The 461,373-nt window shown below is 54.5% G+C and carries 450 protein-coding genes, 9 tRNA genes and 2 other RNA genes (2 of these 461 only partly in view); 248 read left to right on the top strand and 213 right to left on the bottom strand.

Annotated elements, in window-relative coordinates; translation table 11 throughout:
* The 12 genes from tssF to H650_RS10255 form a co-directional block, all read left to right on the top strand.
* Positions 1–1,698 carry the 3' portion of a type VI secretion system baseplate subunit TssF gene (gene tssF, locus H650_RS10300; protein ID WP_020455202.1) on the top strand. The gene continues 72 nt to the left of window position 1, outside the view, so 1,698 of the gene's 1,770 nt are visible here — the last part of the coding sequence; its start codon lies off the left edge, out of view; the stop codon is at positions 1,696–1,698.
* Positions 1,662–2,741, top strand: coding sequence for a type VI secretion system baseplate subunit TssG (gene tssG / locus H650_RS10295; RefSeq protein WP_020455201.1), 1,080 nt, complete (start codon positions 1,662–1,664; stop codon positions 2,739–2,741). Before tssF ends, tssG begins: the two co-directional genes overlap by 37 nt.
* Before the next feature lie 32 nt (positions 2,742–2,773).
* Entirely contained in the window at positions 2,774–3,298 is a 525-nt protein-coding gene (tssJ, locus tag H650_RS10290) for a type VI secretion system lipoprotein TssJ (RefSeq protein ID WP_020455200.1), read from the top strand.
* Between the two features lie 5 nt (positions 3,299–3,303).
* Positions 3,304–5,640, top strand: a complete 2,337-nt coding sequence (locus H650_RS10285) for a type VI secretion system Vgr family protein (RefSeq protein WP_020455199.1) — start codon at positions 3,304–3,306, stop codon at positions 5,638–5,640.
* Positions 5,641–5,642: 2 nt separating this feature from the next.
* The gene (locus tag H650_RS10280) at positions 5,643–6,470 is read left to right on the top strand and encodes a DUF4123 domain-containing protein (RefSeq protein ID WP_020455198.1); all 828 of its coding nucleotides are present in this window, start codon (positions 5,643–5,645) and stop codon (positions 6,468–6,470) included.
* Positions 6,471–6,531: 61 nt separating this feature from the next.
* Positions 6,532–7,053 (top strand): DUF3304 domain-containing protein, encoded by a 522-nt coding sequence (locus H650_RS10275; protein ID WP_020455197.1) that lies wholly within the window; start codon positions 6,532–6,534, stop codon positions 7,051–7,053.
* Positions 7,053–7,211 carry a hypothetical protein gene (locus H650_RS25725; protein WP_020455196.1) on the top strand — a complete coding sequence of 53 codons (159 nt, stop codon included), beginning with the start codon at positions 7,053–7,055 and terminating at the stop codon, positions 7,209–7,211. Before H650_RS10275 ends, H650_RS25725 begins: the two co-directional genes overlap by 1 nt.
* 87 nt (positions 7,212–7,298) lie before the next feature.
* Positions 7,299–7,820, top strand: a complete 522-nt coding sequence (locus H650_RS10270) for a DUF3304 domain-containing protein (protein ID WP_020455195.1) — start codon at positions 7,299–7,301, stop codon at positions 7,818–7,820.
* Positions 7,820–9,697, top strand: a complete 1,878-nt coding sequence (locus tag H650_RS10265; protein WP_020455194.1) for a T6SS phospholipase effector Tle1-like catalytic domain-containing protein — start codon at positions 7,820–7,822, stop codon at positions 9,695–9,697. The genes H650_RS10270 and H650_RS10265 overlap by 1 nt, the downstream gene beginning before the upstream one ends.
* A 287-nt stretch (positions 9,698–9,984) precedes the next feature.
* On the top strand, positions 9,985–10,263 hold the full coding sequence (locus tag H650_RS25720; RefSeq protein WP_189660104.1) for a hypothetical protein: 279 nt from the start codon (positions 9,985–9,987) through the stop codon (positions 10,261–10,263).
* Between the two features lie 90 nt (positions 10,264–10,353).
* A complete protein-coding gene (gene tssE, locus H650_RS10260) occupies positions 10,354–10,803 on the top strand; it encodes a type VI secretion system baseplate subunit TssE (RefSeq protein ID WP_020455193.1) in 450 nt (149 codons plus the stop codon).
* Between the two features lie 376 nt (positions 10,804–11,179).
* Complete coding sequence (locus H650_RS10255) at positions 11,180–12,619, top strand: VasL domain-containing protein (protein ID WP_020455192.1); 1,440 nt, start codon at positions 11,180–11,182, stop codon at positions 12,617–12,619.
* A 696-nt stretch (positions 12,620–13,315) separates the two neighbouring features.
* On the opposite strand, the gene H650_RS10250 is transcribed toward H650_RS10255, so the two are convergent.
* Both H650_RS10250 and H650_RS10245 read right to left on the bottom strand, forming a co-directional pair.
* Positions 13,316–13,391: transfer RNA gene (locus H650_RS10250), tRNA-Phe, on the bottom strand.
* Between the two features lie 105 nt (positions 13,392–13,496).
* On the bottom strand, positions 13,497–14,213 hold the full coding sequence (locus H650_RS10245) for a DUF554 domain-containing protein (protein WP_020455190.1): 717 nt from the start codon (positions 14,211–14,213) through the stop codon (positions 13,497–13,499).
* A 399-nt stretch (positions 14,214–14,612) separates the two neighbouring features.
* Between H650_RS10245 and H650_RS10240 the strand changes: the two genes are divergently transcribed.
* Positions 14,613–16,748, top strand: a complete 2,136-nt coding sequence (locus H650_RS10240) for an ornithine decarboxylase (RefSeq protein ID WP_020455189.1) — start codon at positions 14,613–14,615, stop codon at positions 16,746–16,748.
* A 35-nt stretch (positions 16,749–16,783) separates the two neighbouring features.
* Here the strand turns inward: H650_RS10240 and H650_RS10235 are convergent, their stop codons facing one another.
* Together H650_RS10235 and H650_RS10230 are read right to left on the bottom strand one after the other, a co-directional pair.
* Positions 16,784–17,476 (bottom strand): response regulator, encoded by a 693-nt coding sequence (locus tag H650_RS10235; RefSeq protein ID WP_020455188.1) that lies wholly within the window; start codon positions 17,474–17,476, stop codon positions 16,784–16,786.
* Positions 17,466–19,103, bottom strand: a complete 1,638-nt coding sequence (locus H650_RS10230) for an ATP-binding protein (RefSeq protein WP_020455187.1) — start codon at positions 19,101–19,103, stop codon at positions 17,466–17,468. The genes H650_RS10235 and H650_RS10230 overlap by 11 nt, the downstream gene beginning before the upstream one ends.
* Before the next feature lie 335 nt (positions 19,104–19,438).
* Here H650_RS10230 and H650_RS10225 point away from each other — a divergent pair, with 335 nt between their 5' ends.
* The 8 genes from H650_RS10225 to citG are packed head-to-tail and all read left to right on the top strand — an operon-like array spanning position 19,439 to position 26,785.
* Positions 19,439–20,803 carry a 2-hydroxycarboxylate transporter family protein gene (locus H650_RS10225; protein ID WP_020455186.1) on the top strand — a complete coding sequence of 455 codons (1,365 nt, stop codon included), beginning with the start codon at positions 19,439–19,441 and terminating at the stop codon, positions 20,801–20,803.
* 21 nt (positions 20,804–20,824) lie between these two features.
* On the top strand, positions 20,825–21,688 hold the full coding sequence (locus H650_RS10220) for a fumarylacetoacetate hydrolase family protein (protein WP_020455185.1): 864 nt from the start codon (positions 20,825–20,827) through the stop codon (positions 21,686–21,688).
* 16 nt (positions 21,689–21,704) lie between these two features.
* Positions 21,705–22,724, top strand: a complete 1,020-nt coding sequence (gene citC, locus H650_RS10215; RefSeq protein WP_020455184.1) for a [citrate (pro-3S)-lyase] ligase — start codon at positions 21,705–21,707, stop codon at positions 22,722–22,724.
* A gap of 17 nt (positions 22,725–22,741) precedes the next feature.
* The gene (citD, locus tag H650_RS10210) at positions 22,742–23,035 is read left to right on the top strand and encodes a citrate lyase acyl carrier protein (protein WP_020455183.1); all 294 of its coding nucleotides are present in this window, start codon (positions 22,742–22,744) and stop codon (positions 23,033–23,035) included.
* Positions 23,032–23,907 (top strand): citrate (pro-3S)-lyase subunit beta, encoded by an 876-nt coding sequence (gene citE / locus H650_RS10205; protein WP_020455182.1) that lies wholly within the window; start codon positions 23,032–23,034, stop codon positions 23,905–23,907. The genes citD and citE overlap by 4 nt, the downstream gene beginning before the upstream one ends.
* A gap of 10 nt (positions 23,908–23,917) precedes the next feature.
* Positions 23,918–25,444, top strand: a complete 1,527-nt coding sequence (citF, locus tag H650_RS10200; protein WP_020455181.1) for a citrate lyase subunit alpha — start codon at positions 23,918–23,920, stop codon at positions 25,442–25,444.
* A complete protein-coding gene (citX, locus tag H650_RS10195; protein ID WP_020455180.1) occupies positions 25,441–25,980 on the top strand; it encodes a citrate lyase holo-[acyl-carrier protein] synthase in 540 nt (179 codons plus the stop codon). The genes citF and citX overlap by 4 nt, the downstream gene beginning before the upstream one ends.
* Complete coding sequence (citG, locus tag H650_RS10190) at positions 25,958–26,785, top strand: triphosphoribosyl-dephospho-CoA synthase CitG (RefSeq protein WP_020455179.1); 828 nt, start codon at positions 25,958–25,960, stop codon at positions 26,783–26,785. The genes citX and citG overlap by 23 nt, the downstream gene beginning before the upstream one ends.
* Positions 26,786–27,026: 241 nt before the next feature.
* Here the strand turns inward: citG and H650_RS10185 are convergent, their stop codons facing one another.
* The 4 genes from H650_RS10185 to mutY form a co-directional block, all read right to left on the bottom strand.
* Positions 27,027–28,280 (bottom strand): nucleoside permease, encoded by a 1,254-nt coding sequence (locus tag H650_RS10185; protein WP_020455178.1) that lies wholly within the window; start codon positions 28,278–28,280, stop codon positions 27,027–27,029.
* A 238-nt stretch (positions 28,281–28,518) separates the two neighbouring features.
* Positions 28,519–29,601, bottom strand: a complete 1,083-nt coding sequence (mltC, locus tag H650_RS10180) for a membrane-bound lytic murein transglycosylase MltC (protein ID WP_020455177.1) — start codon at positions 29,599–29,601, stop codon at positions 28,519–28,521.
* A gap of 108 nt (positions 29,602–29,709) precedes the next feature.
* The gene (locus H650_RS10175) at positions 29,710–29,985 is read right to left on the bottom strand and encodes an oxidative damage protection protein (RefSeq protein WP_020455176.1); all 276 of its coding nucleotides are present in this window, start codon (positions 29,983–29,985) and stop codon (positions 29,710–29,712) included.
* A gap of 25 nt (positions 29,986–30,010) precedes the next feature.
* Positions 30,011–31,060 (bottom strand): A/G-specific adenine glycosylase, encoded by a 1,050-nt coding sequence (mutY, locus tag H650_RS10170; protein WP_020455175.1) that lies wholly within the window; start codon positions 31,058–31,060, stop codon positions 30,011–30,013.
* 142 nt (positions 31,061–31,202) lie between these two features.
* Between mutY and trmB the strand changes: the two genes are divergently transcribed.
* Genes trmB through H650_RS10155 form a run of 3 tightly spaced genes read left to right on the top strand, consistent with a single transcriptional unit; the run spans position 31,203 to position 33,023 of the window.
* Positions 31,203–31,922, top strand: coding sequence for a tRNA (guanosine(46)-N7)-methyltransferase TrmB (gene trmB / locus H650_RS10165; protein WP_020455174.1), 720 nt, complete (start codon positions 31,203–31,205; stop codon positions 31,920–31,922).
* A complete protein-coding gene (locus tag H650_RS10160; RefSeq protein WP_020455173.1) occupies positions 31,922–32,248 on the top strand; it encodes a YggL family protein in 327 nt (108 codons plus the stop codon). The genes trmB and H650_RS10160 overlap by 1 nt, the downstream gene beginning before the upstream one ends.
* Positions 32,249–32,303: 55 nt before the next feature.
* A complete protein-coding gene (locus H650_RS10155) occupies positions 32,304–33,023 on the top strand; it encodes a YggN family protein (RefSeq protein ID WP_020455172.1) in 720 nt (239 codons plus the stop codon).
* Between the two features lie 188 nt (positions 33,024–33,211).
* Here H650_RS10155 and hemW read toward each other — a convergent pair whose 3' ends face one another.
* Genes hemW through H650_RS10130 form a run of 5 tightly spaced genes read right to left on the bottom strand, consistent with a single transcriptional unit; the run spans position 33,212 to position 36,519 of the window.
* Complete coding sequence (gene hemW / locus H650_RS10150) at positions 33,212–34,348, bottom strand: radical SAM family heme chaperone HemW (protein WP_020455171.1); 1,137 nt, start codon at positions 34,346–34,348, stop codon at positions 33,212–33,214.
* Positions 34,341–34,934: an XTP/dITP diphosphatase gene (locus H650_RS10145; RefSeq protein WP_020455170.1), complete on the bottom strand. Its 594-nt coding sequence runs from the start codon at positions 34,932–34,934 to the stop codon at positions 34,341–34,343. The genes hemW and H650_RS10145 overlap by 8 nt, the downstream gene beginning before the upstream one ends.
* Positions 34,935–34,942: 8 nt before the next feature.
* Entirely contained in the window at positions 34,943–35,233 is a 291-nt protein-coding gene (gene yggU / locus H650_RS10140) for a DUF167 family protein YggU (RefSeq protein WP_020455169.1), read from the bottom strand.
* Positions 35,230–35,796, bottom strand: coding sequence for a YggT family protein (locus H650_RS10135; protein ID WP_017457574.1), 567 nt, complete (start codon positions 35,794–35,796; stop codon positions 35,230–35,232). The genes yggU and H650_RS10135 overlap by 4 nt, the downstream gene beginning before the upstream one ends.
* 18 nt (positions 35,797–35,814) lie before the next feature.
* On the bottom strand, positions 35,815–36,519 hold the full coding sequence (locus tag H650_RS10130) for a YggS family pyridoxal phosphate-dependent enzyme (protein WP_020455168.1): 705 nt from the start codon (positions 36,517–36,519) through the stop codon (positions 35,815–35,817).
* 17 nt (positions 36,520–36,536) lie between these two features.
* On the opposite strand from H650_RS10130, the gene H650_RS10125 reads away from it, so the two are divergent.
* Complete coding sequence (locus H650_RS10125) at positions 36,537–37,517, top strand: type IV pilus twitching motility protein PilT (RefSeq protein ID WP_020455167.1); 981 nt, start codon at positions 36,537–36,539, stop codon at positions 37,515–37,517.
* Here H650_RS10125 and H650_RS10120 read toward each other — a convergent pair.
* Positions 37,514–39,772, bottom strand: a complete 2,259-nt coding sequence (locus H650_RS10120) for an FAD-dependent oxidoreductase (RefSeq protein WP_020455166.1) — start codon at positions 39,770–39,772, stop codon at positions 37,514–37,516. The two genes, H650_RS10125 and H650_RS10120, sit on opposite strands and share 4 nt — an antisense overlap.
* Before the next feature lie 66 nt (positions 39,773–39,838).
* Between H650_RS10120 and H650_RS10115 the strand changes: the two genes are divergently transcribed.
* Positions 39,839–40,531: an IclR family transcriptional regulator domain-containing protein gene (locus H650_RS10115; protein ID WP_044489482.1), complete on the top strand. Its 693-nt coding sequence runs from the start codon at positions 39,839–39,841 to the stop codon at positions 40,529–40,531.
* 153 nt (positions 40,532–40,684) lie between these two features.
* On the opposite strand, the gene ruvX is transcribed toward H650_RS10115, so the two are convergent.
* The 8 genes from ruvX to metK all read right to left on the bottom strand — a co-directional run bounded on the left by ruvX (position 40,685) and on the right by metK (position 47,884).
* Entirely contained in the window at positions 40,685–41,101 is a 417-nt protein-coding gene (gene ruvX, locus H650_RS10110) for a Holliday junction resolvase RuvX (RefSeq protein ID WP_017457579.1), read from the bottom strand.
* The gene (locus H650_RS10105) at positions 41,101–41,664 is read right to left on the bottom strand and encodes a YqgE/AlgH family protein (RefSeq protein WP_017457580.1); all 564 of its coding nucleotides are present in this window, start codon (positions 41,662–41,664) and stop codon (positions 41,101–41,103) included. The genes ruvX and H650_RS10105 overlap by 1 nt, the downstream gene beginning before the upstream one ends.
* A 120-nt stretch (positions 41,665–41,784) precedes the next feature.
* Entirely contained in the window at positions 41,785–42,732 is a 948-nt protein-coding gene (gshB, locus tag H650_RS10100) for a glutathione synthase (RefSeq protein ID WP_020455164.1), read from the bottom strand.
* 13 nt (positions 42,733–42,745) lie between these two features.
* The gene (rsmE, locus tag H650_RS10095) at positions 42,746–43,477 is read right to left on the bottom strand and encodes a 16S rRNA (uracil(1498)-N(3))-methyltransferase (RefSeq protein WP_020455163.1); all 732 of its coding nucleotides are present in this window, start codon (positions 43,475–43,477) and stop codon (positions 42,746–42,748) included.
* Between the two features lie 81 nt (positions 43,478–43,558).
* The gene (gene endA, locus H650_RS10090) at positions 43,559–44,257 is read right to left on the bottom strand and encodes a deoxyribonuclease I (protein ID WP_020455162.1); all 699 of its coding nucleotides are present in this window, start codon (positions 44,255–44,257) and stop codon (positions 43,559–43,561) included.
* Between the two features lie 87 nt (positions 44,258–44,344).
* A complete protein-coding gene (locus H650_RS10085) occupies positions 44,345–44,851 on the bottom strand; it encodes a SprT family zinc-dependent metalloprotease (RefSeq protein WP_017457584.1) in 507 nt (168 codons plus the stop codon).
* An 81-nt stretch (positions 44,852–44,932) separates the two neighbouring features.
* Entirely contained in the window at positions 44,933–46,327 is a 1,395-nt protein-coding gene (locus tag H650_RS10080; protein WP_020455160.1) for a sugar porter family MFS transporter, read from the bottom strand.
* Between the two features lie 402 nt (positions 46,328–46,729).
* On the bottom strand, positions 46,730–47,884 hold the full coding sequence (gene metK, locus H650_RS10075) for a methionine adenosyltransferase (RefSeq protein ID WP_020455159.1): 1,155 nt from the start codon (positions 47,882–47,884) through the stop codon (positions 46,730–46,732).
* Between the two features lie 438 nt (positions 47,885–48,322).
* Here metK and yqgG point away from each other — a divergent pair, with 438 nt between their 5' ends.
* From yqgG to speA, 3 genes are all read left to right on the top strand, one after another.
* Positions 48,323–48,466, top strand: a complete 144-nt coding sequence (gene yqgG / locus H650_RS26220; RefSeq protein WP_419177757.1) for a small protein YqgG — start codon at positions 48,323–48,325, stop codon at positions 48,464–48,466.
* Positions 48,467–48,559: 93 nt separating this feature from the next.
* Positions 48,560–48,742 carry an acid stress response protein YqgB gene (yqgB, locus tag H650_RS26215; protein WP_141402812.1) on the top strand — a complete coding sequence of 61 codons (183 nt, stop codon included), beginning with the start codon at positions 48,560–48,562 and terminating at the stop codon, positions 48,740–48,742.
* An 8-nt stretch (positions 48,743–48,750) separates the two neighbouring features.
* The gene (speA, locus tag H650_RS10070) at positions 48,751–50,727 is read left to right on the top strand and encodes a biosynthetic arginine decarboxylase (RefSeq protein WP_071925225.1); all 1,977 of its coding nucleotides are present in this window, start codon (positions 48,751–48,753) and stop codon (positions 50,725–50,727) included.
* Between the two features lie 285 nt (positions 50,728–51,012).
* On the opposite strand, the gene loiP is transcribed toward speA, so the two are convergent.
* The gene (gene loiP, locus H650_RS10065) at positions 51,013–51,771 is read right to left on the bottom strand and encodes a metalloprotease LoiP (RefSeq protein ID WP_017457589.1); all 759 of its coding nucleotides are present in this window, start codon (positions 51,769–51,771) and stop codon (positions 51,013–51,015) included.
* Between the two features lie 279 nt (positions 51,772–52,050).
* On the opposite strand from loiP, the gene tkt reads away from it, so the two are divergent.
* The 8 genes from tkt (at position 52,051) to H650_RS10025 (ending at position 61,644) form a co-directional block, all read left to right on the top strand.
* On the top strand, positions 52,051–54,042 hold the full coding sequence (gene tkt / locus H650_RS10060) for a transketolase (RefSeq protein ID WP_020455157.1): 1,992 nt from the start codon (positions 52,051–52,053) through the stop codon (positions 54,040–54,042).
* A gap of 311 nt (positions 54,043–54,353) precedes the next feature.
* Entirely contained in the window at positions 54,354–55,103 is a 750-nt protein-coding gene (locus tag H650_RS10055; RefSeq protein WP_020455156.1) for a phage antirepressor KilAC domain-containing protein, read from the top strand.
* Positions 55,104–55,456: 353 nt separating this feature from the next.
* The gene (gene epd, locus H650_RS10050) at positions 55,457–56,476 is read left to right on the top strand and encodes an erythrose-4-phosphate dehydrogenase (protein WP_020455155.1); all 1,020 of its coding nucleotides are present in this window, start codon (positions 55,457–55,459) and stop codon (positions 56,474–56,476) included.
* Positions 56,477–56,524: 48 nt separating this feature from the next.
* On the top strand, positions 56,525–57,688 hold the full coding sequence (gene pgk / locus H650_RS10045; protein WP_017457593.1) for a phosphoglycerate kinase: 1,164 nt from the start codon (positions 56,525–56,527) through the stop codon (positions 57,686–57,688).
* Positions 57,689–57,903: 215 nt separating this feature from the next.
* On the top strand, positions 57,904–58,983 hold the full coding sequence (gene fbaA, locus H650_RS10040) for a class II fructose-bisphosphate aldolase (protein WP_020455154.1): 1,080 nt from the start codon (positions 57,904–57,906) through the stop codon (positions 58,981–58,983).
* Positions 58,984–59,170: 187 nt separating this feature from the next.
* A complete protein-coding gene (mscS, locus tag H650_RS10035; protein ID WP_020455153.1) occupies positions 59,171–60,031 on the top strand; it encodes a small-conductance mechanosensitive channel MscS in 861 nt (286 codons plus the stop codon).
* A 138-nt stretch (positions 60,032–60,169) separates the two neighbouring features.
* Positions 60,170–60,805: an arginine exporter ArgO gene (argO, locus tag H650_RS10030; protein ID WP_044489481.1), complete on the top strand. Its 636-nt coding sequence runs from the start codon at positions 60,170–60,172 to the stop codon at positions 60,803–60,805.
* A 95-nt stretch (positions 60,806–60,900) separates the two neighbouring features.
* On the top strand, positions 60,901–61,644 hold the full coding sequence (locus H650_RS10025) for an oxidative stress defense protein (RefSeq protein WP_020455151.1): 744 nt from the start codon (positions 60,901–60,903) through the stop codon (positions 61,642–61,644).
* A gap of 39 nt (positions 61,645–61,683) precedes the next feature.
* Here the strand turns inward: H650_RS10025 and argP are convergent, their stop codons facing one another.
* Positions 61,684–62,577: a DNA-binding transcriptional regulator ArgP gene (gene argP / locus H650_RS10020; protein WP_017457598.1), complete on the bottom strand. Its 894-nt coding sequence runs from the start codon at positions 62,575–62,577 to the stop codon at positions 61,684–61,686.
* Between the two features lie 164 nt (positions 62,578–62,741).
* Here argP and rpiA point away from each other — a divergent pair, with 164 nt between their 5' ends.
* Together rpiA and serA are read left to right on the top strand one after the other, a co-directional pair.
* A complete protein-coding gene (gene rpiA / locus H650_RS10015) occupies positions 62,742–63,401 on the top strand; it encodes a ribose-5-phosphate isomerase RpiA (protein ID WP_020455150.1) in 660 nt (219 codons plus the stop codon).
* Positions 63,402–63,669: 268 nt separating this feature from the next.
* A complete protein-coding gene (gene serA / locus H650_RS10005; RefSeq protein ID WP_017457601.1) occupies positions 63,670–64,902 on the top strand; it encodes a phosphoglycerate dehydrogenase in 1,233 nt (410 codons plus the stop codon).
* 36 nt (positions 64,903–64,938) lie between these two features.
* On the opposite strand, the gene H650_RS10000 is transcribed toward serA, so the two are convergent.
* From H650_RS10000 to zapA, 3 genes are all read right to left on the bottom strand, one after another.
* Complete coding sequence (locus H650_RS10000) at positions 64,939–65,535, bottom strand: 5-formyltetrahydrofolate cyclo-ligase (protein ID WP_020455148.1); 597 nt, start codon at positions 65,533–65,535, stop codon at positions 64,939–64,941.
* 20 nt (positions 65,536–65,555) lie between these two features.
* Positions 65,556–65,739: non-coding RNA, 6S RNA (gene ssrS, locus H650_RS24505), on the bottom strand.
* Between the two features lie 43 nt (positions 65,740–65,782).
* Positions 65,783–66,112, bottom strand: coding sequence for a cell division protein ZapA (gene zapA, locus H650_RS09995; RefSeq protein WP_017457603.1), 330 nt, complete (start codon positions 66,110–66,112; stop codon positions 65,783–65,785).
* A 227-nt stretch (positions 66,113–66,339) separates the two neighbouring features.
* Between zapA and H650_RS09990 the strand changes: the two genes are divergently transcribed.
* The 8 genes from H650_RS09990 (at position 66,340) to H650_RS09955 (ending at position 76,436) form a co-directional block, all read left to right on the top strand.
* A complete protein-coding gene (locus tag H650_RS09990; protein WP_086873856.1) occupies positions 66,340–66,918 on the top strand; it encodes a YecA/YgfB family protein in 579 nt (192 codons plus the stop codon).
* A 24-nt stretch (positions 66,919–66,942) separates the two neighbouring features.
* The gene (gene pepP / locus H650_RS09985; RefSeq protein WP_020455146.1) at positions 66,943–68,256 is read left to right on the top strand and encodes a Xaa-Pro aminopeptidase; all 1,314 of its coding nucleotides are present in this window, start codon (positions 66,943–66,945) and stop codon (positions 68,254–68,256) included.
* Entirely contained in the window at positions 68,253–69,431 is a 1,179-nt protein-coding gene (gene ubiH, locus H650_RS09980; protein ID WP_020455145.1) for a 2-octaprenyl-6-methoxyphenyl hydroxylase, read from the top strand. The genes pepP and ubiH overlap by 4 nt, the downstream gene beginning before the upstream one ends.
* Positions 69,432–69,449: 18 nt before the next feature.
* Positions 69,450–70,652 (top strand): FAD-dependent 2-octaprenylphenol hydroxylase, encoded by a 1,203-nt coding sequence (gene ubiI, locus H650_RS09975; RefSeq protein ID WP_020455144.1) that lies wholly within the window; start codon positions 69,450–69,452, stop codon positions 70,650–70,652.
* A gap of 423 nt (positions 70,653–71,075) precedes the next feature.
* On the top strand, positions 71,076–72,170 hold the full coding sequence (gene gcvT / locus H650_RS09970) for a glycine cleavage system aminomethyltransferase GcvT (protein WP_020455143.1): 1,095 nt from the start codon (positions 71,076–71,078) through the stop codon (positions 72,168–72,170).
* 23 nt (positions 72,171–72,193) lie between these two features.
* Positions 72,194–72,583 (top strand): glycine cleavage system protein GcvH, encoded by a 390-nt coding sequence (gene gcvH / locus H650_RS09965; protein ID WP_020455142.1) that lies wholly within the window; start codon positions 72,194–72,196, stop codon positions 72,581–72,583.
* A gap of 173 nt (positions 72,584–72,756) precedes the next feature.
* Positions 72,757–75,630: an aminomethyl-transferring glycine dehydrogenase gene (gene gcvP / locus H650_RS09960; RefSeq protein ID WP_020455141.1), complete on the top strand. Its 2,874-nt coding sequence runs from the start codon at positions 72,757–72,759 to the stop codon at positions 75,628–75,630.
* Between the two features lie 62 nt (positions 75,631–75,692).
* Entirely contained in the window at positions 75,693–76,436 is a 744-nt protein-coding gene (locus H650_RS09955) for an SDR family oxidoreductase (protein WP_020455140.1), read from the top strand.
* A gap of 36 nt (positions 76,437–76,472) precedes the next feature.
* Here the strand turns inward: H650_RS09955 and H650_RS09950 are convergent, their stop codons facing one another.
* Together H650_RS09950 and H650_RS09945 are read right to left on the bottom strand one after the other, a co-directional pair.
* Positions 76,473–77,906, bottom strand: a complete 1,434-nt coding sequence (locus tag H650_RS09950) for a 6-phospho-beta-glucosidase (protein ID WP_020455139.1) — start codon at positions 77,904–77,906, stop codon at positions 76,473–76,475.
* A 116-nt stretch (positions 77,907–78,022) separates the two neighbouring features.
* On the bottom strand, positions 78,023–78,751 hold the full coding sequence (locus H650_RS09945) for a MurR/RpiR family transcriptional regulator (protein ID WP_044489733.1): 729 nt from the start codon (positions 78,749–78,751) through the stop codon (positions 78,023–78,025).
* 238 nt (positions 78,752–78,989) lie between these two features.
* Here H650_RS09945 and trhA point away from each other — a divergent pair, with 238 nt between their 5' ends.
* Entirely contained in the window at positions 78,990–79,649 is a 660-nt protein-coding gene (trhA, locus tag H650_RS09940; protein WP_020455137.1) for a PAQR family membrane homeostasis protein TrhA, read from the top strand.
* Positions 79,650–79,711: 62 nt separating this feature from the next.
* Here the strand turns inward: trhA and ygfZ are convergent, their stop codons facing one another.
* On the bottom strand, positions 79,712–80,695 hold the full coding sequence (gene ygfZ, locus H650_RS09935) for a tRNA-modifying protein YgfZ (protein WP_020455136.1): 984 nt from the start codon (positions 80,693–80,695) through the stop codon (positions 79,712–79,714).
* A 246-nt stretch (positions 80,696–80,941) separates the two neighbouring features.
* Between ygfZ and sdhE the strand changes: the two genes are divergently transcribed.
* Both sdhE and H650_RS09925 read left to right on the top strand, forming a co-directional pair.
* Positions 80,942–81,208, top strand: a complete 267-nt coding sequence (sdhE, locus tag H650_RS09930; RefSeq protein WP_020455135.1) for an FAD assembly factor SdhE — start codon at positions 80,942–80,944, stop codon at positions 81,206–81,208.
* A complete protein-coding gene (locus H650_RS09925) occupies positions 81,189–81,605 on the top strand; it encodes a protein YgfX (protein WP_020455134.1) in 417 nt (138 codons plus the stop codon). Before sdhE ends, H650_RS09925 begins: the two co-directional genes overlap by 20 nt.
* 13 nt (positions 81,606–81,618) lie before the next feature.
* Here H650_RS09925 and fldB read toward each other — a convergent pair whose 3' ends face one another.
* Positions 81,619–82,140, bottom strand: coding sequence for a flavodoxin FldB (gene fldB, locus H650_RS09920; RefSeq protein WP_020455133.1), 522 nt, complete (start codon positions 82,138–82,140; stop codon positions 81,619–81,621).
* 99 nt (positions 82,141–82,239) lie between these two features.
* On the opposite strand from fldB, the gene xerD reads away from it, so the two are divergent.
* From xerD to lysS, 5 genes are all read left to right on the top strand, one after another.
* Positions 82,240–83,136 (top strand): site-specific tyrosine recombinase XerD, encoded by an 897-nt coding sequence (gene xerD / locus H650_RS09915; RefSeq protein ID WP_020455132.1) that lies wholly within the window; start codon positions 82,240–82,242, stop codon positions 83,134–83,136.
* 24 nt (positions 83,137–83,160) lie between these two features.
* Positions 83,161–83,871 carry a bifunctional protein-disulfide isomerase/oxidoreductase DsbC gene (gene dsbC, locus H650_RS09910; RefSeq protein ID WP_020455131.1) on the top strand — a complete coding sequence of 237 codons (711 nt, stop codon included), beginning with the start codon at positions 83,161–83,163 and terminating at the stop codon, positions 83,869–83,871.
* Between the two features lie 5 nt (positions 83,872–83,876).
* Positions 83,877–85,610, top strand: a complete 1,734-nt coding sequence (gene recJ / locus H650_RS09905; RefSeq protein ID WP_020455130.1) for a single-stranded-DNA-specific exonuclease RecJ — start codon at positions 83,877–83,879, stop codon at positions 85,608–85,610.
* 91 nt (positions 85,611–85,701) lie between these two features.
* Positions 85,702–86,800, top strand: a protein-coding gene (gene prfB, locus H650_RS09900) for a peptide chain release factor 2 (RefSeq protein WP_097406127.1) whose coding sequence is annotated in 2 segments (ribosomal slippage) — positions 85,702–85,776 and positions 85,778–86,800 — 1,098 coding nt in all. Because the reading frame shifts where the segments join, the coding sequence is not laid out codon by codon here.
* A 9-nt stretch (positions 86,801–86,809) separates the two neighbouring features.
* The gene (gene lysS, locus H650_RS09895; RefSeq protein WP_020455128.1) at positions 86,810–88,327 is read left to right on the top strand and encodes a lysine--tRNA ligase; all 1,518 of its coding nucleotides are present in this window, start codon (positions 86,810–86,812) and stop codon (positions 88,325–88,327) included.
* A gap of 48 nt (positions 88,328–88,375) precedes the next feature.
* On the opposite strand, the gene idi is transcribed toward lysS, so the two are convergent.
* From idi to H650_RS09875, 4 genes are all read right to left on the bottom strand, one after another.
* Positions 88,376–88,927, bottom strand: coding sequence for an isopentenyl-diphosphate Delta-isomerase (idi, locus tag H650_RS09890; RefSeq protein WP_020455127.1), 552 nt, complete (start codon positions 88,925–88,927; stop codon positions 88,376–88,378).
* A 116-nt stretch (positions 88,928–89,043) separates the two neighbouring features.
* Positions 89,044–89,760 carry a DUF554 domain-containing protein gene (locus tag H650_RS09885; RefSeq protein WP_020455126.1) on the bottom strand — a complete coding sequence of 239 codons (717 nt, stop codon included), beginning with the start codon at positions 89,758–89,760 and terminating at the stop codon, positions 89,044–89,046.
* Positions 89,761–89,775: 15 nt separating this feature from the next.
* The gene (locus tag H650_RS09880; protein ID WP_020455125.1) at positions 89,776–90,363 is read right to left on the bottom strand and encodes a UbiX family flavin prenyltransferase; all 588 of its coding nucleotides are present in this window, start codon (positions 90,361–90,363) and stop codon (positions 89,776–89,778) included.
* Positions 90,364–90,373: 10 nt separating this feature from the next.
* The gene (locus H650_RS09875; RefSeq protein WP_020455124.1) at positions 90,374–91,867 is read right to left on the bottom strand and encodes a UbiD family decarboxylase; all 1,494 of its coding nucleotides are present in this window, start codon (positions 91,865–91,867) and stop codon (positions 90,374–90,376) included.
* A gap of 218 nt (positions 91,868–92,085) precedes the next feature.
* On the opposite strand from H650_RS09875, the gene H650_RS09870 reads away from it, so the two are divergent.
* Both H650_RS09870 and actS read left to right on the top strand, forming a co-directional pair.
* Positions 92,086–92,985, top strand: coding sequence for a LysR family transcriptional regulator (locus H650_RS09870; protein ID WP_020455123.1), 900 nt, complete (start codon positions 92,086–92,088; stop codon positions 92,983–92,985).
* Between the two features lie 65 nt (positions 92,986–93,050).
* Entirely contained in the window at positions 93,051–93,785 is a 735-nt protein-coding gene (gene actS, locus H650_RS09865; RefSeq protein WP_020455122.1) for an amidase activator ActS, read from the top strand.
* 55 nt (positions 93,786–93,840) lie between these two features.
* On the opposite strand, the gene H650_RS09860 is transcribed toward actS, so the two are convergent.
* Positions 93,841–94,257 carry a hypothetical protein gene (locus H650_RS09860; protein ID WP_020455121.1) on the bottom strand — a complete coding sequence of 139 codons (417 nt, stop codon included), beginning with the start codon at positions 94,255–94,257 and terminating at the stop codon, positions 93,841–93,843.
* A 203-nt stretch (positions 94,258–94,460) separates the two neighbouring features.
* On the opposite strand from H650_RS09860, the gene H650_RS09855 reads away from it, so the two are divergent.
* Positions 94,461–94,534 (top strand) — tRNA-Gly (locus H650_RS09855).
* A gap of 704 nt (positions 94,535–95,238) precedes the next feature.
* Here H650_RS09855 and H650_RS25715 read toward each other — a convergent pair.
* The 3 genes from H650_RS25715 to H650_RS09835 all read right to left on the bottom strand — a co-directional run bounded on the left by H650_RS25715 (position 95,239) and on the right by H650_RS09835 (position 97,127).
* Entirely contained in the window at positions 95,239–95,586 is a 348-nt protein-coding gene (locus H650_RS25715) for a hypothetical protein (protein WP_189660103.1), read from the bottom strand.
* A gap of 121 nt (positions 95,587–95,707) precedes the next feature.
* Positions 95,708–95,980: a hypothetical protein gene (locus H650_RS09840; RefSeq protein WP_020455118.1), complete on the bottom strand. Its 273-nt coding sequence runs from the start codon at positions 95,978–95,980 to the stop codon at positions 95,708–95,710.
* Entirely contained in the window at positions 95,964–97,127 is a 1,164-nt protein-coding gene (locus tag H650_RS09835) for a PAAR domain-containing protein (RefSeq protein ID WP_020455117.1), read from the bottom strand. The genes H650_RS09840 and H650_RS09835 overlap by 17 nt, the downstream gene beginning before the upstream one ends.
* Positions 97,128–97,531: 404 nt before the next feature.
* On the opposite strand from H650_RS09835, the gene H650_RS09830 reads away from it, so the two are divergent.
* The 6 genes from H650_RS09830 to H650_RS09805 all read left to right on the top strand — a co-directional run bounded on the left by H650_RS09830 (position 97,532) and on the right by H650_RS09805 (position 102,685).
* Positions 97,532–98,323 carry a GumC domain-containing protein gene (locus H650_RS09830; RefSeq protein ID WP_020455116.1) on the top strand — a complete coding sequence of 264 codons (792 nt, stop codon included), beginning with the start codon at positions 97,532–97,534 and terminating at the stop codon, positions 98,321–98,323.
* Positions 98,324–98,431: 108 nt separating this feature from the next.
* On the top strand, positions 98,432–99,649 hold the full coding sequence (gene fliB, locus H650_RS09825) for a flagellin lysine-N-methylase (protein ID WP_020455115.1): 1,218 nt from the start codon (positions 98,432–98,434) through the stop codon (positions 99,647–99,649).
* 210 nt (positions 99,650–99,859) lie between these two features.
* Positions 99,860–100,354: a P-loop nucleotide/nucleoside kinase family protein gene (locus H650_RS09820; protein WP_020455114.1), complete on the top strand. Its 495-nt coding sequence runs from the start codon at positions 99,860–99,862 to the stop codon at positions 100,352–100,354.
* Positions 100,355–100,430: 76 nt separating this feature from the next.
* The gene (gene yjdI, locus H650_RS09815; RefSeq protein ID WP_017457634.1) at positions 100,431–100,661 is read left to right on the top strand and encodes a 4Fe-4S mono-cluster protein YjdI; all 231 of its coding nucleotides are present in this window, start codon (positions 100,431–100,433) and stop codon (positions 100,659–100,661) included.
* Between the two features lie 11 nt (positions 100,662–100,672).
* Complete coding sequence (locus tag H650_RS09810; protein ID WP_020455113.1) at positions 100,673–100,945, top strand: GNAT family N-acetyltransferase; 273 nt, start codon at positions 100,673–100,675, stop codon at positions 100,943–100,945.
* 279 nt (positions 100,946–101,224) lie between these two features.
* Positions 101,225–102,685 carry a methyl-accepting chemotaxis protein gene (locus tag H650_RS09805; protein WP_020455112.1) on the top strand — a complete coding sequence of 487 codons (1,461 nt, stop codon included), beginning with the start codon at positions 101,225–101,227 and terminating at the stop codon, positions 102,683–102,685.
* Between the two features lie 192 nt (positions 102,686–102,877).
* Here H650_RS09805 and H650_RS09800 read toward each other — a convergent pair whose 3' ends face one another.
* The 3 genes from H650_RS09800 to uxuA form a co-directional block, all read right to left on the bottom strand.
* Complete coding sequence (locus tag H650_RS09800) at positions 102,878–104,083, bottom strand: MFS transporter (RefSeq protein WP_044489479.1); 1,206 nt, start codon at positions 104,081–104,083, stop codon at positions 102,878–102,880.
* A gap of 186 nt (positions 104,084–104,269) precedes the next feature.
* Entirely contained in the window at positions 104,270–105,604 is a 1,335-nt protein-coding gene (locus H650_RS09795; protein ID WP_020455110.1) for a gluconate:H+ symporter, read from the bottom strand.
* Between the two features lie 66 nt (positions 105,605–105,670).
* On the bottom strand, positions 105,671–106,738 hold the full coding sequence (gene uxuA / locus H650_RS09790; protein WP_044489729.1) for a mannonate dehydratase: 1,068 nt from the start codon (positions 106,736–106,738) through the stop codon (positions 105,671–105,673).
* A 383-nt stretch (positions 106,739–107,121) separates the two neighbouring features.
* Between uxuA and cspE the strand changes: the two genes are divergently transcribed.
* Both cspE and ymcF read left to right on the top strand, forming a co-directional pair.
* Entirely contained in the window at positions 107,122–107,334 is a 213-nt protein-coding gene (gene cspE, locus H650_RS09785; RefSeq protein WP_017457639.1) for a transcription antiterminator/RNA stability regulator CspE, read from the top strand.
* A 9-nt stretch (positions 107,335–107,343) separates the two neighbouring features.
* The gene (gene ymcF / locus H650_RS25930; RefSeq protein ID WP_071925288.1) at positions 107,344–107,532 is read left to right on the top strand and encodes a cold shock small protein YmcF; all 189 of its coding nucleotides are present in this window, start codon (positions 107,344–107,346) and stop codon (positions 107,530–107,532) included.
* A gap of 89 nt (positions 107,533–107,621) precedes the next feature.
* Here the strand turns inward: ymcF and H650_RS09780 are convergent, their stop codons facing one another.
* Positions 107,622–108,401 carry a helix-turn-helix transcriptional regulator gene (locus H650_RS09780; protein WP_020455106.1) on the bottom strand — a complete coding sequence of 260 codons (780 nt, stop codon included), beginning with the start codon at positions 108,399–108,401 and terminating at the stop codon, positions 107,622–107,624.
* Between the two features lie 60 nt (positions 108,402–108,461).
* On the opposite strand from H650_RS09780, the gene H650_RS09775 reads away from it, so the two are divergent.
* Positions 108,462–109,271: a class I SAM-dependent methyltransferase gene (locus H650_RS09775; protein WP_110093677.1), complete on the top strand. Its 810-nt coding sequence runs from the start codon at positions 108,462–108,464 to the stop codon at positions 109,269–109,271.
* A 40-nt stretch (positions 109,272–109,311) separates the two neighbouring features.
* On the opposite strand, the gene H650_RS09770 is transcribed toward H650_RS09775, so the two are convergent.
* The gene (locus tag H650_RS09770; RefSeq protein ID WP_020455104.1) at positions 109,312–110,193 is read right to left on the bottom strand and encodes an alpha/beta fold hydrolase; all 882 of its coding nucleotides are present in this window, start codon (positions 110,191–110,193) and stop codon (positions 109,312–109,314) included.
* A gap of 139 nt (positions 110,194–110,332) precedes the next feature.
* On the opposite strand from H650_RS09770, the gene H650_RS09765 reads away from it, so the two are divergent.
* Entirely contained in the window at positions 110,333–110,908 is a 576-nt protein-coding gene (locus H650_RS09765) for a CGNR zinc finger domain-containing protein (protein WP_020455103.1), read from the top strand.
* A gap of 346 nt (positions 110,909–111,254) precedes the next feature.
* On the opposite strand, the gene H650_RS09760 is transcribed toward H650_RS09765, so the two are convergent.
* Complete coding sequence (locus H650_RS09760) at positions 111,255–112,322, bottom strand: SDR family oxidoreductase (protein ID WP_020455102.1); 1,068 nt, start codon at positions 112,320–112,322, stop codon at positions 111,255–111,257.
* A gap of 103 nt (positions 112,323–112,425) precedes the next feature.
* Between H650_RS09760 and H650_RS09755 the strand changes: the two genes are divergently transcribed.
* Both H650_RS09755 and H650_RS09750 read left to right on the top strand, forming a co-directional pair.
* Entirely contained in the window at positions 112,426–113,358 is a 933-nt protein-coding gene (locus H650_RS09755; protein WP_020455101.1) for a LysR family transcriptional regulator, read from the top strand.
* 64 nt (positions 113,359–113,422) lie between these two features.
* Positions 113,423–114,544, top strand: coding sequence for a ribosomal protein uL16 3-hydroxylase (locus H650_RS09750; protein WP_020455100.1), 1,122 nt, complete (start codon positions 113,423–113,425; stop codon positions 114,542–114,544).
* Positions 114,545–114,600: 56 nt separating this feature from the next.
* Here the strand turns inward: H650_RS09750 and H650_RS09745 are convergent, their stop codons facing one another.
* The 3 genes from H650_RS09745 to H650_RS09735 all read right to left on the bottom strand — a co-directional run bounded on the left by H650_RS09745 (position 114,601) and on the right by H650_RS09735 (position 116,015).
* Positions 114,601–114,912 (bottom strand): CcdB family protein, encoded by a 312-nt coding sequence (locus H650_RS09745; RefSeq protein WP_020455099.1) that lies wholly within the window; start codon positions 114,910–114,912, stop codon positions 114,601–114,603.
* A 3-nt stretch (positions 114,913–114,915) separates the two neighbouring features.
* Complete coding sequence (locus H650_RS09740; RefSeq protein WP_020455098.1) at positions 114,916–115,161, bottom strand: type II toxin-antitoxin system CcdA family antitoxin; 246 nt, start codon at positions 115,159–115,161, stop codon at positions 114,916–114,918.
* A gap of 137 nt (positions 115,162–115,298) precedes the next feature.
* Positions 115,299–116,015 carry a nitroreductase family protein gene (locus H650_RS09735; protein WP_020455097.1) on the bottom strand — a complete coding sequence of 239 codons (717 nt, stop codon included), beginning with the start codon at positions 116,013–116,015 and terminating at the stop codon, positions 115,299–115,301.
* A 483-nt stretch (positions 116,016–116,498) separates the two neighbouring features.
* Between H650_RS09735 and H650_RS09725 the strand changes: the two genes are divergently transcribed.
* Positions 116,499–116,930: a hypothetical protein gene (locus H650_RS09725; protein WP_020455095.1), complete on the top strand. Its 432-nt coding sequence runs from the start codon at positions 116,499–116,501 to the stop codon at positions 116,928–116,930.
* Positions 116,931–116,932: 2 nt separating this feature from the next.
* Here H650_RS09725 and oxyR read toward each other — a convergent pair whose 3' ends face one another.
* The 9 genes from oxyR to H650_RS09680 form a co-directional block, all read right to left on the bottom strand.
* Positions 116,933–117,847 carry a DNA-binding transcriptional regulator OxyR gene (gene oxyR, locus H650_RS09720; protein WP_020455094.1) on the bottom strand — a complete coding sequence of 305 codons (915 nt, stop codon included), beginning with the start codon at positions 117,845–117,847 and terminating at the stop codon, positions 116,933–116,935.
* A 210-nt stretch (positions 117,848–118,057) separates the two neighbouring features.
* A complete protein-coding gene (locus H650_RS09715) occupies positions 118,058–119,068 on the bottom strand; it encodes a family 8 glycosyl hydrolase (protein ID WP_020455093.1) in 1,011 nt (336 codons plus the stop codon).
* Between the two features lie 43 nt (positions 119,069–119,111).
* Positions 119,112–120,041 carry a UTP--glucose-1-phosphate uridylyltransferase GalU gene (galU, locus tag H650_RS09710; protein ID WP_020455092.1) on the bottom strand — a complete coding sequence of 310 codons (930 nt, stop codon included), beginning with the start codon at positions 120,039–120,041 and terminating at the stop codon, positions 119,112–119,114.
* A gap of 34 nt (positions 120,042–120,075) precedes the next feature.
* Positions 120,076–121,035, bottom strand: coding sequence for a sensor domain-containing diguanylate cyclase (locus H650_RS09705; RefSeq protein ID WP_020455091.1), 960 nt, complete (start codon positions 121,033–121,035; stop codon positions 120,076–120,078).
* Between the two features lie 46 nt (positions 121,036–121,081).
* Positions 121,082–121,543, bottom strand: a complete 462-nt coding sequence (gene bcsD, locus H650_RS09700; RefSeq protein WP_044489478.1) for a cellulose biosynthesis protein BcsD — start codon at positions 121,541–121,543, stop codon at positions 121,082–121,084.
* 12 nt (positions 121,544–121,555) lie between these two features.
* Complete coding sequence (locus tag H650_RS09695; RefSeq protein WP_020455089.1) at positions 121,556–125,257, bottom strand: cellulose biosynthesis protein BcsC; 3,702 nt, start codon at positions 125,255–125,257, stop codon at positions 121,556–121,558.
* Entirely contained in the window at positions 125,254–127,572 is a 2,319-nt protein-coding gene (locus H650_RS09690; RefSeq protein ID WP_020455088.1) for a cellulose biosynthesis cyclic di-GMP-binding regulatory protein BcsB, read from the bottom strand. Before H650_RS09690 ends, H650_RS09695 begins: the two co-directional genes overlap by 4 nt.
* A complete protein-coding gene (gene bcsA / locus H650_RS09685) occupies positions 127,562–129,679 on the bottom strand; it encodes a UDP-forming cellulose synthase catalytic subunit (RefSeq protein ID WP_110093676.1) in 2,118 nt (705 codons plus the stop codon). The genes H650_RS09690 and bcsA overlap by 11 nt, the downstream gene beginning before the upstream one ends.
* A 190-nt stretch (positions 129,680–129,869) precedes the next feature.
* The gene (locus tag H650_RS09680) at positions 129,870–130,262 is read right to left on the bottom strand and encodes a hypothetical protein (RefSeq protein ID WP_020455086.1); all 393 of its coding nucleotides are present in this window, start codon (positions 130,260–130,262) and stop codon (positions 129,870–129,872) included.
* 568 nt (positions 130,263–130,830) lie between these two features.
* On the opposite strand from H650_RS09680, the gene H650_RS09675 reads away from it, so the two are divergent.
* Together H650_RS09675 and H650_RS09670 are read left to right on the top strand one after the other, a co-directional pair.
* Positions 130,831–132,474 carry a sensor domain-containing protein gene (locus H650_RS09675; protein ID WP_020455085.1) on the top strand — a complete coding sequence of 548 codons (1,644 nt, stop codon included), beginning with the start codon at positions 130,831–130,833 and terminating at the stop codon, positions 132,472–132,474.
* 879 nt (positions 132,475–133,353) lie between these two features.
* A complete protein-coding gene (locus H650_RS09670) occupies positions 133,354–134,682 on the top strand; it encodes a sensor domain-containing diguanylate cyclase (protein WP_020455083.1) in 1,329 nt (442 codons plus the stop codon).
* A 20-nt stretch (positions 134,683–134,702) separates the two neighbouring features.
* Here H650_RS09670 and H650_RS09665 read toward each other — a convergent pair whose 3' ends face one another.
* The gene (locus H650_RS09665) at positions 134,703–135,845 is read right to left on the bottom strand and encodes a trans-sulfuration enzyme family protein (RefSeq protein ID WP_020455082.1); all 1,143 of its coding nucleotides are present in this window, start codon (positions 135,843–135,845) and stop codon (positions 134,703–134,705) included.
* Positions 135,846–135,855: 10 nt separating this feature from the next.
* Positions 135,856–137,226, bottom strand: a complete 1,371-nt coding sequence (locus H650_RS09660; protein ID WP_044489477.1) for a pyridoxal-phosphate dependent enzyme — start codon at positions 137,224–137,226, stop codon at positions 135,856–135,858.
* A gap of 395 nt (positions 137,227–137,621) precedes the next feature.
* Between H650_RS09660 and H650_RS09655 the strand changes: the two genes are divergently transcribed.
* The 5 genes from H650_RS09655 to H650_RS09635 all read left to right on the top strand — a co-directional run bounded on the left by H650_RS09655 (position 137,622) and on the right by H650_RS09635 (position 142,631).
* Positions 137,622–138,644 (top strand): methionine ABC transporter ATP-binding protein, encoded by a 1,023-nt coding sequence (locus H650_RS09655; protein ID WP_020455080.1) that lies wholly within the window; start codon positions 137,622–137,624, stop codon positions 138,642–138,644.
* Complete coding sequence (locus H650_RS09650; protein WP_020455079.1) at positions 138,637–139,305, top strand: methionine ABC transporter permease; 669 nt, start codon at positions 138,637–138,639, stop codon at positions 139,303–139,305. The genes H650_RS09655 and H650_RS09650 overlap by 8 nt, the downstream gene beginning before the upstream one ends.
* Positions 139,306–139,323: 18 nt before the next feature.
* Positions 139,324–140,136 (top strand): MetQ/NlpA family ABC transporter substrate-binding protein, encoded by an 813-nt coding sequence (locus tag H650_RS09645; RefSeq protein ID WP_025263848.1) that lies wholly within the window; start codon positions 139,324–139,326, stop codon positions 140,134–140,136.
* 157 nt (positions 140,137–140,293) lie between these two features.
* Positions 140,294–141,475, top strand: coding sequence for an acetyl-CoA C-acetyltransferase (locus H650_RS09640; RefSeq protein ID WP_020455078.1), 1,182 nt, complete (start codon positions 140,294–140,296; stop codon positions 141,473–141,475).
* A 475-nt stretch (positions 141,476–141,950) separates the two neighbouring features.
* Positions 141,951–142,631 carry an oligogalacturonate-specific porin KdgM family protein gene (locus H650_RS09635; protein WP_020455077.1) on the top strand — a complete coding sequence of 227 codons (681 nt, stop codon included), beginning with the start codon at positions 141,951–141,953 and terminating at the stop codon, positions 142,629–142,631.
* 333 nt (positions 142,632–142,964) lie between these two features.
* Here H650_RS09635 and H650_RS09630 read toward each other — a convergent pair whose 3' ends face one another.
* Positions 142,965–144,140, bottom strand: coding sequence for an oligogalacturonate lyase family protein (locus H650_RS09630; protein ID WP_020455076.1), 1,176 nt, complete (start codon positions 144,138–144,140; stop codon positions 142,965–142,967).
* 499 nt (positions 144,141–144,639) lie between these two features.
* On the opposite strand from H650_RS09630, the gene kduI reads away from it, so the two are divergent.
* From kduI to araE, 3 genes are all read left to right on the top strand, one after another.
* On the top strand, positions 144,640–145,476 hold the full coding sequence (gene kduI / locus H650_RS09625; protein ID WP_044489724.1) for a 5-dehydro-4-deoxy-D-glucuronate isomerase: 837 nt from the start codon (positions 144,640–144,642) through the stop codon (positions 145,474–145,476).
* Between the two features lie 60 nt (positions 145,477–145,536).
* Complete coding sequence (gene kduD / locus H650_RS09620) at positions 145,537–146,298, top strand: 2-dehydro-3-deoxy-D-gluconate 5-dehydrogenase KduD (RefSeq protein WP_017457661.1); 762 nt, start codon at positions 145,537–145,539, stop codon at positions 146,296–146,298.
* A gap of 317 nt (positions 146,299–146,615) precedes the next feature.
* Positions 146,616–148,034 carry an arabinose-proton symporter AraE gene (araE, locus tag H650_RS09615; RefSeq protein ID WP_020455074.1) on the top strand — a complete coding sequence of 473 codons (1,419 nt, stop codon included), beginning with the start codon at positions 146,616–146,618 and terminating at the stop codon, positions 148,032–148,034.
* Positions 148,035–148,067: 33 nt separating this feature from the next.
* On the opposite strand, the gene H650_RS09610 is transcribed toward araE, so the two are convergent.
* The 6 genes from H650_RS09610 to H650_RS09585 form a co-directional block, all read right to left on the bottom strand.
* Complete coding sequence (locus H650_RS09610; protein ID WP_020455073.1) at positions 148,068–149,198, bottom strand: oligogalacturonate lyase family protein; 1,131 nt, start codon at positions 149,196–149,198, stop codon at positions 148,068–148,070.
* 66 nt (positions 149,199–149,264) lie between these two features.
* Positions 149,265–150,554: an ABC transporter substrate-binding protein gene (locus tag H650_RS09605; protein ID WP_020455072.1), complete on the bottom strand. Its 1,290-nt coding sequence runs from the start codon at positions 150,552–150,554 to the stop codon at positions 149,265–149,267.
* 140 nt (positions 150,555–150,694) lie between these two features.
* Complete coding sequence (locus H650_RS09600; RefSeq protein WP_020455071.1) at positions 150,695–151,822, bottom strand: ABC transporter ATP-binding protein; 1,128 nt, start codon at positions 151,820–151,822, stop codon at positions 150,695–150,697.
* A gap of 12 nt (positions 151,823–151,834) precedes the next feature.
* Positions 151,835–152,737, bottom strand: coding sequence for a carbohydrate ABC transporter permease (locus H650_RS09595; RefSeq protein WP_017457666.1), 903 nt, complete (start codon positions 152,735–152,737; stop codon positions 151,835–151,837).
* Positions 152,730–153,620, bottom strand: coding sequence for a carbohydrate ABC transporter permease (locus tag H650_RS09590; RefSeq protein WP_025263850.1), 891 nt, complete (start codon positions 153,618–153,620; stop codon positions 152,730–152,732). Before H650_RS09590 ends, H650_RS09595 begins: the two co-directional genes overlap by 8 nt.
* Positions 153,621–154,126: 506 nt before the next feature.
* Entirely contained in the window at positions 154,127–154,453 is a 327-nt protein-coding gene (locus H650_RS09585; protein WP_020455070.1) for a cupin domain-containing protein, read from the bottom strand.
* Positions 154,454–154,622: 169 nt separating this feature from the next.
* Here H650_RS09585 and H650_RS09580 point away from each other — a divergent pair, with 169 nt between their 5' ends.
* Positions 154,623–155,315 carry an aspartate/glutamate racemase gene (locus tag H650_RS09580; protein ID WP_020455069.1) on the top strand — a complete coding sequence of 231 codons (693 nt, stop codon included), beginning with the start codon at positions 154,623–154,625 and terminating at the stop codon, positions 155,313–155,315.
* Here H650_RS09580 and H650_RS09575 read toward each other — a convergent pair.
* Positions 155,312–156,238, bottom strand: coding sequence for a LysR family transcriptional regulator (locus tag H650_RS09575; RefSeq protein ID WP_044489723.1), 927 nt, complete (start codon positions 156,236–156,238; stop codon positions 155,312–155,314). The two genes, H650_RS09580 and H650_RS09575, sit on opposite strands and share 4 nt — an antisense overlap.
* Before the next feature lie 123 nt (positions 156,239–156,361).
* Here H650_RS09575 and lysA point away from each other — a divergent pair, with 123 nt between their 5' ends.
* Complete coding sequence (gene lysA / locus H650_RS09570; RefSeq protein WP_020455067.1) at positions 156,362–157,624, top strand: diaminopimelate decarboxylase; 1,263 nt, start codon at positions 156,362–156,364, stop codon at positions 157,622–157,624.
* Here lysA and H650_RS09565 read toward each other — a convergent pair.
* On the bottom strand, positions 157,621–158,625 hold the full coding sequence (locus tag H650_RS09565) for a LacI family DNA-binding transcriptional regulator (RefSeq protein WP_174240592.1): 1,005 nt from the start codon (positions 158,623–158,625) through the stop codon (positions 157,621–157,623). The two genes, lysA and H650_RS09565, sit on opposite strands and share 4 nt — an antisense overlap.
* A 284-nt stretch (positions 158,626–158,909) precedes the next feature.
* Between H650_RS09565 and H650_RS09560 the strand changes: the two genes are divergently transcribed.
* From H650_RS09560 to H650_RS09540, 5 genes are read left to right on the top strand one after another with little or no spacing between them, the layout of a single operon-like run.
* Positions 158,910–160,238 (top strand): PTS sugar transporter subunit IIC, encoded by a 1,329-nt coding sequence (locus H650_RS09560; RefSeq protein ID WP_017457673.1) that lies wholly within the window; start codon positions 158,910–158,912, stop codon positions 160,236–160,238.
* Between the two features lie 7 nt (positions 160,239–160,245).
* Positions 160,246–161,673, top strand: coding sequence for a glycoside hydrolase family 1 protein (locus tag H650_RS09555; RefSeq protein WP_020455065.1), 1,428 nt, complete (start codon positions 160,246–160,248; stop codon positions 161,671–161,673).
* 9 nt (positions 161,674–161,682) lie between these two features.
* Positions 161,683–162,000 (top strand): PTS sugar transporter subunit IIB, encoded by a 318-nt coding sequence (locus tag H650_RS09550; RefSeq protein WP_020455064.1) that lies wholly within the window; start codon positions 161,683–161,685, stop codon positions 161,998–162,000.
* A 56-nt stretch (positions 162,001–162,056) separates the two neighbouring features.
* Positions 162,057–162,830, top strand: a complete 774-nt coding sequence (locus H650_RS09545; RefSeq protein WP_020455063.1) for a GntR family transcriptional regulator — start codon at positions 162,057–162,059, stop codon at positions 162,828–162,830.
* Entirely contained in the window at positions 162,827–163,291 is a 465-nt protein-coding gene (locus H650_RS09540) for a GNAT family N-acetyltransferase (RefSeq protein WP_020455062.1), read from the top strand. The genes H650_RS09545 and H650_RS09540 overlap by 4 nt, the downstream gene beginning before the upstream one ends.
* On the opposite strand, the gene galR is transcribed toward H650_RS09540, so the two are convergent.
* Entirely contained in the window at positions 163,264–164,268 is a 1,005-nt protein-coding gene (gene galR, locus H650_RS09535; protein ID WP_020455061.1) for an HTH-type transcriptional regulator GalR, read from the bottom strand. The genes H650_RS09540 and galR overlap by 28 nt on opposite strands.
* 604 nt (positions 164,269–164,872) lie before the next feature.
* On the opposite strand from galR, the gene aas reads away from it, so the two are divergent.
* Both aas and lplT read left to right on the top strand, forming a co-directional pair.
* Positions 164,873–167,032 carry a bifunctional acyl-ACP--phospholipid O-acyltransferase/long-chain-fatty-acid--ACP ligase gene (aas, locus tag H650_RS09530; RefSeq protein ID WP_044489722.1) on the top strand — a complete coding sequence of 720 codons (2,160 nt, stop codon included), beginning with the start codon at positions 164,873–164,875 and terminating at the stop codon, positions 167,030–167,032.
* On the top strand, positions 167,025–168,218 hold the full coding sequence (gene lplT / locus H650_RS09525; protein WP_020455059.1) for a lysophospholipid transporter LplT: 1,194 nt from the start codon (positions 167,025–167,027) through the stop codon (positions 168,216–168,218). The genes aas and lplT overlap by 8 nt, the downstream gene beginning before the upstream one ends.
* 3 nt (positions 168,219–168,221) lie before the next feature.
* On the opposite strand, the gene H650_RS09520 is transcribed toward lplT, so the two are convergent.
* The 4 genes from H650_RS09520 to mutH all read right to left on the bottom strand — a co-directional run bounded on the left by H650_RS09520 (position 168,222) and on the right by mutH (position 171,231).
* A complete protein-coding gene (locus H650_RS09520; protein WP_020455058.1) occupies positions 168,222–169,262 on the bottom strand; it encodes an NADP(H)-dependent aldo-keto reductase in 1,041 nt (346 codons plus the stop codon).
* Between the two features lie 129 nt (positions 169,263–169,391).
* Positions 169,392–169,610: a lipoprotein YgdR gene (ygdR, locus tag H650_RS09515; protein ID WP_007370351.1), complete on the bottom strand. Its 219-nt coding sequence runs from the start codon at positions 169,608–169,610 to the stop codon at positions 169,392–169,394.
* A gap of 146 nt (positions 169,611–169,756) precedes the next feature.
* Positions 169,757–170,470: a TerC family protein gene (locus H650_RS09510; protein ID WP_020455057.1), complete on the bottom strand. Its 714-nt coding sequence runs from the start codon at positions 170,468–170,470 to the stop codon at positions 169,757–169,759.
* 65 nt (positions 170,471–170,535) lie between these two features.
* On the bottom strand, positions 170,536–171,231 hold the full coding sequence (gene mutH, locus H650_RS09505) for a DNA mismatch repair endonuclease MutH (protein WP_020455056.1): 696 nt from the start codon (positions 171,229–171,231) through the stop codon (positions 170,536–170,538).
* A 681-nt stretch (positions 171,232–171,912) separates the two neighbouring features.
* Between mutH and rppH the strand changes: the two genes are divergently transcribed.
* The 12 genes from rppH (at position 171,913) to recD (ending at position 190,248) form a co-directional block, all read left to right on the top strand.
* A complete protein-coding gene (gene rppH / locus H650_RS09500; protein ID WP_017457684.1) occupies positions 171,913–172,443 on the top strand; it encodes an RNA pyrophosphohydrolase in 531 nt (176 codons plus the stop codon).
* A gap of 12 nt (positions 172,444–172,455) precedes the next feature.
* The gene (gene ptsP / locus H650_RS09495) at positions 172,456–174,702 is read left to right on the top strand and encodes a phosphoenolpyruvate--protein phosphotransferase (RefSeq protein ID WP_020455054.1); all 2,247 of its coding nucleotides are present in this window, start codon (positions 172,456–172,458) and stop codon (positions 174,700–174,702) included.
* Positions 174,703–174,857: 155 nt separating this feature from the next.
* Positions 174,858–175,733 (top strand): prolipoprotein diacylglyceryl transferase, encoded by an 876-nt coding sequence (lgt, locus tag H650_RS09490; protein ID WP_020455053.1) that lies wholly within the window; start codon positions 174,858–174,860, stop codon positions 175,731–175,733.
* Positions 175,734–175,739: 6 nt separating this feature from the next.
* The gene (gene thyA / locus H650_RS09485; protein ID WP_020455052.1) at positions 175,740–176,534 is read left to right on the top strand and encodes a thymidylate synthase; all 795 of its coding nucleotides are present in this window, start codon (positions 175,740–175,742) and stop codon (positions 176,532–176,534) included.
* Positions 176,535–176,718: 184 nt separating this feature from the next.
* A complete protein-coding gene (locus H650_RS09480) occupies positions 176,719–177,180 on the top strand; it encodes a prepilin peptidase-dependent protein (protein ID WP_020455051.1) in 462 nt (153 codons plus the stop codon).
* A complete protein-coding gene (locus tag H650_RS09475) occupies positions 177,174–177,737 on the top strand; it encodes a prepilin peptidase-dependent protein (protein WP_020455050.1) in 564 nt (187 codons plus the stop codon). Before H650_RS09480 ends, H650_RS09475 begins: the two co-directional genes overlap by 7 nt.
* The gene (locus H650_RS09470; protein WP_044489476.1) at positions 177,734–178,141 is read left to right on the top strand and encodes a DUF2509 family protein; all 408 of its coding nucleotides are present in this window, start codon (positions 177,734–177,736) and stop codon (positions 178,139–178,141) included. Before H650_RS09475 ends, H650_RS09470 begins: the two co-directional genes overlap by 4 nt.
* Positions 178,126–178,449 carry a prepilin-type N-terminal cleavage/methylation domain-containing protein gene (locus H650_RS09465; RefSeq protein ID WP_020455048.1) on the top strand — a complete coding sequence of 108 codons (324 nt, stop codon included), beginning with the start codon at positions 178,126–178,128 and terminating at the stop codon, positions 178,447–178,449. Before H650_RS09470 ends, H650_RS09465 begins: the two co-directional genes overlap by 16 nt.
* Positions 178,450–178,461: 12 nt before the next feature.
* A complete protein-coding gene (gene recC, locus H650_RS09460) occupies positions 178,462–181,833 on the top strand; it encodes an exodeoxyribonuclease V subunit gamma (RefSeq protein WP_020455047.1) in 3,372 nt (1,123 codons plus the stop codon).
* A 153-nt stretch (positions 181,834–181,986) separates the two neighbouring features.
* Positions 181,987–184,887, top strand: a complete 2,901-nt coding sequence (gene ptrA, locus H650_RS09455; protein ID WP_020455046.1) for a pitrilysin — start codon at positions 181,987–181,989, stop codon at positions 184,885–184,887.
* On the top strand, positions 184,868–188,416 hold the full coding sequence (recB, locus tag H650_RS09450; protein WP_020455045.1) for an exodeoxyribonuclease V subunit beta: 3,549 nt from the start codon (positions 184,868–184,870) through the stop codon (positions 188,414–188,416). Before ptrA ends, recB begins: the two co-directional genes overlap by 20 nt.
* Complete coding sequence (gene recD / locus H650_RS09445) at positions 188,413–190,248, top strand: exodeoxyribonuclease V subunit alpha (protein ID WP_020455044.1); 1,836 nt, start codon at positions 188,413–188,415, stop codon at positions 190,246–190,248. Before recB ends, recD begins: the two co-directional genes overlap by 4 nt.
* 30 nt (positions 190,249–190,278) lie before the next feature.
* Here recD and argA read toward each other — a convergent pair whose 3' ends face one another.
* Positions 190,279–191,610 carry an amino-acid N-acetyltransferase gene (gene argA / locus H650_RS09440; protein WP_020455043.1) on the bottom strand — a complete coding sequence of 444 codons (1,332 nt, stop codon included), beginning with the start codon at positions 191,608–191,610 and terminating at the stop codon, positions 190,279–190,281.
* Positions 191,611–191,836: 226 nt separating this feature from the next.
* On the opposite strand from argA, the gene amiC reads away from it, so the two are divergent.
* Complete coding sequence (amiC, locus tag H650_RS09435; RefSeq protein WP_017457697.1) at positions 191,837–193,090, top strand: N-acetylmuramoyl-L-alanine amidase AmiC; 1,254 nt, start codon at positions 191,837–191,839, stop codon at positions 193,088–193,090.
* Positions 193,091–193,167: 77 nt separating this feature from the next.
* Here the strand turns inward: amiC and H650_RS09430 are convergent.
* Together H650_RS09430 and H650_RS09425 are read right to left on the bottom strand one after the other, a co-directional pair.
* Positions 193,168–193,244 (bottom strand) — tRNA-Met (locus H650_RS09430).
* Positions 193,245–193,295: 51 nt separating this feature from the next.
* Positions 193,296–193,372, bottom strand: a tRNA-Met gene (locus H650_RS09425).
* Positions 193,373–193,578: 206 nt separating this feature from the next.
* Here H650_RS09425 and mltA point away from each other — a divergent pair.
* Positions 193,579–194,685 carry a murein transglycosylase A gene (mltA, locus tag H650_RS09420; RefSeq protein ID WP_020455041.1) on the top strand — a complete coding sequence of 369 codons (1,107 nt, stop codon included), beginning with the start codon at positions 193,579–193,581 and terminating at the stop codon, positions 194,683–194,685.
* Positions 194,686–194,752: 67 nt separating this feature from the next.
* A complete protein-coding gene (gene tcdA / locus H650_RS09415) occupies positions 194,753–195,565 on the top strand; it encodes a tRNA cyclic N6-threonylcarbamoyladenosine(37) synthase TcdA (protein ID WP_020455040.1) in 813 nt (270 codons plus the stop codon).
* Here the strand turns inward: tcdA and csdE are convergent.
* Together csdE and csdA are read right to left on the bottom strand one after the other, a co-directional pair.
* Positions 195,550–195,999 carry a cysteine desulfurase sulfur acceptor subunit CsdE gene (gene csdE / locus H650_RS09410; protein ID WP_020455039.1) on the bottom strand — a complete coding sequence of 150 codons (450 nt, stop codon included), beginning with the start codon at positions 195,997–195,999 and terminating at the stop codon, positions 195,550–195,552. The genes tcdA and csdE overlap by 16 nt on opposite strands.
* The gene (gene csdA, locus H650_RS09405; RefSeq protein ID WP_020455038.1) at positions 195,996–197,204 is read right to left on the bottom strand and encodes a cysteine desulfurase CsdA; all 1,209 of its coding nucleotides are present in this window, start codon (positions 197,202–197,204) and stop codon (positions 195,996–195,998) included. The genes csdE and csdA overlap by 4 nt, the downstream gene beginning before the upstream one ends.
* Before the next feature lie 192 nt (positions 197,205–197,396).
* Between csdA and H650_RS09400 the strand changes: the two genes are divergently transcribed.
* The 4 genes from H650_RS09400 (at position 197,397) to rlmM (ending at position 200,419) form a co-directional block, all read left to right on the top strand.
* Positions 197,397–197,624 (top strand): YgdI/YgdR family lipoprotein, encoded by a 228-nt coding sequence (locus H650_RS09400; protein WP_020455037.1) that lies wholly within the window; start codon positions 197,397–197,399, stop codon positions 197,622–197,624.
* Between the two features lie 351 nt (positions 197,625–197,975).
* A complete protein-coding gene (gene gcvA, locus H650_RS09395; RefSeq protein ID WP_017457703.1) occupies positions 197,976–198,890 on the top strand; it encodes a glycine cleavage system transcriptional regulator GcvA in 915 nt (304 codons plus the stop codon).
* A 40-nt stretch (positions 198,891–198,930) separates the two neighbouring features.
* Positions 198,931–199,326: a DUF423 domain-containing protein gene (locus H650_RS09390; RefSeq protein ID WP_020455036.1), complete on the top strand. Its 396-nt coding sequence runs from the start codon at positions 198,931–198,933 to the stop codon at positions 199,324–199,326.
* Positions 199,319–200,419, top strand: coding sequence for a 23S rRNA (cytidine(2498)-2'-O)-methyltransferase RlmM (gene rlmM, locus H650_RS09385; RefSeq protein ID WP_020455035.1), 1,101 nt, complete (start codon positions 199,319–199,321; stop codon positions 200,417–200,419). Before H650_RS09390 ends, rlmM begins: the two co-directional genes overlap by 8 nt.
* A 114-nt stretch (positions 200,420–200,533) precedes the next feature.
* Here rlmM and H650_RS09380 read toward each other — a convergent pair whose 3' ends face one another.
* Positions 200,534–201,568 carry an aminopeptidase gene (locus H650_RS09380; RefSeq protein ID WP_044489721.1) on the bottom strand — a complete coding sequence of 345 codons (1,035 nt, stop codon included), beginning with the start codon at positions 201,566–201,568 and terminating at the stop codon, positions 200,534–200,536.
* Positions 201,569–201,804: 236 nt separating this feature from the next.
* Between H650_RS09380 and cysG the strand changes: the two genes are divergently transcribed.
* The 13 genes from cysG to rpoS all read left to right on the top strand — a co-directional run bounded on the left by cysG (position 201,805) and on the right by rpoS (position 213,095).
* Positions 201,805–203,220, top strand: coding sequence for a siroheme synthase CysG (gene cysG, locus H650_RS09375; RefSeq protein WP_044489475.1), 1,416 nt, complete (start codon positions 201,805–201,807; stop codon positions 203,218–203,220).
* Positions 203,221–203,229: 9 nt separating this feature from the next.
* Positions 203,230–204,138, top strand: a complete 909-nt coding sequence (gene cysD, locus H650_RS09370) for a sulfate adenylyltransferase subunit CysD (RefSeq protein WP_017457708.1) — start codon at positions 203,230–203,232, stop codon at positions 204,136–204,138.
* A 9-nt stretch (positions 204,139–204,147) separates the two neighbouring features.
* Positions 204,148–205,575 (top strand): sulfate adenylyltransferase subunit CysN, encoded by a 1,428-nt coding sequence (gene cysN / locus H650_RS09365; RefSeq protein ID WP_020455032.1) that lies wholly within the window; start codon positions 204,148–204,150, stop codon positions 205,573–205,575.
* Positions 205,575–206,180, top strand: coding sequence for an adenylyl-sulfate kinase (gene cysC / locus H650_RS09360; protein WP_020455031.1), 606 nt, complete (start codon positions 205,575–205,577; stop codon positions 206,178–206,180). The genes cysN and cysC overlap by 1 nt, the downstream gene beginning before the upstream one ends.
* 110 nt (positions 206,181–206,290) lie before the next feature.
* On the top strand, positions 206,291–206,620 hold the full coding sequence (locus H650_RS09355; RefSeq protein ID WP_020455030.1) for a DUF3561 family protein: 330 nt from the start codon (positions 206,291–206,293) through the stop codon (positions 206,618–206,620).
* Positions 206,621–206,781: 161 nt separating this feature from the next.
* Entirely contained in the window at positions 206,782–207,120 is a 339-nt protein-coding gene (gene ftsB / locus H650_RS09350; protein ID WP_017457712.1) for a cell division protein FtsB, read from the top strand.
* Positions 207,121–207,139: 19 nt separating this feature from the next.
* Positions 207,140–207,850 carry a 2-C-methyl-D-erythritol 4-phosphate cytidylyltransferase gene (gene ispD / locus H650_RS09345; protein ID WP_020455029.1) on the top strand — a complete coding sequence of 237 codons (711 nt, stop codon included), beginning with the start codon at positions 207,140–207,142 and terminating at the stop codon, positions 207,848–207,850.
* On the top strand, positions 207,850–208,329 hold the full coding sequence (gene ispF / locus H650_RS09340; protein WP_017457714.1) for a 2-C-methyl-D-erythritol 2,4-cyclodiphosphate synthase: 480 nt from the start codon (positions 207,850–207,852) through the stop codon (positions 208,327–208,329). The genes ispD and ispF overlap by 1 nt, the downstream gene beginning before the upstream one ends.
* Positions 208,326–209,375 carry a tRNA pseudouridine(13) synthase TruD gene (truD, locus tag H650_RS09335; RefSeq protein WP_020455028.1) on the top strand — a complete coding sequence of 350 codons (1,050 nt, stop codon included), beginning with the start codon at positions 208,326–208,328 and terminating at the stop codon, positions 209,373–209,375. Before ispF ends, truD begins: the two co-directional genes overlap by 4 nt.
* Positions 209,356–210,117, top strand: a complete 762-nt coding sequence (gene surE, locus H650_RS09330; protein WP_044489474.1) for a 5'/3'-nucleotidase SurE — start codon at positions 209,356–209,358, stop codon at positions 210,115–210,117. The genes truD and surE overlap by 20 nt, the downstream gene beginning before the upstream one ends.
* Positions 210,111–210,737 (top strand): protein-L-isoaspartate(D-aspartate) O-methyltransferase, encoded by a 627-nt coding sequence (locus H650_RS09325; protein WP_020455026.1) that lies wholly within the window; start codon positions 210,111–210,113, stop codon positions 210,735–210,737. The genes surE and H650_RS09325 overlap by 7 nt, the downstream gene beginning before the upstream one ends.
* A 166-nt stretch (positions 210,738–210,903) precedes the next feature.
* The gene (gene nlpD / locus H650_RS09320) at positions 210,904–211,977 is read left to right on the top strand and encodes a murein hydrolase activator NlpD (protein ID WP_233500430.1); all 1,074 of its coding nucleotides are present in this window, start codon (positions 210,904–210,906) and stop codon (positions 211,975–211,977) included.
* 125 nt (positions 211,978–212,102) lie between these two features.
* Positions 212,103–213,095: an RNA polymerase sigma factor RpoS gene (rpoS, locus tag H650_RS09315; RefSeq protein WP_002442472.1), complete on the top strand. Its 993-nt coding sequence runs from the start codon at positions 212,103–212,105 to the stop codon at positions 213,093–213,095.
* A gap of 68 nt (positions 213,096–213,163) precedes the next feature.
* Here the strand turns inward: rpoS and H650_RS09310 are convergent, their stop codons facing one another.
* A complete protein-coding gene (locus tag H650_RS09310) occupies positions 213,164–213,529 on the bottom strand; it encodes a hypothetical protein (RefSeq protein WP_020455024.1) in 366 nt (121 codons plus the stop codon).
* Positions 213,526–214,734 carry an MFS transporter gene (locus H650_RS09305; RefSeq protein ID WP_020455023.1) on the bottom strand — a complete coding sequence of 403 codons (1,209 nt, stop codon included), beginning with the start codon at positions 214,732–214,734 and terminating at the stop codon, positions 213,526–213,528. The genes H650_RS09310 and H650_RS09305 overlap by 4 nt, the downstream gene beginning before the upstream one ends.
* Before the next feature lie 107 nt (positions 214,735–214,841).
* On the opposite strand from H650_RS09305, the gene H650_RS09300 reads away from it, so the two are divergent.
* Positions 214,842–215,729, top strand: a complete 888-nt coding sequence (locus tag H650_RS09300; protein WP_020455022.1) for a LysR family transcriptional regulator — start codon at positions 214,842–214,844, stop codon at positions 215,727–215,729.
* A gap of 293 nt (positions 215,730–216,022) precedes the next feature.
* Here H650_RS09300 and mutS read toward each other — a convergent pair whose 3' ends face one another.
* Positions 216,023–218,584, bottom strand: coding sequence for a DNA mismatch repair protein MutS (gene mutS / locus H650_RS09295; RefSeq protein ID WP_044489472.1), 2,562 nt, complete (start codon positions 218,582–218,584; stop codon positions 216,023–216,025).
* Positions 218,585–218,727: 143 nt separating this feature from the next.
* On the opposite strand from mutS, the gene H650_RS09290 reads away from it, so the two are divergent.
* The gene (locus H650_RS09290) at positions 218,728–218,883 is read left to right on the top strand and encodes an integrase (protein WP_071925222.1); all 156 of its coding nucleotides are present in this window, start codon (positions 218,728–218,730) and stop codon (positions 218,881–218,883) included.
* A 382-nt stretch (positions 218,884–219,265) separates the two neighbouring features.
* Here the strand turns inward: H650_RS09290 and H650_RS09285 are convergent, their stop codons facing one another.
* Positions 219,266–220,021: an SDR family NAD(P)-dependent oxidoreductase gene (locus H650_RS09285; RefSeq protein ID WP_020455018.1), complete on the bottom strand. Its 756-nt coding sequence runs from the start codon at positions 220,019–220,021 to the stop codon at positions 219,266–219,268.
* Between the two features lie 248 nt (positions 220,022–220,269).
* Here H650_RS09285 and H650_RS09280 point away from each other — a divergent pair, with 248 nt between their 5' ends.
* The gene (locus H650_RS09280) at positions 220,270–221,130 is read left to right on the top strand and encodes an AraC family transcriptional regulator (protein ID WP_020455017.1); all 861 of its coding nucleotides are present in this window, start codon (positions 220,270–220,272) and stop codon (positions 221,128–221,130) included.
* 220 nt (positions 221,131–221,350) lie between these two features.
* Here H650_RS09280 and H650_RS09275 read toward each other — a convergent pair whose 3' ends face one another.
* From H650_RS09275 to H650_RS09265, 3 genes are all read right to left on the bottom strand, one after another.
* A complete protein-coding gene (locus H650_RS09275) occupies positions 221,351–221,890 on the bottom strand; it encodes an ester cyclase (RefSeq protein WP_020455016.1) in 540 nt (179 codons plus the stop codon).
* A 75-nt stretch (positions 221,891–221,965) separates the two neighbouring features.
* Positions 221,966–222,685 carry an SDR family oxidoreductase gene (locus tag H650_RS09270; RefSeq protein WP_020455015.1) on the bottom strand — a complete coding sequence of 240 codons (720 nt, stop codon included), beginning with the start codon at positions 222,683–222,685 and terminating at the stop codon, positions 221,966–221,968.
* Positions 222,686–222,689: 4 nt separating this feature from the next.
* The gene (locus H650_RS09265; protein WP_044489719.1) at positions 222,690–223,799 is read right to left on the bottom strand and encodes an alkene reductase; all 1,110 of its coding nucleotides are present in this window, start codon (positions 223,797–223,799) and stop codon (positions 222,690–222,692) included.
* 100 nt (positions 223,800–223,899) lie between these two features.
* On the opposite strand from H650_RS09265, the gene H650_RS09260 reads away from it, so the two are divergent.
* A complete protein-coding gene (locus H650_RS09260) occupies positions 223,900–224,811 on the top strand; it encodes a LysR family transcriptional regulator (protein WP_020455013.1) in 912 nt (303 codons plus the stop codon).
* 257 nt (positions 224,812–225,068) lie between these two features.
* Here H650_RS09260 and H650_RS09255 read toward each other — a convergent pair whose 3' ends face one another.
* The gene (locus tag H650_RS09255; protein WP_020455012.1) at positions 225,069–225,608 is read right to left on the bottom strand and encodes a carboxymuconolactone decarboxylase family protein; all 540 of its coding nucleotides are present in this window, start codon (positions 225,606–225,608) and stop codon (positions 225,069–225,071) included.
* Positions 225,609–225,730: 122 nt separating this feature from the next.
* On the opposite strand from H650_RS09255, the gene H650_RS09250 reads away from it, so the two are divergent.
* Positions 225,731–226,663 (top strand): AraC family transcriptional regulator, encoded by a 933-nt coding sequence (locus tag H650_RS09250; RefSeq protein WP_020455011.1) that lies wholly within the window; start codon positions 225,731–225,733, stop codon positions 226,661–226,663.
* A gap of 77 nt (positions 226,664–226,740) precedes the next feature.
* Here H650_RS09250 and H650_RS09245 read toward each other — a convergent pair whose 3' ends face one another.
* The 5 genes from H650_RS09245 to H650_RS09225 all read right to left on the bottom strand — a co-directional run bounded on the left by H650_RS09245 (position 226,741) and on the right by H650_RS09225 (position 230,939).
* The gene (locus tag H650_RS09245) at positions 226,741–227,031 is read right to left on the bottom strand and encodes a putative quinol monooxygenase (RefSeq protein ID WP_020455010.1); all 291 of its coding nucleotides are present in this window, start codon (positions 227,029–227,031) and stop codon (positions 226,741–226,743) included.
* A gap of 115 nt (positions 227,032–227,146) precedes the next feature.
* The gene (locus H650_RS09240; protein WP_020455009.1) at positions 227,147–228,082 is read right to left on the bottom strand and encodes a GlxA family transcriptional regulator; all 936 of its coding nucleotides are present in this window, start codon (positions 228,080–228,082) and stop codon (positions 227,147–227,149) included.
* An 11-nt stretch (positions 228,083–228,093) separates the two neighbouring features.
* The gene (locus H650_RS09235) at positions 228,094–229,293 is read right to left on the bottom strand and encodes an MFS transporter (RefSeq protein ID WP_020455008.1); all 1,200 of its coding nucleotides are present in this window, start codon (positions 229,291–229,293) and stop codon (positions 228,094–228,096) included.
* Between the two features lie 39 nt (positions 229,294–229,332).
* Positions 229,333–230,094 (bottom strand): SDR family oxidoreductase, encoded by a 762-nt coding sequence (locus H650_RS09230; RefSeq protein WP_020455007.1) that lies wholly within the window; start codon positions 230,092–230,094, stop codon positions 229,333–229,335.
* 29 nt (positions 230,095–230,123) lie between these two features.
* Positions 230,124–230,939 carry an SDR family NAD(P)-dependent oxidoreductase gene (locus tag H650_RS09225; protein ID WP_020455006.1) on the bottom strand — a complete coding sequence of 272 codons (816 nt, stop codon included), beginning with the start codon at positions 230,937–230,939 and terminating at the stop codon, positions 230,124–230,126.
* Between the two features lie 215 nt (positions 230,940–231,154).
* Here H650_RS09225 and H650_RS09220 point away from each other — a divergent pair, with 215 nt between their 5' ends.
* Both H650_RS09220 and H650_RS09215 read left to right on the top strand, forming a co-directional pair.
* Positions 231,155–231,478, top strand: coding sequence for a hypothetical protein (locus H650_RS09220; protein WP_017459235.1), 324 nt, complete (start codon positions 231,155–231,157; stop codon positions 231,476–231,478).
* A gap of 523 nt (positions 231,479–232,001) precedes the next feature.
* The gene (locus H650_RS09215; protein WP_020455005.1) at positions 232,002–233,540 is read left to right on the top strand and encodes a carbohydrate porin; all 1,539 of its coding nucleotides are present in this window, start codon (positions 232,002–232,004) and stop codon (positions 233,538–233,540) included.
* Between the two features lie 42 nt (positions 233,541–233,582).
* Here H650_RS09215 and chbG read toward each other — a convergent pair whose 3' ends face one another.
* From chbG to H650_RS09180, 7 genes are all read right to left on the bottom strand, one after another.
* Positions 233,583–234,341, bottom strand: coding sequence for a chitin disaccharide deacetylase (gene chbG, locus H650_RS09210; RefSeq protein ID WP_020455004.1), 759 nt, complete (start codon positions 234,339–234,341; stop codon positions 233,583–233,585).
* A 12-nt stretch (positions 234,342–234,353) separates the two neighbouring features.
* Positions 234,354–235,709, bottom strand: coding sequence for a 6-phospho-beta-glucosidase (locus tag H650_RS09205; RefSeq protein WP_020455003.1), 1,356 nt, complete (start codon positions 235,707–235,709; stop codon positions 234,354–234,356).
* Positions 235,710–235,763: 54 nt separating this feature from the next.
* Positions 235,764–236,603 carry a transcriptional regulator ChbR gene (gene chbR, locus H650_RS09200; RefSeq protein WP_017459239.1) on the bottom strand — a complete coding sequence of 280 codons (840 nt, stop codon included), beginning with the start codon at positions 236,601–236,603 and terminating at the stop codon, positions 235,764–235,766.
* Between the two features lie 13 nt (positions 236,604–236,616).
* The gene (gene chbA / locus H650_RS09195; protein ID WP_020455002.1) at positions 236,617–236,964 is read right to left on the bottom strand and encodes a PTS N,N'-diacetylchitobiose transporter subunit IIA; all 348 of its coding nucleotides are present in this window, start codon (positions 236,962–236,964) and stop codon (positions 236,617–236,619) included.
* A gap of 47 nt (positions 236,965–237,011) precedes the next feature.
* Positions 237,012–238,370: a PTS N,N'-diacetylchitobiose transporter subunit IIC gene (gene chbC, locus H650_RS09190; RefSeq protein ID WP_020455001.1), complete on the bottom strand. Its 1,359-nt coding sequence runs from the start codon at positions 238,368–238,370 to the stop codon at positions 237,012–237,014.
* Between the two features lie 80 nt (positions 238,371–238,450).
* Entirely contained in the window at positions 238,451–238,786 is a 336-nt protein-coding gene (locus tag H650_RS09185; RefSeq protein ID WP_071925221.1) for a PTS sugar transporter subunit IIB, read from the bottom strand.
* A 314-nt stretch (positions 238,787–239,100) separates the two neighbouring features.
* A complete protein-coding gene (locus H650_RS09180; RefSeq protein WP_044489471.1) occupies positions 239,101–239,778 on the bottom strand; it encodes a type 1 glutamine amidotransferase domain-containing protein in 678 nt (225 codons plus the stop codon).
* A 377-nt stretch (positions 239,779–240,155) separates the two neighbouring features.
* On the opposite strand from H650_RS09180, the gene H650_RS09175 reads away from it, so the two are divergent.
* Positions 240,156–240,413: a YdgH/BhsA/McbA-like domain containing protein gene (locus H650_RS09175; protein ID WP_020454999.1), complete on the top strand. Its 258-nt coding sequence runs from the start codon at positions 240,156–240,158 to the stop codon at positions 240,411–240,413.
* A 95-nt stretch (positions 240,414–240,508) separates the two neighbouring features.
* Here H650_RS09175 and H650_RS09170 read toward each other — a convergent pair whose 3' ends face one another.
* The 3 genes from H650_RS09170 to H650_RS09160 form a co-directional block, all read right to left on the bottom strand.
* The gene (locus tag H650_RS09170) at positions 240,509–240,892 is read right to left on the bottom strand and encodes a DoxX family membrane protein (protein ID WP_020454998.1); all 384 of its coding nucleotides are present in this window, start codon (positions 240,890–240,892) and stop codon (positions 240,509–240,511) included.
* A 112-nt stretch (positions 240,893–241,004) separates the two neighbouring features.
* Positions 241,005–242,381: a heavy metal sensor histidine kinase gene (locus H650_RS09165; RefSeq protein ID WP_020454997.1), complete on the bottom strand. Its 1,377-nt coding sequence runs from the start codon at positions 242,379–242,381 to the stop codon at positions 241,005–241,007.
* Positions 242,374–243,081: a heavy metal response regulator transcription factor gene (locus tag H650_RS09160; protein WP_020454996.1), complete on the bottom strand. Its 708-nt coding sequence runs from the start codon at positions 243,079–243,081 to the stop codon at positions 242,374–242,376. The genes H650_RS09165 and H650_RS09160 overlap by 8 nt, the downstream gene beginning before the upstream one ends.
* Positions 243,082–243,247: 166 nt before the next feature.
* On the opposite strand from H650_RS09160, the gene H650_RS09155 reads away from it, so the two are divergent.
* The gene (locus H650_RS09155) at positions 243,248–243,835 is read left to right on the top strand and encodes a YceI family protein (RefSeq protein ID WP_020454995.1); all 588 of its coding nucleotides are present in this window, start codon (positions 243,248–243,250) and stop codon (positions 243,833–243,835) included.
* A 17-nt stretch (positions 243,836–243,852) separates the two neighbouring features.
* Here the strand turns inward: H650_RS09155 and H650_RS09150 are convergent, their stop codons facing one another.
* From H650_RS09150 to H650_RS09140, 3 genes are read right to left on the bottom strand one after another with little or no spacing between them, the layout of a single operon-like run.
* Positions 243,853–244,641, bottom strand: a complete 789-nt coding sequence (locus H650_RS09150; RefSeq protein ID WP_020454994.1) for an anti-sigma factor family protein — start codon at positions 244,639–244,641, stop codon at positions 243,853–243,855.
* Positions 244,638–245,195, bottom strand: a complete 558-nt coding sequence (locus H650_RS09145; protein ID WP_020454993.1) for a sigma-70 family RNA polymerase sigma factor — start codon at positions 245,193–245,195, stop codon at positions 244,638–244,640. Before H650_RS09145 ends, H650_RS09150 begins: the two co-directional genes overlap by 4 nt.
* Entirely contained in the window at positions 245,176–245,697 is a 522-nt protein-coding gene (locus tag H650_RS09140; protein ID WP_020454992.1) for a tetratricopeptide repeat protein, read from the bottom strand. Before H650_RS09140 ends, H650_RS09145 begins: the two co-directional genes overlap by 20 nt.
* 187 nt (positions 245,698–245,884) lie before the next feature.
* Here H650_RS09140 and H650_RS09135 point away from each other — a divergent pair, with 187 nt between their 5' ends.
* Positions 245,885–247,549 carry a phospholipase D-like domain-containing protein gene (locus H650_RS09135; protein WP_020454991.1) on the top strand — a complete coding sequence of 555 codons (1,665 nt, stop codon included), beginning with the start codon at positions 245,885–245,887 and terminating at the stop codon, positions 247,547–247,549.
* A 246-nt stretch (positions 247,550–247,795) separates the two neighbouring features.
* On the opposite strand, the gene H650_RS09130 is transcribed toward H650_RS09135, so the two are convergent.
* A complete protein-coding gene (locus tag H650_RS09130) occupies positions 247,796–248,392 on the bottom strand; it encodes an NAD(P)H-dependent oxidoreductase (protein ID WP_020454990.1) in 597 nt (198 codons plus the stop codon).
* Between the two features lie 112 nt (positions 248,393–248,504).
* Between H650_RS09130 and H650_RS09125 the strand changes: the two genes are divergently transcribed.
* The 10 genes from H650_RS09125 (at position 248,505) to H650_RS09080 (ending at position 263,808) form a co-directional block, all read left to right on the top strand.
* Positions 248,505–249,101, top strand: coding sequence for a TetR/AcrR family transcriptional regulator (locus H650_RS09125; RefSeq protein WP_020454989.1), 597 nt, complete (start codon positions 248,505–248,507; stop codon positions 249,099–249,101).
* 60 nt (positions 249,102–249,161) lie between these two features.
* The gene (locus H650_RS09120) at positions 249,162–250,418 is read left to right on the top strand and encodes a nitrate regulatory protein (protein WP_020454988.1); all 1,257 of its coding nucleotides are present in this window, start codon (positions 249,162–249,164) and stop codon (positions 250,416–250,418) included.
* Between the two features lie 273 nt (positions 250,419–250,691).
* The gene (locus H650_RS09115) at positions 250,692–251,951 is read left to right on the top strand and encodes a CmpA/NrtA family ABC transporter substrate-binding protein (protein WP_044489718.1); all 1,260 of its coding nucleotides are present in this window, start codon (positions 250,692–250,694) and stop codon (positions 251,949–251,951) included.
* A gap of 10 nt (positions 251,952–251,961) precedes the next feature.
* Positions 251,962–252,849: a nitrate ABC transporter permease gene (gene ntrB, locus H650_RS09110; RefSeq protein WP_020454986.1), complete on the top strand. Its 888-nt coding sequence runs from the start codon at positions 251,962–251,964 to the stop codon at positions 252,847–252,849.
* Between the two features lie 9 nt (positions 252,850–252,858).
* Positions 252,859–253,653, top strand: a complete 795-nt coding sequence (locus tag H650_RS09105) for an ABC transporter ATP-binding protein (RefSeq protein ID WP_020454985.1) — start codon at positions 252,859–252,861, stop codon at positions 253,651–253,653.
* 34 nt (positions 253,654–253,687) lie between these two features.
* Entirely contained in the window at positions 253,688–256,600 is a 2,913-nt protein-coding gene (gene nirB, locus H650_RS09100; protein ID WP_020454984.1) for a nitrite reductase large subunit NirB, read from the top strand.
* Positions 256,601–256,617: 17 nt separating this feature from the next.
* A complete protein-coding gene (locus H650_RS09095) occupies positions 256,618–260,361 on the top strand; it encodes a bifunctional nitrate reductase/sulfite reductase flavoprotein subunit alpha (RefSeq protein ID WP_020454983.1) in 3,744 nt (1,247 codons plus the stop codon).
* Positions 260,362–260,452: 91 nt separating this feature from the next.
* On the top strand, positions 260,453–261,193 hold the full coding sequence (locus H650_RS09090; RefSeq protein ID WP_020454982.1) for a response regulator: 741 nt from the start codon (positions 260,453–260,455) through the stop codon (positions 261,191–261,193).
* Complete coding sequence (locus H650_RS09085) at positions 261,190–262,491, top strand: ATP-binding protein (RefSeq protein WP_020454981.1); 1,302 nt, start codon at positions 261,190–261,192, stop codon at positions 262,489–262,491. The genes H650_RS09090 and H650_RS09085 overlap by 4 nt, the downstream gene beginning before the upstream one ends.
* A 129-nt stretch (positions 262,492–262,620) precedes the next feature.
* Complete coding sequence (locus tag H650_RS09080) at positions 262,621–263,808, top strand: cytochrome c biogenesis protein DipZ (protein ID WP_020454980.1); 1,188 nt, start codon at positions 262,621–262,623, stop codon at positions 263,806–263,808.
* 42 nt (positions 263,809–263,850) lie between these two features.
* Here H650_RS09080 and H650_RS09075 read toward each other — a convergent pair whose 3' ends face one another.
* The 4 genes from H650_RS09075 to H650_RS09060 form a co-directional block, all read right to left on the bottom strand.
* Positions 263,851–264,894: an alpha/beta fold hydrolase gene (locus H650_RS09075; protein ID WP_020454979.1), complete on the bottom strand. Its 1,044-nt coding sequence runs from the start codon at positions 264,892–264,894 to the stop codon at positions 263,851–263,853.
* A gap of 87 nt (positions 264,895–264,981) precedes the next feature.
* Complete coding sequence (locus H650_RS09070; RefSeq protein WP_020454978.1) at positions 264,982–265,503, bottom strand: surface-adhesin E family protein; 522 nt, start codon at positions 265,501–265,503, stop codon at positions 264,982–264,984.
* Positions 265,500–266,108, bottom strand: coding sequence for a hypothetical protein (locus H650_RS09065; RefSeq protein ID WP_020454977.1), 609 nt, complete (start codon positions 266,106–266,108; stop codon positions 265,500–265,502). Before H650_RS09065 ends, H650_RS09070 begins: the two co-directional genes overlap by 4 nt.
* Positions 266,109–266,138: 30 nt before the next feature.
* A complete protein-coding gene (locus H650_RS09060) occupies positions 266,139–266,639 on the bottom strand; it encodes a flagellar basal body L-ring protein FlgH (protein WP_238328388.1) in 501 nt (166 codons plus the stop codon).
* Positions 266,640–266,781: 142 nt separating this feature from the next.
* Between H650_RS09060 and H650_RS09055 the strand changes: the two genes are divergently transcribed.
* The gene (locus H650_RS09055) at positions 266,782–267,123 is read left to right on the top strand and encodes a nitrous oxide-stimulated promoter family protein (protein WP_044489469.1); all 342 of its coding nucleotides are present in this window, start codon (positions 266,782–266,784) and stop codon (positions 267,121–267,123) included.
* Between the two features lie 144 nt (positions 267,124–267,267).
* Here the strand turns inward: H650_RS09055 and flhA (H650_RS09050) are convergent, their stop codons facing one another.
* The 6 genes from flhA (H650_RS09050) to hypA are packed head-to-tail and all read right to left on the bottom strand — an operon-like array spanning position 267,268 to position 273,011.
* Positions 267,268–269,340, bottom strand: a complete 2,073-nt coding sequence (gene flhA / locus H650_RS09050; RefSeq protein ID WP_044489467.1) for a formate hydrogenlyase transcriptional activator FlhA — start codon at positions 269,338–269,340, stop codon at positions 267,268–267,270.
* A 56-nt stretch (positions 269,341–269,396) separates the two neighbouring features.
* The gene (hypE, locus tag H650_RS09045; RefSeq protein ID WP_020454973.1) at positions 269,397–270,407 is read right to left on the bottom strand and encodes a hydrogenase expression/formation protein HypE; all 1,011 of its coding nucleotides are present in this window, start codon (positions 270,405–270,407) and stop codon (positions 269,397–269,399) included.
* Complete coding sequence (hypD, locus tag H650_RS09040) at positions 270,404–271,525, bottom strand: hydrogenase formation protein HypD (protein WP_020454972.1); 1,122 nt, start codon at positions 271,523–271,525, stop codon at positions 270,404–270,406. The genes hypE and hypD overlap by 4 nt, the downstream gene beginning before the upstream one ends.
* On the bottom strand, positions 271,525–271,797 hold the full coding sequence (locus H650_RS09035) for a HypC/HybG/HupF family hydrogenase formation chaperone (protein WP_020454971.1): 273 nt from the start codon (positions 271,795–271,797) through the stop codon (positions 271,525–271,527). Before H650_RS09035 ends, hypD begins: the two co-directional genes overlap by 1 nt.
* Positions 271,788–272,660 (bottom strand): hydrogenase nickel incorporation protein HypB, encoded by an 873-nt coding sequence (gene hypB, locus H650_RS09030; RefSeq protein WP_020454970.1) that lies wholly within the window; start codon positions 272,658–272,660, stop codon positions 271,788–271,790. The genes H650_RS09035 and hypB overlap by 10 nt, the downstream gene beginning before the upstream one ends.
* Before the next feature lie 3 nt (positions 272,661–272,663).
* Positions 272,664–273,011, bottom strand: a complete 348-nt coding sequence (gene hypA, locus H650_RS09025) for a hydrogenase maturation nickel metallochaperone HypA (RefSeq protein WP_020454969.1) — start codon at positions 273,009–273,011, stop codon at positions 272,664–272,666.
* Positions 273,012–273,211: 200 nt separating this feature from the next.
* Here hypA and hycA point away from each other — a divergent pair, with 200 nt between their 5' ends.
* From hycA to hycI, 9 genes are all read left to right on the top strand, one after another.
* A complete protein-coding gene (hycA, locus tag H650_RS09020; protein WP_020454968.1) occupies positions 273,212–273,679 on the top strand; it encodes a formate hydrogenlyase regulator HycA in 468 nt (155 codons plus the stop codon).
* A 97-nt stretch (positions 273,680–273,776) separates the two neighbouring features.
* Complete coding sequence (locus tag H650_RS09015; RefSeq protein WP_044489716.1) at positions 273,777–274,385, top strand: 4Fe-4S dicluster domain-containing protein; 609 nt, start codon at positions 273,777–273,779, stop codon at positions 274,383–274,385.
* Complete coding sequence (hycC, locus tag H650_RS09010) at positions 274,382–276,196, top strand: formate hydrogenlyase subunit 3 (RefSeq protein ID WP_020454966.1); 1,815 nt, start codon at positions 274,382–274,384, stop codon at positions 276,194–276,196. The genes H650_RS09015 and hycC overlap by 4 nt, the downstream gene beginning before the upstream one ends.
* A 2-nt stretch (positions 276,197–276,198) precedes the next feature.
* Positions 276,199–277,125, top strand: coding sequence for a respiratory chain complex I subunit 1 family protein (locus H650_RS09005; RefSeq protein ID WP_020454965.1), 927 nt, complete (start codon positions 276,199–276,201; stop codon positions 277,123–277,125).
* A gap of 12 nt (positions 277,126–277,137) precedes the next feature.
* Complete coding sequence (gene hycE, locus H650_RS09000; RefSeq protein WP_020454964.1) at positions 277,138–278,850, top strand: formate hydrogenlyase subunit HycE; 1,713 nt, start codon at positions 277,138–277,140, stop codon at positions 278,848–278,850.
* Between the two features lie 16 nt (positions 278,851–278,866).
* A complete protein-coding gene (locus H650_RS08995) occupies positions 278,867–279,409 on the top strand; it encodes a formate hydrogenlyase complex iron-sulfur subunit (protein WP_020454963.1) in 543 nt (180 codons plus the stop codon).
* Positions 279,409–280,173: an NADH-quinone oxidoreductase subunit B family protein gene (locus H650_RS08990; protein ID WP_020454962.1), complete on the top strand. Its 765-nt coding sequence runs from the start codon at positions 279,409–279,411 to the stop codon at positions 280,171–280,173. The genes H650_RS08995 and H650_RS08990 overlap by 1 nt, the downstream gene beginning before the upstream one ends.
* Positions 280,173–280,583: a formate hydrogenlyase maturation HycH family protein gene (locus tag H650_RS08985; RefSeq protein WP_020454961.1), complete on the top strand. Its 411-nt coding sequence runs from the start codon at positions 280,173–280,175 to the stop codon at positions 280,581–280,583. The genes H650_RS08990 and H650_RS08985 overlap by 1 nt, the downstream gene beginning before the upstream one ends.
* Complete coding sequence (hycI, locus tag H650_RS08980) at positions 280,576–281,031, top strand: hydrogenase maturation peptidase HycI (protein ID WP_020454960.1); 456 nt, start codon at positions 280,576–280,578, stop codon at positions 281,029–281,031. Before H650_RS08985 ends, hycI begins: the two co-directional genes overlap by 8 nt.
* Before the next feature lie 36 nt (positions 281,032–281,067).
* Here the strand turns inward: hycI and H650_RS08975 are convergent, their stop codons facing one another.
* Together H650_RS08975 and H650_RS08970 are read right to left on the bottom strand one after the other, a co-directional pair.
* A complete protein-coding gene (locus H650_RS08975; RefSeq protein ID WP_020454959.1) occupies positions 281,068–282,024 on the bottom strand; it encodes a sensor domain-containing diguanylate cyclase in 957 nt (318 codons plus the stop codon).
* A 50-nt stretch (positions 282,025–282,074) separates the two neighbouring features.
* The gene (locus H650_RS08970) at positions 282,075–282,995 is read right to left on the bottom strand and encodes a LysR family transcriptional regulator (RefSeq protein WP_020454958.1); all 921 of its coding nucleotides are present in this window, start codon (positions 282,993–282,995) and stop codon (positions 282,075–282,077) included.
* Positions 282,996–283,092: 97 nt separating this feature from the next.
* On the opposite strand from H650_RS08970, the gene H650_RS08965 reads away from it, so the two are divergent.
* The gene (locus tag H650_RS08965; RefSeq protein ID WP_020454957.1) at positions 283,093–283,956 is read left to right on the top strand and encodes an aldo/keto reductase family oxidoreductase; all 864 of its coding nucleotides are present in this window, start codon (positions 283,093–283,095) and stop codon (positions 283,954–283,956) included.
* Between the two features lie 16 nt (positions 283,957–283,972).
* On the opposite strand, the gene H650_RS08960 is transcribed toward H650_RS08965, so the two are convergent.
* The gene (locus H650_RS08960; protein WP_020454956.1) at positions 283,973–284,977 is read right to left on the bottom strand and encodes a LacI family DNA-binding transcriptional regulator; all 1,005 of its coding nucleotides are present in this window, start codon (positions 284,975–284,977) and stop codon (positions 283,973–283,975) included.
* A gap of 39 nt (positions 284,978–285,016) precedes the next feature.
* Positions 285,017–286,876, bottom strand: coding sequence for a beta-glucoside-specific PTS transporter subunit IIABC (locus H650_RS08955; RefSeq protein ID WP_044489715.1), 1,860 nt, complete (start codon positions 286,874–286,876; stop codon positions 285,017–285,019).
* Between the two features lie 231 nt (positions 286,877–287,107).
* On the opposite strand from H650_RS08955, the gene H650_RS08950 reads away from it, so the two are divergent.
* The 5 genes from H650_RS08950 (at position 287,108) to H650_RS08930 (ending at position 289,276) form a co-directional block, all read left to right on the top strand.
* Positions 287,108–287,422, top strand: a complete 315-nt coding sequence (locus H650_RS08950; protein WP_020454954.1) for an antibiotic biosynthesis monooxygenase family protein — start codon at positions 287,108–287,110, stop codon at positions 287,420–287,422.
* Position 287,423: 1 nt separating this feature from the next.
* Positions 287,424–287,816: a hypothetical protein gene (locus H650_RS08945; RefSeq protein WP_020454953.1), complete on the top strand. Its 393-nt coding sequence runs from the start codon at positions 287,424–287,426 to the stop codon at positions 287,814–287,816.
* Positions 287,813–288,520, top strand: coding sequence for an ArsR/SmtB family transcription factor (locus H650_RS08940; RefSeq protein ID WP_020454952.1), 708 nt, complete (start codon positions 287,813–287,815; stop codon positions 288,518–288,520). The genes H650_RS08945 and H650_RS08940 overlap by 4 nt, the downstream gene beginning before the upstream one ends.
* 106 nt (positions 288,521–288,626) lie before the next feature.
* Positions 288,627–288,989, top strand: coding sequence for a type II toxin-antitoxin system RelE/ParE family toxin (locus H650_RS08935; protein ID WP_020454951.1), 363 nt, complete (start codon positions 288,627–288,629; stop codon positions 288,987–288,989).
* Positions 288,977–289,276: a helix-turn-helix domain-containing protein gene (locus tag H650_RS08930; RefSeq protein WP_020454950.1), complete on the top strand. Its 300-nt coding sequence runs from the start codon at positions 288,977–288,979 to the stop codon at positions 289,274–289,276. The genes H650_RS08935 and H650_RS08930 overlap by 13 nt, the downstream gene beginning before the upstream one ends.
* Before the next feature lie 127 nt (positions 289,277–289,403).
* On the opposite strand, the gene H650_RS25710 is transcribed toward H650_RS08930, so the two are convergent.
* On the bottom strand, positions 289,404–289,601 hold the full coding sequence (locus H650_RS25710) for a hypothetical protein (protein WP_189660102.1): 198 nt from the start codon (positions 289,599–289,601) through the stop codon (positions 289,404–289,406).
* 268 nt (positions 289,602–289,869) lie between these two features.
* On the opposite strand from H650_RS25710, the gene H650_RS08920 reads away from it, so the two are divergent.
* Both H650_RS08920 and H650_RS08915 read left to right on the top strand, forming a co-directional pair.
* Positions 289,870–290,637 (top strand): isocitrate lyase/PEP mutase family protein, encoded by a 768-nt coding sequence (locus tag H650_RS08920; protein ID WP_020454948.1) that lies wholly within the window; start codon positions 289,870–289,872, stop codon positions 290,635–290,637.
* Positions 290,621–291,673, top strand: coding sequence for a bifunctional transcriptional activator/DNA repair enzyme AdaA (locus H650_RS08915; protein WP_020454947.1), 1,053 nt, complete (start codon positions 290,621–290,623; stop codon positions 291,671–291,673). The genes H650_RS08920 and H650_RS08915 overlap by 17 nt, the downstream gene beginning before the upstream one ends.
* A 73-nt stretch (positions 291,674–291,746) precedes the next feature.
* On the opposite strand, the gene H650_RS08910 is transcribed toward H650_RS08915, so the two are convergent.
* The 4 genes from H650_RS08910 to ascF form a co-directional block, all read right to left on the bottom strand.
* Positions 291,747–293,573, bottom strand: a complete 1,827-nt coding sequence (locus H650_RS08910) for a glycoside hydrolase family 15 protein (RefSeq protein WP_020454946.1) — start codon at positions 293,571–293,573, stop codon at positions 291,747–291,749.
* A gap of 65 nt (positions 293,574–293,638) precedes the next feature.
* Entirely contained in the window at positions 293,639–294,532 is an 894-nt protein-coding gene (locus H650_RS08905) for an SDR family oxidoreductase (protein ID WP_020454945.1), read from the bottom strand.
* A gap of 167 nt (positions 294,533–294,699) precedes the next feature.
* On the bottom strand, positions 294,700–296,124 hold the full coding sequence (locus H650_RS08900) for a 6-phospho-beta-glucosidase (protein ID WP_020454944.1): 1,425 nt from the start codon (positions 296,122–296,124) through the stop codon (positions 294,700–294,702).
* Between the two features lie 21 nt (positions 296,125–296,145).
* On the bottom strand, positions 296,146–297,588 hold the full coding sequence (ascF, locus tag H650_RS08895; protein WP_020454943.1) for a PTS cellobiose/arbutin/salicin transporter subunit IIBC: 1,443 nt from the start codon (positions 297,586–297,588) through the stop codon (positions 296,146–296,148).
* Positions 297,589–297,853: 265 nt separating this feature from the next.
* On the opposite strand from ascF, the gene H650_RS08890 reads away from it, so the two are divergent.
* The 4 genes from H650_RS08890 (at position 297,854) to hypF (ending at position 303,978) form a co-directional block, all read left to right on the top strand.
* Positions 297,854–298,867, top strand: a complete 1,014-nt coding sequence (locus H650_RS08890) for a LacI family DNA-binding transcriptional regulator (RefSeq protein WP_020454942.1) — start codon at positions 297,854–297,856, stop codon at positions 298,865–298,867.
* Between the two features lie 136 nt (positions 298,868–299,003).
* On the top strand, positions 299,004–299,549 hold the full coding sequence (gene hydN, locus H650_RS25220) for an electron transport protein HydN (RefSeq protein WP_020454941.1): 546 nt from the start codon (positions 299,004–299,006) through the stop codon (positions 299,547–299,549).
* Positions 299,550–299,585: 36 nt separating this feature from the next.
* Positions 299,586–301,736, top strand: a complete 2,151-nt coding sequence (gene fdhF, locus H650_RS08880) for a formate dehydrogenase subunit alpha (RefSeq protein WP_020454940.1) — start codon at positions 299,586–299,588, stop codon at positions 301,734–301,736.
* Positions 301,720–303,978 (top strand): carbamoyltransferase HypF, encoded by a 2,259-nt coding sequence (gene hypF / locus H650_RS08875; protein ID WP_020454939.1) that lies wholly within the window; start codon positions 301,720–301,722, stop codon positions 303,976–303,978. Before fdhF ends, hypF begins: the two co-directional genes overlap by 17 nt.
* Here hypF and norW read toward each other — a convergent pair.
* A complete protein-coding gene (gene norW, locus H650_RS08870) occupies positions 303,959–305,092 on the bottom strand; it encodes an NADH:flavorubredoxin reductase NorW (protein WP_020454938.1) in 1,134 nt (377 codons plus the stop codon). The two genes, hypF and norW, sit on opposite strands and share 20 nt — an antisense overlap.
* Positions 305,089–306,540 (bottom strand): anaerobic nitric oxide reductase flavorubredoxin, encoded by a 1,452-nt coding sequence (gene norV / locus H650_RS08865; protein WP_020454937.1) that lies wholly within the window; start codon positions 306,538–306,540, stop codon positions 305,089–305,091. The genes norW and norV overlap by 4 nt, the downstream gene beginning before the upstream one ends.
* Before the next feature lie 182 nt (positions 306,541–306,722).
* Here norV and norR point away from each other — a divergent pair, with 182 nt between their 5' ends.
* Both norR and H650_RS25705 read left to right on the top strand, forming a co-directional pair.
* The gene (gene norR / locus H650_RS08860) at positions 306,723–308,237 is read left to right on the top strand and encodes a nitric oxide reductase transcriptional regulator NorR (RefSeq protein ID WP_020454936.1); all 1,515 of its coding nucleotides are present in this window, start codon (positions 306,723–306,725) and stop codon (positions 308,235–308,237) included.
* A 182-nt stretch (positions 308,238–308,419) separates the two neighbouring features.
* Complete coding sequence (locus H650_RS25705) at positions 308,420–308,569, top strand: hypothetical protein (protein ID WP_189660100.1); 150 nt, start codon at positions 308,420–308,422, stop codon at positions 308,567–308,569.
* Here H650_RS25705 and gutQ read toward each other — a convergent pair.
* From gutQ to srlA, 7 genes are all read right to left on the bottom strand, one after another.
* Positions 308,566–309,531: an arabinose-5-phosphate isomerase GutQ gene (gene gutQ, locus H650_RS08855; RefSeq protein ID WP_020454934.1), complete on the bottom strand. Its 966-nt coding sequence runs from the start codon at positions 309,529–309,531 to the stop codon at positions 308,566–308,568. The genes H650_RS25705 and gutQ overlap by 4 nt on opposite strands.
* Complete coding sequence (srlR, locus tag H650_RS08850) at positions 309,524–310,297, bottom strand: glucitol operon DNA-binding transcriptional repressor SrlR (protein WP_020454933.1); 774 nt, start codon at positions 310,295–310,297, stop codon at positions 309,524–309,526. Before srlR ends, gutQ begins: the two co-directional genes overlap by 8 nt.
* Positions 310,298–310,367: 70 nt before the next feature.
* The gene (gene gutM / locus H650_RS08845) at positions 310,368–310,724 is read right to left on the bottom strand and encodes a transcriptional regulator GutM (RefSeq protein ID WP_020454932.1); all 357 of its coding nucleotides are present in this window, start codon (positions 310,722–310,724) and stop codon (positions 310,368–310,370) included.
* Between the two features lie 46 nt (positions 310,725–310,770).
* Complete coding sequence (srlD, locus tag H650_RS08840; protein ID WP_017459304.1) at positions 310,771–311,550, bottom strand: sorbitol-6-phosphate dehydrogenase; 780 nt, start codon at positions 311,548–311,550, stop codon at positions 310,771–310,773.
* A gap of 17 nt (positions 311,551–311,567) precedes the next feature.
* Positions 311,568–311,930 (bottom strand): PTS glucitol/sorbitol transporter subunit IIA, encoded by a 363-nt coding sequence (srlB, locus tag H650_RS08835; protein WP_020454931.1) that lies wholly within the window; start codon positions 311,928–311,930, stop codon positions 311,568–311,570.
* A 10-nt stretch (positions 311,931–311,940) separates the two neighbouring features.
* Positions 311,941–312,906 carry a PTS glucitol/sorbitol transporter subunit IIB gene (gene srlE, locus H650_RS08830; protein WP_020454930.1) on the bottom strand — a complete coding sequence of 322 codons (966 nt, stop codon included), beginning with the start codon at positions 312,904–312,906 and terminating at the stop codon, positions 311,941–311,943.
* Positions 312,903–313,463 carry a PTS glucitol/sorbitol transporter subunit IIC gene (srlA, locus tag H650_RS08825; protein ID WP_020454929.1) on the bottom strand — a complete coding sequence of 187 codons (561 nt, stop codon included), beginning with the start codon at positions 313,461–313,463 and terminating at the stop codon, positions 312,903–312,905. The genes srlE and srlA overlap by 4 nt, the downstream gene beginning before the upstream one ends.
* Before the next feature lie 272 nt (positions 313,464–313,735).
* Here srlA and mltB point away from each other — a divergent pair, with 272 nt between their 5' ends.
* The 20 genes from mltB (at position 313,736) to H650_RS08725 (ending at position 330,411) form a co-directional block, all read left to right on the top strand.
* The gene (gene mltB, locus H650_RS08820) at positions 313,736–314,818 is read left to right on the top strand and encodes a lytic murein transglycosylase B (protein WP_020454928.1); all 1,083 of its coding nucleotides are present in this window, start codon (positions 313,736–313,738) and stop codon (positions 314,816–314,818) included.
* Positions 314,819–315,045: 227 nt separating this feature from the next.
* Positions 315,046–315,720: a metal ABC transporter ATP-binding protein gene (locus H650_RS08815; RefSeq protein WP_020454927.1), complete on the top strand. Its 675-nt coding sequence runs from the start codon at positions 315,046–315,048 to the stop codon at positions 315,718–315,720.
* Positions 315,717–316,580 carry a metal ABC transporter permease gene (locus H650_RS08810; RefSeq protein ID WP_020454926.1) on the top strand — a complete coding sequence of 288 codons (864 nt, stop codon included), beginning with the start codon at positions 315,717–315,719 and terminating at the stop codon, positions 316,578–316,580. The genes H650_RS08815 and H650_RS08810 overlap by 4 nt, the downstream gene beginning before the upstream one ends.
* 12 nt (positions 316,581–316,592) lie before the next feature.
* A complete protein-coding gene (locus H650_RS08805; protein ID WP_020454925.1) occupies positions 316,593–317,471 on the top strand; it encodes a metal ABC transporter substrate-binding protein in 879 nt (292 codons plus the stop codon).
* Between the two features lie 136 nt (positions 317,472–317,607).
* On the top strand, positions 317,608–318,105 hold the full coding sequence (gene pncC, locus H650_RS08800) for a nicotinamide-nucleotide amidase (RefSeq protein WP_020454924.1): 498 nt from the start codon (positions 317,608–317,610) through the stop codon (positions 318,103–318,105).
* Positions 318,106–318,194: 89 nt separating this feature from the next.
* Positions 318,195–319,259 carry a recombinase RecA gene (gene recA / locus H650_RS08795; protein ID WP_020454923.1) on the top strand — a complete coding sequence of 355 codons (1,065 nt, stop codon included), beginning with the start codon at positions 318,195–318,197 and terminating at the stop codon, positions 319,257–319,259.
* Positions 319,260–319,327: 68 nt separating this feature from the next.
* On the top strand, positions 319,328–319,828 hold the full coding sequence (gene recX / locus H650_RS08790; RefSeq protein WP_020454922.1) for a recombination regulator RecX: 501 nt from the start codon (positions 319,328–319,330) through the stop codon (positions 319,826–319,828).
* 129 nt (positions 319,829–319,957) lie between these two features.
* Positions 319,958–322,588, top strand: a complete 2,631-nt coding sequence (gene alaS / locus H650_RS08785) for an alanine--tRNA ligase (RefSeq protein WP_020454921.1) — start codon at positions 319,958–319,960, stop codon at positions 322,586–322,588.
* 238 nt (positions 322,589–322,826) lie between these two features.
* Positions 322,827–323,012, top strand: coding sequence for a carbon storage regulator CsrA (gene csrA, locus H650_RS08780; RefSeq protein ID WP_007370562.1), 186 nt, complete (start codon positions 322,827–322,829; stop codon positions 323,010–323,012).
* A 338-nt stretch (positions 323,013–323,350) separates the two neighbouring features.
* Positions 323,351–323,443, top strand: a tRNA-Ser gene (locus H650_RS08775).
* A 4-nt stretch (positions 323,444–323,447) separates the two neighbouring features.
* A tRNA-Arg gene (locus H650_RS08770) sits at positions 323,448–323,524 on the top strand.
* A gap of 62 nt (positions 323,525–323,586) precedes the next feature.
* Positions 323,587–323,663, top strand: a tRNA-Arg gene (locus H650_RS08765).
* A 63-nt stretch (positions 323,664–323,726) separates the two neighbouring features.
* A tRNA-Arg gene (locus H650_RS08760) sits at positions 323,727–323,803 on the top strand.
* A gap of 173 nt (positions 323,804–323,976) precedes the next feature.
* Positions 323,977–324,053: transfer RNA gene (locus H650_RS08755), tRNA-Arg, on the top strand.
* A 265-nt stretch (positions 324,054–324,318) separates the two neighbouring features.
* A complete protein-coding gene (gene yqaB, locus H650_RS08750) occupies positions 324,319–324,885 on the top strand; it encodes a fructose-1-phosphate/6-phosphogluconate phosphatase (RefSeq protein WP_020454919.1) in 567 nt (188 codons plus the stop codon).
* Entirely contained in the window at positions 324,882–325,310 is a 429-nt protein-coding gene (locus H650_RS08745; protein ID WP_017459318.1) for a YqaA family protein, read from the top strand. Before yqaB ends, H650_RS08745 begins: the two co-directional genes overlap by 4 nt.
* 80 nt (positions 325,311–325,390) lie before the next feature.
* Positions 325,391–326,935 (top strand): glutamate--cysteine ligase, encoded by a 1,545-nt coding sequence (gene gshA, locus H650_RS08740; RefSeq protein ID WP_020454918.1) that lies wholly within the window; start codon positions 325,391–325,393, stop codon positions 326,933–326,935.
* Between the two features lie 152 nt (positions 326,936–327,087).
* Positions 327,088–327,603: an S-ribosylhomocysteine lyase gene (luxS, locus tag H650_RS08735; protein ID WP_071925219.1), complete on the top strand. Its 516-nt coding sequence runs from the start codon at positions 327,088–327,090 to the stop codon at positions 327,601–327,603.
* Positions 327,604–327,880: 277 nt separating this feature from the next.
* The gene (locus H650_RS08730; RefSeq protein ID WP_238328387.1) at positions 327,881–328,252 is read left to right on the top strand and encodes a YuaE family lipoprotein; all 372 of its coding nucleotides are present in this window, start codon (positions 327,881–327,883) and stop codon (positions 328,250–328,252) included.
* Positions 328,249–330,411, top strand: coding sequence for an FKBP-type peptidyl-prolyl cis-trans isomerase N-terminal domain-containing protein (locus H650_RS08725; protein ID WP_238328386.1), 2,163 nt, complete (start codon positions 328,249–328,251; stop codon positions 330,409–330,411). Before H650_RS08730 ends, H650_RS08725 begins: the two co-directional genes overlap by 4 nt.
* A gap of 51 nt (positions 330,412–330,462) precedes the next feature.
* On the opposite strand, the gene emrB is transcribed toward H650_RS08725, so the two are convergent.
* The 14 genes from emrB to H650_RS08650 form a co-directional block, all read right to left on the bottom strand.
* Entirely contained in the window at positions 330,463–331,998 is a 1,536-nt protein-coding gene (gene emrB / locus H650_RS08720; protein ID WP_020454913.1) for a multidrug efflux MFS transporter permease subunit EmrB, read from the bottom strand.
* Positions 331,999–332,013: 15 nt separating this feature from the next.
* Positions 332,014–333,186, bottom strand: a complete 1,173-nt coding sequence (gene emrA, locus H650_RS08715; protein WP_020454912.1) for a multidrug efflux MFS transporter periplasmic adaptor subunit EmrA — start codon at positions 333,184–333,186, stop codon at positions 332,014–332,016.
* 122 nt (positions 333,187–333,308) lie between these two features.
* The gene (gene mprA / locus H650_RS08710) at positions 333,309–333,839 is read right to left on the bottom strand and encodes a transcriptional repressor MprA (protein WP_020454911.1); all 531 of its coding nucleotides are present in this window, start codon (positions 333,837–333,839) and stop codon (positions 333,309–333,311) included.
* A 90-nt stretch (positions 333,840–333,929) separates the two neighbouring features.
* A complete protein-coding gene (gene ygaH, locus H650_RS08705; RefSeq protein ID WP_020454910.1) occupies positions 333,930–334,265 on the bottom strand; it encodes an L-valine transporter subunit YgaH in 336 nt (111 codons plus the stop codon).
* A complete protein-coding gene (locus H650_RS08700; RefSeq protein ID WP_044489712.1) occupies positions 334,255–335,001 on the bottom strand; it encodes an AzlC family ABC transporter permease in 747 nt (248 codons plus the stop codon). Before H650_RS08700 ends, ygaH begins: the two co-directional genes overlap by 11 nt.
* Positions 335,002–335,130: 129 nt before the next feature.
* Positions 335,131–336,315: an MFS transporter gene (locus H650_RS08695; protein WP_020454908.1), complete on the bottom strand. Its 1,185-nt coding sequence runs from the start codon at positions 336,313–336,315 to the stop codon at positions 335,131–335,133.
* Positions 336,316–336,645: 330 nt separating this feature from the next.
* A complete protein-coding gene (gene proX, locus H650_RS08685; RefSeq protein ID WP_020454907.1) occupies positions 336,646–337,647 on the bottom strand; it encodes a glycine betaine/L-proline ABC transporter substrate-binding protein ProX in 1,002 nt (333 codons plus the stop codon).
* Positions 337,648–337,705: 58 nt separating this feature from the next.
* Entirely contained in the window at positions 337,706–338,770 is a 1,065-nt protein-coding gene (gene proW, locus H650_RS08680; RefSeq protein WP_020454906.1) for a glycine betaine/L-proline ABC transporter permease ProW, read from the bottom strand.
* Complete coding sequence (gene proV, locus H650_RS08675) at positions 338,763–339,965, bottom strand: glycine betaine/L-proline ABC transporter ATP-binding protein ProV (protein ID WP_020454905.1); 1,203 nt, start codon at positions 339,963–339,965, stop codon at positions 338,763–338,765. Before proV ends, proW begins: the two co-directional genes overlap by 8 nt.
* A 389-nt stretch (positions 339,966–340,354) precedes the next feature.
* Positions 340,355–341,317: a class 1b ribonucleoside-diphosphate reductase subunit beta gene (gene nrdF, locus H650_RS08670; RefSeq protein ID WP_020454904.1), complete on the bottom strand. Its 963-nt coding sequence runs from the start codon at positions 341,315–341,317 to the stop codon at positions 340,355–340,357.
* A 10-nt stretch (positions 341,318–341,327) separates the two neighbouring features.
* On the bottom strand, positions 341,328–343,472 hold the full coding sequence (gene nrdE, locus H650_RS08665; RefSeq protein ID WP_044489464.1) for a class 1b ribonucleoside-diphosphate reductase subunit alpha: 2,145 nt from the start codon (positions 343,470–343,472) through the stop codon (positions 341,328–341,330).
* Positions 343,445–343,855, bottom strand: a complete 411-nt coding sequence (gene nrdI, locus H650_RS08660) for a class Ib ribonucleoside-diphosphate reductase assembly flavoprotein NrdI (protein ID WP_020454902.1) — start codon at positions 343,853–343,855, stop codon at positions 343,445–343,447. Before nrdI ends, nrdE begins: the two co-directional genes overlap by 28 nt.
* Positions 343,852–344,097: a glutaredoxin-like protein NrdH gene (gene nrdH, locus H650_RS08655; RefSeq protein ID WP_020454901.1), complete on the bottom strand. Its 246-nt coding sequence runs from the start codon at positions 344,095–344,097 to the stop codon at positions 343,852–343,854. Before nrdH ends, nrdI begins: the two co-directional genes overlap by 4 nt.
* Positions 344,098–344,360: 263 nt before the next feature.
* On the bottom strand, positions 344,361–344,687 hold the full coding sequence (locus tag H650_RS08650) for an ElaB/YgaM/YqjD family protein (protein WP_017459337.1): 327 nt from the start codon (positions 344,685–344,687) through the stop codon (positions 344,361–344,363).
* A gap of 162 nt (positions 344,688–344,849) precedes the next feature.
* On the opposite strand from H650_RS08650, the gene H650_RS08645 reads away from it, so the two are divergent.
* Positions 344,850–345,194 (top strand): DUF2002 family protein, encoded by a 345-nt coding sequence (locus H650_RS08645; RefSeq protein WP_017459338.1) that lies wholly within the window; start codon positions 344,850–344,852, stop codon positions 345,192–345,194.
* A gap of 31 nt (positions 345,195–345,225) precedes the next feature.
* On the opposite strand, the gene alaE is transcribed toward H650_RS08645, so the two are convergent.
* Together alaE and H650_RS08635 are read right to left on the bottom strand one after the other, a co-directional pair.
* Positions 345,226–345,675: an L-alanine exporter AlaE gene (alaE, locus tag H650_RS08640; protein WP_017459339.1), complete on the bottom strand. Its 450-nt coding sequence runs from the start codon at positions 345,673–345,675 to the stop codon at positions 345,226–345,228.
* A 450-nt stretch (positions 345,676–346,125) separates the two neighbouring features.
* Positions 346,126–346,305: a GDFGVC terminal motif YodC-like protein gene (locus tag H650_RS08635; protein WP_020454900.1), complete on the bottom strand. Its 180-nt coding sequence runs from the start codon at positions 346,303–346,305 to the stop codon at positions 346,126–346,128.
* A gap of 179 nt (positions 346,306–346,484) precedes the next feature.
* On the opposite strand from H650_RS08635, the gene H650_RS24460 reads away from it, so the two are divergent.
* Both H650_RS24460 and H650_RS08625 read left to right on the top strand, forming a co-directional pair.
* Positions 346,485–346,643, top strand: coding sequence for a YqaE/Pmp3 family membrane protein (locus H650_RS24460; RefSeq protein ID WP_017459341.1), 159 nt, complete (start codon positions 346,485–346,487; stop codon positions 346,641–346,643).
* A 151-nt stretch (positions 346,644–346,794) separates the two neighbouring features.
* Positions 346,795–347,676: a hypothetical protein gene (locus H650_RS08625; protein ID WP_020454899.1), complete on the top strand. Its 882-nt coding sequence runs from the start codon at positions 346,795–346,797 to the stop codon at positions 347,674–347,676.
* 102 nt (positions 347,677–347,778) lie between these two features.
* On the opposite strand, the gene tcp is transcribed toward H650_RS08625, so the two are convergent.
* From tcp to H650_RS08600, 5 genes are all read right to left on the bottom strand, one after another.
* Entirely contained in the window at positions 347,779–349,443 is a 1,665-nt protein-coding gene (gene tcp, locus H650_RS08620; protein ID WP_020454898.1) for a methyl-accepting chemotaxis citrate transducer, read from the bottom strand.
* A gap of 132 nt (positions 349,444–349,575) precedes the next feature.
* Positions 349,576–350,997, bottom strand: coding sequence for a DNA cytosine methyltransferase (locus tag H650_RS08615; protein ID WP_020454897.1), 1,422 nt, complete (start codon positions 350,995–350,997; stop codon positions 349,576–349,578).
* Between the two features lie 75 nt (positions 350,998–351,072).
* Complete coding sequence (locus H650_RS08610) at positions 351,073–351,615, bottom strand: RNA 2'-phosphotransferase (protein ID WP_020454896.1); 543 nt, start codon at positions 351,613–351,615, stop codon at positions 351,073–351,075.
* 82 nt (positions 351,616–351,697) lie between these two features.
* Positions 351,698–352,222 carry a rhodanese family protein gene (locus tag H650_RS08605; protein ID WP_020454895.1) on the bottom strand — a complete coding sequence of 175 codons (525 nt, stop codon included), beginning with the start codon at positions 352,220–352,222 and terminating at the stop codon, positions 351,698–351,700.
* Between the two features lie 2 nt (positions 352,223–352,224).
* Entirely contained in the window at positions 352,225–352,536 is a 312-nt protein-coding gene (locus H650_RS08600) for an ArsR/SmtB family transcription factor (RefSeq protein ID WP_020454894.1), read from the bottom strand.
* Positions 352,537–352,689: 153 nt separating this feature from the next.
* Between H650_RS08600 and H650_RS08595 the strand changes: the two genes are divergently transcribed.
* Positions 352,690–353,961, top strand: coding sequence for a lipase family protein (locus tag H650_RS08595; RefSeq protein ID WP_020454893.1), 1,272 nt, complete (start codon positions 352,690–352,692; stop codon positions 353,959–353,961).
* On the opposite strand, the gene H650_RS25700 is transcribed toward H650_RS08595, so the two are convergent.
* The 6 genes from H650_RS25700 to cscK form a co-directional block, all read right to left on the bottom strand.
* Positions 353,951–354,103: a hypothetical protein gene (locus tag H650_RS25700; protein WP_189660099.1), complete on the bottom strand. Its 153-nt coding sequence runs from the start codon at positions 354,101–354,103 to the stop codon at positions 353,951–353,953. The two genes, H650_RS08595 and H650_RS25700, sit on opposite strands and share 11 nt — an antisense overlap.
* 88 nt (positions 354,104–354,191) lie before the next feature.
* Complete coding sequence (locus H650_RS08590) at positions 354,192–355,205, bottom strand: substrate-binding domain-containing protein (RefSeq protein ID WP_020454892.1); 1,014 nt, start codon at positions 355,203–355,205, stop codon at positions 354,192–354,194.
* A 29-nt stretch (positions 355,206–355,234) separates the two neighbouring features.
* On the bottom strand, positions 355,235–356,644 hold the full coding sequence (locus H650_RS08585; RefSeq protein WP_020454891.1) for a sucrose-6-phosphate hydrolase: 1,410 nt from the start codon (positions 356,642–356,644) through the stop codon (positions 355,235–355,237).
* On the bottom strand, positions 356,644–358,014 hold the full coding sequence (locus tag H650_RS08580) for a sucrose-specific PTS transporter subunit IIBC (protein WP_020454890.1): 1,371 nt from the start codon (positions 358,012–358,014) through the stop codon (positions 356,644–356,646). The genes H650_RS08585 and H650_RS08580 overlap by 1 nt, the downstream gene beginning before the upstream one ends.
* A gap of 67 nt (positions 358,015–358,081) precedes the next feature.
* Positions 358,082–359,599, bottom strand: a complete 1,518-nt coding sequence (locus tag H650_RS08575) for a carbohydrate porin (RefSeq protein WP_020454889.1) — start codon at positions 359,597–359,599, stop codon at positions 358,082–358,084.
* A gap of 163 nt (positions 359,600–359,762) precedes the next feature.
* A complete protein-coding gene (gene cscK / locus H650_RS08570) occupies positions 359,763–360,689 on the bottom strand; it encodes a fructokinase (protein ID WP_020454888.1) in 927 nt (308 codons plus the stop codon).
* A 443-nt stretch (positions 360,690–361,132) separates the two neighbouring features.
* On the opposite strand from cscK, the gene gad reads away from it, so the two are divergent.
* From gad to hdeA, 3 genes are read left to right on the top strand one after another with little or no spacing between them, the layout of a single operon-like run.
* Entirely contained in the window at positions 361,133–362,518 is a 1,386-nt protein-coding gene (gene gad, locus H650_RS08565) for a glutamate decarboxylase (protein ID WP_020454887.1), read from the top strand.
* A gap of 35 nt (positions 362,519–362,553) precedes the next feature.
* Entirely contained in the window at positions 362,554–364,080 is a 1,527-nt protein-coding gene (gadC, locus tag H650_RS08560; protein WP_020454886.1) for a glutamate/gamma-aminobutyrate antiporter, read from the top strand.
* 41 nt (positions 364,081–364,121) lie between these two features.
* Entirely contained in the window at positions 364,122–364,436 is a 315-nt protein-coding gene (hdeA, locus tag H650_RS08555) for an acid-activated periplasmic chaperone HdeA (protein WP_020454885.1), read from the top strand.
* A 51-nt stretch (positions 364,437–364,487) separates the two neighbouring features.
* Here the strand turns inward: hdeA and phnE (H650_RS08550) are convergent, their stop codons facing one another.
* The 4 genes from phnE (H650_RS08550) to phnC form a co-directional block, all read right to left on the bottom strand.
* Entirely contained in the window at positions 364,488–365,369 is an 882-nt protein-coding gene (gene phnE / locus H650_RS08550) for a phosphonate ABC transporter, permease protein PhnE (RefSeq protein ID WP_020454884.1), read from the bottom strand.
* Positions 365,366–366,238: a phosphonate ABC transporter, permease protein PhnE gene (gene phnE, locus H650_RS08545; protein ID WP_020454883.1), complete on the bottom strand. Its 873-nt coding sequence runs from the start codon at positions 366,236–366,238 to the stop codon at positions 365,366–365,368. The genes phnE (H650_RS08550) and phnE (H650_RS08545) overlap by 4 nt, the downstream gene beginning before the upstream one ends.
* Positions 366,239–366,320: 82 nt before the next feature.
* Positions 366,321–367,262: a phosphonate ABC transporter substrate-binding protein gene (gene phnD, locus H650_RS08540; RefSeq protein ID WP_020454882.1), complete on the bottom strand. Its 942-nt coding sequence runs from the start codon at positions 367,260–367,262 to the stop codon at positions 366,321–366,323.
* A 35-nt stretch (positions 367,263–367,297) separates the two neighbouring features.
* The gene (phnC, locus tag H650_RS08535; protein ID WP_020454881.1) at positions 367,298–368,140 is read right to left on the bottom strand and encodes a phosphonate ABC transporter ATP-binding protein; all 843 of its coding nucleotides are present in this window, start codon (positions 368,138–368,140) and stop codon (positions 367,298–367,300) included.
* Between the two features lie 213 nt (positions 368,141–368,353).
* On the opposite strand from phnC, the gene H650_RS08530 reads away from it, so the two are divergent.
* The 4 genes from H650_RS08530 (at position 368,354) to H650_RS08515 (ending at position 372,968) form a co-directional block, all read left to right on the top strand.
* A complete protein-coding gene (locus H650_RS08530) occupies positions 368,354–368,713 on the top strand; it encodes a DUF3592 domain-containing protein (RefSeq protein WP_238328385.1) in 360 nt (119 codons plus the stop codon).
* Positions 368,714–368,955: 242 nt separating this feature from the next.
* Positions 368,956–370,044 carry an ABC transporter substrate-binding protein gene (locus tag H650_RS08525; RefSeq protein WP_020454879.1) on the top strand — a complete coding sequence of 363 codons (1,089 nt, stop codon included), beginning with the start codon at positions 368,956–368,958 and terminating at the stop codon, positions 370,042–370,044.
* A gap of 88 nt (positions 370,045–370,132) precedes the next feature.
* Positions 370,133–371,902, top strand: a complete 1,770-nt coding sequence (locus tag H650_RS08520; RefSeq protein ID WP_020454878.1) for an ABC transporter permease — start codon at positions 370,133–370,135, stop codon at positions 371,900–371,902.
* Positions 371,895–372,968, top strand: coding sequence for an ABC transporter ATP-binding protein (locus H650_RS08515; protein WP_020454877.1), 1,074 nt, complete (start codon positions 371,895–371,897; stop codon positions 372,966–372,968). The genes H650_RS08520 and H650_RS08515 overlap by 8 nt, the downstream gene beginning before the upstream one ends.
* Before the next feature lie 40 nt (positions 372,969–373,008).
* Here the strand turns inward: H650_RS08515 and H650_RS08510 are convergent, their stop codons facing one another.
* From H650_RS08510 to H650_RS08495, 4 genes are read right to left on the bottom strand one after another with little or no spacing between them, the layout of a single operon-like run.
* The gene (locus H650_RS08510) at positions 373,009–373,644 is read right to left on the bottom strand and encodes a DUF1109 domain-containing protein (protein WP_020454876.1); all 636 of its coding nucleotides are present in this window, start codon (positions 373,642–373,644) and stop codon (positions 373,009–373,011) included.
* Entirely contained in the window at positions 373,631–374,182 is a 552-nt protein-coding gene (locus H650_RS08505) for a sigma-70 family RNA polymerase sigma factor (protein WP_020454875.1), read from the bottom strand. Before H650_RS08505 ends, H650_RS08510 begins: the two co-directional genes overlap by 14 nt.
* Positions 374,183–374,191: 9 nt before the next feature.
* On the bottom strand, positions 374,192–375,415 hold the full coding sequence (locus H650_RS08500; protein WP_020454874.1) for a protein-disulfide reductase DsbD family protein: 1,224 nt from the start codon (positions 375,413–375,415) through the stop codon (positions 374,192–374,194).
* Between the two features lie 38 nt (positions 375,416–375,453).
* Positions 375,454–376,005, bottom strand: a complete 552-nt coding sequence (locus tag H650_RS08495) for a peroxiredoxin (protein WP_020454873.1) — start codon at positions 376,003–376,005, stop codon at positions 375,454–375,456.
* Between the two features lie 382 nt (positions 376,006–376,387).
* Here H650_RS08495 and H650_RS08490 point away from each other — a divergent pair, with 382 nt between their 5' ends.
* Both H650_RS08490 and H650_RS08485 read left to right on the top strand, forming a co-directional pair.
* Positions 376,388–378,034, top strand: a complete 1,647-nt coding sequence (locus tag H650_RS08490; RefSeq protein ID WP_020454872.1) for an SgrR family transcriptional regulator — start codon at positions 376,388–376,390, stop codon at positions 378,032–378,034.
* A 1,356-nt stretch (positions 378,035–379,390) separates the two neighbouring features.
* Positions 379,391–379,618, top strand: coding sequence for a hypothetical protein (locus tag H650_RS08485; protein ID WP_020454871.1), 228 nt, complete (start codon positions 379,391–379,393; stop codon positions 379,616–379,618).
* 265 nt (positions 379,619–379,883) lie between these two features.
* Here H650_RS08485 and H650_RS08480 read toward each other — a convergent pair whose 3' ends face one another.
* From H650_RS08480 to flgA, 3 genes are all read right to left on the bottom strand, one after another.
* Entirely contained in the window at positions 379,884–380,330 is a 447-nt protein-coding gene (locus H650_RS08480; RefSeq protein WP_020454870.1) for a flagella synthesis protein FlgN, read from the bottom strand.
* Between the two features lie 17 nt (positions 380,331–380,347).
* A complete protein-coding gene (flgM, locus tag H650_RS08475) occupies positions 380,348–380,647 on the bottom strand; it encodes a flagellar biosynthesis anti-sigma factor FlgM (protein WP_020454869.1) in 300 nt (99 codons plus the stop codon).
* Between the two features lie 68 nt (positions 380,648–380,715).
* A complete protein-coding gene (gene flgA / locus H650_RS08470) occupies positions 380,716–381,417 on the bottom strand; it encodes a flagellar basal body P-ring formation chaperone FlgA (protein ID WP_020454868.1) in 702 nt (233 codons plus the stop codon).
* A gap of 281 nt (positions 381,418–381,698) precedes the next feature.
* On the opposite strand from flgA, the gene flgB reads away from it, so the two are divergent.
* The 19 genes from flgB (at position 381,699) to cheW (ending at position 399,800) form a co-directional block, all read left to right on the top strand.
* The gene (gene flgB / locus H650_RS08465) at positions 381,699–382,109 is read left to right on the top strand and encodes a flagellar basal body rod protein FlgB (RefSeq protein WP_017459378.1); all 411 of its coding nucleotides are present in this window, start codon (positions 381,699–381,701) and stop codon (positions 382,107–382,109) included.
* Between the two features lie 5 nt (positions 382,110–382,114).
* Positions 382,115–382,519, top strand: coding sequence for a flagellar basal body rod protein FlgC (gene flgC, locus H650_RS08460; RefSeq protein WP_020454867.1), 405 nt, complete (start codon positions 382,115–382,117; stop codon positions 382,517–382,519).
* 10 nt (positions 382,520–382,529) lie between these two features.
* Positions 382,530–383,243 (top strand): flagellar hook assembly protein FlgD, encoded by a 714-nt coding sequence (locus H650_RS08455; RefSeq protein ID WP_020454866.1) that lies wholly within the window; start codon positions 382,530–382,532, stop codon positions 383,241–383,243.
* A 45-nt stretch (positions 383,244–383,288) separates the two neighbouring features.
* Positions 383,289–384,488: a flagellar hook protein FlgE gene (gene flgE / locus H650_RS08450; RefSeq protein WP_020454865.1), complete on the top strand. Its 1,200-nt coding sequence runs from the start codon at positions 383,289–383,291 to the stop codon at positions 384,486–384,488.
* A 12-nt stretch (positions 384,489–384,500) separates the two neighbouring features.
* Positions 384,501–385,247: a flagellar basal body rod protein FlgF gene (locus tag H650_RS08445; RefSeq protein ID WP_020454864.1), complete on the top strand. Its 747-nt coding sequence runs from the start codon at positions 384,501–384,503 to the stop codon at positions 385,245–385,247.
* Between the two features lie 23 nt (positions 385,248–385,270).
* The gene (gene flgG / locus H650_RS08440; RefSeq protein WP_017459383.1) at positions 385,271–386,053 is read left to right on the top strand and encodes a flagellar basal-body rod protein FlgG; all 783 of its coding nucleotides are present in this window, start codon (positions 385,271–385,273) and stop codon (positions 386,051–386,053) included.
* A 103-nt stretch (positions 386,054–386,156) separates the two neighbouring features.
* Positions 386,157–386,816 (top strand): flagellar basal body L-ring protein FlgH, encoded by a 660-nt coding sequence (locus tag H650_RS08435; protein ID WP_020454863.1) that lies wholly within the window; start codon positions 386,157–386,159, stop codon positions 386,814–386,816.
* 3 nt (positions 386,817–386,819) lie between these two features.
* On the top strand, positions 386,820–387,938 hold the full coding sequence (locus tag H650_RS08430) for a flagellar basal body P-ring protein FlgI (protein ID WP_020454862.1): 1,119 nt from the start codon (positions 386,820–386,822) through the stop codon (positions 387,936–387,938).
* Complete coding sequence (gene flgJ, locus H650_RS08425; RefSeq protein ID WP_020454861.1) at positions 387,938–388,897, top strand: flagellar assembly peptidoglycan hydrolase FlgJ; 960 nt, start codon at positions 387,938–387,940, stop codon at positions 388,895–388,897. The genes H650_RS08430 and flgJ overlap by 1 nt, the downstream gene beginning before the upstream one ends.
* A gap of 101 nt (positions 388,898–388,998) precedes the next feature.
* Positions 388,999–390,639, top strand: a complete 1,641-nt coding sequence (gene flgK, locus H650_RS08420) for a flagellar hook-associated protein FlgK (RefSeq protein ID WP_020454860.1) — start codon at positions 388,999–389,001, stop codon at positions 390,637–390,639.
* Between the two features lie 47 nt (positions 390,640–390,686).
* Complete coding sequence (gene flgL, locus H650_RS08415; protein WP_020454859.1) at positions 390,687–391,610, top strand: flagellar hook-associated protein FlgL; 924 nt, start codon at positions 390,687–390,689, stop codon at positions 391,608–391,610.
* Between the two features lie 104 nt (positions 391,611–391,714).
* A complete protein-coding gene (locus tag H650_RS08410) occupies positions 391,715–393,376 on the top strand; it encodes a methyl-accepting chemotaxis protein (protein ID WP_020454858.1) in 1,662 nt (553 codons plus the stop codon).
* A 129-nt stretch (positions 393,377–393,505) separates the two neighbouring features.
* Positions 393,506–394,234 (top strand): RNA polymerase sigma factor FliA, encoded by a 729-nt coding sequence (locus tag H650_RS08405; protein WP_020454857.1) that lies wholly within the window; start codon positions 393,506–393,508, stop codon positions 394,232–394,234.
* Between the two features lie 185 nt (positions 394,235–394,419).
* Entirely contained in the window at positions 394,420–394,767 is a 348-nt protein-coding gene (gene flhD / locus H650_RS08400) for a flagellar transcriptional regulator FlhD (protein ID WP_020454856.1), read from the top strand.
* 13 nt (positions 394,768–394,780) lie between these two features.
* Complete coding sequence (gene flhC / locus H650_RS08395; RefSeq protein WP_020454855.1) at positions 394,781–395,332, top strand: flagellar transcriptional regulator FlhC; 552 nt, start codon at positions 394,781–394,783, stop codon at positions 395,330–395,332.
* 73 nt (positions 395,333–395,405) lie between these two features.
* Positions 395,406–396,296 carry a flagellar motor stator protein MotA gene (motA, locus tag H650_RS08390; RefSeq protein WP_020454854.1) on the top strand — a complete coding sequence of 297 codons (891 nt, stop codon included), beginning with the start codon at positions 395,406–395,408 and terminating at the stop codon, positions 396,294–396,296.
* Complete coding sequence (motB, locus tag H650_RS08385) at positions 396,293–397,252, top strand: flagellar motor protein MotB (RefSeq protein ID WP_020454853.1); 960 nt, start codon at positions 396,293–396,295, stop codon at positions 397,250–397,252. Before motA ends, motB begins: the two co-directional genes overlap by 4 nt.
* Positions 397,253–399,253 carry a chemotaxis protein CheA gene (cheA, locus tag H650_RS08380; protein ID WP_020454852.1) on the top strand — a complete coding sequence of 667 codons (2,001 nt, stop codon included), beginning with the start codon at positions 397,253–397,255 and terminating at the stop codon, positions 399,251–399,253. It abuts the gene before it with no gap.
* 37 nt (positions 399,254–399,290) lie between these two features.
* A complete protein-coding gene (gene cheW / locus H650_RS08375) occupies positions 399,291–399,800 on the top strand; it encodes a chemotaxis protein CheW (protein ID WP_020454851.1) in 510 nt (169 codons plus the stop codon).
* A gap of 127 nt (positions 399,801–399,927) precedes the next feature.
* Here cheW and H650_RS25695 read toward each other — a convergent pair whose 3' ends face one another.
* The 3 genes from H650_RS25695 to H650_RS08365 form a co-directional block, all read right to left on the bottom strand.
* Complete coding sequence (locus H650_RS25695) at positions 399,928–400,209, bottom strand: hypothetical protein (protein WP_189660098.1); 282 nt, start codon at positions 400,207–400,209, stop codon at positions 399,928–399,930.
* A 24-nt stretch (positions 400,210–400,233) separates the two neighbouring features.
* Complete coding sequence (locus H650_RS08370) at positions 400,234–400,617, bottom strand: Thoeris anti-defense Tad2 family protein (protein ID WP_020454850.1); 384 nt, start codon at positions 400,615–400,617, stop codon at positions 400,234–400,236.
* Between the two features lie 211 nt (positions 400,618–400,828).
* Positions 400,829–402,082, bottom strand: a complete 1,254-nt coding sequence (locus H650_RS08365) for a FliC/FljB family flagellin (RefSeq protein ID WP_020454849.1) — start codon at positions 402,080–402,082, stop codon at positions 400,829–400,831.
* A gap of 537 nt (positions 402,083–402,619) precedes the next feature.
* Here H650_RS08365 and fliD point away from each other — a divergent pair.
* From fliD to fliT, 3 genes are read left to right on the top strand one after another with little or no spacing between them, the layout of a single operon-like run.
* On the top strand, positions 402,620–404,098 hold the full coding sequence (gene fliD / locus H650_RS08360) for a flagellar filament capping protein FliD (RefSeq protein ID WP_020454848.1): 1,479 nt from the start codon (positions 402,620–402,622) through the stop codon (positions 404,096–404,098).
* A 46-nt stretch (positions 404,099–404,144) separates the two neighbouring features.
* Positions 404,145–404,552, top strand: coding sequence for a flagellar export chaperone FliS (fliS, locus tag H650_RS08355; protein ID WP_020454847.1), 408 nt, complete (start codon positions 404,145–404,147; stop codon positions 404,550–404,552).
* Entirely contained in the window at positions 404,545–404,883 is a 339-nt protein-coding gene (gene fliT, locus H650_RS08350; protein WP_020454846.1) for a flagellar protein FliT, read from the top strand. The genes fliS and fliT overlap by 8 nt, the downstream gene beginning before the upstream one ends.
* 58 nt (positions 404,884–404,941) lie before the next feature.
* On the opposite strand, the gene H650_RS24455 is transcribed toward fliT, so the two are convergent.
* The 11 genes from H650_RS24455 to fliE all read right to left on the bottom strand — a co-directional run bounded on the left by H650_RS24455 (position 404,942) and on the right by fliE (position 412,678).
* Positions 404,942–405,070 (bottom strand): flagellar protein FlhE, encoded by a 129-nt coding sequence (locus H650_RS24455; RefSeq protein WP_020454845.1) that lies wholly within the window; start codon positions 405,068–405,070, stop codon positions 404,942–404,944.
* Positions 405,071–405,089: 19 nt separating this feature from the next.
* Complete coding sequence (locus H650_RS25690; RefSeq protein ID WP_020454844.1) at positions 405,090–405,218, bottom strand: hypothetical protein; 129 nt, start codon at positions 405,216–405,218, stop codon at positions 405,090–405,092.
* Positions 405,219–405,236: 18 nt separating this feature from the next.
* On the bottom strand, positions 405,237–405,365 hold the full coding sequence (locus H650_RS25685; RefSeq protein ID WP_238328384.1) for a flagellar protein FlhE: 129 nt from the start codon (positions 405,363–405,365) through the stop codon (positions 405,237–405,239).
* 18 nt (positions 405,366–405,383) lie between these two features.
* A complete protein-coding gene (locus H650_RS08345; protein WP_044489710.1) occupies positions 405,384–405,791 on the bottom strand; it encodes a flagellar protein FlhE in 408 nt (135 codons plus the stop codon).
* Positions 405,792–405,876: 85 nt separating this feature from the next.
* A complete protein-coding gene (gene flhA, locus H650_RS08340) occupies positions 405,877–407,979 on the bottom strand; it encodes a flagellar biosynthesis protein FlhA (protein ID WP_020454842.1) in 2,103 nt (700 codons plus the stop codon).
* Positions 407,979–409,124 (bottom strand): flagellar biosynthesis protein FlhB, encoded by a 1,146-nt coding sequence (gene flhB, locus H650_RS08335; protein WP_020454841.1) that lies wholly within the window; start codon positions 409,122–409,124, stop codon positions 407,979–407,981. Before flhB ends, flhA (H650_RS08340) begins: the two co-directional genes overlap by 1 nt.
* Positions 409,125–409,157: 33 nt before the next feature.
* Entirely contained in the window at positions 409,158–409,817 is a 660-nt protein-coding gene (gene cheZ / locus H650_RS08330; RefSeq protein ID WP_020454840.1) for a protein phosphatase CheZ, read from the bottom strand.
* 3 nt (positions 409,818–409,820) lie between these two features.
* Positions 409,821–410,210, bottom strand: coding sequence for a chemotaxis response regulator CheY (cheY, locus tag H650_RS08325; RefSeq protein ID WP_020454839.1), 390 nt, complete (start codon positions 410,208–410,210; stop codon positions 409,821–409,823).
* Positions 410,211–410,251: 41 nt separating this feature from the next.
* Positions 410,252–411,298, bottom strand: coding sequence for a protein-glutamate methylesterase/protein-glutamine glutaminase (locus H650_RS08320; protein ID WP_044489461.1), 1,047 nt, complete (start codon positions 411,296–411,298; stop codon positions 410,252–410,254).
* A gap of 5 nt (positions 411,299–411,303) precedes the next feature.
* Positions 411,304–412,140: a CheR family methyltransferase gene (locus tag H650_RS08315; protein WP_071925218.1), complete on the bottom strand. Its 837-nt coding sequence runs from the start codon at positions 412,138–412,140 to the stop codon at positions 411,304–411,306.
* Between the two features lie 202 nt (positions 412,141–412,342).
* Complete coding sequence (gene fliE, locus H650_RS08310) at positions 412,343–412,678, bottom strand: flagellar hook-basal body complex protein FliE (protein WP_020454836.1); 336 nt, start codon at positions 412,676–412,678, stop codon at positions 412,343–412,345.
* Between the two features lie 241 nt (positions 412,679–412,919).
* On the opposite strand from fliE, the gene fliF reads away from it, so the two are divergent.
* From fliF to H650_RS08240, 14 genes are all read left to right on the top strand, one after another.
* Positions 412,920–414,617, top strand: a complete 1,698-nt coding sequence (gene fliF, locus H650_RS08305; RefSeq protein WP_020454835.1) for a flagellar basal-body MS-ring/collar protein FliF — start codon at positions 412,920–412,922, stop codon at positions 414,615–414,617.
* Positions 414,614–415,600, top strand: a complete 987-nt coding sequence (gene fliG, locus H650_RS08300) for a flagellar motor switch protein FliG (RefSeq protein ID WP_020454834.1) — start codon at positions 414,614–414,616, stop codon at positions 415,598–415,600. Before fliF ends, fliG begins: the two co-directional genes overlap by 4 nt.
* Positions 415,587–416,300, top strand: a complete 714-nt coding sequence (locus H650_RS08295; protein WP_044489458.1) for a flagellar assembly protein FliH — start codon at positions 415,587–415,589, stop codon at positions 416,298–416,300. Before fliG ends, H650_RS08295 begins: the two co-directional genes overlap by 14 nt.
* Positions 416,297–417,664, top strand: coding sequence for a flagellar protein export ATPase FliI (fliI, locus tag H650_RS08290; RefSeq protein WP_020454832.1), 1,368 nt, complete (start codon positions 416,297–416,299; stop codon positions 417,662–417,664). Before H650_RS08295 ends, fliI begins: the two co-directional genes overlap by 4 nt.
* 15 nt (positions 417,665–417,679) lie before the next feature.
* Positions 417,680–418,123 (top strand): flagellar export protein FliJ, encoded by a 444-nt coding sequence (gene fliJ, locus H650_RS08285; RefSeq protein WP_020454831.1) that lies wholly within the window; start codon positions 417,680–417,682, stop codon positions 418,121–418,123.
* 1 nt (position 418,124) lies between these two features.
* A complete protein-coding gene (locus tag H650_RS24245) occupies positions 418,125–419,384 on the top strand; it encodes a flagellar hook-length control protein FliK (protein WP_020454830.1) in 1,260 nt (419 codons plus the stop codon).
* 153 nt (positions 419,385–419,537) lie between these two features.
* Positions 419,538–420,041: a flagellar basal body-associated protein FliL gene (gene fliL, locus H650_RS08275; protein WP_020454829.1), complete on the top strand. Its 504-nt coding sequence runs from the start codon at positions 419,538–419,540 to the stop codon at positions 420,039–420,041.
* A 5-nt stretch (positions 420,042–420,046) separates the two neighbouring features.
* Positions 420,047–421,051, top strand: coding sequence for a flagellar motor switch protein FliM (gene fliM, locus H650_RS08270; RefSeq protein ID WP_020454828.1), 1,005 nt, complete (start codon positions 420,047–420,049; stop codon positions 421,049–421,051).
* A 7-nt stretch (positions 421,052–421,058) separates the two neighbouring features.
* A complete protein-coding gene (gene fliN, locus H650_RS08265) occupies positions 421,059–421,460 on the top strand; it encodes a flagellar motor switch protein FliN (protein WP_020454827.1) in 402 nt (133 codons plus the stop codon).
* Positions 421,460–421,864 (top strand): flagellar biosynthetic protein FliO, encoded by a 405-nt coding sequence (fliO, locus tag H650_RS08260; RefSeq protein ID WP_020454826.1) that lies wholly within the window; start codon positions 421,460–421,462, stop codon positions 421,862–421,864. The genes fliN and fliO overlap by 1 nt, the downstream gene beginning before the upstream one ends.
* A complete protein-coding gene (gene fliP / locus H650_RS08255; RefSeq protein WP_020454825.1) occupies positions 421,861–422,622 on the top strand; it encodes a flagellar type III secretion system pore protein FliP in 762 nt (253 codons plus the stop codon). Before fliO ends, fliP begins: the two co-directional genes overlap by 4 nt.
* A gap of 10 nt (positions 422,623–422,632) precedes the next feature.
* Entirely contained in the window at positions 422,633–422,902 is a 270-nt protein-coding gene (gene fliQ / locus H650_RS08250; RefSeq protein WP_044489457.1) for a flagellar biosynthesis protein FliQ, read from the top strand.
* 2 nt (positions 422,903–422,904) lie between these two features.
* Positions 422,905–423,684: a flagellar biosynthetic protein FliR gene (gene fliR / locus H650_RS08245; RefSeq protein ID WP_020454823.1), complete on the top strand. Its 780-nt coding sequence runs from the start codon at positions 422,905–422,907 to the stop codon at positions 423,682–423,684.
* A gap of 67 nt (positions 423,685–423,751) precedes the next feature.
* Complete coding sequence (locus tag H650_RS08240) at positions 423,752–424,351, top strand: response regulator transcription factor (RefSeq protein WP_020454822.1); 600 nt, start codon at positions 423,752–423,754, stop codon at positions 424,349–424,351.
* Between the two features lie 117 nt (positions 424,352–424,468).
* On the opposite strand, the gene flhC (H650_RS08235) is transcribed toward H650_RS08240, so the two are convergent.
* Both flhC (H650_RS08235) and flhD (H650_RS08230) read right to left on the bottom strand, forming a co-directional pair.
* Positions 424,469–425,026: a flagellar transcriptional regulator FlhC gene (gene flhC / locus H650_RS08235; RefSeq protein WP_052332815.1), complete on the bottom strand. Its 558-nt coding sequence runs from the start codon at positions 425,024–425,026 to the stop codon at positions 424,469–424,471.
* A gap of 14 nt (positions 425,027–425,040) precedes the next feature.
* Entirely contained in the window at positions 425,041–425,388 is a 348-nt protein-coding gene (gene flhD / locus H650_RS08230; protein WP_020454820.1) for a flagellar transcriptional regulator FlhD, read from the bottom strand.
* Positions 425,389–426,642: 1,254 nt separating this feature from the next.
* Between flhD (H650_RS08230) and H650_RS08225 the strand changes: the two genes are divergently transcribed.
* On the top strand, positions 426,643–429,759 hold the full coding sequence (locus tag H650_RS08225) for an inverse autotransporter beta domain-containing protein (RefSeq protein ID WP_020454819.1): 3,117 nt from the start codon (positions 426,643–426,645) through the stop codon (positions 429,757–429,759).
* 493 nt (positions 429,760–430,252) lie between these two features.
* Here the strand turns inward: H650_RS08225 and H650_RS08220 are convergent, their stop codons facing one another.
* Entirely contained in the window at positions 430,253–430,663 is a 411-nt protein-coding gene (locus H650_RS08220) for a DUF7079 family protein (RefSeq protein WP_020454818.1), read from the bottom strand.
* Between the two features lie 134 nt (positions 430,664–430,797).
* Here H650_RS08220 and H650_RS08215 point away from each other — a divergent pair, with 134 nt between their 5' ends.
* Both H650_RS08215 and H650_RS08210 read left to right on the top strand, forming a co-directional pair.
* Positions 430,798–431,379, top strand: coding sequence for a glycoside hydrolase family 19 protein (locus tag H650_RS08215; protein ID WP_020454817.1), 582 nt, complete (start codon positions 430,798–430,800; stop codon positions 431,377–431,379).
* Entirely contained in the window at positions 431,376–431,711 is a 336-nt protein-coding gene (locus tag H650_RS08210) for a hypothetical protein (RefSeq protein ID WP_020454816.1), read from the top strand. Before H650_RS08215 ends, H650_RS08210 begins: the two co-directional genes overlap by 4 nt.
* Before the next feature lie 402 nt (positions 431,712–432,113).
* Here the strand turns inward: H650_RS08210 and H650_RS08205 are convergent, their stop codons facing one another.
* From H650_RS08205 to H650_RS08185, 5 genes are read right to left on the bottom strand one after another with little or no spacing between them, the layout of a single operon-like run.
* On the bottom strand, positions 432,114–434,447 hold the full coding sequence (locus H650_RS08205; protein WP_020454815.1) for a primase-helicase zinc-binding domain-containing protein: 2,334 nt from the start codon (positions 434,445–434,447) through the stop codon (positions 432,114–432,116).
* A 9-nt stretch (positions 434,448–434,456) separates the two neighbouring features.
* Positions 434,457–434,777, bottom strand: a complete 321-nt coding sequence (locus tag H650_RS08200) for a DUF5375 domain-containing protein (protein WP_020454814.1) — start codon at positions 434,775–434,777, stop codon at positions 434,457–434,459.
* Entirely contained in the window at positions 434,774–435,001 is a 228-nt protein-coding gene (locus tag H650_RS08195; RefSeq protein ID WP_020454813.1) for a hypothetical protein, read from the bottom strand. The genes H650_RS08200 and H650_RS08195 overlap by 4 nt, the downstream gene beginning before the upstream one ends.
* The gene (locus H650_RS24450) at positions 434,998–435,546 is read right to left on the bottom strand and encodes a host cell division inhibitor Icd-like protein (protein ID WP_071925217.1); all 549 of its coding nucleotides are present in this window, start codon (positions 435,544–435,546) and stop codon (positions 434,998–435,000) included. The genes H650_RS08195 and H650_RS24450 overlap by 4 nt, the downstream gene beginning before the upstream one ends.
* Positions 435,543–435,809: a helix-turn-helix transcriptional regulator gene (locus H650_RS08185; RefSeq protein ID WP_020454811.1), complete on the bottom strand. Its 267-nt coding sequence runs from the start codon at positions 435,807–435,809 to the stop codon at positions 435,543–435,545. Before H650_RS08185 ends, H650_RS24450 begins: the two co-directional genes overlap by 4 nt.
* Positions 435,810–436,401: 592 nt before the next feature.
* On the opposite strand from H650_RS08185, the gene sid reads away from it, so the two are divergent.
* Both sid and H650_RS08175 read left to right on the top strand, forming a co-directional pair.
* Positions 436,402–437,199 carry a capsid size-determining scaffold Sid gene (gene sid / locus H650_RS08180; protein WP_020454810.1) on the top strand — a complete coding sequence of 266 codons (798 nt, stop codon included), beginning with the start codon at positions 436,402–436,404 and terminating at the stop codon, positions 437,197–437,199.
* 3 nt (positions 437,200–437,202) lie between these two features.
* The gene (locus tag H650_RS08175; RefSeq protein ID WP_020454809.1) at positions 437,203–437,406 is read left to right on the top strand and encodes an ogr/Delta-like zinc finger family protein; all 204 of its coding nucleotides are present in this window, start codon (positions 437,203–437,205) and stop codon (positions 437,404–437,406) included.
* A 318-nt stretch (positions 437,407–437,724) separates the two neighbouring features.
* Here the strand turns inward: H650_RS08175 and H650_RS08170 are convergent, their stop codons facing one another.
* The 4 genes from H650_RS08170 to smpB form a co-directional block, all read right to left on the bottom strand.
* On the bottom strand, positions 437,725–440,937 hold the full coding sequence (locus H650_RS08170; protein WP_020454808.1) for a P-loop NTPase fold protein: 3,213 nt from the start codon (positions 440,935–440,937) through the stop codon (positions 437,725–437,727).
* A complete protein-coding gene (locus H650_RS08165) occupies positions 440,937–442,139 on the bottom strand; it encodes an integrase domain-containing protein (RefSeq protein ID WP_020454807.1) in 1,203 nt (400 codons plus the stop codon). The genes H650_RS08170 and H650_RS08165 overlap by 1 nt, the downstream gene beginning before the upstream one ends.
* Before the next feature lie 184 nt (positions 442,140–442,323).
* Positions 442,324–442,687, bottom strand: a transfer-messenger RNA (tmRNA) gene (gene ssrA / locus H650_RS24445).
* 437 nt (positions 442,688–443,124) lie between these two features.
* The gene (gene smpB / locus H650_RS08160; protein ID WP_017459912.1) at positions 443,125–443,607 is read right to left on the bottom strand and encodes an SsrA-binding protein SmpB; all 483 of its coding nucleotides are present in this window, start codon (positions 443,605–443,607) and stop codon (positions 443,125–443,127) included.
* Between the two features lie 158 nt (positions 443,608–443,765).
* Here smpB and H650_RS08155 point away from each other — a divergent pair, with 158 nt between their 5' ends.
* On the top strand, positions 443,766–444,203 hold the full coding sequence (locus H650_RS08155; RefSeq protein ID WP_197539470.1) for a type II toxin-antitoxin system RatA family toxin: 438 nt from the start codon (positions 443,766–443,768) through the stop codon (positions 444,201–444,203).
* Complete coding sequence (locus H650_RS08150; protein ID WP_020454805.1) at positions 444,193–444,486, top strand: RnfH family protein; 294 nt, start codon at positions 444,193–444,195, stop codon at positions 444,484–444,486. Before H650_RS08155 ends, H650_RS08150 begins: the two co-directional genes overlap by 11 nt.
* Before the next feature lie 136 nt (positions 444,487–444,622).
* On the opposite strand, the gene bamE is transcribed toward H650_RS08150, so the two are convergent.
* The 3 genes from bamE to nadK form a co-directional block, all read right to left on the bottom strand.
* The gene (bamE, locus tag H650_RS08145) at positions 444,623–444,964 is read right to left on the bottom strand and encodes an outer membrane protein assembly factor BamE (RefSeq protein ID WP_017459915.1); all 342 of its coding nucleotides are present in this window, start codon (positions 444,962–444,964) and stop codon (positions 444,623–444,625) included.
* A gap of 147 nt (positions 444,965–445,111) precedes the next feature.
* Entirely contained in the window at positions 445,112–446,773 is a 1,662-nt protein-coding gene (gene recN, locus H650_RS08140) for a DNA repair protein RecN (RefSeq protein WP_020454804.1), read from the bottom strand.
* An 87-nt stretch (positions 446,774–446,860) separates the two neighbouring features.
* Positions 446,861–447,739: an NAD(+) kinase gene (nadK, locus tag H650_RS08135; protein WP_020454803.1), complete on the bottom strand. Its 879-nt coding sequence runs from the start codon at positions 447,737–447,739 to the stop codon at positions 446,861–446,863.
* Between the two features lie 123 nt (positions 447,740–447,862).
* On the opposite strand from nadK, the gene grpE reads away from it, so the two are divergent.
* Positions 447,863–448,459: a nucleotide exchange factor GrpE gene (grpE, locus tag H650_RS08130; RefSeq protein WP_147271691.1), complete on the top strand. Its 597-nt coding sequence runs from the start codon at positions 447,863–447,865 to the stop codon at positions 448,457–448,459.
* A gap of 45 nt (positions 448,460–448,504) precedes the next feature.
* Here the strand turns inward: grpE and H650_RS08125 are convergent, their stop codons facing one another.
* Both H650_RS08125 and H650_RS08120 read right to left on the bottom strand, forming a co-directional pair.
* Positions 448,505–449,791 (bottom strand): HlyC/CorC family transporter, encoded by a 1,287-nt coding sequence (locus tag H650_RS08125; protein ID WP_025263874.1) that lies wholly within the window; start codon positions 449,789–449,791, stop codon positions 448,505–448,507.
* Between the two features lie 17 nt (positions 449,792–449,808).
* Positions 449,809–450,597, bottom strand: coding sequence for a cytochrome C assembly family protein (locus tag H650_RS08120; RefSeq protein ID WP_020454801.1), 789 nt, complete (start codon positions 450,595–450,597; stop codon positions 449,809–449,811).
* A gap of 166 nt (positions 450,598–450,763) precedes the next feature.
* Between H650_RS08120 and ffh the strand changes: the two genes are divergently transcribed.
* The 5 genes from ffh (at position 450,764) to rplS (ending at position 454,385) form a co-directional block, all read left to right on the top strand.
* Positions 450,764–452,125, top strand: coding sequence for a signal recognition particle protein (ffh, locus tag H650_RS08115; RefSeq protein WP_017459922.1), 1,362 nt, complete (start codon positions 450,764–450,766; stop codon positions 452,123–452,125).
* 257 nt (positions 452,126–452,382) lie between these two features.
* Complete coding sequence (rpsP, locus tag H650_RS08110; protein ID WP_017459923.1) at positions 452,383–452,631, top strand: 30S ribosomal protein S16; 249 nt, start codon at positions 452,383–452,385, stop codon at positions 452,629–452,631.
* Between the two features lie 18 nt (positions 452,632–452,649).
* The gene (gene rimM, locus H650_RS08105; RefSeq protein ID WP_017459924.1) at positions 452,650–453,198 is read left to right on the top strand and encodes a ribosome maturation factor RimM; all 549 of its coding nucleotides are present in this window, start codon (positions 452,650–452,652) and stop codon (positions 453,196–453,198) included.
* 30 nt (positions 453,199–453,228) lie between these two features.
* Positions 453,229–453,996, top strand: a complete 768-nt coding sequence (gene trmD, locus H650_RS08100) for a tRNA (guanosine(37)-N1)-methyltransferase TrmD (protein WP_020454799.1) — start codon at positions 453,229–453,231, stop codon at positions 453,994–453,996.
* 41 nt (positions 453,997–454,037) lie between these two features.
* The gene (rplS, locus tag H650_RS08095) at positions 454,038–454,385 is read left to right on the top strand and encodes a 50S ribosomal protein L19 (protein WP_004104634.1); all 348 of its coding nucleotides are present in this window, start codon (positions 454,038–454,040) and stop codon (positions 454,383–454,385) included.
* Between the two features lie 427 nt (positions 454,386–454,812).
* Here the strand turns inward: rplS and H650_RS08090 are convergent, their stop codons facing one another.
* From H650_RS08090 to H650_RS25925, 10 genes are all read right to left on the bottom strand, one after another.
* The gene (locus H650_RS08090) at positions 454,813–455,007 is read right to left on the bottom strand and encodes an ogr/Delta-like zinc finger family protein (protein ID WP_020454798.1); all 195 of its coding nucleotides are present in this window, start codon (positions 455,005–455,007) and stop codon (positions 454,813–454,815) included.
* 78 nt (positions 455,008–455,085) lie between these two features.
* Positions 455,086–456,222 carry a phage late control D family protein gene (locus H650_RS08085; RefSeq protein WP_020454797.1) on the bottom strand — a complete coding sequence of 379 codons (1,137 nt, stop codon included), beginning with the start codon at positions 456,220–456,222 and terminating at the stop codon, positions 455,086–455,088.
* The gene (locus H650_RS08080; protein WP_020454796.1) at positions 456,222–456,680 is read right to left on the bottom strand and encodes a phage tail protein; all 459 of its coding nucleotides are present in this window, start codon (positions 456,678–456,680) and stop codon (positions 456,222–456,224) included. The genes H650_RS08085 and H650_RS08080 overlap by 1 nt, the downstream gene beginning before the upstream one ends.
* A 14-nt stretch (positions 456,681–456,694) precedes the next feature.
* Positions 456,695–458,467, bottom strand: coding sequence for a phage tail tape measure protein (locus H650_RS08075; RefSeq protein ID WP_020454795.1), 1,773 nt, complete (start codon positions 458,465–458,467; stop codon positions 456,695–456,697).
* On the bottom strand, positions 458,460–458,579 hold the full coding sequence (locus tag H650_RS08070; protein WP_017459930.1) for a GpE family phage tail protein: 120 nt from the start codon (positions 458,577–458,579) through the stop codon (positions 458,460–458,462). The genes H650_RS08075 and H650_RS08070 overlap by 8 nt, the downstream gene beginning before the upstream one ends.
* Before the next feature lie 32 nt (positions 458,580–458,611).
* Positions 458,612–458,893, bottom strand: a complete 282-nt coding sequence (locus tag H650_RS08065) for a phage tail assembly protein (protein ID WP_020454794.1) — start codon at positions 458,891–458,893, stop codon at positions 458,612–458,614.
* Between the two features lie 60 nt (positions 458,894–458,953).
* Complete coding sequence (locus H650_RS08060) at positions 458,954–459,472, bottom strand: phage major tail tube protein (protein WP_020454793.1); 519 nt, start codon at positions 459,470–459,472, stop codon at positions 458,954–458,956.
* A 12-nt stretch (positions 459,473–459,484) separates the two neighbouring features.
* Complete coding sequence (locus H650_RS08055) at positions 459,485–460,666, bottom strand: phage tail sheath protein (protein ID WP_020454792.1); 1,182 nt, start codon at positions 460,664–460,666, stop codon at positions 459,485–459,487.
* Between the two features lie 138 nt (positions 460,667–460,804).
* The gene (locus H650_RS08050; protein ID WP_020454791.1) at positions 460,805–461,221 is read right to left on the bottom strand and encodes a tail fiber assembly protein; all 417 of its coding nucleotides are present in this window, start codon (positions 461,219–461,221) and stop codon (positions 460,805–460,807) included.
* 10 nt (positions 461,222–461,231) lie between these two features.
* A protein-coding gene (locus H650_RS25925; RefSeq protein ID WP_020454790.1) for a phage tail protein crosses the window boundary here: on the bottom strand, positions 461,232–461,373 show its 3' end. The gene runs 1,151 nt beyond the window's last position; only the last 142 of its 1,293 coding nucleotides appear in the window; its start codon lies beyond the right edge, outside the window; it ends in the stop codon at positions 461,232–461,234.

Below are 461,373 nucleotides of genomic sequence, written 5' to 3'. Positions count from 1 at the left end.
CGCGCCCATCCCGATCGCGCAGCCATGCTCAATCTGGATAAAGCCGGTGCCCGCGACCCGTACGTCGAGCGCCTGTTCGAAGGGTTTGCCTTCCTGATGGGACGCCTGCGTGAAAAGCTCGACGATGATCTGCCTGAGCTGACCGAAGGGCTGGTGAGCCTGCTCTGGCCGCACTATATGCGCACCATTCCGTCACTCTCCGTAGTGGCGTTCGAACCGGAATGGCAGCAGCTTAAACAGGCTGAAATTCTGCCTGAAGGCTTCCCGGTGCTGTCGCGTCCGGTTGGTCCTGACAAGACCATCTGCCAGTACCGCGCGACCCGGGATATCACCCTGCAGCCGATTCATCTGGCAGATGCCCGTTTGCAGACCGAGCCTGACGGGCGTGCCGCCATTCGCCTGCGTTTTGAGTGTGCCAGCAGGGTGGAGTGGGCCAAAAGTGGCATTGATAAAGTTGCCCTCTACCTTGATGCCGAAAGCCCGGTGGCATCCGCGTTGCATCTGGCGCTGACCCGCCGGGTGCATGCGATTTACGCCCGTCACGTTGCGGCCCGCACCGAGCGCATCCGCTTTGACGGTTGGTGTAAGCCGATGGGCTTCGAAGATAGTGAGCGTCTGTGGCCGAAAGGCGACTCTGCGTTCAGTGGCTACCAGCTACTGCTGGAGTATTTCAGCTTCCGGCAGAAGTTTATGTTTGTCGAGCTGCGTGGGCTGGAGTTGATTGGGCTCAACCAGGATACCACCTGGTTTGAAACCGACATCGTGCTAGATGGCGGCTGGCCGTCCGATATGCCGTTTGAAACCGAAAATTTCCGCCTGCATTGCGCGCCGGTGATTAATCTTTTTACGCTGGAAGCCGACCCGCTGACCATCGACCCTTTGGAAAACGAATACCTGCTGCGCCCGCTGCGTGTGCAGGACGGCCACACGGAAATCTACAGCGTCGATAATATTCACGGCGCGGTAAAAAATGGCAAACACCCTTACGTACCGTTCACCAGCTTCCGCCATCGCGGCGGCATGATGCGCTTTGACGCGCCGGAGCGCTATTTCCACACCCGCGTGAAACGTGGCCCGTCCGGGCTGTATGACACCTGGCTTATTCTCGGCGGCCGTTCGTTTGAGATGGAGCAGCTCGCTGAAAAGCCGGAATCGCTCTCCATTCGTATCACTGGCACTAACGGGCAACTGCCCCGCAAGGCGCTGGAAAGCACACTGCTCGACCGGGTAGTGAAAGCCGGAAAAGTGGCGGTGAAGGTGCGGAATCTCTGCGCGCCAACATTGCCACTTTATCCGCCAGCAAATGATCGCTTCCACTGGCGGGTGATGAGTCATCTGGGATCCAGCTTTCTGAGCATGATGGATAACCCGGAAGTGCTGCGCGGCACGCTGGCGCTGTATGACTGGACCGATGATGAGATGAACCGACGCCGTCTGGAAGCCATTGTGGCGGTGAAGCATACGCTGGTGCGCCGTTTTGAACGTGGCTACATGCTGCGCGGCGTCGAGATTGAAATCACGCTTAATGCCGACAACTTTGCCGGCGAGGGGGATGTGAATCTGTTTGGTGAAATGCTGCACCGCTTCTTTGCGCTGTATGCCGATGTTCACCTCTTCAATCAGCTCACGCTGGTGCTGCAACCGACAGGGAAACGACTGCGATGGAAAGAGAATCACAGCCAGCAGGTGCCGGGCTGACGGAAAAACTGGGCGAGGATATCTGGCGGGTTAACTTCTACCGGTTCTGCCAGTTGCTGGAGCAGGAGAATCCCGACGCACCATTACTGGGTACCGCCGACAAACCCACTGCCGACCCGGTGCGCTTTCGCCCCTGGCCGGGAATGGGGTTTCCGGCCAGCGAATTACACACCGTTGAGACGGATGAAGAACATCCATATTTGCCACCGACGGTCCGCACGACCTTTCTTGGAATGTACGGCGTGGATTCGCCGCTACCGACCGCTTATCTGGATGATATCGCCCAGCGGCGGGAAGGGTATGAAGCCACCACGGCCTTTCTCGATATCTTTAGCCACCGCATCACCACCCAGTACTACCGAATATGGCGTAAATACGCCTACCCGGCGACCTTTGAAGCAGGCGGCAGCGATGAGACGTCGCAATGCCTGCTGGGGCTGGTGGGCCTGGGGATCCCCGGTACGGCTGAACAGGTGGCTACCCCGGTTTCCCGTTTTCTGGCACTGCTCGGGGCGATGCGGCTGCCAACCCGCAATGCGGAAGGTATTCGGCAACTGGTTAGCCTGCTGGCCCCGCATACCACCGCAACGATCATCAGCCCGGACCCTATCAAAGTGCAGGTGGCTCAGCGCAGTGGGCTGGGGAAAGGAAATCGAGTTTCCCTGTCACAGCGCGCCACGCTCGGAAAAACCGGCAAAGAGGCCTGCAGCCGTATTCTGCTAAAGCTGGCAACCAGTAACCCGTTCGAAGCCGAAGGCTGGCTTCCGGGTGGCCAGCTACACACCGATCTGATGGTGCTGCTGCGTGTATATCTGGGCTATCGCTCTGATGTGCGCTTGCGCCTGACTGTGCCGGTGGGTGTCTTGCCAGAACCGCGTCTCGGGCAAAAGCACCGCATCCAGCTTGGCCGTACCGGCATTCTGGGCTTGAAACGCGACAAACCCGGCAAGCGCCGCAATCTGACCGTCAGCCTGGGGTGCTATGAGGGGCTGGATTGCCAACCCTTACATCCCGCACAGGATGGCGGTTACCGTTTTGACTAATTCTGCTGTTTTATTCTGAAAGGAATCTCTGCATGACATCCGTTTTTCTACGACAGGTTGTTCTGCTCGCTCTCAGTTGTCTGCTGTCCGGTTGTGGCCTGACGCAGGCCGTCTCCGATGGTGCGGCCAGCATGACCAAATCTATCTTCTACAAAAAGATTAAGGTGTTGCATCTCGATTTTGAACCGCGCTCGGGAGTCAATGCCGATGAGGCGCAAACGCCGCTGGCGACGATGGTTCGTGTCTACCAGCTAAGGGAACGCCAGAAGGTGGATGCCGCCGACTACCAGATGCTGCTGCGTGAAGCCGATACGGTGCTAAAGGAGGATATTGTGGCGAGCAAATCCCTGCTGGTGATGCCCAAAGGCAGCGTGATGCTCAATATGCCGATGGATGAAGAGGCGCAATATGTCGCGGTTATCGGGTTATTCAACCGCCCGGATTTGAAAAACAACACCTGGCGGCTGGTGCTGAGCCGCGATGACCTCGACCCGGACAAACCTCGCACCATTGAACTGGGTAGCGGATTCCTGACGCTGATTCCTGTTAAGGAGTGACAACCATGGCGAAGGATAACTGGCTGGCACTGTTCGACGGGCAAACCCGCTACACGCTTGAGATAAATGACAGCCGGGTAAAACCCGACGTGCTGAATTTTTACGGGCGTGAGGCGCTGAGTGCGCCATCGAAATGGCGCATTGAGTTCACCACGTCGCAAAGCGATGTGGCGGCAGACGATGTACTGCTGAAATACGCCACGCTGCGCATGCTCAGCGGGCGGAAAGTCCACGGCGTGATCACGGCGTTTGAATGGCTGGGTTCGACCGTTGACCAGACGTACTACAGCGTGACGCTCTCATCCCGCCTTGCGCTGCTTTCGCATACCCGGCGCTGTGCGGTATACCAGAACCTTTCCGTACCGGAGCTGGTGGCACAGGTGCTGCGTAATCATGGTCTGGAAGGTGCGGATGTTGAGTTTCGTCTGCAGAAGCGTTATCCGCAGCGCGAGCTCATCACTCAGTGGCGTGAAAGTGACCTGCAATTTATCCGGCGAATTCTTTCAGAAGTCGGTATCTGGTTCTGTACCGGGGGGAATGATGTCACCGGGCTGGACACGGTGACCTTTGCCGACGGTCAACAGTTCTACCAGTATGGTCAGCATTTGCCGTACGAAGAACCGTCTGCGTTATATGACGGTGCGGCCGAATCGGTATGGGGTCTGCGCACCTGGCATAACACGGTGACCGGGATGGTGCGTACGCGGGACTACAACTACCGCAAGGCAGGCACGCCGATGGATTCTGCTGTCAGCGTCAGAAACAATGCCACCACCATCGGTGTACACTACCGCTACGCCGGGCCATTTCTTGAAGTGGGCGAAGACAGCGCCATCGAACCGGAAACGGAAAGCGGGGCGTTTTATGCCCGACTTCACCACGAACGCGAACTGAATAAATCGACCAGGCTGCACCTGTTCAGCAACGCCGTCGGGTTGATGCCGGGTATGGTGCTGGAAGCAGACGGCAGCAACCTTAACGACCTGAAAGACGGCATGCTGATGACGCTTATCACCTATCGCGCCGCCCGCGACACGCGCTTGCATGTGTCAGTATGGGGAATGCCGTACAGCGAACAGTTCTGCTTCCGGCCACAGGAGGAACCCCGGCCACACATCCACGGCACGTTGCCGGCGCGTATTGAAAGCCGGGAGCAGGGCGATATCTATGCCTGGCTGGACAATCAGGGCCGTTACCGGGTGAAGATGGACTTCAGCCGCGAAGATGCGGAGCCGGGCTACAACTACCTGTGGATACGCCAGGCGAAGCCCTGTTCCGGCGACACTTACGGCTGGCACACGCCGCTGACTGACGGCACGGAAGTTGGAATTGCCTATGAAGACGGTGATATCGACCGCCCGTATATTGCCCACGCCTTCCACGATTCAGAACATCAGGACATCGTCACCCGCGATAACCGCAGCCAGAACATCCTGCGCACGGCAGCAGGCAACGAGCTACGAATGGAAGACCTGCGTGGGCAGGAACATATTGCACTCACTACGCCATTCGGCGACACACAGCTCAACCAGGGCCATATCTCTGATGAGCAGAGCAAACAGCGGGGCTCCGGTTTTGAACTCAGAACGGATGAATACGGCGTCATCCGCGTGGCGAAAGGACTGTTTATCACCGCTGACGGTCAGCAGAAGGCGGTGGGGGAGGTGCTGGACATGGAAACGGCGCTGAAAGAAATCGACGTCTGCCTGCAGCAACTGAAAGCTCTGGCCGCTGCCGCAGAGCAGGCGCAGGCACTTGAAGCCGATATTGCCAGCCAGAAAGCGATGTTCGACCAGCGCCTGAAACCGCTGAACGGGATGATTCATTCCCATGGCCCGCAAGGCGTGGCCTTCACCAGCGGCGAACATCTGCAACTGGCTGCTGGTCAGAATGTGGCAGTGAACGCGGGGGGAGATTTCAGCAGCGGAGCGATGGGGAATGCGGCAATTCTGGCCGGAGAAGGTGTCGGTCTGTTCGCACGAACGGGTTCACTGACGCTGAACGCCAGCGAAGGTCCGGTGCAGATCCAGGCACAGAACGGCGCAATGCACTTATCCGCAGAACAAAAGCTGAGCCTGATATCAGCGAGCGACATACTGTTCGCCGGTAAGAAGAAGGTGACGCTGATCGGCGGCGGCAGCTATCTCGTCATCGACAACGGGAAGGTAGAGTACGGCACGGATATGACCTATACGCGGAGGATAAAGCGGACGCATCATACCGTGCCTGCAGCACAGCCAATGGATTTCCCGGAAATTAGTCCGACGATAATGGATAAAATATGTATTCCGTGCCTGTTAAAAGCCATTCAGGCTAATGATGCCATAGTGCAGGGAGCCTAAAGATGGATACCACTGAGCTGTTGGCGGCATTACCTGTTAAAAGTGAGGAGAACCTCTGCCTGCTGTTTGAAGCTGGTGCACAGCCGGAGGCGGATTTTCTGAGATTTAAATCGCAACATCAAAACAGGCTGCATTCGCTGTATATCCACCCACAGTTGATGGAGTTTCAGAACTATGGCCCCTGGCTGCTGGAATTGAATGATCAAGAGCACTTAAAGGGTTATCTGGATACATTGCCAGGTTGTGTTGCTGTGATTATCTCAACCCGCTATCCACCTTCGCTGGCCGTGCAGTTGTCCCGAGGATGTACCATCGTGTCGCCCGAAGGAACGGCGGCACTGGTGCGCTTCTACGCCAGCCATGTTATTACCATACTCGCACAGTGTGCAGACCATGACTGGCACGCTTATCTGTTCCGCGGTATCACGAAATGGTGGTTACCTGGTGAAACGCAGTGGCAGTTGCTCAGCATTACTGCCTCTGAAATTGCATATCCAGAAGATCATGTTATCCGGCTCGGGAAAGTCACCTGGCAGCAAATAGCGGATAAACATGAAGTGACCAGCGTGCTGAACGAATGGCAGAAAATGCCGACCAGCAAGGCGTTTCCACCATGCGTACAGCATTCGATGGTGATAAAAGCGCTGAAGAAGAGTGAAACGGCAGGGCTGTTTACCCCGGTGGATCAGAAAGTCTATGCGCTTTATTACCTCAATGGTGGAAAGGCTAAGCTGGAATCAGATTCGCTCAAAGCTGTATTACCGAATGTTATCAGTGGAGCGCGGTCGCTGGCAGACGTGTTGGCTAACCATATGGATGAAAAGCCCTGAATACCCATGCATATATAAAACCGGAAAACACTGGGTACTGGGTAAAAATGGAATATAAAGAATGGGATTATTTAAACTGTTCAGCAAGGTTGATAACGCTGTAAATCGCGGCTATGCCCGTTGGGGAAAATGGATTTGGGCAGCGCTGATCGCGCCTTTTATTATTTACGGTGCCTGTATTGTCTGGGCGTCAGTCTGGGGGCCGCCAGTCGGGCCGGTCACGCTAATTATTCACAGTGAAATTGACCGGCCAATTCTGGGATTTAGTGTTAATGGTGTGGGAGGGGCGAATGCCTTTGCCCATGGTGGTGGTGGTGCTACTTGCTGCGGCAGTATCAGCGGGAAGACGGCCGAAGTTATCTGGACGCTGGACATCACCCATGAACAGTATCTCAAAGGGATGCGCCTGGAAAAGCGTCGTGTCGTGATGCCATTACCGGAACGAAAGTGGGGGGAGAACGATTTGCATGTTCACTTTTTACCCGGAGATAAAGTTCTGCTGGGCTGGAGTGATAATGCCTGGTCACCTTATGAAAAACGTCCCGATATTCCCGGAAAAGCTGTAAAGCAGGAGCACAACTGATGGATATCGAAAGCATTATTGCAGCTGCGAACCGGGCGCAACAGGCAGAGGATGCCGGGTTGGGAAATAATTCAAGTATGTGGCCTGTTGATGCTCTTCACCGCAATAGTAATTTGGATGCGTTATCAGTTGAGCGTGGTCGCTGGCAGACGTGTTGACTTGCTATAAGGATTAATAGTCCTGATACCCACACAGATATATAAAACAGCAAGCTCAGGGTGTTTGATAAAAATGGAATATAAAGAATGGGATTATTTGAACTGTTCAGCAAGGTTGATAACGCTGTAAATCGCGGCTATGCCCGTTGGGGAAAATGGATTTGGGCAGCGCTGATTGCGCCTTTTATTATTTACGGTGCCTGTATTGTCTGGGCGTCAATCTGGGGGCCGCCAGTCGGGCCGGTCACGCTAATTATTCACAGTGAAATTGACCGGCCAATTCTGGGATTTAGTGTTAATGGTGTGGGAGGGGCGAATGCCTTTGCCCATGGTGGTGGTGGTGCTACTTGCTGCGGCAGTATCAGCGGGAAGACGGCCGAAGTTATCTGGACGTTGAGTACAACCCGGGCTCAATACAATGCTGGAATGCGCAGGGAAACTCGACGTGTCGTGATGCCATTACCGGAACGAAAGTGGGGGGAGAATGATCTGCATGTTCACTTTTTACCCGGAGATAAAGTTCTGCTGGGCTGGAGTGATAATGCCTGGTCGCCTTATGAAAAACGTCCCGATATTCCCGGAAAAGCTGTAAAGCAGGAGCACAACTGATGGATATCGAAAGCATTATTGCAGCTGCGAACCGGGCGCAACAGGCAGAGGATGCCGGGCTGGGAAATTGTTCACGTACCTGGCATGTTGGTTTCTTTTTTGATGGGATTCACCGCAATATTGATCAGGATGCATCAGAGCAACGCCTTAGCAATGTGGCGCGCTTATTTAGAGCATTTCCTGAAAAGAAGCAAGATACCACGCTAAATACTCATAATAAATTTTATTTATCAGGTCTTGGAACGCCATTTAATGAGGAGTTGGCTGAGAAGATTCACACGATTATGGATGTTGCTCAAAGCTCTGTGCTGGATGATCTCAAGGATCAACCCAAAGACATGGCGAAAGATATTGGCAAAGAGTTAATTAAGGGGGGCAATTGGTGGGAGATCCTAAAAGATTCAGGGAAAAAACTAATTACTCCCGCTGAGTGGAAAAAACTGACGAGTGATACTGCTAAAAATGCAGTAAAGAAAGTCAGTATCGAGGCAACCCCTTGGTTGCGTGACAATCCCGTTATTGCCGATATGTTAGTTACGGGAGTCGATACCCGGATAAATTCTGCAAAGGCTCGCTTTGAGCGTTTTTTTGAGCAAGCTAAAGTTAATAGTCCGGTACCCATTAAATTAATTTCCATGTCTTTTTATGGCTACGATCTCGGTGCAACTCTCGCACGCAAATTTATCGATATGTTGTTAGCTGATATTTTTCAGAAACAGGGCGAGAAATACTTCTATCAAAACATTCCCGTAGATATTGTTTTTGCTGGTTTGTTTGACTGTGCCCGGCATACACCTGCCAGTAATAATAATGGTGTCGGCTGGTTTGTATCAGCATTTGGTGGGCCTGTAAAAGGTATCAGTGTTTTACTGGGTGATAAATCTATTGATCAGGAGTCTGCATTACCCGTTACGGTTAAAAATGCACTGCATCTGGTCGCTGCTCATGAAAATCGCCCCTGGCGTAGCCTTTATTGCCTGGGGGGGAGTAATGATAAACATCAGGAAGAGTTGCTACCCGGCAGTTCAGAGGATGTAGGTGGTGGCCTGAAACCGAATGAACAAAAACCGAGCGCGGAACTCTGTCGGGTTGCATTACACCGGATGTATCGTGCAGCAACCATGGCCGGGGTTCCTTTTCCAGACTTACGTACGCTCGATCAAACTGATACTGATGTTGCTGCCTATTTCGTTATGCAGGATAACGTTAATAACAAGTCTGTCGCTCAGTGGACCCAAGTTTATCAGCAAGCCATCCCTTTTAAATCCGTCGATGTCGATGCGCAAAACCATCATCTGGATAGTTATATCGAGTGGCTGGGACGACAATATTATCAATACCGTAGTGAATGTATTAAGTATGAAAAACAGCGCGGGGATTCTTTGGCTTTAGCTGGTGCATCCGCCGGGTTACTCGGTATTTCACCGCAGTCCAGAGTTACGGCTGGTCGCTATCAGAATGAACTTGATGTGTTGCATAAAAACTGGGGATGGCTGGAAGATATCCATGACGCTGCAGTAAAAATGAGAAACAGCATGGAAGGCAATCTTGATGATAAACGCCTCCTGATCGCACCTGATGTCTATGGACCGGCATTGAGGAGAGCGAGACGATTCCTCGATTATGCGCATGCTGCTTTTCTGAACCAGCCACAACCTTTTCCTGAAGATACAGCGCCGCCTGAAATGTATGCCTGGTTTGTTCACGATATTCAAACAGTGGAAAGAGGTGCAGCGATTTCGCAGGATTTTCTTGTTATTCGTTCGATGGAACGTCCCGAAGTGGAGTCTTTTTTGCCCGACGCCAGCGCCACGCCTGGCCATTGTCAGGCTTTCTCGCCATCAAGCGGCTACAACTGTAAATCAACCCGGAAGTGAGACTGGCCTGGAAGCGATGTTTACATGGGCCAGTGGCAGGAGAATATTGAGAGCTGCAGGGCACTTTTGTGCAGCCAGTGCGGCGGGTTACATTAATTAAAAGTAATATATTGATTTTTTTTTGGAAAAAATATTGTGTTGCTGAATGAATTCCTGTTGCACAATTTAACGCCATTTCAAAAATGCATCGTTATATCCATTCATTTTTATCTCTGGAGAAAGACAATGTATATGCTTTTTCGACTTGATTTATGATAAAGCCATAAGAACTATCAGCCGTTGAGCAAGTGATTGGATTATTTTGCGGAAGTTTAACGGAAGAGAAAAATACCTTTGCCGATCATGGTAAAACCCTCATTTTCTATAAATTTAAAGAATTTGCACAGGTCATTGTAATATTGATCGCCAATGATAATAACTTTATCGCCTGCCTTTGTGAAAAAGGCTTAGAGCTACCAGCACCAGAAAATGTATTTCCAGATAGGAATTGGGGTTGTTATGGTAGTTTGCAAGGCGATATGGCGTTTTGGTTAGATGTATACTGGAGACTTTTTCTAATAGTTTAACGAGGGGGGAAGGAATTCACTATCCGAATGAAAAAATTTTCTGAAGATAAAATTTAATTTATTAAATATCATAGGTAATTAATAATAAACATGGCAAATAGTTCACCTTCATTATATGAAACGCTTTACGGTAATTTCACCGGCGGGCTTGATCTCCATCAGGTCAATGAACAAAACCAGGCAATTTTGTCTGTGCTCGATAATATGCAACGTATCCTCAATTGTCGCGCCGGGACGCTGAAGCATCTGCCGGATTATGGATTACCGGATATGACAAAAATTCTTCAGGGTATGCCGGGTACTGCTCACCAGTTGTTGCAGGTATTTTCTGACGTGCTACTCAAATACGAGCCGCGCCTGAAAAAAATAACCGTTGTGCTTCTCGATCAGGAAATCCCCGGTGAACTGCGCTACGCCATTGATGCTGAACTTAATGGTATTGGCCTGGTACGCTATGGCACAGTGTTTATGCCTGAGGGGCGTGTTTTGCTTCGTCATCTTAAACAACAGCAGTATCTTGATGAGACAGATAAATTATAAGGATTTAGGGTTGGGGATATTTTTACTCAGAATCTATGTGCCGACACAGCATCATTATCTTTTATTCAATAAAGCCGCAATAATATGCAAGGGTAAGACATTGTTAGCGTAATTAATATCTTAATGGTGCGCCTGAGATAATACTCATCGTTCAATTTCTTTTATAAAAGAGACTCATCGCCTCCAGTCCGCAGGCGCGTATTACTTCGTTAATTAAACTGGCAGACACCGTTTATAAAGGTGTTGCTGCATCCTGGGTTTTATAGTGCTGATCTGGCAGTACAACAGTATCCGCAATATTTCGAACATGCAGAAAACGAAGCTGTATAAACAATAATCTTCCACCGTTGTAGACCCATCAGATGGATACCTGGTCATGAATGACATTTCCCCCCGTAAAATCAAAACCGGTTGCGACCCGCGTACTCTTGCGGATTATGCCATCCTGCGCGATGAGTTGAGCAAACTGACCCATCCGGCGCGCCCGGACGTGAACTGGCGGTATGTAGAAAAACTCTGTCTCTCATTGTTTGAGCAAAATGGCGTGGAATTGCAAACGGCCGCCTGGTATACGCTTGCCCGGACTCAACTGGCCGGATTATTCGGTCTGAATGAAGGGCTGGCAATACTGGAGGCCCTGATAAGCCATCAGTGGGGAGTGCTCTGGCCGCAGCCTGTACACGCCCGCATGGAAATCCTCTGTAATCTGAGTCAGCGCCTGCAGCAACGGATGCGTACGCTACCGCTGAACTACAGCGATCTCAGCCAGCTATACCGGGCGGAACAACTGCTAACGAGTCTCGGCGCGGTGCTACAGCGCCTGGAGTTAAAACATCTGAGCCAGCTCGATACGTTGCGATCGATGATACATAACAGTGCTGTTCGGCTGGAAAATAGTGACGGCGCATCCGACTCTGGTGCAACTATTCAGGCTGGTATCGTGCTGCCTGCGCCAGTAATGAATAGCGCCGGAATATTAAGCGATGCTCTGCCGGGTATTCCTGTTACCGAAAAGCGCGAACCGGCCAACACGGTAAATTGGGTTTATGTTGCCCATCCCGAACATCAGCCGAACGTGGATGTACTGACGGCGATACCGGTACAGGTAAAAAAGTGGAAACCTTTTGCTGCCGGGATGTGGACCATGCTGATAATAAGTGCGGCGACGGTGTGGGGCTGGCATGCCTTGCATCAAGTTGACCCGTTACAGACTCAGCTTGCTGCATCGCTGGCACCTTTTCCTGCAATACTCACGCCCGCGCAACTTGATACGCTGCGTCAGCACGCTTCCATACCGCAAACCATGTTCACAGCTACGCAGCAGCAGCTCGTGCGCTTAGGTCAGTTGCCACCGGACTGGAATATTGACTACAGCCGTCAACTGGTCGAGCAGGCGCAGTCGCTCTGGCCTGAACAGGCGAAACCACTGGCACAACGGTGGTTTCGGCAGTTGAACGCAGCCAGCGTACCGACAGAAAATTTGAGTGGCTGGCATCAGGGGATGACGAAGTTACAGCAACTGAGTAACCGGCTGAGTGGGCTGGATGGGCACAAGGGTAAATACATGACGGTCAGTGAGCTGAAGTCATCCGTCTTTGGCATGATGACTAGCTTTCAGCAGACTGAACCGACGGAGGAACAGCTTCGTCAGATTAATTTATTGCCCGTCGGTTCTCCTCTGCGTCAGCAACTTATCCGGCAACTGGAACAGCATCTCCGGGCACAGATTTATACACTGGGGCAGATGAAAAACAGCGCACCTGTAACGAAGTTGCTGCGCGAACAAGCGGTAAATCCCAGCCCCCTGAACGATTAAGGCAACGACTTTTGGTGAGGAGTATGATGGCCGACTCTCCATGCAGAAGGTTGCGCCATATTTGGCAACGTTTAAGTGCGGTGTAACAAGAGCGACCTTTTACCCGGGGTTGATAATGAGTTGGATCTGATGGGCTGCTGCACTGATTTTGGGGCTGGGGCAGTTTGACCAGGAGTTCAAAAAGCGCAGGGAATTCAGGTGGGGCTATTTATATTCGCAGTGATTTTTTATAAACCTATTTGCGCACCGTAACACAGCAATTGTTACTGATTATGGCTGTGCGGTGTTACGGGAACCTTCTGGTTAATCCTGTTTTTTCGTTGCGTTATCCGCTTTCGTATTACGCTTTTTTTTCAGCGCCATATAAATAAAGGTAACCAGTGCTGCCCCGATGATAAACCCTAATGTATGCATGATTTAACCTTTCCTTCAGTTTCATACTGTTCGCAGGAGCGTGACTGAACGCCCTGCGAGCGTGTTTTTTCGCGACAAAATCCTGGCACAGATTTCGGTGTTATTCGACAACTTTTAACGATCGTTCTTAAAAGGCAGGGGCGCGTCCTTTATCCAACGTGCTTTGCATTATCAGTTCTGAATGGAGCGTGAGGTTCGCAGCGAATAATCGAACGCAGTTCGATGGAGAGCCCGTATCCCCAAAAGCAAAAACCCGCCTTTTGGGCGGGTTCTTTAAATTAGTGGTGCCCGGACTCGGAATCGAACCAAGGACACGGGGATTTTCAATCCCCTGCTCTACCGACTGAGCTATCCGGGCAACGGGGCGCATTAAACCTGATTCGCCGCGCTCCGTCAACGAAATTTCTTCAATTCGTTGCGGACTGCACAATCTATCACCACTTTGTGCATAATGCACGTTCGCTCAGGCAAAAAATGCTGTCCACAGGGCAGAAATCGGCATCGCGATCACCAGCGCGGGCAGCATATTCGCCACGGCAAACATCTTAATGCCGCAGATGCGCAACCCGGTCGCCAGCAGCAGAATGCCGCCTACGGCGGTGAAATCGCCCATCATTGCGGGCGTGGTCAGCGGCAGGATCAGCGTTGCGCAGGTGGCGAGGGTAAGCTGGATAATCAGCATCGGCACGGAAATCATCGCGACAGCAAAACCGAGTGAAGTAGCGAAAATCACGGCGGTAAAGAAATCGAGAAAAGCTTTGGCGATAAGAATACTTGGATCGCCGGTCATCCCTTCACGCATGGCGCCAAAAATCCCGGTGCCGCTGGCACAGAACAGAATAATGATTGCCACCAGGCTCTGAATAAACGACTCGTGAGCACTGTTGGCATCACCATCTTTGCGTTTTTGCAGCAGGTTACGTAGCGCGTTAACACCACCGCTGATACCGCGCTCGACGTAACAAAGCTCGCCAATCAGCGTACCGACAAGCGTGGCGAGCACCATCACCGGCAAATTCACGCATTTGATCACCAGCAAAATACCGATACCCAGCGATGCAAGGCCGAAAATCGAAGGCATGGAGGAACGGATACGCTCGGGGAGGCGGTGGCTGAGCAACGCGCCAAGGGTGCCGCCAATTAATACCGCAGCGGCGTTAATAAAAGGACCGATAAGCACGAGTCACTCCTGTGTTTCACATAACTGAATAATATGCCGCGTAGAATAGCATTTTTATGCGCGACCACGTCCGGCCTGGTTGCGCCTCTTTAGGAAAGGTGACATGATTGCGCGAATTTTATTCCGCCTTACGGGAGCCGCCAGATGACGCATATGACTGCTGTTTGTCACGCATTTTGCACCTGCATGCCTTCGCGCACCCGTATCATTTTCCCCCATACTTCACTCACCATGCGGTGAGGTTAACGCACGCTCACTGTAGGACAACAGTAAGATCAGAAGCTGTCTGCTTTTACTGATGTCTGGCGGTCGGAGCTGGTTCCAGTCAGACACGTTCGTTGGGCGAAGCAACTGCTTTGTCCGGGGTCTTTTACTCCCCTGAAACGGGTATTCGTGCTTATGAAATCAATGAAAATTGCCGTCAGCCGCGAGCTGATATCTGCGCTTTCCACCCACCGCGAAGTGGTGACGCTGGACAGTACCGATTTTACGGATGTGGCGGCAGTCGTCATGACATTAGCGGAGAGTCGCAGCGGCATTCTTGCGTTACTCAAACGGACGGGGTTTAACCTGCCGGTTTTTTTGTTCACTCAAGAGCCGGAGAGTGCGCCGCAGGGCGTGACAGCGGTGATCGGCGGTAAAGATCAGGACTGGCTGGAGCTTGAAACCGCCGCCTGTGACTATGAAGACAATCTGTTGCCGCCATTTTTCGATACGCTGCGCCAGTATGTCGAAATGGACAACAGCACGTTTGCCTGCCCCGGTCATCAGCACGGCGAGTTCTTTAAAAAGCACCCGGCGGGCCGCCAGTTTTACGAATTCTTCGGCGAGAACGTTTTTCGCGCCGACATGTGCAACGCCGACGTCAAGCTTGGCGATTTACTGATCCACGAAGGTTCGGCCAAGCACGCGCAGAAGTTTGCCGCGAAGGTGTTCAATGCCGACAAAACCTATTTTGTATTGAACGGCACTTCTGCCGCCAACAAAGTGGTGACCAATGCGCTGCTAACGCGGGGCGATCTGGTGCTGTTCGATCGTAATAACCATAAATCCAACCATCATGGTGCGTTGATCCAGGCCGGTGCAACGCCGGTCTATCTGGAAGCGGCGCGTAACCCGTTTGGTTTTATTGGTGGCATTGACGATCACTGCTTTGATGAGGGTTATCTGCGCGAGCTGATCCGCGAAGTCGCGCCGGAAAAGGCAGACCAGCCGCGCCCGTTCCGTCTGGCGGTGATCCAGCTTGGGACTTACGACGGCACGATCTACAACGCACGGCAGGTGATCGACAAGATCGGCAGTTTGTGCGACTACATTTTGTTTGATTCGGCGTGGGTAGGGTATGAGCAATTTATCCCGATGATGGCCGACTGCTCGCCGCTGCTGCTGGAGCTAAACGAGAATGATCCGGGCATTTTTGTCACCCAGTCGGTGCATAAGCAGCAGGCCGGGTTCTCACAAACCTCGCAGATCCACAAAAAAGATAACCATCTGCGCGGACAGACACGTTTTTGCCCGCATAAGCGGCTGAACAATGCCTTTATGCTACATGCGTCAACCAGCCCGTTTTATCCGCTGTTTGCCGCGCTGGACGTGAATGCCAAGATCCATCAGGGCGAGAGCGGACGACGGCTGTGGGCAGAATGTGTGGCGCTGGGTATTGAAGCGCGCAAAGCGATCATCGCGAACTGTAAAATGATCAAACCCTTTGTACCGCCGGAGATCGCCGGACGGCCGTGGCAGGATCACCCGACGGAAGTGATCGCCCGCGAGCGGCGCTTCTTCAGCTTTGAGCCGGGTGATAAATGGCACGGTTTTGAAGGTTATGCGCACGAGCAATATTTTGTTGATCCCTGCAAGCTGCTGTTGACCACGCCAGGCATCGATGTGGAAACGGGCGAATATACCGAGTTTGGTATTCCGGCCACCATTCTGGCGCATTACCTGCGTGAAAATGGCATTGTGCCGGAGAAGTGCGATCTCAACTCGATCCTGTTCCTGCTGACGCCAGCCGAAAGCGCCGAGAAGATGGCGCAGCTGGTAGCGATGCTCGCCCAGTTCGAACAACATATTGAAGATGACACGCCGCTGGCCGATGTGCTGCCAACCATCTTTAATAAATATCCGGTGCGTTATCGCGACTATACGCTGCGTGAGCTGTGCCAGGAGATGCACGATCTGTATGTGAGTTTTGACGTAAAAGATCTGCAAAAAGCAATGTTCCGCAAAGCCAGCCTGCCAGCGGTCGTGATGAACCCGCAGGATGCAAACAGTGAGTTTATTCGCGGCAATGTTGAGCTGGTGCGCATCAGTATGGCGGAAGGGCGCATCGCCGCCGAAGGTGCGCTGCCCTATCCGCCGGGCGTGCTCTGCGTGGTGCCGGGAGAAGTGTGGGGCGGAGCGGTGCAGCGCTATTTCCTCGCGCTGGAAGAGGGCGTCAATCTGCTGCCGGGCTTTTCACCGGAGCTACAGGGCGTTTATTCCGAGACCGACACCGACGGCATCAAACGCCTGTACGGCTATGTACTGAAGTAGACTTTAGCCCCTCAACCGCACGGTGAGGGGCCATCTCACGCAGCCACCCGGCGGTACATGCGCCTCGGGTGGCCAATTTTCCCGTACTGCATCTCCACCGCCAGAAACCCGGCTTCCACGCAGTGTTCCAGATAGCGCCGGGTGGTGGTTTTGCTCAACCCCGTTTCGCTCACCACTTCATCGACGGAAAAACAGCGCGCGATCTCGTCGGCAAACAGTTTCTGAATCAGCGCCAGCGTACTCTCTTCAATGCCTTTACTGCCGTTATCCTGGCGGAAATTTTTTGCCTGTAACTGGTAAAGTGAGTCCACGTTCTGCTGGTCGACAATTTTCCACACGCGTTGCTGCTCGGCGAATTGCACAAAGCGCTCAAGCGACTGGCTCAGCCGCTTCCACGACACGGGTTTGAGGATATAGTCGAACGCGCCATTGCGGATCGCCTGGCTACAGGTGTCCATATCGCTGGCGGCGGTAATAAAAATCACCGAGCAGTTCGCGCGAATAATCTGCGGATCGTTAATAAGGGTAATGCCTTTGCCATCCGGCAAATAGTTATCCAGTAACACTAACTGCGGCTGCATGTTGCTCAATAACTCGCGGGCTTCGGCAAGCGACGAGGCAATACCAACCAGGCGCAGGCGCGGGTGTTTGCTGACCAGTTCCGCATTAAGCTGCGCAAGCGTGTTTTCATCTTCTACTATCAGCACGTCTATCAGTTCATGTTGCATAATTCTGATCTTCCAGGGTCGGCACGGGACGCGGTACGTTACCCGTTTCAGGAATAAACAAAGAGAAAATTGTGCCGCGAGGCGTGTTAGCGGAGACTTCAATCGATCCGCCCACCTGCGTGACATAGCTGGCGATCAGGTACAGACCAATGCCATGATCGCCACTGCGCTTGGTGGTCATCCCGCGTTCAAAAATATGATCGCGAATCGCCGGATCAATGCCGATACCGCGATCCGCCACTTCAATAATCAACTCCCGTTCGTTCAGCAAAATCAGCACTTCAACCGGTTCGTGAGGCAGCGTGGCTCGCTGGGTTGCTTCAATCGCGTTATCCAACAGATTACCGATGATGGAGATAAGCTCCGCTTCACCCAACAACCGGCAGGCTCTGTCCATCTGACACAGCGGATCAAAGGCCAGTTCGACACCTTTTTCACGGGCGCGCGCCGCTTTCCCCAGCAGCAAACCGCACAGCGTGGGTGAGCTAAAGCGCGAAGAGATAAAATCCAGCAACTCCTGCGCATGCTCTGACTGCGCCTGAATGTAGCGCACGGCTTCATCGTAGCGCTCCATATGCAGCAGGCCAGAGAGCGTGTTCATGCGGTTGAGTTGCTCATGGCGCATAATGCGCAGGTTATCAACGTAGCGCTTCACCTGGCTGAGTTGCGCGCTCAGCGTGTCTATCTCGTTGCGATCGCGAAAGGTAATCACCCAACCCTGCAATTTATTCTCCAGCATGATGCGTACCCGGCTGGCAATCACCGTTAACTGATTAAAACGGCAAATCTCATCATGCGTGTCGTTTTCCAGCATCATCGAACGGTCAAAAAACGGCACCGGGGCAATGACTTCATCGATAGTTTGCCCGCGCAGCTCGCGCGTCGGCTGGCTTAACCCCAGAAGTTTGCGTGCGGCCTGATTGATCACTTCAATGTGCAGTTCGCTGTCAATCGCAATCACCCCTTCGTAGATCGATTCCATCATCGCTTTTTGTTGGCGCACCAGCAGGCCAATCTCCCGCGGCTCAAGGGAGAAGATCTGTTTTTTAATGCTGCGGGTAAAGAACCAGGAAAAAATAAACAGCGCTGCCAGCAGCAATACAGCGGCAATAAAAATGTTGATCACTTTACCGAGCGTGATGGTATCGAGATAACTGGTCAGATACCCCACTGACACAATCCCGATAACGCGCCCGGCATCATCAAAAATCGGCGCTTTACTACGTAACGAAATACCCAGCCCGCCTTTGCGGATAGTGGTGATGCTTTTCCCGTGCAACACCTCGGTATTATCGTCACCCACTAATGTTTTTCCGACCACATCAGAATGGACTGAATGAAATAAATGCAGGCCTTTGTCATCGCCAATAACAATAAAGCTTGCGTCGCTATGCGCCACCACTTTATGCATAAATTGCGCGATGGCTCGAATATCTTTATTGGCAACCGATTGGCGTAAATTCGGAATAATCGCTATTTCCTCAGCCTGTATTTTTGCCCGGGCACTCATTTCCTGATATAGCTGACGGCCGACATCCTTATAATAATAAACGCCAAGCAGAACGAACAAACCGGAGAAAAAAAGCACCAGCGAAATAAAAAGTTTGATTTGGAAAGAGACTTTCATGACGGTTCGCACAGCAGCCAGCAAAGCGCCAATGTAGCATCTTTTTGCGCACGCGTACGCAGTTTACTGGAAACTTGTGATCCCTTGCACAGCCAGCGCTGAAGCGGAAAAATGGTCTGTTAAATATTCTTTTTTGGAAATGTTATTAACTTGTGTTTCTATTTAAAAAAACCATAAAAACCACGCCAATAATTAAGGCGTAAATCACACAAAATAAAAGAAACCATAAAAACCATAGGAGCCATTAAAACTCCGGTTTTAATATGCTATTCCTCACATAAAGTACGCATTTAGCCCTTTACTCTACAGGCACAAAATAACCAAGGGGCTTAATTATGAGCACAACTGACGATTCATTCTCTGTTACCTCTGAATCGCTGGCGATTCAAAAAACATCACTGAAGGATAAGTGGTGGCACATTATGGATACGTGGAAAGTTGGGATTATTCCACTGCCATTATTCCTGCTGGCCGGTGCGTTAATTGCTATCGATTGTCTTGGCGGCAAGTTGCCGAGCGATATCGTCGTGATGGTGGCGACGCTGGCGTTCTTCGGCTTTGCCTGCGGTGAGTTCGGCAAACGTCTGCCAATCGTCGGCAAACTGGGCGCAGCGGCGATTTGTGCCACCTTTATTCCTTCAGCAATGGTTTATTACGGTTTGCTGCCGGACGTGGTGGTCGAGTCCACAACGAAATTCTACAAATCAACCAACATACTCTATCTCTACATCTGCTGCATCATTGTCGGCAGTATCATGAGCATGAACCGCACCACCCTGATTCAGGGTTTCCTGCGTATCTTCTTCCCGATGGTTTGCGGCGAAGTGGTTGGCATGCTGGTGGGGATGGGCGTAGGCCTGGCGCTGGGTATGGAACCGTTCCAGATCTTCTTCTTTATCATTCTGCCAATCATGGCGGGTGGTGTAGGTGAAGGTGCGATTCCGCTCTCCATTGGTTACGCCACGCTGCTGCACATGGATCAGGGCGTCGCGCTGGGCCGTGTACTGCCGATGGTGATGCTGGGCGGTCTGACCGCAATCATTATTTCCGGCTGCCTGAACCAGTTGGGTAAACGCTTCCCGCATCTGACCGGCGAAGGCCAACTGATGCCTAACCGCAGCAACGGTGATGAACAAGCGGCGGCTGCCCCTGCGTTTTCCGGTAAAACTGATGTTACTACCATCGCGGCGGGCGCACTGCTGGCAGTATTGCTGTACATGATCGGCATGCTCGGCCACAAACTGATTGGCCTGCCTGCACCGGTCGGCATGCTGTTTGCCGCCGTGCTGGTTAAGCTGGCGCACGGTGTTTCTCCGCGCCTGCTGGAAGGTTCTCAGGTGGTGTACAAATTCTTCCAGACCTCTGTGACTTACCCAATCCTCTTCGCCGTGGGCGTTGCCATTACGCCGTGGGAAGAGCTGGTTCACGCTTTCACTCTCGATAACTTGCTGGTGATCGTGAGTACCGTTTCCGCACTGGTTGCCACTGGTTTCTTCGTAGGTAAAAAGATTGGCATGCATCCGATTGATGTCGCCATCGTTTCCTGCTGCCAGAGCGGCCAGGGTGGTACAGGGGATGTTGCCATCCTGACTGCCGGTAACCGTATGAGCCTGATGCCGTTTGCACAGATTGCCACCCGTATTGGCGGTGCGATCAACGTGTCGGTATCGCTGCTGGTTCTTGGCAATTTCCTCGTCTGATTAAGCACTACAGGAACTGATATGAAACTCGCAAGCTTTGTCCATCAGGGGGTCCGTAGCTACGGCATCGTCAAGGCTGATGGCGTCATCAATCTGGGTCAGCGTCTGGGAGACCGCTACGGTGATTTGAAATCGTTGCTCGCGGCCGACGCGCTGAGTGAGGCACAACAGCTGAGTGGTGAAGCGACGGATCTGCGCTTTGACGATCTCAACTTCCTGCCGGTTATTGAAAACCCGGGGAAAATTCTCTGCGTCGGCATGAACTACGCCGAAAAACGCAAAGAGTTCGATCAACATAACCCGGCACCGACGCTGTTTGTGCGCTTCGCCGACTCGCAAACCGGGCATAACGCGCCGGTGCTGAAACCGCGCCACTCCAGCGAATTCGACTACGAAGGTGAGCTGGCGGTGATCATCGGTAAAGGTGGCGAAAACATCTCTCGTGACGTGGCGTTAAGCCATGTCGCAGGTTACAGCTGCTATATGGATGGCTCTGCGCGTGACTGGCAGCACACCTGGTTCACCGCCGGGAAAAACTGGCGGCAAACCGGCGCGTTCGGCCCTTGGATGACCACGGCCGATGAGATCCCCGATCCGCATCAGCTCACGATCCGCACATGGTTGAATGGCCGCATGGTGCAGGACGACAACACCGCCAGCATGATCCACAAGGTCGCCGAGCTTATCGAGTACATCAGTACCTTTACCAGCCTGACGCCGGGCGACGTCATCATCACCGGCTCACCGGGCGGCGTTGGTAAAAAACGCAATCCGCCGCTGTTTATGAAAGCAGGCGATCGCATCGAAGTGGAGATCGAAAATATCGGTCACCTCAGCAATGTGATCATTGATGCGCCAGCCCATGCGCTGACAGCAGCGCACTAAGGACGAAGGCAATACGATGCAAGCACGACCCTCCATCGACTTCCGCGTTGCGGAAGTCAACGGCAATACTCAACGGCTGGCCTCTATCCGCGCGTTGCTCGCTGACAGTGGTTTAGGTATGGACAGCGATATCACCACCTTCGTTGAAGCCTGGTCGGGAAACCGGCTGGTGGGTTGTGCAGGTCTCGCCGCCAACGTCATCAAGTGTGTAGCGGTTGAAGAGCAGTTGCGTGGGGAAAACCTCAGTGCGCGGCTGCTGGCAGAAGTTGAGCATCTGGCGCTGGCGCGTGGACATTTTCATCTGTTCCTGTGCACGCGCCCTTGCAATCGTGAGCGTTTCCAGCACAGCGGCTTTTGGCCGGTTGCCCAGAGCGGCAACAATGCGATATTGATGGAAAATACACCGTCTGGCATTCAGCGTTACTGCCGCACGTTGCAGGCGCGCCGCGTTGCCGGAAAGCGCATTGGCTCTATTGTGATGAACGCCAATCCCTTCACGCTTGGCCATCGGCATCTGGTGGAGCAGGCTGCACAGGCCTGCGACTGGCTGCACCTGTTTGTGGTGCGGGAAGATGCCTCGTTCTTTCCTTTCTCCGCACGGCTGAAAATGGTGAAGGCGGGCGTGGCGCATCTGCCTAATGTCACGGTTCACGAAGGCTCTCAGTACATTATTTCCCGCGCTACCTTTCCGGCCTATTTCCTCAAAGAGACCGGCAAAGTGCAGCAGGCGTGGAGCGAAATCGACCTGCTCATCTTCCGTAACCATATTGCCCCGGCGCTCGGTGTTACCCACCGCTTTATCGGCAGCGAGCCGTTTTGCGATATCACCCGCCAGTACAACCAGACTATGCATCAGTTGCTGGCAGGTTCAGTCGAGGTGGTGGAAGTTCCGCGCATTAAAGCGACCGGCACCGCCATCTCTGCTTCGGAAGTGCGCCGTTTACTTAAAACACACCAGTTTTCCCGTATTCGGGAAATTGTACCGGATACCACTTTTGCGCACCTTGAGTCTCATTACAGCGCGGAAGTCGCTTAAAAATCAGGAAAATAACTATGAAAATTGTAAGGGAGGCGCTGGCCGGGACGATGGAGTCCAGCGACCTGATGGTGAAAATCGCCCCCGCAGAAGGCGAGCTGGATATTGTTATCCATAGCGAGGTGATGAAGCAGTTCGGCGATCAAATCCGCAAGGTGGTGGATGCCACGCTGCGCGCGATGGAGGTCCGCCAGGGCTTAATCATCATTGAAGACAAAGGCGCACTGGACTGCGTAATCCGAGCCCGTCTGCAAAGCGCCATTCTGCGCGCCGCCGAAGGCACCGAAATCGACTGGGGGAAACTGCTGTGAAAAAACTACGTCGTAGCATGCTGTTCCTGCCAGGCGCCAACGCCGCCATGCTCTCCACCGCTTTTATCTACCGCCCTGATTCGATCATGTTCGACCTGGAAGACGCGGTAGCGCTGCGTGAAAAAGACACCGCGCGCCTGCTGGTGTTCCACGCGCTGCAACACCCGATGTATCAGGATATGGAAACCGTGGTGCGTATTAACCCACTGAACACGCCGTTTGGCCTGCCTGATCTGGAAGCGGTAGTGCGCGCCGGTGTTGATGTAGTACGCCTGCCGAAAACCGATACCCCGGAAGATATCTACGAGCTGGAACGTCACCTGGAGCGCATTGAACTGGCCTGCGGGCGCGAAGTGGGATCAACCCGCATAATGGCGGCGATTGAGTCGGCGGTTGGCGTCATTAACGCCGTCGCGATTGCGCGCAGTTCGCAGCGCTTAATTGGTATCGCGCTGGCCGCGTTTGACTACGTGATGGATATGCAAACCGAACGTGGCGACGGCACCGAGCTGTTCTACGCGCGCTGCGCTGTGCTGCACGCCGCGCGTGCCGCCGGAATTGACGCGTTCGACGTGGTGTGGTCAGACGTCAATGATGAAGCCGGTTTCCTGCGTGAAGTCGATCTGGTGCGCAAAATGGGTTTCAACGGCAAATCGCTGATCAACCCACGCCAAATCGATCTGCTGCATAACGCCTATGCGCCAACCCAGCAGGAAGTCGACCACGCGAAAGTGGTTATCGAAGCGGCGGAAGAGGGCGAACGCAATGGCCTCGGCGTGGTTTCGCTGAACGGCAAAATGATTGACGCCCCGATTATTAATCACGCGCAGATGGTGCTGGAACGTGCAGCTGCGTCCGGCGTGCGTCGTTAAGGACAGAACAATGAATCAAACAGAGCTTCTTCACGTTAATTTTCCCCATCTGCGTGATTTAAAACCCTTTGAAAGCGCGCATGCGGCAACACCGTGGCTGGCGGATATCAACACCAAACACACGCGCAAACTGTGCGCGACGCTGGAAGACGCGATTGCCCGCAGTGGTCTGAAAGACGGCATGACCATCTCTTTCCACCACGCATTTCGCGAAGGCGATCGTGTGATCAACAACGTCGTGGCAACGCTGGCGCGTCTGGGATTTAAAAACCTGACGCTGGCTTCCAGCTCGCTGATGACCTGCAACGATGCGCTGATCGAGCATATTCAGAATGGTGTGATCTCACGCATTTACACCTCCGGGATGCGCGGCAAGCTGGCGGATGCAATCTCTCACGGCCTGATGGCGGAACCGGTTCAGATCCACTCACACGGCGGCCGCGTGAAGCTGTTGCAGGATGGCGAGCTGAACATTGATGTCGCTTTCCTCGGCGTGCCGTGCAGCGATGAGTTCGGTAACGCCAACGGCACTCAGGGGAAAACCTGCTGTGGCTCGCTGGGTTACGCGATGGTGGACGCGCAGTTCGCCAAAAAAGTGGTGTTACTGACCGAAGAGCTGGTGCCGTTCCCGAACATGCCTGCGAGCCTTGGTCAGGATCAGGTTGATCTGATCGTGCAGGTAGAAAGCGTGGGCGATCCGGCGAAAATCAGCGTCGGTGCGGCCCGCGTCACCAGCAATCCGCGCGAGCTGATGATTGCCCGCTACGCGGCAGATGTCATTGAACATTCGGGGTATTTCAAAGACGGTTTCTCCATGCAGACCGGCTCCGGCGCAGCAGCGACCGCAGCGACGCGCTTCATGGAAGAAAAAATGGAGCGCCACGGGGTGAAAGCCCGCTTCGCGCTTGGCGGCATCACCGGTAGCCTGGTGGATCTGCATGAGAAAGGGCTTATTGAAAAACTGCTGGATACGCAGTGTTTCGATGGCGAAGCGGCGGCTTCGCTGCGCCGTAACCCGAATCATGTCGAGATCTCTACTAACGTCTATGCCAACCCGGGCGGTAAGGCTGCCAGCTGCGATCAACTGGATGTGGTGATCCTCAGCGCGCTGGAGATCGATGTCGACTTCAACGTTAACGTCATCACCGGTTCTGATGGCGTGATGCGTGGCGCATCCGGCGGTCACTGCGATGTCGCGGCAGCTGCCAACCTCACCATTGTCGTGGCTCCTTTGCTACGCAGCCGCATTCCAACCGTTGTAAAACGCGTGACCACGTTGCTGACGCCAGGGGAAAGCATCGACGTGCTGGTCACCGATCATGGTATTGCTGTTAACCCGGCGCGTCCGGATATTCGCGAGCGTTTGCTGGCGGCGGGCCTGAAAATCGTCGACATCGAAGCGCTTTATCAGCGTGCGATTTCACTGACCGGCGAACCGAAACCGATCGCTTTTACTGACCGCATTGTTGGTGTGATCCGCTATCGTGACGGCAGCGTGATCGATGTGGTTCGTCAGGTTAAAGAGGACAATCTATGACCACACTGACGCCCGTGAGAGCGGGCGTCAGCCTCGAAGCGCTGCTGGCGGCTAAAGATAGCCGCGCGGCGCGTCAGGCTGACTGGCTCACTCATTATCAACAACCCGTTATTTCGCTGACGCTGGTTACCCCCGGAGCGGTAAAAGACAGTATTCGTTACCGCAATACCATGGGCGTGGCACTCCAGGCCTGCGACCAGTTGTTGTGGCAAAACCGCTGGCGCGTGCTGGACAGGCAGGTATTGTGGCTGCCAACCGGCGCAGAAGCGTTGTGGTGCGTGGAGCACCCGGCGGTGGAAATCAAAGCGCAGTGCGTGGAGATGGAACAGACCCATCCGCTTGGCAGATTGTGGGATTTCGATGTGTTTTGCCCGAAAGCAGGGCAGGTGGGGCGACATTCGCTGGATCTAAATACTCGCCGCTGTCTGGTATGTGATGAACCTGCACACGGCTGCGCCCGTTCGCGTCGCCATTCGTTAGAAGATGTAGTGGCTCGCGTGGAGAAATTAATTGATGGCTGGTTTGCTCGCGACTAAATCCGCCATTGCTGATGTGCCTGAGCTTGCGGCGCAGGCGTTGCGTCTTGAGCTGGATTTAACCCCCAAACCGGGGCTGGTGGACAGAGCCAATAACGGCTCGCACCAGGATATGGATCATGCGCTGTTTTTAAAGAGTATTGCGGCGATTACGCCGTGGTTCAGGGTCTTTGCCGAAGCAGGAAAAAACCATGCGCAGAAATCGGCCAGCGAGCAGCTACGGCTGCTGCGCCCGATGGGTATCGCCTGCGAGCAAGCGATGTTCACGGCGACAGGGGGCGTGAACACCCATAAGGGCGGCATTTTTTCGCTTGGTCTGCTCTGTTTCGCCGCCGGGCGTTTGCAGGGACAAGAGCGCAGGGTTAGCGCTGACGCGCTTTGCCAGCAGGTCAGTGAAATCTGCTGTGGATTAGTGGCGCGTGAGCTTGATGGTCGCCCACAGGCTATCACGGCGGGTGAAAAACAGTTTCGCCAGTATGGGCTGACGGGGGCACGCGGTGAAGCCGAGCAGGGGTTTATCACTGTGCGCCGCGCGGTGTTGCCGTTCTGGCATCAGGAGCAAGGGGAGCGGCGGTTACACAATGCGCTGCTGCGCCTGATGGCCGCGAACCGCGACAGCAATCTGGTATCTCGCGGCGGTATTGAAGGGCTGCACTACGTACAGGATTATGCGGCGAGGTTGCTGGTAACTGGCTGGGATAGCGACGCGCTGCGCGAAATGGATCGGGCGTTAATGGCTCGTCGGTTAAGCCCCGGCGGGAGTGCCGATCTGCTGGCGGTGGCCTGGGTTCTTGCCGGGCTGTAAGTAGGTTATAAAAAATCATCTGTATAGCAGATGGTATTGATCGCGCCCAGGAGGCGAGCGCTAAAAGCATTAATAAAAGCCTCAGCCTGTTCTGCACGATTTAAAGCAAAAGATAATAAGCCAACGCCTGTTGCTGACCACCTTCGCAAAAAGAGATGGTTAAATGGCCATAAAAAACCCGGCGCTCAGGCCGGGTTTTGTCTTTGCATCGTTAACCACCTTCAGGAGATGGTTATCAGTTTCAGGCTTTCTGCGCCACGCCTTCTGGCTCACGCACGTGTTTATACTTAAACAGCATCACGAAGGCGAAGGCCAGCACCAGCGAGTAACCGGCGAAAATCAGCCACACGGTTTTCCAGTCGGTGATGCCCGCAGTGGTGTAAATCTCCACCACTTTGCCGCTCACCATCCCGCCGAGGATACAGCCGAAGCCGTTGGTCATCATCAGCAACATACCCTGCGCACTGGCGCGGATAGCCGGATTCACCTCTTTCTCCACGAATACCGAACCGGAGATGTTGAAGAAGTCGAATGCACAACCGTAAACGATCATCGACAGAACCAGCAGTACGGTGCCGAACGGCGTCGGGTCGCCATAAGCAAACAGACCAAAACGCAGCACCCAGGCGATGATACTGATCAGCATGACGTTCTTGATGCCGTAACGGCTCATAAAGAACGGGATCGCCAGGATAAATGCGGTTTCGGAAATCTGCGAAATCGACATCATCACCGACGCATGTGTCACGATGAAGCTGTTGGCGAACAGCGGGTTCGCGTCAAAGCTGTGCAGGAAGGTGTTGCCGAACATGTTGGTGATCTGCAGCTCGGCGCCTAACAGCATCGAGAAGATAAAGAAGATCGCCATGCGCTTGTTTTTAAACAGCGCGAAAGCGTTCAGGCCCAGCATTTCCACCCAGGTCTGTTTCTCCTTGCTTTTAGCAACCGGCATATGCGGCAGCGTCAGAGAGAACAGGCTCAGCACCAGCGACAGCGCCGCGCCAATGTAGAGCTGCATATGACTCAGTTCGAAACCGGAGAAGCTCACCGCCCACATCGCCAGAATAAAGCCGATGGTGCCCCAGATACGAATCGGTGGGAAATCGGTCACGATATCGTGGCCTGCGGATTTCAGGCGGAAGTAAGAAATGGTGTTCACCAGGCCCAGCGTTGGCATGTAGGCCAGCGAGTTAAGCAGGATGATGGCGAACATTGCGCCTGGCGTGGTGACGCCTGCGGCGATAAATAATGTAATCGCGCCAACCAGATGGCACAGGGCATACACCCATTTTGCGCTCAGCCACTTGTCCGCAACGATACCGAGCAGCGTTGGCATCAGCAGTGATGCAATACCCAGCGAGCTATATACCGCGCCAATTTCCGCGCCCTGGAATTTCAGGGTAACGAACATATAAGAGCCAAGCGTAGTCAGCCAGCTTCCCCACAGGCAGAACTGCAGAAAGATAATGACTTTCAGCTGCAGCTTAAGATTCATGCTAATTTCCTCACAAAGGAGAGTGATAGATGTTGGAATGGGCACAATTGCGTTTGTTATGTGTCAGGATTCTACCATCTACGGGGTGGCGAATTTGTTATGCCCGACATAAAAATGCAAACTTCCTCTGATTGCATTTTTATATGGTGACGTATCTCACACTTTAGCGCAACCGTTTGCATCATTCACATGAATACCTTATGCCTCTTTCATTGGTACAGACGAAAGAGGCAACAGATTAGTTGCGACGGTAAGTTTTCTGCGCAGCGTTAACTTTGTAGAGATAGCGGCGGGATTCCGCCGAGGGGTGGCGTGTGGTCAGGGTTTGGTACACATCTCCCGGCGTCATGGTGTTGATGATATTTGCCGCCTGCACTTTATCGGCGGAAAAGACGCGTAACACGCTGCCGGCACCGCCGTTATAAGCGGTAATAACCGCATAGCGACGCGATGTAGGGTTAGTAATACCGGAGAGATAAATATTGTTCAGCATCGCCAGATAGGCGGTGCCGGTATCGATGTTGCTTTGCGGATCAAACAGATAACTGCGATCGGGCGTACCAGATTTCCCCTGCGCGCGGAACACATCTTTACCGGCGCTGTGCTGCACAACCTGCATTAAACCGAGCGCATCGGAGCGGCTGACGGCGTATGGGTTAAAGGAGGATTCGGTTTGCATAATCGCCAGAATCAGCGATTCGTCGACGCCATATTTATGCGCCGCTTTGCGCACCATACCGACGTATTTATGCGCGCGTTTATCCAGGTGGTTTGGCACCAGGTTAATGGTCACGCTGTAGATCATCCGTAAGCCGTTGCTGCGGCTTTTCAGACGTGTTTGCAGTAAATAGTCCGCAAACTGCGCTGCACGCCATTGCCAGCGAATGGCTTCGCCGTTGTTATCCACCACCTGGCCGTAGAGGAACGGCTCTTTCGAGATCTGAATATCATCGACATCGGAGTAAAGATCGATTGAACCCGGATCGTCGCCCATCAGCAGGGTTTTGATAATCGCCTGGCGCAAATGCGCCGCAGGTTCGGTGCCGGAGATAGTCTCGACGGTGATCGTCCCCTCATCGAAGTTGATGTGGCTGCGGGTTTGGTACTGGTCGGTGTATTTAACGTAGTCTTTCGGGCCTGCGATCAGAACCTCGTTAAATCCCCATAAATTCTCAATATTATGGGCAAATTGACCCATCAGGATGTCAAAACCGTTGGTGTCTTTAATCCAGGCTTCGTTGTAGTCGTCACCCGTTTTATTCGAACTGGAACAAGAAATCAGCAACGGCGCAATAATCGCTAGCGCTAAATATTTTTTCATCATTCCGGGATGCAATCGTGTTGGTGTGTTAGCGCCGGTGTCTCTGCGCACTGGCAATGCCTTCCCATGCTTTCGCAGCATTACCAGTGATTGCGCGTGAACAGCGGCTTATTTTTTTTCTTGCGGCGTATAGCCTTCAATATGCACGTCTTTACCTTCAAACAGGAAATTCACCATCTCCTCTTCCAGCAGTTTGCGGTGCTCGACGTTCATCATGTTGAGTTTTTTCTCGTTTATCAGCATGGTTTGCTTCTGCTGCCACTGCTTCCAGGCCTCTTTCGAGATCTCGTTATAAATGCGTTTTCCGAGATCGCCCGGATAGAGCTGGAAGTCTTGCCCTTCCGCTTCACGTTGCAGGAAGGTACAAAAAATAGTTCTGCTCATAAAATAATCCTCTTTGCTTGCGCGCCTAACGGACTTCGGCGCGTAATTGCTGTATCAGGCGTTCCACGGGAGCCGCCAGACCGACGGATGGCGGTTGCGCTAAGTTATACCAAAGACCTGCGCCCTCATCCATGCAAGACGAGAACGAGGACACGCCAAGCCACATAGGCACAATATCCAGATGGAAATGGCTAAAGGTATGGCGAAACGCCACAAGTTGGCTGAGATTATCGGCGCTAATCTTCCTCTGCGCCAGCCAGGCCCGCAGGCTGGCCTCATCGCTGAACTGCGGGAAGCAGAATAACCCGCCCCACAGCCCGCTCGGTGGGCGCTGCTCAAGATATACTTCGCCTTCATGCTGCATCAGCAGGAAATATCCGGTGCGTTCGGGCAGCGTCTGTTTCGGTTTTTTACCCGGATATTGCGCCCATGTGCCGGAAGCATAAGCTTCACAGCCCGTTTGCAGCGGGCAGAGCTCGCATTTCGGTTTCGAACGGGTGCAAACCATCGCGCCCAGGTCCATCATCGCCTGGTTAAAGCGCTCGACGCCCTGAGCCGGGGTGACGTCTGTGCTGATCTCCCACAACCGTTTTTCCACTTCTTTCTTTCCGGGCCAGCCGCCGACAGCGTAACAGCGCGCCAGCACGCGCTTCACGTTGCCATCGAGAATGGGAAAGTGTTTACCCAGCGACAAAGAGAGGATAGCGCCCGCGGTCGAGCGGCCAACGCCCGGAAGCGCGGCGACTTCTTCGAAGGTCTCCGGGAAGCGCCCGCCGTGCTGGTTAGCCACCTGCTGCGCGGCTTTATGTAAGTTGCGCGCTCGCGCGTAATAACCCAGACCAGTCCACAAATGCAGCACTTCATCCAGCGGTGCATTCGCCAGATCGCTCACGGTTGGAAAACGCGCCATAAAGCGCTGGAAGTAGGGGATTACGGTTGTCACTTGCGTTTGTTGCAACATCACTTCCGATAGCCATACTTTGTAAGGCGTTTTTTCAATTTGCCAGGGCAGCGTTTTTCGCCCGTATTTGTCGTACCAGCCCAGCACCTGGGCTGAAAATTGAGACGCTTGCATGGTCACCAGAATCACGTAATCAGGGGCGAAGATTGCAGCACAGAGGCGCTGAGCTGTAAACCGGAACTTTCCGGTGCTTGCATCGGGCGATGAACTTTGGATAATGCCCGTTTCCTGAACACTCTCACAAGCAGATCACTTTATGAATAACGACGTCATTTCACCGGAATTTGATGAAAACGGCCGCCCGTTGCGCCGCATTCGCAGCTTTGTCCGTCGCCAGGGCCGCCTGACGAAAGGGCAGCAACACGCGCTGGATAATTACTGGCCGGTGATGGGCGTTGAGTTCACTGAGCAGCCGCTGGATTTCGCCACGCTGTTTGGCCGCACAGCTCCTGTCACGCTGGAGATCGGTTTTGGTATGGGCGCGTCGCTGGTTGAAATGGCAAAAACGCGACCGGAGCAGGATTTCCTCGGCATTGAAGTACATTCACCGGGCGTTGGCGCTTGCCTCTCCTCCGCACATGAAGAGGGCGTGGAAAACCTGCGCGTAATGTGCCACGACGCTGTAGAAGTGTTGCACAAGATGATCCCTGACAATTCTTTGAATATGGTGCAGCTCTTTTTCCCTGACCCGTGGCACAAAGCGCGTCATAATAAACGCCGCATCGTTCAGGTACCCTTTGCTGAACTGGTGAAAAGCAAGCTCAAGCTGGGCGGCGTGTTTCATATGGCGACAGACTGGGAAGCCTACGCGCAGCATATGCTGGAAGTGATGACTTCCATCGACGGTTACAAAAACCTGTCGGCGACAAACGACTTTGTGCCGCGTCCAGAGTCGCGCCCGGTAACCAAATTTGAACAGCGTGGCCATCGTCTTGGTCACGGCGTATGGGACTTAATGTTCGAGAGGGTGAAATAATGGCAACGAACCGCAGCCGTCGTTTGCGTAAAAAAATGCATATCGATGAATTTCAGGAACTGGGTTTTTCTGTTGCATGGCGCTTCCCGGAAGGCACCAGCGAAGAGCAGATTGATAAAACGGTTGATGACTTTATTCAGGAAGTGATTGAGCCGAACAAGCTGGCGTTTGACGGTAGCGGTTATCTGGCGTGGGATGGTCTGATTTGCCTGCAAGAGATTGGCAAATGTACTGAAGAGCATCAGGCCATCGTGCGTAAATGGCTTGAAGAACACCAGTTGACCGAGGTGCGCGTGAGCGAACTTTTCGACGTTTGGTGGGACTAACTAAAACATAAGGGGCCAGCATTTGCTGGCCCGTTTTGTCTCTACAGGAGTTTTTATGATGCGCAAAACGCTACTGGCGGCGGCTCTAACGCTTACAGCATTCGCGGCTCAGGCCGACTATCAATGTAGCGTCACGCCGCGTGACGATGTGATCATCAATCCGCAAACCGTGCAGGTGAAAGGCGAGAACGGCAATCTGGTTATCACACCGGATGGCAACGTGATGTTCAACGGCAAACAACCGACCCTTAGCGCCGCTCAGCGCGAGCAGGCAAAAGATTACCAGGCAGAACTGCGCAGCGCGCTGCCGTGGATTGACAATGGTGCGCGTAGCCGCGTGGAGAAAAACCGCATTGCGCTGGATAAAATCATCGTCAAAGAGGTCGGTGAAAGCAGCAGCATGCGTAATCGCCTGACCAAGCTAGATGCGCAATTAAAAGAGCAGATGAATCGCATTATTGAGCATCGTAGCGATGGCCTGACCTTCCACTATAAAGCGATTGAGCAAGTGCGTGCGGACGGCCAGCAACTGGTGAACCAGGCGATGGGCGGCATTCTGCAGGACAGCATTAATGAAATGGGCGCGAAAGCGGTGCTGAAAAGCGGCGGTAACCCATTACAAAACGTCTTAGGCAGCCTCGGCGGTTTACAGACCGCTATCCAGAACGAGTGGAAAAACCAGGAAGCGGATTTCCAGCAGTTCGGGAAAGATGTTTGTAAGCGTGTAGTGACGCTGGAAGAGAGCCGGAAGGCGTTAACCTCAGGACTTAAGTAACCGCAATCAGCAGCCTTCTTTGTACGAAGGCTGTGTTTTTTTACCTTCCGCGCCACTCTTTCTCGCGGTGCCTTCATCCTGACGGCGTTGAGCAGCGGGATTATGTTCTGTGGTGACAGGGTATTCTTTGGAATTGCCCGATAATTATCTGGCTGGCTGTTCAAATAACCGAACAGCCAGTACCGGAATTATTCGGCAAGAAATAGTTCCAGCAGGGAATTAAGAAATAATTTACCGTGTTCTGTTATCTGCCAGCTCTCTTCACTTTCCGTCAAATAATTCAGCTTCAGTGCTTCCTCAATTTGCGGGCGAATAACGCGCTCATCCAGGCCGGTATAGCGTGAAAAATCTGCACGCGGTGCGGGTTCCAGCAGGCGGAAACGGTTCATAAAGAATTCAAACGGTTTATCTTGCGTCTCCACATCGTGCTGCTTATCCAGGTAATTGCCCTGCATATAACCGCGTGGATGACGGGTTTTTGCCGTGCGCAGGATACGCCCATCCGGCAACGTCACTTTACCGTGCGCACCGCAACCAATCCCCAGATAGTCGCCAAAACGCCAGTAGTTGAGATTGTGCTGACACTGGTAGCCAGGTTTCGCGTAAGCCGAGGTTTCATATTGTTGATACCCGGCGGCGGTCAGGATCTGGTGGCCCTGTTCGAAAATGTCCCAGAGCGCATCGTCGTCTGGCAGCACCGGAGGGCGTGATCCAAACAGCGTATTAGGTTCAATGGTGAGCTGATACCACGACAGATGCGGCGGGTTGAGCGCAATCGCCTGGCGCAAGTCGTCCAGCGCTTCTTCCAGCGACTGATCCGGCAGGCCGTGCATTAAATCAAGGTTAAAGCTGCGTAGCCCCAGCCCGCTCGCCAGGTGTGCGGCGCGTTTGGCTTCCTGCGGGCCGTGAATACGCCCCAGGCGCTGCAACTTCGTTTCGCTAAAACTTTGTACGCCAATGGAAATGCGGTTCACGCCGGCACGCTGGTAGTCGACAAAGCGGTCGGCTTCCACGGTTCCGGGGTTGGCTTCCATGGTTATTTCTGCATCCAGTGCGAGCGGCAAACGCGCACGTACACCGTCCAGTAATGCTTGCATTGCCGGGCCAGAGAGCAGGCTCGGCGTACCGCCACCAATAAAAATGGTCTTTATTTCACGTCCCTGCGCGTAGGCGACATCGGCATCGAGATCGCTAAGCAAATGCTGAACGTAGTCGTCGTGCGGTACTTCGCCCTTTAATGCGTGGGAATTGAAATCGCAGTACGGGCATTTCTGCACGCACCACGGAATATGTATATAAAGGCTCAGAGGCGGCAAATCAGCCATTACGCAGTGCTTCCAGTAACAGTTTCAACGCTTGTCCACGGTGGGAGATCGCGCTTTTTTCTTCGCGGGTGAGCTCCGCTGCGGTTTTGCCCTCAGCAGGGACAAAGAAAATCGGATCGTAGCCAAAGCCGCCGTTACCGGCAGGCTGCCGCGTAATCACGCCAGGCCAGCGGCCGTGGCATACCAGCGGGGTCGGGTCATCCGCATGACGCATATAGACCAGTACGCAATGGAATTGTGCTTTGCGCTCAGCGTCCGGCACATCTTTTAGCGCGTCGAGCAGTTTTTCCAGGTTCTGCTGGTCGCTGGCATCAACGCCGGAATAACGGGCGGAATAAATGCCCGGCGCACCGCCGAGGGCATCGACAGCAAGGCCTGAATCGTCGGCAATCGCAGGCAGGCCAGTAACTTGCGCTGCGTGGCGCGCTTTGAGGATCGCGTTTTCAATAAACGTCAGGCCGGTCTCTTCGGCGGACTCCACGCCCAACTCAGTTTGTGCGACAACATCAAAGCCAAAATCATTCAGCAGCGAGGCCAGCTCGCGCACCTTACCGGCATTACCGGTAGCGAGGACAACTTTTTGCATAGCGGATCCTAATGTATCAGCGCCGCGACTTCCGTCGGGATCTGTTGCGGATGTGAGATTTTAATCTGTTTGTGGCGGCCCAGTTCGCCTTTTTCAATCACGACCTGGTTTTTCGCCACGCGGAACTGCTTAGCGAGGAATTTTACCAGGTGCGCATTAGCCTGGCCGTCCACTGGCGGGGCGGTGATGGCGACTTTTAACTCGTCGCCATGCAGCCCGATAATGGCGTCACGGCTGGCTTTAGGCTGAATATACAGCTGCAACACCAGCCCGTCTTCACAGGTAACAACGGCACTCATAGTGCCATCCACAGCCCCGGCAGCAGAATATCGCCGGTAGATTGCAGCAATTCCGCAATCCCCATATTCAGAACATACAGCAGCAGCACCAGAATCATCGGTGAAAAATCGATGCCGCCCATGGCCGGCAGCAAACTGCGGATTGGGCGCAGCAGCGGCTCGGTCAACTGCATGAGCACATACTCCACCGGGCTGCGTCCCTGACTGACCCAACTCATGATGGCCATAACCAGCAGCACCCAGAAAATCATCAAGCCGATGGTTTTGAGTAAAATCAGCAGGGCGGAGGCCCAGATAATCGGCTGGAAGGTGATGACCATAAAGATCAGTATCGCTTTAATAAACGACAGAACAAAAGCAATCAGCAGCGAGGCGCTATCCAGCGGCCCCATCGCGGGCAGCACGCGGCGCAGCGGCCCGACAATCGGCTGCGTGGCCTTGACCACGAACTGCGAAAACGGGTTGTAAAAATCGCAGCGTGCCCACTGCATCCAAACACGTAACAGCAGAACCATTGTGTAGAGTTCAATCACTGTCGAGAGCAGGAAAGTCAACGTCTTCATGGCGTTCCTCAGTTTTCCTTAATTTTTCGTGTAATCGCGCGCACCAAAAATGGCCGTACCAATGCGCACCATCGTGCTTCCCGCCGCAATGGCGGCGGTCATATCGTCGGACATGCCCAACGACAGGGTATCCACCGTCGGATAGCGTGTTTTCAACGCTTCAAATGCTACAGCCATTTGCCGTGCCACGGCAAACTGGCGTTCGTAATCTGTTTCCGGCGCAGGTATTGCCATCAACCCGCGCAGGCAAACGCCGGGTAGCTCGGCTACCTGAGCGGCCAGCGCATCCAGCTCGCTGAGCGCGATACCGGATTTGCTCTGCTCATCACTGATGTTGATTTGGATAAGCACATTCAGCGGCGCTAACGTTGCCGGGCGCTGCTCGCTTAAACGACTGGCAATACGCAACCTGTCTACCGTGTGGCACCAGTCGAAGTTCTCCGCCACCAGACGGCTTTTGTTGGACTGTAGCGGGCCAATAAAGTGCCATTGCAGACCCTGAACGCCCAGTTGCCTGAAGTGGTTAATTTTATCCACCCCTTCCTGAACATAGTTTTCGCCAAAAGCACGTTGCCCGGCGTCGATCGCTTCTGCGACAGCGCTCGCAGGTTTGGTTTTGCTCACTGCAAGCAACGTCACTTCTTCTGAAGCACGGCCGCAGCGCGCTGCGGCGGCTGAGATTTTGTCCCGGACCTGTGCCAGGTTATGCGCAATATCGTTCATGATTCCAGGATGGCTATATGGATATAGAAGAAATAGTGGCGCTTAGTGTAAAGCATAATGTCTCGGATCTACACCTGTGCAGTGGCTCTGTGCCGCGCTGGCGGCAGCAAGGCCGTCTGGAACCTGCGCCGTTTGAAATAGCGGATCTCGCCGGGCTGATTGATTTGCACCTCAATACGGCTCAGCAGCGTCTGTGGCGAGAGCGGGGGCAGGTCGATTTTGCCCTGACGACAGCCGCGGGGCACCGGCTGCGGGCAGGAGCCTTTACGCGTCACGGTGGTGTTTCGCTGGCGTTACGCTTGCTGCCGCAAAGCTGCCCACTGCTCAGCGAGCTGGACGCCCCTGCGCCGTTGAGCGAGTTACTTGGGCGGGAAAACGGCCTGATTCTGGTGACGGGCGCGACCGGCAGCGGCAAATCCACCACTCTGGCAGCCATGGTGGATTATCTGAATCAGCATAACGATGCGCATATTCTGACGCTGGAAGATCCGATCGAGTTTGTTCACACCAGCAACTGCTGCCTGATTCAGCAGCGGGAAGTGGGTCTACATTGCATGTCATTTGCCGACGGCCTGCGCGCGGCGCTGCGTGAGGATCCGGATGTGATCCTGCTCGGTGAGTTGCGCGACAGCGAGACCATCCGTCTGGCCCTGACCGCCGCAGAAACCGGGCATCTGGTGCTGGCGACGCTGCATACGCGCGGTGCGGCACAAGCGGTAGAGAGGTTGGTCGATACCTTTCCGGCGCAAGAAAAAGATCCTGTGCGCAGCCAACTGGCGGGAAACCTGCAGGCGGTGCTGGCGCAAAAACTTGAGGCGGACAAGCGGGGAGGGCGAGTGGCATTATTCGAGTTGCTGATCAACTCTCCGGCGGTGGCGAGCTTGATCCGCGAAGGCAAAACCCACCAGTTGCCCGGCGTAATGCAAACCGGGCAACAGGCGGGGATGCAAACCTTTGCACAAAGCCACCAACAGCGAGTGTTGCAAGGCTGGCTTTAGCGGATGTTTAGCGAGTAAACCGCAGGCAGCGCGCCCGCCGTTTTCAGGATCTCCAGCCTGACGCTGCGCACCGCTAGCGGCACTTCGAGCCTGTGCTGGCACACCGAGTGGTGGTTATTATCTACCTCGGCCAGGAGCTGTTCATCGGCCCACAAACGGTAGTGGGTGATGCAATGCGGCGTTACAGCATAGTGGTGGCCCATCTGGACCGACTCCATCGCGTTATCGAAGTCGTTGTCCTGCACCAGCGTCAGATGCCGCAGCGTTTGCGGCTCCGCCCAGCGCCAGATGATCTCCGGGGCGACATCATCTGCGGCCGGTGTCCATGCGTTGATTTGCTGCTCCGGACGCAAGCGGCCATTTAATACATTCTGCGCACACCAGCCATTCAGTGGCTGGCTGAAACGCAGGGCGGGGAAGATCTGCTGCGGATGGCGGCGTGGCAGCCAGAAATCGAACTCGTCGACGCCATAATCGCCATCTGCGACCTGCCGGGTGTGTTTTGCCACACGGGCGTTAAGGCTGTTAAAGACCGTCATAAGGCCTGGCAGGTGGGTATTCGTGAGCGCAATTTCGATATTTTCCTGCGCTTCGAAAGCGACAAATACGTACTGATCGCGATCGCTTTGCCACTGGAAGGCCAGGGTGTGCTCTGCTTCGCCGGAGACCTGAAGCACGTTTTCATCGTATTGATAGTCCGGGGTGAAGTTCCCGGTGCGTGCACTGCCAATCAGCGAAACCGCCAGTGGCTGCGGTGTTGATGCCCGTAAACGCAGCGTCATTTCGGGCAGTTGCGCGCCTGCGCGTACGGGTAACAGTATCGCCATGCGCTCCGAAAGCGACTGCCAGTTGCCGTTGGGTTCCTGCTCGCTCAGTTGGTATTCGCTGCTGGCGCTGACGGTGGCACCTTGCGCCGGGTCGTTCAGCCACTGGCGTGGGATATAACAGCCAGTGGCCTGTAAATGTTGCTGCAAAGCGCTGATATGCTCCCGCTGCGCCAGTTCACGCGGCAGCAGGTTAAGTGCCTTACACTGCGCAGCGGCGCGTCCGACCACTTCGCCCAGCAGACCGCAGGTACACATTACGCGGGCGCTGCCGAAGGCGACATGTGAGGCGGAGATGAGCCGCCCGGTAAGCAATAAGTTATCGAGCGAGCGGCTGTAGAGGCTGCGAAACGGAATGGTGTAGGTTCCTTTGCTGTGAAACTGCCGACAGCCGTCGTGGGTGCTGTACACGCCATCAGCCGGGTGCAAATCTATCGACCAACCGCCATAACCCACGGCGTCATAGTGATCGCGTTGCTCAATAATGTCCTGCTGGCACAGCAAATGATCGCCAAGGAAACGGCGGCTTTCGCGTTTGCCGGGGATCGCGCCGACCCATTCGATAGTCATACTGGCAGCTTCAGGGAATTCGCCAGAGTTTTTAATATGATCCCAGACGCCCCAGACAATCTTCCACAGTTCCCATTTGATCTCTTCACTTTCGTGCACGGTATCGAGGCGGCCTCCCCACTCCAGCCACCATAAATCGCAGCCGTTCAGCGTTGACGTCAGGCGCTTGTAGCGCGGGATTGCGGTGATATCTCTCAGGGCGAAAGAGGGGGGAACAAAGTTGACCGGCCCGGCGGTTTGCTTCGTGTAGAAATAGATGGAGTGGCCCAGCTTATGGCCAAAATTGTCACCGGGCGCCATTTTTTCACCCAGTTCTTCCGCTTCTTCCGCGCCTTCACGGTATTCTGCGCCCGCCAGAAAACCGAGCACGCCGTCGCCGGTAGCATCGCAGAACTGCGCGGCGCTTACGCTGTAAAAGGTCTCGTTAATCGGGTTGAAGGCTTTTACCGCAGTGAGGGTATTTTCCGTTTTTTCGACCTCAAAGACGGCGGTATTGAGCAGCAATGTCAGCCCCGGCTGGCTTTTGGCAAGATCCAGCAACACGAGGTCGAACATCACCGGGTTTCCCTCTTTGTTCCGCCAGAGGTTCTCTTCCATGATTTCGCCCATGATGCCGCCTTCGCGTGCCCAACGGTTATTATTACCCATATGGGAGGTTGCGCCGTTGGCCCACAGACGCACTTCGCTGGAGGCATTTCCGCCAAGCACCGGCCTGTCCTGAACAAGCACCACTTGCAAGCCATCTCGCGCTGCCGCCAGTGCAGCGCAAAGCCCCGCCAGTCCGCCACCCGCAACTAACAGGTCTGCGTGCAGTTGCTGCGTTGGAAATGTTCTGGCATCGGTTTGAGGAAAGATTTTCATAACCTTGTTTCCTTCTTTACTGGCGGTAAAATCGGTTTTTCGAGCAACCTGAAAAGTGAACCTGCAATGTCTTCACAACCCAATCAAAGCCTGATCGACGGCATTCGCTGCCTGCAGTATCTGGTTTCCAGCGATCGCGCCATTGGCTGTCGCGAACTGGCTCGCCTGATGGGCATTAACACAACCCGTGTAAACCGGTTGTTGATGACTATGGCTTCTATTGGCCTGACGATGCAGGACGCACAGCGCCGCTATCTGCCCGGTCCCGGTATCCATGCGCTGGCAGCGCAGGCTATTCGTGGTTCGGCACTGTTTTCCCAGGCGCTGCCACTACTGGAAAGCCATGCCCCGAAAGATATCGTGGTGGCAATGGGCGTGCTCTGGGAGGATCAGGTGATCTATATCTATCACTCCGAGCCCGGTAGCCAGGTCAGCCAGGCGCTGGCTGGTTTTCATATGCTTCCGGCCTGGCAGTCTGTCATCGGCATGGCCTTACTGGCGGCAGAAAGTGATGAAACCCTGCAACAGCGCTTTAGCGAAGAGCAGTGGCGACTGCTTGGTCCGCATGTTGCCGAGCAACGCGAGCGCGGCCATGTGGTCTGGCACCATGATGACGGTGAAGTCTCGATGGCAAAACCGCTTGGTGCGCACTCCGCCGCACTTGCCTTTGCCGGAATGTGGCACGTTGACGACACGGTCGTCGACACACGGCTGCAGGCACTTCACGCGCTGGTCGAACGCCTGACGGAAAAATCCTGACGCTGGCTAACGCCATTATGTTTCTTTTATAGAAACACGCGATGAAATGCAAAAAGCATAGCCAGAAACTGTGAGAACGATCGGCAGAAAGCCGCGAACAGGTCGCGGCTTTCGTTGGGTCAGGAACAGGGAGAACGGCTGGTCGGGACAGGTTCAGAAATGTTGTTCGAAGTAGCTCTCAAGGATGATGACTGCGGAAGCGGAATCGACACTTCCTTTGTCGAGCGCGCGAAAACCGCCGCGTTCAAACAGCCCGGCGCGGGCTTCTACGGTGCTTAAGCGCTCATCATGCAGCGTCACCTGCACGCCAAAACGGCCATGAACTTTGTTGGCAAAGTTACGGGCACGGGCGGTGAGGGGTTGCTCGGTGCCGTCCATATTCAACGGCAAACCCACAATGACAGACTCGGGCTGCCACTCTTTTAACAGCTTTTCGATAAGCTTCCAGTCCGGTGTGCCGTCCTGCGCTTTCAGCGCGCTGAGTGGGCGAGCGGTGCCCGTGATACGCTGCCCGATGGCAACGCCAATGCTTTTGGTACCGAAATCAAAGGCTAACAGGGTTCCGCTCATCAGGCGTGCCCTGCCACGCCAGGCATGGTAGAGATATCGATACCGATAAGTTTGGCCGCTTCACGCCAGCGATCGGCGATCGGCGTTTTAAACAGAATGTTGAGATCCGCAGGCGCAGTGAGCCAGGCATTATCAAGGATCTCCTCCTCAAGCTGCCCTTTCTCCCACGAGGCATAACCCAGCGCTACCAGCACTTCGCTCGGTTGCTCTGCCGTGCCAAGCGTCTCCAGCACATCGCGCGAGGTGGTGATCACGGTGTTATCCGACACGCGAATGCTCGACGAGAATGCCGCTGGTGGCGTGTGCAGAATAAAACCGCGATCTTCAGCCAGCGGGCCGCCAAGCAGCACCGGTTTATCCAGGCGGATTGCCGGATCGCGTTCTGTGGGCTGGATTTTGAGTTTTTCCAGAACACCTTCCACTTTCAGGTTTTCCAGAGGCTTATTAATAATCAGCCCCATCGCACCTTCATCGTTGTACTCGCAAATGTAAACCACGGAGCGACGAAAGAGGGGATCCTGAAGAGCAGGCATGGCAATAAGAAAGTGATGCTGTAAATTCATTGTCAGAGGTTCTGTTTCCTGGTTCAAAAAAGCGACAGCCTAGTATGGGGGGAAAGCGGAGTGCTGTCACTAGCCAAAGCTGGCGAGGGGCGGGATCCGTCCCGCACCTTTCTATGACAGTTATTTTCCGAGGCGTTTCTCGATAGCGTCCATCAACATACCGGTAATGGAGATCGGGAATTCCGCTTCGATTTCGCGAATGCAGGTTGGGCTGGTGACGTTAATTTCAGTCAGGCGATCGCCGATAATATCCAGTCCGACAAAGATCAACCCTTTGGCTTTCAGCACCGGCGCGACTTTACGCGCGATAGCCCAGTCGCTTTCGCTTAACGGACGCGGTTCGCCGCGTCCACCTGCGGCGAGGTTACCGCGAGTTTCACCGCCCTGCGGAATGCGCGCCAGACAGTAAGGCACCGGTTCGCCATCAACGACCAGCACACGTTTGTCGCCATCTTTGATGGCGGGCAGGTAGTTTTGCGCCATGCAGTAGCGGCTGCCAAGCTCTGTGAGCGTTTCGGCGATAACCGAGAGGTTTGGATCGCCTTCTTTAACGCGGAAAATTGAGGTACCGCCCATGCCGTCCAGCGGCTTAAGAATGATGTCGGAGTGCTTCTGCCAGAAGGCTTTCAGTTGTGCTTTGTTGCGCGTAACCAGCGTTTCCGGGGTTAACTCCGGGAACCAGGCGGTGAACAGTTTTTCGTTGCAGTCGCGCAGGCTCTGCGGCTTGTTAACGATCAGCGTGCCTTTTTCTTCCGCGCGTTCAAGGATGTACGTCGCATAAATATATTCGGTATCGAACGGCGGATCTTTACGCATCAGGATGGTGTCCAGCTCAGCGAGAGCAAGATCCTGTTCGCTGCCGAATTCATACCATTTGTCGTAATTGTGTTCGACGGACAACGTGCGGGTACGGGCGCGGGCTTCACCGTTAATCAGATAAAGATCCGCCATCTCCATATAGTGCAGCTCGTAGCCGCGGCGCTGAGCTTCCAGCAGCATGGCGAAGCTGGAGTCTTTTTTGATATTGATGTCCGCGATGGGATCCATCACGATACCGAGCTTGATCATTCTGCTTCTCCTTTCAACCCAGGTCGCCGAAGCGCACCTGAAGCGCGGTGATGGCGGTAAGCGCCGTAGTCTCTGTGCGTAGCACACGGGGGCCTAACAAAATATCTGTGAACTGATAACGCGCGGTCATCGCAATCTCGTCGGCGGATAACCCGCCCTCCGGGCCAATCAGTAAGCGCACGCGTTCAACGGGCAGCGGCAGCGTGTTGATACTCTGGCTGGCGCGCGGATGCAGGTTCAGCTTTAAGCCTGCTTCCTCTTCGGCGCACCAGGCTTCGAGATCCATGGCCGGACGTATTTCCGGCACCCGGTTGCGGCCGCACTGTTCACAAGCGGCAATGGCAATTTTTTGCCACTGCTGAAGCTTCTTGTTCAGGCGTTCAGCATCCAGTTTAACCCCGCAGCGCTCAGAAAAAAGTGGCGTAATGAGGCTTACCCCAAGCTCAATCGATTTCTGGATAGTGAATTCCATTTTTTCACCACGCGACATCACCTGGCCGAGGTGAATATGCAGCGGCGATTCACGATCGTCCACTTCACTGCCAAGAATTTTCACCACCACGCTTTTTTTATCGGCGCGGATAATTTCGGCCTCAAACACCTGATTGGAGCCGTCGAAAAGCTGAATGGCCTGGCCTTGCCCCATACGCAGCACGCGGCCGACATGGTTGGCGGCATCTTCGCTGAGGGCGATATCATGGCCTGGCTGGATAAGTTCTGGGTGGTGGATGCGGGGAATGCGCATGGTATTTCGAATCCGCTTAGGTTGCAGCCCCGGCCGGAATTAACGGGCGGGGCGGACTGTAACAAATGCCGCTAGTGTAGGTTAGCTCTTTCGCGCCATGCAAGCGCGCTGCACGTAAGGGTTATGGTTGCCCTGCACGTTGGCGATGCGCTCGTCACGTTTGCACTCCCAGTCGGTTACCGGATAAAGCTTGTCCCAGGCGGTGAAAAGCTGCGTTTGCTGGCGTGAAAGGCTGAGTTGGTACTGGTCACGCATATAGAAATAGGTACGGGCAATCGCACCGCGAGCGCGTTCCGGCGGCTCGGCGAGTTTTTCTTTGAAATCGATTTTCATGCCGCACTGGCCATACTGGCTTTCACCGCCGTTCCATTGACCGTACATAAAGTTGCCGCGATCGCCGTTTACCTCGCCGACGGCGGGTTGCAGGTTGTGCATATCGCTTTCGATTTTACGGTACACCGGATCGTTGGCGCAGTTTTTACGCCCGCCATCCTGCCAGCACTGGCGCAGATGGCCGAACTGCCAGGCGGGCATGACATGTTCCCATTCGACCCGGCTGGCGCGGTTTTCGTTTTTACGCACCTGATAGCCGCAAGACGCGAGGTCGATAACCCCTTTTTTACCCTGCCAGTTAATTTTACAGCCGCAGTAAAAATCTCCCGGCACATCGGCGTTAATTTTGACGCCCGCTGCTTTGGCCTGGGCAAAACTGTTGATACCGTCCGCTGCGAAGGCGGGAACTGCTATCAGCGCGAAGAAGAGTGAGATAAAACGAAACATGGCGAACTCCCTGTCAAAACGAGTTCGCAACGTAGCGGAAGCTGTTGCCTGATGCAATCAGTTCGCGCGGAAAACTTCTTAATGGATTCAGTTACTCGCGCCGGCAGCCAGCGGCTCGCCGCAGTGTACGCAGCGGTAAACCGCCTCGCCGCGCAGCACGCGATTGTGTCGCCGTACCGTTAACTGGTGCTGCTGGCATTTGCAATGGTATGGGAAAGTATTGGGCCGCACAGATTCCAGTTCGAACTGATGTGTGCGGCGAGCGGGCACACCGAGCACGCTCTCCATCATCCACTTCCACTCTTTACCGTGCGGCGCGACGCGACCAAAGTGCTTCCACACCAGCAAGTGGGCAAGCTCGTGAGGAACCACCTCTTCAATAAAGGCCTGCTGGTTTTCGAGTAGCAATACGGGGTTAAGTCGGATCTCGTAATCAGCCAGCCAGGCGGTGCCTGCCGCCGTGCCGCGCTGTTGATATACCAGTTTCGGTTCCGGGTAGTTGCGCCCCAGTTTCAGGTTCGCTTGCGCGAGTTTATCCCGCAGGCTGCGCATCACGGCTTGCTGAAGAGCGATTGGAAGACGGGGAGTTTTCATAAGTGCAGAGAATAGGTGGGGCGGGGCAGGAGTGCAACAGGCAAAAAGCAAAGGCTTCCTCCGCAGAGGAAGCCTTTAAGGTTAGTTGTGAGAACCAATTTCGCGCAGCGGGCGGCCACGCATCAGGTTACGCTCAATGTGCTCCAGCGAAACATGTTTGGTTTCCGGCACCAGCCACAGCGTCAGCACGATGAACAAGACGTTCAGACCGCCGTAGACCCAGAAGGTGTTGGCGTTGCCCAGCGTGTTCAGCATGGTCAGGAAGGTTGCGCCGACAATCATGTTGGCAATCCAGTTGGTCGCGGTGGAGCAGGTGATACCGAAGTCGCGGCCTTTCAGCGGCTGAATTTCGGAACACAGTACCCAAATCAACGGACCGGCACTCATGGCAAAGCCAACAATAAACATCAGCAACATGGCGACAGCAAAGTATTGTGCCGATGGCGAATGGATACCCAGATGCAGCATGGTACCCAAAATGCCCATACCAGCCGCCATCACCAGGAAGCCCAGCACCAGCGTGGGTTTGCGTCCCCAGCGATCGACAAGACCGATGGCAATAAAGGTCGCCAGTACGTTAGTCAGACCGACGATCACCGTGCCCCACATCTGCTCAGTGGTATTGGTGTAGCCCGCCAGTTCAAAGATCTTCGGCGCGTAATACATGATGACGTTCATCCCGGTGAACTGCTGCATCACCTGCAACAACACGCCAAGGAACACCGCGCGGCGGAAGTTGCTGTTCTCTTTGAACAACGCCCAGCCGGTCTGTTTTACCTGCAGGCTTTCGCGGATCTCTTCCAGCTCGTTTTTCGCTTCGGCGCTGGTATCGCGCAGGCGCAACAACACGCGTTCGGCGTCATGGAAGCGGCGCTTGGCGGCAAACCAGCGCGGGCTGTCCGGCAGGAAGAACACGCCAATCAGCAGCAAAATCGCCGGAATGATGATAACGCCCAGCATCCAGCGCCATGCGCCGCTATAGCTGAACGCGGTGTCAGAGAGATAAGCGCCCAGAATCCCGATAGTGATCATCAACTGATACATGGAAATCATGCTGCCGCGAATTTTTTCCGGCGCGATTTCAGAGAGATACAGCGGCGCGGTATAAGAGGCAATACCAACCGCCAGACCGAGCAGTACGCGGGAAATAATCAGCACTTCCACGTTTGGTGCGGCCGCAGAACAGAGCGAACCGATGACAAACAAGATCGCGCCAATCATCAGGCTTTTTTTACGCCCGAGGCGCCAGGAGAGCCAGCCGCTGCCGACGGCGCCGACGGCGGCACCGAACATCATTGAGCTGACCACCCACTCCTGCGTGTGTGCGCTAATCTGAAAATCTTTGGTAATAAAGGGCAACGCACCAGCGATTACCCCAATATCCAGGCCAAAAAGCAGTCCTGCCAGTGCAGCGAGGAAACAAACAAAGAAGGTCATTGCCTTGTTTGAATACCCCTGTTTTTTATTGTCAGGCATTATGCCCTCCATTCATGTCATTGGTTTTTTCGATGTAAAAGGTAGGCCACTCATCTCTAAAAATACGTGATTTACATCACATGAGTGTAATCGGTTACATTGCAATAAGGCCGTCAATGTAAATAAAAGTGTTAATTATTATAGAATTGTTGGGCGGTAAAGGAGAGGGGGCGCGGTGAGTTTCAGACTAAACCGAAACGGAATGTAACAGTCATGTTATGTTCGTTTTTCAAAAGGAAAAGTCTGAAAAATCAGCGAAGCGCAGCGGTGTAATCGCTTTCAGATAAGTGCGGTGCGGGATAAGTGAGTATAGGCGCTGGAAAAAATCGCGGCGGAATGAACAGGTGTCAAAAATAAAAAGGCCAGCACAAGGCTGGCCTGAACGGCAACGCGGTCAGAGAATTATTCCAGACCGGCTGCTTCACGCAGCAGCGCCGCTTTGTCGGTTTTTTCCCATGGGAAAGTTTCACGACCAAAGTGACCGTATGCGGCGGTTTGTTTGTAGATCGGATGCAGCAGATCCAGCATCTGAATCAGGCCGTACGGACGCAGATCGAAGAACTCGCGCACCAGCAGCGTCAGCTGTTCGATGGCAATTTTCTCCGTACCGAACGTTTCCACCATGATGGAGGTCGGTTCAGCCACGCCGATAGCGTAAGAAACCTGGATTTCACAGCGATCGGCAAGGCCAGCCGCAACGATGTTTTTCGCCACGTAACGCGCAGCATATGCCGCAGAACGGTCAACTTTTGATGGATCTTTACCGGAGAATGCACCGCCACCGTGACGAGCCATGCCGCCGTAGGTATCAACGATGATTTTACGCCCGGTCAGACCGCAGTCGCCCATTGGACCACCGATAACGAAACGGCCAGTCGGGTTGATGAAGAATTTGGTTGAGGCGTTCAGCCATTCGGTCGGCAGGATCGGTTTGATGATCTCTTCCATCACCGCTTCTTGCAGGGATTTCTGATCGATCTCTTCTGCGTGCTGAGTAGACAGAACTACCGCGTCGATGCCGACGATTTTGCCGTCGTCATACTGGAACGTCACCTGGCTTTTCGCGTCCGGACGCAGCCACGGCAGCGTGCCGTTTTTACGCACTTCAGCCTGGCGCTGAACCAGACGGTGAGCATAGGTGATCGGTGCTGGCATCAGCACGTCGGTTTCATTGGTCGCATAGCCAAACATCAGGCCCTGGTCGCCAGCGCCCTGTTCCAGCGGGTCTGCACGGTCAACACCCTGGTTGATATCCGGAGACTGTTTACCAATTGCGCTCAGTACGGCGCAGGAGTTCGCGTCAAAGCCCATGTCAGAATGCACATAGCCGATTTCACGGACGGTGTTACGGGTGATCTCTTCGATATCTACCCACGCGCTGGTGGTGATTTCACCACCTACCAGTACCATGCCGGTTTTGACGTAGGTTTCACAAGCAACGCGTGCTTTCGGATCCTGCTCAAGGATAGCGTCCAGCACGGCATCGGAAATTTGGTCAGCGATTTTGTCAGGATGCCCTTCAGAGACGGACTCGGACGTAAAAAGGTGTTTTGCCATAGTAAGTTTTCACCCTGGAGTAATACGGTTAGCTCGAATTCTGTGTCCGGAGGTCTTCGCGTCTGGCGGACGCGGACTGCAGAAGGTGACACATGAAGTCTGCGTGTTAATCGGTCTGCGCATACATTCTTCACGTATGGACGGATTAACATCTGGATGGCTATTCTAGGTTAATTCTTGACCCTATTGCCAGCGTTTTTTGATGCTCGCCACATCCTGTCACAAATAGTGACGGAAAATTTTCCTGGCAATGCGGCAAACACAGCTTTTTTATTTTGCATTTTCACCCCGTTCTCGGTATAAAACGCCGCGCGCGGCTCATTAAAAAAGCGCACGGCAGAAACGCTGTGTCGCCACTTCCAGCCGGGTTAAGCAGTGAATTTAATGGCTTTGGCTTGTCGCGGGTCTTAACGGCTTGCGTGGAGGTGATAAGAGATAATGAAGCGCTGTTTTCTACAGGACCTGTCGCGTCGTTCTGACGTGCGTTTATTCCCCGCAACCTGCATTTCAAATCTGCAAACCTGCCGATGTTATACCCATTTCGGCGCTTCTCAGGACTCCAGAGCCGGTAAGGCATTGTGATAACTGAACAAGGGCTCTCCTGTTAGATCAGGGGTTTTCTCGTGGTTTCGCCGGGCTGTCATACTCGAGTCCCGATACGTGTTTTACAATGATATGAATAAGAAACCGGTCGCGCAGTCGGTGCTTCAGCATATTGCGCTGAAAAGTCAGGCTGTTTATGGGTTGTTATCGCTATGTGTCACTGCGATAGTAGTCAACTATTTTATCCGTATGCATTTTCGCGCGGCCGCCTTTGGGCGTCGTGATGTGCACAGGGTATACACTTTCATCTATTGAGGTTCGTTATGTCTGACGACATGTCTTCGGTTTCGCCTTCGTCAGCAGGCGAACAAGGTGTACTACGTTCCATGCAGGAGGTTGCGATGAGCTCCCAGGAAGCCAGCAAGATGCTTCGTACTTATAACATTGCCTGGTGGGGCAATAATTACTACGACGTCAACGAGCTGGGCCATATCAGCGTTTGCCCGGATCCGGACGTCCCACAAGCCCGTGTCGACCTGGCGCAGCTGGTAAAAGCGCGTGAAGCGCAGGGGCAACGTCTGCCCGCGCTGTTCTGTTTCCCGCAGATCCTGCAACACCGTCTGCGTTCGATTAACGCCGCTTTCAAACGTGCGCGTGAATCCTACGGGTACAACGGTGACTATTTCCTCGTTTACCCGATCAAGGTGAACCAGCATCGCCGCGTGATTGAGTCCCTGATCCATTCCGGCGAACCGCTGGGGCTGGAAGCGGGCTCCAAAGCGGAACTGATGGCGGTTCTGGCGCATGCGGGCATGACCCGTTCGGTGATTGTGTGTAATGGTTATAAAGACCGTGAATACATTCGCCTCGCGCTGATTGGCGAAAAGATGGGCCATAAGGTCTATCTGGTGATTGAGAAAATGACCGAAATCGCCATTGTGCTGGAAGAAGCCGAGCGCCTGAACGTGGTACCGCGTCTTGGCGTGCGTGCGCGTCTGGCATCGCAGGGTTCCGGTAAATGGCAGTCCTCCGGTGGCGAAAAATCCAAATTCGGTCTGGCGGCGACCCAGGTACTGCAACTGGTGGAAATTCTGCGTGAGCGCGGACGCTTAGACAGCATTCAACTGCTGCATTTCCACCTCGGTTCGCAGATGGCGAACATTCGTGATATCGCCACTGGCGTGCGCGAATCGGCGCGCTTCTATGTTGAGCTGCATAAACTTGGCGTCAATATTCAGTGCTTTGACGTGGGCGGCGGCCTTGGCGTGGACTATGAAGGTACGCGTTCCCAGTCCGATTGTTCAGTCAACTATGGCCTGAATGAATACGCCAACAACATCATTTGGGCGATTGGCGATGCTTGTGAAGAGCACGGTCTGCCGCACCCGACGGTGATCACCGAGTCTGGCCGTGCCGTCACCGCGCACCATACCGTGCTGGTTTCCAACATTATTGGCGTTGAGCGTAACGAGTACACGCCAGCGACGCCACCGGCTGAAGACGCGCCGCGCGCATTGCAGAGCATGTGGGAAACCTGGCAGGAGATGCATGAACCGGGTACCCGCCGTTCGCTACGCGAATGGCTGCACGACAGCCAGATGGATCTGCACGATATCCATGTCGGTTACTCCTCCGGCACGTTCAGTTTGCAAGAGCGCGCGTGGGCTGAGCAGCTTTATCTGAATATGTGCCACGAAGTGCAGAAGCAACTCGATCCGAGCAACCGCGCGCATCGTCCGATCATTGATGAGTTGCAGGAGCGCATGGCGGACAAAATGTACGTCAACTTCTCGCTGTTCCAGTCGATGCCGGATGCGTGGGGGATCGATCAACTTTTCCCGGTTCTGCCGCTGGAAGGGTTGAACCATGCCCCGGAACGTCGTGCGGTGCTGCTGGATATCACCTGTGATTCCGATGGCGCTATCGATCACTACGTGGATGGCGACGGGATTGCGACCACCATGCCGATGCCGGAATACGATCCGGAGAACCCGCCGATGCTGGGCTTCTTTATGGTCGGTGCTTACCAGGAGATCCTTGGTAACATGCATAACTTGTTCGGCGATACCGAAGCGGTGGACGTGTTTGTCTTCCCGGATGGTAGCGTTGAAGTGGAGCTTTCTGATGAAGGCGACACCGTGGCGGATATGCTGCAGTACGTGCAGCTCGATCCGAACACGCTGCTGACGCAGTTCCGCGATCAGGTGAAACAGACCGGGCTTGATGAGACGCTGCAACAGCAGTTCCTCGAAGAGTTCGAAGCCGGGCTTTACGGCTACACCTATCTGGAAGACGAATAACGCAGGTTATAGCGTCTGACCGGTAACGAACTGAATCCCTTCCTCGCCAGCACGGTGCGGAAGGGATTTTTTTATCTAAGGCTCGACACAAAGAGCGTTGCGCGAAAGCGGTGTTACTCGCGATCTGCTTCCTTTGCATCGCCGCAGATGGATCAAAGAGGCCGGGAAGGAACAACGTGTAGTGATCCTGTGATAACGGCGCAATGCGGCAGTCACTCTGCTTCGTTCAGCGAGAGGCGGTTTCAGCCATAGAAAAAAAGGGAGGCAAGATTGCCTCCCAATGCATTATTTAATGCCATCTGCCGCCATGCGATCGCGGATATGCTGCGCACGTTCAGCCGAGGCGGGGTGATCGTCAAACATCGAACTCTGACGGCCTTCTTCCATCTTCGCCAGTTTTTCGAAGCTGGTGGCTAACCCGGCTGGACTGATGCCGCGTTTGCGCAGCAGATCATAAGAGTAGTCATCCGCTTCGGCTTCCTGGCGCTGAGAGAACTGGGAGTTAACCAGTTGCTCGCCCAGTGCGCCAAGCTGCGACTGCGACAAGCTGCCCACAATCCCGCCGGCGGAGGCCGCCGCCGCGCGCACCGCATTGGTGCCGAGCGCAACCTGCATGCCTTTCTTCACATGGCCTAGCGCCACGTGGCCCATTTCGTGGCCAATCACCGCTTCAACTTCGTTATCGGTCATCATGTCCATCAGCGCACTGTAAACACGGATGCAGCCATTCGCCATGGCGAAGGCGTTGACGTCTTTCGCCACGTAGACTTTGTAGTTCACCGGCTGGCCATTGATGTTGTCACCCAGAGCGGTGGCAATTTTATTCAAACGCTGCGTGTACGGGCTGCTCGCCGGGGCGATAGTCGCTTTGCTGTCCATCTGCTTACAGGCGTCATCGCTTAGCGCTTTTACCTGCGCGTCGCTCAACGTATAGGCCTGGAACGCTTCCGCTCCTGAGCTGAGAAAACCGTTGGAGTTCATGTTCTGACACCCGGCAAGCAGGGTGGTCATTCCCAGAGCAAGCAGGGCTGGGCGAATTTTCATTTGTTCTCTTCCGCAATGATTGGATAGCTATTCTGTTCATACACCAATTCAGGCGAACCGGTGGTGAGCCTAAGTATAAGGAACAGAACAGAAGGCGGGCGAGGAGATTGCGCAACATGCGAGCAGCTTCCAGAGATTTCTGAATCGGCAAAAGGATGCTCCATGTACATGACTTGTCGCTTAGGTTACATTGTTGGCACTTTTTTCCGGCGTAGCCCAAAACGCGCTGTCGTCAAGTCGTTACGGGAACAGCCCTTAACAGTCCGATCTGGAGTCAAAATGTCCTCACGTAAAGAGCTTGCTAATGCTATTCGTGCGCTGAGCATGGACGCGGTACAGAAAGCCAAATCCGGTCACCCGGGAGCCCCGATGGGGATGGCCGATATCGCCGAAGTGCTGTGGCGTGATTTTCTGAACCATAACCCGACAAATCCGGCCTGGGCTGACCGTGACCGCTTTGTGCTGTCTAACGGCCACGGCTCAATGCTGATTTACAGCCTGCTGCACCTCACCGGCTATGATCTGCCGATGTCTGAGCTGCAGAACTTCCGTCAGCTGCACTCAAAAACGCCAGGTCACCCGGAAGTGGGTTACACCGCAGGTGTTGAAACCACTACCGGTCCGCTGGGCCAGGGCATTGCCAACGCGGTAGGTATGGCGATTGCGGAGAAAACTCTCGCAGCGCAATTCAACCGTCCTGGGCATGACATTGTTGACCACTTCACCTACGCCTTTATGGGCGACGGCTGCATGATGGAAGGCATCTCCCACGAAGCCTGCTCGCTGGCCGGTACGCTGAAGCTGGGCAAACTGGTGGCGTTCTATGATGACAACGGCATCTCCATCGACGGTCACGTGGAAGGTTGGTTTACCGATGATACGGCGAAACGCTTTGAAGCCTATGGCTGGCACGTGGTTCGCGGCATTGACGGCCACAACGCGGATGCTATCAAACGCGCCGTTGAAGAAGCTCGTAGCGTGACGGATAAACCGTCCCTGTTGATGTGCAAAACTATCATCGGTTTCGGTTCGCCGAACAAAGCAGGTACCCACGACTCCCACGGTGCGCCGCTGGGCGATGCGGAAATCGCGCTGACCCGTGAGCAGCTTGGCTGGAAATACGCACCGTTTGAAATCCCGTCTGAAATCTATGCTCAGTGGGATGCAAAAGAAGCTGGCAAGGCGAAAGAAGCGGCGTGGAACGACAAGTTCGCGGCTTACGCGAAAGCCTTCCCGCAGGAAGCGGCTGAATTCACCCGCCGTATGAAGGGCGAGCTGCCGTCTGACTTCGATGCTAAAGCGCAGGCGTTTGTTGAAAAACTGCAGGCCAATCCGGCGAAAATCGCCAGCCGTAAAGCCTCTCAAAATGCTATCGAAGCCTTCGGTCCGCTGCTGCCGGAATTCCTCGGCGGTTCCGCTGACCTGGCGCCTTCTAACCTGACTCTCTGGTCCGGTTCGAAAGCGATTAACGAAGACGCTGCCGGTAACTACATTCACTACGGCGTGCGCGAATTCGGCATGACCGCGATTGCTAACGGTATCGCTCTGCACGGCGGTTTCCTGCCGTACACCTCCACCTTCCTGATGTTCGTTGAATATGCCCGTAATGCGGTGCGTATGGCAGCGCTGATGAAACAGCGTCAGGTGCTGGTTTACACCCACGACTCGATTGGTCTGGGCGAAGACGGCCCGACTCACCAGCCGGTAGAGCAGGTCGCTTCCCTGCGCGTTACTCCGAACGTCAGCACTTGGCGTCCGTGTGACCAGGTAGAATCTGCGGTGGCGTGGAAATACGGTGTTGAGCGCCATGACGGCCCAACTGCGCTGATCCTCTCCCGCCAGAACCTAGCGCAACAGGAGCGTACCGCGCAGCAGCTGGCAGATATCTCCCGCGGTGCGTACGTACTGAAAGATTGCGCAGGTCAGCCGCAGCTGATCCTGATTGCCACCGGCTCAGAAGTTGAGCTTGCTGTCTCGGCATGGGAAAAACTCTCTGCCGAAGGCGTGAAAGCGCGCGTGGTTTCCATGCCGTCCACCGACGCATTCGACAAACAGGATGCGGCTTACCGTGAGTCCGTACTGCCGAAAGCGGTCTCTGCTCGCGTGGCGATTGAAGCCGGTATTGCTGACTTCTGGTACAAATATGTCGGCCTGAACGGCGCTATCGTCGGTATGACCACCTTTGGTGAGTCCGCCCCGGCAGAGCAGCTGTTCGAGGAGTTTGGTTTCACCGTCGACAATGTTGTAGAAAAAGCGAAAGCGCTGCTGTAATCATCCTCTGGCCCGGCGGCGCAAGTCCTGCCGGGCCAGCATGACCACCATTTCCCATTGTGCCTGGGTTTTATCAAGGCCACAGATTTGCAGGCCAGCTAAACATAGTTTTATCCACCCCTATCCCCCTCAATCAGCCATACCGCTGCGTTAGCGTCTCCAGCCGTTTACTTCCCATTTTTAGCCCTCTTTTTACAGAACAACCTCTACGCCGTTGATTTGTGCATAAAAAATATACTGGATATTTGTACAGTAAGTCGTATAATAATTCTACAGATTATCCAGGGTGAGTATGTGTAAGGAGTGAACCTATGGTAATTCCTGGTGAAAATTTCAATTCCCAACAGGCTCTGGCGACGGTCAGCAGCCGCGAAATCGCGAAGTTGACAGGCCTGACTCACACCGAAGTGAAACGGATGGTGAAAAGCCTGGAGACTGCGCAACGACTCTCCCAGCCGGTGAACGAACATGTGTATGAGCGGGAAGGTGAGATGCGACAGGAGTTTTTGCTCAATAAGCGGGACTCACTGCTGACGGTTTCGCGCCTCTCGCCAGGCTTTACTGCAGAGATGCTCGATCGCTGGCAGGAGAAAGAAAAAGATATCAGCCTGCCCGATTTCACTAATCCCGCAGCCGCGGCGCGCGCATGGGCCGAACAGTATGAAAAGCGCCAGCGTGCGGAAGCGCTGCTTGCCGTTTCTGCCCCAAAGGCGGAGTTCTTTGACCGGTATGTCAGGGTTGAGGAGTCGCTTGGTTTCCGGCAGCTTTGTAAGATGCTACGGGTGAAGGAGTCTCTGTTCCGGAGCTTTTTGCTTGAGCGCAACATTATGCAGCGCGTCGACGGTGCGCTGATGCCGCCGCAGTACCATATCGATGCGGGCTACTTTACCGTCCACGGCGGCGTAGGGGAAAACAAACGTAGCTGGTCTCAGGCGCGTTTTACCGCCAGGGGCGTGAAATGGGTAGCCGATCTGTGGGCTAAACAACTCTCCTCGCTGCCGGTTGAGATGCCGCGTGCAGAGCGCACCGAACCAAAAATAGCGGAACGTAGCTGGTTTTAATCATCCCCAGTAAAGCGTTTTGCCGGGATCAATCTTCCTTTATCAACACATCACGCAGGGATGCGTTGTTGCGCTTGTTCCCCTTTCTATTAATTCTTAACCTCAGCAACAAGCCCTTCGGACGCGCCAATTATTCCAGTGAAAATGTGATGCAGGTCAGATTACTGGCGAAACCGTCTGGACAATCATTCCTTTTATTCCATGTTTCGCTTATTCTAGCTGAAGCGTTTCAGTCGGCTAAATGTTCGACAAATAATCAAACAGACGCAGTTTAAGCAGGCGAGGATTCCCCTTCTGTGGTTGCTGGATTACTCTGTCATCCACTTCAGGCTGGCTAGCCTTGCAGGAGAGTTATGACCGTACGCATAGCGATTAATGGTTTCGGTCGCATCGGGCGCAATGTGGTTCGTGCTTTATATGAATCCGGACGTCGGGCGGAAATCACCGTGGTGGCAATCAACGAACTGGCCGATGCCGTGGGCATGGCGCATTTGTTGAAATATGACACCAGCCATGGGCGTTTCGCATGGGATGTTCGCCAGGAGCGTGAACAACTGATAGTCGGCGATGACGTTATTCGCATTCTGCATGAGCGTGCTATCGATGCGCTGCCGTGGCGTGAGTTAGGCGTTGATGTGGTGCTCGACTGTACAGGCGTGTACGGCAACCGTGAAGATGGCGAGGCGCATCTGGCGGCGGGGGCAAAAAAAGTGCTCTTCTCCCATCCTGGCAGCAACGACCTTGATGCAACTATCGTTTTCGGCGTCAATCAAAACACGCTGCGAGCCGACGATCTGCTGGTTTCTAACGCGTCCTGTACGACAAACTGTATTATTCCGGTCATAAAACTACTCGACGATGCGTATGGCATTGAGTCAGGAACCGTGACAACGATTCACTCGGCGATGCACGACCAGCAAGTGATTGACGCCTACCATCCCGATTTGCGGCGTACGCGCGCGGCCAGTCAGTCCATCATCCCGGTGGATACAAAACTGGCGGCAGGCATCACGAGAATTTTCCCGCAGTTTAATGACAGATTTGAAGCGATAGCGGTACGTGTGCCGACAATTAATGTCACCGCTATCGATCTGAGTGTAACGGTGAAGAAACCGGTAAAAGCCAGTGAAGTCAATGCGTTGCTGCAAAAAGCAGCGCAGGGAACATTTCATGGTATAGTTGACTATACGGAATTACCGTTGGTTTCAACCGATTTTAACCACGATCCGCATAGTGCCATTGTTGATGGCACGCAGACACGGGTCAGTGGCGCGCACCTGATTAAAACCCTGGTATGGTGCGATAACGAATGGGGCTTTGCTAACCGAATGCTCGACACGACGTTAGCAATGGCGGCTATTGGTTTCAGGTAGGGCGCAACAGCGCTCGCAAAACTTTAAGAATCATTGAGAGGATTCACCATGTCTGTAATTAAGATGACCGATCTGGATCTGGCTGGTAAACGCGTTTTCATCCGTGCTGATCTGAACGTGCCGGTTAAAGATGGCAAAGTGACCAGCGACGCGCGTATTCGTGCTTCTCTGCCGACCATTGAACTGGCGCTGAAGCAGGGTGCGAAAGTAATGGTGACTTCCCACCTGGGTCGTCCGACCGAAGGCGAGTACAACGAAGAATTCTCTCTGCTGCCGGTTGTTAACTATCTGAAAGACAAATTGTCCAACCCGGTTCGCCTGGTTAAAGATTACCTGGACGGCGTAGAAGTTGCTGCGGGTGAGCTGGTCGTTCTGGAAAACGTTCGCTTTAACAAAGGCGAGAAGAAAGACGACGAAGCACTGTCTAAAAAATACGCTGCACTGTGCGACGTGTTCGTGATGGACGCATTCGGTACTGCACACCGCGCTCAGGCGTCTACGCATGGTATCGGTAAATTTGCTGATGTCGCTTGCGCAGGCCCGCTGCTGGCAGACGAACTGGAAGCGCTGGGTAAAGCGCTGAAAGAACCGGCTCGTCCGATGGTTGCTATCGTGGGTGGTTCTAAAGTTTCCACTAAACTGACTGTTCTGGACTCTCTGTCCAAAATCGCTGACCAGCTGATTGTTGGCGGCGGCATCGCTAACACCTTCGTTGCTGCTCAAGGCCATAATGTTGGCAAATCGCTGTACGAAGCTGACCTGGTTGATGAAGCCAAACGCCTGCTCGGTACTTGCGATATCCCGGTTCCGACAGATGTTCGCGTTGCGACTGAGTTCTCTGAAACCGCAACTGCAACCCTGAAATCTGTTTCTGACATCAAAGATGATGAGCAAATTCTGGATCTGGGCGACGTTTCTGCACAAAAACTGGCTGAAATCCTGAAAAACGCCAAAACTATTTTGTGGAACGGTCCGGTTGGCGTGTTTGAATTCCCGAACTTCCGTAAAGGTACCGAAATTGTGGCTAACGCGATTGCAGACAGCGACGCGTTCTCCATCGCAGGCGGCGGCGACACTCTGGCGGCGATTGACCTGTTTGGTATCTCTGACAAGATTTCCTACATCTCCACTGGCGGTGGCGCGTTCCTCGAATTTGTGGAAGGCAAAGTACTGCCGGCAGTAGCCATGCTCGAAGAGCGCGCTAAGAAGTAAGACATTCAAGGGCAGGGAAACCTGCCCTGTTTTCAGCGCGCTTTCGGGCTCGCTTTAATTCTCTACACAAAATCATTCAAGTTGCATCAAGGCGGCAACGGAGTGAATCATCAGGAACTGACTGCAATAAGTCTCTGATGTAAGCGAAGGCAGCCAGCGCCGAGTCAGCTTGAAGGATGATGTGTACAACGGCCGAAGATACAGGACTACGTAACATGTCTAAAATTTTTGATTTCGTAAAACCTGGCGTGATCACTGGTGATGACGTTCAGAAAGTGTTCCAGGTAGCTAAAGAAAACAACTTCGCTCTGCCTGCGGTTAACTGCGTAGGTACTGACTCCATTAACGCTGTTCTGGAAGCTGCAGCGAAAGTTAAAGCGCCTGTTATCGTTCAGTTCTCTAACGGCGGCGCAGCGTTCATCGCGGGTAAAGGCGTGAAAACTGACGTTCCTCAGGGCGCGGCAATTCTGGGGGCTATCTCTGGTGCGCATCACGTACACCAGATGGCAGAGCACTACGGCGTACCGGTTATCCTGCACACCGACCACTGCGCGAAAAAACTGCTGCCGTGGATCGACGGCCTGCTGGACGCGGGTGAAAAACACTTCGCAGCTACCGGTAAACCGCTGTTCTCTTCTCACATGATTGACCTGTCTGAAGAGTCTCTGGAAGAGAACATCGCGATCAGCTCCAAATACCTGGCGCGTATGGCCAAAATGGGCATGACGCTGGAAATCGAACTGGGTTGCACCGGTGGTGAAGAAGACGGCGTAGACAACAGCCATATGGACGCGTCTGCACTGTACACCCAGCCGGAAGACGTTGATTACGCATACACCGAGCTGAACAAAATCAGCCCGCGTTTCACCATCGCCGCTTCCTTCGGTAACGTACACGGCGTGTACAAACCGGGTAACGTGAAACTGACCCCGACTATCCTGCGCGACTCTCAGGAATATGTTTCTAAGAAACATAACCTGCCGCACAACAGCCTGAACTTCGTATTCCACGGTGGTTCCGGTTCTTCCGCTCAGGAAATCAAAGACTCCGTAAGCTACGGCGTTATCAAAATGAACATCGATACCGACACCCAATGGGCAACCTGGGAAGGTATTCTGAAGTACTACAAAGAAAACGAAGGCTATCTGCAGGGCCAGTTGGGTAACCCGAAAGGCGCAGACCAGCCGAACAAAAAATACTACGATCCGCGTGTATGGCTGCGTGCTGCGCAGACCAGCATGGTGACTCGTCTGGAGCAGGCTTTCAAAGAGCTGAACGCGGTAGACGTTCTGTAATTTACACTGCTTCTGTCTGAAAAGGCCCGCATTTTGCGGGCCTTTTTTATTGTGAATTCAACAAAATGCCTGCGAACACAAAATGTGATCAACTTGGCGAAATGGCGGCTTATTGTTTACCCTTTAGGGATCTCTCCTTGCTGGAAGGGGTGGTTTTCCCGTTTTGGAACAACATAAGGAAGCTCGAATGGAAGATCTTGACGTTGTCGACAGCATTAATAATGCAGGTTCATGGCTGGTGAACAACCAGGCGCTGCTATTGAGCTATGCCGTTAATATCGTGGCGGCTATTGCTATCATCATTGTCGGGATGATTGTGGCGCGCATTGTCTCGAATACTGTTAACCGCCTGATGGTGGCGCGCCACATTGACGCGACGGTGGCGGATTTCCTTTCCGCGCTGGTGCGCTACGGTATTATCGCGTTCACTTTGATTGCCGCACTGGGGCGCGTTGGCGTGCAAACCGCCTCAGTGATCGCGGTTCTTGGCGCCGCCGGTTTGGCCATCGGTCTGGCGTTGCAAGGCTCGCTCTCTAACCTTGCTGCTGGCGTGCTGCTGGTAACTTTCCGCCCGTTCCGCTCAGGCGAGTATGTTGATCTGGGTGGTGTGGCCGGTACGGTATTGCAGGTGCAGATTTTCTCCACCACCATGCGCACTGTCGATGGGCGTATTGTGGTTATACCGAATGGCAAAATCATCGCCGGGAATATTGTTAACTTCTCCCGTGAACCGGTGCGGCGCAACGAGTTTATTATTGGCGTGGCGTATGATTCAGATATTGATGAGGTGAAACGCATCCTGACTGAAATTATTCAGGCTGACGAACGCATTATCAAAGATCGCGAAATGACGGTACGCCTCAATGAATTAGGACCTTCATCGATCAATTTTGTAGTTCGCGTCTGGAGCAAAAGCAGCGATCTGCAAAACGTTTATTGGGATGTGCTGGAACTTATCAAACGCCGTTTTGACGAACACGGTATCAGTTTCCCGTATCCACAGATGGACGTGAATTTCAAACGCGTGAAAAATTCCACAGAGCAGTAAACATCAAGGCCGGGGTTCCGGCCTTATTGGTGCTCTTCTGTATTAGGAATGCTTATTAACGATTAATATTATCCATTTCATCTAATGATTGTCCCGCGCTATAGTCAGTGTTCGAAACAACTCTGATGGAATCACCTCGTGCTATCTTATTATTTTCAAGGCCTTATGCTTGGGGCTGCGTTGATCCTGCCGCTTGGGCCACAAAATGCCTTTGTCATGAATCAGGGCATCCGCAGGCAGTTCCATATCATGACCGCAGCGCTTTGCACGCTCAGCGATGTATTACTGATTTGTGCGGGTATTTTCGGTGGGAGCGCATTGCTGATGCAGTCGCCGTGGCTGTTGGTACTGGTGACGTGGGGGGGCGTAGCGTTTCTGTTGTGGTACGGCTTTGGTGCACTGAAAACGGCGTTCGGTAGCACCATTGAACTGGCGAATGCTGAAGCAATGCGCCAGGGGCGCTGGCGCATAATCGCCACGATGCTGGCGGTTACCTGGTTGAACCCCCACGTTTACCTCGATACGTTTGTGGTGCTCGGCAGTTTGGGCGGTCAGCTGGATGCGGAGCCAAAACGCTGGTTTGCGTTGGGCACGGTGAGCGCCTCCTTTCTGTGGTTTTTCAGCCTTGCTTTACTTGCGGCCTGGCTTGCTCCACGTTTGCGCAAAGTGCAAGCACAGCGGGTGATTAACACGCTGGTGGGGCTGGTGATGTGGTTTATCGCTTTCCAGCTGGCGCGCGAAGGCGTGCACCATATGCAGGGATTATTCAGTTAAGGTAAGTCCGATGGACAATTCACGCTTAGCCGCTAAGCTTGCTGCCAGGCGTCCTGCAATTATGGGCGTAACAAAAGCACCATGGAGGAGCAACTGTGAAATTTAAAGTGATGGCCCTGGCGGCAATGGTCGGTTTCAGCGGGATGGCGGTACAGGCGAGCGAGTTGCCGGACGGCCCGCATATTGTCACCTCAGGTACGGCAAGCGTGGACGCGACCCCGGACATCGCCACGCTGGCGATTGAGGTTAATGTCGCCGCGAAAGACGCTGCCTCAGCCAAAAAACAGGCCGATGACCGTGTTGCGCAATATCTTAGCTTTCTTGAGCAAAACGGCATTGCCCGGAAAGACATTAATTCCGCGAACTTACGCACACAACCTGATTATGACTACCAGAACGGCAAAAGTATTCTGAAAGGCTACCGCGCAGTGCGTACTGTGGAAGTCACGCTGCGTGAGCTGGATAAACTTAATTCATTGCTGGATGGCGCGCTGAAAGCGGGGCTGAACGAAATTCGTTCTGTATCGCTGGGCGTTGCGCAACCGGAGTCTTTCAAAGATAAAGCGCGCAAAGCGGCTATCGATGATGCAACGCACCAGGCGCAGCAGTTAGCGGCGGGCTTTAACGCTAAACTCGGCCCGATCTACAGCGTGCGCTACCATGTGTCCAACTATCAGCCGAGCCCGATGGTACGCATGATGAAAGCGGATGCGCCAGAAGCCGCATCCGCACAGGAAACCTATGAGCAACCGTCGATTCAGTTTGCTGATCAGGTAGATGTCGTATTCCAGCTGGAACCGACTCAGAGCCAGCCGCAGGCTGCGGCACCGGCGAAGTAATCCTCTTCGCCCTCTCCCGGCCGGGAAGAGGGCGTTTTATTAATCCTGCCTTAACACCCGATGCCCATATTCCAGCAGTGCGTCCGTGACGTTGCGCATCATCCGGCTTTCCGGCGCAAAACGGTGCCAGTACAGCATCCGGCGCTGCAGCAAACCGGGCGTCAGGTCGATCAGATCGCCGCTGTTCAGCTCTTTTTCGATTTGCAGATGTGGGATCATGCAGCAGGTCGTCCCCTGGCGCGCCAGTTGAACAAACGCTTCGGAAGAGTTGACGATATGGCAAGGCACGCTGCCCGGCGGTAAGTCGAAATACTGCTGTAAAAACGCCTGATGCATATCATCGAGATGATCAAACGCGACCGCCGGTGCTTTGAGCAATGCGGAGCGGGTGACGCCGTTCGGGAAATAGCGCTCGGCGAACGCTTTCGAACCGACGAACAGATAATCCAGCGCGCCAAGTTGGTCGACCAGGCAACTGGGAAGCGCCTGTGGCTGAATACTCACCGCGCCAACGACCTCACCGCGACGCAAACGCTCCTGAGTGCGGGTTTCGTCTTCCACCTGCAGATTCAGGCGAATTGGTGAGTCGGCCAGTACCGGAGCTAATGCAGGCAGCAGCCAGGTCGCCAGGCTGTCGGCGTTGACCGCCAGCGATAACAGCAGCGGTGTGGAGCCGGTTTGTTCGTCGCCAAGCCACTCTTCTTCCAGTAGCTCGACCTGGCGCAGCAACGCCAGCAACTTTTGCCCCTGCTCGGTGGGACGAGGTGGAACGGTACGCACCAGTAGCGGCTGACCAAACATATTTTCCAGTTGCTTAATGCGCTGCGACACGGCGGACTGGGTAATACACAGCTTTTGTGCGGCACGTTCAAATCCGCGCTCACGAATAACCGCATCAAGCGCCTGTAATGTTCTGTAGTCCGGACGTTTCATTGCTCGGGCATTCTCCTGAAAAAATCGTACTCAGCACTATGACATAATTTTTTGTTCGGTACAGACGAAATTGGACGTCGCGTAATGTGACACTGGTCACAGGGACATTTTGGGTAACGCTGGTCTATAATGCGCCTGAAATTTCACACCACAGGCAAACGACCATGACGCAGGATGAACTCAAAAAAGCAGTGGGCTGGGCAGCGCTGAAGTATGTAGAACCTGGCACCATTGTAGGGGTTGGCACCGGCTCTACCGCTGCACATTTTATTGACGCGCTGGGCACGATGAAAGGCCAGATTGAAGGCGCGGTTTCTAGCTCGGACGCGTCCACCGAGAAACTGAAAAGCCTTGGCATTACCGTGTTCGATCTCAACGAGGTGGACCGGCTTGGCATTTATGTGGACGGCGCGGATGAGATTAACGGCCAGATGCAGATGATCAAGGGCGGCGGCGCGGCGCTGACGCGTGAGAAAATTATCGCCTCGGTGGCGGATAAATTCATCTGCATCGCGGATGCCTCCAAACAGGTTGATATCCTTGGCAAATTCCCGCTGCCGGTGGAAGTGATTCCGATGGCGCGTAGCGCTGTTGCCCGCGAGCTGGTCAAGCTGGGCGGTCGCCCGGAATATCGCCAGAACGTGGTGACGGATAACGGCAACGTCATCCTGGATGTTTACGGTCTTGAGATCATCGACCCGATTGCGTTGGAAAACAGCATCAATGCGTTGCCGGGCGTAGTGACTGTAGGGTTATTTGCTAACCGTGGCGCGGATGTGGCGCTGATCGGCACCGCTGATGGCGTGAAAACTATCGTGAAATGATCTGACAGGGAGGCGCATGCCTCCCTGTAAAAAATCTGCAATGGGCAAATTTGGTGATATCTGTCACGTTTTCGCCCTCGTCATGCGTTACCTGCCGCTTGCGTCTTGTTTTTTAGCATTTTTCTCTGCCATTTCCCGCTGTATGACATTTCTTCAGATACCTGACGCAAACGTTCATATTGCCGCGATAGTTTTTTTTGATATGTTGACTAACGCGGATTGCAATCTGCACAACATCACAGTCAAGACAAAAAACAGGGTCGGGTAAATGGCAAAGGTATCACTGGAGAAAGACAAGATTAAATTTCTGCTCGTCGAAGGGGTGCACCAGAAAGCTCTGGATAGCCTTCGCGCTGCGGGTTACACCAACATTGAGTTTCACAAAGGCGCGCTGGATAGCGAGCAACTGAAAGAGTCCATCCGTGATGCCCACTTTATCGGCCTGCGATCCCGTACTCAACTGACTGAAGATATCATCGCTGCGGCGGAAAAACTGGTGGCTATCGGCTGTTTCTGTATCGGTACCAACCAGGTGAATCTGGATGCGGCGGCGAAGCGCGGTATTCCGGTATTCAACGCACCGTTTTCCAACACCCGTTCGGTGGCAGAGTTAGTCATTGGCGAGCTGCTGCTGCTGATGCGTGGGATTCCTGAAGCGAACGCCAAAGCGCACCGTGGTATCTGGAACAAGCTGGCAGTTGGTTCGTATGAAGCGCGCGGTAAAAAACTCGGTATTATCGGTTACGGCCATATTGGCACGCAGCTCGGTATTCTGGCGGAATCGCTGGGGATGCACGTCTATTTCTATGATATCGAAAGCAAATTGCCACTCGGCAATGCAACGCAGGTGCAACATCTCTCCGACTTGCTGAATATGAGCGATGTCGTGAGCCTGCATGTGCCGGAAAACGCTTCTACAAAAGATATGATTGGGCCGGAAGAGCTGGCGCTGATGAAGCCGGGCGCACTGCTGATCAACGCCGCACGCGGTACGGTGGTGGATATTCCGGCACTGTGCGATGCGCTGAAGCGTAAACATCTGGCGGGCGCGGCAATCGACGTGTTCCCGACTGAACCGGCGACCAACAGCGATCCGTTCGACTCTCCGCTGTGTGAATTCGATAACGTCCTGCTGACGCCGCACATTGGCGGTTCCACGCAGGAAGCGCAGGAAAATATCGGTCTGGAAGTGGCCGGTAAACTGATCAAGTACTCCGACAACGGTTCGACGCTTTCTGCGGTGAATTTCCCGGAAGTTTCTTTGCCGTTGCACGGTGGCCGTCGTTTACTACACATCCACGAAAACCGCCCTGGTGTGCTGACCGCGCTCAACCAGATTTTCGCCAGCCAGAATATCAACATTGCCGCGCAGTACCTGCAGACTACGCCGTATATGGGTTATGTGGTTATTGATATTGAAGCGGATGAAGATGTGGCGCAGAAAGCGCTGCAGAGCATGAAAGCGATTCCGGGCACCATTCGTTCCCGTCTGCTGTTCTAAACGTTGCGCTTTCCTCTCCCGCAAGGGAGGGGAAAGTTACCATTGCCATATTCTGGATGGCGTAACCACCGCAGGCAGCGGGATATCCCACTCTTCTACTGGCAGCTTCTCCACACCCTGGCAATCATGCGCATAACCCACCGGTTGCAGGCCATACTCACGCCAGTTTTGTAACGTGCGATCGTAAAAACCACCGCCCATGCCCAGGCGTTGCCCTTGTTCATCAAAGGCGACCAGCGGCGTAATCAGCACGTCGAGTTGGCTGAGCGGCAACACATCACGCACATCCAGCTTCGGTTCCTGAATTTTCAGACGGTTAACAACCAGCTCGCTGTGCGGATGGTAATGCAGAAACAGCAAATTACCGGGGCTAAAGGGATGCAATACCGGCAAGTAAACGCGTTTACCGCTACACCAGAGTTGCTCAATCAGCGGTTGGGTATCCAGCTCACCATCAAAAGAGAGAAACAACGCTACGCTGTGTGCCATCACAACCGGCGCATATGCTATCATGCGTGCCGCGGCCTGCTGGGCGAAGTGCGTTTGTTGTTCAGGAGTGAGTTCACGCCGGCGCTGGCGAATAATTTTGCGGATTTCTTGTCGTGACGAAGGAAAATCAGGAAGTTGCGTCATGATGGTTGTAAAAAAAGAAGGGAATCTCCGAGATGCCGCCGCTGGCTGTAACCCTTGAACCCTTGGTTCAAGGTGAATGCGTCGTCATAGCTTTAAGGCTTCTCGGACGGACCGAGCATGCTCACCAACCATGGATCGCCACATTCTTGTGGTATGAAATATCGGCTCAGGGGACTGGCCCGCTTGCAAACATCTCAGAGATATTTTTTGGCTTCACGGTCACTCTAACACAGATGACCCTGAAGCGTTATTCAAACTTTGGTCCCGGTCTTTCTGTTATGCGACCTTGATCAAGCAATGCCTGTTCGATGGTCTGCTGTAACATCCGAATACGCTGTTCCATGCTGGCGGCGTATTCGCGGGTCTTTGCTTTTTCCTGAGTCAGCTCGTAACTAATGTTCAACGCGGCGATAAACACCAACTGCTCAGTATTTGTGACTCTAGTGCGAACCTTCAGATCTTGCAACCGCTGATTCAGATCCTCCGCGGCCTGATTCAGAGCATCCCTCTGTTCAGGCGGGCAATTCACTCGCAGTGAACGGCCAAAAATTTGGATATCGACGGGTTGTGCAGACATGCCACCTTCCTGCTGTTTGACTGCGCCCTGCCTTCGCATCCGAGCCCTGGGCTGCGAAGGGGCGACACTATAAGCTACCCCGGCGCGCGCTTTCAAGCTTTTTGCGTCTATACCTTAATGATTCGGTGTGCATGCAAACGCATGGAACGTGAAGCATCACGGGTATATCACCAGGGGCCAAAGTGGTAGCATATCATGAATATTCCCCCCAACGACGACGAATGCGCATGTCTATACAGAACGAAATACCTGGTTACAACGATGTAGCCCAGCTACTCAACCAACAGGGCGTGGGATTACTTCCTGCTGAAATGCACGGGCTTATCGCGGGGATCCTTTGCGGCGGTAACAACGATAGTTCCTGGCAGCCGTTGCTGCATGATTTAACCAACGACGGTCTGGCATTCGGTCACGAGCTGGCGCAAGCGCTGCGCAGCATGCATTCAGCCACCAGCGACTCGCTGGAAGATGACGGTTTCTTGTTTCAGCTCTATCTGCCGGATGGCGACGACGTTAGCGTTTTCGACCGCGCCGACGCGCTGGCGGGCTGGGTGAACCATTTCCTGCTGGGGCTGGGCGTCACCCAGCCGAAGCTCGATAAAGTGACGGGTGAAACCGGCGAAGCGATTGACGATCTGCGCAATATTGCGCAACTGGGTTATGACGAAGACGAAGATCAAGAAGAGCTGGAAATGTCGCTCGAAGAGATCGTCGAGTACGTCCGCGTCGCGGCGCTGCTGTGCCACGACACGTTCACGCGCCCGCAGCCTACCGCACCGGAAGTGCGTAAGCCCACGTTACATTAATTCACCTTGTAGGGAGTCGGTGTCATGACACAGCTTGAATTTCTCCGTCGGCGCCAGGGATTGCTGGCGCAGATGGTTCCGGGCAGCGCGGCGCTAATTTTCGCCGCACCGGAAGCCACCCGCAGCGCAGACAGTGAATACCCGTACCGCCAGCACAGTGATTTCTGGTATTTCACCGGTTTTAACGAGCCGGAAGCGGTGCTGGTGCTGATCAAAAGTGATGACACCCACAACCACAGCGTGCTGTTCAACCGCGTGCGCGACAAAACCGCCGAGATCTGGTTTGGTCGTCGCCTGGGTCAGGAAGCCGCGCCGGAAAAGCTGGGCGTCGATCGCGCACTGGCGTTCCCGGAAATCAACGAACATCTTTATCAATTGCTTAACGGTCTTGATGCCGTGTACCACGCGCAGGGTGAATTCGACTATGCCGACACCATTGTGTTCACTGCGCTGGATAAGTTGCGCAAAGGCTCGCGTCAGAATCTGCTTGCGCCGCCAACGTTAACCGACTGGCGGCCGATGGTGCATGAAATGCGCCTGTTTAAATCTGCCGAAGAGATAGACGTGATGCGTCGCGCCGGGGAGATCTCCGCGCTGGCGCATACCCGCGCGATGCAGGTTTGCCGTCCGGGGATGTTTGAATATCAGCTTGAAGGTGAAATTCAGCACGAGTTTAACCGCCACGGCGCGCGTTTTCCCTCCTATAACACCATTGTGGGTTCCGGCGTCAACGGCTGCATTCTGCACTACACGGAAAATGAGAGCCAGATGCGTGACGGCGATCTGGTGTTGATTGATGCCGGTTGTGAATACAAAGGATATGCCGGTGATATCACCCGCACCTTCCCGGTAAACGGTAAATTCAGCCCGGCGCAGCGTGAAATCTACGATATCGTGCTGGCCTCGCTGGAACGAGCCCTTGCGCTTTTCCGCCCAGGCACGTCCATCCAGGAAGTGACCAGCGAAGTGGTGCGCATCATGATTACCGGGCTGGTGAAGCTCGGCATCCTGAAAGGTGAAGTCGATGAACTGGTGGAAAAAAACGCCCACCGCCCGTTTTTTATGCACGGCTTAAGCCACTGGCTCGGGTTGGATGTGCACGATGTCGGTGTCTATGGCAAAGATCGCTCGCGTGAGCTGGCACCGGGCATGGTGCTGACGGTTGAACCAGGTCTTTACATCGCGCCGGATGCCGATGTGCCGGAGCAGTATCGCGGTATTGGTATTCGTATTGAAGATGACATCGTCATCACCGAAGACGGCAACGAAAATCTGACCGCCAGCGTCGTGAAAACCGCTGACGAGATTGAAGCGCTGATGGCGGCATCACGTTCATGAGTGTGATTATCGTTGGCGGTGGCATGGCTGGCGCAACGCTTGCGCTGGCGATTTCTCATCTTACTCACGGCAAATTACCTGTTCATCTGGTAGAAGCCAGCGTTCCCGGCGCATCCGCACATCCGGGGTTTGACGCCCGCGCCATTGCGTTAGCGGCAGGCACGTGCCAGCAGCTGGCGCGTATCGGCATCTGGCAAGCCATCGCTTCCTGCGCAACGCCAATTTCAACGGTTCATGTCAGCGATCGCGGCCATGCAGGTTTTGTCACGCTGGATGCGCAGGATTACCACATCGATGCGCTTGGCTACGTTGTCGAACTGCACGACGTTGGGCAGCGGCTGTTCACGCTACTGCAAAACGCGCCCGGCGTTACGCTGCATTGCCCGGCGAAAGTCAGCGCGGTTGCCCGTGATGAGGGGCAGGTGAGCGTAACGCTGGAAAGTGGTGAATCGATTACTGGTCAGTTATTGGTGGCGGCAGACGGCTCCCGTTCACGCATTGGCGAGCAACTGGGTGTGGACTGGCAGCAAGCGCCTTATCACCAGGCGGCGGTCATCGCCAACGTCACCACCTCTGTGGCGCATCAGGGGCGGGCGTTTGAGCGTTTTACCCAACATGGCCCGCTGGCAATGTTGCCGATGTCACAAGGTCGCTGTTCGCTGGTGTGGTGTCATCCGCTGGAAAAACAGCAGCAGATTGCCGCCTGGTCTGACGAACGTTTCTGCCACGAGTTACAAAAAGCCTTTGGCTGGCGGCTTGGGCGCATCCTGCACGTGGGCAAACGCAGCGTTTACCCGCTGACGCTGACCGCGGCCTCTTCGCCTGTCTCGCACCGCGCGGTGCTGGTCGGCAATGCCGCGCAAACGCTGCATCCTATCGCCGGACAGGGTTTTAACCTCGGCATGCGCGATGTGATGACGCTGGCGGAAACGCTGGCTGAGGCGTGGGCGGCTCAGCGAGATGTTGGCTACTATCCCGTGTTGACGGGCTACCGCGATCGCCGCCATGCGGACAAAAAAGCCACTATCGGCGTCACCGATGGGCTGGTGCATCTGTTTGCCAATCACTGGATGCCGTTGGTCGTCGGGCGGAATGCCGGGCTGATGGCAATGGAATTATTTACTCCGGCGCGCGATGCGCTGGCGCAGCGTACCCTCGGTTGGGTTGCCCGTTAAAGACAAAAGGAGCGAAGAGTGCAGAGTGTTGATGTTGCGATTGTCGGCGGCGGTATGGTCGGGCTGGCGCTGGCCTGTGGTTTACAGGGCAGTGGGTTGCGCGTGGCGGTGCTGGAGCAGAATGAACCGACACCGCTGGCGGAGGATGCGCCTCCGGCGCTGCGCGTGTCAGCGATCAATGCTGCCAGCGAAAAGTTACTGACGCACCTTGGCGTCTGGTCAAACATTATTGCCCAACGTGCCGGGCGCTATCACGGCATGGAAGTGTGGGACAAAGACAGTTTTGGCCGCATCGCGTTTGACGACCAGAGCATGGGCTACAGCCATCTTGGTTACATTATCGAAAACGCGGTGATCCACCAGGCACTGTGGGATAAAGCCCGCCAATGCAAGGACGTCACCCTGCTGGCCCCGGCTGAGTTGCAGCAGGTGGCGTGGGGCGAAAACGACGCGTTTCTGACCTTAAAAGATGGCACCATGCTTACTGCACGGCTGGTGGTTGGCGCAGATGGCGCGAACTCCTGGCTGCGCAACAAGGCCGATATTCCGTTGACGTTCTGGGATTACCATCATCATGCGCTCGTGGCGACCATTCGCACCGATGAGCCGCATCAGGCGGTAGCGCGCCAGGTGTTTCACGCCGACGGCATTCTCGCGTTTTTGCCGCTTAACGATCCGCATTTGTGCTCAATTGTCTGGTCGCTGCCGCCTGAGCAGGCGAAAGCTATGCAGCAGGCGAGCGATGAAGCATTCAACCAGGCGCTGTGTGTGGCGTTCGATAATCGCCTTGGACTGTGCCGTGTTGAGAGCGAACGTCAGGTCTATCCGCTCACCGGCCGCTATGCGCGCCAGTTTGCCGGGCACCGCCTGGCGCTGGTTGGCGATGCAGCGCACACTATTCACCCGCTGGCGGGGCAGGGTGTTAATCTCGGGTTTATGGATGTCGCTGAGTTGATCACCGAGCTGAAGCGTCTGAGCCGTGAAGGTAAAGACATTGGTCAACATCTTTATTTGCGCCGCTATGAGCGCAGCCGCAAACACAGCGCGGCGCTGATGCTGGCCGGGATGCAGGGCTTTCGCGAACTCTTCTCAGGTGCAAACCCGGCTAAGAAACTGCTGCGCGATATCGGCCTGAAACTGGCAGATACCCTTCCCGGTGTGAAAACGCGGTTGTTACGCCAGGCGATGGGTCTTAACGATCTGCCTGAGTGGTTACGTTAACTGCATCACACTTTCCCTTCCCGGTCCCGGGAAGGGATACCTCTACCTCATTTGAAATATTCTAATTTCACCTCATTTTTCGGATTAGATTTTCTCATGTTACGTTTTTTTCTTTTCGGGAAAATCCACTCTTTTACAGAGTGAAATGCTGCACTCTCCTCTGGTTTGTCGTTGATGCTGATTTTTTATGAAGGGTGAGGCGTTATTCAACAGAATAATGCTCTAATGGCATTTTGTGCGTGACGGGTCATAAGCTAATGTGATGGACCATTTTTCCTTATGGTTAAGCACTGCTTTCGGTGATAAGTTCAGGCCAAAGAGAACGTTTGCGTCGACGTCGTAAAACGGTGTCGGCACCAGTTGTTTTGGCGCAAATCACGCCGCCGAAAAACGTGATGGCTCAGCTTATTCGACGAGGAAAAGATGGCTCAGCAGACCCCTTTATACGAACAACACACGCTAAACGGTGCCCGCATGGTGGACTTCCATGGCTGGATGATGCCGCTGCATTACGGCTCGCAAATTGACGAGCACCATGCGGTGCGCACCGATGCCGGAATGTTTGATGTGTCGCATATGACCATCGTCGATCTCAAAGGCAGCCGCACCCGGGAGTTTCTGCGTTATTTGCTGGCAAACGACGTCGCAAAACTCACGAAGCCCGGTAAAGCGCTCTATTCCGGTATGCTAAATGCCTCGGGCGGCGTAATTGATGACTTAATCGTCTATTACTTTACCGAAGATTTCTTCCGCCTCGTTGTAAACTCCGCCACCCGCGAAAAAGACCTCTCCTGGATTTCCCAACACGCTGAACCTTATGCCATCGACATCACCGTCCGTGATGATTTGTCGCTGATTGCGGTCCAGGGCCCGAACGCGCAGGCGAAAGCCGCCAGCCTGTTTACAGACGAGCAGCGCCGCGCCGTTGAAGGTATGAAACCGTTCTTTGGCGTTGAAGCCGGTGATCTGTTCATTGCGACCACCGGTTATACCGGTGAAGCAGGGTATGAAATTGCGCTGCCTAACGAAAAAGCGCCCAGCTTCTGGCAGGCGCTGGTCAATGCGGGCGTGAAACCTTGCGGCCTGGGCGCGCGCGACACGCTGCGTCTGGAAGCGGGTATGAACCTGTACGGTCAGGAGATGGATGAAGGTATCTCTCCGCTGGCCGCCAACATGGGCTGGACGATTGCCTGGGAGCCGCAGGAGCGAGACTTTATTGGCCGCGACGCGCTGGAACTGCAGCGTGAAAAAGGCACCGAACAGCTGGTTGGCCTGGTGATGACGGAAAAAGGCGTATTGCGTAATGAACTGCCGGTGCACTTCACCGATGCGCATGGCAATGTGCAAAAAGGCGTGATCACCAGCGGTACGTTCTCGCCTACGCTCGGCTACAGTATTGCACTGGCGCGTGTTCCGGCGGGGATCGGCGAAAATGCCGTTGTACAGATCCGCAACCGTGAAATGCCGGTCAAAGTCACTAAACCTGTTTTTGTGCGCGCTGGCAAAGCTGTCGCGTAACCTTTTTATCTGGAGAGAATGAAATGAGCAACGTACCAGGCGAACTGAAATACAGCAAAGAACACGAGTGGCTGCGCAAAGAAGCGGACGGGACCTACACCGTTGGCATCACCGAACACGCACAGGAACTGCTGGGCGATATGGTGTTTGTCGATCTGCCGGAAGCGGGCACGACCGTTAGCGCGGGCGATGATTGCGCCGTTGCCGAATCGGTAAAAGCGGCTTCTGATATCTACGCGCCAATCAGCGGTGAGATCGTGGCAGTCAACGACCAACTGGCGGATTCACCAGAGCTGGTCAACAGCGAGCCGTATGGCGAAGGCTGGATCTTCAAAATTAAAGCCAGCGACGAAGCAGAAATTGCCGCCCTGCTGGACGCAACAGCCTACGCCGCACTGCTCGAAGACGAGTAAATACGCCTTATCCTTCGCGTAGCAGACGCGTTGGCTTCCTCGCTATCCCCAGTTGCTTACTGATGTTTGCGCCTGGGGATATGCTGCGTCGCCGCCTTCCTGCAACGCGAAGGGTTCAGCGTATTCAGGTAATTTCTACATCGATTCACTGCACGTTTCAGGAACCATCGCTCATGACACAGACTTTAAGCCAGCTTGAAAACCGTGGCGCTTTCATTGGACGTCACATCGGGCCGGATGCTCAGCAACAGCAGGAGATGCTGAACACAGTTGGCGCGGATTCGTTAAACGCACTGATTGGCCAGATCGTGCCAAAAGACATCCAGCTTGCAACACCGCCGCAGGTTGGGGAATCGACCACTGAGTTCGCGGCCCTGGCCGAGCTGAAAGCGATTGCCAGCCGCAACAAGCGCTTTAAGTCTTACATTGGCATGGGCTACACCGCCGTGCAGCTGCCACCAGTTATTCTGCGCAACATGCTGGAAAATCCGGGCTGGTACACCGCTTACACCCCGTATCAGCCAGAAGTGTCGCAGGGTCGCCTTGAAGCGCTGCTCAACTTCCAGCAGGTTACGCTCGATCTCACCGGGCTGGATATCGCTTCCGCGTCGCTGCTGGATGAAGCCACTGCGGCGGCTGAAGCAATGGCCATGGCGAAGCGCGTCAGCAAACTGAAAGGCGCCAACCGCTTCTTCGTCGCCGCCGATGTGCATCCGCAAACGCTGGATGTCGTGCGCACTCGCGCCGAAACCTTCGGTTTTGATGTGATTGTTGATGACGCGGCCAAAGTTCTTGATCACCAGGATGTGTTCGGCGTACTGCTCCAGCAGGTCGGTACCACGGGCGAAGTGCATGATTACAGCGTGCTGATTAATGAGCTGAAATCCCGCAAAATTGTGGTTAGTGTCGCCGCTGATTTGCTGGCGCTGGTGCAACTGACTGCGCCGGGCAAACAGGGTGCCGACATTGTGTTCGGCTCCGCGCAGCGCTTTGGCGTGCCGATGGGCTACGGTGGCCCGCACGCGGCATTCTTTGCTGCAAAAGATGAATTCAAACGCTCCATGCCAGGCCGCATTATCGGCGTGTCGAAAGATGCCGCCGGTAACACCGCGCTGCGCATGGCGATGCAGACGCGCGAGCAGCATATTCGCCGCGAGAAAGCCAACTCCAACATCTGTACTTCGCAAGTGCTGCTGGCCAACATTGCCAGCTTGTACGCGGTGTTCCACGGCCCGGCCGGGCTGAAACGCATTGCCGGACGTATTCATCGCCTGACCGATATTCTTGCTGCCGGTTTGCAGCGTGGCGGCCTGAAACTGCGCCACGCGCACTACTTCGACACCCTGTGTGTTGATGTCGCGGACAAAGCCGCCGTGCTGGCCCGCGCCGAAGCGCAGGAGATCAACCTGCGTAGCGACATTCTCAACGCCGTTGGCATCACGCTGGATGAAACCACCACGCGTGAAGATGTGCAGGTGCTGTTTAACGTGTTGCTGGGCGATAAACACGGCCTCGATATTGATGCGCTGGATAAAGAGGTCGCGCTCGACAGCCGTTCTATCCCGCAGAGCATGCTGCGCGAGGATGCTTTCCTGACGCACCCGGTGTTTAACCGCTATCACAGCGAAACCGAGATGATGCGTTACATGCATTCGCTGGAGCGTAAAGATCTGGCGCTGAACCAGGCGATGATCCCGCTGGGTTCCTGCACCATGAAACTGAACGCGGCGGCGGAAATGATCCCGATCACCTGGCCGGAATTTGCCGAACTGCACCCGTTTTGCCCGCCGGAACAGGCAGAAGGTTATCACCAGATGATCGCCCAGCTCTCCGACTGGCTGGTAAAACTGACAGGGTATGATGCGCTCTGCATGCAGCCGAACTCCGGCGCGCAGGGTGAATACGCAGGCCTGCTGGCGATTCGTCACTACCATGAAAGCCGCAATGAAGGTCACCGCGATATCTGCCTGATCCCAAGCTCTGCGCACGGCACCAACCCGGCATCGGCGCAGATGGCGGGGATGCAGGTTGTGGTGGTTGCTTGTGATAAAAACGGCAACATCGATCTGGCCGATCTGCGTGCGAAAGCAGAGCAGGCGGGCGACAACCTCTCTTGCATCATGGTGACGTACCCGTCCACCCACGGTGTGTATGAAGAGACAATTCGCGAAGTGTGCGAAGTGGTGCATCAGTTCGGCGGCCAGGTTTACCTGGATGGCGCGAACATGAACGCCCAGGTGGGCATCACGTCACCGGGCTTTATCGGCGCGGATGTGTCACACCTCAACTTGCATAAAACCTTCTGCATTCCGCACGGCGGTGGCGGTCCGGGCATGGGGCCGATTGGCGTGAAAGCGCATCTGGCACCGTTTGTACCGGGTCACAGCGTGGTGCAGATTGAAGGGATGCTCACCCGTCAGGGCGCGGTCTCTGCGGCACCGTTTGGCAGCGCATCGATTCTGCCAATCAGCTGGATGTATATCCGCATGATGGGCGCGGAAGGGCTGAAACAAGCGAGCCAGGTGGCGATCCTTAATGCCAACTACATCGCCAGCCGTCTGAAAGAGGCTTTCCCGGTGCTGTATACCGGTCGCGATGGTCGCGTCGCGCACGAATGTATTCTCGACATTCGCCCGCTGAAAGAAGAGACCGGCATCAGCGAACTGGATATCGCTAAGCGCCTGATCGATTACGGTTTCCATGCGCCGACCATGTCCTTCCCGGTTGCCGGTACGCTGATGGTGGAACCGACTGAATCAGAAAGCAAAGTCGAACTGGATCGCTTTATCGATGCCATGCTGGCGATTCGTGCGGAAATCGAACGTGTGAAACAGGGCGAGTGGACGCTGGAAGATAACCCGCTGGTTAACGCTCCGCATACGCAGAATGAGCTGGTGGCTGAGTGGAACCACGGTTACACCCGCGAACTGGCGGTGTTCCCGGCTGGTTTTGCCAACAAATACTGGCCGACCGTGAAGCGTCTGGACGATGTGTACGGCGATCGTAATCTGTTCTGTTCCTGCGTACCGATGAGCGAATATCAGTAATACACTGATTAAGCTATCTTTTAAGGGCGCTTCGGCGCCCTTTTACTTTTCAGGAGACACAGATGGCGATTGCATTAATCACCGGTGGCAGCCGGGGAATCGGTCGCGCGACCGCGTTGCTGCTGGCGCAGGAAGGCTACACCGTTGCGGTTAATTACCACAGCAACAAGCCCGCTGCCGACGGCGTGGTGGCGGAAATCATCGCACAGGGTGGTCATGCGTTCGCGGTGCAGGCCGATATCAGCGATGAAGCGCAGGTACAGGCCATGTTCGCGTGTATAGATGAAAAACCGGAACCGCTTACCGCGCTGGTCAATAACGCCGGGATCCTGTTTCAGCAAAGCCGGGTGGAGCAACTGAGCGCAGAGCGTATTAATCGCGTGCTGGCGACCAACGTGACGGGCTATTTCCTCTGCTGTCGCGAAGCGGTCAAACGGATGTCCACCCAACACGGTGGGCACGGCGGCGCGATTGTTAATGTTTCTTCGGCTGCGGCGCGCCTCGGTTCGCCCGGTGAATATGTGGATTATGCGGCCTCCAAAGGCGCGGTCGATACGCTAACGACCGGGCTGGCACTGGAAGTTGCGGCGGATGGCATCCGCGTGAATGGCGTGCGTCCGGGTTTTATCTATACAGAGATGCATGCCAGCGGCGGCGAGCCCGGGCGTGTGGACCGGGTGAGCAGCGCGATCCCGATGCGGCGCGGTGGGCAACCGGAAGAGGTGGCGCAGGGAATAGTCTGGCTGTTAAGTGACAAAGCGTCGTATGTTACCGGCAGTTTTCTGGATTTAGCCGGTGGCAGATAAGCACTCCTCTCCCGCCAGGGAGAGGAGTTAACAACGTCAAAGATTTTCGCCGTTGCTGGCAATCACTTCTTTATACCAGTTAAAGCTCTTTTTACGGGAACGCGACATATCGCCAGTGCCATCATCGTGCTTGTTCACGTAGATAAAACCGTAGCGTTTGCTGTACTGGCCGGTGGTAAAAGAGACGCAGTCGATACAGCCCCAGGGTGTATAACCCATCAGATCCACGCCATCGTGGGTCACCGCTTTGACCATCTCTTTAACGTGTGCCCGCAGGTAATCAATGCGGTAATCGTCGTTGATGCTGCCGTCAGCTTCGACGTTGTCGTACGCGCCAAACCCGTTCTCCACGATAAACAGCGGTTTCTGGTAACGTTCGTACAGCTCGCACAATGCATAGCGCAGGCCAACCGGATCAATCTGCCAGCCCCAGTCAGACGCTTTAACATGCGGGTTAGGGACACTGCCCTGGAAACCAGAGAGCGCATCGCCAGCGCCGCCTTCCGCTTTCACCGCGTTAGTCATGTAGTAGCTGAAACCGAGGTAATCGCAGCACCCTTCGCGCAAAATCGCCTCGTCACCGGCTTCCATGTTGATGGTAAAACCACGGCGTTCCCATTCGTTCAGTACATAAGAAGGGTAGTAGCCGCGCAGTTGCACGTCGGTAAAGACATAACGCTCACGCATTGACTCTTGCGCGTACATCACATCGTCCGGCTTACAGGAGAAGGGATACAGCGGCACCATTGCCAGCATGCAGCCAATTTTCATTTCCGGGTTAATACGATGGCCGATTTTCACCGCCATGGCGCTGGCCACGAACTGGTGGTGCAGCACCTGATACATGGTCTCTTCCGGGTTTTCATGTTCGGTGTAGACCACGCCGGAACAGCAGTAGCCAAACAGCGGCGCGCGCCAGTTGCGCTGGTTGTTGATTTCGTTAAAGGTCATCCAGTATTTGACCTTATTCTTGTAGCGCTCGAAAACCACTTCGGCGAAGCGTACAAAGAAATCGACCACTTTACGGTTAGTCCAGCCGCCGTATTGCTGGACCAGGTGCAGCGGCATTTCGAAGTGGGACAGCGTGATGACCGGCTCGATGTTGTATTTCAGCAGCTCATCAAACATGTCGTCGTAAAACTTGAGCCCTTCTTCATTCGGCTGTTGCTCATCGCCCATCGGAAAGATGCGGGTCCAGGCGATGGAGGTGCGAAAACATTTGAAGCCCATTTCGGCAAACAGCTTGACGTCTTCTTTATAGTGTCCATAAAAATCAACGGCTTCGTGGTTCGGGTAATATTTGCCCGCGACGACTTCCTGCGTGATTTCACGTGGAACACCGTGCGCGCCGCCTGTCAGAACATCGCAAATGCTCGGGCCTTTGCCGCCTTTATTCCAGCCGCCTTCAACCTGGTGCGCGGCAACCGCGCCGCCCCATAAAAAGTCTTTCGGTAAGGTCAATTTTTTCATTGTTGCTATTCCCGTTATATTGGCTGATAACGAGTCTAACAAAGGCGAATTAAATGTCACGATATAACAAATTGCCGCTGGGGTAATTTGTTACACCGAAAAAACATACTGTTTTTTTATGCTATTTTCTTCGCCAGTTTACGTCCCAGCGACTCGAGAATATAAATAACAGGGATTTGCGTAGTGATATCGTAGCCGCCGCTAATGCGCATTTGCGGCACATGCCAGGAGATATTAAAGTCCGCCAGTTTCGCCAGTCGGGAGTGTTCGTGGCTGGTGATCGACAGCACTTTGCAGTGGTGCAGGCTGAACTGGCTGGCAAAACGGAGGATCTCTTCCGTCTCGCCAGAAACTGAAAGGACAATTGCCAGCGCATTTTTTGCCATATCATTGGTAACCGGGAAATAAGGATCGTCGATATGGTTACTGAACTTACCGATATTTGAGAAAAATCTTGCACCATATTTAGCCAGTGCACCCGATGTGCCTGCGCCGACAAATATAACGCGCTCGGAAGATAATATAATCTCAACGGTGTTATCTAATAATTTATCAAACTCATCATTGTTGACGCTTTTAAAAAAGCTGATCACTTCGCTGGCGCCAAAATTCGCTTGTGGCGGCTCATTTTGCTCTAAATATAATTTAAAACGTACGCGAAATTCAGAGTAGCCTTCGCAGTTGAGCTTGCGGCAAAAGCGCAACACGGTCGTGGTGGAGACGCCCGCTGCATCGGCCAGTTCACGAATGGTCATGTACATCACTTTGTCGCGATTTTTGATGACAAAGTTGTAAACCAACATCTCCAGAGTATTCAGGCTGGCGATGGCGGAGTGAGTAAACATTGTCACGGCGATATCCTTTGCTTGCTGTAAACGTAGCCCAATACAACCCGGCAGGCTTTTTGCGTGCCCACATGCTGCCATAACTCCGGCGCCGTTTCCCTGACTTTTGCATTCATGGGGGCAGCCCACGTCATGAAACATTCATCAACGATATTTATTTTAGCGTACAGGTGTGCACTGGAATCATTCTCAGTTACTCTAGTGTTGCGACGTTTTTTTGAGTTTTCCCGGAGTTACCATGGTTAAGAAACCTTTAATCGCACAGGGATACACACTGGCAGAGGAAATTGCCAACAGCATCAGCCACGGCATCGGGCTGGTGTTCGGTATTGTCGGCCTGGTACTGCTGCTGGTGCAGGCGGTAGACAGCAACGCCAGTATGACGGCGATTACCAGCTACGCGCTTTATGGCGGCAGCATGATCCTGCTGTTTCTGGCCTCCACGTTGTACCATGCGATCCCCCATCAGCGCGCAAAAGTATGGTTAAAGAAATTTGACCACTGCGCCATTTATCTGCTGATTGCCGGAACCTATACGCCTTTTTTACTGGTTGGGCTGGATTCACCGCTGGCGCGTGGGTTGATGATTGTTATCTGGAGCCTCGCCTTACTGGGGATCCTGTTTAAGCTCACCATTGCGCACCGGTTCAAAGTGCTGTCGCTGGTGACATACCTGACGATGGGCTGGCTGTCGTTGATTGTGATTTATCAGCTTGCGACGCGGTTATCCGTGGGCGGCGTGACGCTGCTGGCTGTCGGCGGGCTGGTGTACTCGTTGGGCGTCATTTTCTACGTCTGTAAACGTATCCCCTACAATCACGCGATCTGGCACGGCTTTGTGCTGGGCGGCAGTGTGTGTCACTTCCTGGCAATCTATTTGTACGTCGGACAAGTTTAAACGGTAGCGCCGGGCGGCTTTTGCCGGCCCGGCTGTAGCATGCGCGGATGTGTTAACGCGGATTATTCTTCTTCCAGCGAGTAGGGCAGAGGCTCAATGCTTAACGTATTGGCGTCGTCGCGTACGCGGAACACGCTGTCTGGTTCCATGTCATTATTCATCACGACCTGAACCAGCACGCGGCCATCATCTAACTGAGTTGATGCCAGCACCGTACCGGTGCGACGCCAGTTTTCACCCATTTTTAACTCAAGATCTTCACCCGCTTCCGGCGTGCGGCTGGCAGCGCCTGCCAGGTACCACAGCGCACGTTTGTTGGCTCCGCGGAATTTCGCGCGAGCAACCATTTCCTGCCCGGTATAGCACCCTTTTTTGAAGCTGATGCCACCCAGCGCCTGCAGGTTGGTCGCCTGCGGAATAAACTGTGCGCTGTTTGGCTCGTCAATTACGGGTAACCCGGCTTCGATATTCAGCGCCAGCCACTGTTGGCTGTTATTAAGCTGTGCTTCACCGCGCAGTTTATCCGTCACCTGTTCTGCTGTTGCGACATCGGTAACCAGCAGGAACCGTTCGCCCGGATGTTCAAACCACAGAATGGTTGTTTCACCGTCTTGTACAACCTGCTTTTCGCTGTCCGGCAGGGTTGTGAAGAGATTAGCCAACGCGGCGCGAGCCTGAAAACCAGCAACGCCCAGCAGCACATGTTCGTCATCTGCGGCGATAGTGACTTTTGAAAATACGGCGTACTTTTTCAGTTCGCGCAACTGCGATTCACGCACGCTGCGGCGCAAAATCCAGGCAAACCCTTCCTGATAGTGAAACAACCGCATATTGCTCCACATTTTGCCTTTAGAATCGCAATGCGCCGCCAGCAGATGCTGATCCGCCGCCATCTTCGATACGTCAGCGGTAACCTGGCCTTGCAGATATTTCTCGCTATCCGCACCGGTAATGGTTGCCAGCGCCCAGTCATCGAGCGTCATAAGCGTCAGCGGCAGACGGGCAGATGCGGTCGGCTGACGCGGAGGAAATGGAGTAAAAGCCATAATAATGTCCTGATTAGCTTAACGCTGTGTTGGTACTTAATGGTAAAAGAGCCATTGTTCAATGCAAGCGATAAAGCATGCGATTTGTGCCATTGTGCGAGCATTGCGAGGCGCTACGCAGCACAGTGATAATTTTGCAGACGATGCGATTTATTCTGGAAGCTGGCCCGGGAAGCGAAATATTCCGCAAAAGGAATATTAAAAACACGTTACAATAGGCCTTCATGCCTATGAAGGGAGAAGAACATGGATATTAATAATAAAGCCCGTATCCATTGGGCCTGTCGCCGCGGAATGCGCGAACTCGATATCTCCATCATGCCTTTTTTCGAACACGAGTACGACTCGCTCAGCGACCATGACAAGCACCTGTTTGTGCGTCTGCTGGAGAGTGATGATCCGGATTTATTCAACTGGTTGATGAATCATGGCAAACCCCAGGACGCGGAGTTGCAGCGAATGGTGCAGTTAATTCAGACACGGAATCGGGATCGTGGTCCTGTGGCAATCTGATTTACGCGTCTCATGGCGCGCACAATGGATTTCGTTATTACTGCACGGGCTGGTGGCGGCGTTCATTCTTTTTATGCCCTGGCCGTTGAGCTATACGCCGCTGTGGCTTTTGCTGCTGTCGCTCGTGGTTTTCGACTGTGTGCGCAGCCAGCGGCGGATCAACGCCTGCCATGGCGAGATCAAATTGCTGATGGATTCCCGCCTGCGCTGGCAAGGTGTGGAGTGGGATATTGTCGGTACGCCCTGGATGATCCGCGGTGGCATGATGTTGCGTTTACGCCGTGCGGAAGATGGGCGGCGCCAGCATTTATGGCTGGCGGCAGACAGTATGGATTCGCAGGAGTGGCGCGATCTACGCCGGATGATCACCCAAAACCCGGCGCAGGGGCTGCATTAAGGTGGGGGATGGCTCAGCCGAGCCGTTCCGCCATTTCCGTGAGTATTTGCTCGCACCAGCCTTGAATACGTTCATCGCTTAAATCGTACTGATTGGTTTCATCCAGCGCCAGCCCGACAAAGAGCTGCCCGTCGGCAATGACTGGTTTTTTACTGGTAAACTCATAGCCTTCTGTCGGCCAGTAACCGATGAATGTCGCGCCTTTGGGGGCCAGTTTGTCGTGGAGCATGCCGAGTGCGTCGAGGAACCATTCGCCGTAACCGAGCTGATCGCCCATGCCGTACAACGCAATGATTTTTCCGTCGAGATTGAGGTTATCAAGCTGATCCCAAATCGCTTCCCAATCTTCCTGCAGCTCGCCGAAATCCCAGGTTGGAATGCCCAGAATAAGCGCATCGTACTGTTCCATCAGGGCGGGAGCATCGTCTTTCAGGTTGTGCAGCGTCACCAGTTCCGGGCCGATAATATCGCGAATTTTTTCTGCCGCCATTTCGGTGTAGCAGGTGCTGGAACCGTAAAACAGACCGATATTCATAACGTAAACTTCTCGATTCTTGATGTGTCTTTTCACGCAGTGTACCAGAATCGTACATCAATCAGGCATAATGCAGCGTTTGAGTAAAGGAGACGCTGGATGGAACAGGATCTCGTACGTATCGAACAGTTTCTCGATGCTCTCTGGCTTGAGAACAACCTGGCGGAAAATACGCTAAACGCTTACCGCCGCGATTTGAAAATCGTGGTGGAGTGGCTGCACCACCACGCCAGCAGTCTTGAAAAAGCGCAAAGCGATGATTTACAAGCGCTGTTAGCTGAAAGGGTGAGCGGTGGTTATAAGGCCACCAGCTCGGCGCGCTTGCTTAGCGCCGTGCGGCGTTTTTTTCAGTACCTTTATCGGGAAAAAATACGCAGCGACGATCCCAGCGCTTTACTCGCATCACCTAAATTGCCGCAACGTTTACCGAAAGACTTGAGTGAAACGCAGGTGGGCAGGCTTTTGCAGGCGCCGGTGGTTGACCAACCGCTGGAGTTACGCGATAAAGCGATGCTTGAGGTGTTGTATGCCACCGGCCTTCGCGTCTCTGAACTGGTTGGCCTGACGATGAGTGATATCAGCCTGCGCCAGGGCGTGGTGCGAGTGATTGGTAAAGGTAATAAAGAACGCCTGGTGCCGCTGGGCGAAGAGGCGGTGTACTGGGTCGAAAACTATCTGGAGCATGGTCGCCCCTGGCTGCTAAACGGTGTCTCGATTGATGTGCTGTTTCCCAGCCAGCGCGCGCAGCAGATGACGCGCCAGACTTTCTGGCACCGCATCAAGCACTATGCGGCGCTTGCGGGCATCGACAGTGAAAAGCTCTCGCCCCACGTTTTGCGCCATGCGTTTGCCACTCATCTGCTGAACCACGGCGCGGATCTGCGCGTGGTGCAAATGCTTTTAGGCCACCAGGATTTATCGACCACGCAAATTTATACGCATGTCGCTACCGAGCGACTGCGCAAGCTTCATCAACAGCATCACCCGCGGGCGTGAATGCTGACAATCTAAGGATGTGTTATGAAAAAAGGTTTAGTGATGTTCACCCTGCTGGCTGCGTTTACCGGCGCGGCGCATGCCGATGATGCGGCTATCAAACAGTCGCTGGCAAAACTGGGTGTACAAAGTGGTGAAGTGCTGCCCGCACCTGTTGCCGGAATGAAAGCCGTATTGACCAACAGCGGCGTGCTGTATGTAACCGAAGATGGCAAACATATCATCCAGGGACCGATGTACGATGTCAGCGGCGCGCAGCCAGTGAACGTCACCACGAAGATGCTGTTACCGCATCTGAACGCGCTGGAAAAAGAGATGATTGTCTACAAAGCGCCACAGGAAAAACATGTCATCACCGTGTTCACCGATATCACGTGTGGCTACTGCCAGAAACTGCATAGCGAAATGGCAGACTACAACGCGCTCGGCATCACCGTGCGTTACCTTGCCTTCCCGCGTCAGGGTGTGCCAAGCGAAGTTGAAAACCAGATGAAGGCTATCTGGTGTGCAAAAGATCCTAAAAAAGCCTTCGATAACGCGATGGAAGGTAAAGAGGTGAAACCCGCCAGCTGCGATATCGACATCGCCAACCATTACGCGCTGGGCGTGCAGTTTGGCGTCAACGGCACGCCAGCCATCGTGCTGAATGACGGCTACCTCGTTCCGGGGTATCAGGCTCCGGCGGAAATGAAAGCCTTCCTCGATCAACATCAAAAAGCGACCGGCGGTAAATAATTCGCGTGAAAGCTCAGATAAAACTTCGCCGCCGTGAGGTGGATGACGCAGCAGAACTGGCCGCAGACTTGCCGCCGCTGCTGCGTCGCTTATACGCCAGCCGCGGTGTGCGCACGGCCAGTGAACTGGAACGCAGTGTTAAAGGCATGCTGCCGTGGCAACAACTTACCGGTATCGATGATGCAGTGGCGCAGCTTTATAACGCCTTACGTGAAGGGCTGCGCATTATTGTGGTGGGCGATTTCGATGCGGATGGCGCAACCAGCACCGCCCTTAGCGTGCTGGCATTGCGTGCGCTCGGTTGCGAAAACGTCAGTTACCTGGTGCCGAACCGTTTTGACGACGGGTATGGGCTGAGCCCGGAAGTGGTTGATCAAGCGCATGCGCGCGGTGCGCAGCTTATTCTGACGGTGGATAACGGCATCTCCTCACATGCCGGCGTGGCGCGGGCGCATGAACTCGGCATTCCGGTGGTAGTGACCGATCACCATCTGCCGGGTGACACGCTGCCGGATGCCGAAGCGATTGTTAACCCGAATCTGCGCGACTGTGATTTTCCATCGAAGTCGCTGGCCGGGGTTGGCGTCGCGTTCTATCTGATGCTGGCGCTGCGCGCCTTTTTGCGTGACAACGGCTGGTTTGAGGCGCGCGGCCTGGCGATGCCAAATCTGGCGGAACTGCTTGATTTGGTTGCGCTGGGAACGGTAGCGGACGTGGTGCCGCTGGATGCCAATAACCGCATTCTGACCTGGCAAGGGCTGAGCCGTATTCGTGCCGGACGCTGCCGTCCGGGCATTAAGGCGCTGCTGGAAATTGCCAACCGCGACGCGCAAAAGCTGGCGGCAAGCGATCTCGGTTTTGCGCTCGGGCCGCGCCTTAACGCGGCGGGCAGGCTGGATGATATGTCGGTAGGGGTTGCGCTGTTACTGTGCGATAACCTTGGCGAAGCGCGCCAGTTAGCCAGCGATCTTGACGCGTTGAACCAGACGCGCAAAGAGATTGAGCAGGGGATGCAGGCAGAAGCGCTGACGCTGTGCGAGCAGCTTGAACGCAGCGGTGAAACGTTGCCCGGCGGCTTAGCTATGTACCATCCCGAGTGGCATCAGGGAGTGGTCGGCATTCTCGCTTCGCGCATTAAAGAGCGCTTTCACCGCCCGGTGATCGCCTTCGCGCCAGCCGGAGACGGGGTGCTGAAAGGCTCGGGGCGTTCGATTCAGGGGCTGCATATGCGCGATGCGCTGGAGCGTCTGGATATGCTGTTTCCTGGCATGATGCTCAAATTCGGCGGTCACGCAATGGCGGCCGGTTTGACGCTGGAAGAAAACCGTTTTGAAGAGTTCCGCCAGCGCTTTGGCGAGCTGGTGACCGAATGGCTGGATCCGGCGTTATTACAAGGTGAGATTGTCTCTGACGGCCCGCTGTCGGCGCAGGAGATGACGCTGGAAGTCGCGGAGATGCTGCGGGAAGCTGGCCCCTGGGGGCAAATGTTCCCGGAACCGCTGTTTGACGGTGAGTTTCGCCTCCTGCAGCAGCGGTTGGTGGGTGAGCGTCATCTCAAGGTGATGCTGGAGCCGGTTGGCGGCGGTCCGCTGCTTGATGGTATCGCTTTTAACGTCGATACCTCCTGCTGGCCGGACAACGGTGTGCGGCAGGTAAATATTGCTTATAAACTGGATGTGAACGAGTTTCGCGGCAATCGTAGCGTACAGCTGATCATCGAGAATCTCTGGCCACTTTAGCGCCAGTATTCGCTATAAAACAGGGCGGGAATCCGGTAAACTTCCGCCCTTATCACCGCATTTTGACTAGTCCATTAAAAGAAATCAGACCATGTTTGAAATTAACCCGGTAAAAAATCGTATTCAGGACCTCACGGAGCGCTCCGACGTTCTTAGGGGGTATCTTTGACTATGACGCCAAGAAAGAGCGTCTGGAAGAAGTAAACGCCGAGCTGGAACAGCCGGACGTGTGGAACGAACCTGAGCGCGCACAGGCGCTGGGCAAAGAGCGTTCCTCACTCGAAGCTATCGTTGATACGCTGGATCAAATGCGTCAGGGGCTGGAAGATGTCAGCGGCCTGCTGGATCTGGCGGTTGAAGCCGAAGACGAAGAAACCTTTAACGAAGCGGTCGCCGAACTGGATGTGCTGGAAGAGAAACTGGCGCAACTGGAGTTCCGCCGCATGTTCTCTGGCGAGTACGACAGCGCCGACTGCTACCTGGATATTCAGGCCGGTTCCGGCGGCACCGAAGCGCAGGACTGGGCGAGCATGTTAATGCGCATGTACCTGCGCTGGGCGGAAGCGCGCGGCTTTAAAACCGAGATTATTGAAGAGTCCGAAGGTGAAGTTGCCGGCATTAAATCTGTCACCATTAAGATCATGGGTGATTACGCCTACGGCTGGTTGCGTACCGAAACCGGCGTTCATCGCCTGGTGCGTAAGAGCCCGTTCGATTCCGGCGGACGTCGCCACACCTCGTTTAGCTCCGCGTTTGTCTACCCGGAAGTGGATGACGATATTGATATCGAAATCAACCCGGCGGACCTGCGCATTGACGTGTATCGCGCATCCGGCGCGGGCGGTCAGCACGTAAACCGTACGGAATCCGCGGTGCGTATTACCCACATTCCAACCGGGCTGGTCACTCAGTGCCAGAACGACCGCTCCCAGCATAAGAACAAAGACCAGGCCATGAAGCAGATGAAGGCGAAGCTTTATGAACTGGAAATGCAGAAGAAAAATGCTGAGAAACAGGCGATGGAAGACACCAAGTCGGACATCGGTTGGGGCAGCCAGATCCGATCTTATGTCCTGGATGATTCCCGCATTAAAGATCTGCGCACCGGGGTTGAAACCCGCAACACGCAGGCGGTGCTGGACGGCAGCCTGGATCAATTTATCGAAGCAAGTTTGAAAGCAGGGTTATGAGGAACCAACATGTCTGAACAACAAGCACAAGGCGCTGACGCGGCAGTCGATCTTAATAATGAACTGAAAACTCGCCGCGAGAAGCTGGCGCAACTGCGTGAGCAGGGCGTGGCGTTCCCGAACGATTTCCGTCGCGATCAGACCTCTGACAAGCTACATGCGGAATTCGATGCCAAAGAGAACGAAGAGCTGGAAGCGCTGGGCATTGAAGTCGCCGTTGCGGGCCGTATGATGACCCGCCGCATCATGGGTAAAGCCTCTTTCGTAACCTTGCAGGACATGGGGGGCCGCATTCAGCTGTATGTCTCTCGTGACGATCTGGCGGAAGGTGTCTACAACGAGCAGTTCAAAAAATGGGATCTCGGCGATATCCTCGGCGCGCGCGGCAAGCTGTTCAAGACCAAGACCGGTGAACTCTCTATCCATTGCACCGAGCTGCGCCTGCTGACTAAAGCGCTGCGTCCGTTGCCGGACAAATTCCACGGTTTGCAGGATCAGGAAGCGCGCTATCGTCAGCGTTACCTGGATCTCATCTCGAATGATGAATCCCGCAACACTTTCAAAATTCGCTCGCAGATCCTGGCCGGTATCCGCCAGTTCATGGTAGGCCGCGACTTTATGGAAGTGGAAACGCCGATGATGCAGGTGATCCCGGGCGGTGCGTCTGCGCGTCCGTTTGTCACCCACCATAATGCGCTGGATCTCGACATGTACCTGCGTATCGCGCCGGAACTGTACCTTAAACGTCTGGTGGTTGGCGGTTTCGAGCGCGTGTTCGAAATCAACCGTAACTTCCGTAACGAAGGTATCTCCGTTCGCCATAACCCTGAGTTCACCATGATGGAACTCTATATGGCGTACGCGGATTATAAAGATCTGATCGAGCTGACCGAATCTCTGTTCCGTACGCTTGCGCAGAACATCCTCGGCAAAACCGAAGTGCCGTACGGCGACGAAGTGTTTGATTTCGGCAAGCCGTTCGAAAAACTGACCATGCGCGAAGCGATCAAGAAATACCGTCCGGAAACCAACATGGCGGATCTGGATAATTTCGACAGCGCGAAAGCAATTGCTGACAGCATCGGTATCAAGGTTGAGAAGAGCTGGGGTCTGGGCCGTATCGTCACGGAGATCTTCGAAGAAGTGGCCGAAGCGCACTTGATCCAGCCGACCTTCATTACCGAATACCCGGCGGAAGTTTCGCCGCTGGCGCGTCGTAACGATCAGAACCCGGAAATCACCGACCGCTTTGAGTTCTTCATTGGCGGACGTGAAATCGGTAACGGCTTTAGCGAGCTGAACGACGCGGAAGATCAGGCGCAGCGCTTCCAGGATCAGGTCGATGCGAAAGCAGCGGGCGACGACGAAGCAATGTTCTTCGACGAAGACTACGTGACCGCGCTGGAACACGGCTTACCGCCGACTGCCGGCCTGGGTATCGGTATCGACCGTATGGTGATGCTGTTCACCAACAGCCATACCATTCGCGATGTGATCCTGTTCCCGGCGATGCGTCCGGTGAAATAATCGCTCAGCGATAAAAAAAGCCCCGGCGTTTGTCGCGTCGGGGCTTTTTTATTGCGCTAATTCTGCGGCAAATTGTCGTAACTGCTTTTCCGCGCTTGTGGCTTCCGCCGCCATCCACGGGCTGAAAGCCCAGGGCGCAGCATTGAGCGCGTGCAGCAACGCATCCAGTTTAACCCACTGATATTCCATCACTTCATCACTGTTTATTTTAAGCGGCGATACGATCTCTGCGGCAAAGACCGGGCAGATCTCATTTTCGACAATGCCTGAAGGATCGGTTTCCCGGTAGCGAAAACCCGGTGCGATAGTGGTGATAGCGGCGATTTCGGCTCCCACTTCGTAGCGGCAGCGGCGGACAATCGCCTGCTCAATGGTTTCACCCATTTGCGGATGGCCGCAAACGGAGTTGGTCCAGACGCCGGGCCAGGCTTTCTTACTCATGGCGCGGCGGGTAACCAGACATTCGCCTGTCGGGCGAAAAAGCCAGGAGGAGAAAGCCAGATGCAGCGGTGTATGTGAGGTATGCGCGGCATATTTCTCCTTTGTGCCGAGTACCTCTCCCTGGTCGTTAACTAAAATAACGTGCTCTTGTATAACCATAACGACTCCCGAACATAACAACGCCGGGTGGCGCTATGCCTGACTTACCGGGAGAACGTGATCTCGCGGACCTGCCAGGCACAGCGCCACCGGGCAAACGCTAGTATATCCGAGGCTCAGGCAAAAAGAGTGGCCCAGAGAGCGGAAAAGGGCATCACCAGTACCAGACCGGGAAGCATGTTCGCCACCGGAAAAGGCTTGATATTACAAATTCTCAGCCCGGTCGCCACCATGATTAAACCACCCGCGCAGGAGAAGTCGCCCATCATATCCGGGGTGATCATATGCAGGATAAAGACCGCGAGCGTAGCCAGCGCTACCTGGACGATGATCAGCGGAATACCGATAGTCATCACTGAGAAGCCGAGCATGGTGGCAAAAATCGCCGCCGTGAACAGATCCAGCACCGTCTTGATATACAAAATCGAGGGATCGCCGGTCATGCCTTCATGCATCGCACCGAAAATCCCCGTGCCGCTGGCGCAAAACAGCACCAGAATGGCGACGAACTTCTCGGTGAATTCATCATGGGTAAGACCCTGAACCGGCGGGAAAATACGGTTGATTAAACCACGCGTGGTACCGGCCGCTTTGCCGATCTGTTTTTCGAGGAAAAACGCTTCGCCGATCACCGCGCCGATTACCATCGCCAGCACCACGGCGGGCATAAATTTCACTTTAATAACGAGATTGATACCCAGACCAACAGAGCACAAACCAAATGTCAGCGGCAGCGCCACTTTCACACGTTCGGGAATGCGCGTACCAACCAGTGAACCGAGCAGACCACCAACAATGACGGCGGCGCCGTTCACATAAGGACCGATTAACATAATGTTTCCTGCACGTTACGCGTGATGAGCGAGGTTTCCCTCGCCCCAGCGCGGGAGATTTTTCACATCAATACCAAACAGATCCAGCGCACGGCTGACGCTGTGGGTAATGATCTCATCAGTGGATTGCGGACGCTGGTAGAGCGCCGGGACCGGCGGGAAAATAATCCCGCCCATTTCCGTCACTGCCTGCATATTGCGAATATGCCCGAGATGAAGCGGCGTTTCGCGCGCCAGCAGCACCAGACGGCGGCGCTCTTTGAGCACCACGTCGGCGGCGCGGGTTAGCAGGTTATCCGTCAGGCAGTTGGCGATAGATCCCAGCGTTCGCATGGAGCAGGGCGCAACCAGCATGCCCATGGTTTTATACGATCCGCTGGAAATGGCAGCCCCAAGATTGCCGACAGGATGCACCACATCCGCAAGCGCCATCACCTCATCTAGCTGATAATCCGTCTCCAGCGCACAGGTTTTTTCCGCCCCTTTCGAGACAACCAAATGGACTTCCAGCGGCTGCCCGCGCAAAAGCTCAAGTGCTTTTACGCCATACTGAAAACCGGAAGCGCCGCTGATGCCAACAATGATGCGTTGCAATGTGGTCACACCGGCCCCCTTATTCGAAATCTGGCAGGAAGCGTTTCACATCCACCGCTTTGAATTTCGAGCGTTCAAAGTGGCTTTTCAGATGGAACGGCACCGTACAGTCAAAAATGGTTTTGCAGGACATGCCCTGCTGCAAAATGCTCGGGCTGTATTCCGGCACCTGCGATGGATCGAGCGGGTGACAACGTACGCCGGGAATGGTGACGGTATCGACATCGCCCTGATAACGGGTTTGCATCGCCCACAGCACATCGTCGCTGTCGAAAATGTCGACATCTTCATCAACCAGAATCACGTGTTTCAGTTCCGGGAACGCGGAGAATGCAAGCAGCGCGGACTGGCGTTGACGGCCTTCATCCGCAGGCGAGAATTTTTTGAATTGCATCACTGCCAGCAGCTTGCCGCCGCCCGCTGAGTGTGCGAAGACGTTAAGCAGTTTACCCGGCATGGCGCGCCCCACCATATCAAGAATGCTGGCTTCTGTCGGAATACCCGCCATGTTGACGTGTTCTTCGCCCGGCCCAACCGTGGTACGCCAGATCGGGTTATAGCGATGGGTTACCGCTTTCACCTTGATAACCGGCAGGGCTTCTTTGGCTTCGCCGGTGTAGCCAGGAAACTCAGGCATCGCTTTGCCGGTATCGGTGTTCTGATCTTCACGCAGACGCACGTGCGGCAGCAGTTCGCCTTCAATAACGATTTCCGCATGGGCAATGGCGCGTTCGTCGATGGTTTTACACTGCACCATTTCCACGGCGTGCCCGCGTAGCGCACCGGCAACGCTCAGTTCGTCATAACCCAGCGGTGTGGTCGGCGGCTCAAAACAGGCGGCAATTTCAATTGCCGGATCGACACCGATACTGATGGAGATCGGCAGCGGTTTCCCCGCTGCTTCCGCTTTCATGCGAAATGCGTCGATATGGCGACCCGGCGTTAGCCACATCGACAGTTCATCGCGGCTCTGCACGCACAGGCGGTGAATGGTGATATCGGATTCACGCGTTTCTGGATCAGAGGCGTAACACAGACCCATGGTAATGTAGGGGCCAGCATCTTCTTCGGTGTTCGTTGGTGCAGGTAGCAATTTGCGTAGATCGAAATTCGCATCACTTGCCAGATGCACCACTTCCTGGCACACCGCGTGGTCTTGGGTCAGCACTGGCGGAATCGGGTTTTGTACCGAGTCTTTCAGCAGGTGACCAAGTTTTTCCGGCGCGCAGTTAAGGAAGTGGCTAACGCGTTTGCGGGAACCGTTGAGGCCGATGGCGACGCTGATATCCTGAAAACCTTTTACCTTGTTGAACACCATCACCGGGCCGTTTTTCCGCGTCGGGCGCTGGCAGGTTCCGCCTGCGCCAACATAACGATAAACCCCGGAGAGTTCCGCGTGTGGATCCACTTCGGTGTCGGTTTCCACATATTCACCGGGCAATGTTTTGAGTAATTCAAGAGCAGAACGTAAATCGCAAACGCCGCTGGCATTATGATTTTTGCTATTTGACATGGTCTTTTCCATTTTCAGATGGGAATTTACTGACTGCCGTTACCTTATTTTTCCTGTGGTGATTAAACAAATACCGTTTTCCTGAGGCAGACCAGATCAAAAAAGTACTCTTTATAAGAATGTTAAATTCAGGTTGATAAATGACATAAAATGTCGTGCTTTTCCTTTTTTACGCCAGGTGTGATACTGAGCGCTCAGGTATAGCGGAGAAAAGCGGTATGGATTTGAAAAGATTGCGTTATTTTTGCCGTGTGGTAGAGCAGGGCTCCGTAAGCCAGGCGGCGAAAGTGCTGAATATGGCGCAGCCGCCGCTCAGTAAACGGATCCAGGAACTGGAGGAAGAGTTACAGGTTTCCTTATTTTCGCGTCAGGGAAACAGAATTGAACCCACAGAAGCCGGTTATTTTCTTTATCGTAAAGCCTGTGAAATATTACGTCAGGTTGAAGATACGGCACGGGAAACTGTAGCAATTGCCAATAAAGAAAAATTCCAGCTAAGACTCGGCTTAACCCATCTTTTTCAATGCTATTTTAAACCGTTATTACTGGAGCTTTATAAGCGCCACCCCGACGCTGAAATTAATATATCCGTTACTGATTCCAGCCATTTAGAAACCATGCTCAATGAAGGCACGATCGATCTGGCGATGATCCAGCGGCCTTATCGCAGCGAAGGCTTCGATTATGTGTCTTTTGATCCGGTGCGGCTGGTGGCGGTGATCAGTAAGCAGTGCCTGGCGCAAGCTCCTGTGAGTTCGTTTGATTACCAGGCGCTGGCGGCGTTCCCGCTGGTGCTGCTGCACCGGGCAAAAGACGCCGGCACTTACGAGATGCTGATCGATCTGTTTCGTAAAGCGGGTGGTAACCCGAAGGTGATTATGCACATCACCCAGCCGGGGGTGATTCTGGAGTGGCTGGAGTCTGGCCTTGCCGCGGCAACGCTGCTGCCGTCATCGGAAGTCGACGCCCGTAAACTCAGCCATTGCCATGTTGTGGATGTGTTTCCCTCACCGCAGGTATTTTATCCGGCGCTGGTGAAGATGCCCTCCACGCCTTTTTTGCCGGAGATAATGGAAATTATCGCGCAGGGTTACCCGATTCCGCGCAACTCCGTTTGAAGGGTTTAGCAACCGGCGAGTGGCTGGTATGATATGTCGCCATTTATTCTATTCGAGGATCTGTTTTGCGCGCAGGATGCCTGACGAAAAGCCCGTTTCGTATTGTCATTTGCCTGGCAATCAGTTTGCTGCTGGCGAGCTGCGCCGGTAGTAACTCTACTTATTCCGGCTCCGTTTATACGGTGAAGCGGGGCGATACCCTGTACCGCATATCCCGTATTACCGGCACCAGCGTAAAAGATCTTGCCAGCATGAACGGTATTTCACCGCCGTATACCATTGAAGTGGGGCAGCGATTGAAAGTGAATGGCTCGTCGAAAACCACCTCATCCTCGACAAAATCCGGTACTAAGACTGCGAAAGTGGTGCCTTCCTCGCAGGTTCCGCTCTCGTCGTGGCCGCCGGTAGGGCAACGCTGCTGGCGCTGGCCGACAACCGGAAAAGTCATCATGACCTATTCCACCTCTGATGGCGGGAACAAAGGCATTGATATCGCTGGTACACGCGGCCAACCGGTTTATGCCTCTGGCGCCGGGAAGGTGGTCTATGTCGGCAATCAGCTGCGCGGCTACGGTAACCTGATCATGATTAAGCATAGCGAAGAGTACATTACCGCTTACGCGCACAACGATACGCTGCTGGTCAATAACGGGCAGAGTGTGAAAGCGGGGCAGAAGATCGCCACCATGGGCAGCAGTGACGCGGATTCCGTGCGCCTGCACTTCCAGCTGCGCTATAAGGCGACAGCTATCGATCCGCTGCGTTATTTACCGCCTCAGGGCAGCCCGCCGAAATGCTGATGAGTAAAGCTAACAGGCGGTCGCCCGGCCTGTTAGCTCGAATAGTTGTCTGGAATTAATTGTTTTGCGTATCCTGGCCGCCGAAGATATTTGCGCGGCTGGTTGAGGACTTACCGTTGCTGTAGCTAGTATCCTGGCCATCGAAAATGTTGGCCCGGCTGCTGGAATGGCTACCGTCGCTGTAATCGGTGTCCTGGCCGCCAAAGATATTCGCTCTGCTGCTGGATGATTTACCGTCACTGGACGTTGTATCTTGCCCACCAAAGATATTGGCTCGGCTGGTTGTGGTTCTTCCGTCGCTGTACCTGGTATCCTGCCCGCCGAAAATATTGGCCTGGCTGCTGGATGTTGTGCCATCGTCATAGCGGCAATCCTGGCCACCAAAAATGTTCGATTGGCAACTATCCGCCAGTGCAGTATTCAACGAGCCCGCAAAAATAATAAATCCCAAAACCAACGGCTTAGCGTTCATAGCGATTCTCTGAAAATGAGTGGGAACTACGGGAGCTATGCTATGCCTGAAAGCGTAACGCGGGAGGTTATGTTGTCCTAATTTTCGCAACAAAATGACGGCGCTATACCAGAGAAGATTAACTGCTTAAAACTCCAGCGGTTACCCGCAAACTCGCCTTGCTCTCACGCGCTAAGAGGTTATAATGCCTGTCGCATCTCAATGCGGGCGTAGTTCAATGGTAGAACGAGAGCTTCCCAAGCTCTATACGAGGGTTCGATTCCCTTCGCCCGCTCCAGAATTCCCTTCTTCTTACAAAACACCGCCGAAAATTGGTCTGCATGTGTTTAGTTTCAGAAACTTACTATGCGAAGGTTGTTTTTGATCGTTCTGACATTCAACGACGAACCACCAACGGGTATTCGGCGTGTATTGTCTTAATAAAAAGAAAGGGAAAGGCTGGATCTCTCCAGCCTTTGGCGGTCATCTTACTTTCTTGAAGATGAGCAAGATCAAAGGAACGCAGACAGCGAAACCTATAAGAGAGGCTAATGCCGAATCAACGTGATTTTGCGATAACTCCATAACAAACCAGGTCAGCTGAGAGGGCGTAAAATCCCATCCCTGGCTTACTGTTTCTGAAAAGTTCACTGCGAATACAAGCTCGAAGCAAATCACGATAACGTAATACGCAACGCAGATGAGCGCGATGCTCGTCCACCTAATCCAGTACTTCTTATTCATTATCGTACCGTTTTAAAGATAATTAAGATCAGCGGGACACAGATCGCAAAGCCAAAGAAGGCGACACTAAAAACGCCATCAGTGGCTTGCATGAGCGAGTCTATTGATGCTTTGTATTCTTTTAATGGGATTGGGCCATAAAACTGCATACTTTCTCGCTCACTGAATGCACTGTAAGCGAATGTTGATGCTATCAGTGTAATAAAGTAGCAAAGTGAAACTATGCTAATTCCACCCCATCGGAGGATGGTTTTAACTCTATTCTTCATTGTCATAAGATCCCCTTAATATACCGCCTACAGTACCGCCGGAATAGGGAGATAATGAATCTCCTGTGGCTGCACCTTCTGCTAAAACATGCTCGACTACGCCGCCGGGAGTTTCCTGGTATGGTTGCAAATGACCCGAATTTGGATACTGTTCTTTGAGCGCAAACGTCATCTCAACGACAAGCATTGAGGGCATCTCAATCTCATTTTCTTGAAGATGAGAAAGAACAACGAGAAGCAGACAGCGAAACCCACAATAAAGGCTAACGCCAAATCTTGGGGATTTTGCGATAGCCCCATAACAAACCTGGCCAACTGAGACGGTGTAAAATCCCATCCATGGATTACTGTTTCTGAAAAGTTCACTGCGAATACAAGATCGAAGTAAAGCACGATAACGTAATACGCAACGCAAATAAGCGCGATACACGCCCACCTGATCTAGTACTTCTTATTCATCATCTTACCTTTTTAAAGATAAGTAAGATGAGCGGCACACAGATCGCAAAGCCAAAGAAGGCGGCGTTATAAATGCCGTTTGTAGCTTGCATAAGTAAATCAATCGCCTGGTAATACTCTTTTAATGGAACAGGGTTTGAAACAAGGGTCTGATTTTCAGAGAAAATAGCGAATGCTTGTGAGGCGACAAACAGCCCAAGGAAGTAACCTAGGCAGACAATACAAATCCCTCCCCATCGGAGAATGGTTTTAGTTCTACTCGTCAACGTCATAAGATCCACCTAATACACCGCCAAAAGTACCGCTGGAATATTGTGATAATGAATCACCAGTAGCGGCGAACCCCGCCGCAATGTGCTGAATTTTCCCTTTTGGTGACTCTTGATAGGGCGATAAATTGTCCTTATTGGAATAGAGTTTTTTAAACTCGTCCGTCATTTCAATAACTGTCATTGATGAGAAGTCAGAACTTTTGGTCTCAAGATAACGCTGCAATGAGAGAGGAATGGTGAAATCTTCTTCTAATTCGATAGGAATCTGAGTTGTGGTGGATGTGTAGCTATGTTCGAATACCATCGACCCGGCAAACTTAATTCCCTCAACAGAGTGAGTGGTACAATTATTTCCTGTTACGTCGTACTCATCGATGGTGTGGCCTCTTCGCTTGATTTTTTCTTCCATCTTAGATGTTTGAATCGCTGGTTCGCCTTTGTTCCAAAGATCTTCAAAAAATTGCCTCGTTTTCGTCGGGTCAGCGTCACCTATACGGAATGCTCTTGCGCCCATCCGATATAGCTCGACCCTATAGTAATCTCTTGCGTCTTCATCTTGCAGGAAGTTAAGAATACCGTCCCCCGTGAAACCTCCGGGAGCGGTTCTACCGTATCGCCCATATGTGTAAAGGGAGACAGTGTTGTTCTCATGTACCGAAACGAAAACGTGACCTGCTCTTTTGATTTCAGTCCAGATATAAACGCCGTTCAATAGCGGGTTATCTTCGGGCCCACAGGTGTCCGCAAAGTTATTTTTCTTCTTCGCCGCTTGTGCATATTGTTCAGGTTCTGCAATTTTTGCAGGTTGAGGAGGAGCGTTTGCAACTGGCGGGGCAGCGACAGGAATGGCTTTAACTGGTTTTGCTTCTTCAAGCCAATAAGAGGCATTTGGAAATGACGAAATAAATCTTGCTCTACAGGGACATGTGCTTCGGCTATGCAACGTCCCTGCTGCTGCAACGCCATAAATCCAGTAATCGGGTATGCCACCCGCGATGTAGTAGATCTTTCCATCTTTACCACACGATACAGAGTCACCATTCCTTGCGGTCGCCATCCCGCCAAAGCTATGGCGCGGAGAGCCTGAAAGAATATGGCCGCCGCATGTTGTCTTATCGCCAGGACGTAGAAAATAACCCGTTGGCATAGAATCATCCTTAATAAATTTTATTTACAGAGATACTTACGCAAGCATTTCGATTTACCTGTTGTTTTCATCCTGACCATTCAATAATCACTAATTATGCTGCCCGCATAACAGTTTGATGAATCATAAATAGAGGCGCATATTGCCAGTAATTTATATTTCTCTCCTCTAAGTTTGGTTTTTTCACTCTCCTGCCGGGGGATTATTCTACAAACACGTATCCTGATTTTTATAGAGAATATGCTTACGTTAAATTCTGATTTTTAAATAGCATCAGAAGAGGCATTTCAGGTGTTGCGTGAGGTTCTTTGTTAGAGCATGAAGGCCTGTCATCACGTTTTTACGCATAAAGTTTTATTCCCTGCTGCCGTTAATATGAGCAATGGATTTCAGGAGTATTGCGCATGCTTCGCCCCACATTTACTGGCTCTCTCGATCTTTACGTATCCTCTTCCGCCAAAGGAGGAACGGTTCGTACTCAGGAGGCCACCCGCACCAGTGAAATCGTTAACCCCACGCCTGCCAGCATTGTGACGCTCAGCCCGCAGGCGAAAGAGTATTACGAAAATTTGCAGGAAAACCTCACCACGCTTAATCGCTTTACGCAGGAAAATGCCCGGAACAGTAAAGCGAATGCGCGCGCAAAACTTGAGGCATTGAAACGGGAAATCGCCCGCCTGAAAGCGCTGGCCATGTTGTTTGGCGGCTCCGGGGGCTACATTATGAAACAGCTCAAACAGCTGTCATCTCAGCTTGGACAACTCGCTTCCCAGCTAGGTCAGAGTGATAACACTGGTGCAGGCAATGGTGCCGATGCTAACGCTTCTGACGCAGCACAGGCTTCTACCGGTGAAAGCGATGAATCTGCCATAAAAGCGCAGGCCGCCTCTGACGCTGAAGTGAGTGACGAAGAAAATCCGACCGAAAAAGAAAAGTCGGCAGAGATCGCGGGCGCACAATCTACTATCGATAACGTTATCAATACGCTACAAAACGCCAGCCAGCGTCAGGAAGATGCCCGTTCCCTGAAAGAAGCGCTCCGGGAGCTAAAATCGCTGCTGTCGCTGATTAAAAGCAAAATGCGGGAAGAGGGAAAAGCGTCTGGCAATGAGCGCAACGATGTTGCCTCTGTTGAGCAGAATCTTAACGGCAGTGGAAATATCATTTCGCAGATGGAGCTAACTCCAGGATTTTAAGCGCGCGGAACCATGTGGTGAAATGCTGAATGTTGTGCGCGCTTATGCAACTTTTGATATTCACTTTTGTCGTGTAACTTTCTGCTTTTCATTTATAAAGAATGTATTATGCGACACCATAAAACAGTGACACCTGTTTTCTTTGATAAATTCAAATGCGTTGGCCCGGATTGTTTAATTTCCTGCTGCCGTAGCTGGAAAATAAATATTGATAAGAAAACGCATCAACGTTATCTGTCCTCATCCAATCCTGTTATTGCAGCCATTGCGAAAGAGAATTTAATCCCGGTTCATAACGGCAAAAATGAATATTCGGTCATTAAATTGAATGAGGATAAGCAGTGCCCGTTTGTTGATGAAAACCGGCTTTGCATGGTTCACCGTGATTTAGGTGAAAAAGCGTTATCCCCTACATGCTCAACCTATCCGCGTGGTGTACGCAAATATGCCGATGAAGTACGCTTTAGCATGACGCTCTCCTGCCCGGAAGTGGTACGCCAGGTGCTTTTCGACCCGCAAAGCATGCTGCTGCAAGAGAAAAGCACGCTGGTTGCCCGCTCAAAAGTAAAATTACTGCAGCAGCAAAAGCCGCGAGACCAGGTGGGCCATCTGATACATCTTTTCGCCTGGAATCTGGTTCAGGCGCAGAGCAACAATATTGAAGAGAATTTGATGGCGCTGGCGCAATTTATTCTCTATCTGCAAATGCTCAACTTTGATCTGCAGAATAATCTGGCTGAAGTGGAAAACTTTTATGCAGGGCTGATCGATGAACTACAGAACGGTCGAACGCTGCTTCGTGCGCAAAATACCGTTCGCGCGGCCAGTATGAAAGTCGATGCGTTAACCGTGATGGGTAAACATGTGGCGAAATACGCTTCGCGCGATCCGCTGATATCACAAGGGCACCTGCAAGTTGCTGAATATCTGGCAATTACGCCAGAGACGAAAGCGTCGGCGCTGAGTGAGAAGTTTGCCGCTCTTGATCAGCAGTGGGAGCAATTGTGCAAGCATTCCTGTCTGGGTGAACCGCATGTGCTGCGAAACTACTTACTGTATAAGCTTTATGAAAGCGATTTTCCCGGCACGAATACGGCGACAATATTGCGCCAGTTTTATCGTATCGTTATGGACTATTTTTATCTCAAAACGTTCCTCAGCGTACAGTCGCTGCATGTTGAGATAGACCCGCCATTGGTGATGAAAACGATCGCCAGTTTTTCTGAAAAAACCATGCATAACAGCACCATCAACAAACGCATGGATGCCGCGATCGATACGATCAACGGCGGCGATGATCTCTCCTGCCTGCTGTTGATCGGCTAACCACGATGGGGCTGGCTATAAGCCCCACCCATACAAACCGTTGGCAACGGAGCAGGTTTGCTGCTACGTTGCCAGCATGCCTGTTAAATATTCATCCTATTTATCTATTGCGAGCATTATTCGCACTGTCAATCGACCGGTGGGATAACGTTCGTCCTTTTCCCGCCAGCACGGCGGGGCCTTGCTGGCAGCAACCTGCGAGGTGATGTTATGAATGTTTGTTCCGCTTCTTCTGCAACACTCCATCTTCTGTGCGGCAAAATCGCATCGGGTAAATCGACGCTTGCCAGCGAGCTGGTAAAAGCGCCATGCACGGTGGTGCTGAGCGAAGACAGCTGGTTATCGTTGTTATTTAAGGACGCGATGACCACCGTTGAGGACTACGTTTTCTACTCGGCAAAATTAAAATCCGCCATCAAGCCGCATGCCATCGCGCTACTGCGTGCAGGCGTTAATGTGGTTCTCGATTTTCCCGCCAACACGCTGGCCAGTCGCCAGTGGATGATGTCGATCGTTAACGAATCCGGCGCGCCGCATTTGTTGCACTACTTGCCGGTTAGCGATGAGATTTGCAAGGCGCGTTTACGCCAGCGAAATGCCGCAGGCGACCACGATTTTGCCGCTACCGACGAGCAGTTTGCGCTTATTACCCGCAACTTTGTCGAACCGACTGAACAAGAAGGGTTTCGTATCGTTCGTTATTGATTAAACGCCGGAGGGTGCGTAAAAGTAGAGCGGCTATGCTTACTTTTCCAACACCAAAAAGAACAGGGGCAATGTCATGGATAAGGAACTGCTGGACGCGGGTTACCGCGTCTATACCGGTGAAAAGATTGACGTTTATTTCAATACTGCGGTCTGTCAGCATGCAGGAAACTGCGTACGCGGCAGCGCGAAGCTTTTTAACCTGAAACGCAAACCGTGGATCATTCCCGACGAAGTGGATGTCGCAACGGTGGTGAAAGTCATTGATACCTGCCCGAGCGGTGCGCTGAAGTACCGCCACAACTAAGTGAGAAAACCATGGAAATTCTGGAAGGCCACAACAAGTTTTATGTTAATGACGCCCAGGGAACGCAGGTTGCTGAAATCGTCTTCGTTCCCACCGGCGAGCATTTAAGCATTATTGAACATACGGATGTGGATCCGAGCCTTAAAGGGCAAGGCGTAGGTAAGCAGCTGGTCGCGCGAGTGGTGGAAAAAATGCGTGCGGAAAACCGTAAAATCATCCCGTTATGTCCCTTTGCCAAACACGAGTTTGACAACACACGCGAATATGACGATATCCGTGCGTAAATAAAAATACCGGCAACGCCGGTATTTTTTAATTTTTGATATGCAATCCAGTAAATAGCTTTTAGTTTTTTCGCTTTATTAATTCGCATTTTCAGAATTTATTCATTTTTGGCAAAATAGTTGTTTCCTTATGGGGGAAGGAGTATATGTTAGCGTTGCTAATAATCCTGAATAACCCATTGGGCGCAGACTGCGTTTATCGTTGCAGTATGCGTTTTTCCTTGTGCTTTATTCATGGTGAAACAAATTGAAATTTACTTGATGAATCAAGGATGGGGTATGTCTGTAAAGAAGGGAAGATTAAAATATACCGTTATATTTTCCTACGTGATTCTTTTTACTTCGCTTTTATTTGTTTCGGGCTATTCGCTGCTCGCTCTGAACAATATCAAAGAGAGCGTGAGGGGCTTAGCTCTCGGGTTTTATCAATATGATGCGCTTGCTCAGACGAGTGCACGTTTGCAGTTCGAAGGCCTGACAGCGACGCAGAGAAGTGCGGCGCTGGCAGAGGTTGCCAGAGCCTATAACGGTTTTCTTCAGGTTGCGCCTGTCAAGACCGAAAGTGGCGTGAAAATGACGCGGGAGATCACCTCAGCTATTGAGTCGATTAAACAAGAGCCAACGCGTGAAAATGTTAATACGTTTAATAAGCTGGCCAGGAATTTTCGTGGATTAATCGTCAAATATGATGTTCAGGGCACGCAGGATTATGTAGCTTCTGCCCATAGATTTACGGTTATCACTATCATAACCACATTATCTGCGTTTTTAATTGCATCAGTGATTTTGTTCTTTATATTGCGCAATGAATTTTTGAGTATTACCAATACAATCAAAAAGAATATTCATAGGATATCGCAAGGGGATTTGCATCACGACGCTGATAATAGCGGTGGCGATATTAATGGGGTGCACCATGAACTTGATGGAATGAGAGCATCGCTGACAAAAATCACCGCTTCGCTTAAGACATCGGCCGCGCAGATAAAATTAATCTCGGGCGAAATGGCCAGCGGCAATCACGATCTCGCTTCACGCACTGAACAGCAGGCCAGCGCTTTACAACAGACCGCCGCCAGCATGGAAGAGATAAAAACCACCGTTGTCGGTAACACCGAGCATGCTCATCAGGCGAATATGTTAGCGGCAAAAGCCAATGAAATCGCGCAAGCTGGCGCACAGTCCATGTCGATCGTGATCGCCGGGATGAAAAAAATTGAACAAAGCACGGCGCATATTGCAGAGATTAACCATGTCATTAATGGTATCGCGCATCAGACGAATATTCTGGCGCTGAATGCCGCAGTAGAGGCAGCACGCGCCGGGGAGCGTGGGCGAGGATTTGCCGTGGTGGCAAGCGAAGTGCGTAGCCTGGCGAGACGAAGCGCTGAAGCCGCCGATGAGATCAATTCGCTCATCCAGGGCTCAATGCACGATGTCAGCGCTGGCGCGAATCAAGTTCAGGATGCAGCGAAAGCGATGGAAGACGTGGTGGATTCAATATCGCAAGTTAGCGCCATTATGAATGAGATTACCCACTCCTCCGAAGAACAGCGCACCGGTGTGAACCAGGTGGCAGTTGCGCTCAACGAGATGGATAGAGCCACGCAGCAAAATGCAGCGCTCGTCGAGCAGTCGGCGGGAATCGCGCAAAGCATGGATGAGTACGCGCAGCAGCTGGCCGATGTTGTGGCGTTCTTTTCCCTTGATGAGCAGAAAAAAACGCCGTCAGTCCACTGACCGTACAGGAGGGCTGCAAAACCCGTATTAACTCACCCATCCGCTCCCTGCGCCGCGTAAAACGCAAGGAGCGAAACGCAGACAACGTTCAGGTTTCGCCAGGCCGGTTATCCAGCCGAAATACAATAGCCAGCCTCACTACACGCCTTATCTGATGGCAGCTCAGCCAGAATGACGCTGTGCTCACATAAATCAGCTGCGATAGCGCAGCAGTACCATCATCACCAGCGCCAGCGTGCTGAATGAAACTGTATATAACGCCTGCGTTGCTCCCCATTCTGCCGCCAGTAAGGCAGCAACCAGTGTCGCCACGGCGGCACAGCACGATTGCCAGCGCCATACTTTTGCCGTGGCGGTGGGAACGGTATCGGCATGGAAATTATGCAACAAGCCGAATGTCCCGACGGCAAAGACCATATTCGACGCCAGATGAGCGGCAAAGATGATGAGCAGCGCGATTTCAGGAAAGGATGTTAAACCCGGCAACACACAGTAAGCTGCCAGAAAGGCCAGTAAACAGCCGACGAGATACCGGTTGTGGCTGGCATAGCGTTCGAGGTTATCGGCCTTTAGCAGCAGCGGGCCACAAAGTTGGCCCAGGCTGCGCGCAAAGATAAGCGGCAGTGCAAGCTCAGTGGTTTCAGCGGGACGCATTTGCTGTATCAGCGCCGGCAGCAACGCCATTGCCGGTGCGCCAACGGCGGCAAGTGCCGGTAACAACAACAAGCTGCGTTTTTGAATGACCGGTAAATGATGCCAGCGCAGGATCACCCTCTTTTCGTGGCGATCCTCGTGGCTTACCTGCGGCAGGTAACGTGCCGTGGCGCATAGCAACACCGTAGACAACACGAAACTGATGGCATCGATTGACAGCAGTGACAACGGTGATACCCGGTCAAAAAGCACCACGCCGGCGCCTGCGCCCAACAACACCTGAGAGGCGAAAATCACCGTTTCCATACTGGTCGCCGCCGGCAGTTCGTTTGCACTTAAACCCCGTTTAAAAACCAGGCTCATGGCAGGCCAGGATAACCCGGCGGCAAATGCTTCGAGTGATTGCACTGCAAGCAGCGCGGGAATGCTGTGCGCCAGCAAGCCGTAGAGGGGGAAAAGCAGCCCGGTAATGCCAATTAGCTCACATAGCAACAGTAAGCGTAGCGGCGAAACACGCCGGCACCCGTATTCCCCTAATAAACTGCCAAAAAAACCGGGTAGCGTAGCCAGCATATAGCTCAGCGTGAGCGTTGCCGGGGAGGCATGCCAGCGTAATAACTGACCAAGGATCAGGGTTTGCGTTAACCCATTGCCGATAGAAGAAAAAAGATAGGCACTACCAAACAAGCACAGCCAGCGGTGCTGGCGCAGCGCGCGCACCAGAACCATCAATAATGTGTTCATTGTCGACATTCTCACGTAAACAGAAAACCGCGTGCGGCATATAGCGCACGGTGCAAAGGTATGTTCACAAAGAAAATGTCGTTACATTGGCGAGCCTGATGAATTGCCGAGATCTGTAAACCTAGCATCACTTTTCGCGAAAGAGAAGGGGACGGGCGCATCCTTGTCCCCGTCGGTTTTCATCCGCTACGCGATAAACAGGCTGAGCAGCAGAACCATACCTAAGCCGACCACCGAGTTTATTAACTCCAGCAGCCCCCAGGTTTTGAAGGTGTCTTTCATCGAAATGCCGAACGTCTCTTTAAACAGCAGAAAACCGCCGTCGTACATCAGTGTGATGGTGTTGCTGCCGCAGGCAACGGCCAGGCACATCAGTGCCGGATTGAGGTGAAACGCGCTGACCATCGGCGCAACGATACCCGCCGAGGTGATGGCCGCGACGGCGCCCTGTCCGGTGAGAATGCGGATTATCGCCGTGATTATCCACGCCACGATAAACGGCGACAGCGGGACGTGACTCATAATGTCCACGATATGGTTTCCCACACCGGAAACTACAATCACCTGTTTCAGAATGCCGCCGGCGCTGATGACAAACAGCACATTGGCGATTTTCGCAATCGCGTCGCTGGCGCAGTGGGTGACGCCTTCTGCTGACATCCCACGCTTGATGCCAAGAAACCAGATTGCCGCCAGCGTGGCTAACAGCATGCTGATTTCCGCGCTGCCAAAGAAGGTGCAGACTTTTACCAGCTCCGAGCCTGCGGGCATTAACCCTTTGATAATCGACGCGACAATCATTAGCACCGCCGGGATCAGCGGGATCAGAATGCTGATGCTGAACGGTGGCAGATCCTGCGCGGTTTTCTCTTCGACCGGTTTCAGTAGCGAATTCAACGGAATCGCGTTAATACCCGGCAGGTATTTGGGCAGCAGAATGCCCGCGCAGAACAGCGCCGGGATAATCACTAAAATGCCGTACAGATAGACCTGTACAATGTCGGCGTTGAATGCGCTGATGAGCGCGACCGGGCCTGGCTGCGGCGGGAAAAGGCTGTGTCCCATGGTCGCGCCAACCACGGTGGGCACCACTAATTTCATATACGGAATATTGGCTTTTTTAGCGATATTCAGCACCAGCGGCATTGCAATAAGAAATGCCACTTCATAAAACATGGCGATGCCAAAAATAACGCCGATAAACATCAGCCCGACCGAAAGAAAACGTGTTCCGCAGCGTTCAATAACGCTATCCGCAATCCGCTGGCTGGCACCAGATTCGGTCATGAATTTACCGATGATAGCGCCAAATATAATAATCAATGCAAGATGGCCGAGAATACTTCCCAGACCGTCCTGAATAACCGTGACAATTTTATCCAGCGGAATACCTTCCATGATCGCAACAAATATCCCTGCAATCAGCAAGGCGAAAATATTGTGAAATTTATATTTAAGATTCATAACGACCAGGAGCGCAATACCAACCAGCACCCAAAATAGCGCTAACAACGGGGACATAGAGAATACCTTTCGGATTTGCCTTACATGAAAGCCGGTGGAGTCACCGGCCTGAATGACATTTTATTAATGTTGTTTTTCGAGTGCTTCCCACAAACCGTGCAGGTAGGTGACACCGAGGGCGCGGTCGTAAAGCCCGTAGCCCGGACGCCCGGTTTCGCCCCAGATAAAGCGCCCGTGGTCGGGGCGGATATAACCATCAAAGCCGTTATCGTAAAGTGATTTCATTATCTGGAACATATCCAGCGAACCGTAGCGGGATAAATGCGCAGACTCATAAAAATCTTTATCTTTAATGAGTTTAATATTTCTAACGTGGGCAAAGTGAATACGTTTGCGGCGGGTAAATTCTGCGAGGATTTGGTAGACATTATTATCCGGATCTTCAGCAATGGAGCCAGTGCATAATGTAATACCATTGGCTTCTGAATCCACCGCATTACAAATCCAGTCGAGATCGTCGCGGTTTTTTACAATACGCGGCAGACCAAAAATAGAATATGGCGGATCGTCCGGATGAATGGCCATTTTTATGCCGACTTCTTCACACACCGGAATAATGCGTTTAAGGAAATACACCAGGTTTTCGCGCAATTTCGCGTCGTCGACATCTTTATATTTGGCAAACAGCTCCTGCACTTTTGCCAGCCTTTCTGGCTCCCATCCGGGCAGGGCGAAACCGTTGGAATTCTCCAGCACCTCTTTCACGACTTCATCAAGAGTTTTATCGATGCCTTTTTTCTCGAACGCCATAGTGAGTGAACCGTCTGGCAGAACATAGTTCATGTCGGTTTTCATCCAGTCGAAAACCGGCATGAAGTTATAGCAAATCACCTTGACGCCGACTTCCGCCAGGTTGCGAATAGTCTGCTGGTAGTTGGCAATTAGCTGCTCGCGGCTGGGCAGGCCAATTTTGATATCATCGTGAATGTTAACGCTTTCAATGACTTCCATCTTTAAACCAGCCTGATGTACCTGATCGGCAAGCGCGCGGATTTTCTCTTTAGGCCACACGTCGCCAACCGGAACATCATAAAGCGCGCCAACGACACCTTCGACGCCGGGAACTTGCCGGATGTGCTCCAGCGGAATTTTGTCTTCAACTGGACCAAACCAGCGCATTGTCATTTGCATGCTCATTACCACCCTTAAACGTTTTGCTTAACTACCATACTAGTATTGATAATAGCCGGATGGTAAGCGCATTTGTGCGATCCACTTCACACAAACCCCTTTGCCGGGATTGAATCCCTGAGAAGCAAACAGAACAGCACGTTAATCTGCTGATAACGTTTTACTGATAAATATTTTTAAAATAGTGCTTGCGCTGTCAATGCAACCATGCGTTAATGCGTCGTCGGTTTGATAAATCATTATCTCCAGCAGTTCACTAAAGTCTTTCTCATCTCTAAGTACCTCCTTGCTACTTCTTTTTGGGTCTTCGCTTTACACTCTGATAAAAATAATGTCTCAGACCATTACTGCCGCATTCGGCGAACAAAAAGAAGGTAATAAGCATGTCTACTAAAATGAACGGTATCGTTAAATGGTTTAACGCTGAGAAAGGCTTCGGTTTCATTACTCCGAAAGATGGCAGCAAAGATGTATTCGTACATTTCTCCGCTATCCAGAGCAATGCATTCCGTACTCTTGAAGAAAATCAAGAGGTTGAGTTTACTATTGAGAACGGCCCGAAAGGTCCGGCTGCGGCCAACGTGGTTCCGCGCTAAGGATTTAGAATTATTAATCGTATTCATTTTCGCTGCCCGTGCTGTCACGGGTCGCAATACCGAATTTCCAGCTTTGATATAACTGAGAAAAATCCGGCAGGTGCCAAATGTATTTTTTGCAAATCAGCAATGACTACATTTGATAATATCGCCGCATTTGTTCAGGCCAGCCAGGCGCCACTGGAATTCCGTAAATAATAAAAAACAGGTCAGTTTTCTGGCCTGTTTTTTTTATGTCGAGCAATAAACTTCATTTTTTTCTGCGATATACAGAATCCGCGCCCGAATTACTCGTCCATTAACATAATCATTTTGATCGAACGGTTGCTGGTTAGCTGCCAGGTCATCTGCCGGTAGTGCAACTCGCCTTGTTGCGGATGATGAAAAACGCGTTCGCCACCCTCACGCACCACCACTTGCTGGCGCGACCAGAACGCGCGAAACAGTTCGCTGTCGTTACTCAGACTCTGCACAAACTGGTTCAGTCCTTTGTCGTGCGGGTAGTGCATCGCGTCCGCGCGTAGCTCGGCGACAATCCGGCTGGCGCGCGTTTCCCAGTTGATAACCAGCGTTTGCGCCAGCGGGTGGCGAAACATAAAACTCATCATATTCGGTTGGGTATCCTTATCCAGCCAGCCGCTGAACAGTGTCTCAGCGGGTGTATTCCACGCCAGCATATTCCAGGTCAAATCCAGCAAATAGCAGGGGCAGGCCATCTGATTCACCGTGGCCAGCACAGCAGGTTCGACGGTAATGACGTGCTCTTCCTGCGGGTCGTTTTGCAGCGCCAGATGAAACAAATACTTGCGCTCTGCGGCGCTCATTTTTAACACGTTGGCGATATTCGACAGGGTTTGCGGCGAAACAACAATATCCCGCCCTTGTTCAATCCACGTATACCAGGTGGTGCTGATGCCGCTAAGTTGCGCCACTTCCTCCCGCCGCAATCCACGCGTGCGCCGCCGCCCTTGCGCCGGCAAGCCAATATCCGCAGGCGCGGTATTTTCCCGCTGCGATCGCAAAAAAGCGCCAAGGGTTTTCGGCCCGGCAAATAAGGTACTTTCCATGGGGGGTACTCATTAATACCAGTATAAGTACACATATTGTACCCCTATAAATGCGGTCGTATAGTCGCCAAAGAGCAACTTTTTGTCGTGCTAAAAAGGAAAAAGAGAATGTCGGTTAATCATCATGAGTTAACAAAAAAGCAGTTTGGCGACCAGGCCCAGGCCTACCTGACAAGCCAGGTGCATGCGCAAGGCGCAGATTTAGTGCGTCTGGTCGAGTGGCTGAGTACTGATGCGGATGCCTCGCTGCTGGATTTGGGCTGCGGTGCCGGGCATGCCAGTTTTGCCGCCGCAGGCGTGGTGCGCGAAGTAACAGCGTATGACTTATCGGAAAAAATGCTGGCGGTAGTGCGCCAGGCGGCGAGCGATCGTCAGTTACACAACATCACCACCGCACACGGCGCGGCGGAAAAGCTGCCCTTTGCCGACAATACATTTGACGTGGTAATCAGCCGCTACTCGGCGCACCACTGGCATGATGTCGCACTGGCGCTGCGCGAAGTAAAACGTGTGCTGAAACCCGGCGGGAAATTTATCCTGATGGATATCGCCTCGCCTGGCCGTCCGGTGCTGGATATCTGGCTGCAAACCATTGAAGTGCTTCGCGATCCGTCCCACGTACGTAACTACTCGCCAGCCGAGTGGCTGCAAATGACGCAGCAAAGCGGCATGCAGGTTGAGAAGATGGTTTCTGATCGGCTGGCGCTGGAATATCAGCCCTGGGTGGAACGCATGAACACGCCGGAGGTATTGCGCGCGGCGATCCGCTACCTGCAAAACCAAACCTCCGACGAGGTGAAAGCGCACTTTTTTATTGGCGACGATGGCTCGTTTACGTCCGACACACTGATGTTTCAGACGCGTGCGTAAGCAAAATCGGTGCGCCCACCCCGCGGGGCGCACCGGTTTCTTAGCCAATCGCGTTACCAATCACGTCACGAATGCGTTGGGCAATGTAGCCAACATGGGTTTCCAGTGCGAAATGCCCGGTATCAAGCAGCTCGACCACCGCATTTGGATTATCGCGTTTATAAGCGTGCGCGCCTGGCGGGATAAAAAACGGATCGTGCTCGCCCCAGATAATCAGCGCGGGTGGCTGGTGGGTGCGGAAAAAGGCCTGAAACTCCGGGTAGCGCTTCAAGTTGCTGGCGTAATCAAGAAACAGATCCAGCTGGATCGCTTTATTTCCGGGGCGCTCCATCAGTAATGTATCCAGTTGATAACCTTCCGGAGCGACAGTTTCAGGGTCGCGCACACCGTGCAGGTACTGCCATTTTGTCCCTTCCAGATTGAGGATCGCATCGTGAACGACCTGCCGGTTTTCCGCGGTCGGCGCGTGCCAGTAAGCCTGTACCGGCGCCCATGCGTCGCCTAAACCGTCCAGATACGCATTGCCATTTTGCGAAATAAACCCGCTCACCCGCTGCGGATAATGCAGCGCCAGCCGCAATCCGGTCGGCGCACCGTAATCAAAAACATACATGGCAAAACGTTGCAGATTCAGCGCATCGACAAAAGCAATCAGCGTGTTTGCCAGCCCATCAAAGCTATAGCGGTAATCGCGCTCAGCGGGAACTTCGGTAAAGCCGAAGCCGGGCAGATCCGGGGCGATAAGGTGAAACTTATCTGCCAGCAGCGGGATCAATTCGCGAAACTGATGCGAAGAGCTGGGAAAACCGTGCAGCAGCAGTAATACCGGGTTTTCCGGGTTACCGGCTTCACGGTAAAACACCTTGACGCCATCGGCGTCTGCATACTGATAGCGAACCGGGAAATGCGTATTGGCAGTCATATCGTCACCTCTTTTGAAACCGTTAAAAATTAATTTATAGGGTTACTTCAGGGTTGAGTATGGCGAAAGCATGTAACTGTGTAAAATATATTTTATCGGTTACAATGTGCGGAAGAATGAGAAACAGGGGAGAGCAACGATGACAGCAGCCACGTTACCCGGTGCGGAAGGCCCGTGGTTCATAGCCGAAGACCACGCGCTGGATTTTATCAACACGCTGGCGATGGCGGAAAAATCGCCGCATGACTTTTGGCAGTCCGATGACGATGTGCGCCAGTGGCTACAGCATGTCGGGTTGCAGGTTAACGCTATGGCAAAGCCGGGAGAGTTGCTGGCTGAGGCGCGTAAGCTGCGTGCGTTGATCCGCCAGCTTGTCGAACAGAAAAAGCACGGGCGGGAACCGTCGCTGGATGAGTTGAACGGCTGGCTGGCGCAGGCGCAAAGCCACTTACGCCTCGTGGTCGATGAGCAAGGCGCGCTGCAAACGCAGCGCGTATATCTGCTTGATACGCCGCAGCAAGCACTGGCACCGGTCGCAGAACAGGCGGCAGCGTTACTGGCAAACGGGCAGTTTGACTATATCCGCCAGTGCGAACACCCGGATTGCACACTGTGGTTTTACGATAAGACCAAAGCGCATCGCCGCCGCTGGTGCAGCATGGCGCTGTGCGGCAACCGGGCGAAAGTGGCCAGATTTCGCGCCAAAAGTAATTAATTCGGGAGCCAACCAGGAATAAGCCACGGTGAAGTAACTGTTTTTGCGCAATAGTCCTCGTACAGTCACCGCCGCAACGCCGAAAATCAACGGCGTCGATATTTAGTATCTCACCGCCACCAACGCCAGTGACGCGACGTTCGTTAGCGGTTTGCCGGAATTGGCCGCGCAAAATGTCACTTTGCGGCACAGCAATATCGCCGCCAACTACGGTATGTGAACCGGCAGGGGAATGCGGTGCATAGCGAGGCGCAGCAAGGGGCAATGCCGGAACAGTGCCGCAGACGGCGTTGAACCTAAATTGAGGAATTGCCCGGCATGTCAGCGCTGCCGGGCAAATACTGCTTTAGCGTGGGATAATGTTTTCCGCTTTCAGGCGGTCAAACAGCGCGGTGAAGGAATCCAGCGTGCTGCGATAACCGGTAAACCCGGCTTTTCGGCTCTTGCTCATATCAGCGAAGGCTTCCATCGGGCGACCGAGATCGGCATCCGTATGCCACCAGGAGGCCAGTTTACCGATGTCTGATTCTGCCAGTTGATACTTGTCCGCGATCTCTGTCCACGCCGCTTGCGCCTCTTGCATGCGCCCTTCCAGCGGCATCATGCTCGCCGGGAAGGCGGCCGCTTCAATGCCGAAATAAGCCGCCAGCCGTGGCCATAACCAGTTCCAGCGGAACACATCGCCATTCACTGCGTTAAAATCTTCGTTCGCGCCACCGTCGCTCACCGCCGCCCAGCTCAGCTGCTCTGCCAGTAAACCGGCGTCGGTCACATCGGAGACACCGTTCCACTGCTCAGGTGAGCCGGGGAAGATGAACGGCCACCCTTTTTCGCGGCACAACGTGGCGTAAACCGCCAGCGTCTGCCCCATGTTCATGGCGTTACCGAGCGCATACCCGATGATGCTGTGCGGGCGATGTACGCTCCAGCGATAACCGTATTTTTTCGCCCCGGCGAACACTTCATCTTCCTGGGCATAGTAGAAGTTATCCACGTTCTGGCGGCCCTGCTCTTCGCGAAAAGGCGTTACCGGCACATTGCCTTTGCCGTAGGCTTCGAACGGGCCAAGATAGTGTTTCATTCCGGTGACCAGCGCGACATGCGCCCCGGCCAGGCGTTCGCCCAGCGCATCAATGACATTTTTCACCATCGCGGCATTGACGCGAATATTGGCTTTTTCATTCTCCTGGCGCGCCCAGACGCTAAAGAACAGCGCATCGGGTTTCTCGTTTTTCAGCGCCTCGTTGACAGCCGCCGCGTCGGTTAAATCCGCCGTCAGGCTGGTGCAGCCCGCCGGAACCGCGCCGCGCCCGCGTGATAAACCAGTAACCTGCCAGCCGTCTGCCAGCAGTTTCTCCGCCAGCGCCCGGCCAATCACGCCGCTGATGCCGACAATTAATGCTTTTTTCTGCATGAGATATTCCTCTGGGTTTTGTCTACCTCACAGGCTAATGGAGAATTAATTTCTTATCTCTGGTATTAATTCACACCATTCGTAACTTAAATTCACTAATGCCATGAGCGATCAACGTCTGAAAGATATCGTCCCCTTCGTTGCCAGCGTTGAAGAGGGGAGTTTTACCGCAGCGGCGGAACGCCTGCATCTGACCGGCTCGGCGGTGAGTAAAAGCGTTGCCCGTCTGGAAGCGCGGCTGGGTTCGCGTTTGCTGGAGCGCACCACGCGTCGTCTTGAAGTCACCGATGCCGGGAACGCGTATTACCAGACCTGCATTCGTATCCTGGAGGAGCTGGCGGAAGCCGAGTCGGTGCTGGCGGCACACCGCACCATTCCGTCCGGGCGGTTGCGTCTCGCCGTGCCAAACACCTACGGGCGGCTGGGTGTGATGCCGCTGCTGATCCCGTTTTGTCAGCAACACCCGGAAATTGATCTTAGCCTGACTTTCTCCGATCGTTTTGTAGATCTGTTCGATGAGGGGATCGACGTTGCTGTACGCATCGGGCAAACCGTCGATCTACCCGCATCGCTGGGGTGCCGGCAAATTGGTCGTGAAAAGATGGTGTTTTGCGCCGCGCCCGATTACCTGCAACGCGCCGGGACGCCACAACATGAGGCGGAGCTGATGCAGCACCGGGCTATTCTTTATGAGCGGGTGGATGGCAGCACCAAGCCGTGGTTATTTACCACCGCCGACGGGCACCCGGAGTGGCGCCGCGTGCCGTATCGCATGGCGCTCGGCGATGTCGATGCGCAGGTGCAGGCGCTTTGCGCCGGGTTGGGCGTTGGGCAGATGCCGACCTGGCTGGTGCATGAGCACGTGCAGCGCGGCGAGTTGCAGGTAATTATGCCGCAATGCCAGCCGCACGGGCTGGCGCTCACGCTGGTGTGGCCGCGCCGCAAGCAGCTATTACCAAAAGTGGACGCGTTACTGATGGCGCTCGGCGCGCTGGAGATCTCTCCGCCGCTTGCCGCACCAGCACTTGACCAATGACAAGGCGGGTGGGTAGGGACTCTCTTTATAATCAGCCCCGTTTCCCTTCTCACTGGTGTGATTTATGGCTTACCAACTCAACCTCAACTGGCCGGAATTTCTTGAAAAATACTGGCAAAAGAAACCTGTTGTCCTGAAACGCGCGTTCCCGGATTTTGTCGACCCGATTACGCCAGACGAACTGGCCGGGCTGGCGATGGAGCCGGAAGTCGACAGCCGCATTGTCAGCCATGTGAATGGTCAGTGGCAGGCGTGGAATGGCCCGTTTGAATCGTTTGACCATTTAGGCGAAAAAGACTGGTCGCTGCTGGCGCAGGCGGTTAACCACTGGCATATGCCCTCTGCCGAGCTGGTGAAGCCGTTTCGCGTGCTGCCGGAGTGGCGTTTTGACGATCTGATGATTTCTTACTCCGTGCCGGGTGGCGGCGTTGGCCCGCATATCGACCAGTATGATGTGTTTATTATTCAGGGGATGGGCAGCCGTCGTTGGCGCGTGGGCGATAAACTGCCGATGCGTCAGTTCTGCCCGCACCCGGCGCTGCTGCATGTTGATCCGTTTCCGCCGATCATTGATGAAGATCTGGAGCCGGGCGACATCCTCTATATTCCGCCAGGATTCCCGCATGACGGTTTTACACACCAGGAAGCGTTCAACTACTCAATTGGTTTCCGTGGGCCGAATGGCCGCGATCTGATCAGCAGTTTTGCTGACTACGCGCTGGAAAACGATCTCGGGAACGAGCACTACAGCGACCCGGATTTAACCTGCCGCGAACATCCGGGCCGGGTAGAAGCGTACGAGCTGGAGCGCGTACGCAATATGATGATCGAGTTGGTTAGCCAGCCGGAGCATTTCAAACAGTGGTTTGGTAGCTTTATTTCCACGCCGCGCCACGAACTGGATGTCGCACCGGAGCCCGATGATTACCGCGTTGAGGAAATTGTCGATGCGCTAAAAGAGGGGCAGGTGCTGACGCGCCTTAGCGGTTTACGTGTGCTGAACGTTGACGGCAGCGTCTTTATCAACAGCGAATATCTGGACACGGCCGATGCGCAGGCCGCCGATGCGCTGTGCCGCTACACCATTATCGGCCGCAAAGAGTTGGGCAACGCGCTGGATAACCCGGCTTTTGCACAAGAGCTGACCGATTTGGTGAATCAGGGTTACTGGTACTTCGACGAGTAAAATTTGTTCGTGTTTCCAGCAAAAAAGTGACTGAGCATTTATGGTGTTCAGTCACTTCAAATCCCGTGAAAAATAAAATCCATCGCGTTGCGGATCACGTCGCGCTGCGCGCGCATACTGCAAACCTCTTCACCCAAAATCGCCAGGCTGACGCCTGCAAGATCGTGGGTCAGTAACAAATACGAGTTCCCTTCGATCTCCAGTACCGGATTTAACCGCTCAACCCGGCGGCGATCTTTGTAATCCGCCAGTGGGCAGAGCGGGATCACCACCCGCGAGTTCATGCTACCGATAATATCGCTCTGTACATCCAGCAGAAACGGGAAATCCCGGCTGTTACTTTTGTTCCGATAAACCGAATATTGCATGGATTAAAACTTCCTGTGTTCATCCGAGAAGTGGCCGCGTTCGGCAATAAATTCATTTAGATCGGCAATGGCGGCGGCATTTTCGCGCTTCCAGCGCTCAGCTGCCAGATTGCGCAGTTCACCTTGCAAGGCGGTCGCAAGTGTTTGCGAAAGGTTGATGCCTTCTTTGCGCGCTTGTTCCAGTAGCTCGCGCTCGACGGTCACGCTGACATTTTGCTTGTTTCGCTGTTTAGGTGCAGTAGCAGGCATGACGTCCCCCTCCTGTGTATAGATGTGTGTAGTATACGCAGGTGTTTGCATGCCATCTAGCCAAAATTTGTACAATACCAATACGTGGCGGAGAAAAAGAATTGCCCGCTCAGCGGGCAATATCTTTATCAATATCGTTATCTCGCGACGATAAAGCGCTTATCATCGTCGATGTAGCTCTTTTCATCAGCGGCAGTAACAATCGAACCAAAATTCATTTCTGCGCGCAGCTTCCAGCTTTCCGGGATCTGCCACGCAGTGCGAACATCAAGATCGATTAACGGGTTGTAGTGTTGCAGATTCGCGCCAATGCTCTTTTCCGCCAGCGCCAGCCACACCGCGTACTGGGCGATACCGCTGCTCTGTTCTGACCAGACGGGGAAATTATCGGCATAAGCGATGTACTGGCGCTGCAGGTGAGTGACTACTTCCTGATCTTCAAAAAACAGCACGGAACCAGCGGCGGCGGCAAAACCGTCGAGTTTATCGGAGGTGGCGTGAAAGCTCTCCGCCGGGATCACTTTGCGCAGCTGCTCGCGCACCATCTCCCAGAAACGATCGTGCTCTTTACCGAGCAGGATTAGCGCCCGCGAACTCTGCGAGTTAAACGCCGACGGCGCCTGGCGGATGGCCTCTTTAATGATGTCAACCACCTCATCTTCGGCGATGGGCAAATCTTTGCCGAGGGTATAAATGGTTCTGCGCGCTTTAGCGAGCGAGAGGAAGTCGTCCACCGCAACGTGAGCAATCCTCGGTTTTAACTCCGCTTCCAGCAATGCCTGAGGCTTGATGGCAGGTGGTGCGTCATCGGTGCGGGCGAGCGTTGATTTTAATATTTGCTGAAACGGATCCATCAGGTGCGGCTCCTGTCATGAGCGTCAGTGGGGTTAAACGTGTCATTATCAGAGCATAGGCCAGAGCATTTCCATCCTTCAAATAGATGAAAGAAAGCGTGGTATTTGGCGCAAAAAAAGAGGTGCCACGGCACCACTCTCGTGATGATGTGGAAAAGGACGAGGCTGTTGAGATAATCCTGAACCATACCTTTCCCCTTTAGGTGATAGATTTTCATCTTACAGGCGAAATAAGCTCAATATTATTCAACAATAACCTGAGTAAGGCGGCGTTTAATTTATGAAATAAATGAAAAACGGATATTTAGATCGATGCTGTCAATAATTGATCATGAATTAACCTTTTGCTTTATATGATTTTTTTAACGTTTTAAGACGATCCGCATAGCTAATTTTCCTGTTATTCTTTATTTTAAATAATATTCCTAAAGTATTTTCCAGACTGGTCGATGAATAGAGTTTCGCCAGGCATCGAGGAAAAAAATGAAAACGCAATCATTCGGTCAGGACCTGCCTTTGCACCCGGATCCGCAGGCGACGCAAAATATCCCGATCCCACCTTTTGTCGAGACCATTGCGGTGCGTTTATCCTGGGCCTCATCAGTTGCTGAATCGGAAGCGTATCGCCTGCTTGCGGCACCCTATTATCACGGTGCGGTGACGGCGGAAAACAGAGAACAGCTACTCGCATGCTTTCCTTTTATGGCGGAACTGAATGCGCCTGCGCCGATTGCCGACTATACGATTATGCTGGTCAGCCTGTGGCTTACTATTGAAGAGATGTATCACCGGGGCAAGTTATTGCCGGACGAGATTATGCAGGGATTAATGGCAAAAACGACAACCACGCATTTGCGTGATTGTCGTGAAAATGAAAACGGCTGCACGCAGAATATTCCACAACCGCACGATTAAGTTCACGCCATAACGTTGTAATCGAGAAGGTAGCGTTCCATATAACGGGCAATAACGTTGCGCAGAATTTCATATTTCTTGCGCATCGGATCGCTGCGGTGGAAAATCAGCACCACTTTACGTTTTGGCTCCGGGCTAACGCAGCGAATATAACGAATATTCTCGTTGCCGCCCTGCTGTGTGGAAAGCAGCGGAAAGAAAGAGACGCCGCGATTAAACGCCACACCGCGCCGCAGGGTTTCCAGATGCATGGCGACAAAGCGCGAATCCGGCTCCAGCTCAAATTGATAGCAGTAACGCAGTACCTGGCTATGCAGGCAGTTGCCGTCATCCACCATCAAAATCTTATTATTCTTCAGATGCCCCATATCGATTTCGCTCATTCGCGAATAGGGGTGCTGGTGGCTCACGCCCAGCACCAGCGGTTCGTCGAACAGCGGCAGCTCGACATATTTGCTGGTGTCTTTATTGGAGGTCATGATCGCGCATTTAATGGTGTCCGACTCCAGCATATGCAGCAACTGGTTGGTTTGCGCTTCGTGAATTTCCAGCTCGATTTCCGGGAAATTCTCGCGGCACACCGTATTGAGATGAGAAAAAATATAGGGTGCGAGCGTCGGAATAATACCGACATCCAGCGTCTGCATCAGGTTCTGATAATGGCTGCTGCTGGCCATATTTTTCAGCGCTTCAATTTCGCGCAGCACCACCTGGGTTTGCTCAACCAGCCGCAACCCGGTTTGTGTGAAGCGGATCTTACGCGTGGTACGTTCCAGTAACTGCAAGCCCAGCTCATTTTCCAGCTTGCGTAACTGGGCGCTGAGCGTTGGCTGGCTGACATTACACGCTTCGGCAGCGCGCTGAAAATGGCGATGTTTCGCCAGCGCGACAAGGTACTCAAGGTTACGGATGTTCATTGTGTTCCCCGGGGCGCAAGTTTCCGTTCTGCTGAGAACCCGCCTGTAACAACATGCTGTGCAAATGACGTGTGATTGTTTTCAACTCAGTCATCAGGTTTTCCCCCTCATGTTTGCACATGAGATTTGATGGTTTTTATTATTCATTTCGCGCTTGAAGCTTCCTGCCTGACTCCTGCGCAATCCCGCGCCGGCATTGTTGCTTTACTACTATTTCGTTTTTAATGAGACGGCAAAAAGCGACAACATGTGCAAAACGGACAAATAATAACCTTCGCCCGGTAGCACAGATGTCTCTATTTGCTGATAGTCGCCCATCGTTAAATCACGCACTGCCAGCATGCCGCCGGACATCGCGTAACTCGCCCGTTCGTCGCCGGAGACACTCACCCACGCAGGCGTCGTGCTGCGGGCATAATTAGCCCAATAATGACGGAAATTCTCCATCGAATGCGCTTGCGTATCGCTGAGGCTTAAATACAACGGAACGCGAATCGCGTCATAACCAAATCGCGCCGGCCAGTTTTCGGCAGGCATGACTTCACCACTATTCTTAATAAAAATCCAGTCGCTGGGCAGTTGCGGCTTACCGAAGCGCGCTTTATTGAGCAATTCGAGGCTTGAGCTTTTTAACTTAAGCCAAATCTCATTATGCCGCTGCCGCCAGAAGCTCTCCCACGCCGGAAAAATAAAATAAGAGGGGTTAACAATATAGCCGTCGTCTTTGGTAAAACCGCTCAGCCCCGGCAGCAAAAGCAGGCGGGAATCTTGCTCAATAATCAGGCAATTGATCAGCGCATCCTGAATATTATTCGAAGCCGCCAGGTAACTCTGATCGTGCCATTTATTACCGGCCAGCAATAAGGCCCAGGCAATCAGCGTATCGCCGTCGCTGGCGTTATTTTCGTCCGTCACGTTGTGCATCTTCGGATCGTAACGCCAGGCAAACAGCCACAGCGACGGGCGTAATAAGGTGTTGCGCGTCCAGCGCCACACTTTTTCAAACGTGGCGGGATCGTCATTCAGTACGGCCAGTAACATGCCATATCCCTGACCTTCCGAATGGCTGATATCACCATTTTCATGGTCAACAATGCGGCCATCCTGGCTCAGGTAATTCTGCTTAAATAGCACCCAGTTACTGTCCTGGCTGTGGGCTGAAAAAGCGGTCATGGCCAGCGACAGTAACAAACACGGCATGAGCCAGGTGGTTCTTAACATGAGATTTCCTGTGGTAGAGATAGGGCAGTTACCTGCCTAGGCGTTACACCGCTTCAGCGATACGTTCTACGACCTCAGCCACCGGCTTGAGCGCTAGTTCATGCTGCAGCCAGTGGCGGAAAGCCGGGCCGGTCGCGCCGTGGCGCAGGCCGTACTCCACAAACGCTTTCATATAGCCAATTTTGTCCCCGCAGTCGTGTGACTTGCCGGTCAGCGCATAGGCTTCAACCGGCTCACGCGCCAGCAGCATAGCGATCGCATCGGTCAGTTGAATTTCGCCGCCTGCGCCAACCGGCGTTTTGTGCAGCAGCGGCCAAATCGCTTTCGACAACACATAGCGACCCACCACCGCCATATCGGATGGCGCTTCATCGACCGGCGGTTTCTCCACCATGCCCTGTACCTGGCCGAAACCACCGGCGGGCAGGTTTTCACCGCCGCAATCCACCACGCCATAGCGCGAAACATCGTCGTGATTAACCTGCTCGATCATTAACTGGCTGGCGCCGGTGAGGGTAAAGCGATTGATCATCGCCGCCAGGTTGTCCTGCGCCATATCGCACTGGCTATCGTCGATCAGCACGTCCGGCAGCACGACGACAAAATCGTTATCGCCAATTAGCGGCTCGGCGCACAGCACCGCGTGACCAAGGCCTTTCGAGTGACCCTGGCGTACATGCATAATGTTCATCCCCGCCGGGCAGATGGTGCGCACCTCTTCCAGCAGCTGGTTTTTCACGCGCGATTCCAGCAAGGACTCCAGCTCAAAAGAGGTGTCGAAGTGGTTTTCTATGGCGTTTTTAGACGAGTGCGTCACCAGCACGATCTCGCGGATCCCGCAGGCGTAGCACTCCTGCACGATGTACTGGATAAGCGGCTTATCGACGATGGGTAACATCTCTTTCGGAATAGCCTTGGTTGCCGGAAGCATACGCGTGCCGAGGCCTGCCACTGGGATTACAGCCTTTAACATAGTTATTTCCTGTTTTTTTATTGCTGTTTAAATATCAACACACAACGGTGTTAATGATGCCACCCGATTCATTAATGCCCGGAACCTGGTAGTTAATATAATTATCACCGCCTCGCGCCTTCACTTTATAAAGGGCGGTATCGGCGGCTTTTAAAATGGAAGAAAAATTCTGCCCATGTTCGGGATAACTGGCGACGCCAATACTGACCGATAATTCCACCGTCTGTTGCAGGTACTGCAAATACATCGGCTGGCGGGTAGCTTCGACAATTAATTGCAACACGCCACGCCCGGTAGGTTCATCGACACCTTCAATGTACGTCAGCGCAAATTCATCGCCGCCAAGCCTGCCAAGCAGCGTGCCGCGAGAAATGCACTGTTTCACCCGGCTGATAAAACAGCGCAGCACTTCGTCACCAGCGGCGTGACCCAGGTCGTCGTTAATATTTTTAAAATTATCGAGATCGAGGATCGCCACCACAATCTGCGCGCCGCGCGCATTGGCGGCACGGATTTTCTTACGGCTGCGAATATAGTAGCCCTGGCGATTCAGCGTTTTGGTTAATGCATCGTTGTGCGCGCGAAAATGTAATTTCTCGCGAATCGCCATATGCCGGGTAATATCAAAGCCCAACAAAATAAACGCGAATATTTCACCTCGCTCATCTCGCTTAGGCATTAAGCGGGTATCGAGCCAGACAATTTCACCGCTCTTTTTACGCTGGGATATTTCTCCCTGCCAATTATCGCCGGTGGTCTTGGCGATATTTATCGCCGCCGCCAGTGAGATTTCCGTGTCGTCGTCCGCGGTCTGAAACAGCACCTGGCCTGTCACCTCATCCGGCGTAAAGCCGGTGAGCTGATAAAAGAACGGGCTGGCGTGAATCAGTCGCCCGGCGGTGTCGAGCACCAGCGAAACAAAGGCATTATCCTCCATATAATTAACGGCTTCGATTTCAAGTTTCCTGCCTGAAACCATAATTTCATTCACCATGATGATCACCTGATCGTTGATATAGAGTTTTCATGCCTTTGTGTACTTATTCGCCGATGGCGTAGCGGAAAATCAGTACATCTTCCGTGGCGTTGTCTTTCCAGCGTACCGGAACCTGGTTGCCCGCCCCCTGCGATACCAGCCACTGGGAGTAAGCCCCTTCCAGCACATACGCACTGGCACGACGCCAGCCCGCTTCATCGCGGTACTCCGGCGCGTGCGGCCAGGCGCAGTGCAGCAGGATCAGCTCGCGCTGCGCCGGTGCCATTTTCACAAAACCCCAGTTGAACAGCTCCAGCACCCGGTTAATGCTGGCTTCCAGTTCGCTCACCGTGGTGGCGTTATCAATGGGATACCACTGAGCCATCATCTGGCCGATGCGTCTCAGGGCGTCGGGATCTTTATCGCCACGGCCTTCGGTGTATTCGTTAAAAAACAGATACACCAGGTCATGCCAGCCAGCCTGATAATTGCGTTGTAAATAAGTGTCCTGATTGCTAAACATCATCTGTCCCACGGGTTATTTATCTTGATCGACGTAATATTTGAAATAAAACAACGCTTTACCTTCGTTATAACTGCCGAAGGTGTCATAGCCTAAGTTCGCACCCAGAGCCAGGTTGTCGCTGAGGTGGTAGCGCGCATCCACGCCCAACGTGTAGCCAATGCCGTTTTTCGAAGTGGCTTTGTAAACCGCATCCACATCGTCATCGTCGCTGGCGTAGCTGTTTAACTGCGATTGCAGGCTGCTGTGGCCGGGGAAATAGTCGCTCTTGCTCTGTTTGTAGGACTGGTAACCCACTGCGCCGTTGAGCGTCAGATCCCAGTCATTAAGATGGCGCGTTAGCGTGACCGGCAGCGAAACCGCCATAAAATCCTGCGGGCTGAAATAACCGCCCTGGCCGAGCGTGTAGTAACTGAGGTTACGGTCAAAGTTCATGTAGTTGACGTTAACCCCGACTTTCAGCTCGCTGTCGGCAGTTTTCCACGGCCGCAAATAGCTGCCCGCCTGCGCGCTCACCGCGTGGTTGGTCGGTACGTTGGTGCCAACATAGGTGTCGAAACCTAATTTGCTGTAAAGCCCGATTAACTCGTTATCCCAGGCGAATTGCGCCGACACGCCATTGCGGGTGATGCCGCCCCAACTCTCACCGGTGCTCTTATCCTTCACGCCGACATAAGAGAGCAGGCTGTCGGTCACCGCGCGGCGTTCTGCTTTCAGGTTCAGCGAGCTGTTTTGCGTCAGTTTCGGGTTCCACTCCACGCCGCCCACCAGTCGGGTGAACTCGCCGCCGGTCGGCGTGCTGCCGATATCCAGCTTATAGTTGTCGCCACTCATGCTGAGGCTGGCGGCAACGCCATTTGCCTGCTGGCTGCCTTGCGAAGTGGCATTCGTCGAGCTGGTGGTGGTTGAGGTGCTTGCCGCCGCTTGCGCCAGTTTTTCCGCATGCTCCAGCGCCCCGGAACCAAAGCGGTTCGCCGCTTCGCCGGACATCTCCCCGGCATTGAGTGACACCGGCGTGATATTCAGGTTCAGGCGCGTGGCGTCGCCAATGGCACCGGAGAGGATCATCGGCGCCTGCACTTCATCCAGCGCGCCAAGGCCGGACTCGCCATTACGGCTACGCAGCGAGACGCCCGCGCTGGTCCACGTGGCGCTCTTTTCCTGTAAATCGCGCATCATGCTGTTGATGCCGCTCATTGCCGTTAACTGCGCCTGGCGCGTCGGCGAGGGCAGGGACATCACGGCGCTGAGTTCGTCGTTGTCGTTCTCATCCCCCTGTTGCAGACGCCACTGGGCGGTGCGCAGCAGCGACATGGCGCGCTGGTTTTCACCGTTAGCGGCGGTGACACGCGCCGCCAACAGCATGTAATCGGCATCCTGGCTCGGCTCAAGCGTGGAGAACGCCCGCCGCGCCGCATCGTTATCGCCACGCGCCAGCGCCAGGTTTACCAGCCCGGTCAGCGCCTGTTTATCGCGCGGGGATTTGCGCAGCACGTACTGGTAGATCTCGGTGGCTTTGTCGTCCATGTGATCGGCCTGGTAAATACGCCCCACCGCCAGCAGCAGATCCGTATTGGTCGGGTTGCGTTGCAGCTCCGGCATGAGCAGATTCCACGCTTTGCCAATTTGCCCTTTTTCCCGCAGGCGGTCGGCGCGGGCGATCAGGCTGCCGGTACGGATATCGTTCATCTCCTGCTGGCTGGTGCCGTTTTGCAGCGCCGGGGCGTTGAGAATGCTCTCCGCTTCGGCGAACTGACCGGCCTGATTGAGTACGCGGATCTGTCCGGCGTAATCGATCACCGAACCGTGCAGCCCCTGCGCCTGGTTTTCCCGCACTAATTGCAGTGCGCCGCTGCTGTCACCGCTTTGCATTAACAGTTCTGCCAGACGGCCAACATCGACCGGGGTTTGCGGCGGGTTACGCTGCAACGCCAGCAGCGAGTTGCGCGCGGCGGCGGCATTGCCGAGCCGTAAATAGTTACGGGCAATATCCAGTTGTTGGTTGGTCTGCACGCGCGTGCTGAGCGCTGTCATATCGGCGCTGTAGCTGCTGCGCGGTACGCGGGCGAGCAGGCTTTGCGCGCGTGACCAGTCGTTCTCTTCGGCGGCGAAAACCGCGGCGGCATACAGCGCTTCTTTGCTGGTATTACTGCGCGTGGTAACGGCGGTCATTACCGTCGCGGCTTGCTGTTTCTGTCCGGCTTTGCGTAAAGCGCGCGCATAGTCGAGTTGCAGCCAGACGTTTTGCGGATATTTACCGGACGCCGCCTGTAAAATTTGCATTGCGCGTGAGCTGTTGCCCGCCTCCAGTGCTGACTGCGCGGCTTTGCGTTCGCCGTCGCCGTTATCGCCAACGGCGGCAAAGCGGGTGCGCAGGCTGGCGGGCAGGGTACGCAGCATGGCGTCCGCTTCGCTTTGCTTGCTTTGCTGCTTTAACACCCACCACAGGCCGGTGCGGATATCGGTGTTTTGTGGGCGTTCAGCCAGCAGCTTGCGATAAATCTCTTCCGCTTGCGGCAATTTTCCCTGGCGGCGCAGGATGTCGGCGCGCAGCATCTCCGCCGCCAGTTGTTGACTGTCGTCGTGAGTGTTGCTGCCTTCAAGGCTTGCCAGCGCTTGATCGTAGCTGCCTTTCTGGCTCAGGCTGCGCGCCTGGCCGAGCGCACCGTAAAAGCGAGCGTTATCGGCATCTTTCGCCCACTGCTCGTTGTTCGGATTAGTGGTGTCCTCCTGGGCGGCGCGGCGCAGAAATTTTTCCGCATCGCTGAAATTATTCTGTCGCAGCGCGACGTAACCCATCCCGGCCAGCGCGTTGCCGTTATTGGCGCGGGTTTGCAGCGCTTCGGCAAACTTATCTTTCGCACCGCCTAAGTCGCCGCTGTTTAACGCGTCGAACCCGGCTTTGGTGGCATCGCCTTCCACGCTTTTGCGGTAGTGATCCATCGGCGCGCTATCGTCCGGGTGGCGCTGCGCATACGCGGTGTAGGCCGGGAGATCGCCCACTTTTGCATCGAGCCACAGCAGCGCTTGTTGCAACGCTTTATCGGCGTTTTTATCGTCCGGCGCAAGGCGGCTCAACTGTGCGATCCCTTCCCGGCGCGTTGGCTCCTGGTAGGTGAGCGCCATCGCCAGCGCCTGTCTGGTCGGCACATCATCCGGCATCACGCTGGCGCGCTGGCGCATCGCGGCAACCGCTTCTGACCAACTGGCACTGTCGCCTGCCATCGTCTGGTAATACTCCAGCGCCACATCGTCCGGCGGCGGGTTGCCGTTAAACAGCGCACGCCAGGCGGCGATCGCCTCTTTAATCTGCCCACGGCTTGCCAGCTGGCGGGCCGCAGTGAGCTTGTCCTGCGGGATACTGCGCAGCGTGCTGGCGCTGTTCAGCGCGTTGAGGCGCGGATCTTGCGGTGAAAGTTCGGCGATTTTTTTCCGCCAGATTTCCGACTGCTGAACATTGCTTTGCTGCAACGAGTAGAGCGCCAGCAGATACATGGCGTCGATATTTTTGTCATCCGCCGCCAGCACTTTTTGCAGCGCGTCGATAGCCATTTCGTCGTGGGCTTTGCTGTGCCAGTAACTGGCCTGCGCCAGCAGTTTTTTCACCGCCGTGTCATTGGCGTTCGCATCCGAGCTTTCCGTCGCTGCCGCCGGGTGACAAGCTCCCAGCAGGCAAAGCAGATAAAAGGCGTGCGTCAGTGGTTTACGCGTATTCATTTTTTCGTCTTATCCTGCAAGCGTTGGTGGGCATGGCGCTGTAACGCGTTAAACAACATCGGGCCGGTGACGGCGGCAATCAGGCAGGTAAGGGCAACCAGCCAGAAGATATGCTCGCTGGCGAACCACAAAATTTTCATGTAGCCCGGCAGGTTGCCGCTGGTGAACTGCTCGCCCACGCGCCAGCTTCGCACGTCTCCCGCATTGGTGATGGCGGTGAAGTCCCCGCCGGCATTGGCGAGAAATGCCGGTTTGCTCATGTCCGCTGGCAGTAAGGCCAGTTGCTGGTTGTCCGTGCCGGTGGCAATGACCACGACGCGTTGTGCGTTCCACGGCGAGCGCAGGCTCAGCAGGCCACGCCACTGGTTGGTATCAAGCAGGTATTCGGCGGCGTCCATGTCTGTGCGTGGCTGGTCGCCGCTCAGCAGAGACAGCATCCGGTTGATCACGCTGGCGGTCATTACTTCGAGCGTGTTTTCGTTGAGCGTAAAAGCACTGCTTTGCAGCAGGGGCGTGAGCAGTTCACGGTTGCTCAGGCTGCCAATCGCCAGAATGTCGCTGTCAGCAAGCTGCGCTTGTGCCTCTTCCTGCCCCGGCATGCCGGTGTACAGGTGCAGATAATTGACGCTTACGCCGGTATCGCGCCCGGCTTGCGCCATCAGGTTTAGCAGCAGCGCAATATCCTCGGCGGACGGGTGTGCCGGCATCAGCACCGTGGTATGCGCCAGGTCGGCATGACGAGTGAACGGGAACATGGCGCTGCTAAACCAGGCCAGATTGGGCAGCTTGCCAAAGTGCCAGGCGCGGCTGAAATCGAGCGTCGAATCACCGTCAATGCGGCTTTGAATGTTCTCATCCGCCAGCGCGTTACACGGGGCATTTTTCTGCGCCTGCAAGCCAAACCAGAAGCCAAGCTGGTTGTTGCCGAGGATCGCCCGTGGGTCAATGTTCACCACCGCGCTTTGCTGGCGGTGCGACAGACCGAATGTCGCCAGCACAGGCGCCAGCAATCCCTCTTTACTTACCGGCAGGCGTTTGAGGAACTCACCGTTCAGGCTGACATTAAGGAACGATGCCTGATCGTCGAGCCAGTTTTTCTGCGCAAAGCTGTAGTTCAGGTGCAGGGGAACGGCAGAACCGTCCCATAAGAACAGATCCGGCGCGGTGCGAAACGGCAACTGATTCTCGCCGTGCCAGACGCCGTGCGCCACCAGCGCGCCTTCATCGCTGAGCAAAGAGCGTATAGCCACCGGACGTTCGGTATTGATCCAGCGCGGAGCATCCCAGGCCGCGCGTTGCGCCACTTTCAGGGGCGGCACATCCAGCGTGTCGCTGTCCGGCAGCCCCGGTATGTTCAGCCGCCAGGCGGCCTGGCGCAGTTGCATGTCGTTATGACCGCTTACGATCAACAGCTTGTATGCCGGGTTTTGTGGGTTGTCGATAACCTGCAATGCCGCGCCGTTGCTCTGCGGAATGGTAACGCCTCCGATGGTCTGGCCGGGTTTGCCAATCAGGATGCCATTGCCCGCAGGCAGGGTGTCGTACTGCACCTCAAAGCGGCTGGGTTTGCCATTACTCAATGCGCCAAACTGCGAGGCGACAATTGCCGACGCGGTGAGTACATCCGCATCCGGCGAGGCCGGATAAGCAATGCTAATCGTCTGGTCTTTGGTCTGCTTCACATCGAAGAACGGGCGCGGGAATGTGCCGAGGGTTTTGCGCACGTTCAGCCATAATCCCTGGTAATTCAACGACGATTCCGGCTGTAACATCACTTTGTAATCGGCGGGCAGCGCGCGCTGGCAGCTCCAGACGTTATTGATAATGTCATCGCCGGTTTTTAGCTGGAAGCTGAGGTTGTTGCTGGACGCAATCATCGACGCGGGCACATCAAGACTCCAGGCTCCTTTATCCTGCTGCAACTGATCGAGCGGAATCGCGCCCAGCGGCTGGCCGTTGAGCATCAGTTGCAGATTTTCACCGCTCACATCGTTACGGTTAACCTGCACATTCAAATTGATATGCGCATTGGTTACCACCAGATCGCCCGGCAGGTTGAACGACACGCCGTTTTGTAACTGCTGGCCGCTGAGGGTTAAACCGCCAGTTGCGCCCATATCGCCAAAGCTGAGCGTGCTGGCAATATCCTGGTTGCTGCTGCCCGCAACGGGTGCAGGTTGCGGCTGCGGTTTTGCGCCTTGCAGCGTGACCGGCAGCGGTAATTCCGGCAGCGCGTCGTTCTGGGCCGTAAAGGCGCAGATCGGGCTGAAGCCGCCCACCAGTAAGGCGGTCAAAGTGAAGGGGTTAAAGCGCATTGTTAACCTCTTCCTGTTTGTTCGCCACGGCGGACATCTGGCTATTAAAGCCACTCACGGTTTTTTTGCGGCCGAAGAACAGCTCATACACGCACTGCAAAATCCCCATAAACGACACCAGCGGGCGGTCTGGCGCATGCGGCGGGCGATACCAGGCATCGGCGCGGGAGAGCACCACGCGCACCAGCTTACGGCGTTCGCTCAGCGCCACGGTGTCGAACTCAAGACGGAGATCGCCCACGCCAGTCCCGGCGGCGCGAATCGGCACATGGGCGATTTCACCGCCCAGCCCCAGCTCGATTTGTACCGGGGTTTTGTGGCTCATATCTTCGCCTTTCACCAGCGCCACGCGCGCGCCGCCCATCGAGATATCAAAGGTGCGGGTCTGCATTTTTGAACCGTCAGAGAACAGCACCGTGACCGGCAAGCGGGCGTAAATACGGATGGTTTTGCGGATCTGCTTGGTCTCTTTCGCCACTGCAATAGAGGCCAGCAAAATAATGGTACTGAACGTGCCCCAGGCGATGTTGAACAGGATCACGCGCGGATCGATACCGGCGTAATCATGCATAAAGTAACGTACGCCAACCCAGATCATGCTGCCCACCATCAGCAGGGTGGTGATGATCAAGGGGCGTACCGTGTGGGAATCGAAGTAATCGCGGTCGGTCAGGTCGCCTTTATCGGTGACGTTGAACTTGCCCAGACGCGGTGAAATCAGGCTGAGTAGCGTCGGCAGAATCAGGTGGTACGCCATCACCGTTTCATAAATTTCGCCCCAGAACGCGTAGCGGTAGCGCCCGGTAATACGCGAGTTGACCATTGTCGACAGCACCAGATGTGGCAGTACATAGGCGAAAATCAGCGTTGCCGACGACGAAATAATGTTCAGATTGAACAACATAAACACCAGCGGCGAGGTCAGGAACACCACACGCGGCAGGCCATACTGGAAGTGCAGCATGGCGTTGAGATAACAGATGCGCTGCGTCAGCTTCAGACCACGTCCTAAAAGCGGGTTGTCGATACGGAAAATCTGCGTCATGCCGCGCGCCCAGCGAATACGCTGGTTAACGTGCAGCGCCAGACGTTCGGTTGCCAGTCCCGCCGCCAGCGGAATATCCAGAAACGCGGTGTTCCAGCCGCGACGCTGTAATTTCAGCGCGGTGTGCGCATCTTCAGTCACGGTTTCCACGGCAAAGCCGCCAACTTCATTGAGCGCGCTACGGCGGATCACTGCGCAGGAGCCGCAGAAGAACGTGGCGTTCCAGTTGTCATTGCCCTGCTGCACCGGGCCGTAGAACAACGCCCCTTCGTGCGGAACGCGCTTTGCCGCCGTCAGGTTGCGCTCAAATGGATCGAGCGAATAGAAGTGGTGCGGCGTCTGGATCAGCGCCAGTTTATCGTCACGGAAAAACTCGCCAATCGTGGCTTGCAGGAACACGCGCGTTGCCACGTGGTCGCAGTCGAACACGCAGATAAGCTCGCCGTGGGTGATGGTCATCGCGTGGTTGAGATTACCGGCTTTCGCGTGGCTGTTATCCGGGCGGGTAATATACCCAACGCCCGCTTCAGCGGCGAAATCACGGAATTCGTCGCGCTTTCCATCGTCAAGAATATAAACCTTCACTTTATCTTGCGGATATTCGATACACTGCGCTGCCAGAACCGTATCGCGAACAACTTCAAGGCTTTCATTATAAGAGGGGACATAAATATCGACGGTCGGCCAGATTGATTTATCTGCCGGTAAAGGCGCAATCGGGCGTTCTAATGGCCACGCCATTTGAATATAACCCAGCAGTAAAATCGTCCATGAGTAAATTTCTGCGGCAAACAGTAAACTGCCGAGCAGCATTTCAACCGTTGAATCAAAATGCAGCGTTGTTGTTGCGCGCCACCAAATATAACGTGTCGACATCAATACGGAGAGGGAAAGCATTGCCAGTACGGCTTTTTTGCTTTTTACTCTTCCCAGAATAAATACCACTGCCATCACGCTAAGGCCAAAAAGGTATTGTTTATCGCTGCTCATGGGAGTAATCACTACCAGCAGCGATAATAACAGCAGTATCAGCGTGAAAATAATCCCGATGATTTTTTTCATGTTGTTATCATCTTGCACAGAAAAGAATAAAGGCATACCGGCGCGACAATGTCTTCCGGTTACCAGTTAAAATTCGTGACGAGACGGATTTATCCGGTCAGTTAAAAATCGTTACTGTTTACCGGGCCGCAGGCCAAGAAAAATCGTGCGTTATTATTACCAGGTGAAGATTTCACATGGCAGAGCGATATTATTTACCAATAACGGAAAATAACATATCCAGCCGAACTGGATTGCGCTCGCGAACGTCCACCTCCGCCGGGCGGTGAAGGGCGGCCACGCTCTGCAGAATACCGTTAGCCGGTGCGCTAAAGGCGTCAGGCGCGGAGACCGGTACCGGTTTATTTTTAGGCCAGGAAAGGGTGTTAGCCGGGATGTCCACAGGTGCGCTGGCCTGGTTAGCCTCCTTGTGGCTCGCCGGCGTTGTTGCAAGCGCGGCGGCCTGCATATCGTCTTTGACCTCGGATGTGACTGTCGTTGTGGTTACTGCTTGCATTGTTGCACCATCTTCATCACTCATTTCCTGGAAAGAAACACCGGACATCTTCAGTTTTTCAGCCAAAGAACCTAAATCATCATACATAGTATTTGCCTGACTCCGATGTGTTGAATATGCGCTAATATAAGCACGTGGTGGTTGTTTTCTCTTTTATTCGCGAACAAAGGTTACGCGTTAAAACGGACGGGGTGTCGTTAATATTAATTTCCGCATTCCGCTTTAAATGAGAATTTCCTTATATACTGTCGGTGGCGGTCAGTTAAGGTCAAGTGACGTTATCGATAAATAGCCAGACACTTATTAAATGCATCTATGAATGCAACGTTTATTTATTGCTGTGCATCGCGTCGGGGCCGCTAAGTACGCGGGATGGCGAGGGGAAAGAGGTAAATATTATCGCTGTGCGTTACGTCAGTATTTTTATTGATAAGCACGTATAATTAAAATCTCCATAATTACTCCACAATTCTTCGTTTTTTGATCGTTTTTAATTGATCGGCATCTGCTGAGGTTTCTTTAACGATAAATAACTGTTTATTTATTGAGGTTCTCTATAAATGATATAGCCGCATAATATTACGGCTGGGTGATATTGAACCTGTTATTACTTTCAATTAGGATGTTGCCGAACTCTTCTTTAAGAAAAAAGATTATGCATTCTGAAAATGATATTTTCGGCTCTGAGAATATGCTTGCCGCACTCGAAAATGTTCACGATGCTGTCGTACTGCTGGATAGTACGGAAACCGTGTTTTTCTTTAATCGCGCGGCAGAGAAATTATGGGGCTACCCACGTATTTCAGTGCTGGGCTGCAAAGCCTCGACCATTCCGTTATTTGGCGCGCTGGATATGCTGCCCGGCGAAATGGAAAGTGAACGCGCGCTGACGGTGATTTCGTCTACCGGGGAAGAAACCTCGCTGGCGGCGACCATCAGTTATGAAGGTGCAAGAGGCGACCGTGCGCCTTGCCGCGTCGTGGTGCATATCGATCAGGAGCGCGTCACTAAGCTTTCCACGTTTGATCGTTTAACCGGGCTGCCCAATCGCAGCGCGCTGCATCACTATATTGATCAGATGATCGCAGGCGACATTCATCAGCGCGCCGCGTTTTTCTTTCTCGATCTCGACCATTTTAAAGATGTGAATGATGCGCTTGGTTACGCCGCCGGGGACAACGTGCTGGTGGCGATAGCGCAGCGTCTGCTGAGTGAATTTTCACGTCAGGGCTTTGTCAGCCACGCCGATAGCGACGCCTTTGTGCTGGTGATCCCGGACTGTGATTACACGCGTGCCACCAGCATTGCGCAGAAGATCCAGGCCCTGTTCCGTATGCCGTTCAATGTCGCCGATCTGGCGCTGAATGTGACGGTCAGTACCGGCATCAGCGTCTACCCGGATCACGGCGCCTCGCGCGATGGCCTGCTTAAACATGCCAACCACGCCTCGCATCTGGCGAAAGCGGCGGCCTCCGGCGGTTATCTGTTTTTCAGCCCGGAGATGAACCAGGTCGATCAGGAACGTTTAAAACTGGCGGCGGCGTTAAAGCTCGCTATCGCCAGTAACCTGCTGCATTTGCACTATCAACCGCAAATATGGCTGAAGAATGGCGAGCTTTATGGGGTTGAAGCGCTGGCGCGCTGGACAGATCCGGTTCTTGGCGATATTCCCCCCGGAAAATTTATCGCCCTGGCCGAGGAGACCGGTGAGATTGAAGCCATTGGCCGCTGGACACTCCATGAAGCTTGCCGCCAGATGGCGGAGTGGCGCAGCAACGGTATTCACGTGCCGGTGGTGTCGGTAAATCTTTCACCAATTAACTTCTATAACAGTAGTCTGCCGCACTATATCAACTATCTGTTGCGCCAGTACCGGATCCCGGCCAGCAGTCTGACCATTGAGATCACCGAAGGGGTGATGATGGATAAGCGCCCGGAAACGATGGAAGTGATTTGCGCGGTACGCGAGCTCGGCGTTGGCCTGTCGATGGATGATTTCGGCACCGGTTTCTCCTGCCTGTCACGCCTGGCGCACCTGCCTATGACCGAGCTGAAAATCGATCAAAGCTTTATGCGCGATCTCAGTGAAGGCAGCAAAATGAAAGCCATTGCCACCACGGTGGTGAAAATCGGCCAAAGCCTGCACCAGACGGTGGTAGCCGAAGGGGTGGAGACCGAACAGCAGCGTAATCAGCTACGGGATTTGCAGTGCGATATCGCTCAGGGATATCTCTATTCCCGGGCGTTAAATGCCTCGGCGTTGGCAGGGTGGTTACAAAGCCGACATGCAGCGCAATAATAAAAGAAGTGAGTTTGCAAGGTAGCAGCAGTGGCCCAGGCCCGCAAGGAGTGCGAGCCGGAATATATCCCCCGTTATCGGGGGATTATTTTATTGTTTTAATACCCATCTCGCCGATTCAGCTAAAAAACTTCAATACCAGAAGAAATAAGCAAAAGAATAACATTCCCCACGACATCTGGCGGTGCGCCTGGCGCGCCGGGTTGACGCTGGTGGTTTTATTTTTGCGGTTATCGCTATTCATTGTTTTTATAACCCTGCACTAATAACAAACCCGCACCAGGCCTTGCGGCGCGGCGTGGGTGATGAGTAAAGCGTTGTGGCTATACCGCCAAAGTAAATGCGGTAACGTTATTTTTATTTTATAGATAGTATTAATTAATTCGTCTTTATATATCGCTATTGTCTTGCGTGATAAATATCGATGGCGATAATCGGTGAAGAGAAAATATATTAACCGGAAAATTTAAAAAATCCAGGAGTAATTTGCCTTAAGGTAAATTAATTGCTTTAAATAGATGCGCTCTATAATTTCTTATTGTAATTAAGGTGACGATAAATAAATTGCAGGTTCTGGCCACGTTGCCGAGAGATAAAAAAATAAGCTGCATGAAAAAGTCTGACGAAATCGTGTACAGTGTGGCTATTATTACTTCTGGTGATTGAAAACAGGGTAAGCAGGCGCAAAACCGACATCTCGAAGCAGAGATGTTGCAGAAAAAAACGCCCAAAGTAAGTATGAATCTTATTCACTTTCATTGGGTTAAGGCGCAGCTTAGCAAAACAGATAGATATATTTTTGTGGTGAATATTTCTTGCCTTCACCACGCTGACCAGGCAAGTTGTTGCGCGCATAGCGGGCCATGCGGAACAGAAACCATGAATAATGACAAAAAACGGCTGGATCACCGGGAAGAAGATGCCAAACATCTCTTCGAATTGCTGCACAACAATTCTGACTGGGTGTGGGAAGTCGACGCGCAGGGACGTTATACGTGGTCTTCCGACGTCGTAACGGAATTGCTCGGCGTACCGCCTGACCAGGTGATTGGCAAAACCCCTTTTGATTTTATGCCGCCGGGCGAAGCGGAACGCGTGGCGGGCGCGTTTGGTGCCATTGTGGCGGAGAAGCGTGCGTTTTCTGGCCTGGTCAACCGTAATCAACGCGCCGATGGCAGCATTGTGGTGCTGGAAACCAGCGGCATCCCGCTGTTTGATGAGCAGGGTGAGTTGCGCGGTTATCGCGGTATCGATCGCAATATCTCCAACCTCGGTGAACGGGTGCTGCAACTGGAGACCATTTACGAAACCACGCCGGTGGCGCTGTGTATGATTGACCGCCACGGGCGTCTGGTGATGTCCAACAAGGCGATGGCGAAATTGCTGGGTGAGGCGCTGGAAACAGAGGATCACTTTCAGCGTTTGATGCCTGATTACTGGCCCTTTTTCCTGACGGATTTCGCGCTGGCGGATAAGGGCGAGGCGTTGCCGTCACGCGAGTTGGGCTGGCGCGATCGTTGTTACGATATTCAGGCGGTACCGGTACATGACGCCATGGATATGGTGGTGGGGCTGTCGGTCACCTGGGTCGATATCACCGAACGTCGCCAGGCAGAGCACAAGCTCGCCAGCGCGAATAAAGTGTTACAACAGTACGCGCAACACGATCATCTGACCGGGTTGTTTAACCGGCGCTATATGGATGAGTGTCTGCTGAGCGAGATTTCCCGCGCTTTGCAGGAGGATTTCCCGCTGTCGGTCTGTCTGGCGGATATCGACTATTTCAAAAACTATAACGATACCCAGGGGCATCAGGCCGGGGACGATTGCCTGCGCCTGGTTGCCCGCACGCTCACCTCGTCACCCTTGCGCAGCGGCGATAACGTCAGCCGTTACGGTGGCGAAGAGTTTCTGATTATCCTGCCGGGAACCAACCTGATGCAGGCAATGAATGTCGCCGAAGATGTGCGCAGCAATATCAACGCGCTTAGCGTACCGCACGCGGCCAGCCCGACCGGTTTTTTGACCATCAGTATCGGCGTGGCGACACTGCAAACGGGGCAAGTGCACTTTGAAGATAAACCGTTGCATATGATTGCCAGCGGTCTTATTCACCGGGCCGATACGGCGCTGTATGCCGCGAAAAAACAGGGCCGCAACCAGGTGGTATCGGCGTGGGACAACCCGTTAACATCGCAGGGAGCCTGATGGCTCCCCGATTTATGTGCTTACGCCAGCGCGTTTTTCCAGTCAGCAATCAGATCCTGTTCATCTTCGATGCCCACCGACAGGCGGATCAACTGCGGTGTGATGCCGTTTGCCAGGCGCTGTTCAAGCGGAATTGACGCGTGAGTCATGCTAAACGGCTGGCTGACCAGGCTCTCCACACCGCCGAGGCTTTCCGCCAGCGTAAACAGTTTTAGCTTATTGATAATCTCTGTCGCCCGCGCGTCATCACCTTTGATGACCACCGAAATCATGCCGCCCGGCAGCGCCATCTGCTTGCGCGCCAGCTGATACTGCGGGTGCGATTCCAGCCACGGGAACCACACTTTCTCTACCTGCGGCTGTTGTTCCAGCCAGCGGGCGAGCGCCAGCGCGTTGCTGCTGTGGCGCTCCACGCGCAGGGAAAGCGTACGAATGCCGCGCAAGGTGAGGAAACTACTGAACGGATCGAGCACCCCGCCGACGGCATTTTGCAGATAACCGAGTTTTTCGGCCAGCGCCGGGTTATCACCGACCACGGCCAAGCCGGCAACCACATCCGAGTGCCCGTTCAGGTATTTCGTGGCCGAATGCACCACGATATCAAACCCTAACTCCAGCGGGCGATGGATAACCGGCGATGCGAAGGTGTTATCCGCCACGCTGAGAATAGTGTGACGTTTGGCGATGGCGGCAATCGCCGCCAGATCCGCCAGCTTCAGTAACGGGTTGGTTGGCGTTTCCACCCAGATCATCCGTGTGTCGGGGCGAATGGCAGCTTCGAGACCTGCGAGATCGTCCGGTTTTACCCAGCTCACCTGTAATCCGGCGCTGCGGCGGCGCACATTTTCAATCAGGCGATAGGTGCCGCCGTACACATCATCAATCGCCACCAGATGGCTGTCTTTATCCAGCAGTTCCAGCACCGTGGAGATGCTGGCGAGGCCCGAAGCAAACGCGTAACCGCGCGTGCCGCCTTCCAGTTCGGCGATCGCCGTTTCCAGCGCGTGGCGTGTCGGGTTGCCGCTGCGCGAATATTCGTAGCCGGTGTGTTGGCCAGGCGCAGGCTGTGCGAAGGTGGAGGTGGCGTAAATCGGCGGCATCACCGCGCCGTGTTGGTCGTTGAATGCGCCGCTGTGGACGCTCTGCGTTGCCAGTGTTTTCATTTTATTTCCCTTATTGTTCAAGACGGTTGCGCCAGGTGGTCAGTACATCGCTGCGGGTTATCAGGCCAACAAAGTGGCCGTTGTCGGCGATCACCGCTACCAGGCCGCGATCAAAAATGGCGTACAGCGCGCTTTCCGGCGCGTGTTTATCGAGGATTTCCACGTTGCGGGTCATCGCCGCTTTCACCGGCAACGCGAAACGTGCACTGTCGCCGCGCACGTGGCTTATCAGATCCCATTCGTCAACAATCCCCACCACCTGACCGTTTTCCAGCACCGGCAGTTGCGAAATATCGTACAGCCGCATGCGCGCCAGCACGGCGGCGAGGCTATCCTCTGGCGCAGCGGTGACGGTTGCACCTTCGTCGTGGCGCAGGGCGATAAAATCCGTGAGATCGCCGTTAGAAGGGCGCGTGAGCAACCCTTGCTGGCGCATCCAGTCGTCGTTGAACATTTTCGACAGATATTTGTTGCCGCTATCGCAGGCGAACGTCACCACGCGTTTCGGCGCGGTTTGCGCCTGGCAGTAACGCAGGGCAGCGCTGAGCAGCGTCCCGGTGGACGATCCCGCCAGGATGCCTTCCTGTTGCAGCAGTTCTCTGGCGGTGGCGAAGGCTTCGCGATCGGTAATACGAAAGGCTTTGCGCACACCGTCAATGTGTGCCAGCGGTGGAATAAAATCTTCGCCAATGCCTTCAACCAGCCAGGAACCTGGCGTGCTGTAACGACCATGTTCCACCTGATCGGCGAGGATCGAACCGGCCGGATCGGCCAGCACAAATTCGGTGTGCGGCGAGTGTTTAGCAAACCAGGCTTGCAATCCGCCAAGCGTGCCGCCGGAACCCACGCCAACGACGATGGCATCGATTTTACCGTCCAGTTGTTCAAAGAGTTCCGGCGCGGTTGTCGACGCGTGTGCCAGCGGGTTGGCGTCGTTATTGAACTGGTCGATGTAAAACGCGCCCGGCGTCTCTTGCGCCAGGCGGCGCGCGTAATCCTGATAGTAAGCCGGATGGCCTTTGTTCACGTCTGAGCGGGTGAGCACCACTTTCGCGCCCAGTGCGCGCAGGTGGAAAATCTTCTCGCGGCTCATTTTGTCCGGCACCACCAGCACCAGTGAATAACCCTTTTGCGCAGCGATCAGCGCCAGTCCCAATCCGGTGTTACCGGCGGTGGCTTCAATAATCGTCCCGCCGGGTGCGAGCAAACCGAGGCGTTCGGCTTCGTTAATCATCGACAGCGCGACCCGGTCTTTAATCGAACCGCCAGGGTTCTGGTTTTCCAGTTTGAGAAATAATTCGCATGGCCCGCTCGCCAGTTTATGTAACTGCAACAGCGGTGTTTGACCGATCAATTCGGTTACAGAATGGAAGACTGACATTGTAGATTTACCCGTTAACATTCGTGATGAGCGGATGATAGGTCTGTCATTTTGCCTGTTTAAATAACCTTTATTCGGCGTTTAGAGCGATTGGAAATATAAACCTCTGTTTAGCCATCAGGACGGCGAGCCATACAGTCGTCCGGATGGATTGATTGCCAGAAAAGCGGATTTTAGCGCTGATTTCAGACACTTTTCCTCTTCTCTCCATCGCAGTTATGCAATTTCCGGCAATGCAATGCGAAATAAAGTCTTATCGTCAAAACCCCTGTTCCACCGCTGTTAGCGTGTTTAGTTATAAGTAATGTCTATTTGGTTATTTGAATTATAACTACGGCTGATTATTATCTTCTGGACATCCATACTGCTAAACTGCCAAACGGAAACACCAACGAATGATCGTCCTCAGGAATATCTCCAAGATTTTCGACCAGGGAAAGGCATCGATTACCGCCGTCGACAGCGTCAATCTGACGGTTGAGCAGGGGCAGATTTACGGCATTATTGGCTACAGCGGCGCCGGGAAAAGTACGCTGATTCGCTTGCTGAACGGTCTGGAAAAACCCACCTCCGGCAGCGTTGTGATTAATGGTCAGGACATTGCCGCCGCTCGCGGGGAAACGTTGCGCCAGGCGCGGCTGAAGATCAGCATGGTCTTTCAGCACTTCAATCTATTGTGGTCACGCACGGTGAGCGAAAACATTGCGTTTTCGATGCAAATTGCCGGTGCGCCAAAAGCGCAGATTAATGCCCGCGTGGCGGAACTGATTGAGCTGGTGGGGCTGAAAGGGCGCGAAAAGGCTTACCCATCGCAGCTTAGCGGCGGGCAGAAACAGCGTGTTGGCATTGCCCGCGCGCTGGCGAATAACCCGGATGTGCTGCTGTGCGATGAAGCCACCTCGGCGCTGGATCCGCAAACCACCGATCAGATCCTCGATTTGCTGCTCGATATTAACCGCCGTTTCAAACTGACCATTGTGTTGATCACCCATGAAATGCATGTGGTGCGCAAGATTTGCGACCGCGTGGCGGTAATGGAGAACGGCAAAGTGGTGGAAGAGGGCGATGTGCTGAGCGTCTTTACCCATCCGCAGCAGCCGATCACCAAACAGTTTGTGCGCCAGGTGAGCCAGTATAAAGAAGAAGAGGCGTTCAACCCGGAGCTGAACAGCGATCTGGACGGTACGGTGATCAAGCTGACCTTTACCGGCCACAGCACGCACCAGCCGATCGTCGGCGAACTGACGCTGCGCTATGGTCTGCCGTTTAACATTTTGCACGGCAAGATGTCGCAAACCGCGCACGGCATATTTGGACAATTATGGGTGAACGTGAAGGCGACCCCGGAACAACTGAACAATATCCTTGCAGACCTGAGCAAGACGGATATTGAAAGCGAGGTCGTGACGCATGGCTGAATCCCTCTTTCCGCACCTGAAATGGGCGCAACTCTGGGCGGCGACGCAAGAGACACTGTATATGACAGCGCTGTCGGGCGCGGCGACTTTTGTACTGGGGATCGTGCTCGGTCTGGCGCTGTTTCTCACCGCGCGCGGCGGCCTGTTCCAGAATCGCACGTTGTACAGCGTGATTTCGATTGTGGTGAACGTCTTCCGTTCTATTCCGTTCATCATTTTGATTGTGCTGCTGATCCCGTTTACCAAAACCCTCGTTGGCACCATTCTTGGCGCGAACGCCGCGCTGCCTGCGCTTATCGTCGGTGCCGCGCCGTTTTATGCGCGCCTGGTCGAGATTGCGCTGCGCGAAGTGGATAAAGGGGTGATTGAGGCGACGCGTTCGATGGGCGCGCGGTTGAGCACACTGGTATTTCGGGTGTTACTGCCCGAGTCATCACCAGCGCTGGTGTCCGGGATTACCGTGACGCTGATTGCGCTGGTGAGCTACAGCGCCATGGCCGGCGTTATCGGCGCTGGCGGGTTGGGCAATCTTGCTTATCTGGAAGGATTCCAGCGGAACCATAACGACGTCACGCTGGTGGCGACAGTGACCATTCTTATCATCGTCTTCATCATCCAGTTCTGCGGCGACGTGATTACTTCTCTGTTAGATAAACGATAATTATTGGAAACCAACATCATGAAAAAAACACTGACACTGATTGCCGCAGCCACCCTCAGCGTGCTGAGCTTCTCCTCCTGGGCGGATACGCTGACTGTGGGCGCGTCAAACGTGCCGCACGCCGAAATCCTTGAGCAGGCGAAACCGATTCTGGCGAAACAGGGAATTGATCTGGAAATTAAACCATTCCAGGACTACATCCTGCCGAACACGGCGCTGGCCAGCCGTGAACTGGATGCCAACTACTTCCAGCACATTCCGTACCTGAATAGCGTTATCAAAGATCACGCGGGCGACAAAACCTATGATTTCGTCAGCGCAGGCGCTATCCATATTGAGCCGATTGGCATTTACTCCAAAAAATACAAATCGCTGAAAGATCTGCCGCAGGGCGGCAAAATCATCATGCGTGATGCGGTGTCTGAAGAGGGGCGCATTCTCTCTATTTTCGAAAAAGAGGGCGTCATCAAGCTGAAACCGGGTATCGACAAAGTGACGGCGCGTATTGATGACATCGTTGATAACCCGAAAAAACTGCAGTTCCTGCCGAACGTCGAAGCAGCGCTGCTGCCGCAGATGTACAACAATGATGAAGGCGATGCGGTGGTGATCAACGCCAACTATGCGATTGATGCCGGTCTGGATCCGGTTCACGATCCGATCGCGGTGGAAAGCGGTGAAAACAACCCGTATGCCAATATCATCACCGTACACCGTGGCGACGAGAAGAAAAAAGATATCGTGGCGCTGGTGAACGTGCTGCACTCCAAAGAGATTCAGGACTGGATCCGCACCAAATATAAAGGCGCGGTGATCCCGGTTAACAACTGATTTTCCCCTTCTGCGCGGCCTTGCTGGCCGCGCAACTTGCCGCTGCTTTCCCGCCTCTGACTTTCGCTGTGACTAATCTCACCAATTTTAAACAATCGAGTTAATACTTGTTAACAATGCACTACTATTGCCGGGTTGAACAACTGCGGGGGTAGAGATGAAAGATGTCGTGATAGTCGGCGCGGTTCGCACGCCTATCGGCTGTTTTCAGGGCGCATTGTCACGCCTCTCTGCCGTTGAGTTGGGCAGCCAGGTGGTGCGCGCATTGATTGAGCGTAGCGGCGTGCAGCCACAAGATATCGACGAAGTGATTTTAGGCCAGGTGCTGACAGCAGGCGCCGGGCAAAACCCTGCGCGGCAGTCGGCGATCAAAGGCGGCCTGCCGAATACGGTTTCGGCAATCACCATTAATGACGTCTGCGGCTCCGGGCTGAAAGCTCTGCACCTGGCCTCTCAGGCGATCCAGTGCGGCGAAGCCGATGTGGTGATCGCCGGTGGGCAGGAGAATATGAGCCGTGCGCCGCATGTGCTGACCGACAGCCGCACCGGCGCGCAGCTCGGCAACAGCCAGCTTATTGATAGCCTGGTGCATGACGGGTTGTGGGACGCCTTCAACGATTATCATATGGGCGTAACGGCGGAAAACCTGGCGCGTGAATATGGCATCAGCCGTGAACGCCAGGATGAATGGGCGTTAAGCTCGCAGCATAAAGCGCGTGTCGCTATCGATTCCGGGCGTTTTCGCGATGAAATTGTGCCGGTAAGTGCGTTGGATGCAGCAGGCCAGACGCAGGTTATCGATACCGATGAACAACCGCGTACCGACCCCAGCGCGGAAGCGCTGGCGAAACTCGCCCCCGCTTTTGAACAAAGCGGCTCCGTCACCGCCGGTAACGCCTCGCCGATCAATGACGGTGCGGCGGCGGTGCTGGTAATGAGCGAAGCAAAAGCGCAGGAACTGAATTTACCGGTGCTGGCGCGCATCCGCGCGTTTGCCAGTGTCGGCGTCGACCCGGCGTTAATGGGCATTGCGCCGGTTTATGCCATGCGCCGCTGCCTTGAGCGCGCGGGCTGGCAGCTCGATGATGTCGATCTGATTGAAGCGAACGAAGCCTATGCGGCGCAGGCGCTGTCGGTCGGTAAAATCCTTGAATGGGACGAGAAGCGGGTGAATGTCAATGGCGGGGCGATAGCGCTTGGCCACCCGATTGGCGCTTCCGGCTGTCGTATTCTGGTTTCGCTGGTGCATGAAATGCAAAAACGGCAGGCCCGTAAAGGGCTGGCAACCTTATGCATCGGCGGTGGCCAGGGCGTGGCGCTGGCAATCGAACGCGATTAATCTGACTTTAAGTTAAATAAAACCTTCCTGCTGGAAGGTTTTATTATTTTTGGTACCCATTACCGCTCGCGTTTCAATTTAATTAAAACTTCCACCTTTCCAACTAATAATTTTCCTGGCTTATTCAAAATCACTTCTTCAGCGCTGGTTATTAATATCGTACCCTGCGTGACCATTATGTCTGCAAGCGATAAGCGTGCTTATTATTAATGGTTTTGTTTTGTAGGTATCTGTTTTATTTTATGTTTTTAATTTGTATTTGAATTTGTAAGTTAACAGTTAATAGAAAATCGGTGTGATCTTTATCATATTAATTCGCCGTTTTCGGGAAAATATATTGATATTCATCACGCCGTTATACATAGTTCCGTTCCATGCAAATATTTACGATCGCGATCACTAAAATAAAGTTACCAAAAAAATAAAATGAAATTCCATAAAAATGGAACATAATTTTAATTATTGAGGTAATCTCATGTTTAAGAAAACTCTGGCTCTTGCTTCACTCCTTGGCGCTTCCTTTGCTTCACAAGCCGTCACCGTGGATTTACGTCATGAATACATCGACAGCGGCTCCAACGCCGATCGCGTAGCGGTTTCTCACCGTTTCGATAATGGCTTAGGTTTCGGTGTTGAAGCGAAATGGAAATCTGGCGGCGATGACGCCGACAAACCGTTAACGGAAATCGTGGGTAACGGCCACGAAGAGTCCATTAACTGGCGCTGGGCTGCGACGCAGAATTTTGCGTTAACACCGGGCTTTAATATCGAAAGTAAAGATACCAACTCCATCTATAAACCGTATCTTCATGTGCAATACAGCTTTGATAACGGCGTCTATATTGCCGGTCGTTATCGCTACGAATACACACGTAACCCGGATTCCAATACCGTTGATAACAAGGTCAATAAATTTGATACCTGGGTCGGCTGGGCGATGGGCGACTACCGTATTGAGCTGAACTATGTTTACGCGAAGAGCACCGAAGATGTTATTCGTGAAAACAACAAAACCTATTCCAACGAATATAACGCCAAGGTGGCGTACAAACTGGATAAAAACTGGTCCCCGTATGTGGAAGTGGGCAACGTGGGTGTGAAAAGCACCGACGAACGCCAGACCCGTTTCCGCCTCGGTGTAGCTTACTCTTTCTGATTGTCTGAACTACCTGTGTTACCCTCACAAAAACCCCGGAGCCATTGGCCGGGGTTTTTTATATTTATGCCCGCCATACTCACCGCAATCACTTACTTCAGTTAGCTCCCGGAAACTCGCTGCGTTGCCGCCTTCCTGTGACTCAAATTATTCAGGGCAGACCTGAGCAAATGCAAAAAGCACTCTCCAAAAGTCCAAAGAAAGTAACGAACCTGTAGCGAAAAGTAAGGCAGCCAGCACACCAGTGGCTGAAAGTATGACGGGCAAGAACGGCACAAAAAAAAGCCCCCCAGGAGGAGGGCAAGGCCAGTTACAGAAACACTAACTCAAAGTTTATGCTTGCAACATTACGCGTTGCTCAGGAAGTTTCGCGATATAAAGCGCCGGTTTACCGTCTTTATCGGAACTAAACAGAATCGCACTGTCGTCCGGTGTGAACGACGGATGCGGATGCGTTACCTGGCGGCTGTTGGCAACCGTTGCCCAGGAGGTATCGTGGCGCGCCACGCGGAAATAGGCTTTTTTCGCCACGTCGAAAACATACAAATACGGATCGTTATCAATGGTGTAACCGCTGGTATCTTTCACATCCACCGGCGTGCCGGAACCATCGCCGACCAGTAATGTGCCGTCGAAGTTGCTCATCAGATGTGAACACGCAGGCATCGGCATCACCGCGTCGTTCACGCCGGTATCCGGGTTGAAGCTGTAAATCATGCGCCCCTGTTTGCCTTTCAGGTAAGAGACGTACACCAGCGCGGAACCGTTCGGCACCCAGAATTCGTGGGTACAGCTTTCGCCTTCGGCGTGATCTTTAACTTTGCGCACATGGCTGCCGTCTTCATTGACCAGCCACATCCGCGCATCCACCAGATCGTGCGGGCCTTCGTGGCAAAACGCCACGGTGTTGTCGTCGAATGGGCGATAGATCGGGTGCCCCAGCCAGTTTTTCTCTTCATGGATCACGCTGCTTTCGCCGCTTTGCAGATCCACGCGCAGCAGACGGCAGTGCGGGCCTTTATGAAAGAAATCATGGAACAATTTCCAGTCATTGAGCGGCGTCCAGTCGCTGGCGGCGATCTCAATCCCAACCAGTTTGCTGCAATCGCTGTTTGCCACCCAGGTGCCGTAGCCGACCCACTCGTCCGGTACGCGATAAATTTCGCGCTCGGCGAGCGTCTGTAAATTCACTTCACGCAGCGTGCGATCGTTTTTCACATAATATAAGGCGCTGTCATCCGGCGAGAGGAAACCGCCAAAGGTGTTATCGCCCGCGCCTTCCGTTAACTGCACGGCTTCGGCTTTCGCGATATCCAGCAGGTAATAATTCCAGTGGCCATCAAATTCACCAGCAAACAACAGGTGGCTGCCATCATTGAAAAAACACTTCTGATAGAAGTAGTTCCGGTGGCAGGTCACTTCCGGTGGTGTTAAGCGGGTGACTTCCGCGCCGGTATCCGGATCGCGGCTGATTGCGTAATTGAGTTTTACCCGCATGCCTTTCGCCATATTTCACTCCTTTAGATGGTCCGGTGGGAAAGTTGCGCCCCAATGATGACCACAGATGATTACAAGTTTAAAAATAGAGTATTAATTTATCAAAACAACGTTTCAATATGTGTGATTGCTGACGCACTTTATAAGAAAACAACGTCTGTGAGCCGGATGAATGCGAGGTGAAAAAGCGTTTGTGCTAGCGGGCTTTGATTTTACACACAAAAATTACTGATTAGCCGTCAAAACTCAAAGACGATCTTAACTTATTGTTTGCTATGATTTATTTAAATTTACTCTCATAGCCTAACCGGTAATGACGCACTGTCAACGCCAAACAATCGTGATCGGACTTACAGATTTAATAATAAGTCGCAGAAAAATTGAAACGTTGTTTTATTCAAGATTGAAAACATGTTTTAGCCGGGATAAGATGCGCCTAATGAAGAAACGGAACACTGTTTCTGCGTTTCGTTGAGTGACGTTTCGGTCAAAATTTACTTCGGAGGTTATTGTGGAAGTCAGACAAAGCATCCACAGTGCGCATGCGAGAACGCTGGATACCCAGGGCCTGCGCAATGAGTTTTTAGTCGAAAAAATATTCGCTGATGACGAATACACCATGGTTTACAGCCATATCGACCGCATTATTGTCGGCGGTATTAAACCGGTGAATAAAACCGTTTCTGTCGGTGGCGAAGTGGGTAAACAGCTTGGCGTGAGCTATTTCCTTGAGCGCCGCGAACTGGGCGTGATTAATATCGGCGGCCCGGGCACCATCACCGTTGATGGTCAGTGTTATGAAGTTGGTCATCGCGATGCGTTATATGTCGGAAAAGGCGCCAGAGAGGTGGTTTTTGCCAGCATAGATAGCGCGAAACCGGCCAAGTTTTACTACAACTGCGCACCCGCACACACCACCTTCCCAACGAAAAAAGTGACGCCAGCCGATGTCGCACCAGTGACACTTGGCGATCCGCTGACCAGTAACCGTCGCACCATTAACAAATATTTTGTGCCGGACGTGCTGGAAACCTGCCAGTTAAGCATGGGGCTGACCGAGCTTGCGCCGGGCAACCTGTGGAACACTATGCCGTGCCATACCCATGAGCGCCGCATGGAAGTGTACTTCTATTTCAATATGGAAGAAGACGCCTGCGTATTCCATATGATGGGGCAGCCGCAGGAAACGCGTCACATTGTGATGCATAACGAGCAGGCGGTCATTTCTCCCAGCTGGTCAATCCATTCAGGCGTTGGTACGCGTGCGTATACCTTCATCTGGGGGATGGTGGGTGAGAACCAGGTCTTTGATGACATGGATCACGTCGCTGTAAAAGATCTGCGCTAATAGCGGGCAGCATAAAACCATGCCTGTCCAACACAGGCGCTGATAGATTAAGGAATAAACATGATTCTGGATGCATTTTCTCTTCAAGGTAAGGTTGCGGTAGTCAGCGGTTGCGACACCGGTCTGGGCCAGGGTATGGCGCTGGGCCTGGCGGAAGCGGGCTGCGATATCGTCGGTATCAATATTGTTGAACCAACAGAAACCATCGAGCGCGTGACCGCGCTGGGCCGTCGTTTTCTTAGCCTGACCGCCGATCTGCGTCAGATCGACGGCATTCCGGCGCTGCTGGAGCGCGCGGTAGCTGAGTTCGGCAAAATCGACATTCTGGTAAACAACGCCGGTTTGATCCGCCGCGAAGACGCGATCAACTTCAGCGAGAAAGACTGGGACGACGTGATGAACCTGAACATCAAGAGCGTATTCTTTATGTCCCAGGCGGCGGCAAAACACTTCATCGCGCAGGGTAACGGCGGCAAGATCATCAACATCGCGTCGATGCTCTCTTTCCAGGGCGGCATCCGCGTACCGTCTTACACCGCGTCAAAAAGCGGCGTCATGGGCGTGACGCGTCTGCTGGCGAACGAGTGGGCGAAACACAACATCAACGTTAACGCTATCGCGCCGGGTTATATGGCGACCAACAACACTCAGCAACTGCGTGCCGACGAGCAGCGTAGCGCCGAGATCCTCGATCGCATCCCGGCGGGCCGCTGGGGGCTGCCGAGCGATCTGATGGGGCCGGTTGTGTTCCTGGCATCAAAAGCGTCTGACTACATCAACGGCTACACCATTGCGGTTGACGGTGGCTGGCTGGCGCGTTAATTCGCCTGGCATTAGCTGCATAAAAAACCTGCCTGCGGGCAGGTTTTTTTATCTCTGCGTATTAATTGTCCATATCTGATGAATAGAAAAATCCATATCCTTTTATCTTAATTCGCAGACTATTGATTAAAAATCTTTAAAAATAAGTAAGTTAAAATTAGTTTAGTGCTTAAACTATATTTTCAAAATTGTAAACTCCATCACAAAACACCATGCCACAGCGTATTTATCCATATCTTCGCGTTTTCAGCACTGACGCTTTGACCCGTCGCTGACTTACTTTCATAGGACGTCTTATTCTGTGTAGGCAGGAAAAAATGACTTCTATCAGTAATGATTCCGTAGCTTTACCGCGCGCCCTGCGTGATACCCGGCGTATGAATCTGTTTGTCTCGGTGTCGGCAGCGGTTGCCGGGCTGTTGTTTGGTCTCGATATTGGGGTGATTTCCGGCGCGCTGCCGTTTATCACCGACCATTTCACCTTATCCAGCCGTTTGCAGGAGTGGGTGGTGAGCAGCATGATGCTGGGCGCGGCGCTGGGTGCGCTGTTTAACGGCTGGCTCTCTTTCCGCCTTGGGCGCAAATACAGTTTAATGGCGGGCGCGGTATTGTTTGTCGCCGGCTCGCTCGGTTCCGCGTTTGCCGCCAGTGTGGAAGTGCTGCTGCTTTCCCGCGTGTTGCTCGGGGTTGCGGTCGGCATTGCGTCTTACACCGCGCCGCTGTACCTCTCTGAAATGGCGAGCGAAAACGTGCGTGGCAAGATGATAAGCATGTACCAGTTAATGGTCACGCTGGGCATTGTGCTGGCGTTCCTGTCGGATACCGCGTTTAGCTACAGCGGCAACTGGCGGGCAATGCTCGGCGTACTGGCGCTGCCAGCGGTGTTGCTGATTATTCTGGTGGTGTTCCTGCCTAATAGCCCGCGCTGGCTGGCGCAAAAAGGGCGGCATATTGAAGCGGAAGAGGTGCTGCGTATGCTGCGCGATACCTCGGAAAAAGCGCGCGAAGAACTTAATGAAATCCGCGAAAGCCTGAAACTGAAACAGGGCGGTTTCCAGCTGTTTAAAGCTAACCGCAACGTGCGCCGCGCCGTTTTCCTCGGCATGTTATTGCAGGCGATGCAGCAGTTCACCGGCATGAATATCATCATGTATTACGCGCCGCGCATCTTCAAAATGGCCGGGTTTACTACCACGGAACAGCAGATGATCGCCACGCTGGTGGTGGGGCTGACCTTTATGTTTGCCACCTTTATCGCGGTGTTTACGGTAGATAAAGCCGGGCGCAAACCGGCGCTGAAAATTGGTTTCAGCGTGATGGCAATTGGCACCTTGATCCTTGGCTACTGCCTGATGCAGTTTGATAACGGCACTGCGTCGAGCGGGTTATCCTGGCTTTCCGTTGGTATGACGATGATCTGTATTGCCGGGTATGCAATGAGCGCTGCGCCGGTAGTGTGGATCTTGTGTTCTGAGATCCAGCCGCTGAAATGCCGCGACTTCGGTATCACCTGCTCGACCACCACTAACTGGGTGTCGAACATGATTATCGGCGCGACTTTCCTGACCTTGCTGGACGCGATTGGCGCGGCGGGCACCTTCTGGCTCTATACCGCGCTGAATCTGGCATTTGTCGGCGTCACTTTCTGGCTGATCCCGGAAACCAAAAACGTCACGCTGGAACATATCGAGCGCCGTCTGATGTCGGGTGAAAAACTGCGTAATATCGGCGTGTAACAACATCCCTCTCCCGGGCGGGAGAGGGCAAAATTACACCCGCGTCAGGTAGAGCGCGGGCATGCCTTCGGCATCGGAGGTGTAGAGTACCCACTGGTTATCTGGCGAGAAAGACGGGTGCGGGTGAGTGACCTGGCGGTCGCCATCCAGCACTTTCCAGCTACTGTTATGCTGGCAAATCGCTTTCTGTTCGCCGCTATGAATATCAAATACCCAGATAAACGGATCGTTAAGGTGGATATCCCCGGTGTGATGCGGCGCGCCGTCGCCAACCACCAGGCTGCCGTCTTGATTACTCATCAGGTGCGAACAGGGCGGGATCGCCATCAACTGCTGGTTTTCCAGCGTGTTCGGATCCGCGCTGTAGAGATACCGGCGCGGATCGTTTTCCTGGTGCGCCACGTAATAGAGCGCGGAGCCGTCCGGCACCCAGAATTCATGGGTAAAACTTTCTCCCGGCTTGTGCTGGCGCACTTTGCGCACATTGCTGCCATCTTCGTTAATCAGCCACATACGTGCATCAATCACATCGCGCGGGCCTTCGTGGCAAAACGCCACGGTGTTATCGTCAAACGGGCGATAGATCGGGTGGCCAAGCCAGCGTTTTTCCTGCAACAGGGTCTCACGTTTACCGCTTTGCAGATCAATGCGGATCAAGCGGCACTCCGGATGAGTGAAGTAGAAATCGCGGAATTTTTGCCAGTCGGTAAGTGGCTGCCAGTCACTTTTCTTGATTTCGATACCAACCAGTTTTGTGCAACCGGAGTTGGCGACCCAGGTGCCGTAAGCCACCCATTCATCGTCGACTTCGTAGACGATATGCTCTTCGAGCGTCTGCAAATCCACGCGGCGCAGTTCGCGGGTATTTTTCACATACCACACCGCGCTGTCATCGGCGGATAAAAAGCCGCCGAAGGTATTATCGCCCGCGCCTTCGGTGAGTTGTGTCGCTTCGCGGTTTGCGAGATCCAGTAAGTAGTAATTCCAGTGGCCTTCAAACGCGCCGCCGAAAATCAGTTTCTCGCCGTCGCGGGTAAAGCATTTTTGATAGAAGTAGTTACGGTGACAAATAATATGCGGCGGCGTCAGCCGGATAACTTCCTGCCCGGTTTTGTCGTCTTTCTGGCTGCGGAAGGTGAGAGAGACTATTTTCCCCTTTGCCATTACCTGCTCCTTAGATAAAAAAATACCCTGCCGCGAACGGGCAGGGTATGTCATTGCGGTAAAACCTTAGCGCATGGCGCGTTTCAGAATACGTTCAGCCTGACGCTGGAAGTCGGCTGCGGTTTCTTCAACGGATTTCTGGCCATAGTCGATGTACTGAATTGCGGTACCGAACTGGGCAACAATCTGCGGATCGTCAAAGTAAGGCGATACCGAGAGTTTGGTCGGCAGAGACTGCGCCAGACGCAGACCCGCAACCGCCGGATCGGCCTCTTTGATCGCGCCATTGGCGGTCAGCGTTTGCACCGCGGCTTTGCTCAGCGGCACACCGCGCTCCAGACCCAGCGTTTCCGCGCCTTCTTTGCTGTTCAGCAGGAAGTTGATCACCTGGGCCGCCTCTTTCGGATGCTTGGTGGATTTACCGATCGACAGCATTTGCGCCGGTTTGAAGAACAGGCCCGCGTCTTTCGCGCCCGGCAGCATCGGGTAGTCACCCAGCACCAGTTTGGCTGGTGGCTTCAGGTTGTCGGAGTATTTGGTGATGGTGGAGTTCCACATGTAAGTACCGGCCCATTCACCTTCGATCCACGGCTTCATTTCATACATGTTGCTCTTACCGAATGACGCGTAGTACTTAGCGTCCGGCATCACGTGGCTATCGACCAGTTTTTTATACATCTGGAAGAATTCGACCCACTGCTCGCTGGTGTAGCTGAATTTCTTCGCTTTTTCATCCACGGCAGGAATGTTGTATTTCTGCACCATGTAGGAGTTCAGCAGCGCCAGCGTATCCTGGTGCTCCAGCACTACCGGGTAGTACTGTTTGCCGAGCTTGCTTTCAAAGGTTTTGCCCGCGGCTAACAGCTCATCCCAGGTTTTCGGGAAGGCGACGCCCGCTTTTTTCCACTGCTCGTCGTTGAAGTAGAACACGCGTGCGGTGACGGAGATTGGAATGCCGTTCAGCTTGCCGTCAACGGTGGTGGACTGCAGCTCTTTAGCGTCGAACTGGCTTAAATCAATAATGTCTTTTACCTGGTTCAGGTCGTAAAAACCGTCGCCATTTTTGGAGAAAATCGGCAGCCAGTTCCAGTTGGTCTGCATCACGTCCGGCTCGGTGCCGCCCGCGATTTGCGTGGTCAGACGGGAGAGGTGGCCGTCCCAACCGGTGTATTCGGATTTAACGGTAATGTCCGGATGCTGTTTATGAAACTCTTCCAGCGCTTTTAAGGTGACCTGATGACGACCGTTGCCCCCCCACCAGGACATACGCAGATCAACATTATCAGCGGCGGTTGCGGGTACAGCGCACATGCCCAGAGTTGCGGAGATGATGGCGCCGGTAAGCACTTTTTTCATTTTTATACTCCAACGTTTAGTTAAATTTCATTCTTCAGGCTGCCCCTTTGTGGCTGCGTTGATGTCTGCCGGCGACTTACTTGCGTAAGTGCCGGGAGACACCGACTTGCCGCGCCGGGGCATCGCGAATGATTTCGTCGTTATAAGGAAATGTTCTGTTCTGTTTTCGCGTCAAAAATATGACACTTATTCATATCAAACTTAAAGTACACCTTCCGGTGAAGCCCCTTTGCAATCATTGGCTTAGCTTCATCAGAAGGGATTCGGGCGGTCAGTTCGTAGTCGCCAACTTTCAGGTAAACAAAGAACTCGTGACCCATGTTTTCGACGCGCACCAGCTCACCGGAGCCGCAATCGTCGCTGTAAGGCTCATCTGAAACGGAGACAAACTCCGGGCGCACACCAAAGAACACCTCTTTGTCGGCGTAATCGGCGACTTTCTCCTGCTGATAAGCGTTCAGCGCCAGCGTTTCATGACCAACGGTGATGTGCAGTTGGTCGGCTTTTTTCACGATTTTCGCCGGTTTGATGTTCATCTCCGGCGCGCCGATAAAGCCCGCCACGAACATATTTTTCGGGAAGTGGTAGAGGTTATCCGGGGTATCCACCTGCATGATATGGCCGAGTTTCATCACGCAGATACGGTCGCCCATGGTCATTGCTTCAGTCTGATCGTGCGTGACGTAAACGGTGGTCGCCGGTTTACCGGATTTCTTTAACTGCTTGTGCAGGTCGGAAATACGGATACGCATTGAGGCGCGCAGCTTGGCGTCCAGGTTCGACAGCGGTTCGTCAAACAGGAACACATCCGGCTTTTTCACAATCGCGCGGCCCACCGCCACGCGCTGCGCCTGACCACCAGAAAGCTGGCGCGGCAGGCGGTCCATCAGCTCTTCCAGTTCGAGGATCTTCGCCGCTTCATCAACCTGTTTGTTGATCTCCTCTTTCGGCATCTTGCTGAGCTTGAGGCCGAACGCGAGGTTTTCACGTACCGTCATGTGCGGGTAGAGCGCGTAGTTCTGGAACACCATCGCGATACCGCGTGATTTTGGCGCGAGGTTGTTGACGATCTTCTCGCCGATGCGCACTTCGCCGCCGCTGATGGTCTCCAGACCTGCCAGCATACGCAGCGTGGTGGATTTGGCGCAGCCGCTTGGGCCGACAATCACCATAAATTCGCCATCGGCAATTTTCAGGTCGATACCATGTACCGCTTTGAAGCCGTTGGAGTAAACCTTTTCCAGTTTGTTGAAAATAACTTCAGCCATGATACTTCCCTCTTAACCTTTAATTCCGCTGCTGGTCACGCCCTGTACGAAGTAGCGCTGTGCCAGGAAGAAGACAATGATGGACGGCAGAATGGAGATACTCGCCATTGCCAGAATTTCGTTCCACGGCGCACCTTCGGTGACGTCGATGGACATTTTCAGCGCCAGTGCGATCGGGTATTTATCCACGCTGTAGACATAAATCAGCGGCCCGATAAAGTCGTTCATTGACCACATGAACTGGAACAGCGCCACGGAGATAATCGCCGGTTTCAGGATTGGCACTACCACGTACCACAGCACCTGCCAGGAGTTACAGCCGTCGATTTGTGCCGCTTCTTCCATGTCGCGCGGTACGCCGCGTAAAAACTGAATCAACATAAAGACGAAGAAACCGTGTGTCGCAAACGCCGTTGGCAGATACAGCGGCATGTAGCTGTTGAGCATGCCCATTTCACGGAACATCAGGTATTGCGGGATCAGCAGCACGGTGCTTGGCAGCAGCATGGTGGCGATAAGCGTACCGAACCAGAAGTTCTTCCACGGGATCTCAAAGCGGGCAAAGCCGTAAGCCACAATGGTGGAAGAGATAATGGTCAGGATCACTTTCGGGATCACATACTTAAAGGTATTCAGCATGTAATGACCGAAGGTGTATTCGGTGCCGGTTTTCCAGCCGTTAATAAAGCCGTCCCAGGTGGCGTGGGTGGGCCACAGCCCCAGCGTGGTGAAGATCTCGTGGTTCGGTTTGAACGACGCCGAGAACATCCACGCCAGCGGGTAGAGCATTAACAGGCCGACAAAAAGCAGGATCGTATAGCGGATCCATGCGCTGATTTTCTCGCGGCGCAGCGTGCGCGCCACTTCACGTTCGGCTTCTTTCATGCCCGGCGTGAGATGTTGGATATCAGCCATTTTTGCCTCCCTTATCGGCAGAGTAGAACACCCAGTATTTCGAAGACTTAAAGGCGATGGAGGCAAAGACTGCCACCACCAGGAACAGCACCCAGGCCAGCGCCGCGCCGTAGCCCATGTCGAAATACTTGAAGGCGGTGTCGTAGATGTAGAGCGAGAACAGATAGGTGTAATAGGTCGGGCCGCCGCCAGTAATGACATACGGGCCGGTAAATTCCTGGAACGCCTGGGTGGTCTGCATGATGAAGTTGAAGAAAATAACCGGCGTAATCAGCGGCACGGTGACTTTCATAAACATCTGCCATTTGCTGGCGCCATCGATCATCGCTGCTTCGTACTGGGATTGCGGTACGTTCTGCAGCGCAGCAAGGAAGATGACCATCGCGGAGCCGAACTGCCAGACGCGCAGCAAGGTGACGGACATCAGCGCCAGCGACGGTTCGCCAAGCCAGTTAATCGGATCCAGACCAAACACGCCGATAAAGCTGTTCAGCAGGCCATCAATAGCGAACAGTGCGCGCCACAGTACGGCGATCGCCACAGAGCTACCGAGAATGGACGGAATGTAGTAAGCCGTGCGGAAAAAACCGATGCCGCGAAGTTTAAAGTTGAGCACAAAGGCAATCCCCAGCGCGAAGGCGAGCTTCAGCGGGATTGTCAAAAATACATACGCAAAGGTGACGCCCATTGATTTCCAGAAGAGCGTGTCTTCGGTAAACATGTAGCGATAATTCTCAATGCCGTTAAATACCGGCGGGCTCATCAGGTCATACTCAGTAAAACTGAGAAAGAACGATGAGATGAATGGGAAAGCCGTAAAGACTATCAACCCAATAACGTAGGGCGATATCCAGGCCAATCCCAGTAGTCTGTTTTCATTCATACATACCTACCTGGCGAACAATGTGTAATACGGATTCGGAGATTAACTTTTTTCCCCCGCCGCATGGGCGTCCGGGGATTAAAACAGGCTCTGCGCGTGCGCTTGATCACAATAATCAATTGAATCAATACGTTTTGAAACTTTAACCACCGGAAATTACTCACGATATTCCGGGTTTTAAAATCCTGCGAACTTGCGTTCTTGGTTTGTGAAACGTCGTTTTAAAATATTTTATTGTGTTTTGAATTGGCGTCATTCGATTAATTCGTGAAATGTGATCGAAGTCGAAACGATGTTTCAATAAAGTGAGGTGGGTGTCATTTTTGCCGAAAAACAGCGGGTTTAAAGCCAATAAGCGTAAAGATTTAAGTAACAGCCTAAGGTATTAAAAATTGCGAAATGAAATCATTGGAAATTAAAACGATTATCCGGCGAACTATTTTTATTGGCCGGGAAATAAAAACGCCCCCCTAATTATGGGAGGCGTTAACTATTTTAGGGCGCGATCAACGTTTTAAAAAATCTTCACGTACCGGTGTAAAGGTATCGAGCAGCGTTCCGGCTTTTAAACACACACATCCGTGCATAATGTGCGGTTCCTTATAAAGTGTATCGCCTGCGGTGACGATATGTTTCTCATCACCAATGGTAAATTCGAACTCGCCGGATAAAACGTACGTAAGTTGTTCATGAGGATGGTTGTGCATTGGGCCGATGGCGCCTTGTTCGAACATAACTTCGACCGCCATCATTTTGCCGTTATGGGCAAGAATACGGCGGCTGACGCCGTTGCCCAGGTCTTCAAGCTGAGTGTCTTTATGGAAGATAAACATCGGAGTGTCCTGTAGTAGGTATCGTTAGTGATTACGACAGAGTAAATGATGAAACGTTGTTTCAAAATAACTTATCTCAGCGTTCTATAAAAATAAACGCGAGGCCAGAGAAGTTGAAAGTCGATCACAACTTTGATTGACTGAGCGCTAAACCAGACGGAGACAAGCGATGAAAACGATAGGACTGCTGGGCGGTATGAGCTGGGAATCGACCATTCCTTATTACCGCCTGATTAATGAGGGCGTGAAAGCTCGTCTCGGCGGCTTGCACTCCGCCAGCTTGCTTCTGCACAGCCTGGATTTCCATGAAATTGAGACCTGCCAGGCGACAGCGCAGTGGCACAAAGCCGGTGAGATCTTAGCCCAGGCGGCGGCGGGTCTGGAGCAGGCGGGCGCGCAGGCGATTGTGCTGTGTACCAACACCATGCACAAAGTCGCCGGTCAAATTGAAGAACGCTGCCATATTCCGTTCCTGCATATTGCCGACGCCACCGGACGGGCGATTCAAAACGCCGGCATGCGCAATGTCGCGCTGCTGGGTACGCGCTACACCATGGAGCAGGATTTTTACCGTGGCCGCCTGGAAAAACAGTTTGGCATCGAAACCTCTGTGCCGGGCCCGGAAGATCGCGAGCGCATCAACGACATCATCTTTAGTGAGCTCTGTCTGGGGACGTTCACCGATGAGTCTCGCTACTATTTTGTTAATTTAATCAAGAAATTGGCTGGCGAAGGCGCGGAAGGGGTAATTTTCGGTTGCACCGAGATCGGCCTGCTACTGCCGGAAACACATTGCCCGATTAAGGTGTTTGATACGGCGGCGCTGCATGCCGCCGATGCGGTGGACTTTATGCTCTCTTAACGTTGGCCCAGCATGGCAGCCAGCGGCCCGCTAACCAGCGGCATGGCTGCCTGCAAATGGGCGGTAAACGCCTCGACCAGCGCGGAAGCGGGGCGGTGCAGTGGACGGATCAGGCTCACCGTAAACGGCACATCAATACTGAAACGGCGCACGGCGACACCGCTGGCCGCGTAATCCAGCGCGGTCAGCGGGTTCACCACCGAAATGCCCACCCCGGTGCGTACCATCGCGCACACTGAGGCGGCGCTGTGCGTTTCCAGTACCATCCGCCGCTTCACCTGATGTTCATTAAACAGCGCGTCCAGCAACTGTCGGTAGCTGTCGGAGCGCGACAAACTGATGTAATTCTCGCCCTGAAAGTCTGCCGGTGTTAACACGGTTTTGCGCGCCAGCGGGTGATCTTGTGGCATGACGCAGACTTCATTACAGGTGAGCAGCGGCGTGCGCTCGGTGCCCGCCGGGGTGCTGAGCGTTTCGGTTAAGCCCAGATCGTGGCGCTGCGCCGACAGCCACTCCTCCAGCAATGGCGACTCCTGCGGCACGATATTCAGGCTGACATCCGGATAGCGCGCCAGAAACGGTTGCAGCAGCAGTGGTAAAAAAGACTGTGAAAATACCGGCAGGCAGGCGATGGAAAGCTCGCCCTGGCGGAACTCACGCAGGCTTTCGGCGGCGCTGACAATCCGGTCCAGCCCGTACCAGGAGCGCTGCACCTCTTCGAATAACCGCAAGCCTTGCACCGTGGGTTGTAAACGCCCGCGCGTGCGCTCGAACAGTTTCAGCCCCAGCACTTTTTCAAAGCGCGCCAGCTCGCGGCTTACCGTCGGTTGCGAGGTATGCAGCAGTGCGGCGGCCTCCGTCAGATTGCCGGTGGTCATTACAGCGTGAAAGATTTCGATATGGCGCAGATTGACAGCGGGCATCGGCAGATCCAGTTTCAGCAGGTTATCCATATCATTTTTGCATAGAGTCGCGATAAAACGATATTTTTTATTCTCTTCGCACTGTGGCGTAATCAGTAAAAAATTTTGTTGCCCGGAGTCACCATGCCACGCTCATTACACCAGACTGAAACCGACCTTAACGCCGCTAATCTGCTGCGCTTACCTGCTGAATTTGGCTGTCCGGTATGGGTTTATGACGCGCAAATCATTCGCGCGCAAATCGCCAAACTGCGCGCCTTCGACGTGGTGCGCTTTGCGCAAAAAGCCTGCTCGAATATTCATATTTTGCGTCTGATGCGCGAGCAGGGTGTGAAAGTCGATTCCGTTTCGCTCGGTGAGATCGAACGTGCGCTGGCAGCGGGTTACGATCCGCAAACGCACCCGGACGATATCGTTTTTACCGCCGATGTGCTGGACGAGGCGACCATCGCGCGGGTGAGCGAACTGGGTATCGCAGTGAACGCCGGTTCGGTGGATATGCTGGAACAGCTTGGCGCGGTCTCGCCTGGTCATCGCGTCTGGTTACGCGTTAACCCTGGTTTTGGTCATGGTCACAGCCAGAAAACCAACACCGGCGGCGAAAACAGCAAGCATGGCATCTGGTACAGCGATCTGGCCGATGCGCTGGCGGTAATGCGGCGCTACCAGTTGAAACTCGCGGGCATTCATATGCATATCGGTTCCGGCGTGGATTATGGTCATCTCGAGCAGGTGTGCGGGGCGATGGTGCGCCAGGTGGTCGATTTCGGCCAGGATCTGCATGCTATTTCCGCGGGTGGCGGTTTGTCGATCCCCTATCACGAAGGGGAAGAGCCGGTGGATACCGCGCATTATTACGGGCTGTGGAATGCGGCGCGTGAGCAAATCGCCAAACATCTGGGGCATGCGGTGAAACTGGAGATCGAACCGGGGCGCTTCCTGGTGGCGGAATCTGGCGTGCTGGTTTCACAAGTGCGTAGCGTGAAAAACATGGGCAGCCGCCACTTTGTGCTGATCGACGCCGGTTTTAACGATCTGATGCGCCCGGCAATGTACGGCAGCTACCACCACATTACGGCGCTGGCCGCCGACGGCCGCGATCTTCGCCATGCGCCATTGATTGATACCGTGGTTGCCGGCCCGCTGTGCGAATCCGGGGATGTCTTTACCCAGCAGGAGGGCGGGAAAGTGGAAACCCGCGCGCTGCCGGAAGTAAAAGCCGGGGATTATCTGGTGCTGCATGACACCGGCGCGTATGGCGCATCGATGTCATCAAACTACAATAGCCGCCCGCTGCTGCCGGAAGTGTTGTTCGATAACGGCGTCGCGCGGTTGATTCGCCGCCGCCAGACCATCGAAGAACTGATCGGTCTGGAGCAGTTCTAAGCCTTGCTGCCCGGTCCCGCCGCTACCGACTCACGCAAGACCAGTGTGCCGGTAAACGGTGGGATCGCGGCGATCTGTTCGTTGTTCACCAGTTTGATCGCCTGATCAATCGCGGTGGTGATCATGTTGTCGATCGGCAAATAGACCGTCGACAGGCCCGGCTCCAGCCAGCGAGCGCTTGGTGCGTCATCAAAGCCGAACAGCGAAATATCCTGCGGAATACGCAAACCCGCCTGCCAGATGGCCTTTGAGGCACCCAGCGCCATATCGTCGTTACAGGCGAACAGGGCGCTGAATTTCACCCCTTCCTGCAACATCTGCTGGCACAGCTCATACCCGCGCGTCATGGTCGAGTCGCCGTACTTCACTCTGTGCGGATCCCAGGGAATGCCGTGTTTTTCCAGCGCCTTGCGATAGCCCATCAGCCGCGCTTTACCGGTTGGTGTGTGGATCGGCGCGGTAATACAGGCAATATCCCGGTGGTGTTGTGTGATCAGGTAATCCACCGCCTGGAACGCCGCGTCCTGCTGCTCGAAGAACACGCATTTGTCATGCGCCTGGAACAGCTCGCGGTTGATGACAATCAGCGGCATTGGCGTGGCGTCAATGAGCGTTAAGATCGCTTTTTCGCTCATAAACCGGGTGTAAAGAATAATGGCGTCGCAACGCCTGTCCGCCAGCATCTGCACCGCCAGCTCTTCCCGTTCGGGCGTATCGTGACCGTCGGTGACAATCAGCTGTTTGCCGTGTAATTCCGCCTGACGCGACGCCTGCTGCAATAAGCGGCCGAAATAGAAACCGTCAAAACTGGACACCACCAGGCCAATGCTGTTGCTGGTGCGGTTTGCCAGCGAGCGGGCAAGAAAGTTGGGGCGATAATCCAGCTCTTCCATCGCCTTAAAAACCTGATTGCGGGTGCTCTCTTTGACCTGACCCGTACCATTCAACACGCGGGAAACCGTTGCTTTCGAAACGCCCGCGCGCAGTGAGACATCCAGCATTGTGACCATGACGAGTTCTCGTTTCGCGTAATGAAACGCAGTTTACCACACTCATTTCACGGGTTAAGGCCAGCGGTAACGGTTTGCGCTAAGTGTTGGAAATCCCTGCGAAGCGCAAGGTGGTATGCCAATGTTGTCATCCGTCTCGTTTTGGAATACCAGTAAGCGGGTTGCGAGTCTCGTCACAGAACTTTCCGCCACGCATCGCTATTTTTGGTATGCCAAATGGGACTGTGCTGTATCCCTGCATCGATAAAAAAGCCCCTTTACTGAGGTGTTAACTCATGGCCCTACAAGAAAAGCTCATCGATTCTCTGGGTAGTTTTGCGACAAAGTTCAACAGCTATCGCTATATCATGGCGATCAAAGCCTCGTTCATTACCCTGATGCCGGTGATCATCGTCGGCGCATTCTCCGTCCTGATCTCCAACATGGTGCTGGATCCGAAAAACGGCCTCGCCAGCTTCCAGTCACTCTCATTCCTTGCCGCGCTAAAGCCGATCACCAGCGCGATTAACTACGCCACGCTCAACTTTCTCAACATTGGCGCGGTGTTCTTAATCGGTATTGAACTGGGGCGTATCAACGGCATTAAGACGCTGTTTCCTGGTTTGCTGGCGGTGATCTGCTTTATCTGCGTCACACCAACCACCGTGGAAATGCTGGTAGACGGGCAAATGCACGTGGTGAAAGACGTGTTGCTGCGCCAGTTCTCCGATACCCGTAGTCTGTTCCTCGGCATGTTTATCGCTATTTTGTCGGTGGAAATTTACTGCTGGCTGGAAAACCGCGACGGGCTGAAGATCAAAATGCCGGACACCGTGCCGCCTAACGTCTCCGCGTCGTTTTCCGCGCTGATCCCGGCGATCATCACCACCACCGTGATTGCCACCTTCGGTTTTGTTTTCCACCAGGTGACCGGCATGTACCTGTATGACGCCGTTTACCAGGTAGTGCAGCAGCCGCTGGAACGCGTGGTACAAAGCCTGCCGGGCATTTTATTGCTGATGTTTGTGGCGCAACTATTCTGGGTGATCGGTATTCACGGCAACCAGATGATTAAGCCTATCCGCGAACCGCTGCTGCTGGGCGCGATCACCGTCAATATGAGCGCCTTTGAGCAGGGCAAAGAGGTGCCGAACATCATCACCATGCCGTTCTGGGATGTTTATATGAGTATCGGCGGCTCGGGTTTAACCATCGGTCTGCTGATCGCGGTGATGATCGCTACCAAACGCAAAGAGATGAAAGAGATCGCCAAACTCTCTATCGGGCCGGGGGTATTTAATATTAACGAGCCGGTGATTTTCGGTATGCCGATCATGCTCAACCCGATCCTCGCGATCCCGTTCATCATCACTCCGCTGGTGACCGGCTCGATCGGTTATTTCGCCACGGTGACCGGTTTTGCCGGCAAAGCGGTGGTGATGGTGCCGTGGACGACGCCGCCGTTGATCAACGCCTGGCTGTCGACTGCCGGTTCAATGGGCGCGGTAGTGACGCAGCTTATCTGCATTATCACCTCCGTCATTATCTATCTGCCGTTTGTGAAAATTGCTTCTCGCCGCGCCGAACAAGCGCAACTGCAAGCCGAAGCGACGAACAACGCCTGAGGATGTAATGAGCACGAAAACAATTGCGATACCGCCGTCGTTTATTCTGGGCGCGGCGGCCTCAGCCTGGCAAACCGAAGGCTGGATAGACAAGCGGGAGGGCCAGGATTCCTGGCCCGATCTCTGGTACAAAAACGATCGTCACGTCTGGCACGACGGCTACGGTCCGGCGGTGGCGACCAACTTTTACCAGCGCTTTCGTGAAGATGTGCAACTGATGAAACAGGCGGGGCTAACCCACTATCGCACCTCGATCAACTGGTCACGCTTTCTCACCGATTATGAAAACGGCGTGGTCGATGAACGCTATGCCGCCTATTACGACGAACTGTTTGACGAGATGCAGCGCCACGGCATTGTGCCGATGATCTGCCTGGAACATTACGAACTGCCGGGTTATTTGCTGGAAACCTACGGCGGCTGGGCGTCAAAAAAAGTGGTTGAGCTGTACCTGTTGTATGTCGAAAAAGTGTTTGAGCGCTTTCATCAAAAAGTGACCCGCTGGTTCACCTTCAACGAGCCAATTGTGGTGCAAACCCGTGTCTACCTTGACGCGCTGCGCTGGCCTTATGAGCAGAACACCGGTACCTGGATGCAGTGGAATCACCACAAAAACCTGGCCACCGCGAAAGTGGTGAAACTGTTTCGTGAGAAGGGTTATCAGGGCACTGTGGGCTGTATTCTCAACCCGGAAGTCACCTATCCGCGCTCGCGCGCGCCGCACGATGTGCTGGCCGCCGAACGCTACGATCTTTTTTATAACCGTGTTTTTCTTGATCCGATGGTGAAAGGTCACTATCCACCGGAGCTGTTCCTGTTGCTGGAAAAACACCAGGTCGCGTGGGATTACAGCGAGGAAGAGCTGGCGATCATCCGCGATAACACTGTGGATGAGCTGGGCATTAACCTTTACTACCCGCACCGGGTAAAAGCGCCTTCCCGTGCCTGGCACCCGGAGACACCTTTCCACCCGGCGTACTACTACGAGCCGTTTGAGTTGCCGGGCAGAAAAATGAACAAATCTCGCGGCTGGGAGATCCTGCCGGAGATCATTTATGACATGGCGATGCGCATCAAAAACGACTACGGCAACATTCCGTGGTTTGTTGCCGAAAGCGGCATGGGCATTGAGAACGAAGGGCAGTTTCGCAACGCGGCGGGCACCATTGAGGATGATTACCGCATTGATTTTATTGCCGCGCATTTATACCAGACGCTGCGCGCCAGAGAAGCGGGCGCGAACTGCCAGGGTTACATGTTGTGGGCGTTTACCGATAACGTCTCGCCAATGAATGCGTTTAAAAACCGCTATGGCCTGATTGAGATTGACCTGCAAAACAACCGCGACCGCAGGCCGAAAAAGTCTGCCGGCTGGTTTCGCAAGCTGCGCGACGAACGCCAGCTTACCCTGACTATTGATGACGAATGGAAATAAGGAGCCACCATGAAACGTATTGTGTTGTGCTGCTCCGCCGGGATGTCCACATCGCTGGTGGTGACCAAAATGGAAAAAGCGGCGGCCGAGCGCGGTCTTGAGCTGAAGATCTACGCCATTGCCGAGCAATCCCTGCGCGACGAGCTGCAAAGTTATGCCACCGAGATAACCGCCGTGCTGCTGGGGCCGCAGGTGCGCTTTAAACTGGCGGAAAATAAAAAGTTAACTGACGAATACGGCATTCCGATTGATGTGATCGATTCGGTGGCTTATGGCACCTTAAACGGCGCGAAAGTTCTCGATCAGGCGCTGGCTTTGGTAAGATAGCGCCGACAGGCCGGGGCGCCCGGCCTGCGCGATAACTCAGACTTGCAGGTGATATTGTGGAGAAGGCCGTCGTCCCGCCGGAAAAAAAACAGTACCAGGAGATTGGCGAAGATTTACGCGAGCAGATAATCCGGGGGCATTACCCCGTGGGTTCCCGCCTGCCGCCGGAGCGCAATATCGCCGAAAAATATGGCGTTAGCCGCACCATCGTGCGTGAAGCGCTGTTGATGCTTGAACTGCAAGGCACGGTAGATATTCGCCAGGGCTCCGGCGTCTATGTGATGCGTATTCCGCAGGAGCACGAGAACGAAGAGGAGCGCTTTCTGAGTAGCGATGTTGGCCCGTTTGAGATTTTACAGGCGCGCCAGCTGCTGGAGAGCAATATCGCTGCCTTTGCCGCCAAAATGGCGACGCGCGCGGATATCGATAATCTTCGGCGCATTCTTGAGCAAGAGCAGCGCGCCATCGCGATGAACGACACCTCGCAGGACAACAGCAAAATGTTCCACCTGGTGCTGGCGGGCGCATCGCAAAACCAGATGCTGCTGGCGACGGTGGAGAGTATCTGGCACCACATGGACAGCAGCCCGCTGTGGCAACAATTCAACGTGCATATTGCCAGCCGGCCCTATCGCCTGAAATGGTTAGGCGACCGGCAGACCCTGCTGGCGGCGCTACGTCGCCGCGATGTGATGGGAGCCTGGCAGGCGATGTGGCAGCATCTGGAAAATGTCAAAAAGAGCCTGCTGGAGCTTTCCGACGAGGATGCGCCTGATTTTGACGGCTACCTGTTTGAATCCGTGCCGATTTTTCAGGGAAAGATCGTATGAACATTATTCCCCTTTACGACGCGCCACACTTTGCAGAGCAGGTGGTGGACTGGTTATGGCACGAGTTTGGCGACTCGCTGCCGCGTGATTTCTTCGCCTCTATTATCACGCACAGCCAGACGCCCGGGCAGTTGCCGCTGACGTTTGTTCTGGTTGATGGGGAGCAACTGCTGGGCACCGTTGGGCTGTGGCGCTGCGATTTAATCAGCCGCCAGGATCTGTTCCCGTGGCTGGCGGCGCTGTATGTGAAAGAGAGCGCTCGTGGGCAGGGGTTGGCCGGGCAGTTACAGCGCCATGTTATCGAGCAGGCGAAAGCGATGGGTTTTCAGGAGCTGCATCTTTATTCGGCGTGTCGCGATTTTTATGAGCGTTTTGGCTGGCACTATATTGGCGACGGTCTCGACTATCCGGACAAGACCGTGCACCTCTATCGCTACTCTTGCGGCGCAATCACCGAATGACGACGCACCAGCGTTGGGTTAAACAGGTGCGTGATTTCCGGCAGCGGGCGGTTTTCCGCCAGCGCCAGCGCCAGCTCGGCGGCCTGTGTTGCCATGGTGACAATCGGGTAGCGCACGGTGGTTAAGCGCGGGCGGACATAGCGCGACACCAGCACATCATCGAAACCAATCAGGGAAATCTCACGCGGCACCTCAATGCCGTTGTCATTCAGCACGCCCATAGCACCTGCGGCCATCGAATCGTTATAACAGGCGACGGCGGTAAAGTTACGCCCGCGACCGAGCAGCTCGGTCATCGCCTGTTCACCGCCGCTCTCATCCGGCTCGGCAAACGTCACCAGCCGGTCGTTGCAGGGCAAACCGTTCTCTTTCAGCGCATCGTAATAGCCCTGCAAGCGATCTTCCGCATCAGAAATCGCGTGGTTGGAGCAGAGGTAACCAATTTTCGTGTGGCCTTGCTGGATCAAATGGCGCGTAGCCAGCCAGGCACCATAACGGTCATCCAGCGCCACACAGCGTTGTTCAAACCCCGGCAAAATGCGGTTGATTAACACCATGCCCGGCATCTGTTTCATCAGCGAGGCGAGTTCATCGTCAGGAAGGGTTTTGGCGTGAACGACCAGCGCCGCGCAACGGTGGCGAATCAGTTGCTCAATGGCTTTGCGCTCTTTCTCTTCGTTATGGTAGCCGTTGCCAATCAGCAGGAAATTCCCGGTAGCCGAGGCGACTTGCTCGACAGCCTTTACCATCGCGCCGAAGAAGGGATCGGACACGTCGCCCACCACCAGACCTACGGTTTCGGTGGACTGCTGCGCCAGCGCGCGGGCATTGGCATTCGGGTGATAATTGAGCGCATCCATTGCGCTTTGCACCGCCAGGCGCGAGGACTCGCTCGCTTTTGGCGAGTCGTTAATCACGCGGGAAACCGTTGCGACCGAAACTCCTGCCAGCCGCGCGACATCTTTGATAGTCGCCATTACGCACCTTCCTTTGGGTAAGCGTTTACACGCTGCATAGTGTTACGGAAAAGAGATGTGTAATCAAGGAAGCTACCCGGCAGGTGTCTGCAAACGTGAGCTGACGCGAAGGAAATCAGTGAAACCGTTACACGCGGGAAATTGCAAAGTAATTCAGGCACAACCTTTAGTTACACTTTGCGAAGGGCTGTTTCGATTGTCCGCTGGTGGCAGATATCCCCCCGTGACAGAGTAGAACTCCCAGAGGTATTGATAGGTGAACGCGGCCCCCAGGGTTGCACACTCGAATTACACCAACCTGCGCAGATGCGCAGGTTTTTTTTTACCTTAAGTCTGTAACAGTAATCGCTAATGGACACACCTCGTTTCACTTCGGCTCACTCTCTTGCTTTTTCCCGCTGGTGAGGCGCGGTGCTGCACGCGACAATCAAGGTCCCAGAGGTATTGATTGGTGATTTATTCGGTACGCTTTTCGTACTCATTTCTTGCACCAACCTGCGCGGACGCGCAGGTTTTTTTTCGCCCGCGTTTTAACCCGCCGCACTTCTCATGTAATCTGCCACAATTTGATAACGTCCTTAATTTACTGGCAAAAGGAGTTGAAATGCTACTGGGCTTTTTCCGCGGCCTGTTCCGTGTGTTGTTTCGCGTACAACTGACCGGCAACACGCAGGCGCTGCACGGCGAACGTGTGCTTATTACCCCTAACCATGTCTCTTTTATTGATGGCATTTTGCTGGCGTTATTTCTGCCAGTACGCCCGGTTTTCGCGGTCTACACCTCCATCAGCACCCAGTGGTACATGCGCTGGATAAGCTCGATTATTGATTTTGTCCCGCTGGACCCGACCAAGCCGATGTCGATTAAACACCTGGTTCGGCTGGTGGAACAGGGACGTCCGGTAGTGATTTTCCCGGAAGGGCGCATTTCGGTTTCCGGATCACTGATGAAAATTTACGACGGTGCGGGGTTCGTGGCGGCAAAATCGGGCGCGACGGTGGTTCCACTGCGTATCGATGGCGCGGAGCTAACCTACTTCAGCCGCCTGAAAGGGCTGGTCAAGCAGCGCCTGTTCCCGCGTATTACTTTGCATATCCTGCCCCCTACGCATTTACCGATGCCGGATGCGCCGCGTGCGCGTGACCGTCGCAAGCTGGCGGGCGAAATGCTGCATCAAATCATGATGGAAGCGCGCATGGCCGTGCGTCCGCGTGAAACTCTGTTCGAAGCGTTGCTTTCTGCGCAGTATCGCTATGGCGCCAATAAGCACTGTGTTGAAGACATCAATTTCACCCCGGATAGCTACCGCAAGCTGCTGACTAAATCGCTGTTTGTTGCCCGTATTCTGGATAAATACAGCGCGCCGGGCGAGAAAATCGGCCTGATGCTGCCAAACGCCGGGATCAGCGCGGCGGTGATTTTCGGCGCGATTGCGCGTGCGCGCATCCCGGCGATGATGAACTACACCGCCGGTGTCAAAGGGTTGAGTAGTGCGATTACGGCGGCGCAGATCAAAACCATCTTCACATCCCGTACGTTTATGGATAAAGGCAAGCTGTGGCACCTGCCGGAGCAGCTCACGCAGGTGCGCTGGGTGTACCTGGAAGATCTGAAAGGTGATGTCACCTGGGAAGACAAACTGTGGATTTTCCGCCATCTGCTGACGCCATTAAAAGCGCAGCTGCCGCAAAAACCGGAAGACCCGGCGCTGATCCTCTTCACCTCCGGTTCTGAGGGCAATCCGAAGGGGGTGGTGCATAGCCATAAAAGCCTGCTGGCGAATGTTGAGCAAATCAAAACCATCGCGGATTTCACCGCCAACGACCGCTTTATGTCGGCGCTGCCGCTGTTCCACTCGTTTGGCTTAACGGTGGGGTTACTCACTCCGTTATTCACCGGCGCGGAGGTGTTTCTTTACCCGAGCCCGCTGCACTACCGCATTGTTCCTGAACTGGTGTATGACCGTAACTGCACCGTGCTGTTTGGCACCTCGACGTTCCTTGGTAACTATGCACGTTTCGCCAACCCGTATGATTTCTTCCGCTTGCGCTATGTGGTTGCCGGTGCTGAAAAATTGCAGGACAGTACCCGTCAGTTGTGGCAGGACAAATTCGGCCTGCGCATTCTCGAAGGTTACGGCGTGACCGAGTGCGCGCCAGTGGTTTCCATCAACGTACCGATGGCGGCAAAACCCGGCACTGTCGGGCGGATCTTACCGGGGATGGATGCACGTTTAATGGCAGTACCGGGTATTGAAGACGGCGGCCGCCTGCAATTAAAAGGACCCAACGTGATGACCGGCTATCTGCGGGTGGAAAACCCTGGCGTGCTGGAAGCGCCAGCCGCGGAAAATATCAATGGCGACATGGAAGCGGGCTGGTATGACACCGGCGATATCGTGCGTTTTGATGAGCAGGGCTTTGTGCAGATTCAGGGGCGGGCGAAGCGTTTTGCCAAAATCGCCGGGGAGATGATCTCGCTGGAGATTGTCGAACAACTGGCGCTGGCGGTGTCGCCGGAGAAACTGCACGCTACGGTGGTCAAGAGCGATGCCAGCAAAGGCGAGGCGCTGGTGATGTTCACCACCGACAGCGAACTGACGCGCGATAAGCTGCAACAGCAGGCGCGGGCGCAGGGCGTGCCGGAGCTTGCCGTGCCGCGCGATATTCGCTTCCTGAAACAACTGCCGGTGCTGGGCAGCGGCAAACCTGATTTTGTGACCCTGAAAAGCATGATTGAAGAGGCGGAATCGACACATGCATGAGTCAGTAAGCACTAACTCCTCGCTGTGGTCGCGCGGGATGATGGCGGTGATTGCCGCGCAATTTCTCTCGGCGTTTGGCGACAACGCGCTGCTGTTTGCCACGCTGGCGCTGCTGAAAGCGGAGTTTTATCCCGACTGGAGCCAGCCGATTTTGCAGATGGTGTTTGTGGGCGCTTACATTCTTTTCGCGCCCTTTGTCGGGCAGGTCGCCGACAGCTTCGCCAAGGGGCGGGTGATGATGTTTGCCAACGGCCTGAAACTGATTGGCGCGGCGAGTATTTGCGTCGGCATCAATCCCTTTGTTGGCTATTTACTGGTAGGTGTGGGCGCGGCAGCCTATTCCCCGGCGAAGTACGGCATCCTTGGCGAAATCACGACCGGCGATAAGCTGGTGAAAGCGAATGGTCTGATGGAGTCGTCGACCATTGCCGCCATTTTACTCGGCTCGATGGCTGGCGGTGTGCTGGCCGACTGGCATGTGTTGGCGGCGCTTGCTGTTTGTGCGTTGGTGTATGCCGGAGCGGTGATCGCCAATCTGCTGATCCCGAAGTTGCCTGCTGCGCGTCCGGGGCAATCCTGGCGCTTTACACCGATGACATCCAGCTTCTTCAACGCCTGTAAAAGCCTGTGGCGCAACGGTGAAACGCGCTTCTCACTGGTTGGCACCAGCCTGTTCTGGGGCGCGGGCGTGACGCTGCGTTTCCTGTTGGTGCTGTGGGTGCCGGTGGCGCTCGGGATCACCGATAACGCGACACCAACGTATCTTAACGCGATGGTCGCCGTGGGGATTGTTGCCGGTGCCGGGCTGGCGGCGAAGCTGGTGACGCTGGAAACCGTGGCGCGATGTATGCCTGCCGGCATTCTCATTGGCGTGGCGGTGGTGCTGTTTTCCTTGCAACACGCGTTACTGCCAGCCTACGGCGTACTGATGTTGATCGGCATGTTGGGCGGTTTCTTTGTGGTGCCGCTGAATGCGCTGTTGCAAGCCATTGGCAAAGAATCCGTTGGCGCGGGTAACGCGATTGCGGTGCAGAACCTCGGCGAAAACATGGCCATGCTGCTGATGCTCGGTCTGTACTCGCTGGCGGTGAAAGCGGGTGTGCCGGTAATTGGCACCGGCGTTGGCTTTGGCGTGATTTTTGCGCTGGCGATTGCGGCGCTGTGGATCTGGCAGCGCCGCCGTTAACCGTTACGGTGCGGGGTAGGTGTAAACCTGATGCACCGCTTCGATCTCAGCAAGCACCTCTGCGCTGAGATCGAGATGCAAACTTTCCACGTTGGTTTTCAGTTGTTCCATCGTCGTCGCGCCCAGCAGGGTGCTGGCGACGAAGGGCTGACGCCGCACGAAAGCCAGCGCCATTTGCGCCGGATCCAGATTGTGGCGCTTCGCAATATCCACATACGCCGCGACCGCTTTTTGCGCCTGCTCACCGCTGTAACGCGTAAAGCGGCTAAACAGCGTGTTGCGCGCGCCAGCGGGTTTCGCTCCGTTGAGATATTTGCCGGTTAGCGTCCCAAACGCCAGGCAGGAGTATGCGAGCAGCTCGACGCCTTCATACTGGCTCACTTCCGCCAGACCCACTTCAAAGCTGCGGTTTAACAGGCTGTACGGATTCTGAATTGTCACGATGCGTGGCAGTTCATGCTTCTCGGCCAGTTGCAGATAACGCATCACGCCAAACGCCGTTTCGTTGGAAACGCCGATATAGCGGATTTTCCCGGCGCGCTGGCACTCGGTCAGCGCCTCCAGTGTTTCCAGTAGCGTCACGACCGGCGCGCTATCAACCCAGCTGTAACCCAGCTTGCCAAAGCAGTTGGTCGGGCGCTGCGGCCAGTGTACCTGGTAAAGATCGAGATAATCGGTTTGCAGGCGCTTTAAGCTATCGTCCAGTGCCACGCGGATGTTTTTGCGATCCAGCGCCTGGTTCGGGCGAATACCGCTGTCGTTGTTACGGCTTGGGCCGCTGACTTTGGAGGCGATAACCAGTTTTTCACGGTTGCCGCGTTTCGCCAGCCAGTTGCCGACATAGGTTTCCGTCAAACCCTGCGTTTCCGGACGTGGCGGAACAGGGTACATCTCTGCAACGTCAATCAGGTTGATGCCCTGGCTGACGGCGTAATCGAGCTGTGCATGGGCGTCGGCTTCGCTGTTTTGTTCACCAAACGTCATAGTGCCCAGCCCCAGGGTGCTTATTTCAAGCGAACTGTGGGGGATACGGTGATACTGCATAGCCGGCTTCCTTAAAAGTACAACGTCAGTTGACCTGACAAAGGAATATAAACATGGCAGAGGGGAGGAAAAAGGGAAAGAGAAAAATCAAATAAAGGCCAGCAGGTGACTGACCTTTATAGCAATTTCTTAGCGTTCAATAATCTGGGATACGTCATCGCGGTTAATCTGCATCTTATTGCCCTGCTGATCGCGGTAGCTGACCAGCCCGGTATCATCGTCAATTTCCGGTTTACCGTCGGTCAGGATCATCCTGCCGTCTTTTGTCGCCATCACGTAATCACTGCTGCATCCGGAAACGGCGAAAGCCAACCCCACTGCGGAAATAATCACTGCCCATTTCTTCATCATTCTGATCCTCTGGTGGCATGCGTCTGACAACAAGTTTAGTAATAACTTGCTGTCTGGAGACGAAAAAGCAGGATAATCTGAAAAAAGTTGTTAAAGGCAGATCAAAGATAAAAAACGCTTCCCCGGTTGAGGAAGCGTTTTGTTTACAGCGGATTCTTCTTATTTCGCATCAGGTTGAGCGTTTCAACCGCGATGGAGAAGAACATGGCGAAGTAGATATAACCTTTCGGTACATGAATGGAGACGCTTTCCAGAATCAGCGTAAAGCCAACGAGGATCAAAAACGACAGCGCCAGCATTTTGACCGACGGGTGGCGGTCAACAAACTCGCCAATCGGACGCGCGGCAAACATCATCACGCCAACGGCGATAACCACTGCCGCCATCATAATGAACAGATGATCGGATAGCCCCACCGCGGTGATCACCGAGTCGAGACTGAAGATAATATCCAGCAGCATAATCTGCACAATCGCGCCAAAGAACGAATGCACATTGGTCTTCAATCCTTCCTCTTCGCCTTCGATCGATTCGTGGATCTCTTTACTCGCTTTCCAGATAAGGAACAGACCACCGAGGAACAAGATCAAATCGCGGGCGGAAACACTATGATCAAACACGCTGAACAGCGGATGTGTCAGCCTTGTCACCCAGGCAATGGATGCCAGCAGTAACAGCCGCATGATCATTGCCGCAGCCAGACCTAACCGACGAGCGTGATTACGCTGCGCGGTAGGCAGTTTCGCGACCACCAGAGAGAGGAAAATAATATTGTCGATCCCTAAAACGATCTCCAGCAGCGTCAGCGTACCGAGCGCGAGCCAGGCGTTGGGATCGGTAATCCATGCAAATAACATCTCTATAAAGTCCTGCCAAAAAAAGAAGCGCTAATTATAAGCGTCGCTGTGGAGTAGGCAAAAAATTAATAGGGTGAGAGCAAAAAATGGCGCGCCAGCAGTGCGCCGGTGAAGTTCTTTTTCAGGTAAAAACCGCGCGGCAGCGTGAGAATGGTTTCGCCATGTTCGCCAATGGCTTCGGTTAGCGCTTTACTGTTGGCCGCCTTCGGGCGCAGTTGCAGCACTTCGCCGTGACGGGCGGTAATGCGGGTGACCTGGCCTAACACAATCAAGTCCATCAACTCTTCCCAGTCGAGCCGTAACTGCTGTTCTTCTTCTGCATTGGGACTCCAGAGCAACGGCGAACCGACGCGGCGATCCGCCACCGGGATCTCGCGTGAACCTTCAATCGGAATCCATAAGACGCGCTTGAGCTTATGCCGCACATGGCTGGTTTCCCACACGACACCACTGTTGCCGGTAAGAGGGGCCACGCAAACAAACGTGGTCTCCAGCGGGCGTCCCTGGTTATCCACCGGTATGGTTTTTAGCTCAACGCCCAGCGCGGCAAAATCCTGCTCGGGCTTACTGCCTGCGCTGGCGCCGAGCCACAGCTCCAGCAGAACCCCCGTCCAGCCTTTATCACGCTTTAAATCGCGCGGAACGGGCAAGCCTGCCAGCGTGGCCAGTTCGCCGAGCGTGTAGCCCGCCAGGCGCTGCGCCTGGGCCAGCAATTGCGCTTCTGATTCAGGCGGTGAAGTGAAAGGAGCCAACGCGAACATGTTAAAAACCTTTTGTCTAAAAAATAACCGCTAGTTTTGCACTGTAGCCAGGCAGTGTACCTTTTTCTGTCCTTCGTGAGCAAATAGATGATTTATAAAGGAATTTAACGAGGGTTTTGATGAGTTGCGCAACTGTGCGCCGGGTTTTCCAAATCTGGTCACTGACAATAAACAGGATCTTACACCATGTTATCCACAGAAAAGTGGGATAACTGGGGAAAAGTGCCACTACTGTTTCGATTTACAGCCTTGACGTGCGATGAAAATCGAAATTCTGCACAAAATGTGCCTAACTTATTGGCATAATCTGTGGATAAATTCGGCTCTGTTCGATCTTTCATCAGCGCCAGGATCCTTAAGGTGATGATCGTCACATTATGGGGCTGTTATCGGTTGAAAAGCTATTTAACTGCATGAATTGCTGTATGTTATTTCTTTGATGTAAATCGGGGCTATTCAGACTGTTCCGGGTTTTCCCTGGGTAATTCCATACTTTTTCACAACTCTATCCACAGAAAAGGTGAATAAAAACCGTCGTCAGCATCGCTTTCTGTTTATAACTTTGATGATTACTGTGAGTTATTCAAATGTTATTCGTTCGTATCCCTGTCATAGAGTGGTTTACCGTTTTCCGGGAGTGTGAAACAATCGCTTTATTCAGACTTTTTTTGAGGTAGTCCGGTGATTGATGACGATGGCTACCGCCCAAATGTGGGAATCGTAATCTGTAATCGACAAGGTCAGGTCATGTGGGCCAGACGCTTTGGACAGCACTCATGGCAGTTCCCCCAGGGGGGTATTAACCCTGGCGAGTCCCCGGAACAAGCAATGTACCGGGAACTGTTCGAGGAAGTAGGCTTAAGTCGTAAAGATGTTCGTATCCTTGCTTCTACGCGTAACTGGTTGCGTTACAAGTTACCGAAACGTTTGGTGCGTTGGGACACAAAGCCGGTTTGTATCGGCCAGAAACAAAAATGGTTTCTTTTGCAGTTGATAGGTAACGACAGTGAGATCAACATGCAGACCAGTAGTACGCCCGAATTTGATGGCTGGCGTTGGGTGAGCTACTGGTATCCTGTTCGCCAGGTAGTGTCGTTTAAACGCGATGTCTACCGGCGGGTGATGAAAGAGTTTGCAAGCGCGGTGATGTCGCTTCAGGAAACGCCTCCGAAGCCGCAAAGCGCGCCTGCCTGGCGACGTAAACGAGGTTAAGCCACCCATATTATGCTCACCCGACTGCGAGAAATAGTTGAGAAAGTCGCCAGCGCGCCACGCCTTAATGAAGCGCTGGAAATATTGGTTACCGACGTTTGTCTGGCGATGGAAACCGAAGTGTGCTCGGTCTATCTCGCAGATCACGACCGGCGTTGTTATTACCTGATGGCGACGCGCGGTTTAAAAAAGCCGCGTGGTCGCACCGTCACGCTCGCATTCGATCAGGGGATTGTCGGTCTGGTAGGCAGGCTGGCGGAACCCATCAACCTGGCGGATGCACAAAAACACCCCAGTTTTAAATATATTCCCGCTGTTAAAGAAGAGCGCTTTCGCGCTTTTCTTGGCGTACCTATTATTCAGCGCCGCCAGTTGCTTGGTGTGCTGGTGGTACAACAGCGTGAGCTACGCCAGTACGATGAAAGCGAAGAGTCCTTTCTGGTTACGCTCGCCACCCAGATGGCGGCCATTCTCTCCCAGTCACAATTAAACGCGCTGTTTGGCCAGTATCGGCAGACGCGAATTCGCGCCTTACCGGCAGCACCTGGTGTTGCTATCGCTGAAGGTTGGGTTGATGAAACGCTGCCGTTAATGGAGCAGGTTTATCCGGCTTCGACGCTTGATACCTCGCTTGAGCGCGAAAGGCTCACGGCGGCTCTGGAAGAGGCCGCCAACGAATTTCGCCGTTACAGCAAACGTTTCGCCGCCGGGGCGCAAAAAGAGACGGCAGCAATTTTCGACCTCTATTCGCACCTGCTTTCCGACGCGCGCCTGCGCCGTGATCTGTTTGAGGAAGTCGATAGAGGCGTGGTGGCGGAATGGGCGGTCAAAACGGTTATTGAACGTTTTGCCGAACAGTTCGCTGCGCTCAGCGATGGCTACCTGAAAGAGCGTTCAGGGGATTTGCGCACGCTGGGCCAGCGTTTGTTATTCCACCTCGATGACTCTATTTCGGGGCCAAACAGCTGGCCGGAGCGCTTTATCCTGGTTGCCGAGGAACTCTCCGCCACCACACTTGCAGAGCTGCCGCACGACAGGCTGGCGGGCGTGGTGGTGCGCGATGGCGCGTCAAACTCGCATGCGGCAATTATGGTGCGTGCGCTTGGCATCCCGACGGTAATGGGGGCAGATATCCAGCCCGCCGTGCTGCAACGTCGCATGTTGGTGGTGGACGGTTATCGCGGCGAGTTGTTGGTGGATCCTGAACCGGTGCTGTTGCAGGAATACCAGCGCCTTATCAGTGAAGAGAATGAACTCAGCCGCCTTGCCGAAGATGATGTGAACCTGGCCGCGCAGCTTAAAAGCGGCGAGCGGGTGAAGGTGATGCTGAACGCGGGTTTAAGCCCGGAACATGAAGAGAAACTGGGTAGCCGCATTGACGGTATTGGGCTTTATCGCACCGAAATCCCGTTTATGTTGCAAAGTGGTTTCCCGTCCGAAGAGGAACAGGTGGCGCAATACCAGGGCATGTTGCAGATGTTTAACGACAAGCCCGTGACGCTGCGTACGCTGGATGTCGGCGCGGATAAGCAACTGCCCTATATGCCCATCAGCGAAGAGAACCCCTGCCTTGGCTGGCGCGGTATTCGGATTACCCTCGATCAGCCGGAAATCTTCCTGGTGCAGGTGCGCGCCATGCTGCGTGCCAATGCGGCTACCGGGAATCTCAGCATTCTGTTGCCGATGATCACCAGCATCGACGAAATCGATGAAGCGCGCAGACTGATTGAACGCGCCGGTCGTGAAGTCGAAGAGATGATTGGTTACGCCATTCCTAAACCGCGTATCGGGGTGATGCTGGAAGTGCCGTCAATGGTGTTTATGTTGTCGCACCTGGCGAACCGCGTCGATTTTATCTCGGTTGGCACCAACGACCTGACGCAATACATCCTGGCCGTCGATCGTAACAATACCCGTGTAGCAAATATGTACGACAGCTTGCACCCGGCGGTGCTGCGGGCGCTGGCGATGATTGCCAGTGAAGCAGAACGCTTAGGCATTGATATCCGTTTGTGCGGCGAAATGGCCGGTGATCCGATGTGCGTCGCCGTGCTTATTGGTCTGGGATACCGCCATCTTTCCATGAACGGACGCTCAGTAGCGCGCATTAAATATTTGCTGCGGCGCATTGACTGTGAAGAGGCGCAAACGCTGGCGAGACGTACGCTGGATGCGCAACTGGCGACAGAAGTGCGTCATCAAATTGCCGCATTTATGGAACGCCGTGGGCTGGGCGGCCTGATTCGCGGCGGAATTTAGCTGGCTCAGGGATATACATAACTTTTACAACTTCGCCGCCACCCGCTCGCGGTGCCTTATGCTATGATTCGCAGCTTTGGAGCGGCCAGCAATTGCGGTCGCGTAGGTGAACCGCTGTCCACTTTCGGCGGAATAACAACAAGTTGTGGTGACAGATGAACAGTGGCTATCTGCATTTTCCGGACTTTGAACCGGTGATTTTCTCCATTGGACCGGTTTCTCTCCACTGGTACGGATTAATGTACCTGGTGGGCTTCGTTTTTGCGATGTGGCTGGCAACGCGCCGGGCGAATCGTCCGGGCAGTGGCTGGACAAAAAACGAAGTTGAAAACCTGCTTTATGCGGGCTTTCTCGGTGTTTTCCTCGGCGGCCGTCTCGGTTATGTGCTGTTCTACAACTTCCCGGTTTTCCTGGACGATCCGCTTTATCTGTTCCGCGTATGGGACGGGGGCATGTCTTTCCACGGCGGTTTGATTGGCGTGATTGTGGTGATGATTATCTTCGCCAGACGCACCAAACGCAGCTTCTTCCAGGTTTCTGATTTTATTGCGCCGCTGATCCCGTTTGGCCTTGGCGCAGGGCGCCTGGGTAACTTTATCAACGGTGAGCTGTGGGGACGTGTTGATCCGTCATTCCCCTATACCATGCTGTTCCCTGGCTCACGCGCGGAAGATATGGCGCTGCTGCCTTCACATCCGGAGTGGCAATCGCTTTTTGATACTTACGGCATGTTGCCGCGCCATATGTCTCAGCTTTACGAGCTGGCGCTGGAAGGCATTGTGCTGTTTATCATCCTTAACTTGTTTATTCGCAAACCTCGCCCGACGGGCGCGGTCTCCGGCTTGTTCCTGATTGGCTACGGCGCGTTCCGTATCATCGTTGAGTTCTTCCGCCAGCCCGACGCGCAGTTTACCGGCGAGTGGGTGCAATACATCAGCATGGGGCAGATCCTCTCCATTCCGATGATCGTTGCAGGCGCAATCATGATGATTTGGGCGTACCGCCATCGTTCGCCGCAACACGTTTCCTGAGGAACCATGAAACAGTATTTAGAATTGATGCAAAAGGTGCTGAATGAAGGCACCCCGAAAAACGACCGCACCGGGACAGGCACGCTGTCTATTTTTGGCCATCAGATGCGTTTTAATCTGCAGGACGGCTTTCCGCTGGTGACCACCAAGCGCTGCCATTTGCGTTCAATTATTCATGAGCTGCTGTGGTTCCTGCAGGGCGACACCAATATTGCCTATCTGCGCGAAAACAAAGTCACCATCTGGGACGAATGGGCCGATGAAGAGGGCAATCTTGGCCCGGTTTACGGCAAGCAGTGGCGCGCGTGGCCTACGCCTGACGGCCGCCATATCGACCAGATCACTACAGTGATTAACCAGCTGAAAAACGACCCGGATTCACGCCGCATTATTGTCTCCGCATGGAACGTAGGTGAGCTGGACAAAATGGCGCTGGCCCCTTGCCACGCGTTCTTCCAGTTCTACGTGGCGGACGGCAAGCTCTCCTGCCAGCTCTACCAACGCTCCTGCGACGTGTTCCTTGGTCTGCCGTTTAACATCGCCAGCTATGCGCTGCTGGTGCATATGATGGCTCAGCAGTGCGATCTGCAACCGGGCGATTTTGTTTGGACCGGCGGCGACACCCACCTTTACAGCAATCACCTGGAACAAACGCGTCTGCAATTAAGCCGTGAACCGCGCGCGCTGCCGAAACTGGTTATCAAACGTAAACCTGAGTCGCTTTTTGACTACCGTTTCGAAGACTTCGAAATCGAAGGCTACGATCCGCATCCGGCCATCAAAGCGCCTGTCGCTATCTGACTTCTACCAACATGTCATAACCGGTGCGGCAACGTACCGGTTTTTTTTACCCGATAATCGTTTCTTCGGCCCTGCTTCCACCCCGCCTGCAACTCACTGCAACATACTGCATTTCTTTCGTGCTGCCTCGTAACCTCTCTGTTTGCACCTCGACCCGAATGCGTAGTGACGACACACTGCCGCCATGAAAAAAGAAGATGGCTTCACCCTGATTGAAACCCTCGTCGCAATGGTGCTGATAGTTATCCTGAGCGGAGCGGGAATCTCTGGCTGGCAAAGTTGGCAGGCGCAGCAGCGGCTGTGGCAAACCGCGTTGCAGGTGCGGCATTTGCTTGAGCGTCTGCGCGATGATGCCAACTGGCACAACCGTTCACAGCTGGTATATGGCATTCGGGATGGCGAACACTGGTGCCTGGTAAATTCGCCGTCGCAAAACTGCGCTGCACAGAATGCTTTCTCACTGCAGCCTCGCTGGCCGGACGTCACGCTGGTTGATGTGACACCTTCGCTGGGGTTCTTTGGGCTGCGCAACACTGCTTGGCCCGGCAGTATTCGGCTACGTAGCAGTGCAGGGGAGTGGCGGGTAGTGGTTTCAGCATGGGGGCGGATCAGAATGTGTCAGCCATCAGCGGAGAATCTATGTTAGACAGGCAAAAAGGGTTTTCACTGTTGGAAACCGTGCTGGCGATGGCAATTGGCAGCGTGCTGTTACTGGCGTCTGCCCGTTTTTTACCGGCGCTACAGCTGGCGGTAACGCAGCACACCCGTATCCAGACGGTGGAAGACGATCTCTGGCTGCAACTGCGCGGCATCGCAAAACATCTCCAGCGAGCGGGATATTGCAATGGCAGCTGTAGCGGCCAGCCGTTGGTTATCAATAGCACTGGCGACTGTGTTATTGCTCAGTGGGACGCCAACAGCAATGGACGCTGGGAGTCATCGGGAAGCAGCGAACCGGAACAAACCGGCTTTCGGCTGCAAAGTGGTGCGCTGGAAATCATGCGCGGAGCCACATCCTGCGGTGGTCGGGGCTGGGAAAAAATTACCGATCCTGCCCAAATGAGTATTGAGCGTTTTCATGTCGCTCAGCATCAAAGACCGGGGTTTGCACCACAGCTTGCGATCACGCTCTCGGCTCGTGTTCCGGGTAATGCCGGGCAACCCTTTACCGCTGATTTAAGCGTGATCGGGTACAACTTATGAACCGGCAACGAGGTATGTCGTCACTGGCGCTGGTTTTGCTGTTATTGCTGTTGGGGAGCCTGATGTTGCACGGCTTAAACCTGCAATTGAGCAGCCATATCTGGCGCGTGAATAATGAAAATCAGGGGATACGTAATGCTGCGGAAATTGCATCAGCCATGGAGTGGGCGCGTCATCAAACCTGGCCTGCCCAGCCCGCGCTACAGTGCCAGCAAAGCGCCGGGCAAAATGTTCGAAGTTGCTTACGCGTTTTCACCGATGGGGCCGCGCTGCTGATTGTCGCAAATGCTGAAGCAGCGCTGTGGCATCTGGGGCGCGTGGAGGGGGCGCAGGTACGTTTTTTGCCCCATGGCTGGAGTGATTTTTGTCCACTAAAAGAGGAAGCGCTATGCCGGTCGCCGTAAACAAACAACGGGGTTTTAGCCTTACCGAAGTTCTGCTGGCTATGGTGTTAATGGTGATGGTTGTTACCGCGCTTGGCGGTTATCATCGTGCGCTGGCCTCGGGGTTTGTATCCACCAGCCAGTGGCGACAGCTATGGCGCTACGCCTGGGAACAGGCGCAACCAGAAGTATCATCGTTACCGCCAGGCTGGCAGGTTCAGTGGGGGCAGACAACCACCGGGGGATGTGTCAGCATCAACGTTACCGTTAGTTCGCCAGCGGGCAGGCAGGGGCAAATGACGCGATTATTTTGCCCGAACAGTCAGTAGTCAGGAGCGCTTATGTTAAGGGTCTACCACTCCAATCGTCTGGATGTGCTGGAAGCATTGATGGAGTTTATTGTTGAGCATGACAGGCTCGACGATCCCTTTGAGCCAGAAGTGGTGCTGGTGCAGAGCACCGGCATGGCGCAATGGCTGCAAATGACGCTCGCGCAGAAGTTTAGTATTGCCGCCAATATTACCTTCCCGCTACCTGCGAGTTTTATCTGGGAAATGTTCGTCACCGTACTGGACGGCATTCCGAAAGAGAGCGCATTTAACAAACAGAGTATGAGCTGGAAGCTGATGTCGCTATTGCCCGACATGCTGGAGCAAGATGCGTTCACCATGCTGCGCCATTATCTGAATGACGACGATGACAAGCGTAAACTCTTCCAGCTCTCTTCACGCGTGGCGGATCTCTACGATCAATATCTGGTTTACCGCCCGGAATGGCTAACACGATGGGAAGCGGGTGAACAGATCGACGGGCTGGATGAAGCGCAGCGCTGGCAAGCACCGCTGTGGCGCGCATTGGTGGAACATACCGCGGCGCTGGGGCAGCCACACTGGCATCGTGCCAACCTCTACCAGCGTTTTATCGATAAGCTTGAATCGGCTGAGCAGCGGCCCGCCGGTTTGCCTTCGCGCGTCTTTATTTGTGGGATTTCCGCGCTGCCGCCCATCTATTTGCAAGCGCTTCAGGCGCTGGGTAAGCATATTGATGTCCATCTTTTGTTTACGAATCCCTGCCGTTACTACTGGGGCGACATTAAAGATCCGGCGTTTCTGGCGAAACTGATCACCCGTAATCGTCGGCATCACCGGGAAAACCGACAGTTTCCGCTGTTCCGTGATACGCAAAATGCCGAAGGTCTGTTCAATGCCGATGGCGAGCAGGATGTTGGTAACCCTTTGCTGGCTTCATGGGGCAAGCTGGGACGGGACAACATTTTCCTGCTGGCGGGCATGGAGCGCTATGAAGAGCTGGATGCTTTCGTCGACATTACGCCCGGCTCGCTGCTGCAAAATCTGAAGTACGACATCCTGGAACTGCAAAATGGTGCGGTGGCGGGCGTAACGGCAGAAGAGTTTTCCCGCAGTGATAAAAAACGTCTGCTTGATCCCAACGATCGCAGCGTAACGGTGCATATCTGCCACAGCCCGCAGCGAGAAGTAGAGATCCTGCATGACCGGCTGCTTACGATGCTGGAAGAGGATCCTGAACTGACGCCTCGCGATATCGTGGTCATGGTCGCCGATATCGACAGCTACAGCCCGTATATTCAGGCGGTTTTCGGGAGCGCCACTGGTGAGCGTTATCTTCCCTATGCTATTTCCGACCGCCGCGCGCGGCAGGCTCATCCGGCGCTGCAGGCCTTTATCAGTTTGCTCTCCCTGCCGGACAGCCGCTTTGTGAGTGAAGATGTGCTGGCGCTGCTGGATGTTCCGGTGCTGGCGGCGCGTTTCAACATCAATGAAGAGGGGCTGCGTTACCTGCGTTTATGGGTCAATGAGTCCGGCATTCGCTGGGGAATGGACGACGACAACGTTCGCGAACTTGAATTACCCCCGACCGGGCAGCACACCTGGCAATTTGGCCTGACGCGAATGCTGCTCGGTTATGCGATGGAAAGCCGCCAGGGTGAGTGGCAGTCGATTTTACCGTATGACGAATCCAGCGGGCTTATCGCGGAGTTAGTTGGCCACCTGGCGGAGCTGTTGATGCAGCTTAATATCTGGCGTCGCGGCTTGTCTGAGGCGCGACCGCTGGAAGAGTGGCTCCCGGTTTGCCGCGACATGCTTAATGACTTTTTCCTGCCAGACCAGGACACAGAAGCCGCGCTGGCCCTGATTGAACAGCAGTGGCAGGACATTATCGCGCAGGGAATTGGTGCAAATTACCACGACGCGATCCCGCTTTCGCTACTGCGTGACGAGCTGGCCCAGCGCCTCGATCAGGAACGTATCAGTCAGCGTTTCCTCGCGGGGCCTGTGAATATCTGCACCCTGATGCCGATGCGCTCTATTCCGTTTAAAGTGGTCTGCCTGCTGGGCATGAACGATGGTGTCTACCCGCGCGCACTGCCTCCGCTGGGGTTTGACCTGATGAGCCAGAAACCGCAGCGAGGCGACCGCAGCCGTCGGGATGATGACCGCTACTTGTTCCTCGAAGCGCTTAACTCAGCGCAACAGCAGCTCTATATCAGCTATATCGGCCGGTCTATCCAGGATAACAAAGAGCGTTTTCCCTCGGTGTTGGTACAGGAACTGGTGGATTACATTGGGCAGAGCCACTATTTGCCAGGCGATGCCTTGCTTAATTGCGATGAAAGCGAGCAGCGGGTAAAGGCACATATTACGCATCTGCATACGCGTATGCCGTTTGATCCGGCAAACTATACGGCTGATGAGTGGCAAAGTTATGTCCGCGACTGGCTACCTGCCGCGAGTTCGCAGGGGCAGGCGCATGCCGAGTTTATTCAATCGCTGGATGACGTGCCGCTTGAAACGCTCACATTTGATCAGCTCCAGCGTTTTTGGGCGCATCCGGTGCGCGCTTTTTTCCAGATGCGCCTGCGCGTTAATTTCCGCCCGGAAGAGAGTGAAATCCCCGATGCAGAGCCGTTTATCCTTGATGGCCTGAGCCGTTACCAGCTCAATCAGGAGATATTAAATACGCTGGTTGAAGAGCAAGACGCAGAGAAGCTGTTTCGCCGCTACCGCGCGGCTGGTGTACTGCCTTATGGGGCGTTTGGCGAAATCATCTGGGAAACCCAATGTCAGGAGATGCAGGAGCTGGCTGACCGCGTTATTGAATATCGCCAGCCTTCTGACAGCCTTGAAATTGACTTACATTGTGCAGGCGTTCATCTCACCGGATGGCTGCCGCGTGTGCAGCCAGACGGGCTATTGCGCTGGCGTCCGGCCTTGTTGAACGTTTCGCAAGGCCTGCAACTTTGGCTGGAACATCTTGTCTATTGTGCCAGCGGTGGCACCGGCACCAGCCGCTTGTTCGTGCGCAAAGAGGGTAAATGGTGTTTTCCCCCGCTGCCCGCTGATAAGGCGCGGGAATATCTGGCAAGGCTGATTGAAGGTTATCGGGAAGGCATGGTTAAACCGCTTCTGCTATTGCCGGAAAGCGGCGGCGCATGGATAAAAGTCTGTTATGACGCGGCAAATGATGCCATGTTAAAGGACGAAGAGACGTTACAAAAAGCGCAGAGTAAATTCCTGCAGGCGTACGAAGGCAACATGGTGGTGCGCGGTGAAGGCGATGATGTCTGGTATCAGCGCCTGTGGCGAACCCTTGAACCTGAGTACTACGCTGAAATTACCAAACAAGCGCAGCGTTTTCTGTTACCGCTTTATCGACACAACCAGTCCGATTGATTGTATAAAAATTGCGCGAAATGGTTGCATCCATTATCATGCGCGACGGTCACGGACTGATATAACAAGAGTGCTGGCTCAGCCAGCACAGGTTTACCCGGCTTTCTCCATTCTCCCTGGGCGAGCCGGAAAAGTTAATGATGAGGTTCGTGAATGCCCCGCAGCACCTGGTTCAAAGCTTTCGTCCTGTTTTTTGCCCTCTGGGCTTCATTCAGTCAGGCAGACAACGGTTGGCAACCTGTTCAGGAAACTATCCGTAAGAGCGACAAAGATACCCGGCAATATCAGGCGATACGCCTTGATAACGGCATGGTTGTGTTGCTGGTGTCCGACGCGCAGGCGGTAAAATCGCTCTCCGCGCTGGTGGTGCCGGTCGGCTCGCTTGAAGATCCGGAGGCGCATCCCGGCCTTGCTCACTATCTTGAGCACATGACACTGATGGGTTCCAAAAAATACCCTCAGCCCGATAGCCTGGCCGAATTCCTGAAACTGCATGGCGGCAGCCACAATGCCAGCACCGCGCCTTATCGCACCGCTTATTATCTGGAAGTGGAGAACAATGCGCTGGAAGGGGCTGTTGATCGCTTAGCCGATGCCATCGCCGCCCCCATGCTGGATAAAAAATATGGTGAACGTGAGCGCAACGCGGTCAACGCCGAACTGACAATGGCCCGCACGCGTGACGGTATGCGTATGGCGCAGGTCAGTGCGGAAACCATCAACCCGGCGCACCCTGGCGCGCGCTTCTCCGGCGGTAATCTCGAAACCCTCAGCGATAAGCCGGGCAGCCCTGTTCATGCCGCGCTGCTGGCATTTCGCGATAAATACTATTCGGCCAACCTGATGAAAGCGGTGATCTACAGTAACCGCCCATTAGCGGATCTGGCGAAAATTGCTGTCGAAACGTATGGCCGTGTGCCGAATAAGAATATCGACAAGCCGGACATCACGGTTCCCGTGGTGACCGATGCGCAGAAAGGCATCATTATCCATTATGTCCCGGCGGTGCCGCGTAAAGTGCTGCGTGTGGAATTTCGTATCGATAACAATACCGCCGCTTTTCGCAGTAAAACGGACGAGCTTATAACCTACTTAATTGGTAACCGCAGCCCGGGCACGCTCTCGGACTGGCTGCAAAGTCAGGGGTTGGTAGAAGGTATTCGCGGTGATTCCGATCCGGTAGTGAACGGCAACAGTGGCGTGCTCGCCATCTCTGCAACGTTGACCGATAAAGGCCAGGCCAATCGTGATGAAGTCGTGGCTGCTATTTTCAGCTACCTGCAACTGTTGCGCGAAAAAGGCGTTGATAAGCGCTATTTCGACGAGCTGGCACATATTCTCGATCTCGATTTCCGCTATCCCTCTATTACCCGCGATATGGATTACGTCGAGTGGCTGGCGGATACCATGATCCGCGTACCTGTCGCCCATACGCTGGATTCGGTGAACATTGCCGATCGGTTCGATGCCAAAGCGGTACAGGCGCGTCTTGATGAGATGACGCCGCAAAATGCGCGTATCTGGTACATCAGCCCAGATGAACCACACAATAAAACGGCCTATTTTGTTGAAGCGCCTTACCAGGTGAATAAGATCACGCCGGAAACCTATGCCGACTGGCAGACGCGCCAGAGCCGTATTGCGCTGAAATTCCCGGAGTTAAATCCCTATATTCCCGATGACTTCTCGCTGATAAAACCGGCGAAGCAGTACGAACACCCTGAATTGATTGTCGATGAGCCGACGCTGCGCGTGGTGTATATGCCAAGCCAGTATTTCGCCAATGAGCCCAAAGCGGATGTCAGCGTGGTGCTGCGTAACCCGCAGGCGATGGATAGCGCAAAAAACCAGGTGATATTTGCCCTGAATGATTATCTGGCGGGGCTGGCACTCGATCAGCTCAGCAATCAGGCGGCGGTCGGTGGCATCAGTTTTTCCACCAACGCCAATAACGGGTTGATGCTCAACGCCAACGGTTATACCCAGCGTTTGCCGCAGCTTTTCCAGGCACTGCTGGCGGGTTATTTCAGCTATACGCCGACGGAAGAACAGCTTGCCCAGGCCAAATCCTGGTATGCGCAGATGATGGATTCTGCCGAAAAAGGCAAAGCGTTCGATCAGGCAATCATGCCGATCCAGATGTTGTCACAGGTGCCTTATTTCCAGCGTGAAGAGCGTCGCGCACTGCTGCCGTCTATTACCTTGCAGGATATTTTGCACTACCGCGATGCGCTGAAAGATAATGCGCGTCCGGAATTCCTGGTGGTGGGTAACCTGAGCGAACAGCAGACGAAAGACCTCGCTCATGACGTGCAAAAACAGCTTGGCGCTAACGGTACGGTGTGGTGCCGAAACCAGAACGTCGTGGTGGACAAGCAGCAGAATGTGAGCTTTGAAAAAGCGGGCAACAGTACGGACTCCGCACTCGCGGCGGTGTTCGTACCTACCGGTTTTGATGAGTTCAGCAGTTCGGCATACAGCGCGATGTTAGGGCAAATCGTGCAGCCGTGGTTCTATAACCAACTGCGTACAGAAGAACAACTGGGTTATGCCGTGTTCGCCTTCCCTATGAGCGTAGGTCGCCAGTGGGGTATGGGGTTCTTGTTGCAAAGCAATGATAAGCAGCCAGCCTATCTCTGGGAGCGCTACAAGGCTTTCTTCCCCACCGCAGAAGCGAAATTACGGGCAATGAAGCCGGAAGAGTTTGCGCAGCTTCAGCAGGGCGTCATCGCGCAACTTACGCAAGCGCCGCAAACGTTAGGTGAAGAAGCTTCCAAACTCAGCAAAGATTTTGATCGTGGCAATATGCGCTTCGATTCGCGTGATAAAGTAGTCGCTCAGATAAAACTGCTGACGCCGCAAAAACTTGCCGATTTCTTCCATCAGGCGGTGGTAGAGCCGCAAGGTATGGCGATCCTGTCGCAGATCTCCGGTAGCCAGAGCGGTAAAGCAGATTATGCCCGCCCGCAAGGCTGGAAGGTCTGGGATAGCACCAGCGCGTTGCAGCAAACCTTACCGAAGATGACCGAGAAAGATGAGAGAAACGACCGCTGAGACCCTTGATCCCCTGCGCTTGCCGCTCACCGGCGAGCGCCTGATTGAAGCCTCGGCGGGTACCGGTAAAACCTTTACCATTGCCGCGCTTTATTTGCGGCTGCTATTAGGGTTAGGCGGCAGCGCCGCCTACCCGCGCCCACTCAGCGTTGAAGAACTACTGGTGGTGACTTTCACCGAGGCCGCGACAGAAGAGTTGCGCGGCCGCATTCGCAGTAACATCCATGAGTTGCGCATTGCTTGCCTGCGCGAAACGAGCGATGACCCGCTGTACGCGCGCCTGCTGGACGAGATTGCCGATAAGCAACAGGCGGCGCAGTGGCTGCTGCTGGCAGAGCGGCAAATGGACGAAGCGGCAATCTTTACGATCCACGGTTTTTGCCAGCGCATGCTGAGCCTCAATGCCTTCGAATCCGGCATGCTGTTTGAACTGCAACTGCTGGAAGATGAGTCGCTGCTGCGTTACCAGGCCTGTGCGGATTTCTGGCGTCGTCACTGCTACCCGCTAGCGCGTGAAATTGCTGAAGTTATCCATGCTTCGTGGAAAGGACCGCAGGATCTGCTGAAAGCGATCGATCGTTATCTGCAAGGGGAAGCGCCGCAAATTAAAACGCCGCCCGCAGCAGACGAAACGCTGGCCTCACGCCATCAGCAAATTATTGCGCAGATTGGTGAGGTGAAGCGTCAGTGGAGCGCTTGCGTCAATGAAATCGAGCCACTGCTCGAAAACTCCGGTATTGACCGACGTAAATTTAACCGTGGCAACCAGGCGAAATGGATCGAGAAAATCTCCACCTGGGCGCAGGAAGAGACCCGCAGTTACCTGTTGCCGGACGCGCTGGAAAAATTCACTCAGTCCTTTCTTACTGAACGCACAAAACCTGACGGCGTTGTGCCAGAACACCCGCTTTTCGTCGCCATTGAAAACTTGCTGGCGCAGTCATTGACGCTTAACGATCTGGTGCTGACCAGCGCGATGCGTGAGATTCGTGAAACGGTGGCAAAAGAGAAACGTCGGCGCGGCGAACTGGGCTTTGATGACATGCTCAGCCGCCTTGATGATGCCCTGCGAAGCCCAAGCGGCGAAGCGTTGGCCGCGGCAATCCGCACCCGTTTCCCGGTTGCGATGATCGATGAGTTTCAGGATACCGACCCGCAGCAGTACCGTATTTTTAGCCGCATCTGGTTGAAACAGCCGGATTGCGGTTTATTGCTGATTGGCGATCCAAAGCAGGCCATTTACGCATTTCGCGGCGCGGATATTTTCACGTATATGAAAGCGCGCGATGAAGTGAGTGCCCGCTATACGCTGGATACCAACTGGCGCTCGTCGCCTGGCATGATTGCCAGCGTCAACCAGCTCTTCAGCCGGATGGACGACGCTTTCATGTTCCGTCAGATCCCGTTCCAGCCGGTAAAACCCGCCGCCAAAAACGCAGGTTTACGTTTTGCGTATCAGGGGGAAACACAGCCAGCGATGAAGCTGTGGCTGATGGAGGGCGACGGCGTAAGCGTCGGGGATTATCAGGGATTTATGGCGCAGTTATGCGCAGCGCAAATCCGCGACTGGCTGAGCGCCGGGCTGCGGGGCGAAGCGCTGCTGTATGAAGGGGAAAACGCGCGGCCGGTAAAAGCCTCGGATATTACCGTGCTGGTGCGCAGCCGCCATGAAGCCTCACTTATTCGCGATGCGCTGACGTTACTGAATATTCCGTCTGTGTATCTTTCCAACCGCGACAGCGTTTTTGAAACACCGGAAGCGCAGGAGTTGCTGTGGCTATTGCAGGCGGTGCTGGCGCCGGAGCGCGAAAGTACGCTGCGCAGTGCGCTGGCGACCTCCTTGCTGGGGCTTACTGCGCTGGATATTGATGCGCTCAACCAGAATGAGCTGGCGTGGGATGAGATTGTTGAAGAGTTTTCTGGCTATCGCGAGCTGTGGCAAAAACGCGGTGTGATGGCGATGTTGCGCAGACTGATGAGTGCGCGACATGTGGCGGAAAACTTGCTGGCGACCCCCGGCGGTGAACGACGGCTGACGGATATCCTGCACATCAGCGAGTTGTTACAGGAGGCGGGGACGCAACTGGAAAGTGAACACGCACTTACCCGCTGGCTGGCGCAGCGTATTGCCGAGCCGAACGCTAATGCATCAAGCGAGCAATTGCGGCTGGAGAGCGATAAACACCTCGTGCAGATTGTCACCATCCACAAATCGAAAGGGCTGGAGTATCCGCTGGTCTGGCTGCCGTTTATCGCCAATTTCCGCATTCAGGATCAGGGCTTTTACCACGATCGTGACTCCTTTGCCGCCGTGCTCGATCTCAGCCACGCCGAAGAGAGTGTCGCACTGGCGGAAGCAGAGCGTCTGGCTGAAGACCTGCGTTTGCTGTACGTGGCGTTGACGCGTTCTGTCTGGCATTGCAGCCTGGGGGTTGCCCCGCTGTTTCGTCGCCGTGGCGAAAAAGCCGGAGCCAGTGATTTTCACCAGAGCGCGCTGGGGCGGCTTTTGCAGAAAGGCGAAGCGCTGGATGCCGCCGCGTTGCGTAACGTTTTGCAGCAACTGTGCAATGACGATATTGCCCTTTGCATTCCTTCTCTGCCGGACGCCGGGCGCTGGCAGCTGCCGCAAACGGAACCACCGACGCTGAGCGTGCGTGAAATCACGCGGCGCATCAGCGATGACTGGCGTGTCACCAGCTATTCCGGATTGCAGCAGCGTGCTCATGGCATCGCTCAGGATCTGCTGCCGCGTCTGGATATTGACGCAGCCGGAGAGCGAGAAGCGTTGCAGGAGCCGGTATTAACGCCGCATCAGTTTCCGCGCGGCGCGGCACCGGGGACATTTTTGCACAGCTTGTTTGAGGATCTGGATTTTACGCAGCCGATAGCTGACACCTGGGTTGCAGAGAAACTACTGGCGGGCGGTTACGAAGCACACTGGCAGCCGGTGCTAAGCCGCTGGCTGGAAACCGTGCTGCATGTGCCGCTGGCGCAAACAGGCATCTCGCTGAGCCAGCTGACGAACAAAGAAAAACAGGTGGAGATGGAGTTTTACCTGCCGATTAGCGCCACGCTGAGCGCGGAGGCGCTGGATGAACTCATCCGGCGTTATGATCCGCTCTCGGCTGGCTGCCCGCCGCTTGATTTCCGCGATGTGCGTGGCATGTTGAAAGGCTTTATCGACCTGGTGTTTCGCCACAACGGGCGCTATTACCTGCTGGATTACAAATCCAACTGGCTGGGCGAGAGCGCGGAAGCGTATACGCAAGCAGCCATGGCGGCGGCGATGCAGTCGCACCGTTATGACTTGCAGTACCAGCTTTACAGCCTGGCATTGCACCGCTTTTTGCGTCATCGCATTACAGGGTATGACTACGAACGCCATTTCGGCGGCGTGATTTATCTGTTTCTGCGTGGCGTGGATGCGCAAAACCCACAGCAGGGGATTTTCACTATCCGGCCTGATGTTGAATTAATTACACAAATGGACGACCTGTTCGCAGGCGTTGCGCCGGAGGTTGCGCCATGAGTATGCAAAATTTGCTACAGGAAGCGGTGGAGCAGAAGTTGCTGCGTGCGCTGGATGTGCAGTTTGCGCTGACGGTCGCCACGGAACAGGAACCCGCCGTGATGCTGGCTGCAGCGCTGCTCAGCCATGATACTGGTGAAGGGCACGTATGCCTGCCGCTCGCGCGTCTTACGCCTGAGACATACGGTAACGACTCACCGCTGTTTAGCGAGTTATTCGCCCTCGCCGGTAACCCGGATGACTGGCGTAACGTCTTGCTGCGTTCGCCCGCAGTGAGCGAATGTGAAGCCGCGACGCCGATGATCCTCACCGATTCTCGCCTCTACCTGAACCGCATGTGGTGTCATGAGCGGCGGGTTGCCGCGTTTTTTGCCGCACAAGCGCCACTGCAGGATGTCGATGAAACGCGAATGGCGCAGACGCTGGAGACGCTATTTCCCTCCTCGTCGGAAACTGAAATCAACTGGCAAAAAGTGGCCGCTGCCGTGGCGCTTACCCGGCGGATTTCGGTGATTTCCGGTGGTCCAGGAACCGGCAAAACCACAACCGTGGCGAAACTGCTTGCCGCGCTGGTGCAGATGGTGGACGACGACAAGTGCCGAATTTGCCTTGCCGCGCCAACCGGTAAAGCTGCCGCGCGCCTGACCGAATCGCTGGGCAGTGCGCTACGCCAGTTGCAACTGGATGCCCGACAAAAAGCGATGTTGCCAGATGAAGCCAGCACGCTGCACCGGTTGCTTGGCGCGCAGCCCGGCAGCCAGCGCATGCGTCACCATGCGGGTAACCCGTTGCATCTGGATGTGCTGGTCGTCGATGAAGCATCAATGATCGACTTACCCATGATGTCCCGCTTGATTGATGCGCTGCCTTCGCGCGCCCGGGTCATTTTCCTCGGCGATCGCGATCAACTGGCCTCGGTGGAGGCCGGCGCGGTGCTGGGCGATATCTGCGCGTGGGTCAATGCCGGGTATAGCGCTGAACGCGCAGCGCAATTGTCGCGTCTGACGGGCGCTCAGGTTCCCGAAGGTATCGCCGAGGCAGGCAGCTTGCGCGATAGCCTCTGTTTGCTGCAAAAAAGCTACCGCTTTGGCAGTGATTCCGGGATTGGCCAGCTCGCCGCCGCCGTCAACCGGGGCGATAAACGCGCGATGCAAGCGGTATTCAGCCAGGGCTTTGCTGACATTGAGCGTAAACCCCTGAACAGCGCGGAAGAGTATCAGGGCATGATTGACGATGCGCTGGCGGGTTACGCGCGCTTTCTCTCATTGGTGCGAAGCCACGCCGGGCCGAAAGAGGTGATTGCCGCCTTTGGCGAATATCAGCTGCTCTGCGCCTTGCGTGAAGGGCCGTTTGGCGTCAGCGGGCTGAATGAGCGGCTTGAACTGGCGCTGGTGCGTCAGCACCAGATCACCCGGCTGGCGCATTCGCGCTGGTATCACGGGCGACCGGTAATGATTTCGCGTAACGATTCGGCGCTGGGGTTGTTTAACGGCGATATCGGCATCGCGCTGGATCAAGGGCAGGGGATCCGCGTCTGGTTCCCGATGCCGGACGGTGAAATCAAACCGGTATTGCCAAGCCGTTTGCCGGAGCATGACACCGCGTGGGCGATGACGGTGCATAAATCGCAGGGGTCGGAGTTTGATCATGCCGCGCTGATCCTTCCGGGGCAGATTGCACCGGTGGTGACGCGTGAACTGGTTTATACCGCGATAACCCGCGCCCGTAATCGCTTGTCGGTGTATGCCGACGAACGCGTGCTGGGGCAGGCGATCGCGACGCGCACTGAACGGCGCAGCGGGCTGGATTCACTCTTTCGTTCGCGTATGTAAAAAGCCCCCGCAGAAGGCGGGGGCGAAAGCTCAGGTGAGATCGGCCATCAGCACTTTTGACCGGCGCTGGTAGTTGTACATCTCTTTTTTGGTTTCCGGCAGGGAATCAATATCCACTGGCGTGAAACCGCGCTCCTGGAACCAGTGAATGCTGCGGGTGGTCAGCACAAACAGTTTGCTCAGTCCCATTTGCTTCGCCTGAGCGGCAATGCGCTCCAGCAGCACTTCCCCGCGCGATGAGCTGCGGTAATCGGGATGAACCGCGACACAGGCCATCTCCCCAATTTTCTCTTCCGGGAAGGGGTAAAGCGCCGCACAGGCGATGGTCAGGTTATCGCGCTCGATGATCGTGAACTTGTCGATCTCCATCTCTAGTTGTTCGCGCGAGCGGCGTACCAGGATCCCTTGCTGTTCCAGCGGGCGGATAAGTTCCAGGATCCCGCCGATATCGTTGATAGTGGCGCGGCGGATCTGCTCGGCGCTTTCCATCACAATTTGCGTACCGATACCGTCGCGTGAGAAGAGTTCCTGCAACAGCGCGCCGTCTTCCTGGTAGCTGATTAAATGGCTGCGGCGCACACCGCTGCGGCAGGCTTTGACCGCGCCACGCAGGAAACGAACGGTGCCGGAGTGGTAATCGCCACGTGCTTCCAGCGTCTCGACGCGCGCCTGCGCTTCATTCGGGAACAGCTCAGAAACAATTTCGCCTTCATCATTCATCACACCTTGCGACGAACAAAAGCCGATCATCTTTTCCGCTTTCAGTTTGATCGCAAGCTGAGTGGCAATCTCTTCCGAGGTCAGATTAAAACTTTCGCCAGTGACCGAAACTGCCACCGGCCCCATCAGCACAATCGCGCCGCTGGCAAGCTGGCGGTTAATCGCCTCTTCATCAATACGACGAATACGGCCGCTGTGGCAGTAGTCGACACCATCATCCACGCCCAGAGGCTGAGAAATAATAAAATTGCCGCTAACGACATTAATATGCGCGCCTTGCAGTGGCGTATTGTTGAGGCTCATCGACAAACGTGCGGTGATATCCAGTTGCAACAACCCGGCGGCTTGCTTAACCAGCTCAAGGGTTTTCGCGTCGGTAACGCGGGTATGTTTGTGGTAAATCGGCTCATGGTTGTGTTCTGCGAGATTCGCATCGATCTGCGGACGCGCGCCGTAGACCACCACCAGCCGGATACCCAGGCTATGCAGCAGGCCGATGTCATTGACAATACTGGAAAAGTTTTCATGCTCAATGGCTTCACCGCCGAGCATAATGACAAATGTCTTGCCACGGTGGGCATTAATATAGGGAACGGAGTGGCGAAATCCCTGCACCAGTTCGGTTCTACGCTCTTTTACCACGGCCTGTCCTCAATGCATGATTATTCGTAAATTGTGTATTTTTATTCTTTTCTGCCGCCGCGTGCAAGTGCAAATTTTGCTGTCGTATAACAAATGTTCCTCGCCGCAGCCCGCGGGCAGACATATGTTTACCCTTTAATAGATGACAGTTTATGCATCATTCGTTAAAGTTTTCCGTCAATTTTGACGAATATTATTACGTAGATAAAAATTGCTCGGGAGAAGCATGTCGGGAAGTCAATCAGCGCTGAGCCGCCGCAGATTTTTAAAAGGCGCGGGGGCCATGTGGTTATTAAGCGTGAGCCAAATTGGTTTGGCCGCAGTCAGCCAGGTGGTGGCGGTTCGCGTCTGGCCAGCGTCAAGCTATACGCGCGTGACGGTGGAATCGAACCATGTCGTCAAATATAAGCAGTTCGCGTTGAGTAATCCCGACCGGCTGGTGGTGGATCTTGAAGGTGTGCATCTGAACTCCGTGTTAAAAGGCATGGGCGCGCAGATCCGTGGCGACGATCCTTATATCAAATCCGCGCGGGTAGGGCAGTTCGATCCGCAGACCGTGCGCATGGTGTTTGAGCTTAAACAGGACGTGAAGCCGCAGCTGTTTGCGCTGGCACCGGTGGCCGGTTTTAAAGAGCGTCTGGTGATGGATCTCTACCCGGCCAATGCGAAAGATGTGCAGGACCCGCTGCTGGCGCTGCTTGAAGAGTACAACAAAGGCGATCTTGAGCAGCAGGTGCCGCCCGCAGAGAGCGGCCCGAAGCCGGGGAAAGCCGGGCGTGACAGACCAATTGTGATCATGCTCGATCCTGGTCACGGCGGTGAAGATCCGGGGGCGATGGGGAAATATCGCACCCGGGAAAAAGATGTGGTGCTGCAAATCGCGCGTCGGCTGCATGCGCTGATCGAGAAAGAGAGCAATATGAAAGCCTATATGACGCGCAACGAGGATGTATTTATTCCGTTGAAAGTGCGCGTTGCCAAGGCGCAGAAACAGCGCGCAGACCTGTTTGTGTCGATTCACGCTGATGCTTTCAGCAGCCGCCAGCCGAGCGGTTCTTCTGTCTTTGCGCTGTCGACCAAAGGGGCGACCAGTACCGCCGCGAAATATCTGGCGGAAACGCAGAACGCGTCCGACTTAATCGGTGGGGTGAGCAAGAGCGGCGATCGCTATCTGGATCACACCATGTTCGATATGGTGCAGTCGTTAACCATTAACGACAGCCTGAAGTTTGGCAAAGCGGTGCTCAATAAACTTGGCAATATTAATAACCTGCATAAAAACCAGGTTGAACAGGCCGGCTTCGCGGTGCTGAAAGCGCCGGACATTCCGTCAATTCTGGTGGAGACCGCGTTTATCAGTAACGTGGAAGAGGAGCGTAAGCTGAAGACGGCGAAATTCCAGCAGGAAGTGGCGGAGTCGATTCTGGCAGGGATTAAAGCCTACTTCGCGGATGGCGCGACGCTGGCGAGAAGGGGATAACAGAGTGGCGCTGAACAGCGCCATTTTTTTTGCGAACCACAGAAACAAAAAAACACCCGTTAAGGTGTTTATTGTGTTGGTTGCGGGGGCCGGATTTGAACCGACGACCTTCGGGTTATGAGCCCGACGAGCTACCAGGCTGCTCCACCCCGCGTCCGTCTTGTTTACACTTCCGTCATGTAAACTTTTTTCTTCACATTTTAATTGGTTGCGGGGGCCGGATTTGAACCGACGACCTTCGGGTTATGAGCCCGACGAGCTACCAGGCTGCTCCACCCCGCGTCCGTGGATGCGCACTATACTCTGCAAACGTTTTGATGCAACCTTTTTTTTGCCTGGATCGCATAATTGGCGGGATTATGTGTAAAAACAACACAATCCGTTTATTTTTTGCACTAAATTAGCGCCGGGTAGTGATAGCGCATTTCATTAGCGGGTGGGGTTTGTTATCTTCACCCCGCTCCGGGTTAATCAGAAGATGAGAGATAATGAAAGGACGTTGGGTTAAGTTCGCACTCACAGGCGCAATGGTGGCAATTCTCGCGGCCTGCTCTTCAAAACCGACCGATCGCGGTCAACAGTATAAAGACGGAAAATTTTCCCAGCCTTTTTCCCTGGTCAATCAACCTGACGCCGTAGGGGCGCCAATCAACGCCGGAGATTTCTCCGAGCAGGTTAATCAAATTCGCAGCGCCTCACCGCGCCTCTACGGTAGCCAGAGCGGCGTCTATAACGCGATTCAGTCGTGGCTGATGTCCGGCGGCGATACGCGTAATTTGCGCCAGTTTGGCCTCGACGCCTGGCAAATGGAAGGCACGGATAACTATGGCAACGTGCAATTCACCGGTTACTACACGCCAGTTGTGCAGGCGCGCCATACCCGCCAGGGCGAGTTCCAGTACCCCATCTACCGTATGCCGCCTAAACGCGGTCGCTTGCCATCCCGCGCGGAAATCTACGCCGGTGCGCTCAGTGACAGTTATGTGCTGGCCTACAGCAACTCGCTGATGGACAACTTCATTATGGATGTGCAGGGCAGCGGCTATATCGATTTTGGCGACGGCAGCCCGCTTAACTTCTTTAGCTATGCCGGGAAAAACGGCCACGCTTACCGCAGCATCGGCAAAGTGCTGATCGATCGTGGTGAAGTGAAGCGCGAAGATATGTCGATGCAGGCGATTCGCGAATGGGGCGAAAAACACAGCGAAGCGGAAGTTCGCGCGTTGCTGGAAGAGAACGCCTCGTTCGTCTTCTTTAAACCGCAATCCTGGGCACCGGTAAAAGGTGCCAGCGCGGTGCCGTTGATTGGCCGTGCGTCTGTCGCTTCCGACCGGTCGATTATTCCGCCGGGCACGACGCTGCTGGCGGAAGTGCCGCAGCTTGATAACAACGGCAAGTTCAACGGTAAATATGAGCTGCGCCTGATGGTGGCGCTTGATGTTGGTGGCGCAATCAAAGGCCAGCACTTCGATATTTATCAGGGCATTGGCCCGGATGCGGGTCATCGCGCCGGATGGTACAACCATTATGGCCGCGTATGGGTGTTGAAAACCGCCCCCGGAACCGGCGCTGGCGGCGGCGTGTTCAGCGGCTGAGTGTGCTACACTCGCACCCTCTTCCGGCTCCGAAAGAGGGTCTTTCGTTTCATCTTGAGGTTTGTTTATGTCAGCAGTAATCAGTGACGCCTGGCGCCAGCGCTTTGGCGGCACCGCGCGGTTGTATGGTGAAAAAGCGCTGCAGTGGTTTGCCGACGCGCATATCTGCGTGGTGGGCATTGGCGGTGTCGGCTCGTGGGCGGCAGAAGCGCTGGCGCGCACCGGTATTGGTGCGATCACGCTGATTGATATGGATGATGTCTGCGTGACGAACACCAACCGGCAAATCCACGCGCTGCGTGAAAATGTGGGGCTGGCGAAAGCCGAGGTGATGGCGGAGCGTATTCGCCAGATAAACCCGGAGTGCCTGGTGACGGTGGTTGATGATTTTGTCACTGCCGATAACGTCGCACAGTTAATGAACCGTGATTACAGCTATGTGATTGATGCGATTGATAGCGTGCGCCCAAAAGCGGCGCTCATTGCTTACTGCCGACGCAATAAGATCCCGCTGGTAACGACCGGTGGCGCAGGTGGGCAGATCGATCCGACCCAGATCCAGGTGAGCGATCTGGCGAAAACCATTCAGGATCCGCTGGCGGCGAAACTGCGCGAGCGCTTAAAAAGCGATTTTGGCGTAGTCAAGAACAGCAAAGGCAAGCTGGGCGTGGATTGCGTGTTTTCCACCGAAGCGCTGGTTTACCCGCAGGCGGATGGCTCGGTGTGTGCGATGAAAAGCACGGCGGAAGGGCCAAAACGCATGGATTGCGCCGCCGGTTTCGGCGCGGCGACCATGGTGACCGCGACGTTTGGCTTTATCGCGGTCTCCCATGCTCTGAAAAAACTGATGGCGAAGGCGGAACGTCAGGCCAGCGCCTGACGGGCTGCTTCCTGCACGGCGGCGGCCAGCGCCGCCAGCCCCTGGCTACGTGACGCGCTAAGCTGGGCGCGTAAGCCCAGCTCATCAAACAGCGCCAGCGGATCGTTTTCCACCAGCGTTTGCGGGGTTTTGCCTTCTACGGCGGTAAGCAGGACTGCCAGCAACCCGCGTACGATGCGGCCTTCACTGTCGCCAAAAAAGTGCATTTTTCCGTCCACGCCGAGCGTGGAACCCAGCCAGACACGATTTTCACAGCCGGGAATTTCCCGCGCCTGCGCTTTTAATTCGTCCGTCGCCGCAGGCAGTTGTTTGCCGAGCAGGATCAACTGGCGGTACTTCTCTTCCCACTGATTAAGTGCGCCAAATGTCTGGCGCAGCGTCTCTTCGGTTATCACCGTGCCGAACGGATGTCCGGCAAAAGCAGGGCTGGTCATGCATCCCCCAGAATGTCGAGCGCGCGATCAACAGCGACTATCAGCGCATCAACATCGTGTTGCGTATTGTATGGGGCAAATGAAGCGCGCAGCGTACCACTGACCCCCAGCGCCGCCAGCAATGGTTGCGCGCAGTGTTGCCCGGCGCGCAGCGCGATACCGTAACCGGCAAGGAGCGTCACCATATCGCTGTGGTGAATGCCGTCGAAATCGAAAGCCAACAGGCTGGAATCCTGGCAGCGGAAAGAGCGGAAACCCGGACGCTGCGCCAGTTGTTCCTCCGCAAGCGTGGCTAACCCACGGCTGTAGCTCTCCGCCTGAACGATATCCATCGTGTCCAGCCACTCAAGCGCGGCGCTTAAACCAATCACCCCTGCGACGTTAGGCGTCCCGGCTTCCAGCTTGTACGGCACCGGTTGCGTGGTGAAGCCATCAAACGTCACTTCGGTAATCATCTTGCCGCCGCCGAGCCACGGTGTCATTTCATTGAGCAGTTCCGCTTTGCCGTACAGCGCACCGATGCCATTTGGTCCATACAGCTTGTGGCCAGAGAAGGCGTAAAAATCGATATCCAGACGCTGAACGTTCGCCGGGAAATGCACCACGCCTTGTGCGCCGTCAACCACCACGATCATGCCTGCCGCATGCGCCAGGGTAATGGCGCGTTCCAGATCCGGGCAGCCACCGGTGACGTTGGACATCTGTCCGAGCGCCAGAATCCGGCTACGTGGAGTAATTAGTTGTGGTAACTGCGCGATATCCGGTAAATGGTCGGCGCCCAGCGGTAATTTCACCACTTTTGCGCCGGTCTGCTGCGCGACCATCAGCCACGGCACCAGGTTCGCGTGGTGTTCCGCTTCACTGACGAGGATTTCATCCCCGGCTTGCAGACGCGGGCGGGCGTAGCATTGCGCGACCATATTGATGGCTTCTGTGGTGCCGCGCGTCCAGACGATATTTTTCCCGGAGGGCGCGTTAAGGAGGGCGGCAACCTGTTCGCGCGCCGCTTCATAACGGGCGGTAAGCTGTTGCGCCTGCGCGAACTGGCTGCGATGCACGTTGCCAGCGCTCAGGCTGTAGAACTGTTGCGTGGCGTCAATCACGGCTTGCGGCTTCAGGGCGGTAGCGGCGCTGTCGAGATAGACGCCCGCATCGGCAAGCGCCGGAAACTGCGCGCGAAAGTGCGCTGGGTTAAATGCGTTCATGCGATTCCTCATCTTATTACTCAGATCGTCGCGCAATTTTTCGGTCGTAGCAAGGCAGTTGATAACCATCGGAATTGTCTGTTTGTCCTGGCAGAGTCCGGTAAGCAGGTTATGCTGAATAGTGTTAGTTAATCGTTCGAGACTCTTCCGTGAAGAGTATTTCACAGCATTAATTGCCAGAAGGAGAAGAAGATGAAAAAGGCTGCCGCAATTATTTCTGCATGTGCTTTTGCTTTTGCCCTGAGCGCTTGTTCCAGCCCGAACTATGCATTACACACCAACGATGGTCGTACGATTATTTCGGAAGGTAAACCGAAAACCGACGATCAGACCGGCATGATCTCTTATAAAGACGCCAACGGTAATGAGCAACAGATCAACCGTACCGACGTTAAAGAGATGGTCGCGCTGGATAAATAACCCTGATTTCAGGTAAAAAAAAGCACCGCAATCTTGCGGTGCTACATTAATCACTATGGACAGACAGGGTAAATGTACAGGAAGTGAAAAAGGGGTAGCGTCGCTACCGGGGTCTGAATAGCAGACCAAATTGCAAACACAACAACACAACATCACAACCGTAAGCCAAAAGCCCTTCAGAACACACATTCCAAAAAAAGCTTCTCGTTCCGGCTCAGGAAGTGCCGCCACTATAGGTATTTGCTGGTAGAAGCTCAACGGACAATTTATAATGGCTCAGATAAAAAAAACTAATAGGTTAAACACTGTTTCCTGTTTGTTAAATTGCCTTTACATCTAAGCCTGATAACCATGTCCAAGCGATTACCACCACTGAATGCATTACGTGTTTTTGATGCCGCTGCCCGCCATCTGAGTTTTACGCGCGCCGCCGATGAGCTTTTTGTGACGCAGGCCGCAGTAAGCCATCAAATCAAGTCTCTCGAGGATTTTCTTGGCCTGAAACTGTTCCGTCGACGCAACCGTTCGCTGCTGCTTACCGAGGAAGGCCAGAGTTATTTTCAGGATATCAAAGAGATATTTTCCCAGCTCAATGAGGCCACGCGAAAACTACAAGCACGCAGTGCAAAAGGCGCGCTCACTGTTAGTTTATTGCCCAGTTTTGCCATTCAATGGTTGGTGCCGAGGCTCTCTAGCTTTAACTCAGCTTATCCGGGAATCGACGTGCGCATCCAGGCGGTTGACCGCGAAGAGGACAAACTGGCGGACGATGTCGACGTGGCGATTTTTTACGGTCGCGGCAACTGGCCAGGGCTGCGTGTTGAAAAATTGTACGCAGAATACTTGCTACCCGTCTGCTCGCCATTATTACTCACTGGCGATAAAGCATTGAAAAAGCCTGAAGATCTGGCGCATCACACCTTGCTGCATGACGCTTCCCGGCGCGACTGGCAAACTTATACGCGCCAGTTAGGTCTTAATCTTAATGTTCAGCAGGGACCTATTTTCAGCCACAGCTCTATGGTGCTGCAGGCCGCTATCCACGGACAGGGGATCGCACTGGCCAACAATGTAATGGCACAGTCCGAAATTGAGGCAGGTCGTCTGGTCTGCCCGTTTAATGATGTTCTGGTCAGTAAGAACGCGTTTTATCTGGTTTGTCATGACAGCCAGGCAGAACTGGGTAAAATAGCCGCCTTTCGTCAGTGGATCCTGGCAAAAGCGGCCAGCGAACAGGAAAAGTTCCGTTTCCGTTACGAACAATAATTCGCGCGCGTATGGCGCGTATGACTTTTAGGGTACTCACATGACCAGCCGTTTTATGCTGATTTTTGCCGCGGTAAGCGGTTTTGTGTTTGTCGCGCTGGGGGCTTTCGGCGCGCACGTGTTACGTAAATCTTTGGGCGTGGTGGAGATGAGTTGGATCCAGACCGGGCTCGAATATCAGGCGTTCCACACGCTCGCGGTGCTTGGGCTTGCGGTGGCGATGCAGCGCCGCATCAGCATCTGGTTTTACTGGAGCAGCGTTTTTTTGGCGTTCGGCACCGTGTTGTTTAGCGGCAGCCTTTATTGCCTGGCGCTCTCACATTTACGCCTGTGGGCGTTTGTTACGCCGGTCGGTGGCGTCTGTTTTCTCATCGGCTGGGCATTAATGTTAGTTGGCGCAATTCGTCTGAAACGTAGGGGCGTTGTTCATGAATAAAGTGGTATTGCTGTGCCGCCCGGGTTTTGAGAAAGAGTGCGCAGCAGAAATTACCGATAAAGCCGGTCGCTTTGAGGTGTTCGGTTTCGCGCGTGTGAAAGAGAACGCGGGTTACGTTGTGTTTGAATGCTACCAGCAAGACGACGCTGACAAACTGGCGCGCGAGCTGCCGTTCAGTTCGCTGATTTTTGCCCGCCAGATGTTTGTCGTCGGCGAGCTGCTGCGCGACTTACCGCAGGAAGATCGCATTACGCCGATCGTCGGCATGCTGCAGGGCGTCGTGGATAAAGGCGGCGATTTGCGTGTGGAAGTGGCCGATACCAACGAAAGCAAAGAGCTGATGAAGTTCTGCCGCAAGTTTACCGTTCCGCTGCGCAGCGCGCTGCGTGAAGCGGGTATCTTGGCGCGTAGTGATTCAGCGAAGCGCCCGGTCGTTCACGTGTTCTTTATTGCGCCGGGTTGTTGCTACACCGGTTATTCGTACTCCTTTAACAACTCGCCGTTCTATATGGGCATCCCGCGCCTGAAGTTTCCGTCCGATGCGCCAAGCCGTTCAACGTTGAAACTGGAAGAGGCGTTTCACGTCTTTATTCCGGCAGATGAGTGGGACGAGCGCCTGGCAAATGGAATGTACGCGGTGGATCTCGGTGCATGCCCTGGCGGTTGGACCTATCAGCTGGTGAAACGCAACATGTGGGTAGCGTCCGTGGATAACGGCCCGATGGCGCAAAGCCTGATGGATACCGGCCAGGTGACCTGGCTGCGTGAAGATGGTTTCCGCTATCGACCGAACCGCAACAACATCTCGTGGATGGTGTGCGACATGGTGGAGAAGCCGGCGAAAGTCGCCGCGCTGATGGCGCAGTGGCTGACTAATGGCTGGTGCCGGGAAACCATTTTCAACCTCAAGCTGCCGATGAAAAAGCGTTACGAAGAGGTGTCAAACAACCTGGCGTATATTCAGGCGCAACTGGATGAGCATAACGTTGCCGCGCAGATTCAGGCGCGGCAGCTCTATCATGACCGTGAAGAAGTGACGGTACATGTGCGCAGAATGTGGGCTGCGGTAGGCGGGCGACGCGACGAACGCTAGCCGCCGGTTGATCACTTCTGCTGAACCCGGACGTGCGCAAAAATCTTTTCGTTTCGGTTTTTGCACACCGGTCGGGTTCGGGGGAGTTGCAAGATAACGCCAGCGATGCTGGCGTTAATTTTTGGTGGTTTTCGCCAGTTCGCTCACCAGCGGCAGCATGATGCGCACCACGTCGCGGCTGCGGCGCTCAATGCGTCCCGGCAATGCCTGATCGATATACTGCTGGTTATCCAGCCGGGCATTATGGTGGCTTACGCCTTCCGGGAAGGTTTTGGATTTGGCGCGCTGTTGGTTACCGTCTTTCAGACCCAGAGACCAGTTTGTCGCTTCCACCGACAGCACCGGAATAGAGGCCTGATCAAACACCTGCGCATCATTAGCGCTGTGGTTGCTTTTGGTGGCTGTGACCGGGGCGCTCAGCGCCTGAATGCCGTGCGAACGGGCAATGGCCAGTGCCCGATCCCGCGTCAGTTTGCGCACTGAAGCCGGGGTGTTTTTCCCGCTGCTAAAGTAGAGCTTGTCGCCGACGATCAGGTTATTCATGTTGATCACCAGCAGCGTATTTTTGCGCTCTTTTTCGCTCATTCGCGCAAGATAACTCTCTGCGCCAAGCTGGCCTTCCTCTTCGCCGCTGGTGGCGACAAAACGAATACCGTATTGCGTTGGCGTCTGCTTCAGCGCTTGCGCCAGTTCCAGCATCACGCCTACAGCCGCCGCGTTATCATCTATACCCTGCAGCGTTAAACCGCCGAGGTTATTGTCGACATCCGCATCGCTGCGCGGTGCGTAGGTATCGAGGTGCGCCATAATAATGATCTGCTGCGGCAGTTTGCCTTCATGCGCGGCAATCACCGTGCTGCCGGTAACGTTTTGCCAGTTCTGCTGGTTATCTTTCGCCGTATAGCGGTAACGGGTTTTGAATTTACGGATATCGCTCTGGTAGCCCATTTGTTCAAATTGTTGCTGAACGTAATCCGCAGAGAGCATTTCAGCGGGGGTGCCGGTCATTCGTCCCGGGAACAGGGTGGCAATGTGACGAGCCTGCTCAGTTGCAAAGTCGCCGGGTTGAGAGGTCCGGGCAGAAACCGGGAGGATAAAGCATACGCCGAGCGCCAGGGCAGCGGTACGGAGGCGCAATGCGGAAAACATAGTGAGTCCTTTAAGCAGCAGAATTTTTACCGCGCTTAGTATGAAACTGTGACCCGCTTTACACAATTTCATTTCTTCTTAACCTTCCGAAAATGTTGATGTTAAGCACTTTTTGATATTTGCTTTGCACAAGCGTTATTCCTTTGCGGAACTACTCATTCCAATTCGTAATTTCATTCGTTCTAAACCGCCCCCTATAGTCCCTCTATTGCTGGCCTTGAGTGAGTTACCGCGTTGTGGATTACCTGCCGTTATTTGCTGCTGTAAAAGACCGCCCCGTTTTAGTGATTGGCGGCGGCGAAATCGCCGCGCGCAAGATTGCCTTTTTGCGTCGCGCTGGCGCACACGTGCAGGTGGTGGCGCAACGGCTGGAACCGCAGTTGCAGCAACTTGCCGATGCGCAATCTCTTCACTGGCTGGCTACCGAGTTTGACGAATCACAGCTGGACGCGGTTTTCCTGGTGATTGCCGCGACCAACGATTCGGCGCTGAACCGCCGGGTGTTTGACGCCGCCAATGCGCGTCATCGGCTGGTGAATGTTGTCGATGACCAACCGCTGTGCTCCTTTATTTTCCCGTCGATTGTGGATCGTTCACCGTTACTGGTGGCCATCTCTTCTGGCGGTAACGCGCCGGTGCTGGCGCGGTTACTGCGTGAAAAAATTGAAGCGCTGCTGCCGGGTAATCTCGGGCGCATGGCGGAAGTTGCCGGGCGCTGGCGGACGCGCATCAAGGCGTTTCGTCGTACTACCGATGAGCGGCGTCGTTTTTGGGAAACGGCTTTTCGCGGACGTTTTGCCAGCCTGATGGCGGCGGGCGACGAACCGGCAGCGGAAAAAGCGCTGGAAGCAGAGTTAGCGCAACCGGGTTCCGGGGGCGGTGAAATCATTCTGGTCGGTGCCGGGCCAGGCGATGCCGGATTGCTGACGTTGCGGGGTTTGCAGGTTATCCAGCAGGCAGACGTCGTGTTTTATGACCACCTCGTGAGTGATGCGGTGCTGGAACTGGTGCGGCGGGACGCAGAGAAAATCTGCGTTGGCAAACGCGCTGGTTCGCACGCGGTGGCGCAGCATGATACCAACCGCATGTTGGTGGACGCGGCGCGCGAGGGGAAAACGGTGGTGCGCCTGAAAGGTGGCGATCCGTTTATCTTTGGACGCGGCGGCGAAGAGCTGCAGGCGGCGGCTGTAGCGGGCATTCCCTTCCAGGTGGTGCCGGGCGTTACGGCAGCATCGGGTGCGACAGCCTATGCCGGCATCCCGCTGACACACCGGGATTTTGCCCAGAGCGTTACTTTTGTTACCGGCCATTATAAAGCCGACAGCGCGCCGTTTGACTGGTCGCAACTGGCGCAGAGCCGCCAGACGCTGGCGATTTATATGGGCACGATGAAGGCAGCCGAAATCAGCGAACAACTGATTACCCACGGGCGGGACAAAACCACGCCGGTGGCGGTGATTTCCCGCGGTACGCGCGCGGATCAACACGTTGCTACCGGCACATTAGAACAACTTGAGGAACTGGCGAAAGCCGCCCCGATGCCTGCCCTGCTGGTAGTGGGCGAGGTGGTCGGGCTGCATCGCGAACTCGCCTGGTTCCGGCATACGACAGCGACGGAGGCGTTCGGCGCTTCCGTGATTAATCTGGCTTAAGGAATGGTTATGGATCAAAAACGACTCACTCACCTGCGACAACTGGAGGCGGAAAGCATCCATATTATCCGCGAAGTGGCCGCCGAATTTTCCAACCCGGTGATGATGTACTCCATCGGCAAAGATTCCAGCGTGATGCTGCATCTGGCACGCAAAGCCTTCTACCCAGGTACGCTGCCGTTCCCGCTGCTGCACGTGGATACCGGCTGGAAATTCCGTGAGATGTACGAATTCCGTGACCGTACCGCAAAGGCCTATGGCTGTGAGTTGCTGGTGCATAAAAACCCGGAAGGGGTGGCGATGGGCATTAACCCGTTCGTACACGGCAGCGCCAAACACACCGATATCATGAAAACCGAAGGGTTGAAGCAGGCGCTGAACAAGTACGGTTTTGATGCGGCATTTGGCGGCGCGCGGCGTGACGAAGAGAAATCGCGCGCCAAAGAGCGCATTTACTCCTTCCGCGATCGCTTCCACCGCTGGGATCCGAAAAACCAGCGCCCGGAGCTGTGGCATAACTACAACGGCCAGATCAACAAAGGCGAAAGTATTCGCGTATTCCCGCTCTCTAACTGGACTGAGCTGGATATCTGGCAATATATCTTCCTGGAAAATATCGACATCGTTCCGTTGTACCTGGCGGCGGAACGCCCGGTGCTTGAGCGCGACGGCATGCTGATGATGATCGACGATGACCGTATCGATCTGCAGCCGGGTGAAGTGATCGAAAAACGGATGGTGCGTTTCCGTACGCTTGGCTGCTGGCCGCTGACCGGCGCGGTGGAATCAAACGCGCAAACGCTGCCGGAGATTATCGAAGAGATGCTGGTTTCAACGACCAGTGAACGTCAGGGGCGCGTGATTGACCGCGACCAGGCCGGCTCCATGGAGCTGAAAAAACGTCAGGGATACTTCTAAGGAGCCGCCATGAACACCACGATTGCACAACAGATTGCCAATGAAGGCGGCGTCGAAGCGTATCTGCATGCCCAGCAGCACAAAAGCCTGCTGCGCTTTTTAACCTGCGGCAGCGTTGATGACGGCAAAAGTACGCTGATTGGCCGCCTGCTGCACGATACCCGCCAGATCTACGAAGATCAGCTCTCCACGCTGCACAACGACAGCAAACGGCACGGCACCCAGGGCGAAAAGCTCGACCTTGCGCTGCTGGTTGATGGCCTGCAAGCGGAGCGCGAACAGGGCATTACCATTGATGTGGCGTATCGCTATTTCTCTACCGAAAAACGCAAATTTATCATCGCCGATACGCCAGGGCATGAGCAGTACACCCGAAATATGGCGACCGGCGCGTCGACCTGCGATCTGGCGATTTTGCTGATCGATGCGCGCAAAGGCGTGCTGGATCAAACCCGCCGCCACAGCTTCATCTCCACGCTGCTCGGTATTAAACACCTGGTCGTGGCCGTCAATAAAATGGACCTGGTAGACTTCAGCGAAGAGACGTTCGACAACATTCGTCAGGATTACCTGACTTTTGCCGGGCAACTGCCGGGCAACCTCGATATCCGCTTTGTGCCGCTGTCGGCGCTCGAAGGGGATAACGTTGCCAGCCAGAGCGGGAAAATGCCGTGGTACAGCGGCCCGACGCTGCTGGAAATGCTGGAAACTGTTGAAATCCAGCGCGTGGTGGATACGCAACCGATGCGCTTCCCGGTGCAGTACGTTAACCGCCCGAACCTCGATTTCCGTGGTTTCTCCGGCACGCTCGCCTCTGGCGTGGTGAAAGTTGGTCAGCGCATCAAAGTGCTGCCATCTGGCGTCGAATCGACTATCGCCCGCATCGTGACGTTTGACGGTGATTTACAGGAAGCCGCAGCGGGTGAAGCGATTACGCTGGTGCTAAAAGATGAGATCGATATCAGCCGTGGCGACTTGATTCTGGATGCACAGGAAACGCTGCCTGCCGTGCAGGGCGCATCGCTGGATGTGGTGTGGATGGCGGAACAGCCGTTGCAGCCAGGCCAGAGCTATGACATCAAAGTGGCAGGCAAAAAAACGCGCGCCCGTGTGGATGGCATCCACTACCAGGTGGACATCAATAACCTGACGCAGCGCCAGGTGGATACGCTGCCGCTTAACGGTATTGGGCTGGTGGATCTGACGTTTGACGAGCCGCTGACGCTGGATGCATATCAGCAGAACCCGGTGACCGGCGGCATTATCTTTATCGATCGCCTGAGTAACGTGACCGTTGGCGCAGGAATGGTGCGTGACGTTCATATCCAGCAGCAGGCCGCTACATCCGGGTTCAGCGCATTCGAACTGGAACTGAATCAGCTTATTCGTAAGCACTTCCCGCACTGGGGCGCACGCGATCTGCTGGGGGGCAAGTAATGGCGCAGCATGACGAAAACGTCGTCTGGCACGCGCATCCGGTGACGCCTGATGCGCGTGAGCAACTTCACGGTCACCGTGGGGTTGTGCTGTGGTTTACCGGCCTTTCCGGTTCGGGGAAATCGACCGTCGCGGGGGCGCTGGAAGAGGCGCTGCACCGCGCGGGTGTCAGCACCTATTTGCTGGATGGCGACAATGTGCGCCACGGGCTGTGCAGCGATTTAGGCTTTAGCGACGCCGATCGTAAAGAGAATATCCGCCGCGTGGGCGAAGTGGCTAAATTGATGGTCGAAGCCGGTCTGGTCGTGCTCACCGCCTTTATTTCGCCGCACCGCGCCGAGCGGCAAATGGTGCGCGAGCGCCTGGGAGCAGGGCGGTTTATCGAGGTATTTGTTGATACGCCGCTGGAGATCTGCGAAGCGCGCGATCCTAAGGGGTTGTATAAGAAAGCGCGTGCGGGTGAACTTCGCAACTTCACCGGCATTGATTCGGTATACGAAGCGCCGCAATCCCCGGAAGTGCATCTGGACGGCGAACAATTGGTAACAAATTTGGTCAGCCAATTATTAGACCTCCTCCGGCAGGGCGATATTATCAGATCCTGAGACGGTACTGGCGATACACGCCATCTTCAGGTTTCCCGGCGTTAATGTTGGCGCCACCTGAACGAGGGTGTGTATTTCCGTTACCGGTCGTACAGGCAACAGGATCAGATATGCGCAACAGTCAGAACATCACCATTCCACGGTCGCAGTCGATGACGACCACCACCGATGAAGCCACAACATGGTCGTTCCCTGGAGCGGTTGTGGGTTTTGTCGCATGGCTGCTGGCGCTCGGCATCCCGTTCATGATTTACGGCTCCAATACGCTGTTTTTCTTTCTCTACACCTGGCCTTTTTTTCTCGCCCTGATGCCCGTATCCGTTGTGGTCGGCATTGCGCTGCATTCGCTCCTCGATGGCAAGCTGGTTTACAGCAGCGTGGCGACACTGTTGACGGTAATCGCCATGTTCGGCGTGCTGTTTATGTGGCTGATGGGGTAACGCAATCCCTACGTCAAACCGTAACGCTCATTAAGGCAATGTGTCCGGCTACGGATCGACAGACATTTATGGTAAAGTCTGGCGCTTGTGCGGCATCACCCGGCTGGAGTGGAGTCTGACGAAAAGTTATGGGATGATGATGCCGTTTTTCAGGGGGCAGGATGGGTAAACTAACGCTGCTATTGCTGGCTTTGCTGGTCTGGCTACAGTATTCGCTGTGGTTCGGCAAGAATGGTCTGCATGATTACGGCCGCGTCAGCGAAGATGTGGCGGCACAGCAGGCGACAAACGCCAAATTAAAATCGCGTAACGATCAGCTTTTCGCCGAAATTGACGATCTCAATGGTGGCCAGGAAGCGATTGAGGAACGCGCTCGCAACGAATTAACCATGACGAAGCCGGGCGAAACATTTTATCGTCTGGTGCCGGACGCCTCCAAGCGCGCGTCGGGCTCAGCGCAAAACACGCAAAATACACAAAATACGCAGAACAGACCTTAAATAATCCCGGACTCACGACATGTCAGCAATGATCCCGGACGTCTGTGCCGTGGTGCCGGCCGCCGGATTTGGCCGCCGCATGCAAACGGAATGTCCTAAGCAGTATCTCTCCATCGGTGATAAAACCATTCTTGAGCACGCGGTCGCCGCGTTGCTCGCCCATCCGCGCGTTAGTCGCGTGATTATCGCGGTCAGCCCTGGCGATGAACGTTTCGCGCAATTACCCCTTGCCAGCTATCCGCAAATCACCGTGGTAAACGGTGGCGCAGAGCGTGCGGATTCTGTGCTGGCGGGCCTGAAGGCCGCCTCGGGCGCGCAGTGGGTGCTGGTGCACGATGCCGCACGGCCTTGTCTGCATCAGGATGATTTAAACCGCCTGCTGGCGCTGAGTGAAACCAGCCGCGTGGGCGGAATTCTTGCCGCCCCGGTGCGTGACACCATGAAGCGCGCCGAACCCGGTAAAACCGCGATTGCTCACACCGTTGAGCGCAACGATTTATGGCATGCGCTAACGCCGCAGTTTTTCCCGCTGCCGCTGCTGCACGACTGCCTGACCCGCGCGCTGAACGAAGGCGCTGTCATTACTGATGAAGCCTCAGCACTGGAGTATTGTGGTTTTCACCCGGAGCTGGTCGCCGGACGCGCGGATAATATTAAAGTCACCCGACCCGAAGATTTACGACTTGCAGAATTTTACTTGACCCATGCAGACCTCCAGGAGAAAGCATAATGCGCATTGGACACGGTTTTGACGTACACGCCTTTGGAGGCGTTGGCCCGATTATTATTGGCGGTGTGCGCATTCCCTTCGAAAAAGGCCTGCTGGCTCACTCTGATGGCGATGTTGCGCTGCATGCGTTGACCGACGCGCTGCTGGGCGCGGCGGCGCTTGGCGATATCGGCAAATTGTTCCCGGACACCGATCCGGCGTTCAAAGGAGCTGACAGCCGCGAGCTGCTGCGTGAAGCCTGGCGGCGCATTCAGGCGAAAGGCTATACGCTTGGCAATGTCGATGTCACCATCATCGCTCAGGCACCGAAAATGCTGCCGCATATTCCGCAGATGCGCGTGTTTATCGCTGAAGATCTCGGTTGCCATATGGATGATGTCAACGTCAAAGCCACCACTACCGAGAAACTGGGCTTTACCGGCCGCGGCGAAGGTATCGCTTGTGAAGCGGTGGCGTTGCTGGTGAAGGCGGCAAAATGACAGATTTTGAGAACCTGACATTTTTGCACGGCAAACCGGGGGCAAGCGGCGTTCTGAAAGCCAATCCGGAAGATTTCGTGGTGGTGGAAGATCTTGGCTTTGAGCCTGATGGCGAAGGCGAGCATATTCTGGTGCGCATCCTGAAAAATGGCTGCAACACGCGTTTTGTCGCTGATGCGCTGGCCAAATTCCTTAAAATCCACGCGCGTGAAGTGAGCTTTGCCGGGCAAAAAGATAAACACGCTGTCACTGAGCAGTGGCTGTGTGCCCGCGTACCAGGTAATGCGATGCCCGATCTCAGCGCATTCCAGCTTGAAGGCTGCAAAGTGCTGGAGTATGCCCGTCACAAGCGCAAACTGCGCCTCGGTGCGCTGCAGGGCAATGCGTTTACGCTGGTACTGCGCGAAATCAGCGACCGTGCGGACGTTGACGCGCGTTTGCAGGCCATCGTGGAGAAAGGTGTTCCGAATTATTTTGGCGCTCAGCGCTTTGGCATCGGCGGCAGCAACCTGCAAGGCGCGCTTCGCTGGGCGCAGAGCGATGCGCCGGTGCGCGACCGTAACAAGCGCAGTTTTTGGTTGTCGGCGGCGCGCAGCGCGTTGTTTAATCAAATCGTCAGCGAGCGGTTGAAAAAAACAGACTTTAATCAAGTTGTTGACGGCGATGCGCTACAATTAGCGGGGCGCGGCAGCTGGTTTGTTGCAACCCGTGAAGAGCAGGCGGAACTGCAAACGCGCGTTGAGGCGAAAGCGCTGATGATTACCGCGTCGCTGCCAGGCAGCGGTGAGTGGGGCACACAGCGTGACGCGCTGGCGTTTGAACAACAGGCGGTTGCGGATGCGCCGGATCTACAGGCGCTACTGGTGCGGGAGAAAGTCGAAGCAGCGCGCCGCGCGATGCTGCTCTACCCGCAAAAATTGAGCTGGAACTGGTGGGATGACGTCACCGTCGAATTACGGTTCTGGCTTCCGGCGGGCAGCTTTGCCACCAGTGTCGTCAGGGAACTTATCAACACATCGGGTGATTATGCGAATATTGCTGAGTAACGATGACGGGATCCACGCGCCGGGTATCCAGACGCTGGCAAAGGCTCTTAGAGAGTTTGCCGACGTTCAGGTCGTCGCTCCCGATCGTAACCGCAGCGGCGCGTCTAATTCGCTGACGCTTGAATCCTCGCTTCGTACTTTTACGTTTGAAAACGGCGATATCGCCGTCCAGATGGGCACACCGACCGATTGCGTTTACCTGGGCGTAAATGCGCTGATGCGCCCGCGCCCGGATGTGGTGGTGTCTGGTATTAATGCCGGGCCGAACCTTGGCGATGATGTTATCTACTCCGGTACGGTTGCCGCTGCGATGGAGGGGAGACACCTGGGATTCCCGGCGCTGGCGGTGTCGCTTAACGGCCATACTCATTATGATACTGCCGCAGCGGTCACCTGTTCCCTCTTACGCGCGTTAAGCCGCGAACCGCTGCGAACCGGTCGTATTTTGAACATTAACGTCCCGGATCTGCCGCTGGATGAGATCAAAGGTATTCGCGTTACGCGTTGTGGCAGCCGCCATCCGGCGGATCAGGTGATTCCACAGCAAGATCCGCGCGGCAATACGCTTTACTGGATTGGCCCGCCCGGCGAGAAATGCGATGCCGGGCCGGATACTGATTTCGCCGCCGTTGATGAAGGCTATGTTTCCGTGACGCCGCTACATGTGGATTTAACCGCTTACAGCGCGCATGATGTGGTGTCGGGTTGGTTGGATCGTGCCGGGGTGAACAGGCAATGGTAAGCAAACGCGTACAAGATCTTCTCAATCAATTACGCGCGCAGGGCATCAAAAACGAGCAGGTGCTTGAGGCGTTGTCACAAGTGCCGCGCGAGAAATTTATCGACGAGGCGTTTGAACACAAAGCGTGGGATAACGTCGCGTTGCCTATTGGTCAAGGGCAAACCATTTCGCAGCCTTACATGGTGGCGCGAATGACCGAGCTGCTGGAGCTGACGCCAGCCTCGCGGGTGCTTGAAATTGGCACCGGTTCGGGGTATCAGACCGCGATTCTGGCGCGCCTGGTGCATCATGTTTGCTCGGTTGAACGCATCAAAGGGTTGCAATGGCAGGCGCGTCGTCGCCTGAAGCAGCTTGATTTACATAATGTTTCTACGCGTCATGGTGATGGCTGGCTGGGGTGGCAGGCTCGTGCGCCGTTTGACGCCATTATCGTGACCGCTGCACCGCCGGAAATCCCGGCTGCGCTGATGTCGCAGCTTGATGACGGCGGTATTCTCGTTTTGCCCGTGGGCGACGAACTCCAGCATTTAAAGCGGGTTCGTCGGCGGGGAAGCGAATTCATTATCGATACCGTTGAAGCCGTACGCTTTGTGCCGCTGGTGAAAGGCGAACTGGCCTGAGAAACAGAGTTTTCCTGGGTTTTTCAGGCAATAACAGCGTATGGTGAGCACATTTGCCGTAAACGTTCACGGTTATCTTTAAGTCATTGGTAATTTACATATTGTTGGGGGATAAATGAGCGCGGGAAGCCCAAAATTAACCGTAAGCCGTGTTGCGGCATTATCACTGGTTTCACTTTGGCTGGCAGGGTGTTCAAATTCCACTAATGCTCCGGCCCCGGTTAGTTCCGTTGGCGGCATGAAGAGCGCCAGCAGTAATAATTCCAGTTCCGGTATGTTAATCACGCCGCCGCCAAAACTTGGCACGTCCGCGCAGCAACCGCAGATTCAGCCGGTACAGCGTCCTGCCGTTCAGCCGACGCAGATCCAGCCCGTCGCACAGCAGCCCGTTCAGACGGTGAACGGCCATATCGTCTATAACCGCCAGTATGGCAATATTCCTAAAGGCAGCTACACCGGCGGTAGCACCTACACCGTTAAACGTGGTGATACGCTGTTTTATATCGCGTGGATCACCGGGAACGATTTCCGTGACCTCGCGCAGCGTAATCACGTTGCCGCGCCGTATAGTCTGGAAGTCGGACAAACATTGCAGGTTGGCAATGCATCCGGTACGCCAATCACTGGTGGTAACGCCATAACTCAGGCTGATGCTTCTGCGCAAGGAATCGTCTCAAAACCTGCACAAAATTCAACCGTAGTGGTTGCTTCGAAACCGACAATTACGTATTCTGAAGATTCAGGTGAACAAAGTGCTAACAAAATGTTGCCGAACAATAAGCCTGCGACTATCGTCACAGCGCCTGTTACGGCTCCTTCTGTAAGCTCAACCGAACCGACTGCCAGCAGTACCTCAACCAGCTCGCCAATTGCTTCATGGCGCTGGCCGACTGATGGCAACGTTATCGACAACTTCTCTGCGACCGAAGGTGGCAACAAAGGCGTCGATATTGCGGGCAGTAAAGGGCAGGCTATCGTCGCGACCGCAGATGGGCGCGTTGTATATGCCGGTAACGCACTGCGCGGTTACGGTAATTTGATCATCATAAAACATAACGATGATTACCTGAGTGCCTACGCCCATAACGACACAATGCTGGTCCGGGAACAACAAGAAGTTAAGGCGGGGCAGAAAATCGCTACCATGGGTAGCACCGGAACCAGTTCTACACGCTTGCATTTTGAAATTCGTTACAAGGGGAAATCCGTAAACCCGCTGCGTTATTTGCCGCAGCGATAAATCGGTGCAAAGTGAATGAAGTGCTCCCCATTTGAGTCGTTGCAGCGTGCGCAGATGCCGCTGCAGCCGGCAAAATGAGTAGTCTTCAGGTGCTTTGCCCAGGGATCACGGGTAGGAGCCACCTTATGAGTCAGAATACGCTGAAAGTTCATGATTTAAATGAAGACGCGGAATTTGATGAGAACGGAGTAGAGGCTTTTGATGAGAAAGCCTTAGTAGAAGAGGAACCCAGTGATAACGACCTGGCTGAAGAGGAGCTGTTGTCGCAGGGTGCAACCCAGCGTGTTTTGGACGCGACTCAGCTGTACCTTGGGGAAATTGGGTACTCCCCGCTCTTAACGGCCGAAGAAGAAGTTTATTTCGCACGCCGTGCGCTACGTGGTGATGTAGCCTCTCGCCGTCGCATGATCGAAAGTAACCTGCGTCTGGTGGTGAAAATTGCCCGTCGTTATAGCAATCGTGGTCTGGCGCTGTTGGATCTGATTGAAGAGGGTAACCTGGGGCTGATCCGCGCCGTTGAGAAATTTGACCCTGAACGTGGGTTCCGTTTCTCAACGTATGCCACCTGGTGGATCCGTCAGACCATTGAACGGGCAATCATGAATCAAACCCGTACGATTCGTCTGCCAATCCACATTGTTAAAGAGCTGAACGTCTATCTGCGTACTGCTCGCGAGTTGTCCCATAAACTGGACCACGAGCCGAGCGCGGAAGAGATTGCCGAACAGCTGGATAAACCTGTTGATGATGTCAGCCGTATGCTGCGTCTCAACGAGCGCATTACCTCAGTTGATACGCCGCTGGGCGGTGATTCTGAAAAAGCGCTGCTGGATATCCTGGCCGATGAGAAAGACAACGGTCCGGAAGACACCACGCAAGACGATGATATGAAACAAAGCATCGTTAAATGGCTGTTCGAACTGAACGCCAAACAGCGTGAAGTGCTGGCGCGTCGTTTCGGTCTGCTGGGTTATGAAGCTGCAACACTGGAAGATGTGGGCCGCGAAATTGGTCTCACTCGTGAACGTGTTCGCCAGATTCAGGTTGAAGGTCTGCGTCGTCTGCGTGAAATCCTGCAAACGCAAGGGCTGAATATCGAAGCGCTGTTCCGCGAATAAGCACCATTTCACGACAAAAAGGCCGCTCGCAGATGACGCGGCCTTTTTTCTTTGTTCTCAATCCACCGTCACGCTGCCTGCGCCGTTTCATGCAAATGACGCCACAACACGCGTCCTTGCTGAAATTGAAACACCACTGTCGACCAGCGCACATGCTCACCCTGCGTTTCCCGGTAGCCTATTACCGCGCCATCCTCCCACTCCGCCAGCGGTTCGATGTTATCTACCACGATCTTCAGCCCTGCTCGACTACCGCGCTGCGCCTGGAAAAAACCGGCAAGGGCCGCGTAGTCCAGAGATGCACCGGAAAGCGTCACCATGGAAAAGTTTCCGGCAAAGCGCGCCATCAATGCCTCCAGCTCGCCTTCACCCCGGCTGAGCCAGTTTTCGATGGCGATATGCGCGTCAATAATTTCAGTAATATAGGCTTTCATGGTTTCTCCTGATGCAGATAGTGCAGAGTTTGTTGGTTATTTAGTCGCAGGGCGGCCACCAGCGGTAACAAGGAAAAGGCGGCAGCGGTAATAAATGTGCCGCGCCAGGCCAGCAAAGGGGAAAACAGATGCTGTAACGCGCTCAACACGCATGCCAGCAAGGTTGTCCCGAGGAAGAAGCTCAGTTGCCGGTTAAGATTCCACAGCGCGCTGGCATCGGGCATCTCATGATGGGGAATCGTCAAAAAGGCACTGCTCTGCGCGGTGCTGCTGCACAAACTCCCACCCGCGCCCATCAACGTAAATGCTGCGGTAACGACGCTGACAGGCGTCTCTGGCGTAACGCCCGTCAGCATCAGCATCCCGACAGCCTGCAATAAACAGCCGGTGATAATTAATGGTCGTGGGCCAAGGCGGTTGAAATACCGGCCGCTAAAACAGATCGCGGCGAAAGACGCCAGCGACCACGGGATCATTAACGCGCCGGTCATTGCTGGCGACATCCCGGCGATGCGCTGCAAATAAAACATGCCCACCACACTCACACCGATGAACATCCCCGGCACACAGAGATAAATCAGCATGGCGAAGCGCAGCAGTGAATTGCGCAGTAAGGGTAAATGCAGCAGGCGCGACGACCCGCCTGCCACAGGCTCGTCTTTTAGCCACAGGCTCGCGAGCAGCAACGTTAGCAGCGCAACAGGCAGCGTGGCGAAGAATATCCAGCGCCAGCTAAAAGACTGTACCAGCACGCCACCGATCGCGGGCGAACAGGCGGGAGCCAGCAGTGCGACCAGCATCACGGCGGAAGAGACTTTGGCGCGTTCATGAGGCTCAAATTGTTGCCAGGTTAACGCTTGTCCCACCGGGATCAGCAGCCCGCCGCCTGTGCCTTGCAGCACGCGCCAGAAAATCAGGCTGCCAGCGGAGTTAGCGCAACCTGCCGCCATCGCCGCTGCGCTAAATACAACCAGTGAAAAGATAAAGACGCGTCGAGCGCCAAAACGTCTGGTTAGCCGGGCGCTAAACGGGATTGCCAGCGTTAAACCGGCGATATAGCCGTTGCTGACCCATGCCAGCGCAGAAACCGACGCCTGCAAGCTAACCGCCATCGCCGGAAACGCTACGCTGGCAATAAACATGTTGATTAAGTCGAGAAAAAAGCCCAGCAGATAAACCACCGCGACCTTGTTGCGATACATCATTTTCTGCCCTCCTGTGTGGAGGCGTAATGTAGCGGGGCCATGGCGCGGGATAAACGGCGCGCCGGGCGATATACTGTCAAAATTATTTTTACAATGATGGAACCCCGATGCTCAATTTATCGCGTATGGCTATCTTTGTTGCCGTGGTCGATACCGGCAGTTTCACCGCGGCTGCTGTTGCACTTGGGCAAACCAAAGCGGTGGTCAGCTTTAATATCCGCCAGCTTGAAAATGAGCTCGGCGTAACCTTGCTGCTGCGCTCAACGCGACGGCTAACGCTAACCGATGCGGGGCGTGTGTTTTATCAGCGCGGCGTTGAGTTGCTCAATGCCGCAGAGTCCTTGCAAGATGACGTCCGGGCAAGCCACGTAGGTTTATGCGGTGAGCTGCGGATCACCAGCACGCCGGAGTATGGCGCACAGGTTGTGGTTCCGGTGCTGGCGGCGTTCGGTCAGGATCATCCCGGTTTACGCATCCGCCATGTGGCCTCGTCTCAGCATAATGATTTGATTTCAGAACGTTTTGATGTGGCGATCCGCTTAGGATCGCTGGCGGATTCGCGCTACCACGCCGCGCTGATTTCACGCTTCGCGATTGTGCCAGTGGCGACGCCCGAATGGCTGCGCGCCCATCCTGTGACCTCGCTGCAATCGCTGGCGCAGGCGGAGTGGATCATTCATGAGCGCTTAAACACACCGCTGCGCTGGCAGGTTACCGCTGCCAGCGGGCGCAGCGAAACGCTGGAAATCACCACGCCAGCGCGGTTATCCGCCGATAGCGCGCAGGCATTAATGGCATTCGCGCTGGCCGGTTGCGGTGTGGCGTTGTTACCGCTATGGCTGGTGCAAACGGCGCTGGACAGTCACCGGCTTGTTCATCTGTTGCCGGAATACCGCTTCGCGCAGCAGGGGGTTTATGCCGTGTACGCGGATGCGCAGCATCAGCCGGCCAAAGTCCGCGCGTTTGTGGATTTTTTGCGTGCTCGTCTCGCTTAGTGCTGCCCCGGCTTTTTAGCTCATCAGGCACACTTAAACGACTTGAAAATGTGGCATCCAGAGGCTGTGCGGAAAACAGATCGGCACCGTTAATAAAGTGCGAGACACCCTATGACCATCCAGGCGAGTGATTACCGACAAAAGGCGGCTGAATGCATGGTCATCGCGAACCGCTGCGCCGTTGCACAAGCGTGTTTTGCATGACACAGGTAAGGTTTGATACTGAACCGGAGATGTCGGCGTGGCTGGCGAATAAGGGAAAATCCCTCTCCGAGCGGGAGAGGGAAGAGGGGTTACAGCAGATTTTTCAGACGGTAGATCCACTCCAGTGCCTGGCGCGGCGTTAAGCTGTCTGGATCGAGGTTTTCCAGCGCTTCAACCGCCGGATTTGTCTCTTCCGGTGCCGCCAGCAGTGACATTTGCGTGCCGTCGATCTGCGTGGCTGCCGCGCTCGGCGACAGGCTTTCCAGCTCGCGCAATTTACCGCGCGCGCGCTTGATCACTTCTTTGGGCACCCCCGCCAGCGCGGCGACCGCCAGGCCGTAGCTCTTACTGGCAGCGCCATCCTGCACGCTGTGCATAAAGGCGATGGTATCGCCGTGCTCCAGCGCATCGAGATGCACATTCGCCACGCCTTCCATTTTTTCCGGCAGTTGCGTCAGCTCGAAATAGTGGGTGGCAAACAGCGTCAGCGCTTTGATCTTATTCGCCAGATTTTCCGCACACGCCCACGCCAGCGACAGGCCATCGTACGTTGATGTCCCGCGGCCAATTTCGTCCATCAGCACCAGGCTGTTTTCCGTGGCGTTATGCAGGATGTTAGCGGTTTCGGTCATCTCCACCATAAACGTGGAACGCCCGCTGGCCAGATCATCCGCCGCGCCGACGCGGGTAAAGATGCGATCGATTGGCCCGATCTCCACCTTTTGTGCCGGAACAAAGCTGCCGATATAGGCCAGCAAAACAATCAGCGCGGTCTGGCGCATATAAGTACTTTTACCGCCCATATTCGGGCCGGTAATGATCAACATCCGGCGCTGCGGTGACAGGTTCAGCGGGTTGGCGATAAACGGCTCTTTCAGCACTTGCTCCACCACCGGATGGCGGCCTTCGCTAATGCGAATGCCCGGTTTTTCGCTGAAGGTCGGGCAGCAGTAATTCAGGGTATAAGCACGCTCCGCCAGGTTGACCAGCACATCCAGCTCGGCCAGCGCGGCGGCGCTCTGCTGCAAATCCGCCAGATGCGGCATCAGCAGATCAAACAGTTCGTCATACAGCTGTTTTTCCAGCGCCAGCGCTTTGCCTTTGGAGGTCAGAACTTTGTCTTCGTACTCTTTCAGTTCCGGAATAATGTAGCGCTCAGCGTTTTTCAGGGTCTGACGGCGCACATAGTGAATCGGTGCCAGGTGGCTCTGCCCACGGCTGATCTGAATGAAATAGCCGTGCACCGCGTTATACCCCACTTTCAGCGTATCCAGCCCCAGCCGCTCACGTTCGCGGATCTCGAGGCGGTCGAGATAATCGGTCGCGCCATCTGCCAGCCCGCGCCACTCATCCAGCTCAGCGTTATAGCCCGGCGCAATCACGCCGCCGTCGCGCACCAGCACCGGTGGCGCTTCAATGATGGCGCGCTCCAGCAGTTCGCGTAACTCGACAAATTCGCCCATTTTTTCACGCAGTGCCTGTACCGGTGCGCTGTCGATATCCGCCAGTTGGCTGCGCAGTTCCGGTAATTGCTGAAAAGCGTAACGCATGCGTGCCAGATCGCGTGGACGGGCAGTGCGCAGCGCCAGACGCGCCAGAATACGCTCCAGATCGCCCACCTGACGCAGCACCGGTTGCAGCTCACTGGTGTGTTCCTGCAACGCGCTGATGGTTTGCTGGCGCTCGGTCAGCACTTTCGTATCGCGCACCGGCATATGTAGCCAGCGTTTGAGCATACGGCTGCCCATCGGCGTAACGGTGCAGTCGAGCACTGAGGCCAGCGTGTTCTCGACACCGCCCGCCAGGTTCTGGGTTATCTCCAGATTTCGGCGCGTCGCCGCATCCATAATGATGGTGTCCTGCTGGCGCTCCATGGTGATGGAGCGAATATGCGGCAGGGCGGTACGCTGCGTGTCTTTCACATATTGCAGCAGGCAACCGGCGGCGCACAGACCGCGCGGTGCGTTCTCTACGCCAAAACCGACCAGGTCCCGCGTGCCGAACTGCATATTTAATTGCTGGCGCGCGGTGTCAATTTCGAACTCCCACAGCGGGCGGCGGCGCAAACCACGACGGCCTTCAATCAACGCGGTTTCCGCGAAATCTTCCGCATAGAGCAATTCCGCCGGATTGGTGCGTTGCAGTTCGGCGGCCATGGTGTCGCGATCCGCTGGTTCGCTAACGCGAAAACGTCCGGAACTGATATCCAGCGTCGCATAGCCAAAGCCTTTGCTGTCCTGCCAGACGGCGGCGAGCAGGTTGTCCTGGCGCTCCTGCAACAGCGCTTCATCGCTGATGGTGCCAGGTGTGACAATGCGCACCACTTTGCGTTCCACCGGCCCTTTGCTGGTGGCGGGATCACCGATCTGCTCGCAAATCGCCACCGATTCACCCAGGCTCACCAGCTTCGCCAGATAGTTTTCCACCGCATGATGCGGCACACCCGCCATCGGGATCGGCTCACCGGCAGACGCACCGCGTTTGGTCAGTGAAATATCCATCAGTTGCGAGGCGCGTTTGGCGTCGTCGTAAAACAGCTCGTAGAAGTCGCCCATACGGTAGAACAGCAGAATATCCGGGTGCTGTGCTTTCAGTTTCAGATACTGCTGCATCATTGGGGTATGGGCGTCGAAATTCTCTAGTGTACTCATCAGCTTATGATGTCCATTTTCTTAAATTTTAATGAGTTAGTGATGTTTGTTGTTCTCATTGAGTTTCACTTTATCTCATTGGATCTCATGAAATCCTACATTTCGCTTCATAAAGGCGTGGGGAGCATGATAACGGAGTCTGTATGGCAGGAAAACAAGAGGCAAAGCCACTGTCGTTTAAAGGGATAGAAATGATGAAACCAGGTGACAAAGATAACGCGGATATTGGCGAAAATCGTGATTTACGTGTCGCCAGCCGTACGCTATGTATCCCACCCAGGCAGATCTTGCGCTTTTAGCTCTCTGTCCAGTTCATGCCATAACTTTTTCGTTATCCGCGGCGCATAGCGATCGACTGGAAAGCATCACTCATGCTATGAGCGGGAAGCGACTATTCGCGCATATTTTCATAAGACTGAACTGACCTCAGCAGCGAAACCCGCTATCAGCAATTTACAAAGCTAAGTAACCTGTTTTTATGCCAGTGGGTGGGGCTTATGGCGTTTGCGGTGTTTACAGGCTCTGGAGGATGGTTTTTCAGATAGCGTGACGCTTTACAACCAGGGATATCCGCAAACGTCACCGCAAGAGAACCAATAATCGATTCAGGCATTAAAAAATGCTGATGACAGACAGGAGAAACGATAGATCCCACCCGGAGTGGAATCTATCCCCGTGAGATTAAATCGACTGCCCGCCGGAAACTTCAATGCGCTGTCCAGTGACCCATCGATTGTCCTCACCCAACAGGCTGGCAATCATTGGACCGATATCATCAGGCAGTCCCACGCGACCCAGCGCAGTCATGCCTGCAAAGGCTTTGTTGTAATCGGGAATGTCACGTACAGCGCCTCCCAGGAAGTCCGTTTCGATAGCACCTGGCGCAATGGCATTGACGGTAATGCCGCGGCTGCCCAACTCTTTAGCCATATAAACGGTGAGCACTTCCACCGCGCCTTTAGCCGCCGAGTAGGCCGAGAACCCAGGGAATGACACCCGCGTCAGACCCGATGAGAAATTGATGATCCGTCCGCCATCGGCCAGGATCGGCAGAAGTGACTGCGTCAGGAAAAATACGCCTTTCACGTGGACATCAAAAAGCGCGTCAAACTGCTCTTCTGTGGTATTCACGAAGTCGGCCATTTCACCATGCCCGGCGTTATTGATCAGATGGTCGAACGTATCGCGCCCCCAGGTGTCTTTCAATGCTGCGCTGACGGCGGCCACGAAATCGCGAAAGGAGGACACGTCGCGCATGTCCAGTTGAAGGGTAATCGCCTTACGACCAAGGGACTGGATATCAGCCGCCACGGCGTCCGCAGCTTCTTTACCATTACGATAGGTGATGATCGCATCGCCGCCATGGCGGGCAATGTTCAGTGCAGTATTACGACCAAGGCCCCGACTGGCACCGGTCACAAGAGAAATGGTTGTCATAAAATATCTCCTGATATGTGGAGATAAAATACTATCCATCACAGCGCATTTTAGGTTGCCCGATAATCGCGAAAACTTGCCTGATAATTTTGAATTTTCTCTTCAGTCAGAACTGCACTAAGATTAGCGCACGCTCAAATTACATTTATTAGCCTAAAAATATGACGGCGATGACCCGATTACCTGAAGAATGCGTCTCTGGCACAGATGAGTCTGACGGAGCAAAGACGACGGCGACGCTCCTGCGGGTGGCGCGGAAATATGCCGACGCGCACCTCAATAAAGACGGTGTGGCAACAACCCCCATTCCGGGGGTGTTTATCTTAAGCGAAGCCGCACCTTCCTTGTTGCAGTTCGCTATTACTAAGCCGCTGGTCGCACTTGTGCTGCAAGGGCGCAAGCGCGTGACGATGGGCAGTCATACGTTCGATTTCGGCGCGGGGGAGTCTTTGCTGGTTACTATGGATGTGCCGACAGTCAGCCAGGTTATCACCGCCAGCGCTGCCGCCCCATATTATTCACTGGTCGTGGAACTTGACGCCGCTGTGATTACCGAACTGGTTGGCGATATGGAAAAACTGGAGGTAATGCCGGATGTGCCTGTAAGGGTTGACCAGATCGAAGAGGACGTTGCAGACGCTGCGTTGCACCTGCTGAAATTGCTCGACAGACCGCACGCGTTGAAAATGCTGGGTCGCCAGTTAGTGCGCGAGTTGCATTACTGGCTGCTGTCCGGCCGCTATGGCAAATCTATGCGCGCTCTGGGAAATATTGATAGCCATGCCCGTCGGATCGCCCGGGCTATCGAGATTATCCGGACTAAGTATGATCAGCCGTTGCGAATCAAAACACTGGCCGATGCATCGGGGATGAGTATTTCGGTATTTCACACGCATTTTCGCAACGTCACGACGCTCACTCCACTGCAATTTCAAAAACAGTTGCGTCTGGTTGAAGCTCGCAGACGTATGCTTGCGCAAGGCGCTGCGATCAGCACCGCTGCCCACGGTGTGGGCTATGAGAGCGTGACGCAGTTTACACGTGAATATTCGCGCATGTTCGGTCAGCCACCGGCTCGCAGTATCCGTGAAGCGCGCAAAAGTGAGTAGTCGGTACTGCCCGTTGAACCTACGGGTGACAGTAGCCCGGCTTTAACAGGCGGCATCGTTTTCACGGCACGCCTCTGCACCCGCAGCTTATTCAGGCATCATCAGGAATAACCGCTTTCGCCTGCCATTTCCGGCAGGCTTAAAATAAGTGCTGGTGTTTAATGAAATATCCCAACCCTTGCCATACTGCCTGACAGCATCATCCTTCCCCGGCAGCCATTTACAAGGCACCCAGTTGTTTCATCAGGGTCAGATTATCTTCAAGATGCCAGTTCGCGATAATTTTATTGTTCCTGACCTGATAGATATCCGTCGCGATAAAATCCACCTGTTGGCCTTTACCTTTCAGTTTGCCGAAGGTTCCCGTGAAATGTCCGCGGAAATGAAGGTGCGATACGACTCGATCGCCTGCAACGATCATCTGCTCAACCTCGCAACGCAGATCCGGGACGGCGGTGCGGAAGGCGCGGGAAGCCAGAAGCGCGCCTTCCGGTCCCTGTTTGCGGCCTTCAGGCGGTGTATTATCGACAAAATTATCGGCCAGCGCCTCACGGGCCAGGGCTTCATCGCCGGTATCCCAGAATGTTGCGTAACGCCTTGCGACGGTTTCAAGTGCAGCTACGTGGGCGGATGATAAGTGGCTTTCCGCAATCAATTCATGGGGTTTCACCAGCTCAAGCGGTGCAGAAAACACAGCGCTGGTCACAGGAAGCAGCATAAGCGTCGCCAGCCGGAAAGAGTAAAACCTTAACTTATTCATAAAAGATCCTTTATTTAGCCTCAGAGAAACAGGTGATTCGGGCGCATTTCAGCCGCCCGCAGATAAACGTGAGGTTTAGTTAATTAGCGCGCCGCCTTCGATATCCAGCAGGGTTCCGGTGACAAAGGGATTGTCCATCACGAACAGATAGCCTTTTGCGATGTCCTCTGCCCGCCCGAAGGCTTTTGCCGGCAGATTTTCAGCGGCAGACAGCAACATTTTTTCGCGGGCAGCAGGCTCCATGCCTGCATGCGCCTCGGTATCTGTCAGCCCCGGGCTCACCGCATTTACGCGCAGCGGAGAAAGCTCTTTCGCCAGCACCTTAACGGCTGACTCCAGAGCCGCGTTCATGGTGGTTTTGACGATAGCGCCCGCAACAGTGCGGCGGGAAACAAAGCCGCTGGTCAGCGTCAGGGTGCCCCGGGCGTGGATATTTTTACTCAGATGCCTGGCAACATGGATGCTACCCCAGAATTTGGTGTCGAAAGCCAGCCGGGCCTCGTTCAGATTCAGTGATGTGAGCACCCCGCCTGGTGCATGCGATCCCGCCGTCACAATAATGTTATCTACCTCTCCGAGCGTCTGGCTAAGCTGGATCACCTCCTCCTCTTTGCTGATATCAAGGACGACAGTATCCACAGATGCGCTTTTCTGGCTCAGCAACTCTCTGGCTCGCGCCAGCTTTTCACTATTCCTGCCGGCAAGGATCAGGCTTCCTCCCTGTTCAGCCAGCGCACGGGCCACAGCAAAGCCAATACCGGAAGCCCCACCGATGATTAATGTTTTTTTCGCCATCACTTTACGCCTCGTCGGTTTTGTAGAACGGATAATCGGTATAGCCTGCGCTGCTGCCGCCAAAGAGCGTGGCGGGATTGTTTACGACCGCTAAGGGAAGGTGATTCCTGAGCCGGTACGGCAGGTCAGGGTTGGCAATGAACGGGCGGCCAAAGGCAATCAGGTCGGCCAGACCCGCCTTAAGGAGTTTGTCCGCTTTGTCCTGGGTATAATTTCCGGCGACGATAAGCGTGCCGCTGAAGGTGGCGCGTAATGTTTGACGAAAATCATCAGGCACCTGCGGGGCATCGTCCCAGTCCGCCTCTGCCAGGTGGATATAGGCGATACCTCTCTTTTCACACCATGCAGCCAGCGCGAGGATCGCGTCAGTCACCTGCGGATCGTTCATTCCGCGCTGGGTGATGAACGGGGAAAGGCGTATGCCCGTGCGCGTATTGCCGATAGCGTCGCTGATGGCTTCCAGCACCTCCTGCGCGAAACGGATCCGGTTAGCCAGGCTGCCGCCATACTCATCGGTACGTTTGTTTGATGTCCGGCGAAGAAACTGATCGATCAGATAACCATTACCGCCGTGCACCTCAACACCATCAAAACCGGCGTTAATGGCGTTTACTGCGGCCTGCCGGTAATCAGCAATGATCTGCTGAATATCGGCATGCTCAAGTGCCCGCGGCACCGGACAGTCGACCATATGTCCTTCACCCTGCTCATCCACCACCCATACCTGGGCATCGGGCGCGAGCGCAGACGGCGCGACCGGTTTGCCGTCTTTATGGAAACCCGCATATGACATGCGCCCAACGTGCCAGAGCTGGGAGAAGATAATCCCGCCTGCACGGTGAACGGCTTCGGTGGTGAGCCGCCATCCTTCAACCTGCTCAGCGGAGTGCAGGCCAGGTGTCCAGGAGTACCCCTGCCCCTGAGGTGAAATCTGCGTGGCTTCGGTAATAATCAATCCCGCGCTGGCACGCTGCTGGTAGTAAGCCGCCATTAGTGCGGAAGGAACGTTTCCCGGCTGTAACGCCCGCGCCCGCGTCATCGGCGCCATCACGATCCGGTTTTTCAGGTTGAGCGCCTTCAGGTGGTAGCTCTCAAAAAGTGTACGATTTCCCATTTTCTGTCCCCCGTAATGAATCTTTAAAAGCACTTTACGCGGCGTCAGATATTTTGATAATGGCATTAAAATATGATTCTCTTTTCAGGATTACTGAATAATGGGAAAGCTTGAAGATATGGCACTGCTGGTTGCCGTGGTGGAGGCGGGCGGGCTTTCAGCCGCCGGTCGCCGGATGGGGCTTTCGCCGGCAACCATGACCGCAAGGCTGAAGGCGATTGAAGAGCGTTATCAGACCCGGCTATTCCACCGCTCCACCCGCGCTATTACCATGACGCGTGCGGGTGAGGAGTTCTATCACGCTGCACTGCGCGTACTGGATGAAATGAACCATGCTGAGTCGCTGCTTACGCAAAAAGAAGGGGTGCTCAGCGGTAATATCCGCATTTCGGCCCCCTCCGATTTTGGCCGACAGTATCTCAGCCCGGCCCTGCTTGATTTTTCCCGGCTGCATCCGGCAGTGAAAAGCTCGGTATACCTGGGCGAAAATGTCGCCGATCTGGTCGCCAATCGTCTGGACATGAGCATTCGCTTCGGAAACCTGCCAGACAGCAGCCTGGTAGTCAGAAATATCCGCCCGAATCACAGGGTACTGGTCGCTTCCACTAACTATCTCCGGACAGCAGGCACACCAGCGGCCATTGAGGATCTGCACAACCACCGATGCCTTGCGCTGGAACTGCGCGGAATGGTCATGAACGAATGGCGTTTTGAGCATGACGGTAAACAGAGCGCAGTACGCTTTACCCCAGCCATGATATGCGACGATGGTGCGCTACTCCGCCAGTGGGTGCTGGCGGATGCGGGGATTGCCAGCAAGTCATGGTGGGATGTAAAGCGCGATGTGGAACAGGGGAGGCTGCACCTGCTGTTTGCTGAAAGTTTTATTGGGTTCAGCCGCTTTGATAAAAAAAATGTCGGGCTGCAATTTGTCTATCCACAGCGACGGTTGCAGCCGCTGCCGGTTACCGCCTTTACCCAGTTCTTCATTGACTGGTTGGAAAATGAGTAAAACTCGCCGACCAGCTCCCGGTTTTTTAACTCGCCGTTGCGTTAGTCATGGGCGTTTTTTGCACTCAGCAGATGATCGCATAACGTACATCGTGCTCATTAGTCAGGGATGTTCATTATCGCGAAAGGTATGAGTGAGTCTTTTGTGGTTGTGGTTCGCGATCGCTCTGCCAGGGCGGCATGATAACGACGTATGGGGGCCTGGAAACGGGAAGGAAAAACCAGGCTTCCCGCATAATGGGGAAGCCTGGCGGAGCGTTACAGTGCGGCGGCTTGCGGGAAATCCACAACCGTGTCGTTGACGCGGTTAATCATATTGGTAAACAGAATGGCGCTGATAGCGCTGATTATCTCGACAATCTGACGATCCGCGAAACCGGCGCTGCGCAGCGATTCAACCTTTTCTGCCGGCAGCGTACCGTGCGTGGTGACCACGGTTTTTACGAATTTCAGCAGCGCGTCAATGTGCGCATCTTCAGGGAATTCGCCACGGCGCAGCTGTTGCGTTTGTTCCACGCTATAACCCGCCATTTTTCCTGTTAACGTATGCGCGGCCAGGCAGTAGTCACAGCCGGAAATTTCACTGACCAGTAAGTTGATTGCTTCCAGCTCTTTTTTATTCAGCGAACTTTTTGCCAGTGCGGCATTATGTTGTAACGCCTGAGCAAGCATATCCGGGGCAATGCCAATGGTCTGGTAGGCATTAGGTACTTTACCCATCGCTTTCTTAATGGCACCGAAAAGATCGGCGGTTTTATCGGTAGCGTTTTCGGGTTGAATGGATGTTAAACGGCTCATGATTATCTCCTGTCAGTGTATGGGTTCCGCCGTATCGGCGATGTGCTCATCATAGGGAGATAGCTTGCGGGTAACTGTTATACATCGTCTCTATTTTTTGTCTTATCGTCTCAGAGGGAAGTGTGGATAGCCTCAGCCAACTGCTTGCGATGCTGGCGCCACTATGCGCTGTAAACCTCCACTGCCGCTTTGCCGGGCGGTGGGAAGCCGACCATCAACAACTCGCGCCTGGCGTGGTGCCCTGGCATGTGGTTTTGCACGGCGAAGCGAGGCTGATGGTAGAAGGCAGAAATGTGGATGTGTGCGCAGGCGATGTGCTCCTGCTTCCCCACGGTTCGCCGCATCTGCTTCAGAGCCTGGTCGAGTGGGGGCAGATTGTTCCGGCGCTAAAGCATGACAACGGCATCCTGACAGAAGTCCGAAGCCCGGCGAAGGGCGCGGCGGTGGAAGTGCTGTGCGGTGAATTTGATTTTGGCCCGCACAGCGGCTGGTTGTTTGCCCATGAAAGCCGCCTTATTCATCTGCAAACAAACCACTGGCAGGCGTGTCCTGAACTGGAAATGTTGCTGATGATGCTGGTGCGGGAAAGTCTCGGTTCGTTGCCGGGGAATGCGACGATTGCCAAAGGGCTGGCCGATACGCTGCTGGCGCTGATCTTGCGTCTGTTGCTCGCACTACATGAGCCGCCCGCCGGTCTGCTCAGGCTGATGAGCAATAAACGGCTTGCTCCCGCGTTGCTGGCCGTCATCGCCGATCCTGCGCACCCGTGGACTCTGGAAACCATGGCCGAACGATGCTTTTTATCCCGCGCGACATTTGCCCGCTATTTTGCCCGCAGCTATCCGCTTACGCCGCAGGCGTGGCTTTCCCAGCTGCGTATGGCGATGGCCTCGCAGTTACTCATTACGCACGCGGGTTTAACTATCGACGCCATCGCCGAACGATGCGGGTTTCTTTCGCTGTCCTCGTTTTCGAAAGGGTTTAAGCGGCTGTATGGTGTGAGTCCCGCGCAATACCGAAAACGCCGAACCCATCTGCTAACGCCTCAGCCATAGCGGCTGTGCATGCAAAAACGGGCTGGCAAAAATCGCCAACCCGTTTAAAGATTTTGCTCACTGAAAACCATCAATGATTAAGCACCGCTGCTCAGGGTCATGACGTTAAGATCGGCGAGCCCGTCAATGGCGCTGACTAACGCCCTGAATGGCGCAGCCTGGCTATGTTGCTCCAGCATTTTTGCCGATGCCCAGCGCTCAATCATCACGAACTGGTGGTCGTTTTCACGGTTGACATGTAGCTGATAAGAGAGACAACCCGGTTCGCCCTGCACATCGCGTTCAACGGTTTTAAGCGCCCCGGCCACCTTTTCACGGCAACCGGCATGGGCGGTAATGGTCGCAACAACCGTTACGGTATCGTTCATTTTATACTCCTGATTTCATGAGAAAGTTCAGGTTAGTCTACGCCGCCTGCCAGCATAAAAAACCCATTTCTGGCATTAGCTCTTTCACCGCAGGAATGAAAATCGGTATGAAACCTCAGCGGCCGGTGCGCAGCGACTGCGGCGGGATACCGTAACCACGCACGAAAACTTCCCGCATATGGCGACGATCGCGAAAACCGGCTTCACGGGCAATCGTATCCAGCGAAAGCCGGCTTTGCTCAATCATCAGCCTCGCCGCTTCCAGCCGTAATCCTTCAATCGCTTTCGCTGGCGATTTACCCGTCTCCTGGCGAAACAGGCGGCTGAGCTGGCGGGCGCTCACGTGAACCGCATCGGCCAGCAGTTCCACCGTCAGCGCTTTTTTCAGATTATTGCGGGCGTACTCCAGCGCGCTTTGCAGCCGATCCGAGCGCGGTGCCAGCGCCAGCATTTCAGAGTGCTGCGTCTGCCCGCCGGAGCGGCGTTGATTCATCACCAGCCGGTGCGCGACGACACGGGCTGCCTCGGCACCCAGATCTTTTTCCACCATGCCGAGCGCCATATCCAGCCCGGCCGTCATTCCGGCGGACGTCCAGATACGATCATCAATGATAAAAATACGATCGTCTTCAAGCTGAACGTCAGGATGTTGCAGCACCAGGCTTCGGGCATGCGCCCAGTGCGTGGTGGCGCGCTTTTTCTCCAGCAAACCTGCCTGCGCCAGCACAAATGCGCCGGTGCAGATCCCCGCGATGCGGCGCGCCTGTAGCGCGGTGGTTTGCAGAAAGTGAACAATGCCAGCGCTGGCCGGTTCATCCACAGGCGACAGCACACCCGCGACCAGCCAGGTGTCGATTTGCGTGACGCTTTCCAGCGCTCGGGACTCGACGCCAATACCGGATGAGGAATAAACAGTGCCGCCGAATTCTGAGTAGACCGTTGGCTGATAAAACGCTTCACCGGCAACCATGTTGGCGAACTCAAACACCGTCAAGGTGGACAGCGCCAGCATCTGAAAATGGTCGGAAATAAGTAATCCAATTTTGTGCATCGCGACACCCTTTAACATACGCTTGCGGCCTGCAAAGCCTGGCTCCGAACGCGTAATCGTTCAGAGATCCATAAACTGATAAGCGCCAACAGTAAAAACAGGACTGCGCTTAGCATCACACCATAAAAGCCGAACAGCGGATAGAGCCATGAAGCGACCGCCGAGCCAAAACCAATGCCGCAAAACATAAATGCGCTGGTCAGGGCGAGCGAGATCCCGCGTGTCGCCGCCGACGCGATCTCGACAATCCGCCGCTGCTGGGTTGGCCACAGAAGATCGGTAGAAAACGCCCACAGCACCAGTAACAAATAGAGCAGCGCCAGCTTACCGGGCAGGATCATAAGCAGCAGCATATCCAGCACCAGCATAGTGATGCCAGTGACCAGTAACCGTTCGGCGCTATAACGGCGTGCGGCGCGGCCAACAAACAAGTTCCCCAAAATCCCGGCAACACCAATCACCGTCAGCGCAACCGAAACACTGGCGGTATCGCCCTGCCAGCGATCGCGGATCATCGGCGAAATAAAGGCATACATGTCATACACGCCGGAGGTAATGAAAAAGACCACCAAAAACGCCGCTAGCGATTTGCCATCCATTAACACCTGTCCTACCTGGCGTAAACGGATGTCCACCCCTTTAACGATGTTCGGCACCGAGAACCAGACGGCCAGCGCGGTCAGCACACTCACCAGCGCGACAAGGGCAAATAACGTTCTTGCCCCCCAACCATTTGCGATCCACGCCGCCAGCGGAATGCCGACCATACTCGCCATGGAGACGCCGAGCAGGATCGTGGCAATAGCGCTGCCGCGTTCATGTTGTGTGACGAGTTCTGCGCCGAGCGCCACCAGCACCGGGCCAATCAGCGATGCGCCCAGCCCCATCACCACACGGGAGATAACCAGCGCGGTGTAATCGGGGGCGATGGCGAAAATAAACGCCCCGAGGCCGAACACCAGCATCCCGGCCAGCACCTGGTATTTGCGCATCATATGACCCAGAAACACCTGCGCCAGCGGTGCGCTGATGGCAAAGGTCAGGCCGAAAATAGCGAGTAAACGCGCGCTTTGACCATCGCTTAACCCCCATTCATGGGAGATGGCGCTCAGGCTGCCCGCTACCGATAGCGCCCCCGTGGCCTGAATAAAATACGCCAGGCTCAGCGCCCACAGCGCGCGTCGTTGCGCCAGAGATAACCGATTATTCATCATTCACTCCCGCTGCGGGGCCCAGGCCCCGCAATTCGATTACGCCACAGGGATCGGGTTGTCCACCATCGCCTGGTTAAAGGCGTTGACCATCTCATGTTCGTTCGCACCAGGGTTGGCGCGCGCGGGCAGCACACTATCGACAATGGCTTCAATGGTATCGGTGCCCAGCTTGTCGAAGGTCTGCTGGATAAAGTCCGGCAGCGGCATCGCACGGGTGTCGCCACTTTTATAGATCAGGTCGGTATCCACCCACGGCGGCGAAATTTCGATAACCTTGATGCCAAAATCCTTCAGCAGGAAGCGCTGGGACAAGGTGTAGGAGTGGATCGCGGCTTTGGTCGCCGAATAGAGCGCGTTACTGACGAGCGGTAAGAACGCCAGAATCGAACTGTTATTGATAAGTACCGCGTCCGGCTGCTTTTTCAGATGCTCAATAAACGCCGCGCTTACCCGCACCGGGCCTAACAAGTTGGTGTCTAACAGCGTGGTGGCCATCGCGTCATCAAGTTCCCCGGCGGGGTTGTCGAACGGCATAATGCCCGCATTGTTGATAACCACGTTCAGCGCCGGGTAGCGCGACAGCACCTCATGCGCCGCCGCTTTGATGCTTGCGGCCTGCGTGACGTCCAGCACCACGGAATCCATGCCTGGGTTGGCTTCTGTGACGCTATCCAGCAGCGCTTTTCGCCGTCCGGAGATGATCACTTTATTGCCCAACTGGTGAAATTTTTCCGCCATCGCGCGGCCAATGCCTGAAGTGCCGCCGGTAATAAAAATCGTATTGCCTGTCAGTTTCATAAAGAAAGCCCTCGGTTTGAAATGGATGTTCAGTGCGTGGTAGCCGGGCGGTAGCGCTCAGCCGGTACGTTGCTGGAGAGATTGGGCAGCATGGCCTGTCGGCGCTGTTCCATTGCCTGCCAGTCCGCGTCGTTGTGCAGTGAGGGGATGGTGACAAGCTCACCCTGGGCGAAGCCAACCAGTGCGGCGTCGACCAGATCGTAAGCACTCATCACAATGGATTTATCCAGCTGTTCCAGCGGCAAACCGCCGTTGTCCCAGAAAGGCGTTGCTGTTGCGCCGGGTAACACGGCCTGGATCTGAATGCCTTTCTCCGCCAGTTCATGATGCAGCGACTGGCTAAACGCCAGCACAAAGGCTTTCGTCCCGCCGTAGACCCCGTTCAGCAGTTCCGGTGCGATGCCGACAATCGAGGAGATATTGATAATGGCGCCCGCGCCGCGTGCCACAAAACCGGGAACGACCGCGTATGTGAGGCGGGTCAGGGCAGTAACGTTGAGGTTAATCATCGCCTCCATCTGATCAACATCGCTGGATAACAGCGGCGTGTGTGTCCCGACGCCGGCGTTGTTCACCAGCAGCGTGATGCTGGCATCCTCACGCAGCTTCGCTTCCAGCGCCCGCAGTTGTTGGGCATCGTTTAAATCGGCGGCAACGGCTTCCACATTGCGGGTGGTATCCGCCGTGATGTGGCTGGCCATCTGGTTCAGGCGGTTTTGGTTACGGGCGACGATAATCAGGTCATAGCCCATTCTGGCCAGGCGGTTGGCGTAAATCGCGCCAATACCGGTTGATGCGCCGGTGATAACAGCCGTGCCTTTGTGCGGTTGTGTAGCGATGGTCATGCAAGACTCCTTGGGTTCAGCAATGAATGCGATGGAAGCATCATAAGCAAACCCTGCATGTCTTAAATGACGTTTATAGGCGTGATTTGGGACATCTGGTGACGTCTGTCGCCGTGTTGTTTTCACTGTAAGCCTGAGGCTTGTCGCGTGCGCTTTTCAAAGGGCGGGCGGAGAGTTGTCTACGCTTAAAAGAAACAGCATGGTGAGGAGCGCGGATGAGCAAGAAGATTATGCAGGAGTACCTGGTGCTGGGCGGTAAGCATCATGGCGAGGTGTGGCGCGGTGTTTACCCGGCCATGGGGCTGAACTTATCAAAGCATGATGAGCGTTACGGGCAATTTTTCGACCGGGAAGGGCAGCAGAAAATCGAGCTGTCACGCAAGGAGCAATATTTCATCTCTGAATGGATCTCCCCGCAAGGCCAGACTTTTTTGTTAGCCACGGCGGAGGATCTCACAGAATTTGATATTGAAGAGGAGATTGAACGGATTACGCCGCCGCTGCGTCCGCTTGATGGCGCGGTAGAGGACTGGATTTAAGCGTTGGCGAAAAATCCACGGTGGCACGTGGATTTTTTCAGGATGGTTATATTGGCCGCAACGCAGTTATCCCTGTTTTTTATTCCAGTACGCTGCTTATATTTCCTGATATTTCATAAAGCCTCTATAAATCTTTCGCGTTACGTAATCCATTTATCACTATTATTAGCCGAGCCTTTTAAATGACAGGTTAATAATAAAATAAAACTTTAGGATTATATTATTTCCTGTTAGGAATGCCGTTTACAGAACAATGTAATATCTTTTTGTTTTCTCATTAATTTTGCGAGATAGATCAAATAGAGTGGAATTCACAGTGGACACCAATATTCGCTCTGCATGACTATTGTTATCGATGTAGCACCTCTGCGTCATCTCCAGGGAATATTTGAGATAATAATTAGAATTTTGCTTATTAAGCGTTCTCCCGCTTCTTCATGGTTTTTATTTATGAAGAAGCGGATTTATTCACGTAACGCATGCCACTCACTTATTTGCTTGCTATTTACAAAGGGAATTTTCAATGAAGAAAACATTGCTTGTGCTGTTTATTCCGGCCATCTGCGGTAATGCCTGGTCGCAAAGCCTGACGGTTGAACAGCGCCTGGCACAGCTGGAAAAAAAGTTACAGGAAAATGCCGTTGAATTATCACAGACCAAAGCGGCATTAAAACAGTATCAGGAAAGTGAATCCGAAAATAAAAGTAATAAACCTGTAACGACGGTCGTTAATAAACAAATCACAAACAATACCGCAGCGGAAAAAACAGCGCCAACGCTGAAAGAAATTAGCAAATTTGTCAAAGAAGATATCGGTTTTACCTATTCCGGCTATCTTCGTTCCGGTTGGGGCGCTGCCAGTCATGGATCGCCACAACCTTATGCCGTTGGATCCGTCGGACGATTTGGGAATGAATATTCCTCGTGGTTCGATCTGCAATTCAAACAACGCGTCTACGACCAGAATGGAAAAACAGCCCATGCGGTGGTGCTGTTCGACGGCAATGTGGGTGAGCAATATGGCGACGCCTGGTTTGATAAAGATGCAGAAAGCCGACTGCAATTTTCTGATATTTACCTGACCACCAAAGGGTTTCTCCCCTTTGCGCCGGAAGCGGACTTTTGGGTCGGTAAACACAACTTACCGAAATATGAAATCCAGATGCTGGACTGGAAAAGCCACCTCACCGAGAGCGGCGCGGGTGTGGGCATTGAAAACTGGCAACTTGGCGTAGGGCAGATCAATGCCGCGCTGGTGCGTCAGGATTTGAATGCCCATGCGGTGAACTATCCTGCCCCCAGCGAGGCGCTGCAGGTGAATACCAATACGCTCGATGTACGCTACAACAATATCCCGCTGTGGGATAACGCGACGCTGGCTCTGCTTGCCCGTTATTCGGTGGCAAACAAATCCGACACCTATAAAAACCGTGAGGATAACGGCAGTTACTACAGCATTAAAGACGCGTGGCTGGCCGGTGTGGTTGTTCGCCAGGAGCTTACTGCGGGCGGTTTTGAGGAGTTTACTGTACAGGCGGCGGATAACTCGCTCGCCAGCGGCTTTGCTCAGCCATTTGGCCCCAGCCCAACGTATGGTTATGGCGACAACTACTATGGCGAGCACAGCTACGGTAAAGCGTTTCGCCTGATCTCGCAGGGCGAAGCGTACCCGTTCTCCCATGTGGTAATGGCGCATGCGCTGATCTACTCGGCGGGTAACGATATTTACAGTTACGATACCGGCGCGCATACGGATTATCACAGCTTCCGTGCGGTGGTGCGCCCGGCGTGGATTTGGGACAGCTATAACCAGACCGGGGTGGAGCTGGGATGGTTTACGCAGACCAACAAGCAGCAGGGCGTGAACTATCATGAGCAGGGTTATAAAACCACGCTCTACCACGCGCTGAAAGTCGACACCAGCCTGCTGGCTTCGCGACCGGAGATCCGTTTTTATACGACGTATCTTCGCGCGCAGGATAACGGCATCAGCCATTTCCAGTTTGGCGACCAGAAAAAAGATCAGCTAGCGGTGGGCGTTCAGGCCGAAGTGTGGTGGTAACAGCTCAACGTTGCGGCGCAAAAGTGCGCCGCAACGCGTGGGTTAAATATCGAGAAAGCTCCCAAGCCGGTAGCCGCGCTCGGCAATCGCATATTTCAACGACACCGAGGTCAGCACGTCCAGTTCCGTTAAGCGCGGGTAACAGTAACTGCTCTGGCGCACGGTGTTATCGATAAATGCCGGGTGGCACATGATCTCCAGCGAGCTTTCTCCTCGTGCGTTAGAAGCATCCAGAGCCTGTAAAAAGAGCGCTTCGGAAATCGCTTCGCCGTAAAACGCACTGCTAAAACTCTGGGTCGTGCGCAGTGAGGCGGGTAGCCCGAAATCTGGCGGCAACGCGGGGCGATCGATGCGCAGCGCCACGCCGCGCTGTGTGGCGAACGCTGCGACGATGGGCAGGATCTGCGGGATCATATGCACATGGTGATGGCTGTCCAGATGCGTCGGTTCCCGGCCAAACAGGGCGATAAACCGTTGATACTGTGCTTCCAGTTCACCGGCTATCTCTTCCAGCGGTAGCGCATCCTCCTGCGCCAGCTGCCAGATCCATTTCCCCAGTTGCCCGTCACGCGTAAGTCCGGGCATGGGCGTCAGCGGTTTACCTAACGTCAGCGCAAAGTGCAAGCCGACGCCGAGCAAAGGCTCGCGCTGGCTCAGCCCGGCGGCATGTTCCACCGCATCGCCGTTGACCAGTGCGGTCGTTGAGGTGACAACACCATGGCGAAAGCTGTCGATAATGCCGTAGTTCTGCCCTTTGCTGAGACCGAAATCATCCGCGTTAACAATCAGTAAGCATTCCATAGCCCGTCCCGGTTAATGATGTTCAGCTTTCAGTTGCGCAAGGGTACTGGCAAAGTTTGGCAACCATTTTTCGTGGGCGAGCAGCATTTCGCGCGCCAGGATTTCCGCGTCGCGATCGGAGTGGATCAGCGGGCTAAGGCTCAGCGCCAGCAAGACATCGTTCAGCTCGCCGCTGAGTGCCGCTTTGCTGGCCGCCACTTCAAAACCTTTAATGGTGTAGATAAGCCCCAACACTTTCTCATCAAAGTGGGTGACGCGCGGGTGCGGTGTTGCGCCGTTGCGCCCCAGCGTACAGGTCATCTCTACCGCCCAGTCCGCCGGGATATTGTCGATATGCCCGTGATGCGGAATATTCACATAGTGCTCGGTTTGCTTGTCGTTATAGATAGCGTTGATCACTTCACAGGCCGCATCGGAATAGTACGCACCGCCGCGCTGCTCAAGCTCTTTCGGTTTGACCTTCAGCTCAGGATCTTTGTACAGCTCAAATAGCTGTTTTTCGACTTTCTGTACCACCTGCGCCCGCGCGCCGCCTTTGTAGTACTCGCCCATCTCAATCGCCAGCATCTCTTTTTGCTTAAAGTAATAGAGCAGATAAGAGCAGGGCAGCAGGTTGAGTGAGCGGATCAACCCTTCGCTAAACGGCAGGTCGAAAATGTTCTTCACCGAGGAGGCTTTCAGCCTGCCGGAGGCCACACCGTCGAGCAGCTCCGCAAAACGCGATTCACCATTAACCAGCACATCTTTAATAAACACCATGTGGTTAAGGCCAAACAGATCCATGGCAACATCATCGCTGCTGCTAAGACCCAGCACGTCATGAATAAACATCTTCATGCCGACCGGAATATTGCACACGCCGATAAACTTTTTAAAACCGGTGTGGCGATACACCGCTTCTGTGACCATTCCCGCCGGGTTGGTGAAATTAATCACCCACGCATCCGGGCAGATCTCCTCGACATCTTTGATGATGTCAAAGATAACCGGAATGGTGCGCAAACCTTTAAACAGCCCGCCCGCACCGTTGGTTTCCTGGCCCAGATAACCGTGACTAAGTGGAATACGCTCATCCAGCTCGCGGGCTTTAAGCTGGCCGACGCGCAGTTGCGTGGTGACAAAATTTGCCTCGCGCAGCGCTTCACGGCGGTCCAGCGTTTTAAACAGTGTTAGCGGGATGCCGGCTTTATCAATCATGCGCTGGCAAAGATCGAAAATAATATCCAGCTTCTCTTTTCCGTCCTCAACATCGACCAGCCATAATTCGGTGACCGGCAGTTCGTGGTAGCGCTTAATAAACCCTTCCAGTAATTCCGGGGTGTAGCTGCTACCGCCGCCGATGGTGACGACTTTTAATTTCTGCTTCATGATTTCTCCCTTCGTGTCAGACACGGTGGTGTAAAACGTTCAGCCCGCACGCCGTTACTGGTTGATTTCCGTTAACCTTTTTCGGTAGCTATTGGGGGTGAATGAGGTCATTTTCTTGAATGTTTTAATAAACAGGCTTGGGCTGCTGTAACCCGACTCATAAGCAATATCGGTGACCGAATAGTTGGTCATTTCCAGCTGCTTCTTGGCGAAATCAATGCGGATTTCATTGATGATCTGCATCGGCGTTTTGCGGTAATAACGCCGGGTGGCGCGGGTCAGATACTCCTGCGATTTCGCCGCCAGCTGCACCATATTTTCCATCGCGTTTTCGCCAAACTGCGTTTTATCGTGCATTGACTCAATGGTGGTTTTTAACCACTGCGGTGTGTCATCCACCACCTGCTCTTCACGGTAGTGGCGCAGGCGGTTAATGACATAAAAGGTCACCGCCTCGATAAATTCGTCCAGCCCGGTTTCGCGGAAATTGAGTGAGGCGATAACGGTTTCCACATAGCTCAGAAAAGCGCTGCTGGCGCGGTAGGCCTGCGAGGCGACAAAACAAAATGGCAGCAGGGCAAGATAATGCTGTTCAAAAAAGCGTTTACTGATCCCCACATTGAGTATCCGCGTCGCGCCAAATTCATAGAAACTTTGGTGGTGCGAACCCAGCGGGATAAAAACGAAGTCACCGCGTTCAAGCAGCACGCGCTTACCATTAATCTCCTGGTAATAGCGGCCGGTTAATACCAGCGTGAATTCGTAGTAGTCGTGCTGATGCAGCCCGCTGGCGCTCTCCGTCTTGTTGTAGATAAACACATGGAAATTTTTACCGTTAAACAACTGCTGTTCGTGAACGGTTTTGATCCCCAGCGTGTTGATCGAAGGCTGCATTATTCACTCCTTGTTATTTCAGTTTTTCGTGAAGCTCAATCAGTTCCGTTATCAGCTCGCGCGCCAGCATGGATGTCATCAGATGATCCTGCGCATGCACCAGTACCAGGCTCACTTTCATCCGGCCTTCGCCCTGATCGCCCTCAATCAGTTTAGTCTGCACCAGGTGTGCTTCGTTGAGCGCCAGCCTTGATTGCTCCATCAGCGCTTTTGCGCCGTCAAAATCACCCTGTTTAGCCTGTTTCAGTGCGGTGTAGGCCAGGCTGCGCGCGTGCCCTGAGTTAATGATTAAGCCCATCACCACTTCTTCCAGCGCATCGGCCGGGGTGGTGCTCTCCAGGATGGTATCGAAATCGAACATCGTTGCTCCTCGCGTGGTTTCCGGCGGGGGCCACCCGCCGGGTTCGGTCAGAATTTCAGTGCATTAGCGATATCTTCTTCGCTCTCTTCCTGCTCAATGGCGTTCTGCGCTTTGTTGGCGACCATCACGAACGGCAGGTAAACCAGCGTCGCAATGCCTAAGTTGAACAGCGCGAGCAGCAGCGCGGCGATACTGCCGTTGGTGTTAAAGAATGCGCCCAGCCCGGTTGGCATTGTCCACGGTGCAATGTTGGTGATCGGTGGAATAAAGCCGGTGTAGTAGGCCAGCAGCGTAATGGCGGCAAGTATCGGCTGCACCAGAATGAAGGGGATAAACATCACCGGGTTCATGATGATCGGCAGGCCGAACAAAATCGGTTCGTTAATCTGGAACAGGCCGGAAGGCAGGCCCAGCTTCGCCACCTGGCGGTAATCCGCGCGACGTGAAGCGAGGAAGATGGCGATAATCAGCCCCAGCGTTGCGCCGCTGCCGCCCAGGAAGATATAGGAGTCGAGCATCGGTTTCGCCCAGACATGGAACGTTTTACCCGCTGCCAGCGCCGCTTCAACCGAGCCATATTGTTGATAGACAGAAATATTTTCCAGCGCCCATGGCGTCATGATGCCGCTGTCCAGCGCGGTCAGCGCCAGCGAACCATGGATGCCGAAAAACCACAGCAGCGGCACAAACAGTACATATGCCCAGCCGACCACACTGCCCAGCGAAGCCAGCGGCGTGGAGATGGTGTCCATGATAATTTGATGGAAATTGGTGCCGTAGTGATTCAGCGCCCAGGCGATAATCCCCATAATCGACAGAATAATAAAACCGGGGATCAGCGCGGAGAACGAGCGCGCCACCGAAGCCGGTACACTGTCTGGCAAGGTGATCACCCAGTTGCGTCGCACAATAAAGGTGAACATTTCCGCCACGGCCAGGCCAATGATAATCCCGGATATAATATTCGCCCCGCCTAACCAGTTTGCGCCAACGGCGTAAGATTCACCGACGCTATACGGCGTGACGGTCATAAACGCGGCAATCGATAACAACCCGGCGGCCAGCGCATCCACTTTGCGCTCTTCCGCCAGCGCCATGCCGATAAAGAAGGGGGCCATCAGCGACATAATGCCCAGCGTGCCGTTATAGACGTTGCCGCCGATGCCTTTAAAACTGTTCAGCGTTTCAATGGTCGAGGCATCCAGCCGAATGCCCAACGAATAAAAGAACGATCCTTCGCCAAAACTCAGGAACACGTTATTAATTAAGACAAACATCGCCCCGGCGAGGGTCAACGGCATTAAGCGGATAAAGCCGTTTTTAATGGCGTTAACATGTGGCTGTTTGCCGATTTTTACCGCAAAAGGCACCAGTATCTTTTCAAGTGAAGCAATGGCATTACTCATAGAAAAATACCCTTAAATACCGCAATGCAACATTGCGGTGAATGTGTGGGATCACTGTGTGATAAGCGAACGCAAAACGTTTAGTTGGCGGCGGCTTTTTTTATTGCCGCCACGGCGGCCTTCAGAACACCTAAACCATCGACTTTGCCGTACAGCGAGGCGTCGATCACTTCGACAGGCTTATTGGGAAGCAGACGCTGGATATCCGGTAACATCCAGGCGATTTGTGGACCTAATAAAACAACATCGGCCTGCGGGCCTTTTTCACTGGCGAGTGTCTCGGGAAATGCTTCAATAATGACCGGGACTTCATATTTTTCCGCCTGGGTGCGCATCTTCGACACCAGCAATGATGTCGACATGCCCGCAGAACAAAACAGGTAAATATGTTTCTTTTCCATAAAAACGACCCTCATTGTCCGATGATCCGCCAGCCGGACTCGTTTCTCTCTCTTCGTACTGGCGGTGCGCCTAACCAAAATGACTTTTTTCTTCGGTTGAAACAAGTATACGGGAGGGTTATCGGTGCGGGTATTTCATAAGGCTCCAAAATTGTCTCTGGTTGACCTGGTGCTTTGCGGGCCTTCACATTTTGGGCAATTTATCGTTAAAGAGGTGGGTCAGGCGGGGATAAGTACGGTTCAACTATTTCTGGATGGCACTGCGTAGCTGCGCAAAAAGGGGCTGCGAGGCGCCGCCATTACGCTGCGGGTAATGGCGGCAACACGCATTATCTCAGCATGGCGACTAACGCTTTCGCCACGGCTTCGGAACTGGCCGGGTTTTGCCCGGTGATAAGTTTCCCGTCTTCGACGACGAACGGTGCCCAGTTCGGCCCTTTGTCATACTCCGCGCCGAGCGCTACCAATTCGTCCTCCACCAGAAACGGCACTACGTTGGTCAGCTCAACATCCGCTTCTTCGCCGTTAGTAAAGCCGGTCACTTTACGGCCTTTCACCAGCGGATCGCCGGCGGCGGTTTTCACATGGCGCAACACGCCCGGCGCGTGGCAGACAAAACTCACCGGTTTACCGGCACGTTCAAATGCTTCAATCAGCGCAATCGAAGTGTCGGATTCCGCCAGATCCCACAGCGGGCCGTGGCCGCCGGGGTAAAAGAGAGCGTCAAAATCCCCGACGCGTATGCTATCGAGTTTAACGGTGTTAGCCAGCGCCTGCTGGGCCGCCGGGTCGGCTTTAAAACGGTGGGTCAGCTCGGTCTGAAAATCCGGCAGATCGCTTTTCGGATCGAGCGGTGGCTGACCACCGGCGGGCGAGGCGAGCACAACCTCGGCACCCGCGTCTTTGAATACGTAATAAGGGGCGGCGAACTCTTCAAGCCAGAAACCGGTTTTTTTACCGGTATTACCCAGTTCGCTGTGGGATGTCAGCACCATTACTATTTTCATGTTACCTCCGTCGTGATGCGTTATCAGCGGCATTACCGTTGCCATACTGAATGAAATATCGTTCAGTAAGCATAGCGATGAATATCGGCTTTACCGGAATTGTCGGAAAACTCCAGGTCTAAGCGTTACAGTATTCACACTTTATTACACGTCGCTACACCACTAATTACTTTCGTTAATTCGTTTCGCTGTGGGTGAATATTTTATTATGCATTGTGGTCCGTTTTTTCTTTTATTCAAAGAAATGTCTAATCCTGTAAATAACGCCAGTCTGACAAAGTTGTTATAAAACTGTCAGCCGCTGGTCAGCATACGCTGCGTAATATCGCTTACGTTGAAACATCATTATTCCCCCCTCTTTTATGCGGAGCTTTATTATGAAAACCATTATTAACACCGTGCTTGCTGCAACACTGTTTAGTGCTATCTCTTTCGGCGCGTTTGCCGCGCAACCAGTCACCGACGATAGTGGCCTGGTGCCGATGGGCACCATTTCAATTGCCAAAGCCGATACGGTTGCGGATCTCGAAGCGCAAGTTCAGCAAGCCGCTGAAAAAGATAATGCGAAATACTATAAAATCATCTCCGCCGGTGGCGATGAGTATATTTATGGTAATGCGATTCTGTATAAATAATCGCGTGCAATACCCCCCGATCTTTCATTCGCTAAAGACCGAGGGTAATTATTCAGACACTGAACAGGGCGCCGTGCAGGGCGCCTTTTTGCTGGCTATGATTTTTGTGGTTCGCGCGCCAGCAGGTAGAAACAGAGCAGACCGGCGCAAATACTCATGTTTTTGGTGAATTGAATCACTTGTCCGGCTTGCTGGGGGCCACTTGCCGCCCAGAATTGATGGAACATAATACTGGTGAGAAAAATATAGAAGATCCACAACAGCGATATTTCTTTTACCCGATAACCAACAATAAATGCAATGCTGCCACCCAGCTCAATGGCAATGGCAAAAATAATCATCAGTCTGCCAATAAGCATATCGCCAAACGGCGTTTTTAACATGTTATCGGTGAAGTTGATTATTTTCCCGCTGCCGCTATATAAAAACAGCGGGGTGATTAAGATACGGGCAATGATAATAATAGTGTGGTTGTTCATGCGCGGTTCCTTGAATAAGAAAAAACCAATGAGTGGCCATGAGCAGTATATTGGCGGTACCCTGACGGCCGAATGACACCACTCTGTCAAAACTGTCAGGGAGTAGCTGACGCTATTTATTTAGCGCCAGCGTAAAGCCAAAGGTATTTTCGCCGTTCTGGCTGGTGGCAAAGACATCACCGCCATGCATTTGCGCCACCGCTTTGACAATCGACAGCCCAAGCCCGTGGTTGGTATCGCTTTGCGTTCTGGCGTGATCGGCGCGGTAAAAGCGCTCAAACAATCTTTCCAGATGGTGGCTTTCAATGGCATCGCCGTAATTTTTAACGCTCACCGTCGCATGCTGATCATTACGACTCAACGTGACCGTGACCTGGCTATTTTCGTAGGCGTAGCGGGCGCTGTTTTCCAGCAAATTGGCGAGCGAGCGGGTAAATAAGCGCCTGTCGACGCAGATCGTCACATCACCTTCGATCAGTAATTGCAAATGGCGATCGGTGAACGACGGTTCAGTATATTCAGCCGTTTTTAACGCCTCCTCGCGCAGCGACACTTCCGCAAGCTGCGCCGGATGTTTGCCGGTTTGCGCATGGGACAAGAACAGCATGTCGTTGACGATCGACGTCATGCGGTTTACCTCCTCAAGGTTTGATTCGAGGCAGGCTTCGAGTTCCTCATGGCTGCGTTTGCGCGAGAGGGCTAGCTGCGTCTGGCCGAGAATGCTTGAGAGCGGCGTTCTCAACTCGTGCGCCACATCGGCGTTAAAACTTTCCAGTTGTCGCCATGCAATTTGCTGGCGGGCGAGCACGCCGTTAAAGGCTTCCGCCAGACCCTGCAACTCCTGCGGGAGCGCAGTGGCGTCCAGCCGCTGGCCGTCAATCCCTGGCGCAAGTTCACGCGCCTGCTGGCTGAGGAGTTCCACCGGTTGCATTCCCTGGCGGGAGATAACAAAGCCTAAAAAAGTCACGAACAGCACGCCCATGGTGGTGATAAAAATCAGCACCTGGGTAAATTCATTCAGCGTGCCCATATACGGCGTAGAGTCGATAGAAACCACAAAATGCAGCGGCGTCACGCCATCGCGGTAGCGAATGGTTTTCGTCAGAATAAACAGCGGACACTGGTCGGTTTTTTCCCGGTTAATGCGGCTGAAGCCATCGGTAAGGGCGTTGAGATCGATCTCTTTTGGCGGCTCGCCACCCACTTGTAGCGCCGGATCGCTGCTTAAAATCCAGTAGTGAACACGCCCGCCTTCCGAGTTACTCAGGCTCATCAGCTTGGTTTTGAGTTCGTCGAGTTCATGGTGATTAAACTTGGAAACGATCAACGGCTCCACCAGCGAGTAGCGGAACATCAATTCGTTATGCATCTGTTTATTCAGTGATTCGCGCAGCGATTCCCGCAGGCAAAGCGCATAGGCGAGGGCAATACATAAGGTGACCACCGCAAACGTCAGCGCCAGTTTGCGGGAAATAGAACGTTTAAACATACGCACTCATTTTGCCGGGATCTTCGTCGCGATACTCAAGGATGTAACCCATGCCGCGCACGGTGTGCAGCAGCTTCTCTTCAAACGGGGAGTCGATTTTGGCGCGTAAACGTTTGATCGCGACTTCGACAATATTGGCGTCGCTTTCAAAGTTCATATCCCAGACCTGCTCGGCAATCATCATTTTCGACAGCACTTCCCCCTGGTGCCTGGCGAGCAGACTTAGCAGGGCAAACTCCTTTTGCGTCAGGTCGATGCGCGTACCGTTGCGGTACACTTTGCGCGCGAGCAGATCGAGCTGCAGGTTGTGGACCTGCAACTGTGAAATATCAAGCCCATCGGTCGGTCGGCGGCGCAGCAGCGCCTGAATGCGCGCCACCAGCTCAATCAGCGAAAACGGTTTGGTCAGGTAATCATCCGCGCCCAGTCGCAGCCCTTTAACCCGCTCATCAAGTGAACCGCGCGCGGAAAGCATCAGCACCGGCGTCTGTTTCAGTTTGCGCAGGCTGGTGATGACGGCATACCCGTCCATCGACGGCAGCATGACATCCAGGATAATGGCGTCGTAGTCCATCTCCGTTGCCAGGAATAACCCTTCGCGCCCGTCGGCGCAGACATCGACGTTGTAACCTTGCTCGCGAAGCGCGGTGTTGATGTAAGACGAAATTTTCTCTTCATCTTCGATTAAAAGGAGTTTCATGACCCAGGCCCTGATGATTACTTATAACTGACGTCAATAATATAAAGCGTTGCCGCTAACAATTGCCTGACCGTTAACTGACAATTTTGTAAGCAAAAGACGTTATAACGAATAAAATTCCCGCCTGGTGCGTTTACGGGATATCTGCAATCCGGAGAATCCATTTATGAAACGCATCATTCCAGCCATGATGATTGGCCTTTTAAGCGCGCCGGGAGCACAGGCGATGCCGCTCAGCTACCGTATCGCCACGCCGGCAACCACGGTTGCGCTCTCCTGGCACGCCTTTGGCGGCGTGTCACAGGCGCATCTTGACGGTGTAAGTGGCGACGTAACGCTGAATCCGGCGCAGGAGAGGGAGGATCGCATCAACGTGACGATCCCCGTTGCGACACTTATCGCCTCTAACAGCCTGCTGACTTACCAGTTGAAAAGCAGCCTGTTTTTTGACGCTGACCACTACCCGACAATCGCCTTTAGCAGTAGCCGGGTGGTGGATTTAGGCGACGGGCATTTCCGGATTTTTGGCTCCCTGGCGGTAAAAAATATTCGCCGCCCGGTGATCCTCGACGCCACGCTGCAAAAACAGGGCAGGGCGGATTCGGGACAACTGTCACTCCATGCCACCACCGCGATCTCCCGTTCGGCATTTAACATGGATAAGTTCGCCATGCTGGTGGACGACACGGTAACGATAAATATTGAAATCCATGCGCAGGCCCAGGCCCAGGCTCAAGCCCGCCAGCCAGCGTAAACCGTACCGGGCGCGACTTATGACAGCGCAGCGTGTAGCGCTTGCGCGTGTAGGGACAATTGGGGCGGTGGGTTTCGGCCTATCAGCACAAATTGATAACCGCGTTGTTGCCACCAGACGAGGTGCATATCGTGGCGATGTTCAGGCGTTAAGGCGCGCGTTTGGGCATGTCGTTCAGGCGAAATACACAGCGCCATCGGGCCATATTCCGCATCCATCCACGCGATTTGCGCAATCGAGGTGCTGTCATAACGCAGCATGCGCACCATCTTCAGTTCTGCGCCGGTCAGGGTAAGTTGCGCCACCTTCATGTTTAAGCCAATATCCTGCGCTGTGCGTGCCAGCCCGCGTTGCAATGCCGTGGGCGAGCTGTCTGCATCCAGCAGCGTTTCCGCGCTATACAGCGACATGTATTGCGCCTCAAGATCGCGGATTTTCTCGCTCTCATCACGCGCCAGCGCCAGTGGCCTTGCAAAATAGCCAAGCCCGCCGCCAATGACCAGAAAACTGAGCGACGCGGCAATCAGCGAACGGCGGCTGACGCCTGTGGATGAGCGGGGCGAAGAAGCCAGCAGCTCGTTCAACCGCGCCTGCATGCGCGCTTCGGGAGCCTCATGAAGCAGCGGTGCGAAGGCCTCGGCGAAATCCGCACGATCCTGTTTTAACGCCTCGGTACGGCTGGCGAGCTGTTCGTCTTGTGCAAGCTGGCTCTCAAATTGTTGCGCATCCGCTTCACTCATCTCGCCATCGAGCCAGGCGACAATCGCGTCATCCTGGTAGGGCGGTGTAAACATGCTGGGTTTCACGAGCGTTTCTCCTGGGGTTTTGGCGGCGTAGTGGCTTTTTTCGCCAGCGTCGCGCGTGCGCTCGCCAGCCGGCTCATGATCGTGCCGATAGGCACTGCGAGCGTGTCTGCCGCTTCCTGATAGGTAAACCCTTCGACATAAACCAGAAATACGGTATTGCGCTGCGCCTCCGGCAGCGCGCTGACGTGCTGCATAACTTTCGCGTAATGCCGCCGCGCGTCATCCAGGGCGTGGGTATCCGCCGCCAGCAGTTCATCACTCTCCACAAAACCTTGCCCCATCCGCACACGACGCGCGCGCAGATCGGAGATCCAGATCGAGTGCAGAATGGCGAACAGCCAGCTGTCTATGCGCGTGCCGGGGGTAAATTGCGCACTCTTTTCAAGTGCGCGAACGCAGGTCGACTGCACCAGTTCTTCGGCAACCTCGCGGTTGCGCGACAGAACCAGCCCATAGCGCCACAGGCGTGTCAGATGTGCAGCAAGTTGCTGGCGAACGTCACTGGTGGTGATTTTGCGCTCCTCGCACCGGTCGTCAGGACTCAGGGTGACCATTAATCGCCGCCTGCAAATCGCGATACTCTTCGCATTGCACACCGCAAAGCGTGGCGATGGTTTTCAGTTGCTCTTTTGCCAGATCCGGGCGGCCTTTCACCAGCCACGCTTCACCGAGATATTCCCGCACTTTCGCATACTGCGGGTTGAGCGCCAGCGAACGCTGATAATAGCCAATGCCTTCATCGGTGCGACCCAGTTTGCGCGTGGCGTAACCCCGGTAGTTCCAGGCTTCGGCGGTGTTGGCGTTTTTCAGCGTATCCAGCAGATTCAGCGCCGCCTGATACTCCCCTTTTTTCGCCAGATGATAAGCGTAATGGGTTTTATCGTCGTCGCTGAGGCGGCTGCTTTTTTCCGCCACACACTGTTTGAGCGTGCTGTCATAAACCTGCCCGCTCGGGCAGTCTGGCGTTTTACTGTTGGTATTATCGTCTCCGGCGGCGAAAACCTGCGCGGCAGGCAACAAAAATAGCGACAGCAACAGCGGGGCGAGCGTTTTCATTTTGAGTTCCTTCGGTAGCCTGAGTAGTGAGTTAACGCCGCAATGGCGATTTCTATTCGAAAAAAATCACGTTTCCCGCCAGGCGCTGCTGATGCTGGCGACATCACCGTTACGTCATACATCCGGTTTATAATTTGATACGGCGTGTCGCGGGAGTGTGAGTCTCTGATTCGGCGGAGGGTAAACCATGCGTGTTAGCGGGCAGCAAGGTGAGTTAACGGCGTTAGCGGTGGCGGGCAGCTATGTGGTGTTGCTGGGCTGGGATATGCCTGAGCAGCATATCCTCGCCGGTAATATTCTCGGTTTCGCCATTCAGCGCACGCGAAAAAGCGACGGGGAGGTTATCTGGCTAAACGGTATGAAAACCTTCGCCAGCGTCGAGCCGACTCCCGCGCCGGGCGTGCCGGTCTCCTCGTTCAGACACCCTTTCCAGACCTTTCAATGGTCTGATTACAGCGTTGCGCCCAACGCGGAATATCGCTACGAAATTGTCGCCATGCGCGGGCCTGCCGGGGCGTTAACGCCGGGCGATGCGGTGCAACTGACGGTACTAACCGAGCCGGTGGATAACGGCGAGCACGCGATTTTCTTCAACCGTGGAGCGATTGCCTCACAGGAGTATGCCCGGCGCTTTCATAATGCCAGCCCGGCGGAGATTGGCGATGCGGCCTGGAAGTGGCTGTCGCGTGGTCTGCTGGAAGGGCTGGAGCGGTTTATAGGCCAGGCTGATAAAGGTGATGAGCTGCACGGTGCCATTTTTGAATTCAAAAACAGCCGCATCTATGACGCGTTAAAAAGCGCTGCCGCGCGCGGCGTGACCGTGAGCGTGATTTACGACGGCGACTCGCAGCGTGAGTCCAATGAAAAACATCTGGCGCACAGCGGCATCGAGGCGCTGACGCACCCGCGCATCCACTCCGGTCGCTATATGCATAACAAGTTCTTTGTCTTGCGGCGCCAGGGTGTGTCGCAGCAGGTCTGGACCGGTTCCACTAATCTCAGCGAAAACGGCATTTTCGGTCACTCGAATAATGCGCACATCGTTCGCGATCCTCGCGTGGCGGAGCAGTACGAAACCTACTGGCAACTGCTGTTGCAGGATTTAACCCGCGCGCCAACGGCGAAAAAAGTCGAAACGATCACCGCCGCGCCGCCGGTTCCGTGGCGCGATGAAGTGAGTACCGTCTTTTCGCCGCGCACCTCGCTCACCGCGCTGGAGTGGTACGCCCAACTGGCCGCGGGCGCGCAACGCGCGTTGTTCGGCACTTTCGCTTTTGGCATGAACAAACTGTTTGTCCCCGCCTGGGATCGCGCTGACGAGGTGTTACGCTTCGCCTTGCTGGAGAAAAAAGGTTCCGGCAGTCAGTACAAGCAACAAGCGGCGGAAATCGACCGTATCCGCAAACATCCAAATGTCACCATCGCCGTTGGGCAGAACCTGGTGCTGAACGCCTTTGACCGCTGGCTGAAAGAGATCGAAAGCCCGGTAGAAGAGACGCACGTCACGTACATTCACACCAAATATTTGTTGATCGACCCGCTTGGCCCGGAGCCGATTGTGATTGTCGGTTCGGCGAATTTTTCCGCCGCGTCCACCGATACCAATGATGAAAACATGCTGGTGATCAAGGGCAACGCTGCCGTGGCAGATGTTTATCTTGGTGAGTTTATGCGTCTGTTCACCCACTATGCGTTTCGTGAATCGGTGGCGCGCTCGCAACAACGCATCGTTGCAGGCGCGGTGTCGCCAAAATACCTGTACGAAACCACGCAGTGGATTGATGCCGCATCCGGGTATTTTGTCGCCGGTAGCGACCGCGCCCTGCGTCGCCGCTACTTTTCCGGTCAGTAAGCGGCGGCAAAATGGTGGTGGCAGCAAATAATTGCCGGTGGCGATAGTTTCGCCGTCGGGCATTTTTTCCGCCTTTGTTCGGCAGGATAAAAAGAGAAATAACCGCTAATAAAGCGTACCGGCATGGCTATTTTGCTTAAGGTCGATAAAAAGCAATGTAATGCAGTGCTGGTTCTTCAGTGCGTGGATAACGGTGCCCTTTTAAACCCGCCTGGGTGGCGGGTTTAAAAGGGTAAAGTGTGAGTTTTACTGCTGGTGAGTAAATATCCGCTCGCCAATTTTTTGCGCCTCACGTAATAACGCTTCCGGTGTGCCGAAATCAGGCAGCATCAGCGTGGCATTGGTGAGCACAGGCGCGCCGCAATAATCAAAAATGCCGTGGGCGATCTGCGTCTTCCAGGATTGTGCATAGCCATGCTTTTCAAAGGTTTTCATGTCTGCGCCGCCCAGGGCGATAAGGTGGACAGGTAAATGCCCAAGTTTGCCGGAGACCTTGCCGTTTGCGCCCTCTTCATAGGCCCAGCCGTTGGAAAATACCCGGTCAATCCAGCCTTTTAACTGGCCGGGCATGGTCCACCAGTAAATGGGGAACACCAGCACCAGCGCATCGGCTTTCTCAAGGCGCGCCTGCTCGGCAAGCACATCGGCGGGCAGCGGCGCGCCTTCGGCAAAGGCGGTGTAATCTGCCGCATTAAACACCGGGTTAAAGCCTTCTTGCGTCAGATCGGCAAATTCTGCGCTATTTTCCCCGTTTTTTTCCGTTATCCCCTGTGCAACAGCTTTCGCCACGCTGTGGGTTAACGAGCTTGCTAAAGGGTGCGAAACCACGATTAACGCATGCATCTGAACCTCCTGGATTGCCATCCGCCGTTAACGGACGTAGTCTTATATACGAACAGTAACCTACCATTAGTAAGTTACTTTTGGTATATAAGTCTGTCAAGGGAGAAACATCATGGCGGAAACGCGTGTGCGTCAGCGCTTGTCGCGGGAAGATCGCTATTCGCAGCTTGTGGATGTCGCGTGGCACATTATTCGCGAAGAGGGCACCGAAGCGCTGACGCTCGGCCATCTGGCGGAGCTAGCCGGTGTCACAAAGCCAGTGGTGTACGGTCATTTCACCAGCCGTTCCGGGCTGCTGGCGGCGCTCTATCGCGAATATGATCAACGCCAGAACCGCAAAATGGATGATGCGCTGGCAAAGACCGCGCCGGAGCTTGCCGCGCGCGCGTCGGTTATCGCCACCGCTTATATTGAGTGCGTGCTGTTTCAGGGGCGCGAAATGCCAAGTTTACTGGCGGCGCTCGCCGGTACGCCGGAGCTGGAAACTATCCGCCGCGAATACGCCGTCGATTTCATCGGCAAGTGCCGCACTCTGTTTGCGCCATTTTGCGGTGAACCGCTGCGCGATGCGCCGCTGTGGGCCATGCTGGGTGCCGCCGAAGGGCTCGCCTGGGCGGCGGTGCAGGGGGCGATTAGCGAGTCGCAGGCGAAAGAGGAACTTTGTGCGGTCATCATCGCCATGGTTCGGGCGACGCTGCCGCGCGGCTAAAGCCGTTCTACCTGGCGCGCGCCTTGCATCAGGGAAGCAGGACTTTCCTGGAGCATACGCATGATAGCCAATTCATCGACCACCATCCGTTTCCTGCTCGCCTCGCGCCAGTGTGAGCTCAACAGCCTGCGTTATCTGCTGCAAAGCGGCGAACTGGTGGGCAAGATCAGCCAGCTTGTGCACATGCTGCAACGCGAGCGCGGAACCTCCAATATGTTCCTCTGCGCAAGCAAGGGGCAATTTGCTGATGAGTTGATCCTGCGCGAACAAGAGGTGGCGCAGGCACAAGCACCGCTGATGGCGCAACTCGACACGCTGGAGCAGCAGATTGCCGCGTTGCCGCAGGCCAGCCGTCTGTTCAGCCACGTCGCCAGTGTCGTGTACGCCCTGAGTTTGCTGCCTGCGTTACGCCAGCAAATCCGCCAGCGCACGCTGCGTTTACCGCAGGCGATGAGCTTCTTTAACGACATCATTCGCCATCTGTTGTCGCTGGTGTTTGAGCTGTCTGACACCGCCGCCGAACCGGCCATCTCCAGGCATTTGATCGCCATGTTCAGCTTTATGCAGGGCAAAGAGTACGCAGGCCAGGAGCGGGCGACCGGTGCGGCGGCCTTTGCCGCTGGTACATTCAGTGAAGAGACGCAGCAGAAATTGCTCAGCCTGATTGAACGCCAGGAGCGCTGTTTCGCCACCTTCGCCGATTTCGCCGACGATGAACACCGCCTGCGCTGGCAGCAGATGGCGACCGACAGCCAGTTTGAACGGCTACGGCGCATTGCCTGCACCGGGCGTGAGCTTTACGACGCCGACAGTTGCCTGCGCTGGTTTGCCCTTGCCACCCAGCGCATTGACGAGATGAAAACGCTGGAAGATGCGCTGGCGCAAACGCTGATGGCGCACTGCCGCGCACGCATTGCCGCCACCGAGCAGGCCAATAATGAGCAACTCGCCGATATCGAAAGCCTGATGCCCGCATACGAGAACGAAGAGAGCAGTTACTCGGTCTTTAGCGACGCCCACGGCTGGCTGGAGAGCGGTGGCGTTCGCCCGCAGCTTGGCCGTTCACTGCTGGTGCTGGTGCAGCAACAGTCGCGGCGCTTGCAGGCGCTGGACACTGAGCTTGCGGCACTGCGCGAAACGCTCAACGAGCGCAAGCAGATTGAGCGCGCGAAGAGCATGTTGATGCAGCACCGGCAAATCAGCGAAGAAGAGGCCTACAAAACCCTGCGGCGTATGGCGATGAACCAGAACAAAAAGCTGATAGAAATCGCCAGCGCCATGCTGGCGGTGGCCGATGTTTTTCAGGCTAACCCTTAAGGAGTAGCTGCACATTGCCAGTGCGAAAAGTGCCCTTCCGCAGTGCGCCGCGCTGGGTTGTTAGCGGCAATGTGCCGCGAAATCCGCCGCTTTCAATTCTGGCACAGCCTTTGCTTTAACCTTCCCGGACAGAAAAAATCACAACGCGCACCCGGCCAACGGCGGTCGGTTTAGCGTTAAGCGGACAACGGCGTCCATAAGCGTGCAGCTTTGCACAGGCTTATGGACGCCGTTTTTTTTGCATCCCACAACGGTGAGCAGCGCGAGGGTGGCATGAGTGATAACAACACGAAAGGTATGACGGTTTCCCGCCGTCAGTTTTTACTGGGCAGCGCGGCGCTGGGCGGCAGTCTGCTGGTGCCGGGCGTCATCAACCGCGCCTGGGCCGCCGGTTCTGACGCACCGGAGCTTAAAGAGATCCGCGTGGGCTTTATTCCGCTCACCGACTGCGCCTCGGTGGTAATGGCTGCGGTGAAAGGCTTCGACAAAAAATATGGCATCACCATTTTGCCGAGCAAAGAAGCCAACTGGGCATCGGTGCGCGACAAACTTCTTTCTGGTGAATTAAACGCCTCGCACATTCTCTACGGCCAGCTTTACGGTCTGCAAATGGGGCTTTCCGCGCCGCAAACCAATATGGCGGCGCTGATGACCCTCAACCAGAACGGGCAGGGGATCACGCTCGCTAACGCGCTGCACGAGGCGGGTGTCACCGATTTGCCCGCGCTGGCGAAGCATCTCGCCGCCAGTCCCGCAGGCACGTACACCTTTGCCCAGACCTTTCCGACCGGCACCCACGCCATGTGGCTCAACTACTGGCTGGCGAGCGCGGGTATTAACCCGCTCAACGACATCCGCAGCGTGGTGGTGCCACCGCCGCAAATGGTGATGAACATGAAAATTGGCAACATGGTCGGCTACTGCGTTGGCGAACCCTGGAACCAGCGCGCGATCAGCGATGGTATCGGTTTTACCGCCGCGACCAGCCAGGATATCTGGCCGGAACACCCGGAAAAAGTGCTCGGTACGCGCGCCGATTGGGTCGAAAAGAACCCCAACAGCGCCCGCGCGCTGACCGCCGCGATCCTGGAAGCCTCACGCTGGATTGACGCCTCGGACGATAACCGCCGCGAAACGGCGAAGGTGATTGCCGGGCGCGCTTATCTCAACACGAAAGAAGAGACCATCGTTGGCCGCATGCTCGGCCAGTACGACAACGGCATTGGCAAAAGCTGGAAAGATCAGCACGCGATGCGCTTCTTCCACGATGGCTCGGTCAACTACCCGTGGCTCTCTGATGGCATGTGGTTCCTTACCCAGCACAAGCGCTGGGGACTGCTCGACAGCGACCCGGACTATCTCGCCATCGCCCGCCAGGTGAACCGCATTGATATCTACAAACAGGCCGCCGCCAGCGTGGGCAATGTTTCGCTGCCGGACAGCGATATGCGCAGCAGCGTGTTGATGGATGGCGTTCGCTGGGACGGCAGTAACCCTGCCGCCTACGCCAACGGCTTTAGCGTAAAAAAATGAGAGGTCGCTGATGAAAAACCAGGCGCAAGTTATCCCGATCCCGCTGGACGAAGCGGCGAAAATTCCCCAGCAGGCAGAGATCGTTACGCTGCCCGCCAAAGTGCGTGTACGTCGCCGCCCGTCATTGTTTCGCCCGCTGATGCAGCGCGTGGTGCCTGCGCTGCTCGGCATCGGCCTGCTGCTCTGCCTGTGGCAGGTGGCGGCGCTGAACAGCAAAAACTTCCCCACGCCGTGGCAAACGTGGCTGGCGGCGCTGGAGATTTTCGCCGATCCGTTTTATGTCGCCGGGCCGAACGATCAGGGCATTGGCTGGAACGTGCTGGCCTCATTAGAGCGCGTGGCGACCGGTTTTGGCCTTGCCGCACTGGTCGGTATTCCCACCGGTTTTTTGATTGGCCGCTTTCGTTTTGTCGCCAGCATGCTCAACCCGCTCATCTCCCTGCTGCGCCCGGTCAGTCCACTGGCCTGGCTGCCAATAGGTTTGCTGCTGTTCCAGCGTGCGGAACCGGCCTCAAGCTGGACGATTTTCATCTGCTCCATCTGGCCGATGATCCTCAACACCGCCGAAGGCGTGCGGCAGATCCCGCAGGATTACCTGAATGTCGCGCGGGTTCTGAAACTTTCCGAGTTCGCCATCATGCGCAAAATCCTGCTGCCCGCCGCGCTGCCGGGCATCCTCACCGGCATGCGGTTATCGATTGGCATCGCCTGGCTGGTGATTGTGGCGGCAGAAATGCTGACCGGCGGTATCGGCATCGGTTTCTGGATCTGGAACGAGTGGAACAACCTGAATGTGGAACACATCATCATCGCCATTGTGGTGATTGGCGTGGTCGGCCTGCTGCTCGAACAGGCGCTGATGTGGATTGCTAACCGTTTTAACTACACCAACCGCTAGGGGGCTCTGATGCGTACCAATCCGATTATCCAGGTTCAGCAGGTGAGCCAGCGTTTTAACACCAGCAGCGGCGAGTTTCTGGCGCTTGATAACGTTAGCTTTGACATTCACCCCGGCGAAACCCTCAGCCTGATTGGTCACTCCGGCTGCGGCAAATCCACACTGCTGAATTTGATTGCCGGGCTGACGCTACCCACCAGCGGCGGTCTGCTGTGCAACAACCGCGAAATCGACGGCCCTGGGCCGGAGCGCGGCGTGGTGTTTCAGAACCATTCGCTACTGCCGTGGTTGACGGCGTATGACAACGTCGGGCTGGCGGTGCGCCAGGTGTTTCGCGGCGAAATGAGCAAAGTGGAGATGCATGAATGGATCATGCACAACCTGGATCTGGTGCATATGTCCCACGCGTGGAATAAGCGCCCGCACGAGATCTCCGGCGGCATGAAGCAGCGTGTCGGCATTGCCCGCGCGCTGGCGATGAAACCGAGCGTCCTGCTGATGGATGAGCCTTTCGGCGCGCTCGACGCCTTAACCCGCGCTCATTTACAGGATGCGGTGATGGAGATCCAACAGCGCCTGCACACCACCATTGTGCTGATCACCCACGACGTGGATGAAGCGGTGCTGCTCTCTGACCGCGTGTTGATGATGACCAACGGCCCGGCGGCGAGTATTGGCGAAATCATGGCGGTGGAACTGGAGCGCCCGCGCTCGCGCGTTTCGCTGGCCGACGACGCGCAGTATCAGCGCTATCGCCAGCAAGTGCTGCATTTCCTGTATGAGAAACAGCCCAAAGCGGCCTGACCTCTCTTTCTCTTGCGCATTAAGGATCCAGGTTATGAAAAAGCCCGTTTTAGCGGTGATCGGCCACGGCATGGTGAGCCACTACTTTCTGCAACAGCTCGTGGAGCGCGAACTGCACCTGCATTACGACATCGTGGTGTTTGGCGAAGAGCGGCTGCCCGCTTATGACCGCGTGCATCTTTCGGAATATTTTGCCGGGCGCAGCGCGCAGTCGTTGTCGCTGGTAAGCGAGGGGTTCTTTGCCGATAACGGCATCACGCTGCACTGCGCGAGCAAAATTGTCGCTATCGACAGCCAGCAACGCTGCGTGCGCGATGCGCAGGGTGTGGAAACCCATTACGACACGCTGGTGCTCGCCACCGGTTCGTATGCTTTTGTACCGCCGATCAGCGGCAATACGCGCCCTGGCTGCCTGGTATACCGCACGCTCGACGATCTGGACGCCATCGCCGCGCAGGCGAAGAACGCGAAACGCGGCGTGGTGATTGGCGGCGGTTTGCTGGGGCTTGAGGCCGCCAACGCCCTGCGTCAGTTAGGGCTGGAAACCCACGTTGTTGAATTTGCGCCACGCCTGATGGCGGTGCAGCTCGACGAGGGCGGCGCCATGATGCTGCAACGCAAAATCGAAGCGCTTGGCGTGCAGGTTCACACCCGCAAAGAGACGCGGGAAATCATCGACGGCGAGCAGGCGCGCCACCGCCTCTGCTTTGCCGACGGCAGTTTTCTGGAAACTGATCTGCTGCTGTTCTCGGCGGGCATCCGCCCGCGCGATGAGCTGGCGGAAAGCGCTGGGCTGCAAAAAGGGCCGCGCGGCGGCATTGTTATCAACGATCACTGTCAGACTTCCGATGAAGCCATTTACGCTATTGGCGAGTGCGCGTTGTGGAACGGGCAGATTTTTGGTCTTGTCGCACCGGGCTACCAGATGGCACGCAGCGTGGCAGACAAGCTCGCGGCGCGCGACACACCGTTTACCGGCGCGGATATGAGCACCAAACTGAAATTGCTGGGCGTCGAGGTGGCCTCTATTGGCGACGCGCACGGCAAAACCGCCGGCAGCCAGAGTTACCAGTGGACCGATGGCCCGCGCGAAATCTACAAGAAAATTGTTGTCTCCGCCGATGGCAAACGGCTGCTCGGCGCGGTGCTAATTGGCGATAGCGCCGATTACAGCCTGCTACTGCAAATGATGCTTAACGACATGCCGCTGCCCGCGCAGCCGCAAACGCTGATCCTGCCTGCGCTTTCCGGCGACGCGCCAAAAGGGCTGGGCGTGGCGGCGCTCGCCGCCAGCGCGCAAATCTGCTCCTGCCATAACGTCAGCAAAGGCGATATCGCCGCCGCCGTGGCGGGCGGTTGCAGCGAACTGGGAGCACTGAAAAGCTGCACCAAAGCGGGCACCGGCTGCGGCGGCTGCGTGCCGCTGCTGAAACAGGTGATGGAGCACGAGCTGCAACAGCTCGGCGTGGAGGTGAAAAAAGATATCTGCGAGCACTTTGCCTGGTCGCGCCAGGAGCTGTATCACCTGATCCGCCTGCATGATATTCGTACGTTTGACGCGCTGATTGCGCAGTTCGGCCAGGGGCACGGCTGCGAAGTATGCAAACCGCTGGTTGGTTCCATGCTCGCTTCGTGCTGGAACGACTACCTGCTTAAACCGCAGCACCTGCCATTGCAGGATACCAACGACCGTTTTTTTGCCAACATTCAAAAAGATGGCACCTACTCGGTGGTGCCGCGCATCCCGGCGGGCGAAATCACTCCACAGGGGCTTATCGCCATCGGCGAAGTAGCGCAGCGCTACAACCTCTACACCAAAATCACCGGCGGGCAGCGGGTGGATCTCTTTGGTGCACGGCTTGAGCAGTTGCCCGCGATTTGGGAGGAACTTATCGCCGCCGGGTTTGAAACCGGCCACGCTTACGGCAAATCCCTGCGCACGGTGAAATCCTGCGTCGGTTCCACCTGGTGCCGCTACGGCGTGCAGGATTCCACCGGCATGGCGATCGCGCTGGAGAACCGTTACAAGGGGCTGCGCTCGCCGCACAAAATCAAAATGGCGGTCTCCGGCTGTACCCGTGAATGCGCGGAAGCGCAGGGCAAAGACATTGGCGTAATTGCCACCGACAAAGGCTGGAACCTGTATGTTTGCGGCAACGGCGGTATGAAGCCGCGCCACGCCGATCTGTTTGCCAGCGATCTCGACAGCGAAGCGCTGATCCGCACCATCGACCGGGTGTTGATGTTCTACATCCGCACCGCCGACCGGCTACAGCGCACCAGCACCTGGCTGGACAACATGGAAGGCGGTCTGGACTACCTCAAACAGGTGGTACTGGAAGACAGTCTCAGTATTGGCGCTGAACTGGAGCGAGAAATGCAGCAGGTGGTCGACAGCTACCAGTGCGAGTGGAAAACCACCCTCGATAACCCGCAAAACCGTCTGCTGTTCCGGGGCTTCCTCAATAGCGATCAACCGGATGAAGCGGTGGTGATGGTGCCGGAGCGCGGGCAGATCCGCCCGGCAACGGCACAGGAAAAACCGCCTATGCAGAACCAGCCGCACACGGGGGATGGCGAGTGGCAGCAGATTGCCGCGCTGGCTGATATTCCGGCGAACGCCGGCATGGCCGCGCGTCTTGGCCAGCAGCAGATTGCCCTGTTTCACCTGCCTGATTGCGAGGAGCAAGTATTCGCGCTCGAAAACCATGAACCTGGCAGCCAGGCGAATGTGCTGGCGCGCGGGCTGGTGGGCGACGCAAGCGGTGAGCCGATGGTTATCTCCCCGCTGTATAAAAAGCGTTTTCGCCTGCGCGACGGGCAGAGCCTGGACGATGCCGGGCTGCGTCTGCGCGTCTGGCCGGTAAAAATCCTGCACGGGCAAATCTGGGTGCAGCACGCGCCCGCCGCGCAGAACACCTTGCCGGCAGTTGCCGAAGCGTCTTAAACAGATCCGGGGGCGAAATGGAGCAGATTAAAAGCGTATGCCCCTACTGCGGGGTGGGCTGCGGGCTGGTGATGCAGGTGGAAAACCAGCGCATCATCAGTGTGGTGGGCGATAAATTCCACCCGACCAACCAGGGGCGGTTGTGCACCAAAGGTAAAAGCTGTGCCGGGGCGATAACGGCGACTGGCCGGCTGGATAGCGCGTATCTCCGCACGTCGCGCCAGCATGAGCCGGTGCGCACGGCAATCGATGACGCCATTCGTGAAACCGCCCGGCGGCTGCGTGGCATTATCGATAAGCACGGCCCGGATGCGCTGGCGCTGTATGTTTCCGGCCAGATGTCCTTAGAAGCGCAATACCTGGCGAACAAGCTGGCGAAAGGGTTTATTGGCACCAACAACATCGAGTCCAACTCACGTTTGTGCATGGCCAGCGCCGCCAGCGGTTATAAGCTCTCGCTCGGCGCGGATGGGCCACCTGGCTCTTATGATGATTTCGAGCGCGCCGATCTGTTCCTGGTGATTGGCGCCAACATGGCCGACTGCCACCCAATCCTGTTTCTGCGCATGATGGAGCGCGTCAATGCCGGGGCGAAACTGATTGTCGTTGATCCTCGCCGCACTGCCACGGCAGAGAAAGCCTCGCTCTTTTTGCAGATCAAACCCGGCACCGATCTCGCATTGCTGAACGGTTTGCTGGCACTGTTGGTGCAAAACGGAAAACTGGATAACGATTTTATCGCCCGGCACACCGAAGGCTGGCAGGCGATGCCGGATTTTCTGCTGGACTATACGCCGCAGCAGGTGGCCGAGCGCACCGGGTTGCATGAAGCCGACATTCGCCAGGCGGCGCAGTGGATTGGCGAGGCGGGGGAATGGATGAGCTGCTGGACGATGGGGCTAAACCAGAGCACGCACGGCACCTGGAGCACCAACGCGCTGTGTAATTTACACCTGGCGACCGGCGCGATTTGCCGCCCCGGCAGCGGGCCGTTTTCGCTTACCGGCCAGCCGAACGCGATGGGCGGGCGGGAAATGGGCTATATGGGCGGCGGCTTGCCGGGTCAGCGATCGGTGCTGGTGGATGAAGATCGCGCGTTCGTCGAACAGCTATGGCAACGTCCTGCCGGCACGCTGCGTGGCGAGGTGGGCGGCGGTACGGTCGCGCTGTTTGACGCGATGAGCGCAGGCGAGATCAAAGCCTGCTGGATAATCTGCACCAACCCGGTCGCCACCGTGCCAAACCGCGAAAAAGTGATCGCCGGGCTGGAACGCGCCGAACTGGTGATTGCGCAGGATGCGTTTCTGGATACCGAAACCAACCGCTATGCCGATATCCTGTTGCCTGGTGCACTGTGGGCGGAGGCCGAAGGAGTGATGGTCAACTCCGAACGCACCATGACGCTGATGCAGCAGGCGGTATCTCCGCCGGGCGATGCGCTTGCCGACTGGCAAATTATCGCCAGTGTGGCGTGTGAAATGGGTTACGCGGAGGGCTTTCGCTACGCCAGCGCCGCCGCGGTGTTTGATGAAATCCGCGCCGCTCACAACCCGGCAACCGGCTACGACATTCGCGGCGCGAGCTATGCGCGGCTGCGCCAGACGCCGTTGCAATGGCCCTGCGCGCCGGATGATGATCAAACGCGCCACCCCATTCGCTATTTGCAGGCTAACGGGCGCGTGCGTTTTGCTACCGCCAGCGGCAAGGGGCAATTTTTTGCCCGCCCGGATCTCGCGCCTGCCGAAATGCCGGATGACGACTACCCGCTGGTGCTCAACACCGGGCGCGTGCAGCACCAGTGGCACACGCTGACCAAGACCGGCAAAATCCCGCTGCTTAATACGCTCAACCCCGGACCGTTTATCGAAATCTCCCCCACAGACGCACAACGGCTGGCGATAAACGAGGGGGACTGGGTGGATATCCGCTCGCGGCGCGGTATGGCGCGGCTGCCTGCGGTGGTGACTGACCGTGTGCGACCCGGCAACAACTTTGCGCCCTTTCACTGGAACGATCTGTTTGGCGAAAACCTGGCAATCAACGCCCTGACCAGCGATGCGCTGGATCCGGTTTCGCTGCAACCCGAGCTGAAACACTGTGCTATCGCGCTGGTGCGCAGCCAACAGCAACCCGCGCCCGCCGCTGCACCCGCAACGGATGAAGACAGCGGGTTAGTGCTGGTGCTGTGGGCTTCCACCACCGGCAATGCGCAGGCCTTTGCCCGACGCTGTGCCGAACAGCTGCTGCATGCCGGGCTGGCAGTAAAACTGCGCGCCATGGATAGCGTCAGTGTGAACGATATGGCCGCCGTGCCGCGCGTATTACTGCTCGCCAGCACCTTTGGCGATGGCGATCCGCCCGCTAATGGCGCGGCGTTATGGGCGGCGTTGAGCGCCGAAAACGCACCTGCGCTGAGCGGGACGGCGTTTTCGGTGCTGGCGTTTGGCGATGCCAGTTACGCGCAGTTTTGCGGTTTTGGCCGCAAGCTCGATGCCCGGCTGGCCGCCCTTGGCGCACAGCGGCTGCTGGCATGCCAGGTGTGCGATGCGGGCGATATTGACGCGGCGCAGCAGTGGCTGGCGGCGATCCACACTGACATTCTGCGGCTCGGCGCGCCGCTGCAAAACACGGCGCAACCCACGGCAAAATCTGGGTTCAGCCGCCACGATCCCGTTAGCGTGCCGCTGGTCACGAACCAACTGCTGAGCGCGCCGGGGGCGGAAAAAGAGATCCGTCAGTTCGCGTTTGATCTGCAGGGTAGCGGTTTGCACTACGAAGCGGGCGACGCGCTCGGTGTCTGGCCGCGTAACTGCCCGCAGCGGGTCGCCGATATCCTCGACCTGCTGGCGCTGGATGGGCAAAGCAGGGTGCAGGTTAGCGGCGTGGGCGAGATGACGCTGCAGGCGGCGCTCTGCGACTGTTTTGACATCACGCGCATCACCCCGGAGGTGCTGCGCCTGGTGGCTGACCATGCGCAAAACGAAACGCTGCATAGCCTGCTCTCCAGTGAAAACAGTACCGAACTTACGCAGTGGCTGTGGGGGCGGCAGATTATCGACCTGTTGCAGTGTTTCCCGGTACATCTGGCGGCTGAACAGTGGCTTTCGGCGCTGCGTCGCTTGCAGCCACGGCTCTATTCCATCTCCTCCAGCCCGAAAGTTTCCCCGCAGCGCGTTGAACTGACGGTCTCCACCGTGCGTTATGGCGACAGCAAGCAACGCGGCGGCGTCTGTTCGACCTTTCTGGCGGATCGCGCAGAGCACGTGGCGATCTTTATTCAGCCCTCGCCGCATTTTCGCCTGCCAGCCGATCCAAACACGGCGGTGATTATGGTCGGCGCAGGCACCGGCATTGCGCCGTTTCGCGGTTTTCTGCAGGAACGCCAGGCCACGGGAGCGAGAGGCGATAACTGGCTGTTCTTTGGCGAGCAGCATGCGGCCACGGATTTTTATTACCGTGAGGAGCTGGAGGCCTGGCAGCGCGACGGCGTGTTGTCGCGCTTCACCACCGCGTTTTCCCGCGATCAGGCGCAGAAAATCTACGTTCAGCACCGCATGCTGGAGCAGGGTGAAGCGCTGTGGCGCTGGTTAGCCGCCGGGGCACACTTTTATGTTTGCGGCGATGCGAGCCAGATGGCGAAAGATGTCGAAAACACTTTAAAGCAGGTGGCACAAACCTTTGGCGGCATGAGCGCTGACGCGGCGGACGCCTGGCTGGCGACCCTGGCGCGGGAAAATCGCTATCAGCGCGATGTCTATTAAGCGTTGTACAGTGTGATACAAAGCCAACGCCCGGGGCGCGCGTAACCAGGATACACTCATTTTACCGTTACCCGCCGCCAGGGCTTTTTGGATGGAACATATTGACCATATTTTGGTTGTTGATGATGACCGGGAAATTCGCACGCTGCTTGCTGATTACCTGACCCGCTCCGGCCTGCGCGCAAGCGTTGCCGCGAATGGCAAACAGATGCGGCAGTTACTCGAAACCACGCCGGTAGATTTGATTGTGCTGGATATCATGATGCCAGGCACGGACGGGCTGACGCTGTGCCGTGAGTTGCGCAGCAGCGCGCATAAAAACGTGCCGGTGCTGATGCTGACCGCGCGCAGCGAAGAGACCGATCGCATTGTCGGTCTGGAGATGGGCGCGGATGACTACCTGGTAAAACCCTTTGTTGCCCGCGAACTGCTGGCGCGTATTAAAGCCATTTTGCGCCGCACGCGCATGTTGCCGCCGAACCTGCAAATCACCGAAGCGGGACGTTGCCTGGCGTTTGGCGACTGGCAGCTTGACACCTCGGCGCGTCATCTGGTGGATGCGCAGGGGACCGTGGTGGCGCTGAGCGGCGCGGAGTATCGCCTGATGCGCGTGTTTCTCGATCACCCACAGCGCGTACTCAACCGTGACCAGCTTCTGAACCTTACGCAGGGGCGCGACGCGGAGCTTTTCGAACGCTCCATTGATCTGCTGGTAAGCCGCCTGCGCCAGCGCCTGAACGACGACGCGCGTGAACCGGCTTACATCAAAACCGTGCGCAGCGAGGGCTACGTTTTCTCAATGCCGGTGGTTATCACAGAGGCGCGGGAATGAGGCTGTGGCCGCGTTCGCTGCTGTCACGTTTAGTGGTGATTGTGCTGGTGGGATTGCTGCTGGCGAACGCGTTAACCCTTAGCCTGCTGCTGTATGAACGCATTACTACCGCGCGTTCGGTAATGCTGGGCAATCTTGAATACGATGTGGCGACCAGCGTGGCGATCCTCGACCGTTTACCCGCCAGCGAGCGCCCTGCATGGCTGGCGCGTATCGATCGCGGTAACTATCGCTATTTGCTGAGCGCAGGTGAAGGCGGGCGCTACCCCACCAGCTGGCGTTCGAAAGATACCGCTCGCTCGCTTGAACAGGCGCTGGGAAGCCAATATGCCCTGAAAATCAATGCCGTCCCAGGCCCGCAGGAACATTTGCAGGCGCATTTGCGCCTGCATGATGGCGCGCCGCTGACCATTGATATCACCCCGCGTCCAACGCCTATCGCTCGTTGGTTGCCTGCGGTGCTGGTCGCACAACTGCTGCTGTTGCTTATCTGCTGCTGGCTGGCGGTACGCCTGGCGGTGAAGCCGCTGACCCGCTTTACCCGTGCGCTTGATGCGCTCACCCCATCGCCCGAACCCCCGCCGGTGATGATCGAAAACGGCCCAACGGAGGTGCAGCACGCGGTGCGCGCTTTTAACGCCATGCAGGCGCGTATTGCTCATCATCTGAGTTCGCGCGCGCAGATCCTCGCTGCGATTTCGCACGACCTGCAAACGCCGATCACCCGGATGCGGTTGCGCAGCGAAATGGCTGCCGACGAAGCGCTGCGCGACAAACTGCTGGCGGATCTGGATGAGATGTCCCGGCTGGTTCGTGAAGGGATCGCTTATGCCCGCACTCAGGATGCGCCGCCGCTCGCACCGCAGCGGCTGGCGCTGCACCCGTTTATCGACAGCCTGGTGTGTGACTATGTCGACGTTGGCAAGCGGGTAAGGCTGCTGCGCTGCCCGCCGGATCTCACGCTGCACATTGATGTGCAGGCGCTGCGGCGCATATTAACCAATCTGCTGGATAACGCGCTGAAATTCGCCGGCCAAGCAGACATCGATATTGTACTTACGCCAGATGCGCCGCTCGCGATCCATGTGCTTGATAACGGCCCCGGCATTCCTGAAGAGGCGCTGGCAGCGGTGCTGGAGCCTTTCTACCGGCTGGAAACCTCGCGTAATCGCGGCACCGGTGGCACCGGTCTGGGGCTGGCGATTGCCCGGCAACTGGTGTCGCAACTCGGTGGGCAACTGCACCTGAGCAACCGCCCGCAGGGCGGGCTGGATGCCTGCGTGCTATTGCCGCATTAAGTTTGTATCTCTGCGTATCTGCTCTCCGGCCTGCAACACCGGCTGACAAAACCCGCCATCACCGACACCGCCGCGATACACCGCGGCGGTGTAATGCGCCTGTTTCCTCAACGAATCAAGGAGCTTGTTATGGTGATCATTGCTTTTTTAGGCGGCTGCTTGACGCTGCTCAGCCCCTGTACGCTGCCGGTTATTCCGCTACTGTTCGCAAGTTTTGGCCGCGATAAACGTCATCTTGCCGCACTGCTGGCGGGAATGGTGGCGATGTTTACGCTGGTGGCACTGCTGGCGGGCGCCACGCAGCAGTGGATCATCCAGGCCAACGCCTGGGGGCGCTGGCTGGCACTCGGTCTGCTGGCTGTGATGGCGCTGGCGCTGATTTCGCCGCGCATTGCCAGCACGGTGATGTACTTTGTTGTGCGCGCCGGTGAACGGCTCGATAACCGCAGCCGCCGTTCGGGCGGTGTTCTTTCGGCGCTGCTGGCGGGGTTATCCGTCGGGCTACTGTGGGCGCCGTGCGCCGGGCCGATCCTGGGCGCGGTTCTGAGCACCACCATGCTTAACGGCGCAAGCGGGCAGACGGCGCTGGTGCTGGCGGCTTACGGCAGCGGCGCGGCGGCGATGCTGGCGCTGCTCTGGCTGTGTGGCGATCGGCTTTTTTCCCGCCTGCGCGCCAGTCTGCCCTTCAGCGAGCGGCTGCGTCAGGGGGCGGGCGTCGCCATGCTGGGCGCGGTAGTGCTGATTGGCAGCGGGGCGACGTCTGCGTTGCAGGGAGCGGGGGCGTGGACAACGCGGCTGGAACAACAACTCCTGAGCTGGCGGACATCGCCGCAACCTGCCGTCACGCTGCAGCCGGTCAGCGAGCCGCTGGTGCGCAATAGCATGCCGTCACTGGAAGGGGCGGTGAGCTGGCTTAACTCCGCGCCGCTCACTGCGCAGGCGCTGAAGGGCAAAGTGGTGCTGGTGGATTTCTGGACGTTCGACTGTATTAACTGCCAGCACACGCTACCGTATGTCAACGCGTGGGCGGAAAAATACCGTGACCAGGGGCTGGTGGTGATTGGTGTTCATACCCCGGAATACCCGTTCGAGAAGAACATTCAGTCGCTGCAAAACGTGGTACGCAAAGAGAATATCCGCTTCCCGGTGGCGGTGGACAATAACTACGCCATCTGGAATGCGTTTGGGAACCAGTACTGGCCTGCGCATTACTACTTTGATGCCAAAGGGCAACTGCGGCAGATGTACTTTGGGGAAGGGGAGTATCAACAGCAGGAGCAACTTATTCAGAAACTGCTGGCCGAAGCGCATTCATGAGGGAAAAGCGCCTTCGCTGATCCAGCCGAAGGCGCGTGCTGTTTAATGCCGTGCAATGTCGATAAGCGCCTGCGCAAAAAACGCGGGCGCTTCTTGCGGCAGGTTATGACCAATGCCGCCGGTGGCGGTACGGTGCTGGTAGCGGCCGCTGAATTTGGCGGCGTAGCTGGCAGGGTCCGGATGCGGCGCGCCGTTTGCGTCGCCCTCAAGCGTAATGGTCGGCACCGTAATTACCGGTGCCTTTGCCAGTTGCTGCTCCAGCGCGTCGAAACGGCGCTCGCCGCTGACAATTCCCAACCGCCAGCGATAGTTATGCAGCGTAATGGCGACATGATCGGCGTTGTGCAATGCCTGCGCCGAGCGGGCAAACTCCGCTTCGCTAAAGCGCCATTGTGGCGAGGCGGTTCGCCAGATAAGTTTCGCAAACTCATCGGTGTGCTCGCGATAGCCTGCTTCGCCGCGCTCGGTCGCAAAGTAAAATTGATACCACCAGGCGAGTTCCGCCGCGGGCGGCAGCGGTTTTTTGTTCGCCTGCTTGCTGCCAATCAGATAACCGCTTACCGAGACCAGCCCTTTGCAGCGCTGCGGCCACAGTGCGGCAAGGATATTGGCGGTACGCGCGCCCCAGTCAAAACCGCCGATCACCGCCTGTTTAATGTCGAGCGCGTCAAGAAAGGCAATCGCATCGACGGCGAGCGCCGCCTGCTGGCCGTTGCGCGGCGTGTCGGCTGATAAAAATGTGGTGCTGCCATAGCCGCGCAGCCACGGTACCAGCACGCGAAACCCGGCACGGGTAAGGCGCGGGATCACATCGGCAAAGCTGTAGATGTCATACGGCCAGCCGTGCAGTAGCAGCATCGGTTCGCCGTTTTCCGGCCCGGTGTCGATATACCCGATATTCAGCACGCCTGCGTCAATCTGCTTAATGGGCGGTAGCGGCGTCAGGTTGCGCGGTGTGGTGGTGAGGGCGGCGGGCGGTGCGCTGGCCTGGGCGGGAAGGGCGCTGATCCCCAGTTCCAGTGCGGCCAGGCTTGCGGCGGTGGCCTGTAGCAGCAGGCGGCGTTGCGGATTTTCAATCGATGACATAAGTCACTCCTGCAAAAAAGTGGGCGATGGCGTCCTGCGCCATCCACCCGCTATTGCAAGGGATCACTGTATCCCGATTGTGTGCGGCTACGCGCCGTTCTGTATCAGCGTGTATAACAGCGGTGTTTGCGTATCGCGTGCAGGCTCTGCGGCCAGGCGATCTTCCGGGAGCTTACACAGCAAGCCTGCCGTCAGGCCGATCAACGATGTTGGCGGGTAATCCTGCCACTGTCCTGGCGTGTTCATGCGGGCGATTTTGTCGCCAGTGGCAAAATGTTCTGAAAAGTAGATCTTATGCACATGGGTGAACTGGTGCGTATCACAGTTCACGACCAGGCTTTGGCGTTCGCTGCGGATCATCATCAGTGGATTCTTTTTCACCGGCATGCCTTTGGTGTAGTTATGAATCACGTCAATACGACGCAAATAGGGATTGCCGTCGTAAAGGGAAATGGTACGAAAATCCAGATAGCTGACGCCGCTACTGAGTGTCACGAACTTAACGACCCGCTTGGGCGGGGTTTCCTCTTGCGTAACGCTGGCACCCGGATGGCTGGTGCAGCCGGACATCAGCAGCAGTGCTGAGCCAAGAAACAGGGATTTTTTCATTTTTGCTCTCCTTGCAGATCCGGGCGCACCGCCAGTAACTCGTCCTTGCTGACCTTGCCCTGAATCGAGCAGCGCAAAAAGGTTTTGCCTTCACTCACTTCCAGCATTGCGAGTTTTTCCACGCTATCCGCGGCCGGAGCAATACCGCTGACGGCGGTTTTGTTGACCCGCCATGTGGTCTCACCGGCGCGTTTGATCAGCGGATTGGCGTAATACCCGTCCGTGACTTTCTGCCAGTGAATGTCAGGCAACGCAGCTATCACCGCAGACATGGGCTCTTCGATCACCCATCCCCAGAAGTAATAATCACCCAATTTGCCCAGTGACTCCTGCGACCTGTCAAAGCCAGAAATAGTGAGCTGACTGATGCGCAGAGGCTTGCTAAACCAGACGGTATCGGAGCCGTCTTTCGGCGCGGCAAACCAGGCGTGATGCTGCTTATCTGTGACCACTGGCGCAGTGTGCGCCAGTGTGGCTCGCTGTTTGTAGAGTTCACTGAAAAAGCTGCTGTCGCAACGCAGTAAACTTTCGGTCAGCGTTTGCGCCTTTGCGCTGCCGGTTATTGCCAGCGTGAGCAGCGCCAGCGGCATAATTAACTGTTTCATCGGTGTCCTTACGTTTTAATTTCGTGTTTTTTACGGCTTTATTTCTTCGTATTCCGCAGAGGCCGGGTTGTATTTCAGCCGGGCGACATTAATGACGCAGGTATCAGTGCCATAGTCATAATGCACTTCATACAACGCCCCTTTTTTCGGCGTGAAGTGAATATCTACGCTGCACCCTTTGTAAGCCTCATGGTGAATGGTTGTCGGCAAATCGGGCAGCAGCGTGGTTTCAAAAAAAGCGTCACTGTATTTTTTGTTCTTTAACTTTGGAAAACCCATATCCTGGGTTGGACCATAAGCCTTATTAATAAAGCGATCGTGTTTTTGTACCCAGCCGCCAAATTTCTGCCCGCTGGTATCCGTTTGATAAATGGCGTAGGTCATCGTTGCGCCAATTAAGCGAATTTTCGCGGTATCATCCGTCATTAATGGCGGGTAATAAAAAGGCTGTTCCGGGAAAAACGGGTTATTTTTACTGATACATCCCGCCAATAAAAATAACGAAACAATAACAATTAATTTACGCACCATTCCCCCGGCGATGATCATTTCCACATTGATAGACGGGTATCGGCACCTGAGGTCTGACCTTTACATAAAAACGCGGCGGGCGTGGTTTTTTGCGATTCTATTAAGTTGTATTATTTATGCATCTTAATTATTGGTGACATGTATGGCTGGCCCCCGGATCCTGCGAGAAAAACTGACTATCCGCAAAATGATTGCCCTTTATCAGCGCGCCTGCCCGGATGCGGTAAGCAGCGCGGCGCACTACGCGGATTTGTACGCTTATGCGGAAAAGCGGCTGGATAAATGCGTGTTCGGCGAAGAGAAACCGGCCTGCAAGCAGTGCCCGGTGCACTGTTACCAGCCTGCGAAACGCGAAGAGATGAAACAGATTATGCGCTGGGCGGGGCCGCGTATGCTGTGGCGTCACCCGGTGCTGACGGTGCGCCATTTGCTTGATGATAAACGCCCGGTGCCGGAGCTGCCGGAGAAGTACCGGCGCAAATAGCGGGTAAAGGTAAAAAAGCAGGATGCGTATTCGGTAAAGGTGGGGAACGAAGGTGGGTTACGCATTTGCCGGATTAGCGGTTTTACGGCGCTGTTGACGCGCAATGAAACGCCCGACGCGCGAAAACGCCCGTCGGGTCTGCGGCTATAACGCCTCTTTATCAATACCTAATCGTTTCATTCTGGAGAGCAGCGTCGTGCGTTTGAGTCCCAGACGCTGCGCCGCGCCTTTTGGCCCGGCCACCACGCCGTTGGTTTCCCGCAGTACGCGCACAATCAGCTGATACTCATCTTCCCCTTCGCGCGCCACTTCGGCGGGCGTTTCAGGCGCGACGGAGGGCACGGCGATTTCCGCCATCGACAGTTGCAGCACGTTGCCGCGCGTGAGCAGCACCGCACGCTCGATCACGTTCTCCAGTTCACGCACATTCCCCGGCCACTCCATCGCACTCAGCACGCGCAAGGTTTCCGCCGGGATGCTGTCGATATTGCGCCCCATTTTGCGCGCGATTTTAAAGGTGAAAGCTTTTACCAGCAGCGGAATGTCTTCCGGGCGCTCGCGCAGCGGCGGCAGGTGGATCGGGAAGACATTCAGGCGGTAATAGAGATCGCTGCGAAATTCCCGGTCGGCGACCATCTGTTTAAGATCGCGGTTGGTGGCGGCGATCAGCCGCACATCGGTCTGGATCAGCTTGTTGCTGCCGAGGCGCTCAAACTCCTGCTCCTGCAACACGCGCAGCAGCTTGGGTTGCAGCTCAAGCGGCATATCGCCCACTTCGTCAAGAAACAGCGAGCTTTTATCCGCCAGCTCAAAACGCCCGATGCGCTGGGCGCTGGCGCCGGTAAACGCGCCGCGCTCGTGGCCAAACAGATCGCTTTCCAGCAGCCCGGCCGGCATGGCCGCGCAGTTCATCTTCACCATCCGGCGGCTGTTGCGATCGCTCAGGTTATGGATGGCGCGCGCGATAAGCTCTTTCCCGGTGCCGGTTTCGCCAAGGATCAGCACCGTGCTGTTGCTCTGCGCCACCATCTCAACCTGCTTGAGCACGCGGAACATGGCATCGCTACGCCCGATGATCTCGCCAAATTCGCTGTCGACATTATTGAGTTGTTCGGTCAAGGCGAGGTTTTCATCCACCAGCCTCTCTTTCAGACGGTGGATCTCCTGGTAGGCCAGCGCGTTATCCACGGCAATGGCGATACGCTCGGCAATCTGGCGCAGCAGCTTCAGGTTCGCCGGGGTAAACACCTCTTTCTGGCACTGCGCCAGTTTCAGCACGCCCAGCAGATTTTTGCCGGACATCAGCGGCAGCAGGCACAGGGTCTGAATTTTATTACCCCAGGTTTCAAACAGCATCCGCTCGTAAGGGGCGAGTTTGTCACGCTCATGCAGATTAATCAGCAGCATCTCTTTGCTGCTAAATACCCGCTCGGTCAGTGTTCCCTGTTCGTCGACTTCCTGCGTTTCATGGGCGGGGTCGGCTTCATCCAGATAATGCGTCGAGTAGATGGTCAGTTTGCCCTTGCGGCTGCCGCGCAGCACCAGGCTAATGGCGTCAATGCCGAAGTAGTAGTGGATCTCTTTTGCCACTTCACTGACCAGCTCATCCATATGCAGCCGGGAGAGCACCGCGTTGGTGATAGCCACCAGAATGCGAAAATCGTCGCGCTCCTGGCACAGAAGCTCGTAGTCCGGCGTGGGGTGCTCGCGGCTTTGCAACTGCTCGGCAACGACAGCAACGATCTGCGTCAGCGTATGCAGGCGCTCGGTCTCTTTGTCGCTCCATGGCCTGTCGCTGGTACGAAAAAATTCGCAGCCGCCAAAAATCTGCCCTTCGGCGGCGAGCGGCAGCAAGCTGTAATGCGCGAATGCCGGATAGATCCGGCTTTCGGCAACGGCGGGCCAGGTCTCGCTAAAGAGTTGCGCGGTGCAGCGCAGCGCCTGCGGGTGAGAGAGAATATGCCGCACCGGGCCGCCCGCCAGCAGCGCCTGGTCGTTATATCTGGCGCAGTTGTCGGGTGTTTGCACGGCGTAACGGCTGGCGAGATGACTGTCGGCATGCCACAGCACAATCGCGGCGTTGTCGGCGAGACCCGCCTGGCGGGTTAACCGGGTTAACGTTTCACAAAGCGCGGCCATATCGGGCTGCTGTAATAACATCCGCGTTATATCAAACAATCCTTGTTGCCCGAGATCACTCATCGGTGTATACGACATTTTGCTTTTCCAGGAACACACGCAGAAGGTGTGAAAAAATTAATAAAAATAAAAGGTTAACAAATCCGTGGCAAGGGTTCGGCATGGGGCAAATCCAGCAGGCGCTTCACTCCATAAAGGCCTGTCAGACGTACACCTTTGCGTTCGACCACTTCACCAATTATTGCGGCGTCGCGCCCTAAAGGGTGAGCGCGTAATTGTGCCAGCGCCTGCTCTGCGGCTTCGCGCTGTACGGCAATCACCAGTTTGCCTTCGTTGGCAAAATTTAATGCATCCAGCCCCAGCAGTTCGCAAACCCCGCGCACCGCCGGTTTTACCGGTAAGTCTCGTTCATTTAACTCAATGCCGTAACCGCAGGCGGCAGCAAACTCATGTACCACGGCGTTAACGCCGCCGCGCGTGGCGTCGCGCAGCGCTTTTACGCCGGGAAGCTCGCGCAGTTGGCTAATCAACGGCGTCAGCACCGCGCAATCGCTGGTCAGCTCGCCATCCAGCCCTAAGCCTTCGCGCAGATTAAGGATGGTTGCGCCGTGATCGCCCAGTGTGCCGCTTGCCAGCAGCACATCGCCGGGTTGCAGGGAGTTTGCCGCCCAGTGAACCGACGCCGGGATAGCGCCAATGCCGGCGGTATTGATAAATACCTTATCGGCTGCGCCGCGCTGCACCACTTTGGTATCGCCGGTAACAATGGCGATACCGGCGCTGCGGGCGGTGTCGGCCATGCTCTCTACAAGGGTTTTCAGCGTTGCTATTGGCAACCCCTCTTCAAGGATAAAACCGCAGGAGAGGAAGCGCGGTGTTGCGCCGCTAACGGCAATATCATTTGCCGTGCCGCATACCGCCAGCTTGCCGATATTGCCGCCGGGAAAGAACAGCGGATCGATAACGTAGCTGTCGGTGGAAAACGCCAGCCGATCGCCGCCTGCTGTAAGCTCTGCCAGATTGATACGCGCCTGATCTTCCTGCTCTGCAAGCCAGGGGTTATCGAACGCCTCCATAAAAAGCTGGCTGATAAGCTGTTGCATCGCCTGGCCGCCGCTGCCGTGCGCCATCTGCACTTCATTCATGCTTCACACTCCTGAGCACGATATTGATACCAGGCCGCGCAGGCACCTTCCGATGAAACCATCAGCGCGCCGAACGCGCTTTGCGGGTTACAGGTGTTACCGAACAGCGGGCACTGGTGCGGTTTACAGCGGCCGGTCAGCACGTCACCGCAGCGGGCGCGTGGATCGTCATACACTTGCTGTACCTCCGGGCGAAAATGCGCTTCGGCGTCAAAGCGCTGATATGCAGGCGTCAGATGCACGCCGGATTCGCCAATCATGCCCAGGCCGCGCCATTCACTGTTGCCGCGTACGGTAAACACCTCGGCGATGGCGGCCTGCGCCAGCCGGTTGCCTTCGTCCGGCACCACGCGGCGATACTGGTTTTCCACCTTACTGTGGGCGGCAATTTTTTGCTCAACCAGCATCACCACGCCCTGCAACAGATCGAGCGGTTCAAAACCGGCGACCACCAGCGGGCGCTGATAAGTATCGGCGATGAAAGTATAGGCGTCGGTGCCAATCACCATACTGACATGACCCGGCGCGAGAAACGCGTCGATGCCGTTGTCCGGCTGCTCCAGCAGGCTGCGCAACGTTGGAATCAGCGTGATGTGCTGGCAGAAAAACCAGAAGTTATCGAGGTTACGGGCTTTTGCCTGCTGCAATGTAATGGCGGTGGCGGGCATGGTGGTTTCAAACCCGAGGCCGAAAAACACCACCTTGCGCTGCGGATTTTTTTCCGCCAGCGCCAGCGCATCCATTGGTGAATAGACAATCTGCACATCCGCGCCGCGCGCTTTTGCCTGCAGCAGCGAGCCGTTTTTCCCCGGCACGCGAATGGCGTCGCCAAAGGTGCAGAAAATCACCTCCGGGTGTTGAGCGATCTCCACGCAGGTATCAATTCGCCCCATCGGCAACACGCAGACCGGGCAGCCGGGACCGTGAATAAACTCAATGTTTTCCGGCAGTAGCTGGTCGAGGCCAAACTTGAAAATAGCGTGTGTGTGCCCGCCGCACACTTCCATAATGCGCAGCGGACGCGCGGCGGTGTAAGAGAGGTGCGCTGCCCGTTCACGCAGGTGATCAATCAGTTGCATCACCTGTTCCGGGGCGCGATATTCATCGACAAAACGCATTATTTCTCCTCACCGTAAAGCAGCGCGCCGACATCGGGTTCGACATCGAACATGTTTTGCAGCGCCGCCAGCGTATCCAGCGCCTCTTCTTCGTTAATCACGCTCATCGCGAAGCCGACATGCACCAGTACCCACTGGCCGAGGCGTGACTGACCGTTTTCGTCGATGCTGCCGACCAGCGTTAAATCGACATCGCGCTGAATGCCGCTGACATCCACTTTGGCTTGCAGGCCATCAATGGCGCAAATTTGCCCCGGTACGCCTATACACATCGTTGCGTCTCCAGCCAGTCAAGCCAGGCGTCCATCCCGTCGCCTTTGGTGGCTGAAATCAGCATGATTTCAATGGTCGGGTTCACTTCACGGGCATAAGCGATGCATTGCTCGACGTTAAAATCGAGGTAGGGCAGCAAATCCACTTTATTGAGCAGCATCAGTGAGGCAGCGGCGAACATATGCGGGTATTTCAGCGGCTTGTCTTCGCCTTCTGTCACCGACAGCACCGCCACTTTATGACGCTCGCCAAGATCGAAACCCGCCGGGCACACCAGGTTGCCGACGTTTTCGATAAACAGAATGCCGCGATTTTCCAGCGCCAGTCGCGGTGCGGCGTCGGCAATCATCTGCGCATCAAGATGGCAGCCCTTGCCGGTGTTAACCTGAATCGCCGGCGTGCCGGTCGCGCGAATGCGTGCGGCATCGTTAACGGTTTGCTGATCGCCTTCAATCACCGCGCAAGGGACGCGCGCTTTCAGGCGTTTAAGGGTTTCGGTAAGGAGGGTGGTTTTGCCGGAGCCGGGGCTGGAGACCAGGTTGAGCACCAGGTGTTGCGAAGCGGCGAAACGGGCGCGGTTGCGGGCGGCGATTTGGTTGTTTTTCTCCAGCACGTCGATTTCCACCTCCACCATCCGGCGCTGGCTCATACCTGGCGCGTGGGTACCGGCTTCACCGTGACCATAATGCAGGTCGCCGTGTTCCAGTTGCGTGGGACGAAAATCGTCGGTTTTGATACCGGTGATTTTCAGCGCCGGGCGAGCGGCTGGGGAGAACGGTGCACCGCGAAACGCCGAGTGCGGGTTATGTTCGTCACCCTCGATATAAAGGTTACCGTCCTGACAACCACATGTTGTACACATTGTTTACTCCTCAATTTCCAGTCGCTGAATTTGCATGCCGTCATCGGCGACAATCTGCAACTGGTCGCTGTGGCACTGCGGGCAGCGGCGCACTCGCTGGGTAAGTAACGTCACATACTGTTGGCAGGACTCGCACCAGCATTCCGCCTGTTGTTGTTCGATGTGCAGTGTACAGCCTTCCGCCCGGCTGCCGCGGCAAACCAGATCAAAACAAAACGTTAAAGCTTCCGTTTCTACACAAGAAAATGCGCCGACTTTCAGCCACACGCCGGTGACCCGGCGCGCGCCGTTTGCTGACGCCTGTTGTTCGATAATTTCCAGCGCACGCTGGCAGAGGGTGATTTCGTGCATAACGCCTCCTGATGACTTTGCGCCCTTAATGCAATAAGAGTGCCATTCCGCGTTTTGACACGGTGACGATGTCGACAATGTCGAGATGACACGTCGAAAGGGTGAGCGTTTTGTTTTTATTTTCTTTTAAATCAATGGGTTAAATTTTGGCATGGATGATGCTTTACCGCCGTTGTTTTTCATTAACCGGGTAAGCAAACATGACGATTTGGGAAATTAGCGAAAAGGCAGATTATATTGCCGGGCGGCATCACCGCCTGCAGGAAGAGTGGCGAAGCTACTGTAACGCGTTAGTTCAGGGCGTTACGCTCTCCAGAGCGCGGTTGCATCACGCTATCGGCTGTGCGCCGGAACAGCAACTCTGCTTTGTGCTGTTCGAACACTTCACGGTTTATATCACCCTGACCGGCGGCTTTAACGGTCACACCATTGAATATGCGATTGCCAATAAAGAGAGCGACGAGCGACGCGTGATTGCCAAAGCGCAGCTCTCCAGCGATGGCAAGGTCGATGGCGCGTTCAGCGTGCGCGATCGTGAAAAAGTGCTGGAGCATTATCTCGGCAAAATCGCCGCCGTTTACGACAACCTGTATGCCGCAATGGAAGCGGATACGCCGGTCAATCTCACCACGCTTGTCAGCCACGCGCACGCGCCTGCGCTGGCCTGAGTTTGGGTGTCGACATGTGTCGAAGTGACACATAGCGCGACACGTTTCGTCATAAATGACCGCCCGTAACCAGGGTGAATCACCTGAGGATTTGCTGGTGAACCGTTTTGTAATTGCCGATTCGGCGTTATGTATTGGATGCCATACCTGCGAGGCTGCCTGCGCCGAAACGCACCGTGCGCATGGCCTGCAGGCGATGCCGCGGCTGCGTGTGATGCGCAGCGAAAAAGAGTCCGCGCCGCAGCAGTGCCACCACTGTGAAGACGCGCCCTGTGCGGGCGTTTGTCCGGTGAACGCGATCAACCGCGTTGATGGCGCGGTGCAGTTAAATGAAAGCCTGTGCGTCAGCTGCAAGCTGTGCGCGATTGCGTGTCCTTTCGGCGCGATTGAGTTTTCCGGTAGCCGCCCGCTGGATATTCCCGCCAATGTTAACTCGCCCAAAGCGCCCGCTGCGCCGCCTGCGTCGGCGCGTGTCAGCACGTTGCTGGATTGGGTGCCCGGCGTGCGGGCAATTGCGGTGAAGTGCGATCTCTGCCACTTCGATGCCGAAGGCCCGGCCTGTGTGCGGATGTGCCCGACCAAAGCGCTGCATTTGGTCAATAACCGGGATATCGCCAGAGCCAGCCGTCGCAAACGCGAGCAAACCCTCAACACGGATTACGGCGATTTATCGCTGTATACGCAGCTAAACCGGAGCGCGAAATGACTATCCTCTCTTTGTTAAGCGCTGCTGTTGCAGTACTTACCTGCGCAGCCATGCTGGCCTATCTGTTTATGCCGTTCAAAGTGTTAAGCGGTCTCTTTTCCGGGCTTGGCGGCGCTATCGGCTGTGCAATGGCGGCGGCCTGCGGCGTGATGGCATTAACAGACGCTGTCACCGTGAGCGGCACGCTGCCGTTGATTGAATATCACGTCCTGGTCACGCCGCTCAGCGCCGTATGGCTGATCACGCTCGGCGTTTGCGGCGGTTTTGTTAGCCTGTTCTCCATTGACTGGCATCGCCATGATGCGGTGAAAGCCAACGGTCTGCTGATGAACTTACTGCTGGTCGCCGCGCTGTGCGCGGTGAGCGCGGCAAACTTCGGCGCGCTGGTGATCATGGCGGAAATTATGGCGCTGAGCGCGGTATTTCTGACCGGCTGTAGCAAATCCGGCAAGCTGTGGTTTGTCATGGGCCGCTGCGGTACGGTCCTGCTGGCGGTGGCCTGCTGGCTGCTGTGGCAGCGTTACCAGACGCTGGATTTTGCACTGCTCGGTACGCATGCGCTCGGCAGTGACATCTGGCTGCTCGGCGTGATCGGTTTTGGCCTGCTGGCCGGGATCATTCCGCTGCATGCCTGGGTGCCGCAGGCGCACGCCACTGCACCCGCACCGGCGGCGGCGCTGTTTTCCGCGGTGGTGATGAAAATCGGCTTGTTCGGCATTTTGAGCCTTTCGCTGCTCGGCGGCCAACCGCCGCTGTGGTGGGGCATTGCGCTGCTGGTATTTGGCATTATTACCGCCTTTATTGGCGGGCTGTATGCGCTGATGGAACACAACATCCAGCGCCTGCTGGCGTACCACACGCTGGAGAACATCGGCATTATTCTGCTCGGCCTTGGCGCTGGCGTCACCGGCCTTGCGCTGCAACAACCTGTGCTGCTGGCGCTGGGGCTGACCGGCGGCCTGTATCACCTTTTCAACCATAGCCTGTTTAAAAGCACGCTGTTCCTCGGCGCGGGCACGCTGTGGTTTGGCACCGGTTATCGCGATATCGAAAAACTCGGCGGTATCGGTAAAAAGATGCCGGTTATCTCGCTGGCAATGCTGGTCGGGCTGATGGCGATGGCGGCGCTGCCGCCGCTCAACGGTTTTGCCGGTGAGTGGGCGATTTATCAATCCTTCTTTGGTTTAAGCGCCAGTGGTCATTTCCTGCTGCAACTGCTGGGGCCGCTGCTGGCGGTTGGTCTGGCGATTACCGGCGCGCTGGCGGTGATGTGCATGGCGAAAGTCTATGGCGTCACTTTTCTTGGCGCGCCGCGTAGCGCTCAGGCGGAAAACCCGCGCTCCATTCCCTGGTTAATGACTGGTGTGGTCGCCGCGCTGGCCATTTGCTGCGTTATCGGTGGTGTTGCCGCGCCGTGGCTGATGCCGCGTCTGTTTGCCGCTGTACCGTTGCCGCTGCAAACGGCAAACACCGTGGTGTCGCAGCCGATGATCGCGCTGTTGCTGATTGCCACGCCGCTGCTGCCGTTACTGCTGATGATGCTGTTTAAAGGCGATCGCCTGCCTGCCCGCCGTCGCGGTAGCGCCTGGGTGTGCGGTTACGATCACGAAGGATCAATGGTGATTACCGCGCATGGTTTCGCCATGCCGGTGAAAGCGGCTTTTGCCCCGGTGCTGAAACTGCGGAAATGGCTGGAGCCCCGGCTTCCTGTTCCCGGCTGGCACGGTGATAGCGCGCCGGTGCTGTTTCGTCGGCTGGCGCTGATTGAGCTGGCGGTGCTGGTGGTAGTGGTGATTTCACGAGGAGCCTGATAATGAGTTTTCTGTTTGCTTTACTACAGGCGCTGGTGTTGTTTGCCGCAGCGCCGCTGCTTTCCGGCATCAGCCGCGTGGCGCGTGCGCGTTTGCACAACCGGCGCGGGCCGGGCGTGCTGCAGGAATACCGCGATCTGCTGAAACTGCTGGGGCGGCAAAGTATTGCTCCGGCGGCGTCTGGCTGGGTATTTCGCCTGACGCCGTTTGTGATGGTGGGCGTCATGCTGACCGTCGCGACCGCGTTACCGGTGGTGACGGTCGCCTCACCGCTACCGGAACTTGGCGATCTGATCACCCTGATTTACCTGTTCGCTATTGCCCGCTTTTTCTTTGCCATCGCCGGGCTTGATACCGGCAGCCCGTTTACCGGCCTTGGTGCGAGCCGCGAAGCGATGCTCGGCGTGCTGGTCGAGCCGATTTTGCTGCTTGGTCTGTGGGTGGCGGCGCTGGTCGCCGGTTCCACGCACATCAGCCACATCACCAATACCGTGTATCACTGGCCGCTCTCTCGCAGCATTCCTCTGTTGCTGGCGCTCTGCGCCTGCGCGTTCGCCACCTTTATCGAAATGGGCAAACTGCCGTTTGATCTCGCGGAAGCGGAGCAGGAGTTGCAGGAAGGGCCGCTGTCTGAGTACAGCGGCAGCGGTTTCGCGGTGCTGAAGTGGGGCATCATCCTGAAACAACTGGTGGTGCTGCAACTGTTTGTTGGCGTGTTTCTGCCCTGGGGGCAAATGACCACTTTTAGCGCCGCCGGTTTGCTGCTGGCGCTGGCGATCGCCGTGGTGAAACTGGTCGCTGGCGTGCTGATTATCGCCCTGTTTGAGAACAGCATGGCGCGTCTGCGTTTTGTTGCCACATCGCGCGTAACCTGGGCCGGTTTCGGCGTCGCCTTTTTAGCCTTCGTCTCCTTGCTGGCGACGTATTAAGAGAGTTTGAGCATGTCTGAAGAAAAAATCGGTCAACACTATCTTGCTGCCCTGCACGAGAAATTTCCCGGGGTGGTGCTGGATGAAGCGTGGCAGACCAAAGACCAGATAACGGTCACCGTCAAAGTGAACTACCTGCCGGAAGTCGTGGAGTACCTTTACTATCAGCAGGGCGGCTGGCTTTCGGTGTTGTTTGGCAATGACGAACGCAAGCTGAACGGCCATTTCGCCGTTTATTACGTGCTGTCGATGGAGCAGGGCGTGAAGTGCTGGATCACGGTGCGTGTGGAAGTGGACGCGCTGAAAGCGGAATACCCGTCGGTAACGCCGCGCGTGCCGGCAGCGGTGTGGGGCGAGCGCGAAGTGCGCGATATGTACGGCCTGATCCCGGTGGGTCTGCCGGATGAGCGCCGCCTGGTGCTGCCGGATGACTGGCCGGATGAACTCTACCCGCTGCGTAAAGACAGCATGGACTATCGCCAGCGTCCCGCGCCGACCACTGATGCGGAAACCTACGAGTTCATTAACGAGCTGGGCGATAAGAAAAACAATGTGGTGCCGATTGGCCCGCTGCATGTGACCTCGGACGAACCGGGCCATTTCCGCCTGTTTGTTGACGGCGAGAATATTGTCGATGCCGACTACCGCATGTTTTACGTCCATCGTGGCATGGAGAAGCTGGCGGAAACCCGCATGGGTTACAACGAAGTCACTTTTCTTTCCGATCGCGTCTGCGGTATCTGCGGCTTTGCCCACAGCACGGCCTATACCACTTCGGTTGAAAACGCGATGGGCATTGTGGTGCCGGAACGCGCGCAGATGATCCGCGCCATTTTGCTCGAAGTGGAACGCCTGCACTCGCACTTGCTCAACCTCGGTCTGGCCTGTCACTTTGTCGGCTTTGATTCCGGGTTTATGCAGTTTTTCCGCGTGCGCGAAGCCTCCATGAAAATGGCGGAAATCCTCACCGGGGCGCGTAAAACTTACGGTCTGAACCTGATTGGCGGTATCCGTCGCGACATGTTGAAAGAGGACATGATCCAGACTCGCCAGTTAGCGCAGCAGATGCGTCGCGATGTGACTGAACTGGTCGATGTGCTGATGAGTACGCCGAACATTGAACAGCGCACCGTGGGTATTGGCCGCCTTGACCCGCAAATCGCCCGCGATTTCAGTAACGTCGGCCCGATGGTGCGCGCCAGCGGACACGCCCGCGATACCCGCGCCGATCATCCGTTTGTCGGTTACGGCCTGCTGCCGATGACTGTGCACACCGAACAGGGCTGCGATGTAATTTCACGTCTGAAAGTACGCATTAATGAAGTGCTGACCGCGCTCAATATGATCGATTACGGTCTCGACAACCTGCCTGGCGGTCCGCTGATGGTGGAAGGCTTTACCTACATTCCGCACCGCTTCGCGCTCGGTTTCTCTGAAGCGCCTCGCGGAGATGACATCCACTGGAGCATGACCGGCGATAACCAGAAACTTTACCGCTGGCGCTGCCGTGCGGCGACATACGCCAACTGGCCGACGCTGCGCTATATGCTGCGCGGCAACACGGTTTCCGACGCCCCGCTGATCATTGGCAGCCTCGACCCCTGCTATTCATGCACCGACCGCATGACGGTGGTGGACGTGCGTAAGAAGAAAAGCAAGGTCGTGGCTTACAAAGAGCTGGAGCGTTACGGGGTTGAGCGTAAGAACTCGCCGTTGAAATCGTGAGGGGGGAACGGTAGCGATGTTTACCTTTATCAAAAAAGTGATCAAAACCGGTACGGCAACCAGCGATTACCCGCTGTCGCCAGTGCCGGTCGACAAAAACTTTCGCGGCAAACCGCAGCACAACCCGCAGCAGTGCATTGGCTGTGCGGCGTGCGTCAATGCCTGCCCGTCGAATGCGCTGTCGGTGGAGACCGATCTGGCCACCGGTGAGCTGGCGTGGCAGTTCAACCTGGGGCGCTGCATTTTCTGCGCCCGTTGCGAAGAAGTGTGCCCGACGGCGGCTATCACGCTTTCGCAGGAGTATGAGCTGGCGGTGTGGAACAAAGCGGATTTCCTGCAACAGTCGCGCTTTGAACTGTGCCAGTGCCGCGAATGCGCCCGACCATTCGCGGTGCAGAAAGAGATCGACTACGCCATCGCGCTGCTGGCGCATAACGGCGATAGCCGGGCAGAGCTGCACCGTGAAAGTTTTGAAACCTGCCCGGAGTGTAAGCGCCAGAAGTGTCTGGTGCCGTCCGACCGGATTGAATTGACCCGCCATATGAGAGAGGCCAGCTAATGAGCCAGCTGTTAGGTCCGCGCGATGCGGACGGTATTCCGGTACCGATGACGGTGGAGGAGTCCATCGCCAGCATGAAAGCCTCGCTGCTGAATAAGATCAAACGATCCGCCTATGTCTACCGCGTGGATTGCGGCGGTTGCAACGGCTGCGAAATCGAGATTTTTGCCACACTTTCACCGCTGTTTGACGCAGAACGCTTCGGTATCAAAGTGGTTCCGTCACCGCGCCATGCCGACATTCTGCTGTTCACCGGCGCGGTAACCCGCGCCATGCGCTCACCTGCGCTGCGGGCCTGGCAATCTGCGCCGGATCCCAAAATCTGTATCTCCTACGGCGCGTGCGGTAACAGCGGTGGTATCTTCCACGACCTGTACTGCGTGTGGGGCGGCACCGACAAGATTGTTCCGGTGGATGTCTATATACCCGGCTGCCCGCCAACGCCCGCGGCCACATTGTATGGTTTCGCCATGGCGCTGGGCTTGCTGGAGCAGAAAATCCATGCTCGTCTGCCTGGTGAGCAGGACGACCAGCCGGCCGAGATTTTGCACCCGGCGATGGTGCAGCCCCTGCGCGTGAAAGTGGATCGCACCGCGCGTCGGCTGGCGGGTTACCGCTACGGCCGCCAGATTGCCGATGACTTTATGCGTTTGCGAAGCGTCGGCGAACATGAAGTGGTGAACTGGCTGGCGCAGGAAAACGATCCGCGCCTGACCGAGATAGTCAGCCATCTGAACCAGGTGGTGCAGGAGGCGAAAATCTGATGGGCGAATCGGTGGTCTTTAGCCAGTTGCGGCGTAAATTTATCGACGAGAACGACGCTACACCCGCACAGGCGCAGCAAGTGGTTTATTACAGCCTGGCTATCGGCCACCATTTGGGGGTGATCGACTGCCTGGAAACGGCGCTCTCCTGCCCGTGGGAGGATTACCTTGCGTGGATCGCCACGCTGGAGGCAGGCAGCGAAGCGCGGCGCAAAATGGAAGGCGTGCCGCGCTACGGCGAAATTGTTATCGACAGCACGCACGTGATGCTGCTGGCAAACGCCTTTGATCGGGCACAGACCCGGCAAAATGCGCAGCAGCTCGCCTGGAGTAAAGCGCTGCTGTCGATGCTGCATGATATCCATCAGGAAAGCGCCATCTATTTAATGGTGAGGAGATTACGTGACTGACGTATTGCTGTGTGTCGGCAACAGTATGATGGGCGACGATGGCGCAGGCCCGTTGCTGGCGCAAATGTGCGCCGAAAACCCGCAAGGTAACTGGCAGGTGATTGATGGTGGCAGCGCGCCGGAAAACGATGTGGTGGCGATTCGCGAACTGAAACCCTCGCGGCTGCTGATTGTCGATGCGACCGATATGGGGCTCAACCCCGGCGATATCCGCGTGGTGGACCCGGATAACATTGCCGAAATGTTCCTGATGACCACCCACAATATGCCGCTCAACTATCTGATTGATCAGTTGAAAGAGGATATCGGCGAGGTGATTTTTCTTGGCATTCAGCCGGATATTGTCGGGTTTTACTACCCGATGACGCCGCCGGTAAAAGCGGCGGTGGAATGTATCTACCAGCGGCTGGCGGGCTGGGAAGGTAACGGCGGGTTCGACAATTTGTAAACGGTGCGCCGGTTGTCCGGCGCAGTTATTTAACGACTAACGACGACGCTTTTCCGCGTACATCACTTTGTCGCAGTCTTCCAGCATATCGCGCAGCGTGGCGTATCGACTGCCGCCGTTTTCGATAATGCCGTGCGAATAGTTGATGTGGTAATTCTTACCGGACAGATGATCGATGGCGTCCATCCGCGATTGCAGATCGAATAAAAACGCATCCACATCATTCACGGCGAGATTTCCCAGCAGCACCGCAAACTCCCCGCCGCCCAGACGCGCGGCGATATCCTGCTCTTTAATACATTTTGTCAGGTTGCTGGCGAAGATTTTTACCACCTCATCGCCCTCTTTGCTGCCCAGCAACTCATTGATGGCTTTCAGATTATCAATGCTGAAATAGAGCAGGCTGAAGGGTTTTTTATGCTCTTTTAGCCAGGCAAAGCGCTTCTCGCCGGTGCGGTAAAAACCACGGCTGTTTGGCATCCCGGTCAGGCTGTCGGTCATCGCCATACTGAGGATCAAAAATTCATCTTCCACGATGGCGGCGAAGTCGAGCAGAGTGTTGATTTCCGCACTGGAGAACGGGCGCGGGTAAGTGTCGATAATACAAATCGTCCCGGCAATAGCCCCGTCCGGCAGGCGCACCGGGCAGCCAGCGTAAAAGCGCACCCAGGGCTCACCAATGACAAACGGGTTATCGGCAAAACGCGGATCGGCGAGGGTATCTTTCACAATGAAAGTCCCCTCTTCGAGGATGGCGTGTGCGCAAAAGGAGAGATTGCGCGGCGTTTCGTGAGTATCGACACCGCTGCGCGACAGTAACCACTGACGATCGCGATCGAGCAGGCTGATGACCGCGATCGGTACGTCAAAGGTGGTCTTCGCCGTACGGGTTAACCGGTCAAAGCGCTCATCATCCTTTTTATCAAGCAAATCCATCATATATAGGGACTTCAGCCGCTCGATTTCATTGACTGGCATGGCCGGAAAGATCATAGCTCATCCTCGCTCTGTTCTGTTTCCTAAAGTGTAGACAGTTCTTCTGATCATCGCGTTATATATCCGTAACTTGCCTGTGCGCGCACAAAATCGATAAACGCCTGTAAAGGCGCAGGAATTAGCCGCCGGGAGTTGTAATAGAGGTACGGGCCGTTAAACGACAACCACCAGGGTTCCAGCACCGGCGTCAGTTCGCCGCGTTCAATCGGTGAGTGCAACCACTCTTCAAACAGATAAATAATGCCGCTTCCGGCAATCGCGGCTTGCACGGCCAGATCCATTGCCGCGCCGACGCTAACCACTAAGGTGCCATTGACCTGTACGCGCAATGTTTCGCCATCGCGCTCGAACTCCCACTCCGGCATCACGCCGCTGGCATAGCGGCCGCGAATGCAGTTATGCGCAATCAGATCGCGTGGATGTTGCGGTATGCCATGTTGTTGCAGGTAATGGGGCGAGGCGGCGGCGACAAAACGCTGGCGACGCGGGCCGATAGGCAGTGCGACCATATCCTGCTCCAGACATTCGTCATAGCGGATGCCCGCGTCACAGCTATCGCGAAAGACATCCTGCACGTTACTTTCAGCCACGATTTCCAGCTGAATGTCCGGATAGTGCGCCAGAAAGGCGGGTACGATGGCGGGCAACACCAGCCGGGCAGCGCTGACCGGCACGTTCAGGCGCAGCGTACCGCTGGGTGTTGATCGGTAACGGTTAATGGCATCGAGCGCCGCGTCCACTTCGCTCATCGCCGGTTGCAGTCGCTCCATCAGCGCTTTACCCGCATCGGTTAGCGCCACGGTGCGGGTGGTGCGGTTAAACAGGCGCACGCCGAGCTGCTGTTCAGCGCGGCGCACCGCATCACTCAGGCGGGAAGGGTTGGTGCCGGTCACGCGTGCGGCTTCGCGAAAGCCTCCGGCGTTAGCGACCGCCACAATGGCGTTTAGCAGGGCGAAATCCAGCTTCATTGTTCGGTTAACCGTACAGTGTGTATTAATTTCAGCGGATTGTTGCACAGCAACGATACTCCTACAATCTGTTTACTTAATGCACAGGAGGTACTCCATGTCTCAACCTTCACTTACCTTTCGTCTGGGCGATCGCCAGGTTGGTCGCCTGGGTTACGGTGCCATGCAACTGGCGGGGCCCGGCGTGTTTGGGCCGCCCGCTGATGAAGCGAAAGCGTTGCAGGTGCTACGCGATGTGATTGCCGCAGGCGTGAACCATATCGACACCAGCGATTTTTACGGCCCGCATGTCACCAATAAATTGATTAAGCAGGCACTGCATCCGTACCCGGATGATCTGTGCATTGTCACCAAAGTCGGCGCGCGCCGTGATGATAAAGCCAACTGGTTGCCCGCATTCAGCGCTGAAGAGTTAACGCAAGCCGTTGAAGATAATCTGCGAAATCTCGGCCTTGAAGTGATGGAAGTGGTGAACCTGCGCGCCATGTTCGGCGTGCATGGGCCGGAAGAGGGGCCGCTTGAAGCGCCGCTGGAGGCTTTGATTAAGCTGAAAGAGCGCGGGCTGATTCGCCATATTGGTCTGAGCAACGTGACGGCGAAACAGGTGGCGGATGCGCAGAAAATGACGCCGATTGTCTGCGTGCAGAACCTCTATAACGTGGCGAACCGCCATGACGACGCGCTGATTGATTCGTTGAATGCGCAGGGGATCGCCTATGTGCCGTTCTTCCCGCTCGGCGGCTTTACGCCGTTGCAGTCAGGCGAGTTGAATGAAGTCGCGACTACGCTTGGTGCCACGCCGATGCAGGTAGCGCTGGCCTGGTTGTTGCAGCGCTCGCCGAATATCCTGCTGATCCCTGGTACGTCGTCACCGCAGCATTTGCAGGAAAACCTCGCCAGCGCGCAACTCACTTTGCCGCCGGATGCGCTGGCGAAACTCGACGCTATCGCGCAGGCGTAATCAGAAACTGCCCGGTTTACCGGGCAGTTTTAGGCGCAATCACCGACTCACGGCACACCAGCTCGCCCCGATGAGCGCTAATGGCAGTCGCCTCTGGCATCAGAACCATTTCGATGGCGTTACGGATCATCTCCTCCATCGGAACATGGATGGTAGTCAGTGACGGGTTGTAATATTTGCCGATAACCGAATCATCAAACCCGGCCAGCGACACATCCTGTGGCAGCCGCAAACCCGCTTCATAACAGGCTTTCGCCACGCCAATCGCCATATCGTCGTTCCCGGCCAGCACGCAGGTAAACGGTACATTGCGCGCCAGCAGTTCACGCCCCGCCTCGTAACCGCTGTCGGTACTCCAGCTACCGCGCACCAGCAGTTGCGGGTCGGGTTCGATCCCGGCGTTGCGTAGTGCATGACGATAACCGGCTAAACGACTCTCGCCGGTAGGGGAGGCGTCAGAACCGGCAACAAACGCAATGCGCGTATGCCCCTGTGCTAACAGGTATTCCATCATTGTTTCACAGCCTTGCTGGTGATCGACAAACACGCACTGGTTGCGGTGGCGGGTAAGTTCCCGGTTGATCACCACGATTGGCGTCGGGTTGCGTTCGATGATCTCATCGAGTTCGGCGACCGACAGGTATTTGGGGTAGATCATGATCGCTTCACAGCGCAGCGACAGCAGCAGGTCGATGGCGTCGCGCTCTTCCTGCGCGCTGTGTTTTCCGTCCGCCAGCACCAGTTGGCGGCCGTGCTGCTCGCTGTTGGTCGCCGCGTGGTAAATCATGCTGGAGAAAAACGGGCCGTTATACAGCCCGTTGGTGATGACCAGCCCGACAGAGTTGGTTTTATTGTTGGCAAGATTGCGCGCCAGCTGATTGGGGCGATAACCCGTTTCGGCAATCGCCTGCATAATGCGGGCTTTCACTTCCTCACGGACAAAAACTTTGCCGTTTAGCGCGCGCGATACTGTCGCTTTGGAGACGCCGGCCAGCCTGGCGACATCCAGTATCGTTACCATCGTTAAACCTCACTGTTGTTATTATTGCGGCGGCCAGTTTCAGGCCAGCGACATCAGCGGAACTCCCGCGCTGACAGCGCCCTGCGACTGATGGCGAGTGAGCGTAAACTCCTCGCTGTTGACCACCAGCACCGGCGTGGTCAGGTCGTAACCTGCCCGCTCAATGTATTCTTTATCAAAGGTCAGCAGCGGTGTTCCGGCGCTAACCCGGTCACCCTCTTTGACCAGCGGCGTAAAATATCGCCCCTGAAGATTGACGGTGTTAAGCCCAACATGAATCAGTAATTCCGCGCCATTATCACATATCAGGCCAATGGCGTGATGAGAGTCGATCAATGTTGCGACCTGTGCATCACAAGGGGCGACAACTTTACCTTCGTGCGGAATGATGGCGACGCCATCGCCCAGCACTTTTCCGGCAAAGGCTTCATCCGCGACGCTTTCCAGCGCAATCACTTCGCCTTTGATGGGGCTCAGCATTTGCAGGGAGCCGACAGTCAGCGCCGCGTTTTTCTCATCAGAAACCACAGCTTCGACCGGATCGTCAAACCCGACAAACTGCACCATCACAATGGTTAGCACAATCGCGGTGCCCGCGCCCACCAGTTCGCCAATAAACGACATTGGCGCATCCGGGCTGATTGCGTTGACCAGCGTGAACAGACCCGGCAGTGCGGCATAAGCATAGTAGAGACTGCCAAACAGGCTGGCGACGACTGCGCCAATCGCGCCGCCAATACAGCCGCAGATAAACGGTTTTTTAAAGCGCAGCGTCACGCCATAAATCGCCGGTTCGGTAATACCAAAAATCGCCGTCACGCCTGCCGACAGCGAGGTTGCCTTCAGCTGCTTGTTGCGGCTTTTGATAAACACGCCGAATACCGCCGCCATCTGACCAATCACCGCAATGGTTTGATAGGCCTGGAAAGAGTCATAGCCCTGAGTATCGAAGTTGGCCATGATCACCGGCGTAATGCCCCAGTGGACGCCAAAAATCACAATCACCTGCCAGACACCGCCGATAATCGCCGCCGCCAGTGCCGGTGCGGCGTGGAACAGCGTGTTATAACCGTGCGCGACGCCAAGCGCAGCCCAACTGGTGATCGGGCCAATCACAATTAACGTCAGCGGCACAATGACTACGAAGCAGAGCAGCGGTGTAAACAACGGGCTCACCACTTCAGGCAGCCATTTTTCAACGCGGCGTTCAAACCACGACAGCGCCCAGACGAGGAACAACGGCGGCAGCACTGACGAGGTATAAACCGTTTCCGCCAGCGGGAAAAAGAGGAATTTCACTTCACTGCCGCTGGCGATTTTCCCGGCCATCGCTGTCCACTCCGGGTTGATTAACGCGCAGCAACAGAGCACGGCAATAAAAGGGTTACATTTAAAATGACGCGCGGCGGTAATGGCGATGAACACCGGCAGGAATGCGAAGGGTGTCCAGGACATAAAGTTCAGCACCGCAAACGTGCCGGAGGATTTGATCTGCGCATCGGCAAGCCCGAGTAGAATCAGTAAACCCTGCAAAATCCCGGCGGCGGCAAGAATATAGACAATCGGCGCGAACACCGCCGACATGGTGGCGATCACCGCATCCAGCCAGCGGGTTTTCGGCTGCGCTCCGTTGCCGTCTTTCTCTTTCACCATACCGCTCAACGCATTAAACACATCGGCGACGTGGGTGCCAATCACCACCTGAAATTGCCCGCCGCTTTCCACAACCGCAATCACGCCTGGCAGGCTCTGGATGTTGGCTTTCGCCGTGTCAGGCGTTTGATTCAATACCAGGCGCAGACGCGTAGCGCAGCGGGAGAAATTACTGATGTTCTCTTCACCGCCGACCTCGCGGAGGATATCACTTGCTAACTTGTTGTAATCCCTGATAACGGCCATTTTTATTTCCCTTTTATTATCGGAAACTGAGTTGGTGTAACTGGGTGAAACCGGTTTCATGCTAACCTGGTAAACCGCGCCTGCAACCGGTTTCATGGAGATCTGCGAGCTAAATCACTTCTCGGTTTGTATTAGGGAGAGGAAATCGACAGCCATATTTCGTCAGGGGACGAAGCGTGGACCCGGCATCTGCGCAACACTGGCGGCTCATTATTGATGAGGAGCCACGTTATGATCGCCGTACTTTTTGAAGCTGATATCGCCGCAGGTAAGCAGGCGCGTTACCTGCAATTAGCCGCTGAACTCAAGCCGATACTGGCAGGCATCGACGGGTTTATCGCGATCGAACGTTTTCAGAGCCTGAGCCACGAGGGGAAGATATTGTCACTGTCATGGTGGCGCGATGAAGCATCAGTGCACGCCTGGCAGAGCAATGTGCTACACCAGGCGGCTCAGCGCGAAGGGCGGGAAGCCATTTTTTCGTCCTACCGCATCCGTGTTGCCACGGTTTTTCGCGATTACGCATCAACCCCGGAGAAGCCATAATATGTACGATGTCCACGTTACCCTGAATAATGCGCCGGGCGAACTGGCACGGCTTGGTGAAACGCTCGGTAAACATGGCGTCGGGCTGGAAGGGGGCGGTGTGTTTACCGCAGGCGATCAATGCCATGCGCACTTTCTGGTGACCGACGGCGAGCGCGCCCGGGAAGTGTTAACCGCTGTGGGTTTAACGGTACATGCCGTAACCCTGCCGGTTATCCGCAAACTGAAGCAGGAGCGTCCCGGCGAATTAGGCGAAATTGCCCGCACGATCGCGCAATATAATATCAATATCCTTGTGCAATACAGCGATCATGACAACCGGTTGATCCTGCTCACCGATAACGATCCGCTGGCGCGCGAGGTAACACAACGATGGGACGTACAACCGCAATGACCGGCAATGAACTACGCAAAACGCAGGAACAACCGCATCTGCTGGAGGAGATGCTCTCCGGTCTTGCCAGCGCGATGGCGGAGCCTTCCCGGGCGAAAATGCTCTGTGCGTTAATGGACGGGCGGGCGTGGACCGCGACCGAGTTGAGCGCGGTGGTGGATATTGCCGCGTCAACGGCCAGCGCGCATCTGGCAAAACTGCTCGTCAGCGGGCTGCTGGTCTGCGTGTCGCAGGGACGGCACCGCTACTACCGGCTGGCAGGCAGCGATGTCGCCGCGCTGCTGGAAACGATGATGAGTGTATCCATGCGCGGTGTGCAGGCACCTGTCACCCGCACGCCGCTGGCGCTGCGTCAGGCGCGTACTTGTTATGATCATCTTGCCGGTGAGATTGCCGTTGGCGTGTATGCGTTTATGCAGCGTGAAGGCTGGATCACTGACGATGGCAGCGCGGTGACGGATTCAGGCAAACGCAGCCTTGAGAAGATTGGCGTCACCCTCGATCCGCGCACCCGGCGCAAACCCTGTTGCGCCTGTCTGGACTGGAGCGAGCGGCGTTTTCACCTCGGCGGCGATGCAGGCGCGGCGCTACTGATTGCTTTTGAACAGCAGGGCTGGCTGCGCAGAACCCCCGGTTATCGTGAAGTCACGGTAACCGAAGAGGGAAAAACTGCGTTTTATCGGGTGTTTGGTGTGAAAGAGTGAAAAGAAAATTGTCGACACGCATTCAGGAATGGCTAAACTTTCCTTGATTGCATAGCTTTCAGGCTATAATCTCCGTTCATAGCAAGAAAGCTATGAGGGAACGGCAATGTGGCAAGTGATTACGACGGAGCGTTTTGATGTGTGGTTTAGCATCCAGCCAGAACTGTTGCAGGATGAGGTTTTAGCGGTTTTCAGGATCCTGAGTGAGTTTGGCCCGCAGCTTGGGCGCCCCTATGTTGATACTGTAAAAGGATCAACCTATAGCAATTTGAAAGAGTTGAGGATCCAGTATGCAGGTTCTCCCGTTCGCGCCTTTTTTGCGTTCGATTCTACGCGGCGGGCTATTGTGTTGTGCGCCGGAGATAAAACGGGCGTTAACGAGAAACGATTTTATAAAGAGATGATAAAAATTGCCGACGCAGAGTTCAAAAATTATATTCAAAATAAGGAGTTAACGTGGCAACCTTAGACGACCTTTTAGCGAAACGCAGCCCTGAAAGCCAGGCGCGAATTGAAGAGCGTGTTAATGAGCTGCGCCGCAACATTGTATTGAGCCAGCTACGTGAAGAATTGAATATTTCCCAGACCGAGCTTGCCGGAGTCATGGGCGTCAAACAGCCGACACTGGCGAAGATAGAGCAGCCTGGCAACGATCCCCGTCTCTCTACTCTCAAGCGCTATGTCTCTGCGTTAGGCGGTGAGTTAAGCATTGATATCACATTGCCGACGGGTAAACGCGTTGCATTTCATATCTGATATTGATGCCAAAATCCGTGAATACATTGCCGGATGGCGATTGGCGCCTTATCCGGCTCCTACAAGCAAACTGGATGATGTGAGGAAAATGCACGTTCTTTCATGGGATTGGGTATGGATACCTTTTTCAGCGATGATCGAGGCAGTCGTTTAATGCTTTACCCGGGATTGTTTCCTCAGCCGAAAAATCAACAACGATCCGCTGTGGGTTGAAGCGCAGATCGTCACTGCCTTTCCTGGAACGCCGAACGATTTGGCCAAGGTCGATATTGTGATGGCCAATGCGTTCACGACAAACGGCCAGAGCTACAGCAAAAAGAATCAAACGTGCCCATCCATACCCTGGATCTCGGTCGCAATCATCCCGGAAAATTGATTCCGGTGATCTATTACCGCAACAACCCGAGCCACAGCAACATCGATGATTACCACCACTGCCTGAGGCAATGATCTTCGCGCCGTGCCCGGTAACGTGATTGCCAGCACTAAAACGGCCTCTGCCCGACATATAAAAAATGGTCGTCCGATTTTCGGTTGTGAGGAGTAGACGGCAAACGCCACACTGACTCCACTTAACAGCCCTGGAGACGACCATGGATTTCACTGCTTTTCACCATCAAATCACCCCGTTACTGCTCGCCAATGTCTGGGATGCAGCCAGCGCGCAGGCGGCAGAGCAGGCCGGATACCAGGCGATGGGCACGTCCAGCGCCGCCATTGCCGCAATGCTCGGTTATGACGATGGCGAACAAATGCCGTTTGCCGAACTGCTGTTTATGGTGAAGCGCATTCGCGCCGCCTGCGATCTGCCACTCAGCGTGGATATGGAAGCCGGTTACGGCGAAACCGCGCAAGCCATTGCCGATAACCTGCAACAATTAATAAGGCTCGGTGTGGTGGGCATTAATCTGGAAGATAGCCGCGTGGTCAATGGTGAACGGCAACTGGTTGACGCCACGCAATTCGCCCGGCAGTTACGGGAAATCCGCGCGCAATTGCCGTGTCCGTTGTTTTTGAATATCCGTACCGATACGTTCTTGCTGAACGTGGAAAATGCGCTGGCAGAGACGCTGTATCGCGGGCAGTTATATGCTCAACACGGCGCGGGCGGTCTGTTTGTGCCCGGCGTGATGCAAAACGCAGATATAGCCGCTATCGCCCAGCAGATCCCTTTGCCGCTCAATGTGATGTGCGTACCGGGGCTGGCAGGATTCACCGAACTGGCCACGCTTGGCGTGCGCCGTATTTCGATGGGCAATGCTGTTCATGCCGCGTTACAAACGCCGCTGAAAAACATCCTGTTGAGCGTGCAGACACAGCAATCGTTTGAGGGCGTTTTCCACTATGCAAATCACGGATAAAGTGCAGTGCGATACCTGGTATCAGGCGCTACTCGATCGCGCTTCTGAATACACCGGCCTCTTTTTTGTCGGCGTCAAAACCACCGGAGTTTTTTGTATTTCCGTCTGTCGCGCGCGTAAGCCGAAGCGGGAAAATGTGGTGTTTTTCCGCGAGATGAAATCAGCGCTCGATGCCGGTTTCCGCCCGTGCAAAGTGTGTCGACCAACGGAAAATGCCTGTTCGGCACCGGGCTTTATCGAGCAGGCGTTAGCGCTGGTTCGCGCCAATCCTAAAATGCGTATCAGCGACACGCTGCTGCGCGAACAAGGCATCAGCCCGGAGCGTGTGCGCCGCTGGTTTTTGCAGCAACATGGCATCACATTTCAGGTTTTTCAGCGCATGTCGCGGGTAAATGTCGCGCTTCAGGAGTTGAAAGGCGGGCGCAGCGCCACCGATGTTGCCTTTGACAGCGGTTATGAATCGCTCAGCGGCTTTGGTTATACCTGTAAAAAACTCACTGGCGCGGCACCGAGCCTCGGGCAGCAAGTGATCATGATCCACCGTTTCACCACACCGATTGGCCCGATGTTTGTCTGCGCCACGGAACAGGGCGTTTGCCTGCTGGAGTTTGTGGATAGACGCATGCTGGAGACCGAATTCAGCGACTTACAGCGCTTGTTGAAAGCGCGCATTATCGCCGGGGAAAACCGGCATACCCGGCAGGCGGAAAAAGAGATCGGCGAGTATTTCGCGGGCGACAGACAGCAGTTTTCGCTGACGCTGGATCTGCCCGGCAGCGCGTTTCAGCGCCGCGTCTGGCAAGGCTTGCAAACGGTGCCGTACGGCCAGACCACGCATTATCAGGCGCTGGCGGAATGCCTTGCACAACCCACCGCGGTACGTGCCGTCGCGGCGGCCAATGGCGCGAACCGGGTGGCGATTGTCATTCCTTGCCACCGCATCATTGGTAAAGACGGCGCGATGACCGGCTACGGTGGCGGTATCGCGCGCAAAGCGTGGTTGATCGCGCATGAGAAAAACCATCTTATGCGGTAGCGCTGTTAACCCCTTTGGCAGAAATTCCTCCGGTTGCGGGCTGTGACTGCGAGCGCGTTGGCAACATACCGGTTTATGGAGGGGATGTGCCGTGATCGGTAATCGCCTGCGCGGCGCAAATCAGCGCCAGGTGGCTTAAACCCTGCGGCAGGTTGCCGCTCCACTTGCCGGTGCGAACATCGAACATCTCATTAAAGGTTTCGACATTGCCTTTATCGCAAAGGGCGCTGAGGATCGCATCCATTGCCGCTTCGGCTTTGGTTGTCTCGCCCATTGCCGCCCAGGCTGCCGCCAGCCAGAACGAACAGGCGACAAAGGTGTTCTCTTCCTGTTCGACGCCGCTGTAGCGGTAGACCAGTGCGCCGCCGTGGCCCAGCTCCTCTTCAATGGTCCGGTAAGTGGCAAGCATGCGCTGAGGGTTAACGTGTTGACCATAGCGATAAGCCAGCGCCAGCGAAGCATCAAGCCGATCTTCGCTATCGGGGTAAAAGAGGTAAGCCTGTTTGCTCTGTGACCAGCAATGGGTTTCGATCCAGTCGCGGATGCGATCCCGCTCGCGCTGCCAGCGCCCGACCCACCTTGGCTCAATGTATTTCTCTTTTGCCATCAACACGGCCATATCCAGCGCCAGCCAGCACGCCATCTTGGAGTGGGTATAATGTTGCAGCTCAGGCAGTTCCCAAATCCCGCAATCTTTTTGCCGCCAGTGATCGGCACAGCAATTTGCCAGCTCGCCCAGCAGCCGCGAGGTGGTGAGATCCAGCACGTGGCCCGCCTTTACGAACAGCTCCGCCGTTGCCAGCATATCGCCGTACATGCTGAGTTGTAGCTGGTCACGCGCGTTGTTACCCACTCGCACCGGCTGTGAATTTTTGTAGCCGCGCAGCGCCGGGTACGTTTCACAGGGCACTTCCTCCCCTTCGAGGGTGTAACACGCCTGCAGCCTGACACCGTGGCGGATAATGGTTTTTGAAAGCCAGGAGAAAGCGGCTTTGCACTCTTCCAGCGCGCCCAAAAAGGCAAAGGCTTTAATGATCAGGCAAGCATCGCGGATCCACGCGTAGCGATAGTCGTAGTTTTTCTCACCGCCAATACCTTCAGGAATGGAGGTGGTCGCTGCCGCGGCAAGCGCACCGGTGGGGGAATACCAGAGGAATTTCAATGCCAGCGCGGAACGCCCGACATGTTCTGCGTAACGCCCCGCATAACTCAGGCTTTTACTCCAGTCGCACCAGGCGGCATGGCTGGTTTCAATGCGCGCGTCAATTGCTTCAAGGCTCGGGACTGCCAGCGGCTCTTTTTCAGTCACCAGTAGTGCAACCAGCCGCCGCTGGCCCGCCGAAACCGTCATGTGACCATTAACCTGCTCATCGTCGGCGTCGGTGATGTTGACCTCTTCGCTGGTGCGCAGCATCGCCATTAAATCGGCGATATGGTAGACGTTGCCGTGCGCTGTTTTGTTCATCCACGGCGAACAGGTTTCTGCCCGCGTCCCGAAACGCACTTTCAGCGTTAAAGCCACTTCGCCTTCCAGACCTTCAATCCGACGCGCCAGCTCGCTCCACGGCAAACGTCCAGCGAGCGTACTGTTAATAGATTCGGTAAGTAATACTTTGCCGCTGGCGGTGGTGAAGGTGGTTTCCAGCACATTGCTGTCCTGCCTGTAGCAGCGTGTTACGGTGTAAGGTTGTTGCGGCGCTAACTGAAAAAAACCGCCAATCTCCGGGTCGAGCAGGCGATCAAACAGCGGCTGGGAATCCAGGTTCGGCGCGCACCACCAGTCAATTGACCCGTCGGGGGCAATAAGTGCGACCGAGCGTCCTTCGCCAATCGCGGCGTAATCGCCGGGTTCGGCAAAGCCATCCTCCCGGACAGGAGAGTGCGAGACTGTGTTCTTCACGGTGTTGCGATCCTTACCAGCGATGGCCGCCAGACGGCGGCCATACAGAGTGGAAGCGGGGGGAGTTACAGCGTGCCGGTACCGCCGTCAGAGCACCAGACCTGCCCGGAGGTATAGCTGCTTTCCGCCGAGGCCATGGTGACATACAGCGGGGCAATTTCTACGGGCTGACCCGGGCGGCCCAGCGGTGCGCTGGCCCCGAACTGCTGCACTTTTTCCTGTGGCTGACCGCCGCTCGACTGCAGCGGTGTCCAGTATGGGCCTGGAGCCACTGCATTGACGCGGATGCCTTTTTCACCAAGTTGCTGCGCCAGCGATTTGGTGAACGCCACAATCGCCGCTTTGGTCTGCGCGTAATCCAGCAGAATGGGGCTTGGCTGGTACGCCTGCACCGAAGAGGTGTTGATAATGCTGGCACCGCGCGGCAGATGTTCCACGGCGGCTTTGGTTATCCAGAACATCGCATAGACGTTGGTTTTAAAGGTGGCGTCAAAATCTTCGGTCGACAGGGTCAGAATCGACTCATTGAACTGCTGACGACCGGCGTTATTGACCAGAATATCCAGCCCGCCAAGTTTGGCGACTGCCTCTTTAACCAGCGTCTGGCAAAACTGCTCTGAACGGATATCCCCCGGAATGGCGATGGCCTTTCGCCCTTCGGCTTCGATCAATTTGATCACTTCGGCGGCGTCGGATTCCTCTTCCGGCAGGTAGTTGATCGCCACATCCGCGCCTTCGCGGGCATAGGCAATGGCAACCGCCCGGCCAATGCCGGAGTCGCCGCCGGTAATCAGCGCCTTACGGCCCGCTAAGCGCCCGGAACCCCGGTAGCTGGTTTCACCGTGATCCGGCACAGGTTTCATTTTGCTGGCAAGACCCGGTGCGGGCTGCGGTTGTTCGACAAACGGAGGAGTAGGATAGTGCGGTGCTAGCGTGGTTTTTGGGCTTTGCTCTGCCATGCTTTCTCCTTCAGACGTTGTTGTACACGTCATTAAGCCTGGCATAGATGTGAGCGTTGTCACGCTATCATGCGGCAAACCGGCATTGAGAAAAGTCTGTAAACAGCGGGGAAAAGAGGGGCAGCGATGACATGCGTCGGTATTGCCCCTCTTGTGTGGCGAGGTGTTTAGTCGAGATCGGCCCCGTTACTGGCGATCACTTTCTTGTACCACCAGAACGATTTTTTACGGCTGCGTGCCAGCGTGCCGTTACCGGCATCATCGCGGTCAACATAGACAAAACCGTAGCGTTTGCTCATTTCACCGGTTGATGCCGCCACCAGATCGATACAGCCCCAACTGGTGTAACCGATAACCGGAATGCCATCTTCGATAGCGTCGCCCATCGCGCGGATATGCTCGCGCAGGTAGTTGATGCGGTAATCATCTTCCACTTCGCCATTGGCGTTCAGTTCATCTTTCGCGCCCAGGCCGTTTTCCACCAGGAACAGTGGTTTCTGGTAGCGGTCGTACATCATGTTCATGGTGATGCGCAGACCCAGCGGATCGATGCCCCAGCCCCATTCGCTGACCTCAATGTACGGGTTGCGCAGTGATTTCACGATGTTGGCGGCACTGGTGTTGTTGGCGTTCATATCCGCCGACGCACAGCGCGAAGCGTAATAACTGAAGGAGACAAAATCGACGGTGTTCTTCAGGATTTCGTCGTCACCGGCTTCTTTGACAATGGTGACGCCTTTTTCGCGGAACACGCGCGCGGAGTACGCCGGGTAGCTGCCGCGCGCCTGCACATCGATAAAGAACAGGTTTTCGCGATCTTTTTCCAGTGCGGTCCACACATCGGCCGGTTTGCAGGAGTAGGGGTAGAAATTCCCGCCCGCCAGCATGCAGCCTACCTGGTTTTGCGGGTTCACTTCATGGGCGATTTTCGTTGCCAGCGCGCTGGCAATCAGCTCATGGTGCGCCGCCTGGTATTTCACCTGATCCTGATTTTCCCCCTCTTCGAACACCAGCCCCGCGCCGGAGAACGGGCTGTGCAACATGATGTTGATCTCGTTGAAGGTCAGCCAGTATTTCACCAGCCCGTTAAATTCTTCAAAACAGGTGCGCGCATAACGGGTGAAAAACTCCACCATTTTGCGGTTACGCCATGAGCCATATTCGATGACCAGATGCATCGGCACATCGAAATGGCACAGCGTGACCAGCGGTTCGATATTGTACTTTTTGCACTCTTCAAACACCGCCCGGTAAAACGCAATCCCTTCCGGGTTCGGCGTCAGTTCATCGCCTTTCGGATACAAGCGGCTCCAGGCAATCGAGGTACGAAACACTGAAAAACCCATCTCCGCCATCAGCGCGATATCTTCTTTGTAGCGATGATAAAAATCGATCGCCTCGTGGCTTGGGTAGAATTCGTCATCGCGCAGCGTAAAGCGTTTTTCCTGTCCCAGTTTCACCGGCAGACGGTTTGCGCCGTGCGGGATCATATCCACGGTGGTCAGCCCTTTGCCGCCCTCCAGATAACCCCCTTCCGACTGGTTGGCGGCAAGCGCGCCGCCCCATAAAAATCCTTGCGGAAATACTGACATGCGTTACCTCGCTTTCTTAAATCAGGCTCGTGCTTCTTTTACAGTGGCCGGCTCGGCCGCTTGCGGTTTGTCCCCGGTTTCCACGGGAATATCTTCAAACCCGAGCAGCAGCGTCAACACAAATGACAACACTACCGCCAGCGCCATTACGCCGAATACCCACACAATGGACATCGGGTTAGCCGGATCGAAGAACTGCACGCTGGTAAATAACCCCGGTGCCGCCATCGAGTGGCTGGCAAGCCCGGCGATACCGGCGACCGCACCGCAGACAAAACCACTAATTAAACTCGCAATCAGCGGGCGTTTCAGGCGCACCGCCACACCGTAGAGCGCCGGTTCTGAGATACCGGCCAGGATCGCGGAAGCCGCTGCCGCCATGGCGGTCTGACGCAGTTCCGGGTTTTTGGTTTTCCATGCCACCGCCAGCGAAGAGCCGCCGAGCGACAGGTTCGCGCCGATTTCCGACGGCATTACCATGCCCTCTTTGCCGGTTTCCGCGATGGTTTGAATAATGGTTGGGGTGAACACACGGTGCATACCGGTCATTACCAGCAGCGGCCACAGTGCGCCCATAATGGCGACGGAAAGCCAGCCGAGATAGCCGTGAATGGTGTAGACCAGCGCGGAAATCGCGCTACCGATCCAGATACCGAGCGGGCCAATCAGCACAATCGCCAGCGGCGCGGCAATCAGCACGATCAACATTGGTTTTAAGAAGTTTTTCGTCACCGCCGGTGTAATGCGATCCACCCAGCGTTCGATATACGACAGGCACCAGGTCATCACCAGCGCCGGGATCACCGTATAGGTGTATTTCACCGCCGTCACCGGGATCAGCGCGAACTCAACGTGCTCGCCCTGTGCGGCTTTCGCCATCAGATCGACAAAGCTCGGATGCACCAGCACCCCGGCGATGGCAATCGCCAGCGACATATTGGTTTTGAATTTCACCGCCGCAGAGGCCGCCACCATTAATGGCAGGAAGAAGAAAGCGCCATCGCCAATCACCGTCAAAATCGTCAGTGTGGAGGAGCCTTTTGGCAGCGCGCCGGACATCTCCAGCACCATCGCCAGCAGTTTAACCATCGACCCGCCGATGATCGCCGGGATTAGCGGCGACATGGTGCCGATTAAGGCATCCAGAATGCCCGCGCCGATGCGGCGCAACGTCAGTTTTTGCTTCGTCTGTACTTCAACCGGCTGCATATCTTGTGGCAGCAGGCTGACCACTTCACGAAACGCCTGGGAAACCGTGTTGCCGATGATCACCTGGCACTGGTTATCGTTGCGTACCACACCCATAACGCCGCTGACGCTTTTGAGCGTAGGCGCGTCGATACGGGTTTCGTCTTTCACTACAAAACGCAGACGCGTCATGCAGTGCGTTACGGCGGCGATATTATCGGCTCCGCCCAGCGCGTTCACCACCGAGTGGGCCAGCGCGGCATAATTCTTTGCCATGGAGATTTGTCCTGTTCTATCAATAAGGTACGGCTTCATCACTGCAGTTTTGCGGCCATGAAACATGAAATAGGTAACCGGTTCCACAAAATCATGATGAGTTTCATTGTGTGAAACAATACGTAAAAAGGGGTTATTTTTATAATCGTGATGATGATCACTTAATGAGGTGGGTGCGAAATGTTCATCTGTCGGGGTTAGGTGTTCCCATCATCGCAACGCCTGAAGTACACTTCGGGTCACGATTTTTGCAGGGGTAGGATCGATGGCGACAATGCAGGAAGTAGCAAAGCGGGCCGGAGTGTCGAAAGCCACCGTTTCCCGCGTGCTGACGGGCAAAGGGTATGTCGGCGAAGAGACGAAAGCGCGCGTCTTTCAGGCCATTACCGAAAGCGGTTATCGTCCGAATTTGCTGGCGCGCAGCCTGGCTTCCAGCAAAACCCAGACCTTAGGGCTGGTGGTCACCAACACCCTCTATCACGGGGTTTACTTTAGCGAGCTGCTTTCCCACGCCGCGCGCATGACCGAAGATAAAGGCCGCCGATTACTGCTGGCAGATGGCAAACACAGCGCCGAAGAGGAGCGCCAGGCGATCCAGTACCTGCTCGATTTGCGCTGCGACGCGATCATTATTTATCCGCGCTTTCTTAGCGTGGATGAACTCGATGAGATTATCGACAACCATTCGCAGCCCATCGTGGTACTCAACCGCCGGTTGCGTAAACACGCCAGCCACTGCGTTTACTCTGACCAGAAAGCCTCCAGCCTGAGCGTGGTGTCGCGACTTATCTCCCGCGGTCACCGCGATATTGCGTTTATTACCGGTTCGCTGGATTCGCCCACCGGTATTGAGCGTTTATCGGGCTATAAAGACGCGCTGGCGCAGCACGGGATCGATGTGCGTAATGAGTTGATAGCCGAAGGGAAATGGACGCCAGCCAGCGGTGCGCAGGGTGTGGCGGAGCTGCTTTCCCGCAAGGCCACGTTCACCGCGCTGGTGGCGAGCAATGACGATATGGCTATCGGCGCGATAAAGCAGCTGCATCAAAGCCAGCTCGCGGTACCCCAGCAGGTGTCGGTGGTGGGGTTTGATGATATCGCCATTGCGCCATTTACCGTGCCGGCGCTCTCCAGCGTGAAAATTCCGGTCACGGAGATGATCAAAGAGACAATTAACCGCTTGATCTTTATGCTCGATGGCGGCGATTTTCACTACCAGCAAACCTTTCCCGGCGAGCTCATCACTCGCGATTCCATTATTAATGGCCCGCACGCCTAATCTCGTCAGCTGTCATCGTCACTTCTGTCGATGACAGCCCACTGATTTTATAAATTTCCTTTAATTACAATTAATTATAATTCTGGCACGCTTTGTGAATACTCCGGCGGGATATCGCCTTTTACCGGAGGAATTCATGAACCGATTTATTATGGCTGACGCAGCAAAATGCATCGGCTGTCGCACCTGTGAGGTCGCCTGCGTGGTATCTCATCAGGAAAACCAGGATTGCGCGGCGCTCACCCCGGAGACGTTTTTGCCGCGTATTCATGTCATCAAGGGTGTCAATGTGTCGACGGCGACATTATGCCGTCAGTGCGAAGATGCGCCCTGCGCGAATGTTTGCCCGAACGGCGCTATCAGCCGCGACGAAGGGTTTGTGCATGTGATGCAGGAGCGCTGCATTGGCTGCAAAACCTGCGTTGTGGCGTGCCCGTACGGTGCGATGGAAGTGGTAGTGCGCCCGGTTATTCGTCACAGCGGCGCAGGCCTGAATGTGCGTGCCGAGAAAGCCGAAGCCAACAAATGTGATTTGTGCCACCACCGCGAAAGCGGCCCCGCTTGTATGCAGGCCTGCCCGACCAACGCGCTGGTGTGTGTCGATCGCAACTTACTGGAACAGATGAGCGCGGAAAAACGTCGTCGCGCCGCGCTGGATGGCGCCGTTTCCCTGGTGTTCTAAACAATCTGAATTTCACTTTTAACAGGTCTGTTACTGATGAAAAAAATTACGAGCGTATGCCCTTACTGCGGCGCTGGCTGCAAACTGAAACTGGTCGTGGATAACGGAAAAATCATCCGTGCGGAAGCGGCCAACGGCCACACGAACCAGAACGAACTGTGCCTGAAAGGTTATTACGGCTGGGATTTCCTCAACGACACCAAACTGCTGACGCCGCGTCTGACCCAGCCGATGATCCGCTACGAAAAAGGCGGCAAACTGACGCCGGTTAGCTGGGATGAAGCGATCCGCTACACCGCCAAACGCCTTAGCGACATCAAAGCGAAATACGGCCCGCGCGCCATTATGACCACTGGCTCGTCACGCGGCACCGGCAATGAAACCAACTATGTTATGCAAAAATTTGCCCGCGGCGTGCTCAACACCAACAACGTCGACTGCTGCGCGCGTGTCTGCCACGGCCCGTCTGTGGCGGGTTTACAGGAAACGCTCGGCAACGGTGCGATGAGTAACTCCATCAGCGATATCGAAAACTCCAGTTGTTTGCTGGTATTTGGCTATAACTGCGCCGACTCACACCCGATCGTCGCGCGCCGGGTGATCAAAGCTAAACAGAAAGGGGCGAAAATCATTGTTTGCGATCCGCGCCGCATCGAAACCGCGCGTATTGCCGACCAGCACCTGCAACTGAATAACGGCTGCAATATGGCGCTGGTCAACGCCTTTGGTTATGTGCTGCTCGAAGAAGAACTTTACGACAAAGATTACGTTGCCAGCTTTACCACCGGGCTTGAGGCGTACCGCGAAACGATAAAAGATTACGCGCCGGAAGCGGTGGAACACATTACCGGCGTGCCGGCAAAACAGGTACGTCAGGCGATGCGCACCTATGCCGCCGCGCCGTCTGCCACCATTATGTGGGGCATGGGCGTAACGCAGTTCGGCCAGGCGGTGGACGTGGTGAAAGGGCTCTCCAGCCTGGCGCTGCTCACCGGTAATCTTGGTCGTGAACATGTTGGCGTTGGCCCGGTGCGCGGGCAAAACAACGTGCAGGGCGCGTGCGATATGGGCGTGATCCCCAACCAGTTCCCTGGTTATCAGGATGTGGTCAATCCGGAAGTACGCGCTAAATTCGCCAAAGCCTGGGGCATCGACCCGGCGGTGATGGACGATAAAGTAGGCGTGCGCATTACCGAAGTGCCGCACCTGGCGCTGGAAGGCAAAGTGAAAGCCTACTACATCATGGGCGAAGATCCGTTGCAGACCGAAGCGGATTTAGGCCTGGTGCGTAAAGGCTTTGAAGCGCTCGATTTCGTGGTGGTGCAGGATATCTTTATGACCAAAACCGCCGAGCAGGCCGATGTACTGCTGCCCGCCACCTCCTGGGGCGAGCATGGTGGCGTGTTTACCTGCGCCGATCGCGGTTTCCAGCGTTTTGAAAAAGCTATTGAGCCGAAGTACAACGTCAAGCGCGACTGGGAAATCATCAGCCTGATTGCCACGGAAATGGGCTACCCGATGCACTACGACAACAACCAGCAAATCTGGGATGAGCTGCGCGAGTTGTGCCCGCTGTTCTACGGTGTAACCTACGAAAAAATGGGCGATATGGGACACGTTCAGTGGCCTTGCCCGACGCTGGATCACCCCGGCACGCCATATCTGTATCAGAACAACAAATTCGATACGCCGGACGGCAAAGGCCATCTTTTTGCTGCCCAGTGGCGTGCGCCAGCGGAACGCCCGGACGATGAGTTCCCACTGGTGCTCTGCACGGTGCGCGAAGTGGGTCACTACTCTTGTCGTTCAATGACCGGCAACTGTGCGGCGCTGCAAACCCTCGCCGATGAACCCGGATTTGTGCAGATTAACCCGGACGATGCGGCGGCGCTGGGCGTACAGGATCGTCAACTGGTGTGGGTTGAGTCGCGTCGTGGCAAGGTGATCACCCGCGCGGATGTCAGCGAGCGCGTCAATCACGGCAGCGTGTATATGACTTATCAGTGGTGGATTGGTGCGTGTAATGAACTGACGCAGGATAATCTGGATCCGATTTCAAAAACGCCGGAGACCAAATATTGCGCAGTTCGGGTGAGTGCGATCAACGATCAGCGCTGGGCCGAAGAGTACACTCAGAGCACTTATCAACAGATGAAGAGTCGATTGCTCAATGCAGCAATGCAATGATGACACGGCCAACAGCAACGGTGTCTGTTTGCGCGTGTACGGTAAAGTACAGGGGGTGGGCTTCCGCCCCTTTGTCTGGCAACTGGCGCAACAGCTCGGGCTGAAAGGTGATGTCTGTAATGATGCGCAGGGCGTGGAGATTCGCCTGCTCGGTAATGAGCGCGACTTTCTCGTCCTGTTGCAGCAGCAGTGCCCGCCGCTGGCGCGCATTGATATGGTAACCAGCGCGCCGTTTTGCTGGTCCGTTTTACCGCTTGATTTCGCCATTCGCCACAGTGCGGGTGGCGCAATGAATACCCAAATTGTCCCCGACGCGGCAACCTGTCCGGCTTGTCTGGCGGAGATGAACGACCCTTCTGAACGCCGCTACCGCTACCCATTTATTAACTGCACCCACTGCGGGCCGCGCTTCACCATTATTCACGCCATGCCCTATGACCGGCCTAATACCGCGATGGCCGGTTTTCCGTTGTGCCCGGTTTGCGAAGCCGAATACCGCGATCCGCTGGACCGGCGTTTTCACGCTCAGCCCGTCGCATGCCATGAATGCGGCCCGGCGCTTGAGTGGCGCAGCGGCGAACAGCATGCACATGGGGAAGCGGCGCTACAGGCGGCCGCCGCGCTGCTAAAAAGCGGCGGCGTTGTGGCGGTAAAAGGCATTGGTGGTTTTCATCTCGCCTGCGATGCAACGAACCAGGCGGCGGTGATGCATCTGCGCGCGCGAAAACATCGTCCGGCAAAACCGCTGGCGGTGATGGTACCCGGTGCGGAAGGCGTGACGACGCAGGCGCAGCGTTTACTTGCGACACCCGCCGCACCGATTGTGCTGGTGGACAAAAACAGCGTTTGCGGGCTGTGCGAGGCCATTGCGCCTGGCCTTGATGAAGTGGGCGTCATGCTGCCTGCCAGTCCGTTGCAACACCTGCTGGCGCAGGAATTACAGCGCCCGCTGGTGATGACGTCCGGCAACCTCAGCGGCAAACCGCCCGCAATCAGCAATGACGAGGCGTTAAGCGATCTGGCGGAGATCGCCGACGGCTTTTTGCTGCACAACCGCGATATTGTTCAGCGCATGGATGACTCCGTGGTACGCGCGAGCGGAGAGATGCTGCGCCGCTCGCGCGGCTATGTGCCGGATGCGATATCGCTGCCGCCGGGGTTTAACGATCTTCCGCCGCTGCTGTGCCTGGGCGCGGATCTGAAAAACACCTTTTGTCTGCTGCGCGGTAACAGCGCGGTGCCGGGTCAGCATTTTGGCGATCTCACCGATGAAGGCGTCGAAGCGCAGTGGCGCAGTGCGCTGCGTTTGATGCTGGATATTTACGATTTTTCCCCGGAACAGGTGGTGGTTGACGCCCATCCGGGTTATCGCACGCATCAGTGGGCCAGCAGCTATGGCCTGCCGGTGCAGACGGTGTTGCATCACCACGCTCACGCCGCTGCCTGCCTTGGTGAACACGGCTGGCCGCTGGAGGGCGGCGATGTTATTGCAATAACGCTTGATGGCATCGGTATGGGCGAAGGCGGCGAGCTGTGGGGCGGCGAATGTCTGCGGGTCAATTACCGCGAGTGTGAGCACTTAGGCGGGTTACCGGCGGTGGCGCTCCCCGGCGGGGATTTAGCCGCGCAGCAGCCGTGGCGCAACTTGCTGGCGCAGATGCTGGATTTTGTTCCTGACTGGCAGCGCTACCCGGAAACCGCCGATATCCAGCGGCAGAACTGGCCGATGCTGGCGCGTGCAATTGAACGCGGGGTTAATGCGCCGAAAGCCTCATCCTGCGGTCGCTTATTTGATGCCATTGCCTGTGCACTCGGTTGTGCGCCGCTGCACCTGAGCTATGAAGGTGAAGCGGCCTGCCAGCTGGAAGCGCTGGCGGCGGGCGTTGCGTCCGTTGAACATCCGGTTCAGATGCCGCTGCGTGGCACCATGCTGGATTTGGCGGCGTTCTGGCAAAGCTGGCTGAACTGGCAGGCCACACCTGCCGAACGCGCATGGGCATTCCATGACGCGCTGGCGCAGGGCCTGTCAGCACTGGCGCGGCAGGAAGCGGCACGGCGTGGCATTCATGTGCTGGCGTTCAGCGGCGGCGTAATGCATAACCGCCTGCTGAAAAAACGCTTACAGCACTATCTTGCGGAGTTTACTTTGCTGTTTGCGCACCAGCTCCCGGCCGGTGATGGCGGCATTGCTTTCGGCCAGGGGCTGGTAGCGGCAGCGCGGGCTATATCGCCAGTGCTTTAAGCAGGGCAAACGCCTCTTTCATTCTGTCTTCGCTGACCACAAACGCGCGCAGTTTATCCTCGGCGTCCAGCCCTTTTGCCACCATGCCGTCGGCCCCGGTGGCAATGTGCCAGCGCAGATCGGTGCGGTGCGTTTCCCCGGCCAGATGCAGCGGCATCAGCGGCGTTTTCACCTTCACCAGCATCGCGGGCAGCACCAGTTGCGTGCTGTTGCCGGTGAGGTTTTTCGCCAGCGTCATCGCGCTAAGCTGGATCGGTTGCAGGAACGGCAGCACCTGGCCGTTGATCTGCGCGCAATCGCCGAGTGCGAAGATGTGCGGATTGCTGGTTTGCAACGTACCGTCCACCACGATGCCACGCCCAACCTCCAGTCCGGCGTTCTGCGCCAGCGACACCTGCGGCGCAAGACCAGTAGCGGCGACGACCACATCCGCATCGATGTAGCGATCGTCATCCAGCTGCGCACGCACCCCCTGTTCGTGTTCGTCGAGTTGCGCTAAACGCGATTGCAGGAACAGGCGTACGCCCAGCGCCGTCAGGCAGTGTTGCAGGCGGCCACTCACTTCTGGCGGCATTAACGACGGCAGAATACTGGCGGCGTTATCGAGAACGGTCACGGTTTTGCCCGCGCGGCGAAAGTCCATCGCCAGCTCGCAGCCAATCAGCCCGGCACCCACAATCAGCACGCGGCTGGCATCGCGCAGGGTGGTTTCACAGGCGTGATACTCCTGCAAGCTATTGAGCGTGAGCATTTTTTCGCGCCCAGGAAGCGGCGGAACGAAGGCCTTGGCCCCGGTCGCCAGCACCAGTTTGTCGTATTGCCACTGTTTGTCGGCGCTTTTCACCACCCGCGCTTGCGTGTCGATGGCGCTGACAAACGTGTACGGGAACAGCCGCAGATTATATTGCTCGGCGAACTCCCCCGCCGACTGGCGAATCAGATCCTCGGCGCGCTGCGCCTGGCTAATCACATGGCTGAGATCCGGCTTGTTGTACTCTTCCATGCCGTCGGCGGCAATCAGCGTCAACGGTATGGCGCTGTCCAGTTTGCGGATGTTTTTCACCAGCGTCCGGGCGGCGAAGCCCGAACCGATAATCACAATGCCTGCGCTCATTTTGCCTCCGTTGCCAGTTCGTCAAACACCTCTTTGCCAAGGGAACATTCCGGGCAGAGGAAATTGTCCGGCACTTCGCGCCACGGCGTACCCGGTGCGACATCCTGCATCGGCTCACCTTTTGCCGGATCATAAATCCACTGGCACACACTGCACTGCATGGATGGGCCGAGATCGGCCGCTGCCGCCGCTGCACAGGCGCAGGTTTCTTGTGCGCTGGCGGCTGGGCTGTTTACCGGCTCCGGCAGCGGCGACAGCGCCCACTGGCGGGCAATATCGCGCCCGTGCTGGCGGCAGACTTCCAGCGCGTCGATATCCGGTCGCCACTTCGCTTTCAGGCTGACCGACATTTCAAATCCGGCATCCTGTAAACGGGTCGACAGACGATCAACCGCGCCGCCGCTCCAGCCGTGGGAACCAAAAGCGCTGGCGCGTTTATTGCGAAAACGCAGGCCGGTAATCTCTTCAACCAGCCCGGCGATTTTCGGCATCATCACGTTGTTCATGGTCGAGGTGCCGACCAGCACGCCTTTGGAGCGGAACACATTGGTCAGAATGTCGTTTTTATCGCTGCGGGCGACGTTGAAGATTTTTACCGCCACGCGCGGGTCGACTTCGTTAATGCCCTGCGCAATAGCGTCAGCCATCATGCGGGTGTTGTTGGACATGGTGTCGTAGAAAATGGTGATGCGATCTTCCTGGTAATCCGCCGCCCATTTCAGATACAACTCAACGATTTGCGTCGGGTTATCGCGCCATACCACCCCGTGTGAAGTGGCAATCATATCGACCGGCAGGTTAAAACCGAGGATCTCGGTGATTTTCGGCGTTACCAGGCGGCTGAACGGCGTGAGGATGTTGGCGTAGTAGCGCTGGCACTGCTCGAACAGTTCCGTTTGATCCACTTCATCATTGAACAGGCGTTCATCGCAGTAGTGCTGACCAAAAGCGTCGTTGCTGAACAGCACGGCATCGCCGGTCATGTAGGTCATCATGCTGTCCGGCCAGTGCAGCATCGGCGTTTCGACAAAAATAAGCTGTTTACCGTTGCCGATATCCAGCGTGTCGCCGGTTTTCACCACGTTGAAGTTCCACTCCGGGTGGTGGTGGTGGCCATTAATCGAATCAATGGCGTTAGCGGTGCAGTAAATCGGGGTGTTCGGGATATGCGACATCAGCTCGGTCAGCGCACCGGCGTGATCTTCTTCCGCATGGTTGATAACGATGTAGTCGATCATCTGCAGATCGATTTCGCTGCGCAGGTTCTGCACGAACTCGCGGCTAAATTTATGATCGACGGTATCGATCAGCACGTTTTTGCCTTCGCGGATCAGATAGCTGTTGTAGCTGCTGCCGCGCAGGGTTTTATATTCGGTGCCGTGAAAGTCGCGAACTTCCCAGTCACGCTGTCCAACCCAGTGAATGTTGTTTTTTACATGAATAGCCATATCAGTTGTCCTGTGCAGTTTTCTCAATTCGATGTATGGCTAATATCAAGTTGCGTGCCAGGTTTATATTTGATTGATATAAAAGCGTTTTAATGATTTTCGAAAAAATAAATTGTCATTATGACTATGGCTAATACAGTCAATATGACACTATGCATTGTCAAAATGACAGTGAGGTAGGTATGAGTTTTTCGCTAAATGTCCTGGCGGGGATCGCCATAGAACTGCAAAGCGGCATCGGCCATGCGGATCGTTTCCAGCGGCTAATCACCACCCTGCGCCAGGTGCTGGAGTGCGACGCTTCGGCGCTGCTGCGCTACGACGCGCGGCAGTTTATTCCACTGGCCATCGACGGGCTGGCGCAGGATGTGCTGGGCAGGCGCTTTACGCTGGAAGGCCACCCACGGCTGGAGGCGATCGCCCGTGCAGGTGATGTCGTGCGTTTTCCCGCCGACAGCGATTTGCCCGATCCCTACGATGGGCTGATCCCCGGTCAGGAGAGCCTGAAAGTGCACGCCTGCGTTGGGCTGCCGCTGTTCGCCGGGCAAAACCTGATTGGCGCGCTGACGCTCGATGGCATGTCGCCGGATCAGTTCGATACCTTTAGCGATGAAGAGCTGCGGTTGATTGCTGCGCTGGCGGCAGGCGCGCTGAACAACGCGCTGCTGATAGAGCAACTGGAGAGCCAGAATATGCTGCCCGGCGCACCGGCGGCGTTCGAACAGGTGACGCGCAGCGAAATGATTGGCCTGTCGGCAGGCATGGAGCAGCTAAAAAAAGAGATCGAGATCGTTGCCGCTTCCGATCTGAACGTGTTGATCAGCGGTGAAACCGGCACCGGCAAAGAGCTGGTGGCGAAAGCGATTCATGAAGGTTCGCCGCGCGCCATCAATCCGCTGGTCTATCTCAACTGTGCAGCGCTGCCGGAAAGCGTGGCGGAGAGCGAGCTGTTCGGCCATGTCAAAGGTGCCTTTACCGGCGCTATCAGCAACCGCAGTGGCAAGTTCGAGATGGCGGATAACGGCACGCTGTTTCTTGATGAGATTGGCGAGCTGTCGCTGTCGTTGCAGGCGAAGCTGCTGCGCGTCCTGCAATATGGCGATATTCAGCGTGTCGGTGACGACCGCAGCCTGCGTGTCAACGTGCGCGTGTTGGCCGCCACCAACCGCGACCTGCGCGAAGAGGTGCTGGCCGGACGTTTTCGCGCCGATCTCTACCATCGGTTGAGTGTGTTTCCGCTTTCTGTACCGCCGCTGCGTGAGCGCGGGGAGGATGTTGTTTTACTGGCGGGCTACTTCTGCGAGCAGTGCCGTTTGCGGCTGGGGCTGGGGAGAGTGGCACTAAGCCCCGGCGCGCGGGCGCATTTGCTGAGTTATGGCTGGCCAGGTAACGTGCGCGAACTGGAGCACGCCATCCACCGCGCGGTGGTGCTGGCGCGCGGTACGCGTAACCGTGATGACGTGGTGCTGGAAGCGCGCCATTTTGCGCTTAGCGATGAACCGACGGCCCCTTCCGCTGCGGTGACGCCGCTGCCCGTGGAGCAAAATCTGCGCGATGCGACGGAGGATTTTCAGCGTGCATTTATTACCCGCACGCTGGAAGAGCAGGGCGGTAACTGGGCGGCCTGCGCGCGCTGTCTGGAGATGGATGTCGCCAACCTGCACCGGCTGGCGAAACGCCTGGGGCTGAAGCGTTAAAAGATGACTGCCTGCCAGCGATGGTGCCGCGAGGCGTCGCCAGTCAGCACCGGCTGGCGAAACGCCTGGGGCTGAAGCGTTAAAAGATGACTGCCTGCCAGTGATGGTGCCGCGAGGCGTCGCCAGCCTGCACCGGCTGGCGAAACGTCTTAGGTTGGAGCGTTAAGGATTACTGTCTGCCAGTGATGGTGCCGCGAGGCGTCGCCAACCTGCACCGGCTGGCGAAACGCCTGGAGGCTAAAGCGTTAAAAGATGATTGCCTGCCAGCGATCGTGCCGCGAGGCGTCGCCAGCCTGTACCGGCTGGCGAAACGTCTGAGGCTGAAGCGTTAAAGAATGCCGGCCTGGTAGAAGTCTTGCAGGTTGATGGCGCCGACCAGTAAACCGGCGTCATCCACCACCGGGGCGGCGGCAATTTTGCGCTGCATTAAGCGCTCTTTGGCGTCCACGGCGCGGCTGCCTGCCTCCAGCGTGATGCCGCCGGGCGTCATCGCGTTATCGACCTGCGCGGTTAGCGCCCCGCCTGAGACCAGCCAGCGACGAAGATCGCCATCGGTAAATACCCCTTTTACATGGCGCTGGTTGTCGCAGACCGCCACCAGACCCAAACCGGTGCGGCTCAGTTCCAGCATCGCGTCCATCACGCTGGTGGTAAGTTGCACCTGCGGGATCTGCTCCTCTTTGCGCATCAGATGGTGCACTTTATTGAGCAACCGCGCGCCAAGTGCGCCTGCCGGGTGAGAGCGGGCAAAATCCTCTTCATCAAACCCGCGCGCCTGCATCACCGCCATCGCCAGCGCATCGCCCATCATCAGTGTGTTCACCGTGCTGGAGGTGGGAGCCAGGTGCATCGGGCAGGCTTCGCGCTCCACCGAAATATCCAGCACCGCTCGCGCGGCAAGCGCCAGCGGGGAACGGAGTTTACCGGTCATCGCCAGCAGCGCGACGGATTTCTCTTCAAGGCGCGGCAGGATCAGATCCAGCTCTTTTGCCGAACCGGAGTAGGAGATAAACAGCATCACGTCGCGGCTTTCAATCATGCCGAGATCGCCATGCAGCGCTTCCGCCGGATGGACGAAAAACGCCGGTGTGCCGGTGCTGGCAAGCGTCGCGGCAATCTTTTTACCAATATGACCGGATTTACCGATGCCGGAGACGATGATTTTCCCCTCGCAATTCAGCACGGTTTCAGCGGCGCGCACAAACGCCTCGTCAAGGCGATCCGGCAGGCGGCTGGCTTCCTGAAGCTCCAGCAGCAGGGTTTGCCGTCCGGCGTTAATTAATGACTCACTCATGTTTTTCTCCGGCAATGATCACTTCAACTCCTTTGGCTTCCAGCGCGGCGCGCACGTCGGCGGCGATCCCGGAATCGGTGATCAGTTTATCCACGCTTTCCAGGCTACAAACCACGTTCGGGCTTTTACGGCCAAATTTGGAGGAGTCCGCCATCAGGATCACTTCCCGCGCGGCGTTGCACATCGCTTTACTGACGGTGAACACCTCGTTAAAGGTGGTGACACCCGCCTCTAAATCGATACCGTCGGTGCCCATAAACAGCTTGTCGAAGCTGAAATGCTCAAAGGCGTTTTCCGCCAGTTGGCCGTGAAACGAGGCCGATTTCTTACGGAAAGTGCCGCCCGGCATCAGGATCGTTTGCTCGTTATCCAGCTCAGAAAGGGCGTTAACGATATGCAAACTGTTGGTCATTACCGTGATGTTATTGAAGTGGCTGAGCAGCGGCACCATTTGCAGCACGGTACTGCCCGCATCAAGGATGATCGAATCGCCGTCGTGGATGTAGGTCACTGCCGTTTCGGCAATCAGCCCTTTTTGCACGGTGTTGATAAGCGTCTTGTGATCAATCGGGGGATCGGCTTCATCTTTGTTGAGCACCACACCGCCATAAGTGCGGATCACTGCGCCGGAATGCTCCAGCGCGACGAGATCTTTACGTATGGTTGTCCCTGTGGTGTCGAAGTAAGCTGACAGCTCTTCAACAGAACACTTTCCCTGCTTTTGCAGATGCTCAAGAATAGCCGCCTGACGCTGACGTGGTTTCATAGGCGCTGATATCCTGCGTTACGTTGCGAAATGATAATTTCGCAAGCTATTAGCGTTCACAACGAAATTATCAATGTTTCATTTTAAGCGCTAATGATAGTGCATTCTGACAGCTCGGATCATGGGGAAAGATCACATCAGGCTCTAATTCCTCTCTTTTAATCCCTTTCAGATAGTCAATTTTTGTGGGGCGGGCAAAAACGGTGAGACCGCGCATAAGCAAGGTGTCCGTTACGCGGTCTTGCTGATCAAAGGCCACGGCCAGCACCACGCGCGGTTTGAAACGCCCGCCGGAGCGCCCGACGCCGACGCGCCCGCGCTGGCACAGCGTATCAAACGCTTTATTAAACTGGCGGATTTGCCAGCCGCCCAGCGCCATCTGGCAGAGCCAGGCAATGGCGGCGACGGTGATCAGGGCTGAAACCATAGCACTCTCCTTTTAATTCAGGCCCCCGCGCGGAGGGCCACGCAGATCAGAACATTACCTGGCCGCCGGTGACATTAATCGACTGGCCAGTGCAGTAAGAGGCTTTAGGGCTGGCATAAAACATCAGCACGTTCAGCACATCCTGGTAGTCGCAGCCGCGCTTGAGCGGCACTTTGTCGATGTAATATTGCTCAACTTCATCCGCCGCAATCCCCAGTTTGCTGGCATATTGCGGGATAAGTGACTGGAACATCGGCGATTTCAGCAGGTTACCCAGCATCAGCGAATGCACGGTAATGCCGTACTCTGCCAGATCCAGCGCCAGTGATTGCGTTAAGCCCACGCCGCCGAACTTCGCCGCGCTGTAGCCGGAGTTGTGTTTGCTGCCCACTTTGCCGGATTTGGAGTTGATCTGGATGATGCGCCCCTGAATGCCGTCGCGAATCATCAACTTCGCGAACTCGCGTGCGCAGAGGAAATAGCCCACCAGGTTCACCTGCAAAGAACGGTCGAAATCACCGAGCGCAAAGTCGCTGATAAACGCCGCTTTGGCAATGCCTGCGCTGTAGACCAGCAAATCCGCGCGACCAAAAATCTCATCCACGCCGCGCGCCAGAGCCAGCACACTGTGCTCGCTGGTGGCGTCCGCGCCAAAGCCGTAGGCCATCCCTTCGCCAAACTCGCTGTTGATCTCCTGGGCGACATTTGCCGCTTTATCACTTTGAATATCCACTACCGCCACGCGGTAACCTTCTGCGGCAAGCCCACGGCTAAGGAACGCCCCAAGGGTTTGTCCTCCACCAATGACAACGGCAACCTGTTTCATACTCTTCTCCTTACGACTTAAGCGACAAATTTCAAAATGCAGCCGGGGGCGATACCGTCCGGCACCGGGCCTGCGACGTGTACCGTTCCGGGGTATTCCGCCTGCGTTTGCCCATCGAAACGCAGGGTGATATGACCCAGTTCACGCAGATTCTGCTCGGCGACATCGCCGACGGCGGTGACCGGGTAGCGACGATCGCCAAGTTCAAACTGTGCGCCGGGTAACAGCGCGCCCGAAAGCGCACCGTGGTTATGGATAAAACAGAACTCGGCGACATCCGCAGGCGCGCCTTCGCGGAAGGTGATCAGCATGTTGTCGCTCAGCGCGTCCGGGGCGCTCTCACCGATATGGGTAATGGTGGTTTGATAAATCACACTCATAAAACACCCCTTATTGATAAATGAAACCGGAGACAAACCAGGCGACCAGCACCGTTGGCGCACCGGTTAAAAAACGGCTGACCAGTACGGAAGGCACACCGACGCGCACGGTATCCTGACGCGCTTCCGCCAGCGACAAGCCCACCGGGATGAAGTCGCACGCCGCCTGGGCGTTGATGGCGAACAGCGCGGGCAGGGCGAGATGCGGCGGGATATTGCCGAGGCCGATCTGTACGCCAATCAGCACGCCAATGACCTGGGCAATCACCGCGCCTGGGCCGAGGAAGGGTGACAGCAACGGGAAGGAACAGATAAGCGCCAGCGTCACCAGCCCGAGTGGATGGCTGGCAAGCGGCGCGAGGCCGTGGGCAATCCAGTCGCCAAGCCCGGAGGCCATGATGATGCCGATGAGCGCCGAGACGAAGGCCATAAACGGCAGAATAGTTTTCAGCACCGTGTCGATGGTGTCGCGCCCGGCCTGAAACAGCACCGCGACCGCCGAACCCATGCCCATGCCGACTTTTGCCAGCAGCCCATCGCTCTGCTCGGTGATTTTTTTGCTGGTGTCGTAATCCTTCGCGACCGGGCGTTTTGGTGCGGCGGTTGGCGCGTCACCGTGCAGATGGATATTGTCCTCTTTCACTCCGGAAACGTAGATATCTTCCAGGATGTACTGCGCCAGCGGGCCGGATTTCCCTGTCGCGTGGATATTCACCGTCGGGATGCGGCGTTTCGGATAGATACCACAGCGCAGCGTACCGCCGCAGTCGATCACCGCGACGCCAATCTCCTCTGCTGGCGGCTCGCCCTCTTTAAAGCCGTCAACCGCCTGCCAGCCGGTGAGTTGCGCCAGCTTATCGACGATCGCCGGGCGGGTGCCCGCGGTGATATAGACGATTTTCTTCTCAGTGCTGGCGTCGATTTCCAGCGGGCCGCCCCAGCCGCCGGTGCCTTTTTCAATCACTATGCGCGTCATGATGTTGCTCCAGCGAGTTGGACTTTTTGTTCAAGTTGAATGCCCATTTTCTTCTCGAAAATGGAAGTAGTGAGGTCGGTAACCCAGCCGCGGAAGAAGTTGGTCACCAGGCCGACCAGCAGGTAGCTCACCGCCAGCGGGCCGAGCGGCAAGCCCAGCGTTGTCAGACCGTTGGCGATCCCCAGATAGACAAACAGCTCGCCGGGGTTGATATGCGGAAACAGGCCATTCATTGAGTGGCAACTGTAGGACGCGGCAGCGTAATAACTGGGTTTGTACTTTTCTGGCATAAAGCGCCCGAGGCTTAGTGTCATGGGGTTGCAGAAGACAAACGTGCCGATGCAGGGCAGCAGCAAATAGCGGGCAAGGGGATTGCCCGCGCAGCGCTGGGCAAATTTTTCGATCCGGTGTTGGCCAATAAAGTTAATCAGTGCGTTCATGATAACCAGCAGGCTTATCAGCAGGGGCAAAATACCGGTCACCATGCCGGTGAACACTTCGCCGCCTTTCTGAAACAGCCCGATGAACCATTCGGCACTATGCGTAATGGTTTCCATTGTTCTCTCCTGTAGGGTTGTCGTTTTGTTGTTTAACCGTGCACTATCATAATCATTATGAAAGGTTGAAATGTGTTATTTAGATCTCGTTATGAAAGAAAAAATGATCATTGTGAAAGTTTTTGCGAGAGTGAGCGGAATTAAATGAACGCGTAATGGAAGGTGAAAAAGTGAAGTGAGATCGCGTGCGCAGGCGTTACGGCGCTTCCTTGTCGGTAGCTAGATGCTTTACCATACTTGCTCCTGGCTGATTCGTTTAAAATGGAAGTCCCATGTTGAAGCGTTGTTACGCAGCATTGCTGCCTGCGTTTGTTGTGCTCTGTGCCTGTAGCAGTAAACCCCCGCTTGCTGAAACCCCGCAAACCGCGTCGCCCGCGCCTTCCGGCGGTTTTCTGCTTGAGCCGCAGCACAATGTTCTGATGACCGGCGGTGACTTTGCCAATAACCCGGCGGCGGAGCAGTTCATCAATATGATGGTCAGTAAGCACGGTTTTGACCGCCAGCAACTGCATGAAATTCTCTCGCAGGCCAAACGCCTGGACTACGTGTTGCGCCTGATGGATAAGCAAGCGCCGACGACAGCGGGACCCACCGGGCCGAACGGCGCCTGGCTGCGCTATCGCAAGCAGTTCATCACCCCGGACAACGTGCAAAATGGCGTGGCGTTCTGGAATCAGTATGAAGACGCGCTTAACCGCGCGTGGATGGTTTACGGTGTGCCGCCGGAAATTATCGTTGGCATCATCGGCGTGGAAACCCGCTGGGGCCGCGTGATGGGCAAAACGCGTATTCTCGACGGGTTAGCGACGCTGGCCTTCGCTTACCCGCGCCGCGCGGAGTATTTCGCCAGTGAACTCGAAACTTTCCTGCTGATGGCGCGCGATGAAAGTGATGATCCGCTCGAACTGAAAGGTTCTTTCGCTGGCGCAATGGGCTATGGACAGTTTATGCCCTCTTCGTACAAGCAGTACGCCGTCGATTTCAACGGCGACGGGCATATCAACCTGTGGGATCCGGTGGATGCCATTGGCAGCGTGGCGAACTACTTCAAACAGCACGGCTGGGTGAAGGGCGATATCGTGGCGGTTCCGGCCAACGGCCAGGCACCGGGGCTGGAAAATGGCTTTAAAACCAATTACAGCGTCGGGCAACTGGCGGCGGCGGGTTTAACACCGCAACAACCGCTGGGCGCGCACCAACAGGCGAGCCTGCTGCGCCTTGATGTGGGCACCGGCTATGAGTACTGGTACGGTCTGCCGAACTTCTTCACCATTACCCGCTATAACCACAGCACGCATTACGCGATGGCGGTCTGGCAGCTCGGCCAGGCGGTTTCACTGGCGCGCGTTCGCTGATCCCTCTCCCCTCCTGCGGGAGGGGAATCTGAAACATTTCGATGCACTCCCGTTACGCATAGCGATTTACTTAATTATTCATACTGATTATTGTTACGTTATAACATATGAGGTGTGTGAATGATTCCCGTAACGTTGTTTTCCCTTTCCGGCACGATCCGTTTAGTGCTGGCAGCCGCACTATTAGCGGTGCTTTGGCTCCTGACTAGCTGGGCGGTTGCGCTGCCATGATTGAACTTGACCACCTGGTCGCAGGCTACGATCGCCTCGCGATCACGCCGGCGCTATGCGGCACGCTGGCGCGCGGCAGTATGACGGCGATTGTTGGCGCGAACGGCTGCGGTAAATCGACCCTGTTAAAAACGCTGGCCGGATTTTTACCGCCGGTGAGCGGCGTTTTGCGCTGGCAACCGGCGCGGCCCGTCATCGGCTGGCTGGCGCAGCGCCACGCGCTGGAATCTCAATTTCCGCTCACCGTGCAGGACGTGGTGAGTATGGGCTGCTGGCCGCGCGTTTCGCTGTTTCGCGGGTTGAACCGCGATGCCCGTAGCCGCATCGCTCAGGGGCTGGAGCGCGTTGGGCTGACAGCAATGGCGCGCGAAACGATTGATACGCTCTCCGGCGGGCAGTTTCAGCGCATGTTGTTTGCCCGCGTCTGGGTGCAGAACGCGCCGCTAGTGATGCTCGACGAGCCGTTCACCGGTATTGATGAAGCCACATCGCAACTGTTGATGGAGCAGATTGTGGACATGCATCGCGGCGGGCAAACCGTTATTGCCGTGCTGCACGATAGCGAGCGCGTGTCTCGCTATTTCCCGCAAACGTTACGCCTCGACGAACGCGTGGCGCAGTGGGGCGCGACAGCGCATTTCGCGACAAAAGATGAGGCGTGCAGCGCATGATCTGGCATCTCTTTTTCCAGCCGTTTATCGAGTTTGGCTTTATGCGCCGCGCACTGGTGGTGTGTCTGGCGCTCTCCATCAGTACCACGGCGCTGGGCGTTTTTTTGCTGCTGCGGCGCATGAGCCTGATGGGCGATGCGCTGTCGCACGCCATTCTGCCTGGCGTGGCGGTGGGTTATTTGCTGAGCGGCATGTCGCTGCTGGCGATGAGTATCGGCGGTTTTATCGCCGGGATCGTGGTTGCGCTGGTTGCCGGGTGGGTAAGCCGCCGCACGCCGCTGAAAGAGGATGCCAGTTTTGCCGGTTTCTACCTCGGTTCGCTGGCGCTCGGCGTCACGCTGGTTTCGCTGCGCGGCTCCAGTGTCGATCTGCTGCATCTGCTGTTTGGCTCGATTCTGGCGGTCGATCGCGACTCGGCGCTGTTTGTCGCGGGTGTGGCCAGCCTGACGCTGATGATGTTGGCGTTTTGCTATCGCGGCATGGTCAGTGAAGCGTTCGACAGCACGTTTTTGCAGGTTAACGCCCCGCGTGCACCTGGCCTGCTGCACGGGCTGTTTCTGGCGTTACTGGTGCTTAACCTGGTGGCCGGGTTTCAGGTGCTCGGCACATTAATGGCCGTAGGCGTGATGATGCTCCCCGCCGTGGCGGCGCGCTGCTGGGCGCGGACATTACCGGGATTATTATGGCTTGCGGCCAGCATTGGCGCGCTGTGCGCGTGGCTTGGGTTAAGCCTGTCGTGGATGGCGGGATTACCCGCCGGACCGGCGATTGTGCTGACCGCCAGTATTGTCTTCTTTTTTTCCATTTTATTCGGCACGCGCAGTGGGCTGGCTCGCAGCCTGCGCGCACTTTTAACGTAGCAAGGGGAAATGATGAAACGGACAGGGCTTATTCTGGCGCTGGCGCTCGGCCTGGTGGCGCAGGGCGCAATGGCAAAAACAGTAAATGTGGTCGCCAGCTTCTCGATTCTGGGCGATATCACCCGGCAAGTCGGCGGCGATCATGTCAAGGTGACGACGCTGGTGGGGCCGGATGGCGATCCGCATACCTTTGAACCGTCGGCGAAAGACAGCGCACTGCTTAACAGCGCCGACGTGGTGGTGGTGAACGGCCTGGGGCTGGAAGGCTGGTTAGATCGTCTGGTGAAAGCCTCTGGCTTTAAAGGCCAGCTTGTCGTCGCATCAACCGGCGTTGCAACGCATACGCTGGAAGAAGATGGCGCAACGGTGACCGATCCCCACGCCTGGAACAGTGCGGCGAATGGTGCGCTGTATGCGAAAAATATTCTTGCCGCGCTGGTGAAAGCCGATCCGGTTGACGAAGCCGCGTTGAATGCCTCCGGTCAGCGTTATATCGACCAGTTAACTAAGCTGGATAGCTGGGCGAAAGAGCGCTTCAGCGCGGTGCCGCAGGCGAAACGCAAAGTGCTGACCAGCCACGACGCGTTTGGTTATTTTGCTCGCGCTTACGGCGTTGATTTCATGGCGCCGCAAGGCATCTCTTCTGAAAGTGAAGCCAGCGCCGCGCAGGTCGCTTCGCTGATCAAACAGATCAAAGCAGATGGCGTGAAAGTGTGGTTTATGGAAAACCAGCTGGATCCACGGCTGGTGAAACAGATCGCCAGCGCAACCGGCGCGCAACCGGGTGGCGAGCTTTATCCGGAAGCGTTAAGCGCCAAAGGCGGGGTGGCAGATACCTATCAGAAAGCCTTTCGTCATAACGTCGACACTATCTATAACAGCATGAAGTAACAGGCAATAAGCCATGCAGGCCGGCGCTCGCTGGCCTTTTTTCGGAAGCCTCCTCGTAAATTCGCCATCCCGTCTCCATCTTTTCACGGAAAGTGGTATCTTTTCCGCCACAGTTTTTAGACGCACGGGAACCATCATGACGGACAATGAATTAATGCAGCTCAGCGAACGCATCGGGCTGGCGCTCAGGGCGCGCGGCGCGACGCTGACAACGGCAGAGTCCTGTACCGGCGGCTGGGTGGCGAAGGTGATCACCGATATCGCTGGCAGTTCCGCCTGGTTTGAACGCGGGTTTGTTACCTACAGTAATGAAGCGAAAGCCCAAATGATTGGCGTACAGCCCGCCACGCTGGATGCGCACGGCGCGGTCAGCGAGCCGGTGGTGGTCGAGATGGCGATTGGCGCGCTGAAGGCAGCGCGTGCCGATTATGCGATTTCCATTAGCGGCATCGCCGGGCCGGATGGCGGCAGCGACGAGAAGCCGGTTGGCACGGTTTGGTTTGGCATCGCCAGCGTCAGCGGGGAAGGGATCACGCGCCGTGAATGCTTCTCCGGCGATCGTGAAGCGGTGCGCAGACAGGCCACCGCCTATGCCCTGCAAACCCTTTGGCAACATTTTCTACAAAATGCTTGATACTGTATGACTATACAGTATAATTGCGACAACAGAACAGTAATTCACCGCGGAGCGTAACGCGCTTCACTCTGCATGAAGGAGTAATCATGGCTATCGACGAAAACAAACAAAAGGCGCTTGCAGCCGCACTGGGTCAGATCGAAAAGCAATTCGGTAAAGGCTCCATCATGCGTCTGGGTGAAGACCGTTCCATGGATGTGGAAACCATCTCTACAGGTTCGCTCTCGCTGGATATCGCGCTGGGCGCTGGCGGTTTGCCGATGGGGCGTATCGTCGAAATTTACGGACCTGAATCTTCAGGTAAAACGACGCTGACCTTGCAGGTCATTGCCGCAGCACAGCGCGAAGGTAAAACCTGTGCGTTTATCGATGCTGAACACGCGCTGGATCCGGTTTACGCTCGCAAACTGGGCGTTGATATCGACAACCTGCTCTGCTCTCAGCCGGATACCGGTGAGCAGGCGCTGGAAATCTGTGACGCGCTGGCGCGCTCCGGTGCGGTTGACGTGCTGGTGGTCGACTCCGTTGCAGCGTTGACGCCGAAAGCGGAAATTGAAGGCGAAATCGGTGACTCTCACATGGGCCTTGCGGCACGTATGATGAGCCAGGCGATGCGTAAACTGGCTGGTAACCTGAAACAGTCCAATACGCTGCTGATCTTCATCAACCAGATCCGTATGAAAATTGGCGTAATGTTCGGTAACCCGGAAACCACCACCGGCGGTAACGCGCTGAAATTCTACGCCTCTGTGCGTCTGGATATTCGCCGTATCGGTGCGGTGAAAGAGGGGGATAACGTGGTCGGCAGCGAAACCCGCGTTAAAGTGGTGAAAAACAAAATCGCTGCGCCGTTTAAGCAGGCTGAATTCCAGATCCTCTATGGCGAGGGCATCAACTTCTACGGCGAGCTGGTCGATCTTGGCGTGAAAGAGAAGCTGATTGAGAAAGCCGGCGCCTGGTATAGCTACAACGGTGACAAAATTGGTCAAGGTAAAGCGAACGCAACAACCTGGCTGAAAGAAAACCCGGCGGCAGCAAAAGAGATCGAGAAAAAGCTGCGCGAAATTCTGCTCAGCAATCAGAGTTCTTCCGCTGAATTCACTGCCGATGGCAATGACGAAGACGTTGAAGAAACCAACGAAGATTTCTGATAATTTGAATGGTAATCAAGGGCTGCTGATGCAGCCCTTTTGCTTTTCTACGAACACAGGATCAAGCCATGTCCGAGAACTCTTCCCGACGCTCCGCCGTTTCCCGCCTGCGTGACCGGGCGATGCGGATTCTGGCGATGCGCGATCACAGTGAAAAAGAGTTTCGCCGCAAATTAACCGCGCCAGTAATGAGTAAAAACGGCCCGGAAGAATTGGATATCACGCCGGAAGAGGTCGAAGAGGTCGTGGCATGGTGTCTGGAGCATAACTTTCTTGATGATATGCGCTTTGTGCGCCAGTTTATCGCCAGTCGTGCGCGCAAAGGTTATGGTCCGGCGCGCATTCGGCAGGAGTTAAATCAAAAAGGAATTTCGCGAGAAGACAGCGAAAGCGCGCTACGCGAATGCGATATCGACTGGGTGGAGAGTGCCCGTGCGCAGGCGCAGCGCAAATATGGCGAACCGCTACCGACTGAATATGCGGCGAAAGTAAAAGTGCAGCGTTTTTTGCTCTATCGCGGCTTTATGCAGGAAGATATTCAGGAAATATGGCGAAATTTTGCCGACTGAGCGCATACGGGATTTTACTTCGCAGTAAAGAAAACTTATCTTATTCCCACTTTTTCCAGTAGCTGGCGCGTTTTCCATGTATGGCAACGGCCGGTTACCACATTTCGTTAGCTTGATTTCAGGATAATTATGAGCAAGAGCACCGCTGAGATCCGTCAGGCGTTTCTCGATTTTTTCCATAGTAAGGGACATCAGGTAGTTGCCAGCAGCTCCCTGGTACCGAATAACGACCCGACTCTGCTGTTTACTAACGCCGGGATGAACCAGTTCAAGGATGTATTCCTTGGGCTCGACAAACGTAATTATTCCCGCGCTACCACAGCACAGCGTTGCGTTCGTGCTGGTGGTAAACACAACGACCTGGAAAACGTCGGTTACACCGCACGCCATCACACATTCTTTGAAATGCTGGGCAACTTTAGCTTCGGCGACTACTTCAAACATGATGCTATTCAGTACGCATGGGAACTGCTGACCGGTGAGAACTGGTTCAACCTGCCGAAAGAGCGTCTGTGGGTGACGGTATACGAAACGGACGATGAGGCGTACGAAATCTGGGAAAAAGAAGTGGGCGTGCCGCGCGAGCGCATTATACGCATCGGCGATAACAAAGGCGCCGCTTACGCCTCTGACAACTTCTGGCAGATGGGCGATACCGGTCCATGCGGCCCGTGCACCGAGATTTTCTACGATCACGGCGACCACATCTGGGGTGGCCCTCCGGGCAGCCCGGAAGAAGACGGCGACCGCTATATCGAAATCTGGAACATCGTCTTTATGCAGTTCAACCGCCAGGCCGATGGCACTATGGAACCGCTGCCGAAGCCGTCCGTGGATACCGGTATGGGCCTGGAGCGTGTTGCCGCGGTGCTGCAACATGTGAATTCCAACTACGAAATCGACCTGTTCACCAGGCTGATTCAGGCGGTGGCAAATGTGACCGGCGCGACAGATTTGAGCAATAAGTCGCTGCGTGTTATTGCCGACCACATTCGTTCTTGTGCCTTCCTTATCGCCGATGGCGTCATTCCGTCGAACGAAAACCGTGGTTATGTGCTGCGTCGTATCATTCGTCGTGCGATTCGTCATGGCAACATGCTGGGCGCGAAGGACACCTTCTTCTATAAACTGGTAGGCCCGTTGATTGAGGTGATGGGTTCCGCCGGTGAAGATCTGCAACGCCAGCAGGCGCAGGTTGAGCAGGTTCTGAAAACCGAAGAAGAACAATTTGCGCGTACGCTGGAGCGTGGCCTGGCGCTGCTGGACGAAGAGCTGGCAAAACTGAAAGGTGACACGCTGGACGGCGAGACCGCTTTCCGCTTGTACGATACGTATGGCTTCCCGGTGGATTTAACCGCCGATGTCTGCCGTGAACGTAATCTGAAAGTTGACGAAGCAGGTTTTGAAGCCGCGATGGAAGAGCAACGCCGCCGCGCGCGCGAATCCAGCGGTTTTGGCGCAGATTACAACGCGATGATCCGCGTTGATGGCGCTTCAGAATTTAAAGGTTATGACCATCTGGAACTGAACGGCAAAGTGACTGCGCTGTTTGTCGATGGTAAGCCGGTTAACGCGATTGCCGCAGGTCAGGAAGCGGTTGTTGTTCTTGATGAAACGCCGTTCTACGCCGAGTCTGGCGGCCAGGTGGGCGATAAAGGCGAACTGAAAGGTAATGGCTTTGCCTTTGCCGTACAGGATACGCAGAAGTACGGCCAGGCGATTGGTCATCTCGGCAAGTTGAGTAGCGGTTCGCTGAAAGTGGGCGACGGTGTGAAAGCGGAAGTCGATGAAGCGCGCCGTGCGCGTATTCGTCTGAACCACTCTGCCACACACCTGATGCATGCCGCGCTGCGCGATGTGCTCGGTACGCACGTTGCGCAGAAAGGCTCTCTGGTCAATGACAAAGCGTTGCGCTTTGACTTCTCCCATTTTGAAGCCATGAAGCCATCGGAAATCCGTGCGGTAGAAGATCTGGTGAACGCGCAAATTCGCCGTAACCTGCCAATCGAAACCAACATCATGGATCTGGAAACGGCAAAAGCGAATGGTGCAATGGCGCTGTTTGGCGAGAAATACGAAGACCGCGTGCGCGTGCTGCGCATGGGTGATTTCTCGACTGAACTCTGCGGCGGCACACATGCTTCCCGCACCGGTGATATTGGTCTGTTCCGCATTGTGTCTGAATCCGGCACAGCGGCAGGTGTGCGTCGTATCGAGGCCGTTACCGGTGAAGGCGCGATTGCCAGCCTGCATGCGCAGAGTGACCAACTGCATGATGTTGCGCAGTTGCTGAAGGGCGACAGCCAGAACCTTGGCGATAAAGTGCGTACTGTTATCGAACGTACTCGCCAGCTGGAAAAAGAGTTGCAGCAGCTTAAAGAGCAGGCGGCAGCGCAGGAGAGCGCTAACCTGTCCGGTAAAGCTATCGATCTTAACGGCGTAAAACTGCTGGTTAGCGAGCTGGCTGGCGTCGAGCCGAAGATGCTGCGTACCATGGTGGACGATCTGAAAAACCAACTGGGTGCTTCAGTGATTGTGCTTGCCACCGTGGCGGAAGGAAAAGTTTCCCTGATTGCGGGTGTGTCGAAGGATGTGACCGACCGTGTGAAAGCAGGGGAATTGATTGGTATGGTTGCCCAGCAGGTCGGGGGTAAAGGTGGCGGACGTCCGGATATGGCGCAAGCCGGCGGTACAGACGCAGCCGCACTGCCTGCCGCTCTCGCCAGTGTAAAAGACTGGGTAAGCGCTAAACTGTCATAATTACAAAGCGAAAGCAGACGCCATAACCTTGCGGTTATGGCGTTGTTGCCACTACGCTATTGATAACGATAAAGTCAGGTTGAAGTCTTGTATATCGGCTAAACTTAGGTTTAACAGAATGTAATGCCGTGACTGCTTACACTTAGGTGTTTGTCATCGCTTACTTTTTGGCGTTATATGATGGATAATGCCGGGATACAGAGAGACCCGACTCTTTTAATCTTTCAAGGAGCAAAGAATGCTGATTCTGACTCGTCGAGTTGGTGAAACCCTCATGATTGGGGATGAGGTCACTGTGACTGTATTAGGGGTTAAGGGTAACCAGGTTCGTATCGGCGTTAACGCCCCTAAAGAAGTTTCCGTTCACCGTGAAGAGATCTACCAGCGTATCCAGGCTGAAAAATCACAGCAGTCGAACTACTGATGCCATTATCGCGTCTCGCTGTTTTCCGGCGAGACGCAACTCCTCCTCTGATTTTCCTCTCAATACGTTTCCTTTTTATTTCATACTCGTTGTTTTTCCCTGTTACCCGACTGTTAAGATGGAATGTCTTTGCCATTTTTCTACAGCGAAACGGCAGAATTTCTGCTGATAAAACATCCTTTTTGGCCTTTTTGCAGGCTAATTGCCTGCGAAGTGTGCAAACAATTCAGGGGCTGGAAAAAGTGTTTGACTTATAAGTCCCAGAAAGTAATATGTGCGCCACGCAGCGACGATGAGCCCTTAACAAGTTCTTCGAAGCACTCGAAAGAGGCGCGTGTGGTGAGGTGGCCGAGAGGCTGAAGGCGCTCCCCTGCTAAGGGAGTATGCGGTCAAAAGCTGCATCCGGGGTTCGAATCCCCGCCTCACCGCCATTTTGCATCCGTAGCTCAGCTGGATAGAGTACTCGGCTACGAACCGAGCGGTCGGAGGTTCGAATCCTCCCGGATGCACCATCTTGCTCAGTGTGGCGAGGTAACGCAGCACTGAATCAGCGTTGTAAAGTAAGTTTCCCGATGCATCCGTAGCTCAGCTGGATAGAGTACTCGGCTACGAACCGAGCGGTCGGAGGTTCGAATCCTCCCGGATGCACCATTCTTGCTCAGTACGCCGATGTTATGCAGATATGAGTCTGTGTTGTAAATAGCATTTCCCGATGCATCCGTAGCTCAGCTGGATAGAGTACTCGGCTACGAACCGAGCGGTCGGAGGTTCGAATCCTCCCGGATGCACCATCTTCTTGATACACAAATCTGTTTATTCTTTCAGTCTGGCGGAAATTGCTGCCGGAATCAGAAAGAATTGCGCTGTTTCAGCATTGGTCTGAAGGCGAGGCAACGCCGGGTCATCTTTCCGGATTTGTTTGGTCATGAAGTTCTGAATCTGTAGCGTAAAAACATTTCCCGATGCATCCGTAGCTCAGCTGGATAGAGTACTCGGCTACGAACCGAGCGGTCGGAGGTTCGAATCCTCCCGGATGCACCATCTTCTGTAATAACCCGTCGATTTATTCTCTCAGGTTTAGAGCATCTTTTGCTGATACCAGCAAGAATAACGCTGTCCTGGCAATACCCTGCAAGCTAAGCAAAGCCATTCTCCTGACCGCATCACTTCAGTAAAATACAAAACTTTGTCTCACCGGTTATCCCGCCAAAATCATGCGTAACACTATGCTTCTCACTCGCTGGCAGCGACAAAAATCACTGTTTACGTTAAAGTAACTGTTTGTTATCCGCTTTGTGAGAACATGATGTACGAACGTTACGCTGGTCTGATTTTCGATATGGATGGCACTATTCTTGATACAGAGCCAACTCACCGTAAAGCCTGGCATGAAGTGCTCGGGCGTTATGGGATGCGTTTTGACGAACAGGCAATGATTGGGCTTAACGGCGCTCCAACCTGGCGTATCGCGCAATCCATTATTGAAGCCAACCAGGGTGATCTCGATCCGCATCTGTTGGCTCAGGAAAAAACGGCGATGGTAAAAGCGATGCTGCTGGACTCTGTTCGCCCATTACCGCTTATCGAGGTCGTGAAAGCGTGGCATGGTCGCCGTCCGATGTCTGTAGGAACGGGCAGCGAAAGCGCGATTGCGGAGGCGCTGCTGGCACATCTTGGACTGCGGGGTTACTTTGACGCCGTTATCGCAGCCGATCATGTTAAACATCACAAACCCGCGCCCGATACTTTTCTGCTTTGTGCACAAAGCATGGGGGTGGAACCGACGCAATGCATCGTTTTCGAAGATGCGGATTTCGGGCTTCAGGCGGCGCGTGCAGCCGGTATGGACGTCGTGGACGTTCGCTTATTGTGAGTGACACACTGTCGCTGTTGTCACTGTTTTCCAGCAGTTTTCTCAGCGCCACGCTGTTGCCTGGCAATTCTGAGGTTGTGCTGGTTGCCATGCTCATTTCTCACGTTAGCCAGCCCTGGCTTCTTGTTGTAATAGCAACAATGGGTAATAGCCTTGGAGGGCTGACTAACGTTATTCTTGGGCGTTTCTTCCCGCAGCGTAAAACATCGCGCTGGCAGGAAAAAGCGACTGACTGGCTTAAACGATACGGCGCGGCAGCGCTGTTGTTAAGCTGGGTGCCTGTTATAGGCGACTTGCTGTGCCTGCTGGCAGGATGGATGCGCTTGTCGTGGGGGCCAGTAGTAATTTTTTTATGCCTTGGCAAAGCGTTGCGCTATCTGGCGATTGCCTTTGTAACGCTGCAGGGTATGACGTGGTGGCACTAATTGGACTGAGTGAGTGACCTTTAATCGTCAACCATTACAATTATGCTTAATAAAATGATTATGACAGGCGGGAGGTCAATTTGATCCCGGACGTATCACAGGCGCTGTCCTGGCTGGAAAAACATCCTCAAGCTCTGAAGGGGATACAACGCGGTCTTGAGCGTGAAACGCTGCGCGTAAATGCGGATGGCTCTCTGGCAACTACGGGTCATGCGGCTGCGCTTGGCTCAGCACTGACCCATAAATGGATCACCACCGATTTTGCTGAAGCACTGCTGGAATTTATCACTCCGGTAGATGGCGATATCGATCATATGCTGACTATCATGCGCGACATTCATCGCTACACTGCGCGCCAGATTGGCGATGAACGCATGTGGCCGTTGAGCATGCCGTGTTATATCAAAGATGGTCAGGATATTGAGCTGGCGCAATACGGCACGTCCAATATCGGTCGCCTGAAAACGCTCTACCGCGAAGGGCTGAAAAATCGCTATGGCGCGCTCATGCAAACCATTTCCGGCGTACATTACAATTTCTCGCTGCCAATGGCTTTCTGGGAAGCGAAAAGCGGCAGTACGGATAAAGAATCGGTATCGGAAGGGTATTTCCGCCTCATCCGCAATTACTATCGGTTCGGCTGGGTGATCCCGTATCTGTTTGGCGCTTCGCCAGCAATTTGCTCGTCGTTCCTGCAAGGGAAACCGACAACGCTGCCGTTTGAGAAAACGTCTAACGGTATGTACTACTTGCCGTATGCGACCTCATTACGCCTGAGCGACCTCGGGTACACCAATAAATCGCAAAGCAATCTTGGTATTACCTTCAATAACCTGCACGACTATGTGGTGGCGTTGAAGCGCGCAATTAAAACGCCTTCTGAGGAATACGCCAAAATTGGTCTGAAAAAAGATGGTAAATACTTACAGATCAACACCAATATTCTGCAGATTGAAAACGAGCTGTATGCGCCCATTCGCCCGAAACGTGTGACCCGAAGTGGCGAAACACCATCGGATGCGTTGCTGCGCGGCGGCATTGAGTACATCGAAGTTCGTTCTCTGGATATCAATCCGTTCACCGCCATTGGCGTTGATGAGCAGCAGGTGCGCTTCCTCGATCTGTTTATGGTCTGGTGCGCGCTGGCTGATGCGCCGGAAATGAGCAGCGATGAATTACTGTGCACCCGTACCAACTGGAATCGCGTGATTCTTGAGGGGCGTAAACCCGGTTTGACGCTCGGAATGGGCTGCGAAACCGCACAGTTCCCGCTCGCTCAGGTCGGTAAGGATCTGTTTAGCGATCTGAAACGAGTAGCGCAGACGCTGGATGGCGTGTACGGTGGCGAAGAGTACGAAAAAGTGTGCGACCAGTTGGTTGCCAGCTTCGACGATCCAGAATTGACATTCTCTGCGCGCATTCTGCGCTCGATGATTGATAATGGTATTGGCGGCACGGGGAAAGCCCTGGGGGATCAGTATCGTTCGCAGCTGCGTGAAGAGCCACTGGAAATTTTGCTTGAGGAAGATTTTATCGCCGAGTGCAAAGCGTCGCTGGTGCGTCAGGCAGAGGTTGAAGCCGGAGATTCGGAGTCATTCGAGGCGTTACTCGCGCGCCACGCTTGATACAAAAGAAAAAGGCCACATCTCTGTGGCCAAAATTTCATCTCTGAAGATCAGGGATGATGATAACAAATGCGCGTCTTTCATATACTCAGACTCGCACGGGAAAAAAGAGTTCATTTTATTTTTAAAAAATCACTGTCGGAGGTGACTAAATGCCATTATTGGATAGCTTCACTGTCGATCATACCCGTATGGAAGCGCCAGCAGTCCGTGTTGCCAAGACTATGGACACGCCGCACGGCGACACCATTACCGTATTCGATCTGCGTTTCTGCGTACCGAACAAAGAAGTAATGCCGGAAAAAGGTATCCATACGCTGGAGCATCTGTTCGCCGGTTTTATGCGTAACCACCTCAACGGCAACGGCGTTGAGATCATCGACATCTCTCCGATGGGTTGCCGCACCGGTTTTTACATGAGCCTGATCGGTACGCCGGACGAGCAGCGCGTCGCCGATGCCTGGAAAGCGGCGATGGCAGATGTCCTGAAAGTAAAAGATCAAAGCCAGATCCCGGAACTGAATATCTATCAGTGCGGGACATACCAGATGCACTCTCTGGAAGAAGCGCAAGAAATCGCGCGTCACATTCTCGATCGCGATGTTCGCGTTAACAGCAACGAAGAACTCGCCCTGCCGAAAGAAAAATTGCAGGAACTGCATATCTAGTTTCCCATGCCGCCTTTCTGCCCGGAAGGCGGCATTATTATTTTTACTCAAACGCCTTTCAATATTATTTATTCATTAAAAATATTATTTATCTATATATATAAAGATAAATGATGCCTGAACAATATCCTTTGTGGGTATGGGTCTTCTTATTGTTATTTAAATGCTGCCGTGATAGTTTTCATCCTCGTTGTTATTTGACCGATATTCCATGTTAAATTTATCTATTAACTGAATGAATTTCAGTGAAAGAATATGTCTGAGTGATGAGGATATTATGCGACGCTCACAACTTTACCTTTTATGTGTCTCCCTTTTGTTATCTTTTGCATTAACGGGATGTGTTAAATCAACAGTGCCTTCGGTGGTGAAAGACTCCCCGCAGAAGCAGCAGGCGCAGCAGTGCTACGAATGGCTTACCGCATTAAAAGGTTTGGATAAATCGGCGTTTCAAACCTACACCCAGCAATTTAAGACGATTAATAATAGCTACGAAGTCTATAAGAAAAATCAGCCAATAATTGATAAGAACGCCGCTGAAATAATGAAAACGGAAATTGATAACAAGGTAGAAGTTGTTTGTTCTCGCGTGCGCAGCGCGGTATTCGCGAATATGTCCAGCCGAGCAAATACGCTGAAACAGTTATGATAAAACTACGCCACTCCTCTGCTGTATTGTTATCGGTTTTCTCTCTTTCCGTCTATGCTGAGCCCGATTTATTACTCGAACGCCTCAACAAAGAACATATCATATCGGCCGAACCGAACTCACCGTTTACGGTTGATCGGGGTGCCGCAGGGGAGGTTGTTGTCCCGCCACCTCTCGCCCCTGTGAAACTGCCAGCGCCAAAACCCGATTCGAGTGAACAACACATCAAGCAGCTTAAGGACCAGCTTGCCGCGCTACAGCATGAAATCAAAACGCTACGGAAAAAGCAGGCCGCCGCGATCGTAAAACCCGGGGAGGCGTCTGGTGAAGGTGATAATCAGCGCCAGCAGTTACAGGCACTTAGCCAACAACTGGCGCAGGCAAATAAATCCGGTGACGCATTAAACAGCCAGCTTGATGCCGCCATGAAAAAGATGAGTATGCAGGCATCCCGTATTGAGAAGCTGGAGGAGGCGCTAAAGCAAAGTAGTGAAGAGAAAGCGCAAGCGAAACAGCAGTTAAATACGGTTCAGGCAACGCCGCGTCCCCAGGACGCCGAACAACTCCAGTCGATGAGCAACGATAACAAAGTGCTACAGCAGCAGCTGGCGGAGGCGAAAGAGCAGGCCGCGGCATCTGAGGAGAAACGCCAGCTGGCGATGGCGAAAACGGCGGAGCTGGAAAAACAGCTCGCTGAGGCGAATAAAACGCGCGAAGCAGCAGATGCGCAACTGGTTGAGGCGACAAAGCAAACTAGCGGGCAGAGCACGCAACTTGCCGAGCTGGAAGCGAAGCTGAAACAGCGCAGTGAAGAGAATGCGCTGGCGCAGCAGCAGCTGGCGGAAGCGAAAGAGCAGGCCGCTGCATCTGAGGAGAAACGCCAGCTGGCGACGGCGAAAACGGCAGATCTGGAAAAACAGCTTGCTGAGGCGAATAAAACGCGCGAAGCAGCAGATGCGCAACTGTCTGAGGCGACAAAGCAAACTACCAGGCAGAGCGCGCAACTCGCCGCGCTGGAAGCGAAGCTGAAGCAGTGCAGTGAAGAGAATACGCTGGCAACGGCGAAAACGGCGGAGCTGGAAAAACAGCTCGCTGAGGCGAATAAAACGCGCGAAACGGCAGATGCGCAGCTGGCTGACGTGACAAAGCAAACTAGCGGGCAGAGCGCACAGCTCGCCGAGCTGGAAGCGAAGCTGAAGCAGCGCAGTGAAGAGAATGCGCTGGCGCAGCAGCAGCTGGCGGAGGCGAAAGAGCAGGCTGCTGCATCTGAGGAGAAACATCGGCTGGCGACGGCGAAAACGGCAGAGCTGGAAAAACAGCTCGCTGAGGCGAATAAAACGCGCGAAACGGCAGATGCGCAACTGGCGGAGGCGACAAAGCAAACTACCGGGCAGAGTGCGCAACTCGCCGAGCTGGAAGCGAAGCTGAAGCAGAGTAGCGAGCAGAAAGCGCAAGTGGAGCAGCAGCTCGCAGCGGCACAGGCTACGCCAGCCGTAGCAAAAACTGCAGCAACGAAAGCGGCTTCGCCAGCCTTCTCACTGGCGGCGAAAAAATCAGAACACGCCCGCGTTAACTATGCCTGGGGTGTCTGGTTTGCGGCAAAAGTCCAGCTTGAGAGCGAGGTGCTCAAAGATATCGGGCAGAAATTTATGCCGACGGCTTTTTTGCAGGGCTTGCAGGATAAATTCGCTAACACTCTGCAAATGCAGAATGCAGAGCTGGAAAAGATCCTCAGTACGCTCAACAAGCAGGTAGACGATGCGCGGCAACGCGAAATAACCCGTAACAAGAAGCAAGGACAGCAGTTGCTGGCCGATGCGGCGAAGCTAAAGGGCGCGGTGCAGGCGGATAACGGCGTGGTCTATTTGGTTGAAAAACGTGGGCCGGGTGCCGCTATTGGCGATACCGATGTCATTCGTTTCAAAGTGGATGAAAAGGTCAGCTCCGGGCAGGTGCTCGCACAGAACGAAGTCAACACCGCGCGCGTGAGCGAGCTGCCGATGGTGATGCGTGCTGGTGTAAAAAAACTGGTCGTGGGTGGCAGAGTGAAGATTTATGTTCCCACCGAGCTGGCTTACGGCGAGGAAGGTATACCTGGCGCTGTACCGCCCGGCGTGACTTCCGTGATGACGCTGGAAGTTCTCGGCATTGAGAAGTAAAACAAGCCATTAAAAAAATCGCCTCCATCAGGAGGCGATTTGCTTTTCAGGTTAATGCGCGCCGCCGCCGCCGCCGCCCGCACCAAATGGCGGTTTGGCAAACCACACCAGCCCCAGCAAGATCAGGAACACCCCCGCAGAGAACCAGAAAATCTCATTGGCGGAGATAATCAGCCCCTGGTTGGTTATCTGCTGCGCTATCCAGCCGGAAGCCTGTTGCTGCGACATGCCCATTCCCTGCAGCTGGTTATAGATTTCCTGCGAGTTCGGATTGTACGGATTGACCGACTCTGTAAGCTGCGCATGATGCATCGATTCCCGGTTCGTCCACAGCGTCGTGGTGATCGAGGTTCCGATCGAGCCCGCCAGCGTACGCGCGAAGTTCGACAGGCTCGACGCCGCCGCCAGTCGCTCTGGTGGCAAACCGGAAAGGGTGATGGTCGTCAGCGGCATAAAGAAGCACGCCACCGCGAAACCCTGAATGAACTGAGGCCACGCCGAAGCGCCGAAATCCATGCCCGGCTCGAAGGTATACGCACGCCAGTAGAAGCACACCGCATACATAATAAAGCTGAACGTCACCAGACGGCGCATATCCAGCTTATGCGCGAAGCGGCCAATAATCGGCGACAACAGCACCGGGATCACGCCAACCGGCGCAGAAGCCAGCCCCGCCCAGGTCGCGGTGTAGCCATACACTTCCTGCAACAACTGTGGTAACAACACAATCGCGCCGAAATAGAGCATATAGGCAAGGCTGATACACAAGCAGCCGATGGTAAAGTTGCGTGACTTAAACAGCGACAGATCGACTATCGGGTTATCGTCGGTCAACTCCCACACCACCAGGAAACTTATCGACACCACGGCGACAATCGTCAGCACGATGATCTCCGTCGAGTTAAACCAGTCGAGCTCTTTACCCTGGTCGAGCATCACCTGCAGGCTACCGATACCGACGATCAGCAACGCCAGCCCTACGCCATCAATGCGCCGCTGCTCGGTACGTGTTTCGCGCCCACGCAGGCTTTGCAGCGTCAGCAACACCACCAGCGCACCGATCGGTACGTTGATAAAGAAGATCCAGCCCCAGTGGTAGTTATCGCTGATATAGCCGCCGAGGATCGGCCCGCAAATCGGCGCGACGATCACCGTCATTGACCACAGCGCCAGCGCGATAGAGCGCTTGGCAGGGGGATAGTTGCTGAGCAACAAACTCTGTGACAGCGGGATCAGCGGCCCGGCGACAATCCCCTGGATCACACGAAAGAAGATAAGCATCCCCAGACTGCTGGAGACGCCGCACGCCCAGGAGGCAATTGCGAAGGCGACGGTAGACCAGAGAAACAGCTTCACTTCCCCAACGCGTTTCGCCAGCCAGCCGGTGATCGGAATCGAGATGGCGTTTGCCACCCCGAATGAGGTGATCACCCAGGTACCCTGGCTCAGCGAGGAGCCAAGGTTACCGGCAATAGTCGGAATAGCAACGTTAGCGATGGTCGAGTCCAGCACCTGCATGAAGGTCGCAAGCGACAACGCAATGGTCATAATGACCAGCTGCGCGCCTTCCAGCGGTTTCTGTTGCATTGCACTCACCTCAGATTAACCGGCGTTGGCTTTCACGATGTTTTCGATCAAGGTGTTGACCGGCTCAAGGCTGATTTCCCGGGCGTTGCTTTCATAGGCCGGGCTGGTGCGCACCTGGCTTGCCAGCACCTGACCTTCACGATCGGCGGTATCCACTTTCACCAGCGTGGACAGACCAATACGCAGCGGATGGTCGGCGAGTTGTTTTGCATCCAGCTCAATACGTACCGGCAGACGCTGAACCACTTTGATCCAGTTACCGGTGGCGTTTTGCGCAGGCAGCAGCGAGAACGCACTGCCGGTGCCCATATCCAGGCCAACCACTTTACCGGTGTACTTCACTTCATCGCCGTAAATGTCGCTGATGATGGTCGCGCTCTGACCAATACGCATATGCGCAAGCTGCGTCTCTTTAAAGTTCGCATCCACCCACAGGTTACTGGCCGGAACGACAGCCATCAGCGCGGTGGACGTTGTGATCTGTGCGCCAGGCTGCACGGCGCGGCGGGAAACGTAGCCGGTGATTGGGCTGACGATTTTAGTTCGTTGCAGCGCCAGCCAGCTATTGCGAACTTCGGTCGCAGCTTGTTTTACCGCCGGTTGATCTTCCAGACGGGTATCAAGCACGATGGCCTGGTTAGCGTTGTACTGCTGAATGGCGACATCCAGCTCTGCTTGCGCGCTGGCCACGGCATCACGGGCGTGTTGCAGCTCTTCACGGCCAATCAGGTTGGCACTGCCGAGCGGCACGCGGCGGTTAAAATCGCTCTGCGCCTGGGCGAGGGCGGTTTTTTTCAGCTCAATGCTCGCCTGCAACTGCTTGCTGTTGATGATTGACTGGCGGGTCTGGCGAACGCTGCTTGCCAGCGCGGTTTGCGCTTTTTCAAACGCCTGCTGCGCGTCAGTTGCGTCCAGCGTTACCAGCACATCGCCCTGTTTGACGAAATCAGTGTTATCGGCCCAGACTTTCGTCACGCTGCCGGACACCTGCGCCATGATTTGTACCTGGTTCCCTGCCACGTACGCGTCATCGGTCTCCTCGAAGTGACGCAGTACCAAAAACCAATAAATCCCGTATGCCACGGCAATAACAATAAAGAGCAAGGTCAGCAGAAGAAGGGCGTTTTTACGTTTGCCTTTCTTTTTGACCGGTTGCTGCGGGGTTTGACTCTCCGCATTTGCGCTCATGCTTTTCTCCACGATCTTCTTATTTTCATCCCGGCAAACGCCGGCCTGTTTTTGCCAAAAAAGCCAGTAGATACTGGCTTTTCAGTATTCTTATATCCTGGATATTCGAGCGTCTTATCGCGTTAGCGCAACGCCTCGAGAATGACGTCGTCCTCTTCCATCTGGTCGAGACGCGTCAGGAGTTTTCGGGTGATATGCTCAAGCTGATCTTTCTCGCCAACGCTCAGCGAAGACCAGAGTTGATGCAGGCAGTTATGCTGCGGGGGCAGAACCTGGCGCAGGAACTCGTGACCTTTCTCGGTCAGTTGCAGGTGCAGACAGCGACGATCGTTATCGCTTTCGCGACGCTCAATCCAGCCGCGCTTTTCCAGCTCATCAGCGATGCGTGTCGCATTGGTACGGGATGAACCCAGCGCGCTACTCAGCTCAGAAGGCTGAATACTGTGATTTTCCTGGGATTCCAGGGTAATCAGCGCCATAAACAATGTCTCGTTAATGCCCTGCGCTTTCAGCATCTTATTGCGGTTTTCCAGCAACTTGCCCTGCATATGCATACACAGGCGGGTTAACAGAATTTCCTGAAACGGGAAATCTTCATAGCGGCTGGCGCGAAACTTAAGCATTTGTTCAATGGGCGTAAACGAACTATCCATTTGGGTATAACCTCATTAATTGCAGTCGATATAGTAACGACAGTGACAAATAAAGTAAATGTATTATTTGTAGTAATAAATTTGCCTTATCTATGCATCTGCCAGGAGTTTCCAGACGATTCCGTACGCGAAAGCGCTCAGTAGCGTGGGGAGAATAATGCTGCGTGTTTTCCAGAAACTCACGCCGAGCACCGCGAAACCGGCAAGTGTCGGCAGCAAACGGCGGCTGTCGGCGGCGATTTCCGGCACGCAGGAAACCACCAGCAGCGCGCAGATGGACGCAATGCCAATGGTGTCCAAAAACACACCGCTCACACCGCGTTTCGCCGGGCGCGACTGTCCGGCGCGGATACGCAACGGCAGATAACGGAATAAAAAATTGACGCAGCCCACCAGCAGGCCGAGCAGCAGCACCTCATTGCGCATCCGATGCTCCTTGATAAAACGCCTGTACCAGCGCGGCCAGGCAACCGGCGAAAATCCCCGCCAGAATCGCGGCAGGAATGGAAAACAGCGTGACGCCCGCCAGTGCGCCGAGCAACGCCGCCGTCACGGCACTTATCTGGCGACGCTGGAACGAGGCCAGCAGGAAACTCATAAACAGCGCGGGCAACATAAACCCTAACGCCGATTCCACCGCCGGGTAACCATCGAGCAGCCCGTCGCCGGAAAACGCACCCAGCACCGTGCCCGCCACCCATGAAAGCCAGGAAAATAAGGCGATGCCGATCATCCAGTTCTCGCTCCAGCGACGGTTATCTCGCACCAGCTTCGCGGTGGCGGCGGCAAATACCTCATCCGTCAGGCCAAAAGCCCAGACGGCCGTTTTGCGGTTTTTGAGCGGTTGCAGAATACGGCTGCGCAGCGACGGGCCATAAAGCACGTGGCGAACATCCATGGCCATCACAGTCAGCGCGGCAACCCATAATGCGCTACCCGCGGCAAGCATGGTGGTGATGACGAACTGGCTGGCACCCGCATAAATAATGCAGGAGAAGAAAACGCTTTCGAGTGGGGTAAAACCGAGTTTGGTGGCATTCATGCCAAAGGCAAACGCGACGGGGACGTAACTCAAAACGATGGGAAGGCTGTCTTTGATACCCTCCAGAAATGTCGCGCTCTGGTCAGACGTGCTCTTTGTTGCGGTTACTGAACTATCCATATCCATAATGTTTGTTATATATCACCCACGTTAATATAACCGGGATAAACAAGTCCCATAACCTTAACAGACTGAGGGACTCGTTAACACCCCGGTGTTCCTCCGAAACGTGCAAACGTGGGGGAGTGCTTAGATTGCCGCCTCCTGGCGGTGAAATCCTCGCCACCAAACCAGCAGATTCAGCAGTGCCAGAACGCTACCCGCCAGGCAAACTCCTGTCCAGCCGGCGTGTTGCCATGCGGAAGCGGAGATCAGCGAGCCCGCCGCGCCGCCAATAAAATAGCTGGTCATATACCCGGCGGTCAGGCGGTTTCGCGCGTCCGGTTTTACGCGATAGATAACCGTCTGGTTGGTGATATGCACCCCCTGCACGGTGAGATCCAGCACGATAATGCCAATAATCAAGGCGATAACCGAGCTGTGTCCAAGCCAGATAGCCACCCACGAGAGCAGCAACAGGATCAGGCCGCCGGTGGTGGTGAGATGGGCGTGACCCCGATCCGCCAGCCCACCGGCCTGCCGTGCGCCAAGTGCGCCTGCGGCGCCCACCAGGCCAAACAGGCCGATCGTCGCCTCGGAGAACTGAAACGGCGGTGAGGCCAGCAGGAACGCCATTGACGTCCACAAAATGCTGAAGTTCGCAAAGCTCAGGCAGCCAAGCATTGCCCGGGTACGTAACAGTTTGTCACCGGCAAACAGGCCAAATATCGAGCCAAGCAGTTGCAGATAATTAAGGTGATTATCTTGCTTGATTTTCGGCAGCCCGCGCCACAGCGCCAGCGCCATTAGCACCATTAATACGCTGGCGACCCAGTAAACCGTGCGCCAGCCGCCGAGGCTTGCCAGTAATCCGGCAACGGTGCGTGCCAGCAAAATGCCGAGCAGCAGACCGCTCATGATCGTGCCCACCACTTTGCCGCGTTTGTCCGGGGTTGCCAGCGTGGCGGCCAGCGGTACGAGAATTTGCGCCACCACGGAAAACAGCCCGGTCAGCGCCGTGCCGAGGATCATCAGACCGAGCGACGAACTACTGGCGGTGATCAGCATGCCGCCTGCCGACAGCAGTGTCATCAGTACGATCAGCGAACGTCGTTCGAACATATCGCCAAGCGGCACGAGAAATAACAGCCCGGCGGCGTAGCCAAGCTGGGCAGCGGTAACAATAAATCCGGCCTGGTTGGGCGTGAGCGAAAAGGCGTGGGCGATGGTATCGAGGAGCGGTTGTGCATAGTAGTTGCTGGCGACAGCGAGGCCGGTGGCAACGGACATCAGCGCAATCAGCGCCGGGCTGAGACCCTGGTTCGGTGTGTTCATTGGCGTTGTCAGTCAGGTATGTTTTTTCCAGACACTCATCATAGCCAATAGATTGAATTTTGTGAGGAAGATCGCGTGTCGGAACGTGCGGTAACGTACCCTGCCAGGCGAACAGGCGAACAGGCGAACAGGCGAACAGGCGAACAGGCGAACAGGCGAACAGGCGAACAGGCGAACAGGCAACGGGCAACGGGCAACGGGCAACGGGCAACGGGCAACAGGCAACAGGCAACAGGCAACAGGCAACGGGCGAACAGGTACTGCCTGAATAAGCAACAGCGCCATCCGGCAAAAAACCGATGGCGCTGTTGAAGGGGTGACGGCGACAGGTTATTTCTGTGCGGCAAGCGCCTCTTTGATCCAGCCGTCGAACTGCTGCTGGTGCGCTTTGATCCAGCCATCAACGTGACCCTGAATATCCGCTTCAGAGGATTTGCCTGCATGCATCATGGCGTTTTCGGCATTGATATCGGCCAGCGGCAGTTTCATCACGGCGAAAAGTTTCGCCGCGGCCGGGTTTTTCTCGGCCCAGGCTTTGTTAGCAACAATATGCATGGTATTCACCGGGAACCCGTAGTTCATGCCGTTTGGCAGTTTGGTGTCGATATCTTTCTGTTCCCCCGGCAGGGAAGAGAACGGCACTTGCAGCCAGACCACATCTTTACCCGGTTTCAGCACGTCGCTGACCCAGTACGGCGTCCAGGTGTAATAGAGCACCGGTTTGCCCTCTTTGAAACGGGTAATGGTATCCGCCATCATCGCCGAGTAGTTCCCGTGGCTAACGGTGACAGTATTTTCCAGACCATAAGCCTGATGCTGGTGGTTAATCACCGCTTCACAGCCCCAGCCCGGTGAGCAACCCATCATGTCGGCTTTGCCGTCGCCGTTACCGTCAAACAGCCTGGCGATTTTCGGATCTTTTAGCTGCTCAATGTTGGTGATGTGATATTTCTCGGCGGTTTTCTTATCGATCAAATACCCCTGCGCCGCGCCGGTGACATAGGTGCCTTCACGGTAGAATTTTTTGTCGCCCCCGGCGGCGGCATACATGTCGTCATGCAGCGGTTGCCAGTTGACGGCGGTAAAGGTGACATCGCCCGCCGCCATTGAGGTGTAACCCACGTTGTAATCCACTTCGTCTGGGGTATTCACGGTGTAACCGAGTTTTTCAAGGGCGCGGCTCACCAGCAATGTCTGGAAACTCTCTTCGGCAATAGTGCTTTGAAAAGGCTTCACAGTGATGCCTTTGCCTGGCAGTTCTGCGTCTGCAGCAAATGCACTGGTCGAGACAAGGGTGGCAAACGCTGTGGCAAAAAGTACGCTATGTCGCATCGTTGTTCCTTATTGTTCAGGTGGGATACTGCTGCCCGGCGAGTTGCCGGGCGACAGATTATTTAGCGAAAGGGCGGGTCAGCAGACCCAGCGGGCCGGTTTGATACCAGCGGCGATTACCGCGGCTGCGGGAATCGCGACCGACAGCCTGCGTCAGGCGGTCGAGAATGATAGCGAGGATAACAATCCCCACGCCGCCAACGGTGGCAAGCCCCATATCAAGGCGGCCAATACCGCGCAGTACCATCTGGCCAAGCCCGCCAACGGCGATCATCGAGGCGATCACTACCATGGAGAGGGCAAGCATCAACGTCTGGTTAATTCCCGCCATAATGGTGGGCATGGCCAGCGGTAACTGTACTTTAAACAACATCTGGCGCGGGCTTGCGCCAAATGAGCGCGAGGCTTCGATCAAATCGGCCGGCACCTGGTTGATGCCGAGAATAGTCAGACGTACCACCGGCGGCAGGGCGAAGATAATCGTCACCACCACGCCCGGTACGTTGCCGATACCAAACAGCATCACAATCGGCACCAGGTAGACAAACGCGGGGGTGGTCTGCATCGCATCCAGCAGCGGGCGAACGATTTTCGCCGCGCGCTGGCTACGTGCCAGCCAGATGCCCATTGGCAAACCGATCACCACGCAGAACAGCAGGGCGGTCAGTACCAGCGCCAATGTCACCATCGCCTGCGACCAGGCACCGATAGCACCAATAGCAATCAGTGATACCAGCGTGGCAACGCCCATTCCGGCGCTGCTCATCTGCCAGGCGATCAGCGAGAAAAGAATAATCGCCACCGGCGCGGGCATGCCCAGCAGCATCTGCTGGAATGCGCTGAGGATGTAATCCACCGGCACGCGAATGCCCTGAAACAACGGGCGGAAGTGCATCACCACCCAGTCGATCGCCTGCGTTACCCAGCTATCGAGCGGGATCAGCGTCTTGTGGAACGGATCCATAATATTGAAGTGTTCCGGCGCGGGTGCCGGCGCGCTGTGCAGCCAGTCAGCGCTGCCGCCATCGGCTGGTGCGCTACTGCCGCCGCCCCAGGCATCCGCAGACTGCGCGGCGTTGTCGGTTGCCGGTGCGCTATCCCACGGGTTGTTTTGATCAGCCATTGTTCGCCCCCTCGCGATCTAAAGCCTGCAGCAGCATCCGTTTAGAGATGATGCCCACATACTGTTGCTCTTCACCGACCACCGGTACGGCGCAGGGCGCTTGCCCAACGTGGGAGAGCAACTCGCTGAGCGGCGTTTCTGCATCCACCGCAAGCGGGGAGTCGATTAACGCCGCCTCGATTCCCTGGCTTTGACCGAGCGCCTCTTTCAGGGAGTCGATGGAAACAACGCCGACAAACTTATTGCCGCGTTCAATCACATACCCGAATTCACGATCTTCATCCTGCAACACTTTCAGCGCCGAACGCGGGCCGAAGCCTGGCGTTTTGCGAATCAGCCCAACGGGAGTACGCCGTGCAATATCTTTGGCGCTAAATACCTGACTAATATCCACACCACGGAAGAAGGTACGCACATAATCATTGGCCGGATTATTCAATATTTCATCCGGCGTGCCGACCTGTACCACTTCACCGTTTTGCATAATGGCAATCCTGTCGCCAATACGCATGGCCTCATCCAGATCGTGGGAAATAAATACAATGGTGCGCTGGTGGCGGGCCTGAAGCTTTACCAGTTCATCCTGCATTTCGGTGCGAATTAATGGATCGAGCGCGGAGAAGGCTTCATCCATTAATAAGATATCGGGGTTGATGGCTAATGCGCGCGCCAGACCAACACGCTGGCGCATACCGCCAGAAAGTTCATCCGGATAACTGTGCGCATAATTCTCCAGCCCAACCTGACGCAGCGCATCCAGCGCTTTTTCCTGGCGTTCGTGCGCCGGAATACCGGCTAATTCCATGCCAAAGGCGGCATTATCCAGCACCGTCATATGGGGCATTAGCGCAAATGACTGGAAGACCATCGCAATCTTTTTCCTGCGCACCTCGCGTAATTCGGCGTCCGATATTTTGGCGATATCCACGCCGTCAATCAGCACCTGTCCGCGGGTGGGTTCAATCAGGCGATTGAGAAGGCGTACCATAGTGGATTTACCCGATCCGGATAACCCCATGATGACAAATATCTCGCCTTCTTCAATGGCCAGACTGGCGTCTTTCACGCCAAGCGACAGACCCGTTTTTTCCAGAATTTGTTCTTTCGAAAGGCCTTTTTCAATATATTTGAAAGCCCGCTGCGGATGCTCGCCAAATATCTTATAAAGGTTTTTAACTTCTAATTTAATTGCCATGCAATAATAGAGTTCCTGTTATTTATTGTGTCGATATCGTACCTGGTGAGAATAATTGACTGGATATACCCTAGCATACTCAGAATCTGAGACAACCCTGAATTTCCCGTCTTTAAGAATTTGCTTAAGCGATAATTGCCGCCATTTCCCATGAAATAAGGGCTGGCGGCGGATGAGATTTTTTTTGAAATTCGTCGGGGAATCGCACCTGAATAGTGCGGATTCAGATGAAAATGACGAAACAATTACAGTGTAGAAGCTGAAGGGATATTGTGCCGGGAAATCACGAAGACATTATTAGAATAATAATATCCTTTTTTCGTGGCGGGTTATTTTAAGTGCAATATCAACGGGAATATTCCTCTCCCTTTCGGGAGAGGAATGAAAGATTAGAAGTTCCAGTCTTCATCTTCGGTTTCGACGGCTTTGCCCATCACGTATGACGAGCCGGAGCCGGAGAAGAAGTCATGATTTTCATCGGCATTTGGCGAGAGCGCGGACAAAATTGCCGGGTTCACGTCGGCCATTTCCGGCGGGAATAATGGCTCGTAACCGAGGTTCATCAGCGCCTTGTTGGCGTTGTAACAGAGAAACGCTTTCACATCTTCGGCCCAGCCGCTCCCGGCGTACAAATCATCGGTGTAACTGAGTTCGTTCTCGTAGAGATCCATCAGCAGATCCAGCGCGAACGTTTTCAACTCCTCGCGTTTTTCCGCGCTCACTTTTTCCAGCCCTTTCTGGTACTTATAACCAATGTAGTAGCCGTGCACCGCTTCATCGCGGATGATCAGGCGAATCAAATCGGCGGTGTTAGTGAGCTTACCGCGGCTCGACCAGTACATCGGCAGCCAGAAACCGGAATAGAAGAGGAATGATTCCAGAAACACGCTGGCGATCTTCTTCTTCAGCGGTTCATCGGTGCGGTAATAGTGCAGGATCAGCTGCGCTTTGCGCTGCAATGCGGGGTTCTCTTCGCTCCAGCTGTAAGCGGCGTCGACATCTCTGCTCTGGCACAGCGTAGAGAAAATAGAGCTGTAAGAGCGGGCGTGCACCGCTTCCATAAAGCTGACATTCGACAACACCGCCTCTTCGTGCGGGGTTAGCGCGTCCGCCATCAACGCGGGTGCGCCGACGGTGTTCTGAATGGTGTCGAGTAACGTCAGACCGGTAAAAACGCGAATAGTAAGCTGCTGCTCTGCCGGGCTTAACGTCTGCCAGGCAGGAATATCGTTCGACAGCGGCACTTTTTCCGGCAGCCAGAAGTTGCTGGTCAGGCGATTCCACACTTCCAGGTCTTTATCGTCCTGGATTTTGTTCCAGTTCACCGCGCTGACGCGTGATAGTTGGCTCATCCTTTTCTCCTTACAACGCGCAGGACACGCAGCCCTGGATTTCGGTGCCTTCCAGCGCAAGCTGGCGCAGGCGAATGTAATACAGTGACTTAATGCCTTTTTTCCAGGCGTAAATCTGCGCTTTGTTGATATCGCGGGTGGTGGCGGTGTCTTTAAAGAACAGCGTTAGCGAGAGCCCCTGATCCACATGGCGCGTGGCCTCGGCGTAGGTATCAATGATCTTTTCCGGCCCGATTTCGTAGGCGTCTTCGTACAGCGCCAGGTTGTCGTTGGTCATAAACGGCGCCGGGTAGTAGACGCGCCCGGTTTTGCCCTCTTTGCGGATCTCAATTTTCGACACAATCGGGTGAATGCTTGATGTCGCGTGATTGATATACGAGATCGACCCGGTGGGCGGCACGGCCTGTAGATTCTGGTTGTAGATCCCGTAGCGCATCACATCGTCACGCAGTTGTTGCCACATTTCACGGGTTGGGATGGTGATGCCAGCACGTTCAAACAGCGCCCGCACTTTTTCCGTTTTCGGTTGCCAGTCACCCTCAAGGTACTGGTTGAAATACTCGCCGCTGGCGTAGCGCGAGGCCGGGAAACCGGCAAAATGCTGACCGCGCTCGCGGGCGATCATCATTGAGGTATGCAGCGCATGCCAGGTGATGGTGTAGAAGTAGAAGTTGGTGAAATCCAGTCCCTCTTCGCTGCCATAGGCGATGCCTTCGCGCGCCAGATAACCGTGCAGGTTCATCTGCCCAAGCCCGATGGCGTGCGAGGCGGCATTGCCGTTTTCCACCGAAGGCACCGAGCGGATATGGCTCATGTCGGACACCGCGGTTAAACCGCGAATGGCGGTTTCCACCGTGCGGCCAAAGTCCGGGGAATCCATGGTGTGCGCAATGTTCAGCGAGCCAAGGTTGCAGGAGATATCGCGCCCGGTATTGGCGTAATCAAGATTCTCATCGAAGGTCGAGGCGCTGTTGACCTGCAAAATTTCCGAGCACAGGTTGCTCATGTTAATGCGCCCGGCAATCGGATTGGTGCGGTTGACCGTATCTTCAAACATGATGTACGGGTAGCCGGATTCAAACTGGATTTCCGCCAGCGTCTGGAAGAAATCGCGGGCATTAATGTAGCTTTTACGCACGCGATCGTCGGCCAGCAACTGCTCGTACATCTCGCTGATGGCTACGTCGCCGAACGGTTTGCCGTATAAACGCTCGACATCATAGGGCGAGAACAGCGCCATCTCAGCGTTCGCTTTCGCCAGACGGAAAGTGATATCCGGGATCACCACACCCAGCGACAGGGTTTTGATACGGATTTTCTCGTCGGCGTTTTCGCGCTTGGTATCGAGAAAACGCAGAATATCCGGGTGGTGCGCGTGCAGATAAACCGCGCCTGCGCCCTGGCGTGCGCCAAGCTGGTTGGCATAGGAAAAGGCATCTTCCAGCATTTTCATCACCGGGATCACCCCGGAGGACTGGTTTTCAATGCGCTTGATCGGTGCGCCGGCTTCGCGCAGGTTGGAGAGCAGAAATGCCACGCCGCCGCCGCGTTTGGAAAGCTGCAACGCGGAATTCACCGCGCGGCCAATCGACTCCATATTGTCTTCAATGCGTAACAGGAAGCAGGAGACCAGCTCGCCGCGCTGCTGTTTGCCGCAGTTGAGGAACGTTGGCGTCGCGGGCTGAAAACGGCCTGAGAGGATCTCGGTAGTTAACTGGCGCGCCAGCGTTTTATCGCCCTGCGCCAGCGTCAGCGCCACCATGCAGGCGCGATCTTCGAAATGTTCAAGATAGCGTTTACCATCAAAGGTTTTCAGGGTGTAGCTGGTGTAAAACTTCCATGCGCCGAGAAAGGTCTGGAAGCGAAAACCGCTGGCGTGCGCATCGGCAATCAGGTCAACGACGAACGCGCGGTCGTAACGGGCCAGCACGCTGTCGTCGTAATAACCTTCCGCCACCAGCCAGTTCAGACGTTCATCCTGGCTGTTAAACGTCACGGTATTCGGGCGCACATGGGTTGCCATAAAGGCGTCCACCGCCTCGCGGTCTTTATCAAACTGAATGCGGCCGTCTTTATCATAAAGATTCAGCATCGCATTCAGCGCGTGGAAATCGGGCGCGGATTGCATCACGCGCTCTGCGGTTGTCGTAGCCAAAATTCGCTCACTCCTTTACGCACGTTGTCGATGTCCTGTTGGGTGCCCATCAGCTCAAAACGGTACAGATACGGCACGGCGCATTTTTGCGATATCACATCGCCTGCGCGGCCAAAGGCTTCACCGAAATTACGGTTGCCGGAGGCGATCACGCCGCGAATCAATGCGCGATTGTGCGGATCGTTTAAAAAACGGATCACCTGGCGCGGAACCGCGCCTGCCGTACCGCCGCCGCCATAACTGGGCACCACCAGGATATAGGGTTCGTCTACCTGGAGGCGTTCACGCTCATTAAGCGGAATGCGCACGGCCGGCAACCCGAGACGCGCGATAAAACGCTGCGTGTTTTCCGAGCTGCTGGAGAAGTAGACGAGAGTGCTCATGCGCTGGCGACGCTCGGCGCGGCGTGTAAGCGGTTAATCATATCCGGGCGAAAACCGGACCATGTTGTTTCCCCGGCGACAACCACCGGTAACTGACGAAAGCCCATCGCACGCAGCTCATCTGCCGCTTCCGGCACGTGGTCAACGTTCACCATTTCGAACGCCAGGCCACGGCTTTCCATCGCACGTTTGGTGGCGTGGCACTGAACACAATCATTTCGAGTGTAAATGGTAATGCGCATAATTCGTATTTCCGTCTAAAATGGATTGGCGGCGCGAAGGTTCGCGTCAGTTAGTGTCTGTGTTACTGAACTGAATACTAGATGTAGTTATTTAAAGATGCAACCACACAATATATAGGAAATTGTCATAGGCTTTGCCCGGAGGATAGAAACAATGGGTAAGGGCGGTGTGTACGCGTTTCGTACAGAAAAGGGCGATGTGCAGACAAATAAAAACCCCTGCGGGCGTTGAAACCGGCAGGGGTCAGCAGGGTGGAAATCTGTTAGCGGCGCAAGCTCAGCAGCGCGCCAAGAAAAATACCGACCGCAGCGGCAGCGCCAACGCTGCACCAGGGTTTGTCTTTCACAAACGTATCGGCACAACCCACGGCGTCTCTCGCCGCTTGTTGCACACGGCTGCGGCCATGCATGCGTGCGCGGGTCTCTTTCAGCAGGGCCTGTGCTTTACGGCGCGCGCTTTCCGCTTCGTCTTTCGCGTCGCTGCCCCAGGATTTCAGCACGGCTTCGAGGCTGTCAGCGAGCTGGTTAACATCGTGGTTAATATCCTCAACACCTTCATCTACGTCACGGCGATTCGGTCTGTTAAACATAGGATCCTCCCTCGTTTTCGATGTGAATTTTAGTTTAGACCATAATTTTCAAGGCCAGACGGCAATCACGCCTTTCAGGTTCGTTTGTGGAATTTTCTGAGTCACGGTCCATGCTCAGTCATGTAAGGTGGCGAGGCTTTGGAAAGATGACGAGGAAAATCTATGTATTTAAGACCCGATGAAGTGGCGCGCGTGCTGGAAAAAGTGGGATTTACCATGGATGTGGCCACGCCGAAAACCTATGGTTATCGCCGTGGCGAAAATTATGTGTATGTTAACCGCGAAGCGCGTATGGGACGCACGGCGCTGGTGATCCACCCCACATTGAAAGAACGCAGTTCGTCGCTTGCGGAACCCGCCTCGGACATCAAACTGTGCGATCACTACCAGAATTTCCCGCTCTATTTCGGCGGCGATGCGCAGGAGCATTACGGCATTCCGCACGGCTTTAGTTCGCGCGTGGCGCTGGAAAAGTTTATTACGGGGTTATTTGGCGAAGCGCATTAAAAGGCGACAGACCAAAGCCTGCCGCCCGCCATCAGGCCTTGGCCTGATGGTAGTTGCTCACCCGGAACAGGCGGCGGCAATAATCGAGGAAGTAACCGTACACTGCGCCCATCATCATCGACAGCACAATATTGGAGCTGACTGCGGCGACAATCTGGTGCCAGTCGGCACCGACTCCCCACAAAATAGCGACATACACCGGTGACTGGAAGGTCACATAAGCCAGCACATCGGCGAGATTTTTCATCCAGCCAGACGGGCTAATACGGCGGGCGTAACGCATAAATGCATCGCGGTACATGCCATAAGGCCAGGCGATAATAATGTTCACCGGGATAGCCACCAGCCGCGATGAAAGTGACTGTTCAAAGCTCATTCCGGAGAGAAATATTTCAATCAACATGTTCACTACCGAACAGTAGACAACCATAGCAAAGGTGTCCGCAGCGGCGTGACGCAGGCGAGACTGCGAAGAGAACATGGTGGTGCTCCTTGGTAATCAATAAACAGGCTAATGAACGGTCGTGTTAGCGTTTTGAAACGGCTGGTTTGATGTGTGTAGATTATCTGTCTGCATTGAAACTCACAACTAGATATAAATTTTTATTTTCTTTTCTTTATTGGATAAAGTGCTCTGTGTTTGCATGAATTTTACGCATTTCATTATTTTTGTTGGGTTGGTTATGAAATATTTTATTTATCAAATGCTTGTATGTTTTGTGTGATGTGGCGCACTGAGCGGTTGGTGACAAAATGGGCGGGTTTCAGAGCGCTATGCTTTGCGAAAGAAAATAAAACATTAGGCAGCATTTTTTATGCTAACTAAGCGTGAATAGCAGTGTTTAATGCTGAAAAAGAGGTTGCTTGTTTATGCGGTTTTTTTGAATGGAAATGAAGTTTTAAGCGGTGGGTGAACGCCCACCGCCGCCGATCAGCAGACGCCAAAATCACCGTCTTCTTTATACAAAGAGACATCTTCCGCTTTCAGCGTGATTTTTGCTGCCTGCTCGTCGTGGGCCGGAACCGCGACAATCTGATCCTGATGGACTTCCAGAACTTTCAATTTTGGCCCGCCAATGCGTGGCTGCACAATATCGCCGACAGAAAACATGCTTTGCTCCTTTTGTAATGAGTTTGTGAAGATAAACATAGCCTGAACGTCTGCCAGGGTACAGCGTAAAAGAGGGTAAACACGGCCAGTGAAAGTGGCAGGTACAGTCAAAGTGGCTAATCTTTAAGGGATTGTCTTTTTTTTCAATCAGCTGGAATGACGTTGCACAGGAGGTTTATATGGGTTTCTGGCGAGTTGTATTTACCATTATTCTGCCGCCGCTGGGCGTGCTGCTTGGCAAAGGCTTTGGATGGGCATTTATCATTAACATCCTGCTTACACTGCTGGGCTATTTCCCTGGCCTTATCCACGCGTTTTGGGTGCAAACCCGCAATTAACCCCTGTCGGGCGGGTCTCCGCCCATTATTAAAACTCACCTGATAACACCCCAATTTATGGTGGTTTTGCGTGAATTTTGCGCAAAAAAGTAAAGAACCGATACGACGCAGACGATAACCGACTGATGAACGTTAATTCTATGGAGAAGATATGAGCATTCAGGATGTCGGTTCGGCTGTCGCGTTACAGGCGTTGCCCGAAGTACGTCAGTCAAAAACCATCACGTTTGCCGGAAAAGAGATCGTCACGGAGCGCTCGATTTCCGTCAACATTTCAGCAGAAGCGCTGGCGAAGGGCATGGAAGGGCACACGCCGCCAACCAAAGAAGAAGCGGAAAAGAGGGCTCAGGCAATGGCGGTGGTTCGCAATGCCAACATGGCCACTTATGCCCGTGGGCCAAGCCTCGCCAGCGAATTCTATTCCGATCCGCAAAGCGCGGGCGACGCGGTGAAATTTATCGACTTTTTCCAGCACTCAACCGTTAACCCTGATGACATGGCCGCCGCGCTGCATCAGGCGCTGGTCTCACCACAAGCGAGCGGTGATTACACTACCAGCGCGATGGATCTGTCGATGACCCAGGCGAAGCTGAATGAGGTGGTGTCAAAGTACATCTCTGCTGATTATCAGCAACAGGCCAGCGCGTTTGTCGCTGGTTTTATTGCTGATAAAGCCGATCAGGCCGATCAGATTAACCGCGTGGTGCTGACGCAGGCGTCGAATCTGGCGCAAAGCCTGGGCAATACAACACAAGCCAGGCAACATCAGCAGGCGATTGATCAACTGAGTGCGGGCACTCATGCCTCCCAGACGGTACGCAATCAAATGCTGAGTATCACCGCCAGCGGTACTGACAGCGATAGCTGGTTTACACAGTTTAATCAGTCAGTGGACAGTAGCGGAACGCTGCCGTTTATGCGTGATATCGAGAAAAACCACATCAGCGCGCTACAGCAGCAATGGCAGCAGTTTGCAGTCTTTTTGCAGACCGCAAAACAGAGCGATGCAGCACAAGAGGCGGGCAAGCAGTAGCCAGTAACCACTACCGCGTTGCAGCGCCATCCGGCTTAAGAACATCATCGTGAAAGGAAGAAAAGCCAGCGCGAAGCATATCGCGCTGGCTTTTTGCGGGTGTCAGAACGTTTCCCAGTTGTTGTCACTACTTGAAGGCGCTGCGGTTGCGACCGGGCGCAGCGGCGTGGCTTGCGGTTTGCCCGGTTTTGCACTCAGGAGTGGGTTGTGTCCGTTAACACGGAACACGGCAACCGCCTGACGCAACTGCTCGGCTTGCTGCTCCAGCGCGGCGGAAGCGGCAGCAGATTCCTGTACCAGCGCGGCGTTCTGCTGGGTTACGCTGTCCATCTGCGATACCGCGAGGCTCACCTGCTCAATTCCCTTGCTCTGTTCTTCAGAGGCGGAAGCGATTTCACCCATGATATCCGTCACGCGCGTAACAGCGTTGACGATCTCTTTCATCGTATCGCCCGCTTCAGCAACCTGCGTGGTACCGGAGTTCACCCGGTTCACCGAGTTATCGATCAGGGTTTTGATCTCTTTAGCCGCCTGCGCACTGCGGCTTGCCAGCGTACGGACTTCGCCTGCCACCACCGCAAAACCACGGCCCTGTTCACCGGCACGCGCCGCTTCTACCGCAGCGTTGAGCGCGAGAATATTGGTCTGGAAGGCGATGCCGTCAATCACGCTGGTGATATGGGCGATTTGCTGCGAGCTGTCGGAAATTTCGCTCATCGTGCGCACCACGTTATTCACCACTTCGCCACCGCGCGCGGCGGTATCGGAGGCATTTTTCGCCAGATGCGATGCCTGACGGGCGTTATCGGTGTTCTGTTTCACCGTGGCCGTTAACTGTTCCATGCTGGCGGCGGTCTCTTCCAGCGAGGCGGCTTGTTGCTCGGTACGCGACGAGAGATCGTTGTTGCCGGTGGAGATTTCGCTGGCGCCGGTGTAAATCGAATCCGAGCTGTTACGTACCGCGCTGACGGTTTTCACCAGCGACGTTTGCATTTCATGTAAGCCGGCGGCGAGCTGGCTCATTTCGTTGCGCCCTTCGGCCGAAATGCTCATCGTCAAATCGCCCCCGGCGATAGCGCGAATATGCCCCATCACGCTGTGCAACGGGCGCAGAAGCAAGTGCTGCAAACCGAGCCAGATAACGGTCATTACCGCAATTACCACCAACAAAATCACGCCGAGCGTCCACTGCATGCTGGTAAAACTGCTCTGGTTTTGTTGGGCGGCGGCTTGCAGGAAGGTGTTGTTTTCCGCCCGCCATTTGGCGTAGCTGGCATCCATATCATCCTGCGCTTGCTGCGCGTCGAGGTTGCCATAGGCTTCATAGTTATTGGCGCGCAGGAAAGCGATCGACTGCTGCAACACATCGTGCATTTTGGTGATGTTCTGCGCCACTTCGTCGGCTAATGCAGCGTCCTGACCGGCAACGCGCGGTGTGCTTTTATAGTTGTTGAAATAGCCTTCTGACTTACCCAGAGAATCTGCCGCCGTAGTGAGCAGCTTTTCAATGCTGGCCAGCGACGCCGGATCGCGCTGGTTTTTCAAAAAGCGGATTGCCACGCGGGTAACGGTAACGCGTGTTTTGATAAGCGTGTTTACGCTGTCGCCAAGATTTTCTTGCTGCGCGTTCAGAACGCCAGTGTTCTGAAAGTTGACCCTGTCGTTATTGACCGCAGAGTAGAAAAGACCCCCAGTAACCAGTTGAAGAAGACAAAATACTGAAAGAGCAATAATGATGCCTGTAATAACCCGTATATTTTTAAGCATGGCCATAGTCCGTGAGAGAGTCGGGATTGCACCACTAATATCGACCTGGCCAGCATTAACTTTATGATCACTTTTTAAACACTTAAATAAGACTTAAATAAGTGCCGGCGCCTTGCGCGCCGGGAACATGTTTTAGATTTTTTTGCGGCGTTTTACGGCGAGAGCAATACGGGGTTCCAGCAGTTTTGCCACGGCGGCGAAGACGGGAACGACAACCGAGTTGCCAAACTGGCGATAAGCTTGGGTATCGGAAACCGGAATGCGAAACGGTTTTTCGCCCACTTTTTCAAACCCCATCAAACGCGCGCACTCATGCGGCGTCAGGCGTCGCGGGCGACGCGCCTGGTTTTCCGCGTTGGCAAAATCGGCCTCGCCGAGCGCTTTATCCCAACCGCGATCGATAAGAATTTCTGAACCATCTTTGTGGTAACGCGCCGAAAGCGTGCGCGCCACGCTATCCGCGCGGGTTGGATCAACCAGCCCGAAACCAAAACCATTGCCTTTCGCGGCGTGTTTTTTCGCGTAGCGATAGAGGTAATCCCACAGCTTATGCGACAACACATATTTGCTGTCGACGGTTGGCTCCAGTAACTCACCGAATGCGGGCCGTTTTGTCGGATAAAAACGGTCAATATCGCGCAGGGTAAAGCCGTCGGCGAGATCTAAATCGCGGCGAAAACCCACCAGCACAATGCGCTCGCGGTGCTGAGGTAAAAAGTGTTTGCCATCGATGATTTTCGGGTCATCTTTGCCGTTTAGCGCGGCGTCAGCGACGTCATAGCCCAGCTCATCCAGCGTATTCATGATCACGCTAAAGGTTTTGCCTTTGTCGTGGCTCTTTAAGTTTTTAACGTTTTCCAGCACGAAGATCGCCGGGCGACGGGCTTTGATAATGCGCGCCACATCGAAAAACAGCGTGCCCTGCGCTTCGCACTCAAACCCGTGCGCGCGACCCATGGCGTTCTTTTTACTCACGCCCGCGAGGCTAAAGGGCTGGCAGGGAAATCCGGCGAGCAGAACATCGTGGTCAGGGATCGTTGCGGCGATATGCGCATAGGCGTCGGCTTCGGAAACGTTCGGGTTGCCGCTCAGAGTCACTTCGCGAATATCCTGATTGAAGGTATGCGTGGCGTGATCGTTGTACCAGTTGGCTTTATAGGTGCGCACCGCGTTTTTATTCCATTCACTGGTAAACACGCACTGCCCGCCAATGGCTTCAAACCCGCTGCGAATACCGCCGATACCGGCGAAGAGATCGATAAAGCGAAAACGATAGTTCGGGTGATGGGCGGGTGGGGAGGGCAGCAAGCTGCGAAGCTGCGCTTCTTCGGCGGCGGTGAACGTTCTCGGATTGCCTTTGCCGTTGATCCAGCGGTTGAGCGATTCGCGGCTCCACTCGGCTTTACCCGCTTTTTTTAACTGCTCCGCCACATATTTCTGGCCGTAGATTTCCAGCACCTGATCCAGTAGTACCCGGTCCCGTTCCTGCTGTCGCTGCTGGTCAGTATCTGCCTGCGCCAGCAGATCCTGCGCAAGTGAATCAAATTCCGCCATGACGTCTCCTTGGGGTTAGGCCCTGAAATATATCACTCATTTGACCCAGAGGATAATCGGCAGGTGCGGGGATTTTTACTGTGTAATAAATGAAGGCGGTACTGATTCGGTGAGCCACACGCCGTTATCAGCTTGATAGAAAACAAAGCCCTGCGTCTGCATCTCGCCTGCGTTAACTCGCAGCACCACCGGTTTCCCATGGCGCTGGCCAACTGCCGTTGCTGTGACTTCATCGGCGGATAAATGCACATACTGGCGCGATTTTGCTTCAAGCCCCTGCGTCAGAATGTCGTCAAGGAAACGGGTAGCCGTGCCGTGATAAAGCGTTTCTGGCGGCACTTTCGGTTGATAGGAAATATTGACCTGCGCGGTGGAATGCCCCTGCGCGGCGCGGATTGATACACCATCGGCAGATAAAGTGAAGCGCTTTTTATCGCTGGTCTCGACAATCTGGCGGATCAGCTCGTGGGTTAACGCATAACCTTGCAGCGCTGCGCCGGCGATCAGCGCATCAATATTGGCCCAGCCTTCCGCATCCAGCGTCAACCCAATCGCCTGAGGTTCATGGCGTAAGACGTAGCTTAAAAACTTACTCATCTCACTCTGTTTTTTGTCCATCAATGACTCTCCGTTTGAAAGCGCCATTATCGGGCGACTTTTCTGTGCGGGCAATTACCCACTTCTGGCAGCGCAAACCTGCTTAACTGCGGTTCCACGGCATTTTCGCCAGCAGCAGCGCCATGCCACACCAGCCGCTCAGACCCGCAAACAGCAAACCCGCGCCGACAAAACCTGACAGCAGAAAGAAATTAGGGTGAAGCGTAAAACCAAGCACCACACCGAGCAGGATCAGGCTGCCTGCCACAATCTGCACCTGCTGCATCAGCGGGCGCGGCTGACGTTTATCCTGCACCGTTGGCAGCTTTTCGCGCTTCCAGTTATTGAGCCCACCGTCGAGGATCATCACCTTAGCTGGCGCTGCGGCGCGCACTAATGCATCGGCGTTTTGTTGCGTGCGCATGCCGGACTGGCAATGGAAAATAACCGTTTGGTCCGGCGAACTTGGTGTAACAGTTTGCCCGGCAAGCACGTCGTCCAGCGGCAGGGAAACCGCGTCCGGCAAATGTTCACGACGAAATTCATCCGCCTGGCGAATATCAACAATCAGCGCGCCGTTTTGCTGCTGCGCACTGGCTTCTTGTGGGCTGACGAGGGTGTACTGCATGGTTATATCTCCGGGCAATAAATGGTTTTCAGCGTATGAACCAGCGTGCGGATCGCAGGCGCTTTAATGAAGTAGTTCACCCGCTGCGCCTGGCGCTGGCTTTCGATCAACCCTTCCTCTTTCATCCGTGTCAGATGCTGCGACGTGGCGGAAGGGCTAAGGCCTGTAATCGCGCTTAGCTCCCCGGCGGATGTACCGGGCGCGTCGCACAACATGCAGAGGATCAGTAAACGATGCGGGTTACTCATCGCTTTCAGCAGGGCAGACGCTTTCTCTGCCTGCGCTTGCAGTAAGATGATATCCGGACTGGTCATTTTATTTTAGAATTGTCTAAATTTAGGTAACTCTAAAATAAGTGGCGTGAAGAAAGCAACCTGTATGAATAAATTACTCACACTTTCGGTTTGAATTCTGGCCGCCAACTCCGTTTACTGACGGCTAACATCCCGCAATCTATGGAGAAAAACGTGAAAGTTTGCCGCTATCTCAACTGTGCGATTTGCGCCCTTACCATGTGGGTCAACGGCGCGAACGCCTGGAGCAACGCGCTGCCGGTTGGGCCTGCGGCAGGTGATCAAACGCTTTCGCCGTTTTATATCTGGGATGGCGCGTTACCCGATAAACCCGGCGTGATGCTGCGTGAAGAGCCGATTCCCGGTCAGCCTGACATTACTGATGCCAGCGAGATCGCGCGCATTCTTTATACCTCGCAGGATAAACGCTGGAACGCTGGCATCGTGCCGGTCAGCGGTACGCTGTGGTTGCCGAAAGGGCACGCGCCAAAAGGCGGCTGGCCGCTTGTCGCCTGGGCGCACGGTACGCTGGGCGTTGCCGATAGCTGTGCGCCTTCCTGGACTAACCCGACCCCGCGGGATGCGCACTATATCAATCAGTGGCTGAAGCACGGTTTTGCTGTCGTCGCCACCGATTACCAGGGCCTTGGCGGGCCAGGCCCGCACCCATATATGAACTGGGAAGCAGAAGGGCGTTCGGTGCTGGACAGCGTGCGCGCTGTGCTCAGCAGCACGCCGCAACTGGCAAATAATTTGGTGATCAGCGGTCAGTCGCAAGGCTCCGGCGCATCGCTTGGCGCCAGCCTGCTCGCGCCGGATTACGCGCCGGAACTCCAGCTTCGCGCGACCATTGCTACCGGTGTGGTCGCCACTTTTCCGGATGGCCCGATCAAAGCGGGATCTGCGCGGCCAGGGCCGCGCGATCCTGCCCGCTTTACGCTGCTGCGCATCATTGGCGGTTCGCTGCCGGACGGCGCACCGCCAGCGGAAAAATGGGTGACAGATCAAGGCGCGAAGATGCTGGCGCTCGCCAGAACATCCTGTATGCCGGAACTGGGGCGCTATGAGCGGCACGAAAAACTGACTGGTGACACGGTGTTTATCGGTGGCACAAAACAGGTGGAGTCAACCTTGCTTGCGGTAACGGATATGCCGGTGAAAACTTTTCCTGCGCCGCTGTTTACCGCAACCGGGCTTGCCGATCATACGTTGTCACCGCATCACCAGTACGCCGCTATCGCTGCGCTCTGCGCGGGTGGCAATGCGGTGGAGTGGAAGACCTACCCCGGCATTACGCATAACGGTGTGGTTAACGTCGCTTTCGATGACGAACTGAAATTTGTACGCGGCGTGATGGAAAACGCCCCGCAGTCCAACAGTTGTGGTTCGTTACAGGCCCCGGGGAAATTGCAGCAGCCATTAGAGGGCGTGCCGTTTAACCGGTAGCGTACCGGGCAGACCAGAAATGCAGCGATACACTCTCCGCCTGAAAGACAGCAAGTAAAAGGGAGAAATCGGTGTCAGGCACCGGCAGGCTACGGTTGTCGATAACCGCCAGCGAGGAGAGGCTGAAGGGTGATGTACTCATGGTTCTCGCCTGTTTGTGTTAAGCCGCCAGCAGGGCTGCATGCTTAAAAACAGAGCAAACAGGAGAGGGGCGCAGGCGGAATATAGTCTTATGACGTGGAGTGGCGAAAGCGCAGCGTTGCGGGCAGCACGCGCTGTGGTGAAGCCGGTTCATTGCCTTCTATCATCTGGGTGATGATATCAAAGCAGTCCTGCGCGAGGCGCGGGACATTCTGCTCCACCGTATCAATCGGTAGCGTCAGCGAATCATATAAATAGTGATCGTCGAAGCTGGCGATATGAATATCGCTCTCCAGCATATGGTGCTGGCTCATATAACGCAGCACCCCTTCCAGCAGGCCGCAGGCGGCGGTGAACAGCGCTTTTGGCGGGCGGCCCAGTTTCGCGCACAGGGCGGAGAACATTTCGTAACCGCTGCTCGGATGGTAATTACCGTGAATAATCCACTCCGGGCGCGGAGTCACACCGGCGCGCTCCAGCCCTTGCATAAATCCGGCAAGACGGTCTTTGGTGGGCGACAGGCGCGGTTGTCCGCCAAGAAAGTAGACTTCATCCGGGTTGGCGCGCGCCAGCCGTTCGACCAGTTCGGCGGTCGGCGTCAGCGAATCGGTGATCACCAACGGCAACTGTGTGTCATTGATATGGCGGTCAAACAGCACCACCGGCAACTGCTCGCTGAGCTTCACATAGTCGGCGTCGTTTTGCATGCTGGAGGCGACAATCAGCCCGTCGACCTGGCGCGCAACCAGGTTATTGACCACCACCGTTTCCTGGCTGGCGTTTTCATCGGTACAGGAGATAAGCAGCTGCAAACCGGCTTCGCGGCAGAGATTTTCCAGCTCGTGAGAAAAAACAGCGAAACCGTAGTTGGTGATTTCCGGCACCACCAGCCCCAGCGTGTGGCTGCGGTTTTCACGCAGCAGGCGGGCGTGAATGCTGGGCTGGTAATGATGCTGCTGGGCGATGGCCTGCACGCGATCGCGCGTCTCCTGCGCCACGCGCAGCTCTTTACCACGGCCGTTAAGCACCAGGCTGGCGGTGGCTTTTGAGACCCCCGCCAGCGCGGCGATATCACTGATGGTAACGCGTTTTGTTTTTCTCACGGTTGTGCATCGGTTAAGGAAACAAGCACTTATTCTACCATGCAAGCACGTAACGACCAGTAGCTGGCCTGCACTTCTGCGTCTCCCGTCAGGGTTATTTGCGCCGGATGGGCCGGGAAGTAGCGGCTGCTCATCACCCCTTCGCCATCGTTGATAAAGATTTCGACGCTGGAGTGGTCACAAAGGATCTGCAACTTATGCGCGCAACCGTTCCAGTAACGGTGCTGCCACGCGCCGTTCTCCAGACTGCGACGTGAAAGACGCAGTTCATCGTGCCGCCATTCGAGGCGCAGCGTATCGGCGAAATCCAGCGTTATGCCACCCGCACTTTCCAGCACCAGTTCCAGGCGCTGCGCATCCAGCACGGGCATCTTGTGCGCTGTGCCGCGATAATGTTGCTGATCACCACGCAGTGCCTGCAACTCCCTGACCGGTTGCTGATAGAGTTTTCCGTTGCGCGAGGACAGCTCACGCAGGCAGGTCATCTGGTGGATCCAACCGTTGGCAACGGTCGGCTGGCGCATCTCTTCGCCGTCCGGCACGCCCATCCAGCCTACCAGCAAGCGGCGCCCGTCGGCGCTGAGCGTGGTTTGTGGGGCATAAAACTCAAACCCAGCGTCCAGTTCGTGAAAGTCGCCGTGCTGATAGCTTGCACTGGCGTAGTCGAGCTGACCGCTTAAGTAAGTGCTTGGGTAAGTGTTGAGATAACGCTTCTCTTCCCGCGCGATCCCCTGCGGACAGCAGATTAAAAACGTACTGCCGTTAAGGGTGAACATGTCCGGGCACTCCCACATGTAGCCCGCTTCACCTAATCCACCCAGCCCGCTACCGGCGATTTCGCCAAGGTTTTGCCAGTTCCAGAGGTTTTCGGAACGCAGGAGTAAAACTTTGCCCTGCAATTGCAGGTCCTGCGCGCCCAGTACCATGTACCAATAGTCGCCGTGGCGCCACACTTTCGGGTCGCGAACGTGGCCGGTGTAGCCGTGCGGCAGGGGGATCGCCGGGCCGAGCTTGTCGAAGCCGCCCGCGCTGTTTTGCACCGCCAGGCATTGCCACGCGGTGCGCGTGCCATCATCAAATTTCACATTGCCGGTATAACAAAGCGTCAGGACGCCATTGTTATCAACAGCGCTGCCGGAATAACAACCGCTGCGGTCGTACTCTTCATCGGGCATCAAGGCGACAGGTTCATGCTGCCAGTGCACTAAGTCCTCTGAACTCCAGTGCCCCCAGCACTTGTGCTGGTGCTGGCAGCCCAGCGCATTCCACTGGTAGAACAGGTGGTAGCGCCCGGCAAAGTGGATAAACCCGTTTGGATCGTTGAGCAGCCCGGTGGCCGGCGCCAGGTGCCAGCCGGGGTAGTGGCTGTCATTCAGCGCCTTCGGTAGACCTTTCATCACCGCCTGTAAAATGGCGGGTAGCAGCGGTTGTGAAGCCATTATTCAGAGTCCGTTTTGTATTTCAGCAGGTAAGAGATAACAAAGGCGACGCTAAAGGCGATAGCCATGCCGATAATATAATTCAGCAGCGAGCTGGCCTGCACAATCGCCATCCCTGGTAGGCCGGTCAGGCCAACCGCCGTCATATAGACATGCACCGACACCACCCACGCGCCGCCAACCGCGCCGCCAATCAGTGCGGCGATAAACGGTTTTACAAAGCGCAAGTTGATACCGAAAATAGCCGCCTCGGTAATGCCGAGCAGAGCAGAGAACGCCGAGGGCAGGGTAATCGCTTTAATCTTCGCGTCTTTGGTTTTAAACCATACCGCCAGGCACGCTCCGCCCTGCGCCACATTTGCCATCGCCCAGATCGGCAGCAGGAAGTTAACGCCAATCGATGGATTCCCCAACAGCCCGGCTTCAATGGCATGGAAGCTGTGGTGCACACCGGTAATGACAATCACCGAATACAAGCCGCCGAACAGCAAACCGGCCAGCCATCCGGCATGGGTGATAAGGGTGCTGAGCACAAACGAGATGCCGTCGCCGAGCGCGCGACCCGCCGGGCCGATAATCAACATCGCGACAAAGCCGGAGATAATCACCGTCAGGAACGGCGTGAGGATCAGATCCAGCGCATCCGGGATCACCCGGCGCAGCTGTTTTTCCAGCAGGCTCATAAACCACACCGCCAGCAGCACCGGGAAGACGGTCCCCTGGTAGCCGATCATCGCCACTTCGATGCCGAAGAAGTTCATGGTGTGGAAGCCAGCCGCCACGCCCCAGGCGTTGGTCAGCGCCGGGTGAGTCAGAATGCCGCCCAGCGTAGCGCCAAGGTACGGATTACCGCCAAATTCGCGCGCGGCAGTAAAACCAATCAGGATCGGCAGAATGATAAACGCCGCCGAGCTGAACATGTCGAGCATGATATAGAGCGCGTTGTCGGCGCTGACCCAGCCGTAGGTTTTCACCATCCCCAGCAAGCCCATCAGCAGGCCGGAGGCGACAATCGCCGGAATAATCGGCACGAAAATGTTGGAGAGCAAACGGGCGATACGCTGGAACGGGTTCAGTTTACGCGCGGCAATGTCTGCCGCTTCCGATTTACTGGTTTCGCTGATCCCGGCTTCGGCAATAAACGCGGCGTAGACTTTGTTCACTACGCCTGTGCCAAAGATAATCTGCAACTGACCAGCGTTACGAAAGCACCCCTTTACGCCGTCGACTTTGCCAATCGCGGCAGTGTCTGCTTTAGCGTCTTCCACCAGCACCAGGCGCAGGCGTGTCGCGCAGTGCGCGGCGCTGGCAATATTGTCCTTGCCTCCCAGCAGCGGCAGTAGCGACCGGGAAATTTGTGCAAAATCCATAAAAACCTCTGTTTTATCGTTTTTGTGGGACTAACCGGCAAAAAGGGCTCCCGAAGGAGCCGTTTCATCAGAACCAGGTTTCCATTTGTACGCCGAAGTTCCATTCACCGCCGGCCTTGAAGCCGTCGCTGCCAAAGGCATCGGAGCTCGCATATTTATCCAGACGATGATCCCAGTCCATCCAGGTGGCGAACAGGCGGATTTCCGGGCGTTTAAGGAATTCACCCACATCGCTGGCTTTCAGCGTTGGGGCGACGGTGAGTTTGTAGAAGTTGCCGCTGACCGCGTTGCGGCTGTTGTAGCCTTCCGGGCGCAGATCCATGTACTGATAGCTGCCTTCATACTGCATTTCGAAGTTTTCGGTAAAGCCCTGAATCAGGCGCACGTTAGCGGTTGCCCATTGATAGCTGTCGCCTTTGACATAGCGATCTTTGCTGGTCTGCGCCAGCAGTGCCGGGGCAATATGCCAGCCGCCGCCGAGCGGCGTAATACCGTAGCTGGCAAGACGCCAGGTGTTGGCTTCCGGCAGCAGCGCGCCGTCTGAACCGATTGACTTCACTTCCGCACCCAGGCCGTGACCATACAGCAGCGCGGTTTTCGCTGACCCTTCGCGCAGGCCGTAGAAGCTGTCGTTATGCAGGCCGAGCAGGGCATGTACGCCGGTGTTCGCCGCATCGCTCTTCACTTTGTTGCCGTCGAGATCGAGGCGGTCATCATTGTCTTTGGCGCGCATCCCGCTCACCATCAACTGCACCGGACCGTAGAAGTTATTCAGCGAGAGAATGTAGTTCTGCGCGGTGTTTTTGCTGTTTTCGATATCACCGAAAGTGCGCCCGTAAATCGAGACGTTGCTGCGCGCGTTGTCGCTCCATTTCATGTCGTACACGCCCGCGCCGGTCCCGGCGAGGAACACCACATCGGAGTCGATCCAGTGAATGTCGAAGTTGTCGCGGTCAAAGCGTTTACCGGCCCAGACGGTGGAATCTTTAAACGCGCCGCTGAAGCTTGGCAGATGGCCGATTTCGGTAAATGCCTGGCGCAGGTTGAGATCGCTTGAGGACGCCGTCCAGTCGTTATAGGTTTTCTGCCCGTCGGCGAGCATCACTTTAAAGCGCGTGGTCGCACCGTTCGCCAGCGTCTGTTTATGCTCGAGGTTCATCTCAACATAGGTGTCCGGCTCATTCCCCAGACGACCAACGTGGCCGCCGGTTTCTCCGGCAGGTGTCACCGTTGGGCCACCCTGCGTTTTGGCGGCCGAGTTGTTCATCAGCAAGCCGGAGCGGGCGTAGCCGTGGAACTCAAACCCGCCTTCGTCAGCGGCTTTTTGTTCCAGTTTGGCGATACGCTGCTCAACCGGGGCGGTGGTGGTCTGGTTTTTTTGCTGGGCGGCAGCCAGTTGCTGGGCCTGTTTTTCGGCGGCCTGCGCGCGGTTTTCGGCGGCGTTAGCGCGTTGTTCTGCGGCTTGCAGGCGCTGTTCCAGTGCGGCGAGACGCGCTTCAATGCTGCTCATGCTGGGGTCGGCGGCGTGAGCGGCCCCGGCGCTTAATATCAAACCAAGGGTTACGGCGAGCGTGCTTTTTTTCATCTTTTTGCATCCCTAAGGAAGAGCCATCATCACAGAGTTATTTTGCTAAACCGGTTTAGGCCTCGAATCATAATCAAGGCCATTTTCTCCACGCAATGAAATTTGCTAAACCGGTTTAGTGATTGTGAGACGGCTCGCAAAACGAAACGGCAGGCCCGCTAAATCAGCGGCATTGTTCCAGAAGCTGGTGGTGATACGGCAGGGCGGTCATCGCACCTTTGGCGGTAGTCGCCAGCGCGCCGCAGATCTGCGCGCTGGCAAGCCTCGCGGACAACTGCGCTTCGCAGTCCGGCAGGCCGTGCTCCGCGAGCCCCCACAACAGCCCGGCGACAAAGGCGTCGCCCGCACCGGTGGTATCGATGCTCACCACCGGTAAAGTGGAGTAGTGGAAAATATTGCCGCTGTGCCAGGCGGTGACACCCGCTTTTCCTTGTGTCACCAGCAATAAGCTAATGGCATAACGGCTTGCCATGGCTTGCATGCTGGCCTCAAGCTGCGTGGAACCGGAAAAAAACGCCAGCTCCTCTTCAGACAGTTTCACCACATCGGCCAGCGTTAACGCCTGGCTCAGGCACTGGCGAAGCTGCGTGGCGTCCGACCAGAGATCCTGGCGGATATTGGGATCGAAGCTGACAAAGCCGCCCGCGCTGCGCACCCGCTGCATGGCAGAGAAGGTGGTGGATCGCGATGGTTCTGCCGCCAGCGCAATCGAGCAGCAGTGTAGCCATTCGCCGCACTGGAATTCCGGCAGGTCGCTTTCGGCAAGAAACAGGTCGGCGCTCGGGCGTACCATAAAGGTAAACGAACGTTCACCGTCATCGTCCAGCGCCACCACCACCGTGGAGGTGCGCTGCGCCGGATCAGCGCGCATAAACGCCGTGTCGACCTGTTCTGCTGACAGCGTTTGTTGCATAAAACGACCAAATGGATCGTCACCGACGCGGCCAATAAACCCGCTATTTCCCTGTAACCGCGCAACGCCGACCGCAACATTCGCCGGTGCGCCGCCGGGACACTGCATTAAATGTCCCGGTGCTTCCGGCAGTAAATCCACGACGGCATCGCCCAGACACCAGACTCTGGCTGACATGCTTTTCTCCTGACAAAATGTATAGCTAAAAATTAACTAAAACGGTTTAGCAAATCAATGGCGTTTTGCAAGAGCTGTGATTTTTTAACCCCTGCTGTGCGGTGGATTTTATGCGCAACGTAAAAGATATATCAGAGAAAGAAGAATATAGTCAGGCGGAAAATAACAATTCCCGGCCATATAAGATCTGAATTCTTCTCATGAAATATAAATTAAGATAATGAGGGTGGTTATTTATATCAGCAGGTTAGCTGCTCTTATTAATAAATATACATTTCACCTGTTAATGGTTTTTTTCTTTAAAATTCAGTCTAATGACGTGCCATTTTCATTCATTTAATTACTGGATAAGGAAATTCCATTCGTTTGAAAAAATAAAAATCAGGGTTTATAGCTTTCTCAGGCATAACGAATTACCGATTGCACCCATAAGGAGAGAGCACATGGATGAGCAATACCCTGGCATAGATGATATTTATGCCTCCCTGGAATTATCTTCGTCCCTGGAAAAACACCAGTTCCCCGCTAAAGAACGGGACCCGCGCAATGTCTTTGCCGCAGTACGCGACGAATTGATGCTTGACGGTAACTCACGACAAAACCTGGCAACGTTTTGCCAGACATGGGTCGATGATGAAATTCGGACATTGATGGATTTGTCCATCGACAAGAACATGATCGATAAAGACGAATACCCGCAAACGGCTGAAATTGAGTCTCGCTGCGTACATATGCTGGCCGATTTATGGCACTCGCCGGAGGCGCAAAACACGCTCGGTTGCTCGACGATTGGTTCCTCTGAAGCGGCAATGCTCGGCGGGCTGGCGCTGAAATGGCGCTGGCGAAAAAAACAGGCCGCTGCAGGCAAACCTACCGACAAACCGAACCTGATCTGCGGGCCTGTGCAAATCTGCTGGCACAAATTTGCCCGCTATTTTGATGTTGAGCTGCGCGAAATTCCCCTGCAAGGCCAGCGGTTAGTGATGAACGCCGAAGAGGTGATCAAGCGGGTTGATGAGAACACCATTGGCGTTGTCCCGACGATGGGCGTCACCTTCTCGTGCCAGTATGAGCCGGTAAAAGCGGTGCATGATGCGCTGGATAAGCTGCAACAGGAAACCGGTCTTGATATTCCCATCCATGTTGACGGTGCCAGCGGCGGGTTTCTGGCGCCGTTTTGCGCGCCGGATATTGCGTGGGATTTTCGCCTGCCGCGGGTGAAATCAATTAATGCCTCTGGCCACAAATTCGGTCTTGCACCGCTGGGTGCCGGTTGGGTCGTATGGCGCGAGGCCGCTGATTTGCCGGAAGAACTGATTTTTAACGTTAACTACCTCGGCGGCAACATGCCGACGTTCGCCCTCAACTTTTCACGACCTGGCGGGCAGGTCATTGCCCAGTATTACAATTTCCTGCGTCTGGGACGGGAAGGCTACACGAAAATTCATCACGCCTGTTACCAGACAGCGCAGTATCTGGCGCGGGAAATCGACAAACTTGGGCCGTTCAAAATCTTGTTCGATGGCGACAGCCAGCAAGGTATTCCCGCGCTGGCGTGGACGCTGCGCACCGAGCGCGCCATTGGCGGATACACCCTTTATGACCTTGCAGATCGCCTGCGCAGCCGCGGCTGGCAGGTGCCCGCCTATTCAATGCCAGCCCATCGCGAAGATTTAGTTATCCAGAGGGTGCTGGTGCGCCACGGTGTAAGCCATGATCTCGCCAGCTTGTTGGTGGACGATATTAAGCGCGCGCTTGACTACTTTTCCCGCCATCCGGTCATAAACCCGCTCAGCGCTGAGGAAGCCAGTGGTTTTAATCACGCCTGAGGCCCGGAAAGTCTCGTTATGAAAGGAGGAGTGCCATGGAGGCGGTGAACAAAAGCGTTCCGGCTAAGACATTATCCATGATTGGTTTTTTTGCTATCACCGCATCCATGGTGATGGCGGTGTATGAATACCCGACGTTTGCGACATCGGGTTTCAGCCTGGTTTTTTTCTTATTACTGGGCGGTATTTTATGGTTTATCCCGGTTGGCCTGTGTGCGGCTGAAATGGCCACGGTTGAGGGCTGGGAAGAGGGCGGGATCTTCACCTGGGTATCAAAAACGCTGGGAGAACGCTGGGGGTTTGCGGCAATTTCGTTTGGTTATCTGCAAATCGCGATCGGTTTTATCCCGATGCTCTACTTCGTGCTGGGCGCGCTGGCTTATATCCTTGACTGGCCAGCGCTGAACAGTGACCCGCTGACGAAAACAATCGCCGCGTTAATCATTCTTTGGGCGCTGGCCTTTACCCAATTTGGCGGCACGAAATATACCGCGCAAATCGCCAAACTGGGCTTCTTCGGCGGCATCCTGCTGCCTGCCGCTATCCTCGTAGTGCTGGCCATCGCGTACCTTCTCAGCGGCGCGCCGCTGGCCATCACTTTTGATATGTCGACGTTTGTCCCGGATTTCACCCGGCTTGGCACGCTGGTGGTCTTTGTGGCGTTCATTCTGAGTTATATGGGCGTCGAGGCGTCGGCTACGCATGTTAACGAAATGAACAACCCAGGCCGTGACTATCCACTGGCAATGATACTGCTGATGATCGCCGCGATTTGCCTCAGTTCGATTGGCGGCTTGTCTGTCGCGGCCGTGATCCCACATAACGAGATCAACCTCTCTGCCGGGGTCGTTCAAACTTTCAGCGTGTTAATCACCCATTACGGTGCCGGACTCGCCTGGGCCGTAAAAGTCATCGCGGCGCTGCTGGTACTGGGCGTGCTGGCAGAGATCGCCTCATGGATTGTTGGCCCGTCTCGCGGCATGTATGTCACTGCGCAGCGAGGCATACTGCCTGCGCCATTCGCCCGGGTTAATAAAAACGGTGTGCCGGTGACGCTGGTGGTGAGCCAACTGTTGATGACATCCGTTGCGCTGGTGGTGCTCACCAATTCGGGGGGCGGGAGCAATATGTCCTTTTTGATTGCCCTGACGCTGACGGTGGTGATTTATCTGTGTAGCTATTTTTTATTGTTCCTGGGCTATATGCAGTTAATTCGCAAACAGCCACAGCTCAAGCGCACCTTTCATATTCCCGGCGTAAAAGGATCCCGGCTCGCGGTGGCAGGGCTGGGCTTGTTGGTTTCGCTACTGGCCTTTATCGTCTCTTTTTATCCACCGGCCTCGATTGGCGGCGAAAGCGCCGACGAGAAGTACATCACGCTGCTGGTTATCTGTTTTGTGATTGTGCTGATCCTCCCCTTTCTGGTCTACGCGCTGCATGACAAGCGCGGTAAACAAGGCACTGTGACCCTGGTTGCCATCACCGCTGATAATGCGCCGAAAGGACATTTCTTTATCCATCCACGCGCGCGTTCACCGCATCATTTAGCCCCTAAGGAATAGCAGTTTTTTCAATGATATGAGTCATTAATAAGGAGAAGTGAATGAAAACAACCGTTAGCATCATCGTTGGCAGCTTGCTGCTGGTTTCCGCTGCGACACAGGCAGCAGATAAAGGTAAACCTGTGAATAGCTGGACATGTGAGGATTTCCTCGCGCTGAAAGCCTCTTTCCAGCCAACTGCCATCGGCATTGCTGAAGCGTTAAATAACAAGGACAAACCTGAAGAAGCGGTGGTGGATGTTCAGGGGATTGAAACGGTGACGCCCGCCGTGATTGAAGCCTGCAAACAGGACAAACAAGCCACGTTCAAAAGCAAAGTGGAGGGCGAGTGGGACAAACTAAAAAAGGATATGTGAACGCGAAAATTTATTATGGCTAACCTGCCGGGGCATTGAGGCCCCGGCAACTTACTCGGGTTTAAACAGCGGCACTGTCTTGCCGGTAATATAGCGTCGGCGCAGCCAGGCCGACGCGCTATCCATCAGCATCACTACCACCACCAGAATCACGGTGATAAACATCACCACATCCCAGTTCCACAACCGCATATTCTCGGCGTAAATCAAACCAATCCCGCCCGCGCCAACAAAACCGAGCACCGCTGCCGAGCGGGTGTTGGACTCAATTTGATACAGGCTCAGCGCCAGAAATGTCGGGAAGGATTGGGTAAAAGTGCTGAAGCGGTGTTTCTGCAAACCGCCCGCGCCCACGGCGGTTAAGCCGCGCCCTGGCGAGCGATCCACCGCTTCGTGGCTTTCGGCGTACAGCCGGCCGAGCAAGCCGGTGTCCTGCATGATGATCGCCAGCACCCCGGCAAGCGGACCAAGCCCGACGGCGCGCACAAAAATCAGCCCCCAGATCGCCATATCAATGCCGCGCAACATATCGAACAGGCGGCGCACGAAAAAAGCGATAACGCCCGCAATGCCGCCTTTCATGATGTTGCGCGCGGCAAAAAACGACAACAACAGCGCGAATAGTGTGGCGGTCGTTGTGCCGGCAAAGACAATCGCCAGCGTAATGCCAATCTGCGTGAAGTAGTAACCAAACGGCCAGTTGAGGAAATCATGCCAGACGAACATGCGCAAAATATAGCGCCCGATTTGCTGCATGCCGGTCAGCGCCTGTTCAACAGGAATGCCGAACTGCATAAAGAACCACACGTAATAGAGCAGCACGGCAAGGGTGATAAGCCCGAGGCGGCGCAGATAACGCCCCTGCGCCTGGAACAGTTTTCGGTTTAATTTGCGGCTCAATTCCACATTCGGTACGGCTTGCCAGTTGGTCATTTTTTCCCCTCCAGCACCCACTGGCGCAAGCGGCCAGAGAGCGTATCGAGCACGAAAACGACGATAATAATCAGCAACAATGTGATGCTGACCTGATCGTAACGGTCGAGTTTGATGTTGGTCATCAGCTCCTGGCCGATGCCGCCCGCACCGACCAGGCCAAGAATGGTCGAGGAGCGAAAGTTAATTTCGAGGCGCATAAAGCCATAAGAGAGAAAAATTGGTTTCACCTGCGGCCACAGCGCGAAGCGAATGCGTTGCAAACGTGTCGCGCCGCAGGAGGCCAGCCCGCGCACAGGTCTGTCATGCGTGCTCTCAACCGCTTCATAAAACAGCTTGGTCAGGCTGCCAACGGTGTGCAGCGCCAGTGCCAGAAAACCGGGGATCGCCCCGATGCCAAACGCCATCACGAAGATCACCGCCCACGCCAGTTCCGGCATGGTACGCAAAAATGCGACCAGCGTACGCACGGCAAAACGTACCGGCGGCGGAGACCAGGTGTTGCCCGCCGCCAGAAAAGCCAGCACGGCGGCAATGGCGAATGAAACCAGCGTTGCGGCCAGCGCCAGTTGCAGGGTTTCCCAAATCAGCGGGAGCTGGATCGGCAAACGGTAGCCCCAGTACGCCAGCGAGCCTTTGGTGTGGCTGTCGGCAAACAGCACCGGCCAGTGCAGCGTCGGCACTGTTTCCAGCATGTAATCCATAAAGTTCGGCAGCGAGTGCCAGATGGTGGCGAGATTGAATTCTGCCGCGTTACCGGCGGCGAAATAGAGCGCCAGCAGCACCAGCGACCAGGCGACAGTGTCGCGCTTCTGGCGCATTCGGACTTGCTGATAGTAGTGCTCAAACTGCGTATTCGACATATTCATGCGTAGCGGGAGATCCTGTATGACCATCGAATAAAAGCCCCTGGTTTTTACGCAGGGGCCGAAGAATCGATGCGGCGAAGGATTAGCGTGCGGTAACCAGTTCGCGTTTCATCTCGATAATCTGCTTAAAGTCATCCACGCTGCCCGGGCCGATATGCTGCGTACCGCCCATCGCTTTCACGAAGCAGGCGTGGTTATCGGTATCGAGTTTTTTAACTGCGGTAATCACTTTGGCTTTGAAATCCGCCGGCAGGCTGTTGCTCACCAGAATCGGGCCGTTTGGGATCAGCGGCGATTCCCAGATGATGCGGATCTCTTTCATCAGGTTCGGGTGATCCATGCGGATCAGACGGTTAAACGCCCCGACGCTGTAGCCTGAGTTGTAATCGCCGACCATCGAGGTCCAGGTGACAGCGCCCGCGAACTGGCCGTTCAGCACGCCGAGGATATCTTGCTCGTGACCACCGGAGAAGGTGACGCTGGAGAAGTAGTTGTTGTATTTATTGTCCGCGTTACCGCCAAACTTCTGTTTGAAGGCGTAGTTCGGGATCAGGTAACCGGAAGTGGAATCCGGATCGGCGAAGCCAAACGCTTTACCTTTCAGATCTTCCAGTTTTTTGTACGGGCTGTCGGCTTTCACGATCACCACCGAGTGGTAACCGCGCGATTGATCTTTGTCATCCACCGCGATCCCGACGATATCCACGGCTTTCGGGTTATTGATATACACGGATGCGTAAGAGGAGGGGGACATGCTCAGCACCACGTCGACTTTTCCGCCCAACAGACCCTGAATCACGCCCGAATAATCAGACGAATTGCGCAGCTTGGTATCCACGCTGAGCTCTTTATCCAGAAACTCTTTCACGCACTGGTTATCACCAATTTGTTGGGTTGCGTTCTGGCCGCCCAAAATCCCCAGATTTAATTCCTTCGGCTGCTCCGCGGCAGCCGCCTGCCATGCCAGCAGAAGACCTGTCATCAATGCCGATAAACGTAATGCGCCAGAAATATGCTTTTTCATTGTCATTGCCTGTGTCGTCTCATTGGAAGGAATAATTAATGCAATTGACTGATTTCATCGCCGTACAGCACCTGCAGCACGTCCTGCGTTAACCGGGAGGGATGATCGTCAAAAATGATCCGTCCCTGGGAAACGCCGATAACGCGGGTGCAATACTCTTTCACCAGCTCCACGGAGTGCAGGTTCACCATCACACTGATGCCTTGTTCGCTCACTTCGCGTAATACGCCCATGATGCGCTGGGTATTTTTCGGATCCAGCGAAGCGACAGGTTCGTCCGCCAGTAAAAGAGAGGGGTTTTGGATCAACGCGCGGCAAATGGCGACACGCTGCATCTGACCGCCGGAAAGCGTTTCCGCCCGCTGTAAGGCATGCGGCAGCATGTTCAGCCACTCCAGCAAAGCGATTGCTCTGGCGCGGTCTTCATCGGTAAAGACTTTAAACAGGGATTTCAGCGTCGACGTCTGGCTCAGCCTGCCGAGCAGCACATTGGTCAGCACGTCGAGGCGCGGCACCAGGCAGAAGTCCTGGAAAATCATGCCGCACTGGCTGCGCCACTGATTAAGCGCACGACCTTTCAGATGGGTGACATCGCGCGGCGTACCCACTTCCGGGAAACTTAAAATTTCGCCAGAGGTGGCGCTGTGCGTGCCGTTTAGTACATGCAGCAACGTGGATTTCCCTGCGCCGGAGCGTCCAATCACGCCGACCATCTCACCGCTGTGCAGATCTAAACTGATGTCGTGCAGCACGGTCTGGTGCGCGTTATAGGCTTTACGCAAGTTCTTCACGCTCAGCACCTTTTGCTTCGGCACCGTGTTTAATTGATGCAGAGACGAATAGTGGTCTTCAGAGATTTCTGCCAACGCGCTGTTCATAAGTCTTCCGGTTTTTTCATTAAACTGGCGACCATTAAGAGCACGGGTGATGATCGTTTTATGACGAAAAAGCGAACAAATAATGAACACGGAAGTTTGGCTTTCGAAAGGGCGTGCGAGCGTGCGTCGATTTCGTTATCCTGCCCGCCGCACCACAGGTGCTACGTCAGGCAGTGGGACACACAGCGACGGAGAAAATAAATGGCGTTTACAATGTCTTATTTCGTTTTTATCTTCATTGTCGCCCTGGCGGCGTTTCTGCTTTATTACGCGCTGCGCTGGGTTCGCCAGCTCTTTATCGAAGCCCATGTGATGAAACACGGTATCGGTGCGAATGCGGATATTATTGCCCTTAAACGCACCAACTGGATGGACAGGCGCTCTGTCTATTGTGAACTGGTGTTGCGCTTCAGAACCCGCGAGGGGCAACTGGTGCAGGCGAGCGTGTTTCAGTTCCTGGATAGCCGTGAAATTGTGCGGTTTGCCGAGGGCAACGGCACGACCGTGAAGTACGATCCGCAAAATCCGCAGCACATTATCTTATATGACCGCCCGTTAATTTTAGGGGATTAATCCCCGCCATTCCCTTCGCCGCAAGGGATGTCCTTCCACCGACTTTTCGCCTGAGATTCGCGCCATTTTCCCTTTCCAGCCAGCGCGTTAACCCGCGTTATGCCCGCACACTGCAACAGCATGAATTTTAATCCCGCCAGCGTCACAAAACCTGGAAAAAACAAGCCACTGCGTTGCAGCGGGTGAAATGCACGCTATATGTTAAATTTGTGTTTAAAAAATGATACCAAAGGGGTTTGTTCATGGATAAGAAATTCACTGTTCTGGCCGTGGCGCTGGCGGCGCTGTTTTCCGGCGCTGCGCTGGCTGCCGTGCCTCAGGGGTACCCGGCGGATTACCAGAAAATCGTAGACGCCGGAACCAAAGAAGGCAAAGTTGTTATTTATTCCACTACCGATACCAAAGCCGCAGGCCCGCTGATCAAGGGATTCGAGGCGCAGTATCCGGGCATAAAAGTGGAATATAACGATATGAACAGTACCGAACTGTACAACCGTTATCTTAGCGAACAGGCTTCCGGCGGCGGCAGTGGCGATGTGGTCTGGAGTTCCTCTATGGATACCGCGCTGAAGCTGGCCACCGACTATGCGGCTGAATACGCGTCGCCCGAGCTGGATAAACTGCCCAAGTGGGCGGTCTGGGAGAAAAAAGCCTATGGCACCACCTATGAGCCGGTGATCTTTATCTATAACAAACGCCTGATCCCGGCGGGCGACGTACCGGATTCGCACACCGCGCTTGGCAAACTTATCGCCAGCCAGACCGACAAATTCAAAAATAAAGTCACCACCTACGATATCGAAAAATCGGGGCTTGGTTTTATGCTCGCGGTTGAAGACAGCAAGCACGACAAAGACTATTTCACCCATCTGGCGGATGTGGCGAAGGGCGGTTTAACCGTGCAATCCTCCACCGGCACGATGATGGAGCGCGTCTCTTCCGGCGAAAATCTGATTGGCTACAACATTCTGGGCTCCTACGCCGAAGCGCGCGCGAAGGGGGATAACTCGCTGGGCATCTCCTACCCGAAAGATTACGTGCTGGTGCTGTCGCGCGTGTCGTTTATCAGCGCTGAAGCAGAGCACAGCAACGCCGCGAAACTGTGGTTTGACTATGTGCTGTCGGAAAAAGGGCAGAGCATTCTCGCTAACCAGGCGGATATCCCCTCGCTGCGTAACGATATTGAAGGCAAAAACGACATCGATGGCATGACCAAACAGCTGGGCGACGCACTGAAGCCGATTGCGGTGGATGAGTCGCTGCTGGAGTATCTGGAGCCGAAAAAACGTCTGGAATTTATTAAACAATGGCGCGCTGCTGCCGCTAAATAACGCCCTGACCGGTTGTGCGCCGGTTTTGCGCACAACCCTTTTCTCAGCCAGCGGGTTGGCGTGAGGTTCCTGACCAAAGGGAAGATGTATGAATAGTGTGCGCAGAAAATGGCAGGGGTTGCCGCGCGGCGTCATTGTGTTAATTACCGCGCTGGTTATCTATATCCCGCTGTTATTTATTGTGGTGCAGAGTTTTCTCTCGGCGCCCTTTTTTGTCCGCTCCAAGGAACTGAGTCTCGAAGCCTTCGAGTTTATCTTTACCGATCCGGATTTTTATCTGGCGCTGAAGTCCGGCTTTATCCTCGCTTTTGGCCTGGTGTTTATCGCTATTCCACTGGGCGGCATTCTGGCGTTTTTGATGGTGCGCACCGATTTACCGGGCCGCCGTTTTATTGAGCCGCTGATCCTCGTGCCTATTTTTGTCTCGCCGATGGTGCTCGGCTTTGGCTACGTGGTGGCCGCCGGGCCGGTGGGCTTTTTCTCGCGCTGGGCGCAGGAGTTAATCGGCTTTGTGCCATGGAACATCTATTCGATGTTCAGCATCGTGGTGATTGCCGGACTAACGCACGTCCCGCACGCTTATCTCTATATCTCCTCGGCGCTGCGCAGCGTCGGTTCTGACGTGGAAGAAGCCGCACGAACGGTTGGCGCTTCGCCGTTGCAGGTGATGACTTCTGTCAGCCTGCCGATGGTGCGCCCGTCAATTTTGTACGCCTGCGTTCTGCTGTTCTTCCTTGGGCTGGAGGTGTTCGGCCTGATGCTGGTGCTGGGTGACCCGGAAGGCAACATGGTGCTGGCGACCTACCTGTATAAACTGACCAATAAACTGGGCACGCCCTCTTACCACCTGATGGCAGCGGTGGCGGTGGTGCTGATTTGTATCACTATTCCGCTGGTGATGCTGCAACGCCGCCTGATGCGCACCGCCAACCGTTTTGTCACCATGAAAGGCAAAGCCTCGCAGGCGCGGGCGCTGCCGCTGGGTAAATGGCGCTGGGTCGCCGGTGCGGTGGTGGTAGCCTGGTTGACGGTCACCATCGGCGTGCCGTTGATTGGCGTCGTGCTGCGGGCGTTTATCTCCAACTGGGGGGTTGGCGTTTCCCTGTGGGATGAAGTGTCGCTCGATACCTTCCGCAATATCTGGCAGCAACCCAACCTGCTGCGCGCCATTGTCAACTCGATGGCGATTGGCATTTTTGGTGGCGCGCTGGCGGTGATCTGTTATCTGTTTGTCGGCATTGCCATGCACCGCAAGCAGGATAACGTGACGCGGTTTCTTGATTACAGCGTCCTGGTTCCCCGCGCCGTACCTGGGCTGCTGGCCGGTCTGGCATTTTTGTGGGTATTCCTGTTTTTACCGATGTGGCTCGATCAGTCGCTAAAAAACGGCTGGCTTTCCGGGTTGCCGGTGGCCGAGTGGCTGCGCGAAAACCTGATTGTCTGGCTGCGCTCGCTGCGTAACACCATCTTTAGCGTCTGGCTGGCCTACACCGTGGTGTGGATGGCTTACGGCCTGCGGCTTATCTCCTCCACGCTGTTGCAGGTCGGGCCGGAACTGGAAGAGGCGGCGCGCAGCACGGGGGCGACAAGTGGGCAAGTAACCCGCCATGTGACGGTGCCGCTGTCGCGTTATGGCCTGATTGGCTCCTGGCTATTGATGTTCCTGATTTTTGAGCGCGAATACTCAACCGGCGTTTATCTGCTCTCGCCCGGGACGGAAACCATCGGCTCGATGCTGGTGTCGCTGTGGGCGGCAGGGGCGATTGATATTGTCGCCGCGCTGTCGTTTATCAATATTCTGCTGGTGGTCATTGGTCTTGGTGTGGCCCTGCGCTTTGGAGTGAAATTACATGATTGAGCTGGCGGTAGAAAACCTGCATCTGACCTACGGTGATAACGCGGTGCTTAAAGGCGTCTCAATGGAGCTGAAACGCGGCGAAGTGGTGTCGCTGCTTGGCCCTTCCGGCAGCGGCAAAACCACGCTGCTGCGCGCTGTCGCCGGGCTGGAAAAACCAACCCACGGGCGGATCACCATTGGTAATAACGTGGTATACGACGGTACGCCGCGTAGTGAAGTGCCGGCAGAGGAACGCAATCTTGGCCTGGTGTTCCAGTCCTACGCATTGTGGCCGCATAAAACGGTGTTCGAGAATGTCGCTTACCCGCTCAAGCTGCGCAAAGTGAGTACGGCGGAAATCAACACCCGCGTGCAAACCGTGCTGGATCAGCTTGGGCTGGGTACGCTTGGCAAGCGCCATCCGCACCAGCTTTCCGGCGGCCAGCAGCAGCGTGTGGCGATTGGCCGGGCGCTGGTCTACAACCCGCCGGTGATTTTGCTCGATGAACCGCTTTCCAACCTCGATGCCAAGCTGCGTGAAGAGGCGAGGGTTTTCCTGCGCGAACTGATTGTCAAACTGGGGCTATCGGCGCTGATGGTGACGCACGATCAGAATGAAGCGATGGCGATTTCCGACCGCATTTTGTTGCTCAACAACGGGGTGATTGAGCAGCAAGGTACGCCGCAGGAGATGTACGCCACGCCGTCGACGCTGTTTACCGCCGAGTTTATGGGCAGCAACAACCGGCTGCACGGCAAGGTGAGCGAAGTCAGTAACGGCAGGGCGAGGATTGAAGGGGCAAACTGGGCGCTGTGGGGCGTTGCCGGGCCGGGCGTACGCGCGGGCCAGGATTGCACGGCGGTGATCCGCGTCGAAAGCCTGCGACTGGCGGACTCGCCGCAGGATAACTCGCTGGATTTGCCCATGCTCACCAGCATGTATCTGGGCGATCGCTGGGAGTACCTGTTCCGCACCTCCGGCGATGATTTCGCGATCCGTGTTTACGGCACCCAGCAGCGCAACCAGCAAAACTACCGCGTGGTGCTGCCTGCTGAACAGCTGTGGATCTTCCCGCAAAAAAGTTAAGTATGTAAGCACGTACTGACTGTTCAGTACGTGCTGCGCATTACGGCAGTGACACCCATTTGTAGCCCAGCGCTATCGTTGCCAGCATAATGGTGCTAAAGGCGGCGATATGCAGCATCAAATCCGCCAGGCTGATGTGCGTCGGGTGGCAAAGGGCAAGCAACGTCAGCGCCATGCAGGCGACGCCCGCGCCTGCGGCCGCCAGGCTGCGCGCCGGGAAAAGCGTGCGCGTGCGGCGCAGGTAAGCAATCACTATCAATACCATCGGCGTGCTGACCGTCACCATAAACAAATAACAGTTTGGCCCTTCGACCGCCGTACTTACCGGCAACACGCGGTGCAGATGCAGATTACTGAACGTACCGGCAAGCCACAGTGCCGCCAGCGGTGTAAACCATTTCCAGCCCAGCGCGTTGCGTCCGGCGATGCTCAACAAAAACGCGTTACGCACCGCCAGCGTCCCGGCGATAAACGTCAGCAGCAACTGCATCAGCGCCCACCACGCACCAGGCTGCGACCAGTCGGTTAGCGTGCGGTTGAGCACGAAACCCGCTATAACCCCGCAGGGCAGCGCGAGCGCCACCCAGCTTAGCGCCCGCCAGCCCGGCTGGAAGGGGCGTTTTACCGGGGCGATGGAGCGCCCCAGTTGTTCAATTAACAGTTCATGATCGGCCATGGTGTGCTCCTAACCGACGAAGGTTGCTCAGGGCGCGATGCAGCAGGGATTTCACGGCGGCGACCGTCAAATTTTGCTGTGTCGCGGTTTCTGCCAGCGTCATTTCGCGCAGGTGAACATGTTCAACCACCTCCCGCTGGCGCGCAGGAAGCTGATTCAGCAGCACTGCCAGCTCGTCGTGTGATGGCGGTTCCATGCTGGTGGCAAGCAGGGGAATATCCGTCTCGCTGGCGATTTCGCGCTGCTGGTGGCGACCGCGTTTGCGCAGGGCATCCACCGCGCGGGCGTTGGCTATCGCCATCAGCCATGGCAGAAAAGGTGCGCCCGGATCGTAGGTGTGCCGCACCCGGTGTACGGTGAGCAGCACATCCTGAATCACATCTTCCACCAGCTCCTCGTCGGCGATATGTTTGCGCGCAAGCGAGCGGATAACCGGCACCAGCGCTTTGAGCAGCCGCGTATAGGCCTGACTGTCGCCGGACTGCGCCAGCGCCATCAGCTGCGGCCATTCGTCGCGCGCTGCCTCATTTTTTTCCATATCCCGCCTTCAGGTTTTTTTACCGCTGGCCTGCGTGAGCGCGTTGACGACAATTGAGGGGGTCAGCACCTGCGGTAAAATATGCGGTGCGCTGCCGTCCGCCGGGTAGACCACATACAGCGGCAAACTGCCTTGCCCCAGCTCGTTCAGCGCGTCATCAATATCAGCATTAAAGTTGGTCGAATCCGCCACCATATACAGCGTGCCGGTTTTCGCCAGCGCCTCTTTCACGGCTTGTGTCGAGAGCGAGGTCTTTTCATTCACCTGGCAGGTTATGCACCAGGAGGCGGTGAAATTCACAAAGATAGCCTTGCCGTGGCCGCGATTATCCGCCACGGTTTGCGGCGACCATTTGACCTCTTCTACCGTATTGCTCGCCGTAAGCGGCGCGCCGCTTTGCACTACCGAAGGCAGCGGAACAATCGCGGCCAGCAGTAGCGCTGCGGTCAGCGCAAACAGCACTTTATGACCGCGCCCGGCGAACCGACGCTGCTGTACCATGCCGTAAAGCCAGGCGGCGAAACTGACCACCACGGCCGCAGCCAGAATAGCCGCCAGCGCCGTCGTTCCCGCTTGTTGCGCCAGTACCCACACCAGCCAGCCGAAGGCACCAAACATCGGAAAGGCCAGCCCGCGTTTTAGGGTATTCATCCACGCGCCGGGGCGCGGTAGCCATTTGCCGAGCGCCGGAAACAGTGAAATCAGCGTAAACGGCGCGGTAAAACCGAGCGCCAGTGCGACGAATATCGCCAGCGCCACGGCGGGCGGTTGCACCAGCGCGTAGCCGATGGCACCCGCCATAAACGGGGCCGCGCACGGGGTAGCGACAATGATTGAGAGCGCACCGGTCAGCGCCGCACGCAGAAATGCCCCGCGTTCTATGGTCAACTCACCGGCGCGTTGTACCGACAGACCGATCTCAAACACGCCGAGCAAATTGAGTGCCGCACCAAGAATAACCAGCGCCAGAAAGGCGATCACCAGCGGAGATTGCAACTGAAAGCCCCAGCCCACGGCGGTTCCCCCGGCGCGTAACGCCAGCAACACGCCCGCAAGCGCCAGCATGGTCAGCACACAGCCGAGTAAAAAACCGAGCCCCTCTTTGCGGGTTTGCGCCGGACGTTGCGTATGTCGCAGCAGCCCCAGCGCTTTCAGCGAAATGATGGGAAACACGCAGGGCATAAAGTTGAGAATAATGCCGCCTGCGAAGGCGGCGAGCATGGCGGTTAACATAGCGATTCTCTGATGGATAACGACATTAACGGGGCTGTTTACGAATGCGTGTTCGCATACTGTTTCACCGCTTCCATCGTTTTCTGAATATGCGTCTCCGGGTTTCTGTCAGTGTAGCTCAGCAGGATTTTGCCATCCGGCGCGATCACATAAGAGGTGCGATCCGAGAGGGTTTTGCCGTTCATTTTCATCAGCGTGTCATATTGCGCCGCCACTTTCGCGCCCGGATCGGCGGTGACGGTGAATTTGTCGCGGCACTCCAGTTTTGAAAATTCATCGACCTGGTCGGTGTTGCCAGCGGTAACGCCAACCACTGTTGCGCCCAGTTTTTTGAAATCGTCCGTCGCTTCGGCGAAGGCGTGCGCTTCGATGGTACAACCCTTGCTGAACGCCGCCGGGAAGAAGTAGAGCACCACCGGGCCTTTTTGCAGTGCCTGCTGCAACGAGAAGGTGAGCGGTTTTCCGGCCAGCGCGCCTTGTAATTTAAAGTCCGGTGCTTGCGAACCGGTGGGCAGGGCAGCGTGGGCACTGGCGATGTTTAACAGTGCAGCGGCGGTGAGGCTGAGAACGAGTTTTTTCATCGGGATCATGTTGCGCTCCAGTTGGGGAAGTCAGTTAACGCTCATATACAGTTCGTTCGAATGCCGGCAAAAGTTTCGCGCAGCTTTAAAAAAATAGCGTTATTTTCCCGGCAAGCGTGGCGCGTCATGTGCATTTTTATGGTGTGCTGGAAAAGAATATCAATGAAAAATCTGAATTGGTTAACCTGACAAATAGTGGCAGGGTTTCAAATGAAAATTACCCATTTAGCCTTGTTTGTCATATGATTACTGCCCTTAGAGGACGGTTATAAAGCGCACGGAATGCGGCGGCGTCGATTCTGGCTTTTTTCTCATATGCTACATTTAAGAGGCTTTCCTCTGGCCTGATGGCTCATCTTTTAACTTCCTTGTGTGACGCTGGGAAACCTTAATGCTCTATAACTCTGCCGTTAAAAAAGGGAGTTTGTTGCGCCGTTATAATCGGCTGCTCACCCGCTATAATACCCACCGCCATGAAGTATCGTTGGCACAAATCGCCGATACATTAGCCTGCACGTCGCGCTATGCGCGCTCTTTGCTCCATGAAATGCAGGAGGAGGGCTGGCTGGTGTGGAATTCCCGCCCGGGGCGTGGCGCGCTTGGCGTACTGCAATGCCGTATGAATGCGGCGGCGCTGGAGACGCTGGTGGCTGGTGAGTACCCGGCATCGGAAACCGAAATGGCGGCCGTGCAGGCGCAGCCGCACTATTCCAGCGATGGCTTTCGCTATTTCATCTCTTTCTACCGGCCGCTGCTGGCGCCGATTCCTTCCATCCACACCGATCGCGCCGGGCGGCATATTTTGCAAATGGTGCATGCCGGTCTGGCGCGCCATATTCCTGAGCAAGTTGCGCCGATCCCCGGTCTTGCCCATACCATCACCTGCAGTGAAGATGGATTGCGCTGGCGTTTTATTCTGCGTCGCGGTCTGGTGTGGCATAACGGCGAGCCTGTGCTGCCTGAGCAGCTTCGGCAGACGCTCGAGCGTTATGCCGGTGGCCCTGGCCTGCCGCATGTCATGGACGTGAAATGCGAAAATTATGTGCTGACGATGCAGCTCGGCCAGCGAGACAACATGCTGCTTTACCGGCTGGCAAACCCGGTTTATGCGCTACCGCATCCGCGCAACGGCTCCATTGGCCTGGGGCCATTTAAAGTGAGTGAGCACTCAAGCAGCCAACTGGTGCTTACCCGCGCGGCGTCCTGGTATGGTGAAACACCGCAGGCGTCGGAGATTGTTTACAACACGCCGCTCAGTGTTGCACCGCTGCCGGCGCTGGTGCGTCTGGATACGCCTCATTCGATGATTGCGCCGGAAGCCATGACCGAACGGGATAATGCCGACGCGTTCTACTACGTCACCTTCAACCAGGCACGCGGACGTTTAAATGCGCAGCAGCAGGCGTTTATCCGGCGCGTTACGCGCTGTATTTGCGCGGGGTTGATTGAGCGGGAAGAGACGCTCGGCCCGCTGCCGGAGTGGCTGCAGCCAACCCACGAGCCGGATGTGCAGGCGTTGTTGCCGGATAGCCTGAATCTTGTCTATTTTCGCTCAACGGAGATGCGCAAACTGGTAGATGAGCTGGCAAAAAGCCTGCGTTATCGCGGGTGCAAGGTAACGTTGACGCCGATAAGCGTGACGCACTGGCTGTTGCAGGATAAAAACTGGGCCGAGCAGGATCTGTGCATGGGTTTTCTGCGTTTTGAGCAGCATGATGCTTTCAGCATGGAAGAGCGATACCGTCATAGCGTGATGTGGGCCTGGTTCTGGGGCGAAGCGGTCTGGCGGCGCGGGATCAGCATTCTTGATCGTATTAATGCCGGACCTGCTGAGCGCTATAGCCAGCGCGTCAAAAGATTGATGCGCTTTCTCAGTAACCGCCGCTGGATCGTGCCGCTGCTTGCGCAACGCTACCGTCTTGTAACGCCCGCCAGCGTGCAGGGGGTTTTTTGCTACCCGCAAAGCTGGCCCGATTTCACAAGGCTATGGACCGATGAGTCGCAGCCTGCCGAGAGCATACAACCGCAACAGGAGTAGCTTTTCTGGTTTAAAATGTCGTGATTTTCGTTAGTTTTGGTGTTTAAAATCGGAAATTGGCATGGAAAATTAACGCTGACGATATTAAAAGTTGCCTTGTGGTATCGTTTTTTCGTGGTTTTGCAATAAAGTTTAACTATAACAATGGGTTGTGATGTTAACATCGCAGACGGCAGAAACTGGACGATTAAAAAAGATACGGTAGAATACGCCTCCGCAGTCATTGCCAAACACGCTGCCATCTATTTTTTTTGCTAATAAGATAAAACCATCAGAATATATCCATTAAAATATTAAATGGATATTTTTATGGTGTCTTATATCTCCTGTTTTTTTTGAATTACAGTAATTCCCATTCCTGACGTTTACCTTTTTTATATTTCCTCTTTGCATTTTAATTTTCCAGCTTGCGTGCTGAGAAAAATATGCAGACCTTTCCCTTGTTTCCTGTCTTTGTTGAGCTTCTGCTTGCCTTCCTTGCTTAACGCACTGAAAAAAAGGCAAAAAAAATGCCACCCAAGGTGGCAATCGAAATAGTGGTTTTACATCACATATGACAACTAATGTACTGTTTAATTGCCACAGTAATATAGTTTAGTCACCAGGTTTCCCGACATATGGCAACTAAAGATCACGCCTTTCATCGAGAGGGGATTTAAGCAAAGCACCAATCAGAATGAACCGGTAAAACGTCCTGTTGCATTGCTTGAATGTATTTTCTCTATTTTTGATGCGTTCGTAAATAACCTTTTTTCTACCGATTGATATATCCGGGGGTAAAAAAACAGAACAAAAAAACCTTATTAAAAAAGTGCCAATTATTTACTCTGGTCATCCCCCGATCAGACAGCATTTTTAACCGGAAAAAAAGGATCAAAATCAGCGCTTTTGTTTTTTAATGCGATTGACCTCACACTCATCGTCGGAATTTATGAAACATTTAGAAACATTTTTGTTAGGGGATGCCCTGGGAGCGGCATTCTGCGCGGGTTTATCGCTAAGACTAGTACGAAGATAACCAACGCTGATGGTCAAATAAACCGCACAGAGGATTGTGCTATGGATAAAGGCCGTAAAACAGAACGCAAGCGCGCATCGGGAAATTTCAGCCGTCCGGGCAGGCGCTGAAGGCCAAAATGAATACCATAACGCCACACAGGGTAAACCACCGAAACTAAACGGCAGCTAACCGCGCAGAAGAAAGGTGCTGGTTTTGGCGCCCGAACGTCACGCAGAGGAAAACGCCGGAACTGAACGTCAGCAAACAGCACAGAAGAAAGATGCTGGTTTTAGCACCCGAATGCCACGCAGAAGTAAACACCGGAACTAAACGCCAGCTAACAGCACAGAAGAAAGGTGCTGATTTTCGCGCCCGAACGCCGCGCTGAGGAAAACGCCGAAACTAAACGCCAGCTAACGGGACAGAAGAAAGGTACTGACTTTGGCACACGAATGCCACGCAGAGGAAAACACCGGAACTGGAAATCAGCTAACGGCACAGAAGAGAAGATCCGGGTTAAGAAAAGAGTTGGCTTAGCCATCAACCACCTGCCTGACAGCACGCCGAAGAAACCAATGGAATGAAATACCAGCCCGCAGCCCGCAAGAAAGGTCAATCACCGCGTCGGTAGGCTATGCCGAACGGATACAGGAGATGAGGCGCAGAAAATCCGCGCAAAGAGGGTTCAGGGAATATGCGTCAGGGGCAACGCGTGAGGCACGGGCAGGAGATACACACCAGGCGCGGAAGCAGAGAATCACTTCCGAACCTGGCGCGGGAAACAACACGGGCGGGTAAGTCGCCATGACATGGTGTTAATGCTGAATGCTGCACAGAGAAGACGTCGCGTTAAACGGAAATGCGGTAAACATTACCCGAAGCATCATTGCTGCGGCTTCCGCTTTCGCCATAAAGCTGCGTGGTGGTGGCCGTCTGGCTGACAATCTTTTTGAAGTCGTTCATCTTCTTCATATGCATGTTCAGCAACTGATAGCTCTTTTGGTTGAGCTCAGCCGATTTTCGCACCACTACGGTAATACGATCCCAAAGCGTGGCCAGTTCGGAGTGGCGCGGATAGGGAAACGTCAGCTTATGCTGTTTCTCTTCCTGCTTGCGCTGCTCATCATAAAAGTTAATCGCCGACAACAAACGGCTCTTGTTGTCGGAGATCACTTGCAGCGAAACCGGGTTGATCTGGGCGCGGCTAAGCTGACCAATTTCTTCCACCAGGGTCGCTTCAAGCTCACCAAGCAGCTTATACAGTTTGTTCAGAATTACGGGTAAGTTTTCCATCATTCACGTGCACGTTGAGATTATGAGAATCGAAAGATGTCGCGTACCAACGCGCTGGCGATTTTATCGCTGTCCAGGTGGAGTTCACCTGCATCCATCTTCGCTTTAATGGCGGCAAGACGTTCCGTATCAATATCACGGCTGCCGTCATTTTTTATTTGCTGCGTCAGCTGGCTAAGTTTGACCTGCGTACCAGCCTGCTGGGCGTCTGTTTTCCCCGATTGCGCTGGCTCATCATTCATGACTCTGGTCTCAACGAGCGGTTGTTGAGTGCCGGTTGCCTGAATAGGAGTGGCCTGGCGGGTGCGTTCAATGTTCATACGGATCCTGGTTTTCTATGCGGTGGCTCTGTATTAAAGATATCGGCACGGGGAAAATAAAACTGAAATCAGTTCGACAGGCTAATGCTCACTTGGCCTTGTCCTGTTACGGTGGCGACCACCACCTGGCCGGTGCGCGTCTGTACTCTGACGCTTTCATCAAGTGCCGCGTTATCCAGCGCTTTTCCTTTGGCATGGATCAGAAAACCGTCGCCCGGCGCGGTAATCTCGACAGTGCGATTAGCAATCACCGCCCAGCTGCGTCGCAGTTGGTTGTCCGCCAGTGGCGACCCCGGCTGGATGATGCGCGTGGGCGTGCTACCAATGATGCGCTGCGGATCAAGCAATAAACCGGCCGGTAAACGATCCAGTTCGCCGCTCACGGGCTGGATATCCTCTGCGCCGATAATCTGCCCCGGTTTCAGCGTCTGCGTTGCCACCCAGTACCTGCCGGTGGCACTAATCTGAATCTGAATGAACTGCTGTTTTTTACCGCATCTGGCGATGACGCTGCGCCGGCCGGTCAGGCGCACAGAGCGGCCAGAAAGGCGCAAATCCGGCTGTACGCATAATGCGGCGAGTTTGGCCGCTGGGGTAAGAATGTTAATGCGCAGCTGCGGCTGATTTTCTGTTTGTTTATTGTCCGCGGCCAGCAAGGTGGCGATCCTGGCTTCGAGATCGCTATTTTCCGGCGCGCTGGCAAAAGCCGGTGAGAACGGGCTGCAGAGCGCGAAAATCACGATAAGCGACCTGATAAGGGACTGCGGCATAATGGGATAAACCTGCCTTATAATATAAAAGAGCAATAGGATTAATATTTATTTATTGTAATTCAGGAAGGCTATTTTCTTATCAATTAAATGCCGTCAGTTTTGACAGCATTTCACTGCATTGATATTTCAACTTTTAAATATAAGCTTCTTTTTGGCAAATTAAGCGAAAGTGAATTGGCTAAATGCGTCTACTTCTGTCGGATTTTTAAGGTATAGATTTATTAGGTTGTCTCTTAGACTATGCCCCGTAATCAATTTCGAAGTAAGCGAGTCATTTCATGTTTGATAAACTTGATAATGAATTGCGTTTCCAGCAGCAGGCGTTAAGCCTGATGTCACGGCGGCAGGATATTTTAGCGTCCAATATCGCGAATGCCGATACGCCGGGATACAAGGCGCGAGATATTGATTTTTCGAAAGAATTGAAAAATGCAATGCAGCAGGAAACGCGTCATCCATTAACACTAAGTTTAACAGCCGGGAAACATATTCCTGGCGTAGCGCCGAAAACGGACAATCGTCAATTACTTTATCGTATTCCCGATCAGCCAAGAGCTGATGGAAACACTGTCGATATGGATCGTGAACGCGTTAATTTTGCTGACAACAATGTCAAATATCAGACGAGTCTAACGATTCTCGGCGCTCAAATAAAAGGTTTAACGAGTGCCCTTAACCAAGGTCAATAATTTTCATGTCGCTGTTTAGTGTTTTCGATATTTCAGGTTCGGCAATGGCTGCCCAATCAAAAAGACTTAACGTCAGTGCCAGCAATATGGCGAACGCCGACAGTATTGCCGGTCCGGATGGTAAACCGTACCGCGCGCGGTCGGTGGTTTTCAATGTCGATAACTCCGCCGGTCAGGAGATTGGCGGGGTGAAAGTGAGCGGCGTTACGGAATCCACTGCGCCGGACAGACTGGTTTATGAACCCGCAAACCCACTGGCGGACGACAAAGGTTATGTGCATATGCCGAACGTCGATGTGGTGGGTGAAATGGTCAACACCATTTCTGCATCCCGCAGCTACCAGGCCAACGTCGAAGTGATGAACTCGGCGAAGAACCTGATGCTGAAAACGCTGACGCTGGGCCAGTAAGGATTAAACGATGGCAATTTCACCGGTCATGACCCAAAGCGCCACGACGACGAAAACCACCTCGTCGTCCGGGGCTAATAACACCAGTAATACCAGCGTTGGTAACGGCTCCAGCGCCGACGACTTGCTGAACAACTTTATGACGCTGCTGGTTGCGCAGATGAAAAACCAGGATCCCACCAGCCCGATGGACAACAACCAGCTGACTGCTCAGCTGGCGCAGTTCAACACGGCGGCGGGTGTCGAGCAGCTCAACACCACCATGAACAGCATGGGCACGCTGGTCGCCAGTATGCAGCAGATGAACTCCGCTGACTGGGTAGGCCGCGACATCATGGTTGAAGGCGAACCTTCAGTTTCCACCGCGCAGGGCGGAAACCAGAAAGTCGGGCTTTCCCTGAACAGCCCGGCGGATGAAGTCACCGTCACGCTGACCGATCCGGCCGGTAACGCCTATACCGCGAAGCTGAAAAATGTGGAAGCGGGCGTGCATCAGTACTCGCTGGATGATTTTGACGATTTCCAGCCGAGCGATCCGCGCTTGCAGGCCGACACGAACTTCAAAGTGTCGTTCTCGGCCACCAACGCCGACGGCAGCACGCCAACCATTACCGCGCTGAAACCGGCGAAAGTGCAGAGCGTCTCCTTCACCAACTCAGGGGCGGTGCTGCAACTGGGTGTTAATGGTACCGCCTCGCTGAGTGACGTTTACCTCATCGAGTAATTTTTAGTTTGGATTTTGCGCAACCCGCGCACAGGAATTTATCACATGGGTTTTTCTCAAGGTCTTAGTGGATTAAACGCCTCTTCACAGGCGCTGGATGTTGTAGGTAACAACATCGCCAACTCACAAACGGTCGGTTTTAAATCAGGTTCTGTGGCTTTCGCCGATGTGTTTGCCGGTTCACAGGTCGGCATGGGCGTACAGGTTGCTGGTGTGAACCAGAACTTCAGCGATGGCGTACTTGGCGCAGGCAGCAGCCCGCTGGATATGGGTATCCAGGGCAATGGCTTCTTTCGCATGGTGACCGAAGCGGGTCGTGTATTTTACAGCCGTAATGGCCAGTTCCAGAGCGATGAAAATGGCTACGTCGTCAATAACCAGGGCATGCGCCTGACCGGTTATATGGCAACGGGTACCCCGCCGGCGATCCAGCAGGGCGCACCGGTAGGACCGATTCAGATCCCGACCGGGCAGATGCCGGCGCGTGCCTCTGACGCAGGTTCCATTTCCGGTAACCTGAATTCCGGTAACGACGTTGTCACGGTAACGCCTTTCGATCCGGCTGATGGCAAATCTTACAGCTATTCCACCCAGGTTAACGCTTATGACAGCCTGGGCAACGAGCATGCGATCAACGTCTATTACGTGAAAACGGCGGATAACCAGTGGACGGCTTACTCCGTGGACTCCACGTCGCCGGGCACCACCAGCTCCGTCAACCTGACGTTTGATACCTCCGGCAAGCTCACCACCAACCCGGCGAATCTGCCGGTGGTGGGTGCCGCTTACCAGGGCGGCGCGGCGCTGAATTTCAACCTCGATCTTTCCGGTCTTTCTCAGCAGGCCTCGGAAAACACCATGGACAGCCCAAGCACCACCGGCTACCCGCCGGGACTGATGAACGGCTACACCGTCGGTGATAACGGCCAGATCATCGCCTCCTACAGCAACGGTGAAAACCAGCTGCTGGGCCAGGTAGTGCTGAGCAACTTCACCAACCCGGGCGGCCTCCAGTCGGCGGGGAACAACTGCTGGACGGAAACCCCGGAATCGGGCCAGCCGGTGATTGGTATTGCCGACACCGGTAACCTGGGTTCGCTGCGCGGCAACATGCTGGAAGCGTCCAACGTGGATCTGAGTAAAGAGATGGTGAACATGATTGTTTACCAGCGTAACTACCAGTCCAACTCTCAGACCATCAAGACCCAGTCTGAGCTTCTGCAAACGCTGGTTAACCTGGGTTAAGAGTAGCGCTTCATGGATCACGCGATTTATACCGCAATGGGGGCCGCGAACGCGGCCCTTAACCGCCAGGCGGTGACTTCTAACAACCTGGCGAATGCTTCTACCACCGGTTTTCGTGCGCAGATCGCGGCGTTTCGCGCGATCCCTGTGCAGGGGCCGTCGATAGAAACCCGCACCATGGTGGCGGAATCCACGCCGTTTAGCGACAACACCATGGGCGCGATGCAGGCCACCGGGCGCAGCCTGGATGTGGCCATGCCGCAAAACGGCTGGCTGGCAGTGCAGCTGCCCGATGGCAGTGAAGGCTACACCAAAGATGGCAACATCGAAGTGGATGCCGAAGGCCAGTTGCGGGTGCGCGGTATGCCGCTACTCGGTGACGGCGGCCCGGTAGCCGTACCGCCGCAGGCGGAACTGACTATCGCGGCGGACGGCACCATCACCGCGTTGGGCGCAGGGGATGAGCCTTCAGCGCTGGCGCAGGTGGCGCGCCTGAAAATGGTTAACGCCACACCGAACACGCTGAAACATGGCGACGACGGTCTGTTTCATGTCGCCGATCCGGCTGCGGCACAGGTGCTTCCCGCCGATGCCGATCTGCGCCTGATGCCCGGCATGCTGGAAGGCAGCAACGTCAGCCCGGTGAAATCGATGGTGGACATGATCGCCACCGCGCGCGGTTTTGACATGAACATGAAAGTCATCACCACCGTTGATGATAACGAACAAAAAGCTAACCAGTTACTGAGCGCCGGTTAAGCCCCGGTAAGGAGAAAAACACCATGATCCGTTCTTTATGGATTGCGAAAACCGGCCTCGAAGCCCAGCAAACCAATATGGATGTGATTTCCAACAACCTGGCGAACGTCAGCACCAACGGCTTTAAACGCCAGCGTGCGGTGTTTGAAGATCTGATTTATCAGACCTTACGCCAGCCGGGCGCGCAGTCTTCCGAGCAGACCACCATCCCTTCTGGTTTACAGCTGGGTACCGGTGTTCGCCCGGTCGCGACCGAGCGCATTCACAGCCAGGGCAGCCTGACGCAGACCAACAACAGCAAAGACGTCGCTATTCAGGGCAGCGGTTTCTTCCAGGTACAGTTGCCGGATGGCACCACTGCCTACACCCGCGACGGTTCGTTCCAGTTTGACCAGAACGGACAACTGGTGACCTCCAGCGGTTACCAGGTGCAACCGGCGATCACCATCCCGCAGGACGCGCAAAGCCTGACCATCGGTAACGACGGTATTGTCAGCGTGACCGTGCCGGGGCAGACCGCACCGCAGCAGGTGGGTCAGCTGACGCTGAGCTCGTTTATCAATGATTCCGGCCTCGAAAGCATCGGTGAAAACCTGTATCGCGAAACGCAATCGTCTGGCGCACCGAATGAATCCACGCCGGGTTTAAACGGCGCGGGAACCCTGAAACAGGGCTACGTCGAAACCTCGAACGTTAACGTCGCAGAAGAGCTGGTCAACATGATCCAGACACAGCGCGCCTACGAAATTAACAGTAAAGCGGTGTCGACTTCCGACCAGATGCTGCAACGACTGACCCAACTTTGATCCCTGGCCGCGGGCGTTGCTCGCGGCTGCTTTACCTGTAGTGAATGAGATGACCAATCACCCTTGCTCTGTACGTACGCTTTGTCGTTTTGCAACGACCTTTATGCTGATTTCCGTAGTTACCGGCTGCGCCTATATCCCGCAAAAACCGTTGGTGGGGGGCGAAACCTCCGCTATGCCTGCACCGGTCGCTGCCGCTACCGCGAATGGCTCGATTTTTCAGACAGGGCAGGCGATGAATTATGGTTATCAACCGATGTTTGAAGACCGCCGCCCACGTAACGTCGGCGATACGCTGACCATTGCGCTGCAGGAAAATGTCAGCGCCAGCAAAAGTTCCTCGGCGAGTGCCTCGCGTGACGGTTCCACCGATGTCGGCGTTGCCGGCGTACCCGGTTTTATGGCCGGTCTGGTGGGCAACGGCAAAGCCGATGCGTCGATCAGTGGAACGAATGACTTCGCCGGGAAAGGCGGCGCGGCGGCGAAAAATACCTTTAGCGGCACCATCACCGTGACGGTGAAACAGGTGCTGGAAAACGGCAACCTGGCGGTTGTCGGCGAAAAACAGATTGCGATTAACCAGGGGACTGAGTTTATCCGCTTCTCCGGCATCGTGAACCCACGCACGATCAGCGCCAGTAACACCGTTATCTCCACCCAGGTGGCGGACGCGCGCATCGAGTATGTCGGTAATGGCTATATCAACGAAGCGCAGCAAATGGGCTGGCTGCAGCGCATGTTCCTTAACCTTGCACCTTTTTGATTGATGATGAAAACGAATTTCTTAACCCGCTGCCTGGCGCTGGTGTGCTGTCTGTCTGCGCTGGTAGCCGGGCAGGCCAGCGCGGAGCGGATCCGCGATATCACCACCCTGCAAGGGGTGCGCGGCAACTCCCTGATGGGCTATGGCCTGGTTGTCGGGCTTGATGGTACGGGTGACCAGACCATGCAGACACCGTTCACCACCCAGAGCCTGAACAATATGCTCTCGCAGCTCGGTATCACCGTGCCGGCGGGCGTGAATATGCAGCTCAAAAACGTCGCGGCGGTAATGGTGACAGCGGAACTGCCGCCGTTTGCCCGCGCTGGCCAGCAAATTGACGTGGTGGTCTCCTCAATGGGTAACGCGAAAAGTCTGCGCGGCGGCACGCTGCTGATGACCCCGCTGAAGGGCGCGGATAGCCAGATTTATGCGCTGGCGCAGGGGAACCTGTTGGTTTCCGGCGCTGGTGCGCAGGCCGGTGGCAACCGGGTGCAGGTGAACCAGCTCAATGGCGCGCGCATTAGCGGCGGCGCAACGGTTGAACGTGAAGTACCGTCGAACTTTGCCGGACAAGGCTCGCTCAAGCTCCAGCTTAATGAAGATGATTTCACCGTAGCGCAACAGGTGAGCGATGCCATCAACCGCCGTTTCGCGGGTGCCGCGTTTGCGGAAGATGCGCGCACCATTAGCCTGCGCGCACCTGCCGACAGCGCCGCGCGTGTGCGTTTCCTTGCAACAGTGCAGGATATCCCGCTGCGCGTGGATGCGGGTGATGCGCGAATTATCATCAACTCGCGTACCGGCTCGGTGGTGATGAACCGCCATGTTTCCCTCGATTCCTGTGCGGTTGCGCAGGGCGATCTGACGGTAGAAGTCGCTAACAACACCCAGGTGAATCAGCCGAATACGCCGCTGGCAGGCGGGCAAACGGTGGTCACGCAGAACACGCAGCTTTCCGTGCGTGAGCAAAACGGCTCTCTGCAACGCGTGAACACCAGCACCGATTTGAACAATGTGGTTCGTGCGTTAAACAGCCTTGGCGCATCGCCAAATGATTTGATGGCGATCCTGCAATCGATGAAAACCGCAGGCTGCCTGCATGCTCGTCTGGAGATTAACTGATGATCGGCCCGGCAATGACTCAGGGGGCGGCGTTTGACGCGCACAGCCTCGACAAGCTGAAACTGGCCGCCCGCAACGACGCTCCGGATGCGCTAAAGGCGGTGGCGAAACAGATGGAAGGGCTGTTCGTGCAGATGATGCTCAAGAGCATGCGCCAGGCCTCCTTCAAAGACGGCCTGTTTAATACGCAGCAGTCGGAGATGTTTACCTCGATGTATGACCAGCAGCTGTCGCAGAACATCGCCGAAAAAGGAAAAATGGGCTTTGCCGATCTGATGGTGCAACAACTGACCGGTAAACCCGCCTCAACCGTGGAAAATGTCACCGCGACGCGTGAAGTGCCGCTTAATATCAGCCCGGCACGCTTTATCAGCGTGCCGCTGCGTTTGCAGCCGGTTGAGCCCGACGAGCAGCCGGCGGAAAAAGCCGCCACGGCGCAGGCGGAAATACCGGCAGTTCCGGGTGGCAGCTTTATTTCCCGTATGATGGCGCCCGCGATGGCGGTCGCGCGTTTAAGCGGTATTCCGCATCAATTAATTATTGCGCAGGCGGCGCTGGAATCTGGTTGGGGTAAACGCGAAATTATGACCAGCGATGGTAAACCCAGCCATAACTTATTTGGCGTGAAAGCCACGGCGGACTGGCAGGGTGAAACCACGGAAATCACCACCACAGAATATGAAGGTGGCGTCGCACAAAAAATAAAAGACAAATTTAAAGTTTATTCCTCTTATGCCGAGGCGCTGGAAGATTATACGTCGTTAATAAGTCGTAGCCCGCGTTATAAAAATGTTGTGAAATCTGAATCGCCGGAAATAGCGGCAAAAGCGTTGCAGTCTGCCGGATATGCAACCGATCCCGCCTATGCGAAAAAATTGATCAGCATCATTCAGCAAGTGAAGAATAACGTGAATCAGGCGGCTGAAGCTTATTCGTCAGATTTTTCTTCATTATTTTAACCGTCAGGCTTTAGTGAAATTTTGCAAGGCCGATAAATATAAGAGAGCGCTACTTTTATCAGGGGCGTCTTACCTCCTCCTCTGGTTAGGATCGATAACATATGAATTTAATCAACCTGGCCCAGAATGGGCTTAACGCTGCGCAGAATGCATTGAATGTGGTGGGGAATAACCTGTCAAATGCGACGACTGCCGGATACAGCCGCCAGAATATTGTCCTGGGCGAAGCGGGTGGCAAATCCACCAATTATGGTTTCTTCGGCTATGGCGTAAAAGTAGGCGACGTTCAGCGCGCTTATAATGGTTTTATGACCAACCAGGTGCGCGGTGCGGCAACGGAATTTTATTCCCTTAATAGCCGTTACGAGCAGGTTAGCCAAATTGATAACATGCTTGGCGATAGCACCAACAATATTTCCGTGACCACGGACAATTTATTCAAAGCCATGGAATCGGTCAGTAAAGATCCCGTTGACCCGGCGGCTCGCCAGGGGGTTATGGCTGAATTAAATGCTCTTGCTAACCAATATCGCAGCAGCAGCAAAACATTAAATGGTCTGGAGCAGAGCACCAACACGCAAATTAAACAGACCGTTGATGATATTAACTCCTATACCAAACAGCTGGCGTCGCTGAATAAGCAAATTGAAAAGATCCACGGTCAGACCGGCGGTATGCCTGCGGATTTACTCGATCAGCGTGACCAATTATTAGGTCAGTTGAGCGAGAAGCTCGGTATTAAGGTGACAGAAAATACCGATACCGGCGCGGTGAGTGTTTCCATGCAAAACGGCATGGCGCTGGTCAGCGGCGGCAAATCCTATGAACTGCAGGCCAGCGCGTCTGAAAGCAACCCGGCAAAAACCGTGGTGGCGTACGTTGATGCTTCGGGCAACGCCCTGCCGCTCGACGAAGGCAAAACCACCGGTGCGCTGGGCGGGCTGTTCAAATTCCGCAATGAAGACCTGGTCTCCGCGCGCGATCAGCTGAACCAGCTGGCGCTGCAAATGGCCAACACGTTCAACGAAGTGAACGGCCAGGGTTACGACCTCGACGGTAATGCGGGCGCCGATATTTTCAACATCGGCAAGCCGCAAGCCATCGGCAATATCAACAACACCGGCACCGGTTCGCTGGATGTCAGTTTTGCCGATATCCCTGCGGTGAAATCGGAAAACTACGAACTGACCTTTAACGGGCCAGCCAGCACCGACTGGAGCATCACCACCGCCGACGGCCGCACCATCACGCCGACCATTGGCGGCAATGGCGAACTGGAATTTGAAGGGATCACGATTACCCCTGGCGGTACGCCGCAGCCGGGAGACAGCTTTACGCTGAACCCGACCGATGGCGTGGCGGATAACATCACCGTGGCGATCACCGATGGCGATCAGATTGCGGCGGCGAAATCTCCCGATCCGGCCGATCAGAGCGATAACGAAAACATGCTGGCGATGATTGGCATCAAGGATGAAAAAGTGGTGAACGGCATGACGCTGTCTGGCGCTTACGCAAGCCTTGTCAGCTCAGTCGGTTCTTCGGTCAGCGGGCTGAAAGCGGACATGAGCACCTCGGCGAATGTTTATGACCAGTGGGCGCTTCAGCAGCAGTCGGTATCCGGTGTCGACATCAATGAGGAGTACGTCAATTTGCAGATGTTTTCTCAGTATTACCAGGCGAACGCGCAAGTTTTACAGACGGCGACCACCCTGTTCGACACGTTGTTAAGTATTCGCTAAGTACGCCCGGTTAGCCGGGCCACTCAATGAAAAGTCAGGAATAAACGATGCGTCTTAGCACCAGTTACATGTTTCAAAACCGTATTGATAGCCTGTCGGATGCCATGAACGGTTATAACGATTTGTCCACGCGCCTCTCTGCCGGGCAAACGCTGCTGAAGCCTTCCGACGATCCGTCGGGCGCGTCGCAGGCGGTTATTCTGCAGAACGCGTTATCCAGAATGAGCCAGTACGACACGGCGCGCACCTACGCGCAGGATGCACTGGGCCAGGAAGATAGCACGCTGGACTCTATCTCTAATCTGCTGTCTAAAAATTTGACGCAGAAAATTGTCGCCGGCGGTAACGGTACGTACTCCGACGAAGATCGCACGGCGCTGGCGCAGGAGTTGCAGGGTATTCGCGACAACCTGCTGGATCTGGCGAACGCCAAAAACAGCGACGGTCGCTATATCTTCGCCGGTTACAAAACCGGGGCCGCGCCTTTCCAGAAAGACGGTAGCTATGTCGGCGGTGATACCGCGATGACGCAGGTGGTTTCCGACAGCACGGAAATGCAGGTGGGGCATACCGGCAGCGATGTCTTTATGAGCGGTACGCCAGACGATCTGTTCAAAGCGCTGGACGCGGCTATTACGCAACTGCAGCAGCCGATTACCAGCGATGCCGATCGCCAGGCTTTGCAAACCACGCTGGACAGCACCAACATCAGCGTTAAGAAAAACATTGATAACCTCGGTAAGGTTCGCGCCACCGTCGGTACCAATATGCAGCAACTTGAAGCCCTGGGTTTCAGCTCTGAAACGCAAAATATCAATGTGCAAAGCCGGTTGCAGGAAACATTAGGTTCGGATTGGGATTCGATGATTACGTTATTGTCGCAATCAAAAATGTCGGAATTCGCGCTCAATTCGTCCATGACCGTATTTCAGTCGATGCAGCAACTTTCCATATTTAAAGTTATGGGATAACGCATTACAGGCCCGTCATTATTGACGGGTTTTTATTCACCCCGCATGTGTGAATCACTATCTGCGAAAAGATATTTCACCCTGTTTTTTAGTTAGGTTTCATTATGTTTAAAGACTTAAAAATTTCCACCGGGATTAATATCCTGTTTGGGTTGTTAATTGCTTGTATTGTTGTGATATCTGCTTACGCGTTGACCAGTTCCCAATCGACAGCGGAAAACTTCGACGATGCCGTTATGACCAACACCAATATTGATATGTTAAACAGCGCAATCGTTGGTGTGTCTGGCGGGATGGCACATATTAATGCCGGTATGTTGGCCACCATGCTCAATGAACCACTTGAGCAAAGCGGTATTGACCGGGCAGTAAGCATGTTGAATAACGCCGAAAAGCAAATGGATAAATTTATGTCCACGCCTTTTCAAACGGAAGAAGAGCGCACTATTGCCGCGAATATTCAAAAACACTTTGAAACTGTGCTGGCAGCTGCACGTAAGAAGGTAGAATTTATTCGCAACCCAACAGGTTATTCCGGAAATATTATTTCTGAAGCCAGAATGCGTGTCGCGCTGCAGGACGCTTCCGAAGAATATTTAGCGTATGCCGAACAATTGGTTGGCGGTTTTAGCGAAACGTCGCACAACGACACCCAGCGTATGACCTTTGTCTCTTTCCTGGCTCTGGCATTAGCGATTATCATCGCAGTGGGTTCGCGTATCTGGTTGAAACGCACCATCTTTAACCGTCTGGAACAAGCGATTACCTCTTTCCAGTCTATTGCTGAAGGCAATCTGAGCAGCAAAATTGAAGCGGGTGCGCTTAACGAAATCGGCCAAATGCTGCTGGAAGTTGAGCACATGCGCCAGTCGCTGACCGACACGGTTTATGGTATCCGTCGCGGCGTGAAACAGATTTACTCTAACGCTCAGGAAATCGCCACCAGCAACAACGATCTCTCTTCGCGCACTGAGCAGCAGGCGTCCGCTCTGCAGGAAACGGCGGCCAGCATGGAAGAGCTGAAAATCACCGTGCGTCAGAACGCCGACAACGCCCACAGTGCGCAGCAACTGGCTGAAAGCGCCAGCGTCAGCGCGCAGAAAGGCGGTGAAGTGATGACCAATCTTGATAAGATCATGACGGAAATTACGGCAAACTCCCGTCAAATTGCTGACATCAACAGCGTAATTGATAGCATTGCTAACCAGACCAACATCCTGGCGCTTAACGCGGCGGTTGAAGCGGCGCGTGCCGGTGAGCAGGGGCGTGGTTTTGCGGTTGTCGCCGGTGAAGTGCGTAACCTGGCGAAACGCAGCGCCGACGCGGCGAAAGAGATCCGCCAGTTGATCAACACCTGTGTTGCCAATATGAACATCGGCTCCCAGGAAGTGGAACTGGCTGGTTCTTCCATGCAGGAAATTGTGAAATCCGTCATTCAGGTAACCGACATCATGGCGGAAATTACCTCAGCATCGGATGAACAAAGCACGGGAATTAACCAGATTGCGCAGGCGGTTAATGAAATGGACCTGGTTACCCAACAGAACGCCAGCATGGTAGAAAACGCCGCGCGAACTGCAACCAGCGTTGAAGAACATGCCAGCGAGCTGGAACAAATTGTCGCTCAGTTTACCGTTAATGAGAACCATGTTTCTGCCGTCGCTCGTGAACGAAATAACAGCGAAACATTGCGCCCTGTTATTACCACTGCCAAGCGAGATTATGTTCCTGCCAAGAAAATGGAAGGCGACTGGGAAACATTTTAATTAGCTGTGGGTTTCGTGGGGAAATAAAGTCACGATATGTTCCACTTTCCGATTGCTTATCATGCTATTTGAATTGGCGATAATCGATAATAATTTTAGTCAATTATTATCATCCCGGAAATTGTAATAGTGAATGGATTATATAGCCCTGACGGGTTAATTCAGAAAGACCAGTTATGGACCAAATATGGTTATTTGGTTCGCTACGAAGCGTTAAAGATGCAGTCTAAATTATCGTCAAGTGTTGATATTGACGATCTTATTCAGGCGGGTGCCATTGCGCTTCTGGATGCAATCGAACAGTTTGACCCCAAAAAAGGGGTCAAACTCACGGTTTACATTGCGCAGCGTTTACGTTGGGCCTTTATGGATGAATTACGTGAACACGATTGGGTACCTCGTCGCGTTCGTCGTAAAACCCGTGAAGTTTCTTCTGCCATTATGCGCGTTGAGCAACGTGCTGGTGGTGTGGCAAGCGAGTCGGACGTCGCTGCTGAATTAGGTATGAGCTTGCAGGAATATCAGCAAGTATTATCTGATACTAATACCAGCATGCTCTGTTCACTCGACGAGCTGCAGGAATTACTGGCAGATGGTGTTGAGCTGTCAGAAATGGAACAGGACCATCTTGACCCGCTAAATGATGTTCTGTTAGGCGATTTAACAAAGCAGATCAGTAAGGAGATCAGAGAACTTCCTGAGCGCGAGCAGATGCTACTCAATTTATATTATCAACAGGAGTTGAATATGAAAGAGGTTGGTTCACTGCTGGGTATTACCGAAACGCGCGTCAGCCAGTTGCATAGTCAAACCATCAAACGTTTACGTGCGCGTCTGGAAGGAAGAGGCTGGGAATAATCAGATATCAGGAAAATCCTACTCCGATTAATTATTGATTCGGTCGGCTTTCCTTACTGGGTTCATTATTTCCGTTTCACCTTGATTTCTTAAACTAAAGATCGGCATTAAAGTTGTTACATAGTGGTTACACAGCAAAAGGACGGTAATTGCAGTATCGATTACCTTATACAAGGGGAATGGTAATGAACGTAACAAGTTTTAATGAGCCGACACAATGTATCCGGGACTTGAACCTTTCTTATTTGTTATTGGCGCAGCGCTTAATTCATGAGGACCGCTTTACCGCAAAGTTCCGCCTTGGATTAAGTGACGCCACGATCGATATTGTGAAAGGCTTAACGTTTCCACAACTTATTAAACTTTCGTCAACCGGTCAGCTTATTTGCCGGTTACGCATTGATAATGAAACAGTCATTGACTGTTTAACCAAAGATTCCCGTATTGATGCTTTGCAAAGTATCCATACCGGAATCATTTTATCCACTGATTTGCTTAATTCTCTTTCTGGGAAAGAGCCTTCGAGATCCTGACAGCGGAGTTTGTATGTGTGAAAAAAGCATCATGTCAGAAATCAGGGATGCGCAAATTGCCATGGAATTGATTTCTTTTGGCGCCAGGATGCAGGTTCTCGAAAGCGAAACCAATCTTAGCCGCAGAAGATTATTAAAACTGTATAAAGAACTCAAAGGCTGTTCGCCGCCGAAAGGCATGCTCCCGTTTTCCACCGACTGGTATATGGCGTGGGAGCAAAATATTCATTCGTCAATGTTTTATAACATTTACTGTTATTTGCAAAAGACGGAATCGGGGCGTCCCGTTGAAATAATGCTGAAAGGCTATCGACTGTATCTGGAAAACAGTCTCAACGGTACAGAGAAAAAGCCTGTTTTGGGTTTAACGCGCGCCTGGACGCTGCTGCGGTTTATTGACTGCGGCATGGTTAAACACACTGAGTGCAGCATTTGTGGCGGGCGTTTTATTACCACGCCGGAAAATAACAGCGCGACATTTACCTGCTGTTTGTGTTTTCCACCCTCGCGGGCCATTAAAAAAGCCGCCCCCGAACTGACGTGTTCGCATAGTCAATCGGAATAAAAGCTGCGACATCTTCATCGCGCAGCCCGTTATTAGTGTTGCGCAATGATTATCGAGTTATTAAGGAGTTGAAGTGTTAGTCATTATTGGCTATATCGTCGTGTTCGCGACCGTATTTGGCGGCTTTGCCCTCAGCGGCGGCAATCTCGCGTCCCTGTTTCAGCCGACCGAATTTTTAATTATCGGCGGCGCGGGCGTGGGGGCTTTTATTGTCGGAAATAACGGTAAAGCGATCCGGGCCACCTTAAAAGCATTTCCTGGCCTGTTTAAAAGCTCCCATTTCACCAAAGCGCTGTATATGGATCTGCTGGCGATGATGTATCTGTTGCTGGCGAAAGGTCGCCAGAATGGCCTCGTATCGCTGGAAAACGATATTGAAGATCCGCAAAACAGCCCGATTTTCTCTGCCTATCCACGGCTGATGGCCGACAGTGAAATCATGAACTTCATCACCGATTACCTGCGCCTGATGGTAAGCGGGAATACCAACGCCTTTGAAATGGAAGCGTTGATGGATGAAGAGATTGAGACCTGCGAGCACGAGCACGAAGTGCCCGCGAGCAGCCTTAACGCCATCGGCGACGGGTTGCCTGCATTTGGTATCGTGGCGGCGGTAATGGGGGTGGTTAACGCCCTGGCGGCCGCCGATCGTCCGGCAGCGGAACTGGGCGCGCTGATTGCCCACGCCATGGTGGGTACTTTCCTCGGTATTTTGCTGGCATACGGCATGGTGCTGCCGCTGGCGACGCTGCTGCGTCAGCATAGTGCGGAACACCTGAAAATGCTTGAGTGCATTAAAACGATGCTGCTTTCCAGCATGAACGGTTATGCGCCGCAGATCGCCGTTGAATTTGGTCGCAAAACCCTCTTTTCCACGGAACGTCCCAGCTTCGCGGAACTGGAAGATCACGTTCGCGAAGTGCGCACCTCAAGCTCTTCATCCTCTTCGGGTGAGTCGGCATGAGTAAGAAGTCTGCCACTACCATTGTTGTCCGCAGATCCATCAATAAAAAGCATGGTTCTCACGGCGGTTCCTGGAAAATCGCCTATGCGGACTTTATGACCGCAATGATGGCGTTTTTCCTGGTGATGTGGCTGCTCTCTTCTTCCAGCCCGGAGCAGCGCCAGCAGATCGCGGAATATTTCAAAATGCCGATTAAAACCACGCTGGCGCAGGGTGATAAAGCGAGCCTCAGCGACAGCGTTATTCCCGGCGGCGGCGATGACCCTATCAAACAGGATGGCGAAGTCCTTAAACAGACGTTGCAAAAACTGGACGCGAAGAAGAGTGAAGTCAATCTGAAGCGGGCGAGGGAGAAGCTGGAAAGCCTGATCCAAATCGATCCGCGGTTGAACAACTTCACCTCCAACCTGCGGCTTTCACTGACCGATGACGGATTGCTGATCCAAATCACCGATAGCGCGGATCGCCCGATGTTCCAGATAGGCCGGCCGACACCGGAAAGCTACATGGTGAATATTCTGCAGGCGCTGGTGCCGGTGTTAAACGACATGACGAACCGCATCATTGTGACCGGCCACACGGATTCGCTGCCTTACGCCAACGGTGAGCAGGGCTACAGCAACTGGGAGCTCTCTTCCGATCGTGCAAACGCGGCGCGGCGCATCCTGGCGGGTGCAGGGCTTGCCAGCAATAAATTTATCCGCGTTGTCGGTACGGCGGACACCATGATGCAGGCCGGTTCCGACGCGGCCGATCCGATCAACCGCCGTATCAGTATCCTGGTGCTGAGCCAGCAGAAAGAGAAACAGATCATGCAAGAAGATGTGCTTTTGCGCGACACGCTGGTTTCATCCCCGGCGCGCCAGAGTACATCGGCCACCGATGCGCCGGTGCAGAGCAGCGGCGCAGTGGCAGTTGAACCTACGGTAAAAAGCGGTCCTGAGGAGATTAAGTAAGTGGACATAAGCGATTTTTATCAGGCCTTTTTTGACGAGGCGGATGAGCTGATGGCGGATATGGAAAAGTATCTGCTGGAGCTGGATCTCGACTCGCCGGACAGAGAAGTTCTGAATGCGATTTTTCGCGCTGCGCACTCGATAAAAGGCGGTGCGGGCACCTTTGGTTTCACTGTGTTACAGCAAACCATGCACATCCTGGAAAACCTGCTGGATGATGTACGCAGCGGTACGTTGACGATTACCGGCCCTATTCGCGATCTGTTTTTGGAGAGCAAAGATATTATGCAGGATCAACTGGATGCCTATAAAGCTTCCGCCGAGCCCGATGAGGAGACATTCCACTATATCTGCGAAGCGCTGCGCCAGATAGCGCTCGACGGCACGGCTCCTGCTGCGGTTTCCACAGACGTAGCCACGCCTGTTGCCGCCGAAACCGTGGTCGCACAAGCGGCTGCGACACCTGATGAAGACGGCCAGCGGCTGCGTATCGTGCTGAGCAAAATCAAAGAAGACGATCGCCAGCCGCTAATCGATGAAATGGGCAATTTAGGCCGCGTAAGCCAGTTGCAGGCTGAAAATGAGAGCCTGCAACTGACGCTGCACACCACCGCATCCCCGGACGATATTCTGGCGGTGCTGTGTTTTGTGCTCGAACCGGAACAGATTTCCATTGAGCCCGCTCCGGCTGCAGACGAACCCGTTGCTACAACCAACGAACCTGCGCCACCCACGCCTGCGCCGGTTAACGCGGTGGCGGCACCGGCAGCACCAGCAGCGCGCGCGACACGCCCGGAAAATAATCGTCAGCGCCCGCAAGCGACAGAAGCCAGCAGCATCCGCGTGGCGGTCGAGAAGGTCGACCAGATAATCAATCAGGTGGGCGAACTTATCATCACCCAGGCGATGCTCTCGCAGCTTTCCGGCGTGCTTGATTCCACCAATCACGACACACTGATCAGCACCATTGCGCAGCTCGAACGCAACGCGCGCGACTTACAAGAATCGGTGATGTCGATTCGCATGATGCCAATGGAGTATGTCTTCAGCCGCTTCCCACGGTTGGTACATGACCTGGCCGGTAAGCTCAATAAAGAAGTGGAACTGACGCTGGTCGGCGGTTCTGCTGAGCTGGATAAGCGCCTGATCGAGCAGATTGTCGATCCGCTGACGCACCTGGTTCGTAATAGCCTCGACCACGGTATTGAACCGGTTGATGTGCGCCGCGCCAACGGTAAAGCCGACAAAGGCAATCTGATCCTTTCGGCGGAACACCACGGCGGCAATATCATCATTGAAGTGACCGATGATGGTGCCGGTCTGAACCGCGAGAAGATCCTCGCGCGCGCACAGGCGCAGGGCATGACCATCAGCGACAACATGAGCGATGAAGATGTCTGGATGCTGATTTTCGCGCCGGGCTTCTCCACGGCAGAAAAAGTGACCGATGTCTCTGGCCGCGGGGTTGGTATGGACGTGGTGCGCCGTAATATTCAGGAAATGGGCGGGCATGTGACTGTCCATTCTGAGCAGGGGCGCGGCTCGAAGATCCGCATCATTCTGCCGCTCACGCTGGCGATCCTCGACGGGATGTCGGTGCGTGTTGGCCCGGAGATCTACGTTCTGCCGCTCGGCAGCATGATGGAATCGTTGATGCTTTCGGAAAATACGCTGCACCGGATGACCGGCGGCGAACGCATGTTGCAGGTGCGCGAAGAGTATTTGCCATTGGTTGAGCTGGGTACGCTGTTTGGTATTCACGATGAAAACTACGACATCAGCGAAGGGATTGCCGTCATTGTGCAGAGCGCCGGTAGCCGCTACGCCTTACTGGTGGATCAGCTTGTTGGCCAGCACCAGGTGGTGGTGAAAAATCTTGAGCAGAACTACCGCAAAATTCCGGGTATCTCCGCGGCGACCATCCTCGGCGACGGCAGCGTTGCGCTCATTCTGGATGTCGCGGTTCTAACGACGCTGGCAAAAAGCGCCAGGGCGAACTGAGACAACGCCTGACATCAGTTTTTAAAAAGGTTAAGAAATGAATTTATCTAACACAGACAAACAGTTAACCGGTGATAACACGGGTAATGAGTTCCTGGTCTTCCGCCTGGGCAATGAAGAGTACGGCATTGAGATCCTCAAAGTTCAAGAGATCCGTGGTTACGACCGCGTTACGCGCATCGCTAACACGCCTGCGTTTATTGCCGGTGTGACCAACCTGCGCGGCGTCATCGTGCCGATTGTCGATCTGCGCGTGAAGTTTGAACTGGCTTCCGCCGAGTTTGACGACAATACGGTGGTGATTGTGCTGAGCCTCGACAGCGGCCGGGTGGTCGGGATTGTGGTTGACGGCGTTTCCGATGTGCTGGCGCTCAATGCCGAGCAGATCAAACCTGCGCCGGAATATACCGTCACGCTCTCCACGCAGTATCTGCTGGGTCTTGGCTCGCTTGATGAGCGCATGCTGATTCTGGTCGATATTGAAAAGCTGCTGAACAGCGAAGAGATGGAGCTGATTGAGCGCGCGACCGAGACCTCATTTAGCTAATTTTGTTTTACTTTTTATACGCGCTGTACCTTACGGGCCTTTCCTGACGGAAAGGCTTTTTTTTTTGCTTTTTCGCAACGTGATCACCAGGTGATATAAACCCGAATCGTTCTACCCAACTGGCTTTTCAGATACTGGTGCATGTTGTAGGCATCATTGCTGGTTTTAACGTCGTCAAAGTAAAAAGTACCAGATGTTCATTCGTTGCGGCAAAAGCCTCAACCCTAAAGCCATGAGAAAGATAATAAGCAGTATCACCAGGCAGGACATGTATTCCTGCAATATTGTCAGCCGTTAATGGCTCATCGTTTTCAAGAGTGTTGGTGGTAAAGAATATGGCGAAGTGGCATTTAGCGGGGGTGAGTTCAGGTAGATACCCCGTCCTGAAATTCACCACATTAGCAATCAACTCAGGTGCCTGAATAATCGTTACCTAACTTTTAGCTGCATATGTTTCTCCCTCTCCTCCAGTGAGAACGATAACCTCCAAATCAACTATCACTTTCCCGTTGTCGCCATGCTCATCAACCCCGCTCCAGTCCGTCGCTTCCCTGTCTTCCTGTGTCGCAACCCAGGGAACAAAATCCTGCTGCGCATTGCATAACTCGATATTGGGTAAGTAGCTAAATGCCGTACCCGCGGCGATACCTGCCGCCGCACGCCAGTCATTTTCAACCACCACCTGTTCTGTTAAGCCTGGATTTCTGACGAGGTACATTCCTGCATCATGCCATACGCCTCTGTTGACCCGGTTACATGCCTGAAGCTGTAATATCGCCCGTGCGAATGAACCTTCTGGTGCGGTTAAATCTGCCATCGCTGCTCTCCTTTAAACGGAATAGAAAAAAGAGAGCCAGCGCGGAAATAAAAGGTAGATAAAGGTTCTGATAACGCACTTTAGTCAACGCGGTGCAGGGCGGTTATTACTGATAGAAAGTGAGGGGTAAATTGCAGGCAATAAAAAACCCGCCCGGGCGAATGGGCGGGTGGGTAAAAAGCAGGCCGGAGCCTGCCGGAAACACCAGAAATTAACGCAGCAGAGACAGTACGTTCTGCGGAACCTGGTTAGCCTGAGCAAGTACAGAGGTACCAGCAGACTGCAGGATGTTCGCGCGGCTCATTTCGGAAACTTCAGAAGCGAAGTCAGCATCCAGAATACGAGAGCGAGACTGAGACAGGTTGTTAACAGTGTTGTTCAGGTTGCTGATAACAGAAGCGAAACGGTTCTGTACCGCACCCAGACCAGAACGCAGTTCGTCAACCTGAGCCAGCGCTTCGTCGATTTTGGTCAGCGGATCGGTAGTTGATGGTTTAGTAGAAACAGCTTTACCGGTATCGGTTACGTCCCAAGTGGTGGTATCGATTTCTGCTTTGGTCAGTTCACCGTTAGCATCTTCGATGTAGTAGTTACCTTTACCATCGTCCATCAGCGTACCAGTGATGCTACCCATGTTAACGGCCTGGTCTTTCATGATGTTTTCACCATTCAGGCTACCGACTTCGTTTACACCCGTTGCTGCTGTAGATGAGTTAAAGGTAATAGCACCAGTAGTGGCATCAGTTGCGGTCACTTCGAACAGGTCAGAACCGACTTTTGCATAGGTTTTACCGTCATCACCTTCAACGATATCGTCAACAGTAGTTGCTTTAGTACCCGTGGAGGCGTCGGTAAATTTGGTTTTGTCGTAGTCAAGACCACTATCAACTTTAACGGTACCTGCTGCGGCAGTCAGATCAGCTTTGTTAACACCGTTGCTGATAGAGAAGCCGTCCATACCCAGGGTGCTTGCATCCATTTTGCTCAGTTCGATATCGATAGTCTGGCCATCGTTAGAACCAACCTGGATAGACAGGCTCTGATCTTTGCTCAGTACTTTCACGCCGTTGAACTCAGTCTGTTCAGAGATACGGTTGATTTCAGACAGACGCGCGTCGATTTCGTCCTGGATGGACTGACGGTCAGAATCAGAGTTGGTGCCGTTCTGCGCCTGTACAGACAGACGACGGATATTCTGCAGGTTGTCGTTGATTTCGTTCAACGCGCCTTCAGTGGTTTGCGCCAGAGAGATACCATCGTTGGCGTTACGGGAAGACTGGCTCAGGCCGTTGATGTTCGCAGTGAAGCGGTTAGAGATTGCCTGACCTGCGGCATCGTCTTTTGCGCTGTTAATACGCAGACCAGAAGACAGACGTTCAATTGCAGTACCCAGAGAGCCCTGAGATTTATTCAGGTTGTTTTGGGCGACGAGGCTGAGTGCGTTGGTGTTAATAACCTGGGACATGGGGTTTCCTTATACACAATTTACTATACAGAGTATGGTTATGCGTCATTTCGTTCGCATACTTAATAAATCGGCCTTATAAAAAATGACTAAAATCTTTTGCGCGAAAAACTTTTTTATTCGCTGGCCGTTTTTTGTTTTTTAATGGGGTTTTGGTGCTATATCGTTGATATTTTATGCGCCTTTGCCGTTTATGTTTTAAATTGCCCGCAAAACCGCGCGTATTTTGCCTAATTACTTTTTTGGATTTTTTCTTTGAATTTTAATAGGGCGTCTCTGCTATATAAGGAAGGCGTTTTTATTGCACGCAAAGCGATAAATTGCCGTCAATTTTGTCGCTAATTATCAGGAATGGTTTTTCGCTTCTTTATGTGCGGTGTTTGCCCTTTTGTAAACGGCCTGAATTGTTGAGAATAGCTGATGAAAAGTGGAGCTTCCTTTATAGGGGAATGAAAGTAAAAAATTCATCTTTTATTTTCCCGCGCCGATAGCTTAATAGAGAATTACCGCAAATATACATTTCCGACAGGAGAAGAAATGGCTATATCATCATTAGGGGTTGGTACTGGCGGGATTGATACGGCGTCGATGCTGGATCAGCTGAAAGCGGGCGAACAAACGCGCCTGACGCCGTATACCAACCTGAAAAAAAAGTACGACTCGCAAATCTCGGCCTGGGGCCAGATTTCAAGCCTGCTGTCGAACCTGCAAAAAAGCGTCACCACCATGGGCGGCGATGCGTTTAGCAAAATGACCGTCAGCGCTAACGAAGCCTTTTCCGCTGTCGCGGGCACCGGCGCGCAAGCCGACAGCCACTCGGTAACGATCTCGCAGTTAGCCACCGCGCATAAACTGAAAACCCAGCCGCAAACCGATGCCGATACCGCACTCGGTGCGAAAACCTCTGGCGGTACGCGCACCATCACTATTACCCAGAACAACGGGAAAACGATGGACGTTGAGCTGGCTGATGATGAAACCTCGCTGAACCAGATTGCGAAAGCAATCAATAAAGAGAAAGGCGATGTGAGCGCATCCGTTCAGCGCACCGATGACGGTTATCAGCTGGTACTGAGCTCGAAAACAACCGGCTCCGACGGGCAGATGAGCGTCAAAGTAACCGGCGATGCTTCGCTTGCCGGTGTGCTGGATACGTCGAATGGCGGCCAGCATATTGACGATCAGGGCCAGGTGGTTAACGACCCGGGCCAGACCGATAACATGGTCTCCGTTTCCGATGCGAAAGACGCGAAATTGCGCGTCGATGGCTCTGACTATACGCGTTCAACCAACAACATCACGGACATCATCGATGGCGTGACGCTGAACCTGAAAAAAGTCTCGGAAAACGGTGAATCTGAGCAGCTTACGCTGACCAGCGATACCTCGGCGATTAAAACCAGCCTGCAAGATTTTGTGAAGCAATACAACGCCTTGCTGGATAAGACTTCTGCCGCGAGTAAATATGTCGCCGCGGATACCTCCGGCCTTGGCGATGAAGACGTTGCCACGCAGAGTTCCAAGAGCGGTGCGCTGATGGGCGATTCCACCCTGCGCGGTCTGGTGAGTGAAGTTCGCTCTGCGGTGAACGGTGTTTACGGCGATGCGGATGCCACTTATGCATCACTGGCGGATCTCGGTATCTCGATTGATGCCCAGACCGGTCAGATGACGCTGAATGAAGATACGCTGGATGAAGCGATTGCCGACAACCCGGAGCAGATTGCGAACATGTTCTCCGGTCGCGGCGCGAACGAAGGGCTGGCGACGTCGCTGGGTTCGATTCTGAAAGAGTACCTCGGCGATAGCAAAACCAAGACCGACGGTATAATTGATACCGCGACCGAGAGTCTGGAAACCCAGTCCAAAATCGCCCAGACCCAGATCGACAAAACGCAGAAGCTGATTGACGCCCAGGTTGAGCGTTATCGCGTCGAGTTCCAGAATCTGGATACCGTGATGTCGAACATGAACAACATGAGCAGCCAGTTGTCCTCGCTGCTTGCAACTCTTTAATTTTTTGTTATCAGCAGGCCTGACGGCCTGCTTTCAGGAGCCGCATATGTATGCATCTCAGGGCACTAATGCCTATGCGCAGGTATCACTGCAAAGCAAATTAGCGGGCGCGACACCGCATCAGTTAATTTCCATGCTGTTTGATGGCGCCCACAGCGCTATTTTGCAAGCCTCTATCTATTTTGAAAAAGGCAACGTTGCCCAGCGCGGAAAAATGATTTCTAAAGCGATTAATATTATCGACAACGGACTGCGTGCCGCGCTCGATCATGAAAAAGGTCAGCATATTGCCGCCGATCTCGAACAGATGTACGAATATATGTCGCGCACATTATTAGAAGCGAATTTGCGTAACGAACCTGAGCCGTTAAAACATGTCGACAGCCTGTTAATGAAACTGGCCGCCACATGGAAAGAGATTGAGCCGGTACAGAAGCGAGTGCGTTATGGCTGAGAGTATTTTGCAGTATTACCATGAATTATTTGAAATGAACGTAGCGATGCTGGAGATGACGAAACAGGCTCGCTGGGATGACTTCGTTGAAGTCGCATCGGATTATGTTATTAAGAAGCAGGATATTTTAAATCATAGTACCGATGCGCTTTCAATGATGGTGAAAGACGAATTGAAGATACTGTTAAAAGAATTGCTGGCGAATGAAGCGGAAATAACGCGGAATTTACAGGCGCGTCTTAATACTCTCAAACAGAATTTATCCTCCATACATCGTGGCGCCCGTTGCAGTCAGCTTTATTCCCAACATCAAGCCCCTTCACTGCATTAATCATCCCCAAAAGGCTAGCGGCACAGCATTTGTCCGCATAGCCTTTCGTTTTTTCTGATTAGCGATAATTTACGGTTAACTGATTACGTACAACGTTGAGCGCCGGTCTTAGCTGGCCGAAGCTGTTGACGGAGTAGATAAAGCGGAACTCACCATTCGCCGTCAGCGGCACAGCATTTGTCCGCATAGCCTTTCGTTTTTTCTGATTAGCGGTAATTTACGGTTAACTGATTACGTACAACGTTGAGCGCCGGTCTTAGCTGGCCGGGGCTGTTGACGGAGTTGATAAAGCGGAACTCACCGTTCGTCGCCAGCGGCACAGCATTTGTCCGCATAGCCTTTCGTTTTTCTGATTAGCGATAATTTACGGTTAACTGATTACGTACAACGTTGAGTGCCGGTCTTGGCTGGCCGGGGCTGTTGACGGAGTAGATAAAGCGGAACTCACCATTCGTCTCCAGCGGCACAGCATTTGCCCGCATAGCCTTTCGTTTTTCTGATTAGCGATAATTAACGGTTAACTGATTACGTACAACGTTGAGCGCCGGTCTTAGCTGGCCGAGGCTGTTAACGGAGTAGATAAAGCGGAACTCACCACTCGCCGCCAGTGGCACATCAATGCGCCGCTCGCCGCTCAGGGCAGGCAGCGGAATGCATTTATCGACGCGGCAAAGTTTAATGACCAGCCCCGGCGGGGGAGGGGAGAGCAGCGTAATGCGCCATGAAATACGCACCGCTTGCGCCGAAGGAGAAAGGGATTCGGGGGAGAACAGCGGGCGTCCACGCAGTAACTGCTTACCGGTAGTGACGCTGCCGCCAGCGGATGAGGCGCTCCAGGCGCCTGTTGTTTGGGCGGACGCCGCAGGGGATGCCTGCAGCGCCAGAAGAAGTAATACCACTGATTTCATTAGTTTTTGCCAGTTGCAGCCGTCGTTTGTGCGGACGCCGCAGGGGATACCTGCAGCGCCGGAAGAAGTCATACCCGGGATTTCATTAATGGGTGCCAATGACCGCCGTCATTTGCACGGTCTTGTTATTGCTGATTTCCAGCGTCGACAATACCGCCAGCTGCGGGAACGCACGACGCAGGAAACGTGACACCATGGTGCGCAGCGCCGGGTTAACCAGCAGCACCGGCGAAACGCCGAGCGACTGCTGTTCGGTAATGGCGCGGTCGGCCTGACGCATCAGGTTTTCGGCAATACCCGGCTCAATCGCGCTACCGCTTTGCAGGGACTGGATCAGCAGTTTTTCCAGCGACGTATCCAGACCGATCACTTTGATGTCATCGTCATTGCGGAACCACTGCGCGGTGATCGCGCGGCCCAGGCGAATACGCACCTGCGAGGTCAGCTCATCCGGATCGTTTTGCACCGGCGCATATTCCGCCAGCGTATCGATGATGGTTCGCATATCGCGGATAGAAACGCGTTCAGAGAGCAGGTTCTGCAACACTTTGTGGAACAGCGTCACCGAAATCACCCCAGGAATTAAATCTTCCACCAGCTTCGGCATCTCTTTGGTGATGCGGTCGAGCAACTGCTGGGTCTCCTGGCGGCTGAACAATTCATCCGTATACAGCGTGATCAAGTGGTTCAGGTGCGTGGCGATAACCGAGCTTGGGTCAACCACGGTAAAGCCCTGGATTTGCGCCTGTTCACGTAATACTTCATCAATCCAGCAGGCGGGCAGGCCAAAGGCCGGATCGACACACGGCGTACCGGGCAGCTCACCCTCGGCATAACCCGGGTTGATGGCCATCCAGCGTTCCGGCTCCATGGTGCCGCTGCCGATTTCCACGCCTTTAAGCAGAATGCGGTAGTCACCAGGCGCCAGATCGAGGTTGTCGCGAATATGGATCGCCGGTGGCAAAAAGCCCATCTCCTGCGCGAATTTCTTACGGATACCGCGCACGCGCACCAGCAGTTGCCCGTCCTGGTCACTATCAACCAGCGGGATCAGGCGATAGCCCACTTCCAGACCCAGCACATCTTCCATTTCAACATCTGCCCATGAGGCTTCGGCCGAGGCCTGCTCGTTGGCGGCCAGCGCGCTGGCGCTGTCTTTATCTTCGGTCACGGCGCTGCGACGGCCCGGGTTTTTCATTTCGCGACCGCGCAGCCACCAGGCAAGCCCCAGCAGGATGGCAGTGAACATCAGGAATACCAGGTTCGGCATCCCCGGGATCAGCCCCAGCAGACCAATTACCCCGCCGGAAAGCAGCATCACGCGCGGGTTATTGAACAACTGGCCGACCATCTGTTCCCCGATGTCTTCATCATTGGAAACACGGGTCACAATCACACCGGCGGCGGTGGAGATGATCAGCGCCGGGATCTGCGCGACAAGACCATCACCGATGGTCAGCAGGGTGTAGGTTTCGCCCGCTTCCGCCACGCTTAAGCCGTGCTGCATTACACCGATGATCAAACCGCCGACGACGTTAATCGCCATGATCAGCAACCCGGCGATGGCGTCACCACGTACGAATTTACTGGCACCGTCCATCGAGCCGTAAAAATCAGACTCCTGGGTCACTTCGCTACGGCGGCGTTTTGCCTCCGCTTCACCAATCAGCCCGGCGTTAAGATCGGCATCAATCGCCATCTGCTTACCTGGCATCCCGTCCAGCACAAAACGCGCGCCCACTTCGGCGATACGTCCGGCACCTTTGGTGATAACCATAAAGTTGATGATGATAAGAATGGCGAACACCACGATACCGATAGCGAAGTTGCCGCCGACCAGGAAGTGGCCGAAGGCTTCAACCACCCGGCCCGCTGCGGCGGCACCGGTGTGGCCTTCCATCAGAATGATACGCGTGGAGGCAATGTTCAGCGCGAGGCGCAGCAGGGTCGAAAACAGCAACACCGTCGGGAACGCGGAAAACTCAAGGGTTTTCTGCGTAAACATCGCCACCATCAATATCATCAGCGACAGCACGATATTAAAGGTGAACAGGGTATCCAGCAGAAATGCCGGCAGCGGCAGTACCATCATTGCCAGAATCAGCATGATCAGCACCGGGCCTGCCATGATTTGCCACTGTGTCTCTTTAAACGCGGGTAAGCGTAATTTGCTGGCGATATTAGCCATCAGTTTGAACTCTCATGTACAAAATCCATCGACTCAGGAACCGCGAGATCCCTGGGCTGCTTCGGCGGAACGCCGCCGTTGTTGCGCCACCGACGCAGGCCATAAACCCAGGCCAACACTTCTGCGACGGCGCTATAAAGCTCGCCTGGGATCTGTTCGCCAATCTCACAATGGCGATAGAGCGCACGGGCAAGCGGTGGTGCTTCGAGCATCGGGATGCGGTGTTGCGCCCCCAGCTCGCGAATTTTTAAGGCAATATCACCGGCGCCTTTGGCCAGCACGACCGGCGCGCTCATTCCGCCTTCTTTATAAGAGAGGGCGACAGAGTAGTGCGTCGGGTTGTTGACGATGACATCCGCTTGCGGGATATCGCTCATCATTCGGTTTTGCGCCGCCGCACGCTGCATCTGTTTAATGCGGCTCTTAATGTGCGGATCGCCTTCACTCTGTTTAAATTCGTCGCGGATCTCCTGACGGCTCATCCGCAGCTTTTTCAGGTTGCTGGTTATCTGATAAAAAACGTCATAACCCACCACCGGTAACAGGAAAAAAATCACCATCATCAGGCAATCCAGCGTCATGCTCATGGCATGCGCGATGGCCATCGGCAGTGCTTCGTTAACTAACTGAATGAAATGCGCTTTATTTTTGTAGATGTAGAGTGCGAAGGCGCACGCGACCAGCACGACCTTCAGGCACCCTTTGAGCATTTCTGATAACACCTGGGCGGAAAACAGACGTTTGAACCCCGAAAGCGGCGAGATCCGCTTCAGATCGAGCTTCAGCGATTTACCGCTCAGGTTGACGCCGCCCAGCAACATCGGCGATACGATCCCGGTGACAAACAATCCCAGCAAAATGGGCAGTAGCGCGTTGCTCATCATCTCCAGCAAATAGCGGGTCTGATGAAACATCGACTGTTCATCCATTACCGACAGCCGGTTGAGTGCCAGGCCGGTTCGCAATAACTCCAGCAGTTGCCGGGCAAACTGCGAACCGCCAGAGAGCATAAACGCCCACCCGGCCAGCAACATCAGCAGCGAACTCAGCTCTTTCGAGCGGGGGATCTGCCCCTCTTCACGCGCTTTCTGTTTTCGCTGGGGTGTGGGTTCTTCTGTTTTTTCTACATCACTCTCTTCTGACATGATTTGCTCAGCGGCGCGGCGAACCGCGCACCGTTAGAACCCCAGACTATCGAGCAGGTCGTCGACCTGATCTTGCGACGCCATAACACCCGCTTTGCTGCTGTCAATTTGCGGGCCATTGACCAGCATGGCGGCTGTTTTTGCTTCCGCTTCCGCCTCTTTCTCCTGCTGGAGTGATTCCGGCACGTAAGCCAGCAGCACCTGAATCAGCTCTTTCTCGACCATTTCGATAAGCAGCATCATGCGGCGGATCACCTGGCCGGTAAGATCCTGAAAATCCTGTGCCATCATGATCTCCATCAGATGCTCGTTGGTCTGGCGGGACATCATCGGCGCCTGAACGAGGAACTGGCGGGTATCCGTGACCAGCTCTTTGGCGACCGGCAATTCCACCGGATCGGCGAACCAGGCATCCCAGCGGGCGGAGAGATCTTCCGCCTGTGCGCTAATTGCCTCCTGCTGCGGGCGCGCTTCTTCCACACAGGTCAGAACGCGTTCAGCCGCCTGCGCCGTTTTCGCTACCACGTAGTTCAGGCGTTCACGCGTATCGGGGATCGCCTCTGCCGCTTCAACAATGGTGCGGTCCAGACCTAAGTCGACCAGGCTGTCGCGCAGCAGTCGTGTCAGTTGTCCGACACGGGAGAAGATGCTTTTAAAGTCGTCTTCTGGCTGCGTATTTTCTAAGCCGCTCATCGGTTACCACCCGATTTTTTCAAAGATTTTGTTGAGCTTTTCTTCCAGCGTTGCCGCGGTGAAAGGTTTCACCACATAACCGCTGGCACCCGCCTGCGCGGCCGCGATGATGTTCTCTTTCTTGGCCTCAGCGGTAACCATCAGCACGGGCATTTTGTTTAAATTCGCGTCGGCGCGGATTTCCGTCAGCAGCTGTAAGCCATCCATGTTCGGCATGTTCCAGTCGCTGATAACGAAATCGAACGCGTCTGCACGCAGTTTGTTCAGCGCGTCCAGGCCATCTTCGGCTTCTTCAACACGGTTAAAGCCAAGGTCTTTCAACAGATTGCGAACGATGCGGCGCATGGTGGCGAAATCGTCAACAACGAGAAAGCGTAAGTTTTTGTCTGCCATTCTTTTTTTCCTGAATAAGAGAGAACGAAGTAGGTGAAAAATTAAATCCTGCGCGCCTGACCGGCAGAACGCTGAAGGATGTGCTGACCAATTTGTTCCAGATCGACGGTTTCACAGGCGGCGTTGTGCGCAATCGCTTCGCGCGGCATGCCGAAGACCACGCAAGTGCGTTCACTCTGCGCGATGGTCCACGCTCCTGCCTGGCGCATGGCCAGCAGTCCGGCGGCACCGTCGCTGCCCATCCCTGTCAAAATGACGCCGATGGCGTTTTTCCCGGCGCTTCGCGCGACGGAGTGGAACAGCGCGTCCACCGAGGGGCGGTGGCGGTTAACCGGCAAATCATCACTCAGCGCGACGTGATAGTTCGCCCCGCTGCGCGTCAGCTCCATATGAAAAGCACCGGGCGCAATGTAGACGTGACCAGGCAGTACGCGCTCGCCGTGTTCCGCCTCTTTCACCGACATCTGGCACAGATGGTCCAGCCGGTTGGCAAAGGAGCGGGTAAAACCAGGCGGCATATGCTGGGCGATAACAATGGCCGGGCTTGTCGCCGGCAGCGGTTGCAACAAGTGGCGCAGCGCTTCGGTGCCGCCCGTGGAAGAGCCAATGGCGATAATCTTTTCGCTGCCCACCAGCGGCGCTCTCATCACGCGGGGTGGTGCCACTTTCGTTTCGCTGCGCCGGATACGCGCTTTCGCCGCCATGCGGATTTTGTCGGCAATCATGTCGCTGTATTGCGCCATGCCTTCTTTTAAGCCCATTTGCGGTTTGGTGATAAAGTCCACCGCGCCAAGCTCCAGCGCGCTGAGCGTAATATCGGAGCCTTTGCTGGTGAGAGATGACAACATCACCACCGGCATCGGGCGCAGGCGCATCAGCCTTTCCAGAAACTCCAGCCCGTCCATACGCGGCATTTCCACGTCCAGCGTCAGCACATCCGGGTTGTGTTGTTTAATCAGATCGCGCGCGACAATCGGGTCCAGCGCCGTGGCGACCATTTCCATATCCGGCTGCTCGTTAACGATGTGCGTCATGATCTTGCGGATCAGTGACGAATCATCAATGCATAACACCTTGATTTTTCTCATTTACATTAATCTCCAAGGCGATAGACAGACTGCCCGAGCAGACGAAACGGGCTGGTTAAATTTTGAAAATGTTCCGAGTGGCCAACAAACAGCAGCCCGCCGGGTTTCAGTATTTTCGCGAAGCGCTGCAGCAGCTTCTCCTGGGTGTTCTGATCGAAATAAATCATCACGTTACGGCAAAAAATGGCATCGAAAGGCGCGGGAATATCCCACTGCGCATCAATCAGATTGAGCTGGCGAAACTGTACGGTGCTGCGAAGTTCGCTTTTGATTTTCACTCTGTTTTGATGCTCGCCCGTCCCGCGCAAAAACCAGGTGCGTTTTTGCTGTTCGGTCAGGTTGTCGATATCACTTAACCGGTAAACCCCGAGGCTGGCTTTCTCCAGTACATCGGTATCAATATCGGTGGCCAGCACGCGCGGGCCGGTAATGCTGCGCCCCAGCGTCTCTTCCAGCGTCATGGCGATTGACCACGGCTCTTCGCCGGTCGAAGCCGCCGCGCACCAGACGTTGTAGCTGCCGTTTCTGGACTGGGCATGCCGGGCCAGCGTCGGGAAGTGATACGCCTCGCGGAAAAAAGAGGTCAGGTTGGTGGTCAGGGCATTCACAAATACCTGCCACTCGTCACTGCCTGGATTCGCCACCAGCCGATCGGTGTAATCCTCAAAACTTTTTAAATTCAGCTCCCGCAGACGACGGGAGAGACGGTTATAAACCATGTCGCGTTTTTGCGCGGTAAGGACAATACCGGCGCGCTGGTATATCAATTTGCTGATTTTTTCTATTTCACTCTCGGTCAGCACGATGGGTGCTTGTGGAGCGTGCGGAGTCATGGAACGCATATTTTTCTGACAATCAATAATAATGTTGACGGTAATTCACTGGTTTATTGCGCACACACGTATTCGCAAATGATGAGTCACTCATCACCCGATAAATACGTGTGTGCTGTTAAATCTTAATAAGAAATATCCAGGATGATTCGGGTGTGAAAAATAGCAACCATATTTCCGGGGTAATCGGCATTAAGATAATACTTAGCGGTTATACCGGCATATTCATAATATCTTGATATGCATTTACTAATTTGTTGCGTACCTGAATACCAAGATTTAATGCCAGCGATGATTTTTGCATTGAAACCATCACATCGTTTAAGCCAATACCTTCGACACCGGCCAGATAAGCCTGTGACTGGGTTTTAGCGGTGGTCTGCATTTGGCTAATATTGTTAATACTGTTAAATAAAATATCAGAGAATTGTGACTTATTCTCGACATTACGGTTCGAAGTAAAGGGGTTCAGCGCGGATGCGTCTGAGACTTTTCTGGCCTGGGACTGAATCTGATCCAGTACCCCGCCTATTGCATTCATAGACATAGAAAACAACCTTAGTAGTAATTAGCCGTAAGCTTATCATGTGGCTCGAAAAACGACATAACCTGAATAGCTGACACAAATTTCACCTTTTTACCACTTAGAAAATGGCCTGTTTTGTAGATAATACGTAACCAGGAATTCCCCTGGGAAATACTTTGCATTTACTTATTTCATACCAAATGAGGCGAGCCGTAATGCTTTTTAATTTTTATTGCGGCGATCACTTTTACAGGATATTGGCATGACTGCCACGACCCAAAGCAGTAACAAGAAAGGCATTGTCGATATTAAGGCACTGCTTGATAATATCCGGCTTAATCCCCGGATGATATTTTTCATTGCCGCCGCAGCTGCTATTTCCATCGTAATTGCACTGCTGTTCTGGGCTAAAGAACCTGACTACCGTGTTCTGTATAGCAATATTAGCGAGCAGGATGGCGGGGCGATCGTCACGCAACTGAAACAGATGCAGATACCGTACCGCTTTGCGGAGATCGACGGTTCTATTCAGATACCCGCTGAGCAGGTGTATGAAGTGCGTCTCAAGCTGGCCCAGCAGGGGCTGCCGAAAGGTGGCGCAGTGGGCTTTGAACTGCTTGATCAGGAAAAATTTGGCATCAGCCAGTTCAACGAACAAGTGAACTTCCAGCGTGCGCTGGAGGGCGAGCTTTCGCGCACCATCGAAACGCTTGGTCCGGTCAGCGCGGCGCGTGTGCATTTGGCAATGCCGAAGCCGTCCCTGTTTTTGCAAGATCAGAAACAACCTTCCGCGTCGGTGACGCTGACGTTGATCAGTGGCAGAACGCTGGATGCCGGGCAGGTGAGTGCGATTTCTTACATGATCTCCAGCGCCGTGCCGGGTCTGAGCGCCGATCGCGTGACGATTGTCGATCAAAGCGGACACCTGATGACGCAGAGCGGCGAGCAGGCGACGCAGACCACGCAGCTGAAATACACGCGCAAAATTGAAGCGGAATACCAGAATCGCATTCAGGCCATCCTGGCACCGATTGTCGGCGCGCAAAACGTCAGAACGCAGGTGACCGCGCAAGTTGACTTCACGCAGCACGAACAAACGGCCGAGCAGTACCAGCCCAACAGCCGCCCGGAAGATATGGCGATCCGCAGCCGCCAGAGCAGCAATGCCGAGCAGGGCGGTAAGAGTGCGGTAGGTGGCGTACCTGGTGCGTTAAGCAACCAGCCGCCTGCACCGGTTTCGGCGCCGATTGAGCAACCGGCAGCGCAGCAAACCAATGGGCAAGGCGCGACCAATGCCAACGCCAATGCGAACGCAACCGCGACGCCTGCCACACCGGCGACGCCATACAACAAGCAGAGCGATGAAACCACCAACTATGAAGTGGACAAAACGCTCACGCATATCAAGCGCAGTACCGGTACGGTGGAACGCCTCTCTGTTGCGGTGGTGGTGAACTATGTGGCTGGCGCAGACGGTAAAACCGCCGCGCTCAGCAAAGATAAGCTCGACCAGATCAACGCGCTGGTGAAAGAGGTGATGGGCTACTCCGACAAACGCGGCGATACGCTGAATGTCGTGAACACCCCGTTCAGCACTGAGGCTGACGAACCGCCGGTTCCGCTGTGGAAACAGCCTGAAGTCATCAAACTGATGATGTCTGGCGCCCGTTATCTGTTTGTAGTGCTGATCGCCTGGATCCTGTGGCGTAAAGCGGTACAGCCGTTCTGGACGCGCCACCAGGAGATGCTGTTACAGCGTATGGAAATGGAAAAAGAGGCCCGCCAGGCCGAGCTGGAAGAGCAAATCCGTAAGCGTCAGAGCGCGGAAATGGCGAAAGCACAGCAGCGCGTTGAGGCGGAACAAGGCGCGCAGCAGCTACGTGAAATGGCCGATCAGGAGCCGCAGGTTATCGCGCTGGTTCTTCGTCAATGGTTGAATAAGGAACAGAAGTCGTCATGAACGCCGCCCAGAAAAGCGCCATAGTCATGCTGACGCTCGGTGACGAGCGTGCAGCCGAAGTGTTTAAACACTTGAATACCCATGAAGTTACGTTAATCAGTAGCGCCATGGTCCACATCGGCAGTTATACCCACGATCAGCTGGGCACGGTGATGAAAGAGTTCCGCCGTGATTCGGGTGAGTTTGCCGTGCTGGATGTGAATACCAACGAATACCTGCGCAGTGCGCTGGTGAAAGCGTTGGGTGAAGAGCGGGCGAATTCGCTGCTGGAAGATCTGCTGGATGCCAACGATGAGCGTAACGGTATTGAGACGCTCAACTTTATGGAACCGCAGATGGTCTTTGACCTCATCCGCGATGAGCATCCGCAGATTATCGCTACCATCCTTGTGCATCTGAAACGCAGCCAGGCAGCCGATCTGCTGGCGAAATTCGATGAGCGCGAACGTAACGACATCATGCTGCGTATCGCCACCTTCGGCGGCGTGCAGCCGGTGGCGTTGCAGGAACTGACCGAAGTGCTGAACAACTTGCTGCACGGTCAGAACATCAAGCGCAACAAGATGGGCGGTGTACGTCCGGCGGCGGAGATCCTCAACATGATGAAATCCCACCAGGAAGACGCGGCTATCGAAGCGGTGCGCGAATACGACCAGGAGCTGGCGCAGAAGATCATCGACGAGATGTTCCTGTTCGAAAACCTTGTCGAAATGGAAGACCGCAGCATCCAGCGTATTTTGCAGGAAGTGGATAACGAATCGCTGCTGGTGGCACTCAAAGGCGTGGACGACGCGTTGCGCGATAAGTTCTTCCGCAATATGTCCAAACGTCAGGCCGATATTATGCGTGACGATCTGAATTCCCGTGGCCCGGTTCGTATGTCGCAAGTCGAAAACGAGCAAAAAGCGATCCTGTTGATTGTCCGTCGTCTGGCAGAAACTGGCGAAATCGTGTTGGGTGGAGGCGACGATGTCTACGTCTAAGCACCAGTGGAAGTCCTGGCAGCCAGAAAATCTCCTTCAGGAGTCATTCGGTCAGGAGAGCGAGTTGCGCGAGGCTGTACCGGCAGGCGATCCGGCGACGGAAGCGGCGATGCAGGTAGAGTTGTCGCGTCTGCGCAAACAGGCCGAACAAAAAGGCTTTGCCCAGGGGCAGGCGCAAGGGCTGGAAGCAGGAAAAAAACAGGGCTACGAAGAGGGTTTTGCGCAAGGCCGGGAAGAGGGCGCAGCGCAGGGCGCGGCGGAATACCGTCAGCAACAGCAGAAGCAGACCGATGAGTTCGCCCAACTGTTTGATAACGTCAGGATAACGCTCGATAGCCTCGACAGCGTGATGCCTGCGCGTCTGGTGCAGGTCGCCCTGATGGCGGCGCGCAGTTTGTTGGGCGAAAGCGTGGTGTCAACCTCGACCAACGCCTGGCTGATGACGCGCATTCAGCAACTGCTGCATGAAGATACGTTGCAGCAAGGCAATGTGCAGCTGTGGGTCAGCGCCGAAGAGTCTGCCGCTGTGCAGGAAATGCTGGGCTCGGTGCTGGAAGCCCGTGGCTGGGAATTGCGTACCGATGCGCAAATGCTGCCGGGCGGTTGTCGGTTAACCACCGATGGCGGCGAGCTGGACGCGACCACGGAAACCCGCTGGAACGAGCTGTGTAATCTGAGTCGTGAGGGCTTCGCGCTATGACCACCCGGCTAAAAAAGTGGCTTGATGGCATTGACCTGCGCGAGCACAAAATGGCGGAACTGCCGCCGTTTCGCCGCTATGGTCGGCTGACGCGTGCGACCGGTCTGGTGATGGAAGCTGTCGGTCTGAAATTGCCGATCGGCACGCTGTGCATTGTCGAACGCGAGACCGAAACGGGCATTCAGCGCGTAGAGAGCGAAGTGGTGGGGTTCAATGCCGAAACCCTCTATTTGATGCCGCTGGAAAACGTCGAAGGCGTACTGCCTGGCGCCAGAGTGTATGCCTTTGGTAACAACGTTAAAGGCAAACTGCTGCCGCTGGGACCGGAATTGCTGGGGCGCGTGCTGGATGCCAGCGCGCGTCCGCTCGATGGCCTGCCGCCGCCGGGGTCGACCGATCGCGGGCCGCTGTTTACCGCGCCGTTTAACCCGCTGCAGCGCGATCCCATCAAAAACGTGCTCGACGTGGGTGTTCGCGCGATCAATGGCTTACTGACCGTTGGCCGCGGCCAGCGTATGGGGCTGTTCGCCGGTTCCGGCGTCGGTAAAAGCGTACTGCTGGGCATGATGGCGCGTTTCACCAAAGCGGATGTCATCGTCGTCGGGTTGATTGGCGAGCGTGGCCGTGAGGTGAAGGATTTTATCGAGAACATTCTCGGTAAAGAGGGGCTTAAACGTTCAGTCGTTATCGCCGCACCGGCGGATGTATCGCCGATTCTGCGTATGCAGGGCGCGGTCTACTGCACGCGTATCGCCGAAGATTTTCGCGATCGCGGCCTCGATGTGCTGCTGATTATGGACTCCTTAACCCGTTACGCGATGGCGCAACGTGAAATTGCGCTCGCCATCGGTGAACCGCCCGCGACCAAAGGCTACCCGCCTTCGGTTTTCGCCAAGCTGCCTGCGCTGGTGGAACGTGCCGGTAACGGCACCAAAGGCGGCGGTTCGATCACCGCGTTTTATACCGTGTTGACGGAAGGGGATGATCAGCAGGATCCGATTGCCGACTCGGCGCGTGCGATCCTCGACGGTCATATTGTGCTCTCGCGCAGGCTGGCGGAATCGGGACACTACCCGGCGATTGATATCGAAGCCTCGATAAGCCGTGCGATGACCGAGCTTATCGAACCGGCGCATTACAAAAAAGTGCAGCGTTTTAAACAGATGCTCTCCTCTTACCAGCGTAACCGCGATCTGGTGAGCGTAGGCGCGTATGCGGCGGGCAGCGATCCGTTGCTGGATCAGGCGATTAGCCTGTACCCCAGCATGGAGCGTTATCTCCACCAGGGAATTCATGAATCCTGTGATTATCCGACCTCCTGCGCGGAGCTTTCCGCGCTGTTTCCGGATGCCGGGGCGAACTAATGCGGATAGTGCGTAATGGCCAGCCATAACCCAATGGATGTACTGCGTGAGCTGGCGGAAAAGAAGCTCAATGACACGACGGTACGGCTCGGTAGCGCTCGTCAGGCGCATGTCCAGGAGACTTCCCGGCTGGAGCAGTTGCGCACGTACTCGCAAGAATACCGCCAGCAAATGCAAACAACGCTGACGCAAAGCCGCGTTTCAATTATGGCGCTACAGACACAGCAGCGATTTTTAACCTCTCTGGATGGGGTGGTTGAGCAACAGGTCAGGCGGGTTTCCGCCAGCCAGTTTGCCGTGGATAACGTGCAGGACGCCTGGAAAAAAGATAAGCAGCGGCTGAATGCTTTTGAAGCGCTGAAAAACCGTGCTGAAGCCCAGCGATTGTTAAAAGAGAACCGGCTGGAACAAAAGCTGATGGATGAGTTTGCCCGTCGCGCCAGCCAAAGGAACATATAAGATGATTATCAGACCTTCTACCCCTACTCCCGCCAGCGATAGCGGACGCCAGACGGCATCCACCTCATCCGCGCAGGAAGAGGGCGAGTTTTCTTCCGCGCTGAAAAAAAAGCTGGCGGCAGAACAACCCGCAAAAACCGACAAAACTGCGCCTGCGCAGGAAGGCACTAAAAAACCTGCGGATAAAAAAGAGGAGCCGTCAGGCGACGCCCGTCCGGCGCAGCCTGCGACGCTGGCTATCGATCCGCTGGCGCAAGTAGCGCAGACAATCGCGTTGCCAGCGGAGGTGACCACCGCTGATGCGCTGCTTGCCCAGGGCGAACAGACCGCGCAACCGGCACTGGCGGATCTGGCGACGTTACCGCAGAACGCGACTGAACCTGCACTTGCTGCAACCGCAACCCCGGCAAACACGCTTACAGCAGCCAACGTGGCGACCGATGCTCAAGCCGCTGACCCGTTAGCGCAGGCGACTTTCGCCGCCGCTCCCGCTGAGAACGTGCAGACGCCAGTGACCGCCGCCCCGGAGCGCTCACCCGCGACCGGCAAAGGGCAGGGGATAACCACAGCGCTTCACATGGCGACACCGCTTGCGCAGAAAACCGTTGAAGGCAGCGACTCCCCTTTGCCGGCAACGGACACCGCGCAGCTTAGCGGCAATGGGCAAACCCAGGCCGCACCGGCCAGCGAAAGTTTCGCCACGGCGTTGCATGCGGTGAAAGCGGGTGAACCGCTACCGCAACTGAGCGTGATTTCTCACGCGGCACCCGTTAGCGCACCGTCAACAACGGCAGCATTAGCCTCTCCGGCGATGGCGACCGGCACCTTACAGGCGGAGGTTGGCACGCCTGCGTGGCAGCAATCGCTGGGGCAGCAAATTGCGGTGTTCACCCGTAATGGCGTTCACCATGCGGAACTGCGCCTGCATCCTGAGGACTTAGGCGCGTTGCAAATCAGCCTGCGCGTGAATAACGATCAGGCCCAGGTTCATTTCGTTTCTGAGAGCCATCAGGTGCGTTCAGCGCTGGAATCGGCGATACCGAACCTGCGCACCATGCTGGAAGAGTCCGGCATTTCGCTCGGACAGAGCAGCGTGGGGGCAGAAACCTCCTCCTCGGCAGGGGAGATGACATCGGGCAATGCTTCCGGGCAAGGAAAGTCTGATCCAGAACAAGGTGAAGCGGCAATTTCGCGAGAAGAAGAACGTCCTGTCCTCTCCCGGGTCATGCACTATTCCCGTGGAATCAATACGTTCGCTTAATACGAATACGCTAAATGGCAAGGTGCTGACAGTAATTTCAGTTTATCAAGGAATTGTCCTGCATGGGTGCTGTATTAAAATAATCGCATCCAGCAGGTTATCTGCCTTAAGTATGATTCCTGATTTATTTTTAATTACAGAGTTATTCATCAAATGCCGAAGAAGAAACAAGCCGCCCAGAGTGGGAAAAAAAGCCCGCTGTTGGCGTTACTCATTTTGTTAATTCTTGTTGGTATGTGCGCTGGTGGCGCTTATGCCTATATGGAAATTAACAAACTTAAAACGCAAGTTGCTAATGGGAGCGATGGTAAAAAACCTGCCGAAGAAGTTGAGCAGGCAGAGCCGGTTTATTTGGATCTGGATACCTTTACTGTCAGTCTGAAACCAGATGCTCAGGAAAACGATCGCATTCTGTATATTGGCCTGACGTTAAAAGTTAAAGATACCGCAGCGAAAGCGATGCTGGAAAAACATCTTCCTGAAGTTCGCAGTAATTTGTTAGTGCTTTTTTCCCAACAAACAGCGGCTGAATTAGTCGACGATAAGGCGAAAGAAACGTTGGCATTAAAAACAAAAGACGCGGTTAACGCATCGCTTGCTGGCCAGCCTCAACCGATGGTGACAAACGTCCTGTTTAATGCATTCATTTTACGGTAACTATTATGTCGGACAGCATTTTATCACAGGACGAGATCGATAATCTTTTGAATGGCGGCTCCGGCGGCGAAGAGAAAATTAGTGCGGAAACGGCGCCGTCGTCAGCAGAAGATAATATTAAACCTTATGATCCTAATACCCAGCGTCGGGTTATTCGCGAACGTTTATATTCTCTGGAGATTATTAATGAACGTTTTGCGCGACAGTTTCGTATCGGCTTGTTTAACATTTTGCGTCGTAGCCCGGACGTCACCGCCGGAAACATTAAAATTCAGCCGTACCATGAGTTTGCCCGCAACCTGCCGGTGATGACGAGTCTGAATCTGATTAACATGCATCCGCTGCGCGGCACGGCGCTGTTCGTCTTTTCGCCCAACCTGGTGTTTACCGCGGTGGATAACCTTTTTGGCGGTGACGGGCGTTTCCCGACAAAAGCCGATGGACGCGAATTTACGCCTACAGAACAGCGCATTATCCAGCGGATGTTGTCGATGGCGCGCGAAGCATATGATTATGCCTGGACATCTATTTATAAGATCAAAACAGAATTTGTCCGTTCTGAATTGCAGGTGAAGTTTACCAATATCACGTCGTCACCGAATGATATTGTGGTGACCACACCGTTTCAGGTGGATATTGGTTCGCATAGCGGTGAATTACAAATTTGTATTCCGTTCAGCATTATCGAACCGGTTCGCGAGTTGTTGACTAACCCGCCGCTGGAAAACTCGCAGCACGAAAATAACCAGTGGCGCAGCGCGCTCGCTTCGCAAATGCGGGATACGGAACTGGAACTGGTGGTGAAATTCGCTGAGATTTCTACCCGCTTGTCCAGAATTATGAGCCTGAAACCTGACGATATTATTCCATTGGAAAAACCTGAAGAGATTGGCGGGTTTGTTAACGATGTGCCAGTGATGTCGGGTAAATATGGCTGCGCCAATAATCAGTATGCCATTCAGGTGGAAAATTTGATGAATTCTACATTATTAGCCTTAAAGAAGGAGTGACCAACGAATGAGTGATATGGAACTTGAATCGGGGTCAAATAAATCCTCGCTTAACGACCTTTGGGGCGACGCGATGAGCGAACAATTGAACGACAATAACGCCGAGTTGCATGCTGCGGCGAAAGACGATGTGATGGTTAATTTTTCTGAAGATTTAAATTTGGTGCTCGATATTCCGGTCAAAATGACCGTCGAACTGGGGCGCACAAAAATGACGATCAAAGAGTTATTAAGACTTAGCCCAGGTGCCATTGTTTCCCTGGACGGGTTAGCCGGTGAGCCGCTGGATATTTTAATTAACGGTTACTTAATCGCCCAGGGTGAAGTGGTGGTCGTTTCGGATAAATTCGGCATTCGTATTACCGATATTATTACGCCTTCAGAGCGTATGCACCGCCTGAGCAGATAATGAATACCCCAACGCTTAATACTGTTCAGCCCGTTGCTGGCGGGCCTGCCGTGGCTCCGGTCTCTATTGGCAATGTCGTCGGCGCGCTGGCGCTGGTGCTGTTGCTGATTGTGGCGGTGGCCTGGATCTGCCGTCGCACTGGCGTCGCTTCACGAATGGTAAAGGGAAATAACATTCTGTCGGTAAAACACACCCAGTCCCTCGGCGCGAGACAGCGTCTGGTGGTTGTCGAAGTGGATGACAAGTGGCTGCTGCTGGGCGTTACGCAGGAAAACATTACTAACCTGATGACGATGGAGAAAAAAGCAGACGCTGAGCCGGTTCAGGTCGCGCCGTTTGCTGCCAGTTTTCAGGCGGCGTTAGTGAATTGCATTACCCGGCATAAAGGTGAGGGCAAAAAATGAAACGCAACACGCGCCTGCTGCCGGGACTGTTTGGCTTTGGGATCACGCTTGCCGGGATTTTCTTCCCCGCCGGTCTGAGCTGGGCGGCCAGTACCGACATCATGCTTAGCCATTCGGCGAATGGCGAGAGCTGGTCACTGCCGGTACAAACGCTGGTTTTGATGACATCGCTGACGTTTTTGCCCGCGATATTGCTGATGATGACGGGTTTTACCCGCATTGTGATTGTGCTCGGGCTGCTGCGAAACGCCCTTGGCACCGCCAGTACACCGCCTAACCAGGTGCTGCTGGGACTGGCGCTGTTTCTCACGTTTTTCGTGATGTCGCCGGTATTGAACCGGGTTTACGACGAAGCGTGGGTGCCGCTCTCGCAGGACAAGATTTCTATGGAAGTCGCGTTGCAAAAAGGGTCGCAACCCTTGCGCGCCTTCATGCTTAAACAGACCCGCGAAGGGGATCTGGCGCTCTTTTCCCGCATCGCCAAAGCGGAGCAGTTTAATACCGCCGACGATGTGCCGATGAGCATTCTGGTTCCTGCGTTTGTGACCAGCGAACTGAAAACCGGTTTCCAGATCGGCTTTACGATGTTTATTCCTTTTTTGATTATCGACCTGGTAGTGGCAAGTGTGCTGATGGCGCTGGGGATGATGATGGTGCCTCCGGCAACGATTTCCCTGCCTTTTAAGCTGATGCTGTTTGTACTGGTGGATGGCTGGCAGCTGGTTATCGGCTCCCTGGCGCAGAGCTTTTTTAGTTAGAGAGAAGAAGATGACCCCTGAAAGTGTCATGTCGCTTGGCTTCCAGGCGACGAAAGTCGGGCTGTTTATTGCCACACCGTTATTGTTAGCCGCGCTGGCCGCGGGTTTGATTGTCAGTATTTTGCAGGCATCGACGCAGATCAATGAAATGACCCTCTCATTCATTCCGAAGATCCTCACCATCGTGGTGGTACTGATCGCCTGCGGGCCGTGGATGTTGTCAACGCTGGTTGACTACATGCGTGGTCTGTACAGTAGCCTGCCCTATATCATTCGTTAACGATGCTTACGCTCTCGCTGGTTACGCTTTATGACCAGGTGAACCAGTATTTCTGGCCGTGCCTGCGTATGCTCGCCCTGTTCGGCGCGGCACCGATCTTCAGTGAAAAACAGCTAAGCGCGCGGTTGAAAGTCGCGCTGGCGTTGATCACTGCTTTTCTTGTCGCTCCGCAACTGCCACAGAGCAACATCGCGATCGCCTCGCTCGACGGTTTCTGGGCCTGCTGCCAGCAGCTGATTATCGGCATTGCCATCGGGCTTGCGGTTCAGCTGATTTTCGTGGCGGTGCGCCACGCCGGTGAGATTATCGGTATGCAGATGGGCCTCTCCTTCGCCATGGTTTATGACCCCAGCGGCGGCCCGAGTATGCCGGTCGTTTCGCGGCTGCTGAACCTTTTTGTCACGCTGCTGTTTCTGACCTTCAATGGCCATCTTTATATGCTCGAAGTGGTGGCGAATAGCTTTCAGGCTTTCCCGATTAGCGCCGCGCCGCTCGGTCATGAAGGGTTTATGGCGATGGTCAAAGCAGGCAGCCTGATCTTTCGCTACGGCTTAATGCTTGGCCTGCCGGTTATCACCTTATTGCTGTGCCTCAACCTGACAATGGGGTTGCTTAACCGCCTGACGCCGCAGCTTTCTATTTTTGTGGTCGGTTTTCCGCTTTCTTTAACTGTCGGCATGGTAGCCATGTCGCTGGTGATGTACACGCTTGCACCCTTCTTTGAAAACATGATGGCGGGCATTTTTGACCATCTGTTTGTGATCCTGACGGGATTCAAATAACGCCAGAAGGGACGTTTTTAATCATCGTGATTCGTCACGGGATGTGACGCTGAGTAGGTAAAGGACTATGAGTGAAAAAAATGTAGTTAGTATCGCTAACGTTCTGATTTACAGCGAAGATATATTTTCGGCGCAGGGATTAACCACGCTGATTAAGTTCTATCGCCCGAGCTTGCGCATCAGCCATATCGCAAGCCCACAAGAGGCGTATGCAGCAAACAGCAATAAAGTGCGTTTTGTGGTTGCGGTGGCCACGCAGGCCACCAATCTGATGTCGTTGATGAACACCATGCAGTATTTGCGCGACGCGAAGCCGGATTTGCCATGCCTGGTGCTGAGCGACGCTCTGGATCCTGTTTTGCCCGCCCTGATGCCGGATGTTCCGACGCTGTGTCTGAATACGCCTATCCGCCACATTTATGAGTCAATCAGCCGTTTGCTGTCACGCAAAGGGGCGGCATCGCCGCAATATTCTGCGCTACCGCTGTTAACACAGCGCCAGCGCGAGGTGCTTTGTCTGCTGGCCTCCGGTGCCAGCGCGCAGGATGTTTCTGCTGAGCTTGGGATCAGCCTGAAAACCGCCTACGTACACCGGCGCGATATTCTGATGCGGCTTAACATTAGCCCGAATTATTATCGTGGTGTTTTTTCCGGTCGCTTGTCATAACGGGCGTAAATAACAGAAAGACAACAGCCTCGCCTGCTCAACGTTATGCTGAGCAGGCGAGGCTGCTATTGGCGGTGTGAAGATGATTTTGCCCGCTGTCGGGGCAAAATCATGCCATTACTGCAATGTGGTGGGGGCGCCAGCCGCGAAGTTGAGCAGCGGGCTACGCTTCAGCGCGCGTGACGGTGGCACGCAAAGGCTGCAGGTAAAACCGTTGAACATGTGCTCCGGCGTGGTGATAAAACTGCCGCCACAACAATCGCACTGTGTCTGCTTGAGCATGCCGCCGTCGATAAAGCGCAACAGCGTCCATGCGCGGGTTAACCCCAGCACCGGTTCTTCATTTTCTTCAGCCAAACCGTGTTCCATATAGAGACGGTAGGCTTTCAGCATCACTTCAACAGAGCGGCCAGGTTCGACCTTCTGCAGGTAAAGATAAATATTATAAAAAATGGATGAGTGAATATTCTGCTCCCACGCCATATACCAGTCGGCGGAAAAAGGCAGCATCCCTTTCGCCGGAGAATCCCCTTTCAGCTCTTTATAGAGCTTTAACAGTTTCCTGCGGCTAAGGCTGGTTTCACTCTCCAGCACCTGCATTCTGGCGCCGAAATTAATCAACTGCATGGCAATATGCGTATCTTTAATTTCCGACATAATGCTTTTTTCGTGCAACATTGAGTCTTCCATTACGCCGCCTCGCTGTCATCATGATTGAGCGTGTTAAGCAGATTGCTCGACAAAATAATGCCGGTATGCAAACGCTGAAGCGCATCAATACGCGAGTCTTTGGTCAGGCAGTTGATCATCACATCATCATCAATACGCAACCGGCTAATCAGCTGGCCTGAAGAGGACAGTTTAATCAGTTGCGGCAGTGACAAGCTGCGTAAGGTTTCCATCGTGGTTTCGTTTAAACCGAGGCGGAAACCGGCTGCAATTTTATCTTCACGGATCAGACGCTGTGCCAGTAATAAATAGGACAGGTTCAGATCCTGGATAGATTGCATTTGTTCGTCAAAGTTTTGTTCGTTCATAAAGTTGCTCCCGCAAAAAACAGGCGATGCGCTGTCTTTCGCTGTTATTTAAAAATTAAATATGCGAGCAACCACTTTATTTCGATATTAATTAAAAATACTAAAAGGTAAATCTTTTAACAGCTTTAATATAATTGTGCAGGTGATTGTATTATGTTCCTGCTTAAATCTTTGTTTCCAGGACTTTTCCTGACAACGGAAATAAGTTTACACAAAAGGATTCATGCGAACAATGGAAATAATGCGGAAAAAATAGGCGGTTTGTAAAGTTGTGTTTTTGTTACTAATTTAACTTTAGCAATTACAGTCGGTTAGATAATTTTTAAAAAAATCGATAACTTTAATTACAAAATGCGTAAAAAACCGTTGAGAAAAATTATTCTTTTCAGTCATGCTTTATCTTCTTGAATTTTATCTATAAATAATACCGGTGTGCGTAAATGATAATGGTTTTTTTCTAACGTTAATTTATTACATCATTTTAACAAGCAAGCCGGTAAATGTCACATATAGGAAAAATCACAACGCTTATTTAAAGAATTGAACAAAGTCGATGCAAATAGATTTGCGCTGTATAAGTTTTTCCTTATGCAGGTATATAGACGGGGCTGCCACAAACGCTGCCTCGCGCATGGGCGTGTTGCGCAGGCAACCCTCTACGACCGTCCGGGTAGCAGGAAGGGTAAAAGTCGTGCCCGGGATATCTTGTGCCGGAGGTTTGCGTTCCGGGGGGCGTAAGAGGAGGGGCAGAAGCGGTAATGTTAATGTCAATAAAACGAATGATTCGCATCATTAAGAAACGGATGAGGTTGCTGCTGCCCTTCTCATTACCTTAATAACTGGATGGCAACGAGAGGAAAACTAATTTTATTACACAGAAAAGAATTAATGATAAACACCTTTTTAGCCTCTCGTTACTTAATAACGCGAAAAGCGCGCAGTTCTGTTTGCATTTAAAGGAATTGAAATTAAGAATTGGCTGGTGCCTCAGTAAGCATGTAAATTAAAGTAAAGCTGGGGGTCGTAATATATTATTATTTTATTATCGCAAAAGCGCAGGCAAGGCCTGGAGTTAGCTAGCGAAAACAAACAGTTAAAGGGTTGTGGTTTGAGTGGGTAGGGAGATAATTAATCTTATTGCAGTGCTTCTTTCTTTTTCGTTTATATATTCTCTATTGAGGAATAACTTTTGCCATTTTAGAATGGTTTCGGAATTTTCTTTTTGTTGCTTAATTTTCTTGTCTGGTTGAATGCATGATTTCGAAATTTAAATCGCGATATTTTGTTGCGAATATCGGCTTTTCTCCTGGGCTGAGTCTGTTGGCATGGCTTAATATTGCGATTCAGATTACTTTTCCGCTCGCGGTTGCATTTACGCCGGTAATTGCCGGGGCTGAATTGCAGTCTCAAACCGTTTCGTCTATCAAGACCCAGACCTATACACTGGGTGCAGGAGAAACGGCCCGCTCTGTTGCTAAGAAATATAACCTCACCCTGGAGGAGCTTCGTCAGCTCAATCAGTTCCGCACGTTTGCGCGAGGCCTGAACAATGTGCAGCCGGGAGATGAACTGGAGGTGCCGGCCGTGGCGGTGAAGGGCGGGGCTAAACCAGGCGCTTTCGCGTCCCAGCGTGCGACAGTTTCCGGTAACGACGCGAATGACGCCGCGCTGAAAATGGCGGGTTATTCCTCCCAGGTTGGACGTTTCTTTGCCAACGGTTCGAATAGCGAGGCCGCGACGTCAATGGCGCGTGGTATGGCGACCTCTGCAGCGGGCGGAGAAGTTCAGCGTTGGCTGAACCAATTTGGTACCGCCCGTGTACAACTCGACACGGATAAGAACTTTTCCTTAAAGAACTCACAGTTTGAATTGCTTGTGCCGCTGTATGACCGGGGTGACAAAATGGTCTTCACCCAGGGCAGTGTGCACCGTACTGATGATCGTCTCCAGGCTAACCTGGGGGCGGGGCTTCGTTATTTCGCGCCGGGGTATATGCTGGGCGCAAACGTCTTCGGTGACTACGATATCTCCCGCGAACACGCGCGTATGGGCGTGGGCGCTGAATACTGGCGTGACTTTATGAAGCTGAGCGCCAATGGGTATATGCGGCTGACCGGATGGAAAGATTCCAGAGATCTGGCCGATTACCAGGAGCGTCCGGCGAATGGCTGGGATGTGCGTGCCCAGGCCTGGTTGCCTTCTCTGCCGCAACTGGGCGGAAAGCTGACCTTTGAGCAATATTATGGCCAGGAGGTTGCCCTGTTCGGGGTGAACCATCGCCAGCGCGACCCGCATGCGATTACCGCCGGCATCACTTATACGCCGGTTCCTCTCGTGACGTTAGGGGCTGAGCAACGGCAGGGGACATCGGGGGAAAGCGACACCCGATTCAGCCTGAATGTGAACTATCAGCTTGGTGTGCCGTGGCAAAATCAGCTGAACCCGGAAGCTGTCGCCGCGATGCGCAGCCTGCAGGGAAGCCGGTATGATTTTGTTGAGCGTAACAACAATATTGTTCTTGAGTACCGGAAAAAAGAGATTATCAGGCTGCATCTTGCAGAACGGGTTACAGGGAATGGCGGTGAGCAAAAATCGCTCGGTGTTTCAGTGAAAAGCACGCATGGGCTTTCGCATATTGAATGGGATGCGTCGACACTTACTGCCGCAGGCGGGAAAATAGTGCAAAACGGCGCAGATTACATGGTCGTACTACCGCGCTATCAATATTCCGCGCAGGCGGTAAATACCTACACCGTGAGTGGCGTTGCTGTGGACACGAAGGGGAACCGTTCCGATCGCCAGGAGACGCAGGTGACGGTACTTGCCTCTGCGGTGAATAACAAAACGAGCACCTTCACGCCTGCAAATAGCTCGCTGGCGGCAGACGGCGTCAGCGAACAGGTATTAACGCTGACATTGAAGGATGACACCAACCAGCTTGTTGATCTCGATCCACGAGATATTGTGCTCAACCATAACACGCTGAAAAGCGCCACTGTTTCTGCGTTAACCCGCAAGCAGGCGGGCGTATATCTCGTCACCGTGAAAGCGGGGAAAGATACGGAAACGGTCACGTTAGAGCCGACAGCAAAAGGCATTTCACTGCCTTCCGCGACGGTTGCATTCAATGCCACGCTGCTTGATGCCCAGCAGTCACTGTTTACTGTGAATCCAAATACCATCAAGGCGGATAACACTGAGGTGTCGACATTCACGCTGGCGGCGAAAGATCTACAAGGCAAGGTGATGAGCGGTATTCAGGGCAACCTGTCACTGTTGGTAAAAGACAGCAACGGTAACACGCCGTCTGCAACGCAGGTCACTCTTACTTCGCTGACTGAAAGCGCGACGCCGGGTACCTATACGGCAAGACTGTCGGGAACGAAGGCGGGTGTTTACACCATTATCCCGGCGTATGACAACACCAGTCTCAGTAGCCTGCGCGCAACGGTAACACTGACACCGGGCAGTCCGAACCCGATACGGTCGGCCATTGCAACGGATATGACACGCTACATGTCCAGTATGACAATCCGGGTGACGGTCGCACTGCAAGATAGCTATCAGAACGTGATAACGGGTGCGACCGGGTTGCTAACCGCGCAGAATGTTCAGGTTCCGAATGCCAGCTTAAATGGGAACTGGAGTGATAACCAGGACGGAACTTACACGGCGACCTACACGGCAGGGGCTGTTAGCTCGGGAAACAAGGCGACGTTGCAACTGAGCGGGTGGAGCCAGGCTATCGAGTCGGCAGGCTATGCGATTAACCCGATTCCGTTCTTGCAGAATATCTCTGTTAATGGGGCGACATTCCAGAAAGGAGACGGCTTCCCGACGACGGGCTTTACCGGCGCGACATTCACTTTAAATATCGGCAATGGCGCTCCCTTAGATTTCAACTGGTCGTCGGATGCCACTTGGGTCGATGTTGACATCAATGCCGTGGTGAGCTTCAAGGGGACAGGCGATGGGCGCAAAGTCACCATTACTGGTACACCAAAAAGCGGTATCGGGCCAGATATCACCTACAGTTTCACGCTGCGCAATTGGTTTATTACTGATAGACAACAAGTGCTATGGGTAGATGCTGGCCCCTATTGCAGTGCGCAGGGGTACAGTCAGTCGACCGCAGCCCAGGTGTCGCAAAACTCTGGTTTCGTCCCCACCGGGGTTCGTACGCTGGGGGCATTGTGGAACGAGTGGGGATCTTTAGGCGGCAGCTCTGCGTTCCCCGACGATGCTTACTGGCTGGCAGATGCAACACCAAGCGATCCCAATTACCACTACTCGCTGGACAAGTGGGGTGGCAACCTTTACGAGGGTTCTGGTGGGACGCTAAGCCCAACCATGTGCACTAAGGCCCTCTAACGCTGCCTGAGCTGTTATGAGCGTTATTGTTCCCTCGCCCCTTTATTCTTTAAGGGGCGGGGGATACATGGCTGAGATGCAGACTCACCAAACTCATTGATCATATTGCTTTTCTGTTTCCCGGATAGCGTCTGATCATCACGCTATGCCAACATTTGTTGTTGTACGACATTTCCCGGCAAGCTGAAGTGACGCAGCAGACTACCCCTTGATTCCACAGTTTTTTATTCCCGCTATTAATCAAAACAGGAATATTTTATGAGGTGCCTGCAAGGTTCGGATTTAATTAGTTGGCTTCTGACTTCGCGGGACAAATTCAAGGCACAAAAAAGCCCGCAGGGCTTGCGCCGTGCGGGCTCTTAGGACTTCATCGGATGACTCTGGTATCACCGAGCTGGCGGAGTCTGAATAAATTCGCTAATTTATTGAATTAAAATGTTTTTAGTGAATTCAACTTTCATCCGTATACCTAAGCGTATACCAATCGCTTCGCCTAACACTCTTTTGAGCTCATTTCCTGTGTGCATTTATCCAGCTCGTCAGTAAGCCTATTCAGCTCATCCCGAATATGTTTCCGTCGCTGTTTTAACAACAAGCTGGCTGGAACAACACGCTCAATGATGGTCGGCTTCCTGCTCACGTACTCCGTGACGAGCCGCTTAACATCTTCTTCTGTCCAGCCATCCATCACCGGCGTTGGGTTATAAAGAAGATTAGCCTGGAGGGCAGGGGCAACTTCCTCATCCAGAATCACAAAGATCGCTTCCCGGCTCAGCCCGGATTCCTTTAACACCTTAGCCATCCATCGATAGTCATAGTCCTGGAGTTCCCGACCGGTGAAAAGCTCCGATAAGGCGTGCCAGACAGTGATGCGGTTTGCTTGATCGTTATCTGTCAGTTGCATGTTAGCTCCTCCCGATGCTGAAAAATAAGAGGATAAGAATTTTCCTAGATTGTAAACGAAAGCAAAAAATGGCTGCCAAATGCTCAATCACGGTAGTTAAAATGATTATGGGATATAAGAAAAGGAAAAGGCAAATGGTTGATATTACAGCAGAGATGCTTTGGAATATTGCCAGGCATTACCGGCATATAGAAAGCCTGCTAAATTCACAGCATTACAATGTTCATGCCATAGCACCACATTTGAACCAATGGTTTACCGTTTATGGAATAAATACAGAATTAAGAGCCGCTCATTTTATAGCGCAAGCTTGTGTTGAAACTGCAAACTTTTCCAGATTAACTGAAGTTCCAAGAGATGGTGGCAGAGAATATGATGCAGGAACGCGGATAGGACGTAATTTAGGTAATACAGAAATAGGTGATGGTCCAAAATTTATAGGTCGTGGGTTATTACATCTGACAGGTCGAGAAAATTATACGAATTTCGGAAGCCAGTTTGAGAAAGATTACGTAACCGATCCCACTATAGTTGCAAGGAACCCATATGTAGCGGTTAAAGCAGCGTGTTATTATTGGGATCTCAGACATGTGAATGCGGCAGCAGACAGGGATGACGTAAATAAAGTAACCCTTCTCGTGAACGGTGGCTACAACGGTCTCGAAGAAAGGAAAGGGGCGTTGGTAAGAGCAAAGAGAGAGCTTGGAATAATATGAAAGTATCAACTGGCATTCTAACATTATTACTGTGTGCTATAACTTTTCCGTCTTTGGCTGCTGCGAAACAGTCTGAATTAACTTGTAAAGCTCAGGCAATAACAGAAGCAAATAAACTGCTGGCTTTTTATCGGGACAACGATGACAGGGCTGAGGTTGATAAAGATGTAACTGCATTAGCGAAGATGCAAAATCCGGAAAATAAATCGCAATATTTTGATGTATTGCAGACCTGGGGTTATATCTATAAAGGTAAGTATCGTATGAGATTCATCTTCCTTAATGACTGTACGCTCATGGGGGAAGAAATTTTAGAGTATGCTAATCCGTAGTATCACTCTGATTTTTGAATATAATTCGGAGCGGTATTTTGCCGCTCCCTACAGTAAATTGAATAACGAAATTTCGCTTAAATTCCAATTCCTCTCACAGCCCAAAATAATCCTTTAGAGCCACTCCCTTTAAAATCCGTCAGCTCTGGGCTCTTCAATCGGATTCTCAAATGTGTTCTGTGTGCATAGTGTTCTCTTTCTGTAGTGCGCTTTCCAACAAACATTAGGCCGATGGGCGTAAAAAGTTTTTTTGGGGTTTACCGTTCACACTGTTCACTCCGCAATTTTTTTATTATTTATCAGTGTTATGGGTGGTGATGAGCTAGTGAATAGTGAACAGTACACTGTTCATTTCCGGGGGTGTCAGATAGAAAAAGACCGGCAATCGCCGGTCTGTGTGGGTTATTTTGTTGCGGGTTCATCGCACTTCGGCAGCCAGTCGCCGTTGCTTTCCTCTTTCAGCGTCAGGTTAGTCTGCATGCCCTGACTGGTTCGTCGTTTGTCGTAATTCAGGCCGTACTCTTTCAGCATGGTCGGCAAGCCCTTCCCGAACATCGTCAGGCTCAGGGTGTTCTTGTAGCCGTGTGCCTCCATGTACACCAGATAAGCGTGATACAGGTAGAGTCGTGGCTGAAGCGGAATGATGTTGGCGTTACCCATATACATGCCGTCCGGTGCCGGGCGTTCCTGTAAATAGCCGCAAAAATCAAACGCCGGGTCAGCATCGCGCTTGATAGTGAGTGCCTCATCAGAGTTCTGCTGCGACTGGAGCAGCTTGCGGGCGGTCATCGGGTCACTGAACCGTTGCATAAGCTGGCGCACTATTACCGCCAGCTCACGGGCGATTTTGTCCTTCAGGTGCGGGTCGCGCTCCTCCGGGGCAATCTGTTCCGGGAAGTGCAGGATAACCCGCCGGCGCGACACGCCGCCACTGCGGTCGGTAAAGCGCATCGGGTTGTTGTTCACGGCCAGAATCACCGCCGGAATATGCGTGGAATAGGCGTCACGGTATTTCGGGTCAACCGACACCGCATCGCCGCCGGTGATGGCCTTGAGTCCGGCACCGTCCCCGCTCCATTTTTCCTGGCCGGGCAGACGAATCAGCGAGAAGCCAATCAGTGCCGCGCGCTCGCGCGGCGATTCCAGCGTCTCGATGGTCGCGGAGGTGGCGTTATCTTCCCCCGCCAGCAGGGTGGCAATCTCTGCGAGAATACTTTTCCCGCTTCCGCCTGGTCCCGTCACTTCAAGAAAGAGCTGCCAGTCGTAGCGGTTCGCCAGCACCATAAACAGCGCAGCGAGTATCACGTCGCGTTTGTCGGCGCGGCCACCGGCAGCGCGGTCAAGCCAGCGCCAGAAATGCGGGGCATGGGTTTCCAGCGTTTCGCCCGCCACCGGCGGGGTGAAATCCACCTCGCACAGGGTGCGCAGCCAGTGGGATTTATGGTGCGGGCTGAACGTGCCGCTGACGGTATCAAGCACGCCATTACGAAAGCCAATCAGCCGCCGTGCCGGAGCGCTCTGTTGCGGAACAATCAGTTTCAGGGTCTCCACCACCGAAGCAATTTTGCCTGATGAGAACGGCGCGCGCAGGCGCTGGAAAAGCGCTGCCACATCGCGGGAGAAGTCAGCCGGGGAAATAACCTTCCAGGCTCCGGCCTCATAACGGGAAAGAAGCTGCCCGTTTGCATCCACGGCCAGCGCCTCGCCGTAGTGTTCATGCACGCGCATCGCTTTCTCACTGGTACTCATGGCGGTAAATTCCGCCTCGCTCATGGTGTCAAACGGGCCCGCGACCGGTGGCTTAATGGTATCGTAAATCGCCCTGCGCGTGGCCTCCTCGCCCTGCTGCATAAATGCATCATTCCAGTCACCGAACACCGGCGGCAGGGCAACCACACCGGCGCAGGCGTCTGCGGCCGCAGCGGCTTTTGTCTGGCCGTCGCCATTCAGGTCACGGTCGGCGGCGAGGACAATCTGACAGGCCGGATGCCGGCTGCGGGTAAGGCTCGCCAGAGAAAGCAGGTTTACGGACGAGAGTGCCACCATCACGGTTTCCCCGGTCAGGTGATGCACGGTCAGCGCCGTTGCGTACCCTTCCGCTATCCACAGGCGTTTCCCCGCCTGTTTCTCACCTTCGATGATATGACATGCCACTTTTACCTGACCGCCTTTCAGGGTGCGCTTGAGACCGTCTGCGTTAATAAGCTGGAGGTTAACCAGCGCGCCGGTGTCGTCATACAGCGGGACAATCACATCCCCGGCGCGGTACGTCACGCCGCCGGATTTGTGCGTGGTGGTGAGGGTCAGGCATTCCAGAGCAGGAAAGCCCTTGCGGGTCAGGTAGGCGTTACCGGTGACCGGGCGGGCTGTTGCCATAATGTCAGCGGCTAGCGCGGCGGCCTCCCTGCGGCTGGCTTCGGTTTCAGCCGTATCAACCGCAATCACCGCCGGGGCAACCGGCGGCAGGCTGCCGGTCACGGCGTTCACACGGTCGGCAGCTTCGCTGACCGTCACGCCCAGCGCCTTTTCAACCAGGCTCAGCCCGTCACCCGCACCGCACTGGTTACAGAACCACGTCCCACGCCCCTCTTTATCGTCAAAGCGGAAGCGGTCACTCCCGCCGCACACCGGGCAGGGCTGATGCCGGTTTTTCATCACCTTCACACCCAGCGCCGGGAGAATACGCGGCCAGTGGCCGCACGCCTGTCTGACGGTTTCCGTTACGTTCATTTTCATTATTTTTCCTCAGTGTACGACCGGCGCAGTGATATGGCGGGCGCTTAACTCTTCCATCACGGCAAGGCCGAGAAAGGAGAGCGACGGCGCGGTTTTGAGTGGTGCGGCATTCATTAAATCTTCCAGCAGCGCACAGGCAATCTGGCGGCCTTTTTCCTCACCGTGCTGGCGCAGATAAAATCCTTCCAGCTCGGCGGCGATGGCGGATTCCAGCGCATCAAGTGTCAGATGCGGGTAACGGTGCTGACGCTGACACAGGGTCAGCCAGGCACAGGCCACGGCGCGGCGGTAAAGTGCGGCGCGCAGGACTGGCGGTAACGGCTGTTTCATACCTTTTCCTCCCCGTCGAGCCAGCGCCGGTTGCAGCGTTCGATCACGGCATCAAGTTGATCCGTCATCAGGTAAATCAGGGAAATGAGTTGCAGACGCTCAGCCGGATCGCGGCGGAGGGTCACATTGTCCTGTTCAGCAGCCAGCTCGCTGACCAGATGGCCGATATTGCGCAGGTGCTCGAGATACCGGAGATCATCAAGGGTGAGGATGGAGTGGCTCATGCGTGCACCTCCGCAACCGGCAGGCGACCGGCAAACGAGAGGACATAATCGCGAACGAGGGAACGGCGCGCAGTACGTTCATCAGCGGCAACCGTGCGCAGCATACAGACTCGCGGTTTGCGTACGGAACGACGAACGGCAGCGAAAATAAAGATAAATTGTGGGTGAGACAGGGTGAGGGTCGTAGCCATGATGGCAGCCTCCTTGAAGTAGCGGTTATCGCTACCACCGGAGTTCTCACGCTCTGGTGGTAGCCCAGACGGGGGTGAGAAACCGGCCTTCAAGGGAACCGGCCAGCCCGAAGGCTGCCCCGCCTGAGCCACCATTACGCGGATACGGCAACGGTTAAAGAACCGGTACGTAAACAACAGGTGCACAGAGGCACAGACACAAAAAAAGACGCATGGCGCGTCAGGTGTCGCCTTGAAGAAACTCGGGTTCTCACGCCCGGCTGCCGATTTTGCGACAGCGGGAAAACTATACCTGGAAACGGCGACAGGAAGCAAGCCAGAAAAAAGGGCGTTTTGCTGACCGGGCAACATCATGCATCACAGCTCCGGTTACGCGCCGCGATGCGATCGCTCATCCACGCCGTAATTTCACTGTGTGCCCACGCCACGTTTTTTCCGCCGAGAGAGATTTGTTTCGGGAAAGCCTCACGGCTGATGAGGTCGTAAATGGTTGAGCGGGACAGGCCGCATAAATGCATCACTTCCGGCAGGCGTAAAAAGCGCTCCTGAATAACGTCAGAAACCGGCATTAACGGTGCGGCAGGGGCAGAAGACGGGGAAGAAAAAGCGGTGTGCATCGGGCTACCTCATAAAGTCCATACAGTGCCGGTCGTGTCTTTCCGGCTTCGGGTAGCTCTCTATTTTGTGAATATTTTTGCGTATTACAACAAGGGCACTCCTGGCTGTTTCCTGCAAGGTTGTCTGTTTAATAAGCAGCTTATTTTTCGGGTTTGCCTCTGTTTGCCAATAAATGTCAATGTTTGCCAATATAACCAGTAACGAAAATTGCAAACCTTTTTATCCGATTAATTAAGCTGATATTAAAAGGAAAAAACATCAGAAAAAAAATACTGCCGTACAGGAAGAAATAAAAGAAGGTGAACAGTAGTGAACAGTAGTGAACAGTAGTGAACAGTCGGTGAACACTTAATTCCTTAACTGTTCACACTTTAACTTACTGTATTTCTTATTCTTTTATTTCTCAGTGAACAGAGTGAAGGGTTAATTACAGAAAAACAAACAGAAAGAGGGTCTTACTGAGACCTCTTTCTGGCGAGCCGGTTTTTCCAGGGGGTTTTCTGTGCCATCCCGGCCACAACTGCAATCAGTCGTATCGTTGTGCAGGGCGCGGCAGAATGCGCTCAGGTTGACAACACAGAGAGCCCTGACATGAAAACTGAACTGATTACCGCCGTGATGAAAACCCTCGGCAGCACCCAGGACGCGAAAACCCGCACCGCTATCGACAGCGCCCTCGACGCCATGAATAAAAAGGCCAGCGAAGAGAGCGTCGCCGCCGTCGGTCATGCCGTTGAGACGTTCGCTCAGGCAAAAGCCGCGCATACCGGCAATATGATGAAGCTGAACGATATCGGCGCGGCCATCACCCGCAGCGAAAAGGAACGAGAGAACGCCCTGACAGAAAGTGCCGAAGCGGAACAGAGCTGGCGCGAGCGTTTCCGCACCCTGCGCGGTGAAATGACCCCGGAGCTGAAAGCCGAACACGGCAGACGCATTGCCGGTCGGGAACTGGCGGAGGAGTTCACCGCCCTGATTGCGGAGCTGGAAACCGATAAATCCCGCGCCATGCTGGCCGCCTGCGCCTCCGGTGAAAAGTACGTGGAAGAACACCGGACAGCGTTTGGCCTGTACGCTCAGAGCGAATGGGCTGACGCCATGAAGACCATCAGCCCGGCGCTGGTCAGGGCATTCGCGCTGCGTCTGCGCGCGCTGGAAATGGAGCAGACGGAACGCCCGCTCAATACCCTGATTCAGGAGCTCGGCGGCCATGTTTCCGTTCAGGCCGGGTTTTACACCTTCGATACGGACAGGGAGCCGGTGCTCTCACAGCTCGGTTTGCACCGTCCGCCGCTGACTGGTGTGGATATGGCGCTGTATAAAAGCCCGGTGAAGCGTACGCAGCTCGCCACACGACTGGCTGAAAAGAGAAAACAGGCGGAGGGCTGAGCCATGTTTCACTGTCCGTTCTGCAGACAGCCCGCACACGCGCGCACCAGCCGCTATCTGACGGAAAACCTCAAACAGCGCTATCACCAGTGCACCAGTATTGAGTGCTCGGCCACGTTCCGCACCACCGAGACGCTCGACGGCGTGATACGCAGACCGGCTATGCCGGAAAATCAGGTCTTGCAGGCAGATATTCAGCCGCAATAATTCCCCGAAAATATCCCGATTTATGTGCGCCGGTACTCGCTACCGGCTGCGCCCTCTGTACCCCGAAAAAACGCAAAAAAATCTCGGTATTTTTTCGAAAAATACCTTGCATGCATGAGGTGCATTTAATTGCATTTATTTCTATGCACGTTTGAACCTCGCCCGCGCCAGTTCTGGCGCGGCCTGAGCCCGGTCATGCAACTGCATTTAAACCGCCCTGCAAAGCGGGCAGGCGAGGAGGGGAAAGCACTGCGCGCACGGATAGAAATAATTAATTTTTAATCCCCCCAATACTCAAATTGAGAGGGGCGCTGATTTTTAATCGTTCTCTAAGCTCAATTCTTGAATTTTACTTTTAACGGGACCCTTTTCCTTAAGGCGAGGGAATAACTCAGCCTTAGTTGCGATAATAGTCACTACAGACTGTTTATCACTAATGTGCCATTTGGAAAAATTTATATTTTGCCGGTCAAGCCAAGAAGATATCTCTGGGTTAGTACTGACCTGATTAAATAGACGAGCAATTGCTCTTGAACCTGATGTTGATTCATCATCTGAATAATTTAATACGTCTGAAAAATATTTTAATAAGGCAAGTGGTCTTCTTACATCAAGATCTCGCACGTATATCAAATCGCTTAGTTCTCTTATTGCTATTTCTTTGATGTCATGTGATAAGGTATCAAAAATAAGTCGAGGGATAGGTCTGTCAATAGCGTCAATTTTATACGTTTCATAGAAATTAAAAATGAAATCTTTAGCAAAGTCGAAATGCTCTGAGTTATTCTTTGAGTACTCTAGGATCTTAGGGTAGGAAGGATAGTTTTCATTAACGATTTCATTGAACTTATCTTGTGTATCTATCTCACCTTTGAAACTTTCAATCAGCGATTTTGTTAATTCATTGGCTTCTGTATTTTTAACAAGATAATCGACAAAGGAATCGTCAATGTCTTTAATGTAGGTATTCTCAATTGCATCGCATAGAGCACTTCGATTATCTTGTGTAAAGCATTCAATGAAATTATCGGAGAGATATTTTTTCATAACTGAGAAAAACTCGGTTACAATTGGATTAACATCGTTAATTTTTAGCATTTTATTATTTGCTAACAGATTCAAAGAAGGAATTAAGTATTCATTCAATGTCTCATTAGTTAACGCGTAAAATATGTGTGTGAAGTTAGATATATACTTTAGGTAGCAACTGAAGAAGTAAGTTAAATCATCTTCGGTAGAGATATACTGCTTGTAACTCTCTATTGATATTATATTTTTACTTGCAATCATGTGTGACATCCAATGTGCAAGACAATTTATCTTCCAATCAATGTTGTAATTTATGATTCGTGTGTAATGGGTGTTGAGATTAGCAGAATGCCATTGTGGAGTAAGCACCATCATCTCAAACAATAAAATATTTTGAGGTATGCTGCCACTTGTAAAATTGTTAAAGATTGAATCTAGTCCGGGCTGCAATCCTTCTTTCAAAACCAATTTGATTCCTTCGCTTTCAAACGAAATATGCTTATTTATATTTTTTTCAGTAAGATTAAAATCAACCCCACCCGCGAAGAGTAATTGTAGCCCATCAATGAAATCTTTTGATTCTAATTTAATCTGTTCAATCTCTAGGTTCTTAAATGATAAGGATTTGTCCTTGAGGTTGAGTATGTAGAAAACTGTTTTAGGAGCAGTTAACAGTTCATTTAATATGTTGTATCCAATTAATTGTGAAAGCAATTCTCCATGATGTAAAGCTTGTTGTATTTCAGTATTGTTTTGACCAAGTTCGATTAACCTATCATCATCATAAGTGATGTACTTTGTGAGATCTTGTGAAATTGTTTTTTGGATGTTGCTTAGATATAAACCATGAATATTAAACCCATCTTTTTTTAAAGAATTTAATGAAGGCAAGAAATTTTCATTATCCAAAGTTGATGCACCGGATATGTCCATGGTATCTAATGCTTTTATAACCTCAGGTAGTATCTCTTTAATAATATTGCTCTTTTCAGAGGTCATTTTAGAAAGCGTTATAAACCAATCAGTTGGATCTGTAGTATCAATTACTCTTCTCCATGCAGATACAAAACCAAACATATTGGAAATTCGCGATAGTTCCTCTGAGTTATACTGAGTTAGTGCGAGTTTAAGAGGCTCATCAATTAATTCTCCTTCAGCGAGTTGGGCGTTAGTTTGAAAATTTATGCATAGCAATTCATCAATCCATTTCTTACGGTCATTATTGTAAATTCGTTGAAGTTTTCTGATGCTCTTTTTGTATTTATCTTTTGTTTTTTCATCTAGATCGCTGCTTTCAAAATTATCAATTAAAAGATTTTCGAAAGGAAGGTCATTATGCTTTGTAGTCAAAATATAATAGGCACATGTTATGTTTCTTACTTCATAAGGCGTTGAAAGCAATGTTATCTGTATGTCATTGATGAGTTTTTTTAAATATCTGGGAGTGATTGGTTGATAAGCTTTTGGAAGCCAAATTTCAATCAGTTCTGATGTGTCATGGTACAAATTTTCTAACTCACTTGGGAAGCTTTGCTGCCAAAAGTGAGAAAAAACATTCCTCCATCCAGCCGATAGTATTGGTGGGATTTGAAAACTTATAGGTATTCTCTTGGAAATAAACTCTCTTCCTTCATAAATATCCTGTGATAATGATTTTGCTACATGTTCTGAAGAGTATGGTATTAATAGTTTTAGTCTTTTTTCAGAGGAATTGCTTATTAACTCAATGTCGCTCCATAACTCTTTAACTTTGTCAGAAGGAATTCTATCTAAGTTATCAATAATTAAAAGAAACTTTAACCCGGGTGGTATACACTCCTTAAATCCACGAATGGCATTATGCAGCTCTATGCTACCTACCTCCTTTGAAACAAGCATCTTTTCTGAGATGGTATCTACAGAATTTTTTTTAATGATATTTCCGAATTTTAATGAATTATCCCAGAGTGAACGAATGAAAAAAATTGCAGAAAGAAGCAATGGTGATGTGAGGAATAATGTGAATAAACCAATGAGGAAATAACTCATGCTTTCTGATGGTTTGCCCCATTCAGTTTGAAGTGGCCGAATTGACTGAGTGCATATAAAAAGAGAAAATAAAAATAGTATAGCCCAGGTGCTTATTTCGCTGTCTTGAGTCTTCTTATAGGTTACATTATTCCCAAGAGCGTTGTCTTTAAACTCTCTTAGATTTGGTTTAAGCGAATTGGGAATATTTGGTTCTAATCCATCGTATATTTTTGTTATTAACGCTTTTTTCGTTGAACCTTGCTGGTATAACTCTGCATCAAAATTAATAAATTGGAAATTACCATTCGGTAGGTTTTTTTCAAGAAGTTTTATAACTGTTGATTTGCCTGAGCCTAACGGCCCGTTTATCCCAACGATATTTACGTCATCTCGCATGAGAGTATCAGCAATTTTTATTGAAATATTATTGTGGCTGTTTCCATCAATAATATCTTCAGTTGAAGGTGACTCTGTGTGTAAAATAAATGACATTACCATTCTCCATAACTGTTTTTAATCTTAGTGCCCCACCATGCCATAAGATCTCGCCTTTGATTCAGGTATGTACTTTTATTATAAGCCTTGCGCACCTCATTTTTGTCTGCGTGTGCTAGAGCTGATTCTATAACATCTCCGTTAAATCCTTCTTCGTTTAAAGTGGTACTAGCGATAGAACGGAGACCGTGGGCAACTAATTTACCACCATATCCGATTCTTTTTAAAGCAGCATTAGCAGTCTGACTGTTCATCGATTGTTGTGGATCATTCCTACTAGGAAAAATATGATCACGGTGAGCACTGATTGGTTTCATTACTTCCAGAATCTCTAATGCCTGAGGCGATAGAGGGACTATATGCTCACGCTTAGCCTTCATCCGTTCGGCTGGAATCGTCCAAAGCTTTGCATCAAGATCAATCTCAGCCCATTGAGTGCCTGCTGCCTCTGAAGGGCGCACAAGGGTCAGGAGTTGCCATTCAATCAGGCAGCGTGTTGGAATAGATAAATTAGACATAACTAGAGAGCGCATTAGCTTTGGCAGTTCTTCCGGTCGCAGTGTTGGCATGTTCTGCTTTTTCGGCTTCTCAAATGCCATACCGATACCTGAGGCAGGATTCGCATCAATCAGGCCGGTATTAACAGCATAAATCATGATTTCGTTGATACGCTGTACCAGGCGGCGAACGGTTTCGAGTGCGCCACGCGCTTTAATCGGCTCTAGCGCCTCAACTAATGTGCGTGCTCTAATTTTCTGAACCGGGATCTCACCAATCGCCGGGAAAATATCCTTCTCTAACGATCGCCAGATATCTTTCGCGTAATCGGGTGTCACGCTGTTGCGTTTCATGGCAAACCAGTTTGCTGCTACATTTGAAAAAATGCTCTCTAAAGCGATCTGTTGTTGCTCCTCAGCCTGCTCGGCTTGTATTTGCGGGTCGATACCTCTTGCTAATAAAGAGAGATACTGCGCGCGCAAACCTCGCGCTTCGGCCAGAGAAAGGGCAGGGAAGGCTCCGAGGCCAATCATGGTGCGCTGCTTTGTTGTCGGTCTTTGGTAGCGAAAGCGCCATAGCTTTTTACCGCTTGTTTTCACCATAAGGAAAAGGCCGTCGCCATCATGCAGCGTCAGATCTTTATCTGTCGCTTTAGCGCGTGAGACTTCGGTGTTAGTAAGGGGGCGTGTTGTCCTTGCCATGGTGGCCGCTCCTGCGTGAATTGGTATACGGTTTTAGGTATACATCCTACCGTATACCTAAACGTATACCAATAATCACCGGATTTAGCCGGATGACCTCGGACTATTACAGACACAAAAAAGCCCGCAGGGCTTGTGCCGTGCGGGCTTTCAGGATTTCACCGGACGTATCCGGATCATGAAGTGGTGGAGCTGGCGGGAGTTGAACCCGCGTCCGAAATTCCTACATCCTCGGTACTACATGCTTAGTCCAGTCTTTAATTTCGCTTGCCGGCTGCGGACGGACACGCCACTAACAAACTAGCCTGATTAGTTTTAACGCTTCAACCCCAGGCAGGGCATCCACGCGATCTCTTTTGGGTTTGACCTCTCTTGATCCCCGTCCTAAGAGCGGAGGCTAGGGAGAGAGGGCTCTAAGCAGGTTATTAAGCTGCTAAAGCGTAGTTTTCGTCGTTTGCGACTATTTTTTTGCGGCTTTTTACGAGGCCAACCGCCCCTCGGCATGCACCTTGGGTTTCGCGAATCCCGTCGAATCCAGAATCAGCCCCAAAAGTGTGACGCTGAGTATAACAGATTTATGACGTGCCATTCCAGTCCATATCACAATGACTTTTGTCGAGGGAAATGCGGTTAGTAAGTGTCCACACGCAACAGCAACTGATGCATACGATCATGCCGTATTTATTATTGCTGTATGCGAGACAAAGCGTTCACACCAGATGGCTAACGTAGTTGAGCGTATGGAATTGACCCGATCGCCTGTTTTTGAGCGCTCCAGAGGCGTGGTTTACGCGCGTATAAGAAGCGCTGAACTGACCAACCGTACAGAAAATCTTTCCTGGTCTGCCGGAGATAATTGCCAATCTGGAGATCAAATCGGTGCTGGATTATCTATAAAACATTGAGCAAACTGAATGAGGCGCTGAGTGAGGGTTGAAAAATGTTCGATGCCCTCTCCCGGCGTGAGAGGGCGATGCGGGCGCGATTAACGTCCGGCGTTTTTCATAATGCGAGCTTTATCCAGCTGCCATTCGCGCTCTTTCAAATCGGTGCGCTTGTCGTGCTGTTTCTTACCTTTCGCCACGCCGATTTTCACTTTGCACCAGGCATTTTTCCAGTACAACGACAGCGCCACCACGGTGTAACCTTCGCGGTTGATACGTCCATACAGTGAATCGAGTTCGCGCTGATTAAGCAGTAGCTTACGTGTGCGAGTCGGATCGCAAACATAGTGGCTGGAGGCTACGGTCAGTGGCGTAAAGTTTGCGCCAAACAGAAAGGCTTCGCCGTCTTTCAGAATAACGTAGCTGTCACCGATGTTTGCTTTACCGGCGCGTAAGGATTTTACTTCCCAGCCTTGCAGTGCCAGCCCGGCCTCAAATTCCTCTTCGATAAAGTATTCATGGCGGGCGCGCTTATTCAGCGCAATGGTGGCTGAACCTGGTTTGTATGCTTTTTTCTTCGTCATAGTGTCGTGAAGCCATCCGGTAATCTGATATCTGAAACTGACCTCATTGCGTCCTGTGAGGTTTAGCCGGTTATCTTAGCATGAGTTCGGGCATTGCGTTTTCCTTTCATCCTGGGGAAATGGTATTATTTGACGATTGTGTGAACGCGGAAAACGATATGCCTCAGATTAGCCGTACTGCGCTAGTGCCTTACAGCGCGGAACAAATGTACAAGTTAGTGAATGATGTAAAATCCTACCCGCAGTTTTTGCCTGGCTGTACTGGCAGCCGGGTGCTGGAATCCGGGCCGACGCAAATGACCGCGGCGGTGGATGTTTCCAAAGCCGGGATCAGCAAAACGTTTACCACGCGTAATACGCTGGACACTAATCAAAGCATTTTGATGCATCTGGTCGATGGCCCATTCAAGTCGTTGATCGGTGGGTGGAAATTCACGCCGCTAAGTGCTGATGCCTGCCGGGTAGAATTTCAACTTGATTTTGAATTTACCAATAAGCTGATTGAACTGGCGTTTGGCCGCATCTTTAAAGAACTGGCGGCAAACATGGTGCAGGCGTTTACCCACCGGGCAAAAGAGGTTTACCGTGCCGGGTAATATCGCTGTAGAAGTGGCTTACGCACTGCCGGAAAAACAGTACCTTCAACGAGTTACGCTTGAAGAGGGCGCAACCGTTGAGCAGGCGATACGCGCTTCAGGTTTGCTCGAGCTGCGTGAAGATATTGACCTGACAGTGAATAAAGTGGGGATTTATAGCCGCCCGGTGAAATTGCACGATGCCGTGCACGACGGCGATCGCGTAGAGATTTACCGCCCGCTGATTGCCGATCCGAAAGAGCTGCGCCGCCAGCGCGCTGAGAAGTCAGCTAAGAAAGCGTAAGCTGATAGCGTGGGTTTTGTTACTGGTGCCGGTAAGTAAGGCTCCGAACACGACGGGAAAAGAGCCGACATAAATGGCTCATACAAACTCAAACAAAAAAGGTGCTCATTGAGCACCTTTTTACATTTCTGCAACCTTAGCCTTTGGTCAGCGCAGGTTTGTTATCCATATTGGTCAATACGCCATTGCTGCTGAAAGTCAGCGTCAGGGTTTGCTGAGAAACATCTTCATGACCCGGCTGCTGGCGGAACACGTAGAACCAGGTGTTACTGCCAAACGGGTCGGTCATCATCGGCGTACCCAGTGCATAAGCAACCTGCTGTTGCGTCATACCTACGCGGATTTTAGAAACATCATTTGGCGTCAGGTAGTTCCCCTGATTGATATCAGGACGGTAAACCACGCGTTCTACGGTAGAGCAACCTGCGGTCAACATCAGAAGAACCGCTGCGGCAGCAGTCAGCATTTTACAGCGCATAGTGATTTGATTCCTTTTCGGCCCGAACAATACGTGGCTCATATGTAATATGCCGATGATAATAGACCTTTCGCCAGTTTAAAACCTTTGCCGGCGGGTCTGTTGTCGATTTTGTCGAGAACTCTGACCGTCATATTACAAAAAAGTTTACGCTGCCAGCAGCTCTTTGGCGTTCGCCAGCGCGTTGCGGGTCACTTCACTACCGCCAAGCAGGCGCGCCAGTTCCTGCAAACGGGCACGTTTATCCAGCGGCTGCATATGCGTTTCGGTCATTGCGCCATCCGTTTCTTTGCTGACAAAGAAGTGATAATGGCCACAACCGGCAACCTGCGGCAGGTGCGTTACGCACATTACCTGAGTGGATTCACCCAACTGGCGCAACAGCTTACCTACAACCACGGCTGTTGGGCCGCTGATGCCAACGTCGACTTCATCGAAGATCAGCGCCGGGGTTTCCATTTTCCGTGCGGTGATCACCTGGATAGCCAGCGCAATGCGCGACAGTTCACCACCGGAGGCGACTTTGGCGATTGATTGCAGCGGCTGGCCGGGGTTGGTTGTCACACGAAATTCGATGCGATCGGCACCTTCAGCTGTCAGCGAATGGGCATCAAACGCCACATCAATAGTAAAGACGCCGTGCGGCATGGAGAGCGCATGCATGCTTTCAGTAATTAATTCGCCGAGTTCCTGCGCATATTTCACGCGCTGCTCATGCAACTGCTGGGCGGTCGCCAGCGCAAGCTGGTGATGGTGTGTGACAGCCAGCGCCAGGGTTTCCTGGGAATCAGCCTGATCGTCGAGCAGTTGCTGTTCATCAAGCAATGACTGGTGAAACTGAGGTAGCTCTTCCGGGCTGATGTGATGTTTGCGCGCCAGCGAAATCTGTCGTGAGATACGCTGTTCCAGTTCGTACAGACGGTTTGGATCAAGATCTAAGCGGTCGCAGTAGTGGCGCAGCTCATCGCTGGCTTCGCTAATCTGAATAGCAGCTTCTTCGAGCATATCCAGCACGCCGGAAAGACGTGCGTCCATACCTGCCAGTTCGCCAAGCAGTTGGCGGGCGGTATAGAGCTGGCTTTGCAGATTGGCCTCTTCACCGTCTGCCAGCACGTTCAGTGCATGCTGGCTGGTAGACAGTAGCTGACCGCTGTTGGCGAGGCGTTTGTACTCTTCATCAATCTGCTCGAACTCGCCTGGCTGCGGGTTAAATTCATTCAGCTCTTTCAATTGGTAGTGCAAAAGCTCTGCGCGGGCGGCGCGCTCCTGGCTTTGCTGTTGATGCTGGGCCAGCTCGCGGCAGCTTTGATGCCAGGCTCGGTAGTGTTCGTTCATTTGCTGAGTGAGCGCATACTCACCGGCGTAGCCATCGAGCAGGTTTTTCTGCTGCTCGGGCTTAATTAGAAGCTGATGCGCGTGCTGACCATGGATCTGAATGAGTAACTGGCCCAGCTCGCGCAACTGGGAAAGCGGCACCGCCGTGCCGTTGATAAAACCACGGGAGCGCCCGTCGCTGCTGATCACACGGCGAAGTAAACACTCACGCCCATCTTCTAACTGGTTCTCTTCCAGCCAGCGTTGAGCGGCGGGGGTATCTTTTAGTGCGAAGCGGGCGCACAGGTCGGCGCGCGGCGCGCCTGCGCGTACCATGTCGGCTTCCGCACGGCCGCCCAGGCATAGCCCGAGCGCATCAATGGCAATCGATTTACCCGCCCCGGTTTCGCCGGTAATAGCTGTCATCCCGCTGTGAAAATCAATCTCGAGCTCACGAACGATAGCAAAATTACTGATGGTCAGTTGTGCCAACATGGTTGCTTTCCTGTATGAAAAACCATAACTGTGTTTTCGTACAGTATAAACTGGTTTTACATACAGTAAAGTGTTGTGCGATGATTTTCAGAACAATTTTTTCGACCAGCCGAGCTTAGAGCTTAACGTATTGAAATAACTGTAATCTTTAGGGTGAATAAGATTGAGGTGATAGTCGCAGCGGCGGATAAGTACATCTTCACCTTCCTGAATCGGCAACGCGATTTGGCTGTCGCAACTCACCTCCAGATCGCTGCGACGATGGGAAAAGCGCAGGCGAATAGTGCTGCTGCTGTTTATCACCAGCGGGCGTGCAGACAACGTGTGCGGAAACATCGGTACCAGCGTGATGGCATCCAGCGATGGCGTCAGAATCGGCCCGCCGGCGGAGAGTGAATAGGCGGTGGAACCGGTAGGGGTTGAGATAATCAGCCCATCCGAACGCTGGGAAAAGGCGAAAACTTCGTCGATATAGACTTCAAATTCAATCATATGGGCAACTTTGCCCGGGTGGAGTACCACTTCGTTGATCGCGGTGCTGATACGTTTCTGGCACTCTTGCTGGCAGACCTGCACTTCCAGCAAAAAACGTTTTTCAGCGATATAATGACCTTCCAGCACGTCGGCCAGCTGTTGCTGCGCGTTGTCGGGATCGAGATCGGTGAGAAAGCCGAGGTTGCCGCGGTTAATCCCAATAACCTTGATATCATAGCGCGCCAGCGTGCGCGCCGCGCCCAGCATATTACCGTCGCCGCCGACAACCACCGCGAGATCGGCTTGTTGACCGATTTCTGCCAGCGTGCCGGTTTTCACATTATTGAGCTGCAATTCCTGGGCAATCTGTTGTTCGACAATGACGTCATAACCTTTGGCGCTTAACCAGCGATATAACATTTCATGTGTGGTCAGTGCGGTAGGGTGCCGTGGATGCCCGACAATACCAATACACTTGAAATGATGGGTCATTTTCTGGAGGTCCTTGTGGCGAATGAAATGATGACAATCTGTCACGTTCCCTTGAATCCCGGAAACTGATCCCCATAATAATGCAGGTTAGCGAGATGAATGCAAAAAAACGCGGAGAAATTCATGAGTAGTAAAGAACAGAAAACGCCTGACGGGCAAGCCCCGGAAGAAATTATCATGGAACAGCACGACGAAGTTGAGGCAGTTGTTGAGTCTGACGATTCTGCTGGGCAGGTGGATCCGCGCGATGAGAAAATTGCGAACCTTGAAGCGCAGTTAGCTGAAGCGGAAAGCCGCGAGCGCGAAACTGTTTTACGCGTTAAAGCGGAAATGGAAAACCTGCGTCGCCGTACCGAACAGGATATCGAGAAAGCGCATAAATTCGCGCTGGAGAAGTTCGTCAATGAACTGCTGCCGGTTATCGATAGCCTGGATCGCGCACTGGAAGTGGCGGACAAAAACAACGCCGAGATGGCGCCGATGGTTGAAGGCATTGAACTGACGCTGAAAAACATGCTGGATGTGGTGAAGAAATTCGGCGTGGAAGTGATTGCTGAAACCGACGTTCCGCTGGATCCAAACGTGCATCAGGCGATTGCCATGGTGGAATCTGAAGAGATTGCCGCTGGTAAAGTGCTGGGCGTGATGCAAAAAGGTTACACCTTAAACGGCCGCACTATTCGCGCAGCGATGGTGACCGTTGCTAAAGCGAAGGCGTAACTTTTTTAGATAAACCCTCTCCATCCGGAGAGGGTTTTTTTTCGCTTATTCGGCGACGCTTTCCCGCAGCGCTTTCACCGGGATCACCTGAACCTGCTTAATCATATTGTCCTGCACGTCGAGAATATCGATGTCGTACTGCTCGATACGGACACGAGTACCCACCGCCGGGATCTCTTCCAGCGCCTCCAGCAGCATGCCGTTAATGGTGCGGGCTTCGTCTTCCGGTAAGCGCCAGTTAAAGGCTTTATTCAGCTCGCGCACGTTGGCGCTGCCGTCGATGATCACCGAGCCGTCATTTTGCGGCGTGGCTTCATCCGCCAGCGCAGGTGACATGGAGGTGGTAAAGTCGCCGACAATCTCTTCCAGAATATCTTCGACCGTCACCAGCCCCTGAATATCGCCATACTCATCGACCACCAGGCCGACTTTCTTTTTATTGCGCTGGAATTTCACCAGTTGCACGCTCAGCGGCGTACCTTCCGGGACATAGTAGATTTCGTCGGCGGCGCGCAGCATCACTTCTTTGGTGAACTCGTTTTTTTCCGTCATTAACCGGTAGGCTTCACGCACGCGCAGCATGCTGATGGCGTCGTCCAGCGAATCACGGTAGAGCACAATGCGACCGTGCGGCGAGTGGGTGAGCTGGCGAACAATGGCTTTCCAGTCGTCGTTGATATCAATGCCGACAATTTCGTTGCGCGGCACCATGATGTCGTTAACGCTGACTTTTTCCAGATCGAGAATCGACAGCAACATGTCCTGGTTGCGGCGGGAAATTTGCGAGCGCGATTCGTTCACAATAGTGCGCAGCTCATCTTTGCTGAGCGCGCCGCTGACCACCACATCCGCTTTAATACCCACCATGCGCATCAGCACGCGCGTCACGCCGTTCAGCAACCACACCAGCGGCATCATGATGACTTGCAGCGGCGCGAGCAGGAAGCTACTGGGGAAGGCCACTTTTTCCGGGTAGAGCGCGGCGATGGTTTTTGGCAACACTTCGGCGAACACCAGCACCACAAAGGTCAGCACACCGGTGGCAATAGCGACGCCAGCATTGCCATACAGGCGCATGCCAACAATGGTGCCAATTGCCGACGCCAGAATATTAACGAGGTTGTTACCAATCAGCACCAGGCTTATCAGGCGGTCGGGTTTACGCAACAGCTTTTCTACGCGTTTTGCCGCGCGGTTGCCCTGCTTGGCTAAGTGGCGCAAGCGGTAGCGGTTGAGTGTCATCATTCCGGTTTCGGAACCGGAAAAGTAGGCCGAAACCACGACCATGATGATTAGCGTAATAATCAGCGTCGTGGTGGAAATGTGTTCCAGGGGGAACTCCTTTGTGTTTAGCTCGCGAACTGCTGCAGAATGCGGCTGCCAAAATAGGCCAGCGTTAAAATCCCCGCGCCTGCAACGTTGAACCAGACGACCCTGCGGCCGCGCCAGCCCTCATGGTAATGGCCCCACAGCAGAACAATGTAGACAAACCAGGCGATGATTGAGAGCACCGCTTTATCGATATTTTCCATGCTGAACAGGTTCTGCATAAAGAACAGGCCGGTGCATAGCGTCAGCGTCAGCAGCACAACGCCAACCTGAGTAATGTGGAACATTTTGCGCTCAATCACCATCAGCGGCGGCATTTCGTTACTGAACGCCAGCCGTTTATTCTTCAACTGATAGTCAATCCAGGCCAGTTGCAGCGCATACATAGCCGCAATAATCAGTGTGGCATAGGCGAAAAGCGACAGGCCAATGTGCACCATCATGCCCGGCGTGGCTTCCAGATGGGTAATGTACTCATTGGGCACAAAAACGGCGAAAGCAAGGTTGATTAACGCGAAGGTATAGACAATCGGCAGCAGCAGCCAGCCGCGATTTTTCGACGCCACAATGGTCATTACCGTACAGATCATCAGGCTGACCAGCGAACCGACATTCAGCAGGCTCAGGTTTTGCCCGCCATCATCCGGGAACAGGCGTTCTTTCAGGCCGAAACCGTGACAAATAAGTGCGATTACCGCCGAAAGGATAGCCATTCTGCGCCAGCCGCTGTTTTTTTGCAGCAGGCTGGGAACGATCAGCGCAATGCTGATTGAGTAGGCGACAAGAGCGATCAGGGCAAAAACGGGCATAGGATGTCGGCAGTTGACTGAAGAAGAAAGAAAAGCAGTATAACGTTACGTGACGTTGGCTCCAACAGTTGCATCACATACAGGAGCAATGTCTTCATGTTATACTCCGGGAAATTTCTGTTATGCGTCGCGCTGGCGGCCATCGTATCACCTCAGGCGAGAGACAATGTTTGATAATTTAACCGATCGTTTGTCGCGCACCCTGCGCAATATCAGTGGCCGTGGACGCCTCACTGAAGACAACATCAAAGATACCCTGCGCGAAGTGCGTATGGCGCTGCTGGAAGCGGACGTTGCGCTGCCAGTGGTGCGTGATTTTATCAACCGCGTAAAAGAGAAAGCGGTTGGCCATGAAGTGAACAAGAGCCTGACGCCGGGCCAGGAGTTCGTCAAAATCGTCCGCAACGAACTGGTTGCGGCGATGGGCGAAGAGAACCAGAGCCTGAACCTTGCCGCGCAGCCGCCAGCGGTAGTGCTGATGGCAGGTCTGCAGGGGGCGGGTAAAACCACCAGCGTCGGTAAACTTGGTAAGTTCCTGCGCGAGAAGCACAAGAAGAAAGTGATGGTCGTTTCTGCCGACGTTTACCGTCCGGCGGCGATCAAACAGCTGGAAACGCTGGCGCAGCAGGTTGACGTCGATTTCTTCCCTTCTGACGTCGCGCAAAAGCCGGTCGACATCGTTAACGCCGCGCTGAAAGAGGCGAAGCTGAAATTCTACGACGTGCTGCTGGTGGATACCGCCGGTCGTCTGCATGTCGACGAAGCGATGATGGATGAGATCAAACAGGTTCACGCGGCGATTAAGCCGGTTGAAACCCTGTTTGTCGTCGACGCCATGACCGGTCAGGACGCCGCGAATACCGCCAAAGCGTTTAATGAAGCGCTGCCGCTGACTGGCGTGGTGCTGACGAAAGTGGACGGTGATGCGCGCGGCGGTGCGGCGCTCTCCATTCGCCATATCACCGGCAAACCGATTAAATTCCTCGGTGTCGGCGAGAAAACGGAAGCGCTGGAGCCGTTCCACCCGGATCGTATCGCCTCACGCATCCTTGGCATGGGCGACGTGTTGTCGCTTATCGAAGATATCGAAAGCAAAGTTGACCGCGCGCAGGCTGAAAAGCTGGCGAATAAACTGAAGAAGGGCGACGGCTTCGATCTGACCGACTTCCTTGAGCAGTTGCGCCAGATGAAAAACATGGGCGGTATGGCGAGCCTGATGGGCAAGCTGCCGGGCATGGGGCAAATCCCGGACAACGTTAAAGCGCAAATGGACGACAAAGTGCTGGTGCGTATGGAAGCGATCATTAACTCCATGACGCTGAAAGAGCGCGCCAACCCGGACATCATCAAAGGTTCGCGTAAGCGCCGTATCGCAGCCGGTTGCGGTATGCAGGTGCAGGATGTGAACCGTCTGCTCAAACAATTCGACGACATGCAACGCATGATGAAGAAGATGAAGAAGGGCGGGATGGCGAAGATGATGCGCGGGATGAAGGGGATGATGCCGCCTGGTTTCCCGGGGCGCTAAAACAAGGGCATAAGGCTATCTTGTTTGCCATTTTAGCCCCGGGGTGTGCTCGAAATGCTCACGTACTCCGTGTACGCTCCGCTTTCTGTGCGCACGCCGGAACTAAACTGGCTGCACCGATATACGCCTTATATCCCTTGTTTACTTTATCCTGATTGCAATTTCCCCCAAAATCAGTAAAATTTTCGGGCTTTTAATATGACACCGGGCTCCGTTCCTCGATGGGGCCTGGTGTTTTATTCACACAAGAGGATGTTATGGTAACTATTCGTTTAGCACGTCACGGCGCTAAAAAGCGTCCGTTCTACCAGGTTGTTGTTACTGACAGCCGCAATGCACGCAACGGTCGCTTCATTGAGCGCGTTGGCTTCTTCAACCCGATCGCTTCCGAGAAAGAAGAAGGCACCCGCCTGGATCTGGATCGTATTCAGCACTGGGTTGGCCAGGGCGCTACCGTTTCCGATCGCGTTTCCGCGCTGATCAAAGCAGCACAGAAAGCAGCTTAATCTGTCACGGTGGTCATGATGAGCAAGCAACAAGCCGCACCGGTCCCTGTTGAGCCAATTATCGTCGGCAAGCTGGGATCTTCTTACGGAATTCGTGGTTGGCTCAGAGTGTTTTCCTCCACCGAAGACGCCGAAAGCATTTTTGACTATCAGCCCTGGTTTATCCAGAAGGCGGGTCAGTGGCAGAGCATTGAGCTGGAAAGCTGGCGCTACCACAATCAGGACATCGTCATCAAACTGAAAGGTGTTGATGACAGAGATGCCGCGAATCTGCTGACCAATTGTGAAATTGTCGTTGATTCCGCGCAGTTGCCGGAACTGGAAGAGGGTGACTACTACTGGAAAGACCTGATGGGCTGCCAGGTAGTGACTACTGAAGGTTACAGCCTCGGTAAAGTCGTCGATATGATGGAAACCGGGTCGAATGACGTTCTCGTCATCAAGGCAAACCTGAAAGATGCATTTGGTATCAAGGAGCGGTTGGTTCCGTTCCTCGATGGGCAGGTTATCAAGAAAGTCGATCTCACTACTCAAACCATTGAAGTAGATTGGGATCCTGGTTTTTAAACCTCCGGATATACGGTAAAAGACGGCGCTATGTGGATTGGCATAATTAGCCTGTTTCCTGAAATGTTCCGCGCGATTACCGACTACGGGGTAACTGGCCGGGCAGTAAAAAATGGCCTGCTGAGCATCCAGAGCTGGAGTCCGCGTGATTTCGCTCACGACCGGCACCGTACCGTGGACGATCGTCCTTACGGCGGCGGACCGGGGATGTTAATGATGGTGAACCCCCTACGGGACGCCATTCATGCAGCAAAAGCCGCGGCGGGCGAAGGCGCCAAAGTGATTTATCTGTCGCCTCAGGGGCGCAAGCTTGATCAAGCGGGCGTCAGCGAACTGGCAACGAATCAGAAACTGATTCTGGTGTGCGGTCGCTACGAAGGGATAGATGAGCGCGTAATTCAAACCGAGATTGACGAAGAATGGTCTATCGGCGATTACGTTCTCAGCGGTGGTGAGTTACCAGCGATGACGCTGATTGACTCGGTTTCCCGGTTTATTCCGGGGGTACTGGGGCATGAAGCTTCGGCAACGGAAGATTCTTTTGCCGATGGGTTGCTGGACTGCCCACACTATACCCGACCTGAAGTGTTAGAAGGGATGGAAGTACCGGCGGTGTTACTGTCGGGGAACCATGCCGAGATACGTCGCTGGCGTTTGAAGCAGTCGCTGGGCCGCACCTGGCTTAGAAGACCTGAACTTCTGGAAAACCTGGCTCTGACTGAAGAGCAAGCAAGGTTGCTGGCGGAGTTCCAACGGGAACACGCGCAACAGCAACAGAAACATGATGGGATGGCTTAAGCCACCCGAATATCAGTTTACCCAGGATAAGAGATTAAATTATGAGCAACATTATTAAGCAACTTGAACAAGAGCAGATGAAGCAGGACGTACCTTCCTTCCGTCCGGGTGACACCGTGGAAGTGAAAGTATGGGTTGTTGAAGGTTCCAAAAAACGTCTGCAGGCATTCGAGGGCGTGGTTATCGCTATTCGTAACCGCGGTCTGCACTCTGCATTCACTGTTCGTAAAATTTCCAACGGCGAAGGCGTTGAGCGTGTCTTCCAGACTCACTCTCCGGTAGTTGACAGCATCTCTGTCAAACGTCGTGGTGCCGTTCGTAAAGCTAAACTGTACTACCTGCGTGAGCGTACTGGTAAGTCTGCTCGTATCAAAGAGCGTCTTAACTAAGATAGCGCACACGCTACATCCAAAGCGTGTTATGAAACAAGGGGTTGGCGTAATGCCAGCCCCTTTTTTATACTCATCTGAAAACCACCTTCTTTAGACGTGTTCAGCGCCAGGCTTTGGCTTATTGCTTTGGGATTTTAATCGTTCACAGCAGGCAGTGAGCTTTATTAATGGTTTGATTGCGAGCTAAAAACAGCATCCTGTAGATCCGCACGCTAACAAATTCTGGTTTCGCATCCTTATCTGGATCGACATCTCTCCGGGCAGGCAGACGCATATTTAATTTAGGCTGAACCCAGGGCGTTTCCTGTATCAGTGGTTTTTAAGCTCTGTGACCACCCATTGCCCACGTATTTTTTTCCATTACCTACTATCGATGCAGAAATAAAAAACCTGCTGGCGCAGGCTTTTGACTATTTTCGCCGGATTACTTCCCGGCGGGGGACGCGCTCACTTGCAGTGCTGGCGGGCGGACAATGTAACGCGCCAGCGACTCATGGGTGACAAACGTACAACCACAGTGAATATTCTGGCACTGGTGATAGCGCTCTTTGGTTTCAGAACTGAGGTAGCGGCTGGAGCGCGCGTGCGCCGCTTGTTGGCATACCGGGCAATGCATCATGGTGGTTTCTCCCTCGTGTATATGCCAGTTATATTATCCTTTTAACTTGCAAATGCAAGTTAAAGAATGCATTTGACGCTATTCCTGCACTTCATATTTAACGCCATCAACCCGAACCTCCAGCTCCAGTTTGCTAATAAAACCATTGCTATCGATGCCATGTGTCACTTTTTTGATTACCCAGGGCGTGTTGTTGATCGCATCTTTAAAGCCTGAAACATACACAGGGCTTTCTGCTGAGATATCGGTGCGCCCCTGAGCGAGAGTGAGCGTAAATTTCGCCGCGTTGCGCTGGATATCTTGCCACTGTGCCTCTGCCGCCCGCATGGCTTCATCTTTAGAAGAGTATGTCGTCGGCAGGGTATAGATATTATCTTTTGATCCAGCGGTGTAATCGGTCGCTTCCTGTTTTTCATTGCTGGTTGTCGCAGTTTTGCGCGTCAGTTTTACCTGCTTTGTCTGCGCTTTTGGCGTTCTGGTATCTTGCCAGTGGGCAACCACACCGCTGTAAGCTGCGCGATCGGCAAGGGTAAACTCGTGTGAGTCGCCATCGCTGCGGGTAATCGTCACCGAAGGAACAACCTTGCCGCCCCGAACGCACATGCCCGGAACAAGGAAAATCAGCGTACCTGATTTCACGGCGATTTCAGCACCGTTGCGAGTTGCCAGCCGGGTAAGAAAGCCAATGTCGGACTCATTAGACTGGTCGATATGGGCGATTTTGATATTTGCCAGCGCTGGCGCGACACTGGCGCTCAGTGAATTACGCCAGGCGATATCTTTGACAACTTCGCCAAGTGTTGTGTCATGCCATGACCACTCTTTTGGGCTATTCATATTGCCGCGAAAATCGACGCTGCGGCCGGTAATAACCACCTGATCCGGCGTACCTCGGTGTGTCACCTGATCGATGGTAAACGTGCCCATATTAGTGAGCAGTTCTCCCAGTCGACCAATGGCGACACTTACCTCATTACCGCGCTGCGGCATCTGGATTTTTCCGTCGGCATCATCCAGCGTTAGCGTTAGCGTATCGGCTTCAAACCCGCGATTATCGGTGACGGTCAACGCTATCAGGCGAGGCGCAATATCGTAGGTTATGTCTTTTACTTGCTGTTTTTGCGCTTGCTGCGGATCATGCTGTTTCTGCTTTAGCTTCAGCGTAAACAGGGGGACGCTTGTTCGCCCCAAATCCTGGGTGAGTACGTCAATCATCACATGTTCCCCAGTATCTTCGTCGGGTCCCTGAACAGTTGTTCCCCCTGGGCCTGAAGATCGCCCGCCAGGGCCTCCAGCGATTCATCAACGCGCGTAAGTTTGAGCGTGAAGGTGATTTTGCGCGGTGAACCGTTGCTGTAATACTCAGAACCATTTTCGGTGACGCTGCTTATTACATACATGCCGTAAATCATTCCGGTTCCGTCAATAAGCGGCCATGAGCGACCCTGATCGGCCATCAGACGTACCGCCGCAAGCGACAGCACACCGCCAGTGAGTTCCGGGTAGAGCGCGCCCGTAATTTCGATGGTTTCCTCCCCTGGACCGATGTACTGAAACGCCGCGCGCTTGCCCACACGCGCGTTGTTCTTCCAGTTAAACGCTGAGGTACGGCTCATATTCTGAAATGGCAGCGTCTGCCGCATAAAAACAAAAAGCCCCAATGCCAGCATCATAATGCGAACTCTCCTTACGGGTTGAACTGGGATAACGCGTTGTTGCGCCGGTTATCGGCATCCTGGCGGAACAGATCCTGCAGGTAACGTTCGTTGCTGCTGCCCGGCGTGACATCGCCCTGCAGCGTGACGTTATATTCCGTACGGCTTTGGTCGAGGTAAGAGCTGCCGGTTGACGGGCGCGCCATCTGATAGGCGTTATACCCCGGCTGCGAACTTGTGGGCTGGATATAGCTGGATACCCCTCCTGTGGCGGGTTGCTCGATCGATGGTTTGAGCGCCAGTGCGGGTTTCTTATCGATAATGCCCAGCGTCTCCAGCAACCCCGTCGCGCTCTCGCTCAGTGAACGGAAAAGGGCCAGTGGCCAGGTGAATGCAGTAACCAGCACTTTACCGATAATCTGCCCGACGTTGCCGAATTGTGTGAGCGTCTCCTCGCTGGCCTTGATTGGCGTCAGCAGCGCGATAAAGGTCTCTTTTACCGTTTGCAGTGCACCGCCGATGGCATCGAAAACCGGCTGTAATGGCGAAAACATCTCTGCAATGGGGGCAAATGCCGCGACGATCCCCTCAATCACGCCGCTAAAAAAGGCGCTAATAGGCTCCCAGTATTTATAAATCAGCGCAGCGCCAGCGGCGATGGCAGCCACCACGGCAACAATTGGCCAGGTGAGTCCGCCGATAACCGCCATGATCCCACCACAAACGGTGGTAAACACACTGCCAAATGTCGTGGCAATGGTGATAAGCGTGCTGATCCCCGTAAAGACGGGCGCAATCACGCTTGCAACAGTGCCGATTGCCCCTGCAACGCCGACGATCACCGTCGCTATCAGACCAAAGCTTTGCACCAGCCCCTGGTTGTTTTGTACCCACTGCTGAAGCTGCCCGAGATAACCAGTCGCGGTCTGTACCAGCATGCGCAGCGACGACTCCTGGGTGGCGAAAATGTCCACGCTCAGGGATTGATAAGCTGCCTGTAGCGCCGCTAAATCCGTGCCAAGGTTGCCGGCATTGTTTTGCGTCACGGCCGCAGCATCGCCGCCGCTTTGTTGCTGGTTGGCGATCGGCTGGGCCCGGTTTCCGGCGCTCTGCTGGAGGCTGGCGACAGCGGTGCCCGTTGGCGCAGGCTGCACGGTAGGGCGCGCTTGCAGTGATGCTTCATAACCCGGTTGCAGCAATTTTTTGCCAAGGCTAAAGCCGGTGTTTGCCACCGACATACTGGCCTTCCCAAGGCTGGCGACTTTTCCGCCCATCCCTGTGATGCTCTGCTGCGCATCCTGGATTTTCTTCTGCCGTTGCTGCCGGTTTTCCTGTTTCAGGCTCTGCTGTTGGGTTACCAACTGCGCCGAACTGTCGCTGATGCGGCTTTTCAGCCGCAGCTTTTCCGCCAGTGGCGCCGCAGCGTCAAGGCCGGATTCGGTAACCACGCTTTTCCGCCTGGCGACTTTCGCCGTCAGGTTGAGGCGCTGCAGATGCAGCTGGCTGACACGCTGTTGTGTGAACTGCAAAAGACTGGCGTGGCTGCGCGTCGGCGGGCCTTGTTCCGCCAGTTTTTGCGTACGCTGCTGCATCGTTTCCAGCCGCACATTGACTGAGGTAAGGGCTTTTTCCGCCCGCATTAAGCCATCCACCTGAGCGAGTTGACCATACAACCCGCTCAGGTTTTTCTCCGTTGCTTTTATGCTGTCAGACAGCGACACATTCGCCGTTTGCAGGGTTTGAAAGGGCCGCTTCGCTTGATCAACAGCAGCGAGCAGGGCCTCGATATTTACGCTGTTACTCATATGTGTTTCCGCTTCGCTGCAGCGCTTTTTCGCGCCAGGTGATGAGTTCGCTCAGACTCAGGGGGTAGAGCTCTGATGGCGGCCAGTGGAAGATCACCGCGATATCCGCCATCAGATCGTCAACCGACAGCCTGGCCGGAAAATTTACTGTCCCGAAGCTGGTGACAAAAAACCGACCACCTTGCCCGCCAGCGCCACCATATCGGCCAGATCCAGCGCGCCCACTTCCTGCTCGGTAAGTGAAGGGGAGGTGATGCGCGGCAGCACTTTAATCAGCGCGTCCACTTCGGCGTTTGCCACCGCGGCCAGGCTCAGGCCGCGCAGCGTACCGGCGTTCGGTTTCATCAGCGTAAGGGAATTGATCAACTGCTCGCCGCGTTTAATCGGGGTTTGCAGGGTAATGACGTTATCTGTTTCGTGGCTCATACGATCCTCGTTGCTTTTGCGGGGGGAAGACCCGGCCAGCCAGGCTGACCGGGTGGGGCATTACAGGCCGATATTGCGGCGGTGCTGTTCGAGACGGTCGACGCCGTTCACTTTTTCAACCATGTTGACGGTGTCGATCTCCACCAGCTCCTTGCCATCAATGGTCAGTTTGAAGTAGGTGCAAACCACGGAGATTTTGGATTCCGTATCTTCACCCGGCTTGTTTTCGCCAGTGTCGATCTCTTTCTGGCGACCACGCATCACCACTTCCACTGCCACCGTTTCCCCGGTGTCATCGCGCTGGTAAGAACCGGCGAAGCGGATCGGCACCGCGTCGGCGCTGGTGGCGCCATACAGTTCCCAGATAGCTTCATCCGGGAAGCCGCCCAGCGACCACTCCATTGACATCGCCTCTTCATCGAGACCCATATCAATCGGCGCGACGCCATTCATGCCAGCACCGCGGTAGTTTTCCAGCTTGCGGGTCAGCTTTGGCAGCGTGATGGATTTGGCGACACCCTGGTAGCTGTAGCCATTGAGGAACACGTTCATGTATTTCAGTTTTCGCGGCATTGCCATTTATCAGGCTCCTTAATTGCTGTTAACCGAGGAGACCAGGTTCGCCAGGTACTTATCGGTGATGCGCTGGCGTAAGGTCAGGTTTTCCAGTGGCGGGACCGGCGTATAGTCATAATCGATATACAGTTTCCCGGCTTTCAGGGTTTCGGCGTCGTTCGCGGATTCATCGAACCAGCAGGTCGCATCGACGATGTAACCGTTGCTTTTCAGCTCGCGGAATTTCGCGTTAATGCCATCGATGATGTCGCGGATAAGCGTCGCGGTAATCGGTTTGTCCACCGCCCACATATGCGCGTCGGCCATGGTGTCGGCAATTACCTGCGCGGTACGGGTATAGTTTTCAAACAGGAACAGCGGATCATCCGAGCAGGTGCGGTTGCCCCAGAAACGGAAGCCATCTTTACGAATCAGCGTGGTGACGCCAGCCTGGTTCAGCAGATCCGCATCGGTGCCGGATTCCTGCAGATCCCAGAACACCGGGGTGCTGATGCCGGTCACGCCGTTAACGCCGACGTTAGACAGGGTTTTGTGCCAGCCAACAGACTGGTCGATATAAGCGCGCAGGCCGAGTGCGCGCGCCGTGGCGTACGCCGTGGCGCTGGCGTTAGCGACGGTATCCCAGGCGAGGAAGTCCGGCCAAATCACCATCAGCTCGCGCTGGCTGAAATTCTCACGGTACTTAATAGCTTCCGAAATGGTTTTGCAGCCCCAGGCGCTGACGTAACCGAAGGCACGCAGCTTCTGGCAGATGGGGGCCAGCGCGGTTGCGACTTCCAGGGTGTCGTAACCCGGCACGCCAAGAATACGCGGTTTCACGCCGGTCACCGCTTCAGCGGTCAGCAGCGCTTTCAGACCAGTGTATTTCCCGTTTGCATCGGTGGTGCCGATGATATTGGAAATCGTCTGCGCCTGGGCATCGTCGCCGCTACCTTCCGCGACACGCACCACAACAATCACCGGTTTCGCCTGATCGGCAATCGCCTGTAAAGACGATGCCAGCGTACCTTTGGTGCCCGCTTTGGCGATGGCGCTTTGCACGTTGGTGATAAGCACCGGCTCATTCAATGGAAAGGTTGCCGCATCGGCGTCGCTGGCCGTACAAACCATGCCGATGATAGCAGTTGAGACAGTGGAAATGACGCGTGTGCCGTCGTTGATTTCGACGACCTGAACGCCATGATGGTAGTCACTCATCCGATTAACTCCGTGGTGTTGGGGTGAGTGCTATTTTCCAGAACGCAGCGCTAACGCGCTATTTGTCGGGGTTGGCGTGGGGATGAAACAACAGGGTAGACAAAAAAAAACGGGCCGGGGCCCGTTGGATGTTGTTTGTTATTGCGGTTTTTCCGGCCAGGGGATATCTGGTGCGGTTGCGGTGTCTATTGCTTCGAGTGCATTGATATAGTCCAGCCACCTTCCGTACTGGGTAAGTTCATCATCCTTCAGCCGCCCAAGTATAACTCTACCGGGCCACTGTTTGTTGTTAATGAATTCATTAGCCTGGACAATCAGCGATTGTTTTTGAAACAGTGCGCTTTCCACCTGCTCTTCCGCCGTTTTCTCCCTCCAGGTTGGTCTTCCTTGTTGATCTGCCCCGAGCTTTTTACCAGTTGGTGGGGCGAAATTAAACTTGTCCCTGGTCTCATTATCAACTTCGATAACATCATCCGGAAGTGTCCCGGCGGTCTTATAGACATCAATATGTTCACCTGGATAAAACGCCAGTGTTTCTTTAGAAAATAAATACATATTTCTTTTCCTATAATCCGAATGCGATAAAACACGCCCTGTGGGTGGAGTTCGTTTGGTAGGTTCTGGCTGTGCGGGTTACGTTGTTACCCCATACGGGGTTAGACGTGCCTGGCATTGCTGCGTCAGCAAGGAAAAAATTCGGGAATGGA

Source organism: Enterobacter sp. R4-368 (assembly GCF_000410515.1).
Classification (GTDB): Bacteria; Pseudomonadota; Gammaproteobacteria; order Enterobacterales; family Enterobacteriaceae; genus Kosakonia.
The sequence above is the reverse complement of the archived record's forward strand: the minus strand, read 5'-3'. Positions and strand labels throughout refer to the sequence as shown.

Bases quoted from the DNA above. Each gene is read 5' to 3' on its own strand.
- tssG (WP_020455201.1), top strand. From the start codon at position 1,662: ATGGAAAGAGAATCACAGCCAGCAGGTGCCGGGCTGACGGAAAAACTG.
- tssJ (WP_020455200.1), top strand. From the start codon at position 2,774: ATGACATCCGTTTTTCTACGACAGGTTGTTCTGCTCGCTCTCAGTTGT.
- H650_RS10285 (WP_020455199.1), top strand. From the start codon at position 3,304: ATGGCGAAGGATAACTGGCTGGCACTGTTCGACGGGCAAACCCGCTAC.
- H650_RS10280 (WP_020455198.1), top strand. From the start codon at position 5,643: ATGGATACCACTGAGCTGTTGGCGGCATTACCTGTTAAAAGTGAGGAG.
- H650_RS10275 (WP_020455197.1), top strand. From the start codon at position 6,532: ATGGGATTATTTAAACTGTTCAGCAAGGTTGATAACGCTGTAAATCGC.
- H650_RS25725 (WP_020455196.1), top strand. From the start codon at position 7,053: ATGGATATCGAAAGCATTATTGCAGCTGCGAACCGGGCGCAACAGGCA.
- H650_RS10270 (WP_020455195.1), top strand. From the start codon at position 7,299: ATGGGATTATTTGAACTGTTCAGCAAGGTTGATAACGCTGTAAATCGC.
- H650_RS10265 (WP_020455194.1), top strand. From the start codon at position 7,820: ATGGATATCGAAAGCATTATTGCAGCTGCGAACCGGGCGCAACAGGCA.
- tssE (WP_020455193.1), top strand. From the start codon at position 10,354: ATGGCAAATAGTTCACCTTCATTATATGAAACGCTTTACGGTAATTTC.
- H650_RS10255 (WP_020455192.1), top strand. From the start codon at position 11,180: ATGAATGACATTTCCCCCCGTAAAATCAAAACCGGTTGCGACCCGCGT.
- H650_RS10240 (WP_020455189.1), top strand. From the start codon at position 14,613: ATGAAATCAATGAAAATTGCCGTCAGCCGCGAGCTGATATCTGCGCTT.
- H650_RS10235 (WP_020455188.1), bottom strand. From the start codon at position 17,476: ATGCAACATGAACTGATAGACGTGCTGATAGTAGAAGATGAAAACACG.
- H650_RS10230 (WP_020455187.1), bottom strand. From the start codon at position 19,103: ATGAAAGTCTCTTTCCAAATCAAACTTTTTATTTCGCTGGTGCTTTTT.
- H650_RS10225 (WP_020455186.1), top strand. From the start codon at position 19,439: ATGAGCACAACTGACGATTCATTCTCTGTTACCTCTGAATCGCTGGCG.
- H650_RS10220 (WP_020455185.1), top strand. From the start codon at position 20,825: ATGAAACTCGCAAGCTTTGTCCATCAGGGGGTCCGTAGCTACGGCATC.
- citC (WP_020455184.1), top strand. From the start codon at position 21,705: ATGCAAGCACGACCCTCCATCGACTTCCGCGTTGCGGAAGTCAACGGC.
- citD (WP_020455183.1), top strand. From the start codon at position 22,742: ATGAAAATTGTAAGGGAGGCGCTGGCCGGGACGATGGAGTCCAGCGAC.
- citF (WP_020455181.1), top strand. From the start codon at position 23,918: ATGAATCAAACAGAGCTTCTTCACGTTAATTTTCCCCATCTGCGTGAT.
- citX (WP_020455180.1), top strand. From the start codon at position 25,441: ATGACCACACTGACGCCCGTGAGAGCGGGCGTCAGCCTCGAAGCGCTG.
- citG (WP_020455179.1), top strand. From the start codon at position 25,958: ATGGCTGGTTTGCTCGCGACTAAATCCGCCATTGCTGATGTGCCTGAG.
- H650_RS10185 (WP_020455178.1), bottom strand. From the start codon at position 28,280: ATGAATCTTAAGCTGCAGCTGAAAGTCATTATCTTTCTGCAGTTCTGC.
- mltC (WP_020455177.1), bottom strand. From the start codon at position 29,601: ATGAAAAAATATTTAGCGCTAGCGATTATTGCGCCGTTGCTGATTTCT.
- H650_RS10175 (WP_020455176.1), bottom strand. From the start codon at position 29,985: ATGAGCAGAACTATTTTTTGTACCTTCCTGCAACGTGAAGCGGAAGGG.
- mutY (WP_020455175.1), bottom strand. From the start codon at position 31,060: ATGCAAGCGTCTCAATTTTCAGCCCAGGTGCTGGGCTGGTACGACAAA.
- trmB (WP_020455174.1), top strand. From the start codon at position 31,203: ATGAATAACGACGTCATTTCACCGGAATTTGATGAAAACGGCCGCCCG.
- H650_RS10160 (WP_020455173.1), top strand. From the start codon at position 31,922: ATGGCAACGAACCGCAGCCGTCGTTTGCGTAAAAAAATGCATATCGAT.
- H650_RS10155 (WP_020455172.1), top strand. From the start codon at position 32,304: ATGATGCGCAAAACGCTACTGGCGGCGGCTCTAACGCTTACAGCATTC.
- hemW (WP_020455171.1), bottom strand. From the start codon at position 34,348: ATGGCTGATTTGCCGCCTCTGAGCCTTTATATACATATTCCGTGGTGC.
- H650_RS10145 (WP_020455170.1), bottom strand. From the start codon at position 34,934: ATGCAAAAAGTTGTCCTCGCTACCGGTAATGCCGGTAAGGTGCGCGAG.
- yggU (WP_020455169.1), bottom strand. From the start codon at position 35,233: ATGAGTGCCGTTGTTACCTGTGAAGACGGGCTGGTGTTGCAGCTGTAT.
- H650_RS10135 (WP_017457574.1), bottom strand. From the start codon at position 35,796: ATGAAGACGTTGACTTTCCTGCTCTCGACAGTGATTGAACTCTACACA.
- H650_RS10130 (WP_020455168.1), bottom strand. From the start codon at position 36,519: ATGAACGATATTGCGCATAACCTGGCACAGGTCCGGGACAAAATCTCA.
- H650_RS10125 (WP_020455167.1), top strand. From the start codon at position 36,537: ATGGATATAGAAGAAATAGTGGCGCTTAGTGTAAAGCATAATGTCTCG.
- H650_RS10120 (WP_020455166.1), bottom strand. From the start codon at position 39,772: ATGAAAATCTTTCCTCAAACCGATGCCAGAACATTTCCAACGCAGCAA.
- H650_RS10115 (WP_044489482.1), top strand. From the start codon at position 39,839: ATGTCTTCACAACCCAATCAAAGCCTGATCGACGGCATTCGCTGCCTG.
- ruvX (WP_017457579.1), bottom strand. From the start codon at position 41,101: ATGAGCGGAACCCTGTTAGCCTTTGATTTCGGTACCAAAAGCATTGGC.
- H650_RS10105 (WP_017457580.1), bottom strand. From the start codon at position 41,664: ATGAATTTACAGCATCACTTTCTTATTGCCATGCCTGCTCTTCAGGAT.
- gshB (WP_020455164.1), bottom strand. From the start codon at position 42,732: ATGATCAAGCTCGGTATCGTGATGGATCCCATCGCGGACATCAATATC.
- rsmE (WP_020455163.1), bottom strand. From the start codon at position 43,477: ATGCGCATTCCCCGCATCCACCACCCAGAACTTATCCAGCCAGGCCAT.
- endA (WP_020455162.1), bottom strand. From the start codon at position 44,257: ATGTTTCGTTTTATCTCACTCTTCTTCGCGCTGATAGCAGTTCCCGCC.
- H650_RS10085 (WP_017457584.1), bottom strand. From the start codon at position 44,851: ATGAAAACTCCCCGTCTTCCAATCGCTCTTCAGCAAGCCGTGATGCGC.
- H650_RS10080 (WP_020455160.1), bottom strand. From the start codon at position 46,327: ATGCCTGACAATAAAAAACAGGGGTATTCAAACAAGGCAATGACCTTC.
- metK (WP_020455159.1), bottom strand. From the start codon at position 47,884: ATGGCAAAACACCTTTTTACGTCCGAGTCCGTCTCTGAAGGGCATCCT.
- yqgG (WP_419177757.1), top strand. From the start codon at position 48,323: ATGAAGCGCTGTTTTCTACAGGACCTGTCGCGTCGTTCTGACGTGCGT.
- yqgB (WP_141402812.1), top strand. From the start codon at position 48,560: ATGAATAAGAAACCGGTCGCGCAGTCGGTGCTTCAGCATATTGCGCTG.
- speA (WP_071925225.1), top strand. From the start codon at position 48,751: ATGTCTGACGACATGTCTTCGGTTTCGCCTTCGTCAGCAGGCGAACAA.
- loiP (WP_017457589.1), bottom strand. From the start codon at position 51,771: ATGAAAATTCGCCCAGCCCTGCTTGCTCTGGGAATGACCACCCTGCTT.
- tkt (WP_020455157.1), top strand. From the start codon at position 52,051: ATGTCCTCACGTAAAGAGCTTGCTAATGCTATTCGTGCGCTGAGCATG.
- H650_RS10055 (WP_020455156.1), top strand. From the start codon at position 54,354: ATGGTAATTCCTGGTGAAAATTTCAATTCCCAACAGGCTCTGGCGACG.
- epd (WP_020455155.1), top strand. From the start codon at position 55,457: ATGACCGTACGCATAGCGATTAATGGTTTCGGTCGCATCGGGCGCAAT.
- pgk (WP_017457593.1), top strand. From the start codon at position 56,525: ATGTCTGTAATTAAGATGACCGATCTGGATCTGGCTGGTAAACGCGTT.
- fbaA (WP_020455154.1), top strand. From the start codon at position 57,904: ATGTCTAAAATTTTTGATTTCGTAAAACCTGGCGTGATCACTGGTGAT.
- mscS (WP_020455153.1), top strand. From the start codon at position 59,171: ATGGAAGATCTTGACGTTGTCGACAGCATTAATAATGCAGGTTCATGG.
- argP (WP_017457598.1), bottom strand. From the start codon at position 62,577: ATGAAACGTCCGGACTACAGAACATTACAGGCGCTTGATGCGGTTATT.
- rpiA (WP_020455150.1), top strand. From the start codon at position 62,742: ATGACGCAGGATGAACTCAAAAAAGCAGTGGGCTGGGCAGCGCTGAAG.
- serA (WP_017457601.1), top strand. From the start codon at position 63,670: ATGGCAAAGGTATCACTGGAGAAAGACAAGATTAAATTTCTGCTCGTC.
- H650_RS10000 (WP_020455148.1), bottom strand. From the start codon at position 65,535: ATGACGCAACTTCCTGATTTTCCTTCGTCACGACAAGAAATCCGCAAA.
- zapA (WP_017457603.1), bottom strand. From the start codon at position 66,112: ATGTCTGCACAACCCGTCGATATCCAAATTTTTGGCCGTTCACTGCGA.
- H650_RS09990 (WP_086873856.1), top strand. From the start codon at position 66,340: ATGTCTATACAGAACGAAATACCTGGTTACAACGATGTAGCCCAGCTA.
- pepP (WP_020455146.1), top strand. From the start codon at position 66,943: ATGACACAGCTTGAATTTCTCCGTCGGCGCCAGGGATTGCTGGCGCAG.
- ubiH (WP_020455145.1), top strand. From the start codon at position 68,253: ATGAGTGTGATTATCGTTGGCGGTGGCATGGCTGGCGCAACGCTTGCG.
- gcvT (WP_020455143.1), top strand. From the start codon at position 71,076: ATGGCTCAGCAGACCCCTTTATACGAACAACACACGCTAAACGGTGCC.
- gcvH (WP_020455142.1), top strand. From the start codon at position 72,194: ATGAGCAACGTACCAGGCGAACTGAAATACAGCAAAGAACACGAGTGG.
- gcvP (WP_020455141.1), top strand. From the start codon at position 72,757: ATGACACAGACTTTAAGCCAGCTTGAAAACCGTGGCGCTTTCATTGGA.
- H650_RS09955 (WP_020455140.1), top strand. From the start codon at position 75,693: ATGGCGATTGCATTAATCACCGGTGGCAGCCGGGGAATCGGTCGCGCG.
- H650_RS09950 (WP_020455139.1), bottom strand. From the start codon at position 77,906: ATGAAAAAATTGACCTTACCGAAAGACTTTTTATGGGGCGGCGCGGTT.
- H650_RS09945 (WP_044489733.1), bottom strand. From the start codon at position 78,751: ATGTTTACTCACTCCGCCATCGCCAGCCTGAATACTCTGGAGATGTTG.
- trhA (WP_020455137.1), top strand. From the start codon at position 78,990: ATGGTTAAGAAACCTTTAATCGCACAGGGATACACACTGGCAGAGGAA.
- ygfZ (WP_020455136.1), bottom strand. From the start codon at position 80,695: ATGGCTTTTACTCCATTTCCTCCGCGTCAGCCGACCGCATCTGCCCGT.
- sdhE (WP_020455135.1), top strand. From the start codon at position 80,942: ATGGATATTAATAATAAAGCCCGTATCCATTGGGCCTGTCGCCGCGGA.
- fldB (WP_020455133.1), bottom strand. From the start codon at position 82,140: ATGAATATCGGTCTGTTTTACGGTTCCAGCACCTGCTACACCGAAATG.
- xerD (WP_020455132.1), top strand. From the start codon at position 82,240: ATGGAACAGGATCTCGTACGTATCGAACAGTTTCTCGATGCTCTCTGG.
- dsbC (WP_020455131.1), top strand. From the start codon at position 83,161: ATGAAAAAAGGTTTAGTGATGTTCACCCTGCTGGCTGCGTTTACCGGC.
- lysS (WP_020455128.1), top strand. From the start codon at position 86,810: ATGTCTGAACAACAAGCACAAGGCGCTGACGCGGCAGTCGATCTTAAT.
- idi (WP_020455127.1), bottom strand. From the start codon at position 88,927: ATGGTTATACAAGAGCACGTTATTTTAGTTAACGACCAGGGAGAGGTA.
- H650_RS09885 (WP_020455126.1), bottom strand. From the start codon at position 89,760: ATGTTAATCGGTCCTTATGTGAACGGCGCCGCCGTCATTGTTGGTGGT.
- H650_RS09875 (WP_020455124.1), bottom strand. From the start codon at position 91,867: ATGTCAAATAGCAAAAATCATAATGCCAGCGGCGTTTGCGATTTACGT.
- H650_RS09870 (WP_020455123.1), top strand. From the start codon at position 92,086: ATGGATTTGAAAAGATTGCGTTATTTTTGCCGTGTGGTAGAGCAGGGC.
- H650_RS09860 (WP_020455121.1), bottom strand. From the start codon at position 94,257: ATGAACGCTAAGCCGTTGGTTTTGGGATTTATTATTTTTGCGGGCTCG.
- H650_RS25715 (WP_189660103.1), bottom strand. From the start codon at position 95,586: ATGGGATTTTACACCGTCTCAGTTGGCCAGGTTTGTTATGGGGCTATC.
- H650_RS09840 (WP_020455118.1), bottom strand. From the start codon at position 95,980: ATGACGTTGACGAGTAGAACTAAAACCATTCTCCGATGGGGAGGGATT.
- H650_RS09835 (WP_020455117.1), bottom strand. From the start codon at position 97,127: ATGCCAACGGGTTATTTTCTACGTCCTGGCGATAAGACAACATGCGGC.
- H650_RS09830 (WP_020455116.1), top strand. From the start codon at position 97,532: ATGCTTCGCCCCACATTTACTGGCTCTCTCGATCTTTACGTATCCTCT.
- fliB (WP_020455115.1), top strand. From the start codon at position 98,432: ATGCGACACCATAAAACAGTGACACCTGTTTTCTTTGATAAATTCAAA.
- H650_RS09820 (WP_020455114.1), top strand. From the start codon at position 99,860: ATGAATGTTTGTTCCGCTTCTTCTGCAACACTCCATCTTCTGTGCGGC.
- yjdI (WP_017457634.1), top strand. From the start codon at position 100,431: ATGGATAAGGAACTGCTGGACGCGGGTTACCGCGTCTATACCGGTGAA.
- H650_RS09810 (WP_020455113.1), top strand. From the start codon at position 100,673: ATGGAAATTCTGGAAGGCCACAACAAGTTTTATGTTAATGACGCCCAG.
- H650_RS09805 (WP_020455112.1), top strand. From the start codon at position 101,225: ATGTCTGTAAAGAAGGGAAGATTAAAATATACCGTTATATTTTCCTAC.
- H650_RS09800 (WP_044489479.1), bottom strand. From the start codon at position 104,083: ATGAACACATTATTGATGGTTCTGGTGCGCGCGCTGCGCCAGCACCGC.
- H650_RS09795 (WP_020455110.1), bottom strand. From the start codon at position 105,604: ATGTCCCCGTTGTTAGCGCTATTTTGGGTGCTGGTTGGTATTGCGCTC.
- uxuA (WP_044489729.1), bottom strand. From the start codon at position 106,738: ATGCAAATGACAATGCGCTGGTTTGGTCCAGTTGAAGACAAAATTCCG.
- cspE (WP_017457639.1), top strand. From the start codon at position 107,122: ATGTCTACTAAAATGAACGGTATCGTTAAATGGTTTAACGCTGAGAAA.
- H650_RS09780 (WP_020455106.1), bottom strand. From the start codon at position 108,401: ATGGAAAGTACCTTATTTGCCGGGCCGAAAACCCTTGGCGCTTTTTTG.
- H650_RS09770 (WP_020455104.1), bottom strand. From the start codon at position 110,193: ATGACTGCCAATACGCATTTCCCGGTTCGCTATCAGTATGCAGACGCC.
- H650_RS09765 (WP_020455103.1), top strand. From the start codon at position 110,333: ATGACAGCAGCCACGTTACCCGGTGCGGAAGGCCCGTGGTTCATAGCC.
- H650_RS09760 (WP_020455102.1), bottom strand. From the start codon at position 112,322: ATGCAGAAAAAAGCATTAATTGTCGGCATCAGCGGCGTGATTGGCCGG.
- H650_RS09755 (WP_020455101.1), top strand. From the start codon at position 112,426: ATGAGCGATCAACGTCTGAAAGATATCGTCCCCTTCGTTGCCAGCGTT.
- H650_RS09750 (WP_020455100.1), top strand. From the start codon at position 113,423: ATGGCTTACCAACTCAACCTCAACTGGCCGGAATTTCTTGAAAAATAC.
- H650_RS09745 (WP_020455099.1), bottom strand. From the start codon at position 114,912: ATGCAATATTCGGTTTATCGGAACAAAAGTAACAGCCGGGATTTCCCG.
- H650_RS09740 (WP_020455098.1), bottom strand. From the start codon at position 115,161: ATGCCTGCTACTGCACCTAAACAGCGAAACAAGCAAAATGTCAGCGTG.
- H650_RS09735 (WP_020455097.1), bottom strand. From the start codon at position 116,015: ATGGATCCGTTTCAGCAAATATTAAAATCAACGCTCGCCCGCACCGAT.
- H650_RS09725 (WP_020455095.1), top strand. From the start codon at position 116,499: ATGAAAACGCAATCATTCGGTCAGGACCTGCCTTTGCACCCGGATCCG.
- oxyR (WP_020455094.1), bottom strand. From the start codon at position 117,847: ATGAACATCCGTAACCTTGAGTACCTTGTCGCGCTGGCGAAACATCGC.
- H650_RS09715 (WP_020455093.1), bottom strand. From the start codon at position 119,068: ATGTTAAGAACCACCTGGCTCATGCCGTGTTTGTTACTGTCGCTGGCC.
- galU (WP_020455092.1), bottom strand. From the start codon at position 120,041: ATGTTAAAGGCTGTAATCCCAGTGGCAGGCCTCGGCACGCGTATGCTT.
- H650_RS09705 (WP_020455091.1), bottom strand. From the start codon at position 121,035: ATGGTGAATGAAATTATGGTTTCAGGCAGGAAACTTGAAATCGAAGCC.
- bcsD (WP_044489478.1), bottom strand. From the start codon at position 121,543: ATGATGTTTAGCAATCAGGACACTTATTTACAACGCAATTATCAGGCT.
- H650_RS09695 (WP_020455089.1), bottom strand. From the start codon at position 125,257: ATGAATACGCGTAAACCACTGACGCACGCCTTTTATCTGCTTTGCCTG.
- H650_RS09690 (WP_020455088.1), bottom strand. From the start codon at position 127,572: ATGCGCTTTAACCCCTTCACTTTGACCGCCTTACTGGTGGGCGGCTTC.
- bcsA (WP_110093676.1), bottom strand. From the start codon at position 129,679: ATGAAAAAAATCATCGGGATTATTTTCACGCTGATACTGCTGTTATTA.
- H650_RS09680 (WP_020455086.1), bottom strand. From the start codon at position 130,262: ATGTATGATGATTTAGGTTCTTTGGCTGAAAAACTGAAGATGTCCGGT.
- H650_RS09675 (WP_020455085.1), top strand. From the start codon at position 130,831: ATGCATTCTGAAAATGATATTTTCGGCTCTGAGAATATGCTTGCCGCA.
- H650_RS09670 (WP_020455083.1), top strand. From the start codon at position 133,354: ATGAATAATGACAAAAAACGGCTGGATCACCGGGAAGAAGATGCCAAA.
- H650_RS09665 (WP_020455082.1), bottom strand. From the start codon at position 135,845: ATGAAAACACTGGCAACGCAGAGCGTCCACAGCGGCGCATTCAACGAC.
- H650_RS09660 (WP_044489477.1), bottom strand. From the start codon at position 137,226: ATGTCAGTCTTCCATTCTGTAACCGAATTGATCGGTCAAACACCGCTG.
- H650_RS09655 (WP_020455080.1), top strand. From the start codon at position 137,622: ATGATCGTCCTCAGGAATATCTCCAAGATTTTCGACCAGGGAAAGGCA.
- H650_RS09650 (WP_020455079.1), top strand. From the start codon at position 138,637: ATGGCTGAATCCCTCTTTCCGCACCTGAAATGGGCGCAACTCTGGGCG.
- H650_RS09645 (WP_025263848.1), top strand. From the start codon at position 139,324: ATGAAAAAAACACTGACACTGATTGCCGCAGCCACCCTCAGCGTGCTG.
- H650_RS09640 (WP_020455078.1), top strand. From the start codon at position 140,294: ATGAAAGATGTCGTGATAGTCGGCGCGGTTCGCACGCCTATCGGCTGT.
- H650_RS09635 (WP_020455077.1), top strand. From the start codon at position 141,951: ATGTTTAAGAAAACTCTGGCTCTTGCTTCACTCCTTGGCGCTTCCTTT.
- H650_RS09630 (WP_020455076.1), bottom strand. From the start codon at position 144,140: ATGGCGAAAGGCATGCGGGTAAAACTCAATTACGCAATCAGCCGCGAT.
- kduD (WP_017457661.1), top strand. From the start codon at position 145,537: ATGATTCTGGATGCATTTTCTCTTCAAGGTAAGGTTGCGGTAGTCAGC.
- araE (WP_020455074.1), top strand. From the start codon at position 146,616: ATGACTTCTATCAGTAATGATTCCGTAGCTTTACCGCGCGCCCTGCGT.
- H650_RS09610 (WP_020455073.1), bottom strand. From the start codon at position 149,198: ATGGCAAAGGGGAAAATAGTCTCTCTCACCTTCCGCAGCCAGAAAGAC.
- H650_RS09605 (WP_020455072.1), bottom strand. From the start codon at position 150,554: ATGAAAAAAGTGCTTACCGGCGCCATCATCTCCGCAACTCTGGGCATG.
- H650_RS09600 (WP_020455071.1), bottom strand. From the start codon at position 151,822: ATGGCTGAAGTTATTTTCAACAAACTGGAAAAGGTTTACTCCAACGGC.
- H650_RS09595 (WP_017457666.1), bottom strand. From the start codon at position 152,737: ATGGCTGATATCCAACATCTCACGCCGGGCATGAAAGAAGCCGAACGT.
- H650_RS09590 (WP_025263850.1), bottom strand. From the start codon at position 153,620: ATGAATGAAAACAGACTACTGGGATTGGCCTGGATATCGCCCTACGTT.
- H650_RS09585 (WP_020455070.1), bottom strand. From the start codon at position 154,453: ATGTTTATCTTCCATAAAGACACTCAGCTTGAAGACCTGGGCAACGGC.
- H650_RS09580 (WP_020455069.1), top strand. From the start codon at position 154,623: ATGAAAACGATAGGACTGCTGGGCGGTATGAGCTGGGAATCGACCATT.
- H650_RS09575 (WP_044489723.1), bottom strand. From the start codon at position 156,238: ATGCCCGCTGTCAATCTGCGCCATATCGAAATCTTTCACGCTGTAATG.
- lysA (WP_020455067.1), top strand. From the start codon at position 156,362: ATGCCACGCTCATTACACCAGACTGAAACCGACCTTAACGCCGCTAAT.
- H650_RS09565 (WP_174240592.1), bottom strand. From the start codon at position 158,625: ATGCTGGATGTCTCACTGCGCGCGGGCGTTTCGAAAGCAACGGTTTCC.
- H650_RS09560 (WP_017457673.1), top strand. From the start codon at position 158,910: ATGGCCCTACAAGAAAAGCTCATCGATTCTCTGGGTAGTTTTGCGACA.
- H650_RS09555 (WP_020455065.1), top strand. From the start codon at position 160,246: ATGAGCACGAAAACAATTGCGATACCGCCGTCGTTTATTCTGGGCGCG.
- H650_RS09550 (WP_020455064.1), top strand. From the start codon at position 161,683: ATGAAACGTATTGTGTTGTGCTGCTCCGCCGGGATGTCCACATCGCTG.
- H650_RS09540 (WP_020455062.1), top strand. From the start codon at position 162,827: ATGAACATTATTCCCCTTTACGACGCGCCACACTTTGCAGAGCAGGTG.
- galR (WP_020455061.1), bottom strand. From the start codon at position 164,268: ATGGCGACTATCAAAGATGTCGCGCGGCTGGCAGGAGTTTCGGTCGCA.
- aas (WP_044489722.1), top strand. From the start codon at position 164,873: ATGCTACTGGGCTTTTTCCGCGGCCTGTTCCGTGTGTTGTTTCGCGTA.
- lplT (WP_020455059.1), top strand. From the start codon at position 167,025: ATGCATGAGTCAGTAAGCACTAACTCCTCGCTGTGGTCGCGCGGGATG.
- H650_RS09520 (WP_020455058.1), bottom strand. From the start codon at position 169,262: ATGCAGTATCACCGTATCCCCCACAGTTCGCTTGAAATAAGCACCCTG.
- ygdR (WP_007370351.1), bottom strand. From the start codon at position 169,610: ATGAAGAAATGGGCAGTGATTATTTCCGCAGTGGGGTTGGCTTTCGCC.
- H650_RS09510 (WP_020455057.1), bottom strand. From the start codon at position 170,470: ATGTTATTTGCATGGATTACCGATCCCAACGCCTGGCTCGCGCTCGGT.
- mutH (WP_020455056.1), bottom strand. From the start codon at position 171,231: ATGTTCGCGTTGGCTCCTTTCACTTCACCGCCTGAATCAGAAGCGCAA.
- ptsP (WP_020455054.1), top strand. From the start codon at position 172,456: ATGCTCACCCGACTGCGAGAAATAGTTGAGAAAGTCGCCAGCGCGCCA.
- lgt (WP_020455053.1), top strand. From the start codon at position 174,858: ATGAACAGTGGCTATCTGCATTTTCCGGACTTTGAACCGGTGATTTTC.
- thyA (WP_020455052.1), top strand. From the start codon at position 175,740: ATGAAACAGTATTTAGAATTGATGCAAAAGGTGCTGAATGAAGGCACC.
- H650_RS09480 (WP_020455051.1), top strand. From the start codon at position 176,719: ATGAAAAAAGAAGATGGCTTCACCCTGATTGAAACCCTCGTCGCAATG.
- H650_RS09475 (WP_020455050.1), top strand. From the start codon at position 177,174: ATGTTAGACAGGCAAAAAGGGTTTTCACTGTTGGAAACCGTGCTGGCG.
- H650_RS09470 (WP_044489476.1), top strand. From the start codon at position 177,734: ATGAACCGGCAACGAGGTATGTCGTCACTGGCGCTGGTTTTGCTGTTA.
- H650_RS09465 (WP_020455048.1), top strand. From the start codon at position 178,126: ATGCCGGTCGCCGTAAACAAACAACGGGGTTTTAGCCTTACCGAAGTT.
- recC (WP_020455047.1), top strand. From the start codon at position 178,462: ATGTTAAGGGTCTACCACTCCAATCGTCTGGATGTGCTGGAAGCATTG.
- ptrA (WP_020455046.1), top strand. From the start codon at position 181,987: ATGCCCCGCAGCACCTGGTTCAAAGCTTTCGTCCTGTTTTTTGCCCTC.
- recB (WP_020455045.1), top strand. From the start codon at position 184,868: ATGAGAGAAACGACCGCTGAGACCCTTGATCCCCTGCGCTTGCCGCTC.
- recD (WP_020455044.1), top strand. From the start codon at position 188,413: ATGAGTATGCAAAATTTGCTACAGGAAGCGGTGGAGCAGAAGTTGCTG.
- amiC (WP_017457697.1), top strand. From the start codon at position 191,837: ATGTCGGGAAGTCAATCAGCGCTGAGCCGCCGCAGATTTTTAAAAGGC.
- mltA (WP_020455041.1), top strand. From the start codon at position 193,579: ATGAAAGGACGTTGGGTTAAGTTCGCACTCACAGGCGCAATGGTGGCA.
- tcdA (WP_020455040.1), top strand. From the start codon at position 194,753: ATGTCAGCAGTAATCAGTGACGCCTGGCGCCAGCGCTTTGGCGGCACC.
- csdE (WP_020455039.1), bottom strand. From the start codon at position 195,999: ATGACCAGCCCTGCTTTTGCCGGACATCCGTTCGGCACGGTGATAACC.
- csdA (WP_020455038.1), bottom strand. From the start codon at position 197,204: ATGAACGCATTTAACCCAGCGCACTTTCGCGCGCAGTTTCCGGCGCTT.
- H650_RS09400 (WP_020455037.1), top strand. From the start codon at position 197,397: ATGAAAAAGGCTGCCGCAATTATTTCTGCATGTGCTTTTGCTTTTGCC.
- gcvA (WP_017457703.1), top strand. From the start codon at position 197,976: ATGTCCAAGCGATTACCACCACTGAATGCATTACGTGTTTTTGATGCC.
- H650_RS09390 (WP_020455036.1), top strand. From the start codon at position 198,931: ATGACCAGCCGTTTTATGCTGATTTTTGCCGCGGTAAGCGGTTTTGTG.
- rlmM (WP_020455035.1), top strand. From the start codon at position 199,319: ATGAATAAAGTGGTATTGCTGTGCCGCCCGGGTTTTGAGAAAGAGTGC.
- H650_RS09380 (WP_044489721.1), bottom strand. From the start codon at position 201,568: ATGTTTTCCGCATTGCGCCTCCGTACCGCTGCCCTGGCGCTCGGCGTA.
- cysD (WP_017457708.1), top strand. From the start codon at position 203,230: ATGGATCAAAAACGACTCACTCACCTGCGACAACTGGAGGCGGAAAGC.
- cysN (WP_020455032.1), top strand. From the start codon at position 204,148: ATGAACACCACGATTGCACAACAGATTGCCAATGAAGGCGGCGTCGAA.
- cysC (WP_020455031.1), top strand. From the start codon at position 205,575: ATGGCGCAGCATGACGAAAACGTCGTCTGGCACGCGCATCCGGTGACG.
- H650_RS09355 (WP_020455030.1), top strand. From the start codon at position 206,291: ATGCGCAACAGTCAGAACATCACCATTCCACGGTCGCAGTCGATGACG.
- ftsB (WP_017457712.1), top strand. From the start codon at position 206,782: ATGGGTAAACTAACGCTGCTATTGCTGGCTTTGCTGGTCTGGCTACAG.
- ispD (WP_020455029.1), top strand. From the start codon at position 207,140: ATGTCAGCAATGATCCCGGACGTCTGTGCCGTGGTGCCGGCCGCCGGA.
- ispF (WP_017457714.1), top strand. From the start codon at position 207,850: ATGCGCATTGGACACGGTTTTGACGTACACGCCTTTGGAGGCGTTGGC.
- truD (WP_020455028.1), top strand. From the start codon at position 208,326: ATGACAGATTTTGAGAACCTGACATTTTTGCACGGCAAACCGGGGGCA.
- surE (WP_044489474.1), top strand. From the start codon at position 209,356: ATGCGAATATTGCTGAGTAACGATGACGGGATCCACGCGCCGGGTATC.
- H650_RS09325 (WP_020455026.1), top strand. From the start codon at position 210,111: ATGGTAAGCAAACGCGTACAAGATCTTCTCAATCAATTACGCGCGCAG.
- rpoS (WP_002442472.1), top strand. From the start codon at position 212,103: ATGAGTCAGAATACGCTGAAAGTTCATGATTTAAATGAAGACGCGGAA.
- H650_RS09310 (WP_020455024.1), bottom strand. From the start codon at position 213,529: ATGAAAGCCTATATTACTGAAATTATTGACGCGCATATCGCCATCGAA.
- H650_RS09305 (WP_020455023.1), bottom strand. From the start codon at position 214,734: ATGATGTATCGCAACAAGGTCGCGGTGGTTTATCTGCTGGGCTTTTTT.
- H650_RS09300 (WP_020455022.1), top strand. From the start codon at position 214,842: ATGCTCAATTTATCGCGTATGGCTATCTTTGTTGCCGTGGTCGATACC.
- mutS (WP_044489472.1), bottom strand. From the start codon at position 218,584: ATGAGTACACTAGAGAATTTCGACGCCCATACCCCAATGATGCAGCAG.
- H650_RS09290 (WP_071925222.1), top strand. From the start codon at position 218,728: ATGGCAGGAAAACAAGAGGCAAAGCCACTGTCGTTTAAAGGGATAGAA.
- H650_RS09285 (WP_020455018.1), bottom strand. From the start codon at position 220,021: ATGACAACCATTTCTCTTGTGACCGGTGCCAGTCGGGGCCTTGGTCGT.
- H650_RS09275 (WP_020455016.1), bottom strand. From the start codon at position 221,890: ATGAATAAGTTAAGGTTTTACTCTTTCCGGCTGGCGACGCTTATGCTG.
- H650_RS09270 (WP_020455015.1), bottom strand. From the start codon at position 222,685: ATGGCGAAAAAAACATTAATCATCGGTGGGGCTTCCGGTATTGGCTTT.
- H650_RS09265 (WP_044489719.1), bottom strand. From the start codon at position 223,799: ATGGGAAATCGTACACTTTTTGAGAGCTACCACCTGAAGGCGCTCAAC.
- H650_RS09260 (WP_020455013.1), top strand. From the start codon at position 223,900: ATGGGAAAGCTTGAAGATATGGCACTGCTGGTTGCCGTGGTGGAGGCG.
- H650_RS09255 (WP_020455012.1), bottom strand. From the start codon at position 225,608: ATGAGCCGTTTAACATCCATTCAACCCGAAAACGCTACCGATAAAACC.
- H650_RS09245 (WP_020455010.1), bottom strand. From the start codon at position 227,031: ATGAACGATACCGTAACGGTTGTTGCGACCATTACCGCCCATGCCGGT.
- H650_RS09240 (WP_020455009.1), bottom strand. From the start codon at position 228,082: ATGCACAAAATTGGATTACTTATTTCCGACCATTTTCAGATGCTGGCG.
- H650_RS09235 (WP_020455008.1), bottom strand. From the start codon at position 229,293: ATGAATAATCGGTTATCTCTGGCGCAACGACGCGCGCTGTGGGCGCTG.
- H650_RS09230 (WP_020455007.1), bottom strand. From the start codon at position 230,094: ATGAAACTGACAGGCAATACGATTTTTATTACCGGCGGCACTTCAGGC.
- H650_RS09225 (WP_020455006.1), bottom strand. From the start codon at position 230,939: ATGACCATCGCTACACAACCGCACAAAGGCACGGCTGTTATCACCGGC.
- H650_RS09220 (WP_017459235.1), top strand. From the start codon at position 231,155: ATGAGCAAGAAGATTATGCAGGAGTACCTGGTGCTGGGCGGTAAGCAT.
- H650_RS09215 (WP_020455005.1), top strand. From the start codon at position 232,002: ATGAAGAAAACATTGCTTGTGCTGTTTATTCCGGCCATCTGCGGTAAT.
- chbG (WP_020455004.1), bottom strand. From the start codon at position 234,341: ATGGAATGCTTACTGATTGTTAACGCGGATGATTTCGGTCTCAGCAAA.
- H650_RS09205 (WP_020455003.1), bottom strand. From the start codon at position 235,709: ATGAAGCAGAAATTAAAAGTCGTCACCATCGGCGGCGGTAGCAGCTAC.
- chbR (WP_017459239.1), bottom strand. From the start codon at position 236,603: ATGCAGCCTTCGATCAACACGCTGGGGATCAAAACCGTTCACGAACAG.
- chbA (WP_020455002.1), bottom strand. From the start codon at position 236,964: ATGTTCGATTTCGATACCATCCTGGAGAGCACCACCCCGGCCGATGCG.
- chbC (WP_020455001.1), bottom strand. From the start codon at position 238,370: ATGAGTAATGCCATTGCTTCACTTGAAAAGATACTGGTGCCTTTTGCG.
- H650_RS09185 (WP_071925221.1), bottom strand. From the start codon at position 238,786: ATGAGGGTCGTTTTTATGGAAAAGAAACATATTTACCTGTTTTGTTCT.
- H650_RS09180 (WP_044489471.1), bottom strand. From the start codon at position 239,778: ATGAAAATAGTAATGGTGCTGACATCCCACAGCGAACTGGGTAATACC.
- H650_RS09175 (WP_020454999.1), top strand. From the start codon at position 240,156: ATGAAAACCATTATTAACACCGTGCTTGCTGCAACACTGTTTAGTGCT.
- H650_RS09170 (WP_020454998.1), bottom strand. From the start codon at position 240,892: ATGAACAACCACACTATTATTATCATTGCCCGTATCTTAATCACCCCG.
- H650_RS09165 (WP_020454997.1), bottom strand. From the start codon at position 242,381: ATGTTTAAACGTTCTATTTCCCGCAAACTGGCGCTGACGTTTGCGGTG.
- H650_RS09160 (WP_020454996.1), bottom strand. From the start codon at position 243,081: ATGAAACTCCTTTTAATCGAAGATGAAGAGAAAATTTCGTCTTACATC.
- H650_RS09155 (WP_020454995.1), top strand. From the start codon at position 243,248: ATGAAACGCATCATTCCAGCCATGATGATTGGCCTTTTAAGCGCGCCG.
- H650_RS09145 (WP_020454993.1), bottom strand. From the start codon at position 245,195: ATGGTCACCCTGAGTCCTGACGACCGGTGCGAGGAGCGCAAAATCACC.
- H650_RS09140 (WP_020454992.1), bottom strand. From the start codon at position 245,697: ATGAAAACGCTCGCCCCGCTGTTGCTGTCGCTATTTTTGTTGCCTGCC.
- H650_RS09135 (WP_020454991.1), top strand. From the start codon at position 245,885: ATGCGTGTTAGCGGGCAGCAAGGTGAGTTAACGGCGTTAGCGGTGGCG.
- H650_RS09130 (WP_020454990.1), bottom strand. From the start codon at position 248,392: ATGCATGCGTTAATCGTGGTTTCGCACCCTTTAGCAAGCTCGTTAACC.
- H650_RS09125 (WP_020454989.1), top strand. From the start codon at position 248,505: ATGGCGGAAACGCGTGTGCGTCAGCGCTTGTCGCGGGAAGATCGCTAT.
- H650_RS09120 (WP_020454988.1), top strand. From the start codon at position 249,162: ATGATAGCCAATTCATCGACCACCATCCGTTTCCTGCTCGCCTCGCGC.
- H650_RS09115 (WP_044489718.1), top strand. From the start codon at position 250,692: ATGAGTGATAACAACACGAAAGGTATGACGGTTTCCCGCCGTCAGTTT.
- ntrB (WP_020454986.1), top strand. From the start codon at position 251,962: ATGAAAAACCAGGCGCAAGTTATCCCGATCCCGCTGGACGAAGCGGCG.
- H650_RS09105 (WP_020454985.1), top strand. From the start codon at position 252,859: ATGCGTACCAATCCGATTATCCAGGTTCAGCAGGTGAGCCAGCGTTTT.
- nirB (WP_020454984.1), top strand. From the start codon at position 253,688: ATGAAAAAGCCCGTTTTAGCGGTGATCGGCCACGGCATGGTGAGCCAC.
- H650_RS09095 (WP_020454983.1), top strand. From the start codon at position 256,618: ATGGAGCAGATTAAAAGCGTATGCCCCTACTGCGGGGTGGGCTGCGGG.
- H650_RS09090 (WP_020454982.1), top strand. From the start codon at position 260,453: ATGGAACATATTGACCATATTTTGGTTGTTGATGATGACCGGGAAATT.
- H650_RS09085 (WP_020454981.1), top strand. From the start codon at position 261,190: ATGAGGCTGTGGCCGCGTTCGCTGCTGTCACGTTTAGTGGTGATTGTG.
- H650_RS09080 (WP_020454980.1), top strand. From the start codon at position 262,621: ATGGTGATCATTGCTTTTTTAGGCGGCTGCTTGACGCTGCTCAGCCCC.
- H650_RS09075 (WP_020454979.1), bottom strand. From the start codon at position 264,894: ATGTCATCGATTGAAAATCCGCAACGCCGCCTGCTGCTACAGGCCACC.
- H650_RS09070 (WP_020454978.1), bottom strand. From the start codon at position 265,503: ATGAAAAAATCCCTGTTTCTTGGCTCAGCACTGCTGCTGATGTCCGGC.
- H650_RS09065 (WP_020454977.1), bottom strand. From the start codon at position 266,108: ATGAAACAGTTAATTATGCCGCTGGCGCTGCTCACGCTGGCAATAACC.
- H650_RS09060 (WP_238328388.1), bottom strand. From the start codon at position 266,639: ATGGTGCGTAAATTAATTGTTATTGTTTCGTTATTTTTATTGGCGGGA.
- H650_RS09055 (WP_044489469.1), top strand. From the start codon at position 266,782: ATGGCTGGCCCCCGGATCCTGCGAGAAAAACTGACTATCCGCAAAATG.
- flhA (WP_044489467.1), bottom strand. From the start codon at position 269,340: ATGTCGTATACACCGATGAGTGATCTCGGGCAACAAGGATTGTTTGAT.
- hypE (WP_020454973.1), bottom strand. From the start codon at position 270,407: ATGAATGAAGTGCAGATGGCGCACGGCAGCGGCGGCCAGGCGATGCAA.
- hypD (WP_020454972.1), bottom strand. From the start codon at position 271,525: ATGCGTTTTGTCGATGAATATCGCGCCCCGGAACAGGTGATGCAACTG.
- H650_RS09035 (WP_020454971.1), bottom strand. From the start codon at position 271,797: ATGTGTATAGGCGTACCGGGGCAAATTTGCGCCATTGATGGCCTGCAA.
- hypB (WP_020454970.1), bottom strand. From the start codon at position 272,660: ATGTGTACAACATGTGGTTGTCAGGACGGTAACCTTTATATCGAGGGT.
- hypA (WP_020454969.1), bottom strand. From the start codon at position 273,011: ATGCACGAAATCACCCTCTGCCAGCGTGCGCTGGAAATTATCGAACAA.
- hycA (WP_020454968.1), top strand. From the start codon at position 273,212: ATGACGATTTGGGAAATTAGCGAAAAGGCAGATTATATTGCCGGGCGG.
- hycC (WP_020454966.1), top strand. From the start codon at position 274,382: ATGACTATCCTCTCTTTGTTAAGCGCTGCTGTTGCAGTACTTACCTGC.
- H650_RS09005 (WP_020454965.1), top strand. From the start codon at position 276,199: ATGAGTTTTCTGTTTGCTTTACTACAGGCGCTGGTGTTGTTTGCCGCA.
- hycE (WP_020454964.1), top strand. From the start codon at position 277,138: ATGTCTGAAGAAAAAATCGGTCAACACTATCTTGCTGCCCTGCACGAG.
- H650_RS08995 (WP_020454963.1), top strand. From the start codon at position 278,867: ATGTTTACCTTTATCAAAAAAGTGATCAAAACCGGTACGGCAACCAGC.
- H650_RS08990 (WP_020454962.1), top strand. From the start codon at position 279,409: ATGAGCCAGCTGTTAGGTCCGCGCGATGCGGACGGTATTCCGGTACCG.
- H650_RS08985 (WP_020454961.1), top strand. From the start codon at position 280,173: ATGGGCGAATCGGTGGTCTTTAGCCAGTTGCGGCGTAAATTTATCGAC.
- H650_RS08975 (WP_020454959.1), bottom strand. From the start codon at position 282,024: ATGATCTTTCCGGCCATGCCAGTCAATGAAATCGAGCGGCTGAAGTCC.
- H650_RS08970 (WP_020454958.1), bottom strand. From the start codon at position 282,995: ATGAAGCTGGATTTCGCCCTGCTAAACGCCATTGTGGCGGTCGCTAAC.
- H650_RS08965 (WP_020454957.1), top strand. From the start codon at position 283,093: ATGTCTCAACCTTCACTTACCTTTCGTCTGGGCGATCGCCAGGTTGGT.
- H650_RS08960 (WP_020454956.1), bottom strand. From the start codon at position 284,977: ATGGTAACGATACTGGATGTCGCCAGGCTGGCCGGCGTCTCCAAAGCG.
- H650_RS08955 (WP_044489715.1), bottom strand. From the start codon at position 286,876: ATGGCCGTTATCAGGGATTACAACAAGTTAGCAAGTGATATCCTCCGC.
- H650_RS08950 (WP_020454954.1), top strand. From the start codon at position 287,108: ATGATCGCCGTACTTTTTGAAGCTGATATCGCCGCAGGTAAGCAGGCG.
- H650_RS08945 (WP_020454953.1), top strand. From the start codon at position 287,424: ATGTACGATGTCCACGTTACCCTGAATAATGCGCCGGGCGAACTGGCA.
- H650_RS08940 (WP_020454952.1), top strand. From the start codon at position 287,813: ATGACCGGCAATGAACTACGCAAAACGCAGGAACAACCGCATCTGCTG.
- H650_RS08935 (WP_020454951.1), top strand. From the start codon at position 288,627: ATGTGGCAAGTGATTACGACGGAGCGTTTTGATGTGTGGTTTAGCATC.
- H650_RS08920 (WP_020454948.1), top strand. From the start codon at position 289,870: ATGGATTTCACTGCTTTTCACCATCAAATCACCCCGTTACTGCTCGCC.
- H650_RS08915 (WP_020454947.1), top strand. From the start codon at position 290,621: ATGCAAATCACGGATAAAGTGCAGTGCGATACCTGGTATCAGGCGCTA.
- H650_RS08905 (WP_020454945.1), bottom strand. From the start codon at position 294,532: ATGGCAGAGCAAAGCCCAAAAACCACGCTAGCACCGCACTATCCTACT.
- H650_RS08900 (WP_020454944.1), bottom strand. From the start codon at position 296,124: ATGTCAGTATTTCCGCAAGGATTTTTATGGGGCGGCGCGCTTGCCGCC.
- ascF (WP_020454943.1), bottom strand. From the start codon at position 297,588: ATGGCAAAGAATTATGCCGCGCTGGCCCACTCGGTGGTGAACGCGCTG.
- H650_RS08890 (WP_020454942.1), top strand. From the start codon at position 297,854: ATGGCGACAATGCAGGAAGTAGCAAAGCGGGCCGGAGTGTCGAAAGCC.
- hydN (WP_020454941.1), top strand. From the start codon at position 299,004: ATGAACCGATTTATTATGGCTGACGCAGCAAAATGCATCGGCTGTCGC.
- fdhF (WP_020454940.1), top strand. From the start codon at position 299,586: ATGAAAAAAATTACGAGCGTATGCCCTTACTGCGGCGCTGGCTGCAAA.
- hypF (WP_020454939.1), top strand. From the start codon at position 301,720: ATGCAGCAATGCAATGATGACACGGCCAACAGCAACGGTGTCTGTTTG.
- norW (WP_020454938.1), bottom strand. From the start codon at position 305,092: ATGAGCGCAGGCATTGTGATTATCGGTTCGGGCTTCGCCGCCCGGACG.
- norV (WP_020454937.1), bottom strand. From the start codon at position 306,540: ATGGCTATTCATGTAAAAAACAACATTCACTGGGTTGGACAGCGTGAC.
- norR (WP_020454936.1), top strand. From the start codon at position 306,723: ATGAGTTTTTCGCTAAATGTCCTGGCGGGGATCGCCATAGAACTGCAA.
- gutQ (WP_020454934.1), bottom strand. From the start codon at position 309,531: ATGAGTGAGTCATTAATTAACGCCGGACGGCAAACCCTGCTGCTGGAG.
- srlR (WP_020454933.1), bottom strand. From the start codon at position 310,297: ATGAAACCACGTCAGCGTCAGGCGGCTATTCTTGAGCATCTGCAAAAG.
- gutM (WP_020454932.1), bottom strand. From the start codon at position 310,724: ATGGTTTCAGCCCTGATCACCGTCGCCGCCATTGCCTGGCTCTGCCAG.
- srlD (WP_017459304.1), bottom strand. From the start codon at position 311,550: ATGAAACAGGTTGCCGTTGTCATTGGTGGAGGACAAACCCTTGGGGCG.
- srlB (WP_020454931.1), bottom strand. From the start codon at position 311,930: ATGAGTGTGATTTATCAAACCACCATTACCCATATCGGTGAGAGCGCC.
- srlE (WP_020454930.1), bottom strand. From the start codon at position 312,906: ATGACGCGCATAGTGATTGAAAAAGGCACCGGCGGCTGGGGCGGCCCG.
- srlA (WP_020454929.1), bottom strand. From the start codon at position 313,463: ATGGAAACCATTACGCATAGTGCCGAATGGTTCATCGGGCTGTTTCAG.
- mltB (WP_020454928.1), top strand. From the start codon at position 313,736: ATGTTGAAGCGTTGTTACGCAGCATTGCTGCCTGCGTTTGTTGTGCTC.
- H650_RS08815 (WP_020454927.1), top strand. From the start codon at position 315,046: ATGATTGAACTTGACCACCTGGTCGCAGGCTACGATCGCCTCGCGATC.
- H650_RS08810 (WP_020454926.1), top strand. From the start codon at position 315,717: ATGATCTGGCATCTCTTTTTCCAGCCGTTTATCGAGTTTGGCTTTATG.
- H650_RS08805 (WP_020454925.1), top strand. From the start codon at position 316,593: ATGAAACGGACAGGGCTTATTCTGGCGCTGGCGCTCGGCCTGGTGGCG.
- pncC (WP_020454924.1), top strand. From the start codon at position 317,608: ATGACGGACAATGAATTAATGCAGCTCAGCGAACGCATCGGGCTGGCG.
- recA (WP_020454923.1), top strand. From the start codon at position 318,195: ATGGCTATCGACGAAAACAAACAAAAGGCGCTTGCAGCCGCACTGGGT.
- recX (WP_020454922.1), top strand. From the start codon at position 319,328: ATGTCCGAGAACTCTTCCCGACGCTCCGCCGTTTCCCGCCTGCGTGAC.
- alaS (WP_020454921.1), top strand. From the start codon at position 319,958: ATGAGCAAGAGCACCGCTGAGATCCGTCAGGCGTTTCTCGATTTTTTC.
- csrA (WP_007370562.1), top strand. From the start codon at position 322,827: ATGCTGATTCTGACTCGTCGAGTTGGTGAAACCCTCATGATTGGGGAT.
- yqaB (WP_020454919.1), top strand. From the start codon at position 324,319: ATGTACGAACGTTACGCTGGTCTGATTTTCGATATGGATGGCACTATT.
- luxS (WP_071925219.1), top strand. From the start codon at position 327,088: ATGCCATTATTGGATAGCTTCACTGTCGATCATACCCGTATGGAAGCG.
- H650_RS08730 (WP_238328387.1), top strand. From the start codon at position 327,881: ATGCGACGCTCACAACTTTACCTTTTATGTGTCTCCCTTTTGTTATCT.
- H650_RS08725 (WP_238328386.1), top strand. From the start codon at position 328,249: ATGATAAAACTACGCCACTCCTCTGCTGTATTGTTATCGGTTTTCTCT.
- emrB (WP_020454913.1), bottom strand. From the start codon at position 331,998: ATGCAACAGAAACCGCTGGAAGGCGCGCAGCTGGTCATTATGACCATT.
- emrA (WP_020454912.1), bottom strand. From the start codon at position 333,186: ATGAGCGCAAATGCGGAGAGTCAAACCCCGCAGCAACCGGTCAAAAAG.
- mprA (WP_020454911.1), bottom strand. From the start codon at position 333,839: ATGGATAGTTCGTTTACGCCCATTGAACAAATGCTTAAGTTTCGCGCC.
- ygaH (WP_020454910.1), bottom strand. From the start codon at position 334,265: ATGCGCAATGAGGTGCTGCTGCTCGGCCTGCTGGTGGGCTGCGTCAAT.
- H650_RS08700 (WP_044489712.1), bottom strand. From the start codon at position 335,001: ATGGATAGTTCAGTAACCGCAACAAAGAGCACGTCTGACCAGAGCGCG.
- H650_RS08695 (WP_020454908.1), bottom strand. From the start codon at position 336,315: ATGAACACACCGAACCAGGGTCTCAGCCCGGCGCTGATTGCGCTGATG.
- proX (WP_020454907.1), bottom strand. From the start codon at position 337,647: ATGCGACATAGCGTACTTTTTGCCACAGCGTTTGCCACCCTTGTCTCG.
- proW (WP_020454906.1), bottom strand. From the start codon at position 338,770: ATGGCTGATCAAAACAACCCGTGGGATAGCGCACCGGCAACCGACAAC.
- proV (WP_020454905.1), bottom strand. From the start codon at position 339,965: ATGGCAATTAAATTAGAAGTTAAAAACCTTTATAAGATATTTGGCGAG.
- nrdF (WP_020454904.1), bottom strand. From the start codon at position 341,317: ATGAGCCAACTATCACGCGTCAGCGCGGTGAACTGGAACAAAATCCAG.
- nrdI (WP_020454902.1), bottom strand. From the start codon at position 343,855: ATGAGCACTCTCGTCTACTTCTCCAGCAGCTCGGAAAACACGCAGCGT.
- nrdH (WP_020454901.1), bottom strand. From the start codon at position 344,097: ATGCGCATTACCATTTACACTCGAAATGATTGTGTTCAGTGCCACGCC.
- H650_RS08650 (WP_017459337.1), bottom strand. From the start codon at position 344,687: ATGTTTAACAGACCGAATCGCCGTGACGTAGATGAAGGTGTTGAGGAT.
- H650_RS08645 (WP_017459338.1), top strand. From the start codon at position 344,850: ATGTATTTAAGACCCGATGAAGTGGCGCGCGTGCTGGAAAAAGTGGGA.
- alaE (WP_017459339.1), bottom strand. From the start codon at position 345,675: ATGTTCTCTTCGCAGTCTCGCCTGCGTCACGCCGCTGCGGACACCTTT.
- H650_RS08635 (WP_020454900.1), bottom strand. From the start codon at position 346,305: ATGTTTTCTGTCGGCGATATTGTGCAGCCACGCATTGGCGGGCCAAAA.
- H650_RS24460 (WP_017459341.1), top strand. From the start codon at position 346,485: ATGGGTTTCTGGCGAGTTGTATTTACCATTATTCTGCCGCCGCTGGGC.
- H650_RS08625 (WP_020454899.1), top strand. From the start codon at position 346,795: ATGAGCATTCAGGATGTCGGTTCGGCTGTCGCGTTACAGGCGTTGCCC.
- tcp (WP_020454898.1), bottom strand. From the start codon at position 349,443: ATGCTTAAAAATATACGGGTTATTACAGGCATCATTATTGCTCTTTCA.
- H650_RS08615 (WP_020454897.1), bottom strand. From the start codon at position 350,997: ATGGCGGAATTTGATTCACTTGCGCAGGATCTGCTGGCGCAGGCAGAT.
- H650_RS08610 (WP_020454896.1), bottom strand. From the start codon at position 351,615: ATGGACAAAAAACAGAGTGAGATGAGTAAGTTTTTAAGCTACGTCTTA.
- H650_RS08605 (WP_020454895.1), bottom strand. From the start codon at position 352,222: ATGCAGTACACCCTCGTCAGCCCACAAGAAGCCAGTGCGCAGCAGCAA.
- H650_RS08600 (WP_020454894.1), bottom strand. From the start codon at position 352,536: ATGACCAGTCCGGATATCATCTTACTGCAAGCGCAGGCAGAGAAAGCG.
- H650_RS25700 (WP_189660099.1), bottom strand. From the start codon at position 354,103: ATGAGTACATCACCCTTCAGCCTCTCCTCGCTGGCGGTTATCGACAAC.
- H650_RS08585 (WP_020454891.1), bottom strand. From the start codon at position 356,644: ATGGCTTCACAACCGCTGCTACCCGCCATTTTACAGGCGGTGATGAAA.
- H650_RS08580 (WP_020454890.1), bottom strand. From the start codon at position 358,014: ATGGATTTTGCACAAATTTCCCGGTCGCTACTGCCGCTGCTGGGAGGC.
- H650_RS08575 (WP_020454889.1), bottom strand. From the start codon at position 359,599: ATGAAAAAAAGCACGCTCGCCGTAACCCTTGGTTTGATATTAAGCGCC.
- cscK (WP_020454888.1), bottom strand. From the start codon at position 360,689: ATGTCAGCCAGAGTCTGGTGTCTGGGCGATGCCGTCGTGGATTTACTG.
- gad (WP_020454887.1), top strand. From the start codon at position 361,133: ATGGATGAGCAATACCCTGGCATAGATGATATTTATGCCTCCCTGGAA.
- gadC (WP_020454886.1), top strand. From the start codon at position 362,554: ATGGAGGCGGTGAACAAAAGCGTTCCGGCTAAGACATTATCCATGATT.
- hdeA (WP_020454885.1), top strand. From the start codon at position 364,122: ATGAAAACAACCGTTAGCATCATCGTTGGCAGCTTGCTGCTGGTTTCC.
- phnE (WP_020454884.1), bottom strand. From the start codon at position 365,369: ATGACCAACTGGCAAGCCGTACCGAATGTGGAATTGAGCCGCAAATTA.
- phnE (WP_020454883.1), bottom strand. From the start codon at position 366,238: ATGAATATGTCGAATACGCAGTTTGAGCACTACTATCAGCAAGTCCGA.
- phnD (WP_020454882.1), bottom strand. From the start codon at position 367,262: ATGAAAAAGCATATTTCTGGCGCATTACGTTTATCGGCATTGATGACA.
- phnC (WP_020454881.1), bottom strand. From the start codon at position 368,140: ATGAACAGCGCGTTGGCAGAAATCTCTGAAGACCACTATTCGTCTCTG.
- H650_RS08530 (WP_238328385.1), top strand. From the start codon at position 368,354: ATGTCTTATTTCGTTTTTATCTTCATTGTCGCCCTGGCGGCGTTTCTG.
- H650_RS08525 (WP_020454879.1), top strand. From the start codon at position 368,956: ATGGATAAGAAATTCACTGTTCTGGCCGTGGCGCTGGCGGCGCTGTTT.
- H650_RS08520 (WP_020454878.1), top strand. From the start codon at position 370,133: ATGAATAGTGTGCGCAGAAAATGGCAGGGGTTGCCGCGCGGCGTCATT.
- H650_RS08515 (WP_020454877.1), top strand. From the start codon at position 371,895: ATGATTGAGCTGGCGGTAGAAAACCTGCATCTGACCTACGGTGATAAC.
- H650_RS08510 (WP_020454876.1), bottom strand. From the start codon at position 373,644: ATGGCCGATCATGAACTGTTAATTGAACAACTGGGGCGCTCCATCGCC.
- H650_RS08505 (WP_020454875.1), bottom strand. From the start codon at position 374,182: ATGGAAAAAAATGAGGCAGCGCGCGACGAATGGCCGCAGCTGATGGCG.
- H650_RS08500 (WP_020454874.1), bottom strand. From the start codon at position 375,415: ATGTTAACCGCCATGCTCGCCGCCTTCGCAGGCGGCATTATTCTCAAC.
- H650_RS08495 (WP_020454873.1), bottom strand. From the start codon at position 376,005: ATGATCCCGATGAAAAAACTCGTTCTCAGCCTCACCGCCGCTGCACTG.
- H650_RS08490 (WP_020454872.1), top strand. From the start codon at position 376,388: ATGCTCTATAACTCTGCCGTTAAAAAAGGGAGTTTGTTGCGCCGTTAT.
- H650_RS08480 (WP_020454870.1), bottom strand. From the start codon at position 380,330: ATGATGGAAAACTTACCCGTAATTCTGAACAAACTGTATAAGCTGCTT.
- flgM (WP_020454869.1), bottom strand. From the start codon at position 380,647: ATGAACATTGAACGCACCCGCCAGGCCACTCCTATTCAGGCAACCGGC.
- flgA (WP_020454868.1), bottom strand. From the start codon at position 381,417: ATGCCGCAGTCCCTTATCAGGTCGCTTATCGTGATTTTCGCGCTCTGC.
- flgB (WP_017459378.1), top strand. From the start codon at position 381,699: ATGTTTGATAAACTTGATAATGAATTGCGTTTCCAGCAGCAGGCGTTA.
- flgC (WP_020454867.1), top strand. From the start codon at position 382,115: ATGTCGCTGTTTAGTGTTTTCGATATTTCAGGTTCGGCAATGGCTGCC.
- H650_RS08455 (WP_020454866.1), top strand. From the start codon at position 382,530: ATGGCAATTTCACCGGTCATGACCCAAAGCGCCACGACGACGAAAACC.
- flgE (WP_020454865.1), top strand. From the start codon at position 383,289: ATGGGTTTTTCTCAAGGTCTTAGTGGATTAAACGCCTCTTCACAGGCG.
- H650_RS08445 (WP_020454864.1), top strand. From the start codon at position 384,501: ATGGATCACGCGATTTATACCGCAATGGGGGCCGCGAACGCGGCCCTT.
- flgG (WP_017459383.1), top strand. From the start codon at position 385,271: ATGATCCGTTCTTTATGGATTGCGAAAACCGGCCTCGAAGCCCAGCAA.
- H650_RS08435 (WP_020454863.1), top strand. From the start codon at position 386,157: ATGCTGATTTCCGTAGTTACCGGCTGCGCCTATATCCCGCAAAAACCG.
- H650_RS08430 (WP_020454862.1), top strand. From the start codon at position 386,820: ATGATGAAAACGAATTTCTTAACCCGCTGCCTGGCGCTGGTGTGCTGT.
- flgJ (WP_020454861.1), top strand. From the start codon at position 387,938: ATGATCGGCCCGGCAATGACTCAGGGGGCGGCGTTTGACGCGCACAGC.
- flgK (WP_020454860.1), top strand. From the start codon at position 388,999: ATGAATTTAATCAACCTGGCCCAGAATGGGCTTAACGCTGCGCAGAAT.
- flgL (WP_020454859.1), top strand. From the start codon at position 390,687: ATGCGTCTTAGCACCAGTTACATGTTTCAAAACCGTATTGATAGCCTG.
- H650_RS08410 (WP_020454858.1), top strand. From the start codon at position 391,715: ATGTTTAAAGACTTAAAAATTTCCACCGGGATTAATATCCTGTTTGGG.
- flhD (WP_020454856.1), top strand. From the start codon at position 394,420: ATGAACGTAACAAGTTTTAATGAGCCGACACAATGTATCCGGGACTTG.
- flhC (WP_020454855.1), top strand. From the start codon at position 394,781: ATGTGTGAAAAAAGCATCATGTCAGAAATCAGGGATGCGCAAATTGCC.
- motB (WP_020454853.1), top strand. From the start codon at position 396,293: ATGAGTAAGAAGTCTGCCACTACCATTGTTGTCCGCAGATCCATCAAT.
- cheW (WP_020454851.1), top strand. From the start codon at position 399,291: ATGAATTTATCTAACACAGACAAACAGTTAACCGGTGATAACACGGGT.
- H650_RS08370 (WP_020454850.1), bottom strand. From the start codon at position 400,617: ATGGCAGATTTAACCGCACCAGAAGGTTCATTCGCACGGGCGATATTA.
- H650_RS08365 (WP_020454849.1), bottom strand. From the start codon at position 402,082: ATGTCCCAGGTTATTAACACCAACGCACTCAGCCTCGTCGCCCAAAAC.
- fliD (WP_020454848.1), top strand. From the start codon at position 402,620: ATGGCTATATCATCATTAGGGGTTGGTACTGGCGGGATTGATACGGCG.
- fliS (WP_020454847.1), top strand. From the start codon at position 404,145: ATGTATGCATCTCAGGGCACTAATGCCTATGCGCAGGTATCACTGCAA.
- fliT (WP_020454846.1), top strand. From the start codon at position 404,545: ATGGCTGAGAGTATTTTGCAGTATTACCATGAATTATTTGAAATGAAC.
- H650_RS24455 (WP_020454845.1), bottom strand. From the start codon at position 405,070: ATGCGGACAAATGCTGTGCCGCTGACGGCGAATGGTGAGTTCCGCTTT.
- H650_RS25690 (WP_020454844.1), bottom strand. From the start codon at position 405,218: ATGCGGACAAATGCTGTGCCGCTGGCGACGAACGGTGAGTTCCGCTTT.
- H650_RS25685 (WP_238328384.1), bottom strand. From the start codon at position 405,365: ATGCGGGCAAATGCTGTGCCGCTGGAGACGAATGGTGAGTTCCGCTTT.
- H650_RS08345 (WP_044489710.1), bottom strand. From the start codon at position 405,791: ATGAAATCAGTGGTATTACTTCTTCTGGCGCTGCAGGCATCCCCTGCG.
- flhA (WP_020454842.1), bottom strand. From the start codon at position 407,979: ATGGCTAATATCGCCAGCAAATTACGCTTACCCGCGTTTAAAGAGACA.
- flhB (WP_020454841.1), bottom strand. From the start codon at position 409,124: ATGTCAGAAGAGAGTGATGTAGAAAAAACAGAAGAACCCACACCCCAG.
- cheZ (WP_020454840.1), bottom strand. From the start codon at position 409,817: ATGAGCGGCTTAGAAAATACGCAGCCAGAAGACGACTTTAAAAGCATC.
- cheY (WP_020454839.1), bottom strand. From the start codon at position 410,210: ATGGCAGACAAAAACTTACGCTTTCTCGTTGTTGACGATTTCGCCACC.
- H650_RS08320 (WP_044489461.1), bottom strand. From the start codon at position 411,298: ATGAGAAAAATCAAGGTGTTATGCATTGATGATTCGTCACTGATCCGC.
- H650_RS08315 (WP_071925218.1), bottom strand. From the start codon at position 412,140: ATGCGTTCCATGACTCCGCACGCTCCACAAGCACCCATCGTGCTGACC.
- fliE (WP_020454836.1), bottom strand. From the start codon at position 412,678: ATGTCTATGAATGCAATAGGCGGGGTACTGGATCAGATTCAGTCCCAG.
- fliF (WP_020454835.1), top strand. From the start codon at position 412,920: ATGACTGCCACGACCCAAAGCAGTAACAAGAAAGGCATTGTCGATATT.
- fliG (WP_020454834.1), top strand. From the start codon at position 414,614: ATGAACGCCGCCCAGAAAAGCGCCATAGTCATGCTGACGCTCGGTGAC.
- H650_RS08295 (WP_044489458.1), top strand. From the start codon at position 415,587: ATGTCTACGTCTAAGCACCAGTGGAAGTCCTGGCAGCCAGAAAATCTC.
- fliI (WP_020454832.1), top strand. From the start codon at position 416,297: ATGACCACCCGGCTAAAAAAGTGGCTTGATGGCATTGACCTGCGCGAG.
- fliJ (WP_020454831.1), top strand. From the start codon at position 417,680: ATGGCCAGCCATAACCCAATGGATGTACTGCGTGAGCTGGCGGAAAAG.
- H650_RS24245 (WP_020454830.1), top strand. From the start codon at position 418,125: ATGATTATCAGACCTTCTACCCCTACTCCCGCCAGCGATAGCGGACGC.
- fliL (WP_020454829.1), top strand. From the start codon at position 419,538: ATGCCGAAGAAGAAACAAGCCGCCCAGAGTGGGAAAAAAAGCCCGCTG.
- fliM (WP_020454828.1), top strand. From the start codon at position 420,047: ATGTCGGACAGCATTTTATCACAGGACGAGATCGATAATCTTTTGAAT.
- fliN (WP_020454827.1), top strand. From the start codon at position 421,059: ATGAGTGATATGGAACTTGAATCGGGGTCAAATAAATCCTCGCTTAAC.
- fliO (WP_020454826.1), top strand. From the start codon at position 421,460: ATGAATACCCCAACGCTTAATACTGTTCAGCCCGTTGCTGGCGGGCCT.
- fliP (WP_020454825.1), top strand. From the start codon at position 421,861: ATGAAACGCAACACGCGCCTGCTGCCGGGACTGTTTGGCTTTGGGATC.
- fliQ (WP_044489457.1), top strand. From the start codon at position 422,633: ATGACCCCTGAAAGTGTCATGTCGCTTGGCTTCCAGGCGACGAAAGTC.
- fliR (WP_020454823.1), top strand. From the start codon at position 422,905: ATGCTTACGCTCTCGCTGGTTACGCTTTATGACCAGGTGAACCAGTAT.
- H650_RS08240 (WP_020454822.1), top strand. From the start codon at position 423,752: ATGAGTGAAAAAAATGTAGTTAGTATCGCTAACGTTCTGATTTACAGC.
- flhD (WP_020454820.1), bottom strand. From the start codon at position 425,388: ATGAACGAACAAAACTTTGACGAACAAATGCAATCTATCCAGGATCTG.
- H650_RS08225 (WP_020454819.1), top strand. From the start codon at position 426,643: ATGATTTCGAAATTTAAATCGCGATATTTTGTTGCGAATATCGGCTTT.
- H650_RS08220 (WP_020454818.1), bottom strand. From the start codon at position 430,663: ATGCAACTGACAGATAACGATCAAGCAAACCGCATCACTGTCTGGCAC.
- H650_RS08215 (WP_020454817.1), top strand. From the start codon at position 430,798: ATGGTTGATATTACAGCAGAGATGCTTTGGAATATTGCCAGGCATTAC.
- H650_RS08210 (WP_020454816.1), top strand. From the start codon at position 431,376: ATGAAAGTATCAACTGGCATTCTAACATTATTACTGTGTGCTATAACT.
- H650_RS08205 (WP_020454815.1), bottom strand. From the start codon at position 434,447: ATGAAAATGAACGTAACGGAAACCGTCAGACAGGCGTGCGGCCACTGG.
- H650_RS08200 (WP_020454814.1), bottom strand. From the start codon at position 434,777: ATGAAACAGCCGTTACCGCCAGTCCTGCGCGCCGCACTTTACCGCCGC.
- H650_RS08195 (WP_020454813.1), bottom strand. From the start codon at position 435,001: ATGAGCCACTCCATCCTCACCCTTGATGATCTCCGGTATCTCGAGCAC.
- H650_RS24450 (WP_071925217.1), bottom strand. From the start codon at position 435,546: ATGATGTTGCCCGGTCAGCAAAACGCCCTTTTTTCTGGCTTGCTTCCT.
- H650_RS08185 (WP_020454811.1), bottom strand. From the start codon at position 435,809: ATGCACACCGCTTTTTCTTCCCCGTCTTCTGCCCCTGCCGCACCGTTA.
- sid (WP_020454810.1), top strand. From the start codon at position 436,402: ATGAAAACTGAACTGATTACCGCCGTGATGAAAACCCTCGGCAGCACC.
- H650_RS08175 (WP_020454809.1), top strand. From the start codon at position 437,203: ATGTTTCACTGTCCGTTCTGCAGACAGCCCGCACACGCGCGCACCAGC.
- H650_RS08170 (WP_020454808.1), bottom strand. From the start codon at position 440,937: ATGTCATTTATTTTACACACAGAGTCACCTTCAACTGAAGATATTATT.
- H650_RS08165 (WP_020454807.1), bottom strand. From the start codon at position 442,139: ATGGCAAGGACAACACGCCCCCTTACTAACACCGAAGTCTCACGCGCT.
- smpB (WP_017459912.1), bottom strand. From the start codon at position 443,607: ATGACGAAGAAAAAAGCATACAAACCAGGTTCAGCCACCATTGCGCTG.
- H650_RS08155 (WP_197539470.1), top strand. From the start codon at position 443,766: ATGCCTCAGATTAGCCGTACTGCGCTAGTGCCTTACAGCGCGGAACAA.
- bamE (WP_017459915.1), bottom strand. From the start codon at position 444,964: ATGCGCTGTAAAATGCTGACTGCTGCCGCAGCGGTTCTTCTGATGTTG.
- recN (WP_020454804.1), bottom strand. From the start codon at position 446,773: ATGTTGGCACAACTGACCATCAGTAATTTTGCTATCGTTCGTGAGCTC.
- nadK (WP_020454803.1), bottom strand. From the start codon at position 447,739: ATGACCCATCATTTCAAGTGTATTGGTATTGTCGGGCATCCACGGCAC.
- grpE (WP_147271691.1), top strand. From the start codon at position 447,863: ATGAGTAGTAAAGAACAGAAAACGCCTGACGGGCAAGCCCCGGAAGAA.
- H650_RS08120 (WP_020454801.1), bottom strand. From the start codon at position 450,597: ATGCCCGTTTTTGCCCTGATCGCTCTTGTCGCCTACTCAATCAGCATT.
- ffh (WP_017459922.1), top strand. From the start codon at position 450,764: ATGTTTGATAATTTAACCGATCGTTTGTCGCGCACCCTGCGCAATATC.
- rpsP (WP_017459923.1), top strand. From the start codon at position 452,383: ATGGTAACTATTCGTTTAGCACGTCACGGCGCTAAAAAGCGTCCGTTC.
- rimM (WP_017459924.1), top strand. From the start codon at position 452,650: ATGAGCAAGCAACAAGCCGCACCGGTCCCTGTTGAGCCAATTATCGTC.
- trmD (WP_020454799.1), top strand. From the start codon at position 453,229: ATGTGGATTGGCATAATTAGCCTGTTTCCTGAAATGTTCCGCGCGATT.
- rplS (WP_004104634.1), top strand. From the start codon at position 454,038: ATGAGCAACATTATTAAGCAACTTGAACAAGAGCAGATGAAGCAGGAC.
- H650_RS08090 (WP_020454798.1), bottom strand. From the start codon at position 455,007: ATGATGCATTGCCCGGTATGCCAACAAGCGGCGCACGCGCGCTCCAGC.
- H650_RS08085 (WP_020454797.1), bottom strand. From the start codon at position 456,222: ATGATTGACGTACTCACCCAGGATTTGGGGCGAACAAGCGTCCCCCTG.
- H650_RS08080 (WP_020454796.1), bottom strand. From the start codon at position 456,680: ATGATGCTGGCATTGGGGCTTTTTGTTTTTATGCGGCAGACGCTGCCA.
- H650_RS08075 (WP_020454795.1), bottom strand. From the start codon at position 458,467: ATGAGTAACAGCGTAAATATCGAGGCCCTGCTCGCTGCTGTTGATCAA.
- H650_RS08070 (WP_017459930.1), bottom strand. From the start codon at position 458,579: ATGGCGGATATCGCGGTGATCTTCCACTGGCCGCCATCAGAGCTCTAC.
- H650_RS08065 (WP_020454794.1), bottom strand. From the start codon at position 458,893: ATGAGCCACGAAACAGATAACGTCATTACCCTGCAAACCCCGATTAAA.
- H650_RS08060 (WP_020454793.1), bottom strand. From the start codon at position 459,472: ATGGCAATGCCGCGAAAACTGAAATACATGAACGTGTTCCTCAATGGC.
- H650_RS08055 (WP_020454792.1), bottom strand. From the start codon at position 460,666: ATGAGTGACTACCATCATGGCGTTCAGGTCGTCGAAATCAACGACGGC.
- H650_RS08050 (WP_020454791.1), bottom strand. From the start codon at position 461,221: ATGTATTTATTTTCTAAAGAAACACTGGCGTTTTATCCAGGTGAACAT.